Below are 461,373 nucleotides of genomic sequence, written 5' to 3' on the forward strand. Positions count from 1 at the left end.
GATTTTTTCCAGCACTTCGTCGATGCCCACCACGTTCAGGTAGGTTTCCTGCTGACCGGCGAACGACGCGTCCGGCAAGTCTTCGGCTGTGGCCGAGGAACGCACGGCAAACGAACCCTTGCCGTCGGCGTCCAGCTGGGCGAAGGATTCGCGCACGGCTTTTTCGAATTCGGCAGGAAAGGGAGTATCGATGATCCACTGGCGGATCTGCGCACCGGCGGCAGCCAGTTCGCGCACATCGTCGGCATCCAGAGTGCTCAGGCGTTCGGCAATCCGCTGATCCAGGCCATTGCTCTTGAGAAACAGACGGAAGGCGTCGGCCGTGGTGGCAAAGCCACCGGGAACGCGCACGCCCACATCGGCAAGCTGGCTGATCATTTCACCCAGCGAGGCGTTTTTGCCGCCCACCGAATCGACGTCCGTCATGCGGAGCTTGTCGAATGCAATTACGTAAGACATAAGTCACCTTAATAGAAAAAAAAGCGTGTTTGCTCAAGGCATGCGCGCGTGTGCGCCTGTCTGTTGTGCATGCCTTGGGCAAACCAGCCTTTTGATCATCGCCCCGCCTGGACGGTTAAATGGTAATCTTGCAAATTGTACCGTTTCCCGAGCATTGTGCACGACTTATTCCATGTCATCCTCTCCTATCGAGCGCACCGTCTTCGTCGTCTCCGACAGCACGGGCATCACCGCTGAAACCTTCAGCCACTCCGTCCTCTCGCAATTCGCCCAGTTCGAGTTCCAGGCCATCCGCATCCCTTTTATCGATACCATCGAAAAAGCCCAGTCCGTGGCCGAACGCATCAACCACTGCGCTCAGGAGCAAGGCCAGCAGCCACTGGTGTTCAGCACACTGGTCGACCCCAAGATGGCGCACATCATCGGTGCCTCCAATTGCACGTTCCTGGATCTGTTTGGTGCCTTTGTGCGTCATATCGAGCGTGCCTTGGGCGTTAAATCCAGCCGCTCGGTGGGCCGTTCGCATTCGGGCGGAATGTCGAAACGATACAACAATCGCATCGAGGCCATTAACTTCAGCCTGGCCCACGACGACGGTCAGTACGTCAACGGGCTGGAGCAGGCCGACGTCATCCTGGTCGGCGTGTCGCGCTGCGGCAAAACCCCCACCAGCCTGTATCTGGCCATGCAATACGCCGTCAAGGCCGCCAACTACCCCCTGATTCCCGAGGACTTCCAGCGCGGCACCCTGCCCGCCACGCTGGCCCCCTACCGCAAAAAGATCTTTGGCCTGTCCATCCATCCGGATCGTTTGGCTGAAGTGCGCAACGAACGCCGCCCGGACAGCAAATACGCCTCCATCGAGCAATGCCGCATGGAAGTGGCCGAAGCCGAACGCCTGATGCGTATGGAGGGAATCACCTGGCTCTCCACCACCACCAAGTCCATCGAGGAGATTTCCACCAAGATCCTGGACGACGTGGGCCTGGACCGCCGCACCTACTAAGCCTGTCGGGGCAAAGCGGCGTTTGACGGGCTTTTCCCCACAGCCCCGGTGACTGCTTGATTGGGCGGTGGTCTTTAAAAACGATCGCTGGCGGCATGGGCCGCCATCGCGCCATATTCATAGAGTGCCTCACGCGCAGACTTGAGTGGTGCCCGTGCAGGCTCGGTCAGCGGCAAGGGCATGTCCGCCATATCGATCTGCCCCAGAATCAAACGCGCCAATTCCCGGCCTAGCACCGTGCCAGGTGCGATGCCCCGGCCGTTGTAGCCGCTGATGCTGACGGTATGGCGCGCCAACTGATGCAGTCTGGGCAAGGCATCGGAAGTCATACCGATGTGCCCGTACCACTCGTAGTCAAACTCCACACGGCCCAATTCGGGAAACAATCGGGATAGCGCCCTGCGGCCCCAGTTTTCGTGGATGCGCGTGCCCACGCCGCGCAATGCGCCGACGCTGCCAAAGATCAGCCGTCCGTCCTGATCCAGACGAAACGAGGACAACATCTTTCGGGTGTCCCAGGCTCCTTCGCCCTTGGGCAGAATATGAGCGTACTGGCGCTTATCCAAGGGACGGGTGGCCATATTGAAATAAGGCAGACGAATCTGTTGCCGCTGCAACTCGGGCCAGATATCCTGGGTATAGGCATCAGTGGCGACAAGCACCCAGCTTGTGTCGATCTTGCCCTGATCCGTCCACACCTGCCAATGCGTGCCCCCATCGTTGACAGCTCTGACGCGGCTATGGGTGTAGAGCCGCGCCCCCGCTCGCACGGCGGCCTGGGCCAGCCCCCGCACATACGCCAAGGGCTGTATCGTTCCGGCGCGATGATCAAGCAGGCTGCCCCTGTACGCCGCCGTTCCCAGCGCCCGAGCAGTGGCATCGGCGTCCAGCAGCTCGACGGGCGCACCCAGCTGTTTCCATTGCTGCCAACGCGCCCGGATCTCGCGAAAGCCGGCGGCGCCAACCGCGCAATGCAGCGTACCATTGCGCACCGCCTGACACTGCATGTCGTGCCGCTGCACCAATTGATACACAAGATCGGGGGCATGATCCAATATTCGCAACAGACGCGGCCCATACACCGGCCCCAGCAAAAAAGGCAAGGACTCGGGCATAAGCCACAAGCCCGCATTCACCAGACCGACATTGCGCCCCGAGGCACCAAAGCCCAATTCCTGCGCTTCCAGTACGGCCACCCTGGCCCCGCCCTGGCTCAGGTGCAAGGCCGCCGACAGGCCCGTAAAGCCCCCACCGATCACCAGAACATCGACCGCGGGCTCCCCTACACCCAGATAAGACGTGTCCGGCCCCGGCGGAGCGCTGTCTGCCCATAATCCGTGGCTGCGAGGGTCCTGGTTCATGGCCGCTCCTTCCATGCCCAGCCAGATGGGCCGATGCCCACAGTGTAGCGCCAGACAGCTGGCCTGCACGCCACGGCAAACGCCTGTGCGCTTATGCACAGGCTAGGGTTTTCGATAGGCCCTTTTGAGCTTAGCGATGAAATAATTTACCGGATCAGGCACATGCCGTGAGCAGGCAGCCGCACGCTGCCCTCGCGCATCGGCCCAGCCTGTCTCGCTGATAGCCAGGAGCCCGTCATGCCATCCCTGAACTGCCCGTCCTTGGCCCACGCCTGCCATGCCTTGCTGCGACAGTTAGGCGTGCCGGAAACCGAACACCAAGAATTCGACGGCACGCCCGTGCATACCCCCATCGACGGCACGGTCATCGGACACGTCCGGCCCTTGTCCGTGGGTCAAATCCCTGTCCTTATAGAGCGTGCCCACGATGCCAGCCTGCAATGGCGCGATGTGCCTGCTCCCCAGCGCGGAGAACTGATCCGTCTATTTGGCCAGGAACTGCGCGCTCATAAAGAAGCGCTGGCTTCACTGGTTACCCTGGAAACGGGCAAGATACTTGCCGAAGGCCAAGGCGAAGTCCAGGAGATGATAGACATCTGCGACTTTGCCGTCGGGCTCTCCCGCCAACTCCACGGCCTGACCATCGCCAGTGAGCGCCCCGGCCACCGCATGATGGAAACCTGGCATCCGCTGGGTATCGTGGGTGTCATTACCGCCTTCAACTTCCCGGTGGCCGTCTGGTCCTGGAATGCCGCCTTGGCGCTGGTGGCCGGCAATGCCGTAATCTGGAAACCATCGGAAAAAACACCACTGACAGCACTGGCGACCCAAGCCCTGTTCGAGCGCGCGCTTGAACATTTTGCGAAAGCGCCCCCCTATTTAAATCAGCTTGCATTGGGCGACCATCGGGTGGGAGCCGCGCTTGCCGATAGCCATAAGATTGCATTGGTCTCGGCCACCGGCAGCACCCGCATGGGCCGCGATATCGGGCCACGCGTGGCGCAACGCTTTGGCCGCGTGCTTCTGGAACTGGGCGGCAACAACGCCGTTATCGTGACTCCCAGCGCGGACCTGGATCTGGCCTTGCGCGCCATTGTCTTTGCTGCCGTGGGCACGGCCGGCCAGCGCTGCACCACGACCCGCCGCCTGATCGTGCATGACAGCATCCAAGATCGCTTGCTGCCCCGACTGCAGGCCGCCTACGGCAAGCTGCGCATCGGCAATCCGCTGGAGCCACAAACCTTGGTGGGCCCTTTGATCGATAAAGCAGGTTTTGACGCGTTCCAGGCCAGTCTGGTCCAGGCCAGAGATCAGGGCGGACGACTATTAGGTGGCACGCGCATCAACATCCCACAAGCGCCAGGCGGTTACTATGTACACCCGGCCATTGCGCACATGCACGCCCAGACCGACATCGTGCGTCAGGAAACATTCGGCCCTCTGCTCTATGTGCTCACCTACCATGATCTGGACGAGGCGATCGCGCTGCAGAACGATGTGCCCCAAGGCTTATCGTCGGCAATATTCACGACCGACATGCGGGAAGCGGAACGCTTTCTGTCGTCCAGCGGATCGGACTGCGGTATCGCCAATGTGAACATCGGCACCTCGGGAGCGGAAATCGGTGGTGCCTTCGGGGGCGAAAAGGAAACAGGCGGGGGGCGCGAATCAGGCTCGGACGCCTGGAAAGCCTATATGCGCCGCGCCACCAATACGATCAACTACTCGCACGAACTGCCCCTGGCGCAAGGCATCAGGTTCGAGATATAGGCATGCCTTGCATCGAACTTCAAGAGCATGCGGTGGGCGATCTTCGTTGCGACCGGCTTCAGGCAAGGTGCTGACGTCGCTGTTCATACAGGCATAAAGCGGTGGCAATCGCTACGTTAAGCGATTCCACACCGGGAGCCTGGGGGATGAACAGACGTTGGGTGGCCAATGCAGCCAGCGCGGGGCTGACGCCCTGCCCTTCGTTACCGAACACCCACACGCCTTTGTCCGGCAAGTTCGTGTCGTACAGATCGGTAGCCCCTTGCCCCAGCGACGTCACCAGCACAGGCAAGCCTGACGTGGACAAAAGCTGCACCCCATCGACCTGCTCGTGCAACTGAATGGAAAAGTGCGCGCCCTGGGCGCTGCGCAGCACCTTCTGGGACCAGACGCTGGCGCACCCTGGCGTCAAATAGACGGCCTCCAGCCCCACGGCGACAGCCGTGCGCAAGACTGTGCCCACATTGCCGGGGTCCTGTACCTGATCCAGCAACACCGCCCGCATGCGTGGCGGCGTCCAGGCGGCGGCGCGCGGCACGCGCACGACAAACCCCACGCCTTGCCCTTGCCCCACTTGCGACACGCCGTTCATCAACGCCGCGCTGAAGGTGACGCAGACACGGCCCGGCAAAAAGCGGGACAGCTCCAGTAGTTCGTCCGTGTGGCGGTCCATCTCAAACACCGCCAATTCCGGCAGTCCTCGATGCTCCAGCCACATCTGGCACAGGTGCACCCCTTCCAGCCACACCAGTTGACCGTCTCCAGCCGGCTCCCGCTTATCATGCGCCAGACGCTGAACGCGCTTGAAGAGCGCGTTGTCCTTGGATTCAATCAAGCGCATGGGAAGTACCTAACAGGATTTGGCGTACTGGAGCAAAACTGCGGCGATGCGCCTCGCACGCGCCGTGCTCGGCCAGGCGCTGCAGATGCAAAGCGGTTCCGTAGCCTTTGTGTTGATCAAAACCGTATTCGGGGAAACGGGCGTGTAAATCCATGCAATACGCATCGCGGGCCGTCTTGGCCAAAATAGATGCCGCCGAGATGGCAGGCTGCGTGGCATCGCCCTTGACCAAGGCAATGGCCGGACAGCAGAGTCCGCCCGGCACTCGATTGCCATCGACCAGTGCCTGAACCGGCTGGATCGCCAGTGCATTGCAGGCGCGCTGCATGGCCAGCATGGCGGCCTGCAAAATATTGATGTCGTCGATTTCCGCGACGCTGGCGCTGGCGATCTCCCAGGCCAGCGCCTGTTCTTTGATCTGCCCGGCCAACGCTTCCCGGCGTCGCGCCGTCAGCTTCTTGGAATCATTCAGGCCGGCAATAGGACGGGCCGGGTCCAGAATAACGGCTGCTGCAAAGACGGGGCCGGCCAAAGGGCCGCGGCCGGCTTCGTCAAGACCGGCAATCAAGCCAACGACGGTCTGGCTCTGAAAAAGATCAGCTTGCATGCCGCCCCGCCAGATCCAGAATGACCTTCGCGGCCAGAGCCGGCGTATCGCGGCGCAGTTGTTCGTGCATCCGTGTGAACGTCGCCTCGATACGCGTGACATAGTCTTGGTCGGTCAAGGCCTTCCAGCATTCGCGGGCCAGCTTTTCCGGCTCGGCATCCTGCTGAAGCAACTCGGGCACCACAAAGTCGCGGGCCAGCACATTAGGCAAGCCCACCCACGGCACATACGGTCTGTCCTGCCCGGACTTCCAGCGTATGATGCGCTCCATCATGGGCGTCAACACATAGGAAATCACCATAGGGCGCTTGTACAACGCTGTTTCCAGACTGGCCGTGCCGCTGGCCACCAGCACGGCATCGCTGGCTTCCATGACGCTCCAGGCCGCCGGGCGCACGATACCTTGCGCATCGGGGCTGCGTATGCCGGGCGTATCGCCATCCACCAGGTGCAGATTACGCACCGGGCACTGGGCCAGCGCCTGTTCGAACTCCTGCCTGCGCTTGGCATTGACCATAGGCACAAGAATTGTCAGACCAGGATCTTGTTGCTGCAAAATTTGCACGGTCTTGAGAAAGCGCGGTGCCAGCAGGCGCACTTCCGAAGAACGGCTGCCCGGCAGCACCCCCAGCACACGCCCGACGCCATCCAACCCCAAACGACGACGCGCATCCTGTTTGTCCGGCTGCATGGGAATATTGGCCGCCAGCGGATGGCCGACATAGGTTACCGGTATGCCTTCTTTTTCGTAGATCTCGGTCTCAAAAGGGAACAAGACCAGCATATGCGAGACGGCTTCGCGGATTTTATGGATGCGTTCGTAGCGCCAGGCCCAGATGGACGGCCCCACGAAATGCACCGTGGGCACGCCACTTTGGCGCAAACGCTGTTCCAAACGCAGATTAAAGTCGGGCGCGTCGATGCCGACAAAGACATCGGGCCGGTGCCGCAGCCAATGGTTGCGCATGCCCAGATAGGTAGAAACCAAGCCGGGGATGCGCTTTAAGGCCTCGACATAGCCAAAGACGGTCAAGGCATCCATCGGATAATGCTGCCGGAACTGTTCGGCGGCCATTTCCGGGCCGCCTATGCCTTCGACCTGCACATTGCTCTGGCCATGTCGCAAACCTTTGATGATGCGGGCCGCCAGTAGATCGCCGGAAGGTTCGCCGGCCACCATGCCGACGGTCAGGCCGGATAAATGCTTACCCTGCGCCGCAGCGGTTTGCTGCTGGCTGACGTGGGAGACGGCGTCGCGCCCTGCCCCATCCGGCTGGACGGGACGCGCGCCCAAAGGGCTTGTCATGGGCGCGATATACCACGGCTGGAGCTGTTCAGGAAGTCCACCATGATCTGGATCGCTGCCACCGATTCGGGCTGGGCCTGCTGCAATTGCCCCATTTCCTGCACGGCTTGCTCGATGGTGAGCTTGCGACGGTACAAGAGCTTATAGCAATCCTTGACCGCGGCGACCGCCTCGGGCGTGTAGCCGCGGCGGCCCAAACCTTCGCTATTGATGCCCACGGGCCGAAACGGATCGCCCGCGCCGATGACGTAAGGGGGGATGTCCTGCCGCACCGAGCTGGTGCCGCCCACCATGCTGTGCGCACCGATGCGCACGAATTGGTGCACCGCGGTCAAACCGCCCAGGATGGCCCAATCGCCGATATGAATATGCCCGGCCAACTGCACGCTGTTAGCAATAATGGTGTGGTTGCCCACCTGGCAGTCATGCGCGATGTGGACGTAAGCCATGATCCAGTTATCGTTGCCCACACGGGTAACGCCCACGTCCTGGATGGTGCCGGTATTGATGGTGACGTATTCGCGCACCGTATTGCCGTCGCCAATTTCCAGACGGGTCGGTTCGCCGGCGTATTTTTTATCCTGCGGCACGCCGCCAATCGAGCAGAAACGGTAAAAGTGATTATTGCGGCCTATGGTGGTGTGGCCGTCGATCACGCAGTGCGGCCCCACACGAGTGCCGGCTCCAATCGTCACGTTGGGCCCGATAATGCTGTAGGCACCGACTTGGACATCGTCGGCCAGTTGTGCACCGTCCTCGATGATCGCCGTTTCGTGTATACGCATAAATTACTCTTCCAGTTGACGGATGGCGCACATGATCTTGGCCTCGGCGACAACCTGGCCGTCCACCAAGGCGCGTCCGGTGTACTTGCACAAGGCTCGACTGATGCGATCGGCCACCACTTCCAGGCGCAATTGATCGCCCGGCAGAACGGGTTTGCGAAAACGCGCATCGTCCACGCCCACCAGGTAGTAGGCCAGCTTGTTATCGACCTTGGCGTAAGGGTCTTCGGGATCGGTAAACGAAAACAGCGCCGCCGCCTGGGCCATGGCTTCGATGATCAGCACGCCCGGCATGACCGGGTGGTGCGGAAAATGGCCGGTAAAGAAGGGCTCGTTCATCGACACATTCTTGATGGCCACGATGCTTTTGCCCGGAACCATTTCCAGCACGCGATCGACCAGCAGCATCGGATAGCGATGAGGGAGACGATCCATGATTTGTCGAATGTCGAGTTCCATTTTTCTTGTCCTGCTTATTTCTGGTTATGTGTATTTCGGGATGAATCGGCCGGCACGTCCGCCTGGCGCTCCAAGGTGCGCAAGCGACGGCGCAGGCCGCCTAGTTGCCCCAGTACGGCGGCGTTCTTTTGCCAGTCCTGGTGCGCGGCATATGGGTACACGCCGGTATAGCGCCCCGGTTCGTTGATGCTGGAGGTAATCGCCGTGCCGCCGGAGACATGCACATCGTCGGCCAGACGTATATGACCGGACAGCATGGCCGCCCCTGCAATAGTGCAGCGCGCGCCAATCTCGGTAGACCCGGCTACGCCGACGCAGGCTGCCATCGCGGTGTGATCGCCCACCTGCACGTTATGCGCAATCATGATCTGGTTGTCCAGCTTGACCCCGTTGCCGATGACGGTATCGTCCAGCGCCCCGCGGTCCACCGTGGTGTTGGCTCCGATTTCGACATCGTCGCCAATACGCACGCGGCCTATCTGGGCGATCTTGGCCCACGCGCCGCCGCCCTTGAGCGGATCGGGTGCAAAGCCGAATCCGTCCGCACCCAGCACCACGCCGGAATGCAGCACGGCCCGCGCGCCTACATGCACGTCATGATAGAGCGTGACCCGCGCATGCAGCAGACAATCCTGGCCCAGCGAGGAACCCGCGCCGATCACGCAATGCGCGCCCAGGCGCGAACCGCGACCGATACGCGCGCCCGCCTCCACCACGCAGAAAGGGCCGATGGACACACCCTCGCCAATCTGGGCGCTGGGATCGATAAGCGCGCTAGGATGTACACCCTGCGCCAGTCCAGCCATGCGCACCTGGTCAAAACGCTGTGCCAGTAAGGCATACATCAGGTAGGGTTGGGAACAGAGCACGGGCACAAAGGCCGGCTCGAAATCCAATGCGGCGTACACATCCGACGTCAGAATAACGGCCGCCGCCTGCGTGCCGGACAGCAGATCCTGCAATTTGGGGTTGGACAGGAAGCTGATCTCCTGAGGGCCCGCACAAAGCAAGGAGCCTAGGCCCCGGATCGGGGGCATAGGCTCCTGTTTGCCCTCAGGCAAGGTGCAGTCCAGTCCGGTCTTGTTGATCTGTTGTACCAGTTCAGGCAGGGATACTGCCTGTTCGGCGCTCAGCAATACCGGCATGGTGCATCAACCGCCCAATGCTTTCAGAACTTCTTCGGTGATGTCCACGCGCGGGCTGACGGTGACGGCATCCTGAATGATCAGATCGTAGCCCTGGGATTCGGAAATGCGCTTGATGGCGGCATCTGCCTTTTCCACAATGGCCGAAAACTCTTCGTTGCGGCGACGGTTGAAGTCTTCCTGGAATTCGCGGCGCTTGCGCTGCAGGTCGGAATCCAGGTCGGCCAGTTGACGCTGGCGCTTGACGCGATCGGTTTCGGACAGCACGGGGGCGTCCTTGTCGAACTTCTGGGCTTGCGAACGCAGGTTGTTGGCCAGCTTTTCCAGTTCTTCGTCGCGGCGCTTGAACTCTGCTTCGATCTTGGTCTGCGCGGCCTTGGCTGGCTTGGAATCGCGCAAAATACGCTCGGTGCTGACAAAACCGATCTTGGTCTGAGCCTGAACGACGGGAGCCGCCGCCATGGCGCTGACACCCAGTGCAGCAGCCAGAACCAGCGCTTTATTGCCGCGCGACAAATCACGGGCGATTGTTGTAAGTTTCATTGCGATGTTTGACTTCATGAAAAATCTACCTTGCTAATTAGGCTGCAGAATAGAGCAATTGTGCCACTAAACACGGACATCAGAAAGCGGTACCGATCTGGAACTGGAAAGCCTGCTTGTCATCGCCTTCCTTGGCCCGCAAGGCGCGACCGTATGACAGTTGCAAAGGACCCAGCGGCGACTGCCAGGACAGACCCAGACCGGCCGAATACTTCCAGCCGCAAGGATCTTCGGAGAGGCGATCCGGGCGTCCCATCGCGCAACCGCCGCTGGTGTTATCTACCTTGCCGGCATCGGCGAACAGGAACCAGCGCAAGGTGCGGTCGCGGGTCGCACCAGGGAACGGCAGGTACAACTGAGCGTTGGCAACCATGCGGCGCGAACCACCCAGGTAGTCGCCCGTCAAGGTATCGCGCGGACCCAGCGACGCGCCTTCGTAGCCGCGCACCGATCCTATGCCGCCGGCATAGGAATTCTTGATGACGGGAAACTCCTTGCTGCCGTAAGCACGGCCCCAATCGATGGCACCGTTCAGGGCCAGCGTATACGCGCGGCCCAGCGGGATGTAGTGCTGATGGCTGGCGCGCAGCATGTAATAGCGCAGATCCATCGTGCCCAAGTCGCCCGACAGGCTGGTCAGGCTGCCCTTGTTGGGGGCAATGGCGCTGTCCCGGGTGTCTTTGGACCAGCCCAGGTTAAAGATGAAGGTATTGGTGCGTTCGCCGTATTCACGCACATAGTTCTGGTACGCCATAGGCGTATATTGCGGACTCAGGCGCGAGAGCTTGTTCTGCTCGAAGTTCACACCCATGAAAATACGGTCGAACTCGGAGATCGGCACACCAAAGTTCAGCCCGGCACCGATAGCCGTATTCTGGTAGTCGCCCCAGGCGTCGTTGGTTTCGTACGGCGTGGTGCGGCGGTAATAAATGGAGGTGGTCTTGCTGATGCCGTCGCGTGTCCAGTACGGATTGGTGTGACTGATGACAGCGGCGCGGTTAACCTTGCTGGTGTTGACCTGCAGCGACAGGCTGTTACCGCTGCCGAAGATATTGTCCTGGCTGATGCCGGCCGACAGGATCAGCTTATCGGTGGAGCCATAGCCCACGCCCAGGTTGATCAGGCCGGTGGGTTTTTCCTGAACGTCCACATTGACGTCCACCTGATCGGGAGAACCGGGCACGGGCTTGGTGTTGACGTCCACCTCGTTGAAGTAGCCCAGGCGGTCGATACGATCGCGCGAGAACTTGATGCTGGACGAATCGTACCAGGCGGCTTCCTGCTGGCGCATTTCGCGGCGCACGACTTCGTCGCGGGTGCGCGTATTGCCGCCCACTTCGATGCGGCGCACATACACGCGGCGGCCCGGGTCCACGTAAAAGGTCAGGTCGGCCGTATGGCCTTCGCGATCCAGCACGGGGTTGGGGTTGACGTTGGCAAAGGCGTAACCCAGGCTGCCCAGGTAGTCGGTAATCGCCTTGACCGTGGCATTGGTTTTGTCGGCGGAGAACACTTCGCCGGCCTTTTGCTGCACCAAAGGAGCAATCTTTTCGTCCAGCCCCAGCAGATCGCCGGCCAGCTTGACATTGCTGAGCGTGTAAGGCTTACCTTCGTGCAGGGTCAGCGTAACGAAAATGTCTTTGCGGTCGGGCGAAATAGACACCTGCGGCGGCTCGGCCGAGTACTCCAGGTAGCCGCGGTTCAGGTAGAAGGAGCGGATACGCTCCATATCGCCTTCCAGTTTTTCGCGCGAGTACTTGTTGGTGCCGGTGTACCAGGTCATCATGCCCGAAGTGGTCAGCTCCATCTCGTCGAGCAGATCGCCCTGCGAGAACGCTTCGTTGCCCACCACGCGAATTTCTTTGATCTTGGCCAGCTCGCCCTCGAAGATATCGAAGCTGACACCCACGCGATTGCGCGGCAACGGCGTGATGATGGGCGTGATCTCCACCCCATACTTGCCTTTGGACAGGTATTGCTGCTTGAGCTCGAATTCGGCCCGCTCCAGCATGGAACGGTCAAACACCCGGCCTTCGCCAAAGCCCACCTGGGCCAGCGAGGTCGTGATGCCCTTGACGTCGAATTCGCGCATGCCATTGAAGGACACCGAAGCAATCGTGGGCCGCTCTTTGACGTTGACGATCAGCACATTGCTGCTGGTATCGATCTGCACGTCGCTGAAAAAGCCCGTGGCATACAGACGCTGGATGGCGTCGGCGGCCTGCTCTTCGGAGAAGGACTCGCCCACCTTGACAGGCAGGGACGAGAACACGGCGCCGGGATCGACCCGCTGGATGCCATTGACCTGAATATCGCGCACGACAAACGGTGCGAATGCATTCGCCAGGGCAGGGGCAAGGAGGCTTGCCACCAACACGGGCAAGACGCGCAACGCAAAAGTGGGTTTCCGGCTAAACGACATCCTGGACAATCCTTGGTCGGTCAAATGGTTGAAAATTGTATGCCACACGCCGTCAACTGAAAAGGCGGGTGATGTCATTAAAAAATGCGATGCTCATCAACACGGCCAACAGGCTGATGCCGATGCGCTGGCCGATCATCATCATGCGTTCTGAAGCCGGCTTGCCACGGACAGCCTCGATGGCATAGTACAGTAGATGGCCGCCGTCGAGCATGGGAACCGGCAATAAATTCAACAAACCAATGCTGATGCTGATCAGGGCCAAGAAATTCAGGTAGGCGATCAAGCCGATACGCGCCGTCTGACCCGCATAGTCCGCAATAGTAACCGGCCCGCTGACATTGCGCACGGAGACCTCGCCGGTGACCATACGCCCTATCATCTTCAAAGAAAACCAGAACGTCTCGGCGGTGCGCACAAAGCCACGTTGCACGCTGTCCACTGGGCCGTAGCGCACATGGACCATGTCGAAATCCGGCCCCAATTGAACGCCGATGCGCCCCTGCTGCACGCCATTGACCGCCTGCGCCCGGGGCGTAATGAACAAATGCTGTAGCTGACCGCTGCGCAGCACGTCCAAAGCCAGCGTCTGGCCGGCCGACTGCTGCACCCGCTCGACAAATTGCACCACACCAGGCGAATCCAGATCGCCCAGCTTCAAAATGACATCGCCTTCTTGCAAGCCGGCCTGTTCACCGGCGCTGTCCCGAAAAACCTCTTGGACCAGGGCACGCGGCGGCATCAAGGCCAGACCGGCCTCGGCCAGCAAGTCGCGCTCGTCCGGACTGATCTCCCCGGCCGGCAACAGCAAGCGTCGTTCGCGCTGCCTATCCTGCGCGTCTTGCACCGTTACCGTCAGTTCTCCGCCCGAGGACAACGCTTCCATAAACTCCCAGCGCGCCTCGCCCCAGGAACGCACGGGCTGCCCATCGATGGCGGTCAGGCGATCTGCCTCCTGAAAACCCGCCTGGGCTGCCGGCGTGCCCGCGGCGGGCTGCGCGATAACGGCGGCAGGCTCCTGTGCGCCCAGCAGGCCCACCACTGCATAAATAACCACGGCCAATATCAGATTGGCCATAGGGCCGGCCAGAACAATGGCGGCACGCTGCCACAAAGGTTTGTTATTAAACGATTCTTGAATCTGATGTGGCGTTGCGTCAGGCGGCGGGTCGTTCTGCATGGCCACATAGCCGCCCAAGGGCAAGGCGGACACGGCCCATTCGGTGCCGTGCTTGTCGGTGCGTCGGTACAGCACCTTGCCGAAACCGACAGAAAAGCGCTCCACCCGCACGCCGCAACGGCGCGCAACCCAGTAATGACCCAGCTCGTGAAAGGTTACGAGCACGCCCAAAGTTACCAGAAAGGCCAGCAAGGTGTACAACATGTAAAGTCCTGTCAGGGGCCAGGTGCCCTGCGGCAATAATCCAGCGCAATGGAACGGGTTTCGCTATCCAGATCCAGCACCGCGTCCAGCGCGTCCAGCGTCTGGGAGGCACGACCGTTCAAGGAATCCAGACAGTGTTCGATCACCTCCGGAATCTGAGTATAGCGAATCTGCTCACCCAAAAAGCGGTCAACGGCAATTTCATTGGCCGCATTCAGGGTCACGCAGGCTGCCTGGCTGCTGCGCAGCGCCTCGTACGCCAAGCGCAGACAAGGAAAGCGCAGCAGATCGGGAGCTTCGAAATCCAGACGCCCCATCGTGGCCAGGTCGAGCAGGCCCACGCCGCTGGCCAGACGTTCGGGAAAGCCCAGACCATAGGCAATGGCCGTGCGCATATCGGGTTGGCCCAATTGCGCCATGACCGAGCCGTCGATGTACTCGACCATGGAATGAATGACGCTTTGGGGATGAATGACCACCTCGATCTGCTGAACCGGCACCGAGAACAGCCAGTGCGCCTCAATGACCTCCAGACCTTTGTTAAGCATCGTAGCCGAGTCCACGGAAATCTTGCGGCCCATGCTCCAGTTGGGGTGGGCGCAGGCTTGCGCCGGGGTCACGGCAGCCAGATCTTCCAGGGGGCGCGAACGGAACGGCCCGCCCGAGGCGGTGACCAGCAGACGGCGCAACCCGGCAACGGCTTTGCCTGGCTCTGCCGGCGATTCGCCTGCCAGACATTGGTAGATGGCACTGTGTTCGGAATCGATAGGCAACAACTGTGCTCCGCCTTGCTGAACCGCCTTCATAAAGACGGAGCCGGCGGCAACCAGCGCTTCTTTATTGGCCAGCAGCACGCGTTTGCCCGAGCGTGCTGCCGCCAGCGCGGACGGCAGTCCGGCCGCGCCGATAATGGCGGCCATGACCGTCGTGACCTGCGGATCGGAGGCCGTATCGACCAGGGCTTGCTCGCCCACGCGAATTTCCGGCACCGCTGCCCCACCCTGCCAAGCAGTCAGAAAGCGTTGGCGCGCCGCCATATCCGGCACAACCACGACCTGCGCAGCGCAAGAACGCGCCTGTTCGGCCAACAGTTCCATGCGACTGAAGCCGGTCAGGGCATAGACCGCCATGCGATCAGGATGGCGTTGAATGACGTCTAAGGTGCTGACGCCAATGGAGCCGGTGGCCCCAAGAACGCAGACATGCTGGAAACTCATAGTGTTTTACTGGCGCGGCAGCCCGATGATCCATGCTGGATCAAGACAACCACGCCCCTCCTAGAAGCAGTGCCAGCGGCGCGACAGGCAGCAAGGCATCGATGCGATCATAGACCCCGCCATGCCCAGGCAGCAACTGACTGGAGTCCTTAACACCGGCACGCCGCTTGAGCAGCGACTCGAACAGATCGCCCACAATGGAAATCGCGGCCAGCACCACACCCAATACGGCGGTCGCCACCCAGCCCCAGCGTGCAACCAGATCCGCACCAAAACTGCCCGGCCAAAACCCACTGCCCACCATCCAGGCCGCCGCCGCCGCCATGCCGCCAAACGCACCGGCCCAGGTCTTGCCCGGACTGACTTTAGGAGCCAGCTTGGCCTTGCCAAAAGCCCGGCCGGTAAAGTAGGCGGCAATATCGGCCACCCAGATCAAGACCAGTACCGACAAGACATAGACCACGCCTCGGCCCTGCAACAAGGCATACAGCGCGGCCCAGGCCGCCACCGGCGCGGCCACGCCCATCGTGCACAGAAAAGCGGTCTGGGCGCGGTGCTGAGCCTGACCTTGCAACACCAGACCGGTAGCACCCAGCAACCAGGCCACGACAATCGCTGGCACCAACGCACGATAGACCAGATCGGCCGCCTGGCCATGCAGACCGCCGATTTGCCAATACACGCTTAACCAGGCGATCAGCGAACCGGCCAGTGCCGCAATGGGCCACGCCCAGCGTTGCTGATCCGCAGGCAGACTAAGGCGCTGCCATTCCCAGCAGGCCAAGGTGCTCAACAAGCCGAAAATAGCCAGCAAAGGCCATTGCACCGGAGCCAGCATGGCTGCCCCTAAAATCAGGAGCAGCACGATGGCAGTAATGACGCGCTGTTTGAGCATAGGAATCCCTTTTTCAGGAGGCGGAAGAATCCAACACCTGGGCGCTGGTGCGGCCAAAACGCCGCTCACGTCCGCGGTACCACTCAAAGGCCTCCTCGAGCTGGTCGCGACCGAAGTCCGGCCAATACACATCAGTGAAATACAGCTCTGTGTAGGCCATCTGCCAGATCAGGAAGTTGGAAATACGGCGCTCCCCGCCCGTGCGGATAAACAAATCGGGCTCGGGCGCGTAGGCCATCGCCAAATGCGGACTGAACAAGGACTCGTTCAGTTGTTCGGGATGGACAGCTAATTGCGGGTTGGCCGCGATGGCTTTCTGCGCGGCCTGCAAAATATCCCAGCGACCGCCGTAATTGGCAGCGATGGTCAAGTGCAGGGTATCGTTGTTACGGGTCTGTTCCTGCGCCTGGGCAATCAGCTGGCGCAGTTCGTCGCTAAAGGCGGACAGATCGCCCACGACATGCAAGCGCACGCCGTTTCTTTGCAGCAGTGCGACTTCTTTTTGCAGCATTTTGACAAACAGACGCATCAGCATGGACACTTCGTCTGCCGGCCTGCGCCAGTTTTCCGAGCTGAACGCAAACAGAGTCAGGTACTTCACGCCCATTTGCCCGCAGGCCTCGACCACACGCCGCACCGCCTGCACGCCGCGCAAATGGCCCGCTGTGCGGGGCAGCATGCGGCGCGTTGCCCATCGGCCATTGCCATCCATGACAATGGCCAGGTGGCCAGGGACTTGACTATGCACCGGGGGGATGCGTTGGGTAGAACTGAATGGAATCACCTAGCCACCTGTTGCGTGGTCCTTAGACCGTCATGATCTCGGCTTCTTTTTGCGTGATCAACTTGTCGATCTCGGCCACGTACTTATCCGTCAGTTTCTGGACCTCGTCCTGGGCACGACGCTCGTCGTCCTCGGAGATTTCCTTGTCCTTGACTTGCTTCTTGAGTGTATCGTTGGCATCGCGACGCAGATTACGGATAGCCACTTTGGCATCCTCGCCTTCGCCACGCACCACTTTGGCCAGATCGCGGCGACGCTCTTCGGTCAGGGCCGGCATGGGCACGCGAATGCTGTCGCCCATGCCAATAGGGTTCAGTCCCAGATCGCTGTCGCGGATGGCCTTTTCGATAGGACCGGCCATGTTCTTTTCCCAGACCTGTACATTCAGGGTGCGGGCATCGACCACGGTAATGTTGGAGACCTGACTGACGGGTACGGGCGAACCGTAGTAGTCCACCTGGACGTGATCGAGCAGTCCCGTGGTGGCACGGCCAGTGCGGATCTTGGCCAGACCGGTCTTAAGGGACTCGATGGACTTGCCCATGCGGGCATCGGTCGATGATTTGATCTCGGAGAGACTCATGGACTAGATTCCTATAACGTTAGACGTGGACCAAAGTGCCCTCGTCCTCGCCGGAGACCGCGCGCGTCAAGGCACCGGGCTTATTGATGGAAAACACTTTGATGGGCAGTTTCTGATCGCGGCACAGCGCAAAGGCCGTGGCGTCCATGACTTCCAGACGACGCACAATGGCCTCGTCAAAGCTGATGCGGGCGTAACGGGTGGCACCGGGGTCTTTGTTGGGATCGGCGCTGTAAATGCCGTCCACCTTGGTTGCCTTGAGCACGATTTCCGCGCCCACTTCCGCACCGCGCAAGGCCGCTGCCGTATCGGTGGTAAAAAACGGATTGCCTGTACCGGCCGCGAAAATGACGACCTTGTTTTCTTCCAGGTAGCGCAGGGCTTTGGGACGGATGTAGGGCTCGACAACCTGTTCGATGTTCAGGGCCGACTGCACACGGGCATCCAGGCCGCGATGCTTGAGCGCATCCTGCAAGGCCAGCGCATTCATGACAGTGGCCATCATCCCCATGTAATCGGCCGTCGCGCGATCCATTCCCTGGGCACCGGGCGCAATGCCACGGAAAATATTGCCACCGCCGATCACGATCGCCAGTTGTACGCCCAATTGGGCCACCTGAGCGATTTCCTCGGTCATACGAAGAATGGTGCTGCGATTGATGCCGAACGAATCCTCGCCCATCAGCGCTTCGCCGGAAAGCTTGAGCAGGACGCGTTTGTAATGAGGGGTTGTCATGGTTGGGATTCCAAGTGACGAAAGACAGGGGAAGTGTAAAGCAGCAGGGCAGGCACCGCCACTACGGTGCCTGCCCTGCAAGTTCAAGCCCGATTAAGCTTGACCGGCGGCAGCGGCCACCTCGGCGGCGAAGTCTTCAACACGCTTCTCGATGCCTTCACCCACGACGTACAGGGTGAAGCCAGCGATGGACGCCTTGTTTTCATTCAGCATCTGCTGAATGCTTTGCTTGTCGTTCTTGACGAAAGGCTGGTTCAGCAGCGTAACTTCCTTCAGGAACTTGGCGACAGCGCCTTCCACCATTTTGGTGACGATGTCGGCAGGCTTGCCCGACTCGGCAGCCTTCTGGGCGGCCACGGAGCGTTCGGCTTCGATGTCGGCGGCGTCTACGCCCGAGGCATCCAACGCCTTGGGACGGCTGGCGGCGATGTGCATGGCCAGATCCTTGCCCACTTCTTCGGCACCGGTGAAATCGACCAGAACGCCGATCTTGCCACCGTGGATGTAGTTGGCCAGTTGGCCGCTCGTTTCGTAGCGCTGGAAGCGGCGCACGGAGATGTTCTCGCCGATCTTGCCGACCAGGGCGGAGCGCACGGATTCAACGGTACCGTCGGCCAGTGGCAATTCAGCCAGGGCAGCCAGATCGGCAGGGTTGTTCTTGGCAACCAGTTGGGCGACCTGATCGATGAAACCGATGAAGTCCTCGTTCTTGGCCACGAAGTCGGTTTCGCAATTGACTTCGACGATGGCACCGGTCTTGGCGTCGTCGGCGATGAATACGGTGACCAGGCCTTCGGCGGTCACGCGGCTGGCGGCTTTGCTGGCCTTGCTGCCCAGCTTCACGCGCAGGATTTCTTCAGCACGCGCCATATCGCCTTCGGCTTCGGTCAGTGCTTTTTTGCATTCCATCATGGGCGCGTCGGTTTTCTCGCGCAATTCTTTAACCATCGATGCGGTGATTTGAGCCACTGTTTTCTCCAATTCTGTAGAACGTGCTCCGGCAAGCCGGAGCGGTACGAAATGCAAGTCTAGCGACCGGCCATGACAACTTTGCGCATGACCGGCCGCATCCGGCCGATTACTCCTGGGAGTCGGCGTCGACTTCGACGAATTCCTCGTCGCCAGCGATTTCTTCAACCAGACCGTTCAGGTTCTGTTCGCGGCCTGCCAGCACGGCGTCGGCCATGCCACGGGCGTACAGAGCGATGGCCTTGGCCGAGTCGTCGTTGCCGGGGATGACGTAATCCAGGCCCAGCGGCGAGTGGTTGGTATCGACCACGGCCACGACAGGGATGCCCAAGGTGCGGGCTTCGGCCACGGCAATCTTGTGGTAGCCAACGTCGATCACGAACAGGGCGTCAGGCAGGTTGGTCATGTCCTTGATGCCGCCGATGGACTTGTTCAGCTTTTCCAGTTCGCGCTCGAACATCAGCGCTTCTTTCTTGCTCATGCCTTCGGTGCGGCCTTCGGCCAGCTGGGTTTCCATTTCCTTCAGGCGCTTGATGGACGTTTTGACCGTCTTGAAGTTGGTCATCATGCCGCCCAGCCAACGGCTGTCGACAAATGGCATGCCGCAGCGTTCGGCTTCGGCCGCGACCAGTTCGCGGGCAGCGCGCTTGGTGCCCACGAACAGAATGTTGCCGCCGCGTGCAGCCAGCTGGCGCACGAACTTGGTGGCTTCTTCGTACTGAGCAACCGTTTTTTCCAGGTTGATGATATGGATGTTGTTACGCTGACCGAAGATGTACTGAGCCATCTTGGGGTTCCAGTAACGGGTCTGGTGGCCAAAGTGCACACCGGCTTCCAACATTTCACGCATCAAAGACATAAGTTTCTCCAAGGGTTTGGTCTTGTAAACACCCGGTATCCGGCAAGGGCCGCAGGCAAGCCTGCATTCCAGACACCCCGAGACGGATGTTCACGCGATTTACTACTAAGGTTGATGCCGCCCCACAGGGGACGCGCATAATTAAAAACAGGCCAAGGTGGCAAAACACACAGGTCAGCCTTTTAGCCAGCCTGCTGCTTTTTTGCTGTTTTTCTGCTGTTTTCGCAAACCGGCAAAACAAGCGCAAGACAAACACCGGGTGTATCCTAGAAGGACACAGCGGCCGTTTTTTGCGTTTCGGCGGTGTGCTGCTTGCCCACCACCCGCATAAAACCGATCTGCCCACTCCCTTGCACGTATCAGGCCAATAGGCCCGATCAACGCTAGGCGCGCTGCCGCAAAATTCACGAAAGCCTATAATTCTACTATTTTTCAATCGACCTGTTCAAGTTGCTATGAGTATTCTCGTCACAGACCCTTCCGACCTAGACAAAATGCGGACGGCTTGCCAGACCGCGGCAGGCATTCTTGATTACCTGACCCCCTTTGTCAAAGCCGGTGTCACCACGGCCGAACTGGATCGGCTGTGCATGGAACGCATCACGGAGCTGGGCGTCAAGTCGGCTACCGTCGGCTATGCCCCACCCGGCTACCCGCCTTTCCCAGGTTCGATCTGCACGTCGGTCAACCACGTCATCTGCCACGGCGTGCCCGGCGACAAGGTCCTGAAGAACGGCGACATTCTGAATATCGACGTCACCATCATCCAGGACGGTTGGTTCGGCGACACCAGTCGCATGTTCCACATCGGCGAACCCAGCATCCTGGCCCGCCGTCTGACCGAAACCACCTACGAATGCATGTGGCTGGGCATTGCCCAGGTCAAAGCCGGAGCCACGCTGGGCGATATCGGCCATGCCATCCAGAAGCACGCCGAAGGCCAGGGTTTTTCCGTGGTGCGCGAATACTGCGGGCACGGCGTGGGCCGCAAGTTTCACCAGGACCCGCAAGTGCTGCACTACGGCAAACCCGGCTCGGGCACCAAGCTGGAGGCCGGCATGATCTTCACGATAGAGCCCATGATTAACGCCGGTCGCCGCGAACTGCGCACCCTGGCCGACCAGTGGACGGTCGTGACACGCGATCACAGCCTGTCTGCCCAATGGGAGCACGCCGTGCTGGTGACTGATACCGGCTACGAGGTCCTGACCGTCTCGCCCGGCATGCCCGCCCCACCGGCCTTCATCAAGGCCTGACCCATGCCCGCCCCGGCCCTGGCCTTGCTGCGCGACACCATCGCCCGCCGGCGGGCCAACGCCTGCCGGCGTTATCGGCAACATCTGCAACCCGATGTGCTGCTGCGGGCCTTGCGGCGCATCTGCGACCAGGCCCTGCGCCAGTTGCTGACGCTGTGCCCTCTGCCCGAACAAGCCTGTCTGGCCGGCCTGGGCGGCTATGGGCGCGGCGAGCTCTACCCGCACTCCGATGTGGACCTGCTGATCCTGTTGCAGCGCAGCCCGGACGCCCAGGACATTGCCCGCATCGAAGCCCTGTTGGCCGCCATGTGGGACATAGGCCTGGCCCCCAGCCATGCCGTGGCCACGCCCGCCCAATGCCTGGAGCTGGCCACCCAGGACATCACGACCGAAACCGCCTTGCTGGAAAGCCGCTGGCTGGCCGGCTCGCGCCTGCTGCTGCGCCACGTGCAACGCCAGTTGCAAAGCCAACTGGACCCGCGCGCTTTTTTCCTGGCCAAACAGGCTGAGCAGCAACAGCGCCACGCCCGCCTGCAGGACACGCCGTATGCGTTGGAGCCCAACTGCAAAGAATCCCCCGGCGCGCTGCGCGACCTGCAGGTTCTGCTCTGGATGGCACGCGCCGCAGGCCTGGGGCGTACCTGGCAAGACATCGCCCAGTCCGGCCTGCTAACCTATAACGAGCTGCGCGCCTTGAGCCGCGTGGATCAGGCCTTCAAGCGACTGCGCATCGAATTGCATCTGATGACGGGCCGCGCCGAAGACCGCCTGCTGTTCGACCTGCAGCCGCGTCTGGCCGAAATCTATGGCTTTCACCCTACGGCCACCCGACGCGCCAGCGAACTGCTGATGCAGCGCTATTATTGGGCCGCGCGCTTGGTCAGCCAGCTCAATCTGATCTTGATGCAAAGCATCGAGGAGCGCCTGTTCCCCCAGCCCAAGCACCCGCCGCAGCGACTGGATGCCGATTTCCAGATCCATCATGGCCAACTGGAGCTGCGCCGCCCCGATGGTTTCCAGCGCGATCCGTCGCTGATGTTCGTGGCTATGCTGCATCTGCAATCCCGATCTGACCTGCACGGCCTGAAAGCCGGCACCTTGCGCGCCCTGTGGCATGCCCGCCGCCTGATCGATGCCAACTTTCGCGCCGAACCGCGCAACCGACGCCTGTTCCTGCAAATACTGCAGCAACCGCGCGGCATTGTGCATACGCTGCGCCTGATGAATCTGCTGAACCTGCTGCCCCGCTACCTGCCCGTATTCCGGCGCATCGTGGGTCAGATGCAGCATGATCTGTTCCACGCCTACACCGTGGACGAGCACACGCTTAAAGTCATTCGCAATCTGCGCCGCTTCACGATGGCCGAGCACAGCGAAGAACTGTCGGTCGCCAGTCAGCTCATGAGCAGTTTCGAGCGCCACTGGCTGCTCTATATTGCCGCCCTGTTCCACGACATTGCCAAGGGGCGCGGCGGCAATCACTCGGAACTGGGTGCCCAGGACGCCCTGGCTTTCTGTCAGGACCACGGCCTGACGCCCACCGACACCGAACTGGTGGTGTTCCTGGTGCGCGAACACCTGACCATGTCCCAGGTAGCCCAGAAAAAAGACCTGAGCGACCCGCAAGTCATCTTCCAGTTCCTGCGTTCGGTCGGCACTGAACGTCAACTAACGGCGCTGTATCTGCTGACCATTGCCGATATCCGGGCCACCAGCCCGACCGTGTGGAACTCCTGGAAAGGCAAGCTGCTGGAAGATTTGTACCGCCTGACTCTGGCCGCTTTGGGCAGCCAAGGCAAAGACGGGCTGTCCGTGCTGGAGCAGCGCAAGCGCGATGCGGCCGGCGAAATCCGCCTGGCTGGACTGCTGGACGAGGCCCGCGACGCCTTCTGGCAGTGGCTGGACGAGCACTATTTCCTGCGACACGACGCCAGCGAGATCGCCTGGCATACCATACAGCTCTACCACCAGACGCACAATCCAGAGCCGGTAGTGCGCCTGCGCGCCGCTGGTCAGACCGATGCCATGCAGGTTCTGGTCTACACGCCGGACTGCGCGGGCTTGTTCCTGCGCATTTCGCGCTATTTCGACAGCCAGGCCATCAGCATTCAGGATGCCCGCATCTACACGACCCGGCACGGCTGGGCCCTGGATAGTTTTGTGGTCATGTTGCCGGCCTACGATCATGCTGCGCGGCGCGATCCCGTGCAGATCCAGGACGAATTGGCCAGGGCCTTGCAGCAGTTGCCGGCGCTGACCGCGCCTGTCCCTGCGCACTACCGCGACATACGTTCACGGCGCGCCCGGGTCTTTCCGATTCAGCCAGCCGTGGATCTGCGCCCCGACGACAAAGGACAGGACTGGATTCTGACCCTGACCGCCACAGACCGGCGCGGTTTGCTGTACAGTCTGGCCCAGGTCTTCGAGCGTCACGATGTCACCCTTCGATCCGCCAAAGTCATGACGCTGGGCGACCGGGTCGAAGACATCTTCGTGCTGACCGGACCTGCTCTTGACCATAATCGTAACCAGTTGCGCCTCGAACGCGATGTGCGCCTGGCCCTGTCTCAACAACCTGACTCCCACTGATGGAACTCTCTGCTTTTCTGGCCGACTTCAGCCGCAGCTTTTTGTTCGCGCTGGCTACTCTGCTGCCCATGCTCAATCCACCGGCCGCCGCCCCCATTTTTCTGACCTTGACCGAAGGTGCCAGCACGCCGGACCGCGCACGCCTGGCCCAAAAAGTATCGATCAATATCTTTGTCATGCTGGCGGTCGCCACCGTGGCTGGGAACCTGGTCCTGACTTTTTTTGGTATTTCCCTGCCCATCATCCGGGTCGGCGGGGGCTTGCTGGTCATTGCCACCGCATGGCGTCTGGTCAACGCCTCGGACTTTGATGCCGCACATGCCCAGAACATGGCCGGTTCGTATTCGTGGGAACAGATCCGCTCCAAAGCCTTCTACCCCCTGACCTTTCCCATGATCTGTGGGCCCGGCTCCCTGTCCGCCGCCCTGACCGTCGGCGCAACGCTTAACGACAGCACCGTTAGCGGCACAGCCAGCAAGCTGGCAGGTGCCGTGCCGGCTATTGCTGTAGCCGCTTTCGTGGTGTATCTGTGCCTGCGCTTTGCCTCGCAGTTCCTGTACAAGCTGGGCAAGAACGGCACGGCCGTGGTGATGCGCCTGTCAGCCTTCATCCTGCTGTGTCTGGGCGTGCAGATTGCCTGGGCCGGTTTCCATGAACTTTTTCTGGGTTTGCTGCACGAAGCATCTACCTTTCACTCGTCCACGTCGTCTTGATTCACCATGACAGCCACCCCGATCCGCTACGCCCTGCCCTATTACTTGATCAGTGCCCTGGCCTTTATGGCCGTGGGTGCCGCCCTGCTGTCCCAGCATGTGTTCGGCATGCCGCCCTGCGCCTGGTGCGTGCTGCAACGACTGCTGTACCTGATTTTGGGGGTCACCAGCTTATGCGCCGGGCTGCTGCGCCACAATGGTCATAAAAGCGCTTCTCGCCTGGCCGCCTTACTAGCCCTGGCCAGCGTGGCAGGCGGCATTCTGGCCGCCTGGTACCAGTACACCGTGGCCCAGCACCTGTTTTCCTGCGACCAGACTTTTGCCGACCGGTTCATGATCCAATCCGGTCTGGAAAGCGCCCTGCCCTGGCTATTTGGCATCTACGCCACCTGCATGGACGCCCGCGTCGATCTGCTGGGCATGGAGTACGCGCTCTGGAGCCTGGGGCTGTTCAGTGTGCTGGGCCTGGGCCTGCTGGCGGCGCTGCTGCGCCGCCACTGAACAAGGCAAACAAGCGATACGCCAAATCGAGCGGGACCAAGCATAGCTCCCGCTCGGAAAGCCGTTCCACTTACGCCGCATCAAGGCTCGGGCAGATCGATGCACGCCACGCTTTCGCCTTGTTGCGCGCCTTTGGCGTGCGGCTCGTTGATAGCAACAAAGGCCGCCCCCGTCTGTTTGTCCAGCGCCAGGCTGTTGGGGTGTATCGGCAGCTTGAGCGCATGCAACAAGCGGCAAAAGGGTTTGCCGGCGTGGGCAGCCGTCAGGCCAGGGCCGTGTCCAGCAACATCATCAGCACAAAGCCCAGCATCAAACCGCCCGTGGCAAAACTTTCGTGCCCCTGCCGATGGGATTCGGGAATGATTTCGTGGCTGATGACAAACAACATGGCACCGGCCGCAAAGCCCAGCCCCCACGGCAGTAAAAGCGCAGAGCTGCTGACGGCCACGGCACCGATGACCGCCCCTATGGGTTCCACCAGACCGCTGACCATGCCCAGCACAACCGAAAAACGTCGACGGTAACCGGCCGCCAATAACGCCATCGCCACCACCAAGCCTTCGGGCACATCCTGAATGGCGATGCCGGTTGCCAGTGCATTGGCGCGCACGCCTTCGTTGGCGGCATAGCCCACGCCGATGGCCAGACCTTCGGGCACGTTGTGCAAGGCGATGGCAATGACAAACAGCCAGGTGCGCCGCACAGTGCGTTCGGACTGCGCGCCGGGGCCTTCGCGCCCCTTGATGAAGTGCTCGTGCGGCAAGAGACGGTCCAGCCCCATCAAAGCGGCGGCCCCCAGCAAGATAGCGGCACCGATCACCCCACCCGCGGCCCAATTGCCGCCGCCCAACAGACCCTGGGCCCGAACACTGTCCAGACCCGGCAGAATCAGGGAAAAAGCGCAGGCGGCCAGCATGACGCCGGCCCCGAAACCATACAGCGTGTCCTGAGTGCGCTGGGACATAGTCTGGGACAGCATGACAGGCACAGTGCCAAGCGCCGTGGCCAAGGCGGCTACCGAGCCGCCGACCAGGGCCTGGAGCACGGCGGGATGGTGCTGGGCATACACCCAGAATTGATGGCACAAGGCCCACACCCCGCCCATGGAAATCAACAACCCTATCCAAAGACGGATATGCTGACGCAGGCTGACGGTGCCCCCCTTGCCGTTCAGAGCGGATAGATGGTTGAGGTTTTTTTTCATAAACAAGACGACATCCCAGTTAGCACATCGTCCGGCTCCGGAGGGCCGGCACGGCACAGGCAAAGTCGACGATATGAATGCAAGCCAATACGGGCCAGGAGCGCCGCCGATGCGGCGGTACCTGTTCCGTATTTCATTTAAAATATTAAATGATAATAATTATCATTTCAATGAAAAATGAGCCCATCCCCTCTCCCCGGCAGGCTACACTGCGCAGGTAGCGTGCGCCGCGCCGTATGGCTAAATGCAGCCTGGCCGCACGCCTGCCATCCACCACCCATTTCGAACACTGCCATGATTCCTAATGTACTGAGCATCGCCGGCACCGACCCTTCCGGGGGCGCGGGCATACAGGCCGACCTGAAAACCTTCAGCGCCCTGGGCGCGTACGGCATGAGCGTCATTACCGCCGTCGTGGCCCAGAATACGCAGGGCGTACGCCGTTTCGTGGCACTGGACCCGGACTTCGTGGCCGAACAGATTGATGCCGTATTCGAGGATGTGCGCGTGGATGCGGTCAAGATAGGCATGGTGGCCAATGCCGACATCGCCCAGGCGATTGCCCAGCGACTGAAAAAACATGCCCGCTGCCCCATCGTGCTCGATCCTGTCATGGTGGCTAAAAGCGGCCATCGCCTGTTGGATCAGGCGGCTGTGGATCAAGTGCGCCACGGGCTGATACCGTTGTGTACGCTGATCACGCCCAATCTGCCCGAAGCCGCCGACCTGCTGGGTCAAGGCGAAGCGCGTTCAAGTCAGCAGATGCATGCCAGTCTGAAGGATCTGGCACAGTTGGGCGCAGACTGGGTGCTCTTGAAAGGCGGGCACCTGGACGGGGCCGACAGCATGGATCTGCTGCATGGCGACGGACAGACGCTCAGCCTGAACGCGGCCCGCATCCAGACCCGCAACACGCACGGCACCGGCTGCACCTTATCGGCCGCGATTGCCGCCCTGCTGCCGGGTCGCACCATGCCCGACGCTGTCCGGCAAGCCAAAGACTACCTGACCGCCGCCCTGGCCGCGGCCGATACATTGGAGGTCGGCCAAGGCCAAGGTCCCGTGCATCATTTCCACGCGGCCTGGGCCCGGTCTTAATACGCGCTTAAAAACGCAGACGCGCCACGCTTTCAGCGTGATCTTTCTGCTCCCGCCCGTTCTTGACGCTGACATAGACGTCGCCGCTGCGCGTATTCAGCGCCAAACTGTTGGGATGCGCAGGCAAAGACACCGTCTGCAAGGGCTCGTAGCTGCGGCTGTCATAGACCTGGACAGTGCCCGACTGACGGCTGGTCACATACAGACGGCTGCGCTCAGCGTCCAGTTTCAGAGCAATCGGCCCCTTGCCCGCCGGCAGGCTATGCAGCAGATCGCCGCTGACGGCATCCATGACCAGCACCCGATGCCCCTGACCATTAGGTGGCGTATCCACGCCACCTTGCTCTTTGCGCATGCTGTCCAGCAAAGGCTCGCCCTGATCGGTCGCCAGAATCCGCCCTTGCTCTTTGTCCAGCTCCAGGTTCAGCAGTTGGTCACCCGCTGTCCGCGTCACGCTTTCTATACCCAGACTAGCGGTATCCACACGATACAACTGCCCTTGCAGATTGGAGACATACAGCTTGCCCGCCGGTGCATCCAGCGTAACCCCGGTAGCCAGAAAGCCAAAACCTGGCACCACGCGCTCCAGCGCCAACTTTTGCGTGTCAACCACATACAAGGCGCTATCGGTAAACCAGGCACCGGGGGCATACAACCTATTATTGCGGCTATCCAGCACCAGTTCGCGCAGGCTATGGGCATAGCGTTGCTCGGGCTTGCCATCCTTGTCCAACGCCTCGATCTTTTGCGCTAACTGAATGGTCGCGATGACACGATTGCTGCTGGTATCGATCACCGTAATCGAAGCATCCAGACCGTTGCCGACATACAGACGGTCGGCAGCATCATCCAAGGCCAGGCCAAAGCCCTTGCGCTCCAATGGGATGTCGGCCAGCACCGCCAGCGTGGCGGGGTCCAGCCGCATGACTTTGGAAGCCTGCGACTCGCTCCCGGCCGACACCACAAACAAGGCGTCCTGCTTGGCGGACCAGGCCAGTTCGTACAAAGCGGGCGCAGGCGAAACCCGCTGGATCGCCTGCTGGGTCGGTGCGCTTTCCTGGCGGCTAGCGGCCTCGGGTACGGGGGCCGGTTTCTGGCCGCAGGCGCTCAAGGCCAGGGCCACGGGAAGAATGTACATAAGTCGAATTTTCAGTGTCATGATCGGAAAGACCTTATTACTTGAACATCAAAGACAAACAGGACATGGCTCAGGCACTGCGGAAACGTTGCAACAACAGCAGTCCCAGGTACACCACCCCGGCCGCCACACTGGTGTGGCCGCTGTACGCAGTCAAACCGAACCCCCAGCCCATAAAGCGCACGGCCGCATACCCGGCAAGCACCAACAGCAGGCCGCCTGCCCAGCGCAATACCGTCGTGGAATACGAGGATAATTCACGGCCAAACACGTCCTCTTGGTGCCGTATCATGGCCAGTGCCAGACACGCAAAACCCAGGCAGGCACTTAAAAAAACCGTGGAGTGTTCCAGCCAGGACAGAGACAGCGCATTCATACCGCTTCTCCCGAAGGCCCGGCGATCGGAGGACGGACATTGCGCGCCGGTGTTTTACACGCCGGTCGGCGCGCTGCACGTCGCGCCAGATGCGCATGCAGCGCGGCCATAACCAGCAAGAACAGATCAACGCTCAGGAACAAGACATCTCCGGCAGCCATGCTGGCCGGCAATCCTCTGTCGGTCTGCCAGATGTTCAAGAGCGGCAACAGGGCCAGCAAGACTGCCGCCAGCCAAAACAACTCCACCCATGCGCGTTTGGCCGGACGCAACAAGGCCCAGGCCAGCGTCCCGGCCCACACCATGAAAAAGCCGTGAATCTCCCAGTCGCTGCGCTGCGCTACCGAACCGGGCAACAGACGGTTGAACCAGAAAAAAGCCGTCATGGCGACCGACAGCCCGGCAATGGCGGCGATATTGAGCCGTTCCACCAGGTAAAAGCCCAAATACGGTTTGTCGGGATTGGGCAGCTTGACCCGCCGCTTGACGGTCCAGAGCACCAGACCTGAGCCGACCATTGCCGTTCCGGCCAGACTGACCAAAAAATACAGCCAGCGGGTGGCTACGTCGGCAAAACGGCCCAGATGCAGGCCATACAAGACGCCCTGCGTGGTGGCCACCGGTCCGGCCTGATCCTTGACCTGCACCAACGCCCCACTGCCGCCATCGAACAGCAAATAATGGGGCGTGGTCGATACCCGCTGCGCCTGCTGGCGCACAATCGCCACTTGCGAGGCGGCATCGCCCGGATGCGTCATCTGAACTTCGCCCACGCCCCCCGCCCCCCAGCGCTGTTCGGCCTGTTCGATCATGGGAGCCAGAAGCGGCAACGGTGCCGGCAGACCGGCCGGTTTGCCGGCCGGCAAGAAGAACCGCATTTCGGCGCTGACTGCCTGCCGATCTGCCGGTGACGGCAAAGCCTGCAGACCATAAGGCATGTACAACACCATCAAAGTGACCAAGCCGCTCCAGGTAATCATGAAATGGAAAGGCAACCCCAACACTGACAGCCCGGCGTGGGCATCCAACCAGGAGCGTTGCCCCTTGCCCCAGCGAAAGGTAAAGAAGTCAGTAAAAATCTTTTTGTGGGTGATGACCCCGCTGACTATCGCCACCAACATGAACATGGCGCACAGACCCGCGATCCAGCGTGCCCACAATGCCGACATATAGTGGAAATTGAAATGGAAGCGGAAAAAGAAATCCCCGCCTTGCGTATCGCGGGCTTGCAGAGCCTGGCCGCTGGACGGATCGAAACGGCCAGAATCAAAGCCGCGCCCAGGCAATTGAGGGCTGCTCCAAAACGCCGAAGCGACGGGCTGCCTGTCGGTAGGCAGGGAAATGCTCAACTGACGCAACGGCACACCTTGCGCCAGCACGGCGTCAAGCACAGTCTGAGCCGCCTGGGCCGGCGGCGGCAAGGCGGCTGTTGCCTTCAGTTCCGGACGCATATAGCGCGAGATTTCGTCCCGGAAATACGACACCGTGCCGGTCAGGAACATGGCATACAAAATCCATCCGACCAACAGACCGGTCCAGATGTGCAGATCGGACATGGTCTGGCGCAAGCCGCGCCCCTTGGGAGCCTTGCGCGTGGGCTTGGCCTGCGCAGTGCCGGACGCGCCAGCACTCATGCCGCCTCTCCCATCCAGACCCAGACAGCGGGCGGTAGCAACGCCAGCGCCACAGCACACAAGCCCAGCCAGGCGTAGCACGCCGAACGGCTGGCAAAAACCCAAATGACTGCGCCGGTATAAAGCAGAAAACTACCCGTCATGCCCAGCAAGGCGGCTTCGGCCGGGCGCATCGGCAGAGCCAGCGTGGCGACGGAAAACAAGGCTGCCAGCGCGTAGCCCCCGACCAGGGCCGCCAGGATGCGCATAACGATAGAAATCGGAATCATTATCATAAAGAGACTTTTTAAAAAACAAGCCCCGCAGGAGTGTATCCCTGGCCGGAAGGCAAGCCGCGTCAGGACAAAAAAGCGGGATCATGACAAGCATGATCCCCGCAGATAGACACAACTCTAGATAATAACAATGATTCTCATTTATAAGAATGCTTGTCGAGAAAATTTATCTCAGGCATTGCTGATATCCACCTCGTCGGCCACTTTATTCCAGCGTTCGTATTCCGAATTGATGCGGGCCTGCATCTGCGCCGCCGGTTCGTAGGTCGCCAGTGCCCCAAGTTGCATCATTTTCTGTTGCAACTGCGGCTGGGCCAACAACTGGCTCAGTTCTGCATTCAGACGGTCCGACACTTCTTGCGGCGTATCGTTAGGGACGATCAAGCCGCTCCAGGTGCTGACGTCAAAACCCGGAAACCCCTGCTCGGCAATGCTTTGCACATCCGGCAAAAACGCCTTGCCGGTCGCCGAACCCAAGGCAATCGCTTTCAGCGTACCGGCCTGAATATGCGGCATGGCAGCGATGGTATCGGCCATCATCACCGACAAATGACCGCCCAGCAGATCGGTAATGGCCGGCGCGCTGCCGTTATAGGCAACATGCAGCATGTCAAAACCACCCAGGTCTTTAAGCTGCTCCATCGCCAGATGCGCCATGCTGCCGGCACCGGGAGTGGAATAGTTGATGTCCTGGGTCTTACTGGCGGCGATCAATTGCTGCAGATCGTTCACCTGAGGCATCAGCTTGGGATTGATGACAATCACGTAAGGCAGGTCGTAGACCGTGGCCACGCTGGTGAAATCCTTGCGCACGTCGTACAGATTGTTGCGGTGGACAATGGGCGCGATCAGAGCCGGCATGCCGAACATGGATATGGTGTAGCCGTCGTTGCGCGAACGCAGAAACTGCCGCGTGCCGACCGAGCCAGACGCACCGGGGCGATTATCGACGATGATGCTTTGGCCCAGGCGCTGGGACAGTTCGTGAGCGATGAAACGCGCAATAGTGTCGGTCGGCCCGCCGACCGGAAAGGCCACGATCATGCGGATCGGCTTACTGGGCCAGGCCGATGCCAACGCGGGCAGGGGCAAGGCCGCGCTGGCCAGCGACAGCGCAGACACTGCCAAAAAGGTACGACGGGAAAAAGATGAAGAATGTGGCATGGTCATTGTCCTGATATTGTTATCGCTCGGGCTGCACGTTCAAATAATGTTCCGAGCTTTAAGGGATTGCAGCGTTTGTGCGTCGATATCGAGCAACTCCTGCAACACTTCGGAGGTATGCTGTCCGAAATGCGGCGGATTGCGCCGCACGGGGGATCGGATGTTGTCCATCACGTAGGTAGGCGCGTGTATGGCTTGCGGACCAGCCTCCGGGTCCTGGTAGCGATGCAACATTTGCGCCGAGTCTGTCCGCGCCGAGTGCAAAGCATCAAACAGCCCTTGCACTTCTCCGCAAGGGATACCGGCTTGTTGCATGCGATCGATCAGTTCGGCGCGGGAATGCGCAACAATGCATTCCTTCAGTATGGGCAGCAAGCTGTCCCTGTGCTGCGAGCGGCCCGTGTTTTTTTCAAAACGCGGATCAATGGCCAGGTCTGGCCTGTTGATGACCTGTTCGCAGAACTGGCGGAACTGGCCGTTATTGCCCACCGCTATCACCAAGGGGCCGTCCTGGGCCTGAAACACACCGTACGGCACAATGGCCGGGTGGGAATTGCCGAATTTAGGCGGGTCCTGACCAGTCAGTCCGGCCGCCAGGCCATAGTAGGAAGTCATGGCCAGACCGTGGTCATACAGCGCCATCTGAATGTGACGCCCGCGCCCTGTCCTTTCCCGCTCGTATAAGACAGCCAGGATAGCTTGCACCGCATGCAAACCGGTAAACATATCAACCGCGGCCACGCCGAATTTCAGTGGACCCTGGCCTTGCTCACCATTCATGGCCATGATCCCCGATTCCCCCTGAATGACAAGGTCGTAGCCAGGGCGGCTGCGCTCCGAACTTAGCGGCGAATAGCCCGAGATGGAACAATAAATCAGGCGCGGATTCAGGGCCTGCAATTGTTCGTAGCCCAGGCCCAGTTTTTCCGCCCCGCCATGTTTGAAGTTCTGGATCACGATATCGCACTTTTGCGCCAGGCGGCGGGCCAGCTCCTGGCCCTGTTCGGTCTGAAGGTCCAGGCACATGGAACGCTTGTTGCGATTGGCGCTATTGAAATAGGACGTATTTCGGCTGCCTATGCGCAGGCCCCAATCGCGTGTGTCATCCCCGCGCTCAGGGTGCTCGACCTTGATGACATCGGCTCCCAAATCCCCTAAGGCCATGCCGCACAAGGGCCCGGCAAGGACTCGGGAAAGATCCAGCACACGTACCCCCGTCAGCGCTTGTTGATGTTGCACCACCCTCTTCCTTCTGTTGTTCTGCATTGATCGTGCTATTTATTATCTATGTCCATCGCGTGCAGACAAGCACACAGACATTGACGCCATGTCAAATTAATTTGACCATTAGGCATGGACTTCTTATCGTTAAGCATCTTTGTCGAGATTATCGACAGCGGCAATCTCAGCCAGGCAGCCCGCGCACTGAACATGTCGCGCGCCAATGTCAGCTATCACCTAGCCAGCCTGGAAAAATCACTGGGTGCCGAGCTGCTGCGCCGCACGCCGCAAGGCAACGAGCTGACCAGCGCCGGCGAGCGTGTCTACCGGCACGCCTGCACCATCGTCAAAGAAGCCAGCCTGCTTAAAGAAGCCGCCAAGCAAGACCTGACCGAGCTGACCGGCCGGGTCGGCTTGAGCATTCCGACCGGCTACGGCCAACTGGTCATGAGCGACTGGCTGATTGAGTTTAAACGCCGCTATCCGGGGGTAATACTGGACGTGCGCCTGGAAAACGTGGTGGAAAACCTGGTGCGGGACGGCGTGGATGTGGCCATTAGCGTGCTGTCCAAACCATCGCCCCTACTGGTCGGGCGCGATCTTGGGCCGCTGCGCTATATCGTCTGCGCCTCCAGTGATTGGGCGCGCGACCATCCCATGCCGTCTAATTTGCAGGCACTCTGCCAGGCACCCGTCATTACCACCGGGGGGATCAGTGGCCGCGCGAACCTGACCGCCGAACGCAATGGACACAGTAGTCAAGTGCGTTTACACCCCACGCTGCTCTCGCGCAGCTTTCCCTATCTGCGCCAGTGCATCCTGGCAGGCCTGGGCGTGGGCGTGGTGCCCGACTATGTCGTGGACGATCTGGTGGCCACCGGCCAGGTCCAGACCAGCTTGCGGGACTATGCCTTGACGCTGGATCACAGCCATATGTACTTGCTGTACGCCCCCCACCGCTTTCAATCGCGTGCGATCCGCACCTTGATCGATTTTCTGTCCGAAAAACTGGGCATCAACAAACCGATGCGCCAGATAGCCGACCTTGATCTTGACACAATAGCGTGACAAGCTAGGGGCCTAACTATTTGTTAGGCCAGGCTGCGTACCAGCCTGTTGCTCCGCATCTATCAGCACAGCGGTCAAAGATATCGCCATGACAGGATCAACTGTACGGCTCTTAGCCGTTAAACCAAAAATAAACGCCTGAGGATCAGAATCAAGCCTTCTTGTTGCATAACGCTAACATTTACTCACACATGACGCAGTGAGCAGGGACGGGAAGCAAGATGGGAATGCAGACAGGGCTCGACAAGCAAGGTCCCAACCGGATTGAACTCTATTGTTTGGGTACCTTTCGTTTATTAATCGACGGCCAGGACCGCAGCCACCTGTTGAGTTATGACAAGGTCAAGTTGCTGCTGACTCTTCTGGTTCTGGCGCAGGGACAAGCCGTAGCGCGGGTCAAGCTGGCCGATATGCTCTGGCCCGAAAGCGACCCTGAACAGGGCCGCGCCCGGGTGCGCCATGCGCTGCATGTACTGCGTCAGGCACTGGCCCCCTTGTCCGACATTTTGCACAGCACGACGGCAGGCCTGACCCTGGAACCTGACACAGTCTGGAGCGACATTCTGTATATAGGCGGCTCCACGGCGACCGAGCTGGACGATGCGCGCAACAAACTGACACTGTATCAAGGTCCTTTTCTGGATGGCTTCAAACTGCCCGGCAGTGACAGCCTGATGAGCTGGCACAACAACTGGAACGCACGCCTGGATATCGAGCTGGCGCAATGCCGCCACCATCTGATCAAGGCCTTGATGGCCGACGAACAGCACCAGGCGGCGCTGGCCTATGCCAAGACATGGGTCAATCTGTGGCCCGAGGACGAGTCCTGCCACCGCTTACTGATCCGACTTCTGGTGCAGGACAATGACCGCGATGCAGCCATGCTGGCTTACCAACAATGCTGCGACGTGATGCAACAACGTCTGGGCGTAAAGCCCGATGCCCAGACGCGCGCCTTGCTGGGCTTGGGTGAAAACACTCCGCCAGCCTTAGCCGGCCTGCCCGATTCCGACGGTTACCACTTCCGGGCAATGGCAACGGTGGCGATTGCCATAGGCTGGCAAGCCGACCCGGCCAACGGCGACGAGCCAATCGAGACCGATTGCGAAACCAGCACCTTGTTGCTGCGCGAAACACACGAACGCGTCGTGCGCTGCGCGCGCGAACATGGTGCCTGGATAGAACAGGAGCACAACGCCACGCTGCTGGCGCATTTCGGCTACCCTGCCGTCAATGAACGCCCTGTGGCACCCGCCCTGGTACTGGCGCGCACGCTGGCCGGTCTAAGCCGGCCCGCCCAAGTCAGTCTAGGGCTGGCCATCCATGCCGATGTACTGCCCATCGACCCGGCCACGCCCATCAATGCCCACCATCTGCTGTGCCAATCAGCCATCGCCCTGGCCTGGCAGGCAGGCAACGGCGCGGTCTTGCTCAGCAATCAGGCGGCAGCGCGTCTGTCATCCTGGTCTCTGGAATCTCTGCCGTCGGGCAAGGAGCCATCCGCGTATCAGTTACGTCTGAGCGAAATCGCCTCCGACACAGGCCGTATTCACGGGCGGCTGCGCGAATTCGATATCCTGCTGCAATACTGGAGCGGCCGCCTTAGCGCTGCGCCGCGCATGCTGCTGCTGCACGGCCATACAGGCTTGGGCAAGACCAAACTGCTGCGTTCGCTGCAAGATTATGTGCGCAATGTAGAAGGTGCCATCGTGGCGCTGCAAACCCAGGAAAACGATGTGCGCAATCCCTACGCGCCTGTACTGCGCTGGCTGCAAAAAGAGCTACGACGCGGGACACCCAATGCGCCCGGCACCCGCAGCGACAAGCAGGACACCGTGCTGCATCAACGGCTGATGGCCCAGTACGGCCTGAGCACGGCGCAAGCCGATATCTTGCAACAAGCCTTGAGCGAACCGCTTGCCCTTGGGCAAAGCGTTCTGCGCGAAGACACGCAAAATGCCCTGCTGGCCCTGCTTCATTCGCTATGCCGGCACCAGACCTTGCTCCTGACCTGGGAAGACCTGCACTGGTGCGATGCCGCCAGCCTGCAACTGTTGCAACGCCTGCTGGCAGACAGCGGCGAGCGGCTGCGCATCGTGGCCACCTCGCGCCAGACCTTGCCCGAATCCTGGCCGGTGCTGCCTGTGCGCATCGGCGCACTGGCCCACCAGGATATGAATGAACTGATCAATCAACGTAGCCGCTCGATCAAGCTACCCCGTGATATTCGCGCACAAATCATAGAGCACAGCGAAGGCAGCCCCATGCTGGCACGCGAATTGCTGCACTTATATCAACTTGGACAGGATCTTGCCTTGGTGCCGCGCTTGTTGGATCAATGCGCCGCTCATTTGCGCCGCCTGACGCCGCAACAGCGCGAACTGGCCTACCTGGCCGCGCTGCTGCCCGAGATTGACGAGCGCATCGCCAGCCGGCTGCTGGAGCAACCGCAGTCGACTACCCATGCCGCCTTGCAGATACTGGAACAGCACGAATGGCTGCTGCCCACCGAGCAATCGCGCCTGCGCTGTCCCGAGGTGCTGGGCAACTGCCTGCGCCAGTTGATCGTCCGCCCCGAGCGCGAACGGCTGGGCAGGCGGCTGGCCGAACACATGGTCAAACAAAATCAGGCCCCATCGGCCATTGCCACCCTGCTGGGGCAAGTCCGCTACCAGGACACGGTCCAATGGTGGCAACGCGCCGTTGAACACGCGCTCGAACAAGGTCAGTTACAGGAAGCCGAACTCTACCTGTCCCAGGCGCTGCGCAGCCGACGCTTCATCGCCGATCCCGCTTTGCGTTCGCAAACCAGCTTTGCGCTGCATCTAACCAAAGCATCACTGAGCACTGCCGCCACCGGTCCGGCCTCTCCCAGTTCTGTGCAAGCCTTTGAACAGGTCAGCGAACTGAGCCTCCCGGACCAGCCCATTACCTTGCTGGCCAGTCTATGGGGCGAATGGTTGACCCGGCACAACCGCGGACAACTGGACGCCTCGCTGCCAATTGCCGAAAAAGTGCTGCGCCTGTCGCAGGCTCACTTGAACGAGCCTTGGCAAGGCTGGTCCTGGTATGCCCTGGCTCAGCACCGCCTGTGGCGCGGCGAACCGGCACAGGCAGAGGCGCTGCTGGTGCGGGCCCTGCCCCTGATCGGCATGTCGGCCGAACCCCAGGATATCCAGGCGGCACCATCCCAGAAACCATCGCAGGCGCTGGCCTATGCCTCGCTGGGCTTGTGCCAGGCCGTGCAAGGCCGTTTTGCCACCGGCTTGCAAAATGCCCGCCATGCCATTACCTTGGCCAGCTACCACCACCACCCGTTGGCGAGTGCGATTGCCTCCAAGCTGCACCTGATGCGCATTTACTATCTGGCCGGCAATCTGCACGAAATGGCACAAGAAAGCCTGGCCCTGACCGGCGGGCAGTCTCTGGACAAGCCCGACAACATCTGGCTTGCGCTGGCCCAGATGCACCAATTGCTGCCCTCCGTGCTGCAGACCCGCAACGCCGACCTGATCGACCCCATGCAGGCCGCCATTGAGCGCATCCGCATGGATATGCCGGTCGCCCTGGAAGGACAGTTGTGCATGCTGGCGCGCGCCCTGATCTGCCTGGAGCGCCACGACGCTGCCCTGGCCTTGCTGGCCGAAGCCGAGCAGATTGGCGATCAACACCGTTCGGTGCTGATGCTCCCCGAAATACAGTGTCTGCGCGGCGATCTGTGGCTACAGCGCCAGCGCCCGGACCTGGCCCGCCAGCACTGGCATCAGGCCCGGGAAAGCATGGACCAGCATGGACTGCTGGCCTATGAACACTGGCTTAACGATCGCCAGGCACTAATTCCGGTTTGACCCGCAAGGCCTGGGCTATCTGCCCGGCCACCGTCTGGGCCTGTTCACGACTGTCGTAGACCGGACTGCGCACCTGGTACAGATCTTTGCGGCCAGGACGGGGCAAAGGACGTTGCTGGGCCTCGATGCCTAAGGCGCGCAATTGCTCCATTGCGGGGCCCGGATCGGCAAACACCCCCACCTGAACACGCCAACCCTGCTGAGCAAGCTCCTGAGCCGACGGCGTTGAGGGAGCAGGCGCGTGCCTGGGCGCAGGTTTGGCTGGCCGTTTTGCAAGGGGCTGAGCAGCGTGCTTTTGCGGTGGTGCCGCCACCGGGGCCGGATCGGGCGGCAATGGCCCCTCCTCCTGAAACGCCGTTGCAGGCGAACGCCAGCACTGGGTCACAATGCGCTCGGGCACCAGATCCTGCGCCCAGGTCGGTTGCGCCGCCTGGCTGCTGACGCCGGACTGCGCCTCGCGCAAGGTCAGCAATTGCTCGTTGATCTGGGCCTGCCGGGCCTGTATGCCATGCAGGCGGTCCACATTGTCGACCAGACTGCGTTGCCCTTGCAGACGCCAGTTCAGGACCAGCCACTGCACGCCGGCATCGATCAGACGCTCTTCTTGCTGCGGAAAGTCGCTGGCCTGGAAACGATGCTCGCCACTGCTGAACTCGTGCAAAAAGTCGATAAACCCTTCGGCTCCCGGATAGACACGCTCCAGCACGAAGTTCGGGAACTGAATCTGCAACACGGCATCGCCGCACTGACCTTGCGCCCACGGGAACGTGGCCCTGGACGGAAAGTTGAAATTATCCAGCCGCGTCACGCCGCTGGCGCATTGCAGGCTCAGGCTGGTGCGCTGAGGCAATTGACGCGCATCGGGATTGAGCAAAGGCGGCTCGGCATCGATCACCACGGCCGCTGCCAGTGCCTGCACCGCTTTGGCCTGCTTGTCCAGTTCGCCCAGCTCCTGCTGCAAGGTCTCGATCTGGCTAGTGCGCACCCGCGCCGCCTGCTCATCATGCAGGCGCGTTTCGGCATGGGCCACCTGCCGCGCCTGAACGGCGTTCGCATAGGCATAGAACTGCCCACTGAACGGCATGCTTTGCCCCAGCGCGCTGCGCGGGCCGTAACTTTGCGCATCGCGGGTCACAAAGTAGCGCAGATCGCCTTGCAGGAACTGTGGCACGGTGCCGCGATCACCGTACAGCAGCTCGTAGGCCAGAACAGGACTGCGCACATCCTGCACCACGCTCAGCACCGAACCGGCCCACTGATCCTGCAAGCGGCAGGCGGTACGCCGGGCTGTGTAATCCAGAACCAGCGCCAGCGGACCACGCATCAAAGACCAGACAGCATCCTCGCGGGCGGTATCACGCTGCAATTGGGCCCGCAGTGCATCCAGGCTACTTTGTGCCTCGTGTAGCAACGACTCCTGCACTTGCGGGTCCTGCCCGAAGCCCCAGGTCTGGCGCGCCAGTTCCTGGGCGCTGCCCGGCCCCTGCAGCAAACGCTTGATCGCATCGGCCAGCTGGGTCTGATAGGCATGCAAAGGCTCAATCCCCGCCAGCCCTGCGCTGACGCCCTGCACACTTTGCGCCAGCGACTCCCCTTGCTGTACAGCACGCAACCCCACATGCCCCAAAGCATTGACGCGCTGGGCCTGATCCAGCCAACCCGCCACGCCCCCTTGAGCGGGAGCCTGCCGGGCCGCCAGACGCAGTTGCTGCAAGGTCAGCATGGATGCCACCCAGGCCGGCCGTTCGCCGGCAGGCACTTGTCGGAACAAGCCATCGACCGCCTCGAACAGACGGGCATAGGGATCGGCAAGCGAATACAGACTGCTCAGCGCCCCGTCCCAGTCCGATTCGGTCTGCAAATAAAAACGGGCATCGTTAAAACGCACGATGAAGCGATACCAGGCGTCGTAGGACAACTGGCGGAAACCCTGTTCCAGCACATCGCTTTGCCCCATCCAGAAACTGCGCTCGCCCGAGGCTTCGGCCAGTTCTTCGACAAAGTCCGAGATCGCTTCCGTGCCGGTCTGCGTCAAACCAGCAGCAATCACCGGCGCGCGCGCATCGGGCTGCACGCTCCAGAAGTCGGCCAGCGTGATGGGACGTATGCTGTTCTGAAAATCCGCCCAGGCCAGCAGCCAAGACGGCGAACGGGAACGCAGTCCCAACTGGCGCAGCGCCGCCTGCAAGGCATCCAGTTCGCTTTGCAGTTGCACCCGTTCGGGGGACCAGCGCAGGTAATCCACATACTGTTGCCCCAGCAGAACGCCGGTCTGCAGACCGACCTGTCGGGACGCCGAATCGCCATACAGGGTCGCCAGTTCCATGCCCGGTAAGGGTCGGCCCTCCAACCGGCTGCCCTGCAACTGCCCGGCCACCAGATTGATGCGGCGCACCAGATACTGGCTCCAGGCGGCCACTTCAGTTTCGCTGCCGCTGCGGCTGACGCGCGGCAGATCCTGAACAATCAAGGGGTCCAGAAAACCGTGCAGGATTTCACGCCGGAAGGCATCAACAAAGCGCTGCTTATAAAATTGCTGCACTTGGCGCACATGGGTCTGAAACGGCAGCACGGCTTGCAGGCCATGGTTGGCACCGTCCAGCCTGCCTACGGCGTTACGCCAGATATTCAGCGACTGCACATCTTCGTCCAGCGCGCCCTTTTGCATGCGCGCCTCAAGCTGGGGCAAATGGTGAACGGCAAAGGCCTGCAAACTCGAACGCGCCCGTTCGCTGGAATAAAACAGACCGCTGGCCAGCAGGCCACACAGCAACAGCCAGGCCAGAACCAGGGAATGACGCAAAACCCGACGCCACGGCGACCAGCGATCGAACACCTGCCAGCCATAACGGCAAGACGGCAGAATGCGATCAAGCACATCGCGGGCAAAGGCTATGCCTTCGCGGGCCTGGTGCAAAGTACGCACCTGCCAGTACAGACCGCGCAGCAAAGGCGTAGCTGAATACGGCGTGGCCTCGAAAGCTGGAGCCAGCAGATTTTGCAACACCGCCTGCTGGGCGGCAATGCGCTCGGGCAGCTCAAATACCTGTGGCGGCTGCACGCCATGCTGGCCCAACACAATACGCAGTTGTGCCAGTCGTCGTCCAACAGACTCGAAGGCCTGCGCCAAAAACTGCAGCGAACCCTGCTCGGCACCTTGTCCGCCCACCATATAGCCCAGGGCCTGATCGTAGACCTCGGGCGGCAATTGTTGCAGCCAGGCCGATAAACCGGGGACATTCTCGCCGCCCTGCAGCATCAGCCAGACAGGGATGCGCGCCTGAAAAACACGCGCCAAGGCATCGTGGCGGGCTCGCATTTGCTTGCCGGCCGCCTGCAACTGATCGTGATCGGCCTGTAAAAGCCAGGGCAGATCAATATTAAAGACCAGGCCGTTAAGCGGCTCGCGTCGACGCGTGCGCAAAAGCTGATGCAAGAGACGCGACCAGGCCGCCTCCTGGGCGGTCGGTTCGTCGGCACCGTTCACCGGACCGGCCCAAATCATGACGCTGGCCTTCATGAAAAACCAGCCCACCCCCTGATCCAGGCCCGGCCCGGCAGCCGGCAGCGACTGCACGGCAAGACGGGCATAATCGTCCTGGGTCTGACAAGGACCGACATCCATGCTCAGCATCCAGGGCAAGGCATACAAAGACGAACGCCTTCCCCCCAGCCGCGCCTGGCGTAGCACCTGCAGGCCTGCGCCCCACTGGGCATCGAACGCGACATGATTGCTGCCCAACACGCGCGGCATATCCCGCGCCAGGCGACGGCGCAAGCGCCAGGCCAACCAGCGCCTGCGCAGCCACAGGGCCAGCCAGATCAGCGCCAGCGCCGCCAGCACCAAAGGCAGCACCGCCCATAAAGGCCAGCCATTGTGCATCACATACAGCCAGGCCAGCCCCGCCAGCACGACCAGCAGCACCAAGGTGGCCAGCACACGCAAACTTCGTTTCAACATATCAATGGTCCGTCAACAAGGCGCTGGCCAGCTCGGCCAGGGACTGATCCAGATACAGATACAGCACCAGCAAGATCAGCAAGGGGGCCAGAAGCAGTGTCACCGTGTATCCACTGGGCCTGCCGGTCAGCCGGCCAGCAGGCCGTGGCGGCGCGGCACCGCCTGCCTGCGCCTGGGGAAACAACGACTGCCCTGCGGCAAAACCCGGCATGCCCTGCTCCTGGCGTATCTGTTCCAACAACTGCACCCGCCAGGACTCGAACTCGCCGGGCGCGCGAGCTGCATACTCCCCCTGAAATCCGGCCACCAACACCAGGCCATAGACTTCGCGCACCTGCGTGGCCTCCTCGGGCAGGGCCTGTAGCCGCTGGTAAAATTCGCTACCGGCGCGGGTGGTGCCAAAGTAATGGCGCTGCAAGGGCGTCAAACGCCAATGCCCGGCTCCGGGCCAGGGACTGGTCATGGCCGTCTCGTCGATCCAGGCCACGACGGCAAACAAGGCCGAACCGACCGAGGACTGATCGTGGCCATGGTCACGGGCGCGCGCGCAGGCCTGGTCCAGCGCCTCGATCAGGGCCGCGCCGCTCTGGGCAGCGTCCGTTCCCTGGGAAAAACCGGCGCGCGCCTGGCGCATGACGCTCAAAAAGAAAGAAGCCAGACTGCTGTCCTGTATCACGGGCATCGCGCTCACCATTTGCTGACAATCAATTCAATCTGCAGATTCTCGGGCGCGCCCAGCGCGACCAGGGACACCGCACGCGCCTGCTCCAGCGCCGCCCACCCCGGCGACATGGGGTCGATGTAACAGTACAAAGCCCCGGGTCGGCGGGGAATGCCGCGCGGCGGCTCGGCCAGCTTGAGCAGCTCGACACCGCCCAGCGAATGGGTCACCAGCAACTCGACCTGATCGGGGGCGCACAGCTTGAAGTCGCCCGCAAGGGCTTGCAAGCGCTCTTGCTGCTCGACACCGGCATAGGCCACCAGGTGATAGCGCTGACGGGCGGCAAAAAATGCGTCCGGCAGTTCAGCCTCGTACAGCCCTGCGCTTGCGCCCGCAGGCTGCAGGCGGATCAGCAGCTCGGGGGCCGCGACGATTTCGTTAAGCAGCGCGCTGATCAGAGTGCTCATGGCATGAAAGCCCGCGGCCAAATCTTCGTGCTGATACGGCGGGGCCAGCACCTTGCCGTCCCGGGTCTCGCCCATCATGTCGTAGCGTTCGGAAAAGGTCGACAATTCGCCCACCAACTGACGCAGCAAGCCATAGACTTGCCAGGGATGCGTCTGCGGTGTCTCCAGCACATGGTTGAGCATGGGGCCATAGCGATTGAGCACCTGCAGGGCCACCAGCAAACTTAAATGGTTGCCGTCCAGGTCCTCGGTCCGGCCCAGCCCGCCGGGTTTAAAGACTTCCAACTGGCGCGCCCGCCCGGTCAGTTCGTCGCGAATGCGGCGTACCGTCTCGATCAGCCAGGGGCTGGCCGACAGGTTCAGACTGGGTGGAATGTACTGGCGCTGCAAGCGCGCCTGATCGCCATCCTGCTCCAGCCGCGCCACGGCCAGCAGTTCGTAATGGCCTAATTGGGGCAGTTCCTCGTCCCAGAACACCCGCAAAACGTAATTCATCAGATCCAGCTGGCCCTCTGGGCCCTGAGCGTACTCGTCGGCCACGCTGATCGGATCGGCCGCAGCCACCATGCGGGTGGACACGGCCTGAGCCTGACCGGGATCATCGACCACGCTGACATTGGCCTGGCCCGGCATCATGCGCCGCAGCCCCAGGTAAACGGTACGGCCGGTGGCCAGATCCGCCAGCTCGAAACCGCGCGACTCGATCACGGCATTGCCGGGGTACTGGATGAAACTGCCGTCGCGCAGCCGCGCCGTCAACGCCAGCACTCTGAAATCCAGCGTCTGCAAGGCCGCCTCGTCCAGTTCCAGCTGCAACACGCCCCACGGGTAGGGCTGAGTCTGGGCCATGAACAAAGCCAGGCGTTGATAAAACAGATTGTCGTTATGCTGAAAATGCTGGGGCTGCAAAAACAAGCCCTGATGCCAGAAGATCGGTTGCAAAGGATGAGCGCTCATGGAATCTCTATTTATTTTGTTGACCGGCAGGCCAGGCACCGGCTGTCGGCAAAGTGGCCGCGGGCGGCGTCACAGTATCGGTCTGACTCTCGACGATGGCCTGCGGCCCAAGGCGCAGGCGGATACGCAGCGGCTCGGGCCGGGCCTCGTATTCACGGAACATCAGACCGTGGCTTTCCAGCTTGGCGCCGAACTGATAAAGGCGGGTGCTGCGGGCCGGGTCCAAGTGCTGATAGCCCAGCGCCACGGCCACATAGCGGGCCTTGTCCATGCGCGCCAGCCGAATGCGCCGCTTGACGCCCGGTTCCACAAAAATGCGATCCATACTCAACAAACCGGTCGGCGCGCTATCGGCCATCAACAGGCTTGATAGCTGATCCGGCCTGCTGGAATAGGGCTCAAACACCGAGGGCTCGGCCATCTGCGCCACCACCATCAAGATGGTGTGCGCCTGCCCGCCCCAGGTGTTTAACTGCGGATCGGCATTGATCTCCAGCACCAACGCATCGCGCTCGTACTGCCATTCCAGATCCTTCAAGGCGTCGTCCTTGGATTTGGTCTTGAACATGCCGCAGCCGGTCAACACCAGCGCGGCCAGCAGCACCAGCGCAGCGCTGCGGCCAGCCCGGACAAAATTACTGTGCCTCATTCTCAGCTCCCCACCATCACCGTGCTTTGACTGGGGCTGATGACCGTGCCCACCGAATTGACCGGCATGCCGTTGTGGCCCGTCATGCACCCCAAGCGCACCGCCGGCTTGCCGCCCACCATGACGGTCATGCTGCCATTCATGAATTGCACTTCGCCTTTGATGCGATTGCTGACCATGCCCCCGACGGTGCCGGCCTCATCACCGCTGCTCATCATGATCTTGCTGGCCTGATTCAAAGCGGGCATATTGACCACCAGCACATTGCGCACCAGTCCCGAAGGCTGGGCCATCTGCGTGGTCGCCAGATTAGGGAAAGGCGTCGGTACGGGACCGGCCGGGGTCGGCACTTTGCACACATCGGGAATGGCATTGGCCTGCGCGCCGCCATTATTGAGCATGAACATAAATACAAATCTCCTTGGCAATGCCGGGGCTAGCCCAGATGCACTTGCTGGCCGTCCACGACCACACGTTGGGCACCCCGCAGCTCGACGCTGCGGGCCCGCACACGCCAGTCGCGCTCAATGACCAACCGCTGCGAGGCAGCCGCATAGTCGTCGTGCCCGGCCACGCGGGTGACGCGCTGGCCGGCCTGCAACTGACACTGGCCATCGTGCTGCTGACGCTGGCCGCTGTACTCCTGCCGCTGCGCAAAGTAGCTATGCATGGACTGCCCGGCCAGATGCACGTGCCGGGCCTGTAAAAGATACTGCTCGGCCTGAACGGCCAGATCCGCCCCTTGCAGCACCACGGCCTGCGCCGCCTGCAGATGCAAGGCCCCACCGGCCTGAACACGGACGCTGCCAGCACTGCGCACCACGGTATCCGCAGGCAGATGCAACTGTGCTGTCTGACCGGAACGCTCCAAGACGGCCAGGATGTACGCCTGCTGCTCATCAAGCGTCAACAGCACCACATCGCCCACCTGGGGCTGCAGCAGGCACGAGGCCGCCAACGGCGCAAAACGGCTGCCCATCGCGCCGACCACGCCCCAGCGTTGCCCGGCCTGGACATAGACTTTGGCCTGCACCGTGCGCCACTGCCCCGCTTGCGACGGGTCCTGACTGGTGCGCACCTGTTCGGAACCTGGACTAAGACAAGACATCTGCAACTCCTTTTTTAGATAGCCGACAAGGTCCAGCGCGCATCGGCACGCCAGCGCTCGGCCTGCAGGCGCGGGGCATCATCGCCCCGCAAGTCCTGCTTATCGCAGCCGTCCCAGCACACCTGATGCAAATCGGCCCCGTGTACCCGCATACCCTTGGCCTGCGCACCGCTCAGATCTGCGCCTTGCAAACGCGCATAGCTGACATCGGCATACGCCAGATTGGCTCCCGACAGACACAGGCCCTGCGCATGCGCATGGCCCAGACTGGCTTGTGCCAGACTGGCCCCGCGCGCGCTGGCCTGCGGCAAGCGCGCGTAATTAAAGATCGCCCCAGACAGCTCGGCCCCGTCCAGACACGCCCCATCCAGCCTGCTGAAAGCCAGCGACAGAAATGGTGCCGCAATCTGCGACAAGTCGGCCCGCTCCAGACCGCAATGTTCAAAAGCACACTGCTCGAAACGACCTTGGGCCAGATGAGCGTCCGCCAGGCAGGTGCGACGCACCTGCACCTGAAACCACTGCGCCGCCACGGCCTGCAAGCCGGCCGCCTCGCAATCCATCCACAGTGCCGGTCCGATCTGCTCGGGCAGGCGCAGCCCCCTTAAATCGCAGTGCTGCCAGGTCAAGCCCTGCATCTGCGCCTGGCGCGCCTGCACCTGACTCAAACAGCACTGCAGCCACCAGCCATCGTCCAGATGCGCACCGGACAGATCCGCGCCACTGAAATCGCAGCGCTCAAAGTGCGCCCGGCTCAGAACCGCATTACTCAAGCGCGCCCCCTGAAACTGACAATCGACAAGCACTGCGTCCGATAAATCGCACCCGCTCAAATCAGCATCCCGCAGATTCAAGCCCTCGGCCCGCAGGCCATCGAACTTCAGTCCCGCATAGTGGCCGCCGGACAAGTCCAGATCCCGGACCGCGCCCTGTTCAACCAGGGCCAGCAATTGTTCTGCGCTCAAGCTCATTGTGACGTACCTCCTTGTGCATGTCGGGCCCAGGCAGCCAGATGGCCCAGCAGCGCCCCGTCCAAATCCACGCTGCGCACCGTCGCGCTGCCCAGCTGCGCCCCATACAGATTGGCCCCGCGCCAATCCGTTTGTTCAATCAAGGCGTAATCAAACGCCGCATCCAGAAAATTGGCGCCGGGCCAACGGGCCCCTGTCCAGTTCACCTCCTTGAAGATGGCGCGCGGTGCCTGCACCTGCCAACCCGTCGTGCCACTCAAATCGCAGACGTGCAAAAAGGCATCGCTCAGATCGGACTGATCGAAACGGCTGCCGACCAGGTCGCTGTCCTGCAAACTGGCAGCGCGCATATCGGCGGACCTGACATCCGCCTGGCGCAATACGCACTGGCTATCCAGACGGACATCGACCATCTGCGCCCCGACAAAATCCACAGCCAATCCCTGCGCGCCGGAAAAAGTGGCTCCTCGTAAAACGGCCTGGGCAAAAGACGCCTGATCCATGCTGCATTGCGACAAATCCGCGCCGTCCATCTGCGCTGCGCGCCAATCGCTGCCCGCCAGACGACACCCCGACAGACCCAGACGCTCGGCCTGCGCCTGGGCAAATACCCCACCTTCCAGCGCGCAGTTTTCCCACTGGCCGGCAGCCAAACGCGCAGCGGTCAGAACTACCCCCTGCAGATCGCAATCCTGCAAACGCGCGCCGACCAGATTCAATGCGTCGATCTGCTCACCCGCCAGATTGCAGGCCTGCAGCACCGCGCCGCTCAGATCCGCGCCGTCCAGCCCTACGCCACGCAGATCCAGCCCGGTCAAGGCACACCCGGCCAAGCTATGACCGGCCTGGCGGTGGGCGTGAAACTGCTCCAGGCTGTCGATGACCAGGTCTGGTGTTCCCTGGGAGGCCAGACCAGCCTGCAAAACAGCCAGCTCAGCCGCCAGGCTATCCAGACGCTGATCCATTTCGGCCAGCTCAGCCTGCAGGCTGGCCCCTTGCTCCTCCAGAGCATCAAAGGCGGAAGAAGGCACATCGGGGAACCCCGCCTTGGCGGCCTGGATTTCGGCCAGCACATCCACTGGCACCGGAGCGGACGGCATGCGGGGAAGCTGTGCCAGGGCCAGCAAGGGCCCGGCATCCAGTTCCAGACGCTTGGCAACGTCCTTGACCTGCGTCACCAGCTCCTGCTGGCCCTGCTGCAAGGCCGTTTCAATGCTTTGCATCGGATCGGCATCGTCCGCCTTGGCAATGGACGCAACGGCCGCCAAAGGAGCAATGCGCGGCAAAGAAACCGGACTATAGGGAGCCAGACGCTGCTCCATATCGGCAATCCAGGCATTGCCCTGCTCTCTGCCCTGCTCCAGGCTGTCCTCCAATTGGGACATGATGTGCGGGTCCGCTTGCGGCAGATCAGCGGCATGCGACATTTCCCCGGGCAGATCCGTATCCGCGTCGTCCGGCGAGTCGTGCATCGCGCTGGAGCCTTCTACACCCGCCGCCGCGTGCATCGCTGCCCAGCGAGCCTGCAACTGGGGCAGGCTGCCGGCCGGCTCGTGCGCATACTCGGTAAAAACCGCCGCGGCGGCGATATCGGCCGCATCGGCACGCCGCACCGGAATGCTGGCCCGATACAGCATCAAAACACGCTCATCTTGGGGGAACAGCCACACGGTATCCAGATCAAGAATGGCCTCTTCAATCTGTTCACTCTCCTTTCTGCGCACCAGCAAACGAGGACGCAGCCCCGGCAAACGGCCCGACACGTCCGGTCGTTGCGGATGCATACCCTGCACGCGCCAGGATTCATTACCTTGCCAGAAGCCCTCCTGCACCTGATCCTGGGGAAAGGCATCGAACAAACGCGGATCGGTGTCATCGGGCAGCCAGGGAAAGCGCTCTTTTTCCCAGCGTTCGTCCACCGCCCCCACCCAGCGCATGCGCGAGCCCGCACCGGCGGGCAAACGCGTCAATATCGCCGGTTCCCAACGGTCGGCGGGCGAGAGCACCGGCGCATCCGGATGCTCGGTATGGGGCAGTAAGGTGCCTTGCGCCTGTTCAGGGTCCGCCAGGCAACCGCTACCGTAAGGGTTCTCGTTGTAACCCGGGCCGCCATAGGCCTGGCGCAAGGTCAAGGGCAAGGACTGAAACGGCTCGGCGGCACTGGGCCGCCAGCCGGTCAGCGTGCGCTCCCAGCGACGCGCGCCATGCACATGAAGGCTTTTTTGCAACGCGCCCAATTGCACGCGCACGGCCATCGCCGTCGTACGTTGACCAGGCGGTGCCCAGGCCTGTCCGGCCACGCCATATCCGCCGCGTGTCTTTTTCAGGCCGGCATCAAAGGCCTCGTCCGGAAAGTGCGCCAGCAGCCACGGCCAGGCCTGGGCCTCGGGCAGGCACCCACCCTCTTGCCAAACATAACCCAGCGTCACGATCCAACGCGGCTGTCCCGCCTGGGCATGGTAGGCCTGCATCAGCAGCACATCGTCGGGTTTGTCGATATCCATACGGGCGGCCTTCCTAATTAAGCTTCACGATGCCGTTGGCCTTGATATTGACCGAGGCCGAACCATTGATGCGCACATTCGTGCCCGCCACATCGATCATCGGGGCCTTCATATACACCACCGTATCTTTGACCTTCAACTGCCCTGTCGTGGACATGGACTCCAGAATCACACCGGCATTGCCCGCCTTGATAACCACCTGGGCCTTGCTGATCTTGATCTTGGACATCAAAACTTCCCAGGACAGCAGAGACGTCGGCGCACCTTGCACCGTGGCCTTGCCGGCCACCTGGGTTTCCATCCCTCCGGTCCCCACGATGTACTTGATCGTGCGACTGGTCAGCGTGTAGGCATTGGCCACCGTAATTGACTGCTTGCCATACGTGCCCGTCATGTCGACAACCTTGTTCTGCTGGCTGCGCACCACGCGTTTTTCGGCACCCAGGATGATCTTCTTTTCGTCGCCCTTGGTGATGCGGCTCTGGTCACTCAGCTCCACTTTGGTGTAGTCACGCAGGTCCAGCTCCTTGGAGCCGCTGTACTTGATGCCCACGCTGTAACCCACCACGATGCTGCTCTTGAGCGAGGCCGACGCGCTCATTTCCGCCCCCAGCGAGGTCGAAATCTTGATGGGACTGACATTCAACAGCGAGATATCCAGCACTTTCTCGGGCAGCTTGACATACGACGCCTCGACCCACCCGTCCGTGCCTTCCTTCACTTTTTTGGCCGACGAATTGACATCATCCATCAGCTCTTTGAACTTCTCGCTGGATGTTTTTTTCTTTTTCTTCTCTGCTTTGTCACCGTCTTTCTTGTCCTCATCCGAGCCATCTCCTTCTTTCTCGGGATCGTCAGACACGGCCTGGCCTTTGGCCAGTTTTTCCAGCGCGTTGTCCAGCTTGGCCAGCAGGGCCTGCAATTGCTTGAGCAAGCCATCCATACCCGCTTGCCCGCCTGCCGCTCCTTGCGCTCGGGCCTGCAACTTGGCCAACTCCTGCGCCAGCAAGGCACGCCGGGCCGCCAGTGCCTTCATCTGCACCGGCGCGGTCGCCGTGGGCAAGCAGGCCTGCTCTTCCAGAAAATCGGCCATCGCCTGATCCTGGGCCTGTTTCAGACGTTCACGCGGCTCCGGATCGGTATCCACATTGCCCTTATTACCCACTTCCAGGTGATATATGCCCGGCACCTGCTGGATGAACGAGCGACCCAACAAACCCATGTGTCCCTTCGTGCTCAAACGCACGCCCGAACGGTGAGGGCTGGCGGGGTCTGCACCCAGTTGAAAGGTGCTGTCCAGCGTGGGCGAGGACAGGCGCGTATGCTGCGCACCCTGCCGGTCCTCGAACTCCAGGGCATTCTGGCCCGCCGTGCGCAATCCCGGCTGGGTCGCGTTATCTTGATTACGGATGCTGGGATTTTCTTCGTTGGGTATGGCCGAGACAATCACGGGCCGGTCCGGGTCGCCGCCCAGAAACGACACCAGCACTTCCGTTCCCTTGAGCAAGGGAAAATTCATGCCATGCTGGCTACCTGCATAGGGCGTGGCCATGCGCACCCAGGCCGAATTGCCCCCATCGGGACGATTCGCATCGATGGGCGCGAACAAGAAACGTATCCGGTAACAGCCATGCTCGTTGATCTGGGCATACTCCCCCTGGCCTTCGGCCACCACAATCGCGCTCAAGAATCCAACCACGCGGGGCTTGGGGGTCAGACGGGCCGGACGGAACTGCCGCGACTCGGGCAACACCGTCAACGAAGCCTGATAAAAAGCCTGCTCCTGAACCGCCGCGCCGCCTTGGCGCGGCAAGGGCTGGCGTCCCTCGTGGCGCAGCGCAATCACAAAGTAGCGCTGGTTGAAATCGGCACGAAAATGCTCGTGCAATTGCACCGGATAACCGGCACGCACACCCGGCGCCAGCGCCACGCCCTGAAAACGGCTGCGCTGGCAGGCAATCTCCTCGGCACGCAAGGTCGCCATGCGCTCGCCATCGTCCTGCTTGCTGTAATGGGCCCCATAGATCTCCACGCTGCCCACACCATCGAACCTGTCTTGTGGTGGCTGTCCCTGCGGATCGATGGCTGCCTTCATGGTCAGATTCAGGGAAGGCTGGCTGACCGAAAAATCCCGCAGCACTACCGCGCGTGGCGACACGCTGAGCGCATGATCGAAACGCGACACCCCGACCCGACTCTGTTCGCCGCTCAAGGCACCGGCCGGCCGCCAATACAGCGGGACGGCCTGACGTGGCTGCTGTGGGCGTTCGTGGCCAAAGACCAGAATTTCATGGTCTACGCCGTGCTCGAACCAATAATAGACGCCCTCGTGCTCCAACCGCCGCGACAGGAAATCCAGACTACTTTCTTCGAACTGACAGATAAACCCCGTGCGCGTGGCCGCCAACAGATCTGCGGACAGACGCATGCAATACTGCGCGCCAGAGTCCTGAGCCGGTTCACCTTGCTTGTTCAGCCCGCACTGCGCCAACACCATGCGGATAACAGTGCCCAGATCGGGTTTGCCGCCTGCCTGCGCGTCGGCCTGCACATAGACCCGCGAAAGCCGGAACATACGCAGCAGCGCCATCTGCGGTTCGAGCACAGCGCGGTAATGAGCAAAGCCATCGTCCCGATGGGTCTGCCGCAATTCGGTGATGATGCCGTGCCAGGGCAGCCAGCGCTCCTGCGCATCCAGCACGCTCAAGGTGGCACGCGCGCCCAACAACTCTTCCAGATTGATATCGTCGCGCGCAGACGCCAGCTCGATCTCGAAACGATAAGGCCGCGAAACGGCCTCCTCGCCGGACCAGCGGGTCACCAGAAAAAGGTCGGGATCGGCCAGACCGCAACGGAAACTGGCCAGGGCCTGTTCGGTATCGTAGTCATTCAACATACATTAACCCTCCATCCGTATCACCCAGGGCTGCGCTGCCTGTGGGTCCACATCCACGCTCAGCGCAGCCGGACCGCCGCCATCGGCCATCCAGGCCAACACCCGGTCAGACAGCGCCGGCAACAGACTCTTGCGCAAAATAAAATCGATATTGCGCGCGCCGCTGTCCACCTCGGTGCAGCGCGCCGCAATCGCCTGGGCAACCGCCGGGGCAAATTCCAGGCTCAGGCCGTTGCTGGTTTGCAGACGCTGCACGGTGCGGGCCAGCTTGATCTGCACAATCTGCGCCAGCGCCTGATCCGACAGCGTGCCGTACGGCACCACCGTCATGCGCGCCAGCAGCGCCGGTTTGAAATGCCGCGACAGCGTAGGCCGGATGCGCTCGGCCAACTCGTCGGCCTGAGGCGGCGGGTTCTCGGCCCGGGCGGCCGTCAGAATGTCGGTCGCCAGATTGCTGGTCAGGAAAATCACCGTGTTGGAAAAATCGATCAGCCGGCCTTCGCCATCGGCCAGCGAACCTTTGTCAAACACCTGATAAAACAGATTGACCACATCCAGATGGGCCTTTTCCACCTCGTCCAGCAACACCACGCTGTAGGGCCGCTTTCTGACCGCCTCGGTCAGCACGCCACCCTCGCCATAGCCCACATAGCCGGGAGGCGATCCCACCAGCCGGCTGACCGTGTGCTTTTCCTGAAATTCGCTCATATTGATGGTGGTCAGCGCCTGTTCGCCGCCAAACATCTCGTCGGCCACGGCCAGGGCCGTTTCAGTCTTGCCCACGCCCGATGGACCGGCCAGCAGGAATACCCCCAAGGGCTGACGCGGATCGCGCAAGCCGGACTGGGCCGCCTTGAGCACTTGGGCAATCTGCTCCAGGGCCTCATCCTGCCCACGGATGCGCTGACGCAATTGCCCCGCCAACCCCAGGACGGCGCTGGCACCGTCGCGCTGCATCTTGCCCAGCGGCACGCCGGTCCAATCCGAAACCACCTGCGCCACCGTATCGGGCCCGACCTCGGTAAACAACAAGGGCTCATCGCCCTGCAGACTGCGCAGATGATCGCGCGCCTGGGCCAAGGCCTGCGTCAAGGCCTCGGGCGTCTGTTCAGACTCCGCTGCATCATCGCTTTGCTCAGGCCCGGCATCCTCGTTATCTGCCTGCAAGCGGGCCAGACGCTGGCGCAAGTCCAGCACCTGCTGCGCCGCGGCCCGCTCGGCCTGCCAGCGTTCGATCAAGGCCTCCAGGCCCACATTTTCCTGCTGTGCCTGCGCGTCGATCTGATCCAGACGAGCGGCGTCGATCGCATGGCCATGCGTCTGATCGCGCACCAAGGCCTCGCGCTCGCGCGCTAAGCCGGCCAGACGGCGTTCGATCCGCTCCACACCCGCCGGCTTGACTCCCAGGCTGATGCGTACACGGGCCGCTGCCGTATCCAGCAGGTCGACCGCTTTGTCCGGCAACTGCCGGCCGGTAATGTAGCGTTCCGACAAGGTGGCCGCGGCCTGCAAGGCATCGTCACGCACGCTGACGCCATGCACCGCTTCGTAGCGGCTCTTGAGCCCGCGCAGTATCTGCACCGCCGTGGCACTGTCGGGTTCATCCAGCTTGATCAATTGAAAACGTCGCGTCAGAGCCGGATCGCGCTCGAAATACTTCTTGTATTCAGCCCAGGTGGTCGCGGCAATCGTGCGCAATTCGCCCCGCGCCAACGCGGGTTTGAGCAGATTGGCCGCATCGCTACCGCCAGTCGCTCCGCCCGCGCCAATCAACATATGTGCTTCGTCGACAAACAAAATAATGGGCTGCGGCGACGCCTTGATGGCATCGATCACCGCGCGTAGGCGCTGCTCGAACTCCCCCTTGACGCTGGCGCCGGCTTCCAGCAGGCCCAGATCCAGGCCCAGCAAGCGGGTGCCGCGCAAAAACTCGGGCACATCGCCCTGCTCGATGCGCAAGGCCAGCCCTTCGACCACCGCCGTCTTGCCCACGCCGGGTTCACCGACGCAGATCGGGTTGTTCTTGCGCCGCCTCGCCAAAATGTCGATCATCTGGCGAATTTCATCGTCGCGCCCGAACACCGGGTCTATCTGCCCACGCGCCGCCTTGGCCGTGTAGTCCTCGCAGAACCGCGCCAAGGCGCCATCGTCGGCCGAGGCCGCCGCCGCAGCGCCGCTATGTTGTTCGACCGGCTCGTATGCCTGTTCGGCCGATCCCCCCGTCCAGGCGGCAAACTGCTTGTGCAACTGCTCGCTGGACAAAGCGCGCAGGCTCTCGCCCCACGGCGTGCCGGCGGCGTAGTAACCCAGCCGCGTCAACAAGGCCAACAACAAGGCGCCGCTGCGTACATGGCGCGCCCCCAGATTGACCGACGCCATCAGCCAGCCGTCCTGCAACCATTCCGTCAGCAAGGGCGAGAACACCGGACGGCCCGGATTGCCGTTCTTGAAGCGAGCCAGCGCGTCTTCCAATTGGGCCGCCAGTCGCACACCGTCGACCTGACTCTGGGCCAGGATATGGGCCAGATCGCTGCCCCCCTCACTCAACAGACGATGCAGCAAGTGCTCGATGCTGATTTCATAATGCCCTCGTGCCAGGGTCAGGCCAGCAGCCGACTCGACGGCCGCTGTGCACAAGGGGTTGAGCCGGGCAAACAAAGGCTTTAAGTCAACGAGCATCATGATCATCGTTCTCCGCAGTAAAAAGATTCAAGCCGAAACGCACCGGCCGCTCGGCCAGTACCCGGCTACGGCCTTGGCCCAGCCATGTGTTGCATCCCAGCCGCTGCCAGCCCCGGCCCAGACAGGCACCCTGGCGCTGCTGCGGCTCCAGCCACAATTGCAGCTCACACTGCAGCGGGGCGCTCAAATACCAGGCCACGGTGCGGCTGAGCCGATCAAACAGCGGCGCGCCGGGCAATAAGTCATGAAACAAATCTGCCTGCAAAGGGCCAATTTCAATATCGGCATTGCCGGCGCAATCGCGCACCTGCTCGCCCAGCACACTGTCCTGACCCAGGCTGCAGGCCTGCCCGCCCAAACGGCTGCGGTACACCGGAGCGATGCGCACAAAGCGCGACGCACACGGATGCACCCGAACCGGCAACCCGCCCAACATGCCCGCCAGCAAACTTTGCAAGCCCAGGGCGGAGCGCGACTTCATGCCCAGATTGCCGGCAAAGGGCAACAGCGCCTGCGCATCGTCCTGGCGTTCGGGCGCTTCGCGCAAGCCCACCAGGGCATACAACTGGCGCAGGCGCTGGCCATCGCGGCGCTCGTGCACCGCCAGCCAGATCCGATACTTTTCCCAGGCCTGATACAGCAGCGGGTACAAGGCCGCATGCACAATATCGACAAAGTCGCGCCGGGCCGAATAGCCCTGCATTGCTTCCTGGATCAGGTCTTCGGTATAAAACGTCGGCAGCGGCGAGGTCACGCCATACAAGCCAAAGAAATTGGCTTCGATATGAAAGCGTCCGTCGTCACTGCGTTGAACGTCGGCCAGATCCGACTCGGGGAAGGCCAGCGTCAGGGCGGGCCGGATACGCAGACGCTCGCGCAGCGCCGCGTCGTCCCCCAGATGCTGACGCAGCAAGCGCGCCGCCTGGAAAAAACTGTATTGCGGGGCCTGGGCCTGCAGATCCTGCAGCAGGCGGGCACCTACAACAGGCGTTGCTGACCGATCTGCGCTGGCCATTGCAGCGTCTCCCCATGGACAGTGTCATGCAGCGTCAAGGCGATGAAGGTATTCATCGTGGCGCAGCCGGACAGAAATTCGTTCAGGACCGAACCGAACAGATACAGACTGCCGGGGCCGGAAAAGTGGTCCCCCGCGCACTCGATGCGCACCGCGCTGCCCTGCACGGGCATGCCGCGCACCATACGGCGCTGGCTTTGAACCTGAACCTGCTGAATGGATTCGATCTGGCGCAAACCGGCAGCCCTCTGCCCGGACTCCCCGCGCTGTTCGGGTAAGTACAGCAACAGCAATTTGCGCAGACTCTCGGCGCTGGACAGCGCCATCTGATTAGCCTGCATATGCGAGAGCACGCGCCAGAGCAAGTCCTGCGCCAGATACGGTTCGCGATAAGGCGTCACACCGGTGATATTGGAAAACATCACCCTGGCCGGCGAACGGTCGGTCGCCTCGCAGATCTCGCCCAGGCGCAGATCATCCGGCCCGCTGCCGTCGGTGCAGCTTAGGCGCAGCGACAAGACCTGCTCGCCATCCTGCGCCAGGCCCGCGCCCGGCAGGCTTAAATAATGTTCACAACCCGAACCCAATGCCGACGGGCGTACGCGTATATGGTAGGACTGGGCACCGGGCACGCAGTCGCTGGCCGGCTGATAGTCTTGTTCCTGCCCATCGGCGCTGCGCAAATCTACCCGATCCACACTGTAGATCTGCGCGCCATGACGCCCGGTCACCGGCCGGATACGATATTCCGGCTGCCGGTGGTCCACATACAAAGGCTGGCCATCCAGCGGATACAAATTGACGGCTGGGCTCGCATGCAAGACAAAATTGTCCACACTAACCTCCGGTGCCCAATCCGGCAGACGGTCGAACTCAAAACGCAGCACCAGCCGAGTGCCCTGGCGGGCACGCCAGCGCTCCAGCCCCGTCAGCTCCAGAAAACGCAGCTTTTCGGGCAGAGAAAAATATTCATGCAAAATCCGCCAGGCCGGATGCGCGCCTGCCGGCCAGGGCAATAAAGGATAGGCCGGATCAAAACCGAACGGATGCAGGCAGGCCGGCTCCAGACGCACCATGCCGCTCTCGGGCGAGCCGACCAAAATAGCGCGCGTATCGCGCATCAGAATCCGAAACAGGCCGCTGGCCACCGTGTCGCTGCCACCCAGCCACAGACGCAAAGCGTTCCCTTGCCACTGGGCCGCATCCAGCCCGGTCAGGGCCAGCTCCAGCACCAGCGCCGGTACCTGACTGGCGCGTTGACCGGCGTCCCAGTACGCCTGTTCCAGCCGCAAGGGCTCGACCGCCACCGGGTAAATCGCATTGAATACAGCGCGTTCGCCCTGCTCGCCCGACGAGGTGAACGTCGTGCCGACCGGCACCTGCAAGGTCTCGCCCGTCACGCTGCGGGGGCTGTACTGCATAATGGTCATGCACGGCACAGGACGCAGGAACTGGGGAAACATCAATTGCGCCAGGCTTTGCACAAACTCGGGAAAATCGTCGTCCAGCCGCTGGCGCACCAGCCCGGTCATGAAGGCCACGCCTTCGAGCAAGCGCTCTACATCGGCATCGACCGCGGCTGCACTGCCCAGCAACGGTGCCAAGGCCGGATTGCGACGACCGAATTCAGCCGCCAAGGAGCGCAGATTGTGCAGTTCCTGTTCGTAGTATCGATTCAACATTCCCATTTCCCTGGAGCACGCGCGACCGCCGGCAGGTAGGTCATTGCGCTTGCAAAGACACCCGGCCGGACGAGGAAATCGACGTGGCCAGCCGTATCGGCAGCTCGTGGTCGTCTACCTGCACCACGCCTTCAAGCGAAAAGCTCAAGGACAGCACCTCACTGCCCTGCTCGCTGACCTGCACTTTGGGCGCTTTCAGACGTGGCTCGTAGCGCTCGATCATGCGTGTAATGCTGTCGATGATCTCGCGCGTGGACCCGGTGCTGAAGGAGCCGGCCAGATTAGTGAAATCCGGCACCCCGAACTCCGGGTCCAGCGGCACGCTGCCGCGCCGGGTATTCAGGATGCGCTGCAGATGCTCGCGTATCGAGACCACCAGCACCTGGGCACGTGTAGCCTGGGTCTGGATCTGCCCCGTCTCCAGCGCGGCAATACGCTCAAGCAGACGCAACTCGCGCATCCCTTTTCCCCTTTACTTTGGCGTGAGCCAGGAGTCTTCGGCCTCGATGCCGTCCGGCTCCCATGTCCAGACGATTTTCTCGTAGGTCAGGGCGATGTCTTCCATATGGCCGAACTGGCGGTTCTCGGGAGCCAGGCAGTTAGGCACCCAGGTACGCGAACTGGTCACCACGGCCTTTTCCAGACGGATGGTGTAGTACTTTTCTTCCGTGCCTTTAGGGCTGATCCGGTAAAATTCCAGCTCGACTTTGCTCAGCTGTTCGCCCGAGCACTGTGCCTGGAAGATCTTGGGCGAAGATTTGTCGATTTCCTTGGTCAAGGTAATGCCCAGGTGCTGGCGCTTGCCCGAAGGCAGGCCCGTTTGCGGGCTCTTGGGCAGTTCAATACGATGATCGACGGCCTGAATCAGAATCTTGCCGCTGTGGCCCTGAACTTCGCAGGACCCTTCGATCTTGCCCTGGGTTTCGCCTTCAAGCGTGAGATAGCATGGCATAGGCATGGTAAATTACTCCTGTTGTTAACTGACTGTGTGATGACATAAGCAGTAGTTGCCAATACCGGATACACCACGACGCCTGGCTGGCGTCGCGCCGGTGCCTCAAGGCGGCGATCCTGTGTCAGCAGGATCGCCCGCCCTCAAACTCAGTTTTTGTCCAGCTTGCCCACCAGCGACAGCGTGAACGATGCGCCCATGTACTTGAAGTGCGGACGCACTTTCAAGCCCACGCGGTACCAGCCTGGATCGCCTTCCACATCCGACACCGTTACCTCGGCCTGCCGCAAGGGCCGGCGGCTGCGCACGCCGGCGCTGGGGTTGTCCATATCGGCCACGTACTGACGAATCCATTCGTTCAGCTCGGCCTCCAGGTCATTGCGCTCTTTCCAGGTGCCGATGTTCTCGCGCTGGATCACCTTGATGTAGTGCGCCAGGCGGCTGACCACATAGATGTATGGCAGTTGCGTGCCCAGCTTGTAGTTGGTCTCGGCCACCTTGCCTTCTTTGTTATTGCCAAAGAACTTGGGCTTTTGCGAGGAATTGGCCGAAAAGAAGGCCGCATTGTCCGTATTCTTGCGCATGGTCAGCGCGATAAAGCCCTGTTCGGCCAGCTCGAATTCGCGCCGTTCGGAGATCAGCACTTCGGTCGGAATCTTGGTCTGGGTCTCGCCCATTGCCTCGTAGTTGTAGATAGGCAGATCCTCGACCGCACCCCCGCCTTGCGGCCCGATGATATTGGCGCACCAGCGATAGCGGGCAAAACTGTCGGCCAGACGGTCGGCAAAGGAAAAAGCCGCATTGCCCCACAAGAAATTCTGGTTGCCGCCCGACACATCTTCGTTGTAATTGAAGGTCTTGGCCGGCACCGTGTCCTCGCCATAAGGCACGCGCAGCAAAAAGTGCGGCAGGGTCAGGCCCACGAAGCGGGCATCGTCGGACTGGCGGAACGCATTCCACTTGGTAAACTGCGGACCTTCAAAGACCGCGCTCAGGTCTTTCAGATTGGGCAGCGCCGAATAATTGTCCACGCCAAAAAACTGCGGACCGGCCGAGGCGATGAACGGCGCATGAGCCATAGCGGACACGCTGGCCAGCGACTGCAGCAGCTTGATGTCCTGCGTGCCGGGGCCGAACTCATAATTGCCGATGATCGAACCAAAGGGCTGACCGCCGAATTGCCCGAACTCAGCCGTGTAAACAGCGGTATACAAACCCGAGCGGGTGATGTCGGTGGCATCTTCAAAGTCTTCCAGCAGCGCCTGCTTGGACACGTTCAGGATGGCCAGCTTGTTGTTCTCGCGGAAATCCGTGCGGTCGACCAGGAATTTCAACCCCGTCCAGGCCGACTCCAGGCGCTGGAAATCGGCATGGTGCAAGATCTGGTCTACTTGACGGCACAGTTTGCGGTCCAGATTGGCAATCATCTCGTCAATCAGGCCCTGGCTGATCTTCTCGCTTTGGCGACCCGGTTCAAGCAACTCGGCCACAAACGCTTCCAGGCCCTGACGAGTAATCGAATACGCCTCGTCATCGGGCCGCAGGCGGGTCGATTCAATCAGCTCATCAAGCAGCGAGCCGCCTTCCTGAGCACCTTGCGCGGCCTGGGCCTGTTGTTCTGGTGTGTTTGCTGTCATGTTTTATTCCCCTTGCTTTTCCTGTACGCCCAACTCGGCCAGCAGGCGCTGGCGCGTGCCCTCGTCCTGCACCAAGCCCTGCAAACGCTTGCGAAAATCGGGCAGATTGCCCAGCGGCCCCTTCAAGGCCTTGAGCGCATCGCGCAAAGCAATCAGTTGGCGCAGTTCGGGCACCTGATCGACCAGCGCATCAGGCTGAAAATCGCGCATGGACTCAAAACGCAGGTCCACGGTCAGTTGATCGTCCGGGCCGGCCTGCTCGTTGAGCTTGTCCTGCACCAGCAATTTCAGAGACAGGTTCTGCGCCTTGAGCACTTCATTGAACGTGTCCTTGTCCACGCTGACCGGCACACGCGTATCCAATGGCGTGCTGTCCTCGCGCAAGGTGAAGTCGCCCAGCACCAATTGGCGAAACGGCAATTCCACCTGTTCCTGGGCATCGCCCGTAGCGGGCTTGTACACAATATTGACGCGCTCTTTCGGGGCGACGGAACCATCAGCAGCCATGTCTGTTTCTCCTGTTTAGAAAATCGGGGTCTCTTCTTTTATCGGGCACGCAGCAGTTGCTCCCCACCCGTCTTTAACCGCGCCAGCGCGCCATCCAGCAAACGCCGCGCGGCCTCGGCCTCGGCCCCGGCCGCCATCACCAAAGAGGCCAGGCCCAACACATCCAATCCCTCACTCTCCAACACCACCGCCTTGGCTGGCCCGGCGCTGATCGCCACAGGCGCAACCGGCTGCGCCCCGGACTCGTTCAGCCAGGCAAGCGTCTGTTCGTCGGCAAAGGGCCGCCCATCGCTAAAGGCCAGGCGCTCCAGGCCCGGCAAACGCTGCAACAGCGCTTGGGTTTCAGTCAGAATCGTCTGCGCACCCGCCTGCCCCTGGGGCAACGCTTGTGCCGCTTGATAAGCCAGACGATTCAAATCCAGCCAAAAACGCAAACGACCCAGACGCGACTCAGCAAAGCGCAAGATGGCCGCCGGGTCCTGAGCGTCACTCAAACGCTCCAGCACCGCCAGGTCCGCAACAGGCGGGGGAGCGACGCGCGTCACCCCTTCCTGGGCAAGCGGCAGGGTATCCAGAAACAGCCAGGCGCTCTGCCGATTCAAGCGCAGCAACCAGGGCGTGGCCAACAGTGCATCATCCAGGGTCAGCAAGGACTCCTGCATCGTGGCCACGCTGTGTTCCACATAGCGCTCCGCGCCGGCCACATCGCTTAGCGTCACGGCGGCAATGGCAACGGCTTTCTCGTTCACCGTATCGGCCGCAGGCGCAGTGGTCTTATCAGACTGCGCAGCAGGCGTTACTGGCGCGGCGATCTTGTCGGGCACGGCCACCGACTCGGCTGTCTGGGGCGTCAGGGCGGATTCGCCCGGCGGTTCAGCAACCGGGGAATCAGGAATGACAGATTCAGGCGCGGCATCCGTGCCGAATGTCTCGTCCTGGGCTGACGGCAACAGTTCCGCCAAACGCTTGCCCAGACGCCACCAGGCCGGCGGCTCGTCATCCCGAGCCTGCCAGAACGTATCCAGTTCATCACACAAAGCCAGAACCTGCTCACGCTGCTGCGGCTCCAGTCCCGCCCCGCTCCAATCCGGCTCGGACAGCACGGCCTCGCATTCGTCCAGCAACCACTGGACCTGATTGCGCCGTCCGCGCAGGCGCGCCGCCGCCGGACTCATGCTGTCCCAATGCAAGGTGTGCAGATCACGCAGCACCTGCAGGCCAGCCGCCAAGCCAGGCGCGCCATATTGATGCAGCCAGGCACCGCACAGCCAGGCACCCGCGCTCAGATCCTTGCCTTCTTTAGCCAATACCTGACCGGCCAGGGAAGCGACCAATGCCCAGTCCACGGACGTAGCGGCATGCATATCCACACGCTTGCCGATTTCGGCCTGAAGCGACGCAAAAGTCTCGCCGTCACGTGGCATCTGCCCATGAGGTTGTGCTTCGCTGATCGCTCGTGCGCCAAGCTGGCTATCCAACATCACTCCGTGCTCCCAGAGTCCGGTCACCGGATGAAGGGCGACCTGCTATTGATGCACGAAGTATAGAAATGCCATGTTTAATTACCGTCCAAAGATTTCCGTTACCTATCTGTTACACGGAACGGCACAATAAACACTATGTAAACGCCCTGCTTCTGGCGCTGTACACACCGAACAGCCAGAGGCACACTGCCGCAATGCCAGGCAGTCCCTACAGCGCGACCAGCCCTTGCAAGGATTCCACTCGTAGGATGCACAACTGACCACGCCGGTCCGATATCCAGCCCAGGCGTCGCCATTTTCCAAAAATACGACTTAATGTTTCAGCACGCATACCCAGCTTGACGGCAATTTGCGAATAACTCAGCGGCAGCACCACAGGCTGACTGCCTTGCGGCTTGCCCGCCCGTAACACATATTCGGCCAGCCGCTCCTCGGCCGAACTGGAAGTCAACCAATCAATCTGATCCGTATGATGACGAATCAGATGGGCGCTAAAGCTCAGGACCTGCACGGCAAAGCGTGCATCGTCACGGCACAAGCGCCGAAACGCCTCCCCATCGAGCAGGCAGCCTGTGCCGGCCGTGCACGCCCGCACGCTGTGCAAATGGCGGGGCGTGGTTTCAAACAGCGTAGCCACCGACAGCCATCCTCCCGGCCCCACGTGTCCAAACACTTTGTCACTGCCCTCGGCGGTATAGCGCAAGCCCTGCAAACGCCCTGCGCACACCAGCAGGCAGGCGCTGGCCGGCTGGCCTTCGGTAAACAGCAGATCGCCGGCCTCAAACCGTATCCAACGGCTGCGCTGTGCCAGTTCCAGCACGGCGTGTTCGCCCACCTCTGCGAACCACGGATGGCTGCGCAAGGCAGAAATCAACAAAGCGGAAGCTGAATTGACAATAGTCATTTGAAATACGTACCCAAACTTTTACAATGAATGCGATTGATTCTTATTTGTAATAATAACATTACGTCTGCGGGCACGGCTCACCGGCCGGCTTATGCAGACGGGCTCCCACATGGCTACCTTTTCTTTTTTCCGCACGGCGTTCGCGGCGGGATGGCTGTTGTCATCGGCTGCACAAGCGGCACCCATTCAGTTCACGGACATGCTGGGCAATACCGTGCAACTGGCCGGGCCGTCGCAACGGGCCGTTACCCTGCCCATGCCCGCCGCTTCATTGCTGATGTCGCTGGACGGCGGACCGAAACATCTGGCCGGCATGCATCCCAACGCCTACGGCGTCATGAAAGGCGGCCTATTGGCCCGTCTTTTCCCTGCTACCGCGCACCTACGCACCGACATCACCCGCTCCGGCTTTGCGCCCAATATCGAAACCCTGCTCCAGATCCAGCCCGACCTGGTCTGGCAGTGGGGGCATATGGGCCAGGATCTGATCGATCCGCTGCGCAATGCCGGCCTGCCTACCGCCGCCCTGCTGTACGGCGACGAATCCCAGACTCGCGAATGGATACGCCTGATCGGGCAGTCGCTGGGCCAGCAGGACCGCGCTCAGGCCCAGCTGCGCTGGCGCGAACAGGTGCGGGCCGACATCAGCGCCGTGGTGCGCCACATCCCGCCGCAACAGCGTCCCGGCGTGCTGTATCTGGCGCGACTGGAACCGCAACTGCGGGCCTCGGGCAGCGCAAGCAGCTTTGCCGATGACATCGCCCTGGCGGGGGGACGCAATGTCGCCCACACCCTGGGCAACGGCCAGACGGTGAACATCGAACAAATCATGGTCTGGGCACCCGATGTGATTTTGCTAAACAACTTCGAGCCCGGCCTGACCCCGGACACGCTCTATAACAATCCGCTGTTCGCCGATATTCCTGCGGTCCGCGCGCGCCGCGTCTACAAAGTGCCGCTGGGCGGCTACCCCTGGGACCCGCCCAGTCAGGAATCGCCGCTGTACTGGCAATGGCTAAGCCTGCTGCTGCATCCCGATCACTTCCATTGGCCACTGCGCGAGCACATGAGCCACGCCTACCGCACCCTGTACGGACACACCCCCGACCAGACGCAACTCGATGCCATCTTGCATTTAAAACAAAACCAACACAGCGCCAGCTATGAACGCTTCCACTAACACCCTGCCCACCGCCAACCGCCATCCTGCCCGGATGGGTGCCTGGCTGCTGATGGGGCTGGCTCTGCCCGCTTCCATGCTGGTCGCGCTCTGCATAGGCCGCTATCCGCTGACCTTACCCCAAGTGGGCAGTTCGCTGGCCGCACTGGCCCTGCCCGACAGTCTGAACGCCTGGCTCCCCGCCATCAGCGCGGCCGAACATCGCGTCGTCACCCAGGTGCGGCTGCCGCGCGTCTTGCTGTCTGTGCTGGCCGGCTCCAGTCTGGCGCTGTGCGGCGCGGCGTTGCAAGGCGCGTTTCGCAATCCGCTGGTCGGCCCGCAGATCCTGGGCATTTCCTCGGGCGCGGCCTTTGGCGGCTGCGCCGCCATTTTGCTGTTCTCCTCGCTCTGGGCTACGCTGGGACTGGCCTTTGCAGGCGGACTGCTGGCCGTGGCCGTGGTCTATCTGCTGGGCCGCTCCAAGGGGCGCACCACCATTTTGATGCTGGTGCTGGCCGGTATCGTGACCAGCGCGTTTTTCTCGGCGCTGATTTCCCTGGCCACCTACTTCGCCGACCCCAACGACAGCCTTCCGGCCATCGTATTCTGGCTGATGGGCAGCTTTGCCACCGCGTCCTACATCAAACTGGCCAGCGCCGCCCTGCCCATTCTGGCCGGCATGGGACTGCTGATGGCCTTGCGCTTTCGCATCAACATACTGTCGCTGGGCGACGAGCAGGCCAGCGCCCTGGGCATTGCCGTGGAGCCTTTGCGCTGGCTGCTGCTGATCTGCACCACACTGGTGGTGTCGGCCAGCGTGGCCGTCTCGGGCACGGTAGGCTGGGTAGGCCTGGTCGTGCCGCATATCGCCCGCATGCTGGTCGGACCGGACCACCGCGCCCTGCTACCAGCCAGCGCCCTGCTGGGCGGCACCTATATGGTCTGGGTAGACACCGTCGCGCGCAGCGCCACCAGCGCGGAAATCCCGCTGGGCGTCATCACCGCGCTGATCGGCGCACCGCTGTTTGCCTGGCTGCTGCGCCGCACCCAAGGCCAGGAGATGCGCCATGCTTGAACTAAACCATCTGGCCGTGCAGGCCGGCACGCGCCGCCTGCTCAGCGATCTGTCACTGCACCTGCCCAGCGGCTGCATCCTGGCCGTGCTGGGGCCCAATGGCCGCGGCAAGACCACCTTGCTGCGCACCATTCTGGGCCTGCAGGCACCGGCCGCCGGCTCAGTGCGCCTGCAAGGCCACGCCGCCTACGTGCCCCAACGCACCGATGCCCTGTTTTCCTACGATGTGCTGACCATGGTCACCATGGGACGCGCCCGCCATCTGCGCTGGTATGCCTCGCCCGGCCGGCAAGACCGGGACATTGCCCGCGCCTGCCTGCGCGCCGTGGAGCTGGAACATCTGGCCGAACGCCCTTTTCAGGCCCTGAGCGGCGGCGAGCAGCAACTGGCCTGCATCGCGCGCGCCATGGCCGGCGCCAGCCCCATCATCGTGCTGGACGAGCCCAGCGCCGCGCTGGACCTGTACAACCAGGACCTGATCCTGTCCTTGCTGCGCAAGCTGGCCCGCGAACAAGGCAAGACCATTGTGTTCTCCACCCACCAGCCGCAACACGCCCAGCACATTGCCGACCAGACCTTGCTGATGCATACCGACGCCTGCGAAGTGGGCCCCACGGCCAACATGTGCGTGGACGCCCGCCTAAGTCGCCTGTACCGCCTGCCCGTACGGGTCACCACCCTGGCCGAAGGCACCCACGGCGTCATCCCTGTTTTCCGCTGACACCCAAGACCATGACCTCCTTGATCGCCTATCTGAACCACTGGAGCGGCACCGGCCCCGCTGCCCTGACGGGCGGGCCTGCGCCACGCGCCCAGAGCCTTCCGCTTTACCACTTGCACGAACATAACCTGCACTCCTTTCGCGCCCTGCTGATTCCCGCCCATGCCGATCAACGCTACCTGCTCAGCCAGCGCAGCCGTCTGCAAGACTATCTGCTGGCCGGCGGCACCGTGGTCGTCAACGGCCACGTGGCCTACCCGTTTCTGTGCTGGCTGACGCCTTTTCAAGCCGGCACGGCCGGGGGCGTAGAGGGTCTGCGCGTGCATCGCGCCCAGCCGCACCCCATCTTCCAGGGCGTCGATCCCGACGAACTGACCTTTCGCCGCGGCGTAGCCGGTTTCTACGCCCGCGGGGCCAGCCCTGCCCCGATGGATGCCGTGGTGTTGAACACACTGGGCCCCGATCATCTGCCCATAGACTGGCTGCTGGCCCTGCCCGGGGGCGGACGCCTGCTGTGCCATTCAGGCAACGACTTGTGGATGTACGCCGGCAGCACCGACAGCGTCGGGCGCATCGTGCCGCAACTGTTCGACTGGCTGCAGGGAGACGCCGCATGACTCACCGCAGCCCTATCATCGCCGCGCTGGACGCCGGCACCTACTACCACCACCGCACACTGAACACACCCGCGCTGGCCCCCTTCATCGATCGCAGCATCTACATCCGCGAACTGAACGAACACGCTCTGGCCAACTGCGACGCGCTGATTGTCTGCTGCCGAACCCATCCTGATCTGCTGATGGCGCATCGGGACTGCTTTGCCCACTTTCTGGCGGCCGGCAAGACACTGGTCGCAATGGGCGAGACCGGATCGCATCGCTGGCTGGACTCGGTGTGCTGGAGCCCCTCGGAGGTGAACTTTTGGTGGTGGAAAGAACCCGGTGCCGACAGCGGCCTGCGTCTGGCCGCGCCGAACCACGACCTATTCAATTACCTGAGCCTGGCCGACGCCACCTGGCACCAGCACGGCAGCTTCACCCCACCGCCCGGTGCCGTATCCCTGATCGACAAGGTCGGTGCCGGCTCGGTGCTGTACGAAGACCGCTGCAGCACGCCGGGTCGCCTGATCGTGACCTCGCTGGACCCCATGTATCACCACGGCAGTTACTTCATGCCGGCCACCAGCCGCTTTCTGAACGGTTTTTTACCCTGGCTCAAGGCTTCCACGCCCATCACCGCATCGGCCTAGTCCGCCACCCGCTTTATCCACTCTTACTTCATTGTCTGTATGAAACGCTTTTATCTCTACGCCCCGCTGGTCAGCGCCGGCTTGCTCAGCGCCAGCCTGGGCGGAACCGCCCTGGCCGCGGACGTCACCCAACTGCCCTCCATCAAGATCACTGCGGACAAGCCCGACACGGACACCCGCCTGCATCCCAAAGGGGCGACGCCGCCCCGCGCCTCCATCGCCCACAGCGTCACTCAGGCGGTCAGCGTGGTAGAGCGCCAGGACATCGAACGTCTGAATACCTTGAGCACGCTGGATCTGCTCGAACGCATTCCCAATGCGACCGCCAGTCGCAGCGGCGGCATCGCCGGCACGGTCTTTCTGCGCGGACTGAACAGCAACGATATGCGCGTGCCCATGTTCATCGACGGCGAACGCTTCCGAGGCCGCAATACCCTGCAATTCATGCTCATCAGCCCGACCGAGATCGAACAGGTCGAAGTCATACGCGGCCCCAACTCCGCCCGCTTTGGCAGCGACGGCATGGGCGGCCTAATCAACTTCGTCACCAAACGGGCGCACGGCAATCTGACTCAGCCCTTCCAACTGAACGGCGGCGAATTTTCGGCCACCTACAACAGCAACGGCAATGGCGTGCAAAGCAGCGTGGCCCTGGAAGGTGCCGGGGACGGCTTTGATCTGCGCGTCTACGCCACCGGCCGTCGGGCGTCCAACTACAACAGCGCCGCCGGCGAAGTCCCGAACAGCGACTTTCGGGGCGGCGGCGCAGGCGTGGTGCTGGGCTATATGCCCAATGCCCGCCATCGCATCGAAGCCAGCGCCCGCGTGGCCTACATGAAAGACGGCGCAGCCGGCACTGTGCCGACCTACCCCGTCAGCTACAGCCGCCGCGATCCCTTGCGCGTCACGCAAGGGCGGCTGGCCTACACGGGCGAATTCGACGGTCTGGTCCAATCGCTCAAAGCCAGCCTGTATGTCAACCAGTTCGGCACCGTCATCGCCAACCACAACGAAAGCAACCCGGCACGTATCGTAGACCGACGCAATAACGTCATTGGCCCGCTGGTCTGGGGCGGCACGCTGGCAGCCACGCTGCCCTGGGCCGATACCCACACCACGGTGGGCCTGGACTTCATGCACGAACACCGGCCCGGCTCCGAAGCGCGCAGCAACACCACCGTACTGCGCCCCAACGGCAAGGCCGTCAGCAGCGGCACGGATTACAAAAAGAACGGCCCCGACCTGTTCCAGACCAATGTGGGAGCCTTCGTCACCACCGAATGGAAGCCGGCCCCAAAGTGGGCGGTCACCGCAGGCGGGCGTTTTGACTGGTTCAAGTCGGACGTAGAGCTGGACCCGCTGCCCTCGCCCAATCTGCTGCCCGCATTTCGCGCGGCCCAGAACAATACCGAGACCGCCACCACCGGCAGCCTGGGCTTGTCCTATCAGGCCAGCGACGTGGTCGAGCTGTTGGGCAGCATCGGCACCTCGTTCCGCATGCCCTGGACATCCGAAATGTTCAGCGGCGGCTTTACCGGCACCAGCTACACCATCCCCAATCCCGGTCTGCGCCCCGAGCGCGGCACAACCGTGGAGCTGGGCACACGGCTGCAATTCGATCAGGCCACCGTGGGCATCACCGCGTTTCGCAGCAACTACCGCGACTTCCTGGAAAACGTCACCACGTCCTACCAGGGCCTGCCCGCCACGCAACGTCATAACGTCGGTAAGGCCCGCATCCAGGGGGTGGAGCTGGACTGGCGCTGGCAGTTGAACAACACCGTCAATCTGTACGGCAATGCCAGCTACCTGCACGCCACCAACCGCAATACCCATACGCCCTTGCCATCCATTGCGCCGCTCAGCGGTCTGCTCGGATTGCAATACGTGGCCCCCAGCCAGGCCTACGCCCTGAGCGGCGAACTGCAATGGGCCAAGGGCCAGAGCCGCTATGCCGAACGGGCCGAATACCCGGCCGCTGGCTTCGGTCTGGTCAACCTGCATGCGCAATGGCAACTGGACCGGATGGGACTGCCGCAACTGGGCAACACCCAAGTGGTGCTGGGCGTGAACAATCTATTTGATCGCGCCTACCGCAGCGCTGCCACTTCGTCCAATGTCCGTTACGCCATGAGCGATCTGAACCCGCTGCTGGGCCCCGGCCGCAACATCAGCCTGAGCATCCGCACCCGCTTCTGACCCTTTCCCTGTCTCTCTACCCCGGATCGGGCCGCCACAACGGCGGCCCGCCGCCCTCTCTTACCCGGAACCTATCCATGAATAAGCACCCAAGCCCTAATCCCGAATTGTGCATACTGGCCGAGGAAGGCCCGCTGAACATCCCCTTCGCGGCCGTCCAGGCTTACCACGGCCACGGCGCGCTGGCCATGCTGGCCCTGACGTTCCAAGGCCTGCGCGGTGCGCTGGTCAGGCTGCAAAACGATGGCAACCCATTGCCGCGTTCCGCGCTCAGTGTCATCAGCGGCCATCCCGGCCCCGGCGTGCGCGATGCCATCGAATGTGTCACGCGCGCCGTCACGCGGGGCTGCTACATGGTCGACCGAGACCTGCCCGCCGCCCGCTACAACAAGGCCGCCGACCGCTCCTACAGCTTCCAGCTACGCGATGCCACGCGCAGCGTTCACGCCATTCTGCGCCCCGGCGTGCTGCCGCCCGAATTTTTCGACCTGCTGGGCGACCCGGCCCCCGCCGCCCAGCAACGGCACGCCGAGTTGCGCCGCCAGATCGCCGCCCAGGTCCTTGCCCAAACCCCAGAATCACTCTACGACTACCACGTCCACGCACTCTGATCCACACCGCGCTGCCCGCACAGCGGTTTTCAGGACGGGGCAGCGCCGTACCGTGGCCGGATCGAATCCGGCCATCAAGCAAACAGTCAGCCCCTACTGCAACCGATCCAGCAGCGCATACCAGGCAACGGCGGCCGATATATAAAAACGCTGCAAGCCATGTAAAGGCACCGGGCTCAGCGACGTAATCGGAAACGGAAAATCCTGCGACGAATGGCGGATCAGCCAGGCCGCAATATGACGTCCCATAACGGTCGCGGCAGCAATGCCGCGGCCGTTATAGCCCAGAGCAATAGTGACGCCAGGAGCAGGACAATGCACATGCGGCAGCGCATCCGGCGTAATGGCAACCCGACCAGCCCAGCGATACTCCACATCCAAAGGAGCCAGCTCGGGATAAAGCGTTGTCAATGCTTTTTCGATATGCGCAAAATCCTCTGATCGGACAGGATCGGCAAAATGCCCGCGTCCGCCCAACAAAACACGACCACTCGGATCTTTACGAAGATAAACCATCAAACGTTGGGCAGTAGACAGTGTCTGCCCGTCGGGCAAAATATGTGCAGCCGCTTGCGGCATGGGACGGGTCGCGATAATAAAACTGTTGGCCGCCAGAAAGGTACGGGACAGGCCCGGCCAGAGCCCATCGCTGTAGGCGTTGGTGGCCAGCACCACCTGACTGGCGCGCACACGCCCGCCCGTGGCCGTATCGGCACACCAATATGCCCCATCGCGCTGCAGATGCACAACGGCGCTACCACCAAAAATCACCGCTCCTTCGGCCTGGGCCGCTCTGGCCAGACCCCGCACATAAGAAAGCGGTTGCAGACTGCCGGCGCGCTGGTCCAGCCAGCCGCCCCGAAACAGATCCGTACCGGTGTATTGCAACAGTTGCTGACGATCCAGCATCTGCACAGGGTAGCCCCGTGCACCCCACTGTTGGGCACGACGATGCAAGAGCGGTACTTGGGCCTCGTTGTAACTTACTTGCAGCCAGCCCTGGCGAACCGGCTGGCAATCGATGCCATATCGCTCGATCAGCTCAAAAACCAGGTCTGCCGAACCGCCGATGGCGTGAATCAAAGGCTCGGCCCTGTCCTTGAGCATGGCCACAAGCTGATCCGGATCATGACGTAAGCTAGGATTGACCTGCCCGCCATTGCGACCCGATGCGCCCCAGCCGGGTTGACGGGCCTCCAGCACACACACGCGCGCGCCGGCCCGAGCCAGATGCAACGCGCTGGACAAGCCGGTATACCCCGCCCCCACCAACAAAACATCATAAGGCTGACGTTCGTATCGCAAGGCTGGCAGCAACAGACGATCCGTCGCTGTCGCTTCCCATAAAGACGACACAAGCGAATCCGACGGATCTCCTGAAGCCAAAGCGGTCACGACGATGCCTCGTGACCCTGCTGCGCACTGCCTGGTGTCCAGCTCTGCGATTTTCCGTCATACGTCGCCAAGGGACAGCCGGCCTCCATACCAAGCAATTCCTGCTTGCGTATCTTGCGACTGGGCGTGCGCGGAAACTCCTGGACATACGCGATATAGCGTGGGACCTTGAACAAAGCCAGCTTTCGCGCGCAATGTTCAATAATGGCCTGCGGCGGACACTGCGCAGGCGAAAACCCTTCCCGCAACAAAATATAGGCCTTCACCTCTTCGCGCCGCTCCGGATCGGGGACGCCGACCACGGCGGCCTCGGCGATCTGATCCAACTCGCACAGCGTGGCTTCCACCTCGCGGGCCGCAATATTCTCGCCCGAGCGCTTGATCATGTCCTTCAAACGGCCAACCAGAAAATAATAACCATCCGCATTCCGGTAAAACAGATCCCCCGTGCGAAACCACCCTTGCCGGAACGATGCCGCATTCTCGCGGGGACGTTTGTAATACGCCCACAGAATCGAGCGCCCCGCCACCCACAGCTCCCCGGCCGTGCCATCGGCGACATCGCGGCCATGCTCATCGACAATACGCATCTGCCGATGCGGACCGGCCAGGCCGCAGGTTTTTTCCAGCGCGCGGTCCTGGGCCTTATTGGGCACCACCATCGCCAGCCCAATTTCAGACATGCCATACCCTTCGCGAGCGATCGCCCCATAGCGTTCGCAAAACTGCCTGCGCGAGGCCTCGCTCCAGCCATAGATGCTGACATAGCGCAAAGCCAGCTGACGCTCTTGCGGTGTCTGCTCCCTTGCCTTGAGCGCTGCTTCGGGAAAAATGCAGTACTCAATATCAAACTGCCGCAGCCAATCATGAAAACTGCCCAGCCGCATTTTGCTTGCCACATAGGCGCAACCGCCAAGCCGCATGGCCGTCAGGAACAACCACATGCCATCCATATAAAAGAACGGCTGCCACACCAGCACCTTGCGGATCTGACCAGCCAGCTCCAAAGGCGCGGCGGCAAACTGCACCAGCAACAGCCAATAGTCATGACTCAACAGACAGCCTTTTGGAAAACCCGTAGTGCCGGACGTGTACTGAATGTTCAGTAAATCCGTGCGGTACACCGCCGAAGGCGGCTCGAACGGTACACGGCCCTCACGCAGCAGATCCGCCCATTGCGCATAATCGGCCCTGCCCGGGCCATGCACAAATACACGCTCGGGAGCAACATAGCCTTGCCCATCTTCGATTTGCTCATAAACCGCCAGGAACTCGGCGGCCACGACAAAGAACTGAGCATCGGAGTCCTCTAAAATAAAAGACAGATCATTGATCTTGTAGGCGGTATTGACCGGCACAATCACCGCCCCTATGCGAGCCAGCGCCACCCACGTAATCAAGTATGCCGCCCTGTTGCCCAGCATGACGGCTACATGGGTGCCTTTTCGCACCCCCCTCTGAACCAGGCTAAAGGCCAGACGATCGGCAGACTCGTCCAGTTGCCTATAACTGAGCGTCTCTCCCTCGTCAAACCACACGCCGACCACCGTATCGCCATGCCGCACAGCCGCCTGCCGCACAAAGTCACCCAAGGTTTCCGGCAGTACGGCACGCTCGACCGATTGGCGCAACATGGCCATTTCCCGCATGGATTCATCATTCAAGTCAGCACCGCTCATCGCATTCGGCTCCCAGACCCTTTGGTTTATGGCGCAAGCGGCAGCTCTTTGTTTTCCGGACCTTGCAGATGCGCTGCGCGTTGCAATCGATACAAATGGCTCGTAAACGAAATGGCCTCTCGCCGGGGCTGCTCTACCCCGCGTTCAAACGCCTCCATCTCGACACGCACAGCCACAGGAGGATGGCGGGCAATCAAAGCCGCAATGGCCAGAGCCCGCTCCATCAAATGCGCCGGTTCCACAATTTCATTGATCAAATCATGGCGCAAGGCCGATTCGGCACTCAACGGTTCGCCGGTCAGCAACATTGACATCGCAACCGTTCTGGGCAGATGCCGACCCACTTGCGCCATCCCCCCGGCACCGCCCATTCCATAGGCAATCTCCGGAAAACCGAAACGAGCAGACGGCACAGCCAGCCTGATATCGGTATGCGTCAGCAAGTAGAACAAGCCCATGCCCATGGCCGGGCCATTGACGGCCGCCACAATAGGTTTGTAACGATCCAGAATGGCGTTTTCGCGTTCCCAGCCAGGACGGCACTGATCCTTGCCCGCTTGCGAGGGAAAAAAATGCGCGTTCAAATCCTCTTTAAGCGACCCGTGCCCCCAGGGGTGCTTGATATCATCGCCGCCGCAAAAGACGCGCTCACCCGCACCGGTCAACACACCAACATGAACCTGCCTGTCCGCCAGAAACGCTTGTAAATGATCGTAGAACTCCTTGTGCATCGGAGGGGTAAAAGCATTGACGGGAGGATTGTCGATCGTAAAAATGCCGATCGTTCCCTTTCGTTCGTAGCGGACAGGCATGCATATGCTCCTAGACTCAGACAGTGGACTTGGACGATGGCGGCCCCATACGTCGGCGCAACACCTCGGCCCCGATAATCGCCACCGCCGAAACAATGATCAGCAGGCTGGATACAGCGGCCACGGTTGGCTTGAGTTCCAGCCGCACATCCGCCCAGATCTTCATCGGCAAGGTTTCCTGGCTGGAGAGCAAAAACTGAGAAATGATCAGCTCATCGAAAGAGATGAAAAAACTCAGTGTCGCTCCGGCCAACATGGACGGAATCAGGCTGGGCAAAGTCGCCGTCCTGAAAGCCCGCACAGGCCCGGCCCCCAGGACACGTGCGGCACGCTCGATATTGCGGTCCACGCCCTTTAGCGCCGATCCCACGATCAGCACGATAAACGGCAACGTCACTGCGGCGTGAGCGCCCGCCACGATGTATTCGTTATTCGTTAGCCGAAGCTTGACGGCAAGCACGAAAACGCCGACCGCCAGGAAAACATGCGGAATAATCAGCGGCGAACTCACAAAATGCAGCAAGGCCGACCGCAACGGCAAGTCTCGCCTGTCCAAGGCAATCACCGTCAGCGTTCCCGTGGCTGTCGCCAGCAAGGAAGCGATCACGGCGATCTTGACCGACAGCCAGGTCGCCTGCACCCAACTGTGACTGGCAAAAAACTCCCGATACCAGCGCAAGCCCCAATCCTCGGGCGGGAACCGCAACAGATCGCCTGCCGTCAACGACATCGGTATGACGACAAAAATCGGTAAAAGCAGAAACAGAACGATCAGCCAGAAGTACACGGCCAGGATCTTGTGCGCACGTCCATTGGAATCCATATCTCACACCATCCATCGAGTCAGATAACGCCCTGCCGCCTTGATCAACACCACAACGACCAAGGTGGCCAACAACATCAACAAGGCAATGGCGGCGGCCAGCCCCCAGTTCAACTGCTGCACATGCTGCATGACCAGATTGCCCAGCATCAAGTCCTTGCGGCTCCCGACCAAGGCAGGGGTAATAAAAAAGCCCATAGACAGCATGAACACGAGCGCCACGCCCGTTACCGTACCTTCCATGCTCAAGGGAATAAACACGCGCCGCATGGCTTGCACCGCACTGGCTCCGCAGGTCTGCGCAGCGCGCACCAAGGTCATGTCGATCTCCGTCATGGCGGAATAACTGGCAATGATCTGCACCGGCAACAGGATCTGCAACATCGCCAGATACACCGCGCCGGAGGTATACAGCAGGCGGACAGGTGCCTCAGTCACCGACAGCCACATCAAGGCTGCATTCAAGACCCCGTCCCGCCCCAACAGGACCATCCAGGAGTACGAACGGATCAGAACGCTCATCCACAAAGGCACCAGAATCAGCAACAGCAACTTCATCTGGATCGCTCTGGGCCTGGAATTGATGAAATACGCCACCGGATACCCGATCAAAGCCCCTAACACGGCGACCACCAAGGAAATCTGTATCGTGTTGCCAAAAACGCTCAGATACGTGCGCGTGGAGGTAATCTTGGCGACATGCTCCAAGGTAAAGTCCGGATCGAACAAGCCCACGCGCACCACATCCAGATTGGGCAAGACAAAGAACAGCAACAAAAGCAACAAAGCCGGAAGCAGCAGCAAGATCTGCCCCACCGGCCAGACACGGCGTCTGACCGGCACCGGAGTCGTGTTCAACGAATGTTTGCTCGTGTGGTCCATGTCAACACACTCCCCAAGGGCTTACTTCAACATCCACTCATTCCAGCGCTCTTGAATATGCGCGATATTGTCCTTCCAGAACTGATCGTCCGAGACAAACTGCATCTCCAGATTCTCAGGCGAGGCCGGCAAGGTACGGATAAACTCCGGCTTGAGTCCATCCATCAAGCCAGGCGCAAAACCCGGATAAGGAATCTGCTGTATGTACTGCCGATCCAGGTCCGCATCCAGCACCCGCAGCTTGATATATTGCTGGGCCAGATCGATATTCTTGGAACCTTTGGGAATCCCCATAAAGCCCCGCATCAAGGCTCCGCCGTTCCAGACAATTTCTACCGGCACCTTGTCTTTCACCAGTTTTTCCACGCGTCCATTAAAGGTCGTGGAGTAATACACCTCCTGGTCGGCCAGCAACTGAACCGACTGCGCGCCGTTTTCCCACCAGACAGGCACATAGGGCTTGATCTGATCCAGCTTGCGAAATGCGCGGTCCAAGCCCTGCTCGGTGCCCAATACTTTATAGATATCGTTTTTGTCGACGCCATCGGCCAACAAAGCATATTCCAAGTTTTCCTTAGGCCAGGCACGTAAGGACCGAGGGCCGGGGAATGTTTTGACATCCCAGAAATCTTTCCAGGACCTCATCTTTTTCCCTTTCGGGTTTTTACTGGTGTTTTGCACCAGCACTGTGGAATATGTGCCCCAGACCACCCCGTATTTCTCGCGGGCAATAGCCGGCAGCTTGTTCTGCGGATCGATTACCGAATAATCCAGCGGTTCGAGCAGACCTTTGTCGGCAGCCACAGGCAGTTTGCCGCCGGACAGTTCGACAACATCCCAACTGGTGTCACCGATCTTCACCATCGATTCCAACTGCGCCAGCACGGCCAGTTCGCTGGCTTTCAAATCTACCCGGGCATGATTGGCCTTCTCGAAAGCCGCTATAAAAGTCTGGCGCTCGGCTTGCGCCACCGACCCGCCCGACCAGGCCACGGTCAGCGTCTTGTCGGCGGCATAGGTGGCTCCGACCGCCGCCAAGGTGCAGGCCGCCAAGGCTCCGCACACGATTTTGTTCAATTGCACAGTCATGGTTTCATCCTCCAGCCTCAGGAACAGCCTGGGCGATAGTGACAGCAAGGTGCTTACATCCTGCGCGCCTACTCCGCTACTGGCAGGGCATCATCAAGGGAAAACTCCAGCTCAAGGCGACTGCCGGCCGTCACGGTCTGCGCCTGGGCGCCACGGTGCTCCTGCACCAGAACCAATGAACCGCTGTCGACACGCACGCCATACTGAATCCTGCTACCCAAAAAAACGACCTCCTGGGCCACACCGACAAATACGCTCGTGCGTCCGTCGCCCGCCTGCTTTCTGCGGATCTTCTCGGGCCGGACGCTGACAATGACCGCACTTTTGCCACCTAGAATGCCTGGGTCGACCTGCGCACCCGTCTCCAGGACCTTGGCACCGCCATCGGTCTGTCGTTCGATATGAAACAGATTCGTTTTGCCGATAAACTCAGCCACATAACGCGAGCCGGGACGATCGTAGATGTTGTGGGGGGTGTCCACCTGCCGAATCATCCCCTCGCTCATGACGGCAACGCGATCCGACAGCACCAAGGCTTCCTCCTGATCGTGCGTCACGAAAAGAATGCTGCACCCCAAGGCCGCGTGATATTGCTTGATTTCCAGCTGCATCGCCTGGCGCAGCTTCAGATCCAGAGCACTCAACGGCTCATCCATCAACAGCACAGGCGGCTCGGACACAATGGCACGGGCAAACGCAACGCGCTGCTGCTGCCCGCCCGACAACTCTTTGGGCATGCGCAACGCATGATCCGGCAACTGCACCATATCCAGAACCGCTTGGACCTTAGATCGAATCGCCGTGCGCGACATGCGCCGCAAGCGCAAAGGAAAAGCCACGTTGTCATAGACATTCATGTGCGGGAAAAGCGTGTAGCTCTGAAACACCATCCCGAGCATGCGCTGCTCGGGCGGCAAATGCAGAACCGACTTGCCCCCGACCCGGATATCACCGACATCGGGGGACAGAAAACCCGCCAAGGCGTTCAAGGCCGTCGTCTTGCCCGAACCGCTGGGTCCCAGCAATGTCATGAACTCGCCAGGCTGCACATGCAAATGAAAATCATGGAGCGCCATCGTGGCCCCATAACGCTTGGAAAGTCCGTCAAATACGATGTCAGCACCGGCCATGTCAGCTACACCTATATGTTATCCCCACATAAATGACACTCATGTCATAAATGACATGAGCGTCATTTTTTGCTTTTTGGCGTATATTGACAAGCTAGGGATTTCCATAGTCGAATCGCTGCTCGGCAATCCGCCATCTACTTGATAAAAGCCATGCAAAACGAAGACACTGACGGCGTGCACCTTCCCACGGTACTGCGCGCATGGGCGCAGCGCCAAAGCAATCTGCCCAAACGCATACGCACACGCCACAAACTGATTGCCGCGACAGCCAGCGTTATGGAACAGTGCGGCTATGAAGGTTTGACCATCGAGGCCATCGTCAAGGAAGCCGGCGTTGCGCGCGGCACGTTTTACCTCTACTTCACAGACCGGTCAGAAGCGGCCCGCATCGTCATGCGCGCCTTTGCCGCCATGATGCGACGCTACCGACCTCGCGGCGGCGGCAAATTGCCCGCCGTCCAGGCCATCTACCGCACCAATCTGTTTTATATACAAAGCTACGCCCTCAACAGCCGCCTTCTGGCCGGGCGCGAATCCCTGATGCGGGACTGCCCGCAACTGGTCCAGAGCCGAGACGCCATCAATTCCCATTGGGCCAGAATCGTCCTGAAAGACCTATATCGCCGTCACGGCCCCACCCGGACGCCTGCCGATCCTCTCGTCCAATTAGCCATACGCGCCGTCATCGCCATGGCCGACGAATTTCTGCGGGAAATTTACGTCTATCGCAGCCCAAGCCTGGTTCGGCTCGCCCAAGACCCCCGGCAAGTCGCCTGGGCGCTGACCCAGGTATGGCACCGAGCCATCTTCGGCTGCGATCCCGACGACTGGGACATCACCAAAGGCCTGCCCGTTTCCGCTCGGACACAGAACTAGGGCCTGCATTCTTCGCTCACGACCACGCGCCCATGCATCGTTCTGGGTCTTTATTTTTTATTTCTTAGCGCGCATTTCTGTGGTCTATGTTTTATTTGCTTAATCTATATTTTCAACAAACCCAAGCAGCTTCGCCATAACACAATGGCAATTCCTCGATATCAGAGGAATTGCCATCGGGCCAGCACACCATCAGGCACTGCACGATCCATTCTATAAAGAAGAATAGATATCAGCCACGCCGATTAAGCGGAAAGCTCATTGCGAACGATCTGTGCCCCTGCGCTCAAGGCATGCAGCTTGCCACGCGCCACATGGCGCGGCAAAGGAGCCATGCCGCAGTTGGTGCATGGATACAGCTTGTCGGCGTCCACAAACTGCAGGGCTTTGCGCAGGGTGTTGGCCACCTCTTCGGGCGTTTCAATGGTGTTGGTCGCCACGTCAATGGCACCCACCATGACTTTCTTGCCCCGGATCAGCTCGATCAGATCCATGGGAACATGCGAGTTCTGGCATTCCAAAGAAATGATGTCGATCTTGGATTGCTGCAGCTTGGGAAAGGACTCTTCATACTGACGCCACTCCGAACCCAGCGTCTTTTTCCAATCCGTATTGGCTTTGATGCCGTAGCCGTAGCAAATATGCACGGCCGTCTCGCATTTCAGCCCTTCAATGGCCCGCTCCAAGGTAGCGATGCCCCAGTCATTGACTTCGTCAAAGAACACGTTAAACGCAGGTTCGTCAAACTGGATGATGTCCACCCCGGCCGCCTCCAGCTCCTTGGCTTCCTGATTCAGGATCTTGGCAAATTCCCAGGCCAATTTTTCGCGGCTTTTATAGTGCGCATCGTACAAGGTATCGATCATTGTCATGGGGCCAGGCAAAGCCCATTTGATCGGCTGTTTGCTTTGACTGCGCAGAAACGTGGCATCCTGCACAAACACCGACTTGGGACGAGACACCTCGCCCACCACCGTCGGCACACTTGCATCGTAGCGATCACGAATCCGAACCGTCTCGCGCTTCTCAAAATCGACACCACTAAGATGCTCAATAAAAGTGGTGACAAAATGCTGACGCGTCTGTTCCCCATCGCTGACAATGTCGATACCCGCGTGCAATTGCTCTTGCAAAGACAAGCGCAGCGCATCGTGCTTGCCGTCCGCTAACTCCTGACCTTCCAGCTTCCAGGGCGACCAAAGTGTCTCCGCCTGTGCAAGCCATGTGGGCTTGGGCAGGCTGCCGGCAGTCGAGGTGGGTAGCAATTTTTTCATGATGAACAACCTTTTTTTGATTAATTAAAGAGCGTAACTGGCCGCCCATTGATCAAGAATGTGTTTGTATGGCTTGATAAAATTTTCTTCAGTAAACCGGCCCTGCTCAACGGCCAGGCGACTACGCTCTTCCCGGTCGTAGACAATCTGCGTGACCGAGTGATCCTGGTTTTTCAGGCTCGGTTGATAGCATTTCCCCGCCACCGAATTCGCATTGTAAATCTCGGGGCGGTAGATTTTCTGGAAGGTTTCCATCGTACTGATGGTGCCGATCAATTCCAAATTAGAATAATCACTCAGCAAATCACCACGGAAATAAAAAGCAAAAGGCGCAACACTGTTTGGCGGCATAAAATAACGCACTTTCAGGCCCATCTTCGCAAAGTAGTCATCTGTCGAAGAAAACTCGTTTTGCAGGTACTCAACACCCAACACAGGATGCCGATTTTCGGTTCTGTGATAGACCTTGCTGCTTGACACACTCAAACAAATCACTGGCTGTTTGGCGAAATTCTCTTTGTAAACGCTGGAGTTTAAAAAACTCTGGAACATCTTTCCGTGTAGATCGCCAAAACCCTCCGGAGTGCTGAAACCGTTCTTGTCCTTATTGTGCTCCAGCAGCAGGACGCTGAAATCATAGTCTCGCACATAGGAAGAAAAGTTATTCCCCACAATCCCTTCAATACGCTGATTGTTTTTCCTGTCAAGAATATTGGTTTTCAGCACCTCAATCGTCGGGAAAGCATGGCCATTTCCTGCCACATCCACATCCACCGAAATAATATCCAGCTCGATAGAATAACGATCACCATTGGGATTATCCCAATCGGCCAGACTGTTAAACCGTTTATCCATCATTTTCAGCGTGTTGCGCAGATTCTGCTGGCGACTCTCGCCCCTTGCCAGATTAGCAAAGTTGGTAGTAATGCGCGTATTACTTGATGGGCTATAGTTTTCGTCGAAACGAATGGTTTTTATACTAAATGAAAATTCTTTAGTCATTTTTACTTTATTCCCTAATTTTTTATATAAAACTGAATCTGTTTCTACAACCATCTATTATTTTTAAAAATCAAATTCAGCCCATTAAATCAACATATCCAGTACATATTCCGCGCACATTCAAGGCTTTTTCAATACCAACGCCAGGATCTTAAAAAACTCGATCACAAAACGGTTACCGGAAAAAGCCTGCGCGTAAGGTCTTCGCGGCAGCCACCATATTGCGCAACGCCGGAATCACCTCATTCCATTGACGCGTCTTCAGACCGCAGTCCGGATTCACCCACAGCCGCTGCGCGGGCACGCGCTCGGCTGCCTTGCTCATCAACGCGACAATATGCTGCTCGGTCGGAATATTGGGTGAGTGGATGTCATACACGCCGGGGCCGATTTCGTTGGGGTATTGAAAGCTCTCGAAAGCATCAAGCAACTCCATATCCGAACGGCTGGTTTCAATGGTGATCACATCCGCATCCATGCCGGCGATGGACGCAATAATGTCGTTGAACTCCGAATAGCACATGTGGGTATGGATCTGCGTCTGATCCTGAACCCCATTGGCCGTAATTCGAAAGCTTTCCACTGCCCAATCCAGATAGCTCTGCCATTGCGATTTGCGCAGAGGCAGACCTTCGCGCAGCGCCGCTTCGTCGATCTGAATCACGCGCACGCCCGCTTTTTCCAGATCCAGTACTTCCTCGCGGATCGCCAAAGCCAATTGCAGACAAGAAACCGAACGCGGCTGGTCATCACGCACAAACGACCAATTCAAAATTGTTACCGGGCCCGTCAACATGCCCTTCATGGGTTTTTTCGTCAGAGACTGCGCGTAAGTAATCCACTCCACCGTCATGGCCCGGGGACGGCTGATATCGCCAAACAGAATGGGCGGCTTCACACACCGCGAACCATACGACTGCACCCACCCGAACTGGCTAAAAGCGTATCCATCCAGTTGCTCGCCAAAGTACTCGACCATGTCGTTGCGCTCGGCCTCGCCATGCACCAACACATCCAGCCCCAGCTCTTCCTGTTCACGCACGCTGTGCGCGATCTGCGCCCGCATGACGGCCAGATACCCGGCTTGGTCCAGGCGGCCGGCCTTGAATTCGCTGCGTGCGCGGCGAATCTCTGCGGTTTGCGGGAAGGAACCGATCGTCGTGGTGGGATAGGCGGGCAGCTTCAGGAAATCGGCTTGCTTGGCAGCTCGTTGGGCATAGGCGCTCTTGCGCTGGCCCAGCCTAGCCGTAATCGCGGCAACCGCCGCCTGCACAGCAGGTTTATTCACGCGCGCCGATGTACGGCGCGCCGCCAGAGCCGCTGCATTCGCAGCCAATTCGCCCTGAACCGCAGCGCGGCCGTCACGCAAGGCGCGGCCCAGTACGCGCAGTTCGTCCAGCTTTTGCAAGGCAAAAGCCAGCCACGATTTCACATCGGCATCCAGCAGTTGTTCACTATCCAGATCGACGGGCACATGCAACAAAGAGCACGAAGGGGCAATCCAGAGCCGATCGCCCAGTTGCCGAGCTAACGGCTCCACCCAATCCAGCACAGCCGTCAAATCGGTTTTCCAGATATTGCGGCCATTGATCACGCCCAAGGACAAGACCTTGTACGCAGGCAAACGCTCGATCAGGGATTGCACGCCATCACGGTCATTGATGGCATCCACATGCAAACCGGCCACGGGCAAGGTAGCAGCCAGCTCTGCATTTTCCAGCAACTGACCAAAATAGGTGGCCACCAGCAGCTTGACCTTGGCAGCACTCAAGAACTGATAGGCCGTACGGAAGGCCTGCTGCCAATCGGCATCCAGCTCGGTCACCAGAATGGGCTCGTCTACCTGCACCCAATCCACGCCCTGGCTGGACAGCGTATCGAGCAATTGCGCATACACAGGCAGCACGCGTTCCAACAAAGCCAGCTTGTTGGAGTCATCTTTGGCCTTGCCCAAAGCCAGGTAGGTCAGCGGACCGATAATCACGGGCTTGGCATTCACGCCCTGGGCCTTGGCCTGGGCCAGTTGCTCCAGCAGACGCGACGCATCCAGCGTGAACTGGGTATCGGCCTTAAATTCGGGGACGATGTAATGGTAATTGGTGTCGAACCACTTGGTCATTTCGCCCGCGGCCACACCGCCACAGCATGCGCTGTGATCGTCCAGACCCTTGGCCGAGCGCCCCCGTGCGACACGAAAATAATTGTCCAGCGCATCGCCATGAAAATCCTGCACGCGCTCGGGCAGATTGCCCAACATAAAACTCGTGTCCAGCACCTGATCGTAAAAAGAAAAATCCCCTACCGGCACCAGATCCAGTCCGGCCTGATTTTCCCAATGACGTTGACGCAACGCAGCGCCCAAAGCCTGCAACTCATCACGCGAGGAGTCGCCCTTCCAATAGGATTCCAAAGCGAACTTCAGTTCACGTTTGGCACCAATGCGCGGAAAACCCAAGTTATGAATCGTCGTCATGTGCTGCTCTCTCAATGCCGGTTAAGTGGGGACTGATTGGCATTGTAGGAAGCCGATTCAATGAAGTAAAATGGTCTTATCTCACAAATCCATGAATATTATTCACCAATCATGTTAGAACGCATCCACCTGGCCGTTGTGCAGCAAGTCGACAAACAAGGGTCCCTGACCGCCGCCGCCAATGTGCTGCATGTTACCCAGTCCGCGCTCAGCCACACCATGAGAAAACTGGAACAGCAACTGGGCACCGAGATCTGGCGACGCGAGGGCCGCAGCCTGCAACTGACCCAGGCCGGGCAGTATCTGCTGGCCGTGGCCAATCGTGTGCTGCCGCAACTGGACCTGGCCGAAGAGCGGTTGGGCCAGTTCGCCCAAGGCGAACGCGGGTCCCTGCGCATCGGCATGGAATGCCACCCCTGCTACCAATGGCTGCTCAAAATCGTCTCGCCCTATTTAAGCGCTTGGCCCGATGTGGATGTGGATGTCAAACAGAAGTTCCAGTTCGGCGGCATAGGCGCGCTGTTTGGCTACGAAATCGACCTGCTTGTCACTCCCGACCCGCTCTACAAACCCGGCCTGACCTTCGAACCCGTCTTTGACTACGAACAAGTACTGGTGGTCAACAAAAGCCACGCCCTGGCTCGCGTGGATTACGCCAAGCCGCAAGACATAGACCGGGAAGTATTGATCTCCTACCCGGTGGATATAGATCGACTGGACATCTACAACCAGTTTCTGCTGCCCGCCGGCATCGCCCCCCGACGGCACAAAACCATCGAAACCACCGACATCATGCTGCAAATGGTCGCCAGCGGCCGCGGCGTCGCCGCCCTGCCGCGCTGGCTGGTACAAGAATACGCAGAAAAACTGGACATCGTCCCGGTGCGCCTGGGCAAGCAAGGCATTGCCAAACACATCTACCTGGGATCACGCGAAACGGACACGTCTATCGACTATGTGCGGGCCTTCGTAGAACTGGCCCGCAACCCTTCCCTGGCGCTTTCGCAAAGCAGTACAGCATAAAGACGGTGGGCGGCACCGCAAGCGGCAGAGCTACCGGCGCGGGTCATGCACTTTACGGCACGCCCTGCTCGACTGGTAGCGCGACACTGCTTCTGCGCCGTACCCACCATGACTACGCCACGGCCCCAAGCTCGTAATGAAAGACCTTGGCCATAATTTGCCAACGCCCCTCCGTCCTTACCAGACTTAGTAAATCCACAAAGCGCTTGTCTGCAATGGCACAGCGCACCTTGGCAAGGGCGGTAACCGGACCGACACGCTCGATGCTTAGCACCTCGTCGATCCGCGCCTCATTCTTGAATGCGGGTGACGGCCTATTTTTGACTACGTCAAAGTAAGCCTCCATGTGCAGGATCAGGGGCTCGTGCGGCACAGCCGTCGCATAAAGGGCCTGCGGATGAAAAACCTGCGCCAAACGTGTCAGATCACCGTAATACAGCCCATCAAAGTAATGCTGCAGCACATCGCAGATGTCCGAAAAGTCTTGTACATGCGGGTTCATCGCTGCACCTGTGCTTCACGTGCGCGTCGCTCGGTAACCGTCTCGCCGCCGACGCCCCAGTCGCCGGTTTCGATCTCCTGTATCACCACGAAGGTCGTGGCTGGGTTCTTGTTCAACACCTCCTCCAGCATGACGGTCGTGCGGCGAATCAGCTCCGCCTTCTGTGCCGCCGTAGCGCCTTCACGGGTGATTTGTATGTTGACATAGGGCATAGTGACTCCAATAACAAGGGTATCTAAGAACAAAACAACAAACAATCAAACCCGCAGCCCTTCGGCCTGCATGGCTTGGCGAACCGCTGGGCGGGCCTGAACCCGCTGCATGAACCCTTGCAGATGGATCAGATCACTTATATCCAGGCTCACAAACTTGGCCCAGCCCAGCACCACGAACAGGTAAGCATCCGCCGCGGTAAAAGCCTCGCCCGTCAGATAGTGGCCATGCGCCAATTGATCATTCAGCCATTCCAGCTTCTTGCGCAACACCCCAGCCAACGCCGTCTTGGCTACAGCATCCACATCGTTGTGGAACAGCGGAGTAAACGACTTGTGCAGCTCACTGGTGATGTAGTTTTGCCATTCCATCACCCGATAGCGCTGCATGCTGCCCGCTTCGGGCATCAGGGTGGTAGCGTTGGCTTGGTCGGCGATGTACTGGGCAATAACCGGCCCCTCTGTCAGTCGCGTACCATCGGCAAGCTCCAGCACCGGCACCATGCCTTTGGGGTTGATGGCGTAATAATCGGCGTTCCCTGCCGTCTGGTGCCGAGCGGTATCCACCAGCTCCAAATGAAAAGTCAGGCCCGCTTCGCGCAGCACAATATGGGGGGCCAGGGAGCAGGCGGCGGGTGAGTAATACAGCTTCATGGTTTGCACTCCAGTCAAAAAAATTGGCATGGAATGAACTGTACTAAACACGCCCCAGTCAATAAACTGACAAGAGTTCACTTTATTTATTACATACAAATCAACAATGAACAGAAAGTTTGAAGGCCTGCACCTCAGCAGCATTGAGCTCTTTTGTCTGGTAGCCGACCATAGCGGCTTTTCCTCCGCAGCCCATCATGCCGGACTGACCGCCGCTGCCGTCAGTCGCTCGATCGCCAGACTGGAGGCGCGGCTGGGTGTACGGCTATTTCATCGCACAACGCGTCAAGTACGTTTGACCAGCGCCGGCGAGCGCTACCGGGCAGAATGCCGACGCGCACTGGATGTGCTGGCAGAGGCCGAGCGAGAAGTGTCTGGCGGACAAACCCAGCCTTCGGGCAAGCTACGGATAAGCTTACCCACCTCGTACGGACACTACCGCATCCTTCCGCTAATCGCGCAGTTGCGAAACCGCTACCCGCAGATCTCGCTCGATCTGCACCTGTCCAACCAAAACATCGACTTTGTGGCGGACAACTTCGATTTGGCCATTCGCGCCCGTGTACCAGCAGACTCGGGCCTCATCGCCCGCAAGCTAGAAGACGCGCCGCTGGTGATCGTCGCTGCACCCCAATACCTGCAAGGACGCAACGCCCCCACTACCCCAGCAGATTTGCAACAGCACGAATGCATACAGTTCATCCTGCCCAGCAGCGGCCTGCCCGTGCCCTGGCTGTTCACGCACGGCAAACAAAAACTGGAACACTCCATCACCACGGGATTGCAGTGCCATGAAGACATTCTTGGCCCCGTCACCTTGACGCGCCATGGTGCAGGCATCGCGCAGACATACCGATTTTTAGTGGATAACGATCTGCGCACAGGCCGCTTGGTAGAGCTGTTACCCGACTATGCAGGCGCATCCCGCCCATTCTCACTGATCTACTCCGCCAACCGCCACATGCCACTGCGGCTGCGCGTCGTGATTGACTTTCTGCTGGAAAAATTAGGGGCTGCATAATTGGATTCTTGGGTAATCCCCCCTGCGCAAGCCAAAAAACACTACTATCGGCCGCTGACTGAAAAGGTCGCTATCGAGGCCTGACTTAAACCAATCGGCCTTCATAAAGTTGGCTCGTCAGCCTCCCTCGCCTCAGACCCCAGGCTCACGTCCGCTTTAAGCCAGTACGGCAACAGAACCAAACCGAGCACAAACAGGCCAATTAGTATCCATGCCAATCCACTCAGTAAAACACCTGCCGGGTATCGATCTGCAATCATCCCGGTCAGCATGACAGACACAAGAAATGCCGCGCCGGTACCGGTATCCAACAGTCCGATCACCCTGGCATAAAACTCACCGGCTACCTGTTGATAAATGCGCAACAGACTCAAGGTGATGACCAAGCCTTCCGCCAGCCCCGCTAACATCACCAGCGGCAAGGCCTGCTCAAGCACAAATATTCTCGACAAGCCCCAAATAGCCAGACACATCAAGAACAAGCTGATCCCTATCCACAAAGGATAGCGCGGCATCAACCGTTTCCAGGACGCCATCGCCAAGCCTGCCAACATACCCGTCCCATAGGCCGCAAATAAAATGCCTACATCCGCAGATGGCCTTGCCAACACCTGGACGATATAGAGCAAGGCCAGAACTTCAAAACTTCCCAATGCCAACATAACCAATATGCTGGCAGACATTGGCAGCACCAGGGAGGAGCCATAACGGGACAAAGCCAAGCACAAATCCACCCACAAATTTTGCTTGGTCGCATCTTCCGGCTTTAAGGAAGGTGTTCTGGGCAGCAAAAAACATAAACAGGCGGCCAACAAAAGTAAGGCACCGATCAGCAACACAGCAATATCCTGACCATAGTGGCTGGTCACGACCCCAGCCATCAAGGTTCCCACGGCCATACCTGACATACGTGCCGCCATAACAATACTGTTCGCAGCAGGAAGTCTTGCTGCTGTGACCAAGCTAGGCAAAAGTGCACTGGCTGCCGGTACAAAAAAACGATTACAAGCGGCTCCCAAGGCCGCCACCAGAAACAGCGCAATCAGCTCTTGCCGCAGCGCGGCAAACAATAATGCCATCGTAATCAACAGACGCATTACCAAGGCCCACACCAGGGTTTTGCGAAGATTTGCCCGGTCCGTGATTGCTCCTGCCCAGGCCCCCAACACCAGCATGGGAATCAACTCGCACACCACTAGCAACATGATGTTGAAAGCCGAATGCGTCAAATCGAAGATAATAATCTGCAGCAAGACAAGCAACATCCAGTCCGCAAACGAAATAAGGAACTGCAAAGCAGCAAGGCCCCAAAACCCGCTGCGTCTTGTCTGTACCAATGAGCTCATGCAGAGGCCCCTTTAGCAGCGCCTTGCCCCCTGCTCCCCCCTTGTTCAAGCACAAAGCGGCGCAACAGTGGCCGTAACATCAAACCCAGCCAGGCAGGACTGGCGACCAGCCATGCATAACGAACATTCAGCCGGCATCCCATTTCCACTTTGCCTTGTTCATTGGAAATACCAAAATTAATACACCGCAGTTTTTCTTCGAGAGCATACCGAACAATGTGATAGCCCATGGCCCGATGAACAGATAATCGCTTGGTCACGGTCAGATCGACGCCACAATATGTCGACTCCAATTGATCTCCCAACACGAAGCAGAGGTCAAAGGCGTCGATTCGATCCTCTTTCTTCAAAAGCAGGTATACCGAGTGGGGAAGCAGGCTGAGTTGCATGAAAAAATCCTGGCTGACCTTGATTTGGTCGGGCGACTGATGCTTGCTGTACAGTTGCAACCAGAGCTCATGGATACGATGTGCTTCGACAGAAGAAAGCGGTACTCCTTTGCGAATTTCAAGCTGATAGCCCGCTTTCTCCAAGGATCGAAGATCTCGTCGGATGCCCTTGCGTTTTGGGTGCTGCGATAGATATTGCTCAAAAGTATCCCAACATAAATCTAAATAAGCGCAGTTGTACAACTTCTCCAACGCAAGACGTTGCACATAGTCTGGCTCAGGGAAATCTCGACCAATAAACAGCCGAATACCCTGAGAGGCGGAAAACTTCTGAAGTGCGGTGACAAGCAAGGACGGTAGGTCGACCAGATCAGAACGTACAAGTACAGCCAGAGGCAAACCCGTATTAACCGGTGTTCCCATCGTGGTCACACGAAACGACAACTTTCGTGTGACAGCAATGCGCCATGTGGTGGCAAGCGCAATGCCAACCAGCTCCCCTCCCACAAAAGCCAAGGCGTACGCATACTGACAATCCAGATCACTTGCTTCAAGAGCACGGAGATACTCATGTCGCATAAACTGCTGTGGTCGGCATAAGTGATTCCATGCTTGCTGATCAATCGCAAGAATGGAGTCCTTAATCTGTATCTCGGCTTCAGAGACAGACAAATGAGTGGCGTTCCCCACCACGGCAGCCGCCTGCAAAGACCGTTCCATGCTTGCCATGTCAACGCCCCGCCTATTTCGCCGCTACCAATACGGGCTTCTCGATAAGATCAGACTCAGCGGGGATGCCCAGTGTGTTTTCCAGGCACTGCGCAAAGCGCTCGATTTCCGCATCGGTATGTTGGCGGTGAAGAATCAAACGAATCAATGCTTGATTGGGCTTGACAGCGGGATAACGAAAAATGGGAACGCAAAAACCTTCTTTTTCAAGCTCCTCGCGCACCTGCTCCGCTTTGCTGTCACTGCCAATCAGCACAGAGGTGATGTAGGACGGCGTCTCATTCAGCTCCAGCCCCGCACGCAACAATCTTTGCCGAAAATCCTGGCAGCGTGCCAAGTATGCGTTCATGATGCCAGGCTCTTCCTGGAGCCGTTTGACCAGCGCCGCCGCCACCTCGGCGGTCGGCGGCTGAATGGCCGCCGTAAAGATAGAGGTTCCGCTCAGCACCTCGAATGCATCAATGTATTCAGCCTTGGCACTGATCGCCCCTCCCTCCAGACCGACTGATTTCGACAGCGAAACCATAATGAAGTCGGCACGAGGCAAATGTTGGAATTCTTCATAAAAAGGACGCTCCGGCGTGCCGTACACCATGAAACCATTAGCATCATCAATAAAGCTTAAGGCCCCTTGATTCGCACACACATCCAAAATTGCCCCAATCGGAGCCACGCTGCCATCGGAAGAATAGATACTTTCAAACACCACAACCGCTTTACGCCCCTGAAGACTGTGCAGGACACGCTGGAGATCGGCGACATCGTTATGCTTGAAGGACAACAGAGATTCACCGTATTTCAGGTGGGCAGCGGCTTTCCACAAGCTCCAATGGCAATCCCGATCAAAAATCAATACAGCATCGCGGTTATCAATACCCGTGCGGGATGAAAAATTGAACTTCGCGGTGATGGCATTGATAAAACCAATATTGGCCAACATACCCGAGGCAAAGCTCAGCGTTTTCTCTTTACCATGATGGGCGCTGAGCAGTTGTTCCAGACGCCAATGTGGCTCGCAAATCCCCTGTGTGGCCCTTGAGCCGCCGGTTGACAAACCATAGCGCCGGATGGATTCACAAAACGCATCAAGTATCGATTCATCCTGTTGCCAACCCAGATAATTGATGCCGGAAAAATTGATGTACGGCTTGCCGTTACGAACAATACGGGGCCCCGACATGCCTTGCATGATGACAGGCTCTCGTAAAAACCCTTCAGTCACGGACGATTCGACGAAACGCTTAAAGCCCCAACGATCTAGCTGTGCCACAGTTCCCATGAAATCTCTTCCTTAGCAATAGTAGGTAAACATCCGCCCCATCCCGTGTCCCGTGCACAAGCCCGCCTGCCAGCTATTGACAATAAGCACGAATTGAATTAGGCCGCCCTCTTCTCTATAATGACCGTCTGCCTACCCTTCATTGCCATTCTTACTGCCGACTGCCACTTGGGAGAAGTGAAGTCATCGTTGCATTGCAACATCAAGCAATGCTCAAGAATCCATCAAGATTTCATGAAGGAGAATGCTGGTGAGCATGGGACGTGTATTAATTGTCGAAGATGACTTTGACGGAGCGGAGGTCCTAGAGGCCTATTTACGCCGCGATGGCTTCGAGACCTTGCATGCTGCAGAAGGCCACCAGGCCATGGAGTTGCATGTACGCTGGCGCCCCGATATCGTGCTGCTCGATATCATGTTGCCGGGCGTGAGCGGCAACGAGATTCTGACGGCCATACGTCAGCATTCAGCCACACCAATCATCATGGTCACCGCCATCAACCACGAACCCAACCGCATCAACTCCTTGCTCTATGGTGCCGATGATTACGTCATCAAGCCATATAACCCGGGAGAAGTCGTCGCACGGGTACACGCGGTATTGCGACGATGGCGTGGCGCAGGTCAACGACACGCCAAAATATTGCGGCACAACAAATTAAGTGTGGATCAGGATGCAGCACTCGCGTCACTAGAAGTCGACGGCACACTCCAGCCGCTGGATCTGACCCGAACCGAGCTGAACCTACTGGTCATGATGATGTCCACCCCCGCTCGTATGTACTCACGGGCTGAACTGCTAGCCAGTTGCTTGCCCGAAAGCGGCGCGATGGAACGCGTCGTGGATGCACACCTCTACAATCTGCGACGCAAACTCAATCGCGCAGGTATCAAGGATGTTTTACTGACCGTCCGAGGTCTGGGCTACCGTTTCTGCAATCCAGCATGAATACGCGCAAGCCAGATATACCCAGCGGCGTGCGCCCTCTGTGGCAATGGATCAGTGCCCGCATGATCGGGCTGGCCATGGCCGCCATCCTGCTGGTTGGAAGCGGCATGTGGTTACGCTTCTTTTGGTGGGAAGGCAAACTACGCAGCGATATGCCCACCTCCGTGCAACTGGAATTACAGCGCCTGGAAGCCGAGCCAAGCGAAAATGCCGAGCGGCTACGCCAGATCTATGGCCAATATCTGTATGGAGACTATTTCACGCCTGAAGTCTTGCGGGCGGACTTGCTCTGGTTCACAGGACTGGTGCTGATTGCCCTGCCGCTGATCATCGGTGGCGGAGTGTGGGTCTCCCTGCGGCTATCATGCCAGCTCAGTGCCGTCGCTGTAGCCGCTAGAAACATTGCTGAAGGGGACTTTCAATCAAGAGCAGAAATCGCGACACGAACACCGGCTGCTTTACGCACCCTGATAGCAGATTTCAATCACATGGCTGAACGCCTGGAACGCCAAGAACGCGAGCTACAAGCATCGAGCGTAGCCGTTGCACACGAACTACGCACCCCGCTGACTGCCGCCAAGGGACGATTACAAGCCTTACTGGACGGTGTATTTGAAACATCCCCACAGCACCTGGGGACCATCATGCGCCAGCTCGATCAGCTCAATCGCCTGATTGACGACTTGCACCTCTTGTCCCTGGCAACCGCTGGCCAGCTTGTCCTGGTGCCATCCCGCTTTCCGCTCAAGCCACTGATCGAAGAACGTGTGGCCTGGGCAGCACCACGCTTGCAACAGCACCCCATGCAGGTGACAGTGGATTGCCCAGAAAACCTGATACTGCATGCTGACCGGGATCGGGCCGGCCAGGTGCTCTCCATTCTTATCGATAATGTCCTGCGCTATGCCACGCAGGGCGGCTACCTTGCCTTGCGCGCTCAAAAGCAGAACAACCGAATTCTCATCGATATCGAAGATGCCGGTCCTGGGTTCACGCCCGAACAATTACAGCGCGTCTGCGACCGATTCTGGCGTGCAGAGCATTCACGCTCACGCCATGCTGGCGGTAGCGGCCTTGGCTTATCCGTGGCCGTCGCTATCTGCCTGGCCCACGGAGGGGAGCTACATGTCCAGAACCGGGACATGGGTGGCGGACACATACGAATCGACATTCCCCTTTAATATCAGTACACAAACAGACTCTTGCCGTCCCGATCAAGAGCACTTGATGATCGTGCACCCAAGCAAAGCACGTGCGTGCAAGCCCAGCCACGCTGTTTCTTGGCAGAGCCTTCATACTTTCTGAACTGAATCTTGTCAGTAAGCTGCTCAACTACCGTTATATCAACACGGAAAAAATGAGCGCCATGTCTGCCTTGCCGCCTACTCTCACTCGCCTTATAGCCAAGGTGACCTGCCTGCTGCTTGCAGCTGCCAGCCTGCCTACTCAAGCCCAAGAAACAAAACTCCTGCCTGCCCTGGGTGAACAAACGGAGCTTACCGTTGGACTCGGTATGACCTATGCCCCTCGCCATCTCGGAGCAAAAGAGATGCGATGGATACCCTTTCCCACGCTCAGCCTTTATCGAGGCGTTTTCTTCCTTGATACGGTACGGGGTGTCGGCGCGGAATATTTAACAAGCAATGGCCTGTATGCCAGCCTGGCCATCGCGTATGACTTCGGTCGGAGCGAAAAAAACAGCCACTGGCGCCCCGGCTCAAGAAAGTTGCGGGGCATGGGTGAAGTCAAAGGCGCTACCACGGCCAATTTGCTCGTCGCTCAGGAACTAACATCATGGCTATCAATAAATGGCGAAGCTGAATTTCGCCTTGCCGGCCATCATCGCGGAAACCGCTACCGTTTGGGGTTGGAAGCCACCCTGCTGGAAAAAAACAATGATGCGATCACGCTAGGCGTGCATATCCATGCCGGTGACGCTCAATACAACCGTACATACTTTGGCGTCAGTGACGACCAATCACAGACATCCCGATTTCCCCGCTTTGCCATCCAGTCAGGAATTTACGCCTACTCCGTATCCGCAGATTGGCATCACGACTTTGACCCACACTGGACACTTTCCATGGGAGTGAATGCCATGCAATTCAGTAATAAGGCGCGACAAAGCCCCATCGTAGAACGAAACACAAACGTGATCGGCTTTGCCACACTGCACTACGCTTTTTAAGTGCCAGCGCTGCCTCATTTATCTCTCTGGTCACCAACACGCCCCATGACCTCCTCGCTCAAAAAATCACTGATCACCAGTGCAATAATCACAACGATCGCCCTGGGTGCCTGGCTAGTCTGGACCAGCTTGGCTCCCCCCAGTCCTCCTAAGGGACTGATTGCCAGCAATGGCCGCATTCAAGCCACCGATATGGATATCGCCACCAAATTTGGTGGGCGTATCGAGCAAATACTGGTTGATGAAGGCGACAGCGTCCAGGCCGGACAAATTCTGGCCCACATGCAAATCGACGCCTTGCAAGCACAACTGCGCGAGGCGCAGGCTCAGTGGCGACAAACACGACATGCTGTTGACTCGGCCAAGTCACACGTCGTTATGCGTCACAGCGAGCAAGCCGCCGCCCAAGCCACTGTAGCGCAGCGCCGTAGCGAATTAAATGCCGCACAACGCCGACTGCAACGCTCCGAACGACTCGCTCAAGAGGGAGCCTCCTCCCACCAAGAACGAGATGATGACCGTGCCAACGCCCTCAATGCCCAATCAGCCCTTCATGCTGCACAGGCGCACGCTACTGCGGCAAGGGCCGCCATCGAAGCAGCCCAAGCCGACGTCATCGGAGCAGAATCCGCCATGGCGGCTACACAAGCCAATATTGAACGCATTCAAGCCGATCTCTCTGATAGTGAACTCAAGGCCCCCCGCGATGGTCGGGTGCAATATCGTCTGGCACAAGCGGGAGAAGTACTGGCCGATGGTGACAAAGTACTCAATCTCATTGATCTATCCGAAACCTACATGAGCTTTTTCCTGCCCACGGAGGCAAGCGGAACAATCGAACTAGGCAGCGAAGTACGCATCATGCTTGACGCTGCTCCAGACGAACCCATCCCTGCCCGCATCAGTTTTGTTGCCGAGCACGCGCAGTTCACCCCCAAACATGTGGAAACGCGCAACGAGCGCCAAAAGCTGATGTTCCGCGTCAAGGCACAAATCCAACCCGACTGGCTACGAGAAAATACGCATCGGATCAAATCCGGCTTGCCCGGTGTGGCCTGGGTTAAAACCGATCCACAGGCAACATGGCCTGAATCGCTACGTCAGCAGGAACAGCCATGACAGCGCCTGTTGTGCACCTTCGTGATGTAAGGCTGCATTACGGCAAGACTCCCGCGCTAACAGGCATCACCCAAGACTTTCCTGCAGCATGCATGATTGGCCTGATTGGCCCGGATGGCGTAGGAAAATCCAGCCTGTTGTCATTAATTTCAGGCGCACGCCGTATCCAACACGGTACCGTTCAGGTGCTAAGCGGCGATATGGCTGACAAGGCCCATCGCGAGCAAACCTGCCCTCGTATCGCCTATATGCCGCAAGGTCTAGGGAAAAATCTGTATCCCACCCTATCGGTCGAAGAAAATCTGCAATTTATCGCCAGACTATTCGGCCACCAGACCGCCGAACGACGCAGACGCATCGACGACCTGACCCGCAGCACCGGCCTCTACCCCTTTCTGTCCCGACCAGCAGGCAAACTCTCTGGCGGCATGAAGCAAAAGCTGGGCCTATGCTGCGCCCTGATCCACGACCCGGACCTACTCATCCTCGACGAACCCACAACGGGCGTCGACCCGCTGGCACGTGCACAGTTCTGGACCTTAATCGCCCGCATTCGCCTGGAACGCCCCCGTATGAGTGTTATTGTTGCCACAGCCTATATGGACGAGGCGCAAGGCTTCGACTGGCTGGCTGTCATGGATGAGGGTCAGATATTGGCCACCGGCACGCCATCCAAGCTATTGGCAGACACAGGCTGCCAGTCGCTGGAATCCGCCTTCATTCAGCTATTACCCGACAGCAAGAAACACGGCCACGAAGCCGTCATCATTACACCACTGCAAACTGATGCCAATGACATTGCCATTGAAGCGCAAGGCTTGACGATGCGCTTTGGCAACTTCACCGCTGTCGATCATGTCAGCTTCCGCATCCGGCGTGGGGAGATATTCGGTTTTCTAGGTTCCAATGGCTGCGGTAAATCCACCACCATGAAGATGCTAACGGGCTTACTGGCTGCCAGCGAAGGTAAAGCGTGGCTATTCGGCAAGGAAATTGACCCATATGATCTCGACACTCGCCGCCGCGTCGGGTACATGTCGCAATCGTTCTCACTCTACAACGAGCTGAGCGTACGACAGAATCTGACACTGCACGCCAAACTGTTCCATGTCCCCACCAGTCAGGTCAATGCCCGAGTTATTGACATGGCCGAACGCTTCGAACTGCAAGACGTTTTAGACAGCCTACCGCCCGATATCCCTATGGGCATGCGTCAACGTCTGTCCCTTGCCGTCGCCATGGTGCATCAACCAGAGCTACTGATTCTGGACGAACCCACCTCCGGAGTTGATCCCGTCGCCCGCGACAATTTCTGGCGACTACTGGTGACCTTGTCTCGTCGTGACCAGGTAACGATCTTTATTTCAACCCATTTCATGAATGAAGCTGAACGCTGTGACCGCATGTCGATGATGCATGCAGGCAAGGTCCTGGACAGCGATACACCAGCAAGACTGGTAGAGAAAAGAGCAGCAGAAAATCTGGAAGCCGCATTTATCGGCTATCTCATCGAGGCAGAAGCGGGTCAATCGACATCAAAAGCCGCACTAGGCGAAACGACAAGCACTAGCACGACCGATGTCATTACGCCCACAGCCGAGCACGCCAATCGTCAAGCAGCAGACACCCAAGACTTCAGCGCAGAAAACTCACGTATTCCTGGCTTCAGCATGCAACGTCTACTCGGCTACGCCTGGCGTGAGTCACTGGAGCTGCGGCGCGATCCGGTGCGTGCCACCTTGGCACTCCTAGGTTCACTGATTCTGATGTTTGTCATCGGCTACGGCATCAGCACCGACGTCAACGACCTGAGCTATGCCGTGCTGGACCGCGACCAAACAGTACTAAGCCATGACTACGCCTTGTCCCTGTCTGGCTCCGCATACTTTCTTGAGCATCCGCCTGTCCATAGCTACGCTGATCTGGACCGCCGCATGCAAAGCGGCGAACTAAGTCTGGTCATCGAGATCCCACCCGGCTTTGCTCGGGACGCGACCTTAGGCCGCAACGCCCAGATCGGTGCCTGGATCAACGGTGCCATGCCCAGCCGCGCGGAAACCATACAAGGCTACGTACAGGGCATGCACCTGCATTGGCTGGCCCAGCAAGCTCAACAATCCAACAGCACCAGTTACCGTACACCCGTCGAGGTACAGACTCGGTTCCGCTACAACCCGGACATTAAAAGTTTACCTGCCATCGTCCCAGCCGTTGTACCTCTACTCCTACTGATGCTGCCTGCCATGCTAACCGCACTAGCCGTTGTGCGCGAAAAAGAACTAGGGGCCATCATCAATTTCTATGTCACGCCGGTCACCCGCACGGAATTTCTACTCGGCAAGCAACTACCCTATATCTTGCTAGGCATGCTCAACTTTCTACTCATGAGCGCCCTAGCCGTCGCCGTGCTGGAGGTACCGATAAAAGGCAGCCTTGCCGCGCTGACACTGGCCACCTTGATTTTTCTGGTGATATCGACTGGCATGGGTCTGGTGGCGTCAGCCATAACCCGCAGCCAGATAGCAGCCATGTTTGCTGCGCTGATCGGCACATTAGTTCCTGCCACTCAGTTCGCTGGCCTGACCACGCCGGTCTCATCACTGGAAGGTTTGGGCCAATGGATCGGCCAAGCCTACCCGGCCACCCACATGTTCCTGATCAGCCGAGGCGTATTCGCCAAAGCACTCGGGCTGGCCGACTTACAGCCTTCCTTTTTTGCGCTGGTGCTGGCTGCAGCCTTGATTATGGTGCTGGCAATAGCCATCTTAAACAAACAGGAACGGTGATATGAAAAAAGCACTGTCCAACATCTGGCAACTCGGTATTAAGGAGCTTTGGAGCCTGCGGCGTGACCCTGTCATGCTACTACTGATTTTCTTCAGTTTCACGATAATGGTCTACAGTGCCGCCTCCGCTATTCCTGACACACTCAACAATGCCCCCATCGCCATCGTTGATGAAGACGACTCGCCGCTGTCACAGCAAATTGCGGACGCCTTCTACCCCCCCCAGTTCACCCTACCCGAACACATCACGGTAGCGCAGATGGATGCGGGCCTGGACACCGGTCGCTATACCTTTGTTTTACATATACCGTCCAACCTGCAACGCGACGTGCTAGCAGGACATCTTGCCGAGGTACAACTCAATGTCGATGCCACGCGTATGGACCAGGCATTCAGTGGCAGCGCCTATGTCGAGCAGATCATTAGCGAAGAAGTCGACACCTTCGTCCTACGCCATCGCGATACAGCCAGCTTACCGGTCGAGCTGGTTCTGCGTGCCCGTTTTAACCCCGCCCTGGACAAGACCTGGTTCAGTAGCCTGCTGCAAATCATCGACAACATCACCATGCTCTCCATCATCCTGACCGGTGCTGCCCTGATCCGGGAACGTGAGCACGGTACGGTCGAGCACTTACTGGTTATGCCAGTCACCCCCACACAGATCATGTTGGCCAAAGTATGGGCAATGGCGGCGGTAGTACTGCTTGCCGCCGCGCTATCACTACAATTCGTCGTACGCGGCTTGTTGCAAGTGCCTATTGAAGGTTCTGTGGGTCTATTCTTGGCAGGCGCGGGGCTGAGCCTGTTCGCTAATACTGCATTGGGTATTTACTTAGCGACCGTGGCCCGCAGCATGCCGCAATTCGGCCTACTGCTCATGTTGGTGTTGCTACCACTCATACTTTTATCCGGTGGTGCTACCCCCCGAGAAAGTATGCCTGTGTTGGTACAACACCTGATGCTGGCCGCTCCCACCACACACCTGGTTCAGTTAGGCGAAGGCGTCCTCTACCGCGCAGCCGGTCTTGACATTGTCTGGGTTCAATTTCTGGCCCTCTTTATCATCGGCTGCATCCTATTCACGCTTTCATTACGCCGCTTTCGGCGTATGTTAGCCGAGATGGGCTAAGAACACAGGTAACACGAAAAAATATCGGAGTGAATCGAACCGGGTTAACTAGATGCTTCTATGCCTCAAAATGAGGCTCAACAGGAGAAGTCATGACTAGCACCTAAGAGGATTCTGCAATCAAGTTCATCGTCAAGCGCACCATCAACTCCTTGGACTTTGGATCACTTTCAGCGATCAACAAGGTCAATGCTGTCAGTCCCTGCTGTGCCAAGCGATGTTCGTTTAGGCTGTAGCCCTGCGTCAAATGTTCACTCAGCACGCGAGTTGCCCATTGGCGAAATCGTGTGGCACGGCTGGAGTTGACGCGATAACCAACAGAGATAATGGCATCGAGGTTGTAATACTCGACCTGATAAGTCTTGCCGTCGGCGGCAGTTGTTGCATTTTTAGCAACAACTGCTTCTCGCTCCAATTTTCCCGTAGTGAAAATATTACAAAAGTGACGCTAAATCAAGGACTTATCGCTTCCAAACAGGTCTGCAATTTGCTGCAGGTTAAGCCACAGAGTCTCCCCCTCCAGTCAGACTTCTACGGATTGGTCACCACCTCCGAATATAACAATTTCATTCATAGACAACCCTTACCCTGTTGGGAATGATCACGAATATGATCTGGCCACAGCCACACTACACAACCCGCTCTCCTGCAATAAGGGCTCCGCAATAAAAAACCCTGGATACAAGCAGTAAAACGCAGCCTTGGCTCAGTACCATGTGGCCGGCAAAAATTACTTCATGGTATCTAAAACATTGCTTTAGCATGCTTCCGAAATCCCATGAAAAATGCCATTGATAATGTCTTTCACACCATCAATGGCACTAAGCCTTACCAAGCCAAATCAATGACTTAAAAAATCACCCTCACTCCCACTCAATCGTCGCCGGTGGTTTGCTGGAGACGTCGTAGGTGACGCGGTTGATGCCGCGTACTTCGTTGATGATGCGACCGGAGACGCGTTTGAGCAAGGAGTACGGCAGTTCGGCCCAGTCGGCGGTCATGAAGTCGGAGGTCTGTACGGCGCGCAGGGCCACGACGTAGTCGTAGGTGCGACCATCTCCCATGACGCCCACGGACTTGACGGGCAGAAAGACGGTGAAAGCCTGCGAGGTCAGTTCGTACCAGCTCTTGCCGGTTTCGGGATCTATGGTGGCGTTCAGTTCGTCGATGAAAATGGCATCGGCGCGGCGCAGCAGGTCTGCATATTCGCGTTTGACTTCGCCCAGAATGCGCACGCCCAAGCCAGGACCCGGGAAGGGATGGCGGTAAACCATGCCGTGCGGCAAGCCCAAGGCTACGCCCAGTTTGCGTACTTCGTCCTTGAACAGTTCACGCAGCGGCTCGAGCAGCTTCAGGTTCAGGGTTTCAGGCAGACCGCCTACATTATGGTGCGACTTGATGGCCACAGCCTTGCCGGTCTTGGAAGCGGCCGACTCGATGACGTCGGGGTAGATCGTGCCTTGCGCCAGCCAACGCGCCGCAGTGAGCTTGCCGGCTTCTTCCTGGAAGATTTCCACGAACTCCCGGCCGATGATCTTGCGCTTGGCTTCGGGATCGGTCACCCCTACCAAATGGCCCATGAATCGATCGGTCGCATCGACATGGATGACTTTAACACCTAGATTGTCGGCGAACGTCTTCATGACCTGCTGGGCTTCGTTAAGACGCAACAGGCCGTGGTCCACAAATACGCAAGTCAGTTGATCGCCGACGGCGCGATGAATAAGGGCAGCCGCAACAGACGAGTCCACGCCACCCGACAAGCCCAGAATGACCTCGTCCGATCCGACTTGTTCGCGGATGCGGGCGACCGCTTCTTCGACGTAGTCGGGCATGTTCCAGTCACCTTCGCAGCCGCAGATATCGCGCACGAAACGCTGAAACAAGGCCTGGCCTTGAACCGTATGGGTAACTTCAGGGTGAAACTGCACGCCATAAAAGCCACGCTCTTCGTCGGCCATGCCGGCAATCGGGCAACTAGGTGTGGAGGCCATAAGCTTGAAACCGGCAGGCAGGTCTGTGACCTTGTCGCCGTGGCTCATCCAGACCTTGAGCATGCCGTGGCCTTGCTCGGTGGAAAAGTCCTGGATACCGTCCAGCAATCGGGTATGGCCGTGGGCACGCACTTCGGCATAGCCGAATTCGCGCTGGTCGGAAAATGAAACCGTACCGCCCAACTGCATCGCCATGGCCTGCATGCCGTAGCAGACACCCAGCACCGGCACGCCGGCATTGAACACGTAAGCCGGCACTTTAAGGGATTCTTCGGCATAGGCCGACGCATGGCTGCCCGACAGAATAATGCCCTTGAGCCCTTCTTGACTGGCGATGAACTCGTCCGACACATCGCCGGGATGAATTTCGCAATACACGCCGGCTTCGCGCACACGACGCGCAATAAGCTGGGTGACTTGGGAGCCGTAATCGAGAATCAGGATTCGCTGGTGCATGAAAATATCGAGCCAATAAGAAAGCGGTAAAGGGTCTATTTTACGCTGTGTCGCCCCGCTTAGGGAGGATCAAGAAAGCACAGCGACTAAATTGTCCCGCCTGACTGGCATTCGTGCGGCAAGGCGGATACAGTACATACAGCCTTATTGGGAGTTTCCGTATGCCAGCACCCCGCACTACGCACACGATCAGTCCTGCCGATCAAAATGAAACCACACCCACCCAGCAAAGCAGTAGCACAATCACACCCTCCACGCGACGACACGCTTTGCAGCATGCGTATTCCTACGACTGCGATACCCAGACCGACGAAACCCCGACCAGCCATACTTTCGTGCTGGTGCACGGAGCCTGGCATGGCGGATGGTGTTGGTCCAGACTGGCTGCACGGCTACAGGCCCAAGGCCATAAGGTCTACACTCCCACCCTGACCGGACTGGGCGAACGCAGCCACCTACTCACTCCCTCCATTTCCCTGGATACCTTTGTAGACGATGTGGCCAATCTGCTGCGCTGGGAAGAACTGCGCAATGTGACTCTGGTCGGCCACAGTTTCGGCGGTCTGGTCATCAGCGGCGTGGCCGATGTGTTGCCCCGCTGTCTGCGCCAGCTGATTTTTCTGGATGCCTTCATTCTGCCTAGCGGCACCAGCACCTTTGATACCCTACCCCAAAAAGTCGTCGAGAACATGACAGCAGCGGCCCACAAAAATATCGTGCCGGCTGTCCCCCCTCCCCCGCTCAATGCCCTAGGGCTACACGCCAGCGAAGACCTGCACTTTGTGGGCCACCGTCTGACACCGCAACCGCTTAGCGTGTATCACTCCACGTTGCGGTTACAGAATCCAAGCATCGGCAATGCGCGCCCCTGCGCGTATATTTCCTGCACACACCCCCCCTTCAAAGCCGTGGATACCTCACGCGAATGGGCGCGGCAACAAAAAGACTGGGATTTTCGCGAACTGGAAAGCGGGCACAGCGCCATGATTACTCACCCGGACTTACTGGCTCGTCTATTACTGGAACTGGCAGATTAAGCAACAGACAATAAAGCAATGCACTGACCCAGCGGTTTCTACACCGCTCAAACCGCTAACACGTAAGCCTCTGCGAAAGTTGCTATGTGCAACGCCAACAACATGCTCGTGCGCCTGTTGTCAGCGTTGTTCGCCTTCCTTCCAATCAAGGTAACGATCAAGCCGAACCCGGATACTGAATCAAGGTATACAAGGCCCAAGCCGTATGTGGGGATACAACATCACCATGTCCGGCTATTTTTTGATCCGCTGTGCCGTCCAAACCATAGATCCGGGTGTCGGCATCCAGGCTATAAGGACTGCCCGGCGACTGAAGCGGCATCAGACGCTCACCCGATGCACGCGGCCCATAACCACCCAAAGCTGCATACACACTGGGTACAGGGTCGGGCGCTTGCAAAGCCTTGATGGCATACTCGCCCAGATCTTTCTGACGTCGGAGCGCCCAATGAAAGACCTTGTGCAAGGCAACATCATGACGGCTGAATGTCGAGAAAATGGGCCTGTCAACACGCGCCAGCTGCGCATGATAGCCACCCGCCCAATTACGGCCTGGAATGCGACTGGCAAACGCCAAATGCGAAATAGCCGGTTGCAGCAAAAGCGCGCAATGCACCTTGCGAGAATCGGAACGCGTGGCGCTGAGCGCGGACAACATGACTTTGGCCCCATAAGAATGCCCGATCAAATGGATTCGCGCGGCACTATGATCAAGCAAGTCCTGCAGCACCGGGCCTACTCCTCGATAACCGACCACCCCAGCCCGATCTTTCATGATCGCCACCGTCAACAGACGGATGATACGCCTCGGGTCCAGCCATGACGCCGTACCCGCCTTGTCGGCTTGCGGCGCTACACCCATCACATGCACGCCGCCTCGGCCCGGCTCTTTATTGTCCTTACTATCTTCGATCCAGGCCTGCAGGATTTCCTGGCTGTCCGCTTGTCCCCCCACCACTTCTTCGACTTCGGGATCAAGCGGTAACTTGCTTGCCAGTTGAGCAAGTCTTTGTGCCTCATCCAGGCTCAAACTCGCTCCTTGCACCAGGGCGTACAGTTCGGCTTTATCCTGCTCGTTAAACATACTGGCGACTTCTTCCAAATCCTCTTGGAACTGGGTCTGGGCAATAACATTCTCAGAGTCATCCGGCGCGTGCCGCTTAATCACAGGCCCTTGTTCATCTTCTCCGAAAACAAGCGCTGTACTGGGCCAAAACACCCCAATCAGTAAAGGCTTATAGCTATCGGGCATACTCAGATTCTGTTTACGACGCATTTCCGAATATTCTTTGAAAAATGCTCTGTATCGGGTATTCGCCCATGTCCAGTCATTATTCCAACCATGCGAGAAAAAATAGATGTCCGTAAATTCATTGGCAACACGGACTAACTCTTGTTTGGTCTGCGGAGACTCTAATACTCCATTTTTATTGAATTTAAGGATATAAAACGGCACATCCTTACCTTCTGGCGTCTTGAACGTATCAATAGCTCCTGGCGTTGGCGTCATGATGTTTCTCCCTGAATTGACAGACAGAATGAAGCGTCAATCTGCCACGGAGCCAAAATCCGGGCAAGCAGGGGTAAACCAGTGCAGCTATCCGCTTATGCTGAGATAGCAAGGGCCTGGCCAAGAATACGGCGAAGTTATTGATGCTGTTTACTCTAGGCAATCCATGGATGGCGAGACATCATCTGATGCGGATCAGGAGACGGGTGCATCCACGATGGACCAATGGGCCAAAACTGGGACTGTGCGCAGCCGTTGAAGGCTACAAAAACGCGGTTGATCTTCAAAACCACCGCATTATAAAAAATACTCTGGGACACGCGGATGTGATTGTCTGAATGGTCGATTACTTAGACTATCCATAGAATTATATCAAAAATAAAAATTGAACGCCCATAGAACCAATTATTAACAAAAGAGGAAATTAAAAATAAAACAATAAAATTAATTAAAAATAAATAGAAAATGGAAAATAACTAAAAGCTTAAAAATGACAGTTTGAAGTTAAAAACTAGCAGTTAGCAGTTAGCAGTTAGCAGTTAGCAGTTAGCAGTTAGCAGTTAGCAGTTAGCAGTTAGCAGTTAGCAGTTAGCAGTTAGCAGTTAGCAGTTAGCAGAAAAATCATAAAATAAAAAAACAAAAAATAAATAAATGAGTGAATAAACAAAAACAACACCCACCAAACTAATTAATAAAAAGACATTCAACTCTAATCACCTATCATCTGACATCTGATACCTAAAATTTAGTTCTTCGAAAAATTCTGGGAACCAACTTAGCAAGTCGATGGGGGACTGACTTTTTTAAGATGCCGGTCAAGGCGCAACACGCTCGGACAGGGCTGGTGGCTTGCCGGCACCACGCGCCGGTGCCCTGGTCGGGACGCATGGCCGGGCGCGTCCTTAACTCCGGTAGCTTGCTTGTCCGCCGGACAAGCAACAAGCGCCGTCGTCAAACAAAACGATACTCGCACCTCGTCCCCGCGCCCCGACTGCAGCAAGCCATCCGACTCGTCCCATCCGAGCGTGCTGCGCCTTGAACGGCTCAAAACACCGATGACATCACCCTGGCTATACATAGCCATACCCAACAGACCATTGAGCGTATGGCCGATCTCTTGTACGACGTACCCCGAACTTCCCACATTTGGGCCAAGCACATCGGTGCCGTTCTCGCCAGGCCGCCCACAGCGGGACGGCAGGCGAGTCGGGGCCTTCGACGAAGGCGGGATGCCGGGTCGGGAGGCAAGGAGCGTGCTGTTCGAGCAGGACGTTTGTGACTCGTCCTGTAGACGAATCACCCTACGAGCTCACGCCCCGCCCGCTCCAGTATCCTGACCAGGGAACCCGCGCACAGCGCGGGCGAAGGACCCAGCCCAGCCAGCCCGCTGTGGCCGGTCTGGCGAGAGCCCGAGGTTCTCTCTGCTTGGCCGAAACGGCCCAAGCAATACGAAGGAATCCCCACAAGTTCTCGAAGAACCTAAAACTTGATACTTAATATCTAATGTTTAATGCTTAACGCTGGAACGCTGGAACGCTGGAACGCTGGAACGCTGGAACGCTGGAACGCTGGAACGCTGGAACGCTGGAACGCTGGAACGCTGGAACGCTGGAACGCTGGAACGCTGGAACGCTGGAACGCTGGAACGCTGGAACGCTGGAACGCTGGAACGCTGGAACGCTGGAACGCTGGAACGCAAAAAAACCGCCGACCAAAAGGTCGGCGGTTTTTTTGGCATGCAAGAGACTGCGAAGATCAATCGGCGCGGTAGTTAGGCGCTTCCTTGGTGATCTGTACGTCGTGTACGTGGGATTCGCGCACGCCGGCAGCGGTAATTTCCACAAACTGTGCATTGGCATGCAAGTCTGCAATGGAATTACAACCGCAATAGCCCATAGAGGCGCGGATACCGCCTATCAGCTGATAAATAATGGCAATAACGCTGCCCTTGTAGGGAACACGACCTTCGATGCCTTCTGGAACCAGCTTGTCGGCATTGTTGGATGGGTCCTGGAAATAGCGGTCGGCCGAACCGTCCACCATTGCGCCCAGGCTGCCCATGCCCCGATAGGACTTGTAGGAGCGGCCTTGGAACAGAACCACTTCGCCGGGTGCTTCTTCCGTACCGGCAAACATGCCGCCCATCATGCAAGCGGATGCGCCGGCTGCCAGCGCCTTGGATACATCGCCCGAGAAGCGAATACCGCCATCAGCGATGAGCGGCACACCCGTGCCTTCCAGCGCCTTGGCCACATCGGCGATTGCAGTGATCTGAGGCACGCCCACACCGGCTACGATGCGGGTTGTGCAGATGGAGCCAGGGCCGATACCGACCTTGACGCAATCCGCACCGGCCTCGACCAACGCCAGCGCCGCTTCGGCGGTGGCAATATTGCCACCGATGACCTGAATGCGCGGAAAGTTCTTCTTGACCCAGCGCACGCGCTCGATGACGCCGCGCGAATGGCCGTGAGCCGTATCCACCACAACAGCGTCGACACCGGCCGCAGCCAGCTTTTCGACGCGTTCTTCTGTGCCGTCACCCACGCCCACAGCAGCACCGACGCGCAGTTGGCCTTGCGAGTCCTTGCTGGCCAAGGGATGCTCGGTATTTTTGACGATATCCTTGACCGTAGCCAGACCGCGCAACTCGAACTGTTCGTTGACGATCAGGACGCGTTCCAGACGATGGCGGTGCATCAAGGCCTGGGCTTCGTCAAGAGTAGCCCCTTCGTTCATGGTGACCAGACGTTCCTGGGGCGTCATGACATCGCGCAGGGGCAGATCCAGGCGGTCTTCAAAGCGCAGGTCGCGGTTGGTGACGATACCCACCAGCTTGCGGCCTTCGACCACGGGCAAGCCCGAAATGCCGTGCTGGCGCTGCAAGGCGATGGCGTCGCGCACCTTCATAGTGGGCGTGACCGTGACCGGATCGATGACGATGCCGAACTCGTGCCGCTTGACACGGGCCACTTCACGGGCCTGGGCATCGGCCGACAGATTCTTGTGAATGATCCCAATGCCGCCTTCCTGAGCCATGGCAATCGCCAGACGCGCTTCGGTGACGGTGTCCATAGCGGCGGACACCAGAGGGATATTCAGGGTGATGTCCCGCGTAAAGCGGGTGACCAGGGATGTGTCGCGAGGTAGAACCTCGGAGTAAGCGGGGACCAACAACACATCGTCGAAGGTCAGTGCTTTCTTGATGAGACGCATGCTTTTTACTCCGTCCAAAAATCGATTATACGCGTAAGCATTTAAGCAATCCAGACCCGGGCGTTGCGAAACATCCGCATCCAGGGAGTAAAGCCGCCGTTCTCCATCAGTTCGGCACCCGCATCGGCCTGGCCCCAGGTCTTGGGCGACCAGGACATCATGACGTTACGTGTAACCCGCTCGGGATGCGGCATCATGATGGTGAAACGGCCATCAGCCGTAGTGACGCCAGTCAACCCGCCAGGGCTGCCATTAGGATTAAGAGGATACTGCTCGGTACGCTGGCCGTGGTGATCCACAAAATGCACGGCCCCCAGCACACGGGAAGCATCGCCCTGGCGCTGGAAATTGGCAAAGCCTTCGCCATGCGCGACCGCCACCGGCAGGCGCGTGCCTTCCATGCCCTTGAAGAACAAGGACGGCGAAGCAGCGATTTCCACGCTGGAGAAGCGCGCTTCGTATTTTTCCGACTGGTTGCGCGTGAAACGCGGCCAGAACTCGGCACCTGGAATCATGGGGGCCAAGGCCGCCATCATCTGACAACCATTGCAGACACCCAGACCGAACGTATCCTGACGGGCAAAGAATGCAGCGAACTGGTCGGACAACTGTGCATTGAAGCGGATGGTCTTGGCCCAGCCTTCGCCTGCGCCCAGCACATCGCCATAACTAAAGCCGCCTACCGCCACCAGGCCTTGCATGCGCTCCAATGACACGCGCCCCGACAGCAGATCCGTCATGTGTACATCCACCGCTTCAAAACCGGCGGTATCAAAAGCCCAAGCCATTTCGACATGGCTGTTGCAACCCTGTTCGCGCAGGATGGCAACTCGCGGGCGTTTGCCGGTGGCGATGAACGGAGCGGCGATGTCTTCTTGTGGATTAAAACCCACGCGTGGCGAAATGCCGGGGTCCTGCGTGTCCTGCCAGCGCTCGAATTCCGCCTGGGCGCAGGCGGGGTTATCGCGCAGCGCCATGATGCGACGGCTGACTTCGCTCCACTGCTGAGCCAGTTCGACGCGCGCCGCCTGATAGATGCAATTGCCGTCGCGGTAGAACTCGATCTGGTCGCTATTGTTCAGGCTGCCAATCACATGCGAATGCGCGGACAGGCCAGCGTCGCGCAGCGTCTGCATGACGGCATCGCGTTGCGCCAGCGGCACCTGGATGACTGCGCCGGCCTCTTCGTTGAACAAGGCGCGCAAGGTGATTTCATCGCGCTGCACGGAGACCTGCTCGGGACGGATCTTGTAATCGCCCCAGTCCGCGGCATGCGGATCGATCGTAAGCATATCCAGATTGACGGACACACCCGTATGACCGGCAAAGGCCATTTCGGCTACGGTGGCGGCCAGGCCGCCGTCCGAGCGGTCGTGGTAGGCCAGAATGTGGCCCTGATCCGCCAACTGACGCACGGTGCGCACAAAAGCCAGCATGGCCTGCGCATCCTGCATGTCGGGGACGGACTGCCCGACCTGATTGAAGGCATGCGCCAATACCGATGCCCCCATGCGCTGGCGGCCTTGGCCAAGATCGATCAGGATCAAGGCCGTATCGCCCTGGTCGGTGCGCAACTGTGGCGTCAACGTGCGACGCACGTCGGCGACCTGGGCAAAGGCCGTGACGATCAAGGAAACGGGCGCGATGACCTGACGGGACTCGCCATCCTGCTCCCAGGTCGTGCGCATGGACAGGGAATCCTTGCCCACGGGGATGGACAAGCCCAACTGCTGGCACCACTGGCTGACTGCCTGCACAGTGTCGAACAAGGCCGCATCCTGGCCGTCCACGCCGCAAGCCGCCATCCAGTTGGCAGACAGCTTGACGTCCTTCAGGTCACGTACATCACTGGCGACCAGATTGGTCAACGCCTCGGCCACGGCCATACGACCGGACGCCGCCGCATCAATCATGGCGCTAGGGGTGCGTTCGCCCATGGACATGGCTTCGCCGCGCACGCCTTCAAAGTCGGCCAGCGTAACGGCACAATCGGCCACCGGCACTTGCCAGGGACCAACCATCTGGTCGCGGCTGCACATACCACCCACGGTTCGGTCACCGATGGTGATCAGGAAATTCTTGTTAGCCACGGTCGGGTGGCGCAAGACGCGCCGCACGGCCTCGTCCAGCTTGATGACGGTCAGATCGAGCGGCTCTTGCACTCCGTCGCGGCGCTGCACGTCACGTTCCATGCGGGGGGCCTTGCCCAGAATGACATCCATAGGAACGTCCACTGGGCGCTCGTCCATGCTTTTCGGCGTGTGATCCGCATCCACGCCCGGCAGGCCTTCACCAAAGGTAACGCGCAATTGGCGCTCTTCGGTCGCCACGCCGACCACAGCGTAAGGACAGCGTTCACGCTTGGCGATACGATCAAAACGATCCAGATCCTGGGGCAGGATAGCCAATACGTAGCGTTCTTGCGATTCGTTGGACCAGATCTCGGCCGGCGACAGGCCGGACTCCTCCAGCGGCACCCGAGTCAACTCGAAAATAGCGCCGCGCTTGGCATCGTTGACCAGCTCGGGGAAAGCATTGGACAAACCACCCGCACCCACGTCATGAATGGCGATGATGGGATTGTGTCCGCCTTGCTGCCAGCAACGGTCAATGACTTCCTGGGCACGGCGTTCCATTTCCGGGTTGCCGCGCTGTACGGAGTCAAAGTCCAGTTCGGCGCGATTGGCACCCACGCTCATACTGGAGGCGGCACCGCCACCCATGCCGATGCGCATGCCGGGGCCACCGAGCTGAATCAGCAAGGCTCCAACCGGCAACGGGTCTTTGTGAGTCAGGCGATCGTCTATATAGCCCAGACCACCGGCAATCATGATGGGTTTGTGATAACCCCAGCGCTGTTGCGATGCAGTCTGCTCAAACGTACGGAAATAACCAAGCAGGTTAGGACGGCCGAATTCGTTATTGAAAGCGGCACCGCCTATAGGGCCGTCGATCATGATGTCGAGCGGCTTGGCAATGCGCTCTGGGATGCCGTGGGAATCGCTTTCCCACGGCTCGGGATTATCCGGAAAGCACAGATTAGACACGGTAAATCCGGTCAGGCCAGCCTTGGGCTTGGAGCCTCGACCGGTCGCCCCTTCGTCGCGAATTTCACCGCCTGCCCCGGTAGAGGCCCCAGGGAACGGAGCAATCGCCGTTGGGTGGTTATGGGTTTCCACCTTCATCAAGGTGTGTACTAAAGCCGAATGACGCTGATAGACCGGTTCGTTCGCCTGATCGTTGATGCCCGCATGAAACAGACTGGCCTGACCGCCGGCCATGATGGCGGCATTGTCGGCGTAAGCCACGACCGTGTTTTCCGGCTGAGCCGCATGAGTTTCGCGGATCATGCCGAACAAGGTCTTGTCCTGACGCTGACCATCGATGACCCACTGGGCATTAAAAATCTTGTGGCGGCAATGTTCGCTGTTGGCCTGGGCGAACATCATCAGCTCCACATCGTGTGGATTGCGGCCCAGACGCGTAAACGCGTCCATGAGGTACTCGATCTCATCTTCCGACAAGGCCAGCCCCATGCTGCTGTTGGCCTGACGCAGCGCTGCCACGCCCCCGCCCAACAGATCCACTGACTGTATGGGTTTGCCCGGCAACTCGGCAAACAAAGCCTGACCATCGAACTCTTGGCCCACCACGGTTTCGGTCATGCGATCGTGCAGCAAAGCGGCGATTTGCGCCAACTGGCCTTGATCCAGGTCCTTGATACCCAACAAGCCGCGCTTGGGCGTAATCAGGTAGCGCACGCCGCGTTCGATGCGACGCACAGCCACCAAGCCGCAATTATGCGCAATATCCGTCGCCTTGCTGGCCCAGGGAGAAACAGTGCCCAGGCGAGGCACGACGCGCAACACCAGATCGCCTTTGCCTGGCTCGGGGCTGAGCACGGCAAGACCATCATCGAGCAGATCGCTCAGTTGCTGGCGCGCCGTCGCATCCAGGCCGGACTCATCAGTCCAGACATAGTATTCGTGCAGTGCGCGGACATCGGCGACAGGCAACTGCAACTGTTCGATGCGATCGAGCAGACGTTCGCGGCGAAAGGCGGAAAGCACGGACGAACCGGGGAAGTACAGGATTTGGCTCACGATACGGGAGGGACAAAAAAAGTAGGAGAAATAAGAATCACGCCATTTTACCCGGAAGCGACCGACTGAGCCGCAAAGCAAAATAGGCATGCGCAAAGGTTAATTTTTTAGATGCTATAAGTAGACCATGTTGCACTTTGCCACCGGCACGTGCCAAAACCTGGCCAGCAAACAGCGCGAGAACAGTTCGATGCCCCGGCTTATGCATCCTGGTCCGGCGCAGGGTCGGGATACAGAACTTCCAGAATATCGAGTTCGTCCTTTCCCCCTGGGGTGTGCAAGGTGATCGTGTCGCCTTCGCGCGCCTTGATCAGGGCACGCGCCACCGGCGAGATCCAACTGATACGCCCTTGCAGGGGCTCGGCCTCGTCCACGCCGACAATAGTGACGCGAAATTCTTCGCCCTGACTGTCGCAGTACAGCACCGTTGCTCCGAAAAACACTCGATCCCGATTAGGCTGCAAGCCGGGATCGACGACTTCGGCAATTTCCAGACGTTTGGTCAGAAAGCGGATGCGCCGGTCGATTTCGCGCAGACGTTTTTTGCCGTACAGGTAATCGCCATTTTCCGAGCGATCGCCATTGGAGGCCGCCCAGGAAACAATCTGCACGACTTCAGGGCGTTCGGTGTTCATCAGGTGCGTTAGTTCCGCACGCAGGCGGCGATATCCCTGCACCGTCATATAGTTTTTAGTGCCGACAGGCAAGGCGCTGGCCTGAGTGTCCAGGTCGTCGTCCTCGTCCCCATCGGGCTCTTTTACAAATGCTTTATTCATAGTGATTGCTGTCTGAAGGCTACAGCCATTCCTGCCATACCGGCACCAGGCCAGCGGGTAAAGGCGGCAATCCGCCCAGATCGATTCTGCCTTCGCTTGGCCCATGAAAATCGGACCCGCAAGACACCTGAAACCCATAACGACGCGCTACCTGGGCGTAAATAGCGTATTCCTGGGCAGTGTGACTGCCGGTGAGCACTTCTATGCCCACGCCCCCCAAGTCCTGAAACTGGCTAAATAGCGCGTGCGATCGAGTGTCGTCCAGGTCGTAACGCCCAGGATGAGCAATAATGGCCTTGCCCCCGGCCTGTCGTATCCATTCCACGGCCTGGGTCAGACTCGCCCAGCGAGTAGGCACGAAAGCGGGCTTGCCATCGCCCAGATACCGACGAAAAGCCTCGCCTAGATCGGCACAATGTCCTTGCTGCACCAGAAAACGCGCAAAATGGGTACGACTGACTAATTCCGGGTTGGCCGCAAAGGGCAATGCACCGTCGTAGGCATGAGCAAAGCCTAGGTCTGCCAGACGATCGCCGATGGCACGGGCGCGAGCCTGCCTTCCGACACGCATGGCGTGCAGGGATGCGCGTAAGCCCGGATGCGCGGGATTGATCCCCAACCCGACGACATGAACCGTATGTCCGGCCCAGGTGACCGAGATTTCCACCCCGTCCACAAAGGTCATGCCTCGATCCTGGGCATGGGCACGCGCCTGAGACAAACCGCTGACTTCATCGTGATCGGTCAAGGCCCACAGGCGCACGCCATTGGCATGGGCACGTTCGGCCAATTCGGCGGGCGTCAGCACGCCATCGGAAAACACAGAATGACAATGCAGATCGACCGGCAAAAAGGCCTGAGCGGACATGGGCTTTATCCTGCCAGAAAATGGTCGATATGATCGATCTGATCGGCGCTGCGCAACATAGGGGCATGGCCCACATTGGCCACCTCCACCAATTGCGCATGCGGGTTGCGGCGCAACATTTCGTGCGCGGCCTGGACGGACAGCAAATCGGAATGTTCGCCGCGTAAAATCAGCACTGATTCGGGCAAGCTTTCGTAGGCACCCCACAGCAAAGCCTGGGCGGCATCCAGATCGACATCGGCCTGGCGGGCAAACGCCTGCGACAGGCGCAGATCGTAATGACGCTGCCACTTGCCGTCGTGTTCTACAAACACGTGTCGGGAAATATCCTGCCAATCGGCCAGGCTATGGTCGCCAAAGGGCGCGGATACCGAGCGCACATAATCGACGGCCTGAGCGAAGGTATCGAAAATGACGGCCTGACCGACATAGTCGCTGATGCGCTGCAGACCGGACAGGTTCAGCGCCGGCCCCACGTCGTTCAAGACCACACGCCCCAGCGGCAATTCCATCGGTGCATCCAGTGCGGGACCCGGCCGCGCAGGCCGCAGCAAGGCGGACATGGCCTGGGCTCCGTGCAGGCCCAGCGCGATCAGCCCGCCCATAGACGTGCCGACCCAATCCAGGCGCGCCGGACGAAGCCTGGCCAGCAACACCAACATATCGGCTACATACTGGGGGATGGCATAGGCCGCCGGATCGACCAGCCAATCGGAGCGGCCGCGCCCGACCACGTCGGGAGCGATGACACGATACCGAGCGGCAAGCGGCTGAGCCAGATGGTCGAAATCCCGGCCGGTACGGGTCAGACCATGCACACACATTACTACTTGATCGTTATCCGGGTCGCCCCACTCCCAATACGCCATGCGGTGCGTACCCGAGGCGCTGGCGCACATGACCCAATCGAGGCGAGGTTCCTGAAACGGCGTTGTCATGACGGGAGGTTTTCCGGAATATGGCAGACAAGACCTTATTGTAGCCCAGCGGCAGGACTTTCCCCGTCCGGCATGGACAATCAGGGCACTGGGGCCTGCCAGTACCGCACATGTCTGTCCCGCTCCCCTGCGTAATACAGAACAGGGCCGACCGACTGCACCGTGATGCCTCCCCATTGATCGGTGCGCAGAAACACAGCACCCGCTCTTTCCCAGCGGCGCTGAACCTGGACATGAGGATGGCCGAACCGATTCCACCAACCATTCTGAGAGATGGCCAACGACGCCTGCAAACTGTCCACCAACAACGATCCTGATGAAGTACGAGAACCATGATGGCCGACCACGACCACATCAGCCCTGCCCAAGCCTTGTTCCAGCATCGCCTGCTCCTGGGCGATGCCGGCGTCGCCCAGGAGCAAAGCAGCATGATGCGCCCCGCGCACTTCCAACACACAGCTAAACGCATTTTTATCCTTTTGCTTCTGGATAAACCCCCCGTCACTGTGCACAGGAGGCCACCGGAAGCGAAACTGGACACCATCCATTTCCCAATGCATGCCCTGTGCGCACGGGGATATAGCCAGGGGTCTAGGCACCGCCCCCTTGGGCAAGCCCAGCAGACGTTCTTCTCGATTCAGGTGGGCATCCAGATCAAAACTGCTGAATGCCTGCTCCACAGGCACGCCCTGCAAAACACTACGCACGCCGCCCACATGATCCATATCGGCATGCGAAAGCACCAATACATCCAGCCGGGCAATCCCGGCTGCCCGCAGAAAGGGGCGAATGGCCCGCAAGCCTTCGTCGGATGCTGGCCCGTACAAGTTACCGGCATCAAACAGCAAGGCGTGGCGCTGGGTACGCACTATGATGGCGCTCCCCTGCCCGACGTCCAATGCCGTCAGCGTCCAGTCACCATGCGCCGGGGTGGCTGGGCGCAGAATCAAAGACGGTAAAATCAGTAAAGCGGCTGCCCAACGAGGAACAAACCCTCGAGGCAACAGCAGCAACATCACGCCAAGCAAAGCCACCACTGTCCAGACCAACTGCTGGGCAGGGACCGCGATACTGGCCAATGGGTGCGCCGCCAGCCAGGCCGTAGGCCACATGGTCAGCTCCAGCATGGCATGCGCCAGCCAGGCTACTGCATCGCACACGACAGCCGGTGCCTGCGCAGCCGCCAGCACCATCAAAAGCAGCACCAATGGGGTGGCAATCGAGCCCATCAACACAATAGCGTAGGCATTGGCCGGCAACGACGCCAGAGACACTTCGTGGAATAAGGGAGCCAACGCAGGCATCAAAGCCAGGGTCAACATGGCCTGCAAGCGCAACGCTGTCCAGAAATACGCCCGGGCTCTGCGCCAGCGATCATCCGCCGCCTGCACCAGCCCCCGCCCTTCATGCATGGCCAACAGAACAGACACTGCGCCGAAAGACAGATAGAAACCAGTGGTCAACCCCGCCCAGGGATCATGCAGCGCAACCGCGGCGGCCGCCAGCATCAAAATACGACTGGCACCCAAACGCAGGCCAGACAAGCGACAGATGCCGGCCACCAGCAGCATCAGAAAGGTGCGTTGTGCCGGCACGCCCCAGCCCGCTATTACGCAATACGCCCCGGCTCCGAGCAAGCCCGTACAGCTTGCCGCGATCTGAGCGGGGCAAGACTCGGCCAAAGCCCTGCCCCGCCAGTAAAGGCGTCGCCAGACCCAGGACACCATACCCGCCAGCAAGAGCGCCAGCAAAGTGACATGCGTGCCGCTGATGGAGACCAGATGGGTCAGACCGCTGCGATTGAACATCTGCCAGTCGGCAGGCGCAATGCTGGCCTGATCACCTAAAGCCAGGGCGAGCATGACGCCGCCCCAACGCCTGTCCTGCACATACGGCAGCATGGCCTTGCGGATCTGATGTCGCCAATATTCGGCCTGCACGCCCCAATCTAATTGAGCGGCAGGCTCCAACATGCGGGGCGAGCCGCGCACGCTGCCCACCACACGCCATCCCTGAACCATCGCGTGGCGCTCGGCATCATAACCATGCGGATTACGCGCGCCTTGCGGCGGACGTATCAGCAGGGACATGCGCCAACGCTGGCCCGGAGCCAGATCAGGAAACACATGCACGGCAGGATCGCTGTAAATGGAGCCACGCTGCGGAGCATGCCAGCGCACCAGCATGGTCTGCGGCAAACCTGCCGGACGCGATTGCAACACCCGCGCCCGGAATTGACGGTGTGCCGGACCGGCCTGCACCAAGGAGACGATTTCCAGATCGACACGACTGACTTTGTTGATATCTGCCGCAGGCACGCTCTGTTCCAGGCGCTGCTGAACATGCCACTGACTATACATGGCACCCGCCAGCGCAAACACACACAACCAGACCACAGCAAACCGCAAGGCCGACACAGCGGCCAGCAGCACCGCAAGTCCCCAAAGCCATTCAGGGGCAGGCAAACTATCAGGCGGCAAAAAATGCACCGCCGTTGCAGCAGCGACAAAGGCCCCAAGACAAGCCCGCCCGATCAAGCCTGCTCCTTCGCCGTCATAGGGATCTCCACACAAATCCCCAGCTTAAATGCGGGCGCTGTTCCGGCAGACTAAACGGACGAGCTAATATGTCCCTCGGCTTATACCTAGGTGACTGGGGCAGGCGGCAATGACATGCGCAGCAAGACATCCAGACGCGGCAGAACGCGACGTGCCGTTGCGCCCGTAGCGGCGATTACCTGCTCCACTCTCAACCCACGTAACTGCGCCAGACTGCGCGCAATTCCTAGCGCCTGCGCGGGCTCGTTGCGCACCGATGCCAGCGGCGTGCCGGGTTCGACCAGCCAGGAAGGAGCCAGATCTGGCGCATCGGTCTCCAGAACAAGATGGTCCAGCGCCATGTCCTGCGCCAGTCGTCGTATCTGTTTGGCCCGAGCAAAGGTCATGGCACCACCCAAGCCCAGTGCGCAGCCCTGGCGCACGAACATATCCGCCTGTTGGTGGCTGCCATTGAAGGCATGGGCAATACCGCCTACGCCCGGGAACTGACGCAGATACTTCAGCACCCGGTCCTGGGATCGACGCACATGCAGCAACACCGGCAAACCATAGCGCTGGGCCAGGGCCAATTGACGCTCGTACATCCATTCCTGATGCTGGACGGCCGCCTGGGCCTTGAGTTCCGGCACAAAGAAGTCCAGACCTATTTCGCCTATGGCGACAAAACGCGGGTCATCCAGGCTTTTCTGCACCTGCCGCTCCAGCTCCAGCAAGTCAGCTTCGCCCGCCCCCAGCACGTATAAAGGATGGATGCCCAAAGCATAGCCACCACCCTGCACGGCCCGCGCCGCCACACGGGCCTGCTCAAAATCGAACACACCCACGGCAGGCACCACAATGGACTGCACTCCGGCCAGACGCGCACGCTCGATCACCGCCGCACGATCGGCGGCAAACTCAGGGGCGTCCAGGTGGCAATGCGTATCGATCAGCATAGAAAGTCGGGAATCGGGAATCGGGAATCGGGAATCGGGAATCGGCACCATCCTGGGATCAGGATACAAAAAAATGGAGCGCATAGCGCCCCATTTTTCACACGCCATCGGCGCAAAAACTACGCGTTGGCCTCTTGCGCCAGATAGCCTTTGTCCATGACCAACTGTCGATGCGCCAACGCTGCCAGGGCCGGATCGTGGGTCACGATGACAAAAGCCGTGCCGAACTCCTGATTGACCTTGGTCAGCAAGTCGAACATCCCTTCGGCTGTGTAGCGATCCAGATTGCCGGTGGGTTCGTCCGCCAGCACGCAGGCCGGACGGGTGACCAAAGCACGCGCCAGCGCCACGCGCTGCCGTTCGCCGCCCGACAACTGACCGGGGTAATGGTGAATGCGCTGCGCCAGCCCGACCTGCTCCAACACGACCTGCGCCTGCTCCCGTGCCTGCTTGCGCTTCATGCGCCGCACAATCAAGGGCATGGCCACATTGTCCAACGCGTCGAACTCGGCCAGCAGGTGATGGAACTGATAAACGAAGCCCAGCACCTGATTGCGCAACTGGCTGCGCTGACGCTCGTTGAGCGAACTGGCCTGCACCCCGTTGACTTCGATGCTGCCGCTGCTGGGCGCATCGAGCAGGCCGAGCGAATGCAGCAAGGTACTCTTGCCCGAGCCCGACGCACCGATGATGGCAACCATTTCGCCACGCGCCACTTCCAGACTGACATTCGAGAGAACCTGAATGGTATTGCCGCCTTCTTCGTAATGCACGCTGACATCGCGAGCACGCAGCACGGTGGAATGAATGTTCTCAGTCATGACGCAGCACCTGCGCAGGTTGCAGCTTGGACGCACGCCAGCTGGGATACAACGTCGCCAGGAAAGACAGCACCAGCGACACCAAGGCGATCAGCACAATATCGTCCACTTGCGGGTTGGAGGGCAGTTCGCTGATGAAGTAAATCTGCTGCGGCAGGAACTTGCGCCCCATCAGATTTTCGATGAAAGGCACGATGACATCGATATTGTAGGCAATCAACGCCCCCAGCCCCACGCCCAGCACCGTACCCACCACGCCGATCAAGGCACCTTGCACCAGAAAGATGCGGGCAATCTCGCGCGGGGTCGCGCCTAGGGTTCGCAAAATAGCAATATCGGATTGCTTGTCTTTGACGGCCATGACCAGCGAGGACAACAGATTGAAAGCAGCCACGGCAACAATCAGGGCCAGAATCAAAAACATCATGCGTTTTTCGGTCTGTACAGCTGCAAACCAGGTGCGGTTGTTCTCGGTCCAGTCCGATACATACACATAGCTGGGCATGGTGTTGGCGATTTCCTGTGCCACCTGCGGGGCTTTCTGCATGTCTTTGATGCGCAGGCGCACGCCGCTATTGCCCACATCCCGGAAAACACGCGCCGCATCCTCGACATTGACGAACGCCAAGGTGGCATCGTATTCGTAATACCCGGAGGAAAAAATACCGGTGACGGTAAATTGGCGCATGCGCGGAGAAAACCCAGCCGGCGAAATGGAACCCTGCGGGGCCATGACCATAATGGTATCCCCCATGCGCACCCGCAGCATTCCGGCTAATTGTTCGCCCAGCACAATCCCAAACGAACCGGGTGTCAGGCTATCCAGGCGGCCCAGCACCATCTGCTGATCCAGTTCGGACACCTGGGGTTCGCGCGCCGGATCGATGCCGCGCACCTGCACGCCGGTCAACTGATTGCTGCGCACCAGCATGCCCTGCCCGGCCACATATGGCGCAGCTCCGATCACCACCGGATTATCCTGCGCCTTGCCGGCCAGGTTTTCCCAATGATCCAGCACCTGTTGATGATCGGCGTTGCGCACCACCAGTTCGATATGGGGGAGTACCGACAGCATGCGATCGCGCACCTGGGTCTGAAAACCATTCATGACCGATAACACCACAATCAAGGCGGCCACGCCCAGCGCAATCCCCGCCATGGAACTGCCGGCAATAAAAGACACGAACCGGTCCGAGCGACCACCCCGCCGCTTGCGCGCCCGGGCCAGCCCGGCGTATCGCGCCCCTATCCAAAATTCATATGCCATTCGAGCTGCTACCGCCTTAAAGAAAACACTACAATTGCCATCATGCAGATCGTACTCAAGGGCGCGCTGCCAGATCCGGCTATTGCGCGCGAACTCATCAAACACCTGGCCATAACCGCCCCCACTCTGGTGCAGTGGCTAGAACAGGGGCGGGGCGAACTGTCGCTGCGGGAACCAGCGACCGACTTATGCACCCCGGCAGAATCCTGCCTGCTACAGGCCCACGGTTTTATGGCCGACCAAGCACAGCATCTTAGCGCAGGTCTGGCTGCTTTGCGGGCCCGCCAACTGAAACAAATCCAGAATCTGCCCGCCCACGCCCCATTATGGCTAGCCGAACTGGCGCACATCGCGCCTTCGCGTGACGGTGCCATGCTGTTGCCGGCAGCGCAACTCAGCGTTTCCCAGGCGCACAGCCGCGCCTTGCTGGATGCCTTTACCCCCTATCTGGACGGTACAGGTTTTACCTTCAGTTACCTGACTGCTGATTATTGGAGCGTAACGCCCCCGGTCGATTTCCACTACCCAGCCCCCTCGCCGGAACTGGTCAGTCAAAGCAACCTGAATGATTGGTGGACGCAAGATGCCAGGGCGCGCCCGTGGCGTCGCCTGGTCAACGAATTTCAGATGCTGGCTTTCGATCTGCCTGTGAACCGGGAACGCGAATCGGCGGGCCTACCGCCCATCAACAGCCTATGGCTGTTCGGCGGCGCTCGGCCCGATCAATTGGGAGCACCGCCGCAAGCGTTGCTGGAAATCGATACCTTGCAGGACAGTCTGATACAGCAAGACTGGGGACGCTGGTTGCACGAACTGGCCGATCTGGACAAAACCGTGTTGCGTCCTTTGGCAAACCAGGCACAGCCCGAACTGGTGCTGACCGGCCAGGACCGTATCGCCCATGTACGTGCGGCCCCACGCCGCTTCTGGCCTTTCTCTTTATTGAATAACCCGCAGAACTGGAGCAAGTGGTGGTCACCCCAATCCTGAAAAATCGTCCCCAGCAACAACAGGCCAGCCAGGCCCTGGAGCAGGCCGGTCTGCATCCCCTGATGGCACGCCTGCTGGCCGCCCGCGGGGTCAAGGATGCCACCCAGATCGAGATCAGTTGGCAACGGCTGATTCCACCAGCCATGCTCGGTCAGGCGCAGCGCGCCGCCGCCCTGCTGGCCGATGCCATAGACCGGCGCGACCGCATGTTGATCATTGCCGACTATGACTGCGACGGTGCCACGGCCTGTGCCGTGGGCCTGCGCGCCCTGCGCAGCATGGGCGCCATTGTGGACTTCCTGGTGCCCAACCGCTTCGAAACCGGTTACGGCCTATCGCCCGCGGTCGTGGATCTTGCCCTGCAGCATGTGGCCGGCAAGCCCGACCTGCTTATTACGGTGGATAACGGCATTGCCAGCCTGGATGGCGTGGAAGCGGCGCACGAAGCGGGCATGCAGGTTCTGATCACCGATCACCACCTGCCCGGCGACGAACTGCCCGACGCCTTGGCTATCGTGAATCCCAACCAGCCCGGCTGCGACTTTCCGTCCAAGAATCTGGCCGGCGTAGGGGTCATTTTTTATTTGATGCTGGCCCTGCGCGCCGAGCTGCGCCAGCGCGGAGTCTATCCGGCCAACGGCGGACCACGTCTGGATGCGCTGTCCGATCTGGTCGCGCTGGGCACGGTGGCCGACGTCGTCAGTCTGGACGCCAACAATCGCCTGATCGTCACTCAGGGCCTGGAACGTATGCGTGCCGGACGCATGCAGCCGGGCCTGCGCGCCCTGTTCCAGGTCGCCGGCCGCGAACCGCGCCAGGCCAGCGCCTTTGACCTGGGTTTTGCCCTGGGACCGCGCATCAATGCCGCCGGCCGTCTAGCCGATATGTCGCTGGGCATACGTTGCCTGATCACGGACGACGAGCAAGAAGCCGCCGATATCGCCCAGGAGCTGGAGGACATGAACCAGGACCGACGCGCCATCGAAAACACCATGCGCGAAGAAGCGCTGCAAGCGGCTGAACAAGCCGAGCCCGACACCTGCGCCACGGTCTGCGTCTACCACCCGGACTGGCACCAGGGCGTTGTGGGCCTGGTCGCCTCGCGCCTGAAGGAAAAATATTGGCGGCCCACCCTGGCGTTTGCCCAGGGCGACCCCGGCGAAATCAAAGGGTCGGGACGCTCGATTCCCGATGTACACCTGCGCGATGCGCTGGATCTGGTATCCAAACGCTACCCCGGCCTGATCCTGAAGTTCGGCGGCCATGCGATGGCAGCCGGCCTGACCATCGAAGAAGACAATTACGATGTCTTTGTGCAAGCCTTCGAAGAAGCGGTGCAGGAACTGACCGGCCGTTTTCAGTTCGACCCCGTTATCGAAACGGACGGTTCTCTGGAGCCACAACACGCCACCATTTCCGTTGCCGGCCTGATCCAGAAGCAGGTTTGGGGAGCAGGCTTTCCGCCCCCCATATTTCGTGACCAGTTCCTGGTGCGCCAACAGCGCCTGCTAAAGAACAAACACCTGAAGCTAACACTGGAGCGCGAGGGCAACCGCTTCGATGCCATCTGGTTCAACCGCGACACGCTGCTGCCCGATGCCATCGAAGCCGCCTACCGCCTGGATCAGAACGAATGGAACGGCAATATCAATGTGCAATTGATCATTGAGTTCGCCCAGGGGCGCTAAAGCGCTCCCGCCTAAGACCGACTTGGTGCCGTCGCCAGCACCAGGCCGGTCAGGGCCAGGACAAAAGCCAACAAGTGCATGCTGGTAAAAGGCTCGCCCAACACCAGCACGCCCACCGCCGCTGTTCCAACCGGCATCAAGACCATGAATACAGCGGCGCGCGAAGCCGGCACATGAGTGACACCCGTCATCCACAGCCACACCGTCCATACGCTGGCTGCCAAGGAATAAAACACCAATAACAGCCAGATTCCGCCGGGCACGGCCGAAAAAGAGAAATCGCGGGCAGCGTAAATACCCAGTGGGGTAATCAACACCAGGCTGCACAGATTTATGACGGCGCTGATGCGCTTGGGACTCATGACCGAGGTCAATCGTTTGCCGATGACCGCATACGCCGCCTCGCACAGCACCGCGCAAAAAATCAAAGCGTTGCCCAACCAGATGCGTCCAGCATCGCCGGCGACTTGCCCGCTGTCTTCGTTTTGGACAAAAGCCAGCAAAGCAATACCCAGCATGCCCAAGGCCAACGCTACCCAGGTGCGCGCGCCGATATGCTCTTTCAGGAAATACCAGCTGAACACGGCCACGACGCCGGGAATGGCCGACAGAATAACGCCGGCCGAGACCGCACTGGTCATGCTGATACCCGCCACCATGCACAGGGTAAACAGAAAATTGCCCAGAAACGATTCCAAAAAGATCAACCCGCGAGTACGGGCATCCAGAGCCGGCTCAGTGGCCGGCTTGCGCAACCAACGCAGCATCGCAACCGCACCGATGCCAAAGCGTAACCAGGCCAGCAAAAAAATCGGCAAGGCCGCCACGAGCGGCCGGGTCAGCGCAATATAGCTACCGACCAGGCTCATCGACAAAGCCAGACAGCCATACGCCACCCAGCGCGAACCGCCCGCGCTCAAGGCACCACCTCGAATAAATACATAATTTCAGCCCCTATATCAAAAAACGGCATCCAGTTACGGTCTACAATACGGCCCGAGCCCGGCCTTCCAGGACATCCCTGCATTCGAGTCCACGCTGCTGCGAGCCGCTAGTGTATATCGGCGAATCGCGCCCGAGGCAACTTGTCTGCCAAGGTTGCCTAACCCATCCGAAGGCCGTTTCGTCCGTAAAACACAATGACGACGAACCGCGCCCGCCCGCACCCCGGCCAGCGCCACGCTCCTGTTTTTCTTTATTACGCCCCGCACGCCGCCGGCCTACAGGCTTGCGTCGCCGTGCCCATTCCTTGAAGGATTAATCATCATGCAGGCTATCGCCCGCTTGAGCCGCTTTGTTGGCAATACCTTTGCCATCTGGGTTCTGCTGTTCGCCGTTCTGGCTTTTTATGTCCCTGAGCACTATCGTTGGCTGGGTGCCTACATTGTTCCGCTGCTGGGCATCATCATGTTCGGCATGGGGCTGACCCTGTCCCGCCAGGACTTTGCCGAAGTCTTTACCCGCCCCGGCCGTGTCGCCGTCGGTGTGCTGGGCCAGTTTCTGATCATGCCGGCCCTGGCCTGGCTGCTGTGCAAGCTGTTCGCTCTGCCGCCGGAACTGGCCGTAGGCGTCATTCTGGTGGGCTGCTGCCCGGGCGGCACCTCCTCGAATGTCATGACTTTTCTGTCGCGCGGCGATGTGGCGCTGTCCGTGGCCATTACCTCGGTAACAACGCTGCTGGCCCCTATCGTGACCCCGGCGCTTATCTACCTGCTGGCCAGCCAGTGGCTGGAAGTCAGCGCTTCGGCCATGTTCTGGTCCATTGTCCAGGTAGTGATTCTGCCCATCGCCCTGGGAGTGATCGTGCAATCCGTGCTGGGCGATAAAGTCAAAGCCGGCGTTACCGTGCTGCCTCTGGTCTCGGTAGCCGCTATTGTGGCCATCGTGGCCGCCGTGGTGGCCGGCAATCAAGCCAAGATCGCCACCAGCGGCCTGCTGGTCTTTTCGGTTGTGGTGCTGCACAACACCCTGGGCTATGCGCTAGGCTACGTACTGGCGCGTCTGTCGGGGATGCCACTTGCCCAGCGCAAGACCCTGTCGATAGAAATCGGCATGCAGAACTCCGGACTGGGCGTAGCCCTGGCCAGCGCCCACTTTTCGCCACTGGCCGCCGTGCCCAGCGCCATTTTCAGCGTCTGGCACAATATTTCCGGCCCGCTGGCCGCTACCGTCTTTAGGCGCATGAAAGACCCGGCTAAAAACTGACATGCCCCCACTGCTTTCCAAAGATCCGCATGGGAAGCAGCCAGAAAAATCCAGATCATGAATCCTGGATAGTGCGATCCAACAGAAAGCCCGCGCAAGCGGGCTTTCTGGCTTTCACAATACCTGTGCCGACATCAACGCGAGACGCTGTCCGCGAATTGACTGATGGCCTTGACCACCCGCCGCGCGTCCTCGCGGATGCGTTCCATCAAGCCCCCCGCTTTTTGCGTCAAATCCAGGCTACGATCGACATATTCACGGCTGCTTTGCATCTGGACCTCGGCCCGCTGCGCCAATTCCTGATTTTGTTGGATCAGCGATGCAATATCCACCGTAAACTGGTGTGTGCGCCCCGCCAGATTACGCACCTCGCCCGCCACGACGGCAAAGCCCCTGCCCTGCGGGCCCGCCCGCGCCGCTTCGATAGCGGCATTCAAGGCAAGCAGATTGGTCTGAAACGCAATATCCTGAATCGAATGCACCATCGCGCCAATGCGCTCGGACTGCTCATTCAAGGCATGAATTTCCTGCCCGGCCTGCTCCAGGCGCTGTTCGATGTCGCGCACCGTATCCAAGGTCTTGCGCATTGTGCTTTCGCCCTCGCATGCGCCCTTGTCCGTATCCTGGGCTATCTGCATCGCCATCTGCGCCGCGCAGGACTCGGCCTGATTGCGCTCGACCTGAGCCGTCACATCGGTCGCAAACTTCACCACGCCATACAAAGTACCCTGCCCGTCGTAGACCGGGTTATAACTGGCACGCAACCACACCGTGCGCCCCTCGCGCGTACGCCGACGAAACTGATCCGAAACAAATTCCCCCTGATTCAAGGTAGCCCAGAAAGCCTGATACTGAGCAGACTGCACTTCTTCGGGAAAGCAAAACTGCGCATGATGATGACCGACGACCTGCGCGGACTCGTACCCCATCAAGCCCAGGAAGTTGGCATTGGCGCGCCGTACATGCCCGTCAAGGTCAAATTCGATCACAGCCATAGACCGGTCTATGGCCGCCAATAAACTGGCACGGCTGTTTTCGGCCACCATCTGCGCGCTGATGTCCGTCGCCAGCATCAAGATATGTTCATCAGTCGATTTGCGTCCCGGCAACGGCGAAAAACTGACTTGCAACCAGACAGGCTGCCCCCGCACGGCACACCGCATGCTGCCGCCCTGCTGCGACAAAGCCTGAATCTGGCTGCGTGAAGAGCGTTCGGGTATGTCGCAGGCAAGCAGCTTATCGGCATAGTCACACCCGACCACCTCCTGAGCCGGACAAGCCAGTAATTGAGCCAAGCCAGGGCTACACGATAAAAACCGCCCTTGAGCATCAAGCTCGGCAACAGCGGCACTGCTCCAGAGCGATTGGGCAAAACGGCCCGACACAGGGCCACTGAAGGCCGCGCCGCCGGAACTGAACAGCCCGCCCATCAACCACGATAGTTTCTTGTTCACTTGATTGCTTTAATGCTTAAGGGAAAACCCGCAGTTTACCGTCTTAACATAACAGCATGTAAGCAAATGATACGCATCGTCCGGGAATTTAGGCGTTACCGACTTTGCGCGACGACACGTAAATACCGCCAACAATTAACAAAAACGCAGCAGCGTGATATAGCTTAGGGGTGTCTCCCAATATGAACACCGACATCAGTGCGGCAAACACCGGCATCAAATTAACAAAGAAACCGGCCGTCGCCGCACCGACCCGCTGCACCGCCACGCCCCAACAACGCAATGCGACCAAGGCTGGTCCTGTACCCACATACAGCACGGCTAGCAACAACATCCATGTCCAGTCGATATGCCAATCGGTCCACTGCCATTCCAGCGCAGCAAAGGCACCCGACCAGAGCAGACCAAAAAAGACTTGGGCCATAATCACCGTGGCCCAACTTTGGGCAATATCGGCCGGGTGTTTACGGGTACTGAGCATCCAGCTGTAAATGGCCCAGGCTATCGTGGCAACAATCATATAAACGTCGCCGGGCACAAAACTCAAGGCCAGCAGTTCTTCCCAATCGGCACGGGTCAGGACCAATATCACGCCCAGCAAGGACATCAGGCCACCGATCAGTTGTCGCCAGTTAACCGATGCGCCAAAAAACAGACGCCCTATGACCAACATCCAGAAAGGCAAGCTAGCATTGACCAGCGTGACGTTGATTGGACTGGAGCTTTGCAAAGCCAGATACTGCAGCGCGTTATAGATGCCTATGCCCAGCAAGCCCAGAATGGAATAGCGACGCCAATGGGTCCACAGGCTACTGCCCCGCCGCAGGACTTGGCGGCCAAAAAACAGCAGGATCACAAATGCCACCAACCAGCGCAAAAAATTAAGCGTGATGGGCGGCACTTGGTCGTGGATCAGGCGTCCGACAATGGCATTGCTTGCCCATAGAATAGTAGGCAACACCAACAGGGCTGTCGTGCCGGGGGTCAGTTTCTGAGTGCTCACAAAACGGGTCCAAAAAAACGAAAACCTCTTCCGCCCGCCTTGCGCGGCCGTCAGAACAAGGCACAGTATAGTGAAGAAACACAACGGTTCCAGCCCACGGCCCGCGATGCCTGCACACATTCGGACTGGTCAATCTTTGACCAATCCATAAATATTATTTATAATCAAAGTATTGTCTCGTCATGGTACCGGCGATCTTTCCGGCCCATCCGTCCATGTTCTTGCGGCTATAAATGGCCACAAGCAAGCCTCTCGACCTTGCCCAGGCGCTATACGCTTGGCGCAAGCACTGCTAACGCCCCCTTGCGGGCATTGTGCGACCCAGACCACCCGCGCCGGCGCAGCCGGTCCATCGGTCCGCTCTCGCGACGACGTTCTCCCGTCCCGCCCTCTCCGGGCCCGACGGGACATATTCATTTTTTTAGGAGTCCCGATCTATGGCCAAAGAAGAGCTACTTGAAATGCAAGGTTCCGTCACCGAAATCCTGCCTGACTCGCGCTTTCGCGTCACGCTGGACAACGGTCATGCCGTCATTGCCTATACCGGCGGCAAAATGCGCAAGCACCATATCCGTATTCTGGCGGGCGACGCCGTTACACTGGAAATGTCTCCCTACGACCTGAGCAAAGGTCGCATCACCTTCCGTCACTTGCCCAAACGCGTCGGCGCGGCAGTGGCCCCCCGCCGCACACAGCACAAGCGATAAGCCGGGCGAATCGACACACCCTTGTCACAATTCGATGCAAAGATCACAGGTTATGACAGGGGTGCGGCACGGATATCCGTAGAAGTGGCGTACTCGACACACTGTGGAGTCCGCCGTGAAAAAGCTGCTTACCCTCAAGACAGGTTTCATTGCCTATTTCGCCGTCCTGGGCCTGTTCCTGGCGCTGATCTTCAGTGCTCTGCAACACCTGACATCCAGCATCGAGCAACTCAAACAACTGGAAGCCCAGCGCTATCAAGCCACCACACTGGCCAACGAGTTCAAGCGCGTCACCGAATCCATCAGCCGGCAGACCATTGCCTTTGTTTCCAGCGAACAGCCCGAATTTCAACAAAATTTCGAGCGTCTGCTGGATGTGTTTACGGGCCGGCAAGCCGACGCAGACGGCCTGAGCGCAAGCATGCTGGCCCGTTTTGCGAACATTGATCTGCTGCCCGATGAGCAAGCCCTGCTACGCTCGGCCTACGACCAAACCCTGGCGCTGAGCCAGATCCAGATTGAAGCCATCAGTACCGCCAGCGGCCAGTTCGATGACGGTGCCGGCGGCGTGCGTGTGGCCCTGCCCAATTCGCTGATGGCCAAAGTGTTGGTGTTCAGCCAGCAGTACACCAAGGCCGCCGCCGACATCGCCACGACCATAGACGCGCTGGATCAGCAGGTCAGCCAGCGCCTGGACGCCCGGCTTGAGCAGGCCGGACATACCAGCGACCGGGCGTTCTGGCTGGCACTGGTCGCCTTGGCCTTGTTTTTCCTGGTCAGCGCCTTGACCTTGCTGCTGCTGTACCGATCCATCAAGCAGCCCATCGCCCAAGGTGTGGCCCTGGCCAATGAACTGGCCAGCGGCAACTTGACCGCCCGCCTGAATCTGCACCGCCAAGACGAAATAGGCGAACTGCTGACGGCGCTGAACGGCATAGGAGAAGGCCTGCAACGTGCTGTCGAGCAGATTCGCCACCAAACTCAACTGATCACCGACGGCTCCCAGACGATCTCCAGCGGCAACCAGGACTTGGCGTTGCGCACTCAAGAGCAATCAAGCAGCGTGCAGCAAACCGTGGGCACCATGAACCAGTTGGCCCACACCGTCCGCCAGAATGCAGACAATGCGCAGCACGCCGACCAGTTGGCGCAGCAGGCCTCCGGACAGGTGCGCCATGGCAATCAGGCGGCCGAAAGCATGTTGGAGATCATGCGCGACATCGGCGAGAGTTCGCGCACCATGGGTGAGATCACCCATCTGATCCGCAACATCGCCTTTCAGACAAATATTCTGGCCCTGAATGCCGCCGTAGAAGCAGCCCGCGCCGGCCCCCAGGGACGCGGGTTTGCGGTGGTGGCTACCGAAGTGCGCCAACTTGCGCTACGTTCCTCGGATGCCTCGCGGGATATCGAGGCACTGATATCGCGCTCGGTCGAACAGATCAATGCCGGCAGCCAGGCAGCCGCCTCGGTCGGAGCAGCCATGTCCGAAACCGAGCAGACGGTGGAAAAAGTACGCACTATCGTGACCGATATTGCCCACGCTTCGCGCGAACAGGCGGAAGGCGTCGAGCAAGTCAGCCAGGCCATGACCCAGCTGGATCAGATCACGCGCCGCAATAGCCAGTTGGTGCAGCATGCCGCCGCCACGACCTTGTTGCAGCTAGAGCAGGCCGACACCCTCTCGGAAGTCGTCGCCCATTTCCAGCTGGACGAGACCGCCACGCAAGCCGAATCGCAAACGGTCGATGCCCCCGAGCCCTGGTCGGATGCCCCCGCCCCGAAGGCAGGTCCATCGACCCTGCGTCTGGCCGCCATGCACTAAAAAGCGGGCCGATAGCACGTAAATGCGTGCCACATCGATTCGATACGGGTAAAATCAAGGGTTTCCCGCCTTGCCTTGAGCGACGCAGCGGGAGCTTGCACACCAATCACAGGAAACCCGCTGAACATGGAATCGGAACGCCTCAATCAACTCGAAGCCCGCCTGGACGACTATTCGGAGCGGGAAAACGCTCTTCGGAGGTATCTTTGACTACGATGACAAAGCGCAACGCCTGCATGTAGTCAACGCCGAGCTCGAAGACCCCAACGTCTGGAACAATCCCCAACACGCTCAGGACCTGGGCCGCGAAAAGAAAAGCCTGGAAAACGTCGTGCGCGTGCTGGACACGCTGCATACTGGCCTGAAAGACGCGCGCGACTTGTTCGAGCTGGCGGCGATGGATGACGACGATGCCACCATTGCTGCCATCGAAGACGATTGCAACGCCATGGCCGCACGCATCGAAGAACTCGAATTCCGTCGCATGTTCTCCAATCCAGCCGACCCCATGAACTGCTTCCTGGACATTCAGGCCGGTGCCGGCGGGACCGAAGCTCAGGACTGGGCTTCCATGTTGCTGCGCCAGTACCTGCGCTATGCCGAGAACAAAGGCTTCAAAACCGAAATCCTGGAACAATCCGATGGCGATGTGGCCGGCATCAAGTCTGCCACGATCAAGATCGAAGGCGACTACGCCTATGGCTTTCTGCGCACCGAGACCGGCGTGCATCGCCTGGTGCGCAAAAGCCCCTTCGACTCGTCCAACGGGCGCCACACCTCTTTTTCCAGCGTGTTCGTCTACCCCGAGATCGACGACTCCTTCGAGATCGAAATCAACCCGGCGGATCTGCGCGTGGACACCTATCGGGCCAGCGGCGCGGGCGGACAGCACATCAACAAGACCGACTCGGCCGTACGTCTGACCCACGAGCCTACCGGCATCGTGGTGCAATGTCAGAACGACCGTTCGCAGCACCGCAACCGCGCCGAAGCCATGCAAATGCTCAAGTCCCGCCTGTACGAGCTGGAAATGCGCAATCGCATGGCCGAGCAGCAAAAGCTGGAAGACTCCAAAAGCGATGTAGGCTGGGGCCACCAGATCCGCTCCTACGTGCTGGACCAGAGCCGTATCAAGGACCTGCGCACCAACGTAGAAATCTCCAATACCCAGAAGGTGCTGGACGGCGACCTGGACCCCTTCATCCAGGCCAGCCTAAAGCAAGGTGTCTAATATGGCCGGCACAACGCTCACTGTAATCAGCGGCGCGTCACGGGGCCTGGGCCATGCGTTGGCGCTGCGCAGCCTGGCCGCTGGCCATCGGCTGATCACCCTGGCCCGCAGCCCCTTGTCGCTGCCAGTGCATGGCTCCAGTCACCAGCACATCCAAACCGATCTGGCCACCGTGCATGGTGCCGCCCAGGCCTGTACAGCACTGCTCCAAATGCTGCGGCAGGAACACGCTGAGCGCTTCGTGCTGATCAACAACGCAGGAACGGTCGATCCGGTAGCCCAGACCGCCGATCTGCTCGATGCGCAGGCCATCGCCCGTGCATTGCAATTGAATCTGGCCAGCGTCATGAACCTGACCGCTGCCTTTATGCAAGGCACGCCCGCCACCGCGCGTCGCCAGGTCCTGAACATTTCCTCGGGTGCGGGCCGCAAGCCCGTATCGGGCTGGGCCGTATACGGTGCCAGCAAGGCAGCCCTGGATTTCTACACTCAGACCCTGCAACTGGAAAACCCTTCGCTTCAAGCCTGTTCAATGGCTCCCGGCGTCATCGACACCGATATGCAGTCCCATATCCGCCAACAGTCGCGAGACGACTTCCCGGGACTGAACCGCTTTCTCGAACTGCACCAGTACGGCCAGCTCAGCACGGCGCACGATACCGCCGACCGGATCTTGCGCCACCTGGACAGCCCGGCGTTTGGCAGCCATACCCTGGACGACATCCGCCACTACGAATAGATACTTAATAACATGACTGAACAGCTAGACACCGCTACGCCCGCCGTGGACGAAAACCGCCTGATCGCCGAACGCCGCTCCAAACTGGATCGCATCCGTCAGTCCGGCATCGCCTACCCCAACGATTTTCGCCCCGACGCTCACGCCGCCGAGCTGCATGCCCAATATGGCGAGCAGGACAAAGACGCCCTGGCCGAATTGAACAAGACGGTGAAAGTCGCCGGCCGCATGATGCTCAAGCGCGTCATGGGCAAAGCCAGCTTCGCCAGCCTGCAGGACAGCAGCGGTCGCATCCAGATCTACCTGGACAAGGCCGCCCTGGGGGAAGAGCTTTACGCGGAATTCAAGGGATGGGACATCGGCGACATTCTGGCGGTGGAAGGCACAGTCTTCAAAACCAACAAAGGCGAACTTTCCGTACACGCCTCCTCGGTGCGCCTGCTGGCCAAGTCGCTGCGCCCACTGCCCGACAAATTCCACGGCCTGGCCGACCAGGAACTAAAATATCGCCAGCGCTACGTGGACCTCATCATGGGCGAGGACACACGCGAGACCTTTCTGGCGCGCAGCAAAGTCATCGGCAGCATCCGCCAGCATATGCTGCAAGCCGACTTCCTGGAAGTGGAAACGCCCATGCTGCACCCCATTCCAGGCGGCGCATCGGCCAAGCCTTTCGTCACGCACCACAATGCGCTGGACATGGAAATGTACCTGCGCATCGCGCCCGAACTGTTCTTGAAGCGCCTGATCGTAGGCGGTTTCGAGCGCGTCTTCGAGATCAACCGGAACTTTCGCAACGAAGGCGTCAGCCCGCGTCACAACCCTGAATTCACCATGATGGAGTTCTACGCGGCCTATACCGATTACCAGTGGCTGATGGACTTCACAGAAAGCCTGATCCGCCAGGCGGCCATCAGCGCACGCGGCACGGCCACACTCCAGTACCAAGGCCGTGAACTGGACTTGGCCCTGCCGTTCGACCGCCTGACCATCACCGGTGCCATTCAGAAGTACGCGCCTTCCTACACCCAGGAACAGTTGACGGACGCTGCATTCCTGCGCACCGAACTGAGCCGCCTGAAAGTAGACGTCAACGCGCCACCGCTGCGCGAGGCCGGCCTAGGTGCCCTGCAACTGGCGCTGTTTGAAGAAACCGCCGAAAGCAAGCTTTGGCACCCCACTTTCATCATCGACTACCCCGTCGAAGTGTCCCCGTTGGCACGCGCCTCCGACAATCAGGATGGCATTACCGAACGCTTTGAGCTGTTTGCCACCGGCCGCGAAATCGCCAACGGTTTCTCCGAGCTGAACGACCCGGAAGATCAGGCCGCACGCTTCCAGGCTCAGGTCCAGGCGAAGGACGCCGGTGACGAAGAAGCCATGTACTACGACGCCGACTATATCCGTGCTCTGGAATACGGCATGCCACCCACGGGCGGCTGCGGCATCGGCATCGACCGTCTGGTCATGCTGCTGACCGACAGTCCGGCCATCCGTGACGTCATTCTTTTCCCGCATCTGCGCCGAGAAGACTGAAACAATCGAGCATGAGCCGCATGCTCTGCCAAAAGCAATCATGCCAGTTGGCGCAACGCCGACTGGCATTTTTGTTGTGCGTATTCGTTTCTGCGCTACGGCAACGACATCAATAAAAAAACAGGCCGGTGCAAGCCGGCCTGTGATATTGCACAGAAAGCGCTGCCCTAAGGGAAAGGTCAGTCCCGAGGCAAACGCGCCATTGCATGCGCCCACTTATGAGCGACTTCTGGCGAGGCAAAACAGCTGGCCTTGTCGGACACCACACGCACGGCACGCTCCAGCAACTGGATATCGGCTTCATGTTGACGGGCCACATGCGGGTCTTCAAAAAAAACAACTCGCTGACAGCGGTTTTCCAACACCAGCTCGGCAATCTGTGCATCGCCACCCAGGGGGCCACTAAGATAAGGCTGCACCCAGGGAATATCTTTGGGCCAGCCCTTGGACCAGGCCAGTTCATTCAGACGACCACTGGTCGTACCTGTACCGACACGCTGGGCAAAACGCGACAGCAGATCAAAATGCTCGTCGGCATAGGCCACCATACGGTCCTTGAGCGCATCGTGGGCAATCAAGGCCAACGTCTGGCCGGAGAAATCGAACAGACGCTTGTGGCTGGAATCAGGCCACAGACCCCGACTAAGACGCTCGACCTCGATCCACTCAATGGCCCCCATCAAGGTAGAAATAAAAGGCCGGCCATGCGTAATGCACTGGCGCTTCAAGGCTAATGCTTCGGGGAAAATAGACGAAGGATCGACCGGATCGATTAAATAAATAGCGCCGTCAAACGGCGGTGTACCATCGGGACTTTGCGTGACACGCGCCACCAGCTTCATCAAGCCGCCTTCACGTCCATAGGGGTAACGGACTAGACCCGAATAGCCCTCCAACAAACCTGACCGCTCGATGGCATTACAGGTACGACCCACGGTGTAGAGTTCGATCTCCAGTTCGCGTATGCCGCTGGCCGAGCGCCGCAGCCACTGAAACAAGGCCGCGTCTGCAGAATCGTGATGCAGTTGATTGGCCGCCAAACCGAAACGTAGTGACATGTGTTCCTACACAGTAAACGATTCGCCACACCCGCAGGAGGCTTTCTCGTTTGGATTGATGAATTTAAAACCTTCGTTCAAGCCGTCCCGGCCGTAATCGACCTGCGTGCCATCAATAAAAGGCAAACTCTTGGGATCGACAAACAGCTTGATGCCGTACTCCTCGAACAGTTGATCGCCGGGCGTCGCCTCATCGACGAAATCGAGTTTGTATGCCATGCCCGAACACCCCGTCAGGCGTATGCCCAAGCGCAGACCTAAACCACCGCCCCGTTTTTTAAGGTGGCGCTGGATATGATCCGCCGCCGCTTGCGTAAGAGAAATAGCCATAATCGTGTCCTAATGATAAAGCCGGGCGAAGCGTTCAGCCCACTAGCTGAGACCGCTGCGCCGCCAGTTTGTTCTGCGCCTGCGCCAAAGCCGCCTGGACGGCCTCCAGCGCCAGCAAAGCGCAATGCACCTTGATGGCGGGCAGATCCAGTTCCTGCTGCACATAGGCCTGGGAAAAGTCGCCTGCCTGCTCCAGAGAGCGCCCTTGCAGCCACTGCGCCGCCAGCGATGCCGCCGCGATCGTGCAGCCACAGCCATAGGCCTTAAAGCACGCATTCTGTATCAGCCCATTCTGCGCCACACGCACTTGTATCTGTATGATCGCACCCAACTCGCGGCTTCCGGCCAATCCTGTGCCTACATCAGCATCGCTGCTTTCCATGACGCCCACATGACGGGGGTGCATGAAGTGATCCATTACGGTGTTGTTATATTGCATTGCGTATCGTCCACTGCCTTCAGGCCTGCGCCGTTTCAGCCCAAAGCGGCGAGATGGCGCGCAAGTGCTCAACCTTGGCGCTGATGGCAGCCACGGCCGCATCGACATCCTGCTCGGTAGAAAACCGACCCAGGCTCAGACGCAAGGAGCTGTGCGCCAGCTGATCGCTGCGCCCCAAAGCCTTGAGCACATAGGACGGCTCCAGACTGGCCGACGTACAGGCCGACCCGCTGGAGACCGCCAGCTCGGTCAGCGACATCATCAGGGCTTCGCCCTCGATGTGATCCACGCTGATGTTCAGGTTATGCGGCACGCGCTGATCCAGATCGCCGTTCAGGTACACATCTGGGATCTGCTGCAAACCTGCCCATAAGCGGTCGCGCAAAGCGCGGATACGCGCATTTTCCTGATCCATGTGTTGACCGGCCAGCTCGAACGCCTGGCCCATGCCCACGATCTGATGAGTAGCCAAAGTACCGGAACGAAAGCCCCGCTCGTGGCCGCCGCCGTGGATCTGCGCCTTCAGGCGCACGGCGGGTTTGCGCCGTACATACAAAGCACCGACACCCTTGGGTCCATAGGTCTTGTGGGCGGACATGGACATCAGATCCACCGGCCATTCCTGCAAGTCGATCGCCACTTTGCCCGTTGCCTGCGCGGCATCCACATGAAACAGGATTTTGTGCTCTCGGCAGATGGCTCCCAGAGCACACACATCCTGGATGACACCGATCTCGTTATTGACCAACATAACCGAAGCCAGAATGGTATCGGGACGAATGGCCCGCACAAAAGCGTCTTGATCCACCAAGCCATTGGGCAGCACATCCAGGAAGGTAAGCTCGAAGCCCTGCTCTTCCAGGGCATGGCAGGTATCGAGCACGGCTTTGTGCTCGGTGCGCACCGTAATGATGTGACGCCCTTTCCCTTGGTAGAACTGGGCCGCCCCCTTGAGCGCCAGATTGATCGACTCGGTGGCACCGGAGGTCCAGACGATTTCGCGCGGCTCGGCATTCACCAAGGCAGCGACCTGCCGGCGTGCGCGCTCGACAGCCTCTTCGGCATCCCAACCATAAGGGTGGCTATTGGACGCCGGATTGCCGAAACGCTCGGATAGCCAAGGAATCATAGCCTGAGCCACACTGGGGTCGACCGGCGTGGTAGCCGAATAATCCATATAGATACGCGGGGCGTGGGTCATAAGTACTCCGGACCGGCGGCTCTAGCCGGCCTGCAAGGTGCATTCTTCCGGATGCCCCGCCTCCTGGGCGGCCTGCCTGAGCTGACGCAGGCGCTGCTGATCGACAAGATCCTGCAGCGAAACGGAATCCAGATAATCCACCATTTTACGGCTAAGCGTGGCCCATAGCTCGTGTGTCATGCACTCGCCCTTCAGGCCATCAGTCCCCTGCTTGCAATTGCCCTTGCCACGACACTGGGTGGCATCCACAGGCTCGTCCACGGCAAACACGATGTCAGCAACGGTAATATGCCGCGCCAAGCGGGCCAATGTGTACCCGCCGCCCGGCCCGCGCACGCTGTCCACCAGTTCGTGGCGACGCAGCTTGCCAAACAATTGCTCCAGGTAGGACAGCGAAATGCCCTGCCGCTGGCTGATGCCCGCGAGCGTCACAGGACCACTTTGCTGGCGCAGCGCAAGATCGATCATCGCGGTCACGGCGAAACGCCCTTTTGTCGTCAAACGCATGATAGTTTCCTTGCCAAAGGCTAAAGCGGCCGGATATGCGCACGCAAACCCGACCAATTTGGTCCAGTATAACAAATGAGCGGGAAACCACGGTACCTGAGCTGCCTGTTTTACACTTGCGCCGGACAGTCAGCGCTTGAGTTAGGCCGCCTGACAGTTGGGGATTCGCTTGCGTACCTGCTCGAACACACCCTGACAGGCATCTTCAAGATAATCCAGGACTTTATTAAAGCCTTCCTGGCCGCCGTAATAAGGGTCCGGCACCGTAGCAGCTTCGTGATCCGAGGCAAAACGCATCAGCAACATCAGTTTATGACGATAGATTTTGGGACACATTTGCTGCAAGGCAGCGTGGTTTTCCCAATCCATGCTAAGAATAAGATCAAAATCGCGAAAATCGTCGCGTCCGACCTGGCGCGCCTGATAGGTGGATATGTCGTAACCGCGCTTGCGGGCAGCCAGTTGAGCCCGAGTGTCGGGATGCTGGCCCACATGAAAACCGTGGGTGGCGGCCGAATCGACCTGGATGGCCTGGGAAAGACTGGCCTCGCTGACCAGACGACGCAAGACGCCTTCTGCGCTGGGCGAGCGGCAAATATTTCCCGTACAGACAAAAAGAACCTTACTCATAGTGCGTAAAAGTCTGAGGGAAAACCCCAAATAAGGCAAGCCGCAAACCCGCCTGAAGCCGCAGCCCTATTGGCCTGGCCCTCTTCCCGGCAGCGGCCGTGAAAGACACGCCGACCCAGACATGGATAGCGCTTTTTTTCTTAACAGGACAAAAGCCCCGGCACCAGCCGCCTGCGGCCGCACGCCCCTTGCAGCAATCTCGACACACGGCACGCAAGGACTTTTTTCAATCGCGCCTAAGAGATTCATGCATCGAAGAAACTCGTCCGGCACAGTTGTGCATACACAACAGAAACAACGATGCCTAACGGTGAGCTCGCAGTTTTCATCCCCGGGTCATCTCAACCCAACAACAGTTTATCTTTCAGGCGCTGCAACTTGTCGCGCGCAGCGGCGGCCTGTTCGAACTCCAGATTGCGCGCGTGCTCCATCATTTCCTTTTCCAGCCGTTTGATTTCGCGGGCTGCCGCCTTTTCGTCGCGCAGCAAGGCCTGCGGTATGTCCTCGTGCAACAAGGCGGTCGGATCGGGTGCCACAATGCCATCGATCAATTCGCGCACCGCTTTATTGACACCGCGCGGCGTAATCCCGTGCTCTTGATTGAATGCAATCTGCTTGGCCCGCCGCCGTTCGGTCTCGTCAATGGCCCGGCGCATCGAATCGGTAATTCTGTCGGCATACAGAATGGCCTTGCCATTCAGATTGCGCGCCGCCCGGCCTATGGTCTGAATCAAGCTACGCTCGGAACGCAAAAATCCTTCTTTGTCGGCGTCCAGAATCGCGACCAGTGACACCTCGGGGATATCCAGCCCTTCGCGCAGCAGGTTGATGCCCACCAATACATCGAACGCCCCCAGGCGCAAATCGCGGATGATCTCGGCCCGTTCCACCGTATCAATATCCGAGTGCAGATAGCGCACGCGAATGCCATTTTCCGCCAGATAATCGGTCAGATCCTCGGACATGCGCTTGGTCAGGGTGGTGACCAGCACCCGCTCCTGCACCGCCGTCCGTAATTTGATTTCCCCGAGCAAATCGTCGACCTGCGTGGTGGCCGGACGCACATCGATCTCCGGGTCGACTAGACCGGTAGGCCGCACCACCTGTTCGACCACATTATCGGCATGCTCCTGCTCGTACGCCGCCGGTGTAGCCGACACGAATACAGTCTGTGGCATGCGGGTCTCGAACTCCTCGAGCTTGAGCGGCCGGTTGTCCGTGGCCGAAGGCAGACGAAAGCCGAACTGCACCAGGGTTTCCTTGCGTGAGCGGTCGCCACGATACATGGCGCTGAGCTGGCCAATGGTCACATGGCTTTCGTCAATGAACATCAGGGCATTGCGCGGCAAATAATCGATGAGCGTGGGCGGCGGATCGCCGGGTGCCGCGCCAGACAGATGCCGGGAATAGTTCTCGATCCCTTTGCAAAAGCCCAATTCTTGCAACATCTCCAGATCGAAGCGCGTGCGCTGCTCCAGGCGTTGGGCCTCGACCAAATGCCCCTCTTTGACCAGATAGCTCACGCGTTCGCGCAGTTCCTGCTTAATGGTCTCGATGGCGCGCAGCACTGTATCGCGCGGAGTCACATAGTGAGAGCTGGGGAACACGGTAAAGCGGTTCAGCTTCTGCACAACCTTGCCGGTCAAGGGATCGAACAACTCCAACGACTCCAGTTCGTCGTCGAACAAGGTGACACGCAAGGCATGTTCGGCGTTTTCCGCCGGAAAAATATCCACGACCTCGCCACGCGCTCGGAACACACCCCGTTGAAAATCCAGATCGTTGCGTTCGTACTGCATGGCCACTAAGCGTGCCAGCAATTCCTGGCGCGCAATACGATCGCCCGTGCGCAGGGTCAGTACCATGGCATGGTAATCGCCGGGATTGCCGATGCCGTAAATGCAGGACACCGTACCTACGATGATGGTGTCAGGACGCTCCAGCAGGCTTTTGGTGGCCGACAGACGCATCTGTTCGATATGTTCGTTGATGGACGAATCTTTTTCGATGAACAGATCGCGCGAAGGCACATAGGCCTCGGGCTGATAATAGTCGTAATAAGAGACGAAATACTCAACCGCATTGCGCGGAAAGAATTCGCGCATTTCCGCATAGAGCTGAGCGGCCAGGGTTTTGTTGGGAGCCAGCACAATGGCCGGCCGGCCAGTATGGGCGATAATATTGGCCATGGTGTAGGTCTTGCCAGAACCCGTCACCCCCAGCAAGGTCTGATACATAAGCCCGTCATCGATGCCTTGCACGAGCTGCTCGATTGCGCCCGGCTGATCGCCGGCCGGCGGATACGGCTGAAAGAGCTTGAAGGAACTACCCGGAAATTCAAGGAACGCAGGCTCAAAATTCATGCTAGACACGCTTTAGGGTAACCCCTTATTATCACATTAATGCTTCACTTTTCCACACTTTCAGGCATCGTCCCCACATTATCATGACAACGCTTTTCGAAACCGTCGAACTGGCTCCCCGCGACCCTATTCTGGGTTTGAACGAACAATACAATGCCGACGAACGTAGCGGCAAAGTCAATCTGGGCGTTGGCGTGTACTACGACGATCAAGGTCGCATCCCCCTGCTGCAGGCCGTCCAGAAAGCCGAACAGGCCCTGGCCGCCAGTGCCACGGCCCGTAGCTACCTGCCCATCGAAGGCATCGCACATTACAACAAAGGCGCACAAACCTTGCTGCTAGGCGCAGACTCGCCAGTCATCGCCGAAGGCCGCGCCCTGACCGTGCAAGCCCTGGGTGGCACGGGTGCCCTGAAGATCGGGGCCGATTTCCTGAAGCAGCTACTGCCTAACTCGAAGGTCTTCATCAGCGATCCCAGCTGGGAAAACCACCGCGCCCTGTTCGAGCGCGCCGGCTTCGTGGTCGACACCTATGCTTATTACGATGCCGCCACACATGGCCTGAATTTCGAAGGCATGCTCGCTTCCCTGCGCGCCATGCCTGCCCAGTCCATCGTAGTCCTGCATGCCTGCTGTCACAATCCCACCGGCGTGGACCCCTCGGCCGAACAGTGGGCACAGGTGGCCCAGGTCATCCAGGAACACAAGTTGGTACCTTTCCTGGATATCGCCTATCAAGGCTTTGGCGACGGCCTGGACCAGGATGCCGGCGTCGTGCGCCAGTTTGCCGCGCTGGGCCTGTCCATGCTGGTCAGTTCCTCCTTCTCCAAATCGTTCTCGCTGTACGGAGAGCGTGTCGGTGCCCTGACCCTGGTGACCTCCAGCAAAGACGAAACCTCGCGTGTGCTCAGCCAGGTCAAACGCGTTATCCGCACCAACTATTCCAACCCGCCTACGCACGGTGGCAAGGTCGTGGCTACAGTCCTGAATTCGCCCGAACTGTTCCAGACCTGGTCCGACGAGCTGGCCGGCATGCGCGATCGAATCCGCAGCATGCGCAGCCAACTGGTAGACAAACTGAAAGCCCGTGGCATCGCCCAGAACTTCGACTTTGTGCTACAGCAGCGCGGCATGTTCTCTTACTCCGGTTTGAATGCCGAGCAGGTAGAGCGCCTGCGCAACGAGCACGGTGTTTACGCGGTCAGCAGCGGCCGTATCTGCGTGGCTGCCCTGAACAGCCAGAACATCGACCATGTGGTTGATGCCATTGCTGCCGTCCTGAAGTAAAACGCCTCGGCGTCCTCCAACGCCCTTCTACGGAAGGGCGTTTTTCGTTTCTGCTATCCGCATCTGTCATGTCCTCTCCTATCAGCCTGAACACTGCCCGCCTGTTACTGCGCCCCTGGCAGACAAGCGATCTGCCGGCATTCGCCCGCCTGAATGCGGACCCGCAAGCACTGCAGTACTACCCTGCCACCCTGGACCGTGCGCAAAGCGATGCGCTGGCCCAGCGCAGTCAACATCTGATTGAGCAGCAAGGCTGGGGGCAGTGGGCCGTACAAGAGCAAGCCAGCGGCCAATTCGTCGGCATGGTAGGACTGAACATTCCTGTGGCCAAACTGCATTTCCAACCCTGCGTGGAGGTGGTCTGGCGACTGCTGCCCGAATTCTGGGGCAAAGGATATGCCACTGAGGCGGCCCGTGCCAGTGTGGATTTCGGTTTTCATACACTGAAGCTGGCGCAGATCGTGGCCTACACCACTGAATTGAACCTACCCTCGCAAGCGGTCATGGAGCGTTTGGGCATGCAGCGCCAGCCGGGAACCTTCGATCACCCCGCTTTGCCCGCCGGCCATCCATTGGCACCCCACGTTCTGTATACACAAAATCGAAGCGCATGGCCCGCAGACCGTTAATGTCATCCCTACACGCAGTCTTGCAAAATCAACGTAAGTAACGCACAATCATCACTGTATATATATTCAGCAAAGCACACCATGACCGTCAAGCTCACTGCGCGCCAGCAACAAGTGCTGGATATCATCCGCTCCGAAATCGAGCGCACCGGTTTCCCCCCTACCCGGGCCGAAATCGCCCAGGTACTGGGTTTCAAATCGGCCAATGCCGCCGAAGACCACCTGAAGGCGCTGGCTCGCAAAGGGGCCATAGAACTGACCGCAGGAGCTTCGCGTGGCATACGCCTGCTAGGCACAGACCTGCGGGATAGCGCCGAAACCGGCTTGCTCACCAGCCTGACCGACGCCCTGCTTCTACCCATTATCGGACGCGTGGCTGCGGGCAACCCCATTCTGGCCACCGAACACATCGAACGCGAAATCGGGGTCAGCAATACGCTGTTCAACCAAACGCCGGATTACCTGCTGCGCGTTCGGGGTCTTAGCATGCGCGACGCTGGCATCCTGGATGGCGACCTGCTGGCCGTCAAAAAAACCGCCGAAGCACGCAATGGTCAAATCGTCGTGGCCCGTATCGGCGACGAAGTCACCGTTAAACGCCTGTCTCGCTCCAACAATCAAGTCGTGCTGCTGCCGGAAAATCCCGATTTCGAGCCCATTGTTGTCACCGACCCCGAATCCCTGGCCCTGGAAGGTGTGGCTGTCGGGCTGATCCGCGCCACACCCTTACACTAACAAACGCAACGGCCCGCTTGCGTTTGGGCGCACTAGGCCACTTTTGCAATCGCCGGATCTAAACCGTGCAACCAGCGGACAGATCTGCAAAGCCGATCCAACAAGCAATTTGCATCGGGCCTATCCTTAACAGCATAAACAGCACAGGTTTGACATCGCTCTAGCGGATGACCCAGCCCAAAAAAAACCCGAAGCAATCGCTTCGGGTTTTTTTTCGCCATCAACACAGCATCAGTGTTTAAAGGACTCCGGTGCCGAACCAGGGCCTCGACTTGCAGCCAGAGCCTCGGCCGCCAGGCGGGCAACCTCTTCATCGCTGAGCGGCTTGACGGCATCTTGCAAGGCCACTTCCAGAACCCGATCAATCCAACGCACAGGGATGATTTCCAGATGATTCTTCACATTATCGGGAATCTCGGCCAGGTCCTTGACGTTTTCTTCGGGAATCAGCACGGTCTTGATGCCACCGCGATGCGCTGCCAACAGCTTTTCCTTCAGACCGCCGATAGCCAGGACTTCGCCACGCAAGGTGATCTCACCTGTCATGGCCACATCCGAGCGCACCGGAATTCCAGTCAGGCTGGACACGATTGCCGTGGTAATGGCAATACCGGCCGATGGACCATCCTTGGGCGTCGCTCCTTCAGGAAAGTGTACATGCAGGTCGCGTTTCTCGAACACGGAATCTGCGATACCCCACTTCTGGGCCCGCGAACGCACCACGGTACGGGCAGCCTCGACCGACTCTTTCATGACATCGCCGATAGAACCTGTACGCAACACATTGCCCTTACCCGGCATGTCCGCCACTTCGATGGTCAGCAAATCGCCGCCTACTTCGGTCCAGGCCAGACCCGTAACCTGTCCCACTTTGTTTTCCTTTTCGGCCAGGCCGAAAGAAAAACGGCGAACGCCCAAGTACTCGTTCAAATTTGCTGAGTCAACCACAATCGGTTCAGACGCCAAAGCCTTGCCACGCGCGGCCCGGGAGCCCGCCTGCGGATTGGCCGCCAACAGCTTGCGCACCACCTTGCGGCAGATCTTGCTGATCTCGCGCTCCAACGAACGCACGCCGGCTTCGCGGGTGTAGTAGCGCACAATATCGCGTACCGCTTCTTCCTTGACCTCGAGCTCGCCGTCGCGCACGCCGTTGTTCTTCATGAGCTTGGGCAACAAGTGGTCGTAGGCGATGCGCAGCTTTTCATCTTCCGTATAGCCGGACAGCCGTATGACTTCCATGCGATCCAAGAGCGCAGGCGGAATATTCAAGGTATTGCTGGTAGCCACGAACATGACATCGGACAGATCGTAGTCCACTTCCAGGTAGTGATCCTGGAAGGTATGGTTCTGTTCGGGGTCCAGCACTTCCAGCAGCGCCGAAGAAGGATCGCCGCGGAAATCGGCCCCCATCTTGTCGATCTCATCCAGCAGGAACAGAGGGTTACGCACGCCGACCTTGCTCATGTTCTGCACGACCTTGCCAGGCATGGAGCCGATATAGGTGCGGCGATGACCACGGATTTCGGCTTCGTCGCGCACACCACCCAACGCCATACGCACGAACTTGCGGTTTGTGGCTTTGGCAATGGATTGTCCCAACGAAGTTTTACCCACGCCCGGCGGCCCGACCAAACACAGAATCGGTGCCTTGAGCTTGTCCACGCGCTGCTGCACGGCCAAATATTCGACGATGCGCTCTTTGACCTTTTCCAGGCCGAAGTGGTCGGCATCCAGCACGCTTTCGGCATTACTGAGCGAATTATTGATACGGCTCTTCTTGCGCCAAGGCAAGCCCACCAGCGTTTCGATGTAGTTGCGCACCACCGTGGCTTCGGCTGACATCGGCGACATCAGCTTGAGCTTTTTCATTTCGGCTTCGGCTTTTTTAAGCGCTTCCTTGCTGAGCTGAGCCTCTTCGATCCGCTTTTCCAGTTCTTCGACGTCGGCACCGTCTTCGCCTTCGCCCAATTCTTTCTGGATGGCCTTGACCTGCTCGTTCAGGTAGTAATCGCGCTGGCTTTTTTCCATCTGCTTTTTGACGCGACCACGAATGCGCTTTTCCACCTGCAGGATATCGATCTCGCCTTCCAGTTGCGAAAGCAGGCCTTCCAGACGTTCTGGCGCATTGGCGGTTTCGAGCATGCCCTGCTTTTGCTCCAGCTTCAGGGGCAGATGCGCTGCAATGGTGTCAGCCAGGCGACCGGCTTCATCGATCCCCGTCAGGGACGTCAGAATTTCCTGGGGGATTTTTTTGTTCAGCTTGACGTACTGCTCGAACTGAGCCAGCACGGCACGACGCAGCGCTTCGGTTTCAGCGGCATTGCCGGCATCACCCGGCACATCAACCACCGAGGCCATGAAATGGGTCTCGGCATCGTGTACATTGCGCACGCGAGCGCGCTGCAACCCCTCGACCAACACCTTGACGGTGCCGTCGGGCAGCTTGAGCATCTGCAGGATGCTAGCAGCACAACCGATTTCGTAGAGATCTTCCGGCGTGGGATCATCTTTGCCGGCGGATTTCTGCGCCACCAGCATGATGTTGTTGCCGGATTCCATCGCCAGCTCCAACGCCTTGATAGAGCGAGGCCGACCGACAAAAAGCGGAATGACCATATGAGGGAACACCACCACATCGCGCAGAGGCAGCAGCGGCAGCTCAATGGGTTCCGTAGAGAGAATCTGGCTCGCAGACATAGTTATTTCCTATAAATGTCCTTAGACGCAAAAGGGAAGCCTGGGCTTCCCTTTCACGGTTCAACCTGTTGCTGTTCAGATTGTGGCGAACTTCAAAATTTCAAGTAGGCCATATCACCAACAGGAAAGGGCCTTGCACGTCGCTACGCGGCGGCATCTTTCAAGGTCTGAGAGAGCTCGTCGGAATTACTATCATCCAAAGGACGGCCCAGAATCAATTCGGGTTTACTCTTTCCAAGCACGGCATCTTCGGTCAAGACCACTTTGCTGACATCCTTGCGCGAGGGCAGCTCGTACATGGTGTCCAACAGGGCTTGTTCCACAATGCTGCGCAAGCCACGTGCCCCAGTACGGCGCTTGATGGCGCGCTGGGCGACAGCCTTCAGGGCGGCCGGCTGGATATCCAGTTCTACGCCTTCCATTTCCAGCAGCTTCTGGAATTGCTTGACCAGCGCGTTGCGCGGCTCGGTCAGGATGCGCACCAAGGCGTCTTCGCGCAGCTCTTCCAAAGTGGCCACGACCGGCAAACGACCCACCAATTCAGGGATGATGCCAAATTTGATCAGGTCTTCGGGCTCCACTTCGGAGAACAATTCGCCAACACCGCGTTCGGACTTGGCCTTGACCGAGGCCGAAAAGCCAATGCCCGATTTTTCGGTACGGTCGCGGATGACTTTTTCCAATCCATCGAACGCGCCGCCCACGATGAACAGAATATTGGTGGTATCGACCTGGACAAAATCCTGGTTGGGGTGCTTGCGCCCACCTTGCGGCGGCACCGAGGCCACCGTGCCTTCGATAAGCTTGAGCAGGGCCTGTTGCACACCTTCGCCGGACACGTCGCGTGTAATGGACGGGTTATCGGACTTGCGCGAAATCTTGTCGATTTCGTCGATGTAGATGATGGCGCGCTGCGCTTTTTCGATGTCGTAATCGCAATTTTGCAGCAACTTCTGGACAATATTTTCCACGTCCTCGCCCACATAACCGGCTTCGGTCAAGGTGGTGGCATCGGCCATGACAAACGGGACATCCAGCATGCGCGCCAAGGTCTGCGCCAGCAGCGTTTTGCCCGAGCCGGTCGGCCCGATCAGCAAAATATTGCTTTTTGACAGTTCCACATCGTCGCGACCCGGCTTGCCGTTACGGATACGCTTATAGTGGTTGTAGACAGCCACGGCCAAGGTACGCTTGGGCGTTTCCTGACCGATCACGTAGCCGTCGAGAAATTCTTTGATTTCGCGGGGTGTGGGCAGTTCTTTGCGCTCGCCATCGGGCGCAGCACCCGCCGCTTCGTCACGAATGATATCGGTACAAAGATCAATACACTCGTCGCAGATAAACACCGACGAAGGTCCAGCGATCAGTTTCTTGACCTCGTGCTGGCTTTTGTTGCAAAACGAGCAATGCAGAACTTTTTCGTCGGCCGATTTCTTTTCGGACATAGATTCAAATTTTCACTTCAGGGATAGTAAAAGGACGGGAACAAGTCCCGTCCCAGAACAGCCATAGTACTGCTTTATGTCGTCCGTGGGGACGGCCGCATATCTACACGCCGCGCGTCGACATCACCTGATCGATCAGGCCATAGGCCTGAGCATCTTCGGCTGCCATGAAGTTATCGCGCTCGGTATCCAGCTCGATCCGCTCGACCGGTTGTCCGCAGTTTGCGGCCAAAATACGGTTAAGACGTTCGCGCAGGCTGAGGATTTCCTTGGCCTGGATCTGGATGTCCGACGCCTGCCCTTGTGCACCGCCCGAAGGCTGATGAATCATGATGCGCGAATTGGGCAGTGCAAAGCGCTTGCCCTTCATGCCCGACGACAAGAGGAAAGCACCCATGCTGGCGGCCATGCCGGTACACAGTGTCGAGACTTCGGGTTTGACGAACTGCATCGTGTCGTAAATGGCCAGGCCGGCATACACCGAACCCCCAGGAGAGTTGATGTACAAGGAGATATCCTTGTCGGGATTCTCCGACTCCAGGAACAGCAACTGAGCCACGATCAGGTTGGCCGAATTGTCGTTGACAGGACCCACCAGAAAAATGATACGTTCCCGCAGCAGACGCGAGTAGATATCGTAGGACCGCTCACCGCGGCCGGACTGTTCGATCACGATGGGCACGTAGCCCAGCCCCGTGGGAGCCACCGAGTGGCCCCCGTTCATCGAGGCATAGAAGTCGACAAAGCTTGACGACATTTAGTTGGTCCCCATGATTTGGTCGAACGCCACCTCCTCGTCGGTCACCTTGGCATTGGACAGCACGTGCTCGACGACATTGTCTTCGAGTACGACTGCCTCGATCTCGGCGCGACGCTGGCGATCAGACAGGTAATAAGCCACCACCTGGGCGGGCTGTTCGTAATTCTGGGCGAACTCTTCGATACGGGCACGAACCTGCTCAGGCTTGGCTTGCAGATCGGCAGCCTTCACCAGCTCGGACACCAGCAGGCCCAGACGCACGCGGCGGGTGGACTCTTCCTGGAAAGCTTCGGCTGGAATAGGCATCTTGTCCGCATTGGGCACGCCGCGCTCTTTCAGTTCGGCGCGAGCCGACTCGATACGGCCTTGCACATCGTTGTCGACCAGCGCCTTGGGCACGTCGAATTCGTTGGCGGCCAGCAAAGCGTCCATGACGGCAGCTTTATTGCGGGCATGCACACGGGCCTTGATCTCGCGTTCGATATTGGCGCGCACATCGGCCAGCAAGGTGGCCACATCGCCTTCGGCCTGGCCGAGGGACTTGGCGAACTCGGCATCCAGCTCGGGCAATACGGGCTGAGCGACATCGGTAACGGTGATCTTGAATTCGGCGGTCTTGCCGGCGACTTCCTTGCCCGCGTAATCAGCAGGAAATTCCAGCGGGAATGTCTTGGATTCGCCTGCTTTCATGCCGGCAACGGCATTTTCGAACTCGGGCAGCATGCGGCCACGACCTTGCAGGTACTGGAAGCCTTCGGCGCTGCCGCCTTCAAAAGCCACGCCATCGATCGTGCCCACGAAGTCCAGGGTGATGCGATCATCTTCCTGGGCCTGGCGGTCGGCACTGGATTCGTAAGTGGCGCGCTGCTTGCGCAGAACATCCACTGTGCGCTGGATGTCCTCGTCGGACACAGGCGTGGCGGCGCGCTTGATTTCCAGAGCGGTCAGATCGGGCACCTGCACGTCAGGATAGACTTCGAAGGTCGCGGTAAATGCCATTGTGCCTTCAGCGGCTTCGCCTTCCTTGGCTTCAAGGCTAGGCGTGCCGGCTACGCGCAACTTGGCGTCCTGGAACACCTTGTCCAGGGCCTTGCCGATTTCTTCGTTGATGGCGTCGTAGCGGATGCCTGGGCCGTGACTGCGTTCGATAACGGACAACGGAGCCTTGCCTGGGCGAAAGCCTTGTACCTTGGCCGTACGAGCCACACGCTTGAGCTGGGCCTGGACTTGTTTTTCTACGTCGGCCACCGAAACGACCACATCGACTCGGCGCTCCAAGCCGGACAGAATTTCAACCTCGGGCTGCATTGAAGACCTATAAATTTAGTAATTGAAAAAGGTAATCCGGTATTTTACCGGAAAGTAGCACGGTAAATCCAAACCGGCGATCTATCAATCACTATTTTAGCCTGAGACAGACCGGCGCGACCGTTCGGAAGCCGGAGCACGTGGTGCCATCCGCGCACCCGCTGCCAACACAGCCGACGATGGGCGCGACCATCCCGGACAAGAAGCTGCGGGCAGGACAAAACACATGGGCAACGCTATCATCCCTTATTCTCGGCGACTTAGGCAAGATAAGCCATGCACACCCCCCTTCCCCTGAAAGGCATCCGCGTCCTGGAGCTGGGCCAACTAATTGCAGGCCCGTTTGCTGCCAAGATTCTGGGCGAATTCGGCGCCGAAATCATCAAGGTCGAGCCACCGCAAGGCGGTGACCCACTACGCAAATGGCGTCTGCTGCACAACGGCAATTCAGTCTGGTGGGAAGTCCAGTCGCGCAACAAACAATCCCTGGCGCTGGATTTGCGCGAACCCGAATGCCAGCAGATCGTGCGCCAGTTGGCCAGCCAATGTGACATCGTCATCGAAAATTTCCGACCTGGTGCGCTGGAGCAGTGGGGGCTGGGCTGGCACGATCTGCACGCACTACATCCGGGCCTGATCATGCTGCGCGTATCCGGGTATGGCCAGACCGGGCCCTATAAAGACAGACCGGGTTTTGGCGTGGTCGGCGAAGCCATGGGCGGACTGCGCCACCTGAGCGGCGAAGCAGGCCGCCCGCCTGTGCGCGTCGGCGTATCCATAGGCGATTCGCTGGCCGCCCTGCACGGAGTCATAGGCATCATGATGGCGTTACGACAGCGCGAGCAACATGACAGGCAAGGTCAATATATTGATGTGGCACTGTACGAATCCGTCTTCAACATGATGGAAAGCCTGCTGCCCGAGTACTCCGCTTTTGGCGCGGTGCGCGAACCAGCTGGCAGCAGTCTGCCCGGCATTACGCCCAGCAATGCGTACCTGTGCAAGGACGGCAAGTACGCACTGGTTGCCGGTAACGGCGACAGCATCTTCAAACGCCTGATGGCGGCCATTGGCCGCCCAGACATGGCCGCCAACCCCGACTATGCACATAACGACGGCCGGGCGCGCCACGCCGGCCTGATCGATGCCGCCATCGGTCACTGGACCAGTGCGCTGGAACTGGATCAGGTGCTGAGCATTCTGGAACAAGCCCGCGTGCCGGCCGGCCGGGTCTACGACATTGCCGACATCGCTGCCGACCCGCACTACCAGGCGCGTGACATGTTGCTTGATGCAACGCTGCCCGACGGCACAGCGCTGAAAGTGCCTGGTATCGTGCCGAAACTTAGCCGAAGCCCCGGCGGCATCCACCGCCCTGCCCCGCTGCTGGGTCAGGATACGCAGCACATCCTGGATACGCTGGGCGTGCCGGCCGAACAACAGCAGCGCTGGTTAGAGCGCGGCCTGATCGCCCAAAGCCCCGGACGGCGCTAAAACATACCCTGCCCGTGCTGTCCTGCCGTCCAGAGTCGCAAACGATTAGGGGAGACATGTCTTGCTTAGTTGGAAAAAGCGCGCTAGAATCGCTTTCTTTCGTTTTGCGAACGTGGCGGAATTGGTAGACGCACCAGATTTAGGTTCTGGCGCCGAGAGGTGTGAGAGTTCGAGTCTCTCCGTTCGCACCACAGAATGAAAACTGTTGATTCATAAAAATCAATTTTAAACAGAATCAACAACTGAGTCCCACCCCTGAAATCCGAACCCCGCTAAGCGCGTACCTCCGTCTCGGCACGCCGGACTGACATGCTATACATGGGCTAAAACCAGGCCCGATTGAGAGTGTGGCGCTCGACCCCATCACGCAAGCCAGCAACAACATCGACGCCGCTCCGCAGCGTGCGCAATGGTGCGCATGGAATCAACATAGACATCCTTGTCAACCGCCAAACCAAGGCTAAAAAATCGAAACAGCACAGAAACCTCAAAGAGACATTTTCAATGTTCTTTCTCGCGTGGCTGTTTTATTTTCATAGATTGGCTTAGAATCCAAACAATTTTGCGAAAAAACAAAGCGTTTGGCGGAGCATTTGATAGAAGACTTCGATTAGGCCTTGCACCGACCAAGCTTGTCTATTTTATATTTCACTTTGAGGAAAGTATGAGCGCCAATAACGGAGCTGTTCAAACCATGCTGTACGATGCCAACAAAAAAAGTGTCGGGGTTGCGTATCTTCTTTGGTTTTTCCTAGGTTCTCTTGGCGGTCACCGCTTCTATGCAGGAAAGACGGGCAGCGCCGTTGCCTTGCTGGCAACCACCATTCTCGGGTCCCTTTTGACTGTGGTAGGCGTAGGCCTGTTCCTGCTGGGGATTGTCGTTCTGTGGGTACTGATTGACGCCTTCCTGATTCCCGGCTGGATTCGCAGCACAAATACCTTGTTGGCCGCAACACTGACCAACAATAATGCAGCGCAATAAAACCGGACATTAACGCTGCGCGACATTCGCCCTCTTCTCTCTGCAGAAGCCTACTCAGCCATTTCGTCTGCATCAAAAAAATGAGATTAGGTTAATTTTTTGGGCGTAACATCGGGAGCCATTAATGGCTCCTTTTTTGTTGATATTGAACAGAGACATTGCACCATGCATAAACACGCAATCAACCTGGCCTTGGTCGCTCTTTTTTCCATGACCGTGCCGCTGACGGCACACAGCGCAGAGCATGTCTGCGTGAGCCAAGCCAAGAAAAGGGCCCACGAGCTGCTGTCATTTCATTCCGACAATGACGACAGAGTCGCCATTGACGACGAGGTAAAACAGATTCCGGGCATACGCAATCCCGCCAATCGGAAACAACGATTCGACGTGCTGGAAGTATGGGGCTATATCTACAAAGGGGAATACCGTATGCGTCTGATCTATGCCCAGATGCCAGGCTGCGTGCTGATGGGCGAAGAAGTGCTGCAACACGCCTCGCTGTAAGCGGCGCGCCCACCAAGGTTGGCACGCCTGCCACACACGCGCCTCGATTCAAGACTGCCGCCCCGCCGCCCCCAACACCCGCACATAGATCATTTCGGCCAGCAACTCGACCAAAGTCTGGGTCACAATGACAGCTGGCAAAACAGGGGTGGTCACGGGCACAGCCAAGGCCAAAGGCAGAATCACCAGTGAATTGCGCGTGGCCGAACTAAACGCGACAGCTCGACTGGCTGCGGCATCCAGCCGGGCGCTGCGCGCCAGCCCCCAGCCCAACAGCGGCGCGCCAATGGCAAACAAAATATAGACTGGCAACACGGCGACCACGGCCTTGCCGGCCACTCCAAGCCCAGGAGCCACTGCCGCTACGACAAGAAACAACACCAGGGCCATCGCGGGCACCGGAGCCAATCCCAGGCCGCGGCTTACACCAAGACCAATCCGATTGCGCGCAGCCAGCCACTGCGTCAGTGCAGCCAATACCAGAGGAACGAGGATCAGCCAGATCAAGGCATCCAGAAAAGGCGTTGCCTGTATATAGATAGCCATATCCGGGCCCAGGTATGCCGTTAAGTACATCGGCAACAGCAACATCTGTGCAAACAGCAAGACAGGCGTGCACGCTAACAAGGCGCGCGCATCGGCTCGACCCAGGTGAGCAAACGTCACCACATAGTCGATACACGGGGCTAGCAACACCAGCAGTACGCCCAAACGCAGCACTGGGTCGTCGGGCACCAAAGGAAGCAGCACGAACACCAGCGCGGGCACCAACAAAAAGTTCGCTAATAGCAGAACCAACATAAAGCGGAACTGGCCCAGGGCCCTACCTAGACTCCGAAGCGGCAACTGCAAAAAAGTGACGTAGAGCATAAAAGCCAGGGCCGGATTGATCAGACGCTCCAACACGGCCATCGGCGGCCCCTGCCAGGACAGGGCGGTTGCGGCTGCCACTGCGGCAAAGTAAATCCATATCTGCCTGGTTTCCAGGTTCTGGCGAATCTGATTCAAATGCATGCATGTTCCCGCCAAACGACGTCGAAGCGGCCACCTTACGTGTTCAGACCGGGCCACACAAGCTCACCCGCCCAAGCCGGCTCTTTGCACAGCAGATACAAACCCGCCAGACGGACAGGTCTTGTTGCGCATCAATGCGCGCGGCGCGCCTGCCAACGACCTTGTCCATCCGCATCATAAAAAGGGATGGTGAAATTCGCGCCCTGAGGCCCGAATGTCAATGACGCCTGGGAATCGACCAGCCCGGCCTCGCCCGCCGGCTCAAAAGCAAAGGTGTCGCCGTCCCAGTGACGCAGAGGAAAGCGCATTCTGCCCGGTCCCAACTCCAGCACCAGACCACCATTGAATGGCCTGATGGTCGCCGGACCGAAATACGGATTATCGTATTGGCCGATGTAGTGATCAAAGGCCTTGGCGTGCGCTGGATGCGCCGGTTTAAGCTTGCCCGACAAATCCGCCTGTGGCGTAAAAAAGCCCTGCATCGCACTGTGGTAAGCGGCATACCAATCCCGAGTCGGTTTGCCATACAACACGGTATCCACAAAAGTAGCCACTACAGACTCTGCCGCTCCAACCGGGGCCCCATTGCTAAGCACAACAATGCCTACGCCAGCGGAAGGAACAATGCGAAAAGAAGTACCGGCCCCCAGCAGAAACGCCCCCGAATGCCCCAAAGACACGCGCCCGCCCAATTCTGTATTGACGTTAAAACCGTAGCCGTAAAAACCACTGCGCGACATCATGTCCCCCGCCCGCGAGCTGAACGATTGGGGGGAAACCGCAGGCAACAAAGCATCAGGCTCCAGAATACGCTGCCCTTGGTAGAGTCCATCGGACAAGAGCAGCGCCATCCAGCGCGCCAAATCAAGCACATTGGACGATACGCCACCAGCCGCAGCCTGCGCATCGGCCTTACGTATCCCCACTGGGCTGAAACCGCCGTCCTTGTAGGCGTGCAATGCGGCACGGTTTTCGCGCCGAGCAAAATCGTCGTACCGGAAACTGCTGGACGCCATACCCAAGGGGCTGAACAAACGCTCCTGCGCCAGCGCTTCAAATGGTCGCCCTGCCGCTGCAGCCAGAGCCTGCGCCCCCACAGTGGTGCTGAAATTGGCGTAATGATAGGAACTGCGGAAACTGTCCAGCGGCAACTGTTCTAGCCGGGATAGGATATCTTCGCGTTGAAAACCAAGATCCTCCAGGTCGTCACCTGCTGCGCCGGGCAAACCGGTTCGATGCGCAAAAAAATCGCCTATCGTGGCATGCTGCGTGACATAAGCATCGCTCAAAGCAAAGCCGGGCAGGTAACGCCGGACCGGATCATTCCAAGAGAGTGTGCCATCGCTAATCGCGATAGCCGCCACGGTGGCGGATATGGATTTGGAGATAGAAGCTATCTGAAAGACCGTCTGCGCGTCGACATCCGCCTCTTCGCCTATACGACGTTTGCCATACCCTTGAGCCAGAACGGTCTTGTCACCCACCACGACTGCCACTGCCATGCCCGGCACCCCGCTGCGCCGCATGACGTCGCGCACGATGCTCGGCAAGTTCTGGATGGCCAATTCGCGGCTGCCGGCCGGCATGGCGACGACATCGGCCGCAGGATGCGCGGCTCCTTCGATGAGCACACTACTGGACCAGGCTGGCGCTGCGGCCAGCATCGCTAATAAACACGCACACCCGAATCGTCTGAACATGGCATTTCCCTCTTCTAAGTAGCCACACAGACCGATCTGCCCGGCACGCAAATGATACGTTGCCTTAGAAGTTGAAAACAACACATATTGACACAAACAAACGTTGAAAATGCCTGAGCAGCGCCAAATCGAACGTAAACCGCGCCTATTGTGCTAGAACACGACTTCCTGATTCAGGTAGGTAGAGAACAGCAAGGGCGGCACGGGCAAGCCTTGACTGGAAAGCGCCTGAGCCGTGACGCTAATATGACATAAGCCGTGACTGGATAAATGCATCAACATTTGCGCCCGCGTCATCAGCCCCCTGTCGCCATCGGTGTAGACAAATTCGATTTCTTCTTTGGCGCTGATGTCATCCAGTTGCCCGGCATAATCCACCAGCCATTCGTTCAGCGCTTCAGACAGGGCACAGAGCTCTTGCAAGGGCGGAAAGGTGGTGCTGACGGTGGACGTAAAGGCGCAGGGCTGGCCCAGCAAATGTCCCTTGAAGATCTGATCAACAATGTAATTGTGGTTCAGCCAGTACAGCGCGCGTTCGACCATCTCGGGCCGCTCAGCGTATTCGGGGGCCTGCAGCGCCGTATACATGCCCTTGTCCATCCACTGTTTATGTGCCATCAACTGAACAAGACCGGATGCCGCTTGACTCATGTTTGCTCCTCGGTGAACGATATAAACCCGCTTGCACCGATGGTAAGCCTGGAAATGCGCCACCCATCCGTCTGCTTCTTCAGTCAAGACCAGACCACTTCAAAGAGCCCCCCCCTCGCGCAGGGTTCAGTGACCCTTGCGCAGACGAGCTGCCGAAGCCCGATTCAAGTCGCGGGCTTCCTGTTCGGCATATTCGCGTTCACCGGCCTCATAACGCCCTTCGTGCATGCAACTGCTGCGATTCCACGTACATTGATTGAACAATCTGGGCGTACCCGACATAGCGGCCGAATCAGATCCGGCCCCCGACCCGCCAGACGAGCACGCCGCCAGCACAGTGGTAAAACCCAACACGACAATGGAGCGGCCCCATGTTTTCATGATCTTGTTCCTCTTTACAACACGTATTTCCGACTGGTTCTTATACCAGATCACCCACATCCGGCTCGAACCTGCTTGCACATGGATACAGTTCAAGTCGACTCATCCAAGCCAGCACAGTGAACCACGCCGCCCATCGAGCCATCGTTTAACGCCGAAGCCCATGTGCCGCTGGACATGGTCCTGCGACGCCAAACAAAGCAACGCCTTCGCGCACAGCCAAGCATGTAAGAGCAATGCGCGGCACGTCTCCGAACCAGGAAAGACGTATCCGGTTCCGCGCGAACAATAAGCCACCTTAGCAATTACCCTAAAAACAATAAATCGAAACAATAAGTCTCATTTTTTGGTGATACGATACGCGCACCTTTCAATTAAATAAAAAATAGAGACAAAAAGTGATGTTTTTCAAGAAACAAAAAACCATCTTGCTCGCTAGCCTTTGCCTGGCCTCTCCATTAAGCACTCAAGCCCAAGCCTATCCGGAACGCCCAGTAACCCTGATCGTCCCCTTTGTGGCCGGCGGTGCCTTCGATGTTGTCGCCCGCCTGGCGGCTGAACGCCTGCGCACAGAATTAGGGCAACAGGTCATTGTCGAAAACAAGCCCGGAGCCGGCGGCACTCTGGGCGGACGCATTGTTTCCCAAGCCAAAGCGGACGGCTACACCATCTTGCTGTCTGGCGTTGGTCCTATCTCGATTTCACCGGCCGTCTACAAAAATCTGGGCTACGATCCCGCCACGGCCCTGACCCCCGTTATCCAGCTGACCTCGTCTCCTTTCGTGCTGACCACCAGCTCCGCCTTTCCAGGCAATTCGGTTGCGCAGTTCGTTCAGTTTCTGAACGACAAACCCGGTGCTTACAATTACGCCTCTACCGGTAACGGAACACTGGTTCATCTGGCCGGCGAGTACTTCCGCGCCAGCACCCAAACCCAATTCGAGCACATTCCCTACGCCGGCGGTTCGCAGACCGCCCTGGCCTTGCTCAATGGCGAAGCCACCTTCTCGATCACCAACATCCCCAACGTTCTGACGCAAATCCAGGCCGGCAAGGTCAAAGCCCTGGCCACCACCGGCACACAGCGCCCTGCCGCCTTGCCCGATCTACCCACCATGACCGAGGCCGGCGTCAAGGACTTTGAGTTTTCTGGTTGGATAGGCGTCTTCGCCCCGGCCGGCACACCCGATGATGTGGTCGTCACACTTAATGCTGCGTTCAACAAAGCCATCAGTGATCCGCAGATGAAAACTCGCCTGCAACAACAAGGCGATGAGGTTGCCGGCGGCACAGCCGGGCAGTTCAAGCAGTTCGTAGCCCAAAGCGACGCCAAATGGAAAGCCGTGGCGACCCAGGCTGGCGTTTCCATAGATTGAGACCGAGATGCCCTGCAAATACAATACCTTGAAAGAGCGCATCGGTCGGGACGAACGCTTGATCGGCCTGTGGTGCTCGTTGACCAGCGCCACCGCCGTCGAACTGCTGTCCACGACCCGATACGACTGGTTCCTGCTGGACATGGAACACGCCCCCAACAGCCTGGGCAGCATCATCGAGCAGTTGCGGGTGCTGGACTCCTCTGACATCAGCGGCTTTATCCGTCCCCCCGGCAACGATCCGGTCACCATCAAGCGTCTGCTCGATGCAGGTGCCAAGAACCTGCTTTTCCCCTACGTCGAAACGCGTGAACAGGCGCAGGCCATTATCCGCGCCACTCGATACGCGCCTGACGGCATACGGGGTGTTTCCACAGCCGGACGTGCGGCCTGGTACGGCCAGAATCCCGACTACTTGGCCAACGCCGCCAAAGAGTTGGTGATCGCTATTCAGATCGAAACCACGGGTGCCTTAAAGGCCCTGCCCAACCTGCTCGATCTACCCGAAATAGATCTGTTGTTCTTCGGCCCTGCAGACCTGTCCGCCGACATGGGGCTGCTGGGCCAAGCCGAACACCCACGCGTCCAGGCGGCCATTCTGGACGGGATACGACAGGTCAAGGCGGCTGGGAAAATGGCCGGCGTGCTGGCCCCCAATCTGCATATCGCCCGTCAGTACTATCAGGCCGGAGCCCGCCTGATCGCCGTAGGCAGCGATTTGCAAAGTCTGTACACGGCAGCCCGCCATCTGCTGGATGCCGCACACGAGCAACTGGCTTGACCCAGACGGGCAACAAGCGCACAGGCGCGTTATTGGGATGAAGGCAGCAAATGCATGCCGGTGCGGCGGACAAACTCCGCGTAGCTGATCGGCGGCCCAACCTTGGCACCAGCATCGTTCGCTTGCCAATGCACCCAGGATCGGCGTGTAGCGGCGTCATACACCAGCTTGAACACGTGGCTGGGTACCGCTACGCGCCCGTCCCCTATCGTAGCCGGACCTGCGGCATAGACCGGTCCGGTAAAGACATAGACATCTGCAGCAGCACGCAACACATACTTGCGCGTATCGCCTTCGATCTGATTCCAGGGGCCGCCATTCTGGATCTGATTTTGCGGCACCATATTGGCCAGGGAAAAACTCTGCGCCATCCCTTGTTCGCTACTCATATCGCCGGCAGGTGCCATATGACCGCGTGAATACCCCGACCCCCGGTAGTCCGACAATTCGGCCCGCTCGGAGGCGGGCAAGCGGGCTTCGGCATAAAACTTGTCCGTACGCTTGATGCTCTGAGCGGCCTGCACCATACGCCGATTCAGGCGCTGCGCCACAAACACGGGTGTCTTGGTCTGTCCGCTGTGCAAAATGGCAAAGTCGCTAAAACACAGTTCCCGCATGGTATAGGCTGCGGGAACCACAGGCGGCTTGCCAGGAAAAAACTGCGTGCATTGGGCGAACGACGTCTGAACATAGCCATTGACCGGTACGGCGGGGGGGCTGACATCCGCTGACGGCAACGGCCATTCTATTCGGGCCAGAACCTGATCCAGCCCAGCCCATTCCCGCAACTGAGGGTCAATAGCGCAACTGGCTGCCCCGAACGCCACCAGCGCCGACGCCAGCGTCGATCGTATGAACCGTCTGAACCCCGAATGCCCTGCTGTTTTCCTGCTCGATGATCTTTTTCTTGCGACTGTTTTTTTCTTTCTACTCATACCGCTCGTGCTGAAATAATGCTTTTGACCTGCATCGTCGTGCAGGCAGCACACAGATTATAAGCAGGCTGATAATGGCACTTTTCCGCTACCTGCCTTGCAATTGTAATAGTTGCTACAAAACACAGAAACAGAAACAAATCCACACAGCGTCATTCATGGGTAATCAGCCCGCCGATACGCTTTTCACGCAGATTCTCAGAGAGTCAGACTATAAAGAACAGAAAACAAGACCATGCAGATTTGAATGCATCACAGACTTTTCCATGAGTTATTTTTATAGTAGAACATTTTCTGTTACAATGGTGCCTTTCCTTTACTATTGAAACAACAGCGCCATCTTGCTGATCATGACCCCCAGGAACCTGATTTTTGGCCTTTGCGCCACGCTGCTTGCCCTTTGGTTTCTTCCTTTCGCCCACATCCACAACAACCTGATGCAACATTCGCATGCCTATTCAGGATGGAGCGCGGGATTCTTCAGTTTTATGCTGCCCCTGTCGACGTTGGCCGTCGCCAGCCTGATATGGGCCGACAAGATCCGGTTTGCCTGGTTTGCCATGGCAGCCCATATCGGCATTTTTGCCTCCACCATCAAAAGCATCTGCGAAAAGTCGCTTTTGTTCTCTAAGGTCTGTGGCATGGGCGTATCGTTTTCCTACGGCTCCATCATCTATGGTTTGTGTACGGCTGCGCTGTGCGTCGTGCTTCTGACTTACCAAAAACCGACCAGAAGTTAAGTAATACAAGGGCTCTGCCCTTCAGGCTGCTGACAAACCCAGCTGTTACACCCGTATCTGTTGATTCAGCCCAAACATATGCTCGGGCTGTCAGGCGAACACATCCCTATATCGCGTTCGGTCGTTGAGCGAAGCAGAAACGACATCGAAGAAGGTGAGTCCGGCGGCCCTGAGTCGGCGGGCTGGGGCCTTCGCCCGCGCTGCGCGCCGGTTCCCTTGCCGGCTGGCCGGGACAGGCACCCCGTTAACTCGCCGCGTGGTTCGTGCCGAACCACAAGCGCGCGTCTCAAACAGAACGGGGCTTGCCCCCTGTCCCGGCCAGCCGTCGGCGGCGAACGCCCTGACTCGCCCGCCGACTCAGGGCCGCCGAACTCACCCGAGCAACATGATGGTTTCAGGCCCACGGCCCATCGACCAACCCTACTAGGCGGGAGCTCTCTCGGTCCCCCCTAGTCTTGCTATCCGTGCATCACCCATAGACCAAGGGTTGAAATCTAGGCCATCAAGGCTTCGAGCCGCTCAAGACGCGAGCTGACCGGGGCAGGCGGGTCGGATGGCTTGCCGCAGACGGGGTGCGAGGACGGGAGGCACGTGTCGTGCTGTTTGACGGCGGCGCTTGTTGCTTGTCCGGCGGACAAGCAACCCGCCGGAGTTCACGACCCGCCCGGCCCCGCGAACCGACCAGGGCACCGGCGCGCAACGCCGGCAAGCCGTCAGCCTGCCCCGTTCAGCTCGCGCCTTGAGCGGCGTCTATAGAAAACCGGTTCGGCAATGAACATCGGCAGCCGAACGTAATGCAAAAAGAAGCCAGCCCACATTCAAGGGCTGGCAAGAGGATTTTACGCAAGGGTTTGTCAGCAGTCTGACAAGGGCTCTGCCCTTACGGTTTCTCCGCCCGTTCATGCATGACCATGATGGTTTGCTGCATCATGGCGCACAGGCTTTCTTGGCCATCCCGCACCGCAAACACCTCGGCCCGCGTCACAATCAGGCTGCGGCCTGGCCGCAGCACCGTGCCTCGGGCGATCAACACCTGTCCCTGCGCCGGTGCCATGAAATTGACCTTGTACTCCACGCTCAACACGGAAGCCCCAAGCGGGGCCAATGTCATGGCGGCATACCCGGCGGCTGAATCAGCAATCATGCCCACTACACCGCCATGCACAAAACCATGCTGCTGTTGTACTCCGCTCCAATGCGGCAAATGGATTTCCACCAGACCCGATTGCACCACCGGCATGCTGGCACGGATCAGCGACATCGCCTGTTGACGGTCAAAACTGGCCTGTACCGCCTCGGCCACGCGCACGTCCAGGGCCGGATGGGCGGCCTGGCCAGAAAAATGCTGAGACATAATAGAATCCTGATCCATCCGGCCGGCATCCGCTTCAGAACGGCCAGAACATGGGAATGAAGGTCACGCCCAGAATCCAGAAAATCAGATTCAAGGGCAGGCCCACTTTGACGAAGTCGATAAAGCGATAACCACCCGCACCATAAACCATCGTATTAGTCTGATACCCCACAGGCGTGGCAAAGCTAGTCGAGGCAGCAAACGTAATGGCAACCAGGAAAGGAGTGGCATCAACATCCAGCATCCGGGCAGTGGACATGCCTATCGGGGTCAGCAGCACAGCGGCAGCGGCATTGCTCATGAACTCGGTCAGCACCAGTGCCATCAAGTAGACCGTTGCCAGCGCCACCCAAGGCCCGAAAGAACGAACCATGCCCACCGTGTTGTCGACCAGATACTGCGCTGCGCCGGTTTCACTCATGGCCACCCCTAAGGGCAAAAGGCCAGCCAGCAAAATAATGATGCGCCAGTCGATGGCATCGTAGACGTCATCGGCGTTCAGACAGCCGGCCATCGTCATGGCCACGGCACCAGCCAAGGAGGTGATGGCAATAGGCATCCAGCCCAGCGCCGGCACCACAATCACCAAGGCCATGGTCAACAGCGCGAACGGCGCACGCCACCCCATCGGTTTCTCGGCCTCGCGCTCGGACAGCACAATAATGTTGTGGTCGGCGCGCAAGGCGGCGGCCTGCGACGCCGGTGTCAGCATCAGCAGGATATCGCCGACCCGCAAGCGCACATCGCGCAGCTTGTCGCGCAAGACCTGTCCACGCCGGTGTATGCCCAGCACCGTCGCCTGATGGTGCCAGCGCGGGTCCAGCGTGCCCAAGGTACGGCCACTGATGCGAGAGCGCGGAGCGATCATGACCTCGGTCAGCACCTGGTCCACTTCCTCGAACGATCGTTGCTGCAATTTAAACTGCGGGTCCACCTCCAGCCCCGCCTCCTTGCGCAACTCATCCAGCTTGCTCCAGTCCCCCCGGGCCAACAGCACATCGCCTTCTTGCAGTTGTTGCGCGCGTGGTGCCCAGGCCTTGTCATCGCCACGCAACAACTCGAGCACGAAAACGCCGTACTGTTCGCCCAGCTTGGCCTCTGCCACCGAGGTCCCGATGAGAGAAGAATCGGGCATGACGCGCAATTCCGTAATGTATTTGCCCAGCTCGTAATGTTCGACCAGCTCGGCCCCGCGTGTATCAGGCAGCAGCCAGCGCCCGACCGTCAGCAAATACAAACAGCCCGCCGCAAGGCAGATCAGGCCCAATGCGGTGAACTCGAACATGGTGAAACCCGGATGCCCCAGATCGCGGGCCATGGCATTGACCAACAAATTGGTCGACGTCCCCACCAGGGTGCAAACGCCTGCCATCTGCGACACATAGGACAAGGGTATCAACGCTTTGGAGGCCGACATGCCGATACTGGCTGTGGCCGCAATGACAATAGGCATGAAAACCGCCACCACCGCCGTATTGTTCACGAACGGCGCAATGACGGCCAACACCAGGAACAGGATCAGCAAAAACTGAAACGGCGAACGCGCCTTGCCCAGCAAACGCCCTATGCCCGACAAGGCACCACTGTTTTGCAGGCCGGCCGCCAGCACGAACATGGCTGCCACGGTAATCGTGGCGGGGTTGCTAAATCCCCCCAGGGCCTGCTGCGGCGTCACCAATCCGGCGATGGCCAGGCTGGACAATACCAACAGGGCCAAGGCATCGATTCTGATTTTCTCGCTGGCAAACAAAACCACCGCTACCAAAGCGATGCCCAATACAACTGCGATCTCCAGGGTCATGCCGCCATGCCTCCGTTAGTGGGCATTTCGTGTCATACACGCCATCGTTCCATGCTGGGCTGCCAGCGCCTAAAAAGTACCACGCCTTGCGTCCCCTGAAAAATTATACATAGGGCTAGCCAGCCGCCCGTCCGCTCCCGATGGTGCCCAAAACCTTCGGAGGCCATACCGAAAAAGATAAAATCATGGCCGCGACACGCTCGACTCGGTTATCCTTTTGGCTTGATTAAACCGTGGCCGCACCGGCGGCAAGCGCGTCCGACGCGTTTTCTCGTCGCCGCCAGCGGCCTGACTCGACCCAGAGCCTAGACCATGAGCGATCTTCAACGTCTGATCGACCAAGCGTGGGAAAACCGCGCTTGCCTTTCTCCCGCCCAGCACAGCCCGGAACTTCGGGCGGCCATCCATACCGTCATCGAAAAACTGGACTATGGCTCTTTGCGCGTGGCAGAAAAGGTCGACGGCGACTGGATCGTGCACGATTGGATCAAAAAAGCCATTTTGCTGTCCTTTCGCCTGAACGAGAACCGTGTCATGGGCGCGCAACCCGCCCCCTTTTATGACAAGGTGCCGCTGAAGTTCGAGCAGTATGATCAGGCCGCCTTTGCGCAAGCGGGCTTTCGGGCCGTGCCCGGTGCCGTGGTGCGCCAAGGCTCCTATGTTGCTCCGGACGTGGTGCTGATGCCCTCCTTTGTGAACATCGGCGCATATGTCGGCGAAGGCACGATGGTCGATACCTGGGCGACCGTCGGCTCCTGCGCGCAGATCGGCAAGCACGTCCATCTGTCCGGCGGCGTAGGCATAGGCGGAGTGCTCGAACCACTGCAGGCCAACCCCACCATCATCGAGGACAACTGCTTTATCGGCGCGCGCTCCGAAGTCGTGGAAGGGGTCGTCGTAGAAGAAAACTCGGTACTGGCCATGGGCGTGTTCCTGTCGCAAAGCACCAAGATCTACGAGCGCGAAACCGGCAAGATCTATCAAGGCCGAGTCCCGGCCGGATCAGTGGTGGTACCCGGCTCCTTGCCTTCCGAGGACGGGCGCTACAGCCTGGCCTGCGCCATTATCGTCAAGCGCGTGGACGCCCGCACGCGCGCCAAAACCAGTATCAACGATTTACTTCGCGCCTGAACATGAGCACCGACCACTCCGTACTAAGCACTCTTGAAGATCTGATCGCCCGCCCTTCCGTGACGCCGGACGACGCCGACTGCCAGCAATGGCTGGGCGAACGCCTGGCCCGCGCGGGCTTTACCCTGGAGTCGCTGCCCAGCGGCCCGGTACGCAATCTGTGGGCCCGAAAAGGCACGCAAGCACCGCTATTTGTCTTTGCCGGTCATACGGATGTGGTCCCCCCTGGGCCGGAACAGGCTTGGGACTCCCCCCCCTTTGAACCCGTCATTCGCGACGGTCAGCTCTATGGCCGCGGCGCTGCCGACATGAAGGCATCCATTGCCGCTTTCCTGCATGCGGCCGAAGAGTTCATCCAAGCCCGCCCGGACCATGCCGGCTCCATCGCGCTCTTGCTGACCTCGGACGAGGAAGGCCCGGCCATCGACGGCACCGTCCATGTCTGCCGCGTGCTGCAGGAACGCGGCGAACTGCCTGACTACTGCGTAGTAGGCGAACCGACCAGCGCCCGTCAGTTGGGCGACACCATCAAGAACGGACGGCGTGGTTCGCTATCGGGCCATCTGGTAGTGCAGGGTCGCCAAGGCCACGTTGCCTATCCGCAATTGGCGCGTAACCCCGTGCATCTGGCCGCTCCCGCCTTGACCGAGCTGACCGAGCGCATGTGGGATGCAGGCAATATGGATTTTCCGCCCACCACCTTCCAGATTTCCAACATCCATGCCGGAACCGGAGCAAGCAACGTCATCCCGGGCCACCTGGACGTGCATTTCAATTTCCGCTTTTCCACCGAGCAGACGCCGGCTGGCCTGCAAGCGGAAGTAGAGTCCATTTTGCGCCGCCACGGACTGGAATTTACTCTGGCCTGGACAGTCGGCGGCGAACCCTTCCTGACCGAAGAAGGCGTGCTGAGCCAGGCTCTGGCACAGGCCATCGAAGCCGAAACCGACGTACAACCCGAGCTGTCCACCACCGGCGGCACCTCGGACGGGCGTTTTATCGCTAAAATCTGCCCCCAGGTCGTGGAGTTCGGGCCACTGAACGCCAGCATCCATCAGGTCAACGAGCATGTTGCCGTCGCCGACCTGGAACCATTAAAGAATATCTACCGCCGCACACTGGAAACCCTGCTTTGCTAAGTCCCACCATCGAATCTTCCGCCCTGCTGGCTGCCCAACAGGAACTGCGCACCGTGCGCGATGTGCTGCGCTGGTCAGTCAGCCAATTGAACCGCTGCGGCGTGGCCTTTGGCCACGGCAGCGACAATGCCTGGGACGAAGCCGCCTACCTGCTGCTGCACACCCTGCACCTGCCGCTGGACACGCTGGAGCCCTACCTGGACGCACGCTTACTGCCCAGCGAACGCGAACAGTTCCTGGCACTGATCGCCCGCCGCTGTAACGAACGCCTGCCTGCTGCTTATCTGACCGGCGAGGCCTGGTTGCAAGGCCATCGCTTTCGCGTCACGACCGACACGATCGTACCGCGTTCGCCTATCGCCGAATTGCTGTCCGAACAGTTGCACCCCTGGGTGACCGATCCCGACGCCGTCTACAAAGCCCTGGATCTGTGCACCGGCTCGGGCTGCCTGGCCATATTGACCGCGCTGGCGTTCCCCCAAGCCCTGGTCGACGCCGTAGACCTGTCCGACGCCGCGCTGGCCGTGGCCCAGTCCAATGTCGATGATTTTGACCTGAACGATCGGGTGACGCTGTATAAAAGCGACTTGTTCGACCAATTGCCAGACGCCGCCTACGACCTGATCGTCTGCAATCCACCTTATGTCAATGAATCGTCCATGCAGCTTTTGCCCCGGGAGTATGTGCACGAGCCTCGCCAGGCCCTGGCCGGCGGAGACGACGGCATGGATCTGGTGCGCCGTATTCTGCAGGCCGCGCCCGACTTCCTGACCCCCGACGGCGTGCTGGTGCTGGAAATCGGCCATGAATACGACAATTTCGTCGCCGCCTTCCCCGAACTGGAACCGGTCTGGCTAAGCACCGAAACCGCCGAAGACCAGATCCTGCTGCTGACCCGGGAGCAACTGGCTCCGTGATACGCGCAACTGGAATCACGCTGCGGCGCGGCGTCAAGGTACTGCTGGAAAACACCGAATTCATCGTCAACCCAGGCGAGCGCTTGGGGATTGTCGGCAAGAACGGTGCCGGCAAATCCTCGCTATTCGCTCTGCTGCAAGGCGAGCTGGACCTGGATGCGGGCGAACTGAGCCTTCCCGACGCCTGGCAAGTAGCCAGCGTGCGTCAGACCATTCCAGATCGCAACCGGCCTGCGCGCGAATTTGTCATCGACGGCGACGAACGCCTGCGCGCCCTGCAACAAGCCCGCGCCGATACGCCCGACTCGGACGGCCAAGGCATTGCCGAGCTGGAAAATGCGCTGGTGGAAGCGGATGCCTGGTCGGCACCCTCGCGGGCCGAACAATTACTGGCCGGTCTGGGTTTTCGTCCTGACCAATGGATGCTGCCGGTGCGTGATTTTTCGGGCGGCTGGCAAATGCGTCTGTCGCTGGCACGGGCCCTGATGGCCCCTTCCGACCTGCTGCTGCTAGACGAGCCAACCAACCACTTGGATCTGGACGCTATGCTGTGGCTGGAGCGCTGGCTGGCCTCCTACCCGGGAACGGTCCTGCTGATTTCACACGACACCGAGTTTCTGGATGCCGTGGCCCGCTCCATCCTGCATCTGGATCAGGGCAAGTTGGTGCGCTATAAAGGCGGCTACAACGACTTTCTGGTTCAACGCGCGGAGCGTGTGCAGCAAAGCCAGATCGCCTACGAACGCCAGACACGCGAAGCAGCCCGGCTGCAAGGCTTTATCGATCGCTTCAAAGCACAGGCCACCAAAGCCAAGCAGGCCCAAAGCCGGGTCAAGGCTCTGGCCCGCATGCAGACCCTGGCCCCGCTGCGCGTGGAATCCGGCGTATCCATACGCCTGCCCTCGCCTGACTATACCCCTGACCCCTTGCTGACGCTGGAGCAAGCCGATCTAGGCTACGCCGACCATGCCGCCCCCATCCTGAGCCAAGTACGGCTGATGGTGCGCGGCGGCGCGCGCGTCGGCGTGCTGGGCATGAACGGCGCGGGTAAATCCACCCTGGTCAAAACACTGGCCGGCAAGCTGGCCCCCATACGCGGCGAACGGCTGGAATCCAAAGGATTGGTCATTGGCTATTTTGCGCAGCACCAGCTTGACTCCATCGACCCGGACTCCACTCCGCTGCAGCACCTGGCACGCCTGGCTCCCGATACCCGCGAACAGGAGCTACGTAACTACCTGGGTTCATTTGGCTTTAGCGGCGACATGGCCTCCAGCGTCACCGCGCCTTTTTCCGGCGGCGAAAAAGCCCGTCTGGCCCTGGCGCTGATCGTCTGGCAAAAGCCCAATCTGCTGCTGCTGGACGAACCGACCAACCACCTGGACGTTGACACCCGCGAAGCACTGGCCGACGCCTTGGCGGACTACGGCGGCAGTGTGCTGTTGGTATCGCACGACCGGCACCTGCTGCGTTCCACGGTCGATTCGTTCTGGATCGTGGCCGACGGCCAAGTGCAGGAATTTGACGGCGACCTGGAGGACTACCGTGACTGGTTGCTGGCACGCAGCGCCCAGGCTCGCTCCGCGGCCCGCCAGGAAACTCGCACCGAGGACGGCGAGGTCGTGGACCGTAAGGCCCAACGCCGCCAGGAAGCTGAACTACGCCAGCGCCAGGCCCAGCAGCGCAAGCCCTTGGAGGCACGCCTGAAAAAGGTGGAAACCGCCATGGACAAGGCCGGCACGCGCCTGCAGGAACTGGACGCCTTGATGCAAGACCCGGATTTCTATTCGGACGCCTACAAGGACCAACGCCCGGCCTTGATGGCAGAGCATGGCGAACTAGGCAAAGAACGCGATACGTTGGAGGAAGAGTGGCTGGAACTGCAAGAAGCCATTGAGCACATCAACCAGCAGACATAGAACGATGCTGGCACAGCCGAGCCGTCAGCGTCGGCCCTGAAAAATACGCGGCTGGCGCTAAGCCTGGATGATACGCGTATCGCACGGCACAACGGGATGCCGTTATGCAAGGCGCAGCGGCGCTAAAGCAGTAAAAAAAAGCTCCCGGTCGGGAGCTTTTTTTACGATGCATCAGATGGTTTACTGCCCCGCCACCGAACTCACATAGGCGGCGACGGCGGCGCGCTCTTCCTCGCTCATGGTCTGGGCAAACGAGGGCATGGCCCCCACCCCTTCCAACATCACCTTCAGGATCTGTTCCTGTGCAGGCTTGAGTTCATCCAGATTTGGGCCGATGGCACCTGCCGAACCTGCATCTTCCAAAGTGTGACAAACCGCACAGGCAATGGGCTTGGCACCGCTTAAAAACAACTCCTTGCCCTGAGCCATCTGATCCGCACGGGCCTGACCCGCCAACGCCAGAGCCGCAGCGGCGACCACAAAATATTTCTTCATGACACTCATCCACAACCGCCCCGGCACAGCCGAAGCGGGTTCTGCATTAATTATTAAACAACGGTAATAGCCAGCATGTGATCGCGCCAGCTATTGTTCAAATAACCTCGGTTATTAGGAACACGCTCCTCGGGTTGCGTCGTACCGGCCTCGCTAGTAGCGCGGCTGGCTATTTGATATTGACCGGGCTTCAGATCCACACCCAGCGTAAACTGACGCCAGGCATATTTACCCAGATCCGGCCCCACAAAACTGGCCTTGACCCAATTCTTGCCGCCATCCACCGAGACTTCCACGTCCTTGGCAGCGGACATGCCTCCAAACGCCAAACCCTGAATCTGCACCTTGCCGGCTTTGACGTCTTGCCCAGGTTCACCGCTGGGGCTGGTCACCCAGGACTTGACGGGCATTTCCCAGACCGACTCCTGGCTAGGCCCGGACTTCTCGCCCACGGGAGCCATGCGATAACTGTTCTGCTGGATATTGGCCGCCGACTGCTCCTTGGTAAAGGCTAGTTGCTTGATGTATTTGACGTTATTGACGCCCGTATAACCAGGCACCACCAGACGCAAAGGCCCGCCATGCGCCAAGGGGATCGGCTGTCCATTGATTTCCCAAGCCAGGATGGCGTCTTCAATTGCTTCGATCGGAATCGAGCGCTCGACCATGATGGTATTCGGGTCCAGGCCCGCAGGAATCTCCTCGCCGCCTGTGCCGGTCATGTACTTGCTGCCCGAATCCATGCCGCCCACCGCTTCCAGTACAGCCTTGACCGGCACACCCGTGAAAATGACACAGCCTGCCGCGCCTACCGTCCATTGCGTGCCGCTGGGCTTTTCGGGAAAGAACGCGCGACCATTGCCCGAGCATTGCAAAACCATAGGCAAAGCCACCACGCCCAGGCGCTTCAAATCCGCCACCGAGATCTCCGTAGACGTTTTGACGCCCTTGACCGAGAGCATCCACGCGTCCGGATCGGCCACGATTTTTTCCGAAGGCGGAGAGACATTATTACGCACGAACAAACGGTCCAATGGCGTAATCAACCCCGAGCCGAATGCGCCGCGGCGGGTTTCCATCGTGTTGGCGCTATGTATGATCAAGCTGTCGGCATGCTTCCAGGACGCATAGGCCGGCAAGCTTTTAACGGCGGCTTTCGCCATTTCCTGGGCCAGGGCCTGGGACAGCGGCGTCAAGCCACCTGCCCCAGCCAAAGCCACTAAGCTGCCGCTTGACAAGAGCATGCGTCGCCGCGAAAGATTGCTGGGTTCCATTACTGCCTCCTTCTGCTTTCATCTATTTGATTTAAGCTTCGATTTTATGGAGGCAATAAGCATATAACCAGAATATATAACCCTAATATATAACGGTCCAGAACAAGCATGCATTAATGCATATCAAGCTGCATAAGGCATGAATACTAGGTTGAACTGGCCCCATCCCGCCTGCTATTCCTACGTAGGCAAGCAGATAGATCGGTAAAAGAGTGCATCAAGCACTCCGGGCTGCATTGACGCGCGCGCCGCCTGCCTGCCTGCCTGCCTGCCTGCCTGCCTGCCTGCCTGCCTGACTGACTGACTGACTGACTGACTGACTGACTGTAGAAAGGCTATTCGCAGATTGTCGGAACGGACTTCCCATCGGAAAGAAGAAGTGCGGCGGCAAGCAATGATCCGCAGGTACGCGGATTTCGTTCAGGCTGACGGCTCAGCTCCAGACTGGAACGATGGTTTCTAGCGTTCCGCTCATCCATAAACGGTGCTGCCCGAAAATGGACGCGAACAAAACAAGCACCCACAAAAATGGTTCTTCGCTACATACCGGGAATTGCTTCGTATGGGGCGGGCCGTTTAGGTCAAGCACAGCGGTGCCGTTCTCGCCAGGCAGGCCATAGCAGGCCGGTGGGCGAGTCAGGACCTTCGCCGCAGGCGGGATGCTGGGGCGGGAGGCAAGGGGCGTGCTGTTCGAGCAGGACGCTTGTGATTCGTCCAGTGGACGAATCACCCTGCGAGTTCACGCCCCGCCCGCTCCAGTATCCTGACCAGGGAACCCGCGCGCAGCGCGGGCGAAGGACCCAGCCAGGCCGGCCTGCTATGGCCTGCCTGGCGAGAACTCGAGGTTCTCTCTGCTTGGCCCAAATAGCGGGACGTCCGTGTACGCCGTACAAGATAGCAGCCACACGTTCAATGTTCTGTTGGGTATGTATATCTAAGGCCGGAGCGGCTATGACGCTTGTGATGTTCGCCGTTCAAGGCGCAGCACGCTCGAAATAGGCGGGTCGGATGGCTTGTCCGATCTTGCAGCGCCTTGAATGGCGTCTTCAAAACGCCTACTCCTCATCGCCTGAGTAAATTGGCTCCCGACATTCTTCGAAGAACCACAAAAAAGCCCCCGGACTTATCCGGGGGCCTGACACAAACCGATCCACACGTATCGTGCTAGCTGATGGTTTCCAGCTTGGCAACCGATAAGGCCAAGGTCTTGCTGCCGACTTCACGGAAATGGATCTGCGCCTGAGCATCGTCACCACGCCCATTCAGGCTGACAATGGTGCCATCGCCAAAACGGGCATGGCGCACCCCTTGCCCGATACGAAAGGACTGACCATTGACCTCCAGCACACTGGTCTGACTGCGGCCGCCATATGGTGTCGCGCTGGCACCGGAGCCGCTGGCCTTCCAGGACTGACCACGTCGGAATGCGCCGCCGGACGAAGCCTCGGCAGCCGGCGCGGGCGCACTGGCATAACGGGCGGATAGCCACTTGACATGATCCTGAGGCAGTTCGTCCAGAAAACGCGAACGTAAGGCATAGCGTGTCTGGCCGTGCAACATACGACTTTGGGCCAAGGTAATGTACAGGCGCTGGCGCGCACGGGTAATGGCCACGTACATCAAGCGCCGTTCTTCTTCGACCCCGCCGGCATCGAATAGGCTGTTTTCGTGCGGAAACAGACCTTCTTCCAGACCTGTAATAAATACGGCGTCGAACTCCAACCCCTTAGCCGCATGAATAGTCATCAGTTGAATGGCGTCCTGCCCGGCCTGGGCCTGATTGTCGCCTGCTTCCAACGACGCATGGGTCAGGAAAGCGCCCAATGGCGACATGGGGGCCAGCACCAAGGGCACGCCTTGGGGGGCCTGGGCCTGTTCACCTTGCGGCGCATCCGGCACACGACCCGCGGGCAGCTCTGCAAATCCTTCCTCGCCCACAAAGACGGTGGCGGCGTTGACCAGTTCCTGCAAGTTTTCCAGACGTTCGGCCCCTTCCCGATCCGCCTGATAGTGGGCCAGCAGGGTGCTTTCGTGCACCACGTGCTCGATCAGCTCGGGCAAGGACAGGATCTGCGCCTGATGGGCCATATCCTGAATAAGAGCGGCAAAGCGGGCCAGACCCGCCGCTGCCCTTCCTTGCACATAGGGCACGGCACGTAACAGGCTGGTGCCGCGTTCGCGGGCCAGATCAGCCAATTGCTCGACCGAACGCGCGCCGATACCGCGAGTGGGAAAGTTAACGACACGCAGAAATGCGGTGTCATCGTCCGCATTGTCCATAAGGCGCAAATACGCCAACACATGCTTGACTTCCTGACGCTCGAAAAAGCGTTGCCCGCCATAGACCTTGTACGGCAAGCCCTGGGAAAACAAGCGATGCTCGATCACCCGCGACTGGGCGTTGCTGCGGTACAGAATAGCGATTTCGCGGCGCGGCTTGCCTTCGGCAATCAAGGCACGGATTTCGTCCACGATCCACTGCGCTTCCAGCGCGTCGGACGGCTGCTCGTTAATGCGAATCAACTCGCCTTCGCCGCTGTCGGTCCACAAGTTCTTGCCTAAGCGGCCAGCGTTATGCTCGATTAGGGCATTGGCGGCATCAAGAATATGGCCGCTGGAACGGTAGTTCTGCTCCAGCCGAATCACATTGCCGCGCGCATAGTCGCGCTCGAAGTCCGCCATATTGCCCACATTCGCACCACGAAAGGCATAAATGGACTGATCATCGTCGCCCACCGCGAACAGACTGGCCTGATCGCCGGCCAACAAGCGCAGCCAACGGTACTGCAGCACGTTGGTGTCCTGGAACTCGTCTACCAGAATGTGCTTGAAGCGGCGCTGGTAATGTTCCCGAATGGGCGCATTGCGCGACAGCAATTCGTAGGCGCGCAACAGCAGTTCGCCAAAATCGACCACGCCCTCGCGTTCGCATTGTTCTTGATAAAGCTTGTACAGATCGATCAGACGACGACGGTGCGGATCAAAGCCGTCCAGATCACCGGGACGCTGCCCGTCTTCCTTGCAGGCATTGATGAACTGCTGAATTTCCTTGGGCGGAAATTTTTCGTCATCGATATTGTTGGCCTTGACCAGGCGCTTGATGGAGGCCAACTGATCGGCACTATCCAGAATCTGGAAGGTCTGGATCAGGCCCGCATCGCGGTAATGCATGCGCAGCAAACGGTTGCACAGGCCGTGGAAGGTTCCGACCCACATGCCGCGCGTATCGATGGGCAATAAAGAAGTAAGCCGCGTCAGCATTTCGCGCGCGGCTTTATTGGTGAAGGTGACGGCAGCCAAGCCATACGGGCTGACCTGCCCGGCCTGGATTAACCAGGCCATTCGGGAGGTCAACACACTGGTCTTGCCGCTGCCTGCTCCGGCCAACACCAAAGCGTGTTGTCCGGGAGGCAGTGTAACGGCGGCTTTTTGCTGCGGGTTGAGACGATCCATCATGCCGCGTAGCGGCGCAGACGCAAGGCGAACTGCTCTAGACTGTCGATGCCACTTTGCTGGGCGCGCTGGCACCAGCCACGCAGATCGGCCAACAACTGTTCGCTGGACGAGCTGGAGCTTTCCCAGATGCCGGCCAACTCGCGCTGCATGCGAACCAGGATGGACAGACGGGAATTACCGGCCGCCACGGACTCCAGTTCGGCGCGTTGCTCGGGGGCCAGGACGTCGTCGCCGCGACCGATCCAATCCTTGCAACTTTCCAGCAAGGACCAGGAGCAGTTAGGGTTGTCGCGGTTGACCTGTGGCTTCAGACGGGCAATTTCTTCGGATGCGGTGGTCTTGATGATGTCCGCATAACGGGCCAGGATTTCGTAGCGGTGAGTGATCACGCCTTGCAGGGTAGCCAGGCTGATGGAATCCACGGACGATGCCGAAGGCACGGCGGGTTCCAGGCGCAGCTTGGGTGCCACTTTCTTGACCTTGGCTAGACCCAGTGCCTTGAACACCGAGATATAGCACCAGCCCAGGTCGAACTCGTACCACTTGCTGGAGAACTTGGCGGACGTACCGTAAGCGTGATGGTTATTGTGCAGCTCTTCGCCGCCGATGATGATGCCCCAAGGAAACACATTGGTGCTGGTATCCGGGCTGGCAAAGTTACGATAACCGATGGCATGGCCCAGACCATTGACCACACCGGCTGCCCAGAAGGGAATCCAGGCCATCTGGATCGCCCAGACGGTCAGACCCAACAAACCGAACAGGAACAGGTCAATACCCAGCATCAGGACAATACCCAGCATGCTGTACTTGCTGTACAGGTTGCGCTCGAGCCAGTCGTCGGGCGTGCCGTGGCCGAAACGCTTCAGGGTTTCGGGGTTGGTGGCTTCCTGACGGTACAGTTCGGCACCACGGAAAAACACCTGGCCCAGACCGAACACCACGGGCGAGTGCGGATCGCCTTCGCGTTCGCATTTGGCATGGTGCTTGCGGTGGATGGCGACCCATTCCTTGGTGACCATACCGGTGGTCATCCAGAGCCAAAACCGGAAAAAATGCATGAGCGCCGGATGCAGATCCAGCCCACGGTGCGCCTGACTGCGATGCAGAAAGACGGTAACTGACACAATGGTGACATGCGTCACTGCCAGAATGACCAGAGTAAGCTGCCACCAGGATAGTTGCAGCCAGCCATCGGCAAGGAAAGAGAGAAACGATTGCATAGACCCTTTTAGACCTGATCTTTGTTAAGGGAAACCAGAAAAGTGTATCTCACTTGACTGGTTAACAATAGCATTATTTGGGACTGAACTTGCTTCAAATCAAGCACTTTGCGCGTTTCGTTCCAGTGCCGCCGCAAAAAAGCAGTCGGTCTGGTGACGGTCTGTGCGCAGGTTCAGGTAAGGCCCGTCAAGCGCCAGCGCCGGGCTCTTGTCCTTGAGAATTTCGCGGGCATCCAGCAGGCGAAAGTCGGGGTGGGTTTGCAGGAAAGCCTGCACCTGCTGTTCATTTTCTTCGGGCAGAAAACTGCAGGTGGCATAGACCAGTCGCCCCCCGGGGGCCACGCAAGCGGCAGCCTGGTCCAGAATCTGGGCCTGCATGCGCGTGTACTGCTGCAGCGCTTCGGGGTGTTGACGCCATTTAAGATCGGGATTGCGCCGTAAAGTTCCCAAGCCGCTGCACGGCGCATCCACTAACACACGCTGGGCCTTGCCATGCAGACGGCGCACGCGCTGATCGCCTTCTTCCTGGATGACCACCGGCACTACATTGGACAGGCCTGCGCGCGCAAAACGCGGCTTGGCTTTGTTCAGACGGGTCGCCGACACGTCAAACGCGTACAGACGGCCCGTGGAGCGCATCAACGCACCCAACAGCAATGTCTTACCACCGGCACCGGCGCAATAATCGATGACCATCTCTCCGCGACGCGGCTCCAGCAAGGCGGTCAGCAACTGGCTGCCCTCTTCCTGGATTTCGAGTTCGCCTTTTTCGTACTGTGGCCACACCGCCACGGAAGGACGACCTTCGATACGGATACCCCAAGGCGAATACGGCATGGCCGTCGGCTTGAAGCGGGCCATAGGCCCATTTTGCAACTGCCGCAACACGGCATCGCGATCGGCCTTCATAGGATTGACGCGCAGATCCAACAGAGCCTGTTCGTTCATGGCCTGCATCAACTTGTAGGACTCGGGAATCTGCGTCAGACGCTCTTCCAGCCACTCGGGCAGACTCAACCGCACGCCCACAGGCAGACCGTCCACGTTCAGGGAACGGATATGTGTCAGCCACTGACGCTCTTCTTGTTGCAGGCCCAGCGCCAGTTCTTCCTGACCGATGGCCGCCGACAGACCCAGAATGGCCAGGCGACGGGTCGACGGACCCACGCCACTTTCGGCCCAATTGCGATATTGACGCAAATGGCGCAATACATCGAATACCGCTTCGCGGATTTCGGCCCGATCGCGCGAACCCATCTTGGGGCGTGTACGTGCCCAGCGGGTCAAGGCCAGATCGGCCGGATGTTTCCACTGCAGCACTTCGCCGAGCGCGCTGGCCACCTGCTCGATGCGCCGCTGGGCAACAGCGCCCGGTGCGGGCGGACCCGACGGCTTGCCGCGCGCGCCTTGCTGCGGACGGCCACGGGCGGGCGCGCCGCTGCGCGAACCCGATGAAGAAGGACGCTTACGCTCCGAGCGATCACGCTCGGGCCGGGAATGATGATGATCAGACATGAATATTCGAAAAAATCCTATGGACCCGCCCGGTCAGGCAGGAAAGTAAAAACCGCGCTGCGCAACTCCATCGACCTGCACACGACCATCGTCGCGCAGGCTGACCCGGCCCTGGACCAGCCACTGCACCGCCTGGGTATAGACCTGGTGTTCGGTGGCCAGCACGCGTCGAGCCAATTCTTGGGCGTCGTCACCCTGCAGCACAGGCACCAGGCTCTGGGCAATAATAGGGCCATGATCGAGAACCGGGGTCACGAAGTGAACCGAACAGCCATGAAACTGCACGCCTGCATCGATGGCCTGCTGATGAGTGTTGAGGCCCGGAAAGCTGGGAAGCAAAGATGGGTGTATATTGACGAGCTTGCCCGCGTAGTGCTGGACAAAATCCGTGGTCAAAATGCGCATGAACCCCGCCAGTAGAACATAATCCGGCTGGTAGCGGTCAATCACGCGCGCCAAAGCCTGATCGAAGGCCTCGCGTGTTGCAAATTCGCGATGCGCCACGACCTGGGTATCCAGTCCGTGCTGACGTGCCCATTGCAGCCCGGACGCATCGGCCTTGTTGGCGATCACCGCCTGGATGCGGCCATTCAGGCCAGCCTGTTCGATATGCTCGGCAATGGCCTGCATATTGGAACCCCGGCCTGATATCAGCACGACCAGGCGACAAGGTGGGGTGGAATCGGTCAAAATCCTGTTTCCCGAGAAATAACGAATCCGAAATTGTAAACTCTCGCTTGTGAAATCTCCTCTAAAACTCTACCGTTCCTTGCCGCGCTGCAACAGCACGGCACGCAGCGCCGTTACCATTGGTAACTTCGATGGCGTGCACCTGGGCCATCAGGCCATCCTGAATCGTCTGAACGCGGCGGCCCACCAGCATGCACTGAGTTCCTGCGTCATGACGTTCACACCGCACCCACGCGCTTTTTTTGCTCAGCGCGGGCATCGTCCGGAACTGATCCCCACCCAGATCAGCGGTCTGCGCGACAAAGTCGACGCCCTGCACCACTGCGGCATCGAGCAGATCTACCTGGCACGCTTTAATCAGGACATGGCCGATATGTCGGCCAGCGCCTTTATCGAGGATATTTTAGTGCGCGGCCTGAACACCGGCTGGCTGCTGGTGGGCGAGGATTTTCGCTACGGCCACAAGCGGGCCGGCGACATCGCCATGCTGCGCGAAGCGGGCCAACGCCACGGTTTCGAGGTGGAAACATTGCATGATGTCTCCGACGCCGATGGTCGCCGCATTTCCAGCTCGGAAGTACGCACCGCCCTGGCAGTCGGGCAACTGGATCGAGCGCGCTCTTTGCTGGGCAAGCCTTTTCATATCAGCGGCCACGTCATTCACGGTCAGAAGCTGGGCCGCGACATTGGCTACCCGACCCTGAACATCCGCGTGCCCGAGCACTGCGCGGCACGTTCGGGCGTCTATGTGGTGCGTGTTCACGGCCTGGACGGCCAGGCGCTGCCGGGAATTGCATCGCTGGGCGTGCGCCCCACCGTGCAAGACCAGGGACGCCTGCTGCTGGAAGTACATTTACTGGACCGCCGCCTGGACGCTTACGGTAAACTTGCCCGTATAGAATTTCTGGAATTTGTCAGGGACGAAGAAAAATTCCCGGACCTCATCACTATGATCGCCGCCATCGATAACGATGCACAACGCGCTCGCGACTACTTTGCTACAAATGGACTATAAAAACTCTCTCAATTTGCCCGACACTCCCTTTCCCATGCGTGGCGACCTCGCCAAACGTGAGCCGGGCTGGATTAACCAGTGGGAAGAAAACAAAGTCTATGCAGCAATTCGGCAAGCCAGTGCCGGTCGCCCCAAATTTATTTTGCACGACGGCCCTCCGTATGCTAACGGCGACATTCACATCGGCCACGCGGTCAACAAGATCCTGAAAGACATCATCGTCAAAAGCCGCAACATGGCCGGCTTTGACGCTCAATACGTGCCCGGCTGGGATTGCCACGGCATGCCGATTGAGGTCCAGATCGAAAAACTGTACGGCAAGAACCGCCCCGTCGCAGAAGTGCAGGCCAAGGCCCGTGCCTACGCCCTGGAACAGATCGACAGCCAGCGCAAAGACTTCAAGCGCCTGGGTGTGCTGGCCGACTGGGAACGCCCTTACCTGACCATGAACTTCAGCAACGAAGCCGACGAGCTGCGCGTGCTGTCCAAGATCATGCAAAAAGGCTTTGTGTTCCGTGGCTTAAAGCCCGTGAACTGGTGTTTTGACTGCGGTTCCGCCTTGGCCGAAGCCGAGGTTGAATACGCCGACCGCACGGACCCGTCCGTACACGTGGCCTTCCCTTTCGCGCAAAAAGACAAGCTGGCTGAGGCCTTTGGCGTAGACAGCGTGGACGATGGCGCGATTGTCATCTGGACCACCACCCCCTGGACCATCCCTGCCAACCAGGCCCTGAACGTACACCCGGAAATCAGCTACGCGCTGGTCAAGCTGGACGCCCCGCGCGCCACCGGCTCCATGCTGATCGTGGCCGAAGATCTGGTGAAAACCTGCCTGGAACAGTGGGGCCTGAACGGCCAGGTTGTGGCAACGGCCACCGGCCAAGCCCTGAACCTGATCGAATTCGATCATCCGCTGGCCAACGTGAACGCAGGCTACCAGCGCCGCTCCCCCGTGTACCTGGGCGACTACGTCACCCTGGACAGCGGCACCGGCGTGGTGCACTCGGCCCCTGCCTACGGTATCGAAGACTTTGTATCTTGCAAGGCCCACGGCCTGAAAGACGACGATATACTCAAACCCGTCATGGGCAATGGGCATTACGCCGATACCCTGCCCCTGTTCGGTGGTCAGTTGATCTGGAAGGCCAACCCGCAGATCGTAGAAACGCTGCACAATGCCGGCACCTTGCTAAAAACCGAGCAGCATCCGCACAGCTACATGCACTGCTGGCGCCACAAGACCCCTATTATCTACCGTGCCACCAGCCAATGGTTTGCCGGTATGGACAAAGAAAACACCAGCGGGCGCAGCTTGCGTGACATGGCGCTGGAAGCCATCGACAACACCGAGTTCTACCCCTCCTGGGGTCGTGCCCGCCTGCACGCCATGATCGCCAATCGTCCGGACTGGACCTTGTCGCGTCAGCGTCAATGGGGCGTGCCTATGGCCTTCTTTGTACACAAAGAAACGGGCGAACTGCACCCCCGCACGCCGGAACTGATGGAACAAGTGGCCCAGCGCATCGAACAAAGCGGCATCGAAGCCTGGCAAAATCTGGACCCGCGCGACCTTCTGGGCGACGAGGCCGATCTGTACGAGAAAAACCGCGACACGCTGGACGTGTGGTTTGACTCGGGCACCACGCACGCCACCGTGCTGGGCGGCAAAGATCACACCACCCACGGTTCGCACGCCGACAGCCTGCAATGGCCTGCCGACCTGTACCTGGAAGGCTCGGACCAACATCGCGGCTGGTTCCATTCTTCGCTGCTGACCGGCTGCATGCTGTATGGCCGCGCGCCCTACAAAGCCTTGCTGACGCACGGCTTTGTGGTGGACGGCAAAGGCCGCAAGATGAGCAAGTCCCTGGGCAATATCATCAAGCCCCAGGAAATTGCCGACAAACTCGGTGCCGAGATCATGCGCCTGTGGGCGGCGTCCACCGACTACTCGGGTGAATTGTCCATCTCGGACGAAATCCTGAAACGCGTGGTGGAAGGCTATCGCCGTATCCGCAACACCCTGAAATTCCTGCTGGGCAATCTGGCCGACTTCAATCCTGCCGAACACGCGGTGCCCCTGGACCAGTTGCTGGAAATCGACCGCTACGCGCTGCACATGACCGCTCGCATGCAGACCGAGATCCTGGAGAACTACCAGCGCTACGAATTTCATCCCGTGGTCTCGCGCCTGCAGATCTTCTGCTCGGAAGACCTGGGCGCCTTCTATCTGGATATTCTGAAAGACCGCCTGTACACCACGGCCCAGAACGGCCTGCCGCGCCGCTCGGCCCAGACGGCGCTCTATCATCTGACCCACGCGCTGCTCAAGCTGATGGCACCTATTTTGTCCTTTACGGCCGAAGAAGCCTGGAAGGATCTGCATCAGGGGCAGACCGACAGCGGCACCATCTTTACCGAACTGTTCCATGCCCTGCCCGAACAGCCAGACCAAGACACCCTGCACGCCAAATGGCAAAGTCTGCGTGCCATCCGGGCCGAAGTCATGCGCCGCATCGAAGATGTGCGCAGCACCGGTGCCGTAGGCTCGTCCCTGGCTGCCGAGGTGGACATCTACGCCAAGGGCCAGGATCTGGAATGGCTGCAGTCTTTGGGCGAAGACTTGCGCTTCATGCTGATCGTCTCGCGTGCCGACGTGCATGCTGGCGAAGGCGATGTGCGCATCGACGTGACCCCTACCGAGCAGGCCAAGTGCGAACGCTGCTGGCACCACCGCCCGGATGTCGGCCAGAGCGCCGAGCACCCCACGCTGTGCGGCCGCTGCGAGGACAATCTGTTCGGCGACGGCGAAGTGCGTCACTATGCCTGAGCCGAGCCGTGTTCCCGCCCCTCCCGGGCAGGCCCGCCTGCCCGGGAAACATTTCTGGGCCTGGCTGGGCCTGGCTGCGCTAATTGTCGGCCTGGACCAGTGGAGCAAGTGGTACTTCGACACGCACCTGTTTTATCAGGAGCGCTGGAACGTGCTGCCCTTTTTCGACTTCACCCTGCTCTACAACCCAGGTGCCGCGTTCAGTTTCCTGGCTGGTGGCCAGGGCTGGCAGCGCTGGTTCTTTGTGGCCATCGCCTTCGTGGCGACCGTGCTGATTCTGACCATGCTGCGCCGCTCGGCCGGACAACCTTTGTTCTGCCTGTCGCTTAGCCTGATTCTGGGTGGCGCGGTCGGCAATGTGGTCGACCGCCTGCAGCACGGCCATGTGGTCGACTTTCTGCTGTTTTACTGGAATCAGTCTTATTTTCCGGCGTTCAATATTGCCGACGTTGCCATCACCTGCGGCGCTATCCTGCTGATTCTGGATGAATTTCTGCGGATGCGGCGCAACAAGCGGCAAGGCGCCTGACCCTGTAAGGAGCACCCATGCTCGCCAACAAAAAACTGGTCTTTGGCATCAGCGGCGGCATTGCCGCCTACAAAACCGCAGAACTGCTGCGTCGCGCCCAGGAACTGGGCGCGCAGATCGATGTAGTCATGACCGAGTCGGCCACGCGCTTCATGGCCCCGCTGACGTTTCAAGCCCTGTCGGGCCGACCGGTCTACACGGACCTGTGGGACGCGCGCGTGCCTAACAATATGGCCCACATCCAGCTTAGCCGACAGGCGGATGCGATTCTGGTGGCCCCGGCCAGCACGAACTTCATGGCAAGACTGGCCCAAGGCATGGCTGACGACCTGCTTAGCACCTTGTGCGTGGCCCGGGGCCACTGCCCCCTGCTGCTGGCACCGGCCATGAACCGAGAAATGTGGCAACACCCGGCCACCCAGCGCAATGTCGAGCAATTACGCCGCGACGGCGTATACATTCTGGGGCCGGGCAGCGGCGACCAGGCCTGTGGCGAGATCGGCGACGGCCGCATGCTGGAGCCGCATCAACTGCTGGCCGAGCTGGTCGGCTTCTTTCAGCCCAAGCGGCTGGCGGGCAAACGCGTCCTGATCACTGCCGGCCCCACCGCCGAACCGATTGACCCTGTGCGCGTCATCAGCAACCGTTCGTCAGGCAAGATGGGCTATGCCATCGCCCGCGCGGCGCAGGAAGCCGGCGCGCAGGTCACGCTGGTTTCCGGCCCGGTGGCGCTGGACACGCCTTACGGAGTACAGCGCATCAATGTCGAAACGGCCCGCCAGATGCACGCCGCCGTCATGGCCCAGGCTGCGCAGGCGGATGTGTTTATTGGCGTCGCCGCCGTGGCCGACTGGCACGTCAGCAATGCCAGCGACATCAAAATCAAAAAAACCGCCGAACAATCCACGCCGGATCTGCAATTTAGCCCGAACCCGGACATTCTGGCCGAAGTCGCCGCCCTGCCCGACGGCCCGTTCTGCGTGGGCTTTGCCGCAGAGACCGACCACCTGATCGAGCACGCCCAAGCCAAGCGCCAGCGCAAAAACGTGCCCATGCTGGTGGGCAATCTGGCCCAGCGCGCCATGAATGCCGACGACACCGAACTGGTCGTGTTCGATGCGCAAGGCCACACCCACTGGCCTGCCCAGGACAAGTTGCTGGCCGCCCGTCAATTGATTCAAGCCATTGCCCAACGGCTTTAAATCGTCTGTTTTTCATTTTCCCGGGCAGCGCCGCAAGCCGCGCGCTGCCCCGCTTTTGTAGGACACCCCTTACATGCATCGCCGTATCGAAGCCCGCATCGTCAATGATCTGCTGGGCACCACTATCGAAGCCCCCAGCTACGCCACGGACGGCTCCGCCGCTATGGATCTGCGCGCCTGCCTGAGCGAAGCCACTACCCTGCCCGCAGGCGGCCGCACACTGGTCAAGACCGGCTTGGCCATCAATATGATGGACCCTGGGCTGGTGGCGATCGTGGCCTCGCGCTCCGGCCTGTCGCTAAAGCATGGCGTGCGCGTTGCCCAAGGCATCGGCGTCATCGATGCCGACTACCACGGCGAGATCGGCGTGATTCTGGCCAATGACAGCGATGTGGACTATGTGATCCAGCCCGGCGAGCGCATCGCCCAACTGATGTTCCAACCCGTGGTGCAAGTCGCGCTGCAGTTTGTGGATCAGTTCTCTACCGATACCGAACGCGGCACAGGCGGCTTCGGCAGCACAGGCAAGAACTAAGCACAAGGGTCATAAAAGGACACCTCGCGGCACGATCCTACACAAGCAGGCCCGTGCCACCCCTCGGACCTTTCTACTGCCCGCTGAACACATGTTGGACTGCAATGCCATCCTTAAAACCGGGTAAGCCTGGCTCCAGCCCGCCCACCACTGGCAAAACAACGGCCCTACTCCACCCGCGCAACCGTCATCAAGGCCAGTACGATTTTGACGCACTGATCAAAGACACGCCCGAACTGGCCGCCTTTGTATTCGTGAACCCGTACGGCACTAAAACCATTCGTTTCGCCGACCCGAATGCCGTCAAAGCCCTGAATTGCGCCTTGCTAAAGTCTTTTTACGGCGTTGCGCAGTGGGATATTCCAGCCAACTATCTTTGCCCCCCTATTCCGGGTCGCGCCGATTACGTTCACTATCTGGCCGATGTGCTGGCCAGCAGCAATAAGGGCGTCATCCCCCGTGGCGCTGCCGTGCGCGTCCTGGATATTGGCGTCGGGGCCAATGCCATCTACCCCTTGATTGCGCATGCCGAATATGGATGGCAATGTGTCGGTTCGGACATCGCCGCCGATGCACTGGCATCGGCAGGCCGCATTCTTCATGCAAATCCCGGCTTGTCCACGGCCATCACACTGCGTCAGCAAACATCGCCCACGCAGATTTTTAAAGGCATCGTGGGCACGGACGACTATTTTGACCTGACGCTGTGCAATCCACCCTTCCACGCCTCGCAAGACGAGGCCCTGAACGGCAGCCAACGCAAATGGCGTGGCCTGGGCAAAGCGCCCCCCAAACAAAGCGCTGCCGTGCTGAACTTTGGCGGACAACAGTCTGAACTGTGGTGCGAAGGCGGCGAAGCCCAATTCATACGCCGCATGATAAAAGAAAGCACCGTCATCAGCCGCCAAGTCCTGTGGTTCAGCACCCTGGTATCCAAAGCATCCAATCTACCCGGCATCTTGCATGCCCTACGAAAAGCCAAGGCATTCGACGTACAAACCGTGGAAATGACCCAGGGGCAAAAGAAAAGCCGCTTTGTGGCTTGGACGTTTCTTAACGCTATAGAACAAGAGGCATGGCGGGATGGGCGGTGGGTGGGGTAGGATTGGGGGAAGTGGGTGGCTATAAAATAGCGTGGTCAGGAATAAGATGCTTGGATTGCTGGTTGTTGATTGGAATTGGGACACTAAAAATGGAACCGGAAATATTTTAAGCGGTTATGAATGACGGATAACGGCCAAAAGCAGTCATTCAATCATCGGCATTAGGACTACTCTCAATAAGCATCAATCTCGAATTTTTTTGCTTGTCTAAGAATGTTTGTTGGTAATTGCTTACTCATAAAAAAGCAGATAGATTAATTTTTATAAGAACGACGAGCCTCTTTTTCTTGTCGTCTAAATCTATTTAGATCGTAATGAAAAACCTATGAAGTCTTTTATCAACTGGCTCGCGGCAGCCGCATCTCTGATTGGGCTATTTTTCACGCTTAGACCGCTAGGTAGTGATGGTAATCTGTCACCTATTCAGCTCAGCGTCGTAATCTTGATTACAGTAATATTCGGTATAGCAGCTCTAACTGAAATTCGAAAGGAGCGTCAACGCTCAGGCAAGAAGTATCGTAGTACAGCCCAAATTAATAGCTACATGCTAAAAATGCTGCACAATAGTGGAAAATGTGAGATCTGCTCTCGCGATGCTAGTTGGATTGCTGACGAGAAAATACTCGCGCTGTTAAAGGATAAGGCAACGCGCGGAGAGTTGACATTCTTGGTTCACCACTCAACCCCTAATTTAAAAAGCCTCGCTATCATGGGGGCTGAGGTAATTGAGTACGGCACTCTAGGGTTTGAGCCGGTGACCCGTTTCACAGTGGTCAACGCAGGGAATCCCGCGTCTTCCTACGTTGCTATTGGGCGACAAAAGCCAAACGAACCGCACATTATCGAGGAGTTAGATTCCTCGCATCCGACGTATTCAATGGCACGAGACCTCATTCGATCCATTCGGGCTGCTCATGATCAATCTACGAAAAGCTAAGAGTCTGCCCCGCATCACTCGTGAGTGGGATGCCATTGCGGATTTGCGTGAGCGACAGATCGCGTCAGGGGAAGACCACAGCGCAAACTTTGTCCTCGCTCCTGCCATACTTGGTGCACTCCCGCAGTCGAAGTCACTAGTTGACATTGGCTGTGGTACTGGTTGGCTAACGTCTATGGCTTCGCAGCGCGCTGAGTTACTTGTCGGTGTCGATCCTAGTCCTAATTCCATTGCTATTGCAGAGAAGCTTCATTCGAGTGCATCAATAAGCTATCGGACAGAAACAGTTGAGCAGTACGCACGGCGGCGCAAGCGCCCAGAGTTTGATACTGCAATCTCAAACATGGCCGCAAGCAGTGCCCCAGATCTACAGCATTTTTTCTCAGCTTCCAGGCGATTACTGCAAAGGAATGGACTTTTTATATTAACGTTCCCCCACCCCTGCTTCTGGCCTCTCTACTGGGGTTACGCGTCACATCCTAAATTTCGTTACGAACGCTCGTTTGCAGTAGAGGGAAAGTTCAAGATACGAACGCAAGTTACGCAAATGGTCACCACTCATTTTCATCACCCGTTAGAGCAATATTTTTCTTCATTAGCGCGTGCTGGGTTCGAATTGGAGTCTATGCGTGAGTTATCTGGGCGCGGATTTGAGTTCCCGCGGTTTATGCTTGTTACTTCGCGTGCGATTTAACAATTCATTGAAGGCAGTGCCGCTTCGCAGCGTGTCTTAAGTTAGGTTAGAAGGGTAAAGAAGATATGAATCCAATCATGAGTCATACCAAGTGTCAGAAGTGCCAAAAAATCTTCAATGTAGCTGAGCTCAACGAGAGCCCAGATGGCATTGGGTATATTTGCATTGATGATGCGGCTTGCAGGAAAAGACTAGAAGAAAAGAAATTGGTATCTAATCCAACATTCAACCCGACTCGCTAAAGCGATTGGCTTAGCTTGTTCGTTAGTGGTGGTCTGCTTTGGGTCGTAAGCATTCTTTTTGTCAGTGAAAATGGGATTCCTTTCATTGAAGGAGAACCCCATGAAACCGGAGATCAATGAAGCAAAACCGTTCTTTCCTTGGAACAAGGAGAGGCTTGTTGGCCAAAAGCTCCGTTGAAGCTGAAAGAAATCTGGGCAATCCGCATACGGCTACAGCTAGCTGAAAAAGTGCGAGATCTGGCGCTTTTCAACCTAGCCATCGACAGCAAACTACGTGGCTGCGATTTAGTCAGCTTGCGCGTTTGCGACATTTCACAAGGGAAGAGCATCTACCCACGCGCTATCGTCATGCAGCGCAAGACGCATTGACCCGTGCAATTCGAGATTACTGAACTGACGCGGCAGTCGGTGGCTGCTTGGATCGATCTGGCGCGTCTCGCTTCAGACGCCTACCTGTTCCCAAGCAGAGTGACAAAGTCGCCGCACCTTTCTACACGGCAGTACGCACGCATCGTCGCGGGTTGGATCGTGTCGATCGGTTTAGACCCTGCGACGTATGGCACGCACACCATGCGCCGAACCAAGGCGACGCTGATCTACCGGCGAACGAAGAACCTTCGGGCAGTTCAACTCCTTCTCAGACATACCAAGTTGGAAAGCACGGTGCGATACCTTGGCATCGAAGTCGACGATGCGCTGGAAATAGCAGAGCAGACAGAAACGTGAGGTTTGCTTACAATCGGACAGCGCATCTATTGGGGTTGTCGCTGTCCGGCCAGAAGCAGTCCTTCGGACCTTGTGTTTCAGTATCCATAAAAAACTGAGCTCCGAATTTTTAGCTTTGTCTAAAAATAACAACAGTGAAATTGCCTGTGGATTTGCATATACCATACAGTATTAGGCGAACTAGACATGAATATCACATGTCATCTAAATCTAGTTAGATTTCACTGAGGGGGGCAATGTGCCACACGACACGAGGAAATACAGAGAAATATTCGAAAGAATGTCCTCCGACGAAATCACAGAAATAAATCGTCTCAGCGACGAAGAGCACCGGAAGCAGGCGAGAGCATTTAAAGAGGGATATCAGAAAGGACTTTGTTATCTCTGCTGCAAGCCATTTAAAACCATTAGCCGCGAAGACCCATGTTTGCACTGGCTTCTACGTCAATGCAAATTTAAGAAGAAAGACTTTCCAAAAATATATAAGAAATATGGATATGGAAACATAGCGGCTTTTATTAGATGGTGTGCAAATCAAGAGCGTTTCTTGTCCAACATAAACGACCTAAAAGACGAAAAACAAAACCGTAAAATTATATCTTATACAGTTAGATGGAAAAATATTGACTGGACATTTGATTGTTCAAAGAACGATTTAGAGGGACATTCTGGTACTGCAATAGGCTACCCTCACTATCACTTTCAGATGAGAATAGATGGAAAACAATTTATTAATTTCAATGATTTCCATGTTCCTTTTACCCACCATGATATTTTCATACTAAAAACAAGCATAGAACAAGGCGATTGGTTTAAGCAGGACTTCGGCGCATTAGGCTCTGGCATGCAGGATGCTGTAAGCATTGACCTAGACGATATCTTGGAGCATACAACCCCATCAAAAGATGAGGAAAATGCAACATACCATTTCTCCACCATGATAGACGCAAGAGACAATCCTATATCTGGTGAAGAAATTTATGAAATACAAATGGAAGCACAACGAGCAGGAAAATCTTTTGCCTTGATCGCTCAGCAACGTTTAACTGGTCGTGCTCAAATTCAAACCACAGTCAGTCCAGCCAATTCAATCCCTGATATTGCATCAAGAACAGAGCACAAGCGTAGGTAAGATCTAACAACTGTTTCAACCCGTTCGCTGCGCTCACTGGGACAGGCTAAAGCCCAATCCTTAACCAAACCACTTGTATAGGCTCATCAAGTCGGTGTAGCGGGCTGTTGGTTTAACAAATCATTCAAGCGTTAGTAATTTGGTTGTCTGCAATGGGTCGAAAGCAGCCACCCACCTCACTAAAGTCAAATACCCCAACAAAAAAAGCCAACCCGCCCGAAGGCCGGTTGGCTTTTTCTTTTTCTGGCTCCAAAAGGCCAGGAGCGTCGATCAAGCCGCGAAGTCTTCTTCGCCCAGGTAGGCGGCGCGCACTTTGGGGTCATGCAGCAGTTGGGAGGCGGGGCCTTCCAGGATAATGCGGCCGGACTCCATGACGTAGCCGCGGTCACCCAGTTCCAGTGCCAGGCGGGCGTTTTGCTCGATCAGCAGGATGGTGACGCCTTCTTTGGCGATGTCCTGGATCAGGCCGAAGATGCGCTCGACCATGATCGGTGCCAGGCCCATGGATGGTTCGTCCAGCAGGAGCAGGTCGGGCCGGGAGATCATGGCGCGACCCATGGCCAGCATTTGCTGTTCGCCGCCGGACAGGGTTCCGGCCGACTGCTTTTTGCGCTCGGCCAGTCGCGGAAACAAGGTATAGACCCGCTCCACGTCCTGACGCACCTGGGCATCGTCGCGGCGTGTGTAGGCCCCCATGGACAGGTTTTCTTCGATGGTCAGTTGACCAAAGATCCCCCGCCCTTCGGGCACCATGACCAGGCCGCGCCGCACCAGTTGATGCGAGGGCACGCCCACGATGCTCTGGCCCTGGTAATCGATATGGCCAGCCGCCACCGGCACCAGACCGCAGATGGCGCGCAGTGTCGTGCTTTTGCCTGCGCCGTTGGCACCGATCAGGCACACCAGTTCGCCCTTACCCACCTGAAGGTTCAAGTCGCGCACGGCACGGATGCCGCCATAGGCCACGTCCAGGTTCCGAATATCCAACATCAAGGGTGATGTGCTCATGCTTGCTCCTCGTGCGTGGCGGTACTGATACCCAGTTCCTTGGCGGCCCCCGCCCCCAGATAGGCTTCGATGACGCGGGGGTTGTGCTGGACCTGCGCGGGCTTGCCTTCGGCCAGCACCTTGCCGTATTCCAGCACCAGCACGCGGTCGCACAGGCCCATGACCAGCTTCATGTCGTGCTCGATCAGCAGCACGGTAATGCCGTCGTCGCGGATTTTTTCGATCAGCTGACGCAGCACCACGGTTTCAGACGGGTTCATGCCAGCGGCCGGTTCGTCCAGCGCCAACAGTTGCGGATCGGTCGCCAGGGCGCGGGCAATTTCCAGACGGCGCTGATCGCCGTACGACAAGGAACGCGCAATATCGTTGGCACGTTCTGCAATGCCCACGTAGTCCAGCAGTTCATAGGCGCGTGCCTCGATCTGCTCTTCCTCGCGGCGCGTGGCCCGATTGCGCAGCACGGCACCTAGCACCCCGGCATGGGTACGCACATGCCGACCGATCATGACGTTTTCCAGCGCGGACAGATTGCCGAACAGACGGATGTTCTGAAAGGTACGCGCAAAGCCGGCGGCGGCGATCTGATGCGGTTTGTAATCGCTCAGCACGTGACCGGCAAATTCGCAGCGCCCGGATTCGGGCACGTACAAACCGGTCATGACATTGAACAGCGTGGTCTTGCCGGCACCGTTGGGCCCGATCAAACCGTAGATATCACCCTTGCAGATGCTGAAACTGACATCGGACAGGGCCTGCAAGCCGCCAAAGCGCTTGGACAGTCCGCTGGCCTGCAGCAGCACTTGCCCGGTGGCGACGGTGTTGTTGTGTGCGATTGTGCTCATGCCTGGGACTCCCTCGCTTTGCGTTCACGGCGACGCACCGCGGACGGCCACAGCCCTTCGGGGCGATAGATCATGACCAGTACCAGCGCAAAACCAAAGAGCAGCATGCGTATGCCATCGGGGTCCAGAATCACATCGCCGAACACGCTTTGCTGCAAAGGCACGACGACGGCCCGCAGCAGCTCGGGAAAGACCGACAAGAGGATGGCCCCCACGATCACGCCCGGTATGTGGCCCATACCACCCAGCACCACCATGCACAGCACGGAAATCGATTCGGTCAGGCTAAAGCTTTCCGGACTGACAAACCCTTGCATGGAAGCAAACAGCCCACCGGCCACGCCGCCGAAGGTGGCCCCCATCGCAAAGGCCAGCAGCTTGACGTTGCGGGTGTTGATACCCATCGCCTTGGCGGCGATTTCGTCCTCGCGTATGGCTTCCCAGGCCCGGCCTATGCGCGAATGCTGCAAACGCACGCACACAAAGACAATCAGCAAGGTAATGGCCAGCAGCAGGTAATAGTACTTTTCCGGCCCGGTGATGCGCATGCCGAAAAAGGTCTCGGCACGGCCAAACATAAATTCGCCGACCTGAAAGGTGTCGACCCGATTGATGCCTTGCGGCCCATTGGTGATATTGACCGGCGCATCCAGATTGTTCATGAAAATGCGGATGATTTCACCAAAGCCCAGCGTGACGATGGCCAGATAGTCCCCGCGCAGCTTTAGAACCGGAAAGCCCAATAACACGCCGAACAAGGCCGCCAGAACAATGCCCGCCGGCATGACGATCCAGAACGGTAAGTGCAGGCCAAAGTGCGGCGACGCCAGCATGGCCCAGATATAAGCACCGACCGCATAAAACGCGATATAGCCCAGATCCAGCAGCCCGGCAAAGCCCACCACAATGTTCAGGCCCAGGGCCAACATGACGTACAGCAGCGCGAAGTTCAGGGTACGTATCCAGCTTTGACCGGCCATGCCCAGCACAAAAGGCAGCACTGCCAGGACGGCACCGATCAGTAATGCGCCCAGCCAGACGCGCATCGGGATCGGTTCTTTTTTGTTCAGCGTGCTCATGCCCGATCTCCCACGCGTTCGCCCAGCAAACCGGACGGACGGAAAATCAGCACCATGATCAGAACGATGAAGGAAAACACGTCCTGATAATTGCTGCCGAAGACGCCATTGGTCAGATCGCCGATATAACCGGCACCCAAGGCCTCGATCAGGCCCAGCAGAAGACCGCCCAGCATGGCCCCGCCCAGGTTGCCGATGCCGCCCAGCACGGCGGCGGTAAAGGCTTTCAGGCCCAGCATGAAACCCATGGTGTATTGGGCCACACCGTAATAGGTCACGATCATGACGCCGGCCACGGCCGCCAGGGCCGAACCGATCAGGAACGCGGCCGATATGACGGTGTTGATATTAACGCCCATCAGCCCGGCGACTTCGCGGTTCTGGGCGGTCGCCCGCATGGCCGTACCCAGCCGGGTACGGTGTACCAGCACCATCAGGCCCACCATGATCAGCGCCGCACCGCCGATGATCATGATCTGCAACAGGCTGATGCGGGCATCGCCCAGTTGAAAGACGGTGGGTTCGATAATGTGCGGAAAACTCAGGTAATTACGCCCCCAGATCATCATGGCGATGTTCTGGACGATAAAGGACACCCCGATGGCGGTAATCAGCGCGGCCAGACGCGGCGCGCGGCGCAAAGGACGATAGGCATAGCGTTCGGCTGTCCAGCCTATGGCCATGCAGGCAGGGATGGCGGCCATCAGGGCCAATCCTACCGCCAGCCCGGCGGATATGCCGGCCGGGTCGGCCCCCACCAGGGAGAGCACTACGGTGGTTGCCAGCATGGCCCCCACCATCACCACGTCGCCGTGGGCAAAGTTGATCAGGCCTATGATCCCGTAGACCATGGTGTAGCCCAGCGCCACCAGCGCGTAGACACTGCCGACGGTCAGGCCGTTAATAAGTTGTTGTATCAGTATTTCCATAGCCATGGACTCGCTGTCGTTTCCCAATCATGCACCGCGGTATGGCCACGGAACAGCGGGTGCCGGTCGCCCCCCTGGGAACCGGCTGAAGAGCCGCGCGACGGGCGCGCGGCTCAGGCACCAGATGCCGTACTTAGTTGGCCTGGCTCACCATGGTCTTGACCATGGTCCACTTGCCATCCTTGACCTGGTAAATGGTCACAGCGATTTCTTTCAGGTCGCCGTTCTTGTCGTAGGCAATATTGCTGCTGGTGGCACCGCTGCGCTTCAAGGCGGCAAGCTTGGGCAGATAGCTTTCAGCCTTGGAGGAACCGGCTTCTTTCATGGCGGTGATCATGTTCCAGGCACCGTCATAGGCATAGGGTGCGTAAACGCCAGGATCGGCCTTGAAGCGGTTTTTGTAGTCCTGGGCGAATTTAGCACCGGCCGCCATCGTGGCCAAAGGCACACCGGCCAGGGAAGCATAGGTGCCATCGGCCGCATTGCCGGCCAGACGCAGGAAGGTGTCGCTGCGGGTCATTTCGCCCGATACCAGCGGAGCCTTGATATCCAGGGTCTGCATCTGACGTTTCATGGGACCGGACTGCGCATCCAGACCACCGAAGAAAATGGCATCGGGCTGCTTGGACTTGATGTTGGTCAGGATGGAGGTGAAATCGTTAGCCTTGTCCGTGGTGTATTCACGCGCCACGATCTGGCCACCCGCTTTTTCCACCGCGCGCGCCACCTGATCGGTCAAACCTTGACCATAGGCCGTGCGGTCGTCGATCAGGGCGATTTTCTTGCCTGCCAGATCCTTGACGATGAACTGCCCAACGGCCGCACCCTGCTGGGTGTCGCTGGTCATCATGCGGAAGGTATTGTCGTAACCTTGCTGGGTGTATTCGGGCGAGGTCGCCATGGCGATCTGGGGGATGCCGGCGTCGTTGTAGACGCGCGAAGCCGGGATCGTGGTGCCGGAGTTAAAGTGCCCCAACACGCCGTCCACATTATCGTCCACGATCTGCTGGGCAACCTGCACGGCCGTGCGCGGATCGGCCTGGTCGTCCTTGGCCACCAGCTCGAAACGGGCGGTTGCGCCATCGATCTGAATATTCTGCGCGTTGGCCTCTTCCAGTGCCAGAATCAAGCCATTGCGCATATCTTCGCCATAGTGCGCTTGCGGACCGGTCAAGGGGGCAGCAAAGCCCAACTTGATGACTTTATCCGCTGCCAAAGCCGGTGTGGCGGCGAAAGCAGCCAGCACGGCGGCCGAAACCAGACCCAATTTCATGTTTTTCATGGACTGCATGGTTGTTCTCCCTAGTTTTAATGGGACCGGGCTTATGGCCGGCCTTACTGCTATAAAGTGTAGGGGCTGCCGTTCTGCGGCCAGACCCCGCCTGCTGTTTGACATAAAACGCCGACCCGCGCGCTAACCCACCATCATCAGGCTGGCATTACCGCCTGCCGCTGCGGTATTGGTGCTGACCGACACCTCGCGTACCAGACGCTCGGCGCTGTAGGTGCTGCCCTGCAGTATGTCCTGCGTGGACAAGCCCTGCACCCCGACGATGGCACCTTCGCGCTGCGCAATCTGAGCGGCCAGTTGCTTGAGCTCGTCGCCGTCACCTTCAAACAAGACAGCATCATAATCTGCCGCAACCAGCTCCGACAGATCAATCTGCTCGATGCCTCCCACCGTTAAACCATCCAGACCGGCCCGGTGAACCAACACAGGTCGGCAGCCGCTGAGCGTACACGCCTGCTGCTGGGCCTGCCAACCCTCGACGCTGGCCGGCAGACACGCCACACGCCCGCGCGGATGTAATTGATACATGTTGGACTCGCCAGTGGGACCGGGCAATACCTGGCCCTGCTGACTCCAGGTCTGCAAAGGCAGCTCCTGCACGCAGCGGCTAAGCAGCCGACGCAAATACAGCGGCCCGCCGGCCTTGGGACCGGTACCCGACAAGCCTTCGCCGCCAAACGGCTGCACGCCCACGACTGCGCCCACCATATTGCGATTGACATAAATATTGCCGGCGCGAATGCGAGATACTACGCGCTGCACGGTTTCGTCCAGGCGGGTATGCACGCCGAAGGTCAGCCCATAGCCGCGTTCGTTGATCTGATCGACCAGCGTATCCAGGTCCTTGCGCGCATAGGTCATGACATGCAGCACAGGGCCGAAAATTTCGCGTTCCAGATCCTGCACCTGTTTGATCTCGATCAGCGTAGGCAACACAAACGTGCCGCTCAGCGCAGCGGGCGCTTCCCCCTGCTCGACCGTAAAACCGGCGCTGCGCATGGCCGCAATATGCTGTTCGATGCCGGCGCGGGCTTCCTCGTCGATGACCGGCCCTACATCGGTGCTGAGCAGGTCGGGATTGCCCACACGCAGCTCTTGCAGCGCGCCGCGCAACATGCCCAGCACGCGCTCGGCGGCTTCTTCCTGAATGCACAGCAAACGCAGGGCCGAGCAACGCTGACCGGCCGAATCAAAGGCCGAGTTAAGCACATCGAACACGACCTGTTCGGCCAATGCGGAACTGTCGACCACCATGGCATTGAGCCCGCCCGTTTCGGCAATAAGCGGCACCACCTGCCCGTCCGGCGTCAGGCGCTGCGCCAGTTGACGGGCCAAGGATTTGGCAACGGCGGTAGAACCCGTAAACAGAACGCCATTGACCAGCGGACTGGCCACCAGCGGCGCGCCCACGGACGGACCATCGCCAGGCAACAATTGCACCGCACCTTCCGGCACGCCTGCGCGATGCAATAGTCGCACCGCAGCCGCAGCGATCAAGGGCGTTTGTTCGGCCGGCTTGGCCAGCACGACGTTGCCGGCGGCCAGCGCCGCTGAAACCTGCCCCAGAAAAATAGCCAAAGGAAAGTTCCAGGGACTGATGCAGACCACCACGCCCAATGGGCGCTGACGATCGTTATCAAATTCGCGCAGCACTTGCCCGGCGTAATAGCGCAGGAAATCCACGGCCTCGCGCACTTCGGCAATGGCATTGGCGTAGGACTTGCCCGCTTCGCGCACCAGCAGCCCCATCAGCTCCTGCATCTGGTCTTCCAGCAACTGGGCAGCCTGCAACAGGGCGGCGGCCCGCTCGTTGACCGGCGTGGCCTGCCAGATCGGCGCGTAATGCGCGGCCGCATCCAATGCATGCGCGACATCGGCCGGAGCCGCTTCCATGACCTGCCCGACCACATCCTGCCCATCAGCGGGATTGATGACGGCGCGTGCCTTGGCATCGTCCCAGACCGGCGTGTCCTGGCCCAGCAAGGGCTGCGCGCGCCAAGGCTGGGCGGCACTTTGCATCAGGGCCGCCGCCAAGGAACCCAGGCGATGTTCGTTGCTCAGGTCCAGACCGGCAGAGTTCAGGCGCTGCTCCGCTTCCCAATACAGTTGGCGCGGTAGCGGTATCTTGTCGTGCGCACGTCCCAAAGGCTGCAATTGCAGGGCCTGGGCGACCGGGTCGGCCACCAGGTGTTCAACCGGCAGGTCGGCATCGCCGATCTGATTCACAAAAGAGGTATTGGCTCCGTTTTCGAGCAAACGGCGCACCAGATAGGCCAACAAAGTTTCGTGCGACCCCACCGGCGCATAGATCCGGCAAGGACGATTCAGCTTGCCGGCCTTGAGCGGGCCGACCACCTCGTCATAGAGCGGTTCGCCCATGCCGTGCAAACATTGAAACTCGTACTGACCTGGGTAGTAGTTCTGACCGGCCATATAGTAAATGGCGGACAGGGTCTGGGCATTGTGCGTAGCAAACTGCGGATATATGGCCTCGGGTGCCTGCAAGAGTTTGCGCGCACACGCCAGATACGAGACGTCGGTGTGTACTTTACGGGTATAAACAGGATAGCCTTCCAGACCGTCCACTTGGGCGCGTTTGATTTCCGAGTCCCAGTACGCCCCTTTAACCAGACGCAGCATCAGGCGATGGCCGCTGCGTCGGGCCAGATCAATCAGGTAATCGATGACAAAAGGGGCCCGCTTCTGATAGGCCTGCACCACAAAACCAATGCCGTTCCAATCGGTCAGCGAGGCATCGAAACACAAGCGGTCCAGCAGATCCAGGGACAGCTCCAGGCGGTCGGCTTCCTCGGCATCGATATTCAGGCCCACATCGTACTGACGCGCCAATTGGGCCAAGGCCAACAAGCGCGGATACAACTCGCCCATGACCCGGTCGCGCTGCGCGCGGCTGTAGCGTGGATGCAAGGCCGACAGCTTGATGGAAATGCCTGGGCCTTCGTATATGCCCCGCCCCTGACTGGCCTTGCCGATGGCATGGATCGCCTGTTCGTACGCTTGATAGTAGCGCTGGGCATCTTGCGCCGTGGTCGCCGCCTCGCCCAACATGTCGTAGGAATAACGAAAGCCTTTTTCCTCGAACTTGCGGCTATTGGCCAAGGCCGAGGCAATGGTCTGCCCAGTCACGAACTGTTCGCCCATCATGCGCATGGCTACGTCCACGCCTTTGCGAATCAGTGGTTCGCCGCCCTTGCCTATCATGCGGGTCAGGGCCGAGGACAAGTTCTTTTCGCTGCTCACACTGACCAGGCGGCCAGTCAGCATCAACCCCCAGGTCGCGGCATTGACGAACAAGGACGGAGATTCGCCCACATGGGCGCGCCAGTCGCCATGACTGATCTTGTCGCGTATCAAGGCATCGCGGGTGGCGCGGTCGGGAATGCGCAACAGCGCTTCGGCCAGACACATCAGAGCCACGCCCTCCTGGCTAGACAGCGAGAACTCCTGAATCAGCCCCTCCACTCCGCCGCCGGTGCGCTTGGCGCGCAGCGTATTCACCAGACGCGCCGCCAGCTCCTGAGCACGCGGGTCCTGGGAGGCGCGTGCCGCGCTTACCAACAGCGGGACGCATTCGGTCTCGGGACGCCGATACGCAGCGGTAATCGCCGCACGCAACACGCTTTGCGGCTGAACATCTTGGGCAAAGGCGTAAAACGGAGCCTGGGGCGTTTCGACAAGATCATCCGTCGCCACGCCATCGGCTCCTTGCAGATACGCCAATTCGCCAGGAATCGCACCACGCTCGATATTCTCGATGTAGGACAACAGCGCCTGTTTATGCAGCCAATGCGGCGTACATTGCAACTTGTCCGCCGCGCCGCGCAAGCGCTCCCGCAGTTCTGTATCGACCTTGATCCCTAAGGTTGTGCTTGCCATGCCCGTGTCCCGGTAAAAATGCCTGTTGCATCAAATTACCGAGATACTACCGTCGGTTAACCTCTGGACCAATTCAGGTTAACCCGAATTCATAAAGGTTAACCCGAACACGAAATACGGTTAACCCTATCCGCAGGCACAGGCTTGCCTTGCATCTGCGCAGCCAGAACATCGGCTAGACGTCCTTGCAGCAGCCGATGGGCGGCAACCAGCTCCGGCACGGACGAGGCCGGCTCCACATCCAGCCAGCGGCATCGATAGGAAGGTGCGTCAAACCCCACGGCTTGGATCGCCCAGCTTAATTCCAGTACCGCCTGCTGTCCGTAGATGGACTCGAAGCGCTGCACCGCCACATCCAGCCGCCAGAACGGCGTCTTTCCGCCAAGGTCCGCCAATTGCGCTGCGCCCAGCCGGGCCTGCAGGCCCGAGGCTAAGGCCAGAGCCAATTCGTCAGGTAGCGGAGACGCCCACAAACTGTCATTCAGCAAACGCACTTCGGCCCCCGGCGGAACTGTCAGCACCACCGAGCGACGATCCAGTTGCGAAGGCACCGTGACCTTGCGGATCTGAAAACCGGTCCAATTCCGGGCAGAATCGACCATAGGCGCACTGGGCAAGGGCGGCTGCAAGGTGTAATAGGTAGGCTGTGTGCCGGCACACGCGGCCAACAAACCCAAGCAGCCAACAACAGAAACGAGACGAAACGTCATGGATTAGGCTCCGGCAGAACATCGGGAGAACGCCCTCGCAGCAAAGAAGAGGGTTGATTCTGCAAGGTGTCGGACAGATCGCGCAACGAGCGCAACGAACGGTTCAGTTCGCTCAGGGTCTGACCCAGGGCCGTGTTCATGGGCGACTCGGTTTCCAGCATGGCTCCCAGCTTCTGCACGGCCTGATCGATGGATTTAAGCGTGCCGGTCAACTGCGGCACGGTCGCCTTGTCCATCTGTTTAAGCACCTTGCCCAAGTCGGCCAAACCTCGTTGCAGATCTTTGCCGATCTGATCAAACGGCACGGCCGCGATCTTGGTGACAATATCGCTGACCTGTTCCTGCAGGCGGTCGAAGTCGCCCCCTATCACGGGAATCACCAGTGGATGCGCCTCTGGGTCGAACTCGACCTTGGGGACTTTATCAAAGAACTCCAGCGCAATATATTGCCGGCCGGTAATCAGGCTGGCAGGACGCATCTGGGCACGCAGGCCGCGATCGATCATGGGACCGACCAAGGCACGCACCGGATCGCCGCCCTTAAGCGAGGTGCTGGCGATCAGCTCGTAGAAACGGCCAAAGCGTTGCGGATAGATACGCGCCTTGACCAAGGCATAGAAACGCTTGGCCTCGAAGTCGTACTCCAGGTCCACATCCTGCACCTTGCCCAGCTCCATGCCGCGAAACTCGACTTTGGAGCCGACCGCCAGCCCGCGTACAGACTGGTGAAAATGGAAATTCAGCTCGACCGCAGGCCCGTCCGGGTCGGCCATGGCCTGCTCCTTGGAGGGGAACAATTCGTACTGGGCATTAGACTTGGCCAGCGTCGTGGGCTCATCCGGTTTTTGCTCGAACGCCAGGCCGCCCGCCAATGCGGCAACCATAGAATAGGTACGTACCGTAAACCCATTGGGGTCCAGGCTCATGTTCACACCGCTGACATTCCAGAACCGCGCGCCGTCAGTCACGAACCGGTCGTTGGGCGCATCGACGAACACCTGCACCTGCACGCCCTTGCCTTCCGGGTCCAGCTCGTAACTGATGACCTGCCCCACCTGCGTGCCTTTGTAATACACGGGCGATCCCAGGTCCAGCGAGCCCAGTTCCGGGGCGGTCAGCACAAAACGCTTGCCCGGCCGGCCACTGATGACTTCCGGCGGCCGCTCCAGGCCAGTGAACTCGAAGGCCTTATCCGATTTTTCAAGGCTATGGGGCGCATCCACGCCGATATACGCGCCCGACAATAAGGTACCCAAGCCCGAAACACCGCTTAAACCCAGCCGCGGACGCACCACCCAAAATCGCGAGTCTTTCTGGGTAATAAACTCGGCCCCGTCGCGCTCGAGCTGTGCCGTCACTATGACGCGCTGCCGATCCGGTGCCACCTGGATATCGACAATCGTGCCCACATTCACATCCCGATAGCGCAGCTTGGTCTGATCCACCGCCAAGCCGTCGGCCGAATCAAAACTGATGGTGATGCGTGGTCCAGTCAACATCCAGTTGCGCACCACCAGCGAAGCCCCCACCAAGGCGGCGGCAATAGGCAAAATCCAGATCCAGGAAAAACGCGAACGCTTGGCCAGTACAACACGTGGCGTAGGCGGATCGCCGGACCGCTCTGCCGGCACTGGCGCATCAGCCTTGGGCGTGGTGTTGGAATCGTCCACGTTTTATCCTTTTGAAGCATGTGAAGAAGAAAAAGACCGTTGTGCATCGGTCGATTCTGTGATGGCCCTGTCCCAGCCTTCGCGGGGATCGTAACTGATCGCGGCCAACATCGTCAGCACAACGACAATGCCGAAACTAAGCGCGCCAGGTCCTGGAATAATCTGCGACAGACCTGGAAAATTGGCCAGCGCCGCCATCAGAACCACGACAAATACATCCAGCATGGACCACTGCCCGATCAGCTCGACCATATCGTAAAGACGGTTACGCTGGCGCTGCACGGCATTACCGCGCCAATGCCGCCCAAGCAAGAGCACGGCCAACGCCAACAGCTTGGTAATCGGCACCACGATACTGGCCACAAACACGATGACAGCCAGATCCCAGGAACCCAATTCCCACAGTTGGATCACACCACCCAAAATGGTATGGGCGCTGCTGCCCAAGGCGCTACGCAGTTCCATGACGGGCAAGACGTTGGCAGGAATATAAAAGACACAGGCCGTCAATACCAGCGCAGCAGTGCGCACGCGGCTATTGGGTTTACGTTTGTGCAAAGCCGCGCCGCAACGCTGACAAGGCCCGTCACCCTGCACCTGCACTAAGCCGCAATGGTCACACGCACACCAACCCTTGGTATGCTTTAGCACCTGGGCCTGCGCCACCTGCACCAGATCTGCATCTTCCGCCCAGCGCCACAAACGCCGTGCCGTCAGCCGGCTCAGACCAGTCAACAAAAAGGTCAGGACAAAGAAGGCATATAAACCCGGCTCGACCGTCAGGCGGCCTATGCCGGCAAACTTGACCAGAGCCACCACCAGCCCCAGAAACAAGACCGCCGTCATGGACCAATGCTCCAGATGGCACAGCACCCGCATACCCAAACCAAAGTCGCCGGGCAAGGGTCGCCTGCGGGCAATCAGACCCAAGGCCCAAAACTGAAACAGCAGTTGAAATAAAGGCAGCCAGAAACCGACCAAGCCGGCCATCACGGACAAACCCATATAGCCTTGTTGCCAGATCAGCAACAAGGCCTTGGGAAAAGTAGGATTGACGGTCTTGCCCGCCATGCTCAGGCTGACCACAGGGAACAAATTGGCGATCAGAAACAACACCAATACCGCCAGCACCACGGCCTGCCACTGGCGCGGCGAAAACCGGCTATGCCGATACAGTTCGGCGTCGCAGCATACGCAACGCGCCAAACCCGCCCCCTGCAAGGGAACCCGCTCGTGAACCGTGTCACAGTGCGTACAGGCTACAAGCGGGCGAACCCCCATGATTTAGTCAACCAGCTCCGGCTCGGGACGTGACGAAGAAGCCGTGCTGTCTGGCGCGTCCGGCCCGGCAGTCGGAAACTCCAACACCACTTGTTCCTTGTCGTCCAGTACGACTTCCACATGCCCACCATCCACCAGGCGACCAAACAGCAGCTCGTCGGCCAATGCGCGGCGTATGGTGTCCTGAATAAGCCTGTGCATGGGCCGGGCCCCCATGGCCGGATCGAACCCCTTGACGGCCAGATAGTCCCGCAAGGCATCAGAGAAAGACACTTCCACGCGCTTTTCGTGCAGTTGGTTTTCCAGCTGCATCAGGAACTTGTCCACCACGCGCAGGATGATGTCCCGCGACAGGGGCTTAAAGCCGATGATGGCATCGAGCCGATTGCGGAACTCCGGCGAGAACTGGCGCTTGATATCCTGCATCTCGTCGCCGGTGCGCTCGGACTGAGTAAATCCGATGCTGGTCTTGTTCAGGGCTTCGGCCCCCGCATTGGTGGTCATGATCAGGATGACATTGCGGAAATCGGACTTGCGCCCGTTATTATCCGTCAGGGTGCCATGGTCCATGACCTGCAGCAGGATGTTGTAGACATCCGGATGGGCTTTTTCGATTTCATCCAGCAAGAGCACACAGTGCGGCTGTTTGGTGACTGCTTCGGTCAGCAGCCCGCCCTGGTCAAAACCGACATAGCCGGGTGGCGCGCCGATCAGGCGCGATACGGTATGCCGCTCCATGTACTCGGACATATCGAATCGCAGCAGTTCCACGCCCAGCACAAAAGCCAGCTGACGGGCCACTTCGGTCTTGCCCACTCCGGTCGGGCCGGAGAACAGGAAGGAGCCGATCGGCTTATCGGGCAGGCCCAGGCCGGAACGCGCCATCTTGATGGCGGCGGCCAATGCATCGATGGCGGCATCCTGACCAAAGACCACGGATTTAAGATCGCGCGCCAGCGTCGCCAGCTTGTTGCGGTCGTCCATGGACACGGACTGCGGCGGAATGCGCGCAATGCGCGACACCGTTGCCTGGATATCCACCTTGCCAATGACTTTCTTTTGCCGCGAACGCGGCAACAGGCGCTGGGCTGCGCCAGCCTCGTCGATGACGTCGATGGCCTTGTCCGGCAGGAAACGATCGTTGATGTAACGGGCCGACAACTCGGCGGCAGCCGTTAGGGCGGCGGCCGAATAGCGTACGCCGTGATGTTCCTCGAAGTGGGACTTCAGGCCACGCAGAATCTGGATGGTCTGCTCGACCGTGGGCTCGGCAACATCGATTTTCTGGAAACGCCGCGACAGGGCGTGATCCTTCTCGAAGATGCCGCGGTATTCATTGTAGGTCGTCGCCCCCAGGCACTTGAGCTGACCGGAGGACAGAGCAGGCTTGAGCAGGTTGGACGCATCCAGAGTGCCGCCGGAGGCCGAGCCTGCGCCGATAAGCGTATGGATCTCGTCGATGAACAAGATGGCCTGCGGCGTGTCCTTGAGCTGCTTGAGCACGGCCTTGAGACGCTGCTCGAAGTCGCCCCGGTATTTAGTGCCGGCCAGCAACGCCCCCATGTCCAGAGCGTACACACGCGCCTGCCCCAGAATGTCGGGCACTTCGCCGCGCTGGATGCGCAGCGCCAGCCCTTCGGCAATAGCCGTCTTGCCGACACCGGCCTCGCCCACCAGCAAAGGATTGTTCTTGCGGCGGCGGCACAATACCTGAATGACCCGCTCGACCTCTTTTTCGCGGCCGATCAGCGGGTCTATGCGGCCCAGGCTGGCTTCGGCGTTCAGATCGGTGGCGTACAGATCCAGCGGCGATTTTTGCGAGTCCGAGCGCGTGTCGGGCTCGGGGGCAGCCGACGCCTTGGGCGTTTCGGGCGGCGTGGGTTCGGGGTTGGACTTGGTGATGCCGTGGGACAGGAAATTGACCACGTCCAGGCGCGTGACGCCCTGCTGCTGCAGGTAGTACACGGCATGGGAGTCCTTTTCGCCATACATGGCGACCAGCACATTGGCACCCGACACCACGTTTTTACCGGAGTTACTGGACGATACGTGCATGATGGCACGTTGGATGACGCGTTGAAAGCCCAGTGTGGGCTGCGTATCCACTTCGCCTTCACCCGGAAAGGTGGGTGTGTTTTCGTTGATGAATTTGCGCAGATTCTGACGCAGTGCATCAATATCGGCTGCGCATGCTTTCAGCACCTCCACCGCCGACGCATTATCGAGCAGGGACAACAGCAGATGCTCTACCGTGATGAATTCATGGCGCGCGGCACGTGCCTCGACAAAGGCCATGTGTAGACTGACTTCAAGTTCTTCGGAGATCACGCTTCCTCCTACACGGCAAGAGTAAAACTTTGGGTTGCTTCTATTCTATGTCTAATTTGCCAGATATGAACAACCCGGTAAACCATTAGTCCATCAGGCATCGGGCACCGGTTCCATGACGCACTGCAGCGGATGCTGACGGGACTGGGCCAACTGGCGGACAATCTCCACCCGGGTGGCGGCAATGTCGCGCGGATACACGCCGCAAACGGCACGCCCTTCGTAATGTACTTTAAGCATCAGCTTCTCGGCTTCCTCGGGTGTTTTGCCAAACACGCGCTCGAGCACGCCCACCACGAACTCCATGGGCGTGTAGTCGTCATTGAGCAGGATAACCTGGTACATGGGCGGCGGCGCCAGGCGCGCCGACTGGCGCTCGAGTGTGGTCTCGCCGTGCTTGTCGATCTGAATGGCCATAGGACTGACTAAGTGCTTTCCATAGGTTGACTGGGGGTAACAAAATTAAGCATTATCCGCTTGATGGTGTCAATTTCGGAAAAACCGACATGGCGCCATCGAAGGCCCGGGGAGGGGCCGAAAAAAAGTATCAACCTTACACTATAGTTGAGAGGCAGGAAGCATGTCGGAAACAACCACCACCGCCAACGCTGGAGACAATCAGAAGCTGTCCGGTACCGTCAAATGGTTCAACGATGCCAAGGGCTTTGGGTTTATTACGCCAGATAATGGTGGAGAAGACCTCTTCGCCCATTTTTCGTCTATCCAGATGAACGGATTCAAGACCTTGAAGGAGGGCCAGAAAGTCCTGTACGAAGTTGCCCAGGGCCCCAAAGGCAAGCAAGCACTGAATATCACTTCCCCTTAAAATCCTGCGCTCTCGATTCTAACAAAAGCAGACCCGCAATACATGTATTATTCCCGTATTACCACAGGGCCACAGCGCCCTGTTTTTTTTGCCTGCGCATGGGCCACATTACTGCTGGCCGGCAGCGTTCAGGCCCAAGAACCCCTGCCCATGCGCACCCTGACGATGGGCAAGACACAGATACAGGCCGAAGTGGCCGACCGCCCCGATTCACGCGCGACCGGTCTGATGGGTCGCAAGAGTCTGGCACCCGATCACGGCATGCTGTTCGTGTTCGCCCAAGAGGGCATGCCCTGCTTCTGGATGAAGAACACCCCCCTGCCTCTGGACATCGCCTTCATTGACCAGGATGGCGTCATCGCCAATATCGAGGCCATGCAACCGTTTGATCTGCAATCGCACTGCCCGGTTCGCCCGGTTCGCTATGCGCTGGAAATGGAGCAAGGCTGGTTCGCGAAGGCAAAAAAACAGGCCGGCGAACGCATCACCGGCCTGCCTAAAGCACCGCGTTAGATCAGACGCGCTCGAAAATCACCGCAACGCCCTGGCCCACACCGATGCACATGGTACACAAGGCGTAGCGTCCGCCAGTGCGGTGTAACTGGTTGATGGCTGCCATCGCCAGACGCGCGCCGCTGGCACCCAGCGGATGCCCCAAGGCAATCGCCCCGCCATTGGGGTTGACGCGAGGATCGTTGTCCGCCAAGCCCAGCAGGCGCGTGACGGCCAAGCCTTGGGCTGCGAAAGCTTCGTTCAATTCGATCACATCCATCTGATCCAGCGTCAGGCCGGCCAGAGCCAGCACTTTCTGGCTGGCGGGTGCCGGGCCTATGCCCATGATGCGCGGCTCCACGCCGGCAAAGGCCATCGCCACGACGCGGGCACGCGGAGTCAGACCCTGATCCCGGGCCATGGACTCGCTGGCCACCAGCAGCGCGCACGCGCCGTCGTTCACGCCCGAGGCATTGCCGGCTGTCACCGTGCCGTCGGCCCGCACAACAGGCTTTAAGCGCGTCAGTGTCTCCAATGTGGTCTGGCGTGGATGTTCGTCCGTATCCACCACCAAAGGGTCACCCTTGCGCTGCGGAATCAGCACTGGCGTAATTTCCTGGGCTAGATACCCGGCCTGCTGGGCGGCGGCCGCGCGTGTCTGGCTGGTCAGCGCGAACAAGTCCTGATCCTCGCGCGACACCTGGAACTGCTGGGCGACGTTCTCGGCGGTTTCAGGCATGGAATCGACGCCGTACTGTTCCTTCATACGTTTATTGATGAAACGCCAACCGATGGTGGTGTCGTAAATGGCCGCATTGCGTGTAAAAGCGCTCTCGGCCTTGCCCATGACGAAAGGCGCACGGCTCATGCTCTCGACCCCGCCCGCCAATATAAAAGCGGCATCGCCCGAACGGATCGCACGCGCCGCCGAACCGATCGCATCCAGGCCCGAACCGCACAAGCGGTTCAAAGTTACGCCCGGCACTTCGATGGGCAAACCGGCCAGCAATGCCGACATGCGCGCCACGTTACGGTTGTCTTCACCGGCCTGATTGGCGCAGCCATAAATGACGTCATCCAGACGAGCCCAGTCCACCTGCGGGTTGCGCTGCATCAGCGCATGCATGGGCACCGCACCCAGATCATCCGCCCTGACGGCAGCCAAAGCACCGCCATAACGTCCGAAAGGTGTACGAATAGCGTCGCAGATAAAGGCATCCTGACTCATGAAACTCATCCCGATAAAATAAACAAAATCGCTTGCAAGCCAATGACAACAAGGGTCAATGCTTAATCAAGTGATGATAGTCCGCCTGCGCGCCCGCTGTAGCCGGCACAACAGGGCTGTCCACACAATGGTCTATTTTAAGGGTTAACGGAACACGTGGAATCACCCGACTGGGTCGCTTGAGCACCTTGCCCTGATGTTTCATGAAAGTGTTCTAACAAAGAAGCGCATGGAGCCGTTCGAACTTCTTCTATCCGACGGCAAATCCATTGGCCAAGAAAAAAAAAAAACCGCCGGACACGCAAGCGGTCGGCGGTTTGATGGCACCTGCTGCGCCGCGTGACGCGGCAGAGCGACCCGGAAACTTAACCCAGGTTTTGTGCAGCGAAATCCCAGTTCACCAGGTTCCAGAATTGCTCCAGGTACTTGGGACGCGCATTGCGGTAGTCGATGTAGTAAGCGTGTTCCCAGACGTCACAGGTCAGCAGGGCCAAGTCGTCGGAGGTCAGCGTGGTGCCGGCATTGCTGGTGTTGACGATATCCAGGGAGCCGTCGGTCTTTTTGACCAGCCAAGTCCAGCCCGAACCGAAGTTGCCCACGGCCGACTTGGTGAATGCTTCTTTAAACGCATCGAAGCTGCCCCACTTGGCGTTGATGGCGTCAGCCAATTTGCCGCTTGGAGCGCCGCCGCCGTTGGGGGACAGGCTGTTCCAGTAGAAGGTGTGATTCCAGACCTGGGCCGCGTTGTTGAACACACCGCCGGAGGACTTTTTGACCACATCTTCCAGAGAAGCGTTTTCGAATTCGGTGCCGGCCACCAGATTGTTCAAGTTGGTGACGTACGCCTGATGGTGCTTGCCGTAGTGGAACTCCAGGGTTTCCTTGGAGACATGTGGCTCAAGTGCGTTGAGTTCGTAGGGAAGAGCTGGAAGAGTGAATGCCATTTCAATTCCTTCTTAAAAAAACCGTGTTTGGTATCCGGAACGGACGCGGCCTAGAGCAGATCGTGCGCGCGCACCACATCTACCGAAACGCTGCCGCGACGCAACTCGACATCGAGTCGTTCACCAATGTTTAAGTCTAACGCATTTTGCACCACTTGCCCCTGGGCGTTGCGGACAATAGCATATCCGCGATTGACTATAAGGCGAGGCGACAATGCCTGCAGGGTTTGCTGCGCGGCCTGCAGTCGCTGGCGCCGCAAAACCAAGCCTTGCCCACCTGCTTGCTGAAGACGACGCAGCAACGCATCCACACTCTGACGATGCGGCTGCACCTGCGGCAAGTTGCGCTGCAATCGGAACACCAATGTCTCCAACCGTTGTTGCGAACGCTCGGGCACCGTTCCGGCCAGGCGCTGCAGGCGATGGGTCAGGCCGTCCAGCCGCTGTTGCTGCTGGGCGATACGTTGACCAGGCGAAACCAACATGGCTACCGCGCGATCCAGTCGCAGCGACGCCCGCTCCAGGTGCCGTTGCATGCCATGGCGGATGGCCCCCATGCGCGCACCGAGCTGATCCAGCAGATCCGCCCGTGCCTGGCAAGCCAGTTCGGCCGCTGCGGTGGGCGTAGGGGCACGCAGATCGGCCACGAAATCCACCATCGTAAAATCGGTTTCGTGCCCCACCCCGCTAATCACCGGAATCGGACTGGCCGCCACCGCACGCGCCAACGCCTCGTCGTTAAAGCTCCACAGGTCTTCCAGACTACCTCCGCCGCGCACCAGCAGCAGCGTATCCACTTCCGCCCGAGCAATGGCCGTCTCCAGCGCCTGACACAAACGCACCGGCGCATCGGCTCCCTGGACGGGTGCCGGATAAATGACAACCCGCACATGCGGAGCACGCCGCGCCATCGCGGTCAGCACATCGCGCAAGGCTGCGGCCGCCAATGATGTAATTACACCCACGCAAGCAGGCAATGGAGCAATCGGGCGTCGACGCTGCGGATCGAACAAGCCTTCGGCCTGCAACTGATTTTTCAGGCGCAGAAAAGCCTCGTGCAGATCGCCCTGGCCGGCGCGGCGCATACCCTCGACCTGCACCTGGAAGTCGCCGCGCGGCTCGTACAGCGTCACGCTACAGCGGAACTCGAAGCGTTCGCCCGCCCTAGGCACGAATCCCACGGACTGGGCCCGCCCCCGGAACATAACGGCCCGTACTGCCGCCTTATCGTCTTTGATCGAGAAATACCAATGCCCCGATGCGGCCTGCGTGAAATTAGAAATTTCGCCCTTCACCCAGACCACCGGCATATGCTCATCCAGCAACTGACTGACCCGGCGATTAAGCTGCGCCACTGTCCAGACAGAGGCGTCTTTAGATTCTTGATAATACGTCACATTTTCCTCGCCAACACTCTCCGGAGCGGGTTTCCCAGCGCTGCGTATCCACAAATGTCATGGTTTTGTCAAATAGCAAACAGCACAACCACTTCCGCCTCAATCATGACAAGCAAGTTCATAAATCAGCCACAAGCAATTGATTTTAAATATTATTTATAAATATAAAAATTTGGTCGAAAATTAACCAGGGAACCGCCAGGCCACCGCTGACGGCCCTAACGGACTTTTTATACACAGAATTATCCACAGATTCTGTGGATACCCGCCGCCAAGCAAGCATCCACGCCATTTCACGCTCCTTTTTCTACTCAAGGACACGAAAACGGCCTTAAAGTGTACCGCGACCATTGCGAAGCGCCCCCTGAATGTCGACGACGGCTCTACAATAGACACTGATTTTTTTCGTCCGGAAACCGACCCGTGCTTGCCCTTATCGATGCCGCCGGCTGGCCTATCTGGCTGCTGCTGGCCTGCTCCATCCTGGCTCTGGCCCTGATCCTGGAACGCCTGTTGGCGCTGCGCACTACGCGCATCCTGCCTGCCGGACTGGCACGCCAGATCGGTGAGCTGACCCGTCAGGACCGCATCCAGGACGACTCCCTGGCACGCCTGCGCGATAACTCCCCGCTGGGCCGCGTTCTGGCCACGGCCCTGCAGCACCGGCACGACGACCCGGCGCTGCGCCAGGACGCCGTTCAAGCCGCCGGCAAGGACATCGACTATCAGTTGAACCGCTATATTCCGGCGCTAGGCACGATCGCCGTCATCGCCCCATTGCTGGGCCTGTTCGGCACCGTCATCGGCATGATCGATATTTTCGCCGCCTACGATCCGGCCGGCGGCGACCCCAGCCTGATTGCCCGCGGCATTTCGGTGGCTTTGTACAACACGGCGTTCGGCATTCTGATCGCCGTTCCCGCCCTGATTTTTCACCGTTATTTCCGCAGCCGTGCCGACTTTTTGCTGCACCGTCTGGAAACCGAAGCCGGAGCGCTGGACCGTTTGATCAGCCAGAGGATGCCCTGATGCGCTTTCGACGCGCCCGTGACCAGGATCAGCTAGAGCTAAATCTGGTGCCATTAATCGATGTATTGCTGGTCGTGCTGATCTTTCTGGCCGCCAGTAGCACCTTCACGCGCCAGCGCCAGCTGGACGTATCCTTACCCAAGGCTCAGGCGCAAGCTGCACAGCCAGCCGAACTCTTGCTGGCCATCAGCCAGGACGGCCGCTACGCGCTGAACGGCGATTGGCTGGATGCCGATAGCCCCGAGCCCCTGGCTCGGGCGTTAAAGCAAACACCCACCCAGGAGCAGCCCGCCCTTCTTATTCTGGCCGACGGCCAGGCTCCCCACTTCGCCGTGGTTCAGGCGATGCAAGCCGCCCGTCAGGCCGGCATAGAACGTATCCATTTCGCCACTCAGGCCCCATGAATCTGACGACCCGGCTTACCCTCTGGCTGCACCGCCAATGGCAGCGCCGCGGCCTGTTCAGCATGACGCTGCGCCCGCTGTCTGCATTGGCCGGCTGGCTGGTGCGTCGCAAAGAACAAAAGATCCGGCACGATCCGACAGCCTCGTATCGCTGTCCGGTCGCCGTTGTCGTAGTCGGCAACATCATTGTAGGCGGAGCCGGCAAAACACCCGTCGTGCAAGCCCTTGCCACGCAATTACGCGCGCTGGGCTGGACGCCGGGCATTATCAGCCGCGGCTACGGCGTGGCCGTCGGTCCAGAGCCACGCATCGGCCAGGGTGAACTGCAGGCCGCTCAGTTTGGCGACGAGCCTGCCCTGATCGCAGCGCAAACCCAGGCACCAATTGCCGTACACCCGAAACGCGTACTGGCCGCCCAGGCGCTGCTACGCGCCTTTCCCCACGTCGACCTGATTATCTCCGACGATGGCTTGCAGCACCTGGCGCTGCAACGCGACCTGGAAGTGGTGGTCCAGGACGCACGCGGCGTTGGCAACGGATTGATGCTACCTGCCGGGCCATTGCGCGAACCGCCGACCCGTCTGCGCAGGGCCGACTGGCTGATCACCCAACTCAATGCCGACCAGCCCCAGCCAGACACGCCCCACCCCCAGGACCCGGCACGCTGCCTGAGCATGACGCTGGCCCCGCACCGCCTGGAACATCTGGCCAGCGGTCGGTGCATAGACTGGGCAGAGTGGCGCGACCGGCAGGGCGAAACGGCCGTGCAGGCGCTGGCAGCCATAGGCCAGCCGGAGCGATTTTTTTCCATGCTGCGCCTGAACGGCCTGACGCTGAGCCAGACCCATGCCCGGCCCGACCACGCCGCGCTAAGCCGGCAGGATTTCGCCGATCTGGGCACAGGCCCCATACTGATCACCCGCAAAGACGCCGTAAAATGCCGAAACATGAACGATCCTCGCCTATGGGCCGTGGATGTGCTGCCGGTCTTTACGCGCCCTGACTGGATTCAGGAGCTGGACGGCCAATTGCGCCTGCGCCGCGCCGCCTCCTCACCTTTTACCCGGAGCTAGAACAATGCAAACTCGTTTATTGGAAGTCCTGGTCTGCCCGCTGTGCAAAGGCGCTCTGCGCCACGACCGCGAACACCAGGAACTGATCTGCAAAGCCGACAAGCTGGCCTTTCCCATCGTCGACGGCATTCCCACCATGCTGATCGATCAAGCCCGCCGCCTGGACGCCCAGGACAGCCCGGCCGCCTGATATGGACTTCACCGTCATCATCCCGGCCCGTCTGGGTTCGACTCGCCTGCCCGACAAGCCCCTGGTGGACATCGCCGGCCTGCCTATGGTTGTGCGCTGCGCTCAGCAGGCCGCTTTATCCTGCGCGCGCCAGGTACTGGTGGCTACCGACTCCGAGCGGGTCGCCGGCATCGTTCGCCAGCATGGCTTTGAAGCCCTGCTGACCGACTCCGAGCACCCCACCGGGACCGACCGCCTGGCCCAGGCTGCGCAATTGCTCGGCTTGCAGGACCAGGAAATTGTGGTCAACGTCCAAGGCGACGAACCCCTGATCGCCCCGGAGCACATCGATGCCGCCGCCGATCTGCTGGCCCGCCACGCCCAGGCTGACATCGCCACTCTGGCCGCGCCTGTCCTGGATGCCGATACCCTGTTCAATCCCAACGCCGTCAAAGTCGTATGCGATTTGCAGGGCCGGGCGCTGTATTTTTCCCGCGCCCCCATTCCCTGGGCACGGGATGCGCTGGCCCAGGGCGAACGGCAACTGGCACCCGGACTTCCCGCATTGCACCATATTGGCCTGTATGCCTACCGGAATCGCTTCCTGCAACGCTTTGCGCAATTGCCGCGCGGGCCGCTGGAACACTACGAGTCATTGGAACAGCTGCGGGCCATGGAGAATGGCTTCCAGATCATGGTACATCGCCTGACTCACGCGCCTGCTGCGGGGGTGGACACGGCCCAAGACCTGGAAAGAGTACGCGCGCACTTCGCAAATCGGTTATAAAAGATCTTTTTTCTGCTCCGCCCGAATGAGAAACGCTCGAATTGTGCTGCGTTGCGGCATAATCAAGCAAACATCAAGCGACAATCGGATACAAGCACTTACTGGAGGAACTCATGCGACTGATTCTGCTCGGTCCCCCCGGTGCCGGCAAAGGCACCCAAGCAGCCTACATCACGGAAAAATTTGGCATACCCCAGATTTCCACCGGCGATATGCTGCGCGCGGCCGTCAAGGCACAGACCCCTCTGGGCCTGGAAGCCAAGAAGATCATGGATGCCGGCGGCCTGGTCTCGGACGACATCATCATCGGACTGGTGCGTGATCGCCTGCAACAGGCCGATTGCGAACAAGGCTATCTGTTCGACGGTTTTCCACGCACCATCCCGCAAGCCGACGCCCTGAAAAGCGCCCAGGTCAAACTGGATTTCGTGGTGGAAATCGATGTGCCCGAAGAAAGCATCATCGAACGCATGAGTGGGCGACGCGTGCATCCGGCCAGCGGCCGCAGCTACCACGTCACCTTTAACCCACCAGAAACCCCCGGTGTGGATGATGTGACCGGCGAAGCCCTGGTGCAGCGCGACGACGACCGCGAAGAGACCGTGCGCCACCGTTTGTCTGTCTATCGCGAGCAGACCCGACCCCTGGTCGATTACTACTCGCAATGGTCGGCCACCGGCGACGCTCAGGCTCCCGCCTACCGCAAGGTTTCCGGCGTAGGCAGCGTGGAAGACATCCGCCAGCGCATTCTGGACGCACTGCAAAAATAAGACCGACCCCGCAACCGGCCCCTCTGGGGCCGGTTCTCTATTTATCCGCAGGAGACATGCCATGCAGATCAGCAACAAGACCTTTATCGTAACCGGCGGTGCCTCCGGCCTGGGAGCCGGCACAGCGCGCATGCTGGTCGAGCACGGTGCCGACGTGCTTATCGCCGATATCCAGGACGACGCGGGCCATGCCTTGGCCCAGGAACTGGGCCAGCGCTATCTGCGCTGCGATGTCACCCGCGAAGAAGACGCACAGGCGGTTGTGCAGGCGGCCACCGGTAACCCCGCCCGCCCCCTGTTCGGCCTGGTCAACTGCGCCGGCGTGGCTCCTGCCGCGCGCACCGTCGGCCGCGACGGCCCGCATAGCCTGGATCTGTTCCAGAAAGTGGTCATGATCAATCTGGTGGGCACCTTCAATATGTGTCGCCTGGCCGCTGCCGCCATGAGCAGCAACAACCCCGAGCCGACCGGCGAACGCGGCGTGCTCATCAACACCGCGTCGGTAGCCGCCTACGACGGCCAGATCGGACAGGCCGCGTATGGTGCTTCCAAGGCCGGCGTGGTGGGCCTGACGCTGCCACTGGCGCGCGACCTGGCCAAGACCGGCATACGCTGCATGACGATCGCCCCTGGCATCTTCGGCACCCCCATGCTGTTCGGCATGCCCCAAGAAGTCCAGGACTCGCTGGCCGCCAGCATCCCTTTCCCTTCCCGCCTGGGCCGCCCCGACGATTACGCCCGACTGGTGCACAGCATCATCACCAACGAGATGCTTAACGGCGAGACCATACGGCTGGACGGTGCCATCCGCATGGGTCCGAAATAACTTTTCTGCTGCGCTTTCATGGGTCTGTTCCGCTCGGCGGCCACAGTCAGTGGCCTGACGCTCCTGTCCCGGATAACGGGACTGGTGCGCGATATCCTGATTGCCCGCGCCTTTGGTGCCGGGCCGTTGACCGACGCCTTCTGGGTGGCGTTTCGCATTCCTAATCTGCTGCGCCGGCTGTTTGCCGAAGGCGCATTTTCGCAAGCCTTCGTCCCCATCCTGGGTCAGGCCCGCAAAGAAAATGACCAGGAGGGGGTGCGCCAACTGCTGGACCGGGTGGCACTGCTACTGACCGTCGCGCTGATGGCGGTCACCGCCATCGGCATTCTGGCCGCCCCCTGGGTCGTCAGTGCCATGGCCAGCGGCATGACTGCGCCCGAACGACAGCAGGAATTTGGTGCCGCCGTCACCATGACGCGGCTGATGTTTCCCTACATCATCTGCATGTCGCTGGTGGCTTTTGCTTCGGGGGTGCTCAACACCTGGAGCCGCTTTGCCGTTCCTGCCTTCACGCCCATTTTGCTGAACCTGTCCATGATTGCCGCCAGCATTTTTCTGGCTCCGCGCATGGACACTCCCATCTATGCGCTGGCCATAGGCGTGATGGCCGGCGGCGTGGCGCAACTGGCCGTGCAATGGGCCGCGCTGGCCAAACTGGGCCTGTTGCCGCGCTTTTCGCTGCAGCTCGGCCAGGCGCGCCGCGACCCCACCGTGCGCCGCATTCTGCGGCAAATGCTGCCGGCCATTCTAGGGGTGTCGGTGGCGCAGATATCCCTGCTGATCAATACCAATATCGCCACCTGGCTGCAGGCCGGCAGCGTCACCTGGCTGTCGTTCGCTGACCGTCTGATGGAGTTTCCCACCGCGTTGCTTGGCGTTGCCCTGGGCACCGTATTGCTGCCCAAGCTCTCGGCCGCTCACGCCAAGGATGACGCCGACAATTACAACGCCCTGCTGGACTGGGGCCTGCGCCTGGTGTTGTTACTGGGCCTGCCAGCCGCCCTGGGCATGGCGCTGCTGTCGGACGGACTGGTGGCCACCCTGTTCCACTATGGCGCTTTTGGAGCAGCCGATGTCGCCCAGACCCGCCTGGCCGTAGGAGCCTATTCGGTAGGACTGGTCGGGTTGCTGGCCATCAAAATCCTGGCCCCCGGTTTCTATGCCAAGCAAGACATACGCACGCCGGTCAAAATTGCCATCGCCGTATTGGTGCTGACCCAGCTGTTCAATCTGCTGCTGGTGCCCTACTATGCCCATGCTGGCCTGGCGCTATCTATCGGACTGGGTGCCACCGTCAATGCCCTGACTTTGCTGACGCTGCTGATCCGCCGTGGCATTTACCGCCCCCGCCGCGACTGGCTGGGCTTTTTCCTGCGCTTGATACCCGCCTTGCTGGCGCTGGCCGCCGTGCTGCTGCTGACGGACCGGCACATCGACTGGATCGCGCTGGGCAGCACGCCGCTGCTGCGCGTACTGTGGATGAGTGGCGTACTGGCTGCCAGCGGCATCACCTATTTGGGCCTGCTGTTTGTGTTGGGTTTTCGACCCTCTTACTTTACAAAGCGGGGTTGATGACTTAAAATCATTGTCTTTGCCGATTAAACTTTAAAACTTAGGCTTAACAAATACATATGGCTAATTCCGCACAAGCTCGCAAGCGCGCCCGCCAAGCAGTGGCCCGCAACAAACACAACGCCAGCATCCGTTCCATGCTGCGTACCGCGATCAAGCGTGTTCGCCAGGCAATCGATGCCGGCGACAAGACCGCTGCCAACGAAGTCTTTCGCAAAGCAACCAGCATCATCGATCGCGTGGCTGACAAAAACATCATCCACAAAAACAAGGCTGCTCGCCACAAGAGCCGCCTGTCCGCTGCCATCAAGGCTCTTGCCTAATCGCAGTTGGTTTTAATGGTTTAATCGGCCCTGGCCTAAAAACCAGATAAGAAGGGGTGCCCAGCACCCCTTTTTTATTGGCCGAAAAACCATCGCATTGCCCACCCCGGCAAACATGCTAAGTTACGGGTTTGAATCCGCATTTCACGGACTTCCATGACCCGCCCCATTTTGCTCCAACTCGTTCCCCTGCCCGATCACCCTGCCCTGCAGCGCGTCGATCAATACTACGAGCGGGTCTTGAACGATGAAACCCAACCCCTGCCCGACGCCCTTGCCCAGCGCGTCCAATTGGTGCTGGCTACCGCGACCACGCCGATCACGGCTGCTTTCATGGACACGCTGCCTGCACTGCGGGGCATCTGCAATATCGGTGTCGGATTCGACGCCATAGACCGCAGCCATGCGCATCAGCGCGGCGTGGCCGTCAGTAACACCCCGGATGTGCTGAACGATTGCGTCGCCGATCTGGCTTGGGCGCTGATGCTCGATACGGCCCGGCGCGTCAGTGCCGCCGATCGCTATGTCCGTGCCGGGCAATGGACACACGAGCACGGGTTTCCGCTTTCCACCCGCGTCAGCGGCAAGAAACTGGGTATTGTCGGCCTGGGCCGAATCGGTCAAGCCATCGCCAAGCGGGCCAGCGGCTTCGATATGCAGTTACGCTACCACAACCGCCGCCCTCGCAAAGACATCAGCTGGCACTACGAGCCTTCGCTGATCGAGCTGGCCCACTGGGCTGATATTCTGGTCGTAGCGGCTGTAGGCGGCGACGAAACACGAGGTCTGATCAACCGCGCCGTGCTCGATGCGCTGGGTACGCGCGGCATTCTAATTAATATTGCCCGTGGCAGCGTCGTGGACGAACGCGCACTGGTACAGGCCCTGCAAGAAGGACGGCTGGGCGGTGCCGGGCTGGATGTATTTGAATGCGAGCCGCAGGTGCCCGCTGCGCTACGTCAACTGGATCAGGTGGTTCTGACTCCGCATGTGGCCAGCGCCACACACGAAACCCGCGCCGCCATGCTGGGCCTGGCACTGGATAATATTTTGCATTTTCAGGAAACTGGCAAACTGCTCACGCCCGTTCCCTATCCGACGCAAAAAAGCCCTGCTTGAATCAGGGCTACGCAGACATCTGGATTAAGGTTTGCTCATATCGGCAGGATTGATGCCGCTGGTCTTGAGGTTATTGTCGTCGGCAAAACCGCACACAAACTTCCAGGCCAAAGGTTCAATCTCGCGCAGGCGCGCATCCACCACCACGCAGCGCACCCCATCGATCAGGCGCGGCACGACATACGGCGAATAGGTCAGATGGCCGCCCGCCATGCCGGCCGGCCGGAACTGGGACATGACGCCGGCCAAGCGCTCGGCCCAGTCGCTGGGACGAAAACGTTGATCCTGCCGGGTCACACCATGAATTACAAGTTGCTTAACTGGCTCTGTCATAGAAAAAAAGACTGATCGCGCCGGCCAAAGAGGCGACGCCGTTGTTTCCCCCGCCCCGCATTGTATCCGATCGGACGGCTCCGTATCCTTTTCGGCCTTCAAATTAAGCCGCTTGACATTCTTGGTCCGGCCAAGCTCCCTCCCCACTTTTGTCACTCCCTGCAATCTGACTGGCTGCAAGTGCCGGGAACATGGGCGACTTTGCTCTAAAAGCCCGGACAGGGTAAGATGTTTTTCTTTTGCCGCAGGATTTTTTATGGATGCCACCGTGCAAGCAGGACCGCTCAGGCACTTTCTGCAGTTTCGCGATTTCTCTCACGATGAGATCTTGTATGTACTGGAACGTGCGCGCCTGATCAAAGACAAGTTCAAGCGCTACCAGCCGCACCACACGCTGCACGACCGCACCCTGGCCATGGTTTTCGAAAAAGCCAGCACCCGCACCCGCGTCTCTTTTGAAGCCGGCATGTACCAGTTGGGCGGCTCCGTCATCCACCTGACCACCACCGATTCGCAGCTAGGTCGCTCCGAGCCTATCGAAGATACCGCGCGCGTCGTTTCGCGCATGGTCGATATCGTCATGATCCGCACGTTCGAGCAGACCCGCCTGGAGCGCTTCGCCTCGCATTCGCGCGTGCCGGTCATCAACGGCCTGACCAACGAATACCACCCCTGCCAGATCCTGGCCGATATCTTCACCTTCATCGAACATCGGGGCGACATTCGCGGCAAAACCGTGGCTTGGATCGGCGATGCCAACAACATGGCCTACACCTGGCTGCAAGCTGCCGAGATCCTGGGCTTTACCCTGCATGTGTCGGCACCCAACGGCTATAAGTTGGAATCGGCCCGCACGGGCAACCCGCCTGCCAGCGTGCTCCAGGAGTTCGACGACCCCCTGCAAGCCTGCAAGGGCGCGCACCTGGTCACTACCGACGTCTGGACCAGCATGGGCTACGAAGCCGAAAACGAAGAACGCCGCAAAGCGTTTGCCGACTGGTGCGTAGACGAGGAAATGATGGCATCCGCTGATCCATCCGCCATCTTCATGCACTGCCTGCCTGCACACCGTGGCGAGGAAGTCACCGGCGAGGTCATCGACGGGCCGCAAAGCGTGGTCTGGGACGAAGCCGAGAACCGGCTGCACGTGCAAAAAGCCCTGATGGAATTCCTGATCCTGGGACGCCAGAACGCCTGATCGCCATAGCGGCTCAGGGCGGCTCCTGCCGCGCTCCACACCCCCAAACAGCACGTCCAGGAACCGGCACACCGGTTTTAAGGGCTTGTTATTTGGGGGGTTTTTATTGGCTTTTCGAGAAATTTCGGGGTTTCTTTCGTATCGATTGGGCCGTTTAGGCCAAGCAGAGAGAACCTCGGGTTCTCGCCATGCCCGCCTTAGCAGGTCAGCTTGGCTGGGTCCTTCGCCCGCGCTGTGCGCGGGTTCCCTGGTCTGGATACCGGGGCGGGCGGGGCGTGAACTCGCAGGGTGATTCGTCCACCGGACGAATCACACGCGTCCTGCTCGAACAACACGCCCCTTGCCTCCCGCCCCGGCATCCCGCCTGCAGCGAAGGCCCTAACTCGCCCGCTGACCTGCTAAGGCGGGCATGGCGAGAATGGCACCGCTGTGCTTGGCCCAAATGGCGGAGCGTCCGCGTACACCGTACAAGGTAACAGTCATCCGCTGAATTTCCCGTTTGGCATGAAGGCGTGTAGCCAAGGCGATGTCATCGGTGTTTTGAGCCATTCAAGGCGCAGCACGCTCGGACGGGGCGGGTCGGATGGCTTGCCGCAGGCGGGGCGTGGGGACGGGGTGCAAGCGTCGTTCTGTTTGACGGCGGCGCTTGTTGCTTGTCCGGCGGACAAGCAAGCCGCCGGAGTTAACGACGCGCCCGGCCATGCGCCCCGACCAGGGCACCGGCGCGCAGCGCCGGCAAGCCATCAGCCCTGTTCGAGTGTGCTGCGCCTTGAATGGCGTCTTCAAAAAGCCAGCTCCTCATCAACTGGATAAATTGGTTCTTGGAAATTCTTCGAAGAACCTTTTTATTTGGGGATTTGTTATTTTGGACTTTAAGCACCGGGCGCAGCGTGTGCTTCTGGCGCTGCGTCGACAAGCGCCCCCGTCAACCTGTACCCTACCTGCAGCTCGGTCAGCAAGTGCTTGGGCTGAGACGCATCGTCCTCCAGCTTCTGGCGCAATTGCATCATGTAAACACGCAAGTAGTGCGGCCTGTCCCCATAAGACGCCCCCCATGTCTCGTGCAGCAGATGCTGGTGCGTCAAGACCTTGCCATGCCCGCGAATCAAGGCGCTGAGCAGGCGAAACTCGATAGGCGTCAGATGCACAGGCTGCCCGGCGCGCGTGACTTCGTGCGTGGACAGATCCACAGACACCGCACCGAAACGAATTCGAGAGGACGCCGCCTGGGCACTGGACACGAGCTGGGAACGGCGCAACAAGGCCCGAATGCGGGCCAGCAGCTCGGGCACCCCGAACGGCTTGACCAGATAGTCATCGGCACCGGCATTCAGCGCCGCAACCTTTTCTTCCTCGCGCTCCCTGGCAGACAGAACCAGAATGGGCGAATGCACCCAGCTGCGTAATTCAAGAATCAGCTCCTTGCCATCACCATCAGGCAGGCCCAGGTCGACAATCATCAGGTCAGGCTTGCGGGTAGCCGCATCCATGCGTGCCTGCGCGGCCGAGGCCACTTCGGCAACGGCCATGCCCTCTTGCTCGAGCGCAATACGAACAAAGCGACGGATATTGGCTTCGTCCTCGACAATGAGTATTTTAGGTTTAGTCATGCATGAGCCTCGTCGCTGTCGATCTGTGGGGCGGCCCGCCAAGGCAGGCGAATCTCGAAGGTAACGCCGTGCGGCACGCGCGGCTTGGCGCTGATGGCACCGCCGTGCGCTTGAACAATCGTGCGGCACAGTCCCAACCCCAGGCCGACGCCCGCAATAGAGGATTCTTTCTGGCCTCGCGTAAAGGCCTCGAACAGTCGCTCGGGATCACCCGACGGCAGGCCGGGGCCATCATCGCTGATCAATAAATACATGGCATCGCCCGCGTGTAATCCCCGGATCGTAATGGTGCTGGCCGGTGGCGTGTACTTGGCCGCATTATCCAGCAAATTAGCCACGACACGCTCCATCAGCACACCGTCCACCTCCACCAGCGGCAGATCGGGCGCAAATTCCGTCTGCACCGTGCGAGGCTGCAAAGCCGCTGCACAGCGGGCCACCGCAATACCAACGATTTCGCCCAGCGCGTGCCATTCTTTGTGCAGCTTGACGCCTTCGCTTTGCATGCGGGCCAAGTCCAACAGATTAGACACCTGACGACGCAACTCGTCGGACTCCACACGGATCGAGCGCGCAATATCGCTGCGTTCAGCTTCGCTCAAACCCTTGGAGTGCTCCAGGGTTTCGGCCAGACCCCGGATCGCCGTCAGCGGCGTGCGCAAATCGTGCGAAACAGCTGACAGCAAGGTGTTGCGCATTTTTTCGCCTTCCATGCGCAGCACCGTATCCTGTGCGATTTCAACATAGTGAATGCGCTCCAGCGCCTGAGCCAGCGTAAAACAGCAGGCATCCAGTAAACGACGCCCATCCGGCGTACTGAAGGACAAGGAGCCACTGGGCAGAACGGCCAGCACCCCACGCGGGGCCATCGGGCCTTTCAGCGGCAGGTACAGCGCAGTGGCCGCATTCAGGGTTTGCGTGCCATGACCGGCCTGCTCCATATGGTCAAACGCCCACTGCGCCACCGACAGTTCCACGAAACCGGCATGGCGGGTAGCGACCAACTGGTTCTGACTGTCGGGCACGATAAGGACTGCCTGCATCTCGAACAACGGCTCTATGGTATCCCGGCATACCGCCAGCACCTGCTCCAGGGCAATGGCTCCCGCCAGATCACGGGTCACCCGCGCCAGGGCCGACGCCCGCCGTTCGCCGTCGCGGGCCGCTCTGGCTTCGGCCTGCAACTTGGCGGCCAGTTGGCCAATAATCAGCGCGACCGCCAACATGACCCCGAAGGTAAACACATACTGCGTATCGGTGACCGAAAAAGAAAAACGTGGCTCCACAAAAAAGAAATCAAAAAACGCCACGGACAGCAACGATGCCCACACGCCGGCCAAGCGCCCCAGGCGCAAGGCAATAAAGACCACGGTGATCAGAAACAGCATGATCACATTGGACAAGTCAAAAAAGCGCAGCAACTGCTCGGCCAGCAACGTCGTGGCCACGCATACCAAGGTCGCAATCGACAGCGCCTTGGCCTGCTCCATGGGCTGCTCCAGCTCCAGCGGGCGGATGGGCCGCTGAACGGCATCGATGCGCAGCAGCACCAGCCCCATTTCCGGATTGGTGCGGGCAATGCGTTCGGCCAGACGGGGCCGCCAGGGCAAGGTAAGGCGCGCCGTAGTATTGCCCATGATCAATTTAGTGGCATTGCGCTGACGGGCATAGGCCAGAATGGTATGCGCCACATCCTGCCCGGCCACATTGGCAAATTCGGCACCTGCGTGCTGGGCGCTGGCCGCCAGCCGCACCAACGCCTCTTGGGCCTTGGCGTGATCGCTTTCCTGCGGCAGATCCACATGCAGAACAATCCACGGAGTCTGCAATTGCTGGGCCAGCCTGGCCCCTTCCCGAATCAAGGCTTCCTGGGCGGCATCGGCGCTGACACACACCATCAACAGTTCGCGGGTCGGCCAGACCGTTCGTATCGCATGCGAGATTCTGTAGATATGCACATCGGCATTGACACGATCGGCCACCCGCCGCAGCGCCAGTTCACGCAAGGCAATCAGATTGCCGCGCCGAAAGAAGTTCTGGCGGGCCTGGGCCGCCGACGGTGCCAAATACACTTTACCGGCATTGAGCCGCGCCAGCAGATCGTCGGGCGGCAAATCGACCAGAACCACATCGGCGGCGCGGTCGAAAATCCGGTCGGGCACGGTTTCCCGAACCCGCACCCCCACAATGCCGCCCACCACATCATTCAAACTATCCAGATGCTGAACATTCAACGCGGTGTAGACATCGATGCCCGCATCGAGCAGCTCTTCCACATCCTGCCAGCGCTTGGCATGACGGCTGCCGGCCACATTGGAATGCGCCAGCTCGTCCACCACCAGCAACTGATAGCCCGAGGCCAGCGCGCCATCCAGATCGAACTCGGTAAAGACCCGGCCATTGTGCCGCAGCTCCTTGCGTGCCAGCACAGGCAGGCCTTGGGTCAGGGCCACTGTTTCCTGACGGCCATGCGTTTCCACAATGCCGATGGCCACGGCCACCCCTTCGGACTGCAACTGGTGCGCGGCCTTGAGCATGGCGTAGGTCTTGCCCACGCCGGCGCAGGCACCAAAAAAAATCTTGAGCTGCCCCCGGCGAGGCCGGTGCGGGTCTTCGCCCACCACCTGCAGCAGCTCGTCGGGATCGGGTCGGTCATCGGGCGACATCTATGGGCGCGCTCCATGCAAGAGAAGTGGCATCGATATTACGCTCTTATCCAAACAGCGGGGCCAGGAGCATATCGATCAGCTTGATCCCGATAAAAGGCGCGATCAGCCCACCTGCGCCATAAATCAGCAGATTGCGCTGTAACAGGCGGCTGGCCGGTTCGGCCCTGTACTTGACGCCGCGCAGCGCCAAGGGAATCAGCGCAACAATGACCAGGGCATTGAAAATGACGGCAGACAGAATGGCGGACGCCGGGCTGTGCAGTTGCATCACATTCAGCGCCCCCAGAGCCGGATACGTCGCCACGAAAGCCGCAGGAATAATGGCGAAGTACTTGGCCAGATCGTTCGCCACACTGAACGTGGTCAAGGCCCCGCGCGTCATGATCATCTGCTTGCCGACCTCCACCACACGCAACAGTTTGGTCGGGTTGCTGTCCAGATCCACCATATTGCCGGCTTCCTTGGCTGCCTGGGTGCCACTGTTCATCGCCACGGCGACATCGGCCTGCGCCAGCGCCGGCGCATCGTTGGTGCCGTCACCGGTCATGGCCACCAGCCGGCCCTCGTCCTGATAGCGACGGATCAGCCGCAGCTTGTCCTCGGGCGTGGCCTCGGCCAAATAATCGTCCACCCCGGCTTCGGCAGCAATGGCGGCGGCCGTCAGCTTGTTGTCGCCCGTAATCATCACGGTCTTGATGCCCATGGCGCGCAATTCGGCAAATCGTTCTTTGATGCCGCCCTTGACGATGTCTTTCAACTCGACCACGCCCAGCACCTTGCTGCCCTCGGCCACCACCAGCGGCGTGCTGCCACGCCGGGCCACCTCGTCCACCAGCTTGTCCAGCTCGGCCGGAAAGACCCCGCCCAACGACTCCACATGCGTACGCAAGGTATTGGCCGCGCCTTTACGGATCTGGCGACCGTCGATGTTGATCCCACTCATGCGGGTATGCGCACTGAAGGCGATGGTCTGGGCCCCCTGCAGCTCGCGGCCGCGCAAATTGAATTTCTGCTTGGCCAGCACGACAATCGAGCGGCCTTCCGGAGTCTCATCGGCCAGCGACGCCAGTTGCGCGGCATCGGCCAGCGCCTGCTCGGACACATGCGGCGCAGGCAGAAACGCCGACGCTTCCCGATTGCCCAAGGTAATGGTGCCGGTCTTGTCCAGCAGCAGCACATCCACATCGCCAGCCGCCTCGATGGCACGCCCGGAGGTGGCCAGCACATTCGCCTTCATCATGCGGCTCATGCCGGCCACACCCACTGCCGACAACAACGCGCCAATCGTGGTAGGGATCAGGCAGATCAGCAAGGCAATCAATGCCGTAATGGTGACGGGCGAACCCGATCCGGTCAGCACCGTGCCGAAAGTGGAGAATGGCAACAAGGTCACGCAGACCAGCAAAAAGATCAGCGTCAGTGCCATGAGCAGAATGTTCAAGGCGATTTCGTTGGGCGTCTTGCCGCGCTTGGCCCCTTCCACCATCGCAATCATGCGATCCAGAAACGCTTCGCCGGGTTTGGCCGTGACCCGCATGACGATCCAGTCCGACAAGACCCGCGTGCCGCCCGTGACCGAGCAGAAATCGCCACCCGACTCGCGGATGACTGGTGCGGACTCGCCGGTAATGGCCGACTCGTCGACCGACGCCGCGCCCTGCAACACTTCGCCATCAGCAGGAATGATCTGGCCGGCTTCAACCAGCACGTAGGCTCCGACCACCAGCTCATCACTGGGCACGGGCCAGGACTGACTGTCGCGCATCGGCTCTTTGAGGACCTGCGCCATGACCCGCTTGCGCGTGGAACGCAAGGCGTCGGCCTGGGCCTTGCCCCGCCCTTCGGCCATTGCCTCGGCGGCATTGGCGAACAGCACGGTAAACCACAGCCAAGCAGCAATGGACAAAATGAAACCGGCCGGGGCCTCGCCCTGCCCCGCCAAGGCCTGTATGCCCAGCAGGGTCGTGACAATACTGCCCAGGTAGACCACGCACATGACCGGATTCTTGAACTGCACCCGAGGCGAGAGTTTTTTAAAAGCTTCCTTACACACCGTGCCCCACGGAACAGGCTTGAACGCGACAGAAACCGTATTGCCCTGCGGGGCTTTAAGATCAATAGAAGACATTGCGATACCTCTTCTTAGTGCGCGGCGGGCCGGGGCGATGCGGCCATGTCCAGCGCAAGATTCAATTCCAACACATGCACGCGCGGATCACCCAGCAGGCCAAACTGGCGCTGACTGGTGTACTGATCCACCAGCGCCAGCACCTGATCGAGCGGCATGGCGCGCGCCTTGGCCACCCGTGGGGCCTGCAACCGTGCATTGGCCACCGATACATGGGGGTCCAGACCAGAGGCCGAGGCAGTGACCGCATCGACCGGCACCGGTGCATCATCGGCCAAGCCGTTGATGCGGCGATAGGCCTTGGTGCGCTCGGTGACGGCATCGATCAGATTCTGACTGAGCACGCCCTGATTGCTGGCCGCACTGGCCGCGGCGTTGTATGGCTGGGCCACCGTGGCGGACGGGTCCGCCGGATCTACGCCCACGGTCGCGCTGGGGCGGCCATGAAAATAATCGGCTCGGGTAAAGTGCTGGCCGATCTGGCGCGAAGCCACGGGCTGGCCGTCTTTAAGGATCACGCTGCCCTGTGCCTGACTGGGGAAAAACGCCGTGCCCAGAACCGTTGTAGCCACAGGATAGGCAATGCCTGTCAGCAACATAAAAAAGACAGCGGACAGCACTACCGGCCGGACAATTCCCTTGAAAGGCGACACAGATGCACGATCAGCCGCGCTAGCAATGACTTTTGGAGTTGGCATAAGAATCAGACCTTAGAATGTGGTTCCATCCAGCATCAGCAGATGCTCGACAATAGGGCCTAGCGCCAGTGCCGGCATAAAGGTCAGCCCACCTACGACCAGGACCACGAAGATCAACAAACCAGTAAACAGCGGCGTGGCCGTGGACAAGGTGCCTGGGCCAGCCGGGACGCTTTTCTTGGCGGCCAACACACCGGCCACGGCCAGCATGGGCAGCAAGGTCAGGTAACGGCCGATCAACATCGCCAACCCGATCGTGGTGTTGAAAAACGGCGTATTGGCGTTGAAACCGGCAAAAGCCGAGCCATTGTTGGCCGTGCCCGACGAATAGGCATACAACACTTCGCTAAAGCCGTGCGGCCCCATATTGGACAGGCTGTCCAACGTGGCCGGCATGACGCTGGCCAGAGCGGTAAAGCCCAGAATGCTGAACGAGTGCGCCAGCAAGGCCAGCATCACGTACTTCATTTCCCGCGCCTCGATTTTCTTGCCCAAAAACTCGGGAGTGCGCCCTATCATCATGCCGACCAGAAACACGGTCAGGATGGCGTAGCTGATCAGGCTGATGAAACCCACACCGATGCCGCCGAACACGTTGTTAAGCATCATCTGGGCTATAGGCACCAGGCCACCCAGAGGTGTCAACGAAGAGTGCATGGCGTCCACCGAACCGGTCGTGGCGGCCGTGGTCACCGTGGCGAACATGCTGCTTTGCGCAATGCCCAGCCGCAGCTCCTTGCCCTCCATATTGCCCCCGCCCAGCGCCTCGCTCTGAGTCTGATCCACGCCCAGTGGAGTCAGGATGGGGTTGCCGGCCTGCTCGGCACTGTAGATCAAAGACAAAAAGCCCAAAAACATGATCAAGAATGCAGCAAAGAAAGCCCATCCCTGGCTGCGACGCAACATCATGGAACCAAAGGCATAGGTCAGCGCCGACGGAACCAGCAGCATGCTCAGCATGTGCACGGTATTGGTCAGCGGCGTCGGATTCTCGAAGGGGTGCGCCGCATTCATGCCGAAAAAGCCGCCCCCGTTGGTGCCGATATGCTTGATGCTCTCCAGGCTGGCGACCGGACCAAGAATAATCTGCTGCTTGATCCCCTCCAGCGTGCCGACCACGATATCAGCGCTGAAGGTTTGCGGCACACCTTGCCAGATATACAGCAAGGCCACCAGAAAACTGGCCGGCAACAACAGGCGATACAGCGAACGGGTAAAGTCCACCCAGTAGTTGCCGATATCGGCGGAACTCTTGCGGCTCAGTCCGCGCATAAAGCCGCCTGCCGCCGCCAGCCCGGTTGTGGCGCTGATGCACATCAAAAAGGTGATGACGGCCATCTGGGAAAAATTGGACAGGCTGGACTCGCCCGAATAAGCCTGCCAATTGGTATTGGTGGTAAAGGACACCGCCGTATTAAACGCCAGGTCCGGGCTCTGCGCGGCACGAGCCAGAGAATCCCCTGGCAGATAGCCCTGCACGCGCAAAAGAACATATCCCAGAAGCAACATGGCGGCATTGCTCAGCAGCAGCACCATGCCATATCGCTTCCAGGACATTTTCTCCTCGGGATTCACGCCCAAAAGCCGGTACGTGCCACGCTCCAGAGCCGTATGCCCCGGACTGGTGAAAAGGTGCGCTATCCACTTGCCCGTTACCACAGCCAATACGGTCGCGGCGGCAAGAATAGCGACGAACTGCATCATATCGTCAACCATGCCGGCACCCATCACAGTTTCTCAAGACCAAGAATAAAACCGGCCGTCAATGCAAAAAATGCAAACAGCACAGCCAGAAAAATAAAATCACTCATACGTACACCTCTATAAAATAAAATAGCCGCACATCCGGAAATCAGAATTTCTCGGCACGCAACAAGGCATACAGCAAATAAACAAACAAAGCCAAGGCAATAAGGCCGGCCAAGATAGTAAAAAAAGATGAGCTCATCCCGTGCTCCAGAACGATGCCGACGCGCGGCAGACACTGAAAGTCTAGGATTTCCCGTATAAATTCAGAGCAGTGTTTAGCGGCCTGCGTATAAAGACGGCATATAGATTGTCTGTTCGGCCACCGACTTGGTGCCCGACAACTGATCCGTCCAGCGCTGATAGGCTCGTGCGGCAATCGCATGCAAAGCCCCGATGTGCTCGGGCAGTTGGGCCAGTATCTGCGCTTCGTTTTGCACAGCAGGCCCCCTCGCATCAAGCAGTTCCTGGCGTCCCGATGCGCACCAGCGGCGAATGCTGTCGGCTGTCACTTCCAGATGGCCCTGAAAGGCCCAGTGCGGCCCCAGCCTAAACCCCTTGTTCAGGCAATGGCTGCCAGAAAGAGTCCGGGTTGCGCCGTTGGGAATCTGAAAAGTGTCGTAATGCCAGTTAAACAGCATTGCGCGTCTGGGCATGCCCATCAGGCGCTGTGCCTGCGGGCTGCTCCAGACCTGGCTCCAGCCTATGTTCGGGCAAGGATTGCGCTCGACCCTGGCTCCCAGGGCGCGGGCTAGCATCTGCGCCCCGAAGCAGTGCCCCAGCACGGGAATATGGCGCTGTATGGCATCTTGCAAGAGCCGCCGTTCCCGCTCGATCCACAGCACCGGGTCATTGACGCTATGGTCGCTGCCCAGCACAACAATCCCGCTATAGTCACGTGCCGACAACGGCACGCCGCCATCGAGCGCGGGCAGAATTAATTGGTAAGGAAGGTGTCTACTTTCCAGGTGATCCAGCAACACGCCCGGCCCTTGCGTGGTTTCGTGCTGCAAAATAGCGATAGGCTTCATGACATTTCGGCCAGCATAGACAGGCCTGTTGTTAAGGAAATATCAATGTAGAACCAAGCGCATAAAAACAAGGATCGATTTAAAACAGATCCCGTATAGTTCGCATCAATTTTTTATAATTATTTTTGGAATAAAAAAAGCGATATTAATTTTTATTCGTTTGAGCATTCACTATCGAGCACATCAATACTGTATGTTTTCAAAAATCAACAAACTAAATCCATGCGGAGCAGAACGTGATCTACCTGTAGTGAATGGCTTACTTCAAGCAAGAAACCATGCTGAAGGGACTAATTCGTCACTTTTCATGGTCTGCTTGGCACGGGGAAACAATAAGCTGCTCATGAAACACCCTGGTTCTGCGAGGGCTGAGGGGCTGATAAGGCCCGACACTTATCATCCGCAAAGCATACTGATGCGTGCGACAGGCCCAAAAAAAGGTTCTTCGAGACGTGTCGGGGACTCTTTCGTATTGGGTTGGCCGTTTGGGCCAAGTAGATGGAAACTCGGGTACTCGCCAGGCCGACCGCAGCGGGCCGGCTTGGCGAGCACGGCACGTTGTGCTTGGTCCAAACGGCGGGGCGTCCGCGTACGCCGTACAAGCTTTCAGCCATACGCTCAATGTTCCGTTGGATATGGATATGTATGGCCGGGGCTATGTGGCTGGTATTTTGAGCCGTTCAAGGCGCAGCACGCTCGGACGGGGCGGGTCGGATGGCTTGCCGCAGGCGGGGCGTGGGGACGGGGTGCAAGCGTCGTTCTGTTTGACGGCGGCGCTTGTTGCTTGTCCGGCGGACAAGCAACCCGCCGGAGTTAACGACGCGCCCGGCCATGCGCCCCGACCAGGGCACCGGCGCGCAGCGCCGGCAAGGCATCAGCCCTGTCCGAGCGTGCTGCGCCTTGAATGGCTTCTTCAAAAATCCAGTTCCTCATCGACTGGGTAAATTGGCTGCCAGAGTTCTTCAAAGAACCAAAAAAATAGACTCCTGCGCACCGAATGGCCCCGAGTTTGGATCAATGTCCAACTTCTTGGGCCCTTCGGTACGCAGGAGTCTGGTCACCAGGCAAGCTTGCCTGGCGTGCAGCGTAAGTATTTAGTCTTGCTTGCTGTCTTTGAGCTGCGGCAGCGGCGAACCGGCTGCAGGAGCCAACAGTCCGGCCTTGGTGTAGGTAAACAGCTTTTCGCGCGTATCCACGATGTCCAGATTGCGCATGGTGAGCTGACCGATACGGTCACGTGGCGAGAACATGCTGTCCACTTTTTCCATGCTCAGACGTTCGGCCTTGTAGGTCAGGTTAGGCGAGACGGTGTCCAGAATGGAGTAATCGTTGCCACGACGCAGTTCCAGCGTGACTTCGCCGGTGACGGCGCGGGCTACCCAACGCTGGGCGGTTTCACGCAGCATAATGGCTTGCGGATCGAACCAACGCCCCTGATACAACAGGCGACCCAGGCGCAGACCGTTGATGCGGTACTGCTCGATGGTGTCTTCGTTATGAATACCGGTTACCAGACGTTCGTAGGCAATGTGCAGCAAGGCCATGCCGGGGGCTTCGTAGATGCCACGGCTCTTGGCTTCGATGATGCGGTTTTCGATCTGGTCGCTCATGCCCAGGCCATGACGCCCGCCGATACGGTTTGCTTCCAGCATCAGTTCTACCGGGTCGGCGTATTCCACGCCGTTCAGGGCCACGGGCTGGCCTTCCTCGAAGCGCACGCGCACTTCTTCGGCCGGCACAGCAACGGCATCCTGCCAGAAGGCCACGCCCATGATGGGCTTGACGATGCGGATACCGGCGTTCAGGTATTCCAGATCCTTGGCTTCGTGGGTGGCACCGAGCATATTGGAGTCGGTGGAGTAGGCTTTTTCGGCCGACATTTTGTAGTCGAAACCGTTCTGCCCCATGTATTCGGACATTTCGGCGCGACCGCCCAGCTCGTCGATGAAGGTCTGATCCAGCCAGGGCTTGTAGATCTTCAGGTCGGGATTGGTAAGCAGGCCGTAGCGATAGAAGCGTTCGATGTCGTTGCCCTTGTAGGTGCTGCCGTCACCCCAGATATGAACGTCGTCTTCCTTCATGGCGGCCACCAGCATGGTGCCGGTAACGGCACGGCCTATGGGCGTGGTGTTGAAGTAGGTGACGCCGCCGGTAGAGATATGAAAGGCATTGCATTGCAGCGCAGCGATGCCTTCGGCCACCAGTTGCTGGCGGCAGTCGATAAGACGGGCCAGCGTTGCACCATATTCCTGGGCTTTGCGGGGAATGGCGTCGTAATCGGGCTCGTCGGGCTGGCCCAGATTGGCCGTGTAGGCGTAAGGGATCGCGCCCTTGTTACGCATCCAGAGAAGCGCGGCGCTAGTGTCCAGACCGCCGGAAAAGGCAATGCCGACCTTCTGGCCGACAGGAATAGATTCAAGGATGGTTGTCATTATCGAGTCAGTAGTGGTGTGCGAGTGGAAGCCTGCCGGTTGCGCTGCCTGGCAGCCTGCCCGGAACAAGGTCAATATGTCATTATATCGTCAGGACCGGCGCTGGACACCCTCGCCCTAGAGGGATTTGCCCACCCGGTGAGCGCAAACCGCCATTTTCCTGGAGAAGCCCATGTCCGACTCCCCTGCCCGGCCGCCCATCAGCCGGTATCCGGTACCCAAGCTGGCCGAGCTGCCCGACGATATCCGCACGCGTATCCAGGCCGTGCAGGAAAAATCAGGCTTCATCCCGAATGTGTTTTTGGCGCTGGCGCATCGCCCCGACGAGTTTCGCGCCTTCTTCGCCTACCACGATGCCCTTATGGACAAGCCCGGCGGCCTGTCGCAGGCGGAACGCGAAATGATCGTAGTCGCCACTTCGGCGGCCAACCAGTGCCACTATTGCGTCATCGCCCACGGTGCCATCCTGCGCATCCGGGCGCGCGACCCTCTGATCGCCGACCAGGTCGCCATCAATTGGCGCAAAGCGGACATCAGCGCTCGTCAGAAAGCCATGCTGGCATTCGCCATGAAAATCTCGCAGCATTCCCAAGACATCCAGGAGGCCGACTTCCAGCATCTGGGCGAACTTGGCTTTAGCGACGACGATATCTGGGACATCGCCGCCATCAGCGCTTTTTTCGGTCTGAGCAACCGTATGGCCAATTTCATGTCCATGCGCTGCAACGACGAATTCCATTTGCTGGGACGCGTCCCGCGTCAGGGTTGATGCGCATTCTTTTGCTGGCGGCCGGGTTGTTGTGCGTGGCGCTGGCCGTAGCCGGCACTGTGCTGCCCCTGCTGCCCACCACACCGTTTGCCCTGCTGGCCGCCTGGTGCTTTGCCCGCAGCTCGCCACGCTTTCATCGGTGGCTGCTGGAGCACCGCTGGCTGGGGCCGTACCTGCGCAACTGGCAAGATGGACGCGGACTGACTCGCCGCGCCAAACAACGCGCTCTGGTGCTGCTGTGGCTGTCGCTGGCTCTGTCCGCCTGGCTGGCCGAACAGACCGGCTGGCTGCGTCTGCTTTTGTTGATTCCGGGCGTGGCCGTCACCCACTATCTGCTGCGCTGCAAGACCCTGCCCGATCACCCGCCTGTTCAGCAAGGCACTGCAGAACCACCCCGAAAAGACGTACACTAAACACGTTTTTTCCCTGGCGACCCATCTCTCATGTCCGCTCCCGTCATTTTGCTGGCTACGGCCTTTATCACTAATGCTGCTGGTCAGATCCTGCTGGTGCGCAAACGCGGCAGCCCGTTTTTCATGCAGGCGGGCGGCAAGCTGGAGCCCGGAGAGACGCCATTGCAAGCCTTGCAACGCGAACTGGCCGAAGAACTGCGTCTGCCCGCCCACGAAACCGCCCCGGCCCGCTACGAAGGTTTTTTTGAATGTCCGGCCGCCAACGAACCGGGTCATGTGGTACATGCCCACGTCTTTACTTTGACGCTGGAAGGAGCCATTGAACCGGCCGCCGAGCTGGAGGAGGCTCGTTGGGTCAGCCCAGCCCAAGCACGCCAGCTACCTGTGGCCCGTTTGCTCAGCGATCATCTTCTGCCCCGCCTGGCTCCGATCTAAACGCCCCGTATCGACGCATTTTTTGGCATAATGACAGCCCTTGTCGGTCGCTGCCGCGACCACGGCGTTACGCCCCGGCCCGCCATAGCGGGCTTTATTTATTTGCCGGTTAATTATGTCCTCTCTTCCCAGCCACGGCGCTGTCGTCACCTTTACTTTGCAGCAGTTGCGCGCCGCCACCCAGGCCGGAGGCATTCTGGGCGTGTCGATCAAAGGCCAGGGAAATCACTTTTTCGTGCAAGTGTCTACACGTGCCGGCCAGGCGGTATTGATAACAGCGCGCAGCAAAGACCCGCGCAGCTTCAAAAGCCCGTTGCAGGCCATGGTCTTGCTTAAACAAATCGGCATTGTCACCGGCCAGTTCGACCTGAGCCAGTATTCGCCCGACCAGCGCGAAACACCGGTACGCAGCCGCCGCCGCCCAGCCACGCCCAGCAAATTGGGACTGCGCTGGAACCGGATTGCCGAACGCATCTCCAGCCCCGAGCAACCTTCGTTGGACGATCCCTTCCTGAACATCAATGAAGAACAGGCCCGTCGCCTGATGGCACGGCAGGAAACCCAGCAATTAAGTCTGTTGGGCAGCAAACCGAACTGAGCACCCCGCCGGACAGCCGCGCCTGTCCTTTAAAAGGCGCAGGCCGCATTGAACAAGCCTGCGCATCAGAGCCGATCAGGCACGACACACTTCCCGCACGCGATAGGCCGCCGTCAGCGCGGATTGCAGATCGTCCTGCAGATCCTGAACGTCTTCCAGACCGGCGTGCAGACGCAGCAGTTGCCCCGGGCCGAATAAAGGTCGCCCGTCGCGCAGCGGCATGTCCATAGGCAAGGCCAGGCTCTCGAAGCCCCCCCAGGACAAGCCAATGCCAAACAAACGCAAAGCGCGAAAAAAGCGCGATAGCTGTTCGGCCGACAAAGGCTCCAGCACGACCCCGAACAATCCGGTTGACCCATGAAAATCGCGCTTCCAGAGCGCATGTCCGGGGTGCGATTCCAGGGCCGGATGCAGCACGCGACGAACCTGCGGCTGGCATTCCAGAAAGCGGGCCAATTGCAAGGCACTGGCCTGGTGCTGACGCAAGCGTACACCCAAGGTGCGCAACCCCCGCAAAGCCAGGAAAGCATCATCGGGCCCGGCCGTCTGACCGAAATCGTGCGCCGCCTGCCGCAGCAGCGGCCAAGCCCGTTCGTTGGCCGTCGCCACGCCCAGCAAGGCATCCGAGTGTCCCGTCAAGTACTTGGTCGCAGCCTGTATCGAAATATCGACCCCATGCTCGAACGGGCGGAAAAACAAAGGAGTGGCCCAGGTATTATCCATAATGACATAAGCCCCGACCTGATGTGCACAACGGGCAATGGCCGGAATGTCCTGGATCTCGAATGTGCCCGAGCCGGGCGATTCGACATAGACCACCTTGGTGTTGTCCCGCAGCAAAGCGGCCAGTCCCGCCCCCAACGAAGGCTCGTAAAACTGAACGTGCACGCCCAGGCGCTTGCTCAACACTTGCAACGCAAACGCGCGCACCGGCCCATACACAGAATCGGGCAGCAAGACATGATCGCCCTGTTGCAACATCCCCTGCAAAGCATGCGTGCAGGCTGCCAGTCCGGACGGGAACAACCAGGCACGGTGACCGCCCTCCAGATCAGCGACCGCCTGAGCCAGGGTCTGCAAGGTCGGATTGGTAAAACGACCATACGAGGCGTAGGGGTTGTCCGGCTCCTTACGCTGCGTCCATTGCTCCAGCGTATCGGCCAGAATGGTCGAACCACGGCAGACCGGCACGTTCACAAAGCCGCCAGAGACCGTTGCATCGCGGCCCAGATGGGTTAAATGGGTATCCCTGTAATCACAATCCTGCATGCTGTTTCCTGATGGGGGCCTGCGTACGAAGCCAATGAAAACAGTCTACGCAGCACATCAGGATGAATATTGCATTTTCCTGCTTACGGAACCACAATTGCCAGCATTTAATACTCAAATAAATCCAAAAAAAGGAAAATATTTTCTTATGCTGGATAAATTCGACAAAAACATACTCGATCTGCTGCAAAACGACGCCACGCTATCCATCCAGGACATAGCTGATCGCGTCGGCCTGTCCAGCACGCCGTGCTGGCGACGCATACAGCGCCTGGAACACGAAGGCTATATCGAAAAGCGGGTGGCCCTGCTGAACCACGACAAGCTCAATGTGGGGGTTACGGTCTTTGTAGCCATCAAGACCAACCAGCACAATAAACAGTGGTATCGGCAATTTTCCGCAGTAGTGGACGCCATCCCGCAGATTGTGGAGTTCTATCGCATGAGCGGCGACACCGACTACCTGCTGCGCGTCATCGTGCCGGACATCAAGAGCTTTGACCGGGTCTATCAACGCCTGATCAGCGAAATCGAGTTGACCGACGTCAGCTCCAGCTTTGCCATGGAACAGATCAAGTTCACCACCCGCTTGCCACTGGATTACGCCTGAATCAAAAGGCGTATTCGACATCCAGGCTCTGCCCCGGGTACAGGCGCTGCGGCTCGGACTGCACCAGCATGGCCTGCATGCCGAACAAGGTGCCTTGCTCAAACTGCCGGCTGGCGGCCAAAGCCAGGCCCGGCTGCACGCCCACCTGACCGGTCAACTGGTTGACATTGGGCATGGGACAGCGCGTACAGGGCCGAATGAACGCAAAGCTGATTCCCGGCGCGCTGACGCCCAGCACATAGTCCTCTTCATAGGCGGGCAAACCTTCAAACACGACATTGGCCCGGAAACGATCCATAGGCACAGGGGACTCGCCTGACTGCACCACCAATTGATTAAGCTCGTCCAACGAGGCCTGATTGGTAAACAGAAAAGGCAAGGCATCGGCAAAGGCAAAGCCCTGCGCTTGCTTGTCCACGCTGCGCCAGCCCTGCGCCTTGTCCAGCCATGGCTGCACGCGTTCGGGCAGGACGTAGCGGCGCGCATCAATATGTCGCCGCAACAGGCGACACGGCGTCTGCAAGACCGTACTGAACCATTGCGCCGCCACATCGCCTTCGTCACGGCCCAGGGTATCGGCGGTCCAGATACGCACCGGCACCGGCGCATCATCGCATTGCCCTTGATCCAAGGACCAGGACAGATCCGGCATATCGGGGGCTTGCACCGTGATTCTGCCCTGCTCCACGCGTGGGCGTATGACGGCCATGCGCGGCCAGCGCCGCTGCGTCATGAATACACCAGCCTGATCGACCACCACCCATTCGCGGTCGTGTTCCAGCCCGGCCACACTGACGCCCACCCCGTCCGGATGCGCCTGGGCTGCGCAGGATTTTATGGGATGGGTGAACAAGCCTGTGATAGTGATCATGGCAATAAAGCAAACAGAAAACCGGCAACCCTTGATTTTAAACCATCGTCGCCCTGGCCGGCAGGCCACCCTCCTGCTCTATCTAGGCCTTGCGCAATACCACCTGCACCAAGCGCACAGCGACAACGCTTGACATTTACTTTAACTTATGTCTTAATAATTGATCGATTGCGGTATTTACCCATTACATTAACAAGATGCAATCGATACCGCACGTTGGTTTGGCCCGAATCTGGGCAGCTCCATCTGCAAACGGCATGTCTGGCTTTGCTCAACGCGTGCCACAAGATGCTTGCTTCGTACCGGGGTACCCCGGTTTCACAACTTTTTGCATCACCGACGGCCCTGTCCCGTCACCCAACACCGGACAGGCAGCTCAGCGTGCGCAAGCGCGTGCTGCAACAGCAAGATGCATACAACGCCCGGCCCTGATCGAGCCCACTAGCCACTGATCGATCATTGCGCGGGCATGCTGCCGCCCCAAGGGGCGGATATTTCGACAGACCTGGACCACCAGCCTTATACCGGCGGTCCGACCGGTGTCATAAAACTTCAACAAGAAAACGATGTAATGACGCCACACGAATAGGAAAAAATACATGAAAAACATTTACCCCACCGGCTTGATCTCACGTCCTGACCACATTGCCCTGGACAAAACCGATATCCGCATCGGCGATACCGTCTACCTGCAACCCAAAAATGGCCCGCGCATGGCCGGAACCGTCATTTTCAGCTCGCCGGTACATGGCTGCACAACCTACACGGCCGACAGCCAGACCGAAGGTCAAGGCCCGAAAGTGCGCTTTCGTTTCCGTCTGCAGGATGTGCATCACGTGGCCCCGCGTCATGCAGGCCATCATCTGAACTAAAGCGCTTACAAGCACGGCAGGGTGCTTGCTCACGCCCTACCGTTTATTACAAACAGTAAAAACCAGAGCATTTTCATTTTACAATAGTTGCGGCTTAAAACTTAACTGACGCCGCCCAGGCGTCTCTTACAGGCGCCCCGCGTCCACGGCAATGAGTTTTATCTCGACGCAACACTCCTGGCTACGTCCCTCCTGGCGCGACACCGCGCTGATCGGGCTTTGTCTGTTCGGCCTGGTCTTTTCGCTGGCGCTGCTGGGCTCGGCCACACGACGCTACGACATGCTGGCGACATTCTGGCCCGCCGACGCCGTCATACTAGGCTTGTTTTTGCGCCGCCGCGACTGGGGCGCGCGACCGGCATTCTGGCTGGCTGTCGCTCTGGCCTACCTGGCCGCCGAACTGATCCAGCACAGCCCTGTCCCCGTCACGCTCCTGCTGACGATGGCCAACCTGCTGTGCGTGGGCATGGCCTACCGCCTGATGACGCGCAGCGCCCATATTGATCTGTCCTTGCGCCGTCCCCAGGCCATTCTGGCCCTGGTCGCCTATTGCGCCCTGGCCAGCGCCGTTTCAGCCTTGCCAGGAGGGCTGGCACACCACCTGCATGCAGGACAAGCCCTGCCATTAACCGCCTTGTCCTGGCTGGTCACCGGCGTAGTAAGCTACACCGCCATCTTGCCGGTCCTGCTGACCGCGCCTGCCTTGCCTGTGCAGCGCCTGCGCCGATACTGGCACGAGCCGCAAACGCGCACGCTGGCCGATCTGGCTCCGGCGGCCCTGTTGATCTTCAGTTGTGTGCTGAGCCTGCTCATCGGCGGCCCCGGTTCGCTCGCCTTTCCGGTACTGCCGCTGCTCTGGTGCGCACTGAGCTATCCTTTGTTTGCCACCGCCCTGCTGACCTGCTTTTACAGCATATGGACGCTGTTTGCGGTCACTCAGCCCCTGGCAGGGGTACTGCCCGACAATTGGTCTGCCCCACTGGACCTGCTCTCCGTGCGCATGGGCATCGCCTCTATTGCCCTGGCTCCAATCACCGCAGCCTGCATCATGGCGGCGCGCAACGAAGCCGTGGAAAAACTCCAGCGCCTGGCTCTGTACGATGCTCTGACCGGCATGCTGAACAAGCTGACCTTCCAGCAACAAGGCCAGGCACTGCTGACCCGCTGCCGGATCAGCCGCCAACCCACCAGCGTGCTGCTGCTCGATATCGACCACTTCAAACCAGTCAATGATACGCACGGCCATCACGCCGGCGACCAAGCCCTGGTCGAAGTGGCGCAACGCATCCGAACTGTCTTGCGCGACAGTGATTTATGCGGGCGTCTGGGTGGTGAAGAATTTGGTATTTTGCTGCCCGACTGCAGCCCGGCCCAAGCGCATGCCGTGGCCGAACGCGTACGCCAGAGCATCGCCCGCAGCCCCCTGCTGCTGGACGATGGCCAGGAGCTGACGTTAACTGCCAGTCTTGGCGTCGCCACCCAAGGACCGGACACGCCCGACTTGAAATCCCTGCTGCGCCAGGCTGATACAGCCCTGTACCAGGCCAAGCACGCCGGCCGTGACCGTAGCCATTCTTTCGGATGGCCCGAAACCGATCCACGCACTTGACGCTTCAGGTAACGAATCTGGTACTATTGTATCAATCCGAAACCAAAAGGAATGCACATGTCCCAGGTTCACAGCTCGACCTTGTGCGAGGCGTGCCTGCATCTGCCGCAAGGACTGGCCACCATCGAACCGCACGCCGATCTGCGCTTGCTCGGTCAGCATCCACCCGGCCGCGATGGTTCCCATGAAACCCAATACCGCTGCCAGCGTTGCGAGACACATTGGCTGCTGCGCACCAGTCGCTGGGGCGTGCTGGAAGGCTTTCGCCTGAAACCACTTTAAGCAGCCCCGCACTTATCCACAAAAAATGTGGGTAACCCTGGGGAGAACACTCTCCCTCTTTCCCACAGACCGCACGGGGCAAGGTTTTGCCCATTTTGTCATCGCTACCGTCATGCATTGACCACCTAATGGCCGGTAGGCAAAGCCGCATGCATGCTCTACCATAAGTGCTTTACCTAATACTCAACCCTGTATGTCCGCCCTGCTGTTTGACACCGAAACCACCGGCACCGCCCAGCCGCAAATCATCGAAGCCGCCTGGTTGCGTCTGAACAACCCGGTATTCCTGCTGGTCGAGCAAGAGTTCGAACAACGCTATCGCCCCGATGAAGCCATCACCCTGGGCGCGCTGGCCACGCACCACATTTACGACGAAGAGCTGCAGGACTGCCCTGCGCACACCGATTTTGCCCTGCCTGCGGACACCCAGTACCTGATCGGCCATAACGTCGATTACGACTGGACGTGCGCAGGCCAACCCGCCGTCAAGCGCATCTGCACCCTGGCCCTGGCCCGCCACCTGCTGCCAGGCCTAGACAGCTACAGCCAGTCCGCGCTCATTTACCACATTGACCGCAAAAACGCCCGCGAACGGCTACGTCAGGCGCATTCGGCCCTGGCCGATGTACACAATTGTCTGTCCGTGCTGCATTTTTTGCTGGGCCACACCCAGAATATCCAGACGTGGGAACAGCTTTGGCAATTGTCGGAAAAAGCCCGCATCCCCACCGTGCTGCGCTTTGGCAAACATAAAGGCATGGCTATTGCGGATGTACCGCAGGATTATAAAAACTGGCTGCTGCGCCAGCCCGATCTGGACCCGTATCTGATCAAGGCCTTGCAAGGCCAGGCCTGAAGCCCTTGCCGGGCCAGCGCCTAAACCGGCGGCGCGCCTTGCCCGCGTTCGCGCCCCCGGTACACCGACAAGGCCAGGCCGGTGTGGCGTTTGAAGTATCGGCACAGATACGATGCATCCTCGAAGCACAAGGCATCGGCAATCTGGCCGATCTGCAATTCGCTGTATGCCAAGAGCGACTTGATCTCCAACACGACCTGCCGGTCAATCAGCCCCTTGGGCGTGTCATCGAAAAGACGGCGGGTCAATTGCGACAGGTAGAACGGGCTGATCGTTAAGGCCGCCGCATAAAAGGCGACATCTCGCCGTTGGCGACAATGGCGGCCAACCAACTCCCAAAACCGTAGACCAAGACGTTCGCCACGACTGGGCTCTGGCGCGTCTTCGGCCATCGCCGGGATCGTTGCGGCCATATGCAGGAAAAAGTTTTGCAGCAGATTACGCAACATAATGTCCCGAAAAGCGCTGCCGGTCTCTACCAGGCTTTGTAATTGCGCCAGCCAAGCTCTTAGCAACACACGCTCCGACGCGCACGGCGAGGCATACGGATGGTGATGCAGATGCACAAACAGGGAACTGGGCAAGGGATAAGCCACTTCTGCCGCCCGGCTCTCGGGCATCAGCACAAGCGTAGCCTGAAAGCCGCGTGATCGGCGGCGCAGTACGGCAACCGTATCCCTGGCCAAGACAAGTACGTCATGGCGGCGCAGCGCTTTGTCCTTGAAGTTGACCGTGAACCGGGCACAGCCCCGCGTGCAGATCAATAAAACCATATACGCCCGGCCAAAGTGCAGCGGCACGCCCTGGCCAGTCGCCAGTGTGCTGGACTCGATGTGCATCGAATCGTCTTGATCGCTCAATTGCGGGATACGGTGCATAGACAGCATCGTCCTGGAACACACAAACAGCAGGCAAGGTACAAGGACAAGGGCTACTTGTCAAAAGTACCGAAGATACGCAGGAATGGCCATTCTGGCTACTGGCAAAGCCCGGTATTGTGCTTACTTTTTCACTGACCGCCGGAAACCACGAACCATGAAACTGGAAACACCACGCCTGATACTGCGCCCCTGGGTACCCGAGGACGCCCCCGACTTATTCGAGTTTGCCAAAGACGAACGGGTCGGGCCTATTGCCGGCTGGCCCGCGCACAGCAGCGTCGAGCAAAGCGCCGAAATCATACGCACCGTCTTCAACCACCCGCAGGTGTATGCGCTTGAACTGAAAGAAAATCGGCGCGCCATTGGCTGCGTAGGCCTGCTGGTGGGCGAGAACAGCAATATCAGCATCAGCGAACAGGAAGGCGAGGTCGCCTATTGGATAGGCGTGCCCTACTGGGGGCAGGGGCTGATTCCGGAAGCTGTGCGCGAATTGATGCGCCACGCTTTCGACACGCTGGAACTGCAGGCACTATGGTGTTCATACTTTGCCGATAATGCCCAGTCCCACAGCGCCCAGGCCAAATGCGGCTTCCGTTATCAGCGTACCGAAAAAGACAAATACAACGAGTTTCTGGACGACTATCGCACCCAGCACATCAGCCGCATCACTGGCCAAGAATGGCGCGCAGACGCTGCTGCGCCCGCGCCCCGGCCTGCTCCCGACCTTACTTGATCAGACGCCACTGACCATCGCGCACCGTGATCAGTTCCCGTCCCCGTTCGTCAAAGCCGCTGTGATCGTTAGGCGACATATTGTAGACGCCCTGGGTCGCCACCAATTCGCGGGTCTGCTCCAACGCATCGCGCAAGGCGGCCCGAAACTGCGGTGTGCCCGGCTTGGCCTTGGCTGCCGCCAGTGGAATCGCCTTTTCCAGCAACAAGCCGGCATCATAGACGTTGGCACCGAAGGTCGCCGGAGCCGTGCCGTATCGGGCGGTATAACGCTGGATATAATCTTGGGCGATGGGTTTGGAAGGATTGCTGTCGGCGATTTCGGGCAACACCAGCATCAGGCTGGCAGCCAGCACCGTGCCTTCTACCTGCTCGCCCCCCAACTGCAGGAAGGCAGGCAATGCAGCACCGTGGGTCTGGTAGATCTGCCCCTTGTAGCCTTGCTTGACCAACGTGACCTGCGGCAACACGGCGGCCGCGCCCGTTCCGGCCACCAGCACCGCATCAGGCTTGGCGGCATAGACTTTCAGAGCCTGGCCGGTTACGGAGGTATCCGAGCGTACATAGCGCTCGGTCGCCACGATCTGGATATTGTTCTTGGCCGTCAGGTCTTTGAAGACATTCAGCCAGCTCTCGCCGTAGGCGTCGTTGAATCCCAAAAAGGCGGCGGTCTTTACACCGTTCGCCACCATATGCTGAACCAATGCCGCCGCAATGATGTCGTCGTTCTGCGTGGTCTTGAACACCCATTTCTTTTCCGGCGACATGGGCAGCACAACCGCGGCGGCTCCGACCGGAGCCAGCACCGGTGTCCCCGAATCGGCGGCAAACTGGATAATACCCATTGCATTGGGCGAGCCGGTCGGTCCGATCAAGGCGTCGATCTTGTCCTCGGAAATCATTTTCTTGAACAAGGTCACGGTTTGATTGGGATCGCTGGCATCGTCCATGGAAATGTATTCCACGCTCAGTTCGCCCACTTTGGCAGGCAGCAGCGGCACCGTATTGCGTTGGGGCAATCCCACCACTGCCGTAGGGCCGGTCGCCGAAGCGATCACCCCGATTTTGACCTGAGAATGAGCCGGTGCCACCACGGCGGCCAGCAAGACGGATGCGGCAAGTACAGTTCGAGTGAGCGTCATGTTTTTTTGAGGCCGGCCAGGCGGCCCTTCCCCCTAAGAATCGGCGCAAGCGCCTCTGGAAACAGATCAGCCGATAAGATACCAAATTCGCCCCTGCCCCGGGGAGCAGCCGGCAAAAGGATTACCTGGGTCCAATTACAATTACAGTCGGGTTTCGACGTAAAAGTAGTTTATAACTGGGCTACTGTTTATTACCTCAAGAGGCATTCCATGTCATTACAGCAATTGCTGCAACAGATCCTGCAAAGCAGCCAAGGGGCTGCAACACCCGGCCAACAAAACAAGAACGGCCTGGGCAAAAAGCTGGCCGACCAGGCTGGTGGCTTTGGCGGCGGTGCCGTGGTCGGCGGCGTGCTGGGGATGCTGCTGGGCAACAAGAAGTTTCGCAAAATGGGCGGCTCTATGGCCGGTTATGGCGGCGCAGCCGCACTGGGCGCATTAGCCATGAAGGTCTACCAGAACTGGCAGGAACAGAATGCAGGACAGACCCAGGCACCGACCCCTGTGCAAGCAGTGCCCGTCGCCCCTTTGCCCGTGCCGACAGCCACCAGCAGCCAGGCCGATGCTCACGCCCTGGTCATTCTGGCCGCACTGGTGGCCGCCTCCAAGGCAGACGGCCATATCGGCGATGCCGAGCGCCAACTGATCGACGGGGAAATCGCCAAACTGGCCGCCCCCGAGCAAGCACGCAACTGGCTGTCCCAGGAAATGCTCAAGCCCGTTGACCCCCAGGCCGTGGCCAGCTTGGCCCAGACCCCTGAAATGGCAGCCGAGATTTACCTTGCCAGCCTGGTGGCCATCGACGAGCAAAGCTATATGGAACGTGCCTACCTGGACGAGCTGGCACGCCGCATGTCTCTGCCCGACTCCTTGCGCACCAGCCTGGAAAACCAGTTTCAAAACGCAACGCAAACGTAAGGCTTGGTGAAGAAGGCTTGTCAGGGCAAACCACGCCGCCCACAATGCAAACCTGCGTTTACCCGGGTGAACGCTTCACCCGTCCTGATGACATACATAGGAATATGCCCATGAAGAAAACCCTGACCTTGGCAGCCGGCATAGTGGCTTTGTTGAGTCTGGTCGCCTGCACGGCCCCTCCAACGGCATCCGACACCCCTGCTTCAGAACGTCAAATGGACAAAGAAATTTCGCTCAAGGCTTATCACTGGGCATTGTTCGCGGCCGCCGGCAAAGACGGCCAGCCCCAACCAGCCACTGCCGGTATGGGCGGCAAGCCCCTGACCCTGAACTTCACCGACCGGCAAGTGTCGGTGGACGGGCTGTGTAATCTGCTCAGCGGCGGCTATACATTAAGCGGCTCGAAAATCAGCATCACCCATCCGGTCAGCACCATGAAAGCCTGCGCAGACGCAAATCTGATGCGCAACGAGCACGAAGTGGGCAAGTTGCTGCCGACGGCCACCAACTGGTCGATGGCCAAGGCCGATTCTGCACCCAACGACCCGGCTCCCGTCCTGACCCTGACGTTCAAAGACGGCAGCAAGTGGCGACTGAAAGGCGAACCTACCGCCACCACCCGCTACGGCAGCGAGCCCGAGCGCGTGTTTCTGGAAGTGGCGGCACAGCGCGAGGCCTGCTCGCATCCGCTGATGCCCAATTATCAGTGCCTGAAAGTGCGCGAAATCCAATACGGCGACAATGGCGTGCAGACACAGACCGGACCGTGGATACATTACTACGGCAACATCGAGGGTTATACCCATCGGCCCGGCATCCGCAATGTGTTGCGCATCAATCGCTACACGCTGAAAAATGTACCGGCCGATGCGTCCAAATACGCCGATGTGCTGGATATGGTGGTCAGTTCCGAAACCGTCCGCCCTTAAATCTCCTCGCTGCTTGAGGTCTCGGCTACAGCCATATCGTAACCAGACAGAACAAGCCCAAGAGAAAACGCTGCGATAGCCATAAACGGTTACGCAATGCCGGTTTCTGACACAGCAGCCAACGCTAACGTCCATTTAGTATGAAATTTACCCCGGACGTTAGCATTCACCTCCCCGTGCGTCCGGCTTCAGGTCCCCCTTGATTCGGGGGACTTTTTTTCGGCAGCCTGCTGCCCGAACCGGAGATAAGCATGCGCTTGAGCCTCGCCCGCCTAAGCCGGACCCTAACCCTGAGCGGCCTGATCGCCCTGGCTGCAACACCGACGCAGGCCCAGGACTATATGGCCTCGTTCAGCAACGGCAATCTGTCGGCCGATATCGCCAACAATATCTTGCACCACGGATTGCTGAACAGCAGACTGAACGCAAGCTCCGCGGGCGATGCCCCAGCCCCCGCCTACCCAACCCGTTACCAGTCCGACCCGGCCGTGACCAAACGAGTCAAGCAGCAGTTTGCCGATTTCGTACAATCCACCGGCGGGGACGGCGCAGGCATCCGCGCCGCGATGGAGCAACAGGATTTTTTTGGACGCTGGGGATCGCATGTCGCCGCATACGGCTTGCAGCGCGGCGATGTCGCCGACGCCCTGACCGCCTATTGGGTGCTTAATTGGCAGATCGCCAACGATGTTCGTTCGGTGCAACGCGCCCAAGTCCAGGCAGCCCTGCAGCAAGTGCGGCGCAGCCTGGGCGGCCACGATGTCTTCGGCTCCCTGAACCAGGCCCAAAAGCAGGAGATGGCCGAGGTGCTGATTCTGAACTTCATCGCCCAAAGCATTGCTTACGAAGATGCCATGCGCGCCAATGACAGCGCCTTGCAAGGCCGGCTGCAAGATGCCGCCGTGGCCCGCTTCCAGAACGAAATGCAGGTCAACCTGCGCACGCTGCAACTGGGCACGCAAGGATTCCAAGCCAAACAGCCCTGAACATGACGGAGATCGCCATGAATCGCCTGACCACGCTATGCGGTGCCCTGTCCATCGTCGTCGCCTCCTTGGCCCATGCCCAGGACTATTCTTTTCAAGGCTTTGCCACGGCCGATGCCATGAACCAGATGCACGCCGCCGTGCGCGACAGCATGTTGGAGCCGGCAGCCCCTGGGCCACAGGCCCGTGCGACCAAACCCGGCACCACCGGCAGCTATCAATCAAACCGCGATATCTCGGCGCGGGTGCGTGCCCAATTCGTCCAGTTCGTGCGGCAGACCTCGGGCGAGCAAGCCGCCCGACAAATCGGTGCTGTTCTGGAGAAAGGCGACCCGGTTGCCAGCTGGGCCAGCATCGTACGCGAAAACGGTCTGCGTCCAGGAAATCTGGGTGATGCCCTGACTGCCTACTGGGTACTGAACTGGGTCATGGCCAACCAAAGCGACAACACACGCCAGCAGACCCAGGCGGTGCTCGCACAGACCCGCCGGGCGATTGCTACCACGCCCGCTCTGGCGCGTCTGGACGATGCCGGGCGGCAGGAAATGGCCGAAGTCCTGATGCTGAATTTCCTGCTTCAGCACGCGGTCTATATCAATGCCATCCAGCGCGGCGATCAAGACCTGCAACGGCGCCTGGGCCAAGCCGCCGTCACACGCTTTCGCAAGGAAATGAACATTGATCTGCTCGGCCTGGAGCTGAGCAATGCCGGTTTTGTGGCCCGGCCATGACGGCCGTCCCATCGACTAGGCCGTGCATGACCACATCAAAAGGCCCGAAAGACCGCCAGCCCTGCGTTCACCGATGCCATCAAGCACGCCTCCTGTCAGCAGCAACGCTTCTTGCCGCGCTGCTGCTTGCTTTACCGGCACAGACCCAGCCCCTGCCCGCCGAGCAATTTATCGCTGCAACACACTCGCTCGATAGCACCACACTGCACGCTCTGAGCGATACCGTCGATGCCGCCCCCCTTGCCCTGGCCCGCGAACTGCGCACCGGTCTTGGCGGCCACAAAGCATGGCAACGCTATGCCGCCGCCATGCTGGACAACGGGCAGGCCGAGGCACTGGGCAGGCAATGGGCCGCTTTATTCGTTGAGCCACGGATACTGGCCAAAGGGGAAGAAAAAGATGGCTCCTTCTGGTACCCCGTCGCCCGGGACGCCGGTTTTCTAACCGGCGGCATTGCCGCCGCACTGAACGATAGACAGCAGCAGCTACCCGCATTTGCGCTCGGCGCGCAGCGCCACGCACCTGCGGCGCAACAGAGCCTGTTTGAATGGTTGGCTCAGGCAGCCAAAGGGCTGCCCCGCCCGGCACGCACCGCCTTCAATCAGGCCATGCGCGCCGCCGCCGTGCTCTAAGACGCTCCCTGCCCGCCTTGGAGCACGCACGCGACCTTAGCCGCGCAAACGCTTGAGTTCTTCCAGCGCGATATCCACACGCACCTTGCCCAAGGCCACCAGCTTGTCGGCCAATACGGCAATTTCGTCGCCCAGCGCGCCGGCCATCATGGCGATATTCTGGGCGTGCAAGGACATATGGCCTTTCTGGATGCCGGTAGTGGCCAAGGCCTTCAAGGCCGAGAAATTCTGCGCCAGACCGACCGCTGCAATCACACGCGCCAATTGCTGGGCGGACTGCACATTAAGAATTTGCAAGCAGGCGCGGGCTGTCGGGTGCAGCTTGGTCGCGCCCCCCACCAGGCCCACCGCCATCGGCACTTCGATGCTGCCGGCCAGATGGCCTTCTGGCGTGACTTCCCAGCGGGTCAAGGAACCATAATGGCCGTTGCGGGCCGCATACGCGTGGGCACCGGCTTCCACAGCACGGGTGTCATTGCCAGTGGCCAACACCACCGCCGAGATACCGTTCATGATGCCTTTGTTGTGGGTGGCCGCCCGATACGGATCGGCATCGGCAAACTGGTAGGCCGACACGATGCCATCACGCACCGCCGGTCCGCCGATGGCTTCGCACGTCCAGACGGCCCGCGCGCGCGCCAGGCGCTGATCGGCCAGATTGGACAGAATGCGCAGATACACCTTGCCGCCGGTCCAGCGCTCGATATGCGGTGCCAGGGTCTCGGCCATGGTATTGACCGCATTGGCACCCATTGCGTCTTTGGTATCGACCACGATATGGGTAATGACCATCGGGCCGCCCTCGGTCTGCAGCACGCGCACATTCAGGTCATGAAAGCCGCCGCCCATCTGTACCAGAATCGGATCGCATTCGTTGCACAGGCTGCGGATTTCGTCCTTGCGCTCCAGAATGCGCAGACGGCTATCGTGGGGGTTGGGCGATTGCACCAACTGAATCTGCGCGATCATGAAGGTGCCCGACATCGAGGTCTGGAAGCCCTGATGATCGTAGCACTGACGCGCCGCATTGGACACCGCCGCCACCACCGAGGACTCCTCGGTCGCCATCGGAATCAGGTAATCCTGCGCGTCGATCTTCAGGCTGGTGGCAATGCCCAGGGGAATGTTCATGGTGCCCACGACGTTCTCGATCAGGCGATCGGCCAGCGCGGGGTCCAGATTGCCCATATTGCGCAGGTGCGTGACGGCGTCGGCATCCAAGCCGGCGAAATCGGCGGTTTTCTGCAGACGTTCGTCGGGGCTGAGTTTATGAAAACCCGAAATGCGGGAGCTGGGTTGAGTAGTGCTCATGATAGTGTCCTTGTCATGTCAAAGCGTTAAGCGCCGCTCATGAGTCGGGGCAGCCAGGTTACCAGGCCGGGGAAGGCCGCGATCAACAACAGGGCGACGACTTGCAGCAGCATGAAAGGAAGTACGCCGCGATAGACCGTTGTCATATGGATGGACGCGGGCAAAGCCCCTTTCATGTAAAACAGGGTGTAGCCGAACGGCGGGCTGATATAGCCGGTCTGGATCGTGATGGCGTACAGCACGCCGAACCAGATCTCGTCAAAGCCCAGCACGCGCACAATGGGCAGAAACACGGGCACGGTCAGCAAGATAATGCCGATCTCATCCAGGACAGTGCCCAGAAAAATCAGGATCAGCATCATGCAGGCCAGGATCATGTAGGGATGCACATTCAGGTCACGGATGAAGTTCATCAGGGTGTCGGCACCGCCCAGACCCGTGAAAATCGCCACATAGGCCTTGGCACCCACCGTGATCCACAGAATCATGGCCGTGGCTTTCAAAGCCTGCACCCCGGATTCCTGCAGATTGCGCAGACTTAGCCGACGACGCACCGCGCTGGCCAGAATCGCACCGGCCACACCCACGGCAGCCGCTTCGGTCGGCGTGGCGATACCGAAGAAAATCGACCCCAGAATCACCACGATCAGAAAAATAGGCAGAATCAACTGCTTTAAGCTGGCCAGCTTGACGCTCAGGGCGATGGCCTGACCGCTGCATTTGGGCACCCGGTGCGGCTGGGTATAGGCCAGCACCAGGATGTACAGCACATACAGGCCGGCCAGAATCACGCCCGGCACAATCCCGGCAATCAACATCTTGCCGATGGAAACCTGCGCCGTAATGGCATAGACAATGGTCAGCACCGACGGCGGGATCAAAATGCCCAAGGTGCCCGATGCGCATATGGTGCCGGTGGCCAGCGCCGGATCGTACTTGCGCTTGAGCATTTCCGGCAGGGCCAGCACACCCATGGCAGTGACTGCCGCGCCTACCACGCCGGTCATGGCCGCCATGAAGACGCAGATTACGACCGTGCCGATGGCCAGTCCGCCGCGCAGGCGGCCGAACCAGATCTCCATGGTGCGGTACAGATCCTCGATCACGCCCGAGCGTTGCAAAATACCGGCCATCAGGATGTACAGCGGAATGGCCAGCAAGGCCTCCGAGCGCATGGTGTCGAACACCTGCAGCACGATGATGATGACGGACTCCGGATTCCAGAGCGTCACCGTCAACAACAGGGACAGCCCACCCAGCACAAAGGCGATCGGCAGGCCCGACAGCATGAACAGCGTCAAGCCGCCGAACATGAGCAGCAAAATCATGTTGGGAGTCATGCCAGTTCTTCCTCGGTGCGGGTCACAGGATCAATCCAGATACGGATGAATTCGGCCAGAGTCTGCAAGCCCAGCAGCACGGCGGCCAGCGGGACGGCGAATTTATAGGGCCACAAAGGGGGATTCCAGCCGGAAAACGTGGTTTCCCGATACTCGAAAGACTGCAGGGCCAGCGGCCAGGAGTAGTACAGCAAAATGCCGCAGAACAGGATGATGACCAGAAAATTGACCGAATCCAGTACCCGACCAGGCACAGGCGACAAACGGCGGCGCACAATATCCAGATTGACGTGTCCGCCTATATGCATCAAATAAGGCCCGCCCAGCAGAAAATATGGGCCGAACAACAGCACGGCCAGCTCCATGCCCCAGGCCGTGGGCGCGTTAAAGACGTAGCGGCTGGTCACCTCGAACAGCATGACCGGCACAATAATCAACATCAGGGCGGCCGCCAGCATAAAGCACCAGCGGTTCAAAGTTGTGATCAGGCGTATATACGCGCGCAAAGCAGGGAGCATACGTTCTCGCTGGCGGATCAAAGAGAGAAAAAAATGCCGGGCGCAACCACAGCCCGGCCGGTCGGTCCAGCGCTGCGCGCTTAGCTAAGCAGACCCAGGCGCTCCAGGAACGCGATCTGGCTATCGAGCATCTTGACGGCGTTGGGGTTGTTCTTGGTCGCCTTGCGCCATACTTCCACCGCCTGCTTGCGGGCCTGCAGCACATCAGCCGGGTCCAGCGAACTGATCGTCACGCCCTGCTTCTTGAAGGCTTCCAGGGCCACGCCGTCGGCCACCAGGATATGCTGGCGCAAGGCTGCCGAGGTATCGCGCGCCGCCGTGGCCAGCGCCACCTTGAATTGTTCGGGCAATCGATCGTAGGCCGCTTTGTTAGCCACATAGCTGGTGGCCGTGGACGGCTGATGCGGACCGGGCGTAATGATGTACTTGGCCACTTCACCCAGGCCGGCTTCCAGGTTGGCGGTCAGATCGCCACGGTCGGCCAGATCGATCACTCCCTTGTCCAGCGCCGAATACACTTCGCTGGTGGGCAGCGGCGTCACGGACACGCCCATCGCATCCATGACGGTCGCGGCCAGACCGACAAAACGCCCTTTCTTGCCTTTTAAGTCCGCAATCGACTGGATGGCGACTTTGGAATGGATGGGCTCGGGACCATACACGGTCGGAGCAATGTAGAACAGACCGGCCGGCGCATACGCTTCGCGCGCCAGCTCCAGACCGCCCAGTTCGTAGAACCAGGCTTCGTATTGATCGGCTTCGGGAAAGCCAAAAGGCACAGTGCTGGTAAAAGCCAGGCCGGGAATCTTGCCGGCTTCGTAGCCGTCAAAGGTTTTCATCATCTGGAATGCGCCGCCGCGCACCGCATCGAAGGCCTGATTGGCGGGCACCAACTGTCCGGCGGAATACAGATCGATCTTGAAGCGGCCCTCGGTCAGATCAGCCACGCGCTTGACAAAGTATTCCTCGAACTTCTGCGGCGTGGTGCCACCGTCCCACAAAGCCTGCATACGCCAGGTCACAGTGTCGGCCGCGCGGGCCAGCGAAGCGCCTGCGCCCAGCGCGGCCACACCAGCCATGCCCAAACCCTTGATGACGGAACGGCGAGAGAGCTGTTTCATACTTTCCTCCAAATGGTGCTTATGGCGGATCTCTTGACGAGCAAGAGTCCGAATAGTCATTTTTAGTAGCGACAATACGGTCCCATAATAAAAACTAAAATGGGACAATACAAGGTACAGTTATTGGGTCAGTCGCAAAACTGTCCCACGTTATACATGGGTACGTCTTAACCCTAAGGAGAGGCCATGAGGCCGGTCTACCAAATCGTCAATGCCATCCGGGCCGAGATCGAGGCCGGCCTTCTGAAGCCGGGCGCGCGCCTGCTGTCCATTCGCAGCGGCGCGCAGCGCCATGGCGTGTCCAAAAACACCATGGCCGACGCCTACGACAGGCTGGTCGCGCAGGGCCTGCTAGTGGCCCAAGCAGGCTCGGGCTACTTCGTGGCCCAGACCGATACACTGAATACTGCCAATCGCCAGCCCCATGTGGCTCAAGCGATGGACACCGTGTCTCTGCTGCGCGAACAACTGGTGCGTCAGTACGAGGTGCGCGTGGGCGATGGCCGCCTGCCCGCCAGCTGGGCGCGCGGCCTGGATAAATTGACACGCGGCCACCTACCCGTCTCCGACCTGATGGATCACGGCTACGGCAACCCCTGGGGATACGAGCCCTTGCGCGAACGCATCGCCCTGATGCTGCGCGAACGCGGCATCAAAAGCGGCAGCAACCAGATACTGCTGACATACGGGGCGAATCATGCTCTGGATCTGGTGGCGCGCTACTGTCTGGTGCCGGGCGATGTCGTGCTGGTGGACAGCCCAGGCTATTACCCGTTATTCGGCAAGCTGCAGTACTCCAACGTCCAGATCATCGGCGTGCGGCGCACCGTGGACGGCCCTGATCTGAACGAACTGGAACACGCCTGCAAAACCTACAAGCCCAAGCTGTTCTTTACACAGACACTGGCGCACAACCCCACCGGCACCAGCGCCACGCTACCAGTCTGCCACCGCATCCTGACGCTGGCCGAACAGCATCAGCTCTATGTGGTCGAGGACGATCCTTTTGCCGACATCCTGCCCGTGGACAGCCCCCGGCTGGCCACGCTGGACCAGTTGCAACGCGTCATTTACGTGGGCACTTTTTCCAAGACCCTGTCAGCCGGCGTGCGCGTAGGCTATATGACGGGCCCCGAGACCTTGCTGTCAGCCTTGTGCGACCTGAAAATGCTGACTCTGGTGGCCACTTCCGACTGGGCCGAACGCACCGTCTACGACCTGATTGTGCGCGGCCAGTACCTGAAGCACCTGCGCCGCCTGAAAACGCAGGTAGAACGCGCACAAAAACAAGCCTATCAAGCGCTGAGCGAGCTGGGCCTGAGCATCTTTGCCCCGCCGACCGGGGGATTTTATCTATGGGTGCTGCTGCCCTCTAATCTGGACGAAACAGCCTTCCTGCACGCTGCCTCGCAACGCAGCATTTTCATCGCCCCCGGCAGTCTGTTCATGCCAGATCGCAGTCCCGCGCGCGCCATGCGTATCAATATTGCCTATGCCCTGGACAAACGCTTTCTGGACTTGCTGCGGGAGTGGGTGCACTAAGCCAGCCCTCTATCGGAAAGATTTTTTCAAAGATGACACATTTCCCCTCTCCGCAACACTTTAAACATTAACAATCAGCAAAAAAGGCTTATATTTCCCACAATACACGGTCAGCAAGCTACTATTTGTTGCGTTCATTGCCCTGCCCTGCTGCCGGGCCGCTCCTTTTTCCGCGCCCCCTTATGTCCCTTCCCATCTTGACCGATCCGGCCCTTGTCCTTGGTTCCACCGACTCTCTGCGCCTGTTCGATGCCTCGCCCGTATCCATGTGGCTGGAAGACTACAGCGGGGTATTCGAGGTGTTTGAACAGTGGCGCAAGGACGGCGTAACTGATCTGGCCACCTTTTTGCAGGCCCATCCCGAACAGGCCGCGCACTGCTCGGCCCGCATTCGCTTGCTGCACGTCAATCCTGCCACGCTGGCCTTGTTTGCTGCGGACAGCTTTACCGAACTATCGAGCCGACTGAACGAGGTCCTGCGCGACGAGACCTTCGAGGCCTTTATCCGGGAACTGCAACAGCTTTGGGACGGGCAAAGTCACTTTCAGAGCCGCAGCGTCAACTACGCGCTCGATGGCCGACGCCTGGACATACAGCTCAAGGGCGTGCTGCTGCCCGAACAGGAGCGCCACGGCGACCGCGTGCTGGTCGTGATCGAAGACGTGACCGAGCTGGAGCAGGCCCGTCGCCGGGCCAGAGACAGCGCCCGCCATGCGCGCAGCCTGTTTCAGCAAGCCCCGGTATCGCTGTGGGTAGAAGACTTCAGTACCATACGCTTGCTGCTGGAAGAACTTCGTAGCCACGGCATCACGGACCTGCGCACCTTTACCGATGTGCACCCCGAGTTCGTGGAACGCTGCATGGCCGAGATCAAAGTGCTGGATGTAAACCAGTACACACTGGACATGTTCAAGGCCGACAGCAAAAAAGAACTGTTGACCCGCCTGCCCGATGTTTTTCGGGAAGAGATGATTCCCAGCTTTCGCGAACAGTTGATCGACTTGTGGGAAGGACGCCTGTTCCAGCAACGCGAAGTGCTCAACCACACGCTGGATGGCTCTCCCCTGAATATCCACCTGCAATTTTCCGTTTTCGGCGGGCACGAAGACAGTTGGGATCAGGTCCTGCTGGCCCTGACCGATATTACTGCCCGCAAAAAAGCCGAAACCTACCTGGAATACCTGGGCAAGCACGATGTGCTGACCAAGCTCAAAAACCGCTCATATTACGTGGATGAACTGAACCGCCTGACACGCAAGAACATCCTGCCCACTTCGGTCATGGTGCTGGATCTGAACCACCTGAAAGAAACCAATGACCATCTGGGACACATCAGTGGGGATGCCCTGCTGCAACGAGTGGGCGAAGTGCTGCTGCAAGCGGTAGACAAACCCTGGCATGCGGCCCGCGTAGGCGGAGACGAATTTATTGTGCTGATGCCAGGGGCCGACGAAGCGGCTGCCCAGGCCGTGGCCGACAATATCATCAAACTGACCGCGCTGAACAACCAGTTTTACGGCACGCCGGCCATCGCCTTGTCTATTGGTATTGCGACGGCGCGTGAACCCAATTCCCTGGAAGCCACGTTACGTCTGGCCGACCAGCGCATGTACGCCAACAAGCGGGATTATTACGAAAAAAGCGCCCAGGAACGCCGCCAGCGCAGCACAGACTAAGCGCCGACAGCGCACCCGGCTACATCACGCCAACCCCTGGGATTTTTTCCATTTGCGCAAACGCCCACGCGCATTGGCATACGGCGAAGAGGTGTTGAGCTGTATCATTCGCCCCAGAGTGTAGGTCTTGTACCAAGGCGCGCCATACAGGCTGGCATCGGACTCTCTTTCAACCAAAGCCACTATGCGGGCATGTACGTCAGCCAATTGCTGCAATAAATCGCCATAGGCCAGGCCGGCATGATCGGCATAGAACTTCTGCGCCAATTCGCCCAAATCATTCCAGGTATAGCCGGTTTCGGGAAAATCCACTGCGGCACCGGTGGCCTTGCCATCGCACCACTTCAAAACCAGCTTGTTCCAGCCGATCAGGTAGGCGAGCAAATCCGCCACACTGATCTGCGTACCCTGACGGTGTCCTTCCAGAGTGGGCAGACGACTGGCGTCGGGCGGCACACCGACCAGATCGGCCGCCAGCTTGCCATACGTGCTACGAATAGCATCAAGCAGCTCCTGTTTGTTTTGAGGCACAGCCATTTTCCGTTCTCCTGGTGCGACAGCCTGGATGCCGTCCAATACGAGCATTTTCCGCAGTTTAATCGCGGTAGGCAGCAAGAAAAAAGGTTCTTCGAAGAATTTCGAGCGCCAATTTACCCAGTCGATAAGGAACTGGCTTTTTGAAGACGCCATGCAAGGCGCAGCCAGATCGGACAGAGCTGATGGTTAATACCTTGTACGGTGTGCGCAGATGTCACGCCGTTTGGGCAAAGCAGAGAGAACCTCGGGTTCTCGCCAGGCAGGTCATAGCAGGCCGGCTTGGCTGGGTCCTTCGCCCGCGCTGCGCGCGGGTTCCCTGGTCAGGATGCCGGGGCGGGCGAGGCGTGAACTCGCAGGGTGACTCGTCCGCTAGACGAATCACAAACGTCCTGCTCGAACAGCACGCCCCTTGCCCCCCGCCCCAGCATCCCGCCTGCGGCGATGGCCCTGACTCGCCCACCGGCCTGCTATGACCTGCCTGGCGAGAACGGCACCGCTGTACTTGACCCACACGGCCCGCCCACTACGAAGGAACTCCCGTCATTTCTCGAAGAACCAAAAAAGCCCGCTCCGGAACATCCTGCCCCATGCATAGCCTCGCTAAGCAAACAGGGCGAACATTCCAGAACGGGCTTTATGCCGACGGACGAACCGCCTTATTTAGCGGCGTCGATACGCTGCTGCATGCGCTGGGCACGGTCTTTGGAACCAGGATGCGAACTCATTACGCTGCTCTCGCCGCCGTCCAGCTCGGCCAGCTTCTCGAAAGCAGTGACCAGACCCTGGGTCTTGAGCTTGCGCTCGGTCAGCAGATCAAACGCATAATCGTCGGCAGCCGATTCCTGGGACTGGGAGAACTGCGCGTTCAGCAAGGCTTCGGTCAGTTGGCCCAATTGGCTGGAGTTCAACTGCGCGGCCACGCCATTGCCCGAGGCCGCCGCCACATCGCGCGCAGCCGACAGGCCATAGGCTGTCTGCATTGCTTTCTTGCTGTGACCCAGTTCCACGTGCCCCATTTCGTGACCAATCACGCCACGCAATTCGTCGTCGTTCATCTTGTCCATCAGACCGGCGTAAACCCGGATGCAACCGTTAGCCATGGCCCAGGCATTAATTTCCTGTACCTGGTACACCTTGAAATTAGGTGTCTGTCCGTTGAGCTGCTTGCTCAGTGGCTTGACGATACGCTGCAGACGCTTGTTGTATTTGCTGTTGGCGCTGGCGATTTTATTTTCCGCATCCATCTGCTGGCAAGACTGATCGGACAAGGCGATCACTTCCTGATCGGACAGGTTGTAGGCCTGCAAGGCCTTGCTGCCCGCGCCTACCATGCCACCCACATCCATCGTTTTGCAACCGACTGCCAAACCGGCCATCACCAGCAGGGCGGCACCTGCGCTCAAACGAGAAATCATCACTCTTCCCCTTCTCAAAGTATCAAAGGGGGCAATTGTATACACCGAAACAGCTTGCAACAGAGGATGCACGCAATGGATAACAATTGTTTAACTTTCATCAAACACTTTATTTCCATTTGTAAATAATCAGACTGTTGATTTTTCAAACCCCTGGGCCTGATGCACGCGCTTTAGCTCCTGCACGTCATTCGCTTGAACCAACGCCTGCGCGGCGCACTCGTACGCGAAAACCGCATGGCGACCGGCGGCCAGAGCCAACTCCCGAGACGGGCTTTCCTGTGCCAGCATCCCTAATAGTTTCTGCATCTTGACAGCGATCTCAAACGAGGCTGCCCCATCGCGCGCCACCGGATCAAAGCCATCGATCAGAAATTCCTGTGGAGCCAGAGCAGGCACGCTCAAACGGTCAAAGCGGATATCTCCGCACCGGGTAAAAGCCTGCTCTGCAGACGGGATCTGGCTCTTGAGCAGACTGCGGGTCATGATGTTCAGACAGGCAATCGCCGTTCCCGGATCATTGATGGCCGCCGACAAGGCGCGCTGTGCCGCTTCCCGCAACACCAGCATGCCAAAGCGCGGGTCCTGATCAAAGGTGCGCTCGGCATCCAACTGAAAACAGGCCGCAACTCTGCGGCTACGCTCCTGGCGTGTCGAGGCATCCAAGTCGGCCCACGCCTGCCGGGCCGACGCATCCACGCACAGATCGGCCAACACGGTTTCCAAGGAACACAATTGGCCAGGACGAATCCGGATATGGATGACGCATTCCCATTCCTGCGCCAACGCTTGCAGGGTCGGCAGCTCGATCCGTCTGACCAGCAGGACATCCCGTGCCGTCACACGCAATACGGTCTGACACGCGCCCAATGCCTCCGGTGCCTGCGCCCCCATCAACGGTTCGGACCAGTAGGCGCGTAGACAAAGCAGGGTGGCATCCTCGATGCGCCTAAGGGTATTGCTCAACCGCCCCAAGGACGACAGCGTCTTGACCCAGCGCAACAAGGTCAACACCAGCCAGGCCAACACGCACAGAGTGCCAACAAATAAAATGAAACGCCCGTTGTCGCCATAGATTTTCAAACCCAGCGCGATCTGTGCCACCAAAGCGTAAATAAAGGCCGACAAGAAATTGGCAATCGCCGAGCGCGTGCCCTCGTCGCCCATGACCAGCTCGGTGGCCCGGGGCGTCACCCCGGAGCTGGCCGACGCAAAGGCGGACACCATAATGGACAAAGAAAACGTGGTCACCGCCAGCATGCTGGAGGCAATGACCGTCAGCAGGCTTTCCAATGTTTCGGGCGCGATCACCGGCAACTGCATCTGCGGCAGCAACGCTGGCACCCACGCCGCGGCCAAAGCCAGCAAAACCGCAGCCGCACTGTTCAGGGCGGGCAAGACCCACAACTTGTTGCGCCGCTCCAGCCACAGGCGGTTCCAAAGACGGATCAGGAACATGGTGACCTTCCTTGTCGAATGAATGCAGAACCTGGCAGCATCGTTGACGTCGCATACCCGGCGGACAGGATTCCACCATACCAGCGCCGGCCCGTTCGTATTCAACACAGAACGATTTTGTCCGCACACGCAACAGCCGTCAGCGCGCCGACGGCGGATACCGTCAAGCTCGTGCCTGGCGGGCGAGATGTGCGATAGTCAGTTCCGCATCGGCCATGCTGCGCTCGCCATCCTCCAGGAACCAGGCAGCCGACAAAGCAGCATGTGCCATCACCCATTTGAGCAAGCGTTCGCGCTCCAGCCCGGTAGCCTGGAGGATGACGCCAAGTTGCCGCGCAAAGCGCGCCGGGTCGGAGCACACCGCCAGGTCGGGGTTGCACAATACATGTACGTAATCGTAATAGCGCTCGCTGGTGACGCGCTTTGGATCTATCGCTAACCATCCGCGCTGCTCAAAATCGAGAATATTGCTGTGGTGCGCATCACCGTGCAGCACCACCTGCTCGCGCTGATCTCTCAAGAGCGTATCGGCCAGCGTTGCGCATTCGGCCATCAAGCCGCCTTCTCGCTGCGCCATCGGCGCAAGCGATCTAAAAAACTGCGCCAGTGATAGCAATTGATCCGGTGGAGGCGACAGTCGCTTTGCATGCAACTGATGGATAGTGCGGCACATAGCACGCGTCGCCGCGTCATCGTCCCCTTCTGCCGCCATGCGCAGCAAATGCCTGGTGCCCAGTGCGCGCTCCATCAGCAGCGTTCCCGTCGCCAAATCCCACGCATACACCCGGGCCGCGCCATCGCCCTCCCACCATTTCAGCACCTGACCACCAATCCGCTCATCACTATCGTGCGCAATTTTGATCATCGCAGAAAGCCCCTCTTGTTTCCCGCCAAGGCTAACGGGTAAAAGGTCGCTTGTATCCGTGGCGAACGGATCGCCAGCCGCCTGTGCGTTCCAGCGTCGCAGGTAAGGATCAAAGAGCGTTAAGTTGGGTATGCGATTAATTTTTGTGCCTCCACGACCGTGCCATGCAACAGCGCATTTCGCCGCCCTGACGAAACCCTGGACGCGTGCATTGCCTTTAAACCATGCTCTTTCTACCATAACCGCCCACCCTAGGACGAGCACCGTGCCAACGGATTATGAGTAAGCTGCGCAGGCACCGCCACATCCCGCAGCCCAGGCAGAATCAGCGTCATGCGTGTGCAAGCACCGCGCCCTGCCCCCACTGGTGCGCATATATCGACAGAAATCCCCCCACATCCCAAGGGCCCGTGATCAATCGGCGCACTGCTTGGCGCGTTCCAGATTGTGCGCCAGGATCTGCTGCGCCGTCACATGGGTCAGCATGTCCTGCGGATGAATCAGGATATCGCGCGTCCACAGACAACCGGTATCAGTCACGCGACCAATGGCGGCGCAGCTGCTCAGCAGCGGCACCATCAGGCAAGCGCCCCACCGCCCGATCCGCCTTAGACCGAGACTGCGCGGCCGCAACGGCCTGATCGAGCTGTCGTTTGCGCTCATCATCAACTCCCTTCCCATAACGTCCTTCACCATACAAGTGCACGGCAGCCAATGCCGCCAAGACCAGCGCAATGCCCGCCAGCCACTTCCAGGCACGAGCAGCCGGCATCATCACGCCTGCTCCCACAGAAAGCCCGGCAAACGCCCTCTGGCCAGGGCGGCCTGCACTTTGGCGCTGGCTTCTGCCTTGGTGATGCGGCCATCTCTGTTGGCATCCAACCCTGCATTCTGACGGTACGTCACTGGTCGACTGGACAGGCTCCACAGCTCCCAGTGATCCGCCTTGCCGATGCCGGCAGGCCACAAAATCGCCATATACACATCCGCCAGACCGGTCAGACGGCCTTGGTACGGCATGAAATACTGCAGGACATATTCCAGCTGCTGTTCGGCCGTCATGGCGGCCAGGCGCAAACAGGCATTCAGACCTGCCTGCCTGCGTTGCACCGCCGTCATTGCCTTGATCTGGGCCTTACTGTGAAAAAATCCGATAGCCGTGGTCGGCATGAACTGAATCAGTCCCGTCGCTCCGCTGCCGGCGGCATTGCGCACCGACGGGCTGAATGTTTCGGCCGACTCAAATGCCATGCACGCCATCAGATAATCCGGCTCCACGTCCAGAATCCGCGCAATCTCGAACACCCGGACGCGAAAGGCATCGCTGACCTTCAAGCCCCAGGCCAGATGCCGAAACGGTATCTGCTCGGCCGGCACGACGATCGCATCCTCTTTCCGGGGCCGAAAAAAAAGAGCCGCCAGGCTCGCCATTTTTTTTAGCAGTGTCGTCATACCGCCTCTTCAGTCATGAACGGCCGATACCATGCAGGCCACATTTCCCTTGGCCCGCCAGACCAGCACAGCAATGACCATCGTAAATGCCGCCTCCCAGCCGGACACCGGGCTGTGATTGAACAAGGCATCGATCACCTGCCCGCCCGAGCTGACGATCAGGACATAGGCCAGCACTGACATGCCCGGCCTATAACGAGCGCAGCCACGACGGTAGCAGATCAACCGTCCCGCAGTCGCCACATTGGCCAAAACAGCAAAAACCGTGAATATCGAAGCAAGCATGCTATGAACCCCGTTTGAAAATAGTGCTGATATCGAATGTCTTGATTTTTTCGATGCCGGCCAAGGCCAGCGTAACCACCGTGGAAGACAGCCCGAAAGCGGCAATTGTCCAGCTTTGCAAGCCTGTCTGCGTCATGACTTCACTGGCCCCCATATAGCCGATCAGGATAGAGATCAGCATGTAGACCAGCCGTTTGAGCAGACCCAGCTCCTTGGCCTGCAACGCAAATACCGTTGCACCGGCAAACGCCCCGATCAAGGCATCGCCGTTGACCCCCGGCAACAAAGACGTCATGACCACCGCCCAGAGCGTCGCCAATGCCGATGCGGCGCTTGATGTCGACTCCATGGTTTCTCCCAAAAAAACACAATCAAACGGGTTGCTGTAAAAAATCACAGTTGAACTATTTATTTAGGCGGCATACAAGGCATATTTCGGATTAGCCATGAATACCGACCGCCAACGCCGCCTGTCACGCTTCTGCCCGTCACTGACCCAGGCCTTGGAGCGATACCTGAGCGAGGTCTCGGTACTCAAGAAGTCCGCCTATCAGGAACGCTCTCTTGCCCGGGCCTGGATGAGCACCCTGCTGGCCGGGCGCAATCTGGCCAGAATTACCCAACAGGATCTGCAGCGCATCCGGGACGAATGGATGCAAGAAAAAGCACCGGCCACCGTCAATCGGCGCATGGCCCTGCTGTCGCATCTGTACACGGTGGCCCGCAAAGACTGGGGCTACAGTTGGCTGGCCAACCCTGCCCAGCTCGTGCGCCGTCCCGCCGTGAACGATGCGCGCGACCGCCGGCTGTTCACACAGATCCGGCTGTATGGCGTCAGCCCCGAGGAGTGCCCGCGCTCGGAGATCGACTGGATACTGAAACACACCCGTTCCGAAAGCTTGCCCACCATCGTGGCCCTGGCCGTGGAAACAGGCATGCGCCGCTCCGAAATCGTCATGCTGACCCGCGAGCAGATCGACCTGACGCACGGTGTCATCACCTTGCAGGACACCAAGAACGGCGACACCCGCTACGTACCGCTGACACCCTTTGCCCGCGACGCGCTGCGCAAATGGCTGGTCGGCAAGCCGCTGCGCGGGCGCATCTTTGACGTCTCGCCCGGCTCCATCAGCCGCGCCTTTGCACGCGCGCGCGAACGCGCGCGGCACGCCTACGGCCAACTGTGCCGACAGTATGGCCGCCGGCCGGTACGCGCTTATTTTCTGGATCTGCGCCTGCACGACCTGCGGCATGAAGCGACCTCGCGACTGGCCGACGTATTCCCCGCCCACGAGCTGGCCAAGGTCACGGGGCACAGGGACACGCGCATGCTGCAACGCTACTTTCATCCCCGTGGGCGGGATTTGGCGCAAAAACTGATGCGCAGCAAACTAGGCCGCGCCCAGGTCGAGCAATTACGCTTCACCGCCTGACACGGGCCACACCACGGCCTTGACGGCCTGCGCCGTCAGGGCCACCTGGACCTGATCGCGCAAGCGCTGACGCGTACCCACCAGTTGCTGGCTGGACTGCAGGAACAGACGGGCCTGGTCCAGGGTCTTTTGCCGCATATCCTGGGCCGAAATGCCCCTGGCGGCAGCCAGACCGTCCAGATAGGGAGTGGGCGCCGTGGGATCGGCCGCCCAGGCCAGCGCTTCGGTGCGCTGTTCCGGCCAGGTCAGACGCTCGGCCTCGGGATAGCCCGAGGTCAGCTCGATGGCGGCCTGCTCGAACGCCGCATTGATCTGGGCCAGTTGCATGGCCTGAAGCTGGACAAGGGTCGGCTCCGCGACGGGCGGTGCCTCGACACTGAGCCAAGCGGGCACCGGGCCCAGACCGTTGTAGGTCTGCCCCTTATGCTCGCTGCCTACGGTGTACAGACCATCGCTGGTATACAGGCTGGTCTGGCGATGGTCATCCACCCGCTCCCAGACACCCGTACCAGGATCGCCATACTCCACGGCGTTGATGTCAACGCTCGACGCCCAACGCAGTACCTGACCGGCCGGAACCTCGCTCGGCGGACGAACAATCACATCCCCAAAACCTTTATCGGCATAGGATGACTGACCACACAGCAAGCCGTGAGCATCGGTTTGAAAATTTGGCATACAAAAACTCCTGGCCACGTGCGTGGCTATATGAAAAAAGTTGGGAAATGGCTATGGGACTGCAAATGCGAGGGGGTTAGGTTCGAGCCAAGCTGATGCATCTCAGAGGATTTATGCCACAGCAGATTTTCGAGGGGCGGGAGCCGCAGGGCATGACGGCGCTATGGTAATGGCCCACGGTGCGGCTTCCTCTCTTCCCCGTGGTGGCATTGGGGGAGCATCTAATGTTCAGTTGGGATCAATCACTACTCCTGCGGACAGACTTGATTTTGATTCGGCTCGCATAGCTCGTACCGCCAACGAAACAAGGCCTACTAATATGGCCTTTCATCCACGGATTCAAATCTGAATTCGAGGATGTAGTGCTACGTTTAGAGGCCGGGTTTCAGTGCCTCCTACCGTTGTAGTGGCCCAACGTGACGAACCGCTTCCTGGCACCCCGTACGAGGTTCCAGTAGACCCAGCAACTAGTCCAATCGTCTCATGGGCGTGTGCACGAAACGCGTCTCCCTGTGTCGAACCCAACCCCCTCACATTTGCAGACAGATGGCCACTTCGCTGCAAATGTGAGGGGGCTGAGTAGTTACCAGAACGATCGACTTAGTAAACACGTGCATGCATACGGCGGAACTGTTGCTATAAACGTTGGCTCTCAGCAAAACATCATTACAGGAACCACCGGATCAGCTGCAATCACGGAGAGCACAGGGGGAAGCGAAACCCGCCCAGAAAATACCGCTCTTCACCCACGCATTCAGATCTGAATGCGTGGGTGAAGGGCTGTGTTAATTGGACGAGTTTCCTTCCCGCCCGTGGACATAGTAGGTAATTTCCCCCCCGGCTCCAGGTAATCATAAGCGTCAACAGCGCTACCAAAAATGAAGTATCGACTACCTGTGTTTCCCTGCGGGGTAGGCACAAAATGCGAGTGGGCTTGTAGTTCTTCCACTTGCCGACTACCCAGCCCCCTCGCATTTGCAGACAGATGGCCACTTCGCTGCAAATGTGAGGATAGTAGGTAGCTATCAGTTTGATGCGATTCAAAGACACACAGGTGCAGTAGAGAAAATCCAACTGGCTGATGGAGGAGGGATTCCATCAGGCGTCTTTAACTTGTCTAGATGGAATAGATACAGCTCATACACAGTGTCAGCAGAGCCATTAGGCCACGCGCTGCACAATATCGAATTCGATGTATCTCGTGTTGCTCGAACAGCAATAGAAACTCGACCTACAAATACCGCACTCCACCCCCGGATTCAGATCTGAATCCGGGGGTGGAGTGCGACGTTGGTAGCCCGTGTTTCAGCCTTATCACCATACGAAGCATAGCCATATATAAGGCCCTGATCAGTGCTCCAGGGAGCCCCTATCGTGGCTGCTAGCCCTACGTTTATTAAAGATGCTCTGTCTAAAGTGTGAAGATTTCCGCCAGTTAACAAGCCATAAACTGGTACCAGCCCCTTTTTAACCGAGTCAGCTTGCTGGCTAGCCAGCCCCCTCACATTTGCAGCGAAGTGGCCATCTGTCTGCAAATGCGAGGTGGTTGGGATCAACCCAAGGAGACGCCATCCGGAATATCACGGGTACATATGGAAATGCTTCTTGGAGAGACCCGAGTGGCTCATGGACTGAAGCCTCAGGGGCATTTCACGCTGCTTATTACGCCGGTTTATCCGGGAATATTGGGAACCACTTGGGTACGTATTTAACATTTAATGCGGCCCGAGTTGTGCCTACAGCGAACGAAAACCGGCCGAGAAACACAGCTCTTCACCCCCGGATTCAAATCTGAATCCGAGGATGGAATGCAGTGTTAATTGATCGGGTCTCGCTACCTCCGAACGGCGCAATTCGCATGCCATATGCCGTGAGACCATTCCATTCACCGCCAGCTGTATTCACGTTAGCTTTGGTGACCTGTAGGCCTATATGTGCGCTGCCCGAAGTCGAGGCGCTAATCGAGTTAATGTCGATATCGGGGCGCGTAACCCCCCACGTTTGGCTATTGTTTATCGACGCTTGGAACTGTGGGGACTGTCGCTTAATTGAATCATTCTGAGTAGAACCCAACCCCCTCACATTTGCAGCGAAGTGGCCATCTGTCTGCAAATGTGAGGGGGCTCGGCACCATACAGATGGACGCGATCCAAAGGGCTACCGGGACCATTATCGACGTTGCTGCAGGAACCAACGGTGGAGCCAATGGTGCATTCAGTAAATCTCGTGATGCCGGCCTAGCTTATGCGGTACCTGGCGGAGTCGGAAACCTACGATTTATGGATGTGATGTTGTCTGCGACGAGTCGCATGTCGTCAGAAACACGCTCTACCAATACTGGGCTCCATCCCCGAATTCAGATTTGAATCCGAGGGTGGAACGCCGTATTGCTGGGGCGTGTTTCAGTCCCCTGGTTTGCGAACATTGCTGCTGATAATGCTCCTATAGAACCCGCTGTATCTGCCCCGACCAAGTGTATGGATGAGCCTGTAGTATCAAAGCCGTTTGAAGACCAGGTCTGAATCGGCAGCATCTTGGTGGCCATGGCTTGTGCGCTACCTAGCCCCCTCGCATTTGCAGACAGATGGCCACTTCGCTGCAAATGCGAGGGGGCTGGGTTCGTTTCAGCTACAGCAGTTTGCTTCGCACTATCATCAGCTGCCGACTGACATATTTTTTGATGCACATGGAGACCGTGTATTCAACCCCGAAGGGGGGCAAAGAATTTCATCAAATAATCCTCTTCGCCCCACACATGTGGCGGGTGGTACGGAAACAAGGCCGAATAACACAGCTCTTCACCCCCGGATTCAAATCTGAATGCGAGGGTAAAGGGCTACGTTTGCGGGTCTGGTTTCTACGCCTCCTGTTTCTGCTGTTGCCACCCTAAACCCTATTGCAGCCTGGTCATTAAAATGTGGTGGTGCCACCTCTTGCCAGGGAGATCTCACATGCCCGAAATCGGCAAACACCAGCCTGCCGTAGCCCCCCCTTCGGTCATAAGACTGTGATCATGTGATTGCAGCCGCCCCAGTTGCGTAGACCCTAGCGCCCTCGTGTTTGCATTGAAAAAGTCTTCAGACATGGATTCTCGGATGAAAAGCGACATTAATCGGGCGTGTCTCGGTGCCGCCAAACGACGAGATGCGCAGACCATAAGCATTAACCCCGTCCCAGCCTGCGCCGATATTATTGACGTTTGCGGTGGTGACCCGCAAACCGATATGCGTCGTGCCGGTACCCGAGGAGCCGCTATTGACGTCCAGAGTGGAGCGTCTGACGGTCCACGGTGCCCCGATACTAGTCGCTGCATCGAACGCGGGCTGTTGTCGCTTGATCTCGCCGACTTGCTGCGTTCCGAGTCCCCTCGCATTTGCAGTGTCAGCGTCAGTTCCGGTCGCGCGGATGAATTGGTCGCGCAAATCGGGCAGGCGGACGTTGTTGCCCGAGAGCACCGAAAACTTGAATGTGCCTTTGCTCCAGGCCGTCGAGGCGACCATATGGCCATTGGCTTCGGCCCAGGCGATCAGGGCACGAAAGCGTGCCTGGCTGCGATCCACGGTCTGGCCAATCGCATCGACTTCGTCCGCGCGGGCGTTGATGGACGTGCCCCAGATAAAGCGTCCCACATTGGGGCTGACATAGCCCGTGAAGGAGCCGATCACCTGCCAATGCAAAATTTGCTGGCGGTCGATGGCGTACACCAGCGGACCCACATTGGTCGCCGGCGCGGACGGATACACAGGAATAGACAAAGCCCGGATGGCGCGCGAAAGCGTATCCGTGCTGCCGGCCGACATCGTCAGGTTGGCGTCGGTCGCCGCCTTTTTGATCTGCTCGAACAAGTAGTTCGTTTTTTCGTCCGCGATCTGGCTGATGCGGTTGAATTGCTCGACCGAAGGCGGCACCGAGCCGATCACGGCCCAGCCCTGCTTGTATTGGGCATCATCCCAATTGAACGCGGTTCCGGCCTGGGCCCACTTGTACCCGAATGCATCAAAGAAATTTACCGATGGCATTGATAGCCCCCATAAAAAAACCGCCAGAAAAGAGGCGGCTGTGATTTAAATCGACACTGGGACTGCGCAGCTGGCAACTGCGCAGCCCGCCACTACAGTTGCCGCGCCAGCACGCCGACGCCAAACCCATAAAATCCCTGGCTGACAAAGCCGAACGGCTTCTGATCCGTATTGGCCAGCAGTTCCACCCCCACCCCGGCCAACGCTGGCACCCAGCGCTCGGGATGCACCATCAACGCCGGGTTGGTCTGGGGCGTGGTGTTGAACCAGACGCCCAGCCTGGCATTGCCCAAATCCCGCACTCGCACGATAGATGCATCAAAGATGGCTTTGACCGAAGCGGCGATCTCGGGCGCAGTGCCGTGACCGTTGTTCAGACCGATTTTCCAATACAAGATCTTGCGGTACTCCGCATCCGGCAAGCGGCTCGAACCGGCAACCGAGGGCTCGTAATGCCTACGCAGACGCGCCTTGCCAAAGCCGGCGACACTGGCCTGGCCCTGGAAGCCGAAGAACTGCACGAACAGCGTGTCATCGATCTCGCGCGGCTGGCCGACAATCTCGCCGATGCCATCGAGCTGCCTGCCCAGTGCCGTATCCAGCCACCGCTCGTCATACAGTGCCTGTAACTGCCCATGCTGCACCGGCGCATACAAGGCGCGCACTACGGATTCCAAGCGTGCCGATTTGCCGTACTGTGCCAGAAAATGCCCCCAGGCAATGTCTGCGTGGTCTTGTTCCAGGTCCATCAGGTCACCTCGATGCGGCTGGCGTCGAACAGTGCTTTCTGCACACCGGCGATCGTAATATTGCCCGCCGAATAGTCGCCGGGGCCGGGCACGAAGGCCGGGTCAGTCGACCGAGCAAACTGCAGATCCACATCGGCAATGCCCCGCGTGGTGTAAATCTGGGCAAAAAACCGCTGAATACGAACATCCTGACCGATGGCATGACTGGCACCGGTGGCCAGGATGGCGCTCTGGATCTGCTCGAAACCATCCGATGGGAAGGCCTGCTCGTCCGGCGGCAGAAGCGTGACACGGGCACGCGCCCACACATAGACAGGCTGGGGCCGATCAAACCGGACAAGCTGCATCCCCTGGGGCGTATCCAAGGTCTTGGCGACTTCCCCATTGGTATCAATGCCCGCGCCCTTATACCGGTAGACGGCTTGCGCGACGTCGTCGTCTATGCCGCCGTCCACCACCACATGCACGCTATGGGGCTTGCGCCCTGCTACATCCATCACATCGGTGGCGTTGTCAAAAACACGGATGTCCACAATGCCGGGAACATCGTTCAGAATATTGGGTCCGATGCTGGGCAAGGTGCCCGCACCAAAACGGAACACACCCAGGCGATAACGCGCGCGCAGTTGGGCATCACTCTCGGGTAGGCGGCCGACCGCGGCAGCCTGCAGATTCACCACCCGCGTCCAGCCCGGAACCAAGGTAACAATAGAGTCCAGATCGCCTGGGCCTGCCGTTTCGGCAATCGCTGCCACGGTCTGGGCCAACACCGCCGAACCCACTTCATTGAACGCCAGATTGCCGCTCAGTTGAATACTGACAGCGACCGTGGCAACCGCCGTCAGACGAATGGCGGCACCATCGCTGGATACCCGCAAGCCGCTGGTGGCCAAGGCAGCCACCAGGCCGGCCAACACAGCAGCGATAGTGGCGTCGGCCTGGCTGGCATAGGCATACGGCACGCCATCCACGGTGATCCGATACACCGCCGATGGCTGAACGACTGGCACGATTCGCACGTCCGCGGCCGCAGCGGCACTGATCGTGACCGCTTCAGCCGTCTGCCAGACGCTCTGCGTGACGCGGTGCCGGATCTGCGCGCCGGCGGGAACCTGCGTACCTTGCAAACCATAAGCGACTACGTAGGCTCGACTTGGCTCGGGCGGAAGACGCTTCACCCCCGAAAACGACACCGCACGATCCAGCGATACGCCGGTCGCCGACCCCGGATACATGGAGTAATAAACGCCCTCCCCCATTTCCCACAGCGCTGCCTCGCGCTCGGCAAAGGTGTCCACAAGCACGCCCGTCACCGAGTCCGGGCGGGTCTCAATGTCGGCAGACAAGCCTCGAATGCGCAGGTTCTTGCGCAGCTCTTCGATGATTTCCATACGAATCTCGGGCAGGCGCGGGCGCACAAAGCCCTCCGGAGTCACACCGTAATCAGCCATGTTTCAAAGTCCTATTGAATAACGGAGACCGTCAGCGGGCCTTCGTCTGTTTCGATATCGGGCAACGTGATACGCGCCCGACGCGCCAAAGCGTCGATCTGAATATCTACGGCGGGCACAGCTTTTACGCCAGGCACATCGCGCACCTTGGCGCGCACCAGGTTTTCGATCTCGACCCGACTGGGTGCCTTGACCATGATCTTCTCGAAATAGGGCATGCCCCAGCTCTGATCCAAAAACCACTCGCCCAGAAAGGTCAGCAAAGTCACCGTGATCTGCTGACGAATCCGCTGGGCACCACCGACCAACATCAGATCCTGATCCGTCCCCACAGCCAGATCATGCTTGTTATCCAGTTTCAGATCCCATCCCATTACACCGGCCCCCCAGACTTGCTACCACCAGACTGCACGCCGCTGTGCGCGTGGTCAGAACCGATGTTCTTATTGTTGTGCGTAAGCCGCCCGCCCTGGAAGCTGGCACCGCCTTGAATGCTGATCGAATGGCCCTGCCCGCCGGACCCCGCCATGCCGGCGGTATAAGTCAACAGGCCATTGATGGTCACTGGGCTATCAAAAACCGTTTCGTCTGCAATGACATGCTGACGCGGCACCCGGATGGTCAGGCTGCCGTCGGGAGCCAGCTTCATCGAGCCGGCACCGTACTGAACCGAGACGTTATCCGTATCGGCCTGCGGCCCTGGCCGCATGACCGGCGAGGCGAAGGCATCGGTCAGATCGAACTGGCGCGGGTCATCGGGAGCCTGATCCGATCCGGACAGCCAGTTTTCCAGGCTGCGCTGCGAGAAATGCAGCAGCACCGGATCGCCCGCTTTCAGCGGCACCGTAATCATGGCCCGCCCGCCGTCCGCAATCGGCCAGCACACCGGCACCTGCACAATCATGGGCGCGGCCAGGGTTTCACCATTGGCCAATTGCTTGGGCAAGGCCGGTCGAACCGTTGCGCTGACTCCATCGTAGGCCTGGATCACACCAGGCAGGCACACATTGACTTCCGCCAACGCCACCGCAATTTGCTCATTCATGGTTTTCCCTTTTCTTTGGACACGGCATGTCGGCTCGCCAGCTTCAGTTCGGTGATCCACTCGCCCTGCCCGCTCCAATCGCCTTTATGCTGCACCGTCTCGATACGAAACCAATCTGTGGCAGCGGAGCATTCCAGCTTGACCAGATCGCCCGGGTTCAAGGTCGGCAAGAGCAAGGATTTCACGCTCCAGCCATCGCTCTGCTGCCGGGACGACACTGTTTTCTGATTATCATCGGTCTTTTGGGAGTCCTGACGGGCCTTCTCGCGCGCACTTTCACCCACACGCTCCGGAACTCCGACCAGGCCACTATCGGCGGCCAAAACAAAGCCCTCGCGAGGCGTGACTCCCCCACGCCGGATCACCTGCAACTCGCCGTTCTGGATGGAATATTCCAAGCCGGTACCTTGCACAACCTTATGCAACGCCACGTGTGCCGCGCCGTAATAGCTAAAGCCGTTCTGCCAGACCCGATCAGGCACATCGGCAGCCATCTTCAGGCGCAAGCCCATCTTGCGGGCAATATCCTGCACAATGGATCGCGCCCGCACACCAGGAGCACAGCCCAAACTGACCACCGTATCGCGGATCTGCGCAAAGCCATCCCGCACATCCAGCTCGGTAATCATATCGACCCCGTCCGTGTACGTGCGGCCGTGCAGCAAGGTGCCATACGCCATCAGTAGCGCACCGTCCTCCTGCGCGTAGCCGGCATATAAGGCAACGACATTGTCGGGTTCGACCATCGTCTCGCGCGTGGTCAGGCTCAGATTCCAGATCTTGATCTTGATCTTGTTGGGCTCCTCGCTCGTATCCTTGGAAACATCAAATGTGATGCGCAGCGGCGGGGCTATCTCGACACCGGTCTGACCCGGCTTACCCACCAAAAGCCGATAAATCCGATCAAAGCGCGGCATACTCGGCCTCGCTCATGTAATACAAAGTGGCCTGGGCATTCCTGAAGGAATCTCGCCCTAACGACAGGCTGTCATCCTGCCGATGCACCATAAACTCTCCAGGCGGCACGGCCAGGTGCCTGAACTGCCCCAGCAAAGGGCTGCCTGGCACCAGGGCCACGCCCTGCAATACAACGGCCGTGCGGGCGTCTTGCAGCCCCAACACCCACAGACCGGCCTCGCTGTTCCAGTCCAGTCGTAAAAAATAGGTGTTTCCCTCCAGGCTGGCTTCAACGACGAAGCTGTTCTGGTCTGCCAATGGAATCGCAATCATGTGCCTTACTCCGTTTATGTCACCGGGGCCGGCGGCACGTCCGTGGCCGTGGCATCGCTGACCTTGCCGCTCTTGGCCCCCGTCTGTCCGGCCTTGCCCTTGGCAGACTGCGCCACATTGGCCGGGGGCAAATGCCCTTCCCGCAACGTCACCATGACGATTTTCTGAAAGCTGCACTCCAGGCTTAATTGTTCACCACTCGGACTACGCGAGATCTTGGCGCTCAGCATCGCAAAATTCACGTAGACATCGGACCCCGTCACAATGGTGACCGGTACGCGCCGCTCCTGAATCTGGCGCAGCGCGTCTTTGACCGCCATCAATTTGGAACGACCGCTCGAGCCGAACGCAAAAATGCTGGCTGCCGTGATCACCCCGGACACCGTCAACTTTTCGGGCTCGCAAGCGATATGGTCCGTAATCGTGCTTCCATCCTCGACTGCGTGCGCACTGACCTTGGCGGACAGTTCGGTCTGCTCGGTCAGCAACGCATCCAAGGGAATACTGCCCACCAGCGTCTGATTGCCTGTCAGACCAAACAACAAAGATACAAATGCCATACTGAGCACCCATAAAAATGCCGCCCAAAGGCGGCTGACCTCAAGGAGCTGCCTCTACGTTAGGCATGCCCATACCGGATGCAAACGGAGCAGCCGACCCATAGCCCTGCTGCACGCCATGCTGTGCTGCGAGTGCAATCCTGCCGGGATCGCTATCTTTGGTGTGGATATTGATGGTCGTCATGCGGCCATCGGTATAGCTTGCCTCGGCACTGACGCCAGGCGCCGGGGTACTGAAGCCAAATGTGCTCATCAAGGTGTCCACGCCGGGAATCTTCTTGACCATGCCCGTAAAGAAGTCGCCCACTTTCGCAAACTGCTGCTCAAACCAGTCAAACAGATTCTTAAAGACGGCTTGGATCGCCTGCCAGGCCTGATCAGCCGCATTGGTAAAGCTGTCCCACAAGCCGGTGACGACCTCGGTGATCTTGCCCCAGTGCGCGAACAACAGCGCAACAACAGCCACAATCAAGGTCGGAATCCAGCCAATCACCATGACCAGCCCAAGAACCACGGTTCCGATCATGCTGAATTTGGACAGCCACTGGTCCAACTGCTCCGATGAAAAACCAAACAGATTCCTCACCCACTCCAGGGCATCCCGTACCGCCTGGATCTTGCCTTCCCATTCGCTGGACTGCCCGATAATGGACCCCAGCAGTGAATCACCACCCGACAGCCACGCCTGAACATCGCTGAAAATCAGACTGATGGCCTCCAGCACGATCATCCAGCGCAGAAAAGGAGCCAACATCACCCAGAATTGCCTGGCGAGCACGCTTGTCAGGCCCGATAAGCCGCGCAGCACCGCCCCCAAGGACACAGCGCTGCCCACCAGACGGTTCATCGCCCAGGATGCCCCCATCAGCAGCAACAGATCCAGAATTTCGCGCAGATTGTCGCCAAGAAAGCGCAACACCGTTGTCAAAAACTTAATGACACCGTGCTGCTTGAGCATCTCCCAGCTGGTTCTGCCCACCTGATCCTGAAAGTCCGTCATCGCCCCTTGAAGGGACTTGGGCATCGCCTGGACATCCTTGCTCATGCCCGACAACTGGCTGCGCAAGGCGGGAATCATGGCTTCGGTCGTAATCTTGCCTTCGTTGACCAATTGCTGAAAATTTTCCCGAGTCGCGCCCAGCGCCGGACTGGTCTGGTTCAACCCCGCCAACAAATAACTGAGCATGCGCTGATTCGTGCTCAGCATGCTCTGGAAACCTTGGCCGCTCAATGCCCCCTTATTCATGTCCTGAGCGAACTGCTCAATGAACTGGGCAGCCTGGCTGGCGTCGGCACCGCTGGCTGCCAAGGACAGGTTCGTGGCCGAAACCACATCCAGGGTATCCCGCGTACTCTTGCCCAGCGCCTTCATGGCCTGATCGGTACGCACAAACAAATCCACACTGGCTTCGAAAGGCTGATGCGACTGGCGCGAACTGGCCGACAGTTCCTGATCGACCGCCGCGAACTCCTCCTGGCTGCCGGTGGCCCCTTTTAACCGCGCCTGGGTCCGGCCAAACTGGTCCCCCGCCATCACAAACGATTTCAGCGTGTCAAAGCCGACAAACTCCCTGACCACGCCACGAACCGCCCCGGCCAAGGAGTTAAACCGCCCTTGGATGTCCTTGACGTTCTGCACAGAACGCCGCTGCTCCTGGTTCAGTTGGCGTTGCGCCCAGATCGTGCGCATCACGCTATCGACCGCGGCGACATGGTCTTTCAGCGATTCGCGCGCACTCGCACGCCAACTGCTCGCCGCAGTGCGCCCATGCGCCGCAACCTGGCCAAGCCACGACTGCACGGCTTGAATGTCCTGTTTCAGGCTGGAGTTATCGACCTGATAACGTATCAGCGTTACAACTTCACGAACAGTGGTCATTTTCTATCCGCCAGGTGTTCGGCCTGAGCCGCGGCCTCGGCGTCCATGAGATGGTTGAGTTTGATCAAATCGAGCAGCAGGACCTCCCGCCGGCGCACTTCGCCGACGGTGGTCCGGCCTGCCATCACAGGCCGCCAGATCAGAAATTCCCGCTGGATTTCTGCGCGATACGAGCCAACTGGTCTGCTTTGACTAGGCTCAGGTCCAGACCAAAATGGCTGAGCCAACGCCCCAAAGGGGCTGCAAAATTGACCTTGATCACGTGAAACAGCAGTTCCAGAATTTCCGTGAACTCGCGAAACGCCAACGCGCGCGCCGCCTTGTCCAAAGCCATATCCTGGCCGTTGATCGAGACGGCGACCGAATCCGCTGTCACCAGCCGATCGACCCAGGTCTTGAGCTGCTTGCCATCGAGCTTGAGGGACAGTTTCTCGATGGCGCTGGCCATCGCCAGCCCCCCTTGCTCCTCGCTCTGGCCCAATCCGGCCGAGATCAGATCGCCAATGGCCGGCAGCAGGTCTTTTTGCAGATCGCCAAAGACCTCCAAGGCCTCGAAGGCATCCATCGGCGTAATGAAAAAGGTACTTTCATTGACCTTGACTTCGACAGGACGTGCCATCAGTCGCCACCCCCGCCGTGCGTGAATGCACCTACGGCTTCCAGCACCCATTCTTTGTTGGTGGGCGTGTTGGCAAAGGTCGCCGCCGCTTGCTTGACCATCCAGGCCGTGCCTGCAAACAGCGTGCCGCCGCGCAGATCCGTCACCAGAATCGGGAAGGCACCATTGCCGCCCGACAGACGATCCGCATTGCACAAGTCCGACAGCACTGCATTACTGCGGCTGGTCGGCTGCAGCGTGATCTTGACGGTGTGGCGCGGGTCATGACTGAGCGTGCGGGTCACATCGCCGTACACGCCCACGACGCTGGCGACACCCTCGCCCTTGGGTTCGATGCTTAGAAAGCTGCTTTCGGACACGCCCGAAACAGTGTGCGCGCCCACCACGATCTTGACCTGTTTGGGGTCGTACGTTTTCACATTAGTTGCCATTTCCGGCTCCAGAAAGAAAAGCCCAGCTCATGGCCGGGCGAAGTTTGTTAGACGGCGTAGCTCAGGCTGCCTTTGACTTCGGCCACATGAATGGCACCGGCCAGCCGCGCGGTGAAGCTGACATCGCGCAACACGCGATTGGCCTTGTCGTTGAACGGAACCTGGCTGCTGCGAGGCAGGCGCAAGGTGTAGCTGGGCACGATGCGATCGTTCTCGTCCAGTTCCTCGGGCGCAATGCCGCCGCGACGCACGTTCAGATCCAGCGGAGCGCGGATCGCGTTGCCGATCATCTGGATGCCATCGTCGGTAAACGGCGTACGGCCATCGGCATTGATCATGGCCGAGGCCACCGACACTTTGATCTGATCGACCAGCGCATCGCGCAAGCGAATGACGTCAATCCATTCACCCGCGGCCGTCTTGCCGCCTTGGGTCACGGCGAAATTGCGGAATCGCTCGAAGGTGGAGAAGTTCTTGCCGTGTGCGGTCAGGGCCTGGCCTTCGCTCAGCTCGTCGTACGCAATGCCCGCCAGTTTCTTCAAGGCCCACGACTCCTGGCCAGGGTAGAAGGTGAACATGGACGACATGATGGCCGCCTCCGGATACTGGGTCTGAGCCCGGGCGCTGTACAGACCGAAAGTACGGAAGTACTGGCTGGCCTGCAGGTCCGAGGCCAGGTCGTTGCTGATGCCTGCATCGATGATGCCGGGTTCGTCGCTGGCCGTACCGAACAGCTTTTCATTGGATTCGGTCCAGGCGGCGGCCGCCTTCACATCGGCCGGGACGCGACTGGTCAGCACCAGGCCATACCAGTTGAATGGTCCATTGGCAATGGCAGCCAGCGCCTGCGTAACGGTCTCCACGCTGGGCGTGATCGCCATGGACAGATTGCCTTTAAGTTGCACCGACATGGCGGCACCGATCGTGTTGTTGCTCACCGTCACCACACCGGCCGCGGCGGTCGCCGTGAATGGGGCGGCGGTGTTGTTGATGGCCGAGGCCAAGCCGGTGGCCACTGCGGCCACCGTGTCGGTAGCCAGCGCGGTGTAGATGGCCTGAGCCTGTACCTGGTTGCCGGACGAGTCACGCCAGCGCAGCAACGCAAGGTACTCGGCACCGACGGCGGCGTGCGATACGGTAATTTTCAGCTCGTCGACCTGGCGACGACCGATGAAGACCTGACGCACCGACGGGATCTGCGCAAACGCGTCGCGGGCGGCCCAGTACAGCGGGTCGCTGTCCTGCAGGCCCATATCCAGCAACTCGTTGGCGCTGGTAATGGTCATGGCTCGCGCCGTAGACAGAACGTGGCTGCCCAGAATGAGCATGTCCGAAAAAGACTGTTCGTTGATCGCGGTCGTACGCAACGCAATGGTCACGTCAGCGATCCGGGAAAGTGTTGCCATGAGGTGGCTCCAAAAGAAAAAGCCACCGTGGCGGTGGCTGTGGCAGTGAAAAAAATGGTCCGGCTCAAGGGGCCCTGAATATCTTGGGCACCCACTCGCCCGCACGGGCGTTCATGCCGACCTCGACGGTGTCGATAAGGCCGACGTCATCTTCAATAAAGGCGGTGTGCCCGGACTCCAGATCCAGAACGGCCCGGGGCTCTTGCCCTCCGCCCTCCAGCGGCACGGACAAAACCTGCAGACGCACCGGCCGCAGCGCCGTGATGTTGAGCTGTTCGCTCAGGTCCTGCATCGCCTGATTCTGCAAAACAAGCTGCAATGTATCCAGGGCATCGAAGCCGCCAGAACCGAAATACTGCAAACGGATGGAAACCGGTCGATGAAAACTGACTCGGCCGGCCCCCGTTGCACGAACAGGCGCACGCTGGCCCGAGCCAAGTTCGCCCAGCTCCAGTCCCAGCATAATGAAAGGCCGGGCAGGCAAAGCGTCGGTGTGATCGCTGTGGATCACCGTGCCGGGAGCCACCGCTGTCGAGATCAGGGTATAGAAATCGTGACGCACACTACTCATCGGTTTCCTCTTCAGAAGAGCCGCCGCATCCGGTTGCCCGGCGCGGCATGCAACAGGCGACACCGTGACCGGGCGGCCACAAAAAAAACGCCCCGAAACCGGATGGATATCCAATTTCTGGGGCGCTGATGAATGGCGGGGCTCCTGTCTGTGGACGCAACTTCGCCGCAGATATTGTCCCAACTAGGGTCCTAATTCGCAACTACTTCCTGAAAACTCATGTCCCAATCGCCGCCAGGCATAGCTCGTAGAGCGCGTGCCCTCTCCGATCCGTTCCACATGGCCGCCCTCGATCAAATAGTCCAGCACGCGTCTGACGCCCTTGCGGGCCGCCTCTGTTTGCGCCGGCGTCAGGGACCGGCCGGACGTAGCCTCCCGCACCAATTGCCCCATGCGAAATGCCCGTCCAGGATAAGGACGCATCAGGCCCAGAATCTCGCTGGCGTACTTCACGGCAGCACCTCCCGTTCCACCAAAGACCTGAACTGATCCAGATGCCGCCTGTAGTCCTCGTCCCGCAACACGGCACCGGTCGCCTGCTGAATCCAGCGACGCGCCTGCACCCGGCGCTCGGTCGCCGAGTAGCGACCAAATTGCGAGTTCTTACGGGTGTATTCGGCCTGCACCACCATCGCCTCATGCCTGGGCAGACGCCGGTACAGACGATCTACCGCTTGCGCATGATCTTCGTTAACAGGCCGGCAGTCCCCCTCGTCCTCGGGCACATACGGTTCCATATTGCCCACCGTCGCACCCGACCAGCACCAGCGGGTCCAGTTCCACAGCAAATCATCACCACTTAGCTCGTACATGCATCCTCCTGTCTGTCCGGTACACCGCCCCGCCGGGGCACTTTCAATAAGAACGGCTGACGCCTTGCCGCCCAGCGGCAACAGCGCCTGCCTATCGATACGGCTCATGCCCTTAGACACCCGGGCTGATCACGCTTTAAGCATTGCGCCAGCTCCTGTTCGCTGAGCGGCTGAAACCCGATGCGTTGCGTATCCACGCCGCCTTGCAGCGTTGCTTTGGCTCGCGCCGCATCGCCGATCAACACCGGAGGCTCGATAGGCTGGCCTGCATGGGCGTTCTGCGTCTCGGCAATTCCAGGCAGCCAGCGCGGATGCTCCAGGTCCGTGCGTATGGCGTAGCCACGATAGCGAGTCTCGAATTCGCGAGCCACAAACGGCCACTCCCCTTCTGTTTTCGTGCCCAGCGCCGCCCAACCGCCCATATCCTGCAGGACGGCCAGGATGACCGGATCATCGAATGTCACGCTGCGATACACGCCGACCGAACGAACGCCCCTGTCCACTTTGGTCCAGGCCAGCAAGGCCGAGTCCTGCGAGGACCCGCGCAGCAATTTGACGATATCCGACGGCCTGGGCATGAATTGGCCATTGTCCGGATTCATGCAATGCGCCCCCAAAGCCTGACGCACGGCCTGGAAGTCAAACGGAACCATGGCCTCCCACCAGACACTTAACGCAAAGCGGGACGTGTTCTTGCCATAAAAGGCGGACACGTCGGCCAGCAGAGCGAAAAAATCTCTTTTGTGCGTCTCTTGCATATCAGCCTCCCATCGCCGCCCGACGGGCGATCTCCCGATTGCTCGCCTCCAGGCTTTCCTGGGCATTCAAGGCCTGTGCCGATGCCGTGTTCTTGACGGCAAAAAGTCCGGTCCAGCCTCGTTCTATGCTTTGTTCGATGACGGCGGCTGGTGATTGGCCTTGCTCGTACAATCTGGTCAAGGTCCGCAAAGACAGGCGCTGCGCAGCCGCAATCCAGGCCTTGCCGCTTTTCAGCTTGCGAAAGTCGTGCCACATCCGCCAGAGTTCGGGATCGAGCCAACCGGGGATATCCAGCCCAAACAGTTTTGATGATTCCTGACGGTTCATGGACGATTCAATGATGGTTATATGCGGGTGCAAGCTGCTGCGCCCTTTCGGACGCTCAATTGCACCCTTTGCGTTGTCCATTGCGCTGTTCATGTGCCCAGTTGCGCCCTTATCGGCACACACAAAGGGTGCACAATCTGCATGCTTATCCTGATCAGGAATAGGCGCACTTTCTGCGCCGTTTGCGCAAACCGATAATTCCCCACCATTAATCCAGTCCGGATTAATGCGATATTCACGCGACTGGCCTCGCCCACCATGCCCGTTTTTCACCAGAATCAACCAGCCGCTCTGCTCCATGCGACGCAATTGATATTGCACCGTGCGCCGCGATTGGCGTGTTTTCGACATCAGATGCTCGACTGACGGAAATACCCTGGCCCCTTCATCGTCGGCATGATCGGCCAATGCCAGCGCAAGAATCATTTCTCCGCCACCACTAGGATATCGTTCAAACACCGCCGTCATTACTTTGACGCTCATACCAGCTCCCTACCTCGCACGAGGTTTCAGATGACACGGGCGCAGCACCAGACCGCTCTATCCCGAGCGGTCCTGAAATAGGGTTGCTGCAACCTTTTCCTGATCAAAAAAAACAGGTCTTGAATGTGTGAAAAGACTCAGGGCACGGACCCTGTCTCCACCCGCCGAGAAGAAGAATGTGAGCCATCTGTCCTAGGCGTATTGCCCGGGTCCTGGGCCAGATACCCCAACAGGGCCAGATAGGGCCGAAAGAGCCCGGCATGTTCTAGCAATACCCGCGATGGGATGCCACGCTTTTTCCAGTTGCTGACGCGTTGCACAGCGCCAGGCGTCTGCCCGAACCCGAGCAGGCGCGCCACCTTGGTCGGCCCACCCATGCTGGTAATGATTATGTTGGCTTTATCCATAACCAATTAAACAATATGTTTAATATTTGGTCAACAGTATGTGTAACAACAGAGTTCACGTTTTGTTTATCCTTTTGACATGAATAAATCCGTGTTCTCTACCATGATGCAATGGGCCAAGATCGAAGGCTGGAGCCAAAGCGACCTGGCCAACCGGATCGGTGTGTCCCCGCAGAACATCACCAACTGGAAGATACGCGGTGTCCCGTCCGACAGACACGCACAGATCGCTGCCTTGTTCGGCAAAACCGTCGATCAATTGCTTGGCAACAGCCCGACAGGTACAGCGGGGACGCATACCTGGCCTTTTGCAGCTATCGACGAGCAAAAACTCTGTGCGCTTAGCCCCAGCGATGCCCTTCGCCTTGAAAGCATTATTTTGCTTGGCGCTGCCCAACTGGGCATAGACATCAAAAAATAAACAGTCCGCCGGGCATTAAATCCACGACCTGCAGTCACGCAGGTAAACGCCGTGCGTCCTATTCTTTCCCCACGATGCCAATTGTGTATCGTGGGGATTTTTGTATTTTTTTTCATTTACGAAAAAAATGTCCATTCTTATTAAACAGCAAATAAGATTGACTAAAAATACTGTATGAATATACAGTTATTGTATTCGATTTATGTAATATATCGACATTCAAAAACTAATTTTCCGTGAGCCGCTGACTTTACCGCCCGCATCAACAATGAAAAAGCAAAAGCGACCTGAAGCCCTCTCCTCTCCGACCCCAGCCTTCAGCAGTTCAGACCCCGAGCTGCTTCAAAAACTGGAACAGTTGGAAGCCCTGCTGATTCATGCCGTGTCAGCCAATGTTCAACACATCGCGCCAAGCAGCCAAAAAAGCCTGCTGGAGCTGGCCCACGACATCACGTGCTCGGCCATCATCATGGTCCACGACCAACGCCATCAATAACAAAATCCAAGTGTAGCGGATGTACCGTTTTAAACATTTTGTTGATTTTATATTAAACTTAATGTTTAATCGCTGCAAGCCGGCAACCTGACAGACAGGTGCCACCATCCACAGAAAGACCTGAATGGAGCACCAATGCTATCCGTCACTCAAACCGCCCAACGCCTGGGTGTCTCCCCCAGAACCGTATACGACCTGGCCGCCCCTGCCGGCCCCATTCCCTGCCACCGCATAGGCCGGCGCATTTTATTCAGCCACGACGATCTTCAGGAGTATCTTCAGTCATGCCGATATACCGCGACAAAGCGCGCGGCTGCTACGTATTCGAATTCGACCGAATCATCGGTGGGCAGCGCGTCCGGACTCGAAAGGCTCTTCCAAAAACATGGACGAAAGCCAAAGCTGACGCCTACGACAGACAAGAGAGCGATCGGATCTACGCCGTCGCCACACGCATCGCAACACCCGACTACCTGATCGAGAGCGCCGTTGCGCTGTATATCCGCGAACATGCTCCAACACTGAAGTCGGCCGACAACATCATTGCGGAGCTGGCCTTGATGTACTGGGCCTACAAAGGACGGCCACTATCCACCCTGGCCGAGGTCTGCAAAGACTATTCGCGCAAAGCATGCAAAGAAAATGGCGAACCACTCGCGCCCAGCACGCTACGAAACCGCATTCGCTACTTGACCAGCGCCTGCCGCTACGCATGGAAACACCACAATATGGGGGTCCGCGATCCAGCGGAAAAAGTCATCGCGCCTGCGGTGCGCAACGAGCGTCAGTTCTATATCTCGCGCGCGGAAATGCTGCAGCTCTGCCGGGCATGCGCCTGCCGGTCCACGCGCGCAGCAATACGGATTGCTTTCTACAGCGGCATGCGCATGGGTGAAATCATTCAGGCCCAACAACTCAGCGACTACTTTAAGCTGACGGACACCAAAAACGGCGAACCCAGAATCGTGCCGATTCACCCTCGCATCCGGCCATGCCTGACCATCAAACTCAAAGACGGAATAACCATGTCCAAACGCTTCAAACGCGCGGCAAGAGACATAGGAAAAGGAGAGTTACGATTTCACGATCTACGCCACGCCGCCGCCAGCGAGATGATTAATGCCGGCGTGGACCTGTTTACCGTCGGCGCTGTTCTTGGCCACCGCTCGGCCGTCAGCACCAAACGCTATGCGCACCTGGCTACCGACGCGCTGAAAACCGCGCTGCATAAAATCGGCACGAACGAGAAATAGCGAAAAATCCCCCACAGACAATCGAAAAAAGCAAAAGGCCGCTTAAATTAAGCGGCCTATCTTTTTGATTTTACTGAAAATTCTGTGGTGCCCCCCCCGTGAGTCGAACACGGCACCAACGGATTATGAGTCCGCTGCTCTAACCAAGCATGAGCTAGAGGGGCAGATCGAAGCGATCAAGTCGGCAATTATTACACAAAGTCGCTGGCTGTGCATGCGAGAGCGGGGACTTATCGTGCTCGGATCAGGGTAGACACAGTGCCTGACTCCATCACTACGTTTCCTAACCGGGCAGAAACTCTATTCAACTGGCTTTCAGGTATGCTTGTGCTCTTGTCCGCTTCCCCGTTTTTGCTGTGAAAAAATCGTCTCCTCAAGCCGATCTGTGTCCTTGCGGCAGCGGCGCGATGTACGCCTCTTGCTGCGGCCGCTGGCATGCCGGGCCCTTGCGCCTGCAAGCGCCCGACGCCGCCGCCTTGATGCGTTCGCGCTACAGCGCCTTTGTGCGCAACGATCTGGCCTATCTTCTGGACACCTGGCATCCATCCACCCGTCCTGCAACGCTGGAACCCAATCCGACCGGCTTGCAATGGTTGGGCTTGCAAGTGCGCCGTCACGAACAAAGCAACGCGGATACGGCCACGGTCGAATTCGTTGCCCGCAGTCGGCTAAACGGACGCGCCAACCGCTTGCACGAAACCAGCCGCTTTGTCCGGGAACAGGGCCACTGGCTATATATAGATGGCCAGTTCCATGACTGAACTACATATTGAACAGGTCGACTGCCAGGATCTGCCCCTGGCGCTTTTGCTGAACGCCGATCCCTGCCCGGATCAGATCGCACGCTATCTGGCCGTCGGCACAGGCTGGCGCGTGCGGCGACGCGACCAAACCCTGGCGGCAGCCATACTGATGCCGCACACGGAGCAGACCTGGGAATTGATGAATATCGCTGTGCAGCCACAACAGCAGGGCCGGGGCTTGGGCGCCCAACTATTGCAAGCGCTGATTGCGTTTCTGCGCGCGCGTCAGGCACAGCAATTGCTCGTGGGTACGGGCGCTTTCGGCTATCCTCTCACCTTTTATCAGCGCGCCGGTTTTCGGGTCATGCGAATAGAACACGATTATTTTCTGCGCCATTACGCGCAGCCGCTATTCGAGGATGGCATCCAGCACAAAGACAGGCTGATTCTAAGCCTGGCGCTGTCCTGATCCTTCACCGATTTCTACGCTTTCATAAAGAATTTCTATGCTGAGCACTCTGACTGACTTTGCCAACCAGGCAACACAAGTAATCGCCGCCAATCCACAATGGGTAGCGCCTGCCGTTTTTGCCTTGTGCTTTGTGGAATCGCTACCTTTTCTGGCCCTGCTTGTGCCTGGCACCGCCATCTTGCTATCGGTAGGCGCATTGGTGGGGGCCGGAGAAATGCCGATCCTGCCCGTATGGCTGGCCGTCACCCTGGGTGCCGGACTGGGCAACTGGATTTCCTTCTGGCTCGGACAGCGCTACGGCGGCAATCTGTTTCACTTTGAATGGGCCCGCAAACGTCTGCATATGTACGTCAAGGCGCAGGCCTTTTTCGCCCGCTGGGGCTGGTTCAGCATTGTGGCCTGCCGCTTTATAGGTCCGCTGCGCGCCACTGTTCCGCTTATCGCTGGCACCTGCAATATGTCGCCGCTGGCGTTTCATATTTCCTCTTGGGCATCGGCCTGCCTGTGGGCCAGCGTGCTGCTGCTGCCCGGCTGGCTCAGTTTCCAGTACATGTAAAAGCCCATGACCCCACTGACAAGCAGCTATCTGACCCTGTCCGCCGCCATTGTCTGCGAGATCATCGCCACCAGCCTGTTGCAGCAATCGCAACAGTTCACGCGCTTGGTACCCAGCGTGCTGACCGCCCTGTTCTACGCCGGGGCCTTTTATTTTCTGTCACTCAGCTTGCGTACCTTGCCCGTGGGTGTGGCCTACGCAATATGGAGCGGCGTAGGCATTGTGCTGATCTCTTTGATCGGCTGGCTGCTGTTCCAGCAAAAGCTGGACCTGCCCGCCCTGATCGGCATAGGTTTTATTGTCGTCGGGGTACTGATCGTCAATCTCTTTTCCAAAACCGTCGGCCACTGAACGGAGCCCGCTCATGATCGCCCTGATTCAACGCGTGCGGCGCGCGCAAGTGGATATTGAAGAACAGACCGTGGCACAAATCGGCGCTGGCATGTTGGTCCTGGTCTGCGCCGAACACGACGATACGCCCGAACAGGCCGATCGTCTGCTGGACAAGCTGCTGGCGATGCGCATCTTTCAGGACGAACACGGCAAAATGAACCTGAATGTGCAACAAACCGGCGGCCAGTTGCTGCTGGTCAGCCAGTTCACCCTGGCGGCCGATACCCGCAAAGGCAACCGCCCCGGCTTCAGCCGCGCCGCAGCCCCCGCCATCAGCCAACCGCTGTTCGATGAACTGGTGCGCCGGGCGCAAACACGGCTGCCGGGAACCCAGGCAGGTGTATTCGGGGCCGATATGCAAGTTAGCCTGATCAATGACGGTCCAGTCACCATCCCGCTGCATTTGCCGCCCAAAAGTGCGGAAAATTGACGATTGCCATCGAAAATAAGGCTCCCTATAATGCCCGCTGGGTGTATTTGCGGCGTGGTGTTGCAAAACAGGTTAAATAAATGCGCAGGTCGGGCCGCCTCGCGGAGACTTGCCGACCATGTCATCCATGACTCCCGGTGCGCCGATTCCGCGCGCCCATGCTTTTACCCGCCAGCTACAGCAACAGTTGCAGCGTCTACTTCATATTGAAGCCCTGGCAGGCATCATTCTGTTGCTGGCCGCCGCCCTGGCCCTGATCTGGGCCAATTCCTCCTATGCCGACAGCTACCATGCGCTATGGCATACCCAGTTGACGCTGGAGCTAGGCTCCTGGCGTTTTTCCCAAGATCTGCACTTTGTGGTCAACGACATTCTGATGACCCTGTTCTTCTTGGTCGTGGGCATGGAAATCCGCCGCGAAATCCACGACGGCGCGCTGTCGGACTGGCGCTCGGCCATGCTGCCCGTCTGCGCGGCATTGGCAGCCATCACCCTGCCCGCCCTGATCTACGCGGCCATGAACCCGGAACCCACGCTCTTGCAAGGCTGGGCCATTCCCACCGCTACCGACATTGCCTTCGCCGTGGGCGTGCTGGCCTTGCTGGGCCGCTCCCTGCCCGGCAGCCTGCGGGTCTTTTTGCTGGCCTTGGCGATTATTGATGATCTGGTTGCCATCCTGATCATTGCCTTTTTCTACTCCGGCGGTCTGGACTACAGTGCCTTTCTGATCGCCGGACTGGGCGTGGCCGCAGTGCTGGGCCTGCAGAAACTGGGCATAGGCTCGGCCTGGGCCTATGTTCTGCCAGGTGCCATCTTGTGGTTCGGCATGCTCAAGACCGGTGCCCATCCGACTCTGGCTGGTGTGGTGTTGGGCATGATGAGCCCGGTGCGCTCCCTGCCGCTGCCAGGCACCGCGCACGCCATGACGATGGAGCTGGCCCAGAAGCTGGGACAACAGAAAGACCCGCACGATGTGCTGCATACCCTGCGCAATCTACAACTGGCGCAGCGCGAAATGCTCGCGCCGGTTGACCGCATTCCGGCCTTGCTACACCCTTGGGTGGCCTTTACCATCATGCCCATTTTTGCGCTGGCCAACGCCGGCGTCAGCATGGGCGGCCTGGACCTGTCGGCGGCCAGTTCGCAAAGCACGCTGCTGGGAGTGGCTATCGCGCTGATCGTGGGCAAACCCCTGGGCGTGCTGCTAGGCACCTGGCTGCCCGTGCGCCTGGGCCTGTGCACCCTGCCGGCGGGCATGGACTGGGCCGGCGTCACCCTGATCGGCATGCTGGCCGGTATCGGCTTTACCATGTCTATTTTTGTGGCTAACCTGGCCTTTAGCCAGGCCGAATTGCTGGATGCCGCCAAACTGGGCGTCTTGTGCGGTTCGCTGGTCTCTGCTGTGCTGGGCTTGTGTTGGGGTCTGGTCCTGCAACGCCGCTACCGCCGTCAGGCCGCGGCAGCCTGATACGCCGCAAAAAAGGGGAGACAAGAGCGTCTCCCCTCAGACTGCTGACAAACCCCGCTGTTACACCCGTGTCTGTTTGCTCAGCCCAAACACAGGTTCGGACCGTAGGGCTAACACATCACTATGTCGCGTTCGGTCGTTGAGCGAAGCAGAAACGACATCGAAACAGGCGAGTCCGGCGGCCCTGATTCGGCGGGCTGGGGCCTTCGCCCGCGCTGCGCGCCGGTTCCCTTGCCGGCTGGCCGGGACAGGCGCCCCGTTAACTCGCCGCGTGGTTCGTGCCGAACCACAAGCGCGCGTCTCAAACAGAACGGGGCTTGCCCCCTGTCCCGGCCATCCGTCGGCGGCGAATGCCCTGACTCGCCCGCCGAATCAGGGCCACCGAACTCACCCCGGCAACGTGATGGTTTCAGGCCCACGGCCCATCGACCAACCCTACCAGGCGGGAGCTCTCTCGGTCGCCCCTAGTCTTGCTATCCGTGAATCTCCCATAGACCAAAGATTGAAATCTATGCCATCAGGGCTTCGAGCCGCTCAAGGCGCACGCTGAACGGGGCAGGCGGGTCAGATGGCTTGCCGCAGGCGGGGCGCGAGGACGGGGGACACGTGTCGTGCTGTTTGACGGCGGCGCTTGTCGCTCGCCTGGGGGGCGAGCGACCCGCCGGAGTTCACGACGCGCCCGGCCCCGCGAACCGACCAGGGCACCGGCGCGCAGCGCCGGCAAGCCGTCAGCCTGCCCCGTTCAGCGTGCGCCTTGAGCGGCGTCTATAGAAAACCGGTTCGGCAATAAACATCGGCAGCCGAAGGGAATGCAAAAAAAGCCAGCCCACATTCAAGGGCTGGCAAGAGGATTTTACGCAAAGGTTTGTCAGCAGCCTAAGGAGAGACAAGCGTATCTCCCCTGCAAAAACCCCATTGGGGCACCGTATTTTGCGGTGCCCGACTGCCGTGCGCGATCAGTCAATGACCAGCACGCGCTCGTTCAGAATACGACGGCAATCCATTTCGTATTCCAGATCGACCACGGGCGGGCGGGCCAGATGCCAGCCCAGTCCCTTCTGAATGGCGCCACGCCGAGCCAGTTCGCTTGCCATAAAGGCATGCACATCATGCACGGTATAAGCATGCGTGGCCGTTGTATCGGCCCACTCGAAACCCAGCACCTGCATGCGGCGCTCCATTTCATCCAGAACCCACTCCGCTTTCTTGAGCATGCCCTGTGGCGACACATCCCGATACGCCACCACCAGATGCTCGTCATCGCCATCTACTTCCGGCACTTCGCAACTGCCAGAAATCACAAACGTCGACTCTTCGATATCCGTTTCCACCGTGTAGCTGAAAGCATAAAAACTAGGCTCGGCAGGCGCGCCGACCAGAGGCGACACATTGCAGCGCGCCACTGGATTATGTTTGCCCTTGATCAGGCCCCAATCGCTCAGCGTCTGCACATAGGTTTCGTTAAAGCTGCTGAAATCGGCTGCATTGGCCGGCTCGGGCGAGCGCAGTTCGCAGGCGCACAAGGCCGTCAGCGGCCTTTCTTCGGCCTCCAGCACGGCCTGGATGATGGCAAAGCCCTCATTCAAAGGGACCGGTTCGGAAAACACCACACGGCAGATTTCGTAACCGGGCTGCGCGGCCACACCGGCCGAATATCGATGCACCCCTGTCGGGACGAAGCGGTAATTGCCCTTGTCAAATACCAACGCTTTATTCATTGTCATTCCTGATTCTGTGGCGGGCACGCTGCCCTGCCTTAAGTTCGCTGCCTGCCACCGCGCGGCGCGCAAGCGGGCACTATAGCACCGTCCAAACGCAAAAAAGGCCGATGTGCAGTTCGATTACAACAGTCGCACCCAAGCCCGGCCTGCGGCCATAAAACTGTCTTGTACGGCACACACAATGACGCTTTTTCCTGTGTCCTGCAGCCACTGGGTACAATGGGCAGCGTCGGTGCCGGCGCGCCCGACTCCGCCCCGAGCCCCTGCCAGCCCAACGGAGTGTCAATGCCATTAAACCAGACCGCCATCGCTCTTGATCTGCTGGCCCATCCGGCCGACCTGGTCCAGACCTTGAATCAACTCGAGCGCAATCAGGCCGTGCCGGCCGTACGCGCCCTGGACGACGAGCGCCTGCACGCCGTGCTGGAACGCCCCGAACTGCGCTGGGCCACCGACATGCTGGTCGATGCCGCGCGCCAGCAGCGCGGCACCATGCTCGAAGGCCTGGCCGAAGACCGCATGGCCGACCTGCTGCAAGATCTGGATGCCAAAGAACGAGACAGCATCCTGGCGCTCCTGTCGCAGCCCACCCGCACCTCTATATTGCAGCTGATGCACTATCCGGCCGACACCGCCGGCGGCATCATGACCACCGAATTCCTGCAAGTGCCCATAGACTGGAACGTGGAGCAAACCTTGCAACATATACGCCAGGTCGAAAGTTCGCGCGAAACGGTCTATGCCATTTACGTCGTGAACGAGCACAAACAACTGCGTTTCGTAATTCCCCTGCGCAAGCTGGTATGCGCGCCCGCCCAGGCTGCGCTGACCGATCTGTGGCGCGGCGAAACGCCGGTTACCGTCCCGGCCTACGCCGACAAAGAGGCGGTGGCGCAGATCATACGCCGGCACGACTACCTGGCCGTGCCGGTGGTGGACGACGAAAACGTCATCATCGGCATTGTCACGGTCGACGACGTCATCGACGCGCTGATGGATGAAGCCGCCGAAGACATGAACCGCTTTGGCGGAGCCGAATCCATCGGCAAGCCCTATCTGCAGGCCGGTTTCTGGACCATGATACGCAAGCGTGGCGGCTGGCTGGCCGCCTTGTTCCTGGGCGAGATGCTGACGGCCAGCGCCATGCAACATTACGAATTCCAGCTGGAAAAAGCAGTGGTGCTGGCCATGTTCATTCCGCTTATCATGAGCTCGGGCGGCAACTCGGGCTCGCAAGCCACCTCTTTATTGATCCGTGGCCTGGCCCTGGGCGATGTGCGCCTGGGTGATTGGTGGCGCGTGCTGCTGCGCGAACTGCCGGCCGGCATTGTGTTGGGCACCCTGCTGGGCGCGGTCGGCTTTGTCCGCATCGAACTCTGGCAGCACCTGGGTCTGTACGATTATGGCGAGCATTCGCTGCTGATCGCCTTCACGATCTGGCTGGCCCTGATCGGCATCGTCACCTTCGGTTCCTGCATCGGCTCCATGCTGCCTTTTTTGCTGCAGCGCGTCGGCTTTGATCCGGCCAGCGCCTCGGCCCCGCTGGTGGCAACGCTGGTGGATGTGCTTGGCCTGGTCATCTATTTTTCGGTTGCGGCCCTGCTTTTGACAGGAACATTGCTCTAAATCGCACCTTACGCGTCATATAGGGCAAAAAAATCAAACATTTGTAAAAATCTTCTGTAACATACGTTCGCAGTTTCATACACCCGAGGGACGCTTTTGCGAAAACTCCCTCTGTATCAGGAATAAAGCAAGGCAACGCCGGCTTTTACGGACCCATGCAGATACTCGAACAGTTCTTCATTCGCGCCGACCAGACGGCCCCTTTTTTGATCGGCAGTCACAACACCGGCCTGGTCATTCTGTCCTTGCTGGTCGCGATATTTTCGTCCGGCATGGCCTTGCAGACCGCCCATATCGCTCGCATGGCCGACCTGCGCCTGCACCGGCAAATTGCCATCTGCACCGGCGCAGTCGCGCTGGGCGGCGGCATCTGGACCATGCATTTCATCGGCATGCTGGCCTTCGAATTATGCACCCCCGTTCATTACGACCCGACACTGACGATTCTGTCCGTCATCCCCAGTGTCGGCGCATCCTGGGTCGCGTTACAGATACTGTCGCAAGCACGCGTGCAGCGTTCGCACCTGATCATGGGGGGCGTGCTGGTGGGGCTGGGCATAGGCACCATGCATTACAGCGGCATGGCGGCCATGCGCATGGCCGCCGTCCTGAAGTACGAACCCATCATGTTCGGGGTATCCATTCTGGTCGCCGTGGTCTTGGCCATCCTGGCGCTGTGGATACGCTTTAGGCTGCACAGAACGGGCCTGACCCTGCTACAGCGAATCGTGATCAGCGGCATCATCATGGGCCTGGCCATCGCCGGCACGCACTATACCGGCATGGCCGCCGCCCGCTTTATCGGCGAACCGAGCCAGCCGGAAAGCATGATCATGTTCAACGCCACCTTCGCCTCGCTGGCGCTGTCCACCTTCACCATCACTGTCACGGTGCTGGTCACCGCCGCCAATGGCCTGCTGCGCTACCGTCAACTATTTCTGAAGATGGAAGAAAGCGAATCGCACATCCGCGCCATCGTCGACACGGCGGTCGACGGCATCATCACGATTAACAGCCGCGGTGCCATCCAGGACTTCAATCATTCCGCCGAGCGCCTGTTCGGCTGGAAGGCAGGTGAAGTGCTGGGGCGCAACATCAATATTCTGATGCCCGAGCCGGACCATTCGCGCCACGATGGCTATCTGGCCAACTATCTGCGCTCGAACGACCCCAAGATCATCGGCGTGGGGCGGGATGTTACCGGCCTGCGCAAAGACGGCAGTCTGATGCCCATGCGCCTGGCCGTAGGCAAGGTGCCCCAACCGGGCGATCCGCTGTTCGTGGGCTTTGTCTCGGATATGAGCGATTACAAGGCCATGGCCATGTCCCTGCGCGAAACAGCAGAACGCGCCGAACAGGCCGCACAGGCCAAGACCGCCTTTCTGGCCAACATGAGCCACGAAATCCGCACCCCCTTAAACGCCATCATCGGATTTTCCGAACTGCTTCTACGCAGCACGTTAAATCCCCAGCAAAACAAACATTTATCCATCGTGCGCAACTCGGCCCGTTCGCTGCTGGGCCTGCTGAACGACATTCTGGATACCACCAAACTGGAGCGCGGCTCGGTCGAACTGGAAAACATCGACTTTTCCCTGAAAGATCTGTGCAGCCAGGTCGTAGCCTCGCTGCGCCTGGCTGCCGAGGCCAAGCACCTGGAGTTCCGGCTGCACTGCGCCGACGATCTACAGGACTACTACCGGGGAGATCCGCTGCGCATCCAGCAAGTGCTCAACAACCTGATCGGCAATGCCATCAAGTTTACTGAACAAGGCTCAGTGCATGTCGATGTTCTCAGCAGCCCCGACGGCGTCACCATACAGGTGCGCGATACCGGCATAGGCATGACGCCCGAGCAATTGCAGCATGTGTTTGCACCCTTTGCGCAAGCCGATGTCTCCATCAGCCGCCGCTTTGGCGGAACCGGCCTGGGCATCACCATCGCCCGCCAACTGATCGAGCTGATGCATGGCAAACTCGATGTCAGCAGCGAACTGGGCCAAGGCAGCATGTTCCAGATGACCGTGCCGCTACAAGCCGGCGCACCGCCGGCCGACACGACGGACGATGACGCCCTGCCCCATGTGCCGCCTTTGCGCATACTGGTTGCCGACGATGTCGCCCTGAACCAGGAATTGCTGACGCTAGCCCTGGAGCAACACAACCATACCGTCACCGTCGCCAGCAACGGCCATGAAGCACTGAAGAAATTGCAGCAGGAACACTTCGATCTGGCCTTGCTCGATGTACACATGCCCGATCTGGACGGGCTGGAAACGGCACGTCGCTGGCGCGCCCTGGAACAACAGGAAAACCGCAAAACCCTGCCGCTGATCGCCCTGACCGCCAGCGTCATGGAATCGGACCGGCGCGCCGCCCGCGATGCCGGTATGAACGGCTTTGCCACCAAGCCACTGGATATGCCCCGCCTGCTGCTGGAAATCGCCCAGGTTCTGGGGCTGGATAGCTCACAACCCGACAGACAGACATCAGGTGCTGCCAATCTGAACCTGATCGACTGGGAAGCCGGGACACGACTATGGGGGTCGCAAGAACGCCTGCGCCGCGCCATCCTTAATTTTCTGTCCGACCTGGCCACCCGCTACCCCTTAAGCGAAGCCAGCCTGGAACAACCCAACTGGGAAATCGTCCTGAGCAGCCTGCATGGCATACGGGGCACGGCCGGCAATCTGGGCCTGACGCCGGTCTGCACCCTGGCGGGCGAACTGGAGGACAAGATCCGCCGTGGCGAAACCCGCCACGCCCGCGACCGCATCTACCGTCTGCAAGATGTTCTAAACAGCGTGGCGTTGGAGCTGAACCTGCACAAGGACACAGCCCCGGTCCAAGCAACAAGCGCCGCAGCAGCACTGACGCCGGCACAGGCCCTGATGTGCCTGCGCAATCTGCAAGACAGCCTGCAGCGCAGCGAACTGGACGAGAACGCCTTCCAAGCGGTCTGCCAGCACCTGGACGGCCAAGGCCAAATCACCACCTTATCGAGTCTGAACAAAGCCATTGATGCGTTTGACTTTGAGCTGGCCAGTTCCATACTTGCCGGGCTGATTGCCGAACTGAACGCCACTCTGGCAACCGACCCCAAGCACCATGACTGACTTCACTGTGCCTCGACCTACCTTGCTGCTGGTCGACGACGAACCGGCTAACCTGCAGATCCTGCGGCACACGCTGCAAAACGACTACAGGCTGCTTTTTGCCAAAGACGGTGCCAAAGCACTGGAACTGGCCCAGCGGGACCTGCCCGAACTGATCCTGCTGGACATCATGATGCCCAAGCTGTCCGGCTACGATGTCTGTCGGGAGCTCAAGGCCAACCCGCTGACCCAAGGCATTCCCGTTATCTTTGTCACCGCTCTGTCACAAGCGCACGACGAGCAGTTGGGCTTTGACCTGGGAGCCGTGGACTACGTCGCCAAACCGTTCAACCCCTCTATTTTGCGCGCACGCATCCGCAATCACCTGTCTTTGGTACAGATGAAGGAGCTGCGCGAAAGTCGTCTGCAGATCGTACGCTGCCTGGGCGTGGCGGCGGAGTACAAAGATAATGAAACCGGCCGGCACGTTATCCGCATCAGCCACTACGCCCGCATTATGGCCCGCTGGGCCGGATATTCTGAAGAAGCTGCCGACGAATTGCTGCATGCCGCGCCCATGCACGACATCGGCAAGATCGGCATCCCGGACGCCATCTTGCAAAAACCCGGCAAACTGGACGACGCCGAATGGGAAATCATGCGCACTCATACGCTGATCGGGGCGCGCATCATCGGCCATCACTCGCACGGCATGCTCAAGCTGGCACGCGCGATTGCGCTGTACCACCACGAAAAATGGGATGGCAGCGGCTACCCCTACGGCCTGAAAGGCGAAGATATCCCTCTGCCGGCACGCATCGTGGCCATTGTCGATGTCTTTGACGCACTGACCAGCGAACGCCCCTACAAACGCGCATGGAGCGTACAGGACGCTGTTGCGCACATCTACAGCGAATCGGGCAAGCACTTTGATCCTGCCTTGATCGCACTGCTGGAAAAATGCCTGCCCGAAATGCTGGAGATCAAGCAAAAATGGGCTGACGACGCCGACGAACCGACGATCTAAGCGAGCAGGGCCTTTCGGCGCAGGCGGCAAGGCCCATGAGCGAAGGGCCTGCCTTGGTCCGCCATCATTGCCCGTCCGGGTCCTGCGCCGTGTGCAGCCAGCGCTGCGCCGGATGCAAGCTGATGCCATGCGCCCGCAGCCGGCGCAGCACGTCAAGCATCAGTTTGCTGCGCACGCGCCGCTGCTGACGCATACTGGCCAAGAAACAACGCATGCCAAAAGCCAGCCCATCGCCCTGAATACCGTCGCAAAACAATTGCGCCGGCGGATCAGCCAGAATTTCAATCTGTTCCGCGACGGCCTGTTGCAACAATTCCATGACCAGATCAGCGTCCACATCCAAGGGCAGGATCAACCGCGTCTCCACGGCCCCCAAAGAGGCGGGAGTGTAAGTCAGATTACGTACCTGCCGCCCCACCATGTCGGCGTTGGGCACCATCAACATGCTGCGGTCAAAACGCTCGACATAGGTCGCCCGCATACGAATTTCGCGCACATTGCCCTCGCTGCCATCGACCTCCACCCAATCCCCTACCTTCACCGGACGCTCCAGCATCAGAATCAGGCCGGAAGCAAAGTTCTGCACAAGACCACGCAGACCAAAACCCACGCCGACGGTTAGCGCGGTAAAAATCCAGGTCACCGACTCGATCGGCACCCCCAGCATAGACAGGCAGACCACCACCAGCACGAAATACGCCGCATAACTTAAAGAGGCCACAATCGCGTTCTGCAACCCCGGCTCCAGGGTCGTAGTAGGCATGAAGCGACGGCGCAGCCAGATGCGCAACATTCTGATGAACAGCACGCCCGCCAGGAGCACACCCAGCGCAATCAACCACAGATCCAGGCGCCATTGCACCGCCCCCAGGCGCAACACTTCGCGCGACACATCCAGCCCCGACTCCAGCATCTGCTTGGGTGCGCTCAGCCAATCCGAACTGATGACCCACACCGTCAGGGCCAGGACAGACAGACGCGCCGCCGCAAACAGCACAACAATCAGTTGGCTCTGCGCACGGGATTGCCCCGAATCCGCATCACGCTGCCGGGCCTGGACATGAGCCAGCAAACTATCGCCCATGTCCTGCAACAACACCATCAGCAAGTAGCCCAGCAGGCCAAACAGCAAGGCCATAGACATGAAATGCGAAATCAGATCGTCCGCCAGACCCTGCCAGCCGCCCAGAAAAGTCAACAAAGCCAAGGAGTAGACCGCGATCGCTCCGTAGTAGGCCAGACGCGCCCAGGAATAGGCTCGTTCACCCGGCTCGGGCCCTTGCCCTGCCGGGGCAAGAAAACGCTCGGCCCGCACCCCCCACAAGGCGTAGGCAAACAAGAGCAGGTACAGGGTCGTTACCACGCCCTCGAGCGATTGCACAAAAATATCGGACAAGCTCAAGACCTCCTTGAAGGCCTCGGCCAGAAACTCGATATACACCAACACCAGAAAAAGATAGGGAAAAAAGCGCAGCCGGGCCTGCCCCCGGTCCGACACAGGCAACAAACGCCAGGAACTGCGCGGCTGAAACAACACCGCCTGCATCACGGCCAGCACCAACGCCCCCGTCAATGCAGCAAACTGCCCGTACGCCAGCAAGGCATACTGCCTTTCGGACAAACCAGGCCTATCGAGCGCGATCTGCACAAGCTCTTTGCCCAGCACCCAGACCATGCCCAGCCAGACCAACAGATTGCCCATCGCCAGAGCAGAGCGCCGCAAGCGGCCGCCCGGCACAAAACGGGCGACCAGACCGGGCAAGGCCTTGAGCATGACACTGCCCACCAGTAACGCAGCCAAAGCCAGCCAGAGCGAACCGTCGCCCTGATGCCACGGTTGGCGCCAGCTTGCGCGCCACTCCTGCCAATACTCGACCCATTGTTCCTTATCGGAAAGCCACGTTTGACGCAACAGGGGAACGCCTTCCAGAAACAGCAGCGAAGGCACCCGCTGCCAGCGTTTTTCATTCTCCAGCCGGCGTCCCGTATCTTTCAAAAGCTGGCGAGCCTGATCGGCTTCCACCTGGACCAGACGGGCCAGCTTCAGATCGGCCCGCACTGCCGCTTCGGCACGTCGCAGTTGATCCCGCTCGGCCCGCACCTGTTCAGGTTCGATCTCTCCGGCACTCTCCTGGCCCAGCTCCTGCAAGCGCGCCTGCAGGAAACGACTACGCTGCTCTAACTGACGCACAGCGCGTACCGCTATCCCTAACACCTCATCCAGGTTGCTGTCCTGCTGGCTAATATCCGCCACCCGCAAGCCACGCGTATCATCCAGACGCAATTGCACCAAGCGCACCGTGTCCTGGGCTTGTTGCAGACTTAACTTCAGTTCCCGATCGGCGGGACCGTCCAGCACCGGCTGCGCCTGCGCCGCAAACGCCGTCCACAGGCATAGGCACAGCACCAGCCACACTCCACGCAAGACCGTCATATGCGTCCCTTTATGATGTTGCCTAATCCACCTGTTCAAGAACCTGCGGCCATAGGGCCATTCGTTTCTGCCGCCGGCGCGCTGGCCGCCGGCACAGTCGGCAGGACCGACATAGTCTGCGTATGGTGCAGTACCAGCCGGTTCTGGCGCAAGCGATCCAGAATCTCGAACATCAGCGCGCTGCGCGTCTTGGCCGAGTTACGTGGCGAGGACACAAAGCTGCTGGCCGTGAACACCAGCCCATTGGCATCGAAGCCGTCCAAGGTAACGCCCGGTGCCGGGTCCTCGAGCACGTCCGGATGATCCTGCATCGCGCTGAGCATGATATCGCGCACGCGTTTAGCATCCGTGTCGATAGGCATATTGATTTTGACATTGACCACACCCAAGGGATTGGTCAAGGTGACATTGCGCACCGGCTTGGTAATAAATTCCGAATTGGGCACGATCAAGGTAGAACGGTCGAACATTTCAATTTCCGTGGCGCGCGCATTGATCTTGCGCACATTGCCCTCGACCCCGTTCAGGCTGACCCAATCTCCTACTTTGATCGGACGTTCGGCCAGCAAAATCAGACCGGACACAAAGTTCTGCACCACCGCCTGCAAGCCAAAACCGATGCCCACCGACAAAGCCGAAATAATCCAGGCCATGCGCTCCAGGCCTATGCCCAGCGAGGAAATCGTCATGGCGAACACCACGAAATACCCCACATAACTGAACAGATTGGCCGTGGACACACGCATGCCGGCATCGATACGGGTAGCGGGCAGCAATTGATTGGTCATCCAGCGCTGCAAGACCTTGACGGCAAACATGCCCACCAGCAACACCAGCAACGCCGCCAGCACCGAGCCGGGCTTGATCTGCACCTGACCGATGGAGAATCCTGTCAGCAAAAAGCCCAGACGACGTTGCAGCCATTCAGCCGGATCTTCGCCAAACGGCAACAGAACCAGAGTCACCGCCGCCACGATCAAGCTCAGGCGAATCGCCCCCGACAACAGGATCACCACCTGGCTGCGGGCGCGCACCTGCGAATTGGAGAGCTCGTTAGCAGCGCGCTTATCCTTGAACTGCAGCAACAGGCTGTTGCCTATATCGCCCACAAGAGCGACCAGCACATAGCAGGTGCAGATCACCATGCTCAGCCACAGCGTTTCCTGCACGATCAGACTGCTCAGCGCAATGTAGCCCAGCAGCAAGGCCAACAAGCCCGCCGCAATGACGATACCCAATACCAACGGCACAGACCGGAACCAACTGTTGACCCGCGCAACAGGTTTGGTCCCGTCCGGGTCGGCAGAATCCGCCTGCGCAGAAGGCACGCGCAAACCCTGGTTCAGATTCCAGGCCGCAAAAGCCAGCAACATGCTCAAGGTCAGTGTGTTGAAACTGTTGACCAGCAAGGCCGAGCTAAGGGTGGCGTTGACCAGCCCCAGCAATTGTTGGGACATCCAGGTCAGGGTGACCATCACCCCCAAGGCCAGCGGCAGCCAGGCCAGCTTGGTGGCCACATCGCCAGGAATCGGCGGTAAACGCCAACTGGGCCGCTGCGGTGCCAGCAATACCCGGCCCATACCGGTGACAAAGCCGCCAAAATACAAGGAAAACAAGCACTTGGACACAAAGTTGTCCAGCTCGACGGGCAGATCACCCTGCCATTGCAACAAATTAACGACAATGGCCCCCAACAAACCAGGCGTCAGCGTGTACAGCACAATCAAGGCTGCGGCATAGAACGAACGCCGCAACCGCGATGGTTTGGTATGGTTAATGGTAAAACCGGCCAGGCCACGGGACAGAAAGAAGGCTGCGCCCATCAGCAGCAACGCCAATATCCCGGCCAGCCAGAACTCGCGGGCGGGCGCATCAACCATGCGCTTTTCAACATCGTTCACCATGCGCTGCACACGCGCCAGATCCCCCGGCAGGTCGCGCTGCACCATACTCCAGAAACGAGGCGTCAGTATGGACTGTGAGCGGCGTCCCAACTCGGCCTGAAACATCTGGCGGCGCTGCTGGGACACCTGATCCATGCCTTGCCGGGCCTCCACACCGATCAAACGAGCCAGCTTGATCTGACCATCCAGGTTGGACTGGGCCTGCTGCAATTGCGTGCGTTGACGGGCGATGTCCTCGGATTCAGCCGCCTGCTCGTCCAGCGGCCCTAATTGGGTCAGCCGCGCATCCACGCTGGCCAGCTCCGGCTCCAGCCGGGTCCCGATATCCTGGGCCTGCTCCTGGGCGTCATTCAGGCTGTTGCGCAGCTCCACCAGATCGGTATCGCTCAGGCCATCGGGCTTTTGCAAACGCCCTTGTACCTTCTGCAAGGTCTGGCGCAAGCCGTCCAGGGCCTTGCCGGCCTCCTCTACCTGAAGCGCCGTCGGCTCGGCAGCCTGCGCCCCCCCTCCCAGGGAAAGACCAAGAAAGCAAACACACAACAGGGCGCAAAGCCCCAGGCGGCGCAAGAACTGCATCGGAACGGCTCCAGTATCCGGCATCGCCGCTCCGGCCCCGGCATAGGAACCCGTCGATACGGCGAAGTAAAAACATGCACAGAATACTCAAGAATCGTGTCGATCGCGCTACCCGATGAAACCAGGAGCATATCTTTTTGGCTCTATGGCCACGATCGGGGCTGGCACAGGCGGGCTTCGCCCTCGTAGACCAGGTAAAACGTCGTCCTCTTTTCTTTGCCAGCCGTGCAGCAGGTCGGCGTGGCTGGCCAAGAAAACAGCATCGCTGTCCTACCCCTTAGCGGATCTGCTGCGCCACCATAAAGCCCGACGCTCCCGCCAGCCCGGGCCCTGGATGGGTAGACGCACCAATGTGATACACATTTTTGTACGGTGTGCGGTGCGCGCGGGCCCCCTGGGTGCTGGCAAAAGGCCGCATCCAAAAAAACTGGTCGGGGGAGCACACACCCGAATACGGATCGCCGCCCACCAGATTGCAATTGATCTTTTCAAGATCAGCCGGAGACAGAACCTTGACGCCGATGATCTGCTGACGCAGACCGGGCATGACCGCTTCCAGTTGATCGATAATGCGTTCGCTGACTGCATCACGCACCGCATCTGTCCACTGCCCATCAGCCGGAACGGCGATCTTGCGGGCGGCATCGCCACGTAGGCGGGCAGGCATATCCTGCATCTGCATCCACAAAATCCACTTGCCCGAGGGCGCGCGGCCTGGGTCCACCGCGCAAGGCTGACCAATCGCCACCGTCGGCTTGGCCGGGATCAAGCCATTATTGGCCTGTGCCACGCTCATGCTGACATCTTCCAGGCCATCGGACAGATGCAGCAGCGGCACTTTCAGCAATTCCGGGTCGCTCCAGTTGGGCACGCCGTCCAAGGCAATATGGATCTGCATATCGCCACGCCCGAAGCGATACGCCTGCGCCTGTTCGCGCACCGCCGCCGGCGCGCCGGGCAATAGACGTCCATATAGCTGCGGCGGCGTTACATTGCACACCACGGCCTCGCTGGCCTCGTAGATCCTGCCGCCGGCGCGCACGCCGCTGGCTTTCTGGCCGTCCAACACAATTTGCTCGACTTCCGTATTTAACAGAATGCGTCCGCCGGCTTTTTCGACGATGGCGCACAGCGCGCGCACCAGATTCTGCCCGCCGCCCTTGACCACCGGCATGCCACCGGCCACCACCGCTGCGAAGGTCAGTTTACCGATCAGGGCCGAACTGGCATCGTCCGGTCCCAGCCCCGAATGCAAGACCCAGGGGGCCATCATGCCGCGCACACGATTGTCTTGGATTTCGCGCTCCGCCCAGCGACGAAAGGACTCCAGCGACTCGCGGCCATACTGCACCATGCCGTCCAAGCGGCGTTTGCGCCACTGCGAAAACAACAAACCCAACAAGCCGCGGCTGTAAGGCTCCGACCCCAGCAAGCCAAAGGTCAGCGCGGCATCGCGCTCGAACAGTTGGCTGGCCATCTGTCCAAAGGCGGCCCCATCGCCCGCCGCAAAGTCATTGATGCGCTGCACCGCATCGCCCACGTCGCGGCGCAAGGCCAGGCCCCGGCCATCGCTCCCCACCACGCCGGTGGTATACCCATTATCCAGAAACTCCACGCCGTGGGCCGCCAGATCATCCTTCAGGCGCGCATAAGCGGCACCGGAGGTAAACAAGGGATACCAGGACGACAAGACTTCGTGCGTAAAGCCGGGAAACAGTTCTTCTGTGCGTATGCAGCCCCCGGCCCTGTCATTGCGCTCGATGATCAGCACTCGCTTGCCGCGCTGCGCCAACAAAGCCGCGCAAACCAGGGAATTGATGCCACTGCCCACCACCACCACGGCATGCCGTTCATTCTTTTTTTCGCTTGTCATCCTGCATCCTTATTCTTGTTGCCCACAATGGGCCAGGCTTTTTGTACCCTATTTCGCTGCGTCTCAGCCAGCGTGCCGCTGCGCCCAGGCCTCAAACCAATGCCGTGGCGAACGCCCCTGGTCGGGCCCCAATACGGAAAAGCCGCCGTCCACGGGCAGATCCACACCCGTCATCCAGGACGCCGCGCCCGACACGGCAAACAGCACCGCCTGGGCCACTTCCTGACCCGACCCCACCCGGCCCAGTGGGTGTACCTGTGCGCCCACCTGATCGGCCCGTTCGCGCGATCCAGCGGCCATGCTTTGCGTGGCCGGCGACCAGGTCCAGGCCGGCGACACGGTCAGAACACGGATGCCGGCCGGCGCCAACTCCACCGCCAGGCTCTTGGTCAGCTGCAAAATGGCCGCCTTGGACGCCGGATACAGCGCCCGTCCGGCAACCCCGAATTTGCCGCCCGTACTGCCCATATTGATGATGACCCCACCCTGCCCCATATACGCACTGGCCTTCTGCGCCAAAATGGCGCTCGACACCAGGTTCACGTCCAAAGTCTCGTGCCACAACGCCCGGCTGGAGGCCAGCCCCTGGTCGCCATAGCTGCAGGCATTGTTGACCAGAATATCGATGCGCCCGGTCTGTTCCAGGGCCAACTGCACACAGGCATCCAATTGTGCATCGTCACGGATGTCGGCATGCAGAAAATGCGCCCGGCCCACGGCGTTCAGGCGCGCCAACGTCGCCTGGCCCTGCTCTTGCCCCAAGCCCACCATCAAGACCCAGGCACCAGCACCGCACAGGGCCAAGGCAATGTCGGCACCCAAACCTTGACTGGCACCGGTCACAATGGCGACCTTGCCCTGCAAGTTAACGGAAAAATCCTGCTCCATCTTATCCCCCTGTGGCAACTAGCCGCCAAAGACCGCGTCCCAATCTTCCTGCTGGTCGATATCGGCAATCAGGCTCATACTGGCCAGCGACGCCTCGTGCGTGCCGGGCGGCGCAGCGCAGGCCGTGGCGGCCACCGCCACCTCGAAGCCCATGTCCACGGCATGACGCACCGTGCTCTCGACAACAGAATGCGTCGCCACGCCGGCCACAACCAGCCTGTCCACACCCAGACGACGCAGCACCGGTTCCAAGGAAGAGCCGAAAAACGCATTGATGCGGGTGTGATGCACCTCGAACTCCTGCGGCAAAGGCTCAAGCCCCGTGTAGAAGTCCGCCCCCCAACTGCCCACCTGCATGGCCCCGATACGCTGCACATTGCGCAAAATGGGCGCATTGGTCAGCAAATCGGCGTAATCAGGCCGGTAACCGACCCGCACATGCACCACCGGCACGCCGCGCGCCCTGGCCTGAGCCAGCAAGCGGCCTGCAGCGGCAATCAGTTGCTGACGCTGCGGGCTGTCGGCCGTCAGGCCGACCCGGATACGGCCATCCGCATGCAAGACATCGTTCTGGTAATGCAAGGCCAGCAAGGCCGTGCGCCCGCCCATCAGATATACACCTGAATGGCGCCGTGCACCGCATCGCGGTCCACCAGATTGACTTGCTTCATGCGCAGCTTCCAGCCGCCGTCCTCTTGCGCTTGCAGCTTATGGATCAGCGAACCGACGCGGTGCACCGGCTCCTTGCCGCGCCACTCCATCGAATGGAAAGCGGAGCGCACCACCAGATAGCCATCGGGATCGGTGCCGTCTATCATCACATTGCTCACGACGCGACACGACTGCGTCACCGGCTGCTGGGACCAGTTGCGGCTGTTTTCCAGCCGACGGATACGCAGTTCGCGCAACAGTTTGTTCTCCCAGCACAGCGAAATATGTTCGTAGGGGCTGGTCTGATCGAAACTGTGCGGCACCCAGTACATCCCGTCCTCGGTCCACAGATCCAGCCACTCTGGCCAGCGGCGCTCGTCCAACAGGCGGGCCTCGTGGTAGATGTACTGCTCCACGGCACGGCTGGCCTGCGGATTCAGATTCACAGGCGCAACGCGGTCCACCCCTACATCAAAATCGATATCAAACAGCATGACGTCTCTCCTTGCTCAAGCCATGGTCATGAATTTTTTCCAGGCGCGAAACTGGTTGCGCATGGGCAATTCGCTGGTGCCGTTGGTCGCCACCATGCCGCCTTCTATCGGTTTGTCCGTGCCGTTATAACGGTGCATGCTGATCCAGTCGCCGCCGCGCGTCAGATTCCCTTCCTGGCAACGGCCATACACTTCAATATCGTCCGGCATCACGTTAGAGGACGGCGAATTGATCAGATTGGCATACATCAGCCCACGCTTATAGATCTCGTCCGGAGCCCCTTTCAGGCGAAACAGCTGAATCTCCACATGCGTGCGGTCCACCGCCACCGGGCGGATCACGCGAAACTGCTGGAACACCGTATGCGGCGAGCCACTGCCGTAGATAATGGTGTTGTGGCGATTCTGGCCCAAAATGCCTAGCGCCTTCTCTTCGCCGTACGCATCCTTCAAGGTCTCGAAATGCGCCTTGGATACCGGGTCGGTTTCGATGGCGCCGGGATTGAAGATGCCTTCCATATAGCCGTGGCCATTCTCGAAGGCATACAGGTCCAGCTTTTCCCAGAAGCCATACGGTTCGCCGTTGCCATCCATAATGTGCAGCTCCAGCGGCATGGAACCGTAATCCTGGGCCTGCTCGCGCGCCGCCACATACGACGATTCGTGCGTGACATTAGCGTGCATGGTGTCGTGCAGATTCTCGTAGAACACTTTCCAGTTCGAGGGTTGCCAAACCTTGAAGGTGCCGCCCACCACTTCCACTTCCCCGACCGGGGAGCGATCGCACATATTGTCGATGGACGTAATCACATGCCCCAGGAACTCGCCCAGATCCGGGCCCTCGGCGCTCTGGTTGGCAAACACAAAGCCACGGTAGCTTTCCACCCTGGCCACGCGGCGCATGGAAAAGTCCGGATGTTTGGGATCGAAACAAGTGCCTTCAAAACCATTTTTCATGGGTGCGGCCAAATGCTGGCCATCCAGCTTGAAGGTCCAGGCATGGTAGGGGCAGCGAAAGAACTTGCCCGTATTACCGCAACCTTCGGCCACGACCTTGGCCCCTTTGTGCGGGCAGCGGTTATACAGCACATACACTTTCTTGTCGCTGCCGCGCACCATAATCACTTCCTGACCGCCCAGCGATGTCGTGTGGTAGTCACCGGGATTGGGCACCTGACTGTCATGCCCCACATAAATCCAGGCACGTCCGTAAATCCGCTCCATTTCCAGCCGGAAAATCTCGGGATCGGTATAGACCGACTTATGCACACTGTCCTCGCGCACCAGCGCGGCCAGGTCTTCGTTGCTGTAACTCATGGTTCTCTCCTTGGAGCCGGGCCCGTTCAGGCACCCTTTTTATTGCCGTCCATCTTGCACTGCGGGGCAAAATGGTCCTGGAATTGCTCGAACACGGTAGACACGATCTTGTTGCTCATCTGGCCCTGCGCATTGGGAGCCACTTCGCGCATGTAATAGGTCTGCACCGGGTACTGGTTATGGTTAAAGGCGAAGGCACCACGCACCGATTCAAACGGGGCGCGCCGCAAGGCCTGGCGCATGGCCTGGCGGTCGTGTGCCGCCTTGGGATCGGCTTTCAGCGCGCCGTCCAGCAAACGGGCCGCATCATAGCCCTGGGCCGCGTACATGGACGGCAAACGACCATACGTCTGCTGAAAATCGTTGACAAACCGCTGGTTGGCGGCATTGTCCAGATCCGGCGACCACTGGGCGGCGTTGGCCATGCCTTTCATGGAGTCGCCAATGGCCGCAATCGTGTCCTGATCGGCAGAAAAACCGGGGGTATACACCGCCATCTGACTGGACAGCCCCGAATTGACCAATTGCTTGATGAACGCCACGCCCATGCCACCGGGCAGAAAGAAAAACACCGAATCTGCGCCCGAGGCCCGCATTTGGGCCAGTTCGGCGGCAAAATCCACCTGCCCCAGCTTGACATAGACTTCGTCGGCGATCTCGCCCTTGAAGGTGCGTTTGAACCCCTCGATGGACTCGCGCCCGCCCGGATAATTGGGGGCAATCAGGTACACCTTCTTGTGCGCCTGGTCGGTCACATATTTGCCCATCGCCGCCGGAATATCCTCGTTCTGCCAGGACACGGCAAAGAAATTGGGATTGCAACGCTCGCCGGCGTAATCGGCCGGGCCGGTATTGGCCGAAATATAAATGGTGTCGCTGTTCAGAATCGTGGGCATGACCGGCAGCAACACATTAGAAAAAGCCATGCCGGTAATGACATCGACCTTGTCGCGCTTGATCAGACGCTCCACGGCCTGACGCCCTTCCATCGGCTTTTGCTGGTCATCCACCACCGTCACCGCCGTGTCGATGCCGCCCAGCTTGCCGTCCGCGTGCTTGACGCCCAGCTCGAAACCATCGCGGATCTCCGAACCGATGGCCGCGCCCGGCCCCGACAAGGTAGTCAACAGCCCCACCTTGAATACATCCTGCCCCCAGGCTGCGGAACTGGCCGCCGCCAGCGCCACAGCGCCCATACAGCCCGCAAATCGCTTGTTCATGCGTGTCTCCGTCCTTGATCTTGAATAGAAAACTGCTACGTAAAGACGTCAATTCACAGCTTGGCCCCAATCTGCTAACGTGCGGGAAAAGGACTTACTGTTTTAAGTTTGAAATACATTAGGCCACAGACAGGCCATCGGGCTATCCGGATGTGGCAACACACATCCAGATCCGGCAGAAATTAGGAGACACATCATGCAAGCGTGGTTCATGTCGGGGTTAGCTCCCCTGCAGCGCAGCGCGCCGCGCTTTCAGTCACATTGCCCGGACCAGACCCGCAGCGAAACCGCCGGCGTGCTGACCGAGCATCGCCTGACCTGGAACGGCGGTCAGGTGGACGCCTCGTTGCGCTACGCAAAAAGCCACAGCTTTTCCTTTGTGCTGCTTAAATACGGCGCGGCGGTGCAGGTATCGCCGGGGGCGCTGGAAGATTTCCTGCTGTTTCAGGTGCCCATCCAAGGACACTCCTGTATCCGGGTCGGCCGCGAACGGGTGCGTGCCGACCCCAACACAGCCAGCGTCATCTCGCCGTCCCTGCCTTTGGAGCTGGACTGGGAACAAGGCTGCGAACAATTCCTGATCAAGATCCCGCGTGTACGCCTGGAAGAAGTCGCGCGCACGCAGCTGGACCTGACGCTGGACAGGCCCATTGAATTTGCCGCCACACTGGCACTGGATTCGCCACAAGGGCGCGCCTGGCAACATCAGGTGGGCAGTCTGCTGGCCTATGGATCGGAGCCGCCGCCCGAACTGGACAGTTGGCTGCGCCAGGTAGAGGACAATCTGCTGCTGCACCTGTTTCATACCCAGCCGAGTAACTACAGCCGGCAATTGCATCTGGGCAGCGCGCCCGCCGGTTCGCGCCGTGTGCAACGGGCCGAAGACTTTATGCGCGCCCATCTGGATCAGGTGCTGACGCTGGACGACATTGCGCAGGCCGCCTGCGTCAGCGTACGCAGCCTGACCCAGGCCTTTCGCAGCGAACGCGGCCAAAGCCCCATGCAATTTCTAAAGCAACTACGGCTGGAAGCCGCCCACGCCGCCTTGCAACATGCGGCACCCGACGCCTTAGTAGGGGATCTGGCCCTGCGGGTGGGCTTTAACCACCTGGGACGTTTTTGCGCCGACTACAAGATGCGATTCGGCTGCACCCCGTCCCAGACACTCAATGGTTGATACGGCCCGACAGCTGGTATAAACCGCCATCCAGCCGCAGGCCTTATTCCTCCAGCGCGTCGCCGGGCACCCACAGACGACCGTCGAACAAGCGGCGCGCTGTTCGGTAGAACGAACCGGCGCGGGCCTGCCATTGGTCCCCGTCGCGCTCCACCTGCGCGCCCACCGTCAACACGCCCGACGGCATGCCCAGACGCAAGGGGCCCGACGGAGCCACCGATGCCGACAGACACTGTGCCGGCAGGCTGCCCGTCATGCGGGCGGCCACCGCCGTACACAAGGAGATGGTCAAGGGTAAAGCGCGGTGCGGCTGCCCGTTGGATATTACCCGGGCCACCAGATCGATATCGCCCGCCGCAATGGTGTCGCCCGACAAGGTAGGGCTGTCCTGCGCCGGGGCCACGATGCATACAAAAGGCACAATGCGGATCTGGCGCGCGGCGTCCTCGTCCGGCGCAATGCCCATGCGCACCGAAGCCTGCACACGGATGGCATCCAGGCGCTCCAGTACCTGTGGCTGGGACTCCAGCCAATCGGGCAGCTCCAGCCCCGTCAGGCCCACATCAGCGGCGCGCACAAACACCGCTGCATTGGCGGCATCCACCAGCGACACTTCAATGCGCCCCACGCCAGGCACATCCAGCCATTCGGTCAATTGTCCGGTCGGCAACAAAGCCCCTGTGGACGCACCGCCCGGCTCGACAAAATCCAGGCGGATCGGCGAACCCGTGCCGCCCACTCCCGGAATGGCCAGATCGCCGTCGTAGCGCGGCTGGCCGTCCTGCACCAGAAAACGCGCATGAATGATTTTTTGCGTGTTGGTATTGAAAATCCGCACGCAGGCCTCGCCATCCTGCGCCTGCACCAATCCTTCTTCTACAGCAAACGGTCCGACGGCCGAGCTCATATTGCCGCAATTGCCGCGATAGTCCACCTTTTGCTCTTTAATGGACACCTGCGCAAAGGTGTAGTCCACATCGGCCTCGGGGTGGCTGGATGGGCCTATGATGCACACTTTGGACAACGAGGACACCCCCCCGCCCATGCCATCGAGCTGTCGTCCATACGGATCGGGCGAGCCCATCGCCGCCGCAAACAGCGGCGTCCAATCGTCACGATCGGCAGGCAGATCACGGGCGTGCAGCATCAGCGCCTTGCTGGTGCCGCCACGCATGAATACAGCAGGGAGGGATTTCTGTTTCATCGTCATTCCTGGTGCTTGGCTTGCGCCGTTAATAAATGCCCCCAAAAGGGGTTGTTGTACCTTGGGTGATGCGGCATGCCGACGGCCCGGAGGTAACACAATCCGATCAACGCTATCGTGCGGCGCGCTGCAATTGCTGCACTTTTTCGTGACTGGCGTTGCCCAGGTGGCGTGCCAGCAGCTCGGCCGCCTGGGCACGTTCACCGCGCTCCAATAAGTCCAGAATCGCCAGATGCTCCAGGCACTGGCGACGGATACGATCCCGGTCTATGGTTTCCTGATATTCGAGCAAGCGGCGCAACTGATTCTGACGCGTCACCGTCTGGGCAATAAAGCGATTGCCCGACAACGATGCCAAGGCTTCGTGGAATGTGGCATTGGCTTGATACATTTCGGCATGCCCGGCATGACGCCAGCCACCGTCGGCCAAGGCCTGCTGCTGCAAGCGCACCCGCTGGAGCACGGCGCTATCGATGGCAAAATCGGGCAGCAGCATGGCGGCCGGCTCCAGCATCTGACGCAAGGCATAACTTTCCGCGCAGGCCTGAGGGCCATCGATCATAGGCAGAAAAGACCAGCCCTTACTGGCGCGCTGCTCCATCCAACCTTCATTGGCGGCACGCGCCAAAATACGGCGCAAACGCTCGCGCGTCAGGCCGTAGCGGCGCATGGCATCATTTTCCGACAGCGTCTCGCCCCACGAACCGGACAATTTATCGCGCGCCAACTGCAAATAGACTTCGTCGTCCTGGCTGGCACCCAGTTCGTGCTCTACAACCCCAAGCTCGTCCGCGCCTTTCAGCAAAAAAACACCGCGTCGGGGCGGCTGCGCGCCCACAATGCCTTTCTCGGCCAGATACGCCAGGGCCGCCCGCACCGGCGAGCGCGACGCGCCCAGCGCCTGCGCCAAGGATTGCTCGGTCAAATGATGCCCGGCCGGCAAATGGCCTGCTCGTACATAATCGAGCAAGCGGTGTGCCAGCGTCAGGTGCAAAGCATTAAATTCGCTTTTCATACAAACCTATTCATGCAAGCGCCGGACGAAAAGACGCTGTGTGCCTACAGACGGCTCCCCATTTCTCTTGGCCAGACTAAAAACCAGAACGAAGCGTTGCCTTTTCATTGTATTATATACAAACAAAATACAATTTATTGGTTCTATCTGGCCTCCAGGCACCATTTATGCGCCTGGCTCTTCACGGTAACGCCGGTCCGCCCTTCCGGCCTTTTCTGTACGGATGCATTGCTTGCCATGTCTCAGACTCCACGCCTAGAAACCCTGTCCATCCAGGGCCGCACCCTGCGCTACGTGCCTATCGGCCATATTGACGGCATCGACACCCTGCCCTATTCGCTGCGCGTCCTGCTGGAAAACCTCTGTCGTCAGCACGCCGTGCGCGGCGCGGACGTAGATACAGAGATCCGTTCCCTGCTGGAGCGCAAAGTGGGCGACGGCATTACCTTCTACCCCGCCCGCGTATTTGGTCAGGACATTCTGGGTCTGGTCATGCTACTGGACATGGCGGCACTACGCGAAGGCGTGCAGGCGGCCGGCGGGGATGCCAGCCGCGTACGCCCGCAAGTGCCGATCGACGTCATCATCGACCACTCCCTGCAAGTCGACAGCTGGGCTAACCCGCAGGCGGCAGACATCAATCTGGCCCGCGAATACCAGCGCAACGGCGAACGCTTTGCCTTTTTGCGCTGGTGCTCCAGCAATTTCGACGGGGTCAAAGTAGTGCCGCCCGGCAAGGGCATCATGCACCAGTTGCACATCGAGCACATAGGTCAGGTCGTCTGGGCCGAACAAGCCGACGGCGGCGAACTGGTCTACCCGGACAGTTGCGTGGGCACCGACAGCCACACGCCCATGGTCAATGGCCTGGGCATTCTGGGCTGGGGCGTGGGCGGCATCGAAGCCGAAGCCGTCATGGTGGGCCTGCCGGTCGCCATCGCCCTGCCCGCCGTAGTGGGTATCGAACTGACCGGTTCCCTACAAGACGGCGTGCTGCCCACCGATCTGGTGCTGGTCATTACCCAGAAGCTGCGCGAACTGGGCGTGGTCGGGAAATTCGTGGAGTTCTTCGGCCCCAGCGTCGATCAGCTTTCGCTGGGCGACCGAGGCATGATCGCCAATATGGCCCCCGAATACGGGGCCACCGCCGTGTTCTTTCCCATCGACCAGGCCGCCCTGGACTATATGCACATGACCGGCCGCCCTCAAGCGCAGATCGACCTGGTCGAACAGTACAGCAAGGCGCAAAAACTGTGGCGCGACCCCCAGGCTCCCGCCCCGGTGTACGACACCGTGCTGAAACTGGACCTGGGCAGCATCAAACCCAGCCTGGCCGGCCCCAGCAACCCCGAAGACCATCTGGACCTGGACACCGCCGCCCAGCAGTTTCCGGCGCACCACCAGAAAATCGCCGGTCGCCCTTATGACCCGCAACGCGCCGTGCCCGTACAAGGCGAAGATTTCGCCCTGCGCGACGGCGATGTGGTCATCGCGGCCATCACCTCCTGTACCAATACCGCCAACCCCGCCAATATGATGGCGGCCGGTCTGTTGGCCCGCAATGCCGTGGCCCGCGGCCTGCGCAGCAAGCCTTGGGTCAAGACCTCGCTGGTGCCCGGCAGCCAGGTCACCGCCGATGTCTTGCAACTCGCCCAGTTGCAAGACAGCCTGGATGCCCTGGGCTTTAACATCGCCGGCTTTGGCTGCACCACCTGCAACGGCGGCTCCGGCCCGCTGCCGCCCAACATTGTTCAGGCCATCGAATCGGAAAAAATGGTGGCCGCCGCCGTACTGTCGGGCAACCGCAACTTTGAAGGCCGCATCCACGCCAACGTGCGTGCCGCCTATCTGGCTTCGCCCGCATTGGTCGTAGCGTACGCTCTGGCGGGCAATATGAATGTGGACCTGACCCGCGAGCCGCTGGGCCAGGACGAGCAAGGCCAAGACGTTTACCTGAGCGATATCTGGCCCAAGGCCGCCCAAGTCCAGCAAGCCATTCACGGTGCCTACGAACGGGATCTGTTCATCGAGCGCTACGCCGAACTGTACGACGGCGGCCAACCCTGGGATGCGTTGGCGCGCGAAGGCAATGGCGGCCACTACCCCTGGGAAGCGGACAGCACCTACATCCGCAAACCGCCTTATTTCGACGGCCTGCAGCGCGAACCCGCGCCTGTGAAGAACCTGAGCGGCCTGCGCCCGCTGGCCATTCTGGGCGACTCCATCACCACGGATCACATCTCGCCATCCGGCTCCATCAGCATGGGCACACCCGCAGCCGATTTCCTGCTGTCCAAGGGGGTCGCCCAGAAAGACTTCAACAACTACACCACGCGTCGCGCCAACCACGAAGTGGTCAAGCGGGCGACTTTCGCCAATATCCGCCTGCGCAATAAAATCGTGCCCGGCGTGGAAGGCGGCATCACCAAGGTCATGCCGGACGGCGAGGTCATGCGCATTTTCGAGGCTGCACAGACCTATCAGGAGCGTCAGGTGCCGCTGCTGGTCATCGCGGGCAAAAACTACGGTTGTGGTTCCTCGCGCGACTCAGCCGCCAAAGGACCTGCCCTGCTGGGCGTCAAAGCCGTGGTGGCCGAAGGCTTCGAGCGCATCCACCGCACCAATCTGGTCGGTATGGGCGTGCTGCCGCTGCAATTTCAGGACGGCGTCAATGCCGATACCCTGGAGCTGGACGGCACAGAAGTCTTTGGCGTGCGCGGGCTGGAAGAAAACCTGGGCGTGCGCTCACAGGCCGAACTGCTGATCCAGCGCCTGGACGGCAGTCAGCAGGCCGTGCCGGTCACGGTGCGTCTGGATACGGTCGAAGACGTCGAATACTGGCGTCACGGTGGCATCCTGCCGCGCGTCTGGCGCTCTTACCTGCAGGACTGATCGTCCTTGGACGGCAGGCCCGGATTGCGGCCCAGACAATGGGAACAGCGCACCGCGGCCTGCCCGTCCGGTTCACCCGCGCCTTGAAACAAGCAGGCGCGCCGCCGATGCAGCACCTGATCCAGTTCACGCCGCTACCCACGCGCCGTCACGACCAGGAACAGAGCAAACGACTCGGGCAAAGAAGTCGCCAGCATCAGGCTTGCCCCCGCGACATCAGGCCGTCCTGCACCGGGTAGGCATAAGCCAGAATCTCCTGCGCCCCTTCCAGCGCCTGCACCACGTCCAGCACCGCCTGAACCAGGGCCGGATCGGTGTCGTGGTCCAGCAGCCGGGGCAAGGCCCGAGCCAGCTCGCCGGGCCGCTGCTCAAAACCCTCCATCAAAGCACAAACACGCTGCACGCAATCCTGCTGCGCCGCCCCCTGTGTGCCCAGGCGCTGCAACGCCACCATGCCGTAGCCCAGATTAATCAAGGACACCGCCCCCGGCGGCACCTGCGCGCCCAACCACTGCAACAGACGCAGCAGCTGACGCGCCGCCCGGCTGCGCCAAGCCCGCACACGACGCGGCGGTCTGCGCCGGATCAACGGGTACAATTCACGCACCATGCGGCGCACCAAGGCCTGCCCGCGGGATTGCGTACGACGCGGCAACACATAAAAGGCCGCGCACACCACGGCGGCACCGGCAATCAACGCGGCCGATCCCTGGACGATAGCCGACACGGCCACCGCCGGCATGCCCGCCTGACTGGCCAGTTGAAAACACATATTGGCATCCAGCGCCGGCATCGCCGTGGGCCGGTTGGCGCGTGCCAGACCACCCAACAGCATAAAGGGCAAGACCGACACAATAACCTGCCAGTCCTGCACCACATGCGGCTGCACGGCGTAGCGATACAAACCCGCCACACAAGCCCCCACCACTACGCCGATAAAAATATTGCGCACCATCAGATGGGGCCTGGGCATGGAACCCAGAATCATGGAAAAGATGCACACGCCTATGGCGGCCAGTTCCAGGGCCGGACTGTTCAACGCATACGCCAAGGCTCCGGCCACAAACCCAGCCACACCCGATATCGCCCCGGTGCGCAGGGCCAATGCCCAGTCCACCGCCACCGCCGGCACGGCCAAAGAACGATGGCTGCGCCGGGGCGGATGGGTCGCAAACAGCCCCTGCCCCGCCCGCCGTATCTGCCCCATCGCACGCCGCACACGTGCCAGACTGACCTCCCGCGCCGCTAGACCGGATCGTTTGCCCGGCACGACAAGATCGCGCCCCGCCTGCAAGTCGTCCGCCTGCTGCAACAAAAGCCGCGCATATTCCGGATGACAAGACAGACCTCGGGCGCGCTGATCGGCAATCACACGGCTGGCCGCCAGCAATTCGATGGCGGCATACAATAAGGCATCCACATATGGTATGCGCCGATACGCCTGCAAAGAACCGGCCGCATTCAATCGGGCCTGCGCATCCAGTTCGCTCAGCTCAGCCAACACCCGCGCACTCAACTCAGGCGCATCTTTCTGATATTCCGGGCCCAGATAATGCGCGCTCAAGCGCAAGGCATCCGCCGCCAGATCCCGTACCCGCCCGTAAAAATCGCCCCGCCGACTGTGCGGCGTCCCCCAGCCCGAAATCAAGGTGGCCACCAGCACGCCGATCAAGGTGCACTCCACCCGCGACAAGGCCAGCTCAAACGAAGCCTGCGGTGCCAGCACGGATGGCAACACCACCACCGCCGTCGTAATACCGGCCAGCATGGGCAAATAACTGTGCGCGCCGCGCAACACATGCGTCAGGGCCGAACCGGTGGCCACCACCAGCGCCATGCAGGCCAACTGCAGATACGGATCGGGCAAATACAAAAAAGCCAGACCCAGCGCCGCCCCCACCAAGGTGCCGCCGATACGGAACAGCGCCCGCTCGTAAATCAAGCCCCGCGAAGCCTGGGAAATCACCCAAACCGGCATGGCCGCCCAATACGGATTATCCACCCCCAGCCATACCGCAATCGCAAAGGACAAAGATGCCGCCAAGGCCAGACGCAAGCCCTGCCACACCGCAGCACGGTCCAGTTGGATCAGTTTGGGAAACACAGGAATGAAGACGATAAGCTACTAAAGCTTGATTATATCGTTAGCGCGGCTGTCAATCGTAGAGCATCACTATGGGCTAAGCCTGAACCAAATCATAGCTAACCTACATATCAAAAAAAAAACGACAGCTACTGCCCGAAAATCCCGCCTGCTGAAAAATCAAAAACCGTATCCAAAACGACGCAGACCGGAACCATTCACCTGATCCGCAACACCTCGATCAAAAATTTGTAATATATTGCAGGCCATAGTTACACTGAAAATTGAAATTTTTAGATCCTTCCACGTTACCCAGCGTCTCCCGACCTAGAAGAACAGTATTTTCTGCCATCCACCATACCTCAGAGACTCCTGCCCTGCGATTTAATGTTGCCATGAAGAAAAGACGCCAGCAGAAAACCCATCGGCTCCTCAAAAAGCTCATCACCATTGGTCTAGTCGGAATATCACTGCCTGTCTTTGCACAATCGACTCGCATTTCAACGAATGAACTGGATGCACAAAAGTCCGCCTTCCAGATCAAACTCGACCATCTTCAAGAGATTCAACATCAGCACTTTGGATGGCTGAACCAACGAATCGACGATGCACTCATCAAGACCGAGCAAACCGATCCTGTCCTGGCCCAAGAACTAGCGACTCAAGGTCAGATTTTTCAAGTCAAAATCGAAAACCTAGAAGCCAATCAAAGAACCGATATTGAGTCGCTCAATAAGCGCATCGACGATGCGCTCGAGAAGACCGGACAATCGGTTGATCGTTTTGGTTTTCTGTTAGCTGTTTTTTTAGCCGGTCTAGGCTTAGTAGGCTTACTTACTGTAAACAGCAGATCAAGGGAAGAGGCTAAAAAAGCCACACAAGAATGGTTAACTAATAATGCAGAAGCAATTTTAAAAACAACCGAGCAAAAAGCCGAAAAACGCCTACAAGAGGTTTTAGACGATCTGGACAGGAACTTGAAAACTTTTAGCGATCATGCTCAAGCTGCAACTGCGGCCATTGCGCGACAGCAAGCTAACATAGGAGATGATAAAAACAATCAAACACAGTCTGCTCTTCCAAACGCTGAAGACAAATCTGCCCTTCAGATTCGAGATGAAGAACTCCAGAAAAAACCAGAGTCTGCCTACTCCTTCAATGACTGGAATACGCGTGCCCATGCTGCCTATGCGGTTGACAGACTCGAAGACGCCGCCTACTTCTGGAAGCGAGCCTCCCTTATGGAAAATGCTAAAGAAATAGATATCGCCAAAGCGCTCTACAACAAAGGGGTCACGCAAGGTCAGATGGGAGACAATGCAGCTGCGATCGAAAGCTATGACGAGGTCATACGCCGCTATGGCGATGCGCCCGAACAAGCACTGCGAGAACAGGTAGCGAAGGCGCTATACAACAAGGGAGTTCGGCTAGGCCAGATGGGAAACAACGCAGCAGCCATCGAAAGCTATGACGAGGTCATACGCCGCTATGGAGATGCGCCCGAACAAGCGCTGCGAGAACAGGTAGCGAAGGCGCTATACAACAAGGGAGTTCGGCTAGGCCAGATGGGAAATCACGCAGCAGCAATCGAAAGTAACAACGAGGTCATACGCCGCTATGGCGATGCGCCCGAACAAGCACTGCAAGTACAGGTAGCAAAGGCCTTGTACAACACTGGTGTCGCTCAAGGCCTGATGGACGACAACGCGACAGCTATCGAAAGCTATGACGAGGTCATACGCCGCTATGGAGATGCACCGGAGCTAGTCTTGAGAGAACACGTCGCGAAGGCGCTATACAACAAGGGAGTTCAGCTAGGCCAGATGGGAAACAACGCAGCAGCAATCGAGAGTAACAACGAGGTCATACGCCGCTATGGCGATGCGCCCGAACAAGCACTGCGAGAACGGGTAGCAAAGGCGTTGTACAACACTGGTGTCGCTCAAGGCCTGATGGACGACAACGCGACAGCTATCGAAAGCTATGACGAGGTCATACGCCGCTATGGAGATGCACCGGAGCTAGTCTTGAGAGAACACGTCGCGAAGGCGCTGTCCGGCAAAGGAGTTAGGCTAGGCCAGATGGGAAACAACGCAGCAGCTATCGAAAGTTACGACGAGGTCATACGCCGCTATGGCGATGCGCCCGAACAAACACTGCGAGAACAGGTAGCAAAGGCGCTATCCGGCAAAGGAGTTAGGCTAGGCCAGATGGGAAACAACGCAGCAGCTATCGAAAGCTATGACGAGGTCATACGCCGCTATGGCGATGCGCCCGAACAAGCACTGCAAGAACAGGTAGCGACGGCGCTATACAACAAGGGGGCTCGGCTAGGCCAGATGGGGAACAACGCAGCAGCTATCGAAAGCTATGACGAACTCATACGCCGCTATGGCGATGCGCCCGAACAAGCACTGCGAGAACAGGTAGCGAAGGCGCTGAACAACAAGGGAGTTCGGCAAGGCCAGATGGGAAACAACGCAGCAGCTATCGAAAGCTATGCCGAGGTCATACGCCGCTATGGCAATGCGCCCGAACAAGCACTGCAAGAACAGGTAGCGACGGCGCTATACAACAAGGGGGCTCGGCTAGGCCAGATGGGGAACAAAGCAGCAGCTATCGAAAGCTATGACGAACTCATACGCCGCTATGGCGATGCGCCCGAACAAGCACTGCGAGAACAGGTAGCGAAGGCGCTATACAACAAAGGGGTCACGCAAGGTCAGATGGGAGACAATGCAGCAGCGATCGAAAGCTATGACGAGGTCATACGCCGCTATGGCGATGCGCCCGAACAAGCACTGCGAGAACAGGTAGCGAAGGCGCTGAACAATAAGGGAGTTCGGCTAGGCCAGATGGGAAACAACGCAGCAGCTATCGAAAGCTATGACGAGGTCATACGCCGCTATGGCGATGCGCCCGAGCAAGCACTGCGAAAACAGGTAGCGAAGGCGCTGAACAACAAGGGAGTTCGGCAAGGCCAGATGGGAAACAACGCAGCAGCTATCGAAAGCTATGCCGAGGTCATACGCCGCTATGGCAATGCGCCCGAACAAGCACTGCGAGGACAGGTAGCAAAGGCACGCAACAATAAGAACATCATCCAAAAATAAATAATCGAAAACACAGAGCCAAATGAATAACCGCTCCCAGTTGCCAGCCTGCGCTAAGTCCCCTGCTCCCCCAAACGCATCATAATGTGCTCGATCCCCGCGTCGTCGAACACCTCGCCGTATTCCACAAAACCGCGTTTGCGGTAGAAGTTCCGGGCCTGGCATTGGGCGGCCAGTTTCAGTTCGGCATGGCCGGCCTGCCAGCCCAGTGCCAGTAAATGGTCCAGGACGCGGCCGCCCAGACCGGTCGCGCGCCAGGGGCGGCGCACGGCCAGCCGCCCTATGTACCCGTCGGGGCGCAAGCGGCCGGTTGCCACCGGCAGGTCGTGCACATAGACCACTACATGGACACAGGCCGGATCGTATTCATCCACTTCGTCGGCCAGCGGCACTTGCTGCTCCGCGACGAACACCTCCAGCCTCACGGCCAGCGCATCTGCCGCCAATTGGGTCCAATCGCCAGTGCGGAATCGTTCGTCTTGTCGGGCAGAAATCATGCTGTTTTTCCTGAAAGAAGTTCTGCAAAAGCGTGGCAAAACCGTACGGAGCGGTCTATTATGTGCATGGTACGGCGTTCCGACCCACAAGATCGGCAGCGTCCTCGCATTTATTTTTGACAGGAGTCATTATGCGCCAGTGGCTGACACGCTATACAGCCTTCTATGTGATTATCGCCCTTACCGCCCTGTCCCTGCTGTTGGCCTTGTTCGGCAGCGCCGGCTGGCTGTGGCTGGCCATTCCCGGCATGGCGCTGTGCGCACTGGGCATGGTGGACCTGACGCAAACGCGCCACGCCATACGCCGCAACTATCCGGTCATCGGCAATCTGCGTTTTCTGTTCGAGGCTGTGCGCCCCGAAATCCGCCAGTACTTTCTGGAAAGCGACACCCAGCAGTTGCCGTTTTCCCGCGCCGACCGCTCCCTGGTCTACCAGCGCGCCAAGCAGCAAGTAGACAAACGCCCCTTTGGCACCCAGCAAGAGGTCTACGGCAACGGCTACGAATGGATCAACCATTCCATGAATCCCAGCCACATCGCCGACCCCGAATTCCGGGTTCAGGTGGGCGGGCCGTCCTGTACCCAGCCCTACTCCCTGTCCGTGCTGAACATTTCGGCCATGAGTTTCGGTGCCCTGTCCGCCAATGCCGTGCTGGCCCTGAACAAAGGCGCGCGCATGGGTAATTTTGCGCATGACACCGGCGAAGGCGGCGTCAGCACTTACCATTTGCGCCACAGCGGCGATCTGATCTGGAACATAGGCTCGGGCTACTTCGGCTGCCGCGACGAGCAGGGCAATTTCTCGCCGGAACGCTTTGCGGAGCGGGCCACCCAGGATCACATCAAGATGATCGAGATCAAGCTGTCGCAAGGGGCCAAACCAGGCCACGGCGGCATCCTGCCGGGGGCCAAGGTAACAGCGGAAATCGCCGCAGCGCGTGGCGTGCCCGTCGGCCAGGACTGCAACTCGCCCCCGCATCACAGCGCATTTTCCACGCCGGTGGAACTGCTGCAGTTTGTAGAACAACTGCGCACGCTGTCCGGCGGCAAGCCGGTGGGCTTTAAGCTGTGCATAGGCCACCCTTGGGAATGGTTTGCCATTGCCAAGGCCATGCTCAAGACCGGCATTACGCCGGACTTTATCGTGGTGGACGGTGCTGAAGGCGGCACGGGCGCGGCACCGGTGGAATTTGTGGATCATGTGGGCACGCCGCTGCGCGAAGCCTTGCGCCTGGTCCACAATACCTTGGTGGGGATAGGCCTGCGCGAACAGATACGCCTGGGCGCATCGGGCAAGATCATCAGCGCCTTTGACATGGCGCGCATCATGGCCCTGGGCGCGGACTGGTGCAACAGCGCGCGCGGCTTTATGTTTGCCGTCGGCTGCATCCAGGCCCAGGCCTGCCATACCGACAAATGCCCGACCGGCGTCACCACGCAAGACCCGCTGCGCCAGAAAGCCCTGGTCGTGGACGACAAGTCCTTGCGTGTCGCCAGCTTCCACACCAACACCTTGAAAGCCCTGGCCGAACTGCTGGCCGCCGCCGGCCTAAAACACCCGGATCAATTGCGCCCGCACCATATCGCGCGGCGCATCAGCAATGGCGAAATCCGCGTGCTCTCGGCCCTGTTCCCGGATCTGGAAAAAGGTGAACTGCTGCGCGGCCACTATCGGCAGACCATTTTCCGCGTCGGCTGGCCCATGGCCAACCCCGACTCGTTTGAACCGGCTTACAGCCTGAGCAAGGCGCTCTCGAGCCTGAATGACCAGGCCGACCACGACGAACCACCCAAAAAGCAGGACGCCGCCGACAGCGCCGGACAAACTCTGGCCTGACCCCGACGATGCGGCCGCCGTCCTAGCGCGACTGCCGCATCGTTCCCACGCCGACATCCACTTCCCCATAAACCTGCACGCCGGGCGAAGTCTTGAACCCGGCATCGGCACAATTACGCCCCCCGGCACACCCCAGCAGTGCCAGCGTCATCAGCACGCAGACAGCCGCACGCATCATTTGTCCCATATCAACTCCTGCATAATGGCCTCGTACTGTGCCAGAAAATCCCCCAATACGGATTTCCAACTGTACTAGAATGCAGGAATCATGATCAGGCATACTGCACTTTCCGCACCCCGCTCCGGCCACCGGCTTTTGCTGGTTCTGGCGCTGTGCGCTCTTGTGCTGCGCGGCCTGATCCCCGCCGGCTACATGCCGGCCTCCGGCCCGGACTACAGCGCCGCCATCACCTTCTGTGTGCAAGGCGAACCGGCTCTGGCCAACTGGGCTGGCCACGCTCCGGAATCGGGTTCGGACGAACACACCGTCCATCCAGCCTGTTTATTTGGCCAGGCGCAGGCACAGAACGTGCTGCCCCCAAGCCCCTTGCCCGTCTGGGCACCGGTTTTTCTGCCTGTCCACACCTGGACAGCCGCCGCTTCGCCTGTCTGGCCCGCACCGGCCCATACCGGCCCCGCCCTGGGGGCCCGCGCCCCGCCAGCGCCCCTGCTGTCCTGACTGTTTTTACACGGCCAGCAGGCCGTATATCACTATTGAATCTAGCGGGATCTTTCTATGAAGGCTTCACACCCTCGCCGCCGACTGCTGCTCGGCCTGCTGGCCACGCCCTTTGTGCTGGCCGCCTGCAAAGACAGCACGCCCAAACAGGCGGCCTTCAGCAATCTGGAAGGCGTCAACCTGAGCAGTGCGGATTTCGGCAAAGACTTCGCCCTGACCGACACCGAAGGACAACGGCGCACCCTGGCCGATTATCGCGGCAAGGTCGTGCTGATCTTCTTTGGCTTTACCCAATGCCCCGATGTCTGCCCCACCGCGCTGACGCGCGCCGTGGACATCAAAGAGCAATTGGGCAAGGACGGCGACAAAATCCAGGTTCTGTTCATTTCCGTAGACCCGGAACGCGACAGCAACGAGCTGCTGCGGGCCTATATGCAGGCGTTCGATCCGGGTTTCGTGGCCTTGCGGCCCACACAGGAAGAACTGGCCAAGACCGCCCAGGATTTCAAGGTCTTCTACCAGAAAGTGCCCACCGGCTCGAGCTACACCATGGACCACAGCGCGCTGACCTATGTCTACGACACACACGGCAAGCTGCAGATCGCCCTGCGCCATACGCAGACTACCGAAGAAGCGGTAGCCGACCTGCGCCAGGTGCTGGCTCTGTCCCACTGAACACGCAAGGAATTTCAACATGCAACGCACATTTATCTCCTCTCTGATCGGCCTGGCTTTGCTGGGCGCTGCCTCGTTGGCTCAGGCCCAAGTCACTGTTGCCGAACCCTGGGTGCGGGCCACCGTGGCCGGCCAGCAAGCCACCGGTGCCTTCATGGCGCTACAGTCCACCGACCAGGCTAAGCTGGTCGGCGTGCGCAGTCCCCTGACCCAACAGGCGGAAATCCACGAAATGGTCATGGACAAGGACGTCATGCGCATGCGCCAAGTCCAACACATCGACTTGCCGGCCGGCAAAGCGGTAGAACTGAAGCCCGGCAGCTACCACATCATGCTGATGGGACTGAAGCAGCAGGTCAACGCGGGAAGCAATGTAGATTTGACTCTATTGATCGAAACCGCCGCCGGCCAGAAACAGGAAATCGCCGTACGCGCTCCGGTGCGTGCCCTTAATGCCAAGTCCGGCCAGGGCCACCATGACGGACACGGTCATAAAGCACATTGACACTCGGATACACATTGAGGGTTTTCCAGAATGTGCATGGGAAAGCGGCAGCGGTACATTGAAACCACTGACACAGCGTCAGTAAGTTGCTCTGAAACGGCAGCTTTCCCAAACTGTCATCATGACAGTTCAGCGCCGCAAAAGCGGCAAACAGGCCCTACCGCAACGGTAGGGCCTTCGTGTTTATAGCCCCTGCCGACCCGCCGGACTCGGCGTTCGGCCCCGGCTGTTTTTAGTGCGATATTGTCGTGCCCAGCACGGCCAGAAACTGGGCCAGCCATTGCGGATGCGCGGGCCAGGCCGGGGCAGTCACCAGTTTGCCATCGGTCACGGCTTGGTCGACCGCGATATCGGCATAACGTCCGCCTGCCAGCTCCACATCGGGACGACAGGCAGGATACGCCGAACACTCCCGCCCTTTCAGCACCCCGGCCGCTGCCAGCAATTGGGCACCGTGGCATACCGCCGCCACCGGTTTGTCGGCATCAAAAAAATGACGCACCAGCTCGATGACGCGGGGATTCAGACGCAGGTATTCGGGGCCGCGCCCGCCAGGAATCAGCAGCGCATCGTAGTCTTGACCGCGCACCGCATCAAAGTCGGCATTCAGACGAAAATTGTGGCCACGCTTTTCCGAATAGGTCTGCTCACCCTCGAAGTCGTGAATAGCCGTTGCGATCGTATCGCCCGCTTTCTTATCCGGGCAGACGGCATCCACACGATGGCCCACGGCCAACAAAGTCTGGAACGGCACCATGGTCTCGTAGTCTTCGCAATAATCACCGCAGATCATCAGAATCTTCTTGCTCATTATGGCTCCTTGACGTTGGACAAGCCCCCCATAGAAGGAGGCCACGCCGTGCGCCGGTCGCAACGGCGATCTGCCCATCATCGCCCAGGCACATGACGCGCGCAAGTCGCCCCGACAACAGGCAAAATACGCACAGAACGTAACAAAAATACACAAAAGTCCATTACCATCGTGCCTTACGTCTTGCGACGCTCTCTTCCCACCACTCATCGTCCCATCATGCGTCTAAAAAAAGAAAGCCTGGGCCGGGATTTCCTGATCTTCGCCCTGATTACCGCCTTGTTCACTCTGGGCGTCGCCGTTTTTCTGTACTTCTATTTCCCCGACTTCTACCGCTGGCTGGGCTCGCGCGACTTTGTGCGCGGCGAACAGGAAGGCGTATTCGATCTGCAGTCCTATACCGGTGTCATGCAGATCGTGCTGGGCATGCCCATCGCCCTGGCCGGATCAGTCTATGCCATCTATCTGGCGCGTCAGAGCATGAATCTGTCCAGACTCAGCCACGAACAGACCCAGGCCTTGAACCGCAACGCACTGAGCAATCAATACAAAGAAAAACTCAACAAAGCATCGCACGCCTTTCACGAACTGACCCTGACCCTGCGCGATCTGAACCTAGGTTCGCTGGCCGTCTACAGCATGGCCAGCAAAGCCATCAACTTCAGCACCAGCATGTGGGGCGCCGGGCCGGAAGGCAGCCGCGAATCCATGACGGCCGCCGGCCAGCAGCTATTCCAGACACTGGAGCGCCTGCGCGCCGCGCTGGAAGTCATTTACGCCGACCCCGCCCTGCGCCAGTTGCTGGAAGCCAGACTGCGCAACGCCAACCTGATCCACACCATAGACCAGGACTGGCTTAAAGACAGCGACCGCCAGGACCTGCCCCTGCTGAACGCCGTGCTTGCCAGCGATTATCTGGCCATCTCCGATCACCTGGCCCAGCGCGCCCGCAGCCTGCACGGTCAGGAACTGATCATGGCCTCGCTCGAAGCCCTGGCCGGGATCGCCCTGCGCTGGTCGCTGTCCGACGAGCACCGCACCCAGAATCCGCAGTTGCTGCAACACCTGCTGGACACCGATATCAACGATGGGGCCGAAGTGGCCAACGACTACGCCGAGGAATTCGGCCTGCGTTTTCTGGGCGTGGTGCTGCTCAAGTATTCATGCAGCGTCAGGCTGAACTCCCCGCTGCCGCACGACTGGCGCATCGATCTGGGCACAGCGGCCTTTGTGGATCTAATCAAGGCCCTACCCAGCCGCGAGGACATCAAGCAATGCGTGGATAATCAAGAGGGGCAGCTCTTGCATGACCTGCGCCTGCTGCACGTTGACACCGACGCCTATATTGACCTGGTTACCGAACCCAAGCGCTCGCTTTCGTCGGTGCTGCAATATCATGTCCAGCAATTGCTGGACATATACCCGTCATACCGACATCGCATGGGCCTGATTCGCCCCGATTCCCAAGGCGAACCCTTGCGCCAGCTCGGTCGTATCGCCAGCCAGATCGCCGGCGGACAAAGCCTGAGCCAGGACAACATCCAAAACAGCATCATTCAGGTGGCCATACGCAATATCCTGGAGATGGGTGATTCGGGCGTGCTGACACCCCGGCAGCTACGCCCGGCGGTGCAGGCCCTGGCACGCGCCCATACCGAACCGCTGGCCCTGTTCGTGCTGGAACCAGACCTGCTGGCCGTGCTGGGCGCAGCCCTGTCACCCGCCCTGACGACCGATCTGCTGGTTCAACTGTCCGAGCTGCCCATGCGCCAGGAACAGGCGGCTGCCCGTCTCCAGCTGATGCTGCAACTGGCGACGATGCTGGCCGAGCAGGAGCAAACAGCTCTCGCCACCCAAACCGTGCAGTCCGCCTCGGAACTGCTCGGCACCCTGTTCGAGCACCACTTGCCTTTGCTCCAGCAATACTACCTGGAGCAGGCGGACGCCCCCACGCACTGCGCACCAATACTGTTCGCCATCGTGCTGCGCAATACCATCTGGTGCCATCCGCTGCGCGTCCTGCTGGAGGGCAAGCCCTTACGCGCCCGCATGCTGTATGCCACCGACGCGGTGCTGCCCATCCTTTACCGACGCTTTCACCAGCTCAATCAGCTGGACTGGGCCGACACACTGGAACAATGGGAAGGCATCCCGCAGCCCGAACACCTGATGCGTTGGCACCAGGCGCTGCAAGACTGGCTGCTCAACAGCCAGTCCAATGACCAAGGCAACATCGAGCTGGACCTGGCCGCTCTCTGACCATCATTCGGGCGGGCCTGGCTCAATCAACGCTAGGCCTGCCCAGCGGACTGCGGTACAGTGGAAAAGGCATCGTTTGTCGTCACCCTCTGGAGTACGCATATGACCCCTAGTCCTGAACACCGCCCCTCTTCCGAACTGCTGCGCCATCTCCCCCTGAAACCCGGATGGCTGATCGGCTTGGGCATCGCCCTGATCGTGCTGGGCCTGATTGCCCTGGCCTATGTCGTGGGGGCCACGGTCGCCAGCGTGGTCTATATCGGCGTGCTGATGGCCCTGGGCGGCGTGCTGCAACTGGCCCATGCCTGGAGCGCCAAAGGCTGGAAGGGCTTTCTGCTCTGGAGTCTGAGCGGCGTGCTCTACCTGCTGGCCGGCGTGGTCGCCATCAGCAATCCATTGGTGGGTGCCACCATCCTGACCCTGATCTTCGGGGCCTTCCTGATCGCCTCCGGTTTTCTGCGCCTGTGGGTCTGGTTCCAGAACCGCGCCCAGGCCGGCGGCGGCTGGCTGGCTTTTTCTGGTCTGATTACCTTGGCGGCCGGCCTGATCATTGCCGCCGGCTGGCCGGGCAACAGCATCTGGGTACTGGGCCTGATTCTAGGCATAGACCTGCTGACCCAAGGCTGGGCAATTTTGCTGCTGGGCATGGCGGTCAAACGCAGCGATTCATAATTATATTTCGCGGCCGGCCACCACAGACAGGCGCTCCCGACAGCGCCTGTCTCTTGCCCAAACGCTCAAAACGACAGCTCCGGCAAACCGGCGTCACGTGTGCGCAGCCACGGCAAGCGGGCCCGCGCCAGCATGGCGGCATCGCCCTGGCTATCGCCATACGCCATATCCAGGCTGACCGACTCTTGACCCAGCCACATTTGCAGGCGCCGCACTTTTTCCTCGCCCCAGCAATTGGGGCTGCCCAGACCCGAAAAACGGCCCTGGCCATCAAACGCCAACTCGGTCGCCAGGACCTGCGCTATCCCTTCCTGATGCGCCCAAACCTGCAAATACAGTGACGGCGAGGCACTGACCAGTACCACCGTATCCCCACGACGGCGGTGCGCCCGTAGGCGCTCCAGCATTTCCGGACGCAAAAGCCCAGGCAGATACTCGCGCACATACACATCCGCCAGCGCCTGCAACTGGTCACGATCCAGTCCCGCCAAGGCGCTGGCCAAAAACCGCGCCTTGATGGCCTGACGACGCACCGGGCCACGATCCAGCCACAGCAGGCGGGGCAGACAAGCCAGATACGCCTTCAGGCATACGGTCCAGCCGCGCATGCGCCGCACAAAGTCCTGCAAACTGTCCCTGTCGGTAATCGTGCCATCGAAATCAAATGCAACCAGCACGCGCAGCCCTCCTGGCGGAAAACTGGCAGTGTATAGGAGCGGGAACCTGTGCGGCGACCTTTTTCAGACTAACGCGCCGGCATGTCGGCCGGCCCATAAACCAGATCGGCGCGTGCCTGCGCAGGGATAGCCGGCATGCTGTCGGCCCACTGAAGATACGTGTCCCGCATGCGTTGCAGCCGCTGCGGTTCGCGCCGCGCCAGATTGGATCTCTCGCGTTCGTCCTGGGCTAGGTCGAACAAGTATTCGTACTCGTCCACCTTCAGGTACTTCCAGTCTCCCTGGATCAGGGCATGCTGGGCGCGATGCTTCATGCGCCAGAACAGGGAACGTGTCGGATCGGGAGCGCCTACTCCACGCAACAGCGAAACTAAAGACGTGCCATCGGGCTCGTATTCCGAAGGGGGACGCACACCGGCCAGATCCCAGAATGTAGGAGCCCAATCCATGGTCATGCATGGGACATCCGTAATGCCTGGACGCACCACGGCAGGCCAGTGCACCACTTGCGGCACCCGAATGCCGCCTTCGGTCAAGTCCATCTTCCCGCCCACCAAGGGCCAATTATTGGAGTAGCGTTCGCCGCCATTGTCGCTGGTAAAAACAATCAAAGTATCGTGCAGCAGACCACACTCCTGCAACGCCACGCAAAGCGCACCGATGCCCTCGTCCATTTCACGGATCATTTGTCGATAAATATGGATGGAGCCGCTCTCAAGATCGCTGAGCCTGGCCGGAAAGGTGTAATCGCCTGTCTGCGACATGGCACGCGTCTGCCAGGGCCAGTGTGGCGCGGTGTAATGCAGACTCAGCAAGAAAGGGGCTTTATCCTGCCCCCGCCGGCGCACATACTGCACCGCTCGTTCGCTGAGCAAATCCGTCAAATAGCCCTGCGCCTGCACCGGCTGGCCATCCTGATACAAGGCCCCTTCGCCATTATTATCCGTATGGCGCAAATAATCCGCCCCGCCGGACAAAATACCCCAATGCTGCTCGTAACCACTGTGCAAAGGACCGAAATGCGGCGGATAGCCCAGATGCCATTTGCCGATCAACGCCGTGCGGTAGCCCTGCTCCCGCAGCAGCGAAGGCAAGGTAGGATGCTCGGGCGGCAGGCCCACAACCTTGTCGCCCTTAAAGCGCGGCGTCAACGGCTCTTCGGCACCGCCTCGTAAACGATACTGGTACCGCCCCGTCATCAAGGCAAAACGGGTGGGCGAACAGACCGGCGAATTGGCATAAGCCCTGGTAAACCGCAAACCCTGACGCGCCAGGCGGTCCAGATTAGGGCTGGTATCGGCCAGCCCGCCATAACAGCCCAGATCGGCATGCCCCAGATCATCGGCCAAAATAAATATGAAATTGGTCACGCCCTGTTCCTTACAAGGTTCCCGCCAGGCCGGCATCGCTAATAACCTGTTTGTAGCGGGCGCTGTCCCTGTCGATCTGCTGCTTGAACTCGTCCCGGCGCTTGATGGTGACATCCATGCCCAGCTCGCGCAACTTGGCGGCCATCGTCGGCTCGGACAAGGCCTGCACGAACGCGTCCTCCAGCCACTGCCGCTCCGCGCCATCCGTGCCTGCGGGCACAAAAAACCCGGTCCAACTGGCCACATCCACACCCGGAAAACCGGCCTCGCCCGCAGACGGCACCTGCGGCAGAATCGGCGTGCGCTCTTTTGTCGTCACCATCAAGGGGCGCAGCTTACCGGCCTTCAAATGCGGCAAAGACGGTGCCAGGGCATCGATCAGTACCGGCACATGGCCGCCCAGCACCGCCTGCAAAGCAGGCGTGCTGCCGTTAAAAGGCACGGGCGTGGGTGCCACGCCCGCCGCACGACTGATGACTTCCATGGCAATGCGCCCCGGCAAAGCACCATGCGCATACATGGAATACGCCGTCTGCCCCTTTTTAAGGCTGTCCACCCACTGCCCCACCGTCTGGATGCTGGAATCCGGTGGCACGCTCAACACCAAGGGCATGAATGTCGCCATCGCGACCGGCTCGAAATCCTTGGCCGGATCATAAGGCGCTTGTTTGTACAGAACCGGGTTGAACACCATGGTGGCATCAATGGCCGTCAGCACGGTATAGCCATCCGGCTTGGCGCGCGCCACATGGCGCGCAGCAATGGTGGTGTTGCCGCCGGGCCGGTTCTCGACCACAACGGACACGCCTTTTTGCTCCGATATTTTTTGCGCGATCAGGCGCGATAAGGTATCGGAGCCGCCGCCGGGCGCAAAAGGCACGACCAGCGTAATCGGCCGTTCCGGGTACTGGGCATGGGCGGGGGAACCGGCCATCACGGCCGCACCCAGAAAGAACACCAAGGCCGTATGTTGTATCTGATGCATCATATTGCTCCACCAAGTAATTGAAAAATCAGTCCAGCCGTATATCCAGACGGCGAATCAAAGGCTCGTACTTGCGCGATTCGGCCGCAATAAACTGCTCGAATGCCGCACCGGTACGCACATCGACGATCATGCCTTTGGACAAGAGACGGGCGCGCATCTGGGCCTGGTCCATGGCCTTGACCAGAGCGCTTTGCATCGCGGTCAGATCAGCCGCCGGAGTCTGTCGCGGAGCCACCACTCCCCACCAACTGGAAAAACGCAATGGCTGGCCAAGTTCAGTCAGGGTAGGAATCTGCTCGGCCTGCTCCAGCCGCCGATCCGCCGCCACCGCCACGGGCAAGACTCGCCCATCGGCAATCAAAGGTCCGCTGCCCACCAATAAATCAAAGATGAAATCCACCTCGCCGCCAGCCAGATCGGTCAATGCCGCCGCCGCGCCCCGATAAGGAATATGATCCGCCTGCACCCCCAGGTTCTGGGCCAGTTGGGCACCGGCCAGATGTGCCACCGTCCCTATGCCGGCCGACCCAAAGCGCAGGCGGCGCTGCTTGCCCAAGGCGCGCAAATCATCCAGCGTCTTTATCCCGCTGTCCGCCCGCACCAGCAATAACAAAGGCGCCTGCGCCAGCAAGGCCACGGGCTGCAGGCGCTCGGTTGCCTGTCGCTGGGCCGGTTGGCGAAACAAATAAGGATTCAGGGACAGTAAGCCGGTATGCGCAATCAAATAGTTGCGCTCGCCGGGCCGTTCGGCCAGCGTGGCCTGGATCGCCACCATGCCGCCTGCTCCGGGTTTATTCACGACCACGACAGGTTCGGACAAGGACTGGACCAGTGACGGTGTCAGATCTCGTGCCAGTTGATCGACAGCGCCGGCCGGAGGAAATGGCAGGACAAGATTAATAGAAGCTGCCAGCGCGAGCCCAGGAGTCCCGCACAGCACCAGCAGCCCGATTGCGACTCGTGACGCAGTTGCCCACATAATCATCTCCTATATGCCTAAAAATATACTGATGTATATTTTTAAATATAAAGGATCTGTTTTATGGACTCTATGCTTGATTTCCCTAAGCAGGCCATAGGCTTGGGAAACCTGACCAAAGCTGGAAATCAATCCTCAGCGTTACGATCCATATGCAAACCACCTTGAAATCGCGCATGCAGATCTGTCCACTGCGCTTGCATGGCCTGTTCGGCCGACAAGTCAGGACGCAGCCCTTTGGGCTCCAGGCGCATCAGTTCCAGACCGTAGCGGCTGGCTTGCAGATCCTGAGCGACGCAGGCTGCCTGCTGCGCCGCCTGCGCCGGGTGATCGCGCTTTAGGCTGCCCAAGACGCGCAAGCCTTGGGCGGCTTGTTCCAGCCGCCGCCGGACCGACGCGGCAATACTGACCGGCCAGACCTGCGTAAACACCAAATACATCACCGTATTGCCCAGCAAAACACCCATGACCCGATCACGGGCCGAATCCAGGTCCAGACTGGGGCCAAACCCGTGCAATACCACCAGGTAAAACGCGAAAGCGATCTGGATGCCCGCATATGAAATACGCTCCGGCCCATAAAAAACCCAGGCCCCCAGCAAGGACACCACAAACACCACCACCATCAAAGCGCCTATATCCACCAGATGCGGCACGACAAACAGGACCGTCAAAAAACCCAGTGCCGCGCCCAGCAGACAGCCCACTATGCGCAAAGCCAGCTTATGCACGGTTTCACCGGTGGAACCCAATGCCGCCACGTAGCAGGTAATCATGGCCGTATGTATGCCCTGCCAGTCCATCGCGCTGTACAACAAGTAACACAACACGGCCGCTGCCGTCGCCTTCAAGGCATGGTGCTGATACATGGGATTGGTCCATGCATCTGATGCCAAAAACGGTTCGCGCGGCGGGTCGGCCTTATCCGTAAGCCCCCCACCAGCCAGCGCCTTCAACGCCAGCCAAAGATCCATCGCCGCCCCGGCTCCTTGGGGCGACGCGGGCAACACGCCCACATCCGGCACGCGCCCTTGCTCCAGATCACGTGCCCACTGCCTGCACGCCTGCGCCCAATCCTGGCCTTGCTCGTTCGTCAAATCCTGTTCCCGCAAGGCCGCCACCGCCAGCAAGATCCGATAGGTATTCAAAATGGCTGGTTCCAGAATGGCCTGCTCCTGGGCAGGAACCAGATGAAACAGGCGCACCCATAACAAGCGTTTTTGCTGTACGGCCACGCCCAAGGCCAGATCCGCCCATAAGGCCTGCGCATCGGCCTGATCGAGCAAGGCGCTAGCGGCCAAACGCATGCGCGCCGCCAACTCGCGGCGCAACACCTTGTGCGGATACAGCCCAAAAAATAAATTGAACAGCAGCACCAGCCCCATAGGCGCACTGGCCATCAGCCAGGCATACAGCAAGGCTCGGGTGGCGATCTCGCCCACCGGCACATAACCGAGCAAGGTCAGGACAAAGGCAATGACCAGGGCCATAATGCCGCCTAAAGGCCCCAGCTTGCTGGCCACACCCAGAAACAATAAGGCAAAAGAGCTGATCGCCATCACCAGCAAACGCAGCGCCGGCGACTCAATGCTGAACTGGATGAGCGGCACCATCACCAGCACGACCAGCGACACCAGCACGACCAAGGCCAAGGCCAGTACTGAGCTTTCGCCCGAGTCCGACTTCATCACAAAGAAAATGACAAAGCAACTGACGGCCGATTCGGGAATGCCGTAGGTCATGGCCAGCATCACCATCAAGGCGCACAAAGCCGCTACCCGCCAACTGACCGCCAAGCGCCCCGGCGCAGGTTGCAGATCCTGCCAGACGGCCCACCCCAGGGCGGACAGGCGGGACTCAGCAGTCGCCATCGGCGTGAACAATCGTCGTGGCCGATGCACCCATGCGCATCAGGTTTTCGGGTGGGTTGTCCAGTCGAATCCGCACCGGAAAGCGCTGCGCCACTCGAACCCAGTTCAAGGACTTCTGGATATAAGGCAGGCTGCGGGGCAGATTGATCTGCTCCTGACTGCTCACGCCCCAGCCGATTTCCTCCACCTTGCCGCCCAGCTTGCGCGAAGGGTCGGCCAGCACGTACACAGTGGCGCAGGCCCCAGGCCGGATACGCGCCAGATCTGTTTCGCGGTACATGCCGGTCACATGCCAAGCATCGGTATCGATCAAGGTAAAGACGGATACGCCGGGCAGCAGATGCTCGCCGGAACCCACGCGCAGACCCACAATGCGCCCGTTGTGCGGTGCCTTGACCTGGGTGTGCTCCAGATCGCGCTGCGCCATGGCCAGACCGGCCTGACGCGCCTGCACCATCGCCTGCTCGGCCTGCGTATCGCCCACCAGCGCCTGGGCGGCCCCCGACTGTTCGATCGCCTGCTTGAGCGTCACCTCGGCATCGCGCTTGAGGGTATTGGCCTCCTCCAACTGTTGCTGCGACACATAGCCTTTGGCCGCCAGATTCGCCAGACGCCGCTGGCTTTGCGTGGCCATAGCCAGATTGGTGCGCGCGCGGGTGATCTGATCGTCGGCGATGGTGGCATTGTGCCCTTCGGCACGCACGGCGCGCTGCTTGAAGTCCAGCGTGGCCTGGGCCACCGCCAGTTCCGCCTGGGCCTGTTCGTGCCGCAGCCGGTAAAACTCGGGGTCAACGGTAAAAAGCAGTTCGCCCTGGCGCACATATTGCCCATCACGTACGGCCATCTGCTCGATGCGACCGGGCAAAGAGCTGGACACATGCACGACGTCTGCGCCTAAGACGGCATCGTCCGAAGCCGGATTGTTCGCCGCGCGCTGCATATACCGCCAGCCCAACAGCACAGCGGCGGCCACCGCCAACACGGTCACCAGCCAGGCCAGTTTCTTGCGGGAAGAAGGATTGCTTGCCGGGTTCATGGCCTTGTCACTCGAAGAAAAAAAGAAGCGCAGCAAAAGTCAGGGCCAATGTCAACGACACATACACGGCCAAGCGGGCCGGCAAAGCGTCGTCCACGCCGCTGCGGATCAAAAGCACGCGCAGCAAAACAGTCAGCACAATGGCACCCAGCACAGACACCAGCCAGGCCGGAAAATACGAACCGGCAATATAGACCGTGGGTGCACCCGCACATCCCCCCAGCAGCGCAGCACCTGCCACCCCTACGCTCAACCACATACCCCTCATGCCATCTCCTTGAGCCGGAAAAAACGGCATCCGCACGCCTTAAACCGAACCGCCACGATTGTATCCCGGAAGGTCGCGCCTTCTTTCCAGTCATACTTTATGCATATAGAAAATACAACTTTTAATTTTTATGAATATTAATTATATTGCAGCTACCGAGACTCCATGCTAGATCTCCAGCAATGTTAATGATTATGAACGACGTCAATCTGGCTTTAACCTTGTTGACCGCCGCCCTGATCAGCAACAGCCTGATCACGATCATTTCCACTCCCGCTCCTGCTCCGCTGATGCGGATTTTCCTGCAGTGTCGAGCAGCCAGGTATTTCAATCACGGCATCACTCCGAATGCCAATCTTTTTTATATCTGTTTTGCCTCCCCTTCTTTTTTTAAATGGATGGCAAATTTCCACAGAAAACTTTATCAGCGCCCGCATCGGCATTGTTGCCCTGGCGCATGCGCGCTCATCCTTATGAGCCTGCTCGGACTGGTACATCCGCTGAATGCGCCGATGCGAACGCCCCGCAAGCCGCTATGTACCATCGCTCCCCATCCCCTCTTTCCATAAGACAGGCCATGCCCACTCCCATGTATCTAGGACAGTCCCGTAATGCGCAACGCCACCGACTCGCCTACCGCAGCCGGGGTTCGGCCTGTGCCTGTACCCATCCGGCCATCCCCCTGATCCACCGCCGTCTTGAAAGCGGCGGGCCGGCCCGCCGCCAACAGTCCGCCGCCGCACCGACGCAAGAGATAGCCGCCTTCCAATCCGACAACGCGCTGGAACAAAAGCCGCTGGCCCTGGCGGCCAAGACCTATCTGGTCAATCTGCGCCTGTTCGACGGCCAGAGCACCCGCTTGCAAGAAGGCCTGGCCGTACAAATAGATCAGGGCCGCATCGCCGCTGTTCTGAACATAGCTCAGGTGCCCGCCGACGCCACCACCCTGGACTGCCGCAACAAAGTGCTGATGCCCGGCCTGATCGATGCACACTGGCACAGCCTGCTGTGTAGTGTGGATCAGATGACCGCCATGATGGCCGACCCGGCCGATCTGCATCTGATAGCGGCCAAAGAGGCGGAACGCACTTTGCTGCGCGGCTTTACCTCCGTGCGCGACGCAGGCGGCCCGAGCTTTTCTCTGAAACGCGGCATAGACATGGGACTGCTGCACGGCCCGCGCATCTACCCCTCGGGGGCCATGATCGCCCAGACCGGCGGCCATGCCGACTTTCGCATGCGCTACGAGCTGCCGCGCACAGACGGCGATCTTAGCCATGTGGAGCGGGCCGGCGTTGCCTGCATCGCCGATGGGGCCGACCAGGTGCTGCGCCGCGTGCGCGAACAATTAATGCTGGGGGCCAGCCAGATCAAGCTGATGGCCGGCGGCGGCGTCACTTCGCTGTACGACCCGCTGGAAGGCCTGCAATTCAGTGATGCGGAGCTGCGCGCCGCCGTCGGTGCCGCCCAGGACTGGGGAACCTACGTCATGGTCCATGTGTACTGCGCCAAAGGCATACAGCGCGCCGTCAAGGCAGGCGTACGATCCATCGAGCACGGCCAGTTGGCCGACGAAGAAACCGCGCGCATCATGGCCGGCGAAGGCGTCTGGTGGAGCCTGCAGCCCTTTCTGGGCGACGAGGATGCCAACACCCAGCGCGACCCGCGCAGCCAAGCCAAGCAACAGCAAGTGGCCACCGGCACCGTGCGTGCCTACGAGCTGGCCCAAAAGCACCAGATCCAGACAGCCTGGGGCACAGACATCCTGTTCAGCCCACAACATTTGCCGCGCCAGGGCCATATGCTGGCCAAGCTGACCCGTTTCTACGACCCGCTGACCGTGCTGAAGATGGCAACCGGCGACAACGGCCGCCTGCTGCAACTATCGGGCCTGCGCAATCCGTACGAAGGCGAACTGGGCGTAATCAAACCCGGCGCACTGGCCGACCTGCTGCTGATCGACGGCGACATCGAACGCAATCTGGACTTTCTGGACAATCCCGCACAAAACCTGCGTCTGATCATAAAAAACGGGCACATCTATAAAAATTCACTGCGCTAGATGTCCGTCAACAGCTGAACTCCCACACGGTCCCCTTTTGTTTTTCCTCAACCCAATCACTTTTGACACTTGCCCGGCCAAGCCATTCATTAAGGTATCCGCCTGCCAATACATACTAAACTCAAATACCCTCCCCCTACTTGGCCTGCCTTATGCTTTCTGAACTGTTATTGTTGATCAAACTCCTGGGACTGGGCCTGGCCTTTTTGCTGCCACTGGCCAACCCGCTGACCTCCATGGCACTGTTCCTGTCGCTGAGCGAATCCATGAGCAGTCAGGAGCGCCAGCGCCAACTGCGCCAGGCCACGCTATACGTCTTTGCCGCTTTGCTGGTCACCCACTACGCCGGAATCTGGATCATCGACGCCCTGAGCATTTCTATGGTGGACATGCGTATCGCAGGCGGCCTGATCGTGGCCTATATCGGCTTTCGCATGCTGTTCCCCACCCCCATCAGCACCGTGGTCGCCCACGCTGCCGACCAGTCCAATGCCGATAACAGCATCGCCTTCGTGCCACTGACCATGCCCGGTACGGTAGGGCCGGGCACCATGGCCCTGATCATCAGCGCTTCCTCCAAAATAGACAGCCTGCACAGCCAGTACCCACAATGGATGCTGCTGGCCGCCCCACCCCTGCTGGCTGCGTTGATCGCCTTACTGTTCTATGTATGCCTGCGCTCTTCCACCCGCATCGTCAAACTGATCGGACATAACGGCGTGGACGCCATCTCGCGCATCATGGGCTTTTTGCTGGTCTGCATGGCCGTCCAACTGGTGCTCGAAGGCGTACAACAATATGCCGCCAGCCTCCTGATCCATCACGCCACTGCCGCTTCCTGACGTCATGCGACCCCTGACCTTGCGCTTTACCCGCGTCTGCCTGCTGACGGCTTTTGCGCTGGCCCTGGCGGCCTGCGCCACAAGCCAAAGCGCCGATCCGTCCGCCGCCGCCATGCCCGCACGCGACCCGGTACCGGAGCCGCCCCGCCTGCATACAGACACAAACACCGTCCCCGCCACTGCGCAGTTGCTGCCCGGCCACGACTACACCCTGCCCGAACTGATTGATCTGGCCCAGCAACTGAATCCCAGCACCCGGATTGCCTGGGGGCAGGCCCAGCAAGCCGCGCAAGCCGCAGGCATGGTGCAAAGCGCCTATCTGCCGCTGATCTCGGCCAACATCGTGGGCGGCTATATGCGCAGCGACCGCAGCGACAGCACCCGCGTGCTCGGGCGCGACCTGGAACTGGACTACGACAGCCATCTTAGCGGGGCCATCCCAGCCCTGACCCTGAAGTGGCTTTTGTTCGACTTCGGCAAGCGGGCCGCGCTGCAGAAGGCCGCCGACCAGTTAGCATTGGCCAGCCGCATTACGTTCAGCGGCGTCCACCAGGCCGTGATTGCCGAGGTCTCCATCAGCTACTTCAACTACAACTCGGCACGCCGACGCGAACAGATCGCTGCCCAAGGCCTGAAAAACGCCACGCTGATCGAAGACATTGCCATAGAACGCGAACGCAATGGCTTGGGCACGCGCATCGAAGTGGCGCAAGCACGCCAGCTCAAGGCCCAGGCAAGGCTGCACCATGTCAATGCCGGCACCCAGGCCAGACAGTCCTACCAGATTCTGCTGGGAGCAGTGGGCCTGTCACCCGACAGCGAACTGGCCGTGGCCGACAGCAGCACGCGCGCCTTGCCCCAGGAACTGGACATCCCCGCTCCGGCCGCCTTGCAACAAGCCATCGCCCAGCGTCCCGATGTCCAAGCCATGCAGGCTGCCCACCAAGCCAGTCTGGCCGGCATAGAATCAGCCCAGGCCAGCTTCAGGCCCACGCTGGCACTGATGGGCTTTGTCTCCAAGCGCATGGGTTCGCTTAATGTGGGCCACTTGCCTGAACTCAGCACCCAGAGCGCTTCCAGCGGTGCCGTACTGGCCCTGTCAATTCCTCTGTACGATGCCGGCTTGCGCGCCAAACAGACACGGCAAGCCCAGCTACGCGCCCAGACCGCCCACGAACAAGTGCAGAAAACCGAGAAAGACGCGCACAAACAAATGGTCATTGCCGCCGACGCCCTGCGCGCCGCCCTGACCGCCCATCAGGCCGCCGATGCGCTGGTGCAAGCTGCCCAGATTACCTACGACGGCGCGCTGGAGTCCTACCAGGAAGGTCTGACGGGCATGACGCTGCTGACCGAAGCCCACAACGGCCTGTTGGGGGCTCAAGAAGCGCAAAGTGCCGCCCACGCCGCCGCCCTGGCCGGTTCAGTTAATCTGGCGTTTGCCATGGGTGCCCTGAACCAGGCACCGGTCAACTGATCGATTGCATCACAGCCACCGTACAATCCCATCCCCTGTTTGGGGTATACAAACAGCACTGACCGGCTGGCTATGATCCCCCCACCTATTCTGCCCAGACCCGGCACACAGACCGGCAGGGCAGCATCATCTGGCTCGGGGAAAACGGATCATGCCCATTACAAGAACACTCGGTCGCGCCGCTGGCGGCGCTCTTTTACTGGCCGCGCTAGGCGGCTGCGCCACACAGGTCGGCAACCTGCCACCCGCGCTGAACCCACAGGTTCAGCCCGCCAGCGTGCATCTGCCCGCCGGCGCAGTGGTCAGCATCCAGTTCCCCATGCTGGTCAGCCCTGCCGCCAAGGCAGCCCTGCAAAACGATTACCCCTGTCGCTACATCCGTTTCCTGGACCGCCCCTTTGCCGGTTGCAGCGGCTCGGAATTTAGCGGCGACTATGCGCCACTGCTGTTTGAAAGCTCGACCTACTATTCGGCGGAGCTCAAGACCGTATTAGGCCGCTACCTGCCCGAACATGCCATCCGTCTGGAGCCGCAACGCGTAGACTATGCCGATGGGCGTTTCACGACCACGCCGCTGCTGGCCTCCACCAGCCCCAGCGTGCTGGTGATCGAACTGTACGACTTTCCCAACGCCGTGCGCAGCGCTCAGGGCGCAGGCTACGCGCCGACCATCAATCTACGCACGGCCGGTGCCCAAAGCCCCAAAACCTGCGGCAATCTGCTGGTATCGGCCGGGCACCTGACCTTCAAGCCGCTCGCGGAAAACGCCTGCATACAGGCCGACGCACGCCGCGTCGGCGGCTTTTCGCCACTGAGCTATTTCGACGCACAGCCCCCCGAACTGGTGGACTACCCCAAGCAAGATAAAGCCCTGCACGCACCCGGCCAACTACTGACACTGCCCATGCTGTGGGAAAAGAACAAAGACGACTATATTCAAGCCAGCACTGCAGACGGCTTTGTCGTCAATGCCCGTAGCATCGACAACGCCACATCAGACTGGATCGCCCGCGTCAGCGCCCACCTACTGACCCAACTGGATATGCAGCAAGCTTTCCAGGCTGGCCTGGTTCATTACGCTGCCGACTACGATGCTGGATTAGCACAGCGCCTTGCCGCGCAAACGCTGCAAGCCGGCGACGACCGCAAGATCACCATACTGAACACCTTGCTGAACACAGAAAACCAGTGGCTGGCCGCCGAGAATCAGGCCATCGCCCAAGGCATCCTGAACGGCCGCTACGGCCAGAGCTTTCGCAGCACGCGACTGCTGCTGGCCCAGGCATACAATAAGTCGCAATCTCTGGGATGGCTGCAGGCAGGTGCCACATTGCTGGCCGGATTCAGCTCGGGCCTGCTGGGCGGGGTCGGAGCGTACAACCCCAGCGCGCTCATGAGCCAGACCCTCGCCAACGAAAGCTACTTTGCCGCCCGTCAGGACGAGCTGGGTCAGACACTACTGCAAGAACTGAACCCCGGCGTCACGCTGCGCGATCAGGTCCTGGAAGTCAACATCGAAGGCCTGAAGCAGAACATCAGCGGCGAGAGCCAAAGCCAGATCCGCAGTCAGTTGCTGGCCATCTACCAAAAGCTGGCCCGGTCATGATCCGGCACGCCGCCCTGGCCGCCATTTTGTGGGTCGCCGCCCTGCCCGCGCACGCCGCCTGCACGGCACCGCTACGCGAATTCGCGCTGCTGGCTGAAATCGGTGCCAGTACCGACACCGTCGCGGCCTACCGGGCCTTACCCGAGGCCTGCCGCTCGGCCCTGCTCCAAGCCGGCAAGGGACAGACTTTGCCGGCCCCGACCGACACAGCGGCCATCCTGTCGCTGGGCCGCCGCGTGCATCAAGATCAAATTGCGCAATCCTCCAACCGCACCTTCGAGCAACTGGCCCAGGCCGATATTCCCGACGCCAACGCCAATGCACTGCAAGGCTTAGGACCGGATAACGCATTCCAGGCGCTGTCCGGCATGGCGCTGGATATCGCCTCGGCCGGACTGGCCAGCCAGCAGCGCTGGGACGAATCGCGCCTGCTGGGCAGGATGGCGCGCCAAATGCGCGGCAACGAACGACACTGGTCGCAATACGGTTCCCTGACCGACGCAGGCGGCGCAACGGGAATAGACAGCAGCGCCACCGGCCCCGGCGGCTCCTCGCCAGCCGGCAGCAATATCATCACCACCCCGGCCCTGCCCATGCAGGCCGTGCAGAACGCGGACTGCATGGGCGATCTATCCTTTCTGGCCCCGCAGATGCGTGCCTACACCGCGCCGGAGCTGGTCCAGGTACGCGAAAGCCTGCTGGGCATAAAAATACAAGAGGCCCTGGCGGACGCGCGGCGCGTCAAGCCGGACAAACAACAGGCCATTGCCGAGTTTCGCCGCAGCGTCCAAGCCGCGATCGAGCAGGCCCAGATCGCTGCCGATGCCGCCGAGAATACGGACGGCTATGGCAATGTGGCCGTTCCAAAGGCTTTGAGCGACGAACTGCCGCTAGGCTATTCCTGTGGTCAAGGCAGCGCCGTCCATGCCTCCTCGGTCTGCATGCTGATCATGCTGCGTTGGCAGGCGCTGGCCCTGAGCAGCATGGTCGAACTGATACCGCGCTGCTGGCGATAGCCCTTCATGCATGGATGCGGTACTTGACCAAGCCGCTGCCTGTGGGTACTTTTGCTGTCACGCCTCGCACTCCCCTGGGGATCATGATGCACGTACCGCACTTCACCCTGAATACCCAAGGCCGGGACATCGCCGTCGGCGATATTCACGGCAGTTTCAGCGCCCTGCAGGCGGCCTTGCGCCAGATCCGTTTCGACCCCGACAAAGACAGGCTATTTTCCGTCGGCGACCTGGTCGACCACGGCCCCGAGTCCCGGCAGGTCCTGGACTGGCTGGCCCAGCCTTGGTTTCACGCAATTGCCGGCAACCACGAACTGATGACCTGGCGGCGAGCCATAGGCCAACCCGTCCAGGAATTCGACCACCGCGTGCTGGGCGGCTTGTGGCTGGACGACTGCCCACCCGACGAACAGCAACGCATTGCCCAGGGCCTGCAAACCTTGCCCCTGGCCATGGAAGTGGCCACACCCGACGGTCTGGTGGGCATCGTGCATGCCGACTTCCCCTACGAAGACTGGACGGCCATCCATGACCCTGCCTTCGATGCCGACGATCAATACGTCTGCATGTGGTCCATAGACCGCTACGAATCGCGCTACGCCGAGCCGGTGCGCAACATCCGCGCCCTCGTCCACGGCCATCGCACCACCCGCAGCATGCTGCGCCTGGGCAATGTGTACTTTATTGATACCGGCGGCTGGCGCCTTGGCGGCCATTTCACGCTTCTGGATCTGCACACCCTGAGCCCTTTACGCTGACGCGCCGGTCCCCATTTCGCTATACTGTCGCGCTGCACAGGTTCGATCAGCCTGATTAACGTGTGTCATGTCATGCTCACGAGGAGCACTCATTTGAACCGCCGAAACTTCATGCTGGCGACCCCGACCGCCGCGCTTGGGTCCTTGATCCTGCCATCCACCAGCGTCGCAGCGCCCGTGGCCGTCCACAACAACACTCAACTATTGCCCCGTCGCGGCAAAGGGCCGCGCATCGTCATCTGCGGAGGCGGCTGGGGCGGCATGACGGCGGCACGGCATCTGGTCAGGCTCATCCCCAACGCGGACGTCGTTTTGCTCGAACGCAACCCGACCTTCTGGTCCGGCCCCATGAGCAACAAGTGGCTGATCGATATCGTCAATACTGATTTCCTTAACCACGACATGCTGGCCCCGGCCATCAAATATGGCTACACGCTAGTCAACACCGAAGTCACCGCCTTCGAGCGCGACAAGAAAATCGTGCGCACCACCCAGGGTGCCATTTCCTACGATTACCTGATTTTGTCCGGCGGCATACGCAACGCCTACGACGCCTGGTTCGGCAACGACCTGCATGCCGCAGAATATACGCGCCAGCATTTTCCCAACGCCTACATTCCCAACGCGGAAATGTTCGCGCTCAAGAACAAGCTCAAAGCCTTCAAGGGCGGCACCATCGTCATGACGCTACCGCCGCCCCCGCACCGCTGCCCACCGTCGCCTTACGAGCGCGCCTGTCTGATGGCCTGGCACATCAAGCACAACAAGATTCCGGGCAAAATCATCATCCTGGACCCCAAGCCCAAGATTGCCCCTATCGGCGAGGGCTACCGCGCCGCCTTCGAGGAACTGTATCCAGACATCATCACCCACGTGCCCAATGCCGTCGTGCGCGAGGTCGACCCCTTTAACAAGCGCATCAAGACCGCTGCGGGCGATTTCGACTTTGACGACGCCGTGCTGATGCCGCCCCACCAGGCCGCCGACATGGTCTGGCACGCCGGCCTGATCGGCACCGACCCAGACGGCAAACCCACAGGCTGGGCCGATATGCACCCGCGCCTGTACACCGCCAGAAGCGACCAAGATGTCTACATCGTGGGTGACTCGATGGGCTTTATCTCCGACCAGTTCGGCCATTACCCGAAAAGCGCGCACGTGGCCCACGCCATCGCCAAAATCGTCGCCCAGAATATCGCCGAGCGGGTGGCTGGCAAGGACGTGGTACCGGTACTGCCAGACAACCTGTGCTACATGATGGTCAACGGCGATCCCCAGGAAGAGATTTCCGTTAAATTTGAATACGAAGTAGACCCCAGCGGCAAAGTGCTGCAGACACAGATCGACATGGATGTGCGCACCAGCGACCTCGTCCAGGAAGACTTCCAATGGATCAAGAGCCGTTTCAATGACTTTCTCTAAGACACCCGCACGCTTTGCCCGCCGCCGCCAGTTACTGTTGGGTGCGGCCGCGGGCCTGGGCACCGCCTGGGCTCCCACTGTGCTGCAGGCACAGCCGGCCTTCCAGCAGCTCCTTAAACCCGCCACGCCCGCCCAAGTGCAGGCCATCGTGGACGAATTCCTGCAAGGCGCGGTACCGCTGGAACAAGGCCTGAAACTGGAAATGCCGGTCTTGGGCGACAACCCCTCTGCCGTGCCGGCCAAGGCGATTCTGGAACTGCCCATCACCCCGGACTCGTACTGCAAGGAACTGGTCATCCTGGCCGAAGGCAATCCCCATCCGCTGGCCTGCCGGTTTACCTTCACCCCACTGGCCGGCACCACCGAAGTGGCGGTGCGGCTACGCCTGATCGAAACCCAACACGTACGCGCCCTGGCCCGCATGAGCGATGGCCGCTGCCTGAGCGCACGCCACCACATCACCGTAACCGCCGGCGGCTGCGGCATGTAAACCAAGAGACATCATGAGCAAACCACGTATCTGGATCAGCAATGCCTCGCCCAAGGCCGGCGAACTGGTGCGCGTGCGCGCCCTGGTCGAACACCGCATGGAAAGCGGCCTGCGCCAAGGCGCAGACGGCAAGGAAATCCCGCGCAACATCATCAAGGTATTTCAAGCCACGTTGGATGGCGAACCCTTGTTCACCTGGAACCCCGAAACCGCCATTTCCCAGAACCCCTACATCGAGTTCACTTTTGTCGCGAGTCGCTCCGGTCAGTTGCAGATGAGCTGGACTGACGATGCGGGCACCACCATCACCGGACAGACCTCCCTGACCCTGGCGGGCTGATTTACAACACTGGGGGCCGGGTCCAAAAAACCGGCCACGCCAGCATCCACGCCCTTCATGCCTCCGGTGCATATGCACATGCCGTTCAGTCCTGATGAGAATGCTACTCTTGGCCTCCTCTCATTCCCACTGTTGCAAACGGATACGTAAAACGCCATGCGCACTCCCCACCTAGGCCGACTGGCCGCTATCGCCCTCCTTGCCTGGAGCGCCGCCCCCTTGTCGGCGTGGGCCGGGCAATCCACGTTCGATGTCACGGTTGCCGCCGGCTCCTGTGCCAATTGCCACGGACCGGGCGGACAATCGAACACGCTCATCCCCACCCTGGCCGGACGCCCCGAAGCAGTCCTGCTGTCCCAATTACAGGCCTTCAAATCCGATGCGCCGCCTCCCAACACCACGATCATGAACCGCCTGATCAAAGGCTTCAGCGACGACGAACTGGCCGCCCTGGCCCGTCATTTCTCGCAGATCACTGTCAAACCCAACACTGGTACGGAAGGCCGCTGATATGAAATCCCCCGCAACATTCACCCGTCGCCAATGGTTGAGCCGTGTCGGACAAACGACTGCGGCCGGTGTCGCCCTGCTATCGGTTCCCGGTCTGGCCCGCGCAGCGGCCGGGCAGGTCGTGGTCATCGGCGGTGGCTTTGGCGGCGCAACCGCCGCCCGCTACATCAAGCAACGCAACCCGGCCATCCAGGTCACCTTGGTCGAACCATCGCGCACCTTCTATACCTGCCCCTTCACCAATCTGTATCTGGCTGGCCTGCGCACCTTCGAGCAGCAAGGCCACGGTTTTGACGACCTGCGGGCCGCCGGCATCACCGTCGTTCACGATGTCGCCACTGCCGTCGATACCACCGGCAAAAAAGTGACGCTGTCCCAGGGACAGGTGTTGCCCTACGACAAACTGCTGCTCTCGCCCGGCATCGACTTTCGCTGGGGTGCGCTGCAAGGCTACGACCAGGCCGCGGCCGAACTGGCTCCGCACGCCTGGAAAGCCGGAGATCAAACGCGCCTGCTCAAGCGCCAACTGGACGCCATGCGCGACGGCGGCACCTTCGTCATGGTGGCACCGGAAAACCCCTTCCGCTGCCCGCCCGGCCCCTACGAACGGGTCAGCATGGTGGCGCACTACCTTAAGCAAAACAAACCCAAATCCAAGATTCTGATCCTGGACGCCAAAGACGCCTTCTCCAAACAGGGCCTGTTCCAGGACGGTTGGAAAAAACACTATGGCGACCTGATCGAGTGGGTGCCCATGTCCAAGGACGGCAAGGTCGTGCGCGTGGACGCCAAGAACCTGAGCGTGGAAACCGAATTCGGCCAGATCCATAAAGCGGACGTGCTGAACGTCATCCCGCCCCAGAAAGCCGGAGCCATCGCCGAAAAAGCCGGTGTCACCAACGCCAGCGGCTGGGTACCCATCAAACCCGATACCTTCGAATCCGAGCTGGTGGCCGATGTCTACGTGGTGGGCGACGCCACCATTGCCTCGCCCATGCCCAAGTCCGGCTTTGTCGCCAACACGCAAGGCAAAGTGGCCGCTGCCGCCATCGTCAACGCGCTGGCCGGCAAACCCGCTGCCCAGGCATCTTTTGCCAATACCTGCTACAGTCTGATCGCCCCGGATTACGGCATCTCGGTCGGCCACCTGTATGGTGTTGCGCAAGGCAAAATCGTCGAAGCATCGGGCGGTGTCAGCCCCAAAGAGGCCGATGCCACCTTCCGCAAACTGGAAGCCCAATACGGCGAAGCCTGGTACAAGGCCATTACCCGCGACATTTGGGGTACGCGCGCCTGAACCAGGGGCTTTCTCTATCCACCACCTTCTTTCGCGCATGGAAAACACTGAACTCGTACTCTGGACCAGCCTGGCCATCGGCATTCTATTCGGCGTTTGCGCCCAGGCCACGGGTTTCTGCCTGCATCGCGGCTTAAAAGAAGTCTGGACCGGACGCAGCGGCTACAAACTGCACGCCTTCGCCGCGGCCCTGGCCGTTGCCCTGGCCGGTACCCAACTGGCCTATGGGCAGGGACTGGTCGACATCGGCCGGTCTCTATACCTGGCCCCCACCATCTCGTGGCTGCTGCTGCCGTTGGGCGGACTGCTGTTCGGTCTGGGCATGGGCCTGGCCAATGGTTGCGGCGCGCGCGCCCTGGTCTTGCTGGGACAGGGCAATCTCCGCTCCCTGGTGGTGTTGCTGTGCCTGGGCATTGCCGCCTATATCACGCTGACCGGCCTGCTGGCTCCACTGCGTCTGTACTTAGCGCAAATCAGCAGTCTGACCCTGCCCGCCGCCACACTGGCACCGGGCCTGCCCAGAACCGTGCTTGTCTGGACGCTAGTAGGGGGACTGCTGCTGTTTGCCCTGTCGCCCCGCCAAAGCGGCCAGCGGCTGGGCGACCTGCTCGGCGGCCTGGTCATCGGCCTGCTGATCGTGGCCGGCTGGCTGACCACAGGCTGGCTGGGCAACGACCCGTTCGAGCCACAGCCTGTCACATCACTCAGTTTTGTGGCTCCAGTCGGCGATGCCATCCAATACGCCATGATCGCCACCGGCATGAGCCCGCGCTTTGGCATACTGCTGGTGCTGGGCGTGCTGAGCGGCTCCTTCCTGACCGCCCTGCTGCGTGGTCGCCTGCAACTGGAAGGCTTTGAATCCCCCCGCCAGATGGCCCGCTACATTGCCGGCGGCTTGCTGATGGGCGTGGGCGGCATCCTGGCCCTGGGTTGCACCATAGGCCAGGGACTGACCGGTCTGTCCACCCTGGCCTACAGCTCCTTCATTGCCGCCTTGGCACTGGTGGCTGGTGCCCGTCTGGCCCTGGCGCTGAACCCAGACAAGACCTGAATCTGGGCCTGCCTGACCGGAACAGCATTTCCGATCAGGCAGACCGTACTGACAGCAACGGCGCTTAAAAGTCCATCGACGCCGACAACATAAAGGTGCGCGGGGCCCCCAAGCCCAGGCTGGTGTAATGCGGCTTGGCCCAATACGCCTTGTTGGTCAGGTTAAGCACACTGGCCCGCACCGTCACCGGACGTCCGGCCACCGTAGCGGCATAACGCGCCCCTACATCAAACAAGGTCCGGCCCGGTGCCGCCAAGGAATTATCCGCATTGATGTACTGGCGCGATACCGTCGTCGCATTCGCCGTCAAGGTCAGCCCCCGCGCCCAGGGCGTATCCCACTCCACCCCTGCCTTGGCCTGCCACTTGGGAATGCCGGTAGCCTGCCTGCCCTGGTTCACGCCGCCCGCTGTCTGGGTCATCTTGGCATCGATGTAGGCAATCCCCCCCATCAAGCGCACGTTTTCCATCGACGAACCGAAGAACGTCCATTCGATTCCCCGGTTACGCTGCTCGCCGCCGAAAGAAAAAATAGCACTGGCCGGGTCCAGATAACTGCTGGGCCGCTTGATCTCGAACAGGCTGACCGTATGGGCAAACTGCCCCAGATCGAACTTCAGGCCCACTTCCTTTTGCCGGGTCTTGAACGGCGCAAACACCTCGCCGGCATTCAAGGCCGTGGTTGGCGCAATCGCCCCCTGGCTCAAGCCCTCGATATAGTTGGCATACACAGATAGCTCGTCCGTGGCCTTGATCAACAATGCCGCCGCCGGGGTCGTGGCGCTTTGATCGTAACGCTGGCCCATGCGCTTGCCGGTCACCCCGTGAAAACTTTCCGTGACTACATTCTGACGACGCAGCCCCAGCGTCAATTGGACACGCTCGTCGGCAAACGACAAGGTATCGGCCAGTCCGTAACTGGTCAGGCGCGTTTCGCTGCGGTTGATCGGCTGAGGATTAAACAACGATGGACGCGGCCCCCAAACCGGATCATACAAATTGGTGACCCAATCCTTGGACAGCACGCCACGGCGCGCATTTAACTGATAGTCCTCTTTATAGTGGGTCACATTCATGGCAAGGCGATGCCCGACTGGTCCGGTCTGGAACTGCCCTTGCACCCCCACTTCCCCCGACTTGCGCTTGACCTTGTCGGACACATCGCCCAGATTGGTCCGATAGTCACCCGCGCTGTTGAACACCTGAGCGACCGCCGAGCTTTGCGAGGCAAAATCCGTCCTGCTGGTACCGGCGGCCGCATACGCCATCCAACGCTCGTTAATATCAAACTCGCCGCGCAGCATGGCACCCTGGTCCTTGACATCGTTAAAGGCCCAGCTCGGGTTAAGCAAGGTATCCGGACTGGGCGGCGCGGGCAATTCCAGCCCAGGTGCCAGAGTAATGCCCCGGGTCGGGCCATCCACACGTTCCTTGCTGTGGTACAGATCGGCCGACAAGCGCACCCGCTCTGCACGCCAGTCCATGCCCACCGAGGCCAGCTGAACTTTCTTTTTCTGATCGCGTACCGCACTTTCGCCGTCACGATAAACGCCATTGACCCGAATACCGAACTGCTTGTTTTCGCCGAAACGCCGTCCCATGTCGATATGCCCGCCAAATTCGCTGTCCGACATATAGGTAGTCGTCAAACGCAGCAGGGGATCGTCACCGGCGCGCTTGGGCACCAGATTGACCGCTCCGCCAACCGACCCTTTAGGCGGCATACCATTCAGCAAGGCCGACGGCCCTTTCAAGACCTCGATGCGCTCGAACATCTCCGGCGAGCTGCGATAGTACGGGGCCATGCCGGCCAAACCACCAACGGTCACATCACCAATATTGGATGCAAAGCCGCGAATCGAAAAACTCTCCAGATTCTGCCCGGCCACCCCGCTGTTAAAAACCGTAGGATCGGTCGCGGCGATCACATCGCTGATGTCCCTGGCCTGCCGGTTCTGAATAAACTCCTCGGTATAGCTGACCGTGCTGAACGGCGTTTCCATGAAATCCTTGTCGCCCAGCAACCCTACACGCCCACCCGTGGCCACTTGCCCACCCGCATACGCCGGAAGTACAGCTTCGGTGCGCCCCTGCACCGTCACACTGGATAACGTCGGCACATCCCGGCTTGCCGCTGCAGAATCAGCCAGCGGCGCATCTGCTGCCTGCACTGGGACTGCCGCCAGCGCCAAGCCTACCAACAAGGCATTGCGCACCGCCATCGCCGTGCCATTCAAACCAAAAACAGGCTGGTTCACCGCTTGCGCCGCCGATACCGTGCTAAGCCCACATAGCTGACGTGCGCTCATGCCCGTTCCCCTTGTGCCTGGGCAGAAGCAACATGGATACAAATATCAATAATACGAACGTAAATCATTTTGATAAGCAATCAATAAATAAAAATAAAAAATCACGGAGCCATCAAATCACGCGCAGTACACACGACACAGCTGGAGCCGGAGCATGCCCCACGCCACCACCACCACCACCACCACCACCACCACCACCACCACCAACAACAACAACAACAACAACAACAACAACAACAACAACAACAACAACGCAGAACACCACAATGGCAAAGCGCAGCCGACACACCCAATTCATCAGCCACTAATCAATAAGCCAACTAATAAAATTAATGCTATACCCTACTGAAATCAGTCCCTTACCCTAGCCAACGGCTTGATGACAGCATAATCACGTCAATTAGTTACATCATGCTAAACTAATTAATCGCAAATAACAATCATTCTCGACACTGTCGGGAACACTCTATGACCGAGACAAAAACTCGAAGCGGCCCAGGCCGCCCACGCACCATCACTTCCGAGCGCATCATCCAGGCAGGCACCGAATTAGGCCTGCGCCACATCACGTTCACCGGACTGGCGGCCAAGCTAAAGGTCAGCCATATCGCGCTCTATAAACATGTGTCCGGCCTGGAGGCGCTGAAACGTCTGGTGGCCGACGCCATCTTCCTGCGCTGGCCTTTCCCCGATCCGGAACAAGGCACACTGAGCGATCTGGAACAGTATCTGCACACGTTAAGCGCCTCTTTCCAGGCGCTGATCAAGACCCATCCGGGCCTGTCTCCCTACCTGCTGCGCCGGGCAGCGGCTTCACCCGCCATGTTGGAAAAAATCGCCGCCCATCAGGCCCGCGTCGCCCACGCCTATGCCCTGCCACCCGCCAGCGCCCGCTGGGCACTGGCCACCCTGGCCTTTCACGCCATTGCCGTGGCTGACGCCGTCTACGCCTTCATCGACGACCCCGCCTTGCGCCACCCCGACGACAGCCAGGATCAGGTCGAAATCGAAACCGAACTGGCCTCGGGCATGGCCGCGCTGGTCAGCGGCATCATCGCCCGACTTGACCACGATCTGGATAAGACGCCCGGCAAGCCGAGCGCTACGACAACCCAATAGGCATGCCTATTGACTCGGCAACATCCGGTCCACCTCCTGCATCCAGGCTCGATCGCACGGCACCGGCGTAGCCGCGTGTTGGCCATGCAACCTGAAATGCACCACATTGCACCACTCCTGCGACCCGTAATCGGGACCGTGGCCCTGGCCGTCCGATACGCCTAACTGACGATCGACTCGTTCCATCCAGGCTGCTCCGCCCACCTCCTGCGCCGGGGCAAGGCCTTGGCATGCCGCCAAGAAAAACAAAGGCAAAACGAACAGCACACGCATACCCACTCCTGAATCGTCAAAACGCCCTTTATAGCAGTTCAAGCCTGGCCCTGGATAAATAACTCCGAACCCGCTCCCCCCCCCCTCCAGAGCAACACCCCGATTCCCCGCCCTTATCGGCCAAGCAGATTTCGCGAAAGGCGCACCGAGTGGATCAAAAATAAACAATCACAAAAGCGGCAGCGCAATACACACAGAACGCCGCTGCGCACGCACCGTAATCACAATAGATAGGCAGCCAAAACAGAAACTACCGAGATAAATAGACTGTCCAGCTCCTACAATACACACTCGCCGCTATACTCATGACGTACTAAACAAAAAAATATCGATCGGGAGGTTTTACATGACTTGGTTAAAAACCGGCACATTCACGCTATTGGCTTTACTGGCCGGCTGCAAAACACATATCAGCACCGAAATCAAACAGAGCGATCTGAACGCATCGGCCAACAAACTGATTGCTGGTCAATTAATGATCGAGGTCGCCGGCTGCAACGACTACCAAGACTCGCGCAAACCATCCAGTTCGGTGCTGGATGTACAGAAAATGATCCCCGCCATTTTCAGCGATGCCACTTACGTAGAGTGTTTCCGGCAAAAAATGGATTCGTACGCCCGATTCAGCCTGCCAGTTGCCCTGGATGTAGACCGCGATGACACGATCTTTTCCAACGATCACATCAACTTCCGTCGCGACGAACACGCCTTGCTAAAAGTCGTCATCCCCAAAAAAGTCAAAGAACGACTGGATGCAAACACCAAACGCAATCTAGGCAGTACAAACCTTGACTTGAATTTTCATATCCAATTGCTCAACGACACGGAACAGCCACTGGACTTCAATGCCTATGCGGTTTTTATCAATGGATCACCGCAAATCATCAACACGCTGCAATTACCCAAAAACGAACGCATACAGATCACCCTATCTAATGTTTCCGTTCAAACAGCTATCCAACATTCACAGGCTTTAGTTCTGACCAAGCCCTAAATCCAGCAGCCAATTCCTGTCATTATTTCCACGCCACCACCCTACCCACAATACCGTCCATATCACTGACAAAAAACATTCAAACAAAGCCAAAAAATCAGGAATTGCCTGTATCGGTCATTCCCTCCCAGGCAATAACGTCAGGATATTGATCAGGCTCATGGGTACACCGCACAACCAACAACAAAGCCCCTCGCGGGGCTTTGTTGTTGGTTGCTAAACAGCGTATCACCAGCAGTGATCAATCGTCCACGCCAGTTCGCTCCCCTCAGCGCAATGCTTGCAGCACGGCTGCATGAAAAGCGTCATAATCCACCACCATACGGCCACCCGTCTTGGATTGCGCTCCCAGAATCACGATGACCACGCCAGACTCCGGATGAATATACATGGACTGACCATACACACCCCGTGCGGAAAACGCACCACGGTGTACAGGATCATCCGTGGGCTTATCGTACGTCCACCATTGATAGCCGTATCCTTTATCCGGCGTGGCGCTGCGCGTGGCCGTCTCGAACCACGCATCCGGTACAAGCTGCTGGCCATTGAGCACGCCCTTGTCCGCATAAAACTTTGCCAGTCGCGCATAGTCTCGCAGCGTCGCCGCATACCCTCCTCCAGCAGTAATGGGCCCCTCTGGCGAGAGCACCCACCAGCGGCCATCCTGCTCCATCCCTAAGGGTTGCCACAGCTTTTCCGACAGATAATCCTGCACAGGCTTGCCCACCGCCGCTTCCAGCAAAGCGCCCACCAGGTAGGTTTCCCCCGTGCTGTAGTTGTATTGCGTGCCGGGCTGATGCGCGCGCTTTAACGTCGCCATGAACGTCAAAAACTCGCCGGGCTGCTGCCTATATTGCATTTCAAGCACCTGACGGCGGTCCGACTTCGGATCATTGTAGGTTTCATCCCAGCGAACCCCGGAGCGCATCTGCAAGATCTGCTCAACCGTCACGCCGTCATACCCGCTGCCCTTGAGCGCGGGCAAGTACTTCACCACCTGATCTTGAACACTGCCGATATGGCCATCTTGGATAGCAACACCAACAAGGGTAGAAGTCAGTGACTTAATCATCGACGCAGACAGCCAGCGCGTCTGCTCGTTAATGCCCAGGTTGTACTGCTCCATCACGACCTTGCCATCTTTCAGAATCATCAGGCCAGCGACACGATTCAATGCCAGAAAATCGTACAGATCATAAGTCTTGTCGTGCTGCCTGATGCTGAGCGCCGGCAGTGTAATCGACGACGTCTCGAACGGCACGGCAGCAGCCCCTTTTCGAATCGTTGCCGACGGAACCAGCACATCGACATGACTCAACACTTGCACCATGTCATCCGGCATCAGTTGACCATCGAAAAGATGATTGATTTTCTCTTGGTCTATCTTGACAGACGACGCGCCGGCCGGTGCCCCCACCAACCCCAGCGCAGCCCCAGCCACCAGAACACGAGCAAACAAACGCATACCCCCTCCTTTTTATTAACACGTTAATTATTAACGTAGTTAAACAGACCGCTTCCGCTGTCTCAATCAGGGTTAATCACTAGCAGGACAAGCTATTCACAAAAACCAAGGTATAGACTATTTGCGCGTTTATCTAGTTAGTGACAATCAACCGCTCATCCTGATACTCGCCAACCCAACACTTCGCGCTAGCCATGTACTTAATCGTTGCGCTGTGCCGTACGCCTAAGCTAGCCGCTATGGCAGCGGTGCGTCGGGATCTCTAAAGCGATCGCCGCCATCGCCCCGCTGCATCGAACGCAGCCATCTGCACAACAGGTTGGCGGCAAAAAATGGATTCATACATCCGATTTAGCCCGTCTGTTACTCTGGCTGCAAATCACAGAGATTCGCTTCACTCAAACGGTCGTATTAATGTGCGCCAGCATAAAAATTTTCACCGTCGTCATTCCCAAAACGGTCGCCTGTCAATCACACTATCCAATATTTGCGTGTAAACGACCATCAAAAGCTCGCAGGCTCTCGTTTTGGTCCAGCGCTAAAGTCCCCGCTTGCGACCTTGTCTCTACCTAAGGAAGGGGCAATAATCACGCTGACGCACCGAGCATCAAAACTGATTTCCAAGCCATATCGGTAAAGTCATCAAACGTACTTCCAGGGAGGTCGATTATGGCCTCTTTTTTTAAGCACTTATTTTCTTTTGCGGAACACTCATGAAATTGCATTCCATTTTATTCGGCGGAGCTGCGTTGATAATAACAACAACAGCATACGCCACCGAGCTGCCCGTCTACGACCCTAGCGCCTATTGCGAGAACCTCTCGACCGTCTCTGGAGGTTCGGCAACCATAAAGAACCAGTGCATTGCCATGGAGCAAAGCTCCTACAACAATCTGAAGCAGTCGTGGGAATCCATACCCGGCAAAACACAAACCTATTGCCAAAATCTGGCCCGCACCGCAGGTAATAGCTACACCATGCTCGAGAACTGCATACAGATGGAATCCAGTGCTTTAAAAGCACCTCCAAAATTCCAGTTTTAAGCGCCCTTTCCCCAATATAAAGTGTAATACCTGCGCAATATCATTTTTTATACTTTAAGCAGCACTCGGTATTGGGGGATTTTCTACTTCCTAGTGATTGGATGGCAGAACAGAATAATGAGGGTTGGGAAATACCCCCTTTTTAGCGATTGCCTACGGGTCTTAACCCTGTGCGGTTGGAACGGCGTGATCAAGCGTGTCTAGTGAATGCCTATCCCCCGTTTATGAGGTAGATCCCACTTGGTTGACACCTAGCAGCAGAAAACAAAAAAGCCACCCGATTGGGTGGCTTTAATGTCCTGATTTAACAGGGGTATTCTGGTGGCGCATCCCTGATTCGAACAGGGGACCTGCGGATTATGATTCCGTCGCTCTAACCTGCTGAGCTAATGCGCCGAAGAAAAAATTATAGCAAGTTTTTCTGGTTTGGCAAATGTTTTTGTAGATTTTTTTGCCCTACTCTGTGAAAAAACCACCGACATCACCCCAAAACCCGCATGAACACTGGGTTTGGCATGAAAAAACTTTTCTGCTGCCCACGAGAAAATGTCACATAACGTATCCAAATTGTGCTTTCGCGTCGATGCTGCCGGCACCAGTGCTGGTGCTGCCGCAAGCCGTCGCCGTGCTGCATGGTGTGCATGGCATATAACGCGTTGATGATCATCAATCGTAACGGTAATCAAGTATTGCTACACTTGCGCCTTGGCGATCCGCCTGCTTTGCCCCCAATCCAGTCCGTGACCCGGACTCCGACCGGAGCTTTTTTCTATGGCCAGTACGCTTGCTATTCTTGTTTCACTGTTGTTGTTGATGTTTCTTGCTTATAGGGGGGTGACGGTACTGTTGCTGGCCCCTTTGATGGCGGCGCTGGCCGTGCTGCTGTCGGGCGATGCGGGCTTTTTGCTGCCTATCTATACCTCGACCTTCATGAGCGCGCTCAGTAATTATGTGCTCCAGTTCCTGCCTATTTTTCTGCTGGGCGCTCTGTTCGGACAGTTGATGGCTGACTCGGGCGCGGCCCACAGCATTGCGCAGTGGATTACGCGCAAGCTGGGGCATCGCCACGCCATTGCCACGGTGGTGATTGCCTGCGGCGTGCTGACCTACGGCGGCGTGTCGCTGTTTGTGGTGGCCTTTGCGATCTACCCCATTGCCAAGAACCTGTTTCAGCAGGCCAATCTCCCCAAGCGGCTGATTCCTGCTTCGATTGCGTTGGGCTCGTTCACGTTTACCATGACCGCCCTGCCCGGCACGCCCGCCATCCAGAACGCCATCCCCATCCCTTATTACGGCACGAACGTGTTCGCCGCCCCGGGCCTGGGCATTATCGGCGGGCTTGTCATGGCGTTGGGCGGCTTATGGTGGTTGCAGTCGCGCGCCAACAAGGCCGCGGCCGCCGGTGAAGGTTATGGCGAGCACCTGGAAGACCTGGGCGACATTCCGGAGCAAGACCAGCAAGGCTTCAGCCACATGCCGCTGTTCCTGGCTGTACTGCCTCTGCTGCTGGTGATCGGCGTCAATGCCCTGTTCACCTATGGCATCTTCCCAGGTACGAACTTTGACTTCCTGGCCGAGCGCTTTCCGCAAGTGACGCCAGCCAAGATCACCGGCCTGTGGGCCTTGATCATTGCGCTGGTGGTTGCCAATATGGTGTTGATCGTCAGCCGCCTGGGCCATTGGAAGAATCTGCGCGAAAGCATCAACAAAGGCGTGTTCGGCTTTATGCTGCCACTGTTCAATACAGCCTCGGAAGTGGGCTATGGCGCGGTTATCGCCAGCCTGACCGGCTTTGTGATCATCCGCGACTTTGTCCTGAATCTGGCTCCCGGCAATCCGCTGATCTCCGAAGCCGTGGCCATGACCACGCTGGCTGGCATTACCGGATCTTCTTCTGGCGGCCTGAGCATTGCACTGCAGACACTGGGTTCGGATTACCTGCACATGGCTCAACAAGCGGGCATCAGCCCCGAACTGCTGCACCGCGTGGCGGTAATGGCAGCTGGTGGCCTGGACACCCTGCCGCACTGCGGCGCAGTCATCACGCTGCTGTCGATCTGCAAGCTGAATCATCGCCAGTCCTACGGCAATATCGCTATCGTAACGATGGCGGTACCGCTGGTTGCGGTAGCGGTCGTCATTACGCTGGGCACGCTGTTCGGCAGCTTCTGATCTGTACTGCTTAAGTAGCGGCAAGCCAGCCGCAAGGCTGGCCCAGACGCTTGATAAACCCCCTGTTTTTTTAAGCAGCGGGGTTTATTTTTTACCCGCCACTTCACGATAGATAACTTGGCCGAAACAGCCATCAACCGGTGCAACAGATTGGACTGTCAGCAATCCAGGCCTTCGCAAAGCCTGCCACAGGCTGTGATACTGCTACAGGCTGCGCAACCGAAAACGATGCAGCCAAACCGGCCAGCCACCGAAACCCTTGTCCACGAGTCGATCAGTAAAAACACCAAGAATCGAAAAGCCGACTGTAACCCACTGTTCTTAATGAACAAAAATGGATGATAACAAAATCAATATAATCATTATCATTCAAATCGAATCCATTCTCCGTCACTATCCTAACAACTTGATCCTTACAAGGTTAGTGAACTAATCGAATCAGGCTGAGTCAAGCTGCCCAACGGAAAACAACGGGTTGGCAAGGCTCCATACAACTACAACGATTCGGAGACACGCATGCAATTTGGCCACCAACCCTACCCTCGGATCTGACAAGTCCCCTCTCCAGGCAGCTCTGTGCGGCGCAACATCTCCTACCCGCCCGTGTCGCGACGACGCGGCGGCTATCTGTATTACTCGGCCGTCGGGGTGCTGACCGAGGTGCAAGTCGACCGCAAGAGCGGCGAACAAACGCTGCTATCCGCGCACACCTGGGTAGACTGCGGCGCGCCCATTGTGCCGCAACTGGTCATGAGTCAGGCCGAAGGTGGACTGGCCATGGGCCTGGGGCAAGCCTGGTATGAAGACATGCCGCTGTACGAGGGAGGCCCCGGCGACGGAACCTGGAACTTTCATCGCTACCGCCTGCCGCGTGCCAAGGATGTGGCGGTCTGGAATACCCGCTTTGAGCTGTTGGAGCCCCTGTCCGAAACCGATGCCCCCAAGGGCATTGCTGAAGTGGTCATGATCCCGATTATTGCTTCCGCCGTCAGCGGCGTAAATCACGCCACCGGGCAATTCTTTCGTGAACTGCCCGTGACCGCCGAAAAAATCAAGGAGCGTCTGGCATGAGCAAGCCAAACAAAAAACTGCGCCTGAACATCAACCGGGTAGACCTGCAAGCGATGGAAGTCAGCCAGGATCTGCCTATGATCGACTTTCTGCACGAATACGCCGGCTTGACCGGCACACACCTGGGCTGCGGGATGGGTATTTGCCACGCCTGTGTGGTAATCGTCGACCACCCGGCCGGGCGCAGCGAAGAAATACAGACCTGTATCACGCCGGCCAGCTACTTTGAAGGCAAAAAAGTACGAACCATCGAAGCGCACGCCCGGCGCGACGATCAGGACAAGGTCACCGAACTGCATCCAGTGCAGCAGGCCTTTCTGGAGCATTTTGCCTTCCAGTGCGGCTACTGTACGCCGGGCTTTGTCAACGCCGGTATCGTGCTGTATGGAGCATTGCAGAAAAAACCCGTTGCGCGTGAACAGGTCGAAACCAAGGTGGCAGAAGGCCTGCAGAATCACATCTGCCGCTGCACGGGCTATGTCCGCTACCATCAGGCCATGAGAGACTTGATTCTGACCACACCGGGCCTGGTCAGCTAGGCGTTCTGCCGGGGACGGCCGGCGGCCTGCCCCGGCGCGATGCGCTTTGGCCATGCTACGATCAAGACGCTATCATTTGTCTTTATCGTTGATCAAGGAGCACACCATGAACAACACCTACTCTCTGACCGAGCTGGGCCGTGAGGCTGTTCGCCAATTCGTGCTGGATCGTGGTCTGCCTGATTTGAATCTGGATGCCTATTACGCCGCCGCCGAAGTAGAAGCCGATAACTTCAACCAAGACGGAAGCCAGCGCGGCCAGATCGAAATTGCACCGCCTTGCAGCAAAGACGGGCTTATCCATACCCTGCTGCTGGAAAAACACTGGTTCAGCGCCCAGCCCGTTCTAGACGTTCCCGACGAAGACCCTTTATTCTGAAGCACGCGCCCGTTCCAGCACGGGCGCTCCTTCTGGCTGGCCTGGCATGCTAATCGACCTGCAGGCCCATCGTGCCGGCCAGTCGCCCAAAGCGATCTATATCTCCCCACACCCTGTCCCGAAACCCCTGCACGCTTGCCTGGGCATCCGGTGCCTGGGGCGTATAGCCCAGGGCCAGTAGCTCTTGTTGCAATGCCGGCTCGGCCACGGCCTGTTGCACCGCATTATTCAGGCGCTGCAACACGGCTGGCGGCGTGTGGGACGGTGCCAATAAACCATGCCACTGATCCAGCTCGAACGGCTGGCCCAGGATCTGCGCCACGGTCGGCACCTGGGGCAAAACAGGACTACGCTGGGGCGACGTCACCGCCAAAGCACGCAAATGTCCGGATGCGATCAGCGCCGAGGCGCTGGACAGAGTGACAATGCCCACCGGCACTTGGCCAGCCGCCACATCGTTCAAAGCCGGACCACAGCCCCGATACGGAATATGCAACAAAGAAACGCCGCTGACCTGGTGCAGCATTTCTGCGGTCAGATGCTGGGGCGTACCATTGCCACAAGATGCAAAAGCCAACGCCGGTTCCGAGCGCACCTGCAAGACCTGCTGCAAGGACGCAATGTCCGAATCGGCAGCGGTCACCACCACAGAAGGCACAAAGCCCACATTGGCCACCGGCGCAAGATCCCCCTTGGGGTCAAAACCCAGATCGCGGTAAACGCCGGGGTTAATGGCGAAAGAGCTATTGGCCATCAGCAAGGTATGGCCATCGGCCCGCGCATACGCCACGGCACGCGCACCGATATTGCCGCTGGCCCCTGGCCGGTTATCGACAATAACAGCCTGCCCCAGGCTTTTGTGCAGCCGTTCGCCCAACTTGCGGGCCAACAGATCGGTACCTCCCCCTGGGGGAAATGTGACAATAATCGTGATCGGGCGGCTGGGATAAGCCTGCGCCTGCGCAGCAGTGGTGCCATTGACAGGTCCGGACAGTGCCAACGAAGCGGCCAGCGCCGCACCCACCAGGGTGCAACGCTTTAAGAACAACAACATAAAGCTTCCAGTCACAGTCTTGGCCGGTTCAGGCGTCCAGGCCTATATCCAGCACCCGGGCGCTATGAGTAATCCAACCCACCGCAATCCGGTCCACGCCGCAACGCGCAATCTGCACAGCGGTCTCCGGCGTGATGCGCCCGGAGGCTTCAGTCTTGGCCCGGCCCGCCACACGGGCGACAGCCAGCTTCAAGGTGTCGGTGTCCATATTGTCCAGCAAGATACTGTCCACCCCCAATGCCAGCACTTCGTCCAATTGCTCCAAGGTATCCACCTCGACCTCGATGCAGACCAGATGACCGATATAGGCACGGGCCGCCTGGACAGCCGCGCGCACGCCGCCTGCCACGGCAATGTGGTTATCCTTGATCAGCACGGCGTCGTCCAGACCAAACCGGTGATTGCTTCCGCCGCCCACTCGCACCGCATATTTTTGCAGGGCACGCATGCCGGGCATAGTTTTGCGCGTGCAGGTGACTTTGGTGCCGTATGGAGCAATGGCCCGAGCAATCGATGCCGTGGCCGAGGCCACACCGCTTAAATGCCCCAGAAAATTCAAGGCACACCGCTCGGCGGTCAGCATGGCGCGGGCCGACCCACTGATGACAGCGATTTCGGCACCGGGCACCAGATCATCGCCATCTTGCAGCTTCGCCTCGAAACGCAATTCCGGGTCCAACAGCTTGAAGGCAATACGCGCCAGGTCCAGGCCTGCCAACACACCCTGTTCGCGGGCCACCAGCCGGGTCTGGGTACGTGCCTCTGGCGAGACAATGGCATCGGTGGTCAGGTCGCCCGCACGGCCCAGGTCTTCCTGCAAGGCCGCACGTACCAGGGGTTCCAGAATGACATCAGGCAAGGGGGGCACCCGGCCTGTCGCGGTCGTCGCCACCTGTCCGGCAGGCTGGTTGATTTCTTTTATGCTCATTTTGAGTATTTGATGATATAAAAAATAAGGCCTGTTGGCATTGCAGCTTATGCTAGTCCTGAGCATAAACGGTGTCAAGCCACAGACCCCGGCTTCTTTTACCTATCGGGCCTGTTTAGCCAAGGGCAGCTTGCTGCCCGAGATGGCGCGCTCCAGCAAAACATCGCCACGAAAGCGGAACAACTTGGCGGGACGGCCCGAACCTCCAAGGCTAATGCCCCCCGTCTCCTCGACCAAGGCCTGCTGCTCGATAATCAGCCGTCGGAAATTCTGCTTATGCAGTCCTCGTCCGGCCAGCGCCTCCACGGCCTGCTGCAATTGCAATAGGGTAAATTCTGGCGGCATCAACTCAAATACCACAGGCCTGTACTTGATCTTGGCCCGCAAGCGCGCCAAACCGGTCGCCAGAATACGGCGATGATCGTGCATCATGGGCAAGCCCAGGCGGTTCTCCTGCCCCACGGCATCCGGGCGCGGTTCGCGTCGTCGACGCGCTTCGGGCAATAAGCCTGCCTCGTACAACAACTCGTAGCGCTGCAGGACAAAGTCCTCGTTCCAGGTCGCCCCCTCCAGACCAAAGCTATACAGCACCCGTTGACGGCGCATGGCCTCAAGCTCAGGCTCTTGCGCGCACCACTGCGCCAAGGCAGGCCCTATGACTTGCCGGATCAACTCGGGCGCGCCCTGCCGCCAGTCTTCCCAAGGAAAGTAGCGATAACAGTCCTGCCAGATCACCTGGGCCACATCCGGACGCCCGACCTCCCGGGTCAAACCGACATAGCTGACCGATACCACGCGCGCGCCGTGGGCGTCGAAACGATCGCGGTCGGCAAAGGTATACAACTGTTCTACATACCCCACAGGATGATGCGTCTGCGCCTCTACCCAATCACGCAGGCCTGTCTGCAAAGAGCGATGCGTCTGCTGAAACGGCCCCGCCGGCAAGGCCTGACCCGCATCGGTGGTCAGCACGCGCGGCTCGCCATCGGTGACGGCCACCAGCACAGCCACCAATTCGGCGCTGACTACGGGTTCCTGCAGTTCGATCACAAGCTCTCCTTGAAAAGATCCCTGTACACAGACGAGGTGGCCGAATTATAAACGCTGCCCCCGATACGCCGCAGCGCCCCCCTGTCTCTTGCCGTACAAAAGGGCAAATAAATAAGCCATCAAATAATCGCGCCAAAAAAATAGAGACCTAAAGAAAAAAAATGTCTATCCGTAAAGGCGATAAACCGTATCGTTCAAGCCTTATGTCAGCCCAAGTCGTCGGTCAGACACCGGATATGCGCCTAGATTCCCCCTTTGCACACGTCAGCCATTGGCAAAAATAGAGGGATTTGCTTGGTTCAAGGTCATATTCTGAAAAGACTTGCCGTGCATGCGTCTTCGGACGGTTCTTTCCGGCTCGCCTGACCCCGAGCGCCACTTCTTGTGTCCCTGCAGGATGACGAATGCGTAAGAATTTCCCTATTACCCAGGACGAGGTACGTGTCCGGGCAGATCAGTATCTGATTTCCAAGACCGACCTGAAAGGCCGCATTACGTATGCCAATGCCGCCTTTGTCGCCATCAGCGGATTCTCGCGAGAAGAACTGATCGGCAAGGCGCACAATATCGTGCGCCATCCCGACATGCCGCCCGAGGCCTTCCAGGACCTGTGGGACACTCTGCAAAAAGAACGTCCCTGGATGGGCGTGGTCAAGAACCGGCGCAAGGACGGCGGCTTTTACTGGGTTTACGCCATGGCCGTGCCCATCTACGAACATGGCACGGTTACCGGCTACGCCTCGGTGCGGGTACAACCCACCCAAGAGCAGATTACCGAAGCCGATCAGTTCTATCGTGCCGTAAACGAAGGCCGTGCCCAAGGCTATCGGGTCTTTGAAGGGCGTAAAGTCCCCACCGGGTGGCGACGCGGCTTGCAACTGCTGCGCAAGCCCTTCAGCAATTCTTTGCGCGCCAGTTTGTTTCGCATGGGCACGCTGGCCTTGGCGACAACAGGTGCAGCCCTGTATTTCGCCCTGACCGGCGGCGTGCCCCAGGGCTCAGGCATCTGGCTGACCGGCGTGCTGTGCCTGGCCAGCGCCGCCATGATGGGCTATGGCTGGCTGATTGCCCAGCGCGTCATCCGCCCACTGGATCAGGCCTCCCTGATCGCCCAGCAGATCGCCACCGGCAATCTGCAACTGGATATCGACATCAGCTCCAGTGAAGGCAACTCGGAAATCGGGCAACTGTACTTTTGCCTGGATCTGATGCGCAAAAGCCTGGTGGGCATCGCCAGCGATGCGCGCCACGGCATCGACGCCTCTATTCACGCCGCCCGCATCCTGGAGGTCAACAACACCAATCTGGCCGCCCGCACCGAAGACCAGGCCGCTTCTCTGCAAGAGACGGCCGCCAGCATGGAAGAACTGACCGTGACCGTGCGCCAGAATGCGGACAACGCCAATCAGGCCAGCCAGCTGGCGGATGCCAGCATGCAGATCGCGCAGCGCGGCGGTGCCGTGGTCAACGAAGTCGTAGAAACCATGCAAGGCATCCATGACAGCTCGCGGCGCATCGGCGATATTGTGACCGTCATCGAAGGGATTGCTTTCCAGACCAATATCCTGGCGCTGAATGCCGCTGTCGAATCGGCCCGCGCCGGCGAAGCCGGACGCGGCTTTGCCGTCGTAGCCGGCGAAGTACGCAGCCTGGCGCAGAAAAGCTCGCAAGCGGCCGGCGAAATCAAGACGCTGATCGATGAATCGGTAGGACGCATGGCCAAAGGGGCCGAGCAAGCCTCCCGAGCCGGCGACACCATGGGCGATGTCGTGGACTCGGTCAAGCGCGTCACCGACATCATCGGCGAAATCTCGACCGCCTCCATCGAGCAGGCCAGCGGCCTGGACCAGATCAATCAAGCCATGGCCAAGATGGACGGCGTAACGCAACAAAACGCCGCTCTGGTTCAGGACCTGGGCAACACCATGAGCGATCTGGCCCAGGAAGCCTCCGAACTGGCCGACGCCATCAAAGCCCTTAACACCGGCTCGGACAGCAAAGCCGGGGCTGCACCCGCTGTGGCTCAACTGGCCCATGCCAACACGCCCCAGGTGCTGTCTTATCAGCCCTCGCCTGCGGCTAATATGAGCAGCGCACGTACCGCCTCTACACGCCTGAATGCCGTTCGTCGTTAATCATTAAGTCACGACACCTGGATCGGGAGTCGAACTCCGAATCCCGATCCTGTAAAACCTGACAGCTAGACAAAACAAAAAAAGACCGAAACAAAATAAAAAAATAACGGCACATTAAAAAATAAAATAAATAAATCAAGCCGCTAAGATAAATCCCAGCGAATTAAAAATAAACATGGAAAGCCATAGGCCTAGGATACATATTGATTCTATGGTTAACACTATGCAATATTTCATGTTAGATCAGTAACATAACGGGTTGCGCTTCCTGTTCGCTTATCCCTCTATAGGCCTGATCATGCGTGACAACCACCCCATCACCCAACATGAAACACAGGTACCCGACAAGGTCTACCTGATCTCCAAAACAGACCTGCAAGGCCGCATCACCTACGCCAACCCTGCTTTTATCGAAATCAGCGGTTTCAGCCACGAAGAACTGATCGGTTCGCACCACAATATCGTGCGTCACCCGCATATGCCCAGCGCCCTGTTCCAGGATCTGTGGCACACCCTGCAACAGCAACGTCCTTGGTCCGGCCTGATCAAGAACCGGCGCAAGGACGGTGGTTTTTACTGGGTCAAGGCACGCGTCATCCCCTTGGTGGAACGAGGCCGGGTCAATGGCTATGCCTCTGTGCGCGTACGTCCGTCGGCCGACGAGATCGCCCAGGCGCAAAGCCTGTACCAGAGCATTGCTCAACACGGCTTGCGCGGCTATCGCATCCAGGAAGGCCAATTGCAGGCCACCGGCTGGCGCGCGGCGGCACGCACCCTGTTGCAGCCGCTGAACCGCAGCCTGCGCGCCAGCCTGCTGCGCTTTGGAATGCTGACCGGCGGCCTGCTGACCCTGTGCGCCGGACTGCTGGCCGGCAGCGGCGCGCCCGCCGCGTACTTGACCGGTAGCTTGGGCGCGCTGAGCCTGGTCGGCTTGATCACGCTGGCCTATGGCTGGATCGTCACCCAACGCATGATGCGCCCCCTGCACAGCGCCACCCACATCGCTCAGCAGATCGCAACCGGCAACCTGCTGATCGAACTCAACCCCGAACACACGCGCAGCCAGGAAGTGGCGCAGCTCTACTTCTATATGGACATGATGCGCAAAAGCCTACTGGGCCTGGCCCGCGATGTACACCAAGGCATCCAATCCTCGCTGGACGTATCCACCCAACTCGAAGATGGAAACCGCCAACTCTCCAGCCGGACTTCGGCCCAATCCGGTTCCCTGCAACGCACGGCAGCCAGCATGGAAGAACTCACCATTACCGTGCAGCAGACCGCCGACAATGCCCGACTGGCCAATCAGCTGGCCGATCAAAGCCTGTCCACCGCCAGACGCGGCGGCGAAGTCGTACAGGATATGGTCAACACCATGCAGGATATCCACAGCAGTTCCGAGCGTATCGGCGATATCGTGGCCATGATTGAAGGGCTGGCTTTTCAGACCAATATTCTGGCGCTGAACGCCGCCGTAGAATCCGCCCGCGCCGGCGAAGCCGGACGCGGCTTTGCCGTCGTGGCAGGCGAAGTACGCAGTCTGGCCCAGAAAAGCGCCCAAGCGGCCGGAGAAATCAAGACACTGGTCGAAGACTCCCTGGAGCGCATGTCCGTAGGCGCGCGCCACGCCGACCGGGCCAGAGCCACCATGGAAGAAATCATGGAATCAGTCTCCAATGTCACCCACCTGATCAACGAAATATCGACCGCCTCGAACGAACAGGCCAGCGGACTGGCCCAAATCAACGATGCCGTCTCTAATATGGACAGGGACACCAACGACAACGCCGATCTGGCGCTCAGCCTGGGGCATACGGTCAGCCAACTGAGCCAACAGGCGCTGGAGCTGAAACTGTCCATCCAGTTACTGAACACCGGCCATCGACGCTCCGCCTACATACCCGACCCGGACTCTACACAGGAACCTATCCCTCTGCTTAAAGTCGCTTGAGCAATGGCGCAAACCACTCGTCCGAGCCTAATGCCTTGGCACCGGGCGGATTGCGCTGCCCTTACAGGCACATTGACCTGAGACGCCAAGGGCTGGATCATAAAGACGCATCCACCACTTTGCTCAAGGCGCATGCGTAGCAGCACTTTCCCACCAGCAAAGTGCCAACCCTCTTTATGACGCCGGCTCTTGGGGCGTATCTGCACCGGGGCGCATGGCGTACCATGCCCAGGAGAGCTGACCATGCCCGACACCCTGAAACTGGACTATGCCATCGCCCCGTGCGATTTCGGCTTCATGTTGGCAGCCATGCACGGCAAAAAACTGATCGCTGCCAGCCTGGGCGACAATCAGGCAGTCATGCGTGCCGAACTGCAAGCGCGTTTTCCTGCTGCCCAACTGCAGCAAACGGACCCCGCCGCGATCCCTGCTTTGCACGTCCTGACGGATTACCTGCATGCGCCCGGCAAGGTACCAGATATCCCGCTGGAGCTGCATGGCACCGATTTCCAATTGCGCGTATGGACGGCGCTGCGCAGCATACCGCCCGGCCAGACACGCAGCTACACCGACATCGCCCGCGCCATCGGCGAACCGGCGGCGACCCGCGCCGTTGCCCGAGCCTGCGCCCGCAACCCCATTGCCCTGCTCATCCCTTGCCATCGGGTTCTGCGCAGCGACGGCGGTATTACCGGCTACCGCTGGGGCGTCGAACGAAAAAAAGCCATCATCAAGCACGAAAAAGCGTTCACCGAGTCCTTACCGCCGCAACGACCGCCAAGCCCCAAAAAGAAAGACAATCCCTGACCAAGACCGCCGCCATCACCAGCGCCAGCGCCAGCGGCGCATTACACCGCCCCCAGCAGCAACAGGCCATGCAACGCCACCCCCACCAGCCCGCCGACCAGCGTGCCGTTAAAGCGGATATATTGCAGATCCGTGCCCACTGTCAGCTCCAGCTCCCGGACCAGATCCTTGTCATCCCAGTTGCGCACCGTGCGCGAAATATGCTCTTTTGCCCCCTCGCGCACATGCTCGGCCAATCCGGCTGCCGCCGCCAAGATGTGCTCATTCAGCGTGATTCGCAGTTGCTCGTCCTGCTCCAGCCGCCGTCCCAAATCCAGCGCCACCTGCTGCACGTGCGCGGCAACGGCGGAATCCTTTTTGTCCAGATCGACTCGCAAGGCGCGCATCACATCGTTCCACAAGCCATCTATATAGGCACCCACTTCCTGGTGGCGCAACAAACGCTGCTTGATGGACTCGACCTGCGCCATCAGCGCGGGATCGTGGCCAAGACGCTGTATATAAGCCTGGACCCATTGCTCGTAATCCCGGCGCAACTCGTGATCGGGCTGACTTAAAATGCCATGCACTTCGTCCACCAGCGCCCGGGCCAGCTTATCGGCCAACTTGTCAGACAATTCATCTACCGAAACCACCACGCCCACGACTTTCAACAGGCTTGGCCACTCGCGCTCGGCATAACGCCGCAAAACAGCGGCAACCCGCTGCTTGACGGTCTCGTCGGCCAGATAGCCGCCCAACTGCTGCAACATTTCGTCGAGCAACAGCTGATGACGGCCATTGCGAGTCAGCAAGCCCAGCACCTCGGATGCGGAACCCGCCAGATTGATTCTGCTCAGATACGCACGCACGCCATCGGTCAAGGCCCGTTTGACACTGTCCTCGTCCAGCAGACGCAAGGCCTCGCGCAAGGCGGTCTGCACATAGCCCGCCACCACCCGGCTTTGCTCCGGACCGGACAGCCACTGCCCCAGCCGAGCCGCCGGGTTCAATGCCTTGAGCTTATCCAGAATCGTGGCCGAATCCAGAAAATGGTCCCGCACAAAAACCGCCAGGCTATCGCCCAGGCTATTCTTTTTATTGGGAATAATGGCGGTGTGCGGCAAAGGCAGCCCCAGCGGTCGACGAAACAAAGCGACCACGGCAAACCAATCGGCCAGCGCCCCCACCGTCGCCGCCTCGCTAAACGCCCGCAGCCACGGCCACAGGCCAGCAAGCGGTGCAGCGGCACCTTGGCGCATCATGGCATGGCTGAGCAAAAACACCCCGACCATGATGCCCAAAAGCACCAAGGCAGCCAATTTCATGCGGCGCAGACGGCGTTCGGGGTTGGTTTGAGTAAAGGACATAAGCGCTGTGCAAGTTTACAGACAGAGCTCACCCAGTCTGCAATCACGACCCATCAAAAATGCTCAACGCAAGAATTAGACATGGTCCCGACAAAAACTACGCAGCCTCGAACTCTTCACTGGCGTTCTCGAACGGTAAGTAACCTTTATAGACCAGTTGATTACGAACTACGGACGGATGCACACCGAACTTACGCGCCGCCGATTGCAAGACCTCGAGCGTTGGATTAGTAAGGTCAATCAGTCGCTGCAAATCGTCAAAAGGGCATAAGAGATTATTCGCAAACGCACGTTGAAACTTCTGGCGGTCTGTTTTAGTGCGACTGACAACACCAAAACCAGCATCTCTGTGCCAAATTGCATCACCAAGCTGCCGGGCAAGCTCAAAACGGCGATCATAAGGCTTGACCGTCTGCAACGCCAACTTAGACCTTGTGCCATCGCTTAACCGAGCACCATACGGCAAAGCCCTGGCCGTCGCCGTAGCAGCTTTCAAATCGGCCCACCGGGCCTTAAACATATCTTCAAAAACCTGGTGACTCAGCCAACCCTTGGGCACGCCGATAATAGAGCGTAATTCTATAGCCGCGACTTGAGCCATTTCCCACGGACTTGCGTAATCGGACAGGCTCAAATCAGTCAAGCTATCGGCCAGGCTTAAATCGGCATGCACACCCGATGCGCGTGTAGCCTCTATCGCCCTATCCAAAGCCTGCGCGGCGTCGACACCTGGCTGGGCCTGGGCCGCTTCTTCAACCCCTTGCTCCCCCGCAACGCCTTCGAGTTTAATCAAACCGTCAATGACCTCGTCAGGGGCTGCATCCGGGTCAAACCCCAAACACGCCTCCAGACGTCGCCATGCGGCAAGCTCGGAGTCCTGGCGCTCAGCCGCGATTTGCGCTAGCAATATCTTTAAGGCCCCGCCGTCCTCGGCTCTGGCGCAATGCTCAAGAACATCCTCGAAAAAAACATCCAAGACTTGTTCGTAGCGTAACGCCGACACCATACTCAATTTGAACGGCGAATATCTTTGAGAACCGGCAACCATACTGCCACCCACGCAAGGCGCAAAAGCGATACGACTGCCTACGCTAAAAATCATAGCGGGAGGCCATAACGCACCACCACAGGCCGAATTTAGCTCATGACGCAAACGCCAATCCACCGACGGGGCTCGATTATCCCGGATGGTCTCCCATCGAAGACGCCACCAATGGTCAGCAAACCAAAATGCCAGAGATAGCGCGGATGCTCGAAAACAATCCCGCATCGTCTGAGTTTCGGTATCCTCAATACGCGAAATGACTTTATCTCCCACTTTCAGGAAGATTTCGGCGACATCATCGCTACCTGCAGGCCACTGTGCAGAAAGCGTAAGATCATGCGAATCAATCATCGGTAAAAAGTCTCCGCCGCCACGATGGCAGCCCGCAGGTCTGGATCTTGTGCTGCTGGGTTCTCCTGTGCGCGACAAACCTCTGCGACCCTAGCCAGCACCCGTTTCGCAAACGCATCCCCCGAAAGCAATGGATAACCATGATACTGGGCCTGGGCCACATTTGTCATCCGCAGCTCAAACACCCAACCGCTTTCATCAACCGTCCATAACAGGCTGGGCACCTCGCCTACGTGTTGCTCCGACCATAAGCCCAGCATCACTGCCCGCCGCAAAAGGGCGGGAATCCGACTGGCGCTCTCTTTCCCGAAAGACGCGTGCGCATCGCAGTACGTTCTGTCGACATCCATGCCCGCATAAGGGGCCAGACCATACGCGTCCGGCTTATATTTATGCTTGGAATACGCCCCATATCGCACACACTCGGCCAAAGCCAGTCTAGATTCAAGCGCCGGTAAGACGGAAACCAGACGCCGCTTCACATTATTGCGCGAGCGCTGAACGACAATACGGGAAGGCGGTTTTTTTCTAGGCATCAAGAACTCATCAGTAACGCACGGGCCATAGTCAAACCAGCCCAGCAGTGAACCAATCGCTACGAGTAATTTAACGCCAAACCGGCCATGAGCAGGTGCCAAAACAGTCCGGTCAAGGACGCACCCAACACACAGACCAGTTCCCTTGCCGCTTCGCCCGCTCTCGCTATCTACACGCCTGCGCCGTCCGCTCTACCGCTTCCACGGTCGCCTCCCTTAGGGCCAAGGGGATCTGACTGGCTTGCTGTGGGGCCAGGACAATGCCGCCGGTCGCCTGCGCGACACACGCCGCCAAGCCCTGCCCTGTGATGTCAACCACATTGATACGCAGCCGGGGTTTCGTTTGCGCCAACTCCTGCGCCAGCGCGCAGACATCTTTTTCGCATCCGTCACCACCATCGACAAACAAAACGATCAGTGCATCCCGCTCCACCCCATCAATCCGGCTGGCGGCCAAGGACAAGGCATCGGCCAGGTTCGTGCTGTTCTCCGGCTCAATACCCCGAACCAGGCTCTTTAACTGCTCGCGCCGCCCATCGGCAAACCCTCCCCAATACTGAGCAGGCCGGCAGTCGGGCGAAAAAGACACCAGGTGAATATCCTGCCGTGCCGGCAAGCCATCCACCATGGCAGCAAACGCCTGTCGCGCCGCATCGATGCGCGTCGTTCCCAAAAACAGATCCTGAGCGCGCCGACGCGCGTCTCCGGTCAATGCCTGGCGCTGCTCTTCATTCATCTCGAAGAACCAATCCTGATCCTCTATGCTCGCATCCACGCTCAAGCGCATGGAACCGGATGTATCAAACACAATGTAAAGCTCGGGGCCTAATGTCCGGCCCTCCTCGTCCTTGGCGCATATCGGTGCCAAGGACGCTGACACTGGAACACCTCCCGGACCGACACGCGCCCCGGACTCTGGCGATAAGCCCTGATTTAAGGTTTCGGCTGCCGGGGAAACACGGTTTGAACCCGCTCCCCACGCAAAAGCAGGCCACTTGAACCACCAGCACAACAATACAAGCAGGATCAGCAACAGCAATGCCGCCAAATAATACGGCCACCTTGATGGGTATTGTCTCTGGTCAGCATGCTCCGGCACACCATGACTATTTGCGTCTGCCCCCAAATCCGCGGCAAGGGGAGCAGCCTCGGCAGCCGCCCCGGCTCGCAAGGGTGCCGACATAGCCGTCGTCGTGTCTGCCTGTATCAAAGGCTGCGACAAGAATTCGGGGTTCTGGCTCAACACCCAAAGCGGTTTACCGCCAACATCATACAGAGCCCCTGTCAGGCCACTGTCCAGGAAAGAAGCCAAAGCACGAGCCTGCTCTCCGGCACCACGCCCGTCCAGACTACGGACCAGTCCCCGCAGACGATCGACGGCCTGCGTCCAGCGCGCACGCAATGCCTGCTGCTGGACAGGCGACAGATCGCTCTGGGCCCTGGCCTGCCCTTGCAGCTCCGTCCACCAGGCACCCGTCCCGGAGGCTCCGGGGGCGACTGCCTGATAGCTTGCAAAAAGCGGGGCCAACAGCCCCGCCTGCTGACGCAGCATCAATAAAACGTGCTGATACTGCGCATAGGCGTCGGAGGGCCCGACAGAATCAAGTACGACACGTTGCATAAGCGACTATTCGTATCCCAGGCTGGACTGTAACGCACTGACCTTTTGCTGGAGCTGCTGCAGACGTTGCTGCTTTTGCGCCAACATGGCCGGGCTATTGTCTTCGCTGGCCTTGTTGATGTCTTTCAGATCCTTGTCCAGAGCCGAAAGCTTGGCCTGCACACCGGCCTCCTGACCTTTGCTGGCCTGCAAACTACGAATCAACTGGCCCATGGAACGGTTCAGCTCGACCTGCTTGCGCCGCTGTTGGGCCAGACTCGCTTTGGTCTGGCTCTGCTGAGCCAGAATGTCCCGATAGACTTGATGAAACAGTGCATTGGCCTCCTGACTGCTCAGCAGCATCTGCTCGCGCTGATCAATGTGCTGACGATACGCACCAGACGTATCGCAACTGAGCTTAGTCAGAAACCCGGAGTCCTTATCAGATGGATCGCACTGGCTCATCGTCGTTGCACAACCGGCCAGCAGGACACTGCCCGCAAGAGGCACCCAGCGTAGAAATAGTCGCATAAGTCCCTCTTAACCCAGGGTAATAGCCGAGCGCATGGTGTAGAGGTCTTCTACCTCTTTCTCCAGCACAGCCACTTTCAGGTTCATTTGATCGATCTGGCGATCCAGCTTCTTGATCTCCGCGCCCTTTTTGCTGTCTTTACGCTCGGCATCGGCGACATCACGGTACTGGTTCACCTTTTCCTTCATATTGTTCAAGTCTTTATTCAAGACTTCAATATTCTTGTCGACGCGGGCCAACTGCTTTTCCGCCTGCTTCTTTTCGACCGTTTTATCTTTCAGGTTCTTTTGAAGGTCGGCGATCTGTTTTTTATCATCAGCAATCACTTGCTTGGCCGTCGCCGTACGTTCGACGATGTGCGCCGTATCTTTTTCCACATCGGCCTGCATGGCAGCCAGGCGTTCGGTCGTGTTTGCATATTCGCTGCGGCGCTGATCAAGATAATAATTCGCGCCCATCGCCACACCACATGCAGCCACGCCCGCGATCACCGAACATGCCAGCTTGTTGCTCGAATTGGACACCATGCAAGCCAGCACCCCTGCGGTCGCCGCACCCGCGCACGCCGTAAATCCGGATTTGCTGAAAAACTGCGCATCATTACCTTGCGTCAGACGGGAATCGGCTTGGGTGCCCGACAGCATATTGCTTCCGGTACTGGCGCAACCCGACAGCAATGCAACGCCCAGCATCAGGCTGCCGATCAAGACACGGGGGGTAAAACGGGATGCTTTTTTTTGCATGACTTCCTCTTCCTTTGTAAATGTAATGAAGCAACTTGCCCAAGCTTATCGATCAACCTGCAGACACTGATTTACACGCGTCTTTCCAGGCATCTACAGCGATCACCTCGGAGTTCAAGTGATCGCTCTGATTCTTCCAGTGCACATCCAGATACGGGCGCAAAGCGGACAGGCTCTTGTTCTGTTCCATGATCTGCCGGGCAACGGGAACCTGTTTTTCCAACAAGTCCTTGCCATACAAGGAGGAAGCGTCAATCAGGCTGCTGGCGTAATAGCGCGCCAGTTTGGTGACACGTTCTTGCTGCTCCTGCAGCTTTTCTTTGCGGTTAATGCACTGTTTTTCTTGCGGATCAGATTCGCACAAGGCCGCATAGTTTCGATGCAGCAGCTCTACAAAAAGCACATCGTCCTTCAGCTTCGTGCACAGAAAAGCCCCCAGTTCAAGGCCAGCCCGTATCGCCTGGTCTCGCGTTTCTTCCTGGCGCTGATTGGCAGCACGCAAATCACCCTCCAGTTGCTTGAGCTGCGCTTTCAGGGAATCATCCTGCAGGCTGCTGGCCAAAGAACCCAGGCGCTGCACCGCGGTTTCTTGATCCTGCTCTCGAGCGGCTCCCCCACCCTGGCTCGTTCCTAACTGCTGCCAGCTTTGCTCGATTTCCTTTACCCGCTCGCGCGAGGTCAAGGCAATCGACACCAAAGCCAGCCTCATGCCCGTTGTCTTGGACTGGGTCGGACCTTTGGTTCCGTAGTACGCCTGCTCTTTGCGGGCCGATGAGCGCAAGGTATCGGGCGAGGACAGGTAGTTGCCGCCGCGCACCACAAACCCGCCTGCCTGGCCATGCTGCCGATCCAGCTTGTTCAGCCGGAACGACTCCAGGATCAACTCATCCACGTTTCCGAGCATGTCATGCAAACCCAAGGGATTGGGTTTGAGCAAACCGGGAAACTGCACCTTGCCATTGGCCGATTGCGCGCCCGCGTACCACTCATAGTCATTCATCCCTTCGGGCATGGGATACCGCACATCCCGAAACTGGACCGAAGACAAGGCTGCGCCGCCACGCGCGGCATACTCCCACTCGATCTCTGTGGGCAAGCGCACAAAACCAGCCATGCCGTCCTCTTGTGGCAACGCTTGTACAGCGTTCTGTCGCAGCCACTTGTTGTACAGGTCCGAAAAACGAACGGCATCCATCCAGCTGATTTCTGCCTGAGGCAGCTGCAGCATCCGTTTCGGGTCCGCGCAGCTCTCTTGCGTCACGGCCTTGTATTGCAGTTGATTCAGTTCGTACTTGGCCAACAAGTAGTACCGGGACGAGGAGCCCGTGTTCTTGTCGGTAAAGCTGCCCGCAATAAACTCCGGACGGCTGTGCTCGACATAGCCCCACTCATCCCCTTCCTGGCCAACGACGACACGCAAATCATCCAAAGGCCCCGATGCCGGAACCTCGATACGCCGGAACACCATCGCGCCATCGCAGGGCATAGGCAAAATGACGTCCCCATCCGAAGGCTTGGGATTGTAGAATTTCTCGTCCCACGCAACGGCATGCGAAGGCGTCACTGCCCCCAATACAAAGGCAGACATCGCTGCACGGACAAAACAATCAAACTTCACGCAAACTCTCCGCAGGTTGAACCTTCAGCGCACGCCACGCACCCAGCGCCGCAACCACACAGGCAAGCCCCAGCGCCATCAGAAAGGCATACATCGCGTGCGCAGGTGTGATGCGGCAGACAAAATCGGTCTGCAGCCCTTGGCCCAGTAATAAATAATTGAACAAGGTGCTGCCCACGCCATACACCAGCAAACCGGCGACATACGCCACGACACTAAGCAACACTGCTTGTAGCAATACGAACCGGACGACACCGCCGCTGTTGAATCCGAGCAGGCGCAATACCGCCAAATCCTTACGTTTACGGTCGACATTGGCCAAAAAAGCACCGGTCAAGGACGCCATGCAACCTACGATGGCGGTCAAGGCAATGACGCCGAAAATCAAGGTCAGAACCTGGTTGATGGCGCGCACATTCTCAATATCAGCCAGACGGCTTACCACGCCAATGTCTTGTTGCTCCAGCCATTGGGCCAGGGGGCCGACATGATCAATGGAACTGGCGTACAGGCGCGCACGGGCATAACGTACTGTCTGGCCGGGTTCGACGGCCTGCCCATTCAGCAGTCCGAATTCGGGCACCTGAAACGCATCCCGCGCCCGCTCCAGTGCCATCAAGGTCGCCGGTGCGACAAAGACGGCGGCACGCGAATAGCGATGCTCTGCCAGAACATCGACCACGCGCATGGGGCGGTCGCCATGCTCCAGCCGGCCATCCAGGCGACGGCTGACCCGCAGGTGCACAGGCTCACCCGGCTGCCAACGCAGTTTCCGGGCCGCCTCCTGCGTCAAGATCAGTTCGTCGTACTGCAGGTCTCTGGACTGATCCTGCAGCAGGGGATCGCCCTGACTGCTGCCCAACACCTCAATGTTTTCCAAAAAACGACGACGATCCACACGTAGATCGGCCTGCGTATTCAAGGACCGGGTCATGCCGACCGCATAGCCCGCACCGGGGGCCTGTCGCAACTGTTCCAGCCACTGCTGATCGTAGCTGCCGCTGGAGACCATCTTGACTTCAAGATTGCGTGGATCTTGCAGCAACTCTGTCTGCAATTGGGTGACCACGCCATGCTTGAGTCCGAACAACAACAGCAAAGGGGCGGCCACCGCCAACATGGATGCCACCATGCAAAACGAGATGCGCCTGTCAAACCATAAATCGGCCCACGCCAAACGGAGTACGTTCATGCTCATCACGAAGGCTCGGGCACAAACATGCTCAGCCCCGGCTCCAATGTGGCCTGCAGACGCGGAATGGCGAACGAGCGCAACATATCCCAGTCGTGCGACACCAACAGAACAGCCAGATCCAAGTCGTGCGCCAAAGTAAAAAAGAGCTGGAATACATCCTGGGCTGTTTGAGGGTCCAGAGCGGCGGTCGGCTCATCGGCCAGAATCAGTCCAGGCGCATGGGCTATTGCCCGCGAGAAAGAAACCCGCTGGCGCTCCCCGATCGACAGAGCCGCCGGATACAGGGACAAGAGGCGTTCCAGCTTCAGGATATGGATTGCCACATCCAAATGCGGCGCATGCAAAGGCAGCCCCAGAATGCGGCGCGGCAGCACAATGTTTTCCCAAACAGATAGGTAAGGCAGCAAACCGCCGTTCTGCAGCACAAAACCAAGACTTCGTGCCCGCCAATGCGCCAGCTCAGACTCTTGCTTGGCCGCATACAACGCCTTGATATCTCTGGACGGTTGCCCCAGGAAAAAAGAATCCACGCTCTCAGGTTGCAACAACAAACCCAAGGCTTCCAGCAAGGTGCTTTTCCCGCAGCCACTGGCACCGGTCACGGCAAGGATCTGACCGGCAGCCAGATCAAGCTGGGGCAATTGGACACGGAACACATGGGTCCCATGCCCCCTGGACACCTCAAGCCCTTTTACGCTCAACATATCAGGGCATCATTTCCAATGGCACCGGGTACACATCATCGCGAGCATCCGCACCTTCGGCCAGAGATACCCAGCGATCCGCATCCGCGTTGTAGCGCGCATAGTGCCGCAACTTGGTGCTCAGCTCCCGGATAAATTTTTCTTGGCTCAAGGCATCCCAACTGGCCCACGTGTCTTCATCCAGGGTCAGGACGGTGCTTTGATAGGGCAAGTCCTCCAGATACTCGCCCATCAAGCCCATTTCGGCCAGGCGTGTTCCCGACTCTTGCTTTAATTTGCTCGGGTCGGTGCCCATCGCCGCAGCGACCGAACGCAAACGATTAAACATATCGGTGGGCGAAATCAAGCCCTGATTAGCCGCCTCTAAAATCTGCCGCACTACATCACTTAAGTCGCTTAACTGCGCTTTGGTCAGCAATACCCGTACATCGGTTGTCGGGACATTTTGCCGAATCAAATCCCGATCACTGATCCATGCCTGGAACACCTCCGGCGCACTCGTGCCCGTCTCTTTACCTAGATAGGCAAGGCGCATGGCGTGACCGATCAGCTCGGCATCCGATAACATCTGCTGGGTTGCGGTATCGGCAGGAGCCTGTGCGCGCGACGCACTGCCTATAGCGTCGCCCCCCTGATAGGCCACCTTCACCTGCTCGGTAATGGCAGTTGCCAGACTGTCGACCATAGCGCCGAACTGATTGACGTCGCCCGCGTTGACAGGATAGTAGAGCGAAGTCTGGGTGCCGGTGTACGTTGACAGTTCACGGTATTGATCAGCCGCTTTGGCGTGATTATTCTTGCCCGAGGGCGTCTTCAGGTGCAGCGTATAAATAGCCACGCCCGGATTAGCGGCTTCGATACGCAATTGCGTCGCATCCAGGCCCGTCGACGAATAGGGACTGCTGCCTTCCAATGCGCCTGCATCGGTAATCAGCACCACATACCGTGCGCCGAACGATGTCCAATCCACTTTATCCAAGGCATGCAGAACCCCGGCATACGCATCTTCGTCATACGCCACCGTCGACACTTTGGCCTGCTTCAGATCAGCCACCTTGGCCAGGAAATCTTCGCTGCTGGTCACCGTATTCGGATCGGCATACATATGCGTCAGATATTCGATGCCGGGCGACTCTTTGACATTCGAGCGAAAAGCCAACAGACCGAACTTGACCTGACTGGACAGCCCCTGCTCCTCTACTTTGGCATAGACCTTGCGAACCGCTTCGCGCGTGCGCTCGATGTAGGGGTCCATAGAGATCGTCGAATCAATCACAAAGACGACAGCGGCACTAAACGCCTTGATTTGCGCTGCCCGCTGTACCTGCTGCTGCGCCTGCTTTTCCTGTTCGATTTGTTCCGGCGTTTTGTCCGTCACCGAGGCGACGTTCAACAATCGGGTACGAAATCCGTTCTCGGTCATGATCTCTTCGCCGCTCAACACGGGCAGAAGATAAAACTGCTTTTGCAGATCCACAAAGTATTCGGGCTCTTGGGCCAGGACTCCATCGGCCTGCGAGTCAGTACGCAGAGCCTGCCGCAAAGGGGCAATAATGGTCGCCGGATCAGGCGTATCCAATGCCTGTTCCAACATAGACCGCTCTTTAAAGAAAAGCATACGGTCGCGATTGGCAGGATTGGTAAATGCCAATGTGAGCTGCATCTTCCAATCCACCGTGCAGGCCTTATCCAGCCAGCCCACTGTCTTACCCTGGCTGTCTGGCCCGACGTGCAGACGGACCTGATCACCCTGCTCTTGCCGTTCATAGATATAAAAACGGCTGAAAGCAGGGACGGGCTTGCCGTCCTTGTCAGAAGCGGAAGCAAAAAGACGGCAGGAGGGCGTTGTCAAAACACGCTGATACAGAGTCTTCTTGCCGTCTTGAAGCAATGGAGCCGCGGCCTGGGCAGCCCAACTGCTGCAGAGCAGTGCGCCCAGCATTGCGAATCGGAAAAAAGGACGCTGCATCACTTGCTCAACTCCTCGTAACGGGCTTTGGCCTGGGCATTGGCCGGATCGGACAGCAACACGGTTTCGTACCAATAGGCCGCCGTCGCCGGATTTGCCTGGCTAAAACAAGGCTGTACCTGATGCGTCTGCGGATCATATTCGCGTGCATACGCCAGAGCGATCTGCACATCACCTGCCTGGGCCTTATGGACATACAGGCGCTGCGCCACATCGCACTGCTGCGCCTGCTTGGCCTGTGCAATGACAGCCAGCCACTGTTCGGAGGTCTTGGACTCTTTGACGCATTCCTGCACAAACTGCAGGCCGGGCATGCCAGCCAGCTTTTCCATGGCGCATGCATCGGCAGCCGCACTCGAGGCAACCGGCGGTGCCTCAGGAAACGCTGCGGAATCCTGCGGCGAGCCCTTCAGAAAGAAGTACGCAACTGCAGCGGCAATGCCCAACACCAGCACGGCGAGCACTATCCACAGCCACGCTTTACCGCCAGCCTGCTTGTTGGATGGCGCTGCTGCCGGACTGGCAGAAACGTGCTCTTGCCGGGGTTTTTCTGGGGCCTGCTCAACGACGGTTTCGGGTGCCGAAGCGGACTCTGTAGCCAGCGGCGACACGACTTGTTCGACGGACACAGGGCTTGTTTCGACGGGCTCGGCCACTTTGGTGGGCTCGGCAGCCACTGTCAGCTCCATCGCCTGTGCATTGCCTCCCGCCGTCGAAGGAAGAATCGCCTTATCCAGCTTCAAGGTGCTTTTACCGATTTCCTGCTCGTCGGAACCACCCAGAACCAATTGATAAGCCTCGCTGGAATTAGCCAGCAAAGGGTCCACAATGCCGGCATCCACCAATACGGCAAACCCATCTTCGTATGTCTCCCAACCCTGCAGCGGCAGCCAGCGCAAGGACGACCCCCAGGCTTGTTCCGCATACAGGTAATGACGGTCCTGACTACGCAAAATCGCTATTGAGTACGAAGCCAGGCTCAACTCCTCCTCCAGATCGCGCACATACAATCGAGCACGGCCCGGGACAACAGGGTCTAGTGCCTGCAAACTGATTCGAAGTTTCATACCACGCTCTTAAGAGTAAAACTATCCAAAATACGCCCCAACGCCTGATTCTGCTCCAGGCTCAACTCGCGCCCGCCTTGATAACCGGCGTTATGCAGCGTGGTGTGCGCCAAGGCGGCCACCCAGTCCTGCGTATACGTCAATCCGTGGTCTTGCGGCTCGGGCGCGAGCTCGGGCATGCCATCGACGGCAAACCGCCCGGGACTGGCGAACAAAGACGGATGGGCAGCATCTTCCTTCAAATACAGCCAGGTCACGAATTGGCTCAGCACCATAGAGACATTGCACACATGCCGATCGGCAAGGCGTTCGCGGCGCACACCTGCCTGACGGCGCTGTGTCAGGCAGGTCAGAATCCTTTCCTGCAAAGACCAGCGGTCGGACGCGATAATCAGCTCCTCGACCACACTGGCCAACAAAGCCACCGGCAAACGCAACACATTCTGGTTCAATCGGCTGGTGGGCAGATCGCGCAACTGGCTGACCCACTTGCGATACACCAGCTCCGCATACTGCTGCTCGAAAGGCTGCTCGGCCGTCGCTCCTGCCTGCGCCGGATCAGGCTTAACCCCGACCAAGGACAAAAACAGTTCACGCAAGGTTTCCTGGGGAATATGCAATCCGACCAGCAGTTCTCCGATCACAGGCCGGTAAGCCGGCAGTTGTTCACTGAACTGGGCCGCCAATGCTCGCTTAAGCTCCGTTTCCTGGTCACCGTCCTGGTTATACCAAGCGTGCAACGACTTCTGGACCAGGCCCTCATGCAGGCTGCTGACCTGTTCTTGCAAGCGCGCCAGCTTGAAATCCAGCCCTCCGATCTGCGCAACATGGTGCCCCAAACGTGTCATCCCGCCATCATTGAGCGCCATCATGGCGTCCCAGCTATCCTGGGGCGAACCGATATGCTGGGCCACGAATTCACTGTCAGAGAAACTGGCCCTCATATCCTGCAGGCGCGCTTGAGCCGCGCCGGTATAGGACTGTTCGACATGGTCAGCATCGGTATCAATAAAAGGCACCGGCAGACCAGGCTTGCGCACCAGAAAGGTATTGCGGAACGGTTCGCCCGCAGCCCATGCCTGCAACCACTCGCAATGCCCGAAACGTTCTTTGAAGCTCATTTTGATGAGCCCTTCCCAGCCTTGCCGTATCTGGGAACTATCCTGAGTCAAGGAAATGCCAATACGCTTGTCAAACATGGTGACGGCCCACATCAGGCCCACTTTACGGTTCTGGCGCTCTTTGGGAGTCTGCCCTTGGGTACGATGCACCCAACGGGTCAGGACCGGCTCCACATCTTTGACATCACTCTGTTTGTCTGAGGCCGTACACATCACCAGACCATTCATCTCCTGCTGGTCGGTGTAGCGCTCGAACAAATAGGCCACCTTGCCACGCAAAATCAACTGCGAAGCAGGATTGCCACCACTTTGTTCGGCAACGGCACCCGCATCGCTGACCGTGCGGATGTTCAGACGCCCGCGATAGCCCGGAAAGTCCAATAAATCGACATGCTGCAACTCGTTGGACTGCATAGGCCCGCATAAAGGAAACGTCAGCTCGACCGTCAAGGCCGCCAGATGAGCCAGCGGCACCGTCACCGTCTGTGCAGACACCTGCTCCACGCCCTCCTGCACACGCACCGGCAATACCGTCAAACGCTTTTCGGTAGGGCTGCCCAAGGACTCCAGCACATCCACATTCATAATGCTGTCTTGCTGAACAAAGCTGTCGCCATCCTGCCGGATCAATGCTTGCAAAGGAGCATACACTTTGGCCGGGTGCCCCAGCTCGCTCAACACACGGGCCAGCATGACGTAGACCTGACTTAACTCGGGCTGCTCGCCCCATAAAATCGAAAACAAGCGCGCCCTGTCTTCCAGGCCCAGCACGGGAGCCAGACGAATGACGGCAGGCCAATAAAAGTCGTCCAGCATGCGCGTCGTGTTGCTGAAGCTGCCTCGCACATAGTCCCACAGCGACACCGCATCATCGGCGCTGATCCCTGCGACCGCTCCGCCCTGCCGGGCCTTCAGTGACTCCAGCAAGGCCTCGATGCGCTCGGCCACAAAGGCGTAGCCTATATGCTCTTTATCGAAATCATTGAAGTAGGTATTGACCAGAATCTTGACGATGTCGATTTCGGAAAAAATCTGCAGCTCGACCGGAAAGGCTTCCGGGCCGACCTGCGCCGAACGGCTAAAACGCGTCACCAACCCGGTGGCCTCCTTGCCGCCGCCGGGTGGATTGACATGCCGGAGAAAATCAATAGTCTGGCCACCGTAATTGGTTTCCAGACGGCCATTGCTGCCCGCCGCCAGACTGGAGATCAAATAAGACTTGCCGGCCTGGGACAGGCCGAAAAAACCGATCGTCATGGGACGCGTCGAAACAGCCCCCAGGCTGCGGGCCATGTTTCGGGCACGCCGCAACTCCAACAGCAAGCTGTCGGCTTGCGCATCCAATCGCTGCGACGAGGCGCGCGCGTGGGTAACCCAATCAATTGCCTGCCCGGCACCGTCATACAAGCTTTGCCAATCGGCGCGCAAATCGTTTTGCAATGCATTCAGATCGTTCATTTCAACACCACGCTTCCACTATCGAGCCAATAGGGTGTATCCCCCAGGCCTGCTTCCAACATCGTGTTGAGCTGAATCTTCACGGCTGTCTTGGAAGCAATGTTCAATTTGAAGTCCCGTGCGGCCGCCGCACTGATCTCCAGACGGTCACTGATCAAGCGCCGTCCCCGCCTATCGCGCAGTTTTTCGTTGCGTTGCAGGCTGACTTCCATCGCCGGAATTTGCCCCTCGTCATCGGGGGCCTCGGCCATCTGACGGCGCACCCGTTCATCCAGGTACAAGTAGTACAAGGGCGAGGCCGGCCAGCGCTCAACGTTAAGCTGTCGATAACCCAGGCGCAGATAGTTGCCCTGCATCAAGATGTGATAGCTGTCGGTGTCCTCGCTGCTGATGCTTTCCAGTTCAAGCACCTCTTCCCGCGTGTCCGGATCTGGCCGCAACGCATCTTTAAAAACGACATCCTGATTTTTAATCTGATTATTGGAGTCGATGATGCCGATATGACGCAGCGTGGAACGCGGCTTGAGCCCAGACACCTTGAAATTGAACTGGTCAATATTCATGTTGTAGCAAAGCAGGCACAGCATGGCACCCACCGAGGCCGTGCTCTTGGGATCGTTGATCCGCCCATTGGTATGAAAGGGATACCAACTGCCGGTACGATAGTTATGCAAAGGCAGCAGACGCGACGGGGAAACAGGCATCTGCGAGCGTACATAGGCTTGAATGCCGGGCAGGCGCGATGGCCTGCCTGCCATCAAAATGATGTCGCAATCGTAGTAAGACAGCACCTCGCAAAACGAACGCAAAGGGTCGTTGATGTTCAAGGAGCCGGTAATCAGGCTCTGGTGCAAATGCCCCAGATCGAAAGGCTGAGCCACCTGGCTGAAGTCAAAATCGACTTTATGTCCGGTGTGCTTATGCAACTCCTGCGCCACGTACTCGGCGACCGTGGCCGACACACGGGCGCGCTGATCCCCGGCGTCGAACGCCACCTGCCCCGCGGCATTTCCCTGCAGATGCTCGAAAGCCAACAGTTCACGCCAAAGCGGTGCCTGGACCGCGCAAGGGTCCTGGTGTGGATCATACGATTCGTACCGCTTCAAAAATTCCAGCCCTAAAGGCACAAACACCTGAAGCGCCAACTGCTGTCGCAATATGGCTTTACGGGCATCGGTCTTTTCATTGCCACACAAACGGGACAGAAAAACATCCGTATCGTCCACGCCGGCATTGATCAAAGCCTGCTCGAAGGCCGGCAGGATATGCTGCTGTATGACATCGAGCAGCACATCGTCGCCCGCCACCCTGAAACTGTCGCGAAACCGCTGTTGCGGCAAAATAGTGACATTGCTGCCGCCACCCGCACCGACGGGGCGGCGCAAGGTGTAATCGCTAATCACAATATCGGTCGTGCCGCCGCCGATATCGATAATGCCCAGCGTCAGCGTCTCCCTGTCTTTTTTATGGGGAGCCGCCACGGCATCAAAAAACTCATCGGCATGGCCGGCAAAGTTCTGCGTAATTTCCGTGAACAGATAGACCAGTTGCGAGCATGTGGCTTCGTCCCATTCGACCCGAAACTCCGGCAAGGGAACCAGAATCCCATCCGGTTTGCCACCTGTTGCATCCAGACCATAGGGATCTTCTTCACCCTGGTACCAGTTCATGCTGGTCCACAGCAAACCTATCGCCTGCCGAAGACGTTCGGACAATAAGCTGCGCTCGACCAGCGGCATGCCCGGCGGCACGGTCAGCACGATATTGCTCAAACGGCGCGGTTTATTGGAGTGCCCTTGACGAGCCCGCTGGGCAGGACTGTTAATCTGCAACAAAGCCTGGGCCAACACCTCGGTCAGCATAAAGGTCATGACCGAGCTGCGCGAATACAGCGGCTCGAAAACCGGCAACCGGTCATCCTCGTCCAAGGTGTACAGGGCTTCGCCCCGTTCATCGATATGCAAAGAAAACGGCGCGGCCAGGGCCCTGGGTTCAGCGTCCGAACGATCGTATTGCTGGCTAAATCGCCAGCCATGCTTATATTCGTTCTCATCCCATAAATAGCGCTTGGGGCTGGACAGACCCGTCGTGCCTTCCGTGCCGCGACGCCGCGCCGCCAAGCGCGCGGCCTCGTCCCCGACCCGCACCAGGGTGGGCCAGGAAAAGGCGGTAGGACGGCCACTTTTAAGGGAAAGATGATTCTTTCCAAAGTCGACCTGCGCAAACTCCACTCGGCTCTCAAACGGTTTGCTGTAAATCTGGTGCGCCTTGGACAGATCACGCAGCTGCAGCACATAGTTCTGCCGCAAACCAGAGTCATCTTGCCCATGATTTTCAATCAAGATGCCACATGTGCGCGAATTACCCACATCCAGCACCAGATCCACGGGTATGACTTGTTCGCTGTGCCAATTGGCCGCCAGAACCTTGATGTCCGGAATGCGGGCCCAGGCCTCCTTGCGCTCCGATGCATTACTATCATGGGGGTGCGCAAACAGGCTGAGCAGATTCAAAAAGTGCAACTGGGCCGAACGCAGGGGACTGACCTCTTCCCCAAAGTCGATACTGCGGACCTTGTTGAGATTGTCTGTATACACTTCCTCCAGCCACTCCTGAACCCAATCACGATCCAGAAACCAATCCATATGCGCGCTATCACACGCCAAACGGAACAAGGCACCGGCGTTGACGTCATCGCGCAAGGGCGCAAGATACGCGGCTCCTTCGGTCAGATCCACTACACTGGTGTCGCAGGCTACAGTAATGCGATGCGTGTTGCCGTCACGATCCGGCGCTTCCAGCTTCACCACGCGTATCCGGCTCCAGCTGGCCGGCCCGGTATCGTAGCGATGCGGTGCCACAAAGCGAACATAAGGGATAGGCAGCCACAGTCCGTTGAACAACTCCAACGTCGTGGCTAACGACACGTCCTGTTCATCCCGGCCCCGGGCGCTGCCCGGGTAAACTCCCACGCCGCCGTCGGGCTGATGAAACAAAAGCTGCTCATTGCCCGACTGGAGCCCGTCGAACAGCAAACGCCAGTTCTGACCACTTTCACTGAAAAACGTGTTCTTTAAGGCGCTCAGCTTTTTGCCACCCAGAGCGGGGGCCTGGATATCGAATGCGAAGTCCAGAAACTGGACCCCGGTATTTTCGATCAAAGTCACCAAGCCATCGTGTTTTACTAATTCAGGCAACATAGGATTCAACCACTTATTATTCAGCTTGCTGCAGCGTCAATGGAAATGCATCAGCGCCATACATCCCGGCACAACGCGCGGCCGCACCGGCCACACCGGGATCGCAGACTATTTTCGGCATGTCATAAACGGTGCTGTCGGTACATTGCGCCGCTGCACCTGTATTCAGGACCAATTGCCCATTCAAAGCCGAGGCGGTGACAGGCGCTTCGCACTGCACGCCATCGCCACGCCTGACCTGGACCTGTCCGGCTCCATCGGCAAGCTGATATTGCAATTGCACAGGCTTGCCCGTCTGGCTGTCTTGCACTCCCATTCTGGCCGCCCACTGCCCGTTCAAGAATCCGAGCTTCCCGGACTGCAGGGCATTGGGCGGCACCACCAAAGATGCCGGTGCCGCATCGACAGCCGGACTGTCGGGCAAGGAAGGCGCAGTGGCCGGAACCTGCGGTGCACTACCGGGCGACACCGCTGGTGTATCCGGCGCGGGAGGGGATACAGGCGCGTCGACAGGCGGTGCGCTTATCGGCAGCGCACCAGGCTGCGAAAGTTCAGCTAGCGTGGGTGGCATTGCGGACGAGGCAGGCGCAGGCGACTGGTCCACGGGCGGCGGGGCAATGGAACTGCCGAGTTCCAGCGGCATCTGAGGACTTGGAATAAGCCCTGCCCCCGACATATCCGGCAAAGGCAACGTAGCTCCCCCCCCGACTACAGAAGCGGTGCCAATCGGCACACTGGGTACGGAAGGTTTAAGCCAGGCAGGCAGCCAACTAGGCCCACCCGATAGCACCGAGCCCAGGCTCAAGCCGCCGGCAGGCAAAGCAGGTGCCGTGCACCAGCGCAAACCAAACAAAAGCAAAGCCAGCAGCAGCAACAAGGCCAAGAACCGCCAGCCATATCGGGACCAGAAATACGCCCAACCCCTGCCTACCACAGGAGCCGTCCCTACAGACGCGGCCACCGGGCCGGGCACGGCGGGAGCAAGAGGCGCGGCGTGCTCCTCAGCCACGACCGCAGCTGGAGCAACGTGCGCTAGGCACAGCAAAGGATCGCCGCCCTGATCGGCTCCGTGGTGCAAAAATCCCCAAAATGTCAGGACTGCCTTGCCATCCACCAGATAAACAAAATTCTCGTCCGGAAAATACATGACGCGACGCAGCAAGCTGGAAAACAAGGACTTGTCGCCAGCTACTTCTTTACCAGCCTGATCTGCCGAATCGCCCGCTCCCGCCAGACGCTCGACCTCTTTCAGTACGCCGCTCAATTGCTGGCGTGCGGACTCGCGCTCCGACTCGGTGGCAGCGGCCCAGGACACGACTGCACCCGAAAACGGGCTATACCAATCCAGCGTTGTTCCTATCTCGTTACTCTGGGGAATCGCCAAATGATCGGCGGCATTGCCCGCCCGACGACGTAGCGCCTCACGCAATTGGACCGCAGAACGAAACACTGGCCTGCCGCCTTCACCCAAGGCCATAAACGCATCGGCGCGACCGCTACGCAGCAAAACCCCATGTTTCATTTAATTTCCGAAGATAAAAAAAAGAAACATCATACAACAGACTACAAGCGTCAAATAGTCGTGAGAAACAAGGATGCTTCACTCACCACAACAATACGACGAACCTCCACAATAGACAGTCATTCTGTCTCTTTTTGTATACTTTTAAATAATCTAGCAATAATAATCAAAACGCTTTTCTTGAGACAGCAAATCCGGCAGGCAGCTGAACATCACTACGTTCAGCCCGGAATAACAAGACACTGTTCTCCTATACGGTGCCAAGGCCAAAAGCAAGATACCCTGGCCTGCTCGCCGCTGCAGCAAGCGCCGCCTCGCAAGACATACCTAGCCACCCGGCCATAATTTTTTCACCCCGCCCCCTAAAGTCCCCTGGACCCCGTCCGTAAATGCAGGTGTACAGGAAGAACGCAGTGTGCCGGATGCATGTGTAACCCTCCGGGGTTCGGCAAGACGCCAACGCTTTCCTGGGCAAAGGGCGAAACCGTTTCGCCGCTCTACTCAACATTGGGAGTTACCATGTCTGTTATCAATACGAACTCGCTTTCCCTCATTGCCCAAGGCAATCTGACCAAGTCGCAAGGCGCACTGGGCCAGGCTATCGAGCGCCTGTCCTCCGGTCTGCGCATCAACAGCGCCAAAGACGACGCCGCCGGTCAGGCTATTGCCAACCGCTTCACGGCCAACATCAAGGGCCTGACGCAAGCTCAACGCAACGCCAACGACGGTATCTCGATCGCTCAGACGACCGAAGGTGCCCTGAACGAAATCAACAACAACCTGCAGCGCGTACGTGAGCTGTCGGTGCAGGCCGCAAGCGGAACTAATTCGCCCTCGGACCTCCAGTCCATCCAAGACGAAATCGGCCAACGCCTGTCTGAAATTAATCGAGTTTCTGAACAGACTCAGTTCAACGGCGTAAAAGTTCTCGCTAGCGACAACAAACTGACCATTCAAGTTGGCGCTCGTGATAACGAAACGATCGAAATCAACCTAAAAGAAATCACCGCTGACACGCTTGGTCTTGGCAGCTTCAGCGTGGCGGGCCCAACGGTAAACGACGCAGGCGTAATTACCAAAGCTGACGGAACTGCTGCTGCTGCCGCAGGAGCCGCCGAGTTCAAAAAAGCATTCGGTGACGATACCGCTCTTACAAGCAGCAACGCTACTTTCAAGGCCGGTGAAGATGCCAAAATTGCACAGAGCCTTGGCGTAGCCACCGGTAGCTTAGCAGTCACAAAAGACCTGACGGTGGATAGCCGTGGGAACTGGTATGCATCCGTCTCCATCACACCTGCAGATGCTACCGAGATTGCAAACCTGAAGAGCCGCGGTATCACTGCCGGCGCTGACGGCAAGGCCCTGGAAGCAGGTACAGCGGCTACTTTCTATGTAGCCGTCGATCCAAAATCCACGACTTCGACAACAGGTGCGGCCGCCTACGAGCTAACCGCAGAGGACGTTACCTTGTCCGCGCTGACGACAGGTTCCTCCTCGAACCCACTGAAGAAGTTAGACGCCGCACTCTCGCAAGTTGACCAATTGCGTGGTGAACTGGGTGCCGTTCAGAACCGGTTCCAGTCCACCATCGCCAATCTGAGCAACACGGTCACCAACCTGTCCGCAGCTCGTTCGCGTATCGAAGACGCTGACTACGCCGTTGAAGTGTCCAACATGACCCGCTCTCAGATCCTGCAACAAGCCGGCACCTCGGTTCTGGCCCAAGCCAACCAAGTTCCACAGACCGTGCTGTCGCTGCTGCGTTAATCAACGCCCAGAGCACTTGCCTCTTGCCGTGCGCAAGGAGCAAGGCAGCCAGCAACAAGCCAGCCTTTGCGCTGGCTTGTTGCGTTATAGGCCCAGCGAATGCCAACAGCAGAGATCTGACCAGAATCAACGGTCGGGCAGCAGCGCCGCCAAAGCAGCCCGCAACCGTTCGGTAAACTCCCGCGTGATCTGCGACTTGGCCTGATGGGCGGGATGCAACAAACCGACCCGAAATGGCACGACGGGCTTGAATGGCTTGAAGACCACACCAGGATTCGCCTGTCGACGGTAGCTGGCAACCGTGATCGGATCGAGCAGACAAATACCCTGGCCACGCTCGACAAAGCGCAAGGCGGGAATAAAGAAGCGGGTACGCACACGCACATTCAGCCGGCATTGTGCGGCCTCGAATATCTGGCTTAATGCATGAGCCGTGCTGTGATCGGGATACAGCGCAATCATGGGTTCGTCCGCCAACAGAGCCGGCGTCAATACAGAAGCATCGGCCAGGCAGTGCCCGGCCGGAACAGCACACACACACTCCATATCGAACAGTTCCACCGCAATGGACGGATCGGGACCACCGATCTCTGCCAACGCCACGTCGTACTGCGCCGATGCCGTCCATTCCAGAATGCTCTCCGAGGTGCGTGTCTGCAAGGACACCTGCACCCCGGGATAGTCATCCAGAAAATCAGCTACCAGATCGGGCATGAATACATAGGAAGGACCGGGCATGCAACCAATGCGCAAAACACCCTGCTGCTTGTTGCGTATATCCTTAAGGGTCTCGGTCAACTCCTGCATCCGGCCCACAATGGCCTCCAGCTCGGTATACATGTACTTGGCTTCCGGCGTCGGGTATAGGCGCTTCTTGCGGCGCTCGAACAAGGGGAATCCCAGTTGCTCTTCCAAAGCCGCGATATTCATGCTGACCGCCGACTGCGTCTTGTACAGACGCTGCGCCGCATCGGATACAGACCCGGTCAGCATCACAAGGCGGAAGGCTTCCATATGACGTAGGTTCATGGCTCAAGAACATCAATTAAATTGATGAAGTCCTAAAAAAATAAGATTTGCGCTGATCTACTGATTTAGCCACTATCTTAAATAAGACTAAATAGGGTTGAACCCGACAAACGGCCGTCAGCATAGACGCCGATAAAGAAACATGGAGACAAACATGAACCGGAAACCGAGGGGGTCGCATGGTTAAGCCCCGCATCAATATGGCCTTTTCCAGCGCCATCATCCTGATTTCTATCCTGATTCTAAGCAATGACTCGTTGGTGAGCGGCGGCGTCCAGACCGAGCTGGGCTCTTTGTTTCTGCCCCGTATCATTGCGGTTCTGATGATTGCCCTGGCGCTTGGAATAGGCCTGCCCGCGCTATTGGGCATTCTGCGCCACACGCATGCCACCGACAGCGACGGCCGCGCACACGATGCCATCGGCGTATGCCTGTACCTGGCCATCCTGCTGGCGTACTGGGCTGGCATACCGTGGGTCGGTTTCATGGTTGCCACACCTCTTGCCATGCTGGCCATCGGCTGGCTGCTGGGTGCCAGAAAATTCTTACCTTTGTTGGCAATCAGCGTGATCACCCCCTTTGTGATCGACTATGGCAGCCGCACGTTCTTACGTGTGTTCCTGCCTGGCTGGTCCCTGGGCTAAGGGGCGCGAACATGTCTGATATTTTGCATAACTTCGTGGCGGGTCTAGGTGCCGTCCTGGCCCCCGGCCCCATCCTGGCCATCGTGGCCGGCGTATGCATAGGGATATTCTTCGGTGCCATACCGGGAATTTCCGGCATTATGGCCATCGCCATCGTCCTGCCGCTGACCTTTTACGTCGATCCGGTCATCGGCATCGTCATGCTGCTGGCTATCTACAAAGCCGGTATCTATGGTGGCTCCATTTCGGCCATCCTGATCAATACGCCGGGCGCTGCCGCCTCGTTCCTGACAGCCCAGGATGGCCATGCCCTGGCCAGAGCCGGCAAGGCCGGCAAGGCCTTGACTATGGCGCTGTACGCCTCGGTTACGGGCGAAGCACTGGCAACCCTGGTCCTGATCTTTGTTGCCGCCCCGATTTCGGTACTCTCGCTGCAGGCCGGTCCGATCGAAAAAGTCTTTCTGCTGATCTTTGCCTTTACCGTCGTCGGTTCAATGACGGGCGAATCTATTACCCGCGGCATGCTCTCGTGCTGCCTGGGCATGCTGTTCGCCATGGTCGGCATGTCACCCATTACCGGAGCAAGCCGCTTTACCTTCGACATTCCTGCCCTGATGAGCGGGTTTACCTTCCTGCCCGTATTGATGGGCGTGCTGGTCATGCCGGAAGTCATCGAAGCCGTCAAGCGTCGCCGGGCCTCGCCATTGCCCCTAAGCAGCTCCACTTCCAGCAATCCGGATGACAAACGAGTGACTTGGCCAGAGTTCCGCTCGGTGCTGGGCACGATTCTGAAATCCACTGGCATAGGCACCTTTATTGGAGCACTGCCGGGGCTAGGTTCCAGCGCCGCCGCTTTTATGGCGTACGGAGAGGCCAAACGCTCTTCCAAAAACCCTGACGAATTCGGCAAGGGTTCCTTACACGGCGTGGCCGCTGCCGAGTCGGCCAACAATGCCGTGTGCGCATCCAGCATGATCCCGATGTTGACACTGAGCATTCCCGGCGACGATGTGACCGCCTTGCTAATGGGTGCCTTTCTGATTCACGGCATTACACCCGGCCCCACGATCTTTTACGAACATACTGACGTTATATACGGGATCTTCGCCGGCTTTCTGATCACCGACCTATTTTTGCTGATTATTGCGCGGGCCGGCTTCCGTTTCTGGACACGCTTGGCCTCGGTGCCCAGCTACTACATTTTCCCCTGCGTGACGGTCTTTGCCTTCTTCGGAGCCTATACCGTGAACCAGGAAATGTACGACATTTTCCTGCTGATTGCCTTCACCATCCTGGGCTGCAGCATGCGTCGCCTAGGCCTGAGCGCAGCGGCCTTCATCATCGGTTTTATCCTGACGCCGCTGCTGGAGCAGAACCTGGACCAGGCTATCACTATTGTAGGCACGGACTACGGCATGCTGGCCCGGTCGCCCATGGTCTGGGTATTTGTGGCACTGAGCCTGTTCTCGGTGTACTCCGCGCTGCGCTTGCAACGGAAGAGCCGCAACCGACGCACGGCCATCCATCCTCACGAAGAAACACAGGCCCGAGCCTGAGCCCATTTACTAAAACGGGAGGGCCATGACCCGCCCATTACGGAGACAAAACCATGAGACACCTACGCATTTCCATCCTGGCCCTTAGCACTGCTGCAGCCACCGTAATTGCCACAAGCGCCGCTGCTGCCGACTACCCCAGCAAGCCCATCAACGTCATTGTGCCCTGGGGCGCAGGCGGCGATTCGGACCTGACAACACGGCTATGGGCCGATGCAATGGAGCAGGAACTGGGCAAACCTGTCGTAGTCATCAATAAAGCCGGTGGCGGCGGTGTCATCGGCACCACCTTTGTCGCCAACAGCAAGAAGGATGGCTACACCTTGATCAACGCAGGCCTGAGCAATATACAAGTCACCCCGAACTTCAGCAAAACCCCATACGACATCGACAGCTTCGAACCTGTGGTCAAGCTGTCCTCGGTGCCGTTCGGCATTCTGGTGCCGGCCGACAGTCCTTATAAAACCTTTCAGGACTTTATTGCCGCCGCCAAGACCGGCTCCCTGACTCAGGGCTCCTGGGGAGCCGCCTCCTCAGGCACCGTGCTGGCCAGCATTGTGGCCGATCAGGCAGGCTATACCGTCAGATATGTACACGGCAACACCACAGCCGAATCCATGGTGGACTTGATAGGCGGTCACATCGATTCAGCCGTGTCCTTTCCACCCGCCTTCGGCCCCCACGTCAAATCCGGGCGTGCCCGCCTGCTAGTCTTGAATCAGGCCATGGACGAATACCCGGGTGTACCGACTTTCGCAGACTTCGGGATCAAAGGCTCATTCGAGGGCTGGTCAGGTATCTATGCGCCCAAGGGCACGCCTAAAGAAGCCGTCGACACACTGATCGCGGCCACCGCCAAGGTCATGGCTAAACCGGACGTTCAGGCTGCCTACGCCAATATGGGGGCAAATGTGGATTTTCGCAGTGGCCCTGCCTGGATACAGGAAACACGCGAAACCTATGACCTGATGAAAAACGCCGCCACAAAAATGAAGCAATAAACTCACCCCTACTCATAGTCACAAAAACCGGCCTGTTCGCAAGCCGCAAGGACCCTTTTGCGCCTTAAATCATGAATATTGAACGCTATCACTCCAACCAACGCATGAGCCAGATCGTTGCCTGTGGCCCCACCGTTTACCTGGCCGGCCAAGTGGCGCAAGATCCCTCTCAGGATATCGAAGGACAGACCCGCCAGGTTCTGGCCCAGATCGAAACTTTGCTGACGCAGGCAGGCAGCCATAGGTCACAGTTGCTGACCGTGACCATCTGGCTGGCAGACATTCAGGATTTCCAGCACATGAACAAAATCTGGGATGCCTGGGTAGATACGGCTAACCCGCCTGCACGCGCTTGTGTTCAGTCCCCTCTGGCCAGATCGGAGCTAAAGGTAGAAATGCAGGTGACGGCCCTGCGCCATATTCCAGGCCAAACATCTTCCCACATGGCCACAGCCGGAGCCTGACCATGAGCGACAGCCTGCATGTAGGCGTCATCGGCGCGGGCATAATTGGTCTGGCCACCGCACTCTGGTTACAGCGCGCGGGGTGTCGGGTGACGCTGCTCGATCAGCAGGAGCCCGGTGAAGGCACCTCATCGGGCAACGCTGGCGTATTCGCTGACTATGCACGGGTTCCCTTCGCCAGCATGGCACAACTGAAACAACTGCCCAGCCAATTGCTGGATCGTCAAAGCCCGCTGTCGATACAGGCCAGCTACCTTCCCCGGCTGCTGCCTTTCGGCCTGCGTTTCATAAAGTCCTGCGGGCCGGAACAGTTTCTGGCCGGATGCCGGGCAATGGCACAGTTGCAGCGCACCACGCTGCACGACGATCATATCCTGCTGGATGCCACCCATGCACATGATCTGATCCGGCATAAGGGTGCGCTGGCCTTGTGCTCGACCGAGCAAGGCTTGCAGCAAGCCAGGCAAGGCCACCTGAAACTACGCGCCGAGCTGGGCACTGAAATTGTGATGCTAAGCCGCCGGGAAGCGGCCGACTTGGAGCCCGCCTTGGGCGATTTCCATGCGGGTGGCGTCTACTACCCCAACACACGTTTCACCGTCAGCCCCCTGGCCCTGAGCCGACGCTACGCGGCACACTTTATCTTGAACGGCGGCCGCCTCATCCGGACCAAGGCAAACCGACTGTCGCCCGAGCCACAATCCTGCCTCGTAAACGCAGGTGATCAAGACCTGCGCTTTGATCACATCGTCATTTGCAGCGGCGTGGCCAGCGCAAACATGACGGCTGCTCTGGGAGCCCACATTCCACTGGCCAGCGAACGCGGCTATCACCTGATGCTGGATGACTCCGATATTACTTTGCAACGCCCCATCGTCTGGCTGGACAAGGCCACGTTTCTAACACCGATGCAAGATGGCATACGCGTGGCCGGCACGGCCGAATTTGCGCACGATACTGCCCCGCCCAATCCGGCACGCAGCGCCTTGATGAGACAGACCGCCCAAACCATGCTCGGACACATGCCCAATGTGCTCTCGAGCTGGGTCGGCAGTCGCCCGTCCACCCCCGATTCACTGCCGGTCATCGGACGTTTGCCGGGGCAGCAGCGTGTATGGGTCGCATTTGGCCACGGCCATCTGGGTTTGACGCTATCCTCAGTCACAGGCCGCCTGATCAGCGAAAGCCTGCTGGCCGGCCGCGAACTGCCCGAAATCGCCCCCTATTCCCCCTCCCGATTCACCAGCAGTACTGGAACAAGGACCCGCACACCATGATTCTCAATGGCGGATACAACTACTACGGCATCCCGCTGGGCGTGATCTCGCTGGACTCGCGTTTTCCTAAACCACCCAATCACATCAAACACGCCGCCAGCTTTGACTTTCCCATCTTGTACAAGACCGTCAAAGGGGCCACTGTCGCCCGGTTGATCAAAGAACGCGATCCAGCCCTACTGGCACCATTTCTGGACGCCGCCCGCGAACTTGAACAAGAAGGCGTCAAGGCTATTACCGGCAGCTGTGGGTTTCTGGCGCTATATCAAAAAGAAATCGCAGCAGCCGTATCGATCCCGGTTTTTATGTCCAGCCTGATTCAGGTGCCTTTGGTGTCCCGCATGCTGGGCGCAGATCGCGCCGTAGGAGTCGTGGTGGCCGATCAGCACTCACTGACCAGGGAGCACCTGCACGGTGTGGGCATTAGCGACGAGCCTATCGCCATTGCCGGCATGCAAGATCAACCGCAGTTTCGCGACGTGATCCTGCAAGCCCAACGCAATGATCTGGATATGGAACGATTTGCCCTTGAGCTTGACCAAGTGGTCGATGCCCTGCTAGCTGAACACGCCAACGTGGGAGCACTGGTCCTGGAATGCACAGACCTGTCACACTTCGCCCTCGCTCTGCAGGCCCGCACGGGCCTGCCAGTGTTTGACCTGAGCAGCCTGAGCCGCATGGTCGTGGCAACGACGGGACCATGAGGCTCAGGCCCGCATCAGCCCCTGGCGCACCAGCAGTTGCTTGAGGTCAGCCACTAGCTTGACGGCTTTGGCATCCAAGTTGCGCTGACCTTTCAAGCTGGCCCCATCGTTATCGGGAACTCGGCCCGCAGTCCAGGCATCGCACAAGACGCGACGGATATCAACATCGCTACCGCCCCCCTTAACCATATACTGCAATACGAAATGCTCCGCTGCCGTCAATTGAGTATTGGCACTATCGTGCCAGCGATTATATTGGCCTATACCCTCGTGAATTTTGCTGCGCCACTCCAGCAAAGATGTAAAGCCAGCAAGCAAGCCTTGCGATGTCCACGCCCAAGACGTTTCATCATCTAACTCCATATTAAAACGACCAAAATTAAACATCGCCTCCAGTGCTGCCTGTGCCTTTTCGGGAGTCTGAACGCCGGGAACGAGCATCAAACGCTGAGCAAGCTCCACACCACTGATCGCATGTGGCCATGCTTGATGCAAAGTCTCCATAGCAGCTTGCAGCCCGACCTCATCAATATGGAGCGACTCACCCCGAGCCGTTCGATAGACACGTACTTGGTCATTAGAGCCATCATTTTTCTTAACTGGCTCGAAGTATCCTGCAAAACGAAGTTCGCCTAAGCGACTCATATCTGGACTATTCAATACTTCGCCTTCTCTACCAGCATGCACCAACATACTTTTGCGAAAATTACGCCCTACGGCGAAGTCCAGATACTGCTGACGCATCAAGCGATTACGACCAAAGGCTATCAGGCTATGATTAAGCTGAACATTTCTCCCGTACAAGTGACTACTTTCCAATCTAGGCTCAGAATCTCCTACATGTATAAGGCCAGCCTGTTGAGCTGCGTCGGCGAACTCGACGAAATAGCAGGGATTGTTAAAAGTTTCCAGATATTCGTGGGCGATGTAATAGTCGGTATGCGCCTTTAGCTGCTGCACGGCACTGAGCAAAGACGGACGCAAGGAATTGCCAGCGGCCAGACCATCAGACAGCAAGGTCAGCATCGCCTTGGCACTTTCGACCTTTTGATCTTCGTCGGCAAAATGGCTGTGCAGCAGCATGGCGTCGCGCACGATTTCACCAGCCTTCCAGCCAGGATAGGTGTTGTAGCTGATATAGGCCAAACCTTCAGGCGACAGATTTTCGCGACACACACGCAAAATATCCTGACGCACTTCGGGCGGCACCCAGCTGAACACGCCATGCACAATGATGTAATCGAACTGCCCGAATTCAGGCGTGATGTCGCTGATGCTCATGGCATGCAGTTGAACATTTTCCAGCCCCATGTGCCTGAGCAAAGCCTGTCCCTGCTCGATCTGCACCGATGACAGATCCACCCCGACAGCCTGAGCCTGCGGGTACAACGCGGCGAAAGGGATCAGGTTGCCGCCGGCTGCGCAACCCAATTCCAGCACCCGTGCATGGCGCAAGGGAACGGTCTGAATGCCATACAAAAAAGCCGCCGCCCGCAGATGTGCCGGAGCCGTGTATGAAAACGGATTGGACGTATAAGGGCGTTTGTCGTAAGCGTCTGCAATCTGTTGATCAAAATCGACAAGGGCTTCCACATTGGGCTCCGGCAATATGCAAAACAATCAGGATAGTCTGTGCATACCGCTTGCAAACCCATGATCAAACACCTAAAAAGCCCGGCTTTTCAACAAGAGCAACAGCAAACCAGCAAATTCGGACATATGTCAGCCGGGCACACTGCCCGTGCTTTCACAGCAGAAACTGAAACTCCGCGCTGTCGGACATGGCATCCCATTGGTCCTTGGCCAAAGCAGCACGGATGCGCGCCACGGCCTGACTGCGCAGTTGAGAAACACGGCCTTCGGTCACGCCCAGCACCAAGGCGATTTCTTTCTGATTCAGATCCTGCTCGAACTGCAGCGACAAAAGCAGCTTTTCGCGCTCTGGAAGCTGGTCTATGGCGCGGATCAAAGCCCCACGCAGGCCCTGCGAGGTCAGAAGGTTCAGCGGATTATCGAAGTAGGCCTGCTCGCGGGTCTCGTCTTCCAGAAACTCCAGGGCATCGGTTCCGCCATCCGAATGCCGGGTCAGATCTTCGTAGTGAATGACTTGCACACCCGCCGCTTCGTCCAGCAAAGCATGATACTGCTCCAGCTCCAATCCCAAGGCCTGCGCAATTTCCGATTCGGCCGGCTCACGCAGCAGTGACTGGCGTAAAGTATTGACGACGGTCTCGATCTGCTTGGCCTTGGAGCGCACGCTACGCGGTAGCCAGTCCTGGCTGCGCAACTCGTCCAACATGGCACCCCGGATACGCGTGACAGCATAAGTGTCGAACTGCGCCTCGGCCACCACCTGATAACGCCGCACCGCATCCAGCAATCCCATCATGCCGGCCTGCATCAAATCATCCAATTCCACACTGGATGGCAGGCGCGACACCAATTGGAGGGCCTGTCGGCGCACCAAAGGGGCATACTGCTCGACCAGGGCGTCTTCAGAACGGGGCATAGGCGGGCGCAAAATCCGGAGAATAATGATCACCTTATTCTGCCTGCCGCCTTGCCGGCACAGTCCGCAAATAAAGCGGACTTTCGCCATCTTATTCGCCCTTTATGCACGCAAGCCGGAAAAACCCACTAAAGAAGCGTCATTCCGTGCCGTAATCGTAACGATAAAGCTACAGGCGCCAATATCGACTCGATTGCGGGGGCCTGTCACCAGGCCCCATTCAGGAGAGATGTCATGATCAATCCGGTTTCATCACAAACGACGGCTTTGGCCCCCCTAGCCCCTCCAGCCGATCAGAACCCTGGCACTGCCCAGCCTTCGGCAGCAACCACGGTAACTCCGGTCGCCGAAAGCAATACGGACACACAACTGCAGCAACGCTGGCCTGACAAGCGCGAACCCGTGCCTGGCATGGTCAATACGCTAGACGACACACTGGAGCAGATCAATGATTCGCTGCAGGCCTGGTCTACCGGAATACGCTTTGATATGGACGACGAAGCCCAGCGCCTGGTGGTCTCCATCGTGGACAACAGCACCGGCGAGGTGCTGCGCACCGTTCCTTCGGATGCGGTCATACAGATCGCCAAAATGATTGTGCAGCTGCAAGGCAATACCGTCAGCGTCAAGGCATAAAACCAAACAAGCATCGAAACATCCCATAGACATGGGCTTTGCGCGCGACACAATCGCGACAAAATAAGACATTACAGGAGTATTGGACATGGCTATTTCTTCGATTGGCATCGGCTCCGGTCTGAAACTGGACGAGCTGCTCGCGAAGCTGCGCGCATCCGAAAGTGCGGCGTTGACCATCATCCAGAACCGCCAGCTTGAAAACGCCAACCGCATCTCTGCCTATGGCAAGCTGAAAAGCACTATCACCGCGCTGCAGACAGCCGGCAAAAGCCTGAACGACACTACCTTGTATGGTGCCGTCAAGGTCAACGCAAGCAGCGAGGCGATCACGGCCACGGGCAGCAATCAGGCGACCCCAGGCCAATACAACATTATTGTAGAAAATCTGGCTACCAAGCAGTCCCTGGCCACCAAGCGCATGGACTCGCGCGATAACCCTATTGGCCTTGACGGCAAACTGACTGTCACGCTGGAAAACGGCCAGGAACACACGCTGGATTTGCAGGGCAAGGACACCTCGTTGCAAGGCATCATGAAGGCCATCAATGCAGACTCCAAACTGGGTGTGTCGGCCACTATCATCAATACGGGCGATGCCACGCACCCTTACCAACTGGTGTTGACCGCCGCGGACACGGGCACCCAGGCTGCCGTCAAGACGATTTCCGTGCAAGGCAATAATGCCTTGAGCGACATGGTGGGCTTTCCGGCCTCGCAGCCAGATCCGGCTCAGCCTGCACGCGGAATGGATGTGCTGACCACTGCCGTCAACGCCAAAGCCAAGGTCAACGGCATCGAAATCACCAGCCAGAGCAACACCCTTAAAAATACCGTAGAAGGCCTGACGATCACGCTGAACAAAGCGGGGCCTGATCCGATCTCGCTGGACGTCACGCGCGACGACAGCATCCCGACCAAAGCCATCAAGGATTTTGTCACTGCTTACAATACGCTCAACAGCACCGTACGCTCGTTGACGACGTACGATGTGGAAAACAACAAAGGCTCACCCCTGACCGGCGACTCGATTTCGCGCCGCGCGCAGTCCAACCTGCGCTCTGCCTTGAGCTTTGCCACCAGCGAAGGGGACTTGCGCACGCTGTCGTCGATCGGCGTAACCGCCGATCCGAAAACCGGCGATCTGGTCGTGGACGACAAAAAGCTGGCGGCCTCTTTGCAAAACAATATGGACGATGTCCGGCGTTTGTTCGTGGGCGACCAGGCCATTGGCAACCGGGTCGTGAAAGCAGCGGACGAGTACGTCAAGAAAGAAGGTTTCATCGATAACGCCACCGAGGGTGCCGACAAAATCGGCAAGACCTTGGCAAAACAAGCCTTGGCTACTGCCGAGCGCATCGACAACAAGATCGAGGCCTACCGCAAACAATTCGTCCAACTGGACAAAATGGTCAACCAGATGCAAGGCATCAGCAGCTACTTGACCCAACAACTGTCTATGCTGGGCAATGCCGGCAAAAAATAAACACCCATGAGCTATCCTGCCCCTTCCCGTCGTTTCGGCCAGCAATCAGCCCGGGCCTATGCCCAGGTGGGCCTGGAAACCCAGGTCCTGAGCGCCAGCCCCGAACACCTGATTACCCTGTTGTTCAACGGTGCGCGCGCAGCCATCATGCAAGCACGCCTGCACATGGAAAACGGCAATATAGCGGGACGCGGGCAGGCTATCTCGAAAGCATTGGACATTGTGGACTCCGGCCTGAAAATGGCGGTAGACCAAGACAAAGGCGGCGATCTGGCCCGCAATCTAGTGGCGACTTACGACATTATTCTTTACAACCTCATGCAGGCCAACCTGCGCAACGACCCGGAAAAACTGGCGTTGGCCGAACGCATGCTGGTTGACATTGCCGACGCCTGGACAACCAGCGTCGACGCTCAACGGACCCAGGCTCCGGCCTGAGCCCAGGGCAGGCAGAATGGCAGCACCTCTGCACCCCCCACTCTTTTGCGCTTCACGCGCCTGGTACGAATATGAGCGAAACGCCTAGCCTGATCGTGGATCAATACGAAACCATTGCCGGCATCACACGCCACATGCTGGAACTGGCCCGCACTGCGCGCTGGGAAGATGTCCTGGAGCAGTCCGAAATCTATCAGCAAGCCGTAGAGCGGCTCAAGAACATGGAAGAGCTATCCGTGTCCGACAAGCAGGCCCGCCGCCAATTGCTGACGCAAATTCTGGAAAACGATGCCCAGATCCGTCATCTGGCCATGCCCGAATTGAGCCGGCTCGGTGCCTTGCTGGGTAATATGAAACGCCAGCAAACCGTACTGCAAGCCTACTACGCCCCCGGCGTCCATTCATGAGCATTGGCGGTCCATCCCCTTTGGGGACGCTGCTGATCCAGCGGCTGGACGCTGTGCTGGGCATAGGCACTTCCCAGCAAAGCAATATCGCCAACGGTGCCCGACCGGACGCCATCAGCCAGACGCCGGGCAGCACTCGCGTAGAGCGCCCGGAGAACAACCCCGGCCGCGACCCACGCCAAAGCGTCGATCACGTACGCGCTCAGTCCCAACACCAGACCTCGACGCCGCAGCGCACCCAGCATGGCCGCGTTCCGGTCGACCCCGCACTACTTAACAGCGGTCCCAATACCGCCAGCACGCCATCGGCCCCTACCACATTGGGGCGCACAGCCCAGTTTATTCTTGCTCTGCTGGAGCGCTTTCCCGACCGCGCCCCTCCGGCACAAGGCCGCCAGGCCTTACTGCCCGGCGAGCCGGAAACAGCGCCTTCACAACGCCCGGCTGCGGACACCTCCGGCACCGCGCGCCCCGGCCAGACACCCGCGCAAACTGGCGGATCATTGGCCCAGACACTGGCGCAGCAACGTCTGCCGCTGCCTGCGGGCGGCAGCCCTACCTCCGGCATCGCCCCACCAGGCGCACAGTCCCCGACACTGCAAGGCTCCGAAGCGGGTGCCGCGCTGGCACGCCACTTCGCCCAGGCCCTGCCCCACGCCCTGCAACACAGCGGCCTGTTCTACGAATCCCACCTGTCTGACCTGCATTTCGGACAACGCAACGCCGCCCAGTTGCAACAGGAACCCCAGAACGCCTTGCTCCGCCCGGCCGCCGCTTCCGAGCAGGCTGCCCCCGCTCCTTCCAGCACGACCAGCACGGCCCAGGCCGCACAAAGCGAACAGCCCCAGGCTCTACTGGTGCGCCAGCAACTGGATGTGCTGGCCAATCAAACCATCCAATGGCAAGGGCAGGCCTGGCCACAAACCGACATGGACTGGACCGTCCAGCGCCATGAAAGCAGTTCGGCCGACGAGCCCGAGCACTGGTCCAGCACGTTGCACCTGAATTTACCTACGCTGGGCCCGGTCACACTGCGACTCAATCTGCTGGACCAACAGTTGCTGGTCAATATCCAGGCCGGGCAATCCGCTCCTTACCTGGACGAGCACAGCATGCCGCTGCGCGAACGCCTGCAGGAACAGGGGCTGCATCTGAGCCAACTGCACATCCAGGCCGACGCTCCAGACGAAATGGACACCGCCCACCATGCCGGCTGACCAGTCCACTCATCGCCCGCAGGCCATCGCCCTGCGTTACGATCCACAGGACAGCGCCCCCCGCGTCGTTGCCAAAGGCTACGGCACGTTGGCCGAAAACATTTTGCGCACCGCGCGCGAACATGGCTTGTATGTCCACGAATCACCAGAACTGGTCGGCCTGCTGATGCAGGTAGACCTGGATCGACATGTCCCACCCCAGCTTTACCAGGCGGTAGCCGAACTGCTGGCGTGGCTATATGCGCTTGAACAAGGCCACCCCAAGGCCAAATCCGCCCTGCAGGCTCTGGAAAAAGACGCCACGCCTGATCGCCCTGTTCCATAAGGCAAGAAAAGCCCCTGTTTTTGGCGATAGATACCCTGCTTGGCCTTCGCCGCAAACCGTTACATTAAGCAAGCTGCCCGAATCTGCATGCGCAGCCCATTGTGATTATGTGACAAGCGAATATGTCGATCTCCAATCTTTCCAGCATTGAACACGTTCTGGCCCAGATGCGCGCCGTCGCTCAAGCAGCCGGGGTACCGGCCGCGCCTGCTCAAGCCGCTTCATCGCCCGACAAGGGCGGATTCGCCGCCGAGCTGGCTCGGTCGCTAAGCCGAGTGTCGCAGGCCCAGAGCGCCGCCAATGCCCAGGCCCAAGCGTTCCAGCTGGGCGAACCGGGCATCGCACTGAACGATGTGATGATAGACCTGCAAAAAGCCAGCATCGCGTTCCAAGCCACTGTGCAGATGCGCAACCGTCTGGTCGCCGCCTACCAGGAAGTGGCCAGCATGCCGGTCTAAGGCTGCGCCTTCTTTTTTGTCCAGCGGCAATCGCCTCTTTTTCTCACCGCCAGCCTGAGCCCGCCCTGATTTGAACTCCACTGATTCCATGCAGAACCCCGCATCTGCCTCACCGAGCTCACCCATGAGTCAGACAGCAGAAATGCTGAGCCGAATTCCTGGCTACGATACCTTGCGCGCCTTACCCAAGGTCGCCCTGATCGGCCTGGGGGCCGCCTTGATCGCGCTGGTCGTCGCACTACTGATGTGGAGCCGCAGCCCCTCCTATCAGGTATTGTTCTCCAACCTGGACGATCGGGACGGCGGTGCCATTGTCTCGGCACTGGGTCAGATGAATGTGCCCTACCAGTTCAACAGCACCGGCACGGCTTTGCTGGTGCCCAAGGAGCGCGTGCATGAAGCCCGCATGCAACTGGCCGCGCAAGGCCTGCCCCGCAGCGGCAATGCTGGTTTCGAACTGCTGGACCAAAGCCGTTTCGGAGCCAGTCAGTTCAACGAACAGGTTACCTACCAACGCGCGCTCGAAGGCGAGCTGGCCAACTCCATCAAGGCCGTACACGCTGTCCAGGAAGCGCGCGTACATCTGGCCATGCCCCGCGAAACACTATTCGTGCGCGACCGACAGTCCCCGACTGCCTCGGTGGTGGTGTCGCTCTACCCCGGCCGCAGCCTGACCGAAGGCCAGGTCGCCGCCATCAGTTGGCTTATTTCTTCCAGCGTGCCCAACCTGGCCGCCGACAAAGTCTCCATCATTGACCAGAATGGTCGCCTGCTGACCGCCCCCAGCGGCGAATCAGGTACAGACAGTCTGCAGCGCAACTTTGTCAACGACATTGAGTACAGAGCAGTACAACGCATTCTGACACTGCTCAACCCACTGGTCGGCGCAGGCAATGTACGCGCCCAAGTGACCGCCGAAGTCGATTTCTCGCGTCGCGAACAGACATCCGAAGTCTACAAGCCCAACCAGGCCCCCGGACAGGCCGCGGTGCGCAGCCAACAGACCAGCTCCACCTTGCAGCGCAACATGCCGCAAGCGCAAGGTGTGCCCGGCGCGCTCAGCAACCAGCCTCCGGCCAATGCCACCGCCAATATCGTCAATCCGCCCCAAAGTCAGGACAACCAGGGGCAAGAGAACCAGGCCCAGAACCCCAACAGTAATACAGCAGCCACCACCCCTGCTAACCCGAGCGACGACCCATCCCTGGTCACGCTGGCTGAACAGGCACGCTTGCTGCAAAGCGCCGGCAACGCCCGCAACGACGCCACCACCAACTACGAAGTCGATCGCACCATCAGTCACGTCAAAGGCCCGATGGGACAATTGAGCCGCCTGTCGGTCGCCGTCGTTGTCAATTACCGCAACAAAGACGACGCCAACACACCGCTGGAACAGGAAGAGCTGGATAAAATCCGTGATCTAGTCAAACAGGCCGTAGGCTATTCGGACGAACGTGGCGATACCCTCAGCGTGGTCAACGGCCTGTTCAACGAACAAGGCGATTCCGCTCCACCTTTCTGGAAGAATCCGGAATATCTAGAGATCGCCATGGATCTGATTAAGTACCTGGTTTTTGCCTTCATTCTGTTCATGGCCTGGCGCATCGTGGTCAACCCCATCATCCAGGGGCTGATCCAGGCCAAGGCCAACTCGGATGCCCGCGTCGAGCGCCAAAAAGAAGACAAAGCCCGCGAACAGGCAGCCCAAGAACGCGCTGCCGAAATGAACCGCTACGAAGATAATCTGAACACGGCACGCACCATGGCCCACAGCGATCCACGCGCGGTCGCCATGGTCTTGCGTTCCTGGCTGAGCAAAGAAGACAAAAATGAAAACGGCTAAAGCAGACGACAGCATCGAGCGCAGCGCCATCCTGATGATGTCGCTCGGTGAAGATGCGGCAGCCGAGGTGTTTCGTTACCTCTCGCCGCGCGAAGTGCAGCAACTGAGCACGGCCATGGCGTCGCTCAAGCAATTGACCCGTGCCGACATGGACGAGGCCCTGGAGAGTTTTCGGCAGGAAGCCGACCAGTTCATGGCCGTCACCCTGGACTCCAACGCCTACATCCGCTCGGTTCTGACCAAGGCCCTGGGTTCGGACCGCGCCGCCGGCCTGATCGAGGACATCCTGGAAGTGGGCGAAGGTGCCAGCAGCGGCATAGACGCGCTGAACTGGCTGGATGCTTCCAGCGTGGCCGAACTGATCGCCGACGAACACCCGCAGATCATCGCCACCATTCTGGTGCACCTGGAGCGCGACCGCGCCGCCGACATCCTGGGGCATATCCCCGAGCGGCTGCGCGATGACGTGGTGCTGCGCATTGCCACCTTCGGCGGCGTGCAGCCAGCAGCCCTGAACGAGCTGACCGAAGTGCTGAACTCCATGCTTTCGGGCCAGGGAGCCAAACGCAGCAAAATGGGCGGCCCGCGCACCGCCGCCGAAATGCTCAATTACATGAATGCCAGCACCGAAGAGTCCGTGCTGAACAGCCTGCGCACCATGGACGCAGATCTGACCCAGCGCATCGTGGACGAAATGTTTGTCTTCGAGAATCTGGCCGATATGGAAGACACGGCCATCCAGCTGCTGCTCAAAGAAATCGAAACATCCGCGCTGACCATTGCCTTGAAGGGCGCTCCCGAAGAACTGCGCGACAAGTTCTTTCGCAACATGTCCAACCGCGCGGCCGAAATGCTGCGCGAAGATATTGATGCGCAAGGTCCGATTCGCATGTCCAAGGTCGAGCAAGAGCAAAAAGCCATCGTGCAGGTCGCCCGCAGATTGGCCGAAAACGGCCAGATCACGCTGGGCGGCATGGGCGGGGACGAATATGTATAACGCGCCTGCCAAGCGCTGGCACAGGGGCATGTAAGTGTCGGGGCATCCCAAAGGCGCATCCGCCTACGCCGATCTGCAGGAAAGCTGGAGCCGCTGGCAGATGCAGGGGCTGGACGAACCTGCGCCGCAGCCAGAGCCGGTAGAACCCGAGTTCGAGCCGCCCAGCGAACAAGAGCTGCAACAACAGCTAGATGAGCTGCGAGCCCAGGCACAGGCGCAAGGACATCAAGAGGGATACCAGGCCGGGCACGAACAAGGGCATGCAGCCGGTCTGGCCGCCGGACAGGAAAGCGGTCATGCCCAAGGCTACGAGGCCGGCATGGCAGCGGGCCTGGCCCAAGCCCAGGAGCAGATTGCCGAACACGCGCAGGCGTTCATCGCCATCAACCACGCCTGCAGCCAGTCCATCGAAACATTGGACCAGGAAATCGGCCAGGCCCTGATCGGACTGGCAACCCGCATTGCCGAACATGTGCTGCGCAGCACCCTGAATGAGCAGCCTGAACGCATCAAGGATCTGGTGGCCGATGTATTGCGCGCCGATCCCGGCGATACCAGTGCACTGCTGCTGTCCTTGCATCCGGACGATATCGCCCTGGTGCGCGAGTACCTATCGGAAGAAGCCGAACAGCGTCCTTGGCGCTTGCAGCCCGATGCCACCTTGCAGCGCGGCGACTGCATAGTCCGCTCGGCCTACGGCGACATCGACGCGACGCTGGCCACCCGCTGGCAGCGCGCCCTGTCTGCCTTGGGCCTGAAACCGGACCAGAAGGACTAAGCGCCATGCCGCATCGTGCCTATTGTCCTTATGCCGATGCCCCCGATCGCTGGCGCGCCCAGTTGTTATCGGCTCAGCAGCGGGTCCAAGCCATTGAGCCCACCCTGCGCAGCGGCCGCGTCGTGCGCGCGACCGGCCTGGTGCTGGAAGCCACCGGCTTGAAGCTGGCGGTTGGGGCAGCCTGCAAAATCGAACTGTCTGCCGCTCAGGACATCTGGGCCGAAGCCGAAGTGGTGGGGTTTCAAGGCCAATCCCTGTACTTGATGCCGCTGGCCGACACCTCCGGCCTGCCGCCCGGCGCGCGCGTTGTTCCCGTGGAGCCCGATGTACAGCCGCCCGTGCCACTGCCCTGCTCCGAGCAGCCCGACACTCTGCCTGCCCAGGCGCGTTCGCGCCATGTGCCAGTCGGCATGGGTTTGCTGGGTCGGGTGGTCGATGGCAATGGACGCCCTTTGGACGGCCTGGGGCCGATTGACGCCGACGCGTCCGTCTCGCTGAACCATACCCCGCCCAATCCGCTCAATCGCAGCCCGATTGACACCGTGCTGGATGTCGGCGTGCGCGCTATCAACGGATTGCTGACCGTAGGACGAGGACAGCGCATGGGCCTGTTTGCCGGCTCTGGGGTGGGCAAGAGCGTATTGCTGGGCATGATGGCCCGCTATACCCAGGCCGATATCATCGTCGTGGGCCTGATCGGCGAACGAGGCCGCGAAGTCAAAGAGTTCATCGAACACAATCTGGGCCAGGACGGCTTGCAGCGTTCGGTCGTCGTGGCCGCGCCGGCCGATGTCTCGCCCTTGCTGCGATTGCAAGGCGCTGTCTACGCCACCCGCCTGGCGGAGTTCTTCCGCGACCAAGGCAAAAATGTACTGCTGATCATGGACTCGCTGACCCGCTATGCCATGGCGCAGCGGGAAATCGCCCTGGCCATCGGCGAACCGCCGGCCACCAAAGGCTATCCGCCGTCGGTCTTTGCCAAGCTACCCGCCCTGGTGGAGCGGGCCGGCAACGGCGAGCCCGATGCCCAAGGGCGCAGCGGCTCCATTACCGCGTTCTATACGGTACTGACCGAGGGGGACGATCAGCAAGACCCGATTGCAGACTCGGCCCGCGCCATTCTGGACGGCCACATCGTCCTGTCGCGCAGCCTGGCCGAAACCGGCCACTACCCGGCCATCGATATCGAAGCGTCCATCTCGCGGGTCATGTCGGCCATTGTGCAGCCCGAACAATACAGCATGGTGCACCGTTTCAAGGGCCTGCTCTCGAGCTATCAGCGCAACCGCGACCTGATCGCTGTGGGTGCCTACACCCGGGGCAACGATCCGCGCATCGACGAGGCCATCGAACGATACCCCTGGTTGGAAGCGTATCTGAAGCAAGGCATGCAGCAGCGCGTGGATGTCGAACGCGCATTTGACGAACTGAATGCGGTACTGAATCACGGACCATGACCATGAAATCCCATTCGTCCTTGAACACCTTGGTTGAGCTGACCCAAAACCAGGTGGACGAAGCCGGCCGCCAGCTTCAAGAGCTGAACAGCCAGCGCGAGAACGCCGCCACACAGCTGGACACACTGCAAAATTACCGGCAAGACTATGCCCAGCGCCTGCTCGATGCCGGACAAACCGGGCTGTCTATGGCGAACTATCACAATTTCCGGCGCTTTATCGCCACATTGGACGACGCCATTTCACAGCAAAATAAGATCATCCTGTCGCTGGAAGGCAAGATTCAAGAAGGACGCCAGCACTGGCATGCGCAACAGCAACGCCTGAATGCCTATGAAACCCTGATTGATCGTCGCCTGCTGGAACAGCAACGCCACCAACAACGGATGGATCAACGCGCCAGCGACGAAATCGCCGCCCGCCTGTTCGCCCGCAGCCAGACAGCCTATTGAGCACGCGTACGCCCATGACTTTGCCCACCCAACTGGTTCTGCCTGTAACGGTTCCTAGCGTCAAGGATAGTCCCGCCGTCAAGGACACCCATGCCAGCTCGACGTCCCAGCCCGCCGACAATACGTTTGCGACGCACCTACAAGCACGTCAGCAAGACATACAGACGTCGGCCCGCGCCAAACGCGATACCGAACCAGGCAAAACCACTATACAGACTCCTGCCGGCGACATACTCCCCGCAGACACAGAACACGATCTGGCCGCTTTGCTCGATACCGAGGAACCCCTCGCCCCGGAAACAGACGAAACAGATCAGAACTTGCCCAACCTGGCTCTTTCTATCCTGTCTGAAGTTCGGGCGCTACGCCAAGGCAGCGCACAAAGCGATGCGGCACCGACAGACACGTTGTCCGGCACCCCAAAAGCCGATCCGCGCCAACCTAGTCACGATCTGGTCGCGACGCTAAAGAAAATGGCCGATGCACCGCTTGTTCAGGCAAACACCGCTTCGCCGGGCAGCACGGATATTTCCTTGCCAAACAAAGCGGCCCCGGTCGATGTTCCCATTTTGCCCGGCATCGCCGATCCGGCCCCCCGTCCTGCACGGCCGGCCAGCGGCATCGGACAATGGGCGGGCGTACAAGCCCAAAATAATGGACAGCCTTTTGCCTTGCGGCCCGAGGCCCTTGCCGAGACCGCGCATGCCGTGACGCAAGAACCTCGTCTGACCGTGGAAACGCCCACAGCCACACTGGATACGGCAAGCTCGGTCCGTCTGCCCGTAATGCCAGCCAGCCAGCCGGCCATGGCCCCGCTGCCTGCCGCTGTTGCGCCGGTCCTACAAGCCAGCATTGCCACGCCCATACACTCCCCCGACTGGAGCGCCGCGCTTGGTCGACAGTTCATCTCTCTGGCTCAGCAGGCTCAGGGACAAATCCAAAGCGCCGATATTCGCCTGGACCCACCCGAACTGGGCCCTTTGCGCATTACTCTGCAAATCCAGGACGGCGTGGCCCATGCCATGATCACCTCGCCACACGCCCAGGTGCGCCACGCCATCGAGCAATCTTTGCAGCAGTTGCAACAGCAGTTTGCCGACAACGGCCTGTCCCTGGGACAGGCCGACGTGGGCGACCAGCATGCCTCGCATCAGCACTTCCAGGAGCAACTGGCTGCCCAGCGTCAGAATAACGGACAACCCGGCTTTAGCCTGGATACCGGTGCGCAGACGGCCATGACCCCCGAAGCGGCCCAATCGCGGGTGCTGAATCCGGATGCGCTCGTGGACACCTTCGCCTGATCGCCCTGCTGTTGTCAAAAAGCATGATCAAGCTTGAAAAGCAGCGTCTATTCAGTGGGCCTGTCCTGCTCTGCCTCGGGCACAATACCCGTGGGAAGCTGACAGGCCCGACGTACGCTTGCCCCCCTGTATTACGCTAGTTACCGACTGCTCACATTCTCATGGCCCGAAAAGCACCCACCAAATTTGCTCGTCTGATCAAAACCGGTCTGCTGGTTCTGTTTATTGTCGCCGCCAGCGTGGGCGCTACCTTGTATTACTCCTGGCAGCAAGACAGCCCGCCCGACTGGCTGAAAAAATGGACCGACAGCAGCAAACCCGCCGCTGCGGCCGACTCTTCCTCCCAGGAAACGGTGCCGCCGCCAGTCACCGTCCAGACAAAACCCATTTTTGCCCCGCTGGACCCCTTTACCGTTACCCTGAACGAAAACGGGCGTTCGCGCATTCTGTACGTAGGCATCACCTTGCGGGTGCAGGACGATGGCTCACGGGCCATGTTGCTGGAGTACATGCCCATGGTGCGCGACCGGGTCCTGAAGATTCTGGCCGAGCAGCAGCCGTCCCGCATCCAGACACCGGAAGGCCGCCAGGCCCTGGTCCAGCAGCTTACCGCCGGGCTTAAAGAGCCCTACACCCCTAATCCGGCCATCCCGCGCATCAACGATGTCCTGTTCACCGCCTTTGTCATCCAATAATGTCGTATCAGAGCTTCCTATCCCAAGACGAAGTCGATGCACTGCTGGCCGGTGTCACCGGCGAAGGCGCTGACGCCAAACCCCAGGACGAAAACACCTCGGGAGTACGCGCTTACGACCTGACTTCGCCCGACCGCGTGGTGCGCCATCGCATGCAGACGCTGGAGCTGATCAACGAGCGCTTCGCCCGTCGCCTGCGTTCGACCATGCTCAGCTTCATGCGTCGCAATGCCGACATCACCGTAGGCTCCATCCGCATCCAGAAATACTCGGATTTCGAGCGCAACCTGCCGGTGCCCAGCAACCTGAACATGATCTCGCTCAAGCCCTTGCGCGGCGTGTCCCTGTTCACTTTCGATCCGAATCTGGTCTTTCTGATCATCGACAGCCTGTTCGGCGGCCACGGCCGCTATAACACCCGTGTCGAAGGGCGCGACTTCACCACCACCGAACAGCGCATCATTCAGCGCCTGCTGACCCTGACACTGGAGAGCTATTGCGGCGCCTGGGAATCCATCTACCCGCTGGAAGCGGAATACATGCGCTCGGAGATGCACACCAAGTTCGCCAGCATCAGCAGCGGCAACGACATTGTGGTGGTCACCTCGTTCAACATCGAGTTCGGCGCACAAGGCGGCAACCTGAACATCTGCTTGCCCTACTCCATGATCGAGCCGGTGCGCGACATTCTGACCCGGCCACTGCAGGATACCGGTTCAAACGCCATCGATCAGCGCTGGACGCAACAGCTCTCGCGCCAGGTGCGCAGCGCCCAGGTCGAACTGATCGCCGATTTCGTGAACATAGACATGACCATCGCCGGGCTCACCCAGCTCAAGGTCAACGATGTGCTGCCCATCGACATCCCCGACCTCATTCAGGCCCACGTGGACGGCGTGCCCGTACTGGAATGCCGCTACGGCACATCCAACGGCCGCTACGCCCTGCGCGTGCAAAACATACTGGCTACCAACGACACCGACTTGACTAAAGGTACGTCCCTATGACCGACCCTCTCAACCCCAACGACCGGTCTGCGCCCGAGGACGACTGGGCCGCCGCCATGGCCGAACAACAGGCCGGCCAGGCCAATCAGGCTCAAGGCCTGGGCCAGCCTCTGGATGACGACTGGGCCTCCGCCCTGGCCGAGCAGACTGCTGCAAGCACTCCAACCGCCGACCCGACCGCCAGCGCGGCAGCAGCCAGCGCGCTGTTCCAGCCCATCCATCAAAGCCACGAAGGCGGCGGCAGCGACATCGACATGATCATGGACATCCCTGTCCAGCTATCCGTCGAGCTAGGCCGCACTCGCCTGACCATCAAGAATATTCTGCAACTGGGCCAGGGCTCGGTCGTGGAGCTGGACGGGTTGGCGGGCGAACCGCTGGACATCTACGTCAATGGCTATCTGATCGCCCAGGGCGAAGTCGTTGTAGTGGACGAAAAATACGGCATCCGCGTCACCGACATCATCACGCCTTCAGACCGCATCCAGCGCCTGAACGGACGCCGCTAGGACAAGCCGCTATGGACCAGGGCCAGCTCGTCAGAATTATGCTCAGCCTGCTGCTGGTGGTGGGCCTGATTCTGGCGGCAGCCTGGGTGGCGCGACGCGGCGGCATGCTGCGCCAGGGGGGCAACAAACGCCGCATCCATATTCTGGACAGCCAGCGGCTGGGGACGCGGGCCAGTCTGGCACTGGTCCGGGTCGACGACCGCGAAATCCTCATCGGTATCACACCCCAGCACATCAGCCTGTTGCACAGCGACGCAACCCCAGCCGCTGGCAAGGACTTCGACACCCATCTGGATCAGGCTCGCTCGTCCAGCTGATACATCAAATGGCCTCTTTCTTTTTCCCGCTGCACCACCGCCTGCCGGCTCTGGCAACCGTGTTGCTTCTGCTGCTGGCCCCCGTGGACGGCTGGGCACAAGCGGTTCCCGCCCTGACCTCCACGCCCGGCCCGAACGGCGCGCAGACCTGGTCGCTCAGCATCCAGACTCTGGCCATGCTGACCATGATGTCGTTCCTGCCGGCCGTGCTGCTGATGATGACCGGTTTTACCCGGATCATCATCGTGCTGGGTCTGTTGCGCAATGCCATGGGCACCGGCACCGCGCCACCGAATATGGTCCTGGTGGGCCTGGCTCTGTTCCTGACCTTCTTCACTATGTCGCCGGTCTTTGACGAGATCTACGAACAGGCCTACAAACCCCTATCCGAAAACAGCATCAGCTTTGAACAGGCTCTGGAAAAAGGCGCACAGCCGCTCAAGACCTTTATGCTGCATCAGACCCGCGAAGCCGACCTGAAGCTGTTCGGCGACATGGCCGACGTGGGCGAGCTGCAAAGCCCGCAAGATGTTCCCTTGCGTGTCCTGGTGCCTGCGTTTGTCACCAGTGAACTGAAAACCGCTTTTCAAATCGGTTTCACCATTTTCATTCCCTTTCTGATCATCGATCTGGTCATTGCCAGCGTGCTGATGTCCCTGGGGATGATGATGGTGCCGCCGGTGACCATATCTCTGCCCTTCAAGCTCATGCTCTTCGTGCTGGCCGATGGCTGGCATCTGCTGCTGGGTTCGCTGGCCCGCAGCTTTTACCAGTAAAGGACAGCCATGACCCCTGAAGCCGTCATGTCCATGACGTATACCGCGCTCAAGCTGGCCCTGACCATGGCCGGCCCCATGCTGATCGTGGTTCTGATCGTGGGTCTGGGCATCAGCATTTTCCAGGCTGCCACCCAGATCAACGAGATGACCCTGTCCTTCATCCCCAAACTGCTGGCGATGGGCATTACCGTGGTGCTGCTGGGCCCCTGGCTGATCAACACCATGGTCGACTACATGCAGAACCTGTTGCGCGGCATTCCCGGCCTGGTCAACTGAACAAGGCGACAGCAAGGTGCTTCAGGTCACTGCGGAACAGCTTTACGCCTGGCTGAATGCCTTTCTGTGGCCCTTCATCCGCATCCTGGCCACCCTGGCAGCCTTGCCCTTTTACAGCGAGTCAGCCATCCCCAAGCGCGCCAAAGTGGGGCTGGCCGTCTTGCTGACCCTGATTGTGACGCCTACTCTGCCCCCGCTGCCTAACCTGCCGACGGCTTCGTGGACCGCATTGTTGATTGCTGCCCAGCAAGTGCTGATCGGTCTGGCCCTTGGGTTGACCATGCGCATTGTTTTTGCGGCCGTGCAAACGGCCGGCGAATTTATAGGCCTGCAGATGGGTCTGTCTTTTGCTTCTTTCTTTGACCCGGCCACCGGCTCGAACACCGCTGTGCTCTCGCGCCTGCTCAATGTGGTGGCAGTACTGCTCTTTCTGGCCCTGAACGGACACCTGCTGGTGCTGGGCGTGCTGGCACGCACCTTTCAGGTACTGCCTATCGGCCAGGGACTGGCTGATAATGGTTGGGGTGCCTTGCTCGACTGGAGCGGCGAACTGCTGATGTCGGGCATGCTGCTGGCGCTGCCGCTGATTATCGTGCTGCTGGCCATTAATCTGGCCTTCGGCATCCTGAACCGCACCGCCCAGCAATTGACCATCTTCGCGGTGGGCTTTCCGATTACCCTGACCATAGGCTTGATTCTGCTGACCGTGGTGATCCCGCAGACCACCCCGTTCCTGACCCAACTGTTCAATGCCGGCTACGAGGCCATGATGCGCGTCGCCTACGGCTTGGCAAGCCCTTAAGACACGGGTGCGACTAAAACACAGCGGCCTGCCGTTGACGGTTCCGACGTATGGCCTGACGCGCCTGTCCGATAGCATGCAGGCCTTGCTGCTGCGCACGGCTGATCAGCACTTGCAGCAGTTGGGCGCTGGCCAAGGCATCGCCCAAGGCATCGTGACGATCGATGGCCGGCAGACCGCAATACGCCAGGCAATCGTCCAGACCACGCCGCCGACCTTGCCAATTTGGCAAGACACACTCGGCCAGATCGGCTAGATCCAGACACGCAGGCCGCGGCTGACTCAAACCGGCTGCCCGCCATGCAGGAGTCAAAAAAGCCAGGTCAAAATCCGCATCCCAGGCCATCCACAGCGAATTCTGCGCATAAACAGCAAAATCCTGCACGACCTGTTGCAATTCCTGGCCTGCCGCCTGACGACTAGGACTAATTTCGTGAATCAACAGACTATCGTTGCTGCCCTTGCCTTGCTGGCGCACCAGGCCGGACCATAGATTACCCAAGGCAATGGTACCACGCTCCACACGCACAGCGCCGATCTGGACAATATGGTGGCAACGGGCGTCAAGCCCACTGGTTTCCAGATCAAGCACAGTAAATGCCGCCTGCTGCCACATCCAGGTATCGATCTGGGTCCAATCGGGCTGTGTGCCTCGAACCGCCGAGTCCCGCCGCCACGGCCACCAAGCCCGAACGCTCACAGCCGGTACCGCAAAGCCAATATACGCTGGGCGCGGCGCACCTGCGCCAGGGCTTCGCGCAATACCCGCGAGTCCAATGCCCCCAGGCTATCCAACCGGATCAGATTGTCTGCCTCGCCCTGTTGTTGCAATTGCCGCTGATGATGCTGCAGGCGCAGCAGTTGCAGATATCGGTAAGCCTCGTGCAGACCCTCGGACTCCTCGCGTGAAAACACCCCGCGTTGAGTCAAAAAAGCCAGGCGATCCAGCGACGCGGCTTGATCGCAGCCATAGGCCAAGGCCAATACCCGCAGCACATCCACCAGCGGGGCCAGCGCATGCTTTTTAATATCCAGCATGTCCTCGCCCTGCCCCACCAGCGCCTCAAGCCTGCTGCGCGGCTTGCCGCTGGGAATACGAGACTGGCAGGCGCTGTGGGCCAGCATGCGCTGAAACGCCGGATTATCATTGACCATGCCCAGCACGCGCCGCTGCAGACGCTGCAGCACCGCGTCCGACCCCCAAATGGAGCGACAATCGAAATAGATAGTGGATTCCAGCAACTGCTCGGGCGCAGGACGCTCAATCATGACCTGAAAACGTTGCAGCCACTCTTGCTCGGACAGGCACAACTCGGGATTGCTGGCCATAATATTGCCGCTGCACCAGCGCATGCCGCAACGGTCCAGCGCCTCGTTGACCCGGCGCGCAAACGGCAACAGACGTTCACGGCAGGCTTGAGCCTGCGCAGCGGAATCGGCAACAAATAATATGCCATTGTCCTGATCGGTAAAACGGGTTTGCTCTCCCCGCGCCTGACTACCGAACGCCAGCCAGCAAAAATCAATATCCGCCAAGGACTGACTCGGCAGACACAGCTCGATGACCCGCCGCACGGTGTGGTCGTTCAGACGGGTCACCACTGCCGTCAACTGCTCGGGCCGCGCGCCATGCGCCAGCATGGCGTCGACCAAGCGGCCCGTATCGGCTTGCAGTTCCACCAAAGCGGCAATATCGTGGGCGCAGCGCAAGGCCCGCGACAAATGCACCAGATCGACACGCTGCAAAGAAAACACATCCCGCTCGGAGACCATGCCAACCACTTTATGGTCCTGTACCAGACACACATGGCCGATATGGTGCTCTACCATCAACAAAGCAGCGTCGAACGCCGAGGCATCCGGTGCCAACCAGATCGGATTAGCCGTCATGACCTGAGACATGGCCTGCCTTGGGTCGTAATGCCCCCCCGCAATCAAGCGCCGCAAATCGCGCAAGGTAAAAATACCCAGGGGGTGGTCGTCGCCGTTGACCACGACAATGCTGCTGAACTGGCGCTCGTGCATGCGCCGAACCGCCTGTTCGACCGGACAGTCGGGCAGGCAACTGAGTACGCCCCGCTGCGCCAAGGCCTGCAAGCCCATATCCAAGGTATAGCTGGCACCTAGTTCCGCACTGGCATGGGCCTGTGCGGATCGCCACACGCTGGCCAGCAGACTGCTGGCACCACGCAAGCAATATTCCCGAAAGGGTTCGCTGACACTTAGCAAATGCGCCACCGCCTGACCGTCCACGCCAAGCGCAAAACAGTCGTCCAGAACGCGGTAATCACTGCCCAAGGTCTGCCCGCCGATCAGCTCACGCACTGCCAGCACGTCGCCGGCCACATGGTCCACATCCTCGCCCTGCTCCACATTGACGACCTGGCCCTGGCGCAAAATATATAGCGTATCCACCTGTTGCCCAGCAGACAGCAAGATCTGTCCGGACGCAAAAAAGCGCAGCTCACTGTGCTCGATCAGATAGTCACAGTGCTGCGCCTGCATTTGGTTAAATGGCGGATACGCCATCAGCCAGGCCAGGATGCCGGGAGCCTTCTGGCGCACGGCAGTCTTGGCAACGGATTCACCGGGAATAGAGAACGACATGGGATGCTCTGCCGACAGTGGAAACTATTTTATTGTGCCATGCAGCATCACCCATGCCGAGTCTATTTACTAAGGGATTTCAACTATAGGCAGGACGCCCCAAAAACCCTGCAGAACCGGTTTCCAGTTGCTCTGGATCGCGCTCGGGCATATCAATGACGTCGCCCTCGTTGATTTTAAACTGCGCGACGGCCTGGGCCAGACGCTCCGATTGCGACTGCAACGAACCAGCAGCCGCTGCCGCCTCCTCGACCAGCGAGGCATTTTGCTGCACCACAGCATCCATCTGGGTAACTGCCACATTAATCTGCTCGATGCCCGAGGTCTGCTCCTGGGATGCCGAGGAAATCTCGCTCATCAAAGTCGTGACGCTGTTGACCGCGCGCACCACATCCTGAATGATCTCGCCCGCATTGGCAACCTGCTGCGTGCCGGTCTTGACTTCGTCCAGCGACGCTTCAATCAGGCCCTTGATCTCTTTGGCTGCCTGGGCGCTGCGCTGGGCCAGACTGCGTACCTCACCTGCCACCACGGCAAAGCCTTTACCCTGCTCACCGGCCCGGGCCGCCTCCACCGCTGCATTCAACGCCAGGATATTGGTTTGGAAGGCGATTCCGTCGATAACATTGACGATATCAGCCACTTGACCGGAACGGGTCGAAATCTGATTCATGGTGTTGACCACCGCCCCGACCGATTCGCCGCCACGACGCGCAACGCTGGCAGCATTCTGGGCCAGCTTGTCGGCCTGGTTGGCATTGTCCGAGTTCTGGCGTACCGTGCTGGCCAATTCTTCCAGACTGGCGGCGGTTTCCTGCAGCGAAGCGGCCTGCTGCTCGGTACGGGAACTGAGATCCGTATTACCCGCAAAAATTTGTCCGGAACCCGACGATATTTCATCCACGCCTTCACGCACTGTAGCCACAATGCCTTGCAGGCTTTGCTGCATGCGGCGCATGGCGTCATACAGCACGCCGATCTCGTTGCCGGACTGATAGCTTATTTTCTGGGTCAGGTCGCCATTGGCGATATGGTCAAAATGCAAACCGGCTTCCCGCAAGGGCTTGAGCGCCAATCTGCCCAGGAAAATGCGCAGCACGATCATGATGATCAACCCCAGGATCAGACCGGTACCGATCACCACCAGGGCCAGCATGGATTGTTGTTCGGCCTGCTCCAGATGACGCTCGGTCAGCAAATCGAAATAACGCCCCAGCTCCTCGATGCTTCCCTGAAATGCCAGGGCGCGCATCACACCGAATCCGGTACTGACAAAGTAGAACGTGTTGTAATCCTGGCTTTCCAGCGCCTGCACCATAGGCTCGATGCCATCGTCCAGATACGCCTGATAGGAGGCGACCAGGCCCATGATCAGGCGGCGCAACTCCGGCTCGGGCGGCATATCGGCACGCAAGGCGCTAAAGTTCTTGCGCACCTTGTCCAATTTGTCGGTAGCATTGCGCACCGCCGCCTGGGCATTGCTCAACATACCGTCATCGTTGCCCGCTTCCTCGAAATAACGAGCCGCAGTCATCAAGGTGACGCGCGCCTCCATCATGTCATTGCTCAGGTTGAGCACGGTGACCGCACGTTCATTCTGTTTGCTCAACACCCGCAGCGACTCTCCATTTTGCTGCAGATAATAGGCCGACAGCCCCCCCACCAGCACGATGAGCAACATAAAAATGCTCATCCCCAACATCAGCATGGTGCTGATCTTAAATCCGGTGGGGCCAGCGTTGCGGGACCGCAGTTCTTTCCTTGTAGCGCGTTTCGATTGCCGAGACGCCGATTTGCTTTTTTTTTGATTACCCAACATGGATAGACCCAATTAGTAGACTATTGGCTGACCGGCAGAATTGTGATCATGTCCGAATCCGGGGATTCGATAGTTATAGAGCCGGTCGACCTGGTGGGAGCTTGTTCGCGATAGGTAGGCGGGATATTGCTGCGCTTGACCACCTGCTGGAAACGCCCGGCGGCATCGAAACGCAACCAGAGTTCCTGACGGAAATACACCGCGTCGGTCGCCAGTGTGGCACCGTGAAGCCAGACGGCCAGCTCACTGCCGTCCAGTTGTCGATACACCTGATGCGGCGGTGCCTGCAAAAACACCTCGGCCTGTGCGCGCGATGTCTGACCAGGCACCATCTGATTCAGGCCCGAGGCCTGAAAGGAATTGCCCTGCGTTGCGCAGGCCACCAGAGTGGCCAGCATGATAGTGGCCACCGCCTTGCGGGCCAGCCCCCCGGCCCAGACGCGCACGCCAATCGCCGCCATCAAAACTCCTCCCAATCGTCGTCTGATGCAGGCGCGGACTTGCCGCTCAAGTCGGGACGCCGCAAGCGCTGATCTTCGCGCTCGGGGGCCGGTGCCTTGGCAGTGCTTTTGTCAGTTGCAGTCGGGGCAGCCAAGCCTTTGGCCTGAGGAGCTGGCTTGGCCGCGGCGCGGGCCTTGCCAGGCAAGGCCGAACCGGGACGAGTCTCTCTGCCAGTGCCATTGGCAACGGCCCGGCGGGTGGCGACACGACGCGCCTTGACATCGATGACTTCCGCGCCAGGCACCCGAAACGAAGCAATCGCTTCATTCACATGATTGACCTGCTCGCTCAACCCAGCCGATGCCAGCGCGGCCTGTTCGACCAGACGCGCGTTGTACTGGGTGGTGTCATCCATTTGCGACACGGCCCGATTGACCTGATCGATGCCCGAAGACTGTTCGATGGTAGCGGCGGTGATCTCCCCCATGATGTCGGTGACCCGACGCACGGAGTCCACGATTTCCTGCATGGTGGCACCGGCGCGTTCCACCTGAGACGACCCTTCGGTTACCTTACGCACAGAATCTTCGATCAGGGCCGTAATTTCGCGGGCTGCCTGGGCGCTGCGTTGGGCCAGGGCACGAACTTCGGCCGCCACGACGGCAAAACCCTTGCCCTGCTCACCCGCACGGGCCGCTTCCACCGCCGCATTCAAGGCCAGAATATTAGTCTGAAACGCAATGCTGTCGATCACCCCGACGATATCGGAAATCTTGTTCGAGCTGGCCGAAATCCCTTGCATCGTCGCCACGACTTCGTTGACCGCGCTGCCGCCGCGATGGGCCACATCGGAGGCCGTGGCCGCCAGTTGGTTGGCTTGCTGTGCATTGTCGGCATTCTGGCGCACGGTGCCGGCCAACTGCTCCATGCTGGCGGCGGTTTCCTGCAAAGAAGCGGCCTGCTCTTCGGTACGGCTGCTGATATTGTTATTGCCTTGCGCGATCTCTTGGGCTCCGGCCTGGATTTCTTCCAAGCCGTGACGGATCACGCTCATGGTCTTGGACAAGGATTCCTGCATGCGGCGCAAGGAACCAAACAACTGCCCCACTTCGTTTTCGGTCAGCACGTGGATGCGCTGGGTCAAATCGCCTTTGGCGATGGCGTCAAAGTGAGTCGCGAAATCATCCATAGGGTGAACGACCCGACGCACAAAATACAGCAGCGCGCCCAGACCAGCCAAAATCGCCAGCACCAGCAACAAACCATAGCTGCTGTTGACCAATGTCTGGTGTTCCTGCAACAGCTTGAGCACCTGCGCGCCCGAGCTCTGATCGAGCAACGTATGGAAGTAATACAGCGTGGAACCCGCCGAAGCCAGCGTCAGAACCATCAGAATAACAACGAAGAAGGTCATGCCGACCTTGAGGCTCATATTCTTAAATAGCATAGAAAATTCCCGCTGATGATTCCTGGCTGCTGGTTGAGAAAAAGATCAGATCGACGGTGCGGCGTCACTTACTGTTGAGACTAAACAAATTGGTGCTCTGAATTTTCTGGAACGCCAGGGCGGCCGCTTCCAGAGCGGATTTGCGCAGTTCCAACTGCGTCGAGGCCTGGTAGTAGTCAAGGTCTTCCAACCGCGACAACTCCTGCTTGTAATTGATGGTGCGCAAGGCTCCGTTGGCGGACAAGGCATCGATCTCGTTCAAGCGGGTGCCGACAGACGAACGCACGGTCAGCACGTTGTCGTAGTTCTCTGAAACACGCTGAATGGCCGTATTCATAACGTTGCGCAGCGCAGCCTTCTCCACGGGATTCTGATCACTGGGGCTGCGCAACGCAGTAACGACCGAAGCCAGCGTAGTGAAAAGATTCATGTCGTTCGGATTGTCCGAGACGGCATTAACATCGACCGTATCACCGTCCGCAGGCGTGCCTTCGATCTGCACGCTGACACCGCCTGGCAGAGAAATGCGTTGCGTCTTGTCGGAAGGTGCCAAAGAGCCCGTGACCGGCATGGCAGGCGCGTTGGCCGGATCACCCACATAACCGACGCCCTGAATGGAGTAAGTCACTTGTGATGTTGCCGGGTCTACCGGGCCAAAGGTAATCGTGTAGCTAGTAAAGGCACCGTCGACGGTAGAGCTGCCATCCGGTCCGCTAATAATCGCCGTACCCGTGTTATTGGCCCCTACATGTGTAGTGTAGGACGTAGACCCTGGATTGGCTCGCACGAATACATCGAGTCCGCTGTCCGACGAGTTAATCTGTCGGGTCTGTTCAACCTGGATATTGCGCGGGTGCGAATCACCCTGATAATTGTAGGAAGCATCGAAAGGCTGAGTCGTTCCCTTGGAGCCAGAAAACAGATATTGGCCCGAACCGTCCTTGGCATTGGCAAAACCCAGCAAGGTATCCAGAGCGCTTTCCATGACCGTGGCCAATGTATTACGATCTGCATCGGACAAGGTGCCGTTGGACGCTTCCACCAGACGGGTTTTTACATCTACCAGTTGCTGGGTGACAGAATTAAGAATGTTCTCCGATTCGCCCAACGAGCGTTTCGCCACCTCGCGGTTTTCGCCGTAGCGCGCGTTCATGGCCTGCGCTTGCGCCAGATTGATGGTCTGGGCTGCCGCCAAGGGGTCGTCGGACGGATTGACCATGCGCTGACCGGAACCGATCTGCTGGAAAATCCGCACCAGATCAGACTGCTGCTTGTTAATGGAATTCAAGCCGGTCTGAAAAAAGAGAGAGGAACTAATACGCATAGCAGTTTTCCACGTTCAGTACAAAGGTGCCGCCATCAGGCGCGCAAGCTCAAGAGGGTATCGAACATCTGGGAGCTGATGTCGATCAGGCGGGACGAGGCGCGATACTGCTCTTGGAAACGCTGCAGCTTGATGTACTCTTCGTCGGTATTGACACCGGACACCGCTTGCTGCGCGGCATAGTTTTGCTGAATCAGCTTGAGTTGGGCCTGAGCGGCCGTGCCATTTTGCTGCGTCTGAACCGCCACGCGGTTGACGATCTGACCAAAGGCGTCGTTCAGGCTCAAAGAGCCCTCGCCCAGGACTTTTTCATTGCGCAGACCTGCCATCTTCTGAGCAATGTCGCCATTGGCCGTACCGGTGGCACCAGCGGCGGCGGCGATGTCCTGCGGATTCTTGATATTGACCGACAGGCTGCTGCCGGCCATGGCCGTCGGCTGCACCAGCCAAGTGTCGCCATCGGAGGACACTGCACCCAGCGCCGATACGTCGATATCCATGCCGTCTATCTTGTTGACGCCCGTGCTGCTCAATGGGCTGACGGTATCGGTGGTCAGGTTGCGCAACTGGAACTGGCCATTGACCTTCTCGATGCGATAGTCCTGCCCCGTCAGTTTGTCGACCGGCTGCGTATACCCCTTGCTGGGGTCGGCAGGATCGACCGGCTCTTTGGGGAAGGACACCGCCGGCATGGAGCCGGGTGTACTGTTGCGGCTATTCGCCACTACATGAGGGCCCTGGACACTGAAAAAATCCAGCCCCGCATCGCCTTTAAGATCGTAACCTTGACGATGCAGATCATTGACCGCATGCGCAAAACCCACAGCCAGACGCCCCAGGCTGTTGATGGCTGGCTCCAGGCTTTTTGAACGAAATGCCAGCAGACCGCCCAGGGAACCACCTTTCAGCGCGCCTTCGCGGAACTCATTGACCACGGCCTGACCGTTTTGGTCGAAAGCCGCTGTAAATCCCACCACCAGGCGTTCAGGATTTTGTGCTGAACGCACCGCATGCAGCGGATACACCTTGTCGCCGCCCAGCATCATCTGGCCGCCGGCCGAGGTCAAACTGATCCGTCCATCCTGCTCGATCGTGCGCACATCGACCAGTTGGCTCAGTTCGGAGACCAATTGCTCGCGTTGATCCAGAAGGTCATTGGGTTCGTGAAAGGGGTTGCTGCCTTTGGCCGTCACGATTTGATTGTTCAAATCGTTGATGCGCTCCAGATAGCTGTTGATCTGGGTAACCGTTGTATCGACCTGCGCATTGATGTTGTCGCCAACCCGCTTCATGTAGGCGGTGGCATCGTTAATCTGCGTGGCCAGGCTCTCGGCACGGCCCAGCAGCTCCTGACGGGCGGACGGATCGGCAGGTTGGGAAGCCAGTGCTTCCATGCCATCGAAGAACTTCTGAATAGCGGGACTGATGCCAACCGTACGGTCAGAAAACAGATTATCCAGCTGTTTGATTTCGTTGCCGTAGCTGACCAGGGCCGCGCCTTCGGTTTGCGACCGCACCAATTGGCGGTACAAGAAATTATCGTAGGAACGCTGCACTGTCACTGCCTGCACGCCCCGACCTATGTAACCGCTACCCGTACCGGTCGCTCCGGCGGTCTGCGACAGCACGGACTGGCGGTTATATCCGACCGTATCGGCATTGTTCAGATTATGACCCGTGACTTGCAAACGCTGCTGCGCAGCAAACAAGCCTGACAGACCCAGATTGGCGAGATTCATGCGAAATCCTTTTTGTCCTGCCCGGTCGACATTGCCTTGGGCAAAAAACGAACACTCTGTTGCCTTTTACGGCCGGTTGCGCCCAAGCTTTAGTCCGAAAACAAGGCTTAGCGCGTTCCTGCATCAAAATACGACATAATGGCGATCAGCTTTTGCGCATACGAAGGATCGGTTGCGTAACCGGCATCCTGAATGCGCTGCGCTGCCACTTCCGCGCTCGGTGCCTGCTTGACGGATTCGTAGCGCTTGCTGTTGCCGATCAGGCGGGCATAGTCCGAAAACGATTCTGCATACGAGTCATAGGCCCGGAAAGCTTGCTTGACCTTGCGGGCCACGCCATTTTCAAATTCGGTCGTCATCACCTCCACGACCTTGCCCTTCCAACCCGGCGAAGCCTTGATACCAAAGAGGTTATGGCTGGTGCGGCCATCGGCATGCAGAATCTCCCGCTTGCCCCAGCCCGATTCCAACGCCGCCTGACTAAGAATGAGTTTGGCCGGCACGCCGCTGTCCTGAGCGGCCACTTTGGCGGCCGTATTCATGCGGTCGACAAATTGGCGTATATGTTCCGGCGCGCCTGAAATAGACGAGTACACGCGCTCGACCGTGCTATTGCGCGTCAGCTTATGAATCAGGGCTGAAATGGACGATGCATCCACCGGACGCTCATCGGGCATGCGCGAGCGCAAGCCGGCCACACGCGAACGGGCCGCTTCAGGCTGCGAGGCCGCCGGTCCAGAAAGCTCGGTCGACTGGCCGCGCATCTGTGCCAGCAAGGCCTGGGCCAGCCCTATCCCAGGGTCGGCCAATTGCATGGCCAGTTGCTCATCGCCCATGCTCTGGGCCATGCGCACGGCTTGCGTATCGAACAAGCCACCTTGCGGATTGGCCGCCCGCGCCTGCTTGAGGATATTCTGGATGAACAAGGCCTCGAACTGGCGCGCCACCTTCAGCTGCGTGGCCTCGTTATGGCCGTCCTGGCCTGCGTTGCGACGCAACTCTGACAGTTGCTGCGAATCGAAGATGGACACCTGCCCACCCGAGCCGGGGCGTGGAAAATACTGCACACTCATCAGATGATCTCCAGATCGGCCCGCAAGGCACCGGCACTTTTGAGGTTCTGCAATATGGACAACAAATCCTGGGGCGTGGCCCCTAAAGCATTGAGCGCACGCACCACATCGGCCAGATTGGCGCTGGTGCGGACACGCTGCAAGGCCCCGCCTTCGCTGCGCATCTCGATCTGAGTGCTGTCGGTAACCACGGTTTGCCCGCCGCCGAACGGCGTATCGGGCTGGCTGACCTGCGGCTGACGGCTGATGACGACGGATAGATTGCCGTAGGCAATGGCCGCTTCATCTATCGTCACGCTGCGGTTCATGACCACCGAGCCGGTACGTGCATTAATGACCACACGCGCACGGGCTGGCGGCAACGAAACCTGTAGGTTTTCGATTTGCGACAGAAAGGCCGTCTGGGCCTGCGGGTCCAGCGGACCGCGCACCTGAATCAGGCGGCCATCCAGTGCCGTTGCCGTCGAAGGGCCAAAACGCTTGTTCAGCGCCGCCACCACATTCTGGGCCGTGCCGAAATCGGAGGTATTCATTTCCAGGTTGATCGTGCCGTCACGGGAATACGTTGTCGGCACGCTCTGTTCGACTGTCGCGCCACCAGGAATCGTTCCACCATTGAGCTGATTGACCTGCACACTGGAGCCGCCGGCTTCTGCGCCGGCACCACCGACCAGCATATTGCCTTGGGCAATCGCGTAAACCTGACCGTTAGCGCCTTTCAGCGGGGTCATCAGCAAGGTTCCGCCACGCAGGCTTTTGGCGTTACCCATTGATGACACCACCACATCCAGGGATTGCCCGGGTCGCGCGAACGCCGGCAAACGCGCCGTCACGATCACGGCGGCCACATTCTTGAGCTGCATATTGCTGCCCTGGGGAATGGTCACGCCCAGCTGCGACAGCATATTGGTCAGGCTCTGCTGGGTAAACGGGGCTTGGCGCACCTGGTCGCCGCTGCCGTCCAGCCCCACAACCAGACCGTAGCCAATCAAGGGGTTGTCGCGCACGCCCTGTATGGAGGCCAGATCCTTGATGCGTTCGGCCTGGCTAAGCGGGACAAACAACAGGCCCGTCCCCAGCACAGCGGCGCGCAGCCAGCGGACAGACGGGGAAAAGCGGAAACGACGAAAAGAAAGGGCCATGACTCGGTACGGCTTAGAATGGGGAGATATTCAGGAAAAAGCGCTGCAGCCAACCCATGGTCTGGACTTCGTCCATGACACCCTTGCTGCGAAACTCGATACGAGCATCCGCCACCTGAGTGGAGGAAACCGTATTGCTGCCGGTAATGGAACGCGGATCGACCACGCCGGAAAAACGGATATATTCGCTGCCACGATTAATGGCGATCTGCTTTTCGCCGGCCACTTGCAGGTTGCCGTTAGGCAACACACCCACCACCGTTGTCGTCAAGGTACCGCTGAACGTATTGTCGGCACGGCTAGAGCCCTTGCCCTGCGCCTTGTTATTACCCGTGACCTCGAAATTCTGCTTGGCCCCCAGCTCCTTGGGCAAAAAGGCCGGCACGCCTTCAAAATCCAGGCCGGCACCACCGTTGCGGTCCGTATTGGTAGACACGTTCTTGGCGGCGTTGGTGCGCTCCTGAATCATGATGGTGACGATATCGCCCACATTGCGTGGCCGTCGGTCCTCGAACAAGGGATAGTTGCCATAGGCCGAAGGTTGATAAATCGAGCCGTTTGCAATGGCCGTGGGCAAGGGTGCCGGCGGCGGTGCGGCAGTCAACGGCCCGGTCACCACGGGCTCGGGGGGCACCAGCGCGCAGCCCGACAGACCCAGCAGCAGGCAAACAGTAAAACGGCCCAGAAAGGCAATGCGCATCGTCGCCATCACCTTTTATAGCTGCGTCAGACGAGCCAGCATCTGGTCGGCCGTGGACACCGCCTTGCTGTTGATCTCGTAGGCACGCTGCGTACTGATCATATTGACCAGCTCTTCGGCCACATTCACGTTCGAGGTTTCGTTGTATTCCTGCATAACCAGCCCGGCACCATCAAGCCCTGGCTGCAGAAAGTTGGCCGGACCCGAGGCATCGGTTTCGATGTACAGGTTCTCGCCCATGCTTTGCAGGCCGGTGGGGTTAATGAAGGTGCTCAATTGCAACTGGCCGACTTCCACGCTGGTTCCGGCCGCGCCCGGCTGGGTGACGGACACGGTGCCATCGCGCGCAATCGTGATCTGCAAGGCATTGTCGGGGATATTGATCGGTGGCTGAATAGGATAGCCACCGGCAGTAACAAGCTGACCGTTTTGGTCCACCTGCAGGCTGCCGTCACGGGTATAGGCAAAAGTGCCGTCGGGCATTTCGACCTGCAAAAAACCGCGCCCCTGTATCGCCAGATCCAGCTCGTGGCCTGTGTTCTTCAGATCGCCTTGCGAATGGATGCGCTCGGTAGCCACCGTACGCACACCCGTTCCCACCTGCAGCCCCGAAGGCAACTGATTGGCTGCGCCGACCTGGGCACCGGGCTGGCGCAAGGTCTGGTACATCAAGTCCTCGAACACGGCACGCGTACGCTTGAACCCCACCGTATTGACGTTGGCCAGGTTGTTGGAAATAACGTCCATATTGGTCTGCTGTGCTTCCAGACCGGTCTTGGCAATCCACAGAGAGCGAATCATGAATAATCCTTGCTGCTAAAACCCCATCAACGGGGATCAGCCATTAAATGAAAGTATCGAGTTGGCGCGTTCTTCGCGGGCGCTGGCATCTTGAATGATCTTCATCTGCGACTCGAATCGCCGTGAATTGGCAATCATGGCCACCATGGCCTCGGCCGGGTTCACATTGCTTTTTTCGATAAAGCCAGACACCATGCGCACCGACGGATTGGCCGGTGCCGGTGTACCGTTGGCCTGACGAAACAAGCCATCCGGGCCACGTACCAGCTCCGCAGCGGGCGGATTGACCAGCTTGAGCTGCCCCACCATCTGGATGTCGCGCGGATTATCGCCTGCGCCCAGGGCCGTCAGGCGACCATCGCTGGAAAATGTAACCGTACCGCGATCCGGCACCTCGACAGGCTGACCATCCACGGTCAGAACCGGCAGGCCCGACTGGGTCACCAACTGATTCTGCACATTGACCGAAAGATCCCCTGCCCGGGTATAGGCTTCCTGGCCATTGGGCGCGCGCACGGCAAACCAGCCTTCGCCGGAAATGGCGACATCCAAGGCATGACCGGTCTCGGTCATGGCACCGGGCTGAAAGCGGCTGCCGGGCGTGACCGTAGCCGTCGCCACCCGGGTCTGCGAACCAATCTCGCTGACCACGGGCACGGAACGGTAATGCGCCATCTGTTCGCGAAAGCCCGATGTGCTCAGATTGGCCAGATTGTTCGTAATCACATCCTGTTGTTCCAGGATGCGCTGCGCGCCGTTCATGGCGGTATAGATCAAGCGGTCCATAACGACTCTTAACGCATGTTGACCAGCGTCTGCAGGACCTGATCCTGCGTCTTGATGGTCTGTGCATTGGCTTGGTAGGTGCGCTGGGCAATGATCATATTGACCAGTTCCTGGCCCATGTCCACGTTGGACTCTTCGACCGATTGTCCTTTAATGGTCGCCATGCCATTGTCACCAGGACGGCCCAAAATAGCCTGCCCCGAAGCCCCTGTCTCGGTCCAGGCATTACCGCCTATGGGTTTCAAGCCCTGCAGGTTGCTGAAATCGGCCAGCACCAGCGAACCCAGGCGCTGGGTGACGCCATTGGTATAGGCGGCCACGATGGTGCCGTCGCTGTCGATGGACATGCTGGCATATTCACCGGTGGTATACCCATCCTGATAAGGCTGGCCGGTCGCAAACTCGCCATTGAACTGGGTCGTGCCGGTATAGCGGATATCGAATGTCAAAGGATCGGCAGGCGAATTGGCACCGCCGGGGTTGGGCAGCGTAATCGACACCACGTCCGCACCGGCAGTGGTATTCAAACGGCCTGCCGTATCAAAGGTCAGTTGCGCCTGATGCAGCGCCTGCCCATCCTTGGCGTAATGCACATCCCACACGCTTTCGCCGGCACCATTGGCAGGTCGCTTCACGTAGTACTGCGTAATGTTGTGCGAATTGCCCAAGGAGTCATAGACCAGGTAGTTGAAGGTCTTGCTGTAGGTGGTGTCGTCTTGGGGGTCAAATGTAGTAGTAGGCGCAATACTAGGCGCATCGGCCGGCAGATTCAGCTTCAGATTCATGGTGGTCGTCGCCTTGGGCGCGATATTGCCCGAGGGCACCTGCAAACGCTGCAAGGCATTGGAGCCTTCGCCGTAACCCGTCAGGTAATAGCCCTGCGCATTGACCAGCATGCCTTCCTTATTCGGAAAGAATTGGCCGTTGCGCGAATACACAATCGCGCCGTTGGGCTGCTCCAGTCGAAACAGGCCATTGGCACCGTCGATGGCCATATCGAACTGATTACCTGTGCCGCTGACGTTCCCGACCGTGAACCGCTGATTGACGCGCGACACCTGCACACCCAGGCCGATGCGCGAGTTGGCATAAACATCGGCAAACTGCACTGTCGAGGACTTGTAGCCCACGGTGCCCGAGTTGGCGATGTTGTTGCCGATGGCATCCAGGTTCTGGGAGGCGGCATTCAAGCCGCTCAAGCCTTGTCCGAAGCTCATGAATATTCCTTTTGCTTAACCGTTGAATATGCCCTGTGCGCTGCGCACACGGGTCTTACATAATTTTGCGTATATCCAGCAGGGAGTAAGAACCTGCCAGGCCCAGATCCAGCTTCAAACCACCCGAGGTGTAATCCACACTGCCTACCTTGCCGTACGTCAGGGTTTCCGCCGTCACAGCCTGCCCATCATTGCTGGCCAGCACCTTGGTGGTATAGGCGCCGTCCGCCAAGGGCTGGCCACCGGTGTCCTTGCCATCCCACTCCAGCGCATACACACCGGCCGGTTTGGCACCCAGGTCGTACTCGCGCACCACCTTACCGCTGCTGTCCAGCACCTGAACCAAGGTGGAGCTGGTCGCGCTGGTCAGATCCACACCGAACGGCGTCGCCACTTTCTGGCCATCGGCATCGCTGCCCAGCCTGATCTTGGCACCGGGCACCAGAACCTCCTTGCCTATCATGCCGGCGGCCTGCATGGACTGTGTCACATCGATCTGCCCAGCCACGGCCATCAAGGTATTGTTCAATTGCGTGATGCCATTCACGGTGGACATCTGCGCAATCTGCGACGTGACCTGCGCGTTGTCCATCGGATTGAGCGGGTCCTGATTACGTAACTGAGTCACCAGCAAAGTCAGAAAACGGTCCTGCGTATCGGCCATCAGGCTCTTGTTCTGGGCATTTGCCATGCCCATCGCCGCCGCCGTGGCGGGATCAACGTTGTTATTGACGGTCGTCAAAATCTACTCCCTGGTCAAATTACTGGCCGATGCTCAAGGTGCGCATCATCAGATTCTTGGATGTATTGATGACCTCGACATTGGCCTGATAAGAACGCGAAGCCGCGATCATATTGACCGTCTCGGCCACCACATCCACATTGGGCATCATCACGTAACCTTGTTCGTCCGCATGCGGATTGCCTGGGTCATACTGCAAGCGCCCGGGTGCCGAGCTTTCGCGCACCGCCGCCACCTGCACGCCACCAACAGGACTCTGCCCCTGAGGAGCCAATTGAAAAACCACTTCGCGGGCCTTGTAAGGCTGGCCATCCGGGCCGGCCACGCTGTCCGCGTTAGCAATATTGCTGGCCGCCACGTTCATGCGCTGCGACTGGGCGGCCAGGGCGGAACCGGCGATCTGAAAAATGCTGAGACTGGACATGATTTCTCGCGCTTATTGCTGCAGGGCGGTCATCAGGCCTTTCAGGCGCTGCGACACGAGGCTGATGGTGCTTTGGTAATGCATGGTGTTGTCGGCAAACTGAATACGTTCAACATCCATTTCCACCGTATTGCCGTCGATCGAGGGCTGCACCGGCAAGCGATATAACAACTGATCGGTCGAAGGCGGCGTGATCGCCTTGGCGGGAATATGGCGCGCCGACGTCAACGACAGGCTGGTGTCGGGCAGGCGCGGGGTGCCGCCCGTGCCCAACGCTGCTTTGAGGGTCGCCGCAAAATCCATGTCGCGCGCCTTATAATTAGGCGTGTCGGCATTGGCGATATTGGAAGCCAGCACTTCCTGGCGCTCCTGGCGCACAGCCAGGGCGGTTTGGTAAAACTTCAGGTCAGCACCGATACGATCGATCATGGATTCAAGCGGAAGTCACTATAGCGTTAGAGGTCAGGAGAACAGGCGTACGCCTTTCACCGGCATAACAGCATGGTAGCCAGAGGCGCGCCGCCACAAACCCATGAACAAAACGCTATTTGTCGGCCAGTTCCTTTATTGACGGCACACCCGACTCCGTAAAATGACTTTCATCATGACGCCTACCCGCCTGTTTCCTCTCGTGCTTTTGCCCGCGCTTTTTCTGGCTGCTCCAGCCAGCGCGCAGCAGCAGCAGCAGCAGCAGCAGCCCGCTATACAGTCGGTTCAGGATATGCAGACTCTGGCCCACGACTATCTTCTGTCCCAGGTGCAGATCCTGCCCGGCCAGGCACACATCACCTTGGATGCCTCCCGCCTGCAGGCCATGCCGGCCTGTCAGCAGGCACAGGCGTTTCTTCCCAGCGGTCAGCGTCTGCGCGCCCGCATGAGCGTAGGAATACGGTGCCTGGCCCCACAGCCCTGGAGCAGTTCGGTCAGCGCCACCCTGGCAGTACAGGGGCACTATTACGTCACCAACCGCCGCATCAACCCTGGCGAAACCATTAGTCTGGACGATCTGGTCGCGCGCGAGGGCGATCTGCTTCAGTTGTCGCCCGGCGTGGTGTTTGACCCCAGCCAACTGGTCGGCTATGTCGCCAGCCAACGCATTACCATGGGCGCGCCGATACGCAGTTCGGCGCTGCGCGACCCGCAATCTGTCATGCGCGGGCAAACCGTGCGCACCATCGCGCGTGGTGCCGGTTTCGTGGCCACTGGCGAAGGCCAGGCCCTGCAAAATGGCGCGCCGGGCACCCAGATCCAGATCAAGGCCAGTTCGGGACAGATCATTTCGGCCACCGTCCTGGATGCCTCTACCGTTCAGGTCATGATGTAGAGGCAGAAACAGCCCACCATGCTAAAGTTCCCGCTTCCATCGCCGTTACAAGAACAACGCAAAGAACAGGCCCCACGGAGAAAATCGTGAAAATCACCTCCTCCCCACTCAAAACACCACTAGCCGAGCGCAGCAGCGCCATATCAAGTCAGACACGCAACGCGTATGGCTCCGGCACTGCGGCCTCCAGCCAGGAAGTGGGTTTCAGCGCCGCCGCACGCCAATTGAACTCCTTGCAAGACAACAGCCACGATGTGGACATGCAAAAAGTCCAGGCCTTGCGCGATGCCATCGCATCGGGTCAACTGAAAGTCGACACCAGCCGCATCGCGGATTCGCTGATCGCCACCGCGCGCGATCTTCTCAAGTAACACTGCTCCTGTACGGCCATGTCTTTGCAAACCTGTCTAGCCGACCATCTTCAGACCCTGCCTCAGCTCGAAGCCATCCTGCTCGAAGAAAAGGAATTATTGCTGGGCCAGTTCGAGCCCCAGGAACTGGCGCAACTGACTCTGCGCAAATACCAGGTGCTGGAAAAAATCGAACAATTGGACCAGCAGCGCATCGCCTTGCTGCAAGACAGAGAGCTGGATACCCAATTGCCCGGCTTGCGTCAGGCGGCCGCCCAGGATCAAATTTCGGACATTCTGGATCAAGTGCTGGAGCTAGGCGAACACCTGCGGGCGTTGAACGAAAACAACGGTATTTTGGTCAACACCTTCTTGGCGGACAATCAGCAAGCGCTGGATGCCCTGGCCGCCTTTAGCGGGCGCAGCAACGTCTACGACGCGTCCGGAAAATCACAATCGAGCAGCTCGACGCTCAGCTTCAAAGCCTAAAATCGACCGGCCAGCTCTAAGGTAGATGCAGGCCAGGCGCAGCGGCACCATGCGCCTGAAGCGTCGCTTTTTTGCTTAATGTCGATCGCGCATCACTGCCGCCACACACAAAACATCTGAAAAAAAGCCCTGAAAACAGGGCTTTTTTATTAAGTCACGGCGCACCGTCAGCATGCTCAGCTCATGGCTTCTTTTAGCACCAGCATCTTGACCAACGCATCCACAGACTGCCCAGGCTTCAAACCACTTTTACCCAGCAAGCGCCCCGACAGCTGACGTACGCTACGGTTTTCCGGTGCCTGCAGCAGATCCCAGGCGGCCAGACTCATCTGCCCCGCTGCCAGCAAGCGCAACTGCTCTTGATCCACCGATTCGACGTCGGGCAACACATCCAGCACCGATGGCAGCAAGCGCGCCATCTCCTGCGCCTCGGCCCGCAACATCATGTAGCAGGCCAGACTGGCCGGCGCGATGGGCTCGAAGCCTTCGCGCACATGGGCCAGCGCAAATCGGGTCTTGAGCACTTTGCCGTCGTGACGCCTGACGATGCGCAACAAAATCAAATCAAACGACAGCGGCGCTGCATTACGCTGCGGCAGTTGCACACGGGCATGGGCCTGCCACAGCGAGATTTCATTCAAACGTACACGCCCCAAGGACTCCAGGCGCAAACGCGCCGGCAGGTCCGAAATCGCATGAAAGGTCAATTGCTTGCACAAGGCATTGGGCGTGGTTTTGCCATCCTTATGCCACAAGGAGGTGGCCCCCGGCACCAAGGCCAGCCAGTCGGCAGGCATGGCGGCCCATTGCCGCCACAATGTGGGCGAACCACCCTCGAAAATATGCAGCAGGCTGACCGGAGCCGCCTGCGCGTTGAGCACTTCCATCGCCTGGTTCAGCGCCTGACCGGAGCTAGGCTTGTGCAAGGTGCGCACACCACGCGAATCCGACCAGTCCGCTGCGGATACACGTTGGTAATACGGCACGCTCAACGCCTGCCCGTAGGGGCTGAACAGATAAGCCAGCGATACTTGATCCTGGCTGCCCGCCAGCACATGCTCGGCATGAATGACCAGCAGGCGCTGCACATCCAGGTCCGTCATCTCCTGGCGGGCCGCCCGCATCAGGGCTTCGCCGCGTTGCACGGCCTGTCCCACATCGGGCTGATCGGCCGGTGCATGCAGATCCCGCCAGAAGTCATAGGCTTCGGCGCAGGCCAGGCGCTCGTCCAGCACAGCGGCTGCATGACGTGCCTGCTCGACCGAAACCGGCCCGCCCGCCGAAGCAGCCGCCAACAAGCGCGGCAATACGCGCGCACGGCGCTCCTGTTCTCGCTCTTGCTCCTGGACGCTCTGCCCACCAGACTCCAGCAAAGCCGCCAAATCGCCCTGGGTGGGCGAATACAGGGGTCGCTGGCTTTCACGCACGTCCAAGGCTGCATCCACCAACTCGGCCGCCGACATGAAACGCAGGTCTTCAGGCACCTTCTGGCCTGTGGACACATAATGAATAGGCAGCTTGAAACGAATCGCCGTATCCAGGGGAGCGCCTAGCTTGATCGCCTCGTCAACCTTGGAGATGATGCAGCCGCTCAAAGGCGTGCCGCCGTCCTGAGCGTAGCTGCGCGCGACTTCATCCAGCGTATCGCCCTGACTGGCCGCGTTCAGAACCAGCAGACGCTGCACGCGCCGGCCTGCGCCGGCCAGCAAGGCCGCCTGCTCCCGTACATAGCGGTCGCGTTGGCTGATGCCTACGTTATCAATCAAAATAAGCTGATCCGGACGCACGCCCAAGACCAGACTGCGCAACTGCTGTACATCCTGCACGATATGCACCGGCACGCGCATCAAATCGCCATAAATCTTTAACTGTTCGTGCGCGCCGATACGGTAGGTATCGGTCGTCAGCAAGACCACGCGCTCAGGGCCAAAGCGACGCACGGCGCGCGCCGCCAGCTTGGCCAGCGTAGTGGTTTTACCCACGCCAGTCGGCCCGACCAGCGCCAACGCTAGACCCGGCTGCCACAGCGCATCTTCGCTGCGCAAAACCGGCAAATGCGTTTCCAGTTCGGTACGCACCCACTGCAAGGCCGCACGAGCACCCAGGCTGTCCGGCAGGCGCTTGAGCATGGCTCGCAGCAAGGCCGTGCTGAACCCCTGAGCCAGCAAAGACTGGAACAGGTTGACCGCCACGGGCGAGCGGCGCATCTGGTGGCTCCAGACCAGATCGTCCATGCGCCCTTCCAAGGCACCGCGCAAAGCGCCGATCGCGCCCATGACATTGTCCGGGCCGGGTGGCGGCGTCATTTCCTGACGCATGCCCGCCGCCTGGTTCGGCATGGGCGCGGCCGGTGGCACAGCAGCATCGCGAATCGCCGACTCTGGAACCGAGGTCGCATCGGTAGCCAATATCTCGACCCCGCCGTTAACGCGGCGATTGGAAACAATAAGAGCGTCCGGACCCAGCGCGATACGCACTTGGCGCATGGCTTCCCGACTTGTACTGCCAAAAAAACGACTTATGTTCATGCGGACTGACCAATTATTGTTGTGACCCTAAGCATGCGCTCTTCGGGAATTTCAGCGTTGGACAACACGCCCAGCTGCGGTATGTGATGGCGCAGAAAACGAGCCAGCGTGGCGCGCAGGACCGGGGGCACCACCAGCACAGGCGGATCGCCATGCTCTTCCTGGAACTGCGCCGCGCGCATGGCTTCGGCCAGCACGGATTCGGCCAGGCCAGGCTCCAGAGCGCCGCTGCTGGTCAGGGCCTGCGTCAGCACACGCTCCAAGCGTGCATCCAACCCGATGACACGCAACTCGCCTTCGCCCGGGAACCACTGCTGAACAATCGCCCGACCAAGCGCCACCCGCAATACCGCCAGCAATTCACCGGCCTCATTGCCGGTCGTCCCGGCGGCATTCTGTCCCAATAGGCGTGGCGCATGCTCGGCCAGCGTTTCCACAATGGTACGCATATCGCGAATTGGCACATCTTCGGCCAGCAAACCGCGCAAGACTTTAAGCAGCAGGCTGAGCGTGATGGTCTGGGGAACGAAGTCCTCGACCAACTTGGGCGCTTCGCGGCCCACGTGATCGAGCAACTGCTGCACTTCCTGGCGGCCCAGCAGATCCGCACCATGACGATGCAACAAATGATTGATGTGGGTCGCGATGACGGTGCTGGCATCAACAACGGTGTAACCGGCGATCTGCGCCTGCTCCCGCAGCGAAACATCCACCCAGACAGCCGGCAGGCCAAAGGCAGGATCGGTGGTGGGCGTGCCCGGCAGCTTCATGGAGACGCCGCCCGGATCAATAGCCAGCCACTGGCCGGGGGTGGCCGTGCCGCGCCCTATTTCCACTCCCGAGAGCAAAATACGATAGTCGTTCGGCTTGAGTTCCAGATTGTCGCGAATATGCACCACTGGCGGCAGAAAACCCACATCCTGGGCAAACTTCTTGCGCAGACTGCGGATACGGTGCAAAAGCTCGCCGTTCTGGGCATGATCCACCAGGGAGATCAGGCGGTAGCCCACTTCCAAACCTAGAGGGTCGACCATAGACACGTCGCCCCAGGTGGCTTCCGCGGCGGCGGCATCGGCTGCCGCCTGCACCTGCTCGGTGGGTTCGCCTACCTGCTCAAGCTGACCGGCCTGATGCTTTTGCATTAGCCAGGCACCGCCGGCCAAAATAGCGGCCAGCAGCAAAAACACCAGATTGGGCATACCGGGGATCAGGCCCATCAAACCCAGTATGCCCGCCGTTATGTACAGCACCACAGGATTGCGGAACAGTTGGCCGACCATCTGTTGGCCCACATCCTCATCGGTGGCCACGCGCGACACCACCACACCGGCGGCGGTAGAGATAATCAGGGCCGGAATCTGCGCAACCAGACCATCGCCAATCGTCAGCAAGGTATAGACACGACCGGACTCGGCAAATGACAGATCATGTTGCAGCACACCAATGATCAGCCCTCCGAACACGTTGATGACCATGATGAGCAGACCCGCCACCGCATCGCCGCGCACGAACTTGCTGGCACCGTCCATGGAACCGTAGAACTCGGCCTCCTGAGACACTTCGCTGCGGCGGCGGCGCGCCTCGTCCTCGCCGATCAAGCCTGCATTCAAATCGGCATCGATCGCCATCTGCTTGCCGGGCAAGGCATCCAGGGTAAAGCGCGCGCCCACTTCGGCAATACGCCCCGCACCCTTGGTAATCACCACAAAGTTGATGATGACCAGAATAATGAACACGATCAGGCCCACGGCAAAGTTGCCGCCCACCAGAAAATGACCAAAGGCTTCGATTACCTGCCCAGCCGCATCCGGCCCCTTATGGCCATGCATCAGTACGACCCGCGTGGAGGCCACGTTCAGGGCAAGCCGCAGCAAGGTGGCAAACAGCAACACGGCCGGGAAGGCGGCGAAATCCAGCGGCTTTTTGGTAAACATCGCCACCAGCAAAATCATGACTGCCAGCGCGATATTGAAGGTAAACAGCAAATCCAGCACGAAAGGCGGCAAAGGCAGAATCATCATGGCCATGACCATGAGAATCAGCACCGGGCCGGCCATCAGGCGGGCATGCTGGCCGCCGTTCTGCTTGAGTAAGGCAAGAAAATTATTCATTGTTTGTCGATAAGCGCGAACGCAAACGGCCGGCAGCCATGGCAGCCGGCACATCCAATCCGCTAGGCATGACAGGCCGTTCGCCCTGCCCCTTGTTCCAGTTACGAAGCTGATAGACCCACGCCAGCACCTGCGCCACGGCGGCATACAGGTCCACAGGAATCTCCTGCTCCAGTTCTACATTGAAGTACAGCGCACGCGCCAAAGGCGCGGCTTCCAGCGTCGCCACATGGTGCTGGGCAGCGGTGGCGCGGATGCGCGCAGCAATCAGTCCCGTGCCCTTGGCCACCACGCGTGGCGCTCCGCCGCCGCCATCCTGATAGCGCAGCGCCACCGCATAATGTGTCGGGTTGGTAATCACCACGTCGGCTCCGGGCACTTGCGACATCATGCGCGAACGCGCCATGGCCCGCTGCTGCTGCCGTATGCGCCCCTTGACGTGCGGATCGCCCTCGCTTTCCTTATGTTCTTCTTTGACATCCTGACGCGACATGCGCATCTTTTTATAAAAACTCCACAATTGCCAGGGAGCATCGATCAGCACGATCAGAAGCAGGCTGGCCGCGATCAGGGCGCAGCACTTGATGATCAGCGTCATGCCCGAGGCAATCGCCGCAGTCGGGCTGGCATACATCAACGCCGTCATCTGGTCACGATGCGTCCAGATGACATAGACCGCCACCGTGCCCACCAACGCCGCCTTGGCCAGGGTCTTGATCAGCTCCACCACGGTTTGGGCCGAGAACATCCGCTGCACGCCCTTGAGCGGATTCATGCGCTCGAACTTGGGAGCCAGGGCCTTGCCGCTGAACACCATGCCGCCCAGCGCCACCGATGCGCCGATGGCCACCACGACCAGCAGCAAAAACAAGGGTGCCAGCCCCAGCAGGGTCTCTAAGGCCAGATTGCCTGCCTGCGCAACCATGACAGCCGGGTCGCGACCGATACGCGGATCAAACCAGACACTGCGACGCACAATGCCATTGAGCGTTTCGTGAAAATGCCCGGCCCCCACCCAGATGCCGCCGATGCCTGCGCACAACATCAGAAAGGTCGTCAGCTCCCGTGAACGCGCGATCTGCCCCTCTTCCCGCGCCTTTTCCAGGCGCCGGGGCGAGGCCGGTTCGGTTTTTTCGAGATCGCTGTCTTCTGCCATGGACTGCTGCGATGCAGGGGGTAAAAAAGTGAGGGGGAAAGCCTGCAGCCGGCGTAAAACCCGGACACTCGCGGCTACCGTACATCATTCTAAAAGAGCCTGCTCGTTCTGATAGCCGAAAGCTAAGGCGATAAACCCGCACTGTTCCCAGGCAAGAAAAAGGCGCTGCCAATGGCAGCGCCTGAAAAACCGGGCAAGGTGCCCCAAAGCGGACCAGGACTAAAATCCCAGATTGGCCAACAAGTCATCGACCTGATCCTGGCTGGTCACCACTTCGGAGGCGGTGGGCGAGACCACCGGGCCATTGATCAAGCTCTGGGTTTCTTCGCGCTTCTCGCCGGGCACATTATCCACCAGCACCTGCACCAGTTCAGTTTCGATGGTGCCAACCACCCCCAGCATGCGCGTGATCACCTGGCCAGTCAGGTCCTGAAAGTCCTGCGCCATAATGATTTCCAGCAGATTATCCTGCGTCTGTTGCGCCTTGACGGGCACATCGCTCAGAAAATCGCGCGTGCGCCGCACCAGATCACGCGCCTGGTCCTGATCCAGCGGCTGGTCGAACCATTGCGCCCACTGGGCGTCCAGCGTCTGAGCATCGGCCTGCAGGGACTCCTGCAAAGGGCGGACCTGCTCGGCCGCGTTCAAGACCCGATTCGCGGCCTGCTCGGTCATGCGAGCCACATAATGCAGCCGGTCACGCGCATCGGGAATGGCGTGCGCCGCATCCTTGATCGCCTGATCCAGGCCCAGTTCGCGCATGCTCTCGCGCAGCATGCGCGTCAGGTTGGCAATGCGATAGACCAGATCGACCGGCACGCCCTGCAGATCCGGCTGGTTAGGTGTTTGCTGTGGGTCCATGACGTCCTCCGTATCAACCGCCCATCTTCTCGAATATCTTGTTCAGCTTTTCTTCGAGCGTTGCGGCGGTAAAAGGTTTGACTACATAGCCGTTGGCGCCGGCCTGGGCCGCCGCAATGATGTTTTCCTTCTTGGCCTCGGCGGTGACCATCAGCACCGGCAAGGCAGCCAGACTCGCATCGGCGCGGATCTGTTTGAGCATCTCCAGACCGTCCAGATTGGGCATATTCCAGTCCGACACCACGAACTCGAAATTGCCGTTGCGCAGCTTCTCCAGTCCCATCTGGCCATCCTCGGCCTCGTCCACATTTTCGTAGCCCAGATCCTTGAGCAGGTTCTTGATGATCCGGCGCATAGTCGGAAAATCATCGACAACGAGAATTTTTATATTTTTTTGTACCATTCACATTCTCCAATTAAGTAGCCGCCAGTGCGTTTCGTCCCGCTTTAAACGCGGTGTCCGAACGCCCCCACACTAGCCAGAATTCGTTCACTGATCGATCCCAAGGGCAAGGCCGTCTCGGCCGCGCCGATCTGCAAGGCTTCACGCGGCATGCCAAATACCACGCAGGTGGCCTCGTCCTGGGCAAAGGTCTGCGCGCCTGCCTGTTTCATAGACAACAAGCCCTGTGCTCCATCCTTGCCCATGCCGGTCAAGATGACGCCGACCGCGTTGCGTCCGGCCACCTCGGCTGCCGAATGGAACAAAACGTCCACAGAGGGACGATGCCGGTTGACCGGTTCGCTATCCACCAGCTTGACCACATAGTTAGCCCCTGAACGTGCCAGCTTCATATGCGCCACCCCGCCCGGTGCAAGATACACATGGCCCGGCAGCACGCGCTGTCCGTCTTCGGCCTCGTGGACCTGCATGGCGCACAGGCCATCGAGCCGGTTCACAAAAGAGCGGGTAAAGCCAGCCGGCATATGCTGCGTAATCATGATGGCCGGACAATTGGCTGGCAAGGGCTCCAACACCTGCCGAATCGCTTCGGTTCCCCCGGTGGACGCACCGATCATGATCAACTTCTCGGTGGTGGAAAAAGCATGGGTCAGCTTGCGCGCAGGCGCGCCGCCCTGCGGCTGAGGCGCAGCCCGGCGGGGCCGGGCAATCGAGGCGGCGCGGATTTTTTCGGCAATCAGATCGGAGTAGTCCAACAGACCATCTCGCAAACCCAGCTTTGGCTTGGTGACAAAATCCACTGCCCCCAGTTCCAGCGCGCGCAAGGTGACATCCGAATTGCGCTCGGTCAGCGAAGACACCATAACCACTGGCATCGGACGCAAGCGCATCAAGCGCTCCAAAAAGTCCAGCCCGTCCATGCGCGGCATCTCCACATCCAGCGTCAATACATCCGGATTGTGCTCTTTGATAAGCTCGCGCGCGACCAGCGGGTCAGGTGCCACGGCCACGACTTCCATATCCGCGTGGCTGTTGATGATTTCCACCATCAGGCTGCGCACCAGGGCGGAATCGTCCACACATAAAACTCGAATTTTCTTCATGACTACTTAAGATCCCGATTCTGAGCGCCGAAGGCGGTCAATTCCTGACATAGACCGTCTGACCCAACAGACGGAAAGCCTTGGTCAGGTAAGAGAAGTTTTCGGAGTGCCCGACGAACAGCAGTCCGCCCGGCTTGATGACAGCGGCGAACCGCTCAAGGATGCGCGTCTGGTCTTCACGATCAAAATAAATCATGGTGTTGCGACAGAAGATTGCATCAAAACTGTTGCTGGCCGGCCAGGACGAACCGACCAGATTGAACTCATCGAACTCCACCATCTGGCGCAACACCGGCTTGACCCTGGCCATGCCTTTGCGGGCCCCTACTCCACGCTGAAAGTAGCGCGGCAACCACGCTTCGGGCACCGGCTCGATACGCTCCAGGGTGTACACCCCTTGGCGGGCCTTGTCCAAGGCATCGGAATCGATGTCTGTTGCCAGGATAGAGACCCCCACATCGGGCGAGGAGCAGTGCTCGCGCACCGTCATAGCAATGGAATAGGCTTCCTCGCCGGTGGATGCCGCACTGCACCAGATATTCAGCGGCTTGGGGCGCGTGCTGACGAATTTACCCAGAATGTCGAAGTGATGCTGTTCCCGGAAAAAAGCGGTGTGATTGATGGTGAAGGCATTGACAAAGTCCTGCCACTCCAGACTGCCGGGCTCGCGCTCGAGCACATCCAGGTACTGACGTACCTCGCTCATGCCGGCTTTCTGGGTGCGCAGCCCCAGCGTCCGGGCCACCATATCTTCCTTGTGGGTTCCCAGAATGATGCCCGCATACGACTTGAGCAGGCGCGCCGCCCTGTCACAGTCCCCATGAGCGGCCAAAGGGATGGACGGCAATGTATAAACAAAAGGTTCCACAGGTGTACTCATAAACTACAGGCCGGCCAGCGCCCCGCCCAAAGGCCTCGCCGTCAGGGCGGGGTCCGAGGCGAAGCGTTCCAGCTCCGGCGTATCCAGCGGCACGTCGATGACGTCTTGCGCGCTGACCTTGAAAGCTGCCACGGCATCAGACAGGCGCGTGGCCTGATCTTGCAGGGAACCCGCTGCCGCCGTGGCTTGTTCAACCAGTGCCGCATTTTGCTGCACGACCGTATCCATCTGGGTAACGGCGCGGTTGACCTGATCGATCCCCTCGGACTGCTCGTTCGAGGCGGACGAAATTTCCGCCATGATGGTTGTGACACTTTGCACCGATGCCACCACCTGCTTGACCACTTCCCCGGCTTCGTCGACCTGACGCGTACCGGCCTCGACCTTAGCCAGCGACTCTTCGATCAAGCCTTTGATCTCGCGGGCGGCTTGGGCGCTGCGCTGGGCCAGACTGCGCACTTCGCCCGCAACAACGGCAAACCCCTTGCCCTGCTCACCGGCGCGTGCCGCTTCCACAGCCGCGTTCAAGGCCAGGATATTGGTCTGGAACGCAATGCCGTCGATCACGTTGACGATATGCGCGATCTGACCCGAACTGGCCGACAGTTCTTCCATGGTGCGCACCACCGTGGCCACGGCCGCGCCGCCGCGACGTGCCACTTCCGAAGCACCATTGGCGACCCGATCCGCCTGCCGGGCATTGTCCGAGTTCTGGCGCACCGTGCTGGCCAGCTCTTCCATGCTGGCGGCCGTCTCCTGCAACGACGCGGCCTGATCTTCCGTGCGACTGCTCAGATCCGTATTGCCCATATAAATTTCGCGCGAACTGAAGGTGATTTCTTCTACCCCTTCGCGCACAGTCATGACCATACGCTGCAAACTGCTCTGCATGCGGCGCACCGCATCGTACAACACGCCGATTTCGTTGGTGGAGCTGATTTCCACACGCTGGGTCAGATCGCCACTGGCGATGCGGTCGAAGTGTTCGCCCGCCTGGCGCAAGGGACGCAACACCATGCGATTAAGAAACACATAAACGGCCAAGGCGATAAGCACGCACAAAACCATGGCCAGGCCCACAAGCTGGATCACCAGCGCGTACTGTTCGGCCTCTTTCTGATACTGAGCGTCAATCGAGGCCTGCTGATGTTTGTGCAAAGTACCCAAGGCACTATAGAGATCCTCTTCGAGCAACTTGGTCGTAGTGGTGACATACGAACGAAAATCGCTGATCTGACCATTGTCCAGGTAGGCCATAAGCGGCAGCACGCCGCCCTGCATCAAAGACACAAAGGCCGCATCCACGCGCGAGTAATACCCTTCGCTGTCATCGGCCTGCTCGGCTACCTCTTGATAATGTATGAAGGCCTGCTGGGTCTGGTCGAATTTCTTGCGGGTCTCGTCCATGATCTCGCGCGTGGCCGAGCTGACCGCCAGGCTGCTGTCGCCCCCGCCCCATTCGGACATCAACTCCTGATTCTGGACATCGCTATTGACCACATAACTGATCGCGGCGCGTCCCAGCAGAGTCTGCGTATCCTTGTAGCGCTCCAGTGCCTGGTACATGGCCGACCCGACTCGCTGATTGATCACGATGCTTTGCAAAGCCTGGTTATTGGCACGCAAGGACAAAATGCCCAAGGCAGCACCGGCCACCAGCATCAGCAGAAAAAACACCAAAACCAATATCAGACTGGTTCGCACCTTCAGATTGGCCAAACGAAATCCATTCAGCATGTCAAGTACCTTGCTTAGAGTCAACCCGAACACCGGAGGCGCTTTTGGCACCTCCCCCAACCTGCGCCTTCTGGAGCGATCAGGCCACTGCGCTGTCGACCAACGCCATTTCTTCGCTGGTCATGAGTTTTTCGATATCGACCAAAATCAGCATACGCTCGCCCAGCGTGCCTATGCCCGTCAGATACTCGGTGGAAAACGCCGTACCGAAACTGGGTGCCGCGCTGATCTGCGAGGACTGCAAAACCAGCACATCGGACACCCCGTCCACAACCACGCCCACCACACGCTCTTTCAGGTTCAGAATCACGACCACAGTCTGGTGGTCGTAATCGACTTTTTCCATATTGAAACGGATGCGCAGATCCACAATGGGCACAATGACGCCGCGCAGATTGGTAACACCCTTGATAAAACCGGGTACATTGGCGATCCGCGTGACGGTTTGGGTGTCATAGCCGCGAATTTCCTGAACTTTCAGGATATCAATGCCGTATTCCTGGTCGCCCAGAGTAAAGACCAGATACTCCTTGCCGCCAACTTCGGAGGCATCGGAATGGGAATTAAAATCGTTGGACATGCATGTCTCCGGATAGATCAGACCAGCGCCGCGGCGCGATCGCGGGCCAGGCGCTGTAAGGCAAATACATCAACAATCAGGGCTACGCTGCCATCGCCAAGAATGGTTGCAGCAGAAATCCCCGGAATTTTGCGATAGTTGGCTTCCAGGTTCTTGACCACCACCTGGTGCTGGCCAATAAGATGATCCACCAACAAGGCAAAGCGCATATCTTCGGCCTGCAAGATGACGGCAATGGCGCGGGTCACATCCACTTCGGCGTCGTTCACCGAGAAAATATCGCGCAACGCAATCAGGGGCAGGTATTCGCCACGCACAAACATGACATGATCGGTTTCCGATACGCGCCGCAGTTGCTCGTGGGTAGGCTGCATGGACTCGGTAACGTGGGCCAGTGGCAGGATAAACACTTCCTTGCCCACTTGAACCGACATCCCATCCAGAATCGCCAAGGTCAAGGGCAACACGATGCGGGTCGTGGTACCTGCGCCAGCACGCGAATACAGTTGCACATGGCCGCCCATGCTCTGAATATTGCGTCGCACCACGTCCATGCCCACGCCACGGCCGGAAATTTCCGTAACCTTGTCTGCGGTGGAAAAGCCAGGTGCGAAAATCAGTTGCCAGACCTCGTCATCCGGCATGGTTTCGGTCACAGGCAAGCCCGAAGAAATGGCTTTTTTAAGGATTTTTTCGCGGTTCAAGCCTGCGCCATCGTCCACCACTTCGATAATGATATGGCCGCCTTGATGCTGGGCTGACAAGGTCAGGACGCCCTCCACATCTTTACCGGCGGCAATGCGATCTTCGGGCATTTCAATGCCGTGATCGATACTGTTGCGCACCAAATGCGTGAGCGGATCGATAATGCGCTCGATCAGGCTCTTGTCCAGCTCGGTGGCCTGTCCCTTGGTGACCAGCCGTATCTGCTTGTTCATGCGGGCGGCGCTTTCACGCACTACGCGCGGAAAGCGACTGAATACATAATCCATCGGCATCATGCGTATGGACATGACCGACTCCTGCAGATCGCGGGCATTGCGCTCTAGCTGCTCGATACCATTGAGCAATCTGTCGTGCACCACCGGGTCCAGCGTGGAGGCGGTCTGCACCAGCATGGCCTGGGTAATGACCAGTTCGCCCACCAGATTGATGATCTGGTCCACCTTTTCCACGCCCACGCGTATGGTGCCCGATTCTTTGGCTGCAGCCGGCTTGGCAGGTGCCTTTTCAGCCGTTTTTTCGGCAGGCTTGGCGGCAGCAGGAGCGGCAGGCGGCTCGGCCTGCACGGCGGCAGGTTCCGGCACCACCACGCTTTGTGGTTCGACTACCTGACTGACTGGAGCCGCAACGGGAGCCGTGGCAACGGCCTGACCGGGTGCGGCGCTGGCTTGGACGCTCACCTGATCAGCATTGACCACAAAGCAGCATACCGCCTGGATGTCGTCCGCCGACGCCGTGGTTTCCAGCCAAATATCCAGGCGCTGGCCTTCGCGGGTCTGGTGCACGATGGTGCCCATCAGCTCCATTTCCTGCTGCAGCGCCTGGGCATCCTTGTCCGATACCGGCCCCATCGAGACCCACAATGGCAAGCCGGCCTGGTCCACGGCGGTAGGCTGCGGTTCTGGTTCTGGTTCTGGTTCTGGCTCAGATTCGGGCTCAGGTTGCGCCACCGGCGTCTGGGTGGTCAAAATACCCTTTTGCTCCAGGGCCAATTGCCGCAATTGTTCGCAGATGCGCCGGTACGCCTGCTCGTCGGGCTCTTGTTCATCGCGGTAAGCGGTCACTTGTCCGGTCAGCACGTCCTTGGTTTCCAGAAAAAGATCGATCATGTCCTTGCGCAGCTGCATCTCTCCGTTGCGAACCAGATCCAGCAGGTTCTCGAGCAGGTGCGTGGTCTCAGCCAACTGGGTAAAACAGCCAAACGTGCCGGCCCCGCCCTTGATGGAGTGGGCGGCCCGGAAAATCGCATTGAGCTGATCGCGATCAGGCTGATCCAGATCCAGCTCCAGAAGCAAACGCTCCATATCGGCCAGCAGCTCATCGGCTTCATCGAAAAAGGTTTCGTAAAACTGACTCAGATCTACGCCGGAGCTCATGAACACTTCCTTCTTGGTAATGGCTTAGAACATCGTAAACAAAAGATCCAGCCCATCTACGCGGGACTCAAGGCGTGACGGGCAAAGCGCTGGGCAATTCGGGCAGGCCGGGAATGCGTACACTGATCGGCCCTTCCGGCTCCTGCATGGCCTCGCGCAGATCGAACTCCTCGGAACCGCTGGAGTTCTGCTCATCAATACGCCGTTCAGCACGACTGTTGAGCACAAGCAGGCTGATGCGTCGATTTACGGCGGCTGCCGGGTTATCTTTAACCAGGTTGACGGTATCGGCCAGACCCAACACCTGCTTGACCTTGGCTTCAGCCAGACCACCTGCCACCAGCTCCTGACGCGCCGCATTGGCTCGTTCGGCGGACAGTTCCCAGTTACTGTATTGACGCTCGCCGCTGGCGTACTGCAAAGAATCCGTGTGCCCCGCAATCTGGATGCGATTGGGCATTTCATTCAGGGGCTGGCTGAGCGAACGCAAAATAGCCCGCATATAGGACTCCACCAGCGCACTGCCGGTAGCAAACATAGGGCGGCTCTGGCGGTCGATAATCTGGATGCGCAGCCCGTCCTGGGTCATGTCCAACAATAATTGCGGCCGAAACTCTTTAAGCACGGGGTCGACACGGATCAGCTCTTCCAAGGCGGATTTAAGGTCTTCGAGCCGCTCGGTATCCTCCCGGTCGCCACGAACATCGCTATTGTTCGTACCCGGATGAGGGTTGGGAATCAAGCTGGGCTGCCCGCCCGGAATAACGCTGCGGGAAAAATCGGCCTGCATGCCGCCGCTCACGGCATCCATCAGCGGCATACGGAAGTAATCGGCGATTTCTTTAAGATCCTGTTTGGGAACCAGCGTCAGAATCCACATCACGAGAAAAAAGGCCATCATGGCCGTCATGAAGTCCGCATAGGCAATCTTCCAACTGCCGCCATGATGCTCGGCATGCGCCTTTTTCTTGCGACGGATGATGACCCGATCCTTATGATTGCTCATGGCAGATTCCGGTCAGGCCTTGCGGGTGCCACCGCCCGCAGAACGGGCCTGGCGCACGTGCTCTTCCAGCTCCTGGAAAGACGGACGCTCGGTGGAAAACAACACTTTTCGGCCAAATTCGACCGCCAGCTGCGGCGGGTAGCCATTCATATTGGCCAGCAAGGTGACTTTGATGCACTCCAACACCTTGATCGAATCAGAGGTGCGACGCTCGATGGTTGCCGCCAGCGGTGCCACAAAACCGTAAGCCAGCAAAATACCCAGAAAAGTGCCTACCATCGCCTTGGAGATCAAATCGGCCAGCACAGCCGGGGGTTGATCCACCGACCCCAGCGCCTTGACCACACCGAGCACCGCCGCCACGATACCGAAGGCCGGCAAGGCATCGGCCACCTCGCGCAAAGCGCGGGCCGGCACGTTACGCTCATGCTCGTAGGTCTCGATATCCTGATCCATCAAGGTTTCGATCTCGAAAGAGCTCATATTGCCGCTGATCATCAGGCGCAGATAGTCCGCAATGAAGTTCATCAGAACGGGATCTTTCACCACATTCGGGTAATCGGCAAAAATCGCGCTCTGCTCCGGACTTTCGATGTCCGCCTCGATGGACATCATGCCATCGCGCCGCGCCTTGTTGAGCAAGACATACATCATGCCCATCAATTGCATGTACAACTGCTTGTTATAAGGGCTGCTGCGAAAGGCAATCGGCAAAGCACCGGCCAACAGCTTGATGGACTTGCCGCTATTGGAAGCAAAGTAGGCACCCAGGGCCGCGCCACCGATCAGCAGCAGCTCAAACGGCTGATACAAGGCGCCCAGATGCCCGCCCAGAGCCACGAAGCTCCCGAACACGGAAACAAAAACAACGATATATCCAATCAGAATAAGCACGGATACGCCTTCTTCAAGTACACGCAACTAATGATGGCGGCAAGTGCCCCGGCCAAAACGCCACTTCAACGGGCTTTTTCCCGTATAGATCGACGCTTCCGGCTGCGCCCGCACATCAGAGAACACCAAGAGAAGCCAGAATGGCCAATTTGCGCCTGGTCGACACCTTAGCCGACCTGCACAGGCTCATCGGGTTCAAGCTGGCGCTTAGACGCCGTCTGGGCCCGGCGCGGAGCGCGGGCAGGTTCGGATGCCGGTTGGGCTTGCTTTGGGGAAGACTCGGCCTTGCGGCCGCTGCGCGCCTTGCTGGCGCGCGTCTTGCCGGCGCGCGGCGGCGGACGGCAGATGGCACAGATGAACCCGGCCTCGGGATCATGCGCATGGGCGACGAAACCGCCTTTGCAACGCTCGCACTGGGACAACTGCAGCAGACCACTGTCAAAAAAGCGCAACAGCATCCAGGCGCGCGTAAAGCTGAGCACCGGCTCGTCATCAGGCACCGTCTCCACCCGTCCCGCCGCCGACTGTTCCAGATACAGGCGATAGGCCTCGACCAGCGCCTGGCTTTTATCGCAAGGCGTATGGGCCACCATGTACTGGTAAATGCTGTAGAACAGACTGGAGTGGATATTGGGCAGCCAGGTCATGAACCAATCGACCGAAAACGGCAACATGCCCTTGGGCGGCGAGCAACCTTTGACTTCCCGATAAAGGCGGGCAAGACGGTCGTAACTCAGAGACGTCTCGGCCTGCAGTACTTGCAAACGCGCCCCCAGTTCGATCATTTCGGAGGCCAGGCCGATTTCCTGGGCTTCTTTGGCGACGCTTTTTGTAGCCATAACGCGTATCGAGTTCCTGACCTCAGCCTGCCTGGCTGGCAGTGGCTCGCTGCGACAGCAGGATGGTGGAGTGGGCTTGCTGCAACACCCCACCCAGCACATTTTGGGTCAGCGTGGAGAGCAAATCGTAATCATTAAAGCGAAAGCCGCAGATCAACGAACTGGAGCTGGCCAGTTTGACCAACTGGGCCGGTGATAAACGCAAAAGGGTTTCGGCCACATCGGCATCGAATCCCAAGCGGAACATTCCTGCGGAAAAGTTCTCGCGAAGCAGACGCTGCGCGAGCAGCAAGTACGACAAATTGACTTCCTGAATATCATTCAGCAGCGAATTTTCCGATACGGGCATGGCAGCCTTTCCTTGTAATACTGGTTAACCAACCAATTTCTTGTAACAAACAACATTTAGCGCTCTAAATGTTACAAAAATACGTAACGCCATCCTGAAAAACAGCGAAACATACTCTGCAGTCGCGTTTTTTTCCTGCCTATCGAGCCGCGAAACAATACGACATCGACATGAACACGGTGAAAAATATGCATTAAATGTATCATTTGCAGACTGAATCTTATCAGATGCTCACTTAATGTTGTAGATATAAAACTGGATGTTACGTGATAGAGATCAATACGGCTGTCATAGAAACATGTTTTAGTACACCAGATATAAATCCTAAGCCCTTCAGCCTATGGGCTTTTTTGCGTCACCCACGCAAAAACAACGGAATATCGGCATAATGCAGACAGCACCGAAAGGTTCCCATATTGCCTTGCAAGTTTGTAACCACTTATGAACCCTGCTGCTTTTATGCAACGGCTAATCGCGATTACGCTGCTGATTCTGCTGTCCGCGTGCGCCAGCACACCACCGGATTCGTCCCTGTCGCGCCAGCCCATCAGCGTGCATGCAGAGCGCCGTCCCGCCGTGGTGCTGTCAGCCATGACGCTACTGGACACGCCTTACCGCTATGGCGGGCGCGAACCGGCCACCGGCTTTGACTGCAGCGGTCTGGTTCATTACGTATTTAGTCAGGAAGCCTCCAGCTCACCCATTCCACGCAACACCTCGGCGCAGGCAGGAGCCAGCCGTTCGGTCAGCCGCAAGCATCTGCGCCCCGGCGACCTGGTGTTTTTCAATACGCTGGGAAAACCCAATTCGCATGTGGGTATTTATATCGGCAACAACCAGTTCATCAACGCCCCATCCAGCGGCGGACGGGTACGGATCGACTCTCTGGACAATCCCTATTTCGCCAAGCGTTTTGACGCCGCCCGGACTTTTTTTGAATAAGAAAGAGACTGTTCAGGCGCTCGGCAGCACGGCGTATTGACGGGCCAACTCCAGAAACGCGCCTAATTCGGGATCGTGGCCGGTTTCAGTCTGCATCAACTGCGCCACAGTCGGGGCCACACGCTGGGCCAATGCCGCATCCAAAAACAGTAGCCGGGAGCGCCGCGCCAGCATGTCTTCGACCGTGCGTGCATATTCGTAACGACAGGCGAACACCACCATGGCCTGGGTTAAACCCGGGGCCAGCTCGACATCGGCACCTGGCAAGGCCTTGACCCAATCCGATTCGCTGCCATACGCCTCCACCCCAGGCACACGACCCAACGAACGCCGCGCAGCCGAATGCGAAGCGCCGACCAAACGCTGTTCGACTGTGCTGCATGCTGGCAGCTTGCCGACCAGCCCCGCTTTTTCACACTGCTCGAGAACGTCCTGGGCCATGGCCCGGTAAGTCGTCCATTTGCCGCCCGTAACCGTAACCAGTCCACTTTGACTGAGCAATACGGTGTGTTCTCGGCTGATGGACTGCGTGCTGCCCGCTGCCCCCTCGCCCTGAACCGGCCGCACCAAAGGACGCAACCCTACCCAGACACTGCGCACATCCTGTTCCTGGGGCGCTTTCTGCAAGTAGTGCGCAGCCTCGGACAAAATAAAATCGACTTCCTGGCGCAAAGGCTTTGGTTCCAGCGGCACGTCCTGACGAGGCGTGTCGGTCGTACCCAGAATCAACTTGCCCAACCAGGGCACCGCAAACAACACACGACCATCGCGCGTGCGTGGCACCAACAAAGCGTGTTCACCCGGCAGAAAATCCTGGTCCACGACCAGATGCACCCCTTGACTGGGGGCCACCATCGGGCGGGCCTGATGTCCGCTTTCTCGTCCATCCTGTTCGCGCAGGCCATCCACCCAGACGCCTGTTGCATTCACGACACAGGGGCTTTGCAGCACATAATCCTGCCCTGTTTCCCTGTCCTGGCAGAGCACGCCGCTGACGCGCCCGTCGCGGTGCAAAATTTCGGTCACCGGACAGTAATTGATTAATAAAGCGCCATGCACAGCGGCGGTGCGGGCCAAAGCCAAGGCAAGCCGGGCATCGTCAAACTGACCGTCCCAGTACTTCACCCCCCCTTTAAGCCCATCCCAACGGGCACCGGGCAGCAACTGGCGCACCCGGCTGGCCCCGAGAAACTGCGTGCTGCCCAAGCCCTCGCGGCCGGCCAGCGCATCGTAGGCCATCAGACCCAAGCCATAGAACGGCGTTTCCCAACATTTATAGCTGGGCATGACAAAGGGCAAAGGCTGGGCCAAATGCGGCGCATTGTGCAGCAAATGCGTACGTTCGTGCAGGGCTTCGCGCACCAGGGAAATATTGCCCTGGGCCAGATAACGCACACCGCCATGCACCAGCTTGGTCGCCCGCGACGAGGTACCTTTGGCAAAGTCCCAGGCTTCCAGCACCACGACTTTAAGGCCGCGCAAGGCAGCATCCAAAGCAATCCCCAGGCCCGTCGCCCCGCCGCCCACCACCACGATATCGGCTTGAGTCGTGCGCGCCAGCGCGCCCAGCATTTGCGTCCTGTCGGTCAACAGTGGTGAAGTTCGTGTGCTCATGTATGAATTGGCAGGGCCCAAACCGGCAATTGCCGGGATCTGGCCGCTTCAGGTCAGGATTTACCCTTATTTTAACCGCTTGCCCTGCACCTTGCAGCGAAACTTGGCGCTTTGAGCATCAGGCGACACACCATTCCAGGCGCGCAGAGCCGGCCGGCTGCCGGTACACTGTGGGCTGCTTTGCTTTGAACGCCGAACCAGCATGACATTCATCCTTGCTCTCGACCAGGGCACCTCCAGCTCCCGAAGCCTCGTTGTCTCGGCCCAGGGCCAGATCCTGGCCCAGGCCCAGCAGGAAACACGCCAGTATTTTCCACACAGCGACTGGGTCGAACACGATCCGCAGAACATCCTGGACACCCAACTGGACACCGCCCGCCAGGCTTTGCGTCAGGCCGGCCTGACGGCGGCGGACATCAGCGCCATCGGCATCACCAATCAGCGCGAAACCACCCTGCTCTGGGATCGCCGCACCGGCCAGGCCTTGCACCCGGCCATTGTCTGGCAAGACCGGCGTGCCGAAGACCTTTGCGCCCGCCTGCGCGCACAAGGCCAGGAAGCATTCGTGACCGCCCGCACCGGCCTGCCGATTGACGCCTACTTTTCGGCCTCCAAGCTTCGCTGGCTGCTCGACTCCATCCCCGGTGCCCGCGAACGAGCCCAACGCGGCGAGCTGGCCTTCGGCACCGTGGATAGCTGGCTGATCTGGCATCTGACCGCCGGCGCTGTCCATGCCACTGACATCAGCAACGCCTCGCGCACGCTGCTGTTCAATATCCATGCCCAACAATGGGACGCCGAACTACTGGCGCTATTTGACATTCCGGCCGCCATCTTGCCGCAGGTACGCCCGTCGGCACACCATTTTGGCGACTGTGATCCGGCGTTGCTGGGCGGCCCCATCCCCATCTGCGGCGTGGCCGGCGACCAGCAAAGCGCCCTGTTCGGCCAGGCCTGCACACGGGCGGGCATGGCCAAAAACACTTACGGCACGGGCTGCTTTTTACTGATGCATTGTGGCTCCCGCCCCCCGGTCTCCCACAATGGCCTGATCGGCACCTGTGCCGCCCGCCATGACGACACACCCGCCTACGCGCTGGAAGGCAGCGTCTTTATCGGCGGTGCCGTGGTGCAATGGATGCGTGACGGCCTGGGGGCCTTCGAGCACAGCGCCCAAGTCGAAGCCCTGGCCCGCAGCGTGCCAGACGCACAAGGCGTGCATCTGGTGCCGGCCTTTACCGGTCTGGGAGCCCCCTACTGGGATGCCCAAGCACGCGGCGCGATCACCGGGCTGACCCGCTCCACCACAATGGCGCATATCGCACGCGCCGCTCTGGACAGCATTGCCTACCAAAGCGCCGCCGTTCTACAAGCCATGAACCGTGATGTGCAAGCCGACGAAGGCCAGCCGCTGCAGGAACTACGCGTAGACGGCGGGGCCTGCGCCAACAACCTGCTTATGCAGTTTCAGGCCGATCTGCTGGGCCTGCCTGTGGTGCGTCCGGCCAATATCGAAACCACGGCTCTGGGTGCCGCCTACCTGGCGGGACTGGGCGTGGGACTGTATAAAGACTTGAACGAAATCGCCGCGCTCTGGCGATGCGAACGTATTTTTGAACCGACCATGTCCCGCGACCAGGCCCAGACCTTGATGCTTGGCTGGGAACAAGCTGTCCGGCAAGCGCGCGCGCACTGACACTCTTTTTTGATGGAATCACCATGTTGCAAAAAATCATCCTGGGCATTGCCATTTTCCTGCTTGTATTGCTGGGCCTGACCTTTGGCGAGGCCGTGCTGCGCGAGCTGTTTTCCTATCTGGGCTTTATCGTCGATGACTTCGCCAGCATGATGCTGGAACTGCGTCTGTACCTGACCGAACACTGGGGCAAAGCCCTGTTGGCGCTGATCATTACCATCCCACTGGTGCTATGGATTGCCAGCGCCAAAAAAGACGAGCTGGAGCGCCCCACCAACCATCGCAAGATCGCAATCGTGCTGGCTGTGTTTCTGGGTTGGGTCGGCGCGCATCGCTTCTATCTGGGGCAGATAGGCTGGGGCTTGGTCTTTCTGGTGCTGTTCGTCATCTGGGCACCGCTGGCCTACTGCATCGCCCTGATCGACGCCTTGCGCTATGCCTTCATGGGCAACGACGAATTCAAGCAAATTCGCTGAGGCGTCATGGAAAGCAAGACCGCCCGGCTGACCGTGCTGATCGATCCGGCCAAGAAAAAAGCCTTCGAGACCTTGTGCCGACAACAGGACCTGACCCCATCGCAGGTCGTGCGCCAACTGATACGCGACTACTTGTCCCAGCACGGGACCCAATACCCTGGCGCGGCCCATAATCCGCGCGTCGACTCCTAAAGCCGCATCCCGCACGGCTGCAAGCCATAGTTCAAGCATGTCCCGCACCGCTACCGTGCGGGACACTTTACGCGGCTTGCTGTTCCTGCTGCTCCAGATCGGCCGCCACGCTTAGCCAGGCGTCGGTCACGGTATCGTAAATTCGGCGGCCATGCACCGCTTGCAGCAAGCCCATGCGGCGCACCTTGCGCAGCACCCGCTCGTTAGCCTCGCACAAGGCCATAGGAATACCGCGCCGGGCCAAATCGGCCAACGCGGCCTCCAAAGCCTGCAAAGCCGTGGCATCCACAAAGGGGACGTAGTTCAGACGCAGAATCACGGCCCGCGAGGACTGGGGCAACGTCTGCAAGGCATGGTTGACCGCCTCCACGCTGGCAAAAAAGTACGGCCCCTCCAAGGCCAGCACGCACACATCCTCGCGCAGCGCCTGGTCCGGCGTTACATCCAGCACACGCAACAGATCGCGCCCCTCCAGCGCCCGGACCCGCACGCCATCCGATGTACGCTTGAGCACATACAACATGGCCAGCACCACCCCGATATTGACCGCCACCACCAGATCGGCAAAGACAGTCAGGGCAAACGTCACCCACAGAATCAACAGATCGGCTGCAGGCAAGCGACGCTGCAGGCGAAGCACCAGAGTGGCCTGGCTCATATTCCAGGCCACCACAAACAGAATGGCCGACAACACCGTCAAGGGGATATAGGACGCCAGCGGTGCCAGCAGCAACAACACCAGTACGAGAAAGACCGCATGAACAATACCAGCCAACGGACTGTTGCCGCCATTGCGGATATTCGTCGCCGTGCGCGCGATGGCTCCGGTCGCAGCAATACCGCCGAACAAGGGTGCCAGCATATTGGCCACACCCTGACCGACCAGTTCCTGATTGGAATCGTGCCGGCTACCGGTCATGGAGTCGGCCACCACCGCCGACAACAAAGACTCGATCGCCCCCAGCATGGCGATGGCAAAAGCCGGCCCTATCAACTCCACTACCCGGGTCAAAGTAATCTGCGGCCACTGAAACGAGGGCAAACCGGTGGGCAAGGCACCAAAGCTGGAGCCAATGGTAGCCACCGAATCGAAGCGAAATATGGCCTGCACTACGGTCACCAACACCAGAGCCACCAGGGGGGCCGGCACACGCGCCATTCCCCTAAAGCGTGGCACGATCAACAAAATCGCCAGGGACAAGGCACCCAAGCCTGTCGTGGCCAGATCCAGAGCAGGCAGATTTTGCAGCAGAAACCAGAGTTTTTCGTGAAAGTGTTGTCCCTGAACCGCCGGCAAGCCAAAAAAATCGCGCCATTGCCCCACCCAGATAATCACGCCTATACCTGCGGTGAAACCCACGATGACAGGATCGGGAATAAAACGGATGACCGCGCCCAGCCGCAACAAGCCCAGAAGCAGCAAAATCACGCCGGCCATCAGGGTCGCGATCTGCAAGCCGGCCACACCGTGCTGAGCCACAACCCCCGACAAAATGACAATGAACGCGCCGGTGGGACCGGCAATCTGCACCCGGCTGCCACCCAGTATGGAGACGGCCAAGCCGGCGACAATCGCGGTATACAGCCCCTGCTCCGGCTTGACTCCCGAGGCAATGGCAAAAGCCATCGCCAGCGGCAAGGCAACAATGCCCACGATCAGCCCGGCCAGTATATTGCTTACCCAGTGACTCCGCCCCAGGAGCCCGGCCCGCCCCGCTTCCAGAAGTGCAATCATGTATCTGTCCTTGCGCGCCCCGACCGGCCTGCCGGTCTGCGCAGGCTCCTTGGGGGCCGGGACTTAAATATGATCATGACATGTTAATACTATTCACATCTGCTTGCACCGGGGCGCAGTCTGTACAAGACCAGCCCCTTGCGGCATGCCGGCAAAGGGCTGGACCGGCGCTCAGGATCGGGCGCGCAGCAGGCGCAAACTATTGAGCACCACCAAAAGGCTGGCCCCCACATCCGCGAACACGGCCATCCACATCGTAGCCTGCCCACTTAACGCCAGCACCAGAAAGACAGCTTTAATCCCCAGCGCCAGACTGATGTTTTGCCACAAAACCCGGTGCAAGGCCCGGGAGCGGCGCATCAGCAAGGCGATCTTGCCCAGATCATCGTCCATCAAGGCAACGTCTGCCGTCTCGATGGCAATATCCGATCCCAACGCCCCCATGGCAATACCCACATCGGCCCGCGCCAAGGCGGGCGCATCGTTGATGCCATCGCCCACCATCGCCACCAAACCCTGCCCCTGACGCTGCTCGATGCGCTCCAGCTTATCCTGCGGCAGCAATCCAGCCCGGTAATCGGCAATCCCGGCTTGCCGGGCAATGTGTCGGACCGCGTGTTCGTGATCACCCGACAAGATTTCCACTTGCACGCCTTGCTGTTGCAAATCGGCAATAGCCTGTTGCGTCGTCGGGCGCAACGTATCCAGCACCGCGAACCACGCCAGCAAGCCCTTGCCATCACCCAAGTACACCATGCTGGCACCGTTTTCCTGCGCCTGCTGCTCGGCCTGACTCAGCGCAGCTGGCTGCGCATCATCCAGCACCCAACTGCGCTTACCCAGTCGCAGTTGGCCTTGCGCCCCCATCGCCTGCACGCCATGCCCGGCAATCGCCTCGAACTGCTCCAGCCCACTTTGCGCCGCCCCATGCCGGCCACGCGCAATGGCCTGAGAGGCCGGGTGGTCGGACCGTTCGGCCAAGGCCACCGCCAGTGCCAGGGCCTGCTCACTATCCAGACCATCCCGCAAGCTGCCATACTGATCCAACGAGGGCTGGCCCAGCGTCAGGGTGCCGGTCTTGTCGACCGCCAGATAGCGCAGTTGACGCGCACGCTCCAGGTACACGCCGCCCTTGACCAGAATACCGGCCCGCGCCGTGCTGGCCAGTGCGCTGACCACAGCGACCGGCGTGGAAATCACCAATGCGCACGGGCAGGCAATAACCAGCAACACCAAGGCCCGATAGACGGACTCGGACCAACTCAGCCCCCACACTAAAGGTAAGGCAATAGCCATCAGGACAGCCGCCGCCACCACCAAGGGCGTGTAGATGCGCGAAAACTGATCGACAAAGCGCTGAATCGGAGCCTTATTGGCCTGCGCCTCTTGCACCGAGCGGGTGATACGGGCCAGCAAAGTGCCATCGTGTCCGGCAGACACCCGGTAAACCAGTTCGCCCATGCCATTCACCGTGCCGGCAAAGACCTCGTCGCCCGGCCCTTTGTCCACCGGCGCGCTCTCGCCCGTAATCGGTGCCTGATTGACGGCACTGATGCCGTCCACAACCTGCCCATCCAGCCCGAAACGTTCGCCCGGAGCCACACGCACCGACCAGCCGGCCTGAACCTGACTGGCTGGCATACGGCTCCAGCCCTGACCATCCGCGCTGGCCAGCACATCGTCGGGCACCAGTTTGAGCAAGCCATCCACGGCATGCCGGGCGCGATCCAGCGAACGCGCCTCTATCCATTCGGCCAGGCTGAACAAGGACATGACCATCGCCGCCTCGGGCCACTGGGCCAAGACCACCGCCCCCGTCACGGCAATGCTCATCAAAGCATTAATGTTGAGCTGGCCGTTGCGCAAGGCTATCCAGCCTTTTTTGTAGACCTGCACACCCCCCGCCAGAATGGCGGCCAGCGACAAAACGATCACCAGCCACTCGGGCACCCCCAGCCAGTGGCTGATCTCAGCCCCCAAGGCCAGCACCACGGCAGCGACAATGCGCACCAGCCCCTGACGCGCCGGCATCGCCGGTGCCGGCGCATCCTGGGCCATGCGAGGCTGAAAGCCCAATCCGCGCAGCGCCTGCAGAACTGTCTCACGCGCCCCATCGGCATGATCGACCGTCAACACGCGCTGCATCAAATCAAAGCCTAAACGGCTTACCTGCGGCACGCGCTTCAGGCCCGAGCGAATCATATTCTCTTCGGCCGGGCAATCCATGTCAGCAATATGCACCACCAGACGAGTAGGCGTGCTGGCTGCCAAAGCCAATGCGGGTGCCGCCAAAGGCGCGGCGCAGCAGCTCGCTACAGCCTGTTCTGGTACGTGTCCATGATCGTGTGCATGTTCGTGTGCGTGATCATGGGCGTGATCGTGTATGTGCTCATCCTTGGTCCCCCCATTTGCGGGGCAGACTGCCGTGGCCTTATCCAAAGAAGTCATTGCAGCTCCTTGCTTTCTTGCATGCCCACAGTAGAAAGCCTAAAGTAACTACAAGGTCAAGCCCCAAGGAGCGTATTCATGAAAATCGGCGAACTGGCACAAAAAAGCCACTGCAACACTGAAACCATACGGTACTACGAAAAAGTCGGCCTGCTGCCCGCGCCCGAGCGCAGCGAAGGAAACTACCGGCAATACCGCAGCGTGCATCTGGAGCGACTGCGTTTTATCCGCAACTGCCGCAGCCTGGACATGACACACGAAGAAATCCGCGCCCTACTGGCCTTTATGGACGGCCCCGCGCAGGACTGCGAACCGGTGAACTGTCTGCTGGACGAACACATCGAGCATGTATCCATCCGCCTGCGCGAACTGGAGCACCTGCAACAACAACTAAAAGAGCTGCGCCACCGCTGCGGCCAGGCGGGCGGGCTGGAGCACTGCGGTATTTTGCAGGGCCTGGTCGATATGGAACCCGAACACGTACCGGCCCCCAGCACGCATTTGGGCTAAAGTGGCGACATCCGAAAAATGCCGCCACCGCCGCACGAACAATCAAGTTCGCACCCGCTCGGCCAGCCACATGCCCGCCAGCATGGCCACAAAAAACAGAATCGCCAGCGGTGCGCCGGACGCAGCCAGCACCACTGCCGGACCGGGGCAGAAACCGGCCAGCCCCCAGCCCGCTCCAAAAATCAGCGCCCCCACGACCAAGGGTTTATCGATCCGGCGACTGCTCGGCAACTGCATGGTTTGCCCGGTCAGGTAGGTGCATGTGCGCCGCTTGGCCAGGGTGAACGGCACGATCGCAACGGCAATCGCCGCCGCCATGACCAAACCCAACGAGGGGTCCCAGGCACCGGCCAGATCCAGAAAACCCAGCACTTTGGAAGGATTGGCCAGCCCCGACACCAATAGCCCCAGGCCAAAGACCAGCCCGCTGAGCAAAGCAATAAGGTAATTCACGAATAACTCCTTAGATCAAATGACGGACCACATACACCGTCAGAAATCCGCTGGCCATAAAGGCCAGAGTGGCCACCAGCGAACGGGGCGACAAGCGGGACAGGCCGCATACGCCGTGGCCACTGGTGCAGCCCGAACCCAAGCGCGTCCCAAACCCCACCAGCAGGCCGGCTGCCAGCACCAGCCACCAGGCAGGCCCGCTTGGCACCACTACGCTGTGCCCTGCCCACTGATACAGCCAAGGAGATGCCGCCAGCCCTAGCAAGGCCATCCAGCGCCAGCCTCGGTCGCCGCGCGCGCCGCTCCAGACTCCGGACAGCAGCCCGGATATGCCGAACACGCGGCCATTAAACAAAACCAGTGCCGCTGCGGCCGCACCGATCAGGGCACCGCCCAACAGTGCGCTCCAGGGCGTAAACGAAGCCCAATCAATCTGAATCATGCGTGCCTCCTTGCTCGCAGAAAATGCCATATAAGGTTTGCATCACCGCCAGAACATCCGGGTGCTCCAGGCGGTAATACACGAACTTGCCGTCCTTGCGCCCGGCAATCAGCCCTTCGCGGCGCAATACCGTCAATTGCTGCGACAAAGTGGGCTGGCCTATGCCGCTGCGCTGTGCCAGTTCACCCACATTGCACTCGCCCTGCACCAAGGTGCATAAAATAAGCAAACGATCGGGGTTGGCCAGCTTGCGCAGCAAGTTGCTGGCCTGATCGGCGACCAGGCGCAAAGCCTGCAGATCGGGTTGAGTCATATCAATTAACCAAAACACAATATATATTATTATATAATATATTTTTAATTTACATAAGAGGTACGTCATGCCGCATGCACAGGTCGCCAGCTTCTTCGACCCGGATACGTCCACATTCTCGTATGTGGTCTATGCCGATGGCCAGCAGGAATGTGCCATCATCGACTCCGTGCTGGACTACGACCCGGCTGCAGGCCGCAGCCGGACGACGTCAGCCCAACGCATCGTCGATTTCGTGCGCGAACGCGATCTGCGCGTGCAATGGATACTGGAAACCCATGCCCATGCCGACCACCTTTCGGCCGCTGTCTGGCTGCAGGAACAGTTAGGCGGCCAGATCGCCATCGGCGACCACATCCGCCAGGTCCAGGCGGTCTTTAGCCATATCTTCAATATAGAAGCAGAGATCAAGGCGGACGGCACGCCTTTCGACGTGCTGTTCAAGGACCTGGAACAGTTTCAGATCGGAGCCCTGCACGTCCAGGCCCTGCACGTCCCCGGACACACACCCGCCGACATGGCTTACCACGTCCAGGGCCTGGGCGTGTTCGTGGGCGACACGCTGTTCCTGCCCGATGTGGGCACGGCGCGCTGCGACTTTCCCGGCGGCAGCGCCGAGCAGTTATACCAATCCATCCAACGCCTGCTTGCCTTGCCCGACGACACCGTGCTGTTCATGTGTCACGACTACCCGCCCGTAGGACGATCCCCCCGTTACAGTTGCACCGTAGCCCAGCAAAAATCCGACAATATCCATGTACACGATGGCATCAGCCAGGCAGAATTTTGTGCTTTGCGCCAGGCCCGCGACACAACGCTGGGAATGCCACGCCTGATTCTGCCCTCCATCCAGGTCAATATCCGTGCCGGTCACTTTCCGCGCGCCGAAGACAACGGCCAGATCTACCTGAAACTGCCAGTCAATCGTTTTTAAGCCAGACAAGGGAACCGGCAGCCCGGCCAAGAATCTGAATGCAGGCAGACTAGCTCCAGAAAGGGCTTGCGTATACTGCTGCAAGCCCTTTTGCTTACCCAACCACTACAAGGACACGCAGGCATGACTTACATGACCATCAAGCATTTGCACGTCAGCGCAGCCGCGCTGAGCATCCTGTTCTTCATCATCCGGGCCTTCTGGTCAGTCAACGGCTCCGCTCTTTTGCAGAACCGCTTCGTGCGCATCGCCCCCCATGTCATCGATACGGTGCTACTGGCCTGTGGTCTGGCCCTGGCCGCCATGCTGGGTGCCGCCGCCGGCCAACCCTGGCTAATCACTAAAATCGTGCTGCTGGTGGTCTACATCGTGGTCGGCAGCTATGGCATCAAACGTGGCAAAACGGCACAGAGCCGCGCTTGGGCGGCTGTGTTGGCGGTGGCAATTTTTGTGTATATCGTCGGGGTCGCGCTGCAACGCAGCCCCGGCTCCTGGTTTTTCTAAACCCCCGCTCTTTCCGAACCGGCGCATGCGCCGGTTTTTTTACCAGATCCCCATCCAGCGCTGCACGATCAAGCTGCTGACCGAGACCGCCGCCCACACGCCCAGCCCCAGCAAAGCAGGCCGCACACCGGCTCGCGCCATGATTTTCAGGTCCGAGGACAGGCCGATGGCCGCCAGCGCCAACACCATCAGAAACTGAGCCGTCCAGCGTAGCGGCTCAAGCCATTCCACCGGAACCAGCCCCAGGGAACGCAAGGCCGAAGCGACGATGAACCACAAAATGAACCAGGGAAACACGCGCATCAGATCAAAGTCGCGGCCATCCTGACGCGAACGCCAGATTTCCAGCCCCGTCAGAATCAGGCAGATAGGAATGATCAAGGTGGCGCGCGTCAGCTTCACGATCGTCGCGTGATCGCCGGCCTGATTGCTGTAACTGTAACCGGCCGCCACCACAGACGAGGTGTCGTTGATGGCCGTGCCCGCCCAGACGCCGAAACCGGCATCGGACATGTTCATCATGTGGCCGGCCACCGGAAAGATCAGCACGGCCAGAATATTGAAGATAAAGATCGTGGAAATTGCCAGCGCCGTTTCGTGCTCCTGGGGCCGAATGATAGGCGTGACCGCCGCAATAGCCGAACCGCCGCAGATCGCCGTACCCACGCCGATCAAGGTGCGCAGCTTGGACGGAATGCCCAGCAAGCGCCCCAGCACGTAGGCCGCCACAAAAGCGACCGATAAAGTCACCAGCGTCACCGCCAGGGAGTCCATGCCGGTACGCATTACCTGCGGCAGACTCAAGCCGAAACCCAGGCCGATAATGGACCACTGCAATAAAATTTTGGAGGAGAATTGCAGACCAGGACGAAAAACAGGCGCGACACCAATCATATTGCGCACCACCATGCCCAACACAATGGCAAACACCGGCCCGCCGATCAGCGGCCAATACTGGCCCAGGCCCAAAGCCACCACGCCTACGGCCAGGGACAGCATGAACCCCCACCAACGCGATGGTTTCACGGGTTCGCCGGAGTGAGTGGCCGCCGCGCCGGAGCGGCTTAATACGGCATTTGTGGTGCTGCTCATGATCGCATTCCCATTTTTTAATAATTGAAAGTAATTTTAGATTGACCCCTTCTATAAAAAAATTCATTATTACTTATCGTAAGTATCAATTTTATTGATCATGAACGCGATCAGCATCAGACAACTTGAAGTTTTTGTCGGCATCGCCACCCTGGGCACGGTGCGCGCCTGCGCGCAGAGCATCCACCTTTCCCAGCCGGCTGCCAGCATGGCCTTGTCCGAATTGGAAAAACAGCTGGACTGCCCGTTATTCGAGCGCACACCCGGCCGCATGCAATTGACCAGCCGGGGAAAACAGCTCTTGCCCCAGGCCCGGGAAATTCTGGAACGCCTGCGTGAAATGCAAAGCCAACACGATCAAAGCGAACTACGCGGCGAAATTCGTATCGGTGCCAGCAATACGGTGGGTAACTATCTGATCGGCGATCTGGTGGGCAACTTTGTGCGCCTGCATCCGCGTGTTTCTCTGCACGTATCGGTAGAAAACACTGCGGAAATTGTTAACCGCCTACTGGAGCATCGCTGCGACATTGCCTGCGTAGAAGGCCCTGTCAACCACCCACAGTTGGAAACCTGGCACTGGCGCGACGATGCCCTCGTGGTTTGCGCCGCTCCCGACCACGCCCTGGCCGCCAAACCCCGGCTGAGCCAACGAGACTTTGCCGGCGCAAGCTGGATCATGCGCGAACGGGGTTCGGCCTCGCGCGCTCAGACCGAGCAGGCGCTCAGCGTTCTACCCGCGGGCCATATCTTGATGGAACTGGGCCAGGTCGAAGCCATAAAACAAGCCGTGATTGCCGGCTTGGGCCTGGCCTGCCTGCCACAGGCCGCCACGGTGGATGCCGTCGCCAATGGCCGTCTACGCATACTGCACACCCCTTTTCTGGACCTGAAACGCCGGCTGTCCGTCGTGCTGCCTAAAGAACGCTACCGCAGCGACGTACTCGCCGCCTTTGCGCAACACTTGCAGGCCCCGCCCCAGGACACTTGACGCAACTTTGCACTTTCGTCATCAGAGATCCATCTGGACGATGCTATTCTTGTTGCAGTGCAGCACGCGGCGTACCGACGCCGCCTCCCATGAGCCCTCTTTACCGCTAGAGCCACGCCATGAATGCCCAGACCAAGCCCGATCTGCTGGAACACGCCATGTCTTCTTTTGCCCGCCCCAAAGACCTGCCACCCTACGAAACCGTCGCACTGGTGCTGCAAGGCGGCGGTGCCTTGGGAGCCTACCAGGCCGGCGTCTACCAAGGCCTGCAAGAAGCAGGTATCGAACCGGACTGCCTGTCCGGCATCTCGATCGGCGCGCTGAACACGGCCATCATCGCCGGCAATCCGCCCGAACGACGCGTCGAGCGCCTGCGTGAATTCTGGGACACCATCTGCCAACCCTATTACGGCATGCCGGCACCCGGCTTCATGGAAAAAACCCTGTTCGGCATCAACGATGTCATGCGCGAAGCCATTGGTGCCTGGAACGCCAGCAGCGCGCTTTTCATGGGCCAGAACGGTTTTTTCCGGCCCCGCTTTCCGCCTCCGCCGCAAAACACGCCGGGCCTGGCCGAAGCGGCCAGCTACTACGACACCTCGGCCCTGAAAGACACGCTGGAGCGCTTGTGCGATTTTGACCTGATCAACGATCAGCGCCAGCGTATTTCCGTGGGCGCAGTTAACGTGGGCACGGGCAACTTCGTGTATTTCGACAACCACAGCAGCACGTTGCGGGCCGAACATTTCATGGCCTCGGGGGCCTTGCCGCCCGCCTTCGCCCCTGTAGAGATCGATGGCCAATACTATTGGGACGGCGGCCTGGTCTCCAATACCCCCCTGTCCTATGTGCTGGACCAGTCGCCGCGCCGCGACACCTTGGTGTTCCAGGTGGATCTGTGGAGCGCGCGCGGCCCGGTGCCCACCAACATGAGCGAAGTCAGCGACCGGATCAACGAAATCCGTTATTCCAGCCGTACCCGCATGGTGACCGAGGACATGCGCCGCTCCCAGTACATGCGTCACGTGCTGGGCCGCCTGCTGGAAGCCATCCCCGAAGAACAACGCAAAGACTTCCTGCCCTGCAGGCTGGCCGAGGAAATGGCCAACAACAAACGCTACAACGTCATCCACCTGATCTACCGCAACCAACCCTACGAACAACACTACAAGGACTACCAGTTCGGCCGTCAGACCATGAAAGAACACTGGCGCAGCGGTCTAGAAGATATACGCCACACGCTGATGCACAAAGACAGACTGAGCATGCCGGACAACCTGGCCGGTTTCGCCACCTACGACGTGCATCGTGATGAAATCGAAGGGCGCATCTCGAACGGAAAATAAACGTGTAGAAGCCGCCGGCGCGTCAATACGCCACCCGCAGCCCGGTGGCGCCCTTCGCCCGGCACCGCCAAACCCGCAGTAAGGCCCCAGAGCCGTTTTCCATTGGACGGCCCCTGCCCTTTTGCGAATTCAGGTCTTGCGGCGGCTCAACACCATCGCCCCGCTCAAGACAAAGGCTGTGCCCAACAATTGCATGGCCGTGATCGGCTCGTCCAGAAACCAGTTAGCCAAAAACAGGACCGACACCGGCCCGACCAAGCCCATCTGCGCGCTCATGGGCGCGCCGATACGCTCCACGGCCCACATGGTCATAAAAGTAGGTAAAACCGTATTGAACACGGCATGGATCAAGGACAGGCCATAGACCTGCGCCGGCTGAATCAGCCCCTCCCAACCGAACACGCCAAAAAAATGCAGTAAGGTATACACCGCCGAATACGACATGGCGTAGGCCACCAGGCGCGTAGAGCCAATGGATTTGAGCAGTTCCCCGGAACCGATCAGATAGGCGGCATACGAGATGGCCGAGCCCAGCACGCACAGAGCTCCCAGCAGCACATTATCGCCAGACAGACTCAAGTCTTGCACAAACACCAGGCTGACGCCCAGATAAGACAGGGCCAGCGCCAGCCATTGTTTAGGCAAGATGGCGCGCTTCAGGAAAACAGCCGAAAACAAAAGCACGAAAGTGGGGGACAGAAACAGAATCAGCCGCTCCAGACCGGCCGAAATATATTCCAGACCGATAAAATCGAGCAGACTGGCCAGATAGTAGCCGATAAACCCCAGGCCAACCAACTCCAGCCGCTGGCGGCCGGTCAGGGCTTTGAGTTCGCCGCGGCGCACCTTGCGCACCTGCCAGAACGCGATGGCCAGAAAAAACGGCAGAGACAGCAACATACGAAAACCGATGACAGTCAACGCCGTCACATCGTATTGATAGGTCAGCTTAGCTACGATCGCCTTGGCCGAGAACAGAATGGAACCACACCCGGCCAGCGCCAAGCCGATCAAAAAAGAACTGCGCTGCGCACTCGGGCGCTGGCTTGCTTGCATAGGACGATCACCGCTTTGCCGGCCAACTGACAGCCTATTGCATGCATATCAGTTATTGCCTAGGCAATAAAAAAAGATTTAAGATATTGGCTGGAAATGATTCTACTCTCGCCTTACCGCGCTGCCCATGCCTGAGACGGTCCAACCGTACTATCGTCAAGGAACCGACGTCCTGAACGCCGCCACCAATCTTGGTCTGCTGATCAAGAACGTGTCGGCTTCGCTGCATCTGGCCATCAACCAACGCGTTGCCCCCCTGGGCCTGACAGCCATGCAATGGCGCCCCCTCATCATGCTGCGCTATCACAATGCCCGCACCCCGGCCGAGATCGCGCGCCTGATGAACATCGACACTGGGGCCATGACGCGTACCCTGGACCGCCTGGAAGCCAAAGGTTTTTTGCTGCGTCGGCGCTGCGACGAAGATCGTCGCCTGGTCCTGCTGGAACTGACTGCGCAAGGCAATACCGTCTCTGGCAAAATCCTGCCCGAAATCGCCCAATCCCTGAACGACCACCTGGACGGCTTTTCTGCCGCCGAGATCGATACCTTGTTCTGCCTGCTGCACCGAATCATCGACAACGGCCAAAAGGCGACTGAAGGCAAGCCAACGCCCGATTGAAATTTTTTAACCAATCACTGCCTAGGCAGAAACAAACTAGGCAGCATCTTTAAGCTGATTGTAAGCATGAAGCACCTCACTCCTCTACTGCTCATCGCCCTACTCTGCGGATGCGCCGCCCTAAACAGCCAGACACCACCTGCCGCTACGCTGGATGGACCTGCTCTGGGACTGCACAACCAGGCGATCCAGTGGCCTCAGGAGCAATGGTGGACACGCTATCACGACCCACAACTGGATGCCTTGCTGGACCGGGCGCTGGCACACCACCCCAGCCTGCAATTAGCCCAGGCACGCATCCGCCAGGCAGACGCGGCCCTTAAAGGAGCTCGGGCTGTGCAATGGCCGACGCTGGATGCCGGCTACAGCCTGACACGTCAGCGCTTTTCGGAAAACTATATTTATCCGCCGCCCTATGCCGGCTCCATGCTGACCGATAACAACCTGCAACTGACACTGGGCTTTGACTTGGACTTGTGGGGCAAGCAGCGATCTTTGGCCGATGCGGCCCTGTCGCGTGAACAAGCCGCGCAAGCGGACTACGCAGCCGCGCGCAATGCCTTGGTTAGCGCTATCGTGCAAACCTACTTCCATTTGCAAAACGCGCTGGCGCAAGCGCAGACCCTGGACAGACTCGGCACTCAGTTCCAGTCCGTACTGGACATCACCCGTCAGCGCAAAGCCGCCGGCCTGGATACAGACATCGAAGTCAGTCAGGCAGAGTCGGCCCTGGCGTCCGCCCGCGTGCAACAGCGACAAGCGCAAGGCAATGCCGCCTTGCTGGGCAACCAGCTCGCCAGTCTGAGCGGACAATCTCCCGAACAAGCGGCACCCATCGCTATCCGCCCCCTGCCCCAACCCGATACTTTGCTGCCTACAGCTCTACCACTGGAGTTGCTGGGACGCCGCCCCGACATACGCGCCGCCCGCCTGGCCGTCCAAGCCAGCGGATACCAAGTCACCGCCGCGCGCGCCGACTTCTACCCCAATATCAACTTGAACGCCTTCGCCGGCTTCATGTCCTTGGGCTTGGACCAATTGGTGCGCGGCTCCAGCCAGATCTATGGCGTCGGCCCGGCCATCAGCCTGCCCCTTTTTCACGGCGGCGCTCTTAATGCGCAACTAGCGGCCCGGCGCGCCGAACAGGACATGGCCATCGCGCACTACAACCAAACCCTGCTAGATAGCCTGCGCGACGTCGCCAACGCCCTGACTCGCATCCACTCCTTGCGCGCAACCCGCCAGGAGCAGGCCAAGGCCTACGCAGCCATACAACACGCCTATCAGATCGCCCAGCAGCGCTACCAATCCGGATTGGGCAATTACCTGCAGGTTTTGCTGGCCCAGAACGATGTACTACGCCAGGCTCTGCTGGATACCGAACTGCGCGTACAGGCCTTCAATCTGGACGCAGAACTGGCTACCGCCCTAGGTGGTGGTTACCAAGAACCCAAGATCGCCCCAAAACCATAACGAGCACAACCTGCCTTGACCATCATGTCTGCACAAACACCCGCTTCCTCTTCCCGCAAACGCCTGCTACTGGGCTTTACCCTGCTGATCGTGATCGCCGCTGTCATCTACGGCGCCTGGGCCATGTTCTCGGGTCAGACCGAA

Annotated in this window: 416 protein-coding genes, 3 tRNA genes and 2 pseudogenes (2 of these 421 running past the window's edge); 178 read left to right on the forward strand and 243 right to left on the reverse strand. The window is 59.3% G+C overall.

Translation table 11 applies throughout. The features are described 5' to 3' along the window. A protein-coding gene (ppsA, locus tag AADW57_RS09620; protein WP_341666676.1) for a phosphoenolpyruvate synthase crosses the window boundary here: on the reverse strand, positions 1-459 show its beginning. 1,908 nt of this gene lie to the left of the window's left edge; only the first 459 of its 2,367 coding nucleotides appear in the window; it begins with the start codon at positions 457-459; the stop codon falls past the left edge of the window. A 172-nt stretch (positions 460-631) separates the two neighbouring features. Here ppsA and ppsR point away from each other — a divergent pair, with 172 nt between their 5' ends. Next, a complete protein-coding gene (ppsR, locus tag AADW57_RS09625; RefSeq protein ID WP_341666677.1) occupies positions 632-1,465 on the forward strand; it encodes a posphoenolpyruvate synthetase regulatory kinase/phosphorylase PpsR in 834 nt (277 codons plus the stop codon). A gap of 74 nt (positions 1,466-1,539) precedes the next feature. Here the strand turns inward: ppsR and AADW57_RS09630 are convergent, their stop codons facing one another. Beyond that, complete coding sequence (locus AADW57_RS09630; RefSeq protein ID WP_341666678.1) at positions 1,540-2,826, reverse strand: NAD(P)/FAD-dependent oxidoreductase; 1,287 nt, start codon at positions 2,824-2,826, stop codon at positions 1,540-1,542. A 237-nt stretch (positions 2,827-3,063) separates the two neighbouring features. Between AADW57_RS09630 and amaB the strand changes: the two genes are divergently transcribed. After that, on the forward strand, positions 3,064-4,596 hold the full coding sequence (gene amaB / locus AADW57_RS09635) for an L-piperidine-6-carboxylate dehydrogenase (RefSeq protein WP_341666679.1): 1,533 nt from the start codon (positions 3,064-3,066) through the stop codon (positions 4,594-4,596). A gap of 58 nt (positions 4,597-4,654) precedes the next feature. Here amaB and AADW57_RS09640 read toward each other — a convergent pair whose 3' ends face one another. From AADW57_RS09640 to rpsB, 16 genes are all read right to left on the reverse strand, one after another. Beyond that, the gene (locus tag AADW57_RS09640; protein ID WP_341666680.1) at positions 4,655-5,437 is read right to left on the reverse strand and encodes a TrmH family RNA methyltransferase; all 783 of its coding nucleotides are present in this window, start codon (positions 5,435-5,437) and stop codon (positions 4,655-4,657) included. Then, on the reverse strand, positions 5,424-6,044 hold the full coding sequence (rnhB, locus tag AADW57_RS09645; protein WP_341666681.1) for a ribonuclease HII: 621 nt from the start codon (positions 6,042-6,044) through the stop codon (positions 5,424-5,426). The genes AADW57_RS09640 and rnhB overlap by 14 nt, the downstream gene beginning before the upstream one ends. Next, positions 6,034-7,350 carry a lipid-A-disaccharide synthase gene (gene lpxB, locus AADW57_RS09650; protein ID WP_341666682.1) on the reverse strand — a complete coding sequence of 439 codons (1,317 nt, stop codon included), beginning with the start codon at positions 7,348-7,350 and terminating at the stop codon, positions 6,034-6,036. Before lpxB ends, rnhB begins: the two co-directional genes overlap by 11 nt. Continuing rightward, a complete protein-coding gene (gene lpxA, locus AADW57_RS09655; RefSeq protein ID WP_341666683.1) occupies positions 7,347-8,135 on the reverse strand; it encodes an acyl-ACP--UDP-N-acetylglucosamine O-acyltransferase in 789 nt (262 codons plus the stop codon). The genes lpxB and lpxA overlap by 4 nt, the downstream gene beginning before the upstream one ends. A gap of 3 nt (positions 8,136-8,138) precedes the next feature. Beyond that, the gene (fabZ, locus tag AADW57_RS09660; RefSeq protein WP_341666684.1) at positions 8,139-8,594 is read right to left on the reverse strand and encodes a 3-hydroxyacyl-ACP dehydratase FabZ; all 456 of its coding nucleotides are present in this window, start codon (positions 8,592-8,594) and stop codon (positions 8,139-8,141) included. A gap of 14 nt (positions 8,595-8,608) precedes the next feature. Then, entirely contained in the window at positions 8,609-9,739 is a 1,131-nt protein-coding gene (gene lpxD, locus AADW57_RS09665; protein ID WP_341666685.1) for a UDP-3-O-(3-hydroxymyristoyl)glucosamine N-acyltransferase, read from the reverse strand. 6 nt (positions 9,740-9,745) lie between these two features. Next, the gene (locus AADW57_RS09670) at positions 9,746-10,300 is read right to left on the reverse strand and encodes an OmpH family outer membrane protein (protein WP_341666686.1); all 555 of its coding nucleotides are present in this window, start codon (positions 10,298-10,300) and stop codon (positions 9,746-9,748) included. A 61-nt stretch (positions 10,301-10,361) separates the two neighbouring features. Beyond that, positions 10,362-12,704: an outer membrane protein assembly factor BamA gene (bamA, locus tag AADW57_RS09675; RefSeq protein WP_341666687.1), complete on the reverse strand. Its 2,343-nt coding sequence runs from the start codon at positions 12,702-12,704 to the stop codon at positions 10,362-10,364. 52 nt (positions 12,705-12,756) lie between these two features. After that, positions 12,757-14,088, reverse strand: coding sequence for an RIP metalloprotease RseP (rseP, locus tag AADW57_RS09680; protein ID WP_341666688.1), 1,332 nt, complete (start codon positions 14,086-14,088; stop codon positions 12,757-12,759). 11 nt (positions 14,089-14,099) lie between these two features. After that, complete coding sequence (locus AADW57_RS09685) at positions 14,100-15,305, reverse strand: 1-deoxy-D-xylulose-5-phosphate reductoisomerase (RefSeq protein WP_341666689.1); 1,206 nt, start codon at positions 15,303-15,305, stop codon at positions 14,100-14,102. Positions 15,306-15,345: 40 nt separating this feature from the next. Beyond that, positions 15,346-16,200: a phosphatidate cytidylyltransferase gene (locus tag AADW57_RS09690; protein ID WP_341666690.1), complete on the reverse strand. Its 855-nt coding sequence runs from the start codon at positions 16,198-16,200 to the stop codon at positions 15,346-15,348. 13 nt (positions 16,201-16,213) lie between these two features. Continuing rightward, on the reverse strand, positions 16,214-16,981 hold the full coding sequence (gene uppS, locus AADW57_RS09695) for a polyprenyl diphosphate synthase (RefSeq protein WP_445819202.1): 768 nt from the start codon (positions 16,979-16,981) through the stop codon (positions 16,214-16,216). A 25-nt stretch (positions 16,982-17,006) separates the two neighbouring features. Beyond that, complete coding sequence (gene frr, locus AADW57_RS09700; RefSeq protein ID WP_341666692.1) at positions 17,007-17,567, reverse strand: ribosome recycling factor; 561 nt, start codon at positions 17,565-17,567, stop codon at positions 17,007-17,009. 19 nt (positions 17,568-17,586) lie between these two features. Beyond that, positions 17,587-18,303, reverse strand: coding sequence for a UMP kinase (gene pyrH / locus AADW57_RS09705; RefSeq protein WP_341666693.1), 717 nt, complete (start codon positions 18,301-18,303; stop codon positions 17,587-17,589). A gap of 93 nt (positions 18,304-18,396) precedes the next feature. Next, positions 18,397-19,272 carry a translation elongation factor Ts gene (tsf, locus tag AADW57_RS09710; protein WP_341666694.1) on the reverse strand — a complete coding sequence of 292 codons (876 nt, stop codon included), beginning with the start codon at positions 19,270-19,272 and terminating at the stop codon, positions 18,397-18,399. 109 nt (positions 19,273-19,381) lie between these two features. Then, the gene (gene rpsB / locus AADW57_RS09715) at positions 19,382-20,131 is read right to left on the reverse strand and encodes a 30S ribosomal protein S2 (RefSeq protein ID WP_341666695.1); all 750 of its coding nucleotides are present in this window, start codon (positions 20,129-20,131) and stop codon (positions 19,382-19,384) included. Between the two features lie 455 nt (positions 20,132-20,586). Between rpsB and map the strand changes: the two genes are divergently transcribed. From map to AADW57_RS09735, 4 genes are read left to right on the forward strand one after another with little or no spacing between them, the layout of a single operon-like run. Beyond that, a complete protein-coding gene (gene map / locus AADW57_RS09720) occupies positions 20,587-21,387 on the forward strand; it encodes a type I methionyl aminopeptidase (RefSeq protein WP_341666696.1) in 801 nt (266 codons plus the stop codon). A gap of 3 nt (positions 21,388-21,390) precedes the next feature. After that, a complete protein-coding gene (locus tag AADW57_RS09725) occupies positions 21,391-23,976 on the forward strand; it encodes a [protein-PII] uridylyltransferase (protein ID WP_341666697.1) in 2,586 nt (861 codons plus the stop codon). Then, positions 23,976-24,689 carry a MarC family protein gene (locus tag AADW57_RS09730; protein ID WP_341666698.1) on the forward strand — a complete coding sequence of 238 codons (714 nt, stop codon included), beginning with the start codon at positions 23,976-23,978 and terminating at the stop codon, positions 24,687-24,689. Before AADW57_RS09725 ends, AADW57_RS09730 begins: the two co-directional genes overlap by 1 nt. Before the next feature lie 6 nt (positions 24,690-24,695). Next, the gene (locus tag AADW57_RS09735; RefSeq protein ID WP_341666699.1) at positions 24,696-25,190 is read left to right on the forward strand and encodes a disulfide bond formation protein B; all 495 of its coding nucleotides are present in this window, start codon (positions 24,696-24,698) and stop codon (positions 25,188-25,190) included. Positions 25,191-25,270: 80 nt separating this feature from the next. Here AADW57_RS09735 and AADW57_RS09740 read toward each other — a convergent pair whose 3' ends face one another. Together AADW57_RS09740 and AADW57_RS09745 are read right to left on the reverse strand one after the other, a co-directional pair. After that, a complete protein-coding gene (locus AADW57_RS09740) occupies positions 25,271-25,420 on the reverse strand; it encodes a hypothetical protein (protein WP_341666700.1) in 150 nt (49 codons plus the stop codon). Positions 25,421-25,452: 32 nt separating this feature from the next. Then, positions 25,453-26,394 (reverse strand): ZIP family metal transporter, encoded by a 942-nt coding sequence (locus AADW57_RS09745; protein WP_445819137.1) that lies wholly within the window; start codon positions 26,392-26,394, stop codon positions 25,453-25,455. A 294-nt stretch (positions 26,395-26,688) separates the two neighbouring features. On the opposite strand from AADW57_RS09745, the gene thiD reads away from it, so the two are divergent. Continuing rightward, a complete protein-coding gene (gene thiD / locus AADW57_RS09750) occupies positions 26,689-27,492 on the forward strand; it encodes a bifunctional hydroxymethylpyrimidine kinase/phosphomethylpyrimidine kinase (protein ID WP_341666701.1) in 804 nt (267 codons plus the stop codon). A 7-nt stretch (positions 27,493-27,499) separates the two neighbouring features. Here thiD and AADW57_RS09755 read toward each other — a convergent pair whose 3' ends face one another. The 6 genes from AADW57_RS09755 to AADW57_RS09780 all read right to left on the reverse strand — a co-directional run bounded on the left by AADW57_RS09755 (position 27,500) and on the right by AADW57_RS09780 (position 33,318). Further along, positions 27,500-28,651: a YncE family protein gene (locus AADW57_RS09755; protein WP_341666702.1), complete on the reverse strand. Its 1,152-nt coding sequence runs from the start codon at positions 28,649-28,651 to the stop codon at positions 27,500-27,502. 49 nt (positions 28,652-28,700) lie between these two features. Next, positions 28,701-29,006: a DUF3325 domain-containing protein gene (locus AADW57_RS09760; RefSeq protein ID WP_341666703.1), complete on the reverse strand. Its 306-nt coding sequence runs from the start codon at positions 29,004-29,006 to the stop codon at positions 28,701-28,703. After that, positions 29,003-30,640, reverse strand: a complete 1,638-nt coding sequence (locus tag AADW57_RS09765; RefSeq protein WP_341666704.1) for a PepSY-associated TM helix domain-containing protein — start codon at positions 30,638-30,640, stop codon at positions 29,003-29,005. Before AADW57_RS09765 ends, AADW57_RS09760 begins: the two co-directional genes overlap by 4 nt. Then, on the reverse strand, positions 30,637-30,909 hold the full coding sequence (locus tag AADW57_RS09770) for a DUF3649 domain-containing protein (protein WP_341666705.1): 273 nt from the start codon (positions 30,907-30,909) through the stop codon (positions 30,637-30,639). Before AADW57_RS09770 ends, AADW57_RS09765 begins: the two co-directional genes overlap by 4 nt. A gap of 177 nt (positions 30,910-31,086) precedes the next feature. Then, positions 31,087-32,079: a tripartite tricarboxylate transporter substrate binding protein gene (locus tag AADW57_RS09775; protein ID WP_341666706.1), complete on the reverse strand. Its 993-nt coding sequence runs from the start codon at positions 32,077-32,079 to the stop codon at positions 31,087-31,089. Between the two features lie 39 nt (positions 32,080-32,118). Then, positions 32,119-33,318: a CaiB/BaiF CoA transferase family protein gene (locus AADW57_RS09780; protein ID WP_341666707.1), complete on the reverse strand. Its 1,200-nt coding sequence runs from the start codon at positions 33,316-33,318 to the stop codon at positions 32,119-32,121. A 114-nt stretch (positions 33,319-33,432) separates the two neighbouring features. Between AADW57_RS09780 and AADW57_RS09785 the strand changes: the two genes are divergently transcribed. Both AADW57_RS09785 and AADW57_RS09790 read left to right on the forward strand, forming a co-directional pair. After that, on the forward strand, positions 33,433-34,368 hold the full coding sequence (locus AADW57_RS09785) for a LysR family transcriptional regulator (RefSeq protein WP_341666708.1): 936 nt from the start codon (positions 33,433-33,435) through the stop codon (positions 34,366-34,368). 227 nt (positions 34,369-34,595) lie between these two features. Beyond that, the gene (locus tag AADW57_RS09790; protein ID WP_341666709.1) at positions 34,596-38,216 is read left to right on the forward strand and encodes an AAA family ATPase; all 3,621 of its coding nucleotides are present in this window, start codon (positions 34,596-34,598) and stop codon (positions 38,214-38,216) included. Here the strand turns inward: AADW57_RS09790 and AADW57_RS09795 are convergent. From AADW57_RS09795 to AADW57_RS09880, 18 genes are all read right to left on the reverse strand, one after another. Continuing rightward, positions 38,185-42,177: a type VI secretion protein IcmF/TssM N-terminal domain-containing protein gene (locus tag AADW57_RS09795; protein ID WP_341666710.1), complete on the reverse strand. Its 3,993-nt coding sequence runs from the start codon at positions 42,175-42,177 to the stop codon at positions 38,185-38,187. The genes AADW57_RS09790 and AADW57_RS09795 overlap by 32 nt on opposite strands. Position 42,178: 1 nt before the next feature. Continuing rightward, positions 42,179-42,859 (reverse strand): DotU family type IV/VI secretion system protein, encoded by a 681-nt coding sequence (locus tag AADW57_RS09800; protein WP_341666711.1) that lies wholly within the window; start codon positions 42,857-42,859, stop codon positions 42,179-42,181. A 5-nt stretch (positions 42,860-42,864) separates the two neighbouring features. Beyond that, the gene (tssK, locus tag AADW57_RS09805; protein ID WP_341666712.1) at positions 42,865-44,262 is read right to left on the reverse strand and encodes a type VI secretion system baseplate subunit TssK; all 1,398 of its coding nucleotides are present in this window, start codon (positions 44,260-44,262) and stop codon (positions 42,865-42,867) included. A 7-nt stretch (positions 44,263-44,269) separates the two neighbouring features. Then, positions 44,270-44,911 (reverse strand): type VI secretion system lipoprotein TssJ, encoded by a 642-nt coding sequence (gene tssJ / locus AADW57_RS09810; protein ID WP_341666713.1) that lies wholly within the window; start codon positions 44,909-44,911, stop codon positions 44,270-44,272. Between the two features lie 2 nt (positions 44,912-44,913). Beyond that, the gene (locus AADW57_RS09815; RefSeq protein ID WP_341666714.1) at positions 44,914-45,318 is read right to left on the reverse strand and encodes a DUF4150 domain-containing protein; all 405 of its coding nucleotides are present in this window, start codon (positions 45,316-45,318) and stop codon (positions 44,914-44,916) included. Positions 45,319-45,347: 29 nt separating this feature from the next. Then, positions 45,348-46,019: a DUF3540 domain-containing protein gene (locus tag AADW57_RS09820; RefSeq protein ID WP_341666715.1), complete on the reverse strand. Its 672-nt coding sequence runs from the start codon at positions 46,017-46,019 to the stop codon at positions 45,348-45,350. Between the two features lie 14 nt (positions 46,020-46,033). After that, positions 46,034-46,990, reverse strand: coding sequence for a pentapeptide repeat-containing protein (locus AADW57_RS09825; protein WP_341666716.1), 957 nt, complete (start codon positions 46,988-46,990; stop codon positions 46,034-46,036). Further along, a complete protein-coding gene (locus tag AADW57_RS09830) occupies positions 46,987-49,494 on the reverse strand; it encodes a DUF2169 family type VI secretion system accessory protein (RefSeq protein ID WP_341666717.1) in 2,508 nt (835 codons plus the stop codon). The genes AADW57_RS09825 and AADW57_RS09830 overlap by 4 nt, the downstream gene beginning before the upstream one ends. Positions 49,495-49,507: 13 nt before the next feature. Next, positions 49,508-52,390: a type VI secretion system Vgr family protein gene (locus AADW57_RS09835; RefSeq protein ID WP_341666718.1), complete on the reverse strand. Its 2,883-nt coding sequence runs from the start codon at positions 52,388-52,390 to the stop codon at positions 49,508-49,510. A 3-nt stretch (positions 52,391-52,393) separates the two neighbouring features. Beyond that, entirely contained in the window at positions 52,394-55,078 is a 2,685-nt protein-coding gene (gene tssH / locus AADW57_RS09840) for a type VI secretion system ATPase TssH (protein WP_445819138.1), read from the reverse strand. Next, complete coding sequence (gene tssG / locus AADW57_RS09845; protein ID WP_341666720.1) at positions 55,059-56,087, reverse strand: type VI secretion system baseplate subunit TssG; 1,029 nt, start codon at positions 56,085-56,087, stop codon at positions 55,059-55,061. The genes tssH and tssG overlap by 20 nt, the downstream gene beginning before the upstream one ends. Continuing rightward, the gene (gene tssF, locus AADW57_RS09850; protein WP_341666721.1) at positions 56,051-57,769 is read right to left on the reverse strand and encodes a type VI secretion system baseplate subunit TssF; all 1,719 of its coding nucleotides are present in this window, start codon (positions 57,767-57,769) and stop codon (positions 56,051-56,053) included. The genes tssG and tssF overlap by 37 nt, the downstream gene beginning before the upstream one ends. A 40-nt stretch (positions 57,770-57,809) precedes the next feature. After that, positions 57,810-58,229 (reverse strand): type VI secretion system baseplate subunit TssE, encoded by a 420-nt coding sequence (gene tssE / locus AADW57_RS09855; protein ID WP_341666722.1) that lies wholly within the window; start codon positions 58,227-58,229, stop codon positions 57,810-57,812. A 12-nt stretch (positions 58,230-58,241) separates the two neighbouring features. Beyond that, positions 58,242-58,727 (reverse strand): Hcp family type VI secretion system effector, encoded by a 486-nt coding sequence (locus AADW57_RS09860; RefSeq protein ID WP_003799821.1) that lies wholly within the window; start codon positions 58,725-58,727, stop codon positions 58,242-58,244. Between the two features lie 143 nt (positions 58,728-58,870). Beyond that, positions 58,871-60,358: a type VI secretion system contractile sheath large subunit gene (gene tssC, locus AADW57_RS09865; protein WP_341666723.1), complete on the reverse strand. Its 1,488-nt coding sequence runs from the start codon at positions 60,356-60,358 to the stop codon at positions 58,871-58,873. 3 nt (positions 60,359-60,361) lie between these two features. Continuing rightward, on the reverse strand, positions 60,362-60,865 hold the full coding sequence (tssB, locus tag AADW57_RS09870) for a type VI secretion system contractile sheath small subunit (RefSeq protein WP_341666724.1): 504 nt from the start codon (positions 60,863-60,865) through the stop codon (positions 60,362-60,364). 38 nt (positions 60,866-60,903) lie between these two features. Beyond that, complete coding sequence (locus AADW57_RS09875; RefSeq protein WP_341666725.1) at positions 60,904-62,346, reverse strand: type VI secretion system domain-containing protein; 1,443 nt, start codon at positions 62,344-62,346, stop codon at positions 60,904-60,906. Between the two features lie 211 nt (positions 62,347-62,557). After that, complete coding sequence (locus tag AADW57_RS09880) at positions 62,558-63,253, reverse strand: Crp/Fnr family transcriptional regulator (protein ID WP_341666726.1); 696 nt, start codon at positions 63,251-63,253, stop codon at positions 62,558-62,560. Between the two features lie 112 nt (positions 63,254-63,365). On the opposite strand from AADW57_RS09880, the gene AADW57_RS09885 reads away from it, so the two are divergent. From AADW57_RS09885 to AADW57_RS09915, 7 genes are all read left to right on the forward strand, one after another. After that, entirely contained in the window at positions 63,366-64,436 is a 1,071-nt protein-coding gene (locus AADW57_RS09885) for an ABC transporter substrate-binding protein (protein ID WP_341666727.1), read from the forward strand. Then, positions 64,420-65,490 (forward strand): FecCD family ABC transporter permease, encoded by a 1,071-nt coding sequence (locus AADW57_RS09890; RefSeq protein WP_341666728.1) that lies wholly within the window; start codon positions 64,420-64,422, stop codon positions 65,488-65,490. The genes AADW57_RS09885 and AADW57_RS09890 overlap by 17 nt, the downstream gene beginning before the upstream one ends. Further along, on the forward strand, positions 65,483-66,211 hold the full coding sequence (locus tag AADW57_RS09895; RefSeq protein WP_341666729.1) for an ABC transporter ATP-binding protein: 729 nt from the start codon (positions 65,483-65,485) through the stop codon (positions 66,209-66,211). Before AADW57_RS09890 ends, AADW57_RS09895 begins: the two co-directional genes overlap by 8 nt. A gap of 11 nt (positions 66,212-66,222) precedes the next feature. After that, on the forward strand, positions 66,223-66,828 hold the full coding sequence (locus tag AADW57_RS09900) for a hypothetical protein (RefSeq protein ID WP_341666730.1): 606 nt from the start codon (positions 66,223-66,225) through the stop codon (positions 66,826-66,828). Continuing rightward, positions 66,825-67,460, forward strand: a complete 636-nt coding sequence (locus tag AADW57_RS09905) for a hypothetical protein (RefSeq protein ID WP_341666731.1) — start codon at positions 66,825-66,827, stop codon at positions 67,458-67,460. Before AADW57_RS09900 ends, AADW57_RS09905 begins: the two co-directional genes overlap by 4 nt. Positions 67,461-67,499: 39 nt before the next feature. Then, positions 67,500-69,659 carry a TonB-dependent receptor gene (locus AADW57_RS09910; RefSeq protein WP_341666732.1) on the forward strand — a complete coding sequence of 720 codons (2,160 nt, stop codon included), beginning with the start codon at positions 67,500-67,502 and terminating at the stop codon, positions 69,657-69,659. Positions 69,660-69,736: 77 nt separating this feature from the next. Beyond that, on the forward strand, positions 69,737-70,270 hold the full coding sequence (locus AADW57_RS09915) for a hypothetical protein (RefSeq protein ID WP_341666733.1): 534 nt from the start codon (positions 69,737-69,739) through the stop codon (positions 70,268-70,270). Positions 70,271-70,363: 93 nt separating this feature from the next. On the opposite strand, the gene AADW57_RS09920 is transcribed toward AADW57_RS09915, so the two are convergent. The 7 genes from AADW57_RS09920 to AADW57_RS09950 form a co-directional block, all read right to left on the reverse strand. Then, entirely contained in the window at positions 70,364-71,626 is a 1,263-nt protein-coding gene (locus tag AADW57_RS09920; protein WP_445819139.1) for an NAD(P)/FAD-dependent oxidoreductase, read from the reverse strand. Positions 71,627-71,661: 35 nt separating this feature from the next. Then, positions 71,662-73,344 (reverse strand): class I adenylate-forming enzyme family protein, encoded by a 1,683-nt coding sequence (locus AADW57_RS09925; RefSeq protein ID WP_341666734.1) that lies wholly within the window; start codon positions 73,342-73,344, stop codon positions 71,662-71,664. A 26-nt stretch (positions 73,345-73,370) separates the two neighbouring features. Next, positions 73,371-74,156: an enoyl-CoA hydratase/isomerase family protein gene (locus tag AADW57_RS09930; protein WP_341666735.1), complete on the reverse strand. Its 786-nt coding sequence runs from the start codon at positions 74,154-74,156 to the stop codon at positions 73,371-73,373. A gap of 16 nt (positions 74,157-74,172) precedes the next feature. Further along, positions 74,173-74,979 carry an ABC transporter permease gene (locus AADW57_RS09935; protein WP_341666736.1) on the reverse strand — a complete coding sequence of 269 codons (807 nt, stop codon included), beginning with the start codon at positions 74,977-74,979 and terminating at the stop codon, positions 74,173-74,175. Positions 74,980-74,982: 3 nt separating this feature from the next. After that, positions 74,983-75,861 carry an ABC transporter permease gene (locus AADW57_RS09940; RefSeq protein WP_341666737.1) on the reverse strand — a complete coding sequence of 293 codons (879 nt, stop codon included), beginning with the start codon at positions 75,859-75,861 and terminating at the stop codon, positions 74,983-74,985. A gap of 21 nt (positions 75,862-75,882) precedes the next feature. Continuing rightward, positions 75,883-76,950 (reverse strand): ABC transporter substrate-binding protein, encoded by a 1,068-nt coding sequence (locus AADW57_RS09945; protein ID WP_341666738.1) that lies wholly within the window; start codon positions 76,948-76,950, stop codon positions 75,883-75,885. Positions 76,951-77,018: 68 nt separating this feature from the next. Further along, positions 77,019-78,080, reverse strand: coding sequence for an ABC transporter ATP-binding protein (locus tag AADW57_RS09950; protein WP_341666739.1), 1,062 nt, complete (start codon positions 78,078-78,080; stop codon positions 77,019-77,021). Between the two features lie 153 nt (positions 78,081-78,233). Here AADW57_RS09950 and AADW57_RS09955 point away from each other — a divergent pair, with 153 nt between their 5' ends. Further along, positions 78,234-78,959 carry a TetR/AcrR family transcriptional regulator gene (locus tag AADW57_RS09955; RefSeq protein ID WP_341666740.1) on the forward strand — a complete coding sequence of 242 codons (726 nt, stop codon included), beginning with the start codon at positions 78,234-78,236 and terminating at the stop codon, positions 78,957-78,959. Positions 78,960-79,204: 245 nt separating this feature from the next. Here the strand turns inward: AADW57_RS09955 and AADW57_RS09960 are convergent, their stop codons facing one another. From AADW57_RS09960 to metE, 3 genes are all read right to left on the reverse strand, one after another. Next, complete coding sequence (locus AADW57_RS09960; protein ID WP_341666741.1) at positions 79,205-80,233, reverse strand: methionine synthase; 1,029 nt, start codon at positions 80,231-80,233, stop codon at positions 79,205-79,207. A 24-nt stretch (positions 80,234-80,257) separates the two neighbouring features. Further along, positions 80,258-81,235, reverse strand: a complete 978-nt coding sequence (locus AADW57_RS09965) for a DUF1852 domain-containing protein (RefSeq protein ID WP_341666742.1) — start codon at positions 81,233-81,235, stop codon at positions 80,258-80,260. 175 nt (positions 81,236-81,410) lie between these two features. Continuing rightward, complete coding sequence (gene metE / locus AADW57_RS09970) at positions 81,411-83,708, reverse strand: 5-methyltetrahydropteroyltriglutamate--homocysteine S-methyltransferase (RefSeq protein WP_341666743.1); 2,298 nt, start codon at positions 83,706-83,708, stop codon at positions 81,411-81,413. A 111-nt stretch (positions 83,709-83,819) separates the two neighbouring features. Here metE and AADW57_RS09975 point away from each other — a divergent pair, with 111 nt between their 5' ends. Continuing rightward, complete coding sequence (locus tag AADW57_RS09975; RefSeq protein WP_341666744.1) at positions 83,820-84,731, forward strand: LysR family transcriptional regulator; 912 nt, start codon at positions 83,820-83,822, stop codon at positions 84,729-84,731. 112 nt (positions 84,732-84,843) lie between these two features. On the opposite strand, the gene AADW57_RS09980 is transcribed toward AADW57_RS09975, so the two are convergent. Genes AADW57_RS09980 through gstA form a run of 3 tightly spaced genes read right to left on the reverse strand, consistent with a single transcriptional unit; the run spans position 84,844 to position 86,099 of the window. After that, on the reverse strand, positions 84,844-85,233 hold the full coding sequence (locus tag AADW57_RS09980) for a nuclear transport factor 2 family protein (RefSeq protein WP_341666745.1): 390 nt from the start codon (positions 85,231-85,233) through the stop codon (positions 84,844-84,846). Beyond that, positions 85,230-85,445 (reverse strand): tautomerase family protein, encoded by a 216-nt coding sequence (locus tag AADW57_RS09985; RefSeq protein WP_341666746.1) that lies wholly within the window; start codon positions 85,443-85,445, stop codon positions 85,230-85,232. The genes AADW57_RS09980 and AADW57_RS09985 overlap by 4 nt, the downstream gene beginning before the upstream one ends. Before the next feature lie 45 nt (positions 85,446-85,490). Next, a complete protein-coding gene (gene gstA, locus AADW57_RS09990; RefSeq protein WP_341666747.1) occupies positions 85,491-86,099 on the reverse strand; it encodes a glutathione transferase GstA in 609 nt (202 codons plus the stop codon). A gap of 106 nt (positions 86,100-86,205) precedes the next feature. Here gstA and AADW57_RS09995 point away from each other — a divergent pair, with 106 nt between their 5' ends. After that, on the forward strand, positions 86,206-87,120 hold the full coding sequence (locus AADW57_RS09995; protein WP_341666748.1) for a LysR family transcriptional regulator: 915 nt from the start codon (positions 86,206-86,208) through the stop codon (positions 87,118-87,120). A 101-nt stretch (positions 87,121-87,221) separates the two neighbouring features. Here AADW57_RS09995 and AADW57_RS10000 read toward each other — a convergent pair whose 3' ends face one another. From AADW57_RS10000 to AADW57_RS10010, 3 genes are read right to left on the reverse strand one after another with little or no spacing between them, the layout of a single operon-like run. After that, on the reverse strand, positions 87,222-88,466 hold the full coding sequence (locus tag AADW57_RS10000; RefSeq protein WP_341666749.1) for an MFS transporter: 1,245 nt from the start codon (positions 88,464-88,466) through the stop codon (positions 87,222-87,224). Next, complete coding sequence (locus AADW57_RS10005) at positions 88,463-89,584, reverse strand: GNAT family N-acetyltransferase (RefSeq protein WP_341666750.1); 1,122 nt, start codon at positions 89,582-89,584, stop codon at positions 88,463-88,465. Before AADW57_RS10005 ends, AADW57_RS10000 begins: the two co-directional genes overlap by 4 nt. A 13-nt stretch (positions 89,585-89,597) precedes the next feature. Next, positions 89,598-90,863, reverse strand: coding sequence for an aminotransferase class I/II-fold pyridoxal phosphate-dependent enzyme (locus AADW57_RS10010; protein WP_341666751.1), 1,266 nt, complete (start codon positions 90,861-90,863; stop codon positions 89,598-89,600). A 256-nt stretch (positions 90,864-91,119) separates the two neighbouring features. On the opposite strand from AADW57_RS10010, the gene AADW57_RS10015 reads away from it, so the two are divergent. The 6 genes from AADW57_RS10015 (at position 91,120) to AADW57_RS10040 (ending at position 99,034) form a co-directional block, all read left to right on the forward strand. Beyond that, positions 91,120-91,812 carry a response regulator gene (locus AADW57_RS10015; RefSeq protein ID WP_341666752.1) on the forward strand — a complete coding sequence of 231 codons (693 nt, stop codon included), beginning with the start codon at positions 91,120-91,122 and terminating at the stop codon, positions 91,810-91,812. Next, complete coding sequence (locus AADW57_RS10020; RefSeq protein ID WP_341666753.1) at positions 91,809-92,993, forward strand: sensor histidine kinase; 1,185 nt, start codon at positions 91,809-91,811, stop codon at positions 92,991-92,993. Before AADW57_RS10015 ends, AADW57_RS10020 begins: the two co-directional genes overlap by 4 nt. Before the next feature lie 71 nt (positions 92,994-93,064). Beyond that, positions 93,065-94,000 (forward strand): MipA/OmpV family protein, encoded by a 936-nt coding sequence (locus AADW57_RS10025; RefSeq protein WP_341666754.1) that lies wholly within the window; start codon positions 93,065-93,067, stop codon positions 93,998-94,000. A gap of 45 nt (positions 94,001-94,045) precedes the next feature. Beyond that, the gene (locus AADW57_RS10030; protein ID WP_341666755.1) at positions 94,046-95,119 is read left to right on the forward strand and encodes an HlyD family secretion protein; all 1,074 of its coding nucleotides are present in this window, start codon (positions 94,046-94,048) and stop codon (positions 95,117-95,119) included. Then, the gene (rbbA, locus tag AADW57_RS10035; protein ID WP_341666756.1) at positions 95,116-97,905 is read left to right on the forward strand and encodes a ribosome-associated ATPase/putative transporter RbbA; all 2,790 of its coding nucleotides are present in this window, start codon (positions 95,116-95,118) and stop codon (positions 97,903-97,905) included. The genes AADW57_RS10030 and rbbA overlap by 4 nt, the downstream gene beginning before the upstream one ends. Position 97,906: 1 nt before the next feature. Further along, positions 97,907-99,034 carry an ABC transporter permease gene (locus tag AADW57_RS10040; RefSeq protein ID WP_341666757.1) on the forward strand — a complete coding sequence of 376 codons (1,128 nt, stop codon included), beginning with the start codon at positions 97,907-97,909 and terminating at the stop codon, positions 99,032-99,034. Positions 99,035-99,137: 103 nt separating this feature from the next. Here the strand turns inward: AADW57_RS10040 and rhuM are convergent, their stop codons facing one another. Both rhuM and guaA read right to left on the reverse strand, forming a co-directional pair. Continuing rightward, positions 99,138-99,449, reverse strand: coding sequence for a RhuM family protein (gene rhuM, locus AADW57_RS10045; protein ID WP_341666758.1), 312 nt, complete (start codon positions 99,447-99,449; stop codon positions 99,138-99,140). 448 nt (positions 99,450-99,897) lie between these two features. Beyond that, entirely contained in the window at positions 99,898-101,484 is a 1,587-nt protein-coding gene (gene guaA, locus AADW57_RS10050) for a glutamine-hydrolyzing GMP synthase (RefSeq protein ID WP_341666759.1), read from the reverse strand. 161 nt (positions 101,485-101,645) lie between these two features. On the opposite strand from guaA, the gene AADW57_RS10055 reads away from it, so the two are divergent. Further along, positions 101,646-102,521 carry an alpha/beta fold hydrolase gene (locus AADW57_RS10055; protein ID WP_341666760.1) on the forward strand — a complete coding sequence of 292 codons (876 nt, stop codon included), beginning with the start codon at positions 101,646-101,648 and terminating at the stop codon, positions 102,519-102,521. 157 nt (positions 102,522-102,678) lie between these two features. On the opposite strand, the gene AADW57_RS10060 is transcribed toward AADW57_RS10055, so the two are convergent. After that, complete coding sequence (locus AADW57_RS10060; RefSeq protein WP_341666761.1) at positions 102,679-104,031, reverse strand: hypothetical protein; 1,353 nt, start codon at positions 104,029-104,031, stop codon at positions 102,679-102,681. Positions 104,032-105,541: 1,510 nt separating this feature from the next. On the opposite strand from AADW57_RS10060, the gene AADW57_RS10065 reads away from it, so the two are divergent. Continuing rightward, complete coding sequence (locus AADW57_RS10065; RefSeq protein ID WP_341666762.1) at positions 105,542-105,802, forward strand: hypothetical protein; 261 nt, start codon at positions 105,542-105,544, stop codon at positions 105,800-105,802. Here AADW57_RS10065 and guaB read toward each other — a convergent pair. The 9 genes from guaB to AADW57_RS10110 all read right to left on the reverse strand — a co-directional run bounded on the left by guaB (position 105,787) and on the right by AADW57_RS10110 (position 119,513). Further along, a complete protein-coding gene (gene guaB / locus AADW57_RS10070) occupies positions 105,787-107,247 on the reverse strand; it encodes an IMP dehydrogenase (RefSeq protein ID WP_341666763.1) in 1,461 nt (486 codons plus the stop codon). The two genes, AADW57_RS10065 and guaB, sit on opposite strands and share 16 nt — an antisense overlap. A 41-nt stretch (positions 107,248-107,288) precedes the next feature. Continuing rightward, positions 107,289-111,350, reverse strand: coding sequence for a phosphoribosylformylglycinamidine synthase (gene purL, locus AADW57_RS10075; RefSeq protein WP_341666764.1), 4,062 nt, complete (start codon positions 111,348-111,350; stop codon positions 107,289-107,291). Positions 111,351-111,550: 200 nt separating this feature from the next. Then, positions 111,551-112,126: a transcription elongation factor GreB gene (greB, locus tag AADW57_RS10080; protein WP_341666765.1), complete on the reverse strand. Its 576-nt coding sequence runs from the start codon at positions 112,124-112,126 to the stop codon at positions 111,551-111,553. 19 nt (positions 112,127-112,145) lie between these two features. Next, positions 112,146-112,994 carry a PHP domain-containing protein gene (locus AADW57_RS10085; protein ID WP_341666766.1) on the reverse strand — a complete coding sequence of 283 codons (849 nt, stop codon included), beginning with the start codon at positions 112,992-112,994 and terminating at the stop codon, positions 112,146-112,148. 5 nt (positions 112,995-112,999) lie between these two features. Continuing rightward, entirely contained in the window at positions 113,000-113,893 is an 894-nt protein-coding gene (locus AADW57_RS10090; RefSeq protein ID WP_341669687.1) for an alpha/beta fold hydrolase, read from the reverse strand. Positions 113,894-114,012: 119 nt separating this feature from the next. Further along, entirely contained in the window at positions 114,013-116,421 is a 2,409-nt protein-coding gene (locus tag AADW57_RS10095; protein WP_341669688.1) for a DNA internalization-related competence protein ComEC/Rec2, read from the reverse strand. Between the two features lie 155 nt (positions 116,422-116,576). Continuing rightward, on the reverse strand, positions 116,577-117,425 hold the full coding sequence (locus AADW57_RS10100) for a TatD family hydrolase (protein WP_341669689.1): 849 nt from the start codon (positions 117,423-117,425) through the stop codon (positions 116,577-116,579). Between the two features lie 119 nt (positions 117,426-117,544). Next, complete coding sequence (locus tag AADW57_RS10105) at positions 117,545-118,246, reverse strand: ABC transporter ATP-binding protein (RefSeq protein WP_341666767.1); 702 nt, start codon at positions 118,244-118,246, stop codon at positions 117,545-117,547. Then, on the reverse strand, positions 118,239-119,513 hold the full coding sequence (locus AADW57_RS10110; RefSeq protein ID WP_341666768.1) for a lipoprotein-releasing ABC transporter permease subunit: 1,275 nt from the start codon (positions 119,511-119,513) through the stop codon (positions 118,239-118,241). Before AADW57_RS10110 ends, AADW57_RS10105 begins: the two co-directional genes overlap by 8 nt. 42 nt (positions 119,514-119,555) lie before the next feature. Between AADW57_RS10110 and AADW57_RS10115 the strand changes: the two genes are divergently transcribed. Together AADW57_RS10115 and recJ are read left to right on the forward strand one after the other, a co-directional pair. Further along, complete coding sequence (locus tag AADW57_RS10115; RefSeq protein ID WP_341666769.1) at positions 119,556-120,503, forward strand: hypothetical protein; 948 nt, start codon at positions 119,556-119,558, stop codon at positions 120,501-120,503. Beyond that, positions 120,485-122,191, forward strand: a complete 1,707-nt coding sequence (gene recJ / locus AADW57_RS10120; protein ID WP_341666770.1) for a single-stranded-DNA-specific exonuclease RecJ — start codon at positions 120,485-120,487, stop codon at positions 122,189-122,191. The genes AADW57_RS10115 and recJ overlap by 19 nt, the downstream gene beginning before the upstream one ends. A gap of 11 nt (positions 122,192-122,202) precedes the next feature. On the opposite strand, the gene AADW57_RS10125 is transcribed toward recJ, so the two are convergent. Next, a complete protein-coding gene (locus AADW57_RS10125) occupies positions 122,203-123,111 on the reverse strand; it encodes a DMT family transporter (protein WP_341666771.1) in 909 nt (302 codons plus the stop codon). Positions 123,112-123,457: 346 nt separating this feature from the next. Between AADW57_RS10125 and AADW57_RS10130 the strand changes: the two genes are divergently transcribed. After that, positions 123,458-124,396, forward strand: a complete 939-nt coding sequence (locus tag AADW57_RS10130) for a bile acid:sodium symporter family protein (RefSeq protein ID WP_341666772.1) — start codon at positions 123,458-123,460, stop codon at positions 124,394-124,396. Between the two features lie 134 nt (positions 124,397-124,530). Here AADW57_RS10130 and AADW57_RS10135 read toward each other — a convergent pair whose 3' ends face one another. Then, positions 124,531-125,850, reverse strand: a complete 1,320-nt coding sequence (locus AADW57_RS10135) for a methyl-accepting chemotaxis protein (RefSeq protein ID WP_341666773.1) — start codon at positions 125,848-125,850, stop codon at positions 124,531-124,533. An 88-nt stretch (positions 125,851-125,938) separates the two neighbouring features. Next, positions 125,939-126,853, reverse strand: coding sequence for a DMT family transporter (locus tag AADW57_RS10140; RefSeq protein ID WP_341666774.1), 915 nt, complete (start codon positions 126,851-126,853; stop codon positions 125,939-125,941). Between the two features lie 437 nt (positions 126,854-127,290). Here AADW57_RS10140 and infA point away from each other — a divergent pair, with 437 nt between their 5' ends. From infA to lysS, 5 genes are all read left to right on the forward strand, one after another. Beyond that, positions 127,291-127,560 carry a translation initiation factor IF-1 gene (infA, locus tag AADW57_RS10145; RefSeq protein ID WP_341666775.1) on the forward strand — a complete coding sequence of 90 codons (270 nt, stop codon included), beginning with the start codon at positions 127,291-127,293 and terminating at the stop codon, positions 127,558-127,560. Positions 127,561-127,675: 115 nt separating this feature from the next. Then, the gene (locus AADW57_RS10150; protein WP_341666776.1) at positions 127,676-129,385 is read left to right on the forward strand and encodes a methyl-accepting chemotaxis protein; all 1,710 of its coding nucleotides are present in this window, start codon (positions 127,676-127,678) and stop codon (positions 129,383-129,385) included. Between the two features lie 126 nt (positions 129,386-129,511). Then, a protein-coding gene (gene prfB / locus AADW57_RS10155) for a peptide chain release factor 2 (protein ID WP_341666777.1) occupies positions 129,512-130,616 on the forward strand; the annotation gives its coding sequence in 2 pieces (ribosomal slippage) (positions 129,512-129,592 and positions 129,594-130,616; 1,104 coding nt in all). Between the two features lies 1 nt (position 130,617). Further along, positions 130,618-131,355 carry an SDR family NAD(P)-dependent oxidoreductase gene (locus AADW57_RS10160; protein ID WP_341666778.1) on the forward strand — a complete coding sequence of 246 codons (738 nt, stop codon included), beginning with the start codon at positions 130,618-130,620 and terminating at the stop codon, positions 131,353-131,355. A gap of 12 nt (positions 131,356-131,367) precedes the next feature. After that, positions 131,368-132,891, forward strand: coding sequence for a lysine--tRNA ligase (gene lysS, locus AADW57_RS10165; RefSeq protein ID WP_341666779.1), 1,524 nt, complete (start codon positions 131,368-131,370; stop codon positions 132,889-132,891). A gap of 179 nt (positions 132,892-133,070) precedes the next feature. Here the strand turns inward: lysS and AADW57_RS10170 are convergent, their stop codons facing one another. From AADW57_RS10170 to uvrB, 7 genes are all read right to left on the reverse strand, one after another. Beyond that, entirely contained in the window at positions 133,071-133,949 is an 879-nt protein-coding gene (locus AADW57_RS10170) for a methylglyoxal synthase (RefSeq protein ID WP_341666780.1), read from the reverse strand. Positions 133,950-133,955: 6 nt separating this feature from the next. Next, positions 133,956-134,279 carry an iron-sulfur cluster assembly protein IscA gene (gene iscA / locus AADW57_RS10175; protein ID WP_341666781.1) on the reverse strand — a complete coding sequence of 108 codons (324 nt, stop codon included), beginning with the start codon at positions 134,277-134,279 and terminating at the stop codon, positions 133,956-133,958. A gap of 34 nt (positions 134,280-134,313) precedes the next feature. After that, complete coding sequence (locus AADW57_RS10180; protein ID WP_341666782.1) at positions 134,314-134,718, reverse strand: iron-sulfur cluster assembly scaffold protein; 405 nt, start codon at positions 134,716-134,718, stop codon at positions 134,314-134,316. A gap of 19 nt (positions 134,719-134,737) precedes the next feature. Then, the gene (locus tag AADW57_RS10185; RefSeq protein ID WP_341666783.1) at positions 134,738-135,919 is read right to left on the reverse strand and encodes an IscS subfamily cysteine desulfurase; all 1,182 of its coding nucleotides are present in this window, start codon (positions 135,917-135,919) and stop codon (positions 134,738-134,740) included. 21 nt (positions 135,920-135,940) lie between these two features. After that, entirely contained in the window at positions 135,941-136,426 is a 486-nt protein-coding gene (gene iscR, locus AADW57_RS10190) for a Fe-S cluster assembly transcriptional regulator IscR (RefSeq protein ID WP_341666784.1), read from the reverse strand. A gap of 141 nt (positions 136,427-136,567) precedes the next feature. Next, positions 136,568-137,056, reverse strand: coding sequence for a low molecular weight protein-tyrosine-phosphatase (locus tag AADW57_RS10195; protein ID WP_341666785.1), 489 nt, complete (start codon positions 137,054-137,056; stop codon positions 136,568-136,570). A 341-nt stretch (positions 137,057-137,397) separates the two neighbouring features. Then, complete coding sequence (gene uvrB / locus AADW57_RS10200; RefSeq protein WP_341666786.1) at positions 137,398-139,419, reverse strand: excinuclease ABC subunit UvrB; 2,022 nt, start codon at positions 139,417-139,419, stop codon at positions 137,398-137,400. Between the two features lie 83 nt (positions 139,420-139,502). Between uvrB and AADW57_RS10205 the strand changes: the two genes are divergently transcribed. The 3 genes from AADW57_RS10205 to lexA all read left to right on the forward strand — a co-directional run bounded on the left by AADW57_RS10205 (position 139,503) and on the right by lexA (position 142,069). Next, on the forward strand, positions 139,503-140,705 hold the full coding sequence (locus AADW57_RS10205; protein ID WP_341666787.1) for an amino acid aminotransferase: 1,203 nt from the start codon (positions 139,503-139,505) through the stop codon (positions 140,703-140,705). A 68-nt stretch (positions 140,706-140,773) separates the two neighbouring features. Continuing rightward, a complete protein-coding gene (locus tag AADW57_RS10210) occupies positions 140,774-141,334 on the forward strand; it encodes a GNAT family N-acetyltransferase (protein WP_341666788.1) in 561 nt (186 codons plus the stop codon). A gap of 81 nt (positions 141,335-141,415) precedes the next feature. Beyond that, complete coding sequence (gene lexA / locus AADW57_RS10215) at positions 141,416-142,069, forward strand: transcriptional repressor LexA (protein ID WP_341666789.1); 654 nt, start codon at positions 141,416-141,418, stop codon at positions 142,067-142,069. 231 nt (positions 142,070-142,300) lie between these two features. Here lexA and lon read toward each other — a convergent pair whose 3' ends face one another. The 4 genes from lon to tig all read right to left on the reverse strand — a co-directional run bounded on the left by lon (position 142,301) and on the right by tig (position 148,279). Then, positions 142,301-144,766 carry an endopeptidase La gene (gene lon, locus AADW57_RS10220; RefSeq protein WP_341666790.1) on the reverse strand — a complete coding sequence of 822 codons (2,466 nt, stop codon included), beginning with the start codon at positions 144,764-144,766 and terminating at the stop codon, positions 142,301-142,303. A 143-nt stretch (positions 144,767-144,909) separates the two neighbouring features. Beyond that, the gene (gene clpX / locus AADW57_RS10225; RefSeq protein WP_341666791.1) at positions 144,910-146,211 is read right to left on the reverse strand and encodes an ATP-dependent Clp protease ATP-binding subunit ClpX; all 1,302 of its coding nucleotides are present in this window, start codon (positions 146,209-146,211) and stop codon (positions 144,910-144,912) included. A 103-nt stretch (positions 146,212-146,314) separates the two neighbouring features. After that, positions 146,315-146,968 carry an ATP-dependent Clp endopeptidase proteolytic subunit ClpP gene (clpP, locus tag AADW57_RS10230; protein ID WP_341666792.1) on the reverse strand — a complete coding sequence of 218 codons (654 nt, stop codon included), beginning with the start codon at positions 146,966-146,968 and terminating at the stop codon, positions 146,315-146,317. Beyond that, positions 146,969-148,279: a trigger factor gene (tig, locus tag AADW57_RS10235; RefSeq protein ID WP_341666793.1), complete on the reverse strand. Its 1,311-nt coding sequence runs from the start codon at positions 148,277-148,279 to the stop codon at positions 146,969-146,971. A gap of 276 nt (positions 148,280-148,555) precedes the next feature. Here tig and AADW57_RS10240 point away from each other — a divergent pair, with 276 nt between their 5' ends. The 4 genes from AADW57_RS10240 to AADW57_RS10255 all read left to right on the forward strand — a co-directional run bounded on the left by AADW57_RS10240 (position 148,556) and on the right by AADW57_RS10255 (position 151,259). Further along, positions 148,556-149,773 (forward strand): CaiB/BaiF CoA transferase family protein, encoded by a 1,218-nt coding sequence (locus AADW57_RS10240; RefSeq protein WP_341666794.1) that lies wholly within the window; start codon positions 148,556-148,558, stop codon positions 149,771-149,773. A 106-nt stretch (positions 149,774-149,879) separates the two neighbouring features. Continuing rightward, positions 149,880-149,964 (forward strand) — tRNA-Leu (locus tag AADW57_RS10245). Between the two features lie 473 nt (positions 149,965-150,437). Beyond that, positions 150,438-150,755 (forward strand): TM2 domain-containing protein, encoded by a 318-nt coding sequence (locus AADW57_RS10250; protein ID WP_341666795.1) that lies wholly within the window; start codon positions 150,438-150,440, stop codon positions 150,753-150,755. Positions 150,756-150,920: 165 nt separating this feature from the next. After that, complete coding sequence (locus AADW57_RS10255; RefSeq protein WP_341666796.1) at positions 150,921-151,259, forward strand: hypothetical protein; 339 nt, start codon at positions 150,921-150,923, stop codon at positions 151,257-151,259. Positions 151,260-151,307: 48 nt separating this feature from the next. On the opposite strand, the gene AADW57_RS10260 is transcribed toward AADW57_RS10255, so the two are convergent. The 4 genes from AADW57_RS10260 to AADW57_RS10275 form a co-directional block, all read right to left on the reverse strand. After that, positions 151,308-152,273: an arsenic resistance protein gene (locus AADW57_RS10260; RefSeq protein WP_341666797.1), complete on the reverse strand. Its 966-nt coding sequence runs from the start codon at positions 152,271-152,273 to the stop codon at positions 151,308-151,310. Positions 152,274-152,404: 131 nt separating this feature from the next. Next, entirely contained in the window at positions 152,405-153,973 is a 1,569-nt protein-coding gene (locus AADW57_RS10265; RefSeq protein ID WP_341666798.1) for a serine hydrolase, read from the reverse strand. A gap of 153 nt (positions 153,974-154,126) precedes the next feature. Continuing rightward, a complete protein-coding gene (locus AADW57_RS10270) occupies positions 154,127-154,624 on the reverse strand; it encodes a DinB family protein (protein ID WP_341666799.1) in 498 nt (165 codons plus the stop codon). Positions 154,625-154,750: 126 nt separating this feature from the next. Beyond that, positions 154,751-155,005 carry a hypothetical protein gene (locus AADW57_RS10275; protein ID WP_341666800.1) on the reverse strand — a complete coding sequence of 85 codons (255 nt, stop codon included), beginning with the start codon at positions 155,003-155,005 and terminating at the stop codon, positions 154,751-154,753. Positions 155,006-155,433: 428 nt separating this feature from the next. Between AADW57_RS10275 and AADW57_RS10280 the strand changes: the two genes are divergently transcribed. Next, entirely contained in the window at positions 155,434-156,381 is a 948-nt protein-coding gene (locus tag AADW57_RS10280; RefSeq protein ID WP_341666801.1) for a Bug family tripartite tricarboxylate transporter substrate binding protein, read from the forward strand. Between the two features lie 7 nt (positions 156,382-156,388). After that, positions 156,389-157,162 (forward strand): HpcH/HpaI aldolase family protein, encoded by a 774-nt coding sequence (locus AADW57_RS10285; RefSeq protein WP_341666802.1) that lies wholly within the window; start codon positions 156,389-156,391, stop codon positions 157,160-157,162. Between the two features lie 29 nt (positions 157,163-157,191). On the opposite strand, the gene AADW57_RS10290 is transcribed toward AADW57_RS10285, so the two are convergent. Next, on the reverse strand, positions 157,192-158,097 hold the full coding sequence (locus AADW57_RS10290) for a DNA/RNA non-specific endonuclease (protein WP_341666803.1): 906 nt from the start codon (positions 158,095-158,097) through the stop codon (positions 157,192-157,194). A 341-nt stretch (positions 158,098-158,438) separates the two neighbouring features. Between AADW57_RS10290 and AADW57_RS10295 the strand changes: the two genes are divergently transcribed. After that, positions 158,439-158,837 carry a DUF202 domain-containing protein gene (locus AADW57_RS10295; RefSeq protein ID WP_341666804.1) on the forward strand — a complete coding sequence of 133 codons (399 nt, stop codon included), beginning with the start codon at positions 158,439-158,441 and terminating at the stop codon, positions 158,835-158,837. A gap of 880 nt (positions 158,838-159,717) precedes the next feature. Here the strand turns inward: AADW57_RS10295 and AADW57_RS10300 are convergent. Together AADW57_RS10300 and AADW57_RS10305 are read right to left on the reverse strand one after the other, a co-directional pair. Continuing rightward, on the reverse strand, positions 159,718-160,191 hold the full coding sequence (locus AADW57_RS10300; RefSeq protein WP_341666805.1) for a PaaI family thioesterase: 474 nt from the start codon (positions 160,189-160,191) through the stop codon (positions 159,718-159,720). Between the two features lie 34 nt (positions 160,192-160,225). Next, positions 160,226-161,992 (reverse strand): SLC13 family permease, encoded by a 1,767-nt coding sequence (locus tag AADW57_RS10305; protein ID WP_341666806.1) that lies wholly within the window; start codon positions 161,990-161,992, stop codon positions 160,226-160,228. A 312-nt stretch (positions 161,993-162,304) separates the two neighbouring features. Between AADW57_RS10305 and dapD the strand changes: the two genes are divergently transcribed. From dapD to AADW57_RS10325, 4 genes are read left to right on the forward strand one after another with little or no spacing between them, the layout of a single operon-like run. Continuing rightward, complete coding sequence (dapD, locus tag AADW57_RS10310; protein WP_341666807.1) at positions 162,305-163,123, forward strand: 2,3,4,5-tetrahydropyridine-2,6-dicarboxylate N-succinyltransferase; 819 nt, start codon at positions 162,305-162,307, stop codon at positions 163,121-163,123. Positions 163,124-163,125: 2 nt separating this feature from the next. After that, positions 163,126-164,262, forward strand: a complete 1,137-nt coding sequence (gene dapE / locus AADW57_RS10315) for a succinyl-diaminopimelate desuccinylase (protein WP_341666808.1) — start codon at positions 163,126-163,128, stop codon at positions 164,260-164,262. Further along, positions 164,256-165,179 (forward strand): 50S ribosomal protein L3 N(5)-glutamine methyltransferase, encoded by a 924-nt coding sequence (gene prmB / locus AADW57_RS10320; protein WP_341666809.1) that lies wholly within the window; start codon positions 164,256-164,258, stop codon positions 165,177-165,179. Before dapE ends, prmB begins: the two co-directional genes overlap by 7 nt. After that, positions 165,176-167,098, forward strand: a complete 1,923-nt coding sequence (locus AADW57_RS10325; protein WP_341666810.1) for an ABC-F family ATP-binding cassette domain-containing protein — start codon at positions 165,176-165,178, stop codon at positions 167,096-167,098. Before prmB ends, AADW57_RS10325 begins: the two co-directional genes overlap by 4 nt. Before the next feature lie 180 nt (positions 167,099-167,278). Here AADW57_RS10325 and sorU read toward each other — a convergent pair whose 3' ends face one another. The 6 genes from sorU to purN form a co-directional block, all read right to left on the reverse strand. After that, on the reverse strand, positions 167,279-167,593 hold the full coding sequence (gene sorU, locus AADW57_RS10330) for a SorU family sulfite dehydrogenase c-type cytochrome subunit (protein ID WP_341666811.1): 315 nt from the start codon (positions 167,591-167,593) through the stop codon (positions 167,279-167,281). A 53-nt stretch (positions 167,594-167,646) separates the two neighbouring features. Beyond that, the gene (sorT, locus tag AADW57_RS10335) at positions 167,647-168,867 is read right to left on the reverse strand and encodes a SorT family sulfite dehydrogenase catalytic subunit (RefSeq protein ID WP_341666812.1); all 1,221 of its coding nucleotides are present in this window, start codon (positions 168,865-168,867) and stop codon (positions 167,647-167,649) included. 1,164 nt (positions 168,868-170,031) lie between these two features. Further along, positions 170,032-172,323 carry a UvrD-helicase domain-containing protein gene (locus AADW57_RS10340; protein WP_341666813.1) on the reverse strand — a complete coding sequence of 764 codons (2,292 nt, stop codon included), beginning with the start codon at positions 172,321-172,323 and terminating at the stop codon, positions 170,032-170,034. Next, complete coding sequence (locus AADW57_RS10345) at positions 172,320-173,546, reverse strand: DesA family fatty acid desaturase (protein WP_341666814.1); 1,227 nt, start codon at positions 173,544-173,546, stop codon at positions 172,320-172,322. Before AADW57_RS10345 ends, AADW57_RS10340 begins: the two co-directional genes overlap by 4 nt. Positions 173,547-173,645: 99 nt before the next feature. Next, positions 173,646-175,061, reverse strand: coding sequence for an RsmB/NOP family class I SAM-dependent RNA methyltransferase (locus AADW57_RS10350; protein ID WP_341666815.1), 1,416 nt, complete (start codon positions 175,059-175,061; stop codon positions 173,646-173,648). Positions 175,062-175,094: 33 nt separating this feature from the next. Then, positions 175,095-175,751 carry a phosphoribosylglycinamide formyltransferase gene (gene purN / locus AADW57_RS10355; RefSeq protein WP_341666816.1) on the reverse strand — a complete coding sequence of 219 codons (657 nt, stop codon included), beginning with the start codon at positions 175,749-175,751 and terminating at the stop codon, positions 175,095-175,097. 49 nt (positions 175,752-175,800) lie between these two features. On the opposite strand from purN, the gene AADW57_RS10360 reads away from it, so the two are divergent. The 10 genes and pseudogenes from AADW57_RS10360 (at position 175,801) to AADW57_RS10400 (ending at position 186,696) form a co-directional block, all read left to right on the forward strand. Further along, complete coding sequence (locus AADW57_RS10360) at positions 175,801-176,766, forward strand: bifunctional riboflavin kinase/FAD synthetase (protein WP_341666817.1); 966 nt, start codon at positions 175,801-175,803, stop codon at positions 176,764-176,766. Beyond that, positions 176,756-179,596 carry an isoleucine--tRNA ligase gene (gene ileS, locus AADW57_RS10365; RefSeq protein WP_341669690.1) on the forward strand — a complete coding sequence of 947 codons (2,841 nt, stop codon included), beginning with the start codon at positions 176,756-176,758 and terminating at the stop codon, positions 179,594-179,596. Before AADW57_RS10360 ends, ileS begins: the two co-directional genes overlap by 11 nt. Further along, positions 179,589-180,125 (forward strand): signal peptidase II, encoded by a 537-nt coding sequence (gene lspA, locus AADW57_RS10370; protein ID WP_341666818.1) that lies wholly within the window; start codon positions 179,589-179,591, stop codon positions 180,123-180,125. The genes ileS and lspA overlap by 8 nt, the downstream gene beginning before the upstream one ends. 17 nt (positions 180,126-180,142) lie before the next feature. Next, the gene (gene coaBC, locus AADW57_RS10375) at positions 180,143-181,327 is read left to right on the forward strand and encodes a bifunctional phosphopantothenoylcysteine decarboxylase/phosphopantothenate--cysteine ligase CoaBC (RefSeq protein WP_341666819.1); all 1,185 of its coding nucleotides are present in this window, start codon (positions 180,143-180,145) and stop codon (positions 181,325-181,327) included. 73 nt (positions 181,328-181,400) lie between these two features. Next, complete coding sequence (gene dut / locus AADW57_RS10380) at positions 181,401-181,862, forward strand: dUTP diphosphatase (protein ID WP_341666820.1); 462 nt, start codon at positions 181,401-181,403, stop codon at positions 181,860-181,862. A 104-nt stretch (positions 181,863-181,966) separates the two neighbouring features. Continuing rightward, complete coding sequence (gene rlmF / locus AADW57_RS10385; RefSeq protein ID WP_341666821.1) at positions 181,967-182,965, forward strand: 23S rRNA (adenine(1618)-N(6))-methyltransferase RlmF; 999 nt, start codon at positions 181,967-181,969, stop codon at positions 182,963-182,965. Positions 182,966-183,290: 325 nt separating this feature from the next. Then, positions 183,291-183,902 carry a hypothetical protein gene (locus tag AADW57_RS10390; protein WP_341666822.1) on the forward strand — a complete coding sequence of 204 codons (612 nt, stop codon included), beginning with the start codon at positions 183,291-183,293 and terminating at the stop codon, positions 183,900-183,902. After that, on the forward strand, positions 183,880-184,596 hold the full coding sequence (locus tag AADW57_RS16770) for a class I SAM-dependent methyltransferase (RefSeq protein ID WP_445819140.1): 717 nt from the start codon (positions 183,880-183,882) through the stop codon (positions 184,594-184,596). The genes AADW57_RS10390 and AADW57_RS16770 overlap by 23 nt, the downstream gene beginning before the upstream one ends. A gap of 342 nt (positions 184,597-184,938) precedes the next feature. Further along, positions 184,939-185,564 (forward strand): annotated as a pseudogene (locus AADW57_RS10395) (tyrosine-type recombinase/integrase). A gap of 280 nt (positions 185,565-185,844) precedes the next feature. Continuing rightward, positions 185,845-186,696, forward strand: a complete 852-nt coding sequence (locus AADW57_RS10400; protein WP_341666823.1) for a hypothetical protein — start codon at positions 185,845-185,847, stop codon at positions 186,694-186,696. Positions 186,697-186,966: 270 nt separating this feature from the next. On the opposite strand, the gene AADW57_RS10405 is transcribed toward AADW57_RS10400, so the two are convergent. The 11 genes from AADW57_RS10405 to clpS all read right to left on the reverse strand — a co-directional run bounded on the left by AADW57_RS10405 (position 186,967) and on the right by clpS (position 202,148). After that, entirely contained in the window at positions 186,967-187,704 is a 738-nt protein-coding gene (locus tag AADW57_RS10405) for an ABC transporter ATP-binding protein (RefSeq protein WP_341666824.1), read from the reverse strand. After that, positions 187,701-188,546 carry an ABC transporter ATP-binding protein gene (locus AADW57_RS10410; RefSeq protein ID WP_341666825.1) on the reverse strand — a complete coding sequence of 282 codons (846 nt, stop codon included), beginning with the start codon at positions 188,544-188,546 and terminating at the stop codon, positions 187,701-187,703. Before AADW57_RS10410 ends, AADW57_RS10405 begins: the two co-directional genes overlap by 4 nt. Then, positions 188,543-189,625: an ABC transporter permease subunit gene (locus tag AADW57_RS10415; RefSeq protein ID WP_341666826.1), complete on the reverse strand. Its 1,083-nt coding sequence runs from the start codon at positions 189,623-189,625 to the stop codon at positions 188,543-188,545. Before AADW57_RS10415 ends, AADW57_RS10410 begins: the two co-directional genes overlap by 4 nt. Then, on the reverse strand, positions 189,622-190,554 hold the full coding sequence (locus AADW57_RS10420; RefSeq protein ID WP_341666827.1) for a branched-chain amino acid ABC transporter permease: 933 nt from the start codon (positions 190,552-190,554) through the stop codon (positions 189,622-189,624). Before AADW57_RS10420 ends, AADW57_RS10415 begins: the two co-directional genes overlap by 4 nt. Before the next feature lie 133 nt (positions 190,555-190,687). Continuing rightward, the gene (locus AADW57_RS10425) at positions 190,688-191,836 is read right to left on the reverse strand and encodes a branched-chain amino acid ABC transporter substrate-binding protein (RefSeq protein WP_445819203.1); all 1,149 of its coding nucleotides are present in this window, start codon (positions 191,834-191,836) and stop codon (positions 190,688-190,690) included. A gap of 132 nt (positions 191,837-191,968) precedes the next feature. Next, the gene (gene putA, locus AADW57_RS10430) at positions 191,969-195,742 is read right to left on the reverse strand and encodes a trifunctional transcriptional regulator/proline dehydrogenase/L-glutamate gamma-semialdehyde dehydrogenase (RefSeq protein WP_341666829.1); all 3,774 of its coding nucleotides are present in this window, start codon (positions 195,740-195,742) and stop codon (positions 191,969-191,971) included. Between the two features lie 98 nt (positions 195,743-195,840). Next, the gene (locus tag AADW57_RS10435; RefSeq protein ID WP_341666830.1) at positions 195,841-196,452 is read right to left on the reverse strand and encodes a PqiC family protein; all 612 of its coding nucleotides are present in this window, start codon (positions 196,450-196,452) and stop codon (positions 195,841-195,843) included. Next, the gene (locus tag AADW57_RS10440) at positions 196,449-198,122 is read right to left on the reverse strand and encodes a PqiB family protein (RefSeq protein ID WP_341666831.1); all 1,674 of its coding nucleotides are present in this window, start codon (positions 198,120-198,122) and stop codon (positions 196,449-196,451) included. Before AADW57_RS10440 ends, AADW57_RS10435 begins: the two co-directional genes overlap by 4 nt. Before the next feature lie 3 nt (positions 198,123-198,125). Continuing rightward, the gene (locus AADW57_RS10445) at positions 198,126-199,403 is read right to left on the reverse strand and encodes a paraquat-inducible protein A (RefSeq protein ID WP_341666832.1); all 1,278 of its coding nucleotides are present in this window, start codon (positions 199,401-199,403) and stop codon (positions 198,126-198,128) included. A 3-nt stretch (positions 199,404-199,406) separates the two neighbouring features. Continuing rightward, complete coding sequence (clpA, locus tag AADW57_RS10450) at positions 199,407-201,731, reverse strand: ATP-dependent Clp protease ATP-binding subunit ClpA (RefSeq protein ID WP_341666833.1); 2,325 nt, start codon at positions 201,729-201,731, stop codon at positions 199,407-199,409. A gap of 93 nt (positions 201,732-201,824) precedes the next feature. Next, positions 201,825-202,148, reverse strand: coding sequence for an ATP-dependent Clp protease adapter ClpS (clpS, locus tag AADW57_RS10455; protein ID WP_341666834.1), 324 nt, complete (start codon positions 202,146-202,148; stop codon positions 201,825-201,827). A gap of 163 nt (positions 202,149-202,311) precedes the next feature. Between clpS and AADW57_RS10460 the strand changes: the two genes are divergently transcribed. Next, positions 202,312-202,557: a cold-shock protein gene (locus tag AADW57_RS10460; protein ID WP_341666835.1), complete on the forward strand. Its 246-nt coding sequence runs from the start codon at positions 202,312-202,314 to the stop codon at positions 202,555-202,557. 42 nt (positions 202,558-202,599) lie between these two features. Next, positions 202,600-203,070, forward strand: coding sequence for a DUF192 domain-containing protein (locus AADW57_RS10465; protein ID WP_341666836.1), 471 nt, complete (start codon positions 202,600-202,602; stop codon positions 203,068-203,070). Between the two features lies 1 nt (position 203,071). Here AADW57_RS10465 and pcaF read toward each other — a convergent pair whose 3' ends face one another. The 3 genes from pcaF to xseA all read right to left on the reverse strand — a co-directional run bounded on the left by pcaF (position 203,072) and on the right by xseA (position 206,618). Beyond that, positions 203,072-204,277 carry a 3-oxoadipyl-CoA thiolase gene (gene pcaF, locus AADW57_RS10470; protein ID WP_341666837.1) on the reverse strand — a complete coding sequence of 402 codons (1,206 nt, stop codon included), beginning with the start codon at positions 204,275-204,277 and terminating at the stop codon, positions 203,072-203,074. Between the two features lie 365 nt (positions 204,278-204,642). Continuing rightward, complete coding sequence (gene sodB, locus AADW57_RS10475) at positions 204,643-205,221, reverse strand: superoxide dismutase [Fe] (RefSeq protein ID WP_341666838.1); 579 nt, start codon at positions 205,219-205,221, stop codon at positions 204,643-204,645. Positions 205,222-205,271: 50 nt separating this feature from the next. Next, positions 205,272-206,618, reverse strand: coding sequence for an exodeoxyribonuclease VII large subunit (gene xseA / locus AADW57_RS10480; RefSeq protein WP_341666839.1), 1,347 nt, complete (start codon positions 206,616-206,618; stop codon positions 205,272-205,274). A 423-nt stretch (positions 206,619-207,041) separates the two neighbouring features. Here xseA and AADW57_RS10485 point away from each other — a divergent pair, with 423 nt between their 5' ends. The 10 genes from AADW57_RS10485 (at position 207,042) to AADW57_RS10530 (ending at position 214,690) form a co-directional block, all read left to right on the forward strand. After that, a complete protein-coding gene (locus AADW57_RS10485) occupies positions 207,042-207,647 on the forward strand; it encodes a MotA/TolQ/ExbB proton channel family protein (protein WP_341666840.1) in 606 nt (201 codons plus the stop codon). After that, complete coding sequence (locus AADW57_RS10490; protein ID WP_341666841.1) at positions 207,647-208,051, forward strand: ExbD/TolR family protein; 405 nt, start codon at positions 207,647-207,649, stop codon at positions 208,049-208,051. The genes AADW57_RS10485 and AADW57_RS10490 overlap by 1 nt, the downstream gene beginning before the upstream one ends. Continuing rightward, on the forward strand, positions 208,048-209,124 hold the full coding sequence (gene lpxK, locus AADW57_RS10495; RefSeq protein WP_341666842.1) for a tetraacyldisaccharide 4'-kinase: 1,077 nt from the start codon (positions 208,048-208,050) through the stop codon (positions 209,122-209,124). Before AADW57_RS10490 ends, lpxK begins: the two co-directional genes overlap by 4 nt. A gap of 4 nt (positions 209,125-209,128) precedes the next feature. Beyond that, positions 209,129-209,314: a Trm112 family protein gene (locus AADW57_RS10500; RefSeq protein WP_341666843.1), complete on the forward strand. Its 186-nt coding sequence runs from the start codon at positions 209,129-209,131 to the stop codon at positions 209,312-209,314. A gap of 1 nt (position 209,315) precedes the next feature. After that, complete coding sequence (gene kdsB / locus AADW57_RS10505) at positions 209,316-210,080, forward strand: 3-deoxy-manno-octulosonate cytidylyltransferase (protein WP_341666844.1); 765 nt, start codon at positions 209,316-209,318, stop codon at positions 210,078-210,080. Between the two features lie 113 nt (positions 210,081-210,193). Beyond that, positions 210,194-210,850 carry an adenylate kinase gene (adk, locus tag AADW57_RS10510; RefSeq protein WP_341666845.1) on the forward strand — a complete coding sequence of 219 codons (657 nt, stop codon included), beginning with the start codon at positions 210,194-210,196 and terminating at the stop codon, positions 210,848-210,850. Between the two features lie 61 nt (positions 210,851-210,911). Next, positions 210,912-211,676: a 3-hydroxyacyl-CoA dehydrogenase gene (locus AADW57_RS10515; RefSeq protein WP_341666846.1), complete on the forward strand. Its 765-nt coding sequence runs from the start codon at positions 210,912-210,914 to the stop codon at positions 211,674-211,676. An 18-nt stretch (positions 211,677-211,694) separates the two neighbouring features. Further along, positions 211,695-213,248, forward strand: a complete 1,554-nt coding sequence (gene murJ / locus AADW57_RS10520) for a murein biosynthesis integral membrane protein MurJ (protein ID WP_341666847.1) — start codon at positions 211,695-211,697, stop codon at positions 213,246-213,248. Between the two features lie 59 nt (positions 213,249-213,307). Then, the gene (rpsT, locus tag AADW57_RS10525) at positions 213,308-213,571 is read left to right on the forward strand and encodes a 30S ribosomal protein S20 (RefSeq protein WP_316989528.1); all 264 of its coding nucleotides are present in this window, start codon (positions 213,308-213,310) and stop codon (positions 213,569-213,571) included. Between the two features lie 156 nt (positions 213,572-213,727). Next, entirely contained in the window at positions 213,728-214,690 is a 963-nt protein-coding gene (locus AADW57_RS10530; RefSeq protein WP_341666848.1) for a 2-hydroxyacid dehydrogenase, read from the forward strand. 24 nt (positions 214,691-214,714) lie between these two features. Here the strand turns inward: AADW57_RS10530 and AADW57_RS10535 are convergent, their stop codons facing one another. Continuing rightward, complete coding sequence (locus tag AADW57_RS10535; RefSeq protein ID WP_341666849.1) at positions 214,715-215,023, reverse strand: DUF3579 domain-containing protein; 309 nt, start codon at positions 215,021-215,023, stop codon at positions 214,715-214,717. A 256-nt stretch (positions 215,024-215,279) separates the two neighbouring features. Here AADW57_RS10535 and argF point away from each other — a divergent pair, with 256 nt between their 5' ends. Then, positions 215,280-216,221 carry an ornithine carbamoyltransferase gene (gene argF / locus AADW57_RS10540; protein ID WP_341666850.1) on the forward strand — a complete coding sequence of 314 codons (942 nt, stop codon included), beginning with the start codon at positions 215,280-215,282 and terminating at the stop codon, positions 216,219-216,221. An 872-nt stretch (positions 216,222-217,093) separates the two neighbouring features. Here the strand turns inward: argF and AADW57_RS10545 are convergent. The 8 genes from AADW57_RS10545 to argG all read right to left on the reverse strand — a co-directional run bounded on the left by AADW57_RS10545 (position 217,094) and on the right by argG (position 228,535). Further along, positions 217,094-217,831 (reverse strand): response regulator, encoded by a 738-nt coding sequence (locus tag AADW57_RS10545; protein ID WP_341666851.1) that lies wholly within the window; start codon positions 217,829-217,831, stop codon positions 217,094-217,096. Then, a complete protein-coding gene (locus AADW57_RS10550; RefSeq protein ID WP_341666852.1) occupies positions 217,828-220,497 on the reverse strand; it encodes a sensor histidine kinase KdpD in 2,670 nt (889 codons plus the stop codon). Before AADW57_RS10550 ends, AADW57_RS10545 begins: the two co-directional genes overlap by 4 nt. A gap of 46 nt (positions 220,498-220,543) precedes the next feature. Then, positions 220,544-222,628 carry a potassium-transporting ATPase subunit KdpB gene (kdpB, locus tag AADW57_RS10555; protein ID WP_341666853.1) on the reverse strand — a complete coding sequence of 695 codons (2,085 nt, stop codon included), beginning with the start codon at positions 222,626-222,628 and terminating at the stop codon, positions 220,544-220,546. A gap of 14 nt (positions 222,629-222,642) precedes the next feature. Then, a complete protein-coding gene (kdpC, locus tag AADW57_RS10560) occupies positions 222,643-223,326 on the reverse strand; it encodes a potassium-transporting ATPase subunit KdpC (RefSeq protein WP_341666854.1) in 684 nt (227 codons plus the stop codon). A 12-nt stretch (positions 223,327-223,338) separates the two neighbouring features. After that, complete coding sequence (gene kdpA, locus AADW57_RS10565) at positions 223,339-225,042, reverse strand: potassium-transporting ATPase subunit KdpA (protein ID WP_341666855.1); 1,704 nt, start codon at positions 225,040-225,042, stop codon at positions 223,339-223,341. 136 nt (positions 225,043-225,178) lie between these two features. Next, complete coding sequence (gene kdpF, locus AADW57_RS10570) at positions 225,179-225,274, reverse strand: K(+)-transporting ATPase subunit F (RefSeq protein WP_341666856.1); 96 nt, start codon at positions 225,272-225,274, stop codon at positions 225,179-225,181. Between the two features lie 76 nt (positions 225,275-225,350). Further along, positions 225,351-226,103 carry a type 1 glutamine amidotransferase gene (locus tag AADW57_RS10575; protein WP_341666857.1) on the reverse strand — a complete coding sequence of 251 codons (753 nt, stop codon included), beginning with the start codon at positions 226,101-226,103 and terminating at the stop codon, positions 225,351-225,353. Between the two features lie 1,094 nt (positions 226,104-227,197). Further along, entirely contained in the window at positions 227,198-228,535 is a 1,338-nt protein-coding gene (gene argG, locus AADW57_RS10580) for an argininosuccinate synthase (RefSeq protein ID WP_341666858.1), read from the reverse strand. A 172-nt stretch (positions 228,536-228,707) separates the two neighbouring features. On the opposite strand from argG, the gene AADW57_RS10585 reads away from it, so the two are divergent. The 4 genes from AADW57_RS10585 to AADW57_RS10600 all read left to right on the forward strand — a co-directional run bounded on the left by AADW57_RS10585 (position 228,708) and on the right by AADW57_RS10600 (position 230,750). Continuing rightward, positions 228,708-229,304, forward strand: a complete 597-nt coding sequence (locus AADW57_RS10585) for a peroxidase-related enzyme (protein ID WP_341666859.1) — start codon at positions 228,708-228,710, stop codon at positions 229,302-229,304. Further along, positions 229,304-229,717 carry a YbaN family protein gene (locus AADW57_RS10590; RefSeq protein WP_341666860.1) on the forward strand — a complete coding sequence of 138 codons (414 nt, stop codon included), beginning with the start codon at positions 229,304-229,306 and terminating at the stop codon, positions 229,715-229,717. Before AADW57_RS10585 ends, AADW57_RS10590 begins: the two co-directional genes overlap by 1 nt. A 30-nt stretch (positions 229,718-229,747) precedes the next feature. Beyond that, positions 229,748-230,152, forward strand: coding sequence for an NUDIX hydrolase (locus tag AADW57_RS10595; RefSeq protein ID WP_341666861.1), 405 nt, complete (start codon positions 229,748-229,750; stop codon positions 230,150-230,152). 115 nt (positions 230,153-230,267) lie between these two features. Further along, positions 230,268-230,750: a hypothetical protein gene (locus tag AADW57_RS10600; RefSeq protein WP_341666862.1), complete on the forward strand. Its 483-nt coding sequence runs from the start codon at positions 230,268-230,270 to the stop codon at positions 230,748-230,750. A gap of 75 nt (positions 230,751-230,825) precedes the next feature. On the opposite strand, the gene metC is transcribed toward AADW57_RS10600, so the two are convergent. Continuing rightward, a complete protein-coding gene (gene metC / locus AADW57_RS10605; protein ID WP_341666863.1) occupies positions 230,826-232,019 on the reverse strand; it encodes a cystathionine beta-lyase in 1,194 nt (397 codons plus the stop codon). Between the two features lie 148 nt (positions 232,020-232,167). Between metC and AADW57_RS10610 the strand changes: the two genes are divergently transcribed. After that, on the forward strand, positions 232,168-232,629 hold the full coding sequence (locus AADW57_RS10610; protein WP_341666864.1) for an Lrp/AsnC family transcriptional regulator: 462 nt from the start codon (positions 232,168-232,170) through the stop codon (positions 232,627-232,629). A 1-nt stretch (position 232,630) separates the two neighbouring features. Here the strand turns inward: AADW57_RS10610 and AADW57_RS10615 are convergent, their stop codons facing one another. Then, complete coding sequence (locus AADW57_RS10615) at positions 232,631-233,500, reverse strand: MOSC domain-containing protein (RefSeq protein ID WP_341666865.1); 870 nt, start codon at positions 233,498-233,500, stop codon at positions 232,631-232,633. Between the two features lie 599 nt (positions 233,501-234,099). Here AADW57_RS10615 and AADW57_RS10620 point away from each other — a divergent pair. The 4 genes from AADW57_RS10620 (at position 234,100) to AADW57_RS10635 (ending at position 237,119) form a co-directional block, all read left to right on the forward strand. Beyond that, positions 234,100-234,372 (forward strand): hypothetical protein, encoded by a 273-nt coding sequence (locus AADW57_RS10620; RefSeq protein WP_341666866.1) that lies wholly within the window; start codon positions 234,100-234,102, stop codon positions 234,370-234,372. 151 nt (positions 234,373-234,523) lie between these two features. Beyond that, the gene (locus tag AADW57_RS10625) at positions 234,524-235,981 is read left to right on the forward strand and encodes a GGDEF domain-containing protein (protein ID WP_341666867.1); all 1,458 of its coding nucleotides are present in this window, start codon (positions 234,524-234,526) and stop codon (positions 235,979-235,981) included. Between the two features lie 57 nt (positions 235,982-236,038). Beyond that, the gene (locus tag AADW57_RS10630; protein ID WP_341666868.1) at positions 236,039-236,263 is read left to right on the forward strand and encodes a hypothetical protein; all 225 of its coding nucleotides are present in this window, start codon (positions 236,039-236,041) and stop codon (positions 236,261-236,263) included. 193 nt (positions 236,264-236,456) lie between these two features. Then, on the forward strand, positions 236,457-237,119 hold the full coding sequence (locus tag AADW57_RS10635; protein ID WP_341666869.1) for a 3'-5' exonuclease: 663 nt from the start codon (positions 236,457-236,459) through the stop codon (positions 237,117-237,119). A gap of 20 nt (positions 237,120-237,139) precedes the next feature. On the opposite strand, the gene AADW57_RS10640 is transcribed toward AADW57_RS10635, so the two are convergent. Further along, positions 237,140-237,997: an AraC family transcriptional regulator gene (locus AADW57_RS10640; protein ID WP_341666870.1), complete on the reverse strand. Its 858-nt coding sequence runs from the start codon at positions 237,995-237,997 to the stop codon at positions 237,140-237,142. Positions 237,998-238,154: 157 nt separating this feature from the next. Between AADW57_RS10640 and AADW57_RS10645 the strand changes: the two genes are divergently transcribed. Continuing rightward, positions 238,155-238,733: a GNAT family N-acetyltransferase gene (locus tag AADW57_RS10645; protein ID WP_341666871.1), complete on the forward strand. Its 579-nt coding sequence runs from the start codon at positions 238,155-238,157 to the stop codon at positions 238,731-238,733. On the opposite strand, the gene AADW57_RS10650 is transcribed toward AADW57_RS10645, so the two are convergent. Beyond that, the gene (locus tag AADW57_RS10650; protein ID WP_341666872.1) at positions 238,726-239,874 is read right to left on the reverse strand and encodes an ABC transporter substrate-binding protein; all 1,149 of its coding nucleotides are present in this window, start codon (positions 239,872-239,874) and stop codon (positions 238,726-238,728) included. The two genes, AADW57_RS10645 and AADW57_RS10650, sit on opposite strands and share 8 nt — an antisense overlap. A gap of 210 nt (positions 239,875-240,084) precedes the next feature. On the opposite strand from AADW57_RS10650, the gene AADW57_RS10655 reads away from it, so the two are divergent. The 5 genes from AADW57_RS10655 to AADW57_RS10675 all read left to right on the forward strand — a co-directional run bounded on the left by AADW57_RS10655 (position 240,085) and on the right by AADW57_RS10675 (position 244,070). Continuing rightward, entirely contained in the window at positions 240,085-240,792 is a 708-nt protein-coding gene (locus tag AADW57_RS10655; RefSeq protein WP_341666873.1) for a tellurite resistance TerB family protein, read from the forward strand. Positions 240,793-240,902: 110 nt separating this feature from the next. Next, the gene (locus tag AADW57_RS10660; protein ID WP_341666874.1) at positions 240,903-241,721 is read left to right on the forward strand and encodes an META and DUF4377 domain-containing protein; all 819 of its coding nucleotides are present in this window, start codon (positions 240,903-240,905) and stop codon (positions 241,719-241,721) included. Positions 241,722-241,972: 251 nt separating this feature from the next. After that, positions 241,973-242,707: a DUF6683 family protein gene (locus AADW57_RS10665; protein ID WP_341666875.1), complete on the forward strand. Its 735-nt coding sequence runs from the start codon at positions 241,973-241,975 to the stop codon at positions 242,705-242,707. A 17-nt stretch (positions 242,708-242,724) separates the two neighbouring features. Next, the gene (locus AADW57_RS10670) at positions 242,725-243,438 is read left to right on the forward strand and encodes a DUF6683 family protein (protein ID WP_341666876.1); all 714 of its coding nucleotides are present in this window, start codon (positions 242,725-242,727) and stop codon (positions 243,436-243,438) included. A 26-nt stretch (positions 243,439-243,464) separates the two neighbouring features. Next, a complete protein-coding gene (locus AADW57_RS10675) occupies positions 243,465-244,070 on the forward strand; it encodes a hypothetical protein (protein WP_341666877.1) in 606 nt (201 codons plus the stop codon). A gap of 36 nt (positions 244,071-244,106) precedes the next feature. Here the strand turns inward: AADW57_RS10675 and AADW57_RS10680 are convergent, their stop codons facing one another. The 4 genes from AADW57_RS10680 to dctP all read right to left on the reverse strand — a co-directional run bounded on the left by AADW57_RS10680 (position 244,107) and on the right by dctP (position 248,360). Further along, a complete protein-coding gene (locus AADW57_RS10680) occupies positions 244,107-245,381 on the reverse strand; it encodes a hydroxymethylglutaryl-CoA reductase, degradative (protein WP_341666878.1) in 1,275 nt (424 codons plus the stop codon). 26 nt (positions 245,382-245,407) lie between these two features. Next, positions 245,408-246,721 (reverse strand): TRAP transporter large permease, encoded by a 1,314-nt coding sequence (locus tag AADW57_RS10685; protein WP_341666879.1) that lies wholly within the window; start codon positions 246,719-246,721, stop codon positions 245,408-245,410. Continuing rightward, positions 246,718-247,239 carry a TRAP transporter small permease subunit gene (locus AADW57_RS10690; protein ID WP_341666880.1) on the reverse strand — a complete coding sequence of 174 codons (522 nt, stop codon included), beginning with the start codon at positions 247,237-247,239 and terminating at the stop codon, positions 246,718-246,720. Before AADW57_RS10690 ends, AADW57_RS10685 begins: the two co-directional genes overlap by 4 nt. A gap of 80 nt (positions 247,240-247,319) precedes the next feature. Beyond that, positions 247,320-248,360 carry a TRAP transporter substrate-binding protein DctP gene (dctP, locus tag AADW57_RS10695; protein WP_341666881.1) on the reverse strand — a complete coding sequence of 347 codons (1,041 nt, stop codon included), beginning with the start codon at positions 248,358-248,360 and terminating at the stop codon, positions 247,320-247,322. Between the two features lie 186 nt (positions 248,361-248,546). Here dctP and AADW57_RS10700 point away from each other — a divergent pair, with 186 nt between their 5' ends. Together AADW57_RS10700 and AADW57_RS10705 are read left to right on the forward strand one after the other, a co-directional pair. Next, positions 248,547-249,902 carry an aminotransferase-like domain-containing protein gene (locus tag AADW57_RS10700; protein WP_341666882.1) on the forward strand — a complete coding sequence of 452 codons (1,356 nt, stop codon included), beginning with the start codon at positions 248,547-248,549 and terminating at the stop codon, positions 249,900-249,902. 182 nt (positions 249,903-250,084) lie between these two features. Next, the gene (locus tag AADW57_RS10705; protein WP_341666883.1) at positions 250,085-251,578 is read left to right on the forward strand and encodes a sensor domain-containing diguanylate cyclase; all 1,494 of its coding nucleotides are present in this window, start codon (positions 250,085-250,087) and stop codon (positions 251,576-251,578) included. 24 nt (positions 251,579-251,602) lie between these two features. Here AADW57_RS10705 and AADW57_RS10710 read toward each other — a convergent pair whose 3' ends face one another. From AADW57_RS10710 to AADW57_RS10750, 9 genes are all read right to left on the reverse strand, one after another. Then, positions 251,603-252,115, reverse strand: coding sequence for a ClbS/DfsB family four-helix bundle protein (locus tag AADW57_RS10710; RefSeq protein WP_341666884.1), 513 nt, complete (start codon positions 252,113-252,115; stop codon positions 251,603-251,605). Positions 252,116-252,771: 656 nt separating this feature from the next. After that, positions 252,772-253,530: a M48 family metallopeptidase gene (locus AADW57_RS10715; RefSeq protein WP_445819141.1), complete on the reverse strand. Its 759-nt coding sequence runs from the start codon at positions 253,528-253,530 to the stop codon at positions 252,772-252,774. A gap of 129 nt (positions 253,531-253,659) precedes the next feature. Further along, the gene (locus tag AADW57_RS10720; protein WP_341666885.1) at positions 253,660-254,988 is read right to left on the reverse strand and encodes a DUF2254 domain-containing protein; all 1,329 of its coding nucleotides are present in this window, start codon (positions 254,986-254,988) and stop codon (positions 253,660-253,662) included. Between the two features lie 163 nt (positions 254,989-255,151). Next, on the reverse strand, positions 255,152-256,093 hold the full coding sequence (locus AADW57_RS10725; protein ID WP_341666886.1) for an aminoglycoside phosphotransferase family protein: 942 nt from the start codon (positions 256,091-256,093) through the stop codon (positions 255,152-255,154). A gap of 174 nt (positions 256,094-256,267) precedes the next feature. Then, positions 256,268-256,393, reverse strand: a complete 126-nt coding sequence (locus AADW57_RS10730; RefSeq protein ID WP_341666887.1) for a hypothetical protein — start codon at positions 256,391-256,393, stop codon at positions 256,268-256,270. Next, complete coding sequence (locus AADW57_RS10735) at positions 256,386-256,628, reverse strand: hypothetical protein (RefSeq protein WP_341666888.1); 243 nt, start codon at positions 256,626-256,628, stop codon at positions 256,386-256,388. Before AADW57_RS10735 ends, AADW57_RS10730 begins: the two co-directional genes overlap by 8 nt. Continuing rightward, complete coding sequence (locus AADW57_RS10740; protein WP_341666889.1) at positions 256,628-257,305, reverse strand: hypothetical protein; 678 nt, start codon at positions 257,303-257,305, stop codon at positions 256,628-256,630. The genes AADW57_RS10735 and AADW57_RS10740 overlap by 1 nt, the downstream gene beginning before the upstream one ends. A gap of 9 nt (positions 257,306-257,314) precedes the next feature. After that, on the reverse strand, positions 257,315-257,590 hold the full coding sequence (locus AADW57_RS10745; RefSeq protein ID WP_341666890.1) for a phage holin family protein: 276 nt from the start codon (positions 257,588-257,590) through the stop codon (positions 257,315-257,317). A gap of 1 nt (position 257,591) precedes the next feature. Next, positions 257,592-257,939, reverse strand: a complete 348-nt coding sequence (locus tag AADW57_RS10750) for a putative holin (RefSeq protein ID WP_341666891.1) — start codon at positions 257,937-257,939, stop codon at positions 257,592-257,594. Positions 257,940-258,036: 97 nt separating this feature from the next. Between AADW57_RS10750 and AADW57_RS10755 the strand changes: the two genes are divergently transcribed. Next, on the forward strand, positions 258,037-259,023 hold the full coding sequence (locus tag AADW57_RS10755) for a tyrosine-type recombinase/integrase (protein WP_341666892.1): 987 nt from the start codon (positions 258,037-258,039) through the stop codon (positions 259,021-259,023). Here AADW57_RS10755 and AADW57_RS10760 read toward each other — a convergent pair. The 19 genes from AADW57_RS10760 to AADW57_RS10850 form a co-directional block, all read right to left on the reverse strand. Then, the gene (locus tag AADW57_RS10760) at positions 259,006-259,701 is read right to left on the reverse strand and encodes a hypothetical protein (protein ID WP_341666893.1); all 696 of its coding nucleotides are present in this window, start codon (positions 259,699-259,701) and stop codon (positions 259,006-259,008) included. The genes AADW57_RS10755 and AADW57_RS10760 overlap by 18 nt on opposite strands. Before the next feature lie 3,077 nt (positions 259,702-262,778). Next, positions 262,779-263,720, reverse strand: coding sequence for a hypothetical protein (locus AADW57_RS10765; RefSeq protein WP_341666894.1), 942 nt, complete (start codon positions 263,718-263,720; stop codon positions 262,779-262,781). A gap of 92 nt (positions 263,721-263,812) precedes the next feature. Next, the gene (locus tag AADW57_RS10770; RefSeq protein ID WP_341666895.1) at positions 263,813-264,469 is read right to left on the reverse strand and encodes a DUF2612 domain-containing protein; all 657 of its coding nucleotides are present in this window, start codon (positions 264,467-264,469) and stop codon (positions 263,813-263,815) included. Further along, positions 264,469-265,920, reverse strand: a complete 1,452-nt coding sequence (locus tag AADW57_RS10775; protein WP_341666896.1) for a hypothetical protein — start codon at positions 265,918-265,920, stop codon at positions 264,469-264,471. The genes AADW57_RS10770 and AADW57_RS10775 overlap by 1 nt, the downstream gene beginning before the upstream one ends. Before the next feature lie 11 nt (positions 265,921-265,931). After that, positions 265,932-266,294, reverse strand: coding sequence for a hypothetical protein (locus tag AADW57_RS10780; protein ID WP_341666897.1), 363 nt, complete (start codon positions 266,292-266,294; stop codon positions 265,932-265,934). Continuing rightward, positions 266,294-266,965 (reverse strand): Gp138 family membrane-puncturing spike protein, encoded by a 672-nt coding sequence (locus tag AADW57_RS10785; RefSeq protein WP_341666898.1) that lies wholly within the window; start codon positions 266,963-266,965, stop codon positions 266,294-266,296. Before AADW57_RS10785 ends, AADW57_RS10780 begins: the two co-directional genes overlap by 1 nt. Then, positions 266,962-267,882, reverse strand: a complete 921-nt coding sequence (locus AADW57_RS10790; protein WP_341666899.1) for a phage protein — start codon at positions 267,880-267,882, stop codon at positions 266,962-266,964. Before AADW57_RS10790 ends, AADW57_RS10785 begins: the two co-directional genes overlap by 4 nt. Beyond that, complete coding sequence (locus tag AADW57_RS10795; protein ID WP_341666900.1) at positions 267,869-268,195, reverse strand: phage baseplate plug family protein; 327 nt, start codon at positions 268,193-268,195, stop codon at positions 267,869-267,871. The genes AADW57_RS10790 and AADW57_RS10795 overlap by 14 nt, the downstream gene beginning before the upstream one ends. Positions 268,196-268,209: 14 nt before the next feature. Further along, on the reverse strand, positions 268,210-268,755 hold the full coding sequence (locus AADW57_RS10800) for a phage baseplate protein (RefSeq protein WP_341666901.1): 546 nt from the start codon (positions 268,753-268,755) through the stop codon (positions 268,210-268,212). 40 nt (positions 268,756-268,795) lie between these two features. Then, complete coding sequence (locus AADW57_RS10805; protein ID WP_341666902.1) at positions 268,796-270,634, reverse strand: tape measure protein; 1,839 nt, start codon at positions 270,632-270,634, stop codon at positions 268,796-268,798. Between the two features lie 139 nt (positions 270,635-270,773). Next, positions 270,774-271,253: a phage tail assembly chaperone gene (locus tag AADW57_RS10810; protein WP_341666903.1), complete on the reverse strand. Its 480-nt coding sequence runs from the start codon at positions 271,251-271,253 to the stop codon at positions 270,774-270,776. Beyond that, positions 271,253-271,684, reverse strand: a complete 432-nt coding sequence (locus AADW57_RS10815; protein WP_341666904.1) for a phage structural protein — start codon at positions 271,682-271,684, stop codon at positions 271,253-271,255. The genes AADW57_RS10810 and AADW57_RS10815 overlap by 1 nt, the downstream gene beginning before the upstream one ends. Positions 271,685-271,731: 47 nt before the next feature. Continuing rightward, positions 271,732-273,090 carry a DUF3383 family protein gene (locus AADW57_RS10820; RefSeq protein ID WP_341666905.1) on the reverse strand — a complete coding sequence of 453 codons (1,359 nt, stop codon included), beginning with the start codon at positions 273,088-273,090 and terminating at the stop codon, positions 271,732-271,734. A gap of 64 nt (positions 273,091-273,154) precedes the next feature. Further along, positions 273,155-273,661, reverse strand: coding sequence for a phage neck terminator protein (locus AADW57_RS10825; protein WP_341666906.1), 507 nt, complete (start codon positions 273,659-273,661; stop codon positions 273,155-273,157). Positions 273,662-273,844: 183 nt separating this feature from the next. Beyond that, positions 273,845-274,114, reverse strand: coding sequence for a hypothetical protein (locus tag AADW57_RS10830; RefSeq protein WP_341666907.1), 270 nt, complete (start codon positions 274,112-274,114; stop codon positions 273,845-273,847). After that, positions 274,111-274,581, reverse strand: coding sequence for a hypothetical protein (locus tag AADW57_RS10835; RefSeq protein WP_341666908.1), 471 nt, complete (start codon positions 274,579-274,581; stop codon positions 274,111-274,113). Before AADW57_RS10835 ends, AADW57_RS10830 begins: the two co-directional genes overlap by 4 nt. Beyond that, entirely contained in the window at positions 274,578-275,231 is a 654-nt protein-coding gene (locus AADW57_RS10840; protein ID WP_341666909.1) for a DUF6475 domain-containing protein, read from the reverse strand. Before AADW57_RS10840 ends, AADW57_RS10835 begins: the two co-directional genes overlap by 4 nt. A gap of 1 nt (position 275,232) precedes the next feature. Beyond that, positions 275,233-276,042 carry a helix-turn-helix domain-containing protein gene (locus AADW57_RS10845; protein ID WP_341666910.1) on the reverse strand — a complete coding sequence of 270 codons (810 nt, stop codon included), beginning with the start codon at positions 276,040-276,042 and terminating at the stop codon, positions 275,233-275,235. 137 nt (positions 276,043-276,179) lie between these two features. Then, on the reverse strand, positions 276,180-276,449 hold the full coding sequence (locus tag AADW57_RS10850) for a hypothetical protein (RefSeq protein ID WP_341666911.1): 270 nt from the start codon (positions 276,447-276,449) through the stop codon (positions 276,180-276,182). A gap of 79 nt (positions 276,450-276,528) precedes the next feature. On the opposite strand from AADW57_RS10850, the gene AADW57_RS10855 reads away from it, so the two are divergent. From AADW57_RS10855 to AADW57_RS10865, 4 genes and pseudogenes are all read left to right on the forward strand, one after another. After that, positions 276,529-276,870: a helix-turn-helix transcriptional regulator gene (locus AADW57_RS10855; RefSeq protein WP_341666912.1), complete on the forward strand. Its 342-nt coding sequence runs from the start codon at positions 276,529-276,531 to the stop codon at positions 276,868-276,870. 268 nt (positions 276,871-277,138) lie between these two features. Next, positions 277,139-277,366, forward strand: a complete 228-nt coding sequence (locus AADW57_RS10860; RefSeq protein ID WP_341666913.1) for a hypothetical protein — start codon at positions 277,139-277,141, stop codon at positions 277,364-277,366. 135 nt (positions 277,367-277,501) lie between these two features. Then, positions 277,502-277,636: pseudogene (locus AADW57_RS16775) on the forward strand (helix-turn-helix domain-containing protein); the annotation flags it as partial. 14 nt (positions 277,637-277,650) lie between these two features. Next, positions 277,651-278,619 carry a tyrosine-type recombinase/integrase gene (locus AADW57_RS10865; RefSeq protein WP_341666914.1) on the forward strand — a complete coding sequence of 323 codons (969 nt, stop codon included), beginning with the start codon at positions 277,651-277,653 and terminating at the stop codon, positions 278,617-278,619. A gap of 85 nt (positions 278,620-278,704) precedes the next feature. On the opposite strand, the gene AADW57_RS10870 is transcribed toward AADW57_RS10865, so the two are convergent. Continuing rightward, positions 278,705-278,783, reverse strand: a tRNA-Ile gene (locus AADW57_RS10870). Between the two features lie 192 nt (positions 278,784-278,975). Here AADW57_RS10870 and AADW57_RS10875 point away from each other — a divergent pair. The 6 genes from AADW57_RS10875 to nhaA all read left to right on the forward strand — a co-directional run bounded on the left by AADW57_RS10875 (position 278,976) and on the right by nhaA (position 282,681). Next, positions 278,976-279,380, forward strand: coding sequence for a YchJ family protein (locus tag AADW57_RS10875; RefSeq protein ID WP_341666915.1), 405 nt, complete (start codon positions 278,976-278,978; stop codon positions 279,378-279,380). Further along, entirely contained in the window at positions 279,373-279,831 is a 459-nt protein-coding gene (locus AADW57_RS10880) for a GNAT family N-acetyltransferase (RefSeq protein WP_341666916.1), read from the forward strand. The genes AADW57_RS10875 and AADW57_RS10880 overlap by 8 nt, the downstream gene beginning before the upstream one ends. Positions 279,832-279,868: 37 nt before the next feature. Further along, positions 279,869-280,390: a DedA family protein gene (locus AADW57_RS10885; RefSeq protein ID WP_341666917.1), complete on the forward strand. Its 522-nt coding sequence runs from the start codon at positions 279,869-279,871 to the stop codon at positions 280,388-280,390. A 6-nt stretch (positions 280,391-280,396) separates the two neighbouring features. Then, entirely contained in the window at positions 280,397-280,741 is a 345-nt protein-coding gene (locus tag AADW57_RS10890; protein WP_341666918.1) for a DMT family transporter, read from the forward strand. Between the two features lie 13 nt (positions 280,742-280,754). Next, positions 280,755-281,213, forward strand: coding sequence for a D-aminoacyl-tRNA deacylase (dtd, locus tag AADW57_RS10895; protein ID WP_341666919.1), 459 nt, complete (start codon positions 280,755-280,757; stop codon positions 281,211-281,213). Between the two features lie 118 nt (positions 281,214-281,331). Continuing rightward, entirely contained in the window at positions 281,332-282,681 is a 1,350-nt protein-coding gene (nhaA, locus tag AADW57_RS10900; RefSeq protein ID WP_445819142.1) for a Na+/H+ antiporter NhaA, read from the forward strand. 956 nt (positions 282,682-283,637) lie between these two features. Here nhaA and cnbZ read toward each other — a convergent pair. Then, positions 283,638-284,399, reverse strand: a complete 762-nt coding sequence (cnbZ, locus tag AADW57_RS10905; RefSeq protein WP_341666920.1) for a 2-amino-5-chloromuconate deaminase CnbZ — start codon at positions 284,397-284,399, stop codon at positions 283,638-283,640. 288 nt (positions 284,400-284,687) lie between these two features. Between cnbZ and mgtE the strand changes: the two genes are divergently transcribed. The 3 genes from mgtE (at position 284,688) to AADW57_RS10920 (ending at position 290,150) form a co-directional block, all read left to right on the forward strand. Beyond that, complete coding sequence (gene mgtE, locus AADW57_RS10910; protein ID WP_341666921.1) at positions 284,688-286,028, forward strand: magnesium transporter; 1,341 nt, start codon at positions 284,688-284,690, stop codon at positions 286,026-286,028. A 155-nt stretch (positions 286,029-286,183) separates the two neighbouring features. Next, the gene (locus AADW57_RS10915; protein WP_341666922.1) at positions 286,184-289,144 is read left to right on the forward strand and encodes an MHYT domain-containing protein; all 2,961 of its coding nucleotides are present in this window, start codon (positions 286,184-286,186) and stop codon (positions 289,142-289,144) included. Next, positions 289,137-290,150, forward strand: coding sequence for an HD-GYP domain-containing protein (locus tag AADW57_RS10920; protein ID WP_341666923.1), 1,014 nt, complete (start codon positions 289,137-289,139; stop codon positions 290,148-290,150). Before AADW57_RS10915 ends, AADW57_RS10920 begins: the two co-directional genes overlap by 8 nt. A gap of 64 nt (positions 290,151-290,214) precedes the next feature. Here the strand turns inward: AADW57_RS10920 and AADW57_RS10925 are convergent, their stop codons facing one another. The 8 genes from AADW57_RS10925 to AADW57_RS10960 all read right to left on the reverse strand — a co-directional run bounded on the left by AADW57_RS10925 (position 290,215) and on the right by AADW57_RS10960 (position 301,507). Further along, the gene (locus tag AADW57_RS10925) at positions 290,215-292,584 is read right to left on the reverse strand and encodes a mechanosensitive ion channel family protein (RefSeq protein WP_341666924.1); all 2,370 of its coding nucleotides are present in this window, start codon (positions 292,582-292,584) and stop codon (positions 290,215-290,217) included. Between the two features lie 35 nt (positions 292,585-292,619). Next, entirely contained in the window at positions 292,620-295,088 is a 2,469-nt protein-coding gene (locus AADW57_RS10930) for a DUF3772 domain-containing protein (RefSeq protein ID WP_341666925.1), read from the reverse strand. A 253-nt stretch (positions 295,089-295,341) separates the two neighbouring features. Next, positions 295,342-296,937: a phytoene desaturase family protein gene (locus AADW57_RS10935; RefSeq protein ID WP_341666926.1), complete on the reverse strand. Its 1,596-nt coding sequence runs from the start codon at positions 296,935-296,937 to the stop codon at positions 295,342-295,344. 63 nt (positions 296,938-297,000) lie between these two features. Next, the gene (locus AADW57_RS10940; RefSeq protein WP_341666927.1) at positions 297,001-297,825 is read right to left on the reverse strand and encodes an SDR family oxidoreductase; all 825 of its coding nucleotides are present in this window, start codon (positions 297,823-297,825) and stop codon (positions 297,001-297,003) included. A gap of 18 nt (positions 297,826-297,843) precedes the next feature. Further along, entirely contained in the window at positions 297,844-298,434 is a 591-nt protein-coding gene (locus AADW57_RS10945; protein WP_341666928.1) for a cysteine hydrolase family protein, read from the reverse strand. Beyond that, entirely contained in the window at positions 298,434-298,970 is a 537-nt protein-coding gene (locus AADW57_RS10950) for an aromatic-ring-hydroxylating dioxygenase subunit beta (RefSeq protein WP_341666929.1), read from the reverse strand. The genes AADW57_RS10945 and AADW57_RS10950 overlap by 1 nt, the downstream gene beginning before the upstream one ends. 15 nt (positions 298,971-298,985) lie before the next feature. Beyond that, positions 298,986-300,287: an aromatic ring-hydroxylating dioxygenase subunit alpha gene (locus AADW57_RS10955; protein WP_341666930.1), complete on the reverse strand. Its 1,302-nt coding sequence runs from the start codon at positions 300,285-300,287 to the stop codon at positions 298,986-298,988. A gap of 26 nt (positions 300,288-300,313) precedes the next feature. Next, on the reverse strand, positions 300,314-301,507 hold the full coding sequence (locus tag AADW57_RS10960) for an ABC transporter substrate-binding protein (protein WP_341666931.1): 1,194 nt from the start codon (positions 301,505-301,507) through the stop codon (positions 300,314-300,316). Positions 301,508-301,703: 196 nt separating this feature from the next. On the opposite strand from AADW57_RS10960, the gene AADW57_RS10965 reads away from it, so the two are divergent. Next, positions 301,704-302,684 carry an AraC family transcriptional regulator gene (locus AADW57_RS10965; RefSeq protein WP_341666932.1) on the forward strand — a complete coding sequence of 327 codons (981 nt, stop codon included), beginning with the start codon at positions 301,704-301,706 and terminating at the stop codon, positions 302,682-302,684. 43 nt (positions 302,685-302,727) lie between these two features. On the opposite strand, the gene AADW57_RS10970 is transcribed toward AADW57_RS10965, so the two are convergent. Beyond that, entirely contained in the window at positions 302,728-303,888 is a 1,161-nt protein-coding gene (locus AADW57_RS10970; protein ID WP_341666933.1) for a 2-methylaconitate cis-trans isomerase PrpF family protein, read from the reverse strand. A 112-nt stretch (positions 303,889-304,000) separates the two neighbouring features. Then, positions 304,001-304,903, reverse strand: coding sequence for a GntR family transcriptional regulator (locus tag AADW57_RS10975; RefSeq protein WP_341666934.1), 903 nt, complete (start codon positions 304,901-304,903; stop codon positions 304,001-304,003). A 237-nt stretch (positions 304,904-305,140) separates the two neighbouring features. Between AADW57_RS10975 and acnA the strand changes: the two genes are divergently transcribed. Continuing rightward, positions 305,141-307,795 (forward strand): aconitate hydratase AcnA, encoded by a 2,655-nt coding sequence (acnA, locus tag AADW57_RS10980; RefSeq protein WP_341666935.1) that lies wholly within the window; start codon positions 305,141-305,143, stop codon positions 307,793-307,795. A gap of 196 nt (positions 307,796-307,991) precedes the next feature. Here the strand turns inward: acnA and AADW57_RS10985 are convergent, their stop codons facing one another. Beyond that, on the reverse strand, positions 307,992-309,899 hold the full coding sequence (locus AADW57_RS10985; RefSeq protein WP_341666936.1) for an FUSC family protein: 1,908 nt from the start codon (positions 309,897-309,899) through the stop codon (positions 307,992-307,994). A gap of 374 nt (positions 309,900-310,273) precedes the next feature. Between AADW57_RS10985 and AADW57_RS10990 the strand changes: the two genes are divergently transcribed. Beyond that, on the forward strand, positions 310,274-312,991 hold the full coding sequence (locus AADW57_RS10990) for a tetratricopeptide repeat protein (RefSeq protein ID WP_341666937.1): 2,718 nt from the start codon (positions 310,274-310,276) through the stop codon (positions 312,989-312,991). A gap of 53 nt (positions 312,992-313,044) precedes the next feature. Here AADW57_RS10990 and AADW57_RS10995 read toward each other — a convergent pair whose 3' ends face one another. Further along, positions 313,045-313,488, reverse strand: coding sequence for a GNAT family N-acetyltransferase (locus AADW57_RS10995; protein ID WP_341666938.1), 444 nt, complete (start codon positions 313,486-313,488; stop codon positions 313,045-313,047). Between the two features lie 131 nt (positions 313,489-313,619). Here AADW57_RS10995 and AADW57_RS11000 point away from each other — a divergent pair, with 131 nt between their 5' ends. After that, complete coding sequence (locus AADW57_RS11000; RefSeq protein WP_341666939.1) at positions 313,620-315,326, forward strand: FMN-binding glutamate synthase family protein; 1,707 nt, start codon at positions 313,620-313,622, stop codon at positions 315,324-315,326. A gap of 22 nt (positions 315,327-315,348) precedes the next feature. Here the strand turns inward: AADW57_RS11000 and AADW57_RS11005 are convergent, their stop codons facing one another. After that, positions 315,349-315,513 carry a hypothetical protein gene (locus tag AADW57_RS11005; protein ID WP_341666940.1) on the reverse strand — a complete coding sequence of 55 codons (165 nt, stop codon included), beginning with the start codon at positions 315,511-315,513 and terminating at the stop codon, positions 315,349-315,351. A gap of 81 nt (positions 315,514-315,594) precedes the next feature. Here AADW57_RS11005 and AADW57_RS11010 point away from each other — a divergent pair, with 81 nt between their 5' ends. From AADW57_RS11010 to AADW57_RS11020, 3 genes are read left to right on the forward strand one after another with little or no spacing between them, the layout of a single operon-like run. Continuing rightward, a complete protein-coding gene (locus AADW57_RS11010) occupies positions 315,595-316,005 on the forward strand; it encodes a hypothetical protein (RefSeq protein WP_341666941.1) in 411 nt (136 codons plus the stop codon). 57 nt (positions 316,006-316,062) lie between these two features. Beyond that, entirely contained in the window at positions 316,063-316,680 is a 618-nt protein-coding gene (locus tag AADW57_RS11015; RefSeq protein ID WP_341666942.1) for an SCO family protein, read from the forward strand. A gap of 19 nt (positions 316,681-316,699) precedes the next feature. Continuing rightward, on the forward strand, positions 316,700-317,185 hold the full coding sequence (locus AADW57_RS11020; protein ID WP_341666943.1) for a copper chaperone PCu(A)C: 486 nt from the start codon (positions 316,700-316,702) through the stop codon (positions 317,183-317,185). A gap of 232 nt (positions 317,186-317,417) precedes the next feature. Here the strand turns inward: AADW57_RS11020 and AADW57_RS11025 are convergent, their stop codons facing one another. Continuing rightward, positions 317,418-317,996 (reverse strand): DJ-1/PfpI family protein, encoded by a 579-nt coding sequence (locus AADW57_RS11025; RefSeq protein WP_341666944.1) that lies wholly within the window; start codon positions 317,994-317,996, stop codon positions 317,418-317,420. A gap of 219 nt (positions 317,997-318,215) precedes the next feature. On the opposite strand from AADW57_RS11025, the gene AADW57_RS11030 reads away from it, so the two are divergent. After that, on the forward strand, positions 318,216-320,255 hold the full coding sequence (locus AADW57_RS11030; protein WP_341666946.1) for a hypothetical protein: 2,040 nt from the start codon (positions 318,216-318,218) through the stop codon (positions 320,253-320,255). Between the two features lie 102 nt (positions 320,256-320,357). Further along, a complete protein-coding gene (locus tag AADW57_RS11035) occupies positions 320,358-320,927 on the forward strand; it encodes an HdeD family acid-resistance protein (RefSeq protein ID WP_341666948.1) in 570 nt (189 codons plus the stop codon). A 65-nt stretch (positions 320,928-320,992) separates the two neighbouring features. Here the strand turns inward: AADW57_RS11035 and AADW57_RS11040 are convergent, their stop codons facing one another. The 7 genes from AADW57_RS11040 to AADW57_RS11070 form a co-directional block, all read right to left on the reverse strand. Further along, positions 320,993-321,604 carry an HAD-IB family hydrolase gene (locus AADW57_RS11040; RefSeq protein ID WP_341666949.1) on the reverse strand — a complete coding sequence of 204 codons (612 nt, stop codon included), beginning with the start codon at positions 321,602-321,604 and terminating at the stop codon, positions 320,993-320,995. A gap of 68 nt (positions 321,605-321,672) precedes the next feature. Beyond that, positions 321,673-323,010 carry a sulfatase-like hydrolase/transferase gene (locus AADW57_RS11045; protein ID WP_445819143.1) on the reverse strand — a complete coding sequence of 446 codons (1,338 nt, stop codon included), beginning with the start codon at positions 323,008-323,010 and terminating at the stop codon, positions 321,673-321,675. Beyond that, positions 322,985-323,962, reverse strand: coding sequence for a Bug family tripartite tricarboxylate transporter substrate binding protein (locus AADW57_RS11050; protein WP_341666951.1), 978 nt, complete (start codon positions 323,960-323,962; stop codon positions 322,985-322,987). The genes AADW57_RS11045 and AADW57_RS11050 overlap by 26 nt, the downstream gene beginning before the upstream one ends. A gap of 25 nt (positions 323,963-323,987) precedes the next feature. Further along, complete coding sequence (locus tag AADW57_RS11055; RefSeq protein ID WP_341666952.1) at positions 323,988-324,941, reverse strand: Bug family tripartite tricarboxylate transporter substrate binding protein; 954 nt, start codon at positions 324,939-324,941, stop codon at positions 323,988-323,990. A 128-nt stretch (positions 324,942-325,069) separates the two neighbouring features. Then, positions 325,070-326,812 (reverse strand): FUSC family protein, encoded by a 1,743-nt coding sequence (locus AADW57_RS11060; protein ID WP_341666953.1) that lies wholly within the window; start codon positions 326,810-326,812, stop codon positions 325,070-325,072. Beyond that, complete coding sequence (mdtN, locus tag AADW57_RS11065) at positions 326,799-327,848, reverse strand: multidrug transporter subunit MdtN (RefSeq protein ID WP_341666954.1); 1,050 nt, start codon at positions 327,846-327,848, stop codon at positions 326,799-326,801. The genes AADW57_RS11060 and mdtN overlap by 14 nt, the downstream gene beginning before the upstream one ends. Before the next feature lie 7 nt (positions 327,849-327,855). Then, positions 327,856-328,116 carry a YtcA family lipoprotein gene (locus AADW57_RS11070; protein WP_341666955.1) on the reverse strand — a complete coding sequence of 87 codons (261 nt, stop codon included), beginning with the start codon at positions 328,114-328,116 and terminating at the stop codon, positions 327,856-327,858. A 194-nt stretch (positions 328,117-328,310) separates the two neighbouring features. Between AADW57_RS11070 and AADW57_RS11075 the strand changes: the two genes are divergently transcribed. The 13 genes from AADW57_RS11075 (at position 328,311) to AADW57_RS11135 (ending at position 340,987) form a co-directional block, all read left to right on the forward strand. Further along, positions 328,311-328,685 carry a hypothetical protein gene (locus tag AADW57_RS11075; RefSeq protein ID WP_341666956.1) on the forward strand — a complete coding sequence of 125 codons (375 nt, stop codon included), beginning with the start codon at positions 328,311-328,313 and terminating at the stop codon, positions 328,683-328,685. An 8-nt stretch (positions 328,686-328,693) separates the two neighbouring features. Next, complete coding sequence (locus tag AADW57_RS11080) at positions 328,694-330,178, forward strand: metal-dependent hydrolase family protein (protein WP_341666957.1); 1,485 nt, start codon at positions 328,694-328,696, stop codon at positions 330,176-330,178. A 152-nt stretch (positions 330,179-330,330) separates the two neighbouring features. Further along, positions 330,331-331,020, forward strand: coding sequence for a MarC family NAAT transporter (locus tag AADW57_RS11085; RefSeq protein ID WP_341666958.1), 690 nt, complete (start codon positions 330,331-330,333; stop codon positions 331,018-331,020). A 4-nt stretch (positions 331,021-331,024) separates the two neighbouring features. Further along, the gene (locus AADW57_RS11090; RefSeq protein ID WP_341666959.1) at positions 331,025-332,497 is read left to right on the forward strand and encodes a TolC family protein; all 1,473 of its coding nucleotides are present in this window, start codon (positions 331,025-331,027) and stop codon (positions 332,495-332,497) included. A gap of 151 nt (positions 332,498-332,648) precedes the next feature. Then, positions 332,649-334,103, forward strand: a complete 1,455-nt coding sequence (locus tag AADW57_RS11095; RefSeq protein WP_341666960.1) for a hypothetical protein — start codon at positions 332,649-332,651, stop codon at positions 334,101-334,103. Then, complete coding sequence (locus AADW57_RS11100) at positions 334,100-335,119, forward strand: hypothetical protein (protein ID WP_341666961.1); 1,020 nt, start codon at positions 334,100-334,102, stop codon at positions 335,117-335,119. The genes AADW57_RS11095 and AADW57_RS11100 overlap by 4 nt, the downstream gene beginning before the upstream one ends. Before the next feature lie 23 nt (positions 335,120-335,142). Next, positions 335,143-335,877, forward strand: a complete 735-nt coding sequence (locus AADW57_RS11105; protein ID WP_341666962.1) for a metallophosphoesterase — start codon at positions 335,143-335,145, stop codon at positions 335,875-335,877. Between the two features lie 93 nt (positions 335,878-335,970). Further along, the gene (locus AADW57_RS11110; RefSeq protein ID WP_341666963.1) at positions 335,971-337,299 is read left to right on the forward strand and encodes an FAD-dependent oxidoreductase; all 1,329 of its coding nucleotides are present in this window, start codon (positions 335,971-335,973) and stop codon (positions 337,297-337,299) included. After that, entirely contained in the window at positions 337,286-337,789 is a 504-nt protein-coding gene (locus AADW57_RS11115) for a thiosulfate oxidation carrier protein SoxY (protein ID WP_341666964.1), read from the forward strand. Before AADW57_RS11110 ends, AADW57_RS11115 begins: the two co-directional genes overlap by 14 nt. A 13-nt stretch (positions 337,790-337,802) precedes the next feature. After that, positions 337,803-338,129: a thiosulfate oxidation carrier complex protein SoxZ gene (soxZ, locus tag AADW57_RS11120; RefSeq protein ID WP_341666965.1), complete on the forward strand. Its 327-nt coding sequence runs from the start codon at positions 337,803-337,805 to the stop codon at positions 338,127-338,129. 156 nt (positions 338,130-338,285) lie between these two features. Next, positions 338,286-338,639, forward strand: coding sequence for a c-type cytochrome (locus AADW57_RS11125; protein ID WP_341666966.1), 354 nt, complete (start codon positions 338,286-338,288; stop codon positions 338,637-338,639). Between the two features lies 1 nt (position 338,640). Continuing rightward, entirely contained in the window at positions 338,641-339,936 is a 1,296-nt protein-coding gene (locus AADW57_RS11130; RefSeq protein WP_341666967.1) for an NAD(P)/FAD-dependent oxidoreductase, read from the forward strand. Positions 339,937-339,973: 37 nt separating this feature from the next. Further along, complete coding sequence (locus tag AADW57_RS11135) at positions 339,974-340,987, forward strand: YeeE/YedE family protein (protein WP_341666968.1); 1,014 nt, start codon at positions 339,974-339,976, stop codon at positions 340,985-340,987. A 64-nt stretch (positions 340,988-341,051) separates the two neighbouring features. Here the strand turns inward: AADW57_RS11135 and AADW57_RS11140 are convergent, their stop codons facing one another. Continuing rightward, positions 341,052-343,208 (reverse strand): TonB-dependent receptor, encoded by a 2,157-nt coding sequence (locus AADW57_RS11140; protein WP_445819204.1) that lies wholly within the window; start codon positions 343,206-343,208, stop codon positions 341,052-341,054. Between the two features lie 241 nt (positions 343,209-343,449). On the opposite strand from AADW57_RS11140, the gene AADW57_RS11145 reads away from it, so the two are divergent. Both AADW57_RS11145 and AADW57_RS11150 read left to right on the forward strand, forming a co-directional pair. Continuing rightward, positions 343,450-343,644: a hypothetical protein gene (locus AADW57_RS11145; protein WP_341666970.1), complete on the forward strand. Its 195-nt coding sequence runs from the start codon at positions 343,450-343,452 to the stop codon at positions 343,642-343,644. A 119-nt stretch (positions 343,645-343,763) separates the two neighbouring features. Then, complete coding sequence (locus AADW57_RS11150) at positions 343,764-344,414, forward strand: TetR/AcrR family transcriptional regulator (protein ID WP_341666971.1); 651 nt, start codon at positions 343,764-343,766, stop codon at positions 344,412-344,414. Between the two features lie 6 nt (positions 344,415-344,420). Here the strand turns inward: AADW57_RS11150 and AADW57_RS11155 are convergent, their stop codons facing one another. After that, positions 344,421-344,687 (reverse strand): hypothetical protein, encoded by a 267-nt coding sequence (locus AADW57_RS11155; protein ID WP_341666972.1) that lies wholly within the window; start codon positions 344,685-344,687, stop codon positions 344,421-344,423. A 346-nt stretch (positions 344,688-345,033) separates the two neighbouring features. On the opposite strand from AADW57_RS11155, the gene AADW57_RS11160 reads away from it, so the two are divergent. After that, positions 345,034-345,681 carry a DUF7424 family protein gene (locus AADW57_RS11160; protein WP_341666973.1) on the forward strand — a complete coding sequence of 216 codons (648 nt, stop codon included), beginning with the start codon at positions 345,034-345,036 and terminating at the stop codon, positions 345,679-345,681. Positions 345,682-345,949: 268 nt separating this feature from the next. Here AADW57_RS11160 and AADW57_RS11165 read toward each other — a convergent pair whose 3' ends face one another. Beyond that, positions 345,950-347,149 (reverse strand): serine hydrolase domain-containing protein, encoded by a 1,200-nt coding sequence (locus AADW57_RS11165; RefSeq protein ID WP_341666974.1) that lies wholly within the window; start codon positions 347,147-347,149, stop codon positions 345,950-345,952. Positions 347,150-347,862: 713 nt separating this feature from the next. On the opposite strand from AADW57_RS11165, the gene AADW57_RS11170 reads away from it, so the two are divergent. Beyond that, on the forward strand, positions 347,863-348,192 hold the full coding sequence (locus AADW57_RS11170; RefSeq protein WP_341666975.1) for a hypothetical protein: 330 nt from the start codon (positions 347,863-347,865) through the stop codon (positions 348,190-348,192). Between the two features lie 319 nt (positions 348,193-348,511). Here the strand turns inward: AADW57_RS11170 and AADW57_RS11175 are convergent. Further along, a tRNA-Met gene (locus AADW57_RS11175) sits at positions 348,512-348,588 on the reverse strand. 375 nt (positions 348,589-348,963) lie between these two features. On the opposite strand from AADW57_RS11175, the gene AADW57_RS11180 reads away from it, so the two are divergent. The 4 genes from AADW57_RS11180 to AADW57_RS11195 all read left to right on the forward strand — a co-directional run bounded on the left by AADW57_RS11180 (position 348,964) and on the right by AADW57_RS11195 (position 352,353). Next, positions 348,964-350,364: a GntP family permease gene (locus tag AADW57_RS11180; protein ID WP_341666976.1), complete on the forward strand. Its 1,401-nt coding sequence runs from the start codon at positions 348,964-348,966 to the stop codon at positions 350,362-350,364. A 576-nt stretch (positions 350,365-350,940) separates the two neighbouring features. Beyond that, complete coding sequence (locus tag AADW57_RS11185; protein ID WP_341666977.1) at positions 350,941-351,435, forward strand: molybdopterin cofactor-binding domain-containing protein; 495 nt, start codon at positions 350,941-350,943, stop codon at positions 351,433-351,435. Beyond that, positions 351,432-351,974, forward strand: a complete 543-nt coding sequence (locus AADW57_RS11190) for a (2Fe-2S)-binding protein (RefSeq protein ID WP_341666978.1) — start codon at positions 351,432-351,434, stop codon at positions 351,972-351,974. Before AADW57_RS11185 ends, AADW57_RS11190 begins: the two co-directional genes overlap by 4 nt. A gap of 106 nt (positions 351,975-352,080) precedes the next feature. Next, positions 352,081-352,353, forward strand: a complete 273-nt coding sequence (locus AADW57_RS11195) for a hypothetical protein (protein ID WP_341666979.1) — start codon at positions 352,081-352,083, stop codon at positions 352,351-352,353. A 49-nt stretch (positions 352,354-352,402) separates the two neighbouring features. Here AADW57_RS11195 and AADW57_RS11200 read toward each other — a convergent pair whose 3' ends face one another. The 3 genes from AADW57_RS11200 to AADW57_RS11210 all read right to left on the reverse strand — a co-directional run bounded on the left by AADW57_RS11200 (position 352,403) and on the right by AADW57_RS11210 (position 355,385). Next, complete coding sequence (locus AADW57_RS11200; RefSeq protein WP_341666980.1) at positions 352,403-353,407, reverse strand: tripartite tricarboxylate transporter substrate binding protein; 1,005 nt, start codon at positions 353,405-353,407, stop codon at positions 352,403-352,405. Positions 353,408-353,435: 28 nt separating this feature from the next. Continuing rightward, positions 353,436-354,335, reverse strand: a complete 900-nt coding sequence (nadC, locus tag AADW57_RS11205; protein ID WP_341666981.1) for a carboxylating nicotinate-nucleotide diphosphorylase — start codon at positions 354,333-354,335, stop codon at positions 353,436-353,438. A 102-nt stretch (positions 354,336-354,437) separates the two neighbouring features. Beyond that, on the reverse strand, positions 354,438-355,385 hold the full coding sequence (locus AADW57_RS11210) for an NUDIX hydrolase (RefSeq protein ID WP_341666982.1): 948 nt from the start codon (positions 355,383-355,385) through the stop codon (positions 354,438-354,440). A gap of 404 nt (positions 355,386-355,789) precedes the next feature. Here AADW57_RS11210 and AADW57_RS11215 point away from each other — a divergent pair, with 404 nt between their 5' ends. The 3 genes from AADW57_RS11215 to AADW57_RS11225 all read left to right on the forward strand — a co-directional run bounded on the left by AADW57_RS11215 (position 355,790) and on the right by AADW57_RS11225 (position 360,278). Continuing rightward, positions 355,790-357,520, forward strand: a complete 1,731-nt coding sequence (locus AADW57_RS11215) for a methyl-accepting chemotaxis protein (protein ID WP_341666983.1) — start codon at positions 355,790-355,792, stop codon at positions 357,518-357,520. Positions 357,521-357,818: 298 nt separating this feature from the next. Further along, positions 357,819-359,471: a methyl-accepting chemotaxis protein gene (locus tag AADW57_RS11220; RefSeq protein ID WP_341666984.1), complete on the forward strand. Its 1,653-nt coding sequence runs from the start codon at positions 357,819-357,821 to the stop codon at positions 359,469-359,471. 243 nt (positions 359,472-359,714) lie between these two features. Next, the gene (locus tag AADW57_RS11225) at positions 359,715-360,278 is read left to right on the forward strand and encodes a methylated-DNA--[protein]-cysteine S-methyltransferase (protein ID WP_341666985.1); all 564 of its coding nucleotides are present in this window, start codon (positions 359,715-359,717) and stop codon (positions 360,276-360,278) included. A 41-nt stretch (positions 360,279-360,319) separates the two neighbouring features. On the opposite strand, the gene AADW57_RS11230 is transcribed toward AADW57_RS11225, so the two are convergent. The 14 genes from AADW57_RS11230 to AADW57_RS11295 all read right to left on the reverse strand — a co-directional run bounded on the left by AADW57_RS11230 (position 360,320) and on the right by AADW57_RS11295 (position 380,288). After that, positions 360,320-361,627 (reverse strand): DUF445 domain-containing protein, encoded by a 1,308-nt coding sequence (locus tag AADW57_RS11230; RefSeq protein WP_341666986.1) that lies wholly within the window; start codon positions 361,625-361,627, stop codon positions 360,320-360,322. A gap of 97 nt (positions 361,628-361,724) precedes the next feature. Then, on the reverse strand, positions 361,725-363,023 hold the full coding sequence (locus AADW57_RS11235) for a hypothetical protein (RefSeq protein ID WP_341666987.1): 1,299 nt from the start codon (positions 363,021-363,023) through the stop codon (positions 361,725-361,727). After that, positions 363,020-363,661, reverse strand: coding sequence for a hypothetical protein (locus AADW57_RS11240; RefSeq protein ID WP_341666988.1), 642 nt, complete (start codon positions 363,659-363,661; stop codon positions 363,020-363,022). Before AADW57_RS11240 ends, AADW57_RS11235 begins: the two co-directional genes overlap by 4 nt. A 64-nt stretch (positions 363,662-363,725) precedes the next feature. Next, positions 363,726-365,180, reverse strand: a complete 1,455-nt coding sequence (locus tag AADW57_RS11245) for a VWA domain-containing protein (RefSeq protein ID WP_341666989.1) — start codon at positions 365,178-365,180, stop codon at positions 363,726-363,728. Between the two features lie 6 nt (positions 365,181-365,186). Further along, positions 365,187-365,690 carry a hypothetical protein gene (locus tag AADW57_RS11250; protein WP_341666990.1) on the reverse strand — a complete coding sequence of 168 codons (504 nt, stop codon included), beginning with the start codon at positions 365,688-365,690 and terminating at the stop codon, positions 365,187-365,189. A gap of 9 nt (positions 365,691-365,699) precedes the next feature. Further along, positions 365,700-366,335: a hypothetical protein gene (locus tag AADW57_RS11255; RefSeq protein WP_341666991.1), complete on the reverse strand. Its 636-nt coding sequence runs from the start codon at positions 366,333-366,335 to the stop codon at positions 365,700-365,702. A gap of 151 nt (positions 366,336-366,486) precedes the next feature. Next, the gene (locus AADW57_RS11260; protein WP_341666992.1) at positions 366,487-368,022 is read right to left on the reverse strand and encodes a formylglycine-generating enzyme family protein; all 1,536 of its coding nucleotides are present in this window, start codon (positions 368,020-368,022) and stop codon (positions 366,487-366,489) included. Between the two features lie 19 nt (positions 368,023-368,041). Continuing rightward, complete coding sequence (locus AADW57_RS11265; RefSeq protein ID WP_341666993.1) at positions 368,042-369,244, reverse strand: ABC transporter permease; 1,203 nt, start codon at positions 369,242-369,244, stop codon at positions 368,042-368,044. 5 nt (positions 369,245-369,249) lie between these two features. After that, entirely contained in the window at positions 369,250-369,951 is a 702-nt protein-coding gene (locus AADW57_RS11270; RefSeq protein ID WP_341666994.1) for an ABC transporter ATP-binding protein, read from the reverse strand. A 1-nt stretch (position 369,952) separates the two neighbouring features. Then, on the reverse strand, positions 369,953-371,920 hold the full coding sequence (locus AADW57_RS11275; RefSeq protein ID WP_341666995.1) for a vWA domain-containing protein: 1,968 nt from the start codon (positions 371,918-371,920) through the stop codon (positions 369,953-369,955). After that, positions 371,920-372,987 carry a hypothetical protein gene (locus AADW57_RS11280; protein WP_341666996.1) on the reverse strand — a complete coding sequence of 356 codons (1,068 nt, stop codon included), beginning with the start codon at positions 372,985-372,987 and terminating at the stop codon, positions 371,920-371,922. Before AADW57_RS11280 ends, AADW57_RS11275 begins: the two co-directional genes overlap by 1 nt. Then, entirely contained in the window at positions 372,984-375,566 is a 2,583-nt protein-coding gene (locus tag AADW57_RS11285; protein ID WP_341666997.1) for a virulence factor SrfC family protein, read from the reverse strand. The genes AADW57_RS11280 and AADW57_RS11285 overlap by 4 nt, the downstream gene beginning before the upstream one ends. Next, the gene (locus tag AADW57_RS11290; RefSeq protein WP_341666998.1) at positions 375,563-378,766 is read right to left on the reverse strand and encodes a virulence factor SrfB; all 3,204 of its coding nucleotides are present in this window, start codon (positions 378,764-378,766) and stop codon (positions 375,563-375,565) included. Before AADW57_RS11290 ends, AADW57_RS11285 begins: the two co-directional genes overlap by 4 nt. Before the next feature lie 16 nt (positions 378,767-378,782). Beyond that, positions 378,783-380,288: an SrfA family protein gene (locus AADW57_RS11295; protein ID WP_341666999.1), complete on the reverse strand. Its 1,506-nt coding sequence runs from the start codon at positions 380,286-380,288 to the stop codon at positions 378,783-378,785. Positions 380,289-380,807: 519 nt separating this feature from the next. Here AADW57_RS11295 and AADW57_RS11300 point away from each other — a divergent pair. After that, the gene (locus AADW57_RS11300) at positions 380,808-382,055 is read left to right on the forward strand and encodes a FliC/FljB family flagellin (protein ID WP_341667000.1); all 1,248 of its coding nucleotides are present in this window, start codon (positions 380,808-380,810) and stop codon (positions 382,053-382,055) included. Between the two features lie 126 nt (positions 382,056-382,181). Here the strand turns inward: AADW57_RS11300 and AADW57_RS11305 are convergent, their stop codons facing one another. Next, a complete protein-coding gene (locus AADW57_RS11305; RefSeq protein WP_341667001.1) occupies positions 382,182-383,084 on the reverse strand; it encodes a LysR family transcriptional regulator in 903 nt (300 codons plus the stop codon). Between the two features lie 179 nt (positions 383,085-383,263). Between AADW57_RS11305 and AADW57_RS11310 the strand changes: the two genes are divergently transcribed. The 6 genes from AADW57_RS11310 (at position 383,264) to AADW57_RS11335 (ending at position 388,730) form a co-directional block, all read left to right on the forward strand. Continuing rightward, a complete protein-coding gene (locus AADW57_RS11310; RefSeq protein ID WP_341667002.1) occupies positions 383,264-383,728 on the forward strand; it encodes a tripartite tricarboxylate transporter TctB family protein in 465 nt (154 codons plus the stop codon). Positions 383,729-383,739: 11 nt separating this feature from the next. Then, the gene (locus AADW57_RS11315; RefSeq protein WP_341667003.1) at positions 383,740-385,284 is read left to right on the forward strand and encodes a tripartite tricarboxylate transporter permease; all 1,545 of its coding nucleotides are present in this window, start codon (positions 383,740-383,742) and stop codon (positions 385,282-385,284) included. A gap of 53 nt (positions 385,285-385,337) precedes the next feature. Continuing rightward, complete coding sequence (locus AADW57_RS11320) at positions 385,338-386,285, forward strand: Bug family tripartite tricarboxylate transporter substrate binding protein (RefSeq protein WP_341667004.1); 948 nt, start codon at positions 385,338-385,340, stop codon at positions 386,283-386,285. Positions 386,286-386,356: 71 nt separating this feature from the next. Beyond that, a complete protein-coding gene (locus AADW57_RS11325) occupies positions 386,357-386,749 on the forward strand; it encodes a RidA family protein (RefSeq protein ID WP_341667005.1) in 393 nt (130 codons plus the stop codon). 2 nt (positions 386,750-386,751) lie between these two features. Then, positions 386,752-388,026 (forward strand): NAD(P)/FAD-dependent oxidoreductase, encoded by a 1,275-nt coding sequence (locus AADW57_RS11330; RefSeq protein WP_341667006.1) that lies wholly within the window; start codon positions 386,752-386,754, stop codon positions 388,024-388,026. After that, on the forward strand, positions 388,023-388,730 hold the full coding sequence (locus AADW57_RS11335) for an aspartate/glutamate racemase family protein (RefSeq protein WP_341667007.1): 708 nt from the start codon (positions 388,023-388,025) through the stop codon (positions 388,728-388,730). The genes AADW57_RS11330 and AADW57_RS11335 overlap by 4 nt, the downstream gene beginning before the upstream one ends. A gap of 3 nt (positions 388,731-388,733) precedes the next feature. Here AADW57_RS11335 and AADW57_RS11340 read toward each other — a convergent pair whose 3' ends face one another. Together AADW57_RS11340 and AADW57_RS11345 are read right to left on the reverse strand one after the other, a co-directional pair. Beyond that, positions 388,734-390,323 (reverse strand): class I SAM-dependent methyltransferase, encoded by a 1,590-nt coding sequence (locus AADW57_RS11340; RefSeq protein ID WP_341667008.1) that lies wholly within the window; start codon positions 390,321-390,323, stop codon positions 388,734-388,736. A gap of 154 nt (positions 390,324-390,477) precedes the next feature. Continuing rightward, entirely contained in the window at positions 390,478-391,239 is a 762-nt protein-coding gene (locus tag AADW57_RS11345) for an RNA polymerase sigma factor FliA (RefSeq protein ID WP_341667009.1), read from the reverse strand. Between the two features lie 234 nt (positions 391,240-391,473). Between AADW57_RS11345 and AADW57_RS11350 the strand changes: the two genes are divergently transcribed. The 20 genes from AADW57_RS11350 (at position 391,474) to fliR (ending at position 407,419) form a co-directional block, all read left to right on the forward strand. Beyond that, positions 391,474-391,875, forward strand: a complete 402-nt coding sequence (locus AADW57_RS11350) for a flagellar protein FlaG (RefSeq protein WP_341667010.1) — start codon at positions 391,474-391,476, stop codon at positions 391,873-391,875. A gap of 88 nt (positions 391,876-391,963) precedes the next feature. Continuing rightward, positions 391,964-393,361, forward strand: coding sequence for a flagellar filament capping protein FliD (fliD, locus tag AADW57_RS11355; protein WP_341667011.1), 1,398 nt, complete (start codon positions 391,964-391,966; stop codon positions 393,359-393,361). Between the two features lie 6 nt (positions 393,362-393,367). Then, positions 393,368-393,799, forward strand: a complete 432-nt coding sequence (fliS, locus tag AADW57_RS11360; RefSeq protein ID WP_341667012.1) for a flagellar export chaperone FliS — start codon at positions 393,368-393,370, stop codon at positions 393,797-393,799. A 71-nt stretch (positions 393,800-393,870) separates the two neighbouring features. Continuing rightward, entirely contained in the window at positions 393,871-394,206 is a 336-nt protein-coding gene (locus AADW57_RS11365) for a flagellar protein FliT (protein WP_341667013.1), read from the forward strand. Beyond that, entirely contained in the window at positions 394,203-395,423 is a 1,221-nt protein-coding gene (locus AADW57_RS11370; protein WP_341667014.1) for a flagellar hook-length control protein FliK, read from the forward strand. The genes AADW57_RS11365 and AADW57_RS11370 overlap by 4 nt, the downstream gene beginning before the upstream one ends. Next, positions 395,413-395,748 (forward strand): EscU/YscU/HrcU family type III secretion system export apparatus switch protein, encoded by a 336-nt coding sequence (locus AADW57_RS11375; RefSeq protein ID WP_341667015.1) that lies wholly within the window; start codon positions 395,413-395,415, stop codon positions 395,746-395,748. Before AADW57_RS11370 ends, AADW57_RS11375 begins: the two co-directional genes overlap by 11 nt. Before the next feature lie 122 nt (positions 395,749-395,870). Beyond that, positions 395,871-396,206 (forward strand): flagellar hook-basal body complex protein FliE, encoded by a 336-nt coding sequence (gene fliE / locus AADW57_RS11380; RefSeq protein ID WP_341667016.1) that lies wholly within the window; start codon positions 395,871-395,873, stop codon positions 396,204-396,206. A 124-nt stretch (positions 396,207-396,330) separates the two neighbouring features. Continuing rightward, positions 396,331-398,049 (forward strand): flagellar basal-body MS-ring/collar protein FliF, encoded by a 1,719-nt coding sequence (gene fliF, locus AADW57_RS11385; RefSeq protein WP_341667017.1) that lies wholly within the window; start codon positions 396,331-396,333, stop codon positions 398,047-398,049. After that, positions 398,036-399,046: a flagellar motor switch protein FliG gene (fliG, locus tag AADW57_RS11390; RefSeq protein ID WP_341667018.1), complete on the forward strand. Its 1,011-nt coding sequence runs from the start codon at positions 398,036-398,038 to the stop codon at positions 399,044-399,046. Before fliF ends, fliG begins: the two co-directional genes overlap by 14 nt. A 34-nt stretch (positions 399,047-399,080) precedes the next feature. After that, complete coding sequence (fliH, locus tag AADW57_RS11395; protein ID WP_341667019.1) at positions 399,081-399,824, forward strand: flagellar assembly protein FliH; 744 nt, start codon at positions 399,081-399,083, stop codon at positions 399,822-399,824. Positions 399,825-399,829: 5 nt separating this feature from the next. Beyond that, positions 399,830-401,281, forward strand: coding sequence for a flagellar protein export ATPase FliI (fliI, locus tag AADW57_RS11400; protein WP_341667020.1), 1,452 nt, complete (start codon positions 399,830-399,832; stop codon positions 401,279-401,281). A gap of 2 nt (positions 401,282-401,283) precedes the next feature. After that, the gene (gene fliJ / locus AADW57_RS11405) at positions 401,284-401,733 is read left to right on the forward strand and encodes a flagellar export protein FliJ (RefSeq protein ID WP_341667021.1); all 450 of its coding nucleotides are present in this window, start codon (positions 401,284-401,286) and stop codon (positions 401,731-401,733) included. A 14-nt stretch (positions 401,734-401,747) separates the two neighbouring features. Further along, a complete protein-coding gene (locus AADW57_RS11410) occupies positions 401,748-403,034 on the forward strand; it encodes a flagellar hook-length control protein FliK (protein ID WP_341667022.1) in 1,287 nt (428 codons plus the stop codon). A 161-nt stretch (positions 403,035-403,195) separates the two neighbouring features. After that, positions 403,196-403,729: a flagellar basal body-associated FliL family protein gene (locus AADW57_RS11415; protein WP_341667023.1), complete on the forward strand. Its 534-nt coding sequence runs from the start codon at positions 403,196-403,198 to the stop codon at positions 403,727-403,729. Further along, positions 403,729-404,736, forward strand: a complete 1,008-nt coding sequence (fliM, locus tag AADW57_RS11420) for a flagellar motor switch protein FliM (RefSeq protein ID WP_341667024.1) — start codon at positions 403,729-403,731, stop codon at positions 404,734-404,736. Before AADW57_RS11415 ends, fliM begins: the two co-directional genes overlap by 1 nt. Continuing rightward, positions 404,733-405,245, forward strand: coding sequence for a flagellar motor switch protein FliN (gene fliN, locus AADW57_RS11425; protein ID WP_341667025.1), 513 nt, complete (start codon positions 404,733-404,735; stop codon positions 405,243-405,245). The genes fliM and fliN overlap by 4 nt, the downstream gene beginning before the upstream one ends. 11 nt (positions 405,246-405,256) lie before the next feature. After that, on the forward strand, positions 405,257-405,562 hold the full coding sequence (fliO, locus tag AADW57_RS11430) for a flagellar biosynthetic protein FliO (protein ID WP_341667026.1): 306 nt from the start codon (positions 405,257-405,259) through the stop codon (positions 405,560-405,562). Between the two features lie 8 nt (positions 405,563-405,570). Continuing rightward, a complete protein-coding gene (gene fliP, locus AADW57_RS11435) occupies positions 405,571-406,338 on the forward strand; it encodes a flagellar type III secretion system pore protein FliP (protein ID WP_341667027.1) in 768 nt (255 codons plus the stop codon). Between the two features lie 9 nt (positions 406,339-406,347). After that, on the forward strand, positions 406,348-406,617 hold the full coding sequence (gene fliQ, locus AADW57_RS11440; RefSeq protein WP_341667028.1) for a flagellar biosynthesis protein FliQ: 270 nt from the start codon (positions 406,348-406,350) through the stop codon (positions 406,615-406,617). Positions 406,618-406,633: 16 nt separating this feature from the next. Further along, entirely contained in the window at positions 406,634-407,419 is a 786-nt protein-coding gene (fliR, locus tag AADW57_RS11445) for a flagellar biosynthetic protein FliR (protein WP_341667029.1), read from the forward strand. A 13-nt stretch (positions 407,420-407,432) separates the two neighbouring features. On the opposite strand, the gene AADW57_RS11450 is transcribed toward fliR, so the two are convergent. From AADW57_RS11450 to flgB, 16 genes are all read right to left on the reverse strand, one after another. Then, positions 407,433-408,119: a 3'-5' exonuclease gene (locus tag AADW57_RS11450; protein ID WP_341667030.1), complete on the reverse strand. Its 687-nt coding sequence runs from the start codon at positions 408,117-408,119 to the stop codon at positions 407,433-407,435. Beyond that, positions 408,116-410,026, reverse strand: a complete 1,911-nt coding sequence (locus tag AADW57_RS11455) for a DUF294 nucleotidyltransferase-like domain-containing protein (RefSeq protein ID WP_341667031.1) — start codon at positions 410,024-410,026, stop codon at positions 408,116-408,118. The genes AADW57_RS11450 and AADW57_RS11455 overlap by 4 nt, the downstream gene beginning before the upstream one ends. 79 nt (positions 410,027-410,105) lie before the next feature. Next, positions 410,106-411,845 (reverse strand): methyl-accepting chemotaxis protein, encoded by a 1,740-nt coding sequence (locus tag AADW57_RS11460; protein ID WP_341667032.1) that lies wholly within the window; start codon positions 411,843-411,845, stop codon positions 410,106-410,108. Between the two features lie 20 nt (positions 411,846-411,865). Further along, the gene (locus tag AADW57_RS11465) at positions 411,866-412,306 is read right to left on the reverse strand and encodes a hypothetical protein (protein ID WP_341667033.1); all 441 of its coding nucleotides are present in this window, start codon (positions 412,304-412,306) and stop codon (positions 411,866-411,868) included. After that, a complete protein-coding gene (locus AADW57_RS11470; RefSeq protein WP_341667034.1) occupies positions 412,306-413,733 on the reverse strand; it encodes a methyl-accepting chemotaxis protein in 1,428 nt (475 codons plus the stop codon). The genes AADW57_RS11465 and AADW57_RS11470 overlap by 1 nt, the downstream gene beginning before the upstream one ends. Positions 413,734-413,797: 64 nt before the next feature. Continuing rightward, a complete protein-coding gene (gene flgL / locus AADW57_RS11475; protein WP_341667035.1) occupies positions 413,798-415,057 on the reverse strand; it encodes a flagellar hook-associated protein FlgL in 1,260 nt (419 codons plus the stop codon). 35 nt (positions 415,058-415,092) lie between these two features. Beyond that, positions 415,093-416,796, reverse strand: coding sequence for a flagellar hook-associated protein FlgK (gene flgK / locus AADW57_RS11480; RefSeq protein ID WP_341667036.1), 1,704 nt, complete (start codon positions 416,794-416,796; stop codon positions 415,093-415,095). Between the two features lie 107 nt (positions 416,797-416,903). Next, on the reverse strand, positions 416,904-417,869 hold the full coding sequence (gene flgJ, locus AADW57_RS11485; RefSeq protein WP_341667037.1) for a flagellar assembly peptidoglycan hydrolase FlgJ: 966 nt from the start codon (positions 417,867-417,869) through the stop codon (positions 416,904-416,906). After that, a complete protein-coding gene (locus AADW57_RS11490; protein WP_341667038.1) occupies positions 417,869-419,011 on the reverse strand; it encodes a flagellar basal body P-ring protein FlgI in 1,143 nt (380 codons plus the stop codon). Before AADW57_RS11490 ends, flgJ begins: the two co-directional genes overlap by 1 nt. 13 nt (positions 419,012-419,024) lie before the next feature. Then, complete coding sequence (locus tag AADW57_RS11495) at positions 419,025-419,711, reverse strand: flagellar basal body L-ring protein FlgH (RefSeq protein WP_341667039.1); 687 nt, start codon at positions 419,709-419,711, stop codon at positions 419,025-419,027. A gap of 15 nt (positions 419,712-419,726) precedes the next feature. Next, positions 419,727-420,512 (reverse strand): flagellar basal-body rod protein FlgG, encoded by a 786-nt coding sequence (gene flgG, locus AADW57_RS11500; RefSeq protein ID WP_341667040.1) that lies wholly within the window; start codon positions 420,510-420,512, stop codon positions 419,727-419,729. A gap of 36 nt (positions 420,513-420,548) precedes the next feature. Continuing rightward, positions 420,549-421,298 (reverse strand): flagellar basal-body rod protein FlgF, encoded by a 750-nt coding sequence (gene flgF / locus AADW57_RS11505; RefSeq protein WP_341667041.1) that lies wholly within the window; start codon positions 421,296-421,298, stop codon positions 420,549-420,551. Positions 421,299-421,306: 8 nt separating this feature from the next. Next, positions 421,307-422,515: a flagellar hook protein FlgE gene (gene flgE / locus AADW57_RS11510; RefSeq protein WP_341667042.1), complete on the reverse strand. Its 1,209-nt coding sequence runs from the start codon at positions 422,513-422,515 to the stop codon at positions 421,307-421,309. A gap of 55 nt (positions 422,516-422,570) precedes the next feature. Beyond that, positions 422,571-423,257 (reverse strand): flagellar hook capping FlgD N-terminal domain-containing protein, encoded by a 687-nt coding sequence (locus AADW57_RS11515; protein WP_341667043.1) that lies wholly within the window; start codon positions 423,255-423,257, stop codon positions 422,571-422,573. 19 nt (positions 423,258-423,276) lie between these two features. Further along, a complete protein-coding gene (gene flgC / locus AADW57_RS11520) occupies positions 423,277-423,681 on the reverse strand; it encodes a flagellar basal body rod protein FlgC (RefSeq protein WP_341667044.1) in 405 nt (134 codons plus the stop codon). Positions 423,682-423,693: 12 nt separating this feature from the next. Then, on the reverse strand, positions 423,694-424,110 hold the full coding sequence (gene flgB / locus AADW57_RS11525) for a flagellar basal body rod protein FlgB (RefSeq protein ID WP_341667045.1): 417 nt from the start codon (positions 424,108-424,110) through the stop codon (positions 423,694-423,696). Between the two features lie 175 nt (positions 424,111-424,285). Here flgB and flgA point away from each other — a divergent pair, with 175 nt between their 5' ends. The 3 genes from flgA (at position 424,286) to flgN (ending at position 425,844) form a co-directional block, all read left to right on the forward strand. After that, on the forward strand, positions 424,286-425,005 hold the full coding sequence (gene flgA, locus AADW57_RS11530) for a flagellar basal body P-ring formation chaperone FlgA (protein ID WP_341667046.1): 720 nt from the start codon (positions 424,286-424,288) through the stop codon (positions 425,003-425,005). A gap of 86 nt (positions 425,006-425,091) precedes the next feature. Then, a complete protein-coding gene (gene flgM / locus AADW57_RS11535; RefSeq protein ID WP_341667047.1) occupies positions 425,092-425,376 on the forward strand; it encodes a flagellar biosynthesis anti-sigma factor FlgM in 285 nt (94 codons plus the stop codon). An 18-nt stretch (positions 425,377-425,394) separates the two neighbouring features. Then, complete coding sequence (flgN, locus tag AADW57_RS11540) at positions 425,395-425,844, forward strand: flagellar export chaperone FlgN (protein ID WP_341667048.1); 450 nt, start codon at positions 425,395-425,397, stop codon at positions 425,842-425,844. Positions 425,845-426,020: 176 nt separating this feature from the next. Here the strand turns inward: flgN and flhF are convergent, their stop codons facing one another. The 14 genes from flhF to flhD form a co-directional block, all read right to left on the reverse strand. Then, a complete protein-coding gene (gene flhF, locus AADW57_RS11545; RefSeq protein WP_341667049.1) occupies positions 426,021-428,372 on the reverse strand; it encodes a flagellar biosynthesis protein FlhF in 2,352 nt (783 codons plus the stop codon). Then, complete coding sequence (flhA, locus tag AADW57_RS11550; protein ID WP_341667050.1) at positions 428,369-430,483, reverse strand: flagellar biosynthesis protein FlhA; 2,115 nt, start codon at positions 430,481-430,483, stop codon at positions 428,369-428,371. Before flhA ends, flhF begins: the two co-directional genes overlap by 4 nt. Next, complete coding sequence (gene flhB, locus AADW57_RS11555) at positions 430,476-431,639, reverse strand: flagellar biosynthesis protein FlhB (RefSeq protein ID WP_341667051.1); 1,164 nt, start codon at positions 431,637-431,639, stop codon at positions 430,476-430,478. The genes flhA and flhB overlap by 8 nt, the downstream gene beginning before the upstream one ends. A 219-nt stretch (positions 431,640-431,858) precedes the next feature. After that, positions 431,859-432,500 (reverse strand): protein phosphatase CheZ, encoded by a 642-nt coding sequence (gene cheZ, locus AADW57_RS11560; protein ID WP_341667052.1) that lies wholly within the window; start codon positions 432,498-432,500, stop codon positions 431,859-431,861. Positions 432,501-432,513: 13 nt separating this feature from the next. Further along, the gene (gene cheY, locus AADW57_RS11565) at positions 432,514-432,903 is read right to left on the reverse strand and encodes a chemotaxis response regulator CheY (protein WP_341667053.1); all 390 of its coding nucleotides are present in this window, start codon (positions 432,901-432,903) and stop codon (positions 432,514-432,516) included. A 44-nt stretch (positions 432,904-432,947) separates the two neighbouring features. Beyond that, positions 432,948-434,006, reverse strand: a complete 1,059-nt coding sequence (locus AADW57_RS11570; protein WP_341667054.1) for a protein-glutamate methylesterase/protein-glutamine glutaminase — start codon at positions 434,004-434,006, stop codon at positions 432,948-432,950. 37 nt (positions 434,007-434,043) lie between these two features. Then, positions 434,044-434,874 carry a CheR family methyltransferase gene (locus tag AADW57_RS11575; protein WP_445819205.1) on the reverse strand — a complete coding sequence of 277 codons (831 nt, stop codon included), beginning with the start codon at positions 434,872-434,874 and terminating at the stop codon, positions 434,044-434,046. A 15-nt stretch (positions 434,875-434,889) separates the two neighbouring features. After that, a complete protein-coding gene (locus tag AADW57_RS11580) occupies positions 434,890-436,623 on the reverse strand; it encodes a methyl-accepting chemotaxis protein (RefSeq protein ID WP_341667056.1) in 1,734 nt (577 codons plus the stop codon). Between the two features lie 79 nt (positions 436,624-436,702). Continuing rightward, positions 436,703-437,203, reverse strand: coding sequence for a chemotaxis protein CheW (locus AADW57_RS11585; protein WP_341667057.1), 501 nt, complete (start codon positions 437,201-437,203; stop codon positions 436,703-436,705). Positions 437,204-437,220: 17 nt separating this feature from the next. Continuing rightward, positions 437,221-439,302: a chemotaxis protein CheA gene (gene cheA / locus AADW57_RS11590; RefSeq protein WP_341667058.1), complete on the reverse strand. Its 2,082-nt coding sequence runs from the start codon at positions 439,300-439,302 to the stop codon at positions 437,221-437,223. Positions 439,303-439,369: 67 nt separating this feature from the next. Continuing rightward, positions 439,370-440,308, reverse strand: coding sequence for a flagellar motor protein MotB (gene motB / locus AADW57_RS11595; RefSeq protein ID WP_341667059.1), 939 nt, complete (start codon positions 440,306-440,308; stop codon positions 439,370-439,372). Between the two features lie 12 nt (positions 440,309-440,320). Continuing rightward, a complete protein-coding gene (gene motA / locus AADW57_RS11600) occupies positions 440,321-441,202 on the reverse strand; it encodes a flagellar motor stator protein MotA (RefSeq protein WP_341667060.1) in 882 nt (293 codons plus the stop codon). Between the two features lie 167 nt (positions 441,203-441,369). Beyond that, entirely contained in the window at positions 441,370-442,041 is a 672-nt protein-coding gene (flhC, locus tag AADW57_RS11605; RefSeq protein ID WP_341667061.1) for a flagellar transcriptional regulator FlhC, read from the reverse strand. A gap of 22 nt (positions 442,042-442,063) precedes the next feature. Beyond that, complete coding sequence (flhD, locus tag AADW57_RS11610; protein ID WP_341667062.1) at positions 442,064-442,390, reverse strand: flagellar transcriptional regulator FlhD; 327 nt, start codon at positions 442,388-442,390, stop codon at positions 442,064-442,066. A gap of 459 nt (positions 442,391-442,849) precedes the next feature. On the opposite strand from flhD, the gene AADW57_RS11615 reads away from it, so the two are divergent. Continuing rightward, positions 442,850-443,332: a C40 family peptidase gene (locus AADW57_RS11615; RefSeq protein ID WP_341667063.1), complete on the forward strand. Its 483-nt coding sequence runs from the start codon at positions 442,850-442,852 to the stop codon at positions 443,330-443,332. A gap of 12 nt (positions 443,333-443,344) precedes the next feature. On the opposite strand, the gene AADW57_RS11620 is transcribed toward AADW57_RS11615, so the two are convergent. Continuing rightward, on the reverse strand, positions 443,345-444,946 hold the full coding sequence (locus AADW57_RS11620) for a glycerol-3-phosphate dehydrogenase/oxidase (RefSeq protein WP_341667064.1): 1,602 nt from the start codon (positions 444,944-444,946) through the stop codon (positions 443,345-443,347). A gap of 202 nt (positions 444,947-445,148) precedes the next feature. Between AADW57_RS11620 and glpK the strand changes: the two genes are divergently transcribed. Genes glpK through AADW57_RS11635 form a run of 3 tightly spaced genes read left to right on the forward strand, consistent with a single transcriptional unit; the run spans position 445,149 to position 447,310 of the window. Further along, positions 445,149-446,642 (forward strand): glycerol kinase GlpK, encoded by a 1,494-nt coding sequence (gene glpK / locus AADW57_RS11625; protein WP_341667065.1) that lies wholly within the window; start codon positions 445,149-445,151, stop codon positions 446,640-446,642. Positions 446,643-446,665: 23 nt separating this feature from the next. Further along, positions 446,666-447,118: a TM2 domain-containing protein gene (locus AADW57_RS11630; RefSeq protein WP_341667066.1), complete on the forward strand. Its 453-nt coding sequence runs from the start codon at positions 446,666-446,668 to the stop codon at positions 447,116-447,118. A gap of 6 nt (positions 447,119-447,124) precedes the next feature. Beyond that, the gene (locus AADW57_RS11635; protein ID WP_341667067.1) at positions 447,125-447,310 is read left to right on the forward strand and encodes a CopG family transcriptional regulator; all 186 of its coding nucleotides are present in this window, start codon (positions 447,125-447,127) and stop codon (positions 447,308-447,310) included. A gap of 67 nt (positions 447,311-447,377) precedes the next feature. On the opposite strand, the gene AADW57_RS11640 is transcribed toward AADW57_RS11635, so the two are convergent. Both AADW57_RS11640 and AADW57_RS11645 read right to left on the reverse strand, forming a co-directional pair. Beyond that, the gene (locus AADW57_RS11640; RefSeq protein ID WP_341667068.1) at positions 447,378-449,045 is read right to left on the reverse strand and encodes a SulP family inorganic anion transporter; all 1,668 of its coding nucleotides are present in this window, start codon (positions 449,043-449,045) and stop codon (positions 447,378-447,380) included. A 171-nt stretch (positions 449,046-449,216) separates the two neighbouring features. Next, complete coding sequence (locus AADW57_RS11645) at positions 449,217-451,493, reverse strand: heavy metal translocating P-type ATPase (RefSeq protein WP_341667069.1); 2,277 nt, start codon at positions 451,491-451,493, stop codon at positions 449,217-449,219. Between the two features lie 78 nt (positions 451,494-451,571). Between AADW57_RS11645 and cadR the strand changes: the two genes are divergently transcribed. After that, the gene (gene cadR / locus AADW57_RS11650; RefSeq protein WP_341667070.1) at positions 451,572-452,003 is read left to right on the forward strand and encodes a Cd(II)/Pb(II)-responsive transcriptional regulator; all 432 of its coding nucleotides are present in this window, start codon (positions 451,572-451,574) and stop codon (positions 452,001-452,003) included. Positions 452,004-452,045: 42 nt separating this feature from the next. On the opposite strand, the gene AADW57_RS11655 is transcribed toward cadR, so the two are convergent. Genes AADW57_RS11655 through AADW57_RS11665 form a run of 3 tightly spaced genes read right to left on the reverse strand, consistent with a single transcriptional unit; the run spans position 452,046 to position 453,211 of the window. Further along, positions 452,046-452,456 carry a DUF6691 family protein gene (locus AADW57_RS11655; protein WP_341667071.1) on the reverse strand — a complete coding sequence of 137 codons (411 nt, stop codon included), beginning with the start codon at positions 452,454-452,456 and terminating at the stop codon, positions 452,046-452,048. Between the two features lie 10 nt (positions 452,457-452,466). Continuing rightward, the gene (locus tag AADW57_RS11660; RefSeq protein WP_445819144.1) at positions 452,467-452,898 is read right to left on the reverse strand and encodes a YeeE/YedE family protein; all 432 of its coding nucleotides are present in this window, start codon (positions 452,896-452,898) and stop codon (positions 452,467-452,469) included. Then, a complete protein-coding gene (locus AADW57_RS11665) occupies positions 452,885-453,211 on the reverse strand; it encodes an ArsR/SmtB family transcription factor (RefSeq protein ID WP_341667072.1) in 327 nt (108 codons plus the stop codon). The genes AADW57_RS11660 and AADW57_RS11665 overlap by 14 nt, the downstream gene beginning before the upstream one ends. 67 nt (positions 453,212-453,278) lie before the next feature. Here AADW57_RS11665 and AADW57_RS11670 point away from each other — a divergent pair, with 67 nt between their 5' ends. After that, positions 453,279-454,145, forward strand: coding sequence for an MBL fold metallo-hydrolase (locus AADW57_RS11670; RefSeq protein WP_341667073.1), 867 nt, complete (start codon positions 453,279-453,281; stop codon positions 454,143-454,145). A gap of 123 nt (positions 454,146-454,268) precedes the next feature. Continuing rightward, the gene (locus AADW57_RS11675; RefSeq protein ID WP_341667074.1) at positions 454,269-454,649 is read left to right on the forward strand and encodes a SirB2 family protein; all 381 of its coding nucleotides are present in this window, start codon (positions 454,269-454,271) and stop codon (positions 454,647-454,649) included. A 39-nt stretch (positions 454,650-454,688) separates the two neighbouring features. Here AADW57_RS11675 and AADW57_RS11680 read toward each other — a convergent pair whose 3' ends face one another. Then, entirely contained in the window at positions 454,689-455,741 is a 1,053-nt protein-coding gene (locus AADW57_RS11680; protein ID WP_341667075.1) for a YeiH family protein, read from the reverse strand. Between the two features lie 100 nt (positions 455,742-455,841). Between AADW57_RS11680 and AADW57_RS11685 the strand changes: the two genes are divergently transcribed. Both AADW57_RS11685 and AADW57_RS11690 read left to right on the forward strand, forming a co-directional pair. Next, positions 455,842-456,732: a LysR family transcriptional regulator gene (locus AADW57_RS11685; protein ID WP_341667076.1), complete on the forward strand. Its 891-nt coding sequence runs from the start codon at positions 455,842-455,844 to the stop codon at positions 456,730-456,732. A gap of 158 nt (positions 456,733-456,890) precedes the next feature. Next, a complete protein-coding gene (locus AADW57_RS11690) occupies positions 456,891-458,078 on the forward strand; it encodes a patatin-like phospholipase family protein (RefSeq protein WP_341669694.1) in 1,188 nt (395 codons plus the stop codon). Positions 458,079-458,207: 129 nt separating this feature from the next. Here the strand turns inward: AADW57_RS11690 and AADW57_RS11695 are convergent, their stop codons facing one another. Further along, the gene (locus AADW57_RS11695) at positions 458,208-459,134 is read right to left on the reverse strand and encodes a DMT family transporter (protein ID WP_341667077.1); all 927 of its coding nucleotides are present in this window, start codon (positions 459,132-459,134) and stop codon (positions 458,208-458,210) included. Between the two features lie 127 nt (positions 459,135-459,261). On the opposite strand from AADW57_RS11695, the gene AADW57_RS11700 reads away from it, so the two are divergent. From AADW57_RS11700 to AADW57_RS11710, 3 genes are all read left to right on the forward strand, one after another. Then, on the forward strand, positions 459,262-459,756 hold the full coding sequence (locus AADW57_RS11700) for a MarR family winged helix-turn-helix transcriptional regulator (protein ID WP_341667078.1): 495 nt from the start codon (positions 459,262-459,264) through the stop codon (positions 459,754-459,756). A gap of 66 nt (positions 459,757-459,822) precedes the next feature. Then, positions 459,823-461,229, forward strand: a complete 1,407-nt coding sequence (locus AADW57_RS11705) for an efflux transporter outer membrane subunit (protein ID WP_341667079.1) — start codon at positions 459,823-459,825, stop codon at positions 461,227-461,229. Between the two features lie 24 nt (positions 461,230-461,253). Further along, positions 461,254-461,373 carry the 5' end (the start) of an HlyD family efflux transporter periplasmic adaptor subunit gene (locus AADW57_RS11710; protein WP_341667080.1) on the forward strand. Its footprint extends 1,059 nt past the window's final position, so 120 of the gene's 1,179 nt are visible here — the first part of the coding sequence; it begins with the start codon at positions 461,254-461,256; the stop codon falls past the right edge of the window.

The sequence above is a fragment of the Alcaligenes sp. SDU_A2 genome (genome assembly GCF_038237375.1).
Classification (GTDB): domain Bacteria; phylum Pseudomonadota; class Gammaproteobacteria; order Burkholderiales; family Burkholderiaceae_B; genus Alcaligenes.

Excerpts from the sequence above, each read along its gene's own strand:
- tssB (WP_341666724.1), bottom strand. The coding sequence starts at position 60,865 with ATGGCTGCTGATGGTTCCGTCGCCCCGAAAGAGCGCGTCAATATTGTG.
- AADW57_RS10820 (WP_341666905.1), bottom strand. The coding sequence starts at position 273,090 with ATGGCAACACTTTCCCGGATCGCTGACGTGACCATTGCGTTGCGTACG.
- AADW57_RS11615 (WP_341667063.1), top strand. The coding sequence starts at position 442,850 with ATGCAACGGCTAATCGCGATTACGCTGCTGATTCTGCTGTCCGCGTGC.
- AADW57_RS10105 (WP_341666767.1), bottom strand. The coding sequence starts at position 118,246 with ATGACTGAGAACATTCATTCCACCGTGCTGCGTGCTCGCGATGTCAGC.
- AADW57_RS10110 (WP_341666768.1), bottom strand. The coding sequence starts at position 119,513 with ATGGCATATGAATTTTGGATAGGGGCGCGATACGCCGGGCTGGCCCGG.
- AADW57_RS10670 (WP_341666876.1), top strand. The coding sequence starts at position 242,725 with ATGAATCGCCTGACCACGCTATGCGGTGCCCTGTCCATCGTCGTCGCC.
- AADW57_RS10275 (WP_341666800.1), bottom strand. The coding sequence starts at position 155,005 with ATGAAAACATGGGGCCGCTCCATTGTCGTGTTGGGTTTTACCACTGTG.
- AADW57_RS09925 (WP_341666734.1), bottom strand. The coding sequence starts at position 73,344 with ATGAGCGGTGCTGACTTGAATGATGAATCCATGCGGGAAATGGCCATG.
- AADW57_RS11365 (WP_341667013.1), top strand. The coding sequence starts at position 393,871 with ATGAGCGAAACGCCTAGCCTGATCGTGGATCAATACGAAACCATTGCC.
- pcaF (WP_341666837.1), bottom strand. The coding sequence starts at position 204,277 with ATGAGTCAGGATGCCTTTATCTGCGACGCTATTCGTACACCTTTCGGA.
- AADW57_RS09935 (WP_341666736.1), bottom strand. The coding sequence starts at position 74,979 with ATGGATTCCAATGGACGTGCGCACAAGATCCTGGCCGTGTACTTCTGG.
- AADW57_RS10240 (WP_341666794.1), top strand. The coding sequence starts at position 148,556 with ATGCACACCCCCCTTCCCCTGAAAGGCATCCGCGTCCTGGAGCTGGGC.
- AADW57_RS10205 (WP_341666787.1), top strand. The coding sequence starts at position 139,503 with ATGACAACGCTTTTCGAAACCGTCGAACTGGCTCCCCGCGACCCTATT.
- fliM (WP_341667024.1), top strand. The coding sequence starts at position 403,729 with ATGTCGTATCAGAGCTTCCTATCCCAAGACGAAGTCGATGCACTGCTG.
- AADW57_RS11140 (WP_445819204.1), bottom strand. The coding sequence starts at position 343,208 with ATGGCGGTGCGCAATGCCTTGTTGGTAGGCTTGGCGCTGGCGGCAGTC.
- AADW57_RS11330 (WP_341667006.1), top strand. The coding sequence starts at position 386,752 with ATGAGCGACAGCCTGCATGTAGGCGTCATCGGCGCGGGCATAATTGGT.
- AADW57_RS10915 (WP_341666922.1), top strand. The coding sequence starts at position 286,184 with ATGCAGATACTCGAACAGTTCTTCATTCGCGCCGACCAGACGGCCCCT.
- AADW57_RS10210 (WP_341666788.1), top strand. The coding sequence starts at position 140,774 with ATGTCCTCTCCTATCAGCCTGAACACTGCCCGCCTGTTACTGCGCCCC.
- AADW57_RS10835 (WP_341666908.1), bottom strand. The coding sequence starts at position 274,581 with ATGAGCCGTATCGATAGGCAGGCGCTGTTGCCGCTGGGCGGCAAGGCG.
- AADW57_RS10685 (WP_341666879.1), bottom strand. The coding sequence starts at position 246,721 with ATGACTCCCAACATGATTTTGCTGCTCATGTTCGGCGGCTTGACGCTG.
- AADW57_RS09950 (WP_341666739.1), bottom strand. The coding sequence starts at position 78,080 with ATGGCCGGTGCTGACATCGTATTTGACGGACTTTCCAAGCGTTATGGG.
- AADW57_RS10855 (WP_341666912.1), top strand. The coding sequence starts at position 276,529 with ATGAATAAATCCGTGTTCTCTACCATGATGCAATGGGCCAAGATCGAA.
- rnhB (WP_341666681.1), bottom strand. The coding sequence starts at position 6,044 with ATGCAAGCTGATCTTTTTCAGAGCCAGACCGTCGTTGGCTTGATTGCC.
- coaBC (WP_341666819.1), top strand. The coding sequence starts at position 180,143 with ATGCTCGCCAACAAAAAACTGGTCTTTGGCATCAGCGGCGGCATTGCC.
- AADW57_RS11060 (WP_341666953.1), bottom strand. The coding sequence starts at position 326,812 with ATGGCGACTGCTGAGTCCCGCCTGTCCGCCCTGGGGTGGGCCGTCTGG.
- fliN (WP_341667025.1), top strand. The coding sequence starts at position 404,733 with ATGACCGACCCTCTCAACCCCAACGACCGGTCTGCGCCCGAGGACGAC.
- AADW57_RS10445 (WP_341666832.1), bottom strand. The coding sequence starts at position 199,403 with ATGGGGGTTCGCCCGCTTGTAGCCTGTACGCACTGTGACACGGTTCAC.
- AADW57_RS09670 (WP_341666686.1), bottom strand. The coding sequence starts at position 10,300 with ATGAAGTCAAACATCGCAATGAAACTTACAACAATCGCCCGTGATTTG.
- AADW57_RS10290 (WP_341666803.1), bottom strand. The coding sequence starts at position 158,097 with ATGAGTAGAAAGAAAAAAACAGTCGCAAGAAAAAGATCATCGAGCAGG.
- AADW57_RS11285 (WP_341666997.1), bottom strand. The coding sequence starts at position 375,566 with ATGAACGATCTGAATGCATTGCAAAACGATTTGCGCGCCGATTGGCAA.
- cheA (WP_341667058.1), bottom strand. The coding sequence starts at position 439,302 with ATGAGCTCCGGCGTAGATCTGAGTCAGTTTTACGAAACCTTTTTCGAT.
- AADW57_RS09910 (WP_341666732.1), top strand. The coding sequence starts at position 67,500 with ATGAAACGCTTTTATCTCTACGCCCCGCTGGTCAGCGCCGGCTTGCTC.
- metE (WP_341666743.1), bottom strand. The coding sequence starts at position 83,708 with ATGACGACGATTCATAACTTGGGTTTTCCGCGCATTGGTGCCAAACGT.
- AADW57_RS10970 (WP_341666933.1), bottom strand. The coding sequence starts at position 303,888 with ATGAAACAGAAATCCCTCCCTGCTGTATTCATGCGTGGCGGCACCAGC.
- AADW57_RS11315 (WP_341667003.1), top strand. The coding sequence starts at position 383,740 with ATGTCTGATATTTTGCATAACTTCGTGGCGGGTCTAGGTGCCGTCCTG.
- ppsR (WP_341666677.1), top strand. The coding sequence starts at position 632 with ATGTCATCCTCTCCTATCGAGCGCACCGTCTTCGTCGTCTCCGACAGC.
- AADW57_RS10575 (WP_341666857.1), bottom strand. The coding sequence starts at position 226,103 with ATGAAGCCTATCGCTATTTTGCAGCACGAAACCACGCAAGGGCCGGGC.
- AADW57_RS10630 (WP_341666868.1), top strand. The coding sequence starts at position 236,039 with ATGTCCCAGGTTCACAGCTCGACCTTGTGCGAGGCGTGCCTGCATCTG.
- glpK (WP_341667065.1), top strand. The coding sequence starts at position 445,149 with ATGACATTCATCCTTGCTCTCGACCAGGGCACCTCCAGCTCCCGAAGC.
- AADW57_RS10460 (WP_341666835.1), top strand. The coding sequence starts at position 202,312 with ATGTCGGAAACAACCACCACCGCCAACGCTGGAGACAATCAGAAGCTG.
- AADW57_RS10425 (WP_445819203.1), bottom strand. The coding sequence starts at position 191,836 with ATGAAAAACATGAAATTGGGTCTGGTTTCGGCCGCCGTGCTGGCTGCT.
- AADW57_RS11585 (WP_341667057.1), bottom strand. The coding sequence starts at position 437,203 with ATGTCCAACGATTTTAATTCCCATTCCGATGCCTCCGAAGTTGGCGGC.
- AADW57_RS11630 (WP_341667066.1), top strand. The coding sequence starts at position 446,666 with ATGTTGCAAAAAATCATCCTGGGCATTGCCATTTTCCTGCTTGTATTG.
- bamA (WP_341666687.1), bottom strand. The coding sequence starts at position 12,704 with ATGTCGTTTAGCCGGAAACCCACTTTTGCGTTGCGCGTCTTGCCCGTG.
- AADW57_RS10850 (WP_341666911.1), bottom strand. The coding sequence starts at position 276,449 with ATGGATAAAGCCAACATAATCATTACCAGCATGGGTGGGCCGACCAAG.
- putA (WP_341666829.1), bottom strand. The coding sequence starts at position 195,742 with ATGGCAAGCACAACCTTAGGGATCAAGGTCGATACAGAACTGCGGGAG.
- AADW57_RS11410 (WP_341667022.1), top strand. The coding sequence starts at position 401,748 with ATGACTTTGCCCACCCAACTGGTTCTGCCTGTAACGGTTCCTAGCGTC.
- AADW57_RS11070 (WP_341666955.1), bottom strand. The coding sequence starts at position 328,116 with ATGAGGGGTATGTGGTTGAGCGTAGGGGTGGCAGGTGCTGCGCTGCTG.
- AADW57_RS10735 (WP_341666888.1), bottom strand. The coding sequence starts at position 256,628 with ATGATGCCGGCTGCTCGTGCCTGGAAGTGGCTGGCGGGCATTGCGCTG.
- AADW57_RS11695 (WP_341667077.1), bottom strand. The coding sequence starts at position 459,134 with ATGCAAGCAAGCCAGCGCCCGAGTGCGCAGCGCAGTTCTTTTTTGATC.
- AADW57_RS10785 (WP_341666898.1), bottom strand. The coding sequence starts at position 266,965 with ATGAATGAGCAAATTGCGGTGGCGTTGGCGGAAGTCAATGTGTGCCTG.
- flgB (WP_341667045.1), bottom strand. The coding sequence starts at position 424,110 with ATGATCGATCGTATCGGTGCTGACCTGAAGTTTTACCAAACCGCCCTG.
- AADW57_RS11165 (WP_341666974.1), bottom strand. The coding sequence starts at position 347,149 with ATGCGTTTGTTTGCTCGTGTTCTGGTGGCTGGGGCTGCGCTGGGGTTG.
- AADW57_RS11470 (WP_341667034.1), bottom strand. The coding sequence starts at position 413,733 with ATGCTATTTAAGAATATGAGCCTCAAGGTCGGCATGACCTTCTTCGTT.
- AADW57_RS10030 (WP_341666755.1), top strand. The coding sequence starts at position 94,046 with ATGACCTCCTCGCTCAAAAAATCACTGATCACCAGTGCAATAATCACA.
- uvrB (WP_341666786.1), bottom strand. The coding sequence starts at position 139,419 with ATGAATTTTGAGCCTGCGTTCCTTGAATTTCCGGGTAGTTCCTTCAAG.
- AADW57_RS11225 (WP_341666985.1), top strand. The coding sequence starts at position 359,715 with ATGCCCGACACCCTGAAACTGGACTATGCCATCGCCCCGTGCGATTTC.
- AADW57_RS11270 (WP_341666994.1), bottom strand. The coding sequence starts at position 369,951 with ATGTTGAGCGTAAAAGGGCTTGAGGTGTCCAGGGGGCATGGGACCCAT.
- AADW57_RS09940 (WP_341666737.1), bottom strand. The coding sequence starts at position 75,861 with ATGGACCACACGAGCAAACATTCGTTGAACACGACTCCGGTGCCGGTC.
- pyrH (WP_341666693.1), bottom strand. The coding sequence starts at position 18,303 with ATGACAACCCCTCATTACAAACGCGTCCTGCTCAAGCTTTCCGGCGAA.
- fliP (WP_341667027.1), top strand. The coding sequence starts at position 405,571 with ATGGCCTCTTTCTTTTTCCCGCTGCACCACCGCCTGCCGGCTCTGGCA.
- AADW57_RS11050 (WP_341666951.1), bottom strand. The coding sequence starts at position 323,962 with ATGATGCATCAGATACAACATACGGCCTTGGTGTTCTTTCTGGGTGCG.
- AADW57_RS10500 (WP_341666843.1), top strand. The coding sequence starts at position 209,129 with ATGCAAACTCGTTTATTGGAAGTCCTGGTCTGCCCGCTGTGCAAAGGC.
- fliI (WP_341667020.1), top strand. The coding sequence starts at position 399,830 with ATGCCGCATCGTGCCTATTGTCCTTATGCCGATGCCCCCGATCGCTGG.
- kdpC (WP_341666854.1), bottom strand. The coding sequence starts at position 223,326 with ATGCCAACTCCAAAAGTCATTGCTAGCGCGGCTGATCGTGCATCTGTG.
- flhF (WP_341667049.1), bottom strand. The coding sequence starts at position 428,372 with ATGAACATAAGTCGTTTTTTTGGCAGTACAAGTCGGGAAGCCATGCGC.
- AADW57_RS11495 (WP_341667039.1), bottom strand. The coding sequence starts at position 419,711 with ATGCGCATTGCCTTTCTGGGCCGTTTTACTGTTTGCCTGCTGCTGGGT.
- AADW57_RS10285 (WP_341666802.1), top strand. The coding sequence starts at position 156,389 with ATGCCCTGCAAATACAATACCTTGAAAGAGCGCATCGGTCGGGACGAA.
- AADW57_RS10260 (WP_341666797.1), bottom strand. The coding sequence starts at position 152,273 with ATGCATTTGAATCAGATTCGCCAGAACCTGGAAACCAGGCAGATATGG.
- AADW57_RS10720 (WP_341666885.1), bottom strand. The coding sequence starts at position 254,988 with ATGTTCCTGATCCGTCTTTGGAACCGCCTGTGGCTGGAGCGGCGCAAC.
- AADW57_RS10015 (WP_341666752.1), top strand. The coding sequence starts at position 91,120 with ATGGGACGTGTATTAATTGTCGAAGATGACTTTGACGGAGCGGAGGTC.
- AADW57_RS11345 (WP_341667009.1), bottom strand. The coding sequence starts at position 391,239 with ATGCCCCGTTCTGAAGACGCCCTGGTCGAGCAGTATGCCCCTTTGGTG.
- AADW57_RS10805 (WP_341666902.1), bottom strand. The coding sequence starts at position 270,634 with ATGACCACTGTTCGTGAAGTTGTAACGCTGATACGTTATCAGGTCGAT.
- AADW57_RS11115 (WP_341666964.1), top strand. The coding sequence starts at position 337,286 with ATGACTTTCTCTAAGACACCCGCACGCTTTGCCCGCCGCCGCCAGTTA.
- AADW57_RS09975 (WP_341666744.1), top strand. The coding sequence starts at position 83,820 with ATGTTAGAACGCATCCACCTGGCCGTTGTGCAGCAAGTCGACAAACAA.
- cheZ (WP_341667052.1), bottom strand. The coding sequence starts at position 432,500 with ATGGACCCACAGCAAACACCTAACCAGCCGGATCTGCAGGGCGTGCCG.
- AADW57_RS11300 (WP_341667000.1), top strand. The coding sequence starts at position 380,808 with ATGTCTGTTATCAATACGAACTCGCTTTCCCTCATTGCCCAAGGCAAT.
- AADW57_RS10635 (WP_341666869.1), top strand. The coding sequence starts at position 236,457 with ATGTCCGCCCTGCTGTTTGACACCGAAACCACCGGCACCGCCCAGCCG.
- AADW57_RS09800 (WP_341666711.1), bottom strand. The coding sequence starts at position 42,859 with ATGCCCGTGATACAGGACAGCAGTCTGGCTTCTTTCTTTTTGAGCGTC.
- AADW57_RS10845 (WP_341666910.1), bottom strand. The coding sequence starts at position 276,042 with ATGAGCGTCAAAGTAATGACGGCGGTGTTTGAACGATATCCTAGTGGT.
- AADW57_RS10990 (WP_341666937.1), top strand. The coding sequence starts at position 310,274 with ATGAAGAAAAGACGCCAGCAGAAAACCCATCGGCTCCTCAAAAAGCTC.
- AADW57_RS10420 (WP_341666827.1), bottom strand. The coding sequence starts at position 190,554 with ATGGAAATACTGATACAACAACTTATTAACGGCCTGACCGTCGGCAGT.
- AADW57_RS10920 (WP_341666923.1), top strand. The coding sequence starts at position 289,137 with ATGACTGACTTCACTGTGCCTCGACCTACCTTGCTGCTGGTCGACGAC.
- AADW57_RS10250 (WP_341666795.1), top strand. The coding sequence starts at position 150,438 with ATGAGCGCCAATAACGGAGCTGTTCAAACCATGCTGTACGATGCCAAC.
- AADW57_RS10645 (WP_341666871.1), top strand. The coding sequence starts at position 238,155 with ATGAAACTGGAAACACCACGCCTGATACTGCGCCCCTGGGTACCCGAG.
- dtd (WP_341666919.1), top strand. The coding sequence starts at position 280,755 with ATGATCGCCCTGATTCAACGCGTGCGGCGCGCGCAAGTGGATATTGAA.
- sodB (WP_341666838.1), bottom strand. The coding sequence starts at position 205,221 with ATGGCATTCACTCTTCCAGCTCTTCCCTACGAACTCAACGCACTTGAG.
- AADW57_RS11190 (WP_341666978.1), top strand. The coding sequence starts at position 351,432 with ATGAGCAAGCCAAACAAAAAACTGCGCCTGAACATCAACCGGGTAGAC.
- AADW57_RS09960 (WP_341666741.1), bottom strand. The coding sequence starts at position 80,233 with ATGAAAAAATTGCTACCCACCTCGACTGCCGGCAGCCTGCCCAAGCCC.
- AADW57_RS11310 (WP_341667002.1), top strand. The coding sequence starts at position 383,264 with ATGGTTAAGCCCCGCATCAATATGGCCTTTTCCAGCGCCATCATCCTG.
- cnbZ (WP_341666920.1), bottom strand. The coding sequence starts at position 284,399 with ATGAATAAAGCGTTGGTATTTGACAAGGGCAATTACCGCTTCGTCCCG.
- AADW57_RS11005 (WP_341666940.1), bottom strand. The coding sequence starts at position 315,513 with ATGGGACAAATGATGCGTGCGGCTGTCTGCGTGCTGATGACGCTGGCA.
- AADW57_RS10930 (WP_341666925.1), bottom strand. The coding sequence starts at position 295,088 with ATGCCGGATACTGGAGCCGTTCCGATGCAGTTCTTGCGCCGCCTGGGG.
- AADW57_RS10100 (WP_341669689.1), bottom strand. The coding sequence starts at position 117,425 with ATGCTGATCGATACGCATTGCCACCTGGACGCCCCTGAGTTTGCCGCC.
- AADW57_RS11465 (WP_341667033.1), bottom strand. The coding sequence starts at position 412,306 with ATGGCGGCGATTGGCGTGCGCGTCTGGGCCGGGGGGCTGGCCCGCAAG.
- AADW57_RS09945 (WP_341666738.1), bottom strand. The coding sequence starts at position 76,950 with ATGACTGTGCAATTGAACAAAATCGTGTGCGGAGCCTTGGCGGCCTGC.
- tssG (WP_341666720.1), bottom strand. The coding sequence starts at position 56,087 with ATGGCCAGCGCAGATCGGTCAGCAACGCCTGTTGTAGGTGCCCGCCTG.
- AADW57_RS11700 (WP_341667078.1), top strand. The coding sequence starts at position 459,262 with ATGCCTGAGACGGTCCAACCGTACTATCGTCAAGGAACCGACGTCCTG.
- fliQ (WP_341667028.1), top strand. The coding sequence starts at position 406,348 with ATGACCCCTGAAGCCGTCATGTCCATGACGTATACCGCGCTCAAGCTG.
- AADW57_RS11130 (WP_341666967.1), top strand. The coding sequence starts at position 338,641 with ATGAAATCCCCCGCAACATTCACCCGTCGCCAATGGTTGAGCCGTGTC.
- AADW57_RS09640 (WP_341666680.1), bottom strand. The coding sequence starts at position 5,437 with ATGCGCTTGATTGAATCCAAGGACAACGCGCTCTTCAAGCGCGTTCAG.
- AADW57_RS10780 (WP_341666897.1), bottom strand. The coding sequence starts at position 266,294 with ATGGGATGGGATCTGAAACTGGATAACAAGCATGATCTGGCTGTGGGG.
- flgK (WP_341667036.1), bottom strand. The coding sequence starts at position 416,796 with ATGAATCTCGCCAATCTGGGTCTGTCAGGCTTGTTTGCTGCGCAGCAG.
- tssJ (WP_341666713.1), bottom strand. The coding sequence starts at position 44,911 with ATGAGGCACAGTAATTTTGTCCGGGCTGGCCGCAGCGCTGCGCTGGTG.
- rseP (WP_341666688.1), bottom strand. The coding sequence starts at position 14,088 with ATGTTGTACACCTTGCTGGCCTTTCTGGTAACTTTGGGCGTGCTCGTA.
- AADW57_RS11170 (WP_341666975.1), top strand. The coding sequence starts at position 347,863 with ATGAAATTGCATTCCATTTTATTCGGCGGAGCTGCGTTGATAATAACA.
- AADW57_RS10690 (WP_341666880.1), bottom strand. The coding sequence starts at position 247,239 with ATGCTCCCTGCTTTGCGCGCGTATATACGCCTGATCACAACTTTGAAC.
- flgN (WP_341667048.1), top strand. The coding sequence starts at position 425,395 with ATGTCTTTGCAAACCTGTCTAGCCGACCATCTTCAGACCCTGCCTCAG.
- argF (WP_341666850.1), top strand. The coding sequence starts at position 215,280 with ATGGATGCCACCGTGCAAGCAGGACCGCTCAGGCACTTTCTGCAGTTT.
- AADW57_RS11620 (WP_341667064.1), bottom strand. The coding sequence starts at position 444,946 with ATGAGCACACGAACTTCACCACTGTTGACCGACAGGACGCAAATGCTG.
- frr (WP_341666692.1), bottom strand. The coding sequence starts at position 17,567 with ATGAGTCTCTCCGAGATCAAATCATCGACCGATGCCCGCATGGGCAAG.
- fliO (WP_341667026.1), top strand. The coding sequence starts at position 405,257 with ATGGACCAGGGCCAGCTCGTCAGAATTATGCTCAGCCTGCTGCTGGTG.
- AADW57_RS10810 (WP_341666903.1), bottom strand. The coding sequence starts at position 271,253 with ATGGCACGTCCTGTCGAAGTCAAGGTCAATGAAAGTACCTTTTTCATT.
- AADW57_RS11335 (WP_341667007.1), top strand. The coding sequence starts at position 388,023 with ATGATTCTCAATGGCGGATACAACTACTACGGCATCCCGCTGGGCGTG.
- lspA (WP_341666818.1), top strand. The coding sequence starts at position 179,589 with ATGCCTGAGCCGAGCCGTGTTCCCGCCCCTCCCGGGCAGGCCCGCCTG.
- greB (WP_341666765.1), bottom strand. The coding sequence starts at position 112,126 with ATGAATAAAGCATTTGTAAAAGAGCCCGATGGGGACGAGGACGACGAC.
- AADW57_RS10625 (WP_341666867.1), top strand. The coding sequence starts at position 234,524 with ATGAGTTTTATCTCGACGCAACACTCCTGGCTACGTCCCTCCTGGCGC.
- AADW57_RS10650 (WP_341666872.1), bottom strand. The coding sequence starts at position 239,874 with ATGACGCTCACTCGAACTGTACTTGCCGCATCCGTCTTGCTGGCCGCC.
- AADW57_RS10765 (WP_341666894.1), bottom strand. The coding sequence starts at position 263,720 with ATGCCATCGGTAAATTTCTTTGATGCATTCGGGTACAAGTGGGCCCAG.
- AADW57_RS11000 (WP_341666939.1), top strand. The coding sequence starts at position 313,620 with ATGCGCCAGTGGCTGACACGCTATACAGCCTTCTATGTGATTATCGCC.
- AADW57_RS10800 (WP_341666901.1), bottom strand. The coding sequence starts at position 268,755 with ATGGCATTTGTATCTTTGTTGTTTGGTCTGACAGGCAATCAGACGCTG.
- AADW57_RS10715 (WP_445819141.1), bottom strand. The coding sequence starts at position 253,530 with ATGATTTCTCGTTTGAGCGCAGGTGCCGCCCTGCTGGTGATGGCCGGT.
- dut (WP_341666820.1), top strand. The coding sequence starts at position 181,401 with ATGCATCGCCGTATCGAAGCCCGCATCGTCAATGATCTGCTGGGCACC.
- AADW57_RS10545 (WP_341666851.1), bottom strand. The coding sequence starts at position 217,831 with ATGACTAAACCTAAAATACTCATTGTCGAGGACGAAGCCAATATCCGT.
- lon (WP_341666790.1), bottom strand. The coding sequence starts at position 144,766 with ATGTCTGCGAGCCAGATTCTCTCTACGGAACCCATTGAGCTGCCGCTG.
- AADW57_RS10960 (WP_341666931.1), bottom strand. The coding sequence starts at position 301,507 with ATGAACAAGCGATTTGCGGGCTGTATGGGCGCTGTGGCGCTGGCGGCG.
- AADW57_RS11260 (WP_341666992.1), bottom strand. The coding sequence starts at position 368,022 with ATGTCTGCCTTTGTATTGGGGGCAGTGACGCCTTCGCATGCCGTTGCG.
- fliJ (WP_341667021.1), top strand. The coding sequence starts at position 401,284 with ATGAAATCCCATTCGTCCTTGAACACCTTGGTTGAGCTGACCCAAAAC.
- guaB (WP_341666763.1), bottom strand. The coding sequence starts at position 107,247 with ATGCGTCTCATCAAGAAAGCACTGACCTTCGACGATGTGTTGTTGGTC.
- AADW57_RS09775 (WP_341666706.1), bottom strand. The coding sequence starts at position 32,079 with ATGCCACATTCTTCATCTTTTTCCCGTCGTACCTTTTTGGCAGTGTCT.
- AADW57_RS09985 (WP_341666746.1), bottom strand. The coding sequence starts at position 85,445 with ATGCCCTATGTCAACATACAAATCACCCGTGAAGGCGCTACGGCGGCA.
- AADW57_RS11670 (WP_341667073.1), top strand. The coding sequence starts at position 453,279 with ATGCCGCATGCACAGGTCGCCAGCTTCTTCGACCCGGATACGTCCACA.
- fliD (WP_341667011.1), top strand. The coding sequence starts at position 391,964 with ATGGCTATTTCTTCGATTGGCATCGGCTCCGGTCTGAAACTGGACGAG.
- argG (WP_341666858.1), bottom strand. The coding sequence starts at position 228,535 with ATGACAACCATCCTTGAATCTATTCCTGTCGGCCAGAAGGTCGGCATT.
- AADW57_RS11075 (WP_341666956.1), top strand. The coding sequence starts at position 328,311 with ATGAACGACGTCAATCTGGCTTTAACCTTGTTGACCGCCGCCCTGATC.
- AADW57_RS10795 (WP_341666900.1), bottom strand. The coding sequence starts at position 268,195 with ATGATTGCGATTCCATTGGCAGACCAGAACAGCTTCGTCGTTGAAGCC.
- AADW57_RS09730 (WP_341666698.1), top strand. The coding sequence starts at position 23,976 with ATGGAACTCTCTGCTTTTCTGGCCGACTTCAGCCGCAGCTTTTTGTTC.
- mdtN (WP_341666954.1), bottom strand. The coding sequence starts at position 327,848 with ATGAACCCGGCAAGCAATCCTTCTTCCCGCAAGAAACTGGCCTGGCTG.
- AADW57_RS11255 (WP_341666991.1), bottom strand. The coding sequence starts at position 366,335 with ATGCTGTCGGGCACCCAAGCCGATTCCCGTCTGACGCAAGGTAATGAT.
- AADW57_RS11265 (WP_341666993.1), bottom strand. The coding sequence starts at position 369,244 with ATGAACGTACTCCGTTTGGCGTGGGCCGATTTATGGTTTGACAGGCGC.
- AADW57_RS11035 (WP_341666948.1), top strand. The coding sequence starts at position 320,358 with ATGACCCCTAGTCCTGAACACCGCCCCTCTTCCGAACTGCTGCGCCAT.
- clpX (WP_341666791.1), bottom strand. The coding sequence starts at position 146,211 with ATGTCCGAAAAGAAATCGGCCGACGAAAAAGTTCTGCATTGCTCGTTT.
- AADW57_RS11055 (WP_341666952.1), bottom strand. The coding sequence starts at position 324,941 with ATGTGGGCAACTGCGTCACGAGTCGCAATCGGGCTGCTGGTGCTGTGC.
- AADW57_RS10515 (WP_341666846.1), top strand. The coding sequence starts at position 210,912 with ATGCAGATCAGCAACAAGACCTTTATCGTAACCGGCGGTGCCTCCGGC.
- lpxD (WP_341666685.1), bottom strand. The coding sequence starts at position 9,739 with ATGCCGGTATTGCTGAGCGCCGAACAGGCAGTATCCCTGCCTGAACTG.
- AADW57_RS11095 (WP_341666960.1), top strand. The coding sequence starts at position 332,649 with ATGCCCATTACAAGAACACTCGGTCGCGCCGCTGGCGGCGCTCTTTTA.
- AADW57_RS11490 (WP_341667038.1), bottom strand. The coding sequence starts at position 419,011 with ATGGCCCTTTCTTTTCGTCGTTTCCGCTTTTCCCCGTCTGTCCGCTGG.
- AADW57_RS09685 (WP_341666689.1), bottom strand. The coding sequence starts at position 15,305 with ATGAGTTTCCAGCATGTCTGCGTTCTTGGGGCCACCGGCTCCATTGGC.
- AADW57_RS09895 (WP_341666729.1), top strand. The coding sequence starts at position 65,483 with ATGCTTGAACTAAACCATCTGGCCGTGCAGGCCGGCACGCGCCGCCTG.
- kdpA (WP_341666855.1), bottom strand. The coding sequence starts at position 225,042 with ATGGTTGACGATATGATGCAGTTCGTCGCTATTCTTGCCGCCGCGACC.
- flgG (WP_341667040.1), bottom strand. The coding sequence starts at position 420,512 with ATGATTCGCTCTCTGTGGATTGCCAAGACCGGTCTGGAAGCACAGCAG.
- iscR (WP_341666784.1), bottom strand. The coding sequence starts at position 136,426 with ATGCGTTTGACGACAAAAGGGCGTTTCGCCGTGACCGCGATGATCGAT.
- AADW57_RS11020 (WP_341666943.1), top strand. The coding sequence starts at position 316,700 with ATGCAACGCACATTTATCTCCTCTCTGATCGGCCTGGCTTTGCTGGGC.
- AADW57_RS10890 (WP_341666918.1), top strand. The coding sequence starts at position 280,397 with ATGACCCCACTGACAAGCAGCTATCTGACCCTGTCCGCCGCCATTGTC.
- iscA (WP_341666781.1), bottom strand. The coding sequence starts at position 134,279 with ATGGCTATTTCTCTTACGCAAGCGGCGGCGGATCATATCCAGCGCCAC.
- AADW57_RS10065 (WP_341666762.1), top strand. The coding sequence starts at position 105,542 with ATGCTTAACGCTGGAACGCTGGAACGCTGGAACGCTGGAACGCTGGAA.
- AADW57_RS11290 (WP_341666998.1), bottom strand. The coding sequence starts at position 378,766 with ATGTTGCCTGAATTAGTAAAACACGATGGCTTGGTGACTTTGATCGAA.
- flgJ (WP_341667037.1), bottom strand. The coding sequence starts at position 417,869 with ATGAGTGTGCAGTATTTTCCACGCCCCGGCTCGGGTGGGCAGGTGTCC.
- AADW57_RS11025 (WP_341666944.1), bottom strand. The coding sequence starts at position 317,996 with ATGAGCAAGAAGATTCTGATGATCTGCGGTGATTATTGCGAAGACTAC.
- AADW57_RS10085 (WP_341666766.1), bottom strand. The coding sequence starts at position 112,994 with ATGTCCGCTCAGGCCTTTTTGCCGGTCGATCTGCATTGTCATTCTGTG.
- AADW57_RS10185 (WP_341666783.1), bottom strand. The coding sequence starts at position 135,919 with ATGACCCACGCCCCGCGTATCTATATGGATTATTCGGCTACCACGCCG.
- sorT (WP_341666812.1), bottom strand. The coding sequence starts at position 168,867 with ATGGAACCCAGCAATCTTTCGCGGCGACGCATGCTCTTGTCAAGCGGC.
- AADW57_RS10620 (WP_341666866.1), top strand. The coding sequence starts at position 234,100 with ATGAAAAACATTTACCCCACCGGCTTGATCTCACGTCCTGACCACATT.
- AADW57_RS10590 (WP_341666860.1), top strand. The coding sequence starts at position 229,304 with ATGCGCATTCTTTTGCTGGCGGCCGGGTTGTTGTGCGTGGCGCTGGCC.
- ileS (WP_341669690.1), top strand. The coding sequence starts at position 176,756 with ATGGACTATAAAAACTCTCTCAATTTGCCCGACACTCCCTTTCCCATG.
- flgL (WP_341667035.1), bottom strand. The coding sequence starts at position 415,057 with ATGCGTATTAGTTCCTCTCTCTTTTTTCAGACCGGCTTGAATTCCATT.
- AADW57_RS10115 (WP_341666769.1), top strand. The coding sequence starts at position 119,556 with ATGCAGATCGTACTCAAGGGCGCGCTGCCAGATCCGGCTATTGCGCGC.
- flhC (WP_341667061.1), bottom strand. The coding sequence starts at position 442,041 with ATGGCTACAAAAAGCGTCGCCAAAGAAGCCCAGGAAATCGGCCTGGCC.
- rlmF (WP_341666821.1), top strand. The coding sequence starts at position 181,967 with ATGCCATCCTTAAAACCGGGTAAGCCTGGCTCCAGCCCGCCCACCACT.
- rpsT (WP_316989528.1), top strand. The coding sequence starts at position 213,308 with ATGGCTAATTCCGCACAAGCTCGCAAGCGCGCCCGCCAAGCAGTGGCC.
- AADW57_RS09885 (WP_341666727.1), top strand. The coding sequence starts at position 63,366 with ATGGCTACCTTTTCTTTTTTCCGCACGGCGTTCGCGGCGGGATGGCTG.
- AADW57_RS09735 (WP_341666699.1), top strand. The coding sequence starts at position 24,696 with ATGACAGCCACCCCGATCCGCTACGCCCTGCCCTATTACTTGATCAGT.
- AADW57_RS10350 (WP_341666815.1), bottom strand. The coding sequence starts at position 175,061 with ATGTCTGATCATCATCATTCCCGGCCCGAGCGTGATCGCTCGGAGCGT.
- dapD (WP_341666807.1), top strand. The coding sequence starts at position 162,305 with ATGAGCGATCTTCAACGTCTGATCGACCAAGCGTGGGAAAACCGCGCT.
- fabZ (WP_341666684.1), bottom strand. The coding sequence starts at position 8,594 with ATGGAACTCGACATTCGACAAATCATGGATCGTCTCCCTCATCGCTAT.
- AADW57_RS11275 (WP_341666995.1), bottom strand. The coding sequence starts at position 371,920 with ATGCAGCGTCCTTTTTTCCGATTCGCAATGCTGGGCGCACTGCTCTGC.
- dctP (WP_341666881.1), bottom strand. The coding sequence starts at position 248,360 with ATGAAACAGCTCTCTCGCCGTTCCGTCATCAAGGGTTTGGGCATGGCT.
- AADW57_RS10160 (WP_341666778.1), top strand. The coding sequence starts at position 130,618 with ATGGCCGGCACAACGCTCACTGTAATCAGCGGCGCGTCACGGGGCCTG.
- guaA (WP_341666759.1), bottom strand. The coding sequence starts at position 101,484 with ATGCACCAGCGAATCCTGATTCTCGATTACGGCTCCCAAGTCACCCAG.
- AADW57_RS10825 (WP_341666906.1), bottom strand. The coding sequence starts at position 273,661 with ATGAGTAGTGTGCGTCACGATTTCTATACCCTGATCTCGACAGCGGTG.
- tssC (WP_341666723.1), bottom strand. The coding sequence starts at position 60,358 with ATGACAGCAAACACACCAGAACAACAGGCCCAGGCCGCGCAAGGTGCT.
- AADW57_RS10300 (WP_341666805.1), bottom strand. The coding sequence starts at position 160,191 with ATGTCTCAGCATTTTTCTGGCCAGGCCGCCCATCCGGCCCTGGACGTG.
- tssK (WP_341666712.1), bottom strand. The coding sequence starts at position 44,262 with ATGAGCGCTCATCCTTTGCAACCGATCTTCTGGCATCAGGGCTTGTTT.
- AADW57_RS09690 (WP_341666690.1), bottom strand. The coding sequence starts at position 16,200 with ATGCTCAAACAGCGCGTCATTACTGCCATCGTGCTGCTCCTGATTTTA.
- AADW57_RS11645 (WP_341667069.1), bottom strand. The coding sequence starts at position 451,493 with ATGACTTCTTTGGATAAGGCCACGGCAGTCTGCCCCGCAAATGGGGGG.
- AADW57_RS10700 (WP_341666882.1), top strand. The coding sequence starts at position 248,547 with ATGAGGCCGGTCTACCAAATCGTCAATGCCATCCGGGCCGAGATCGAG.
- AADW57_RS11245 (WP_341666989.1), bottom strand. The coding sequence starts at position 365,180 with ATGCAACGTGTCGTACTTGATTCTGTCGGGCCCTCCGACGCCTATGCG.
- amaB (WP_341666679.1), top strand. The coding sequence starts at position 3,064 with ATGCCATCCCTGAACTGCCCGTCCTTGGCCCACGCCTGCCATGCCTTG.
- AADW57_RS09820 (WP_341666715.1), bottom strand. The coding sequence starts at position 46,019 with ATGTCTTGTCTTAGTCCAGGTTCCGAACAGGTGCGCACCAGTCAGGAC.
- AADW57_RS11100 (WP_341666961.1), top strand. The coding sequence starts at position 334,100 with ATGATCCGGCACGCCGCCCTGGCCGCCATTTTGTGGGTCGCCGCCCTG.
- AADW57_RS10005 (WP_341666750.1), bottom strand. The coding sequence starts at position 89,584 with ATGGCAAGCATGGAACGGTCTTTGCAGGCGGCTGCCGTGGTGGGGAAC.
- AADW57_RS11305 (WP_341667001.1), bottom strand. The coding sequence starts at position 383,084 with ATGAACCTACGTCATATGGAAGCCTTCCGCCTTGTGATGCTGACCGGG.
- AADW57_RS10640 (WP_341666870.1), bottom strand. The coding sequence starts at position 237,997 with ATGCACCGTATCCCGCAATTGAGCGATCAAGACGATTCGATGCACATC.
- AADW57_RS11150 (WP_341666971.1), top strand. The coding sequence starts at position 343,764 with ATGACCGAGACAAAAACTCGAAGCGGCCCAGGCCGCCCACGCACCATC.
- AADW57_RS11370 (WP_341667014.1), top strand. The coding sequence starts at position 394,203 with ATGAGCATTGGCGGTCCATCCCCTTTGGGGACGCTGCTGATCCAGCGG.
- flgE (WP_341667042.1), bottom strand. The coding sequence starts at position 422,515 with ATGAGCTTCGGACAAGGCTTGAGCGGCTTGAATGCCGCCTCCCAGAAC.
- AADW57_RS11320 (WP_341667004.1), top strand. The coding sequence starts at position 385,338 with ATGAGACACCTACGCATTTCCATCCTGGCCCTTAGCACTGCTGCAGCC.
- AADW57_RS10940 (WP_341666927.1), bottom strand. The coding sequence starts at position 297,825 with ATGGAGCAGGATTTTTCCGTTAACTTGCAGGGCAAGGTCGCCATTGTG.
- AADW57_RS11135 (WP_341666968.1), top strand. The coding sequence starts at position 339,974 with ATGGAAAACACTGAACTCGTACTCTGGACCAGCCTGGCCATCGGCATT.
- AADW57_RS10390 (WP_341666822.1), top strand. The coding sequence starts at position 183,291 with ATGAAGTCTTTTATCAACTGGCTCGCGGCAGCCGCATCTCTGATTGGG.
- lpxA (WP_341666683.1), bottom strand. The coding sequence starts at position 8,135 with ATGCGTATACACGAAACGGCGATCATCGAGGACGGTGCACAACTGGCC.
- AADW57_RS11010 (WP_341666941.1), top strand. The coding sequence starts at position 315,595 with ATGATCAGGCATACTGCACTTTCCGCACCCCGCTCCGGCCACCGGCTT.
- AADW57_RS10130 (WP_341666772.1), top strand. The coding sequence starts at position 123,458 with ATGCAGGCTATCGCCCGCTTGAGCCGCTTTGTTGGCAATACCTTTGCC.
- AADW57_RS10040 (WP_341666757.1), top strand. The coding sequence starts at position 97,907 with ATGAAAAAAGCACTGTCCAACATCTGGCAACTCGGTATTAAGGAGCTT.
- AADW57_RS10010 (WP_341666751.1), bottom strand. The coding sequence starts at position 90,863 with ATGGGAACTGTGGCACAGCTAGATCGTTGGGGCTTTAAGCGTTTCGTC.
- AADW57_RS09905 (WP_341666731.1), top strand. The coding sequence starts at position 66,825 with ATGACTCACCGCAGCCCTATCATCGCCGCGCTGGACGCCGGCACCTAC.
- AADW57_RS11180 (WP_341666976.1), top strand. The coding sequence starts at position 348,964 with ATGGCCAGTACGCTTGCTATTCTTGTTTCACTGTTGTTGTTGATGTTT.
- AADW57_RS10925 (WP_341666924.1), bottom strand. The coding sequence starts at position 292,584 with ATGACGGTCTTGCGTGGAGTGTGGCTGGTGCTGTGCCTATGCCTGTGG.
- AADW57_RS11015 (WP_341666942.1), top strand. The coding sequence starts at position 316,063 with ATGAAGGCTTCACACCCTCGCCGCCGACTGCTGCTCGGCCTGCTGGCC.
- AADW57_RS11200 (WP_341666980.1), bottom strand. The coding sequence starts at position 353,407 with ATGTTGTTGTTCTTAAAGCGTTGCACCCTGGTGGGTGCGGCGCTGGCC.
- AADW57_RS10860 (WP_341666913.1), top strand. The coding sequence starts at position 277,139 with ATGAAAAAGCAAAAGCGACCTGAAGCCCTCTCCTCTCCGACCCCAGCC.
- AADW57_RS10270 (WP_341666799.1), bottom strand. The coding sequence starts at position 154,624 with ATGAGTCAAGCGGCATCCGGTCTTGTTCAGTTGATGGCACATAAACAG.
- AADW57_RS11460 (WP_341667032.1), bottom strand. The coding sequence starts at position 411,845 with ATGTTGGGTAATCAAAAAAAAAGCAAATCGGCGTCTCGGCAATCGAAA.
- acnA (WP_341666935.1), top strand. The coding sequence starts at position 305,141 with ATGTCTCAGACTCCACGCCTAGAAACCCTGTCCATCCAGGGCCGCACC.
- AADW57_RS10740 (WP_341666889.1), bottom strand. The coding sequence starts at position 257,305 with ATGACGACACTGCTAAAAAAAATGGCGAGCCTGGCGGCTCTTTTTTTT.
- AADW57_RS11235 (WP_341666987.1), bottom strand. The coding sequence starts at position 363,023 with ATGATTGATTCGCATGATCTTACGCTTTCTGCACAGTGGCCTGCAGGT.
- AADW57_RS10000 (WP_341666749.1), bottom strand. The coding sequence starts at position 88,466 with ATGAGCTCATTGGTACAGACAAGACGCAGCGGGTTTTGGGGCCTTGCT.
- AADW57_RS10935 (WP_341666926.1), bottom strand. The coding sequence starts at position 296,937 with ATGACAAGCGAAAAAAAGAATGAACGGCATGCCGTGGTGGTGGTGGGC.
- AADW57_RS11685 (WP_341667076.1), top strand. The coding sequence starts at position 455,842 with ATGAACGCGATCAGCATCAGACAACTTGAAGTTTTTGTCGGCATCGCC.
- AADW57_RS10680 (WP_341666878.1), bottom strand. The coding sequence starts at position 245,381 with ATGAGCACTACTCAACCCAGCTCCCGCATTTCGGGTTTTCATAAACTC.
- AADW57_RS11690 (WP_341669694.1), top strand. The coding sequence starts at position 456,891 with ATGTCTTCTTTTGCCCGCCCCAAAGACCTGCCACCCTACGAAACCGTC.
- AADW57_RS10880 (WP_341666916.1), top strand. The coding sequence starts at position 279,373 with ATGACTGAACTACATATTGAACAGGTCGACTGCCAGGATCTGCCCCTG.
- AADW57_RS10750 (WP_341666891.1), bottom strand. The coding sequence starts at position 257,939 with ATGGAGTCGACATCAAGCGCCGCATCGGCATTGGCGACGCTCTGGGCG.
- AADW57_RS09770 (WP_341666705.1), bottom strand. The coding sequence starts at position 30,909 with ATGATTCCGATTTCTATCGTTATGCGCATCCTGGCGGCCCTGGTCGGG.
- AADW57_RS10535 (WP_341666849.1), bottom strand. The coding sequence starts at position 215,023 with ATGACAGAGCCAGTTAAGCAACTTGTAATTCATGGTGTGACCCGGCAG.
- flgA (WP_341667046.1), top strand. The coding sequence starts at position 424,286 with ATGACGCCTACCCGCCTGTTTCCTCTCGTGCTTTTGCCCGCGCTTTTT.
- gstA (WP_341666747.1), bottom strand. The coding sequence starts at position 86,099 with ATGAAGCTGTATTACTCACCCGCCGCCTGCTCCCTGGCCCCCCATATT.
- AADW57_RS09860 (WP_003799821.1), bottom strand. The coding sequence starts at position 58,727 with ATGCCTATGCCATGCTATCTCACGCTTGAAGGCGAAACCCAGGGCAAG.
- fliS (WP_341667012.1), top strand. The coding sequence starts at position 393,368 with ATGAGCTATCCTGCCCCTTCCCGTCGTTTCGGCCAGCAATCAGCCCGG.
- AADW57_RS09760 (WP_341666703.1), bottom strand. The coding sequence starts at position 29,006 with ATGAATGCGCTGTCTCTGTCCTGGCTGGAACACTCCACGGTTTTTTTA.
- AADW57_RS09900 (WP_341666730.1), top strand. The coding sequence starts at position 66,223 with ATGACCTCCTTGATCGCCTATCTGAACCACTGGAGCGGCACCGGCCCC.
- AADW57_RS11230 (WP_341666986.1), bottom strand. The coding sequence starts at position 361,627 with ATGTCCTTTACTCAAACCAACCCCGAACGCCGTCTGCGCCGCATGAAA.
- AADW57_RS11455 (WP_341667031.1), bottom strand. The coding sequence starts at position 410,026 with ATGTCGTTCTCTATTCCCGGTGAATCCGTTGCCAAGACTGCCGTGCGC.
- AADW57_RS11215 (WP_341666983.1), top strand. The coding sequence starts at position 355,790 with ATGCGTAAGAATTTCCCTATTACCCAGGACGAGGTACGTGTCCGGGCA.
- AADW57_RS10615 (WP_341666865.1), bottom strand. The coding sequence starts at position 233,500 with ATGATCACTATCACAGGCTTGTTCACCCATCCCATAAAATCCTGCGCA.
- dapE (WP_341666808.1), top strand. The coding sequence starts at position 163,126 with ATGAGCACCGACCACTCCGTACTAAGCACTCTTGAAGATCTGATCGCC.
- AADW57_RS10305 (WP_341666806.1), bottom strand. The coding sequence starts at position 161,992 with ATGACCCTGGAGATCGCAGTTGTATTGGGCATCGCTTTGGTAGCGGTG.
- AADW57_RS10995 (WP_341666938.1), bottom strand. The coding sequence starts at position 313,488 with ATGATTTCTGCCCGACAAGACGAACGATTCCGCACTGGCGATTGGACC.
- AADW57_RS11580 (WP_341667056.1), bottom strand. The coding sequence starts at position 436,623 with ATGCTGAATGGATTTCGTTTGGCCAATCTGAAGGTGCGAACCAGTCTG.
- AADW57_RS10965 (WP_341666932.1), top strand. The coding sequence starts at position 301,704 with ATGCAAGCGTGGTTCATGTCGGGGTTAGCTCCCCTGCAGCGCAGCGCG.
- AADW57_RS11295 (WP_341666999.1), bottom strand. The coding sequence starts at position 380,288 with ATGAAACATGGGGTTTTGCTGCGTAGCGGTCGCGCCGATGCGTTTATG.
- AADW57_RS09835 (WP_341666718.1), bottom strand. The coding sequence starts at position 52,390 with ATGTTGAATGACTACGATACCGAACAGGCCCTGGCCAGTTTCCGTTGC.
- AADW57_RS09755 (WP_341666702.1), bottom strand. The coding sequence starts at position 28,651 with ATGACACTGAAAATTCGACTTATGTACATTCTTCCCGTGGCCCTGGCC.
- AADW57_RS10435 (WP_341666830.1), bottom strand. The coding sequence starts at position 196,452 with ATGACGTTTCGTCTCGTTTCTGTTGTTGGCTGCTTGGGTTTGTTGGCC.
- AADW57_RS11375 (WP_341667015.1), top strand. The coding sequence starts at position 395,413 with ATGCCGGCTGACCAGTCCACTCATCGCCCGCAGGCCATCGCCCTGCGT.
- AADW57_RS11145 (WP_341666970.1), top strand. The coding sequence starts at position 343,450 with ATGCCCCACGCCACCACCACCACCACCACCACCACCACCACCACCACC.
- sorU (WP_341666811.1), bottom strand. The coding sequence starts at position 167,593 with ATGAAGAAATATTTTGTGGTCGCCGCTGCGGCTCTGGCGTTGGCGGGT.
- AADW57_RS10660 (WP_341666874.1), top strand. The coding sequence starts at position 240,903 with ATGAAGAAAACCCTGACCTTGGCAGCCGGCATAGTGGCTTTGTTGAGT.
- flhD (WP_341667062.1), bottom strand. The coding sequence starts at position 442,390 with ATGCCCGTATCGGAAAATTCGCTGCTGAATGATATTCAGGAAGTCAAT.
- flhB (WP_341667051.1), bottom strand. The coding sequence starts at position 431,639 with ATGGCAGAAGACAGCGATCTCGAAAAAACCGAACCGGCCTCGCCCCGG.
- murJ (WP_341666847.1), top strand. The coding sequence starts at position 211,695 with ATGGGTCTGTTCCGCTCGGCGGCCACAGTCAGTGGCCTGACGCTCCTG.
- AADW57_RS10610 (WP_341666864.1), top strand. The coding sequence starts at position 232,168 with ATGCTGGATAAATTCGACAAAAACATACTCGATCTGCTGCAAAACGAC.
- map (WP_341666696.1), top strand. The coding sequence starts at position 20,587 with ATGAGTATTCTCGTCACAGACCCTTCCGACCTAGACAAAATGCGGACG.
- AADW57_RS10195 (WP_341666785.1), bottom strand. The coding sequence starts at position 137,056 with ATGAGTAAGGTTCTTTTTGTCTGTACGGGAAATATTTGCCGCTCGCCC.
- tssE (WP_341666722.1), bottom strand. The coding sequence starts at position 58,229 with ATGCGCGAGTTGCGTCTGCTTGAGCGTATTGCCGCGCTGGAGACGGGG.
- AADW57_RS09875 (WP_341666725.1), bottom strand. The coding sequence starts at position 62,346 with ATGTTGGATAGCCAGCTTGGCGCACGAGCGATCAGCGAAGCACAACCT.
- AADW57_RS10170 (WP_341666780.1), bottom strand. The coding sequence starts at position 133,949 with ATGTCACTACGTTTCGGTTTGGCGGCCAATCAACTGCATCACGATTCT.
- AADW57_RS09815 (WP_341666714.1), bottom strand. The coding sequence starts at position 45,318 with ATGTTCATGCTCAATAATGGCGGCGCGCAGGCCAATGCCATTCCCGAT.
- AADW57_RS09880 (WP_341666726.1), bottom strand. The coding sequence starts at position 63,253 with ATGACTATTGTCAATTCAGCTTCCGCTTTGTTGATTTCTGCCTTGCGC.
- AADW57_RS11570 (WP_341667054.1), bottom strand. The coding sequence starts at position 434,006 with ATGAAGAAAATTCGAGTTTTATGTGTGGACGATTCCGCCCTGGTGCGC.
- AADW57_RS10710 (WP_341666884.1), bottom strand. The coding sequence starts at position 252,115 with ATGGCTGTGCCTCAAAACAAACAGGAGCTGCTTGATGCTATTCGTAGC.
- kdpF (WP_341666856.1), bottom strand. The coding sequence starts at position 225,274 with ATGAGCTCATCTTTTTTTACTATCTTGGCCGGCCTTATTGCCTTGGCT.
- AADW57_RS11640 (WP_341667068.1), bottom strand. The coding sequence starts at position 449,045 with ATGATTGCACTTCTGGAAGCGGGGCGGGCCGGGCTCCTGGGGCGGAGT.
- metC (WP_341666863.1), bottom strand. The coding sequence starts at position 232,019 with ATGCAGGATTGTGATTACAGGGATACCCATTTAACCCATCTGGGCCGC.
- AADW57_RS11030 (WP_341666946.1), top strand. The coding sequence starts at position 318,216 with ATGCGTCTAAAAAAAGAAAGCCTGGGCCGGGATTTCCTGATCTTCGCC.
- tssF (WP_341666721.1), bottom strand. The coding sequence starts at position 57,769 with ATGTTGAATCGATACTACGAACAGGAACTGCACAATCTGCGCTCCTTG.
- AADW57_RS10975 (WP_341666934.1), bottom strand. The coding sequence starts at position 304,903 with ATGAAAAGCGAATTTAATGCTTTGCACCTGACGCTGGCACACCGCTTG.
- fliG (WP_341667018.1), top strand. The coding sequence starts at position 398,036 with ATGAAAACGGCTAAAGCAGACGACAGCATCGAGCGCAGCGCCATCCTG.
- mgtE (WP_341666921.1), top strand. The coding sequence starts at position 284,688 with ATGCCATTAAACCAGACCGCCATCGCTCTTGATCTGCTGGCCCATCCG.
- AADW57_RS11415 (WP_341667023.1), top strand. The coding sequence starts at position 403,196 with ATGGCCCGAAAAGCACCCACCAAATTTGCTCGTCTGATCAAAACCGGT.
- AADW57_RS10955 (WP_341666930.1), bottom strand. The coding sequence starts at position 300,287 with ATGAGTTACAGCAACGAAGACCTGGCCGCGCTGGTGCGCGAGGACAGT.
- AADW57_RS10595 (WP_341666861.1), top strand. The coding sequence starts at position 229,748 with ATGTCCGCTCCCGTCATTTTGCTGGCTACGGCCTTTATCACTAATGCT.
- AADW57_RS10745 (WP_341666890.1), bottom strand. The coding sequence starts at position 257,590 with ATGCTTGCTTCGATATTCACGGTTTTTGCTGTTTTGGCCAATGTGGCG.
- AADW57_RS10675 (WP_341666877.1), top strand. The coding sequence starts at position 243,465 with ATGACCACATCAAAAGGCCCGAAAGACCGCCAGCCCTGCGTTCACCGA.
- AADW57_RS11705 (WP_341667079.1), top strand. The coding sequence starts at position 459,823 with ATGAAGCACCTCACTCCTCTACTGCTCATCGCCCTACTCTGCGGATGC.
- cheY (WP_341667053.1), bottom strand. The coding sequence starts at position 432,903 with ATGGTACAAAAAAATATAAAAATTCTCGTTGTCGATGATTTTCCGACT.
- AADW57_RS11045 (WP_445819143.1), bottom strand. The coding sequence starts at position 323,010 with ATGCCGGCCTGGCGGGAACCTTGTAAGGAACAGGGCGTGACCAATTTC.
- AADW57_RS11195 (WP_341666979.1), top strand. The coding sequence starts at position 352,081 with ATGAACAACACCTACTCTCTGACCGAGCTGGGCCGTGAGGCTGTTCGC.
- AADW57_RS11090 (WP_341666959.1), top strand. The coding sequence starts at position 331,025 with ATGCGACCCCTGACCTTGCGCTTTACCCGCGTCTGCCTGCTGACGGCT.
- AADW57_RS10815 (WP_341666904.1), bottom strand. The coding sequence starts at position 271,684 with ATGGCAACTAATGTGAAAACGTACGACCCCAAACAGGTCAAGATCGTG.
- tig (WP_341666793.1), bottom strand. The coding sequence starts at position 148,279 with ATGCAGCCCGAGGTTGAAATTCTGTCCGGCTTGGAGCGCCGAGTCGAT.
- AADW57_RS10760 (WP_341666893.1), bottom strand. The coding sequence starts at position 259,701 with ATGCCAAATTTTCAAACCGATGCTCACGGCTTGCTGTGTGGTCAGTCA.
- AADW57_RS10020 (WP_341666753.1), top strand. The coding sequence starts at position 91,809 with ATGAATACGCGCAAGCCAGATATACCCAGCGGCGTGCGCCCTCTGTGG.
- AADW57_RS10490 (WP_341666841.1), top strand. The coding sequence starts at position 207,647 with ATGCGCTTTCGACGCGCCCGTGACCAGGATCAGCTAGAGCTAAATCTG.
- AADW57_RS10945 (WP_341666928.1), bottom strand. The coding sequence starts at position 298,434 with ATGGGCGGGCGCACGGCCTTGCTGGCCTTGCATTACCAGAACGATGTC.
- AADW57_RS09825 (WP_341666716.1), bottom strand. The coding sequence starts at position 46,990 with ATGAGCTTGAGCGCAGAACAATTGCTGGCCCTGGTTGAACAGGGCGCG.
- flgF (WP_341667041.1), bottom strand. The coding sequence starts at position 421,298 with ATGGACCGCTTGATCTATACCGCCATGAACGGCGCGCAGCGCATCCTG.
- AADW57_RS10655 (WP_341666873.1), top strand. The coding sequence starts at position 240,085 with ATGTCATTACAGCAATTGCTGCAACAGATCCTGCAAAGCAGCCAAGGG.
- AADW57_RS09795 (WP_341666710.1), bottom strand. The coding sequence starts at position 42,177 with ATGTTGAAACGAAGTTTGCGTGTGCTGGCCACCTTGGTGCTGCTGGTC.
- motB (WP_341667059.1), bottom strand. The coding sequence starts at position 440,308 with ATGAGCAATCATAAGGATCGGGTCATCATCCGTCGCAAGAAAAAGGCG.
- AADW57_RS11125 (WP_341666966.1), top strand. The coding sequence starts at position 338,286 with ATGCGCACTCCCCACCTAGGCCGACTGGCCGCTATCGCCCTCCTTGCC.
- AADW57_RS09630 (WP_341666678.1), bottom strand. The coding sequence starts at position 2,826 with ATGAACCAGGACCCTCGCAGCCACGGATTATGGGCAGACAGCGCTCCG.
- cadR (WP_341667070.1), top strand. The coding sequence starts at position 451,572 with ATGAAAATCGGCGAACTGGCACAAAAAAGCCACTGCAACACTGAAACC.
- thiD (WP_341666701.1), top strand. The coding sequence starts at position 26,689 with ATGATTCCTAATGTACTGAGCATCGCCGGCACCGACCCTTCCGGGGGC.
- soxZ (WP_341666965.1), top strand. The coding sequence starts at position 337,803 with ATGAGCAAACCACGTATCTGGATCAGCAATGCCTCGCCCAAGGCCGGC.
- AADW57_RS10090 (WP_341669687.1), bottom strand. The coding sequence starts at position 113,893 with ATGTGCGCCAGCGCCTCGGGTACGCACCGCATGGCGTATTGGGAGTGG.
- AADW57_RS11250 (WP_341666990.1), bottom strand. The coding sequence starts at position 365,690 with ATGCGACTATTTCTACGCTGGGTGCCTCTTGCGGGCAGTGTCCTGCTG.
- AADW57_RS11080 (WP_341666957.1), top strand. The coding sequence starts at position 328,694 with ATGCCCACTCCCATGTATCTAGGACAGTCCCGTAATGCGCAACGCCAC.
- AADW57_RS10755 (WP_341666892.1), top strand. The coding sequence starts at position 258,037 with ATGAATACCGACCGCCAACGCCGCCTGTCACGCTTCTGCCCGTCACTG.
- AADW57_RS10410 (WP_341666825.1), bottom strand. The coding sequence starts at position 188,546 with ATGAGCACAATCGCACACAACAACACCGTCGCCACCGGGCAAGTGCTG.
- AADW57_RS09980 (WP_341666745.1), bottom strand. The coding sequence starts at position 85,233 with ATGAACCCGCATGTACAAGACTTTTCGGACATCTGCGATGTGCTGCAG.
- AADW57_RS16770 (WP_445819140.1), top strand. The coding sequence starts at position 183,880 with ATGATCAATCTACGAAAAGCTAAGAGTCTGCCCCGCATCACTCGTGAG.
- AADW57_RS09955 (WP_341666740.1), top strand. The coding sequence starts at position 78,234 with ATGCAAAACGAAGACACTGACGGCGTGCACCTTCCCACGGTACTGCGC.
- lysS (WP_341666779.1), top strand. The coding sequence starts at position 131,368 with ATGACTGAACAGCTAGACACCGCTACGCCCGCCGTGGACGAAAACCGC.
- AADW57_RS11220 (WP_341666984.1), top strand. The coding sequence starts at position 357,819 with ATGCGTGACAACCACCCCATCACCCAACATGAAACACAGGTACCCGAC.
- AADW57_RS09995 (WP_341666748.1), top strand. The coding sequence starts at position 86,206 with ATGAACAGAAAGTTTGAAGGCCTGCACCTCAGCAGCATTGAGCTCTTT.
- AADW57_RS09965 (WP_341666742.1), bottom strand. The coding sequence starts at position 81,235 with ATGACTAAAGAATTTTCATTTAGTATAAAAACCATTCGTTTCGACGAA.
- AADW57_RS10550 (WP_341666852.1), bottom strand. The coding sequence starts at position 220,497 with ATGTCGCCCGATGACCGACCCGATCCCGACGAGCTGCTGCAGGTGGTG.
- AADW57_RS09915 (WP_341666733.1), top strand. The coding sequence starts at position 69,737 with ATGAATAAGCACCCAAGCCCTAATCCCGAATTGTGCATACTGGCCGAG.
- AADW57_RS10865 (WP_341666914.1), top strand. The coding sequence starts at position 277,651 with ATGCCGATATACCGCGACAAAGCGCGCGGCTGCTACGTATTCGAATTC.
- adk (WP_341666845.1), top strand. The coding sequence starts at position 210,194 with ATGCGACTGATTCTGCTCGGTCCCCCCGGTGCCGGCAAAGGCACCCAA.
- AADW57_RS10530 (WP_341666848.1), top strand. The coding sequence starts at position 213,728 with ATGACCCGCCCCATTTTGCTCCAACTCGTTCCCCTGCCCGATCACCCT.
- AADW57_RS10840 (WP_341666909.1), bottom strand. The coding sequence starts at position 275,231 with ATGCAAGAGACGCACAAAAGAGATTTTTTCGCTCTGCTGGCCGACGTG.
- AADW57_RS11675 (WP_341667074.1), top strand. The coding sequence starts at position 454,269 with ATGACTTACATGACCATCAAGCATTTGCACGTCAGCGCAGCCGCGCTG.
- AADW57_RS10400 (WP_341666823.1), top strand. The coding sequence starts at position 185,845 with ATGTCCTCCGACGAAATCACAGAAATAAATCGTCTCAGCGACGAAGAG.
- AADW57_RS11085 (WP_341666958.1), top strand. The coding sequence starts at position 330,331 with ATGCTTTCTGAACTGTTATTGTTGATCAAACTCCTGGGACTGGGCCTG.
- clpP (WP_341666792.1), bottom strand. The coding sequence starts at position 146,968 with ATGTCGTCAAGCTTTGTCGACTTCTATGCCTCGATGAACGGGGGCCAC.
- AADW57_RS10725 (WP_341666886.1), bottom strand. The coding sequence starts at position 256,093 with ATGGTAGAAAGAGCATGGTTTAAAGGCAATGCACGCGTCCAGGGTTTC.
- AADW57_RS10665 (WP_341666875.1), top strand. The coding sequence starts at position 241,973 with ATGCGCTTGAGCCTCGCCCGCCTAAGCCGGACCCTAACCCTGAGCGGC.
- AADW57_RS10405 (WP_341666824.1), bottom strand. The coding sequence starts at position 187,704 with ATGAGCACATCACCCTTGATGTTGGATATTCGGAACCTGGACGTGGCC.
- lexA (WP_341666789.1), top strand. The coding sequence starts at position 141,416 with ATGACCGTCAAGCTCACTGCGCGCCAGCAACAAGTGCTGGATATCATC.
- nhaA (WP_445819142.1), top strand. The coding sequence starts at position 281,332 with ATGTCATCCATGACTCCCGGTGCGCCGATTCCGCGCGCCCATGCTTTT.
- AADW57_RS11680 (WP_341667075.1), bottom strand. The coding sequence starts at position 455,741 with ATGAGCAGCACCACAAATGCCGTATTAAGCCGCTCCGGCGCGGCGGCC.
- AADW57_RS10775 (WP_341666896.1), bottom strand. The coding sequence starts at position 265,920 with ATGGCTGATTACGGTGTGACTCCGGAGGGCTTTGTGCGCCCGCGCCTG.
- AADW57_RS11325 (WP_341667005.1), top strand. The coding sequence starts at position 386,357 with ATGAATATTGAACGCTATCACTCCAACCAACGCATGAGCCAGATCGTT.
- AADW57_RS10705 (WP_341666883.1), top strand. The coding sequence starts at position 250,085 with ATGTCCCTTCCCATCTTGACCGATCCGGCCCTTGTCCTTGGTTCCACC.
- AADW57_RS11155 (WP_341666972.1), bottom strand. The coding sequence starts at position 344,687 with ATGCGTGTGCTGTTCGTTTTGCCTTTGTTTTTCTTGGCGGCATGCCAA.
- fliF (WP_341667017.1), top strand. The coding sequence starts at position 396,331 with ATGAGTCAGACAGCAGAAATGCTGAGCCGAATTCCTGGCTACGATACC.
- clpS (WP_341666834.1), bottom strand. The coding sequence starts at position 202,148 with ATGGCCATTCAGATCGACAAGCACGGCGAGACCACACTCGAGCGCCAG.
- infA (WP_341666775.1), top strand. The coding sequence starts at position 127,291 with ATGGCCAAAGAAGAGCTACTTGAAATGCAAGGTTCCGTCACCGAAATC.
- AADW57_RS09765 (WP_341666704.1), bottom strand. The coding sequence starts at position 30,640 with ATGAGTGCTGGCGCGTCCGGCACTGCGCAGGCCAAGCCCACGCGCAAG.
- AADW57_RS10885 (WP_341666917.1), top strand. The coding sequence starts at position 279,869 with ATGCTGAGCACTCTGACTGACTTTGCCAACCAGGCAACACAAGTAATC.
- AADW57_RS10770 (WP_341666895.1), bottom strand. The coding sequence starts at position 264,469 with ATGGACCTGGAACAAGACCACGCAGACATTGCCTGGGGGCATTTTCTG.
- AADW57_RS09790 (WP_341666709.1), top strand. The coding sequence starts at position 34,596 with ATGCAGACAGGGCTCGACAAGCAAGGTCCCAACCGGATTGAACTCTAT.
- flhA (WP_341667050.1), bottom strand. The coding sequence starts at position 430,483 with ATGAATAATTTTCTTGCCTTACTCAAGCAGAACGGCGGCCAGCATGCC.
- nadC (WP_341666981.1), bottom strand. The coding sequence starts at position 354,335 with ATGAGCATAAAAGAAATCAACCAGCCTGCCGGACAGGTGGCGACGACC.
- AADW57_RS10600 (WP_341666862.1), top strand. The coding sequence starts at position 230,268 with ATGTCCTCTCTTCCCAGCCACGGCGCTGTCGTCACCTTTACTTTGCAG.
- AADW57_RS10340 (WP_341666813.1), bottom strand. The coding sequence starts at position 172,323 with ATGATGGATCGTCTCAACCCGCAGCAAAAAGCCGCCGTTACACTGCCT.
- AADW57_RS11660 (WP_445819144.1), bottom strand. The coding sequence starts at position 452,898 with ATGATTCAGATTGATTGGGCTTCGTTTACGCCCTGGAGCGCACTGTTG.
- fliE (WP_341667016.1), top strand. The coding sequence starts at position 395,871 with ATGTCGATCTCCAATCTTTCCAGCATTGAACACGTTCTGGCCCAGATG.
- AADW57_RS09725 (WP_341666697.1), top strand. The coding sequence starts at position 21,391 with ATGCCCGCCCCGGCCCTGGCCTTGCTGCGCGACACCATCGCCCGCCGG.
- tssH (WP_445819138.1), bottom strand. The coding sequence starts at position 55,078 with ATGATCATGATGCTCGTTGACTTAAAGCCTTTGTTTGCCCGGCTCAAC.
- AADW57_RS10950 (WP_341666929.1), bottom strand. The coding sequence starts at position 298,970 with ATGCTGTTTGATATCGATTTTGATGTAGGGGTGGACCGCGTTGCGCCT.
- AADW57_RS10055 (WP_341666760.1), top strand. The coding sequence starts at position 101,646 with ATGCCAGCACCCCGCACTACGCACACGATCAGTCCTGCCGATCAAAAT.
- AADW57_RS10415 (WP_341666826.1), bottom strand. The coding sequence starts at position 189,625 with ATGAGCACGCTGAACAAAAAAGAACCGATCCCGATGCGCGTCTGGCTG.
- AADW57_RS10255 (WP_341666796.1), top strand. The coding sequence starts at position 150,921 with ATGCATAAACACGCAATCAACCTGGCCTTGGTCGCTCTTTTTTCCATG.
- AADW57_RS10585 (WP_341666859.1), top strand. The coding sequence starts at position 228,708 with ATGTCCGACTCCCCTGCCCGGCCGCCCATCAGCCGGTATCCGGTACCC.
- kdsB (WP_341666844.1), top strand. The coding sequence starts at position 209,316 with ATGGACTTCACCGTCATCATCCCGGCCCGTCTGGGTTCGACTCGCCTG.
- AADW57_RS11350 (WP_341667010.1), top strand. The coding sequence starts at position 391,474 with ATGATCAATCCGGTTTCATCACAAACGACGGCTTTGGCCCCCCTAGCC.
- rbbA (WP_341666756.1), top strand. The coding sequence starts at position 95,116 with ATGACAGCGCCTGTTGTGCACCTTCGTGATGTAAGGCTGCATTACGGC.
- AADW57_RS10465 (WP_341666836.1), top strand. The coding sequence starts at position 202,600 with ATGTATTATTCCCGTATTACCACAGGGCCACAGCGCCCTGTTTTTTTT.
- AADW57_RS11665 (WP_341667072.1), bottom strand. The coding sequence starts at position 453,211 with ATGACTCAACCCGATCTGCAGGCTTTGCGCCTGGTCGCCGATCAGGCC.
- AADW57_RS09890 (WP_341666728.1), top strand. The coding sequence starts at position 64,420 with ATGAACGCTTCCACTAACACCCTGCCCACCGCCAACCGCCATCCTGCC.
- rpsB (WP_341666695.1), bottom strand. The coding sequence starts at position 20,131 with ATGTCTTTGATGCGTGAAATGTTGGAAGCCGGTGTGCACTTTGGCCAC.
- lpxB (WP_341666682.1), bottom strand. The coding sequence starts at position 7,350 with ATGACAAGCCCTTTGGGCGCGCGTCCCGTCCAGCCGGATGGGGCAGGG.
- AADW57_RS10180 (WP_341666782.1), bottom strand. The coding sequence starts at position 134,718 with ATGCAATATAACAACACCGTAATGGATCACTTCATGCACCCCCGTCAT.
- AADW57_RS10060 (WP_341666761.1), bottom strand. The coding sequence starts at position 104,031 with ATGACGCCAACGCCAGGAGCTATTGATACGTTCAAGACGCCAGAAGGT.
- AADW57_RS11280 (WP_341666996.1), bottom strand. The coding sequence starts at position 372,987 with ATGAAACTTCGAATCAGTTTGCAGGCACTAGACCCTGTTGTCCCGGGC.
- AADW57_RS10265 (WP_341666798.1), bottom strand. The coding sequence starts at position 153,973 with ATGTTCAGACGATTCGGGTGTGCGTGTTTATTAGCGATGCTGGCCGCA.
- AADW57_RS09745 (WP_445819137.1), bottom strand. The coding sequence starts at position 26,394 with ATGAAAAAAAACCTCAACCATCTATCCGCTCTGAACGGCAAGGGGGGC.
- AADW57_RS09930 (WP_341666735.1), bottom strand. The coding sequence starts at position 74,156 with ATGCCTGTCCGCTACGAACGAAAGGGAACGATCGGCATTTTTACGATC.
- AADW57_RS10345 (WP_341666814.1), bottom strand. The coding sequence starts at position 173,546 with ATGCAATCGTTTCTCTCTTTCCTTGCCGATGGCTGGCTGCAACTATCC.
- AADW57_RS11635 (WP_341667067.1), top strand. The coding sequence starts at position 447,125 with ATGGAAAGCAAGACCGCCCGGCTGACCGTGCTGATCGATCCGGCCAAG.
- flgC (WP_341667044.1), bottom strand. The coding sequence starts at position 423,681 with ATGTCCAGTCTCAGCATTTTTCAGATCGCCGGTTCCGCCCTGGCCGCC.
- kdpB (WP_341666853.1), bottom strand. The coding sequence starts at position 222,628 with ATGTCTTCTATTGATCTTAAAGCCCCGCAGGGCAATACGGTTTCTGTC.
- AADW57_RS10790 (WP_341666899.1), bottom strand. The coding sequence starts at position 267,882 with ATGCCGCGCTTTGATCGGATTTATCGGCTTTTGGTGGGTAAGCCGGGT.
- lpxK (WP_341666842.1), top strand. The coding sequence starts at position 208,048 with ATGAATCTGACGACCCGGCTTACCCTCTGGCTGCACCGCCAATGGCAG.
- AADW57_RS09830 (WP_341666717.1), bottom strand. The coding sequence starts at position 49,494 with ATGGATATCGACAAACCCGACGATGTGCTGCTGATGCAGGCCTACCAT.
- AADW57_RS11160 (WP_341666973.1), top strand. The coding sequence starts at position 345,034 with ATGACTTGGTTAAAAACCGGCACATTCACGCTATTGGCTTTACTGGCC.
- AADW57_RS09785 (WP_341666708.1), top strand. The coding sequence starts at position 33,433 with ATGGACTTCTTATCGTTAAGCATCTTTGTCGAGATTATCGACAGCGGC.